This window comes from Amycolatopsis sp. CA-211722 (assembly GCF_056828465.1).
The window spans coordinates 1-454,831 of record NZ_CP184752.1 but is presented as its reverse complement, the minus strand read 5'-3'; the positions used below and the strand labels follow the sequence as shown (position 1 = coordinate 454,831).

421 protein-coding genes, 1 tRNA gene, 3 rRNA genes, 3 pseudogenes and 1 riboswitch (1 of these 429 cut by a window edge) are annotated in these 454,831 nt (G+C 69.4%); of the genes and pseudogenes, 243 read left to right on the top strand and 185 right to left on the bottom strand.

Annotated features, from left to right (window positions below; translation table 11 throughout):
* The 4 genes in view from ACOCEP_RS02140 to ACOCEP_RS02125 are tightly spaced (at most 54 nt apart) and all read left to right on the top strand, a layout consistent with a single transcriptional unit that may run on beyond the window.
* A protein-coding gene (locus ACOCEP_RS02140; RefSeq protein WP_482335493.1) for an NADP-dependent oxidoreductase crosses the window boundary here: on the top strand, positions 1-389 show its end. It extends 535 nt beyond the left edge of the window; the window shows 389 of its 924 coding nt (coding positions 536-924); its start codon lies beyond the left edge, outside the window; it ends in the stop codon at positions 387-389.
* 41 nt (positions 390-430) lie between these two features.
* On the top strand, positions 431-1,174 hold the full coding sequence (locus tag ACOCEP_RS02135; protein ID WP_482335492.1) for a helix-turn-helix domain-containing protein: 744 nt from the start codon (positions 431-433) through the stop codon (positions 1,172-1,174).
* A gap of 54 nt (positions 1,175-1,228) precedes the next feature.
* A complete protein-coding gene (locus tag ACOCEP_RS02130; RefSeq protein WP_482335491.1) occupies positions 1,229-1,624 on the top strand; it encodes a VOC family protein in 396 nt (131 codons plus the stop codon).
* 42 nt (positions 1,625-1,666) lie between these two features.
* Positions 1,667-2,068 carry a hypothetical protein gene (locus ACOCEP_RS02125; protein ID WP_482335490.1) on the top strand — a complete coding sequence of 134 codons (402 nt, stop codon included), beginning with the start codon at positions 1,667-1,669 and terminating at the stop codon, positions 2,066-2,068.
* On the opposite strand, the gene ACOCEP_RS02120 is transcribed toward ACOCEP_RS02125, so the two are convergent.
* Positions 2,056-3,219 carry a DUF418 domain-containing protein gene (locus ACOCEP_RS02120; RefSeq protein ID WP_482335489.1) on the bottom strand — a complete coding sequence of 388 codons (1,164 nt, stop codon included), beginning with the start codon at positions 3,217-3,219 and terminating at the stop codon, positions 2,056-2,058. The two genes, ACOCEP_RS02125 and ACOCEP_RS02120, sit on opposite strands and share 13 nt — an antisense overlap.
* Before the next feature lie 178 nt (positions 3,220-3,397).
* Here ACOCEP_RS02120 and ACOCEP_RS02115 point away from each other — a divergent pair, with 178 nt between their 5' ends.
* Positions 3,398-4,354: an alpha/beta hydrolase gene (locus tag ACOCEP_RS02115; RefSeq protein WP_482335488.1), complete on the top strand. Its 957-nt coding sequence runs from the start codon at positions 3,398-3,400 to the stop codon at positions 4,352-4,354.
* Here the strand turns inward: ACOCEP_RS02115 and ACOCEP_RS02110 are convergent.
* Positions 4,300-4,983: a TetR/AcrR family transcriptional regulator gene (locus tag ACOCEP_RS02110; RefSeq protein ID WP_482335487.1), complete on the bottom strand. Its 684-nt coding sequence runs from the start codon at positions 4,981-4,983 to the stop codon at positions 4,300-4,302. The genes ACOCEP_RS02115 and ACOCEP_RS02110 overlap by 55 nt on opposite strands.
* A gap of 103 nt (positions 4,984-5,086) precedes the next feature.
* On the opposite strand from ACOCEP_RS02110, the gene ACOCEP_RS02105 reads away from it, so the two are divergent.
* The gene (locus ACOCEP_RS02105) at positions 5,087-5,506 is read left to right on the top strand and encodes a GNAT family N-acetyltransferase (protein ID WP_482335486.1); all 420 of its coding nucleotides are present in this window, start codon (positions 5,087-5,089) and stop codon (positions 5,504-5,506) included.
* 50 nt (positions 5,507-5,556) lie between these two features.
* Here ACOCEP_RS02105 and ACOCEP_RS02100 read toward each other — a convergent pair whose 3' ends face one another.
* Positions 5,557-6,894: an amidase family protein gene (locus ACOCEP_RS02100; protein ID WP_482335485.1), complete on the bottom strand. Its 1,338-nt coding sequence runs from the start codon at positions 6,892-6,894 to the stop codon at positions 5,557-5,559.
* A 101-nt stretch (positions 6,895-6,995) separates the two neighbouring features.
* On the opposite strand from ACOCEP_RS02100, the gene ACOCEP_RS02095 reads away from it, so the two are divergent.
* From ACOCEP_RS02095 to ACOCEP_RS02080, 4 genes are read left to right on the top strand one after another with little or no spacing between them, the layout of a single operon-like run.
* On the top strand, positions 6,996-7,979 hold the full coding sequence (locus ACOCEP_RS02095; RefSeq protein WP_482335484.1) for an ornithine cyclodeaminase: 984 nt from the start codon (positions 6,996-6,998) through the stop codon (positions 7,977-7,979).
* Positions 7,970-9,316: a type III PLP-dependent enzyme domain-containing protein gene (locus ACOCEP_RS02090; protein WP_482335483.1), complete on the top strand. Its 1,347-nt coding sequence runs from the start codon at positions 7,970-7,972 to the stop codon at positions 9,314-9,316. Before ACOCEP_RS02095 ends, ACOCEP_RS02090 begins: the two co-directional genes overlap by 10 nt.
* Entirely contained in the window at positions 9,313-10,371 is a 1,059-nt protein-coding gene (locus ACOCEP_RS02085; RefSeq protein WP_482335482.1) for a PLP-dependent cysteine synthase family protein, read from the top strand. The genes ACOCEP_RS02090 and ACOCEP_RS02085 overlap by 4 nt, the downstream gene beginning before the upstream one ends.
* Positions 10,368-11,750: an MATE family efflux transporter gene (locus tag ACOCEP_RS02080; protein ID WP_482335481.1), complete on the top strand. Its 1,383-nt coding sequence runs from the start codon at positions 10,368-10,370 to the stop codon at positions 11,748-11,750. The genes ACOCEP_RS02085 and ACOCEP_RS02080 overlap by 4 nt, the downstream gene beginning before the upstream one ends.
* On the opposite strand, the gene ACOCEP_RS02075 is transcribed toward ACOCEP_RS02080, so the two are convergent.
* Complete coding sequence (locus ACOCEP_RS02075; RefSeq protein WP_482335480.1) at positions 11,726-12,670, bottom strand: NsdA family TPR-like regulatory protein; 945 nt, start codon at positions 12,668-12,670, stop codon at positions 11,726-11,728. The genes ACOCEP_RS02080 and ACOCEP_RS02075 overlap by 25 nt on opposite strands.
* Positions 12,671-12,796: 126 nt before the next feature.
* Here ACOCEP_RS02075 and ACOCEP_RS02070 point away from each other — a divergent pair, with 126 nt between their 5' ends.
* Entirely contained in the window at positions 12,797-13,222 is a 426-nt protein-coding gene (locus tag ACOCEP_RS02070; RefSeq protein WP_482335479.1) for a Fur family transcriptional regulator, read from the top strand.
* A 24-nt stretch (positions 13,223-13,246) separates the two neighbouring features.
* Complete coding sequence (katG, locus tag ACOCEP_RS02065; RefSeq protein ID WP_482335478.1) at positions 13,247-15,481, top strand: catalase/peroxidase HPI; 2,235 nt, start codon at positions 13,247-13,249, stop codon at positions 15,479-15,481.
* Between the two features lie 63 nt (positions 15,482-15,544).
* Here the strand turns inward: katG and ACOCEP_RS02060 are convergent, their stop codons facing one another.
* Complete coding sequence (locus ACOCEP_RS02060) at positions 15,545-16,327, bottom strand: ANTAR domain-containing protein (RefSeq protein ID WP_482335477.1); 783 nt, start codon at positions 16,325-16,327, stop codon at positions 15,545-15,547.
* An 84-nt stretch (positions 16,328-16,411) separates the two neighbouring features.
* The gene (locus tag ACOCEP_RS02055; protein ID WP_482335476.1) at positions 16,412-16,789 is read right to left on the bottom strand and encodes a VOC family protein; all 378 of its coding nucleotides are present in this window, start codon (positions 16,787-16,789) and stop codon (positions 16,412-16,414) included.
* Positions 16,790-16,865: 76 nt separating this feature from the next.
* Here ACOCEP_RS02055 and ACOCEP_RS02050 point away from each other — a divergent pair, with 76 nt between their 5' ends.
* Positions 16,866-17,210, top strand: a complete 345-nt coding sequence (locus tag ACOCEP_RS02050; RefSeq protein WP_482335475.1) for an STAS domain-containing protein — start codon at positions 16,866-16,868, stop codon at positions 17,208-17,210.
* A gap of 214 nt (positions 17,211-17,424) precedes the next feature.
* On the opposite strand, the gene ACOCEP_RS02045 is transcribed toward ACOCEP_RS02050, so the two are convergent.
* On the bottom strand, positions 17,425-17,757 hold the full coding sequence (locus ACOCEP_RS02045) for a plasmid stabilization protein (protein ID WP_482335474.1): 333 nt from the start codon (positions 17,755-17,757) through the stop codon (positions 17,425-17,427).
* Between the two features lie 161 nt (positions 17,758-17,918).
* Between ACOCEP_RS02045 and ACOCEP_RS02040 the strand changes: the two genes are divergently transcribed.
* Entirely contained in the window at positions 17,919-18,743 is an 825-nt protein-coding gene (locus tag ACOCEP_RS02040) for a SigB/SigF/SigG family RNA polymerase sigma factor (RefSeq protein ID WP_482339542.1), read from the top strand.
* 70 nt (positions 18,744-18,813) lie between these two features.
* Here the strand turns inward: ACOCEP_RS02040 and ACOCEP_RS02035 are convergent, their stop codons facing one another.
* The gene (locus ACOCEP_RS02035; RefSeq protein WP_482339540.1) at positions 18,814-19,179 is read right to left on the bottom strand and encodes a DUF6292 family protein; all 366 of its coding nucleotides are present in this window, start codon (positions 19,177-19,179) and stop codon (positions 18,814-18,816) included.
* A gap of 73 nt (positions 19,180-19,252) precedes the next feature.
* The gene (locus ACOCEP_RS02030) at positions 19,253-19,693 is read right to left on the bottom strand and encodes an Hsp20/alpha crystallin family protein (protein ID WP_482335473.1); all 441 of its coding nucleotides are present in this window, start codon (positions 19,691-19,693) and stop codon (positions 19,253-19,255) included.
* Positions 19,694-19,799: 106 nt separating this feature from the next.
* On the opposite strand from ACOCEP_RS02030, the gene ACOCEP_RS02025 reads away from it, so the two are divergent.
* Complete coding sequence (locus ACOCEP_RS02025; protein ID WP_482335472.1) at positions 19,800-20,411, top strand: HSP18 transcriptional regulator; 612 nt, start codon at positions 19,800-19,802, stop codon at positions 20,409-20,411.
* A gap of 601 nt (positions 20,412-21,012) precedes the next feature.
* Here ACOCEP_RS02025 and ACOCEP_RS02020 read toward each other — a convergent pair.
* The 4 genes from ACOCEP_RS02020 to ACOCEP_RS02005 all read right to left on the bottom strand — a co-directional run bounded on the left by ACOCEP_RS02020 (position 21,013) and on the right by ACOCEP_RS02005 (position 25,679).
* Positions 21,013-21,138, bottom strand: coding sequence for a hypothetical protein (locus ACOCEP_RS02020; protein ID WP_007031507.1), 126 nt, complete (start codon positions 21,136-21,138; stop codon positions 21,013-21,015).
* Positions 21,139-21,194: 56 nt separating this feature from the next.
* On the bottom strand, positions 21,195-21,953 hold the full coding sequence (locus ACOCEP_RS02015; protein WP_482335471.1) for a nucleotidyltransferase domain-containing protein: 759 nt from the start codon (positions 21,951-21,953) through the stop codon (positions 21,195-21,197).
* 60 nt (positions 21,954-22,013) lie between these two features.
* Positions 22,014-22,337 carry a hypothetical protein gene (locus tag ACOCEP_RS02010; protein WP_482335470.1) on the bottom strand — a complete coding sequence of 108 codons (324 nt, stop codon included), beginning with the start codon at positions 22,335-22,337 and terminating at the stop codon, positions 22,014-22,016.
* A 276-nt stretch (positions 22,338-22,613) separates the two neighbouring features.
* Positions 22,614-25,679 carry an AfsR/SARP family transcriptional regulator gene (locus ACOCEP_RS02005; RefSeq protein WP_482335469.1) on the bottom strand — a complete coding sequence of 1,022 codons (3,066 nt, stop codon included), beginning with the start codon at positions 25,677-25,679 and terminating at the stop codon, positions 22,614-22,616.
* 319 nt (positions 25,680-25,998) lie between these two features.
* Here ACOCEP_RS02005 and ACOCEP_RS02000 point away from each other — a divergent pair, with 319 nt between their 5' ends.
* Positions 25,999-27,207 (top strand): hypothetical protein, encoded by a 1,209-nt coding sequence (locus ACOCEP_RS02000; RefSeq protein ID WP_482335468.1) that lies wholly within the window; start codon positions 25,999-26,001, stop codon positions 27,205-27,207.
* Positions 27,204-27,584: a hypothetical protein gene (locus tag ACOCEP_RS01995; protein ID WP_482335467.1), complete on the top strand. Its 381-nt coding sequence runs from the start codon at positions 27,204-27,206 to the stop codon at positions 27,582-27,584. The genes ACOCEP_RS02000 and ACOCEP_RS01995 overlap by 4 nt, the downstream gene beginning before the upstream one ends.
* Here ACOCEP_RS01995 and ACOCEP_RS01990 read toward each other — a convergent pair.
* The gene (locus ACOCEP_RS01990; RefSeq protein ID WP_482335466.1) at positions 27,488-29,632 is read right to left on the bottom strand and encodes an ATP-binding protein; all 2,145 of its coding nucleotides are present in this window, start codon (positions 29,630-29,632) and stop codon (positions 27,488-27,490) included. The two genes, ACOCEP_RS01995 and ACOCEP_RS01990, sit on opposite strands and share 97 nt — an antisense overlap.
* Before the next feature lie 246 nt (positions 29,633-29,878).
* Here ACOCEP_RS01990 and ACOCEP_RS01985 point away from each other — a divergent pair, with 246 nt between their 5' ends.
* A complete protein-coding gene (locus tag ACOCEP_RS01985; RefSeq protein WP_482335465.1) occupies positions 29,879-30,355 on the top strand; it encodes a TspO/MBR family protein in 477 nt (158 codons plus the stop codon).
* On the opposite strand, the gene ACOCEP_RS01980 is transcribed toward ACOCEP_RS01985, so the two are convergent.
* Positions 30,348-31,658 (bottom strand): type VII secretion protein EccE, encoded by a 1,311-nt coding sequence (locus ACOCEP_RS01980; RefSeq protein WP_482335464.1) that lies wholly within the window; start codon positions 31,656-31,658, stop codon positions 30,348-30,350. The genes ACOCEP_RS01985 and ACOCEP_RS01980 overlap by 8 nt on opposite strands.
* Positions 31,659-31,786: 128 nt before the next feature.
* Between ACOCEP_RS01980 and ACOCEP_RS01975 the strand changes: the two genes are divergently transcribed.
* Genes ACOCEP_RS01975 through ACOCEP_RS01960 form a run of 4 tightly spaced genes read left to right on the top strand, consistent with a single transcriptional unit; the run spans position 31,787 to position 38,152 of the window.
* Positions 31,787-33,904 (top strand): fibronectin type III domain-containing protein, encoded by a 2,118-nt coding sequence (locus tag ACOCEP_RS01975; RefSeq protein WP_482335463.1) that lies wholly within the window; start codon positions 31,787-31,789, stop codon positions 33,902-33,904.
* Positions 33,901-34,854, top strand: a complete 954-nt coding sequence (locus ACOCEP_RS01970) for an AAA family ATPase (protein WP_410649830.1) — start codon at positions 33,901-33,903, stop codon at positions 34,852-34,854. The genes ACOCEP_RS01975 and ACOCEP_RS01970 overlap by 4 nt, the downstream gene beginning before the upstream one ends.
* Positions 34,855-34,856: 2 nt before the next feature.
* Positions 34,857-35,984 (top strand): DUF58 domain-containing protein, encoded by a 1,128-nt coding sequence (locus ACOCEP_RS01965; RefSeq protein WP_482335462.1) that lies wholly within the window; start codon positions 34,857-34,859, stop codon positions 35,982-35,984.
* Positions 35,981-38,152 (top strand): transglutaminase TgpA family protein, encoded by a 2,172-nt coding sequence (locus tag ACOCEP_RS01960; protein WP_482335461.1) that lies wholly within the window; start codon positions 35,981-35,983, stop codon positions 38,150-38,152. Before ACOCEP_RS01965 ends, ACOCEP_RS01960 begins: the two co-directional genes overlap by 4 nt.
* Positions 38,153-38,226: 74 nt before the next feature.
* Here ACOCEP_RS01960 and ACOCEP_RS01955 read toward each other — a convergent pair whose 3' ends face one another.
* Positions 38,227-39,612, bottom strand: a complete 1,386-nt coding sequence (locus ACOCEP_RS01955) for a serine/threonine protein kinase (protein ID WP_482335460.1) — start codon at positions 39,610-39,612, stop codon at positions 38,227-38,229.
* Positions 39,613-39,714: 102 nt separating this feature from the next.
* Between ACOCEP_RS01955 and eccD the strand changes: the two genes are divergently transcribed.
* Together eccD and eccB are read left to right on the top strand one after the other, a co-directional pair.
* Positions 39,715-41,097, top strand: coding sequence for a type VII secretion integral membrane protein EccD (gene eccD / locus ACOCEP_RS01950; protein WP_482335459.1), 1,383 nt, complete (start codon positions 39,715-39,717; stop codon positions 41,095-41,097).
* A gap of 4 nt (positions 41,098-41,101) precedes the next feature.
* Positions 41,102-42,535 (top strand): type VII secretion protein EccB, encoded by a 1,434-nt coding sequence (eccB, locus tag ACOCEP_RS01945; RefSeq protein ID WP_482335458.1) that lies wholly within the window; start codon positions 41,102-41,104, stop codon positions 42,533-42,535.
* A gap of 164 nt (positions 42,536-42,699) precedes the next feature.
* On the opposite strand, the gene ACOCEP_RS01940 is transcribed toward eccB, so the two are convergent.
* From ACOCEP_RS01940 to eccCa, 5 genes are all read right to left on the bottom strand, one after another.
* On the bottom strand, positions 42,700-43,908 hold the full coding sequence (locus tag ACOCEP_RS01940) for a hypothetical protein (protein ID WP_482335457.1): 1,209 nt from the start codon (positions 43,906-43,908) through the stop codon (positions 42,700-42,702).
* Positions 43,909-43,918: 10 nt separating this feature from the next.
* Positions 43,919-44,335, bottom strand: a complete 417-nt coding sequence (locus ACOCEP_RS01935) for a hypothetical protein (protein WP_482335456.1) — start codon at positions 44,333-44,335, stop codon at positions 43,919-43,921.
* 10 nt (positions 44,336-44,345) lie between these two features.
* On the bottom strand, positions 44,346-45,725 hold the full coding sequence (locus ACOCEP_RS01930) for a hypothetical protein (protein ID WP_482335455.1): 1,380 nt from the start codon (positions 45,723-45,725) through the stop codon (positions 44,346-44,348).
* A gap of 9 nt (positions 45,726-45,734) precedes the next feature.
* On the bottom strand, positions 45,735-46,115 hold the full coding sequence (locus ACOCEP_RS01925; protein WP_482335454.1) for a hypothetical protein: 381 nt from the start codon (positions 46,113-46,115) through the stop codon (positions 45,735-45,737).
* A gap of 74 nt (positions 46,116-46,189) precedes the next feature.
* On the bottom strand, positions 46,190-50,149 hold the full coding sequence (gene eccCa, locus ACOCEP_RS01920; RefSeq protein ID WP_482335453.1) for a type VII secretion protein EccCa: 3,960 nt from the start codon (positions 50,147-50,149) through the stop codon (positions 46,190-46,192).
* A gap of 134 nt (positions 50,150-50,283) precedes the next feature.
* On the opposite strand from eccCa, the gene ACOCEP_RS01915 reads away from it, so the two are divergent.
* Positions 50,284-50,583 (top strand): WXG100 family type VII secretion target, encoded by a 300-nt coding sequence (locus ACOCEP_RS01915; protein ID WP_482335452.1) that lies wholly within the window; start codon positions 50,284-50,286, stop codon positions 50,581-50,583.
* A 25-nt stretch (positions 50,584-50,608) separates the two neighbouring features.
* Positions 50,609-50,902 (top strand): hypothetical protein, encoded by a 294-nt coding sequence (locus tag ACOCEP_RS01910; RefSeq protein WP_482335451.1) that lies wholly within the window; start codon positions 50,609-50,611, stop codon positions 50,900-50,902.
* A 65-nt stretch (positions 50,903-50,967) separates the two neighbouring features.
* On the opposite strand, the gene mycP is transcribed toward ACOCEP_RS01910, so the two are convergent.
* From mycP to ACOCEP_RS01895, 3 genes are read right to left on the bottom strand one after another with little or no spacing between them, the layout of a single operon-like run.
* Positions 50,968-52,242, bottom strand: a complete 1,275-nt coding sequence (mycP, locus tag ACOCEP_RS01905; RefSeq protein ID WP_482335450.1) for a type VII secretion-associated serine protease mycosin — start codon at positions 52,240-52,242, stop codon at positions 50,968-50,970.
* 4 nt (positions 52,243-52,246) lie between these two features.
* Positions 52,247-53,212: a DUF6177 family protein gene (locus ACOCEP_RS01900; protein WP_482335449.1), complete on the bottom strand. Its 966-nt coding sequence runs from the start codon at positions 53,210-53,212 to the stop codon at positions 52,247-52,249.
* A complete protein-coding gene (locus ACOCEP_RS01895) occupies positions 53,209-53,553 on the bottom strand; it encodes a hypothetical protein (protein ID WP_482335448.1) in 345 nt (114 codons plus the stop codon). The genes ACOCEP_RS01900 and ACOCEP_RS01895 overlap by 4 nt, the downstream gene beginning before the upstream one ends.
* 137 nt (positions 53,554-53,690) lie before the next feature.
* Here ACOCEP_RS01895 and ACOCEP_RS01890 point away from each other — a divergent pair, with 137 nt between their 5' ends.
* Genes ACOCEP_RS01890 through ACOCEP_RS01875 form a run of 4 tightly spaced genes read left to right on the top strand, consistent with a single transcriptional unit; the run spans position 53,691 to position 59,712 of the window.
* A complete protein-coding gene (locus ACOCEP_RS01890; RefSeq protein ID WP_482335447.1) occupies positions 53,691-54,056 on the top strand; it encodes a YbaB/EbfC family nucleoid-associated protein in 366 nt (121 codons plus the stop codon).
* Complete coding sequence (locus ACOCEP_RS01885; RefSeq protein ID WP_482335446.1) at positions 54,053-54,379, top strand: WXG100 family type VII secretion target; 327 nt, start codon at positions 54,053-54,055, stop codon at positions 54,377-54,379. The genes ACOCEP_RS01890 and ACOCEP_RS01885 overlap by 4 nt, the downstream gene beginning before the upstream one ends.
* A gap of 1 nt (position 54,380) precedes the next feature.
* Complete coding sequence (locus ACOCEP_RS01880; RefSeq protein ID WP_482335445.1) at positions 54,381-58,814, top strand: WXG100-like domain-containing protein; 4,434 nt, start codon at positions 54,381-54,383, stop codon at positions 58,812-58,814.
* Positions 58,771-59,712 carry a hypothetical protein gene (locus ACOCEP_RS01875; protein WP_482335444.1) on the top strand — a complete coding sequence of 314 codons (942 nt, stop codon included), beginning with the start codon at positions 58,771-58,773 and terminating at the stop codon, positions 59,710-59,712. Before ACOCEP_RS01880 ends, ACOCEP_RS01875 begins: the two co-directional genes overlap by 44 nt.
* Positions 59,713-59,730: 18 nt before the next feature.
* On the opposite strand, the gene ACOCEP_RS01870 is transcribed toward ACOCEP_RS01875, so the two are convergent.
* Together ACOCEP_RS01870 and ACOCEP_RS01865 are read right to left on the bottom strand one after the other, a co-directional pair.
* Entirely contained in the window at positions 59,731-60,987 is a 1,257-nt protein-coding gene (locus ACOCEP_RS01870; RefSeq protein WP_482335443.1) for a sensor histidine kinase, read from the bottom strand.
* Complete coding sequence (locus tag ACOCEP_RS01865; protein WP_482335442.1) at positions 60,984-61,649, bottom strand: response regulator transcription factor; 666 nt, start codon at positions 61,647-61,649, stop codon at positions 60,984-60,986. Before ACOCEP_RS01865 ends, ACOCEP_RS01870 begins: the two co-directional genes overlap by 4 nt.
* A gap of 158 nt (positions 61,650-61,807) precedes the next feature.
* On the opposite strand from ACOCEP_RS01865, the gene ACOCEP_RS01860 reads away from it, so the two are divergent.
* From ACOCEP_RS01860 to ACOCEP_RS01845, 4 genes are all read left to right on the top strand, one after another.
* A complete protein-coding gene (locus ACOCEP_RS01860) occupies positions 61,808-62,461 on the top strand; it encodes a helix-turn-helix transcriptional regulator (protein ID WP_482335441.1) in 654 nt (217 codons plus the stop codon).
* Entirely contained in the window at positions 62,461-64,110 is a 1,650-nt protein-coding gene (locus ACOCEP_RS01855; RefSeq protein ID WP_482335440.1) for a right-handed parallel beta-helix repeat-containing protein, read from the top strand. Before ACOCEP_RS01860 ends, ACOCEP_RS01855 begins: the two co-directional genes overlap by 1 nt.
* Positions 64,111-64,119: 9 nt before the next feature.
* A complete protein-coding gene (locus tag ACOCEP_RS01850; RefSeq protein ID WP_482335439.1) occupies positions 64,120-64,785 on the top strand; it encodes a winged helix-turn-helix domain-containing protein in 666 nt (221 codons plus the stop codon).
* Between the two features lie 101 nt (positions 64,786-64,886).
* On the top strand, positions 64,887-65,279 hold the full coding sequence (locus ACOCEP_RS01845; RefSeq protein WP_482335438.1) for a hypothetical protein: 393 nt from the start codon (positions 64,887-64,889) through the stop codon (positions 65,277-65,279).
* 168 nt (positions 65,280-65,447) lie between these two features.
* On the opposite strand, the gene ACOCEP_RS01840 is transcribed toward ACOCEP_RS01845, so the two are convergent.
* Positions 65,448-66,149, bottom strand: a complete 702-nt coding sequence (locus ACOCEP_RS01840) for an IclR family transcriptional regulator (RefSeq protein WP_007031477.1) — start codon at positions 66,147-66,149, stop codon at positions 65,448-65,450.
* Between the two features lie 79 nt (positions 66,150-66,228).
* On the opposite strand from ACOCEP_RS01840, the gene leuC reads away from it, so the two are divergent.
* The 3 genes from leuC (at position 66,229) to ACOCEP_RS01825 (ending at position 69,200) form a co-directional block, all read left to right on the top strand.
* A complete protein-coding gene (leuC, locus tag ACOCEP_RS01835) occupies positions 66,229-67,647 on the top strand; it encodes a 3-isopropylmalate dehydratase large subunit (protein ID WP_482335437.1) in 1,419 nt (472 codons plus the stop codon).
* A 31-nt stretch (positions 67,648-67,678) separates the two neighbouring features.
* Positions 67,679-68,281 carry a 3-isopropylmalate dehydratase small subunit gene (gene leuD, locus ACOCEP_RS01830; protein ID WP_482335436.1) on the top strand — a complete coding sequence of 201 codons (603 nt, stop codon included), beginning with the start codon at positions 67,679-67,681 and terminating at the stop codon, positions 68,279-68,281.
* Between the two features lie 253 nt (positions 68,282-68,534).
* On the top strand, positions 68,535-69,200 hold the full coding sequence (locus tag ACOCEP_RS01825; protein WP_482335435.1) for an HU family DNA-binding protein: 666 nt from the start codon (positions 68,535-68,537) through the stop codon (positions 69,198-69,200).
* A gap of 593 nt (positions 69,201-69,793) precedes the next feature.
* Here ACOCEP_RS01825 and ACOCEP_RS01820 read toward each other — a convergent pair.
* From ACOCEP_RS01820 to cofC, 3 genes are read right to left on the bottom strand one after another with little or no spacing between them, the layout of a single operon-like run.
* On the bottom strand, positions 69,794-70,729 hold the full coding sequence (locus tag ACOCEP_RS01820; RefSeq protein ID WP_482335434.1) for an NUDIX hydrolase: 936 nt from the start codon (positions 70,727-70,729) through the stop codon (positions 69,794-69,796).
* Entirely contained in the window at positions 70,726-73,011 is a 2,286-nt protein-coding gene (locus tag ACOCEP_RS01815; protein ID WP_482335433.1) for an RNA degradosome polyphosphate kinase, read from the bottom strand. Before ACOCEP_RS01815 ends, ACOCEP_RS01820 begins: the two co-directional genes overlap by 4 nt.
* Positions 73,012-73,069: 58 nt before the next feature.
* Positions 73,070-73,699 carry a 2-phospho-L-lactate guanylyltransferase gene (gene cofC / locus ACOCEP_RS01810; protein ID WP_482339538.1) on the bottom strand — a complete coding sequence of 210 codons (630 nt, stop codon included), beginning with the start codon at positions 73,697-73,699 and terminating at the stop codon, positions 73,070-73,072.
* Between the two features lie 66 nt (positions 73,700-73,765).
* Here cofC and ACOCEP_RS01805 point away from each other — a divergent pair, with 66 nt between their 5' ends.
* The 3 genes from ACOCEP_RS01805 (at position 73,766) to ACOCEP_RS01795 (ending at position 76,193) form a co-directional block, all read left to right on the top strand.
* Positions 73,766-74,509, top strand: coding sequence for a lysophospholipid acyltransferase family protein (locus ACOCEP_RS01805; RefSeq protein ID WP_482335432.1), 744 nt, complete (start codon positions 73,766-73,768; stop codon positions 74,507-74,509).
* Positions 74,509-75,522, top strand: coding sequence for an NAD(P)H-dependent glycerol-3-phosphate dehydrogenase (locus ACOCEP_RS01800; protein ID WP_482335431.1), 1,014 nt, complete (start codon positions 74,509-74,511; stop codon positions 75,520-75,522). Before ACOCEP_RS01805 ends, ACOCEP_RS01800 begins: the two co-directional genes overlap by 1 nt.
* A 191-nt stretch (positions 75,523-75,713) precedes the next feature.
* Positions 75,714-76,193 carry a cysteine dioxygenase gene (locus tag ACOCEP_RS01795; RefSeq protein ID WP_465530462.1) on the top strand — a complete coding sequence of 160 codons (480 nt, stop codon included), beginning with the start codon at positions 75,714-75,716 and terminating at the stop codon, positions 76,191-76,193.
* A 75-nt stretch (positions 76,194-76,268) separates the two neighbouring features.
* On the opposite strand, the gene ACOCEP_RS01790 is transcribed toward ACOCEP_RS01795, so the two are convergent.
* The 6 genes from ACOCEP_RS01790 to ACOCEP_RS01765 form a co-directional block, all read right to left on the bottom strand.
* Positions 76,269-77,282 (bottom strand): asparaginase, encoded by a 1,014-nt coding sequence (locus tag ACOCEP_RS01790; RefSeq protein ID WP_482335430.1) that lies wholly within the window; start codon positions 77,280-77,282, stop codon positions 76,269-76,271.
* 294 nt (positions 77,283-77,576) lie between these two features.
* Entirely contained in the window at positions 77,577-78,401 is an 825-nt protein-coding gene (locus ACOCEP_RS01785; RefSeq protein WP_482335429.1) for a class I SAM-dependent methyltransferase, read from the bottom strand.
* The gene (locus ACOCEP_RS01780) at positions 78,398-78,778 is read right to left on the bottom strand and encodes a VOC family protein (RefSeq protein WP_482335428.1); all 381 of its coding nucleotides are present in this window, start codon (positions 78,776-78,778) and stop codon (positions 78,398-78,400) included. The genes ACOCEP_RS01785 and ACOCEP_RS01780 overlap by 4 nt, the downstream gene beginning before the upstream one ends.
* Positions 78,779-78,820: 42 nt before the next feature.
* A complete protein-coding gene (locus tag ACOCEP_RS01775; protein WP_482335427.1) occupies positions 78,821-79,558 on the bottom strand; it encodes an FAD:protein FMN transferase in 738 nt (245 codons plus the stop codon).
* Complete coding sequence (locus tag ACOCEP_RS01770; protein WP_482335426.1) at positions 79,555-79,974, bottom strand: FMN-binding protein; 420 nt, start codon at positions 79,972-79,974, stop codon at positions 79,555-79,557. Before ACOCEP_RS01770 ends, ACOCEP_RS01775 begins: the two co-directional genes overlap by 4 nt.
* Positions 79,975-79,991: 17 nt before the next feature.
* On the bottom strand, positions 79,992-81,329 hold the full coding sequence (locus ACOCEP_RS01765; protein ID WP_482339536.1) for a ferredoxin reductase family protein: 1,338 nt from the start codon (positions 81,327-81,329) through the stop codon (positions 79,992-79,994).
* Positions 81,330-81,474: 145 nt separating this feature from the next.
* Between ACOCEP_RS01765 and ACOCEP_RS01760 the strand changes: the two genes are divergently transcribed.
* Both ACOCEP_RS01760 and ACOCEP_RS01755 read left to right on the top strand, forming a co-directional pair.
* On the top strand, positions 81,475-82,170 hold the full coding sequence (locus tag ACOCEP_RS01760; RefSeq protein WP_482339534.1) for a response regulator transcription factor: 696 nt from the start codon (positions 81,475-81,477) through the stop codon (positions 82,168-82,170).
* Positions 82,167-83,603, top strand: a complete 1,437-nt coding sequence (locus ACOCEP_RS01755; RefSeq protein WP_482335425.1) for a sensor histidine kinase — start codon at positions 82,167-82,169, stop codon at positions 83,601-83,603. Before ACOCEP_RS01760 ends, ACOCEP_RS01755 begins: the two co-directional genes overlap by 4 nt.
* Before the next feature lie 195 nt (positions 83,604-83,798).
* Here ACOCEP_RS01755 and ACOCEP_RS01750 read toward each other — a convergent pair whose 3' ends face one another.
* The gene (locus tag ACOCEP_RS01750; protein WP_482335424.1) at positions 83,799-84,452 is read right to left on the bottom strand and encodes a pyridoxamine 5'-phosphate oxidase family protein; all 654 of its coding nucleotides are present in this window, start codon (positions 84,450-84,452) and stop codon (positions 83,799-83,801) included.
* A gap of 90 nt (positions 84,453-84,542) precedes the next feature.
* On the opposite strand from ACOCEP_RS01750, the gene pdxR (ACOCEP_RS01745) reads away from it, so the two are divergent.
* Entirely contained in the window at positions 84,543-85,901 is a 1,359-nt protein-coding gene (gene pdxR, locus ACOCEP_RS01745) for a MocR-like pyridoxine biosynthesis transcription factor PdxR (protein WP_482335423.1), read from the top strand.
* A 33-nt stretch (positions 85,902-85,934) separates the two neighbouring features.
* The gene (locus ACOCEP_RS01740; RefSeq protein ID WP_482335422.1) at positions 85,935-86,903 is read left to right on the top strand and encodes a zinc-binding dehydrogenase; all 969 of its coding nucleotides are present in this window, start codon (positions 85,935-85,937) and stop codon (positions 86,901-86,903) included.
* Here the strand turns inward: ACOCEP_RS01740 and ACOCEP_RS01735 are convergent, their stop codons facing one another.
* Positions 86,904-87,446, bottom strand: coding sequence for a DUF3515 domain-containing protein (locus ACOCEP_RS01735; RefSeq protein ID WP_482335421.1), 543 nt, complete (start codon positions 87,444-87,446; stop codon positions 86,904-86,906). It lies immediately after the preceding gene.
* A gap of 19 nt (positions 87,447-87,465) precedes the next feature.
* On the bottom strand, positions 87,466-87,699 hold the full coding sequence (locus tag ACOCEP_RS01730) for an Lrp/AsnC family transcriptional regulator (RefSeq protein WP_007031456.1): 234 nt from the start codon (positions 87,697-87,699) through the stop codon (positions 87,466-87,468).
* A gap of 133 nt (positions 87,700-87,832) precedes the next feature.
* On the opposite strand from ACOCEP_RS01730, the gene ACOCEP_RS01725 reads away from it, so the two are divergent.
* Entirely contained in the window at positions 87,833-88,789 is a 957-nt protein-coding gene (locus tag ACOCEP_RS01725) for a thiamine-phosphate kinase (RefSeq protein ID WP_482335420.1), read from the top strand.
* Here ACOCEP_RS01725 and ACOCEP_RS01720 read toward each other — a convergent pair.
* Positions 88,786-89,523 (bottom strand): GNAT family N-acetyltransferase, encoded by a 738-nt coding sequence (locus ACOCEP_RS01720; RefSeq protein WP_482335419.1) that lies wholly within the window; start codon positions 89,521-89,523, stop codon positions 88,786-88,788. The genes ACOCEP_RS01725 and ACOCEP_RS01720 overlap by 4 nt on opposite strands.
* A gap of 57 nt (positions 89,524-89,580) precedes the next feature.
* Here ACOCEP_RS01720 and ACOCEP_RS01715 point away from each other — a divergent pair, with 57 nt between their 5' ends.
* From ACOCEP_RS01715 to ACOCEP_RS01705, 3 genes are read left to right on the top strand one after another with little or no spacing between them, the layout of a single operon-like run.
* A complete protein-coding gene (locus ACOCEP_RS01715; protein ID WP_482335418.1) occupies positions 89,581-90,051 on the top strand; it encodes a GNAT family N-acetyltransferase in 471 nt (156 codons plus the stop codon).
* An 8-nt stretch (positions 90,052-90,059) separates the two neighbouring features.
* Entirely contained in the window at positions 90,060-90,605 is a 546-nt protein-coding gene (locus ACOCEP_RS01710; protein ID WP_482335417.1) for a gamma carbonic anhydrase family protein, read from the top strand.
* 11 nt (positions 90,606-90,616) lie between these two features.
* Positions 90,617-91,294: a uracil-DNA glycosylase gene (locus ACOCEP_RS01705; protein ID WP_125673366.1), complete on the top strand. Its 678-nt coding sequence runs from the start codon at positions 90,617-90,619 to the stop codon at positions 91,292-91,294.
* Between the two features lie 428 nt (positions 91,295-91,722).
* Here the strand turns inward: ACOCEP_RS01705 and rpmB are convergent, their stop codons facing one another.
* Entirely contained in the window at positions 91,723-91,914 is a 192-nt protein-coding gene (rpmB, locus tag ACOCEP_RS01700; protein WP_007031450.1) for a 50S ribosomal protein L28, read from the bottom strand.
* Positions 91,915-92,047: 133 nt separating this feature from the next.
* Between rpmB and ACOCEP_RS01695 the strand changes: the two genes are divergently transcribed.
* From ACOCEP_RS01695 to ACOCEP_RS01675, 5 genes are all read left to right on the top strand, one after another.
* Positions 92,048-93,631, top strand: coding sequence for a DAK2 domain-containing protein (locus ACOCEP_RS01695; protein WP_482335416.1), 1,584 nt, complete (start codon positions 92,048-92,050; stop codon positions 93,629-93,631).
* A gap of 4 nt (positions 93,632-93,635) precedes the next feature.
* Positions 93,636-95,789, top strand: a complete 2,154-nt coding sequence (gene recG, locus ACOCEP_RS01690) for an ATP-dependent DNA helicase RecG (RefSeq protein WP_482335415.1) — start codon at positions 93,636-93,638, stop codon at positions 95,787-95,789.
* Positions 95,790-95,872: 83 nt separating this feature from the next.
* Positions 95,873-96,253 (top strand): hypothetical protein, encoded by a 381-nt coding sequence (locus tag ACOCEP_RS01685; protein ID WP_482335414.1) that lies wholly within the window; start codon positions 95,873-95,875, stop codon positions 96,251-96,253.
* A complete protein-coding gene (locus tag ACOCEP_RS01680) occupies positions 96,250-98,268 on the top strand; it encodes a caspase family protein (protein ID WP_482335413.1) in 2,019 nt (672 codons plus the stop codon). The genes ACOCEP_RS01685 and ACOCEP_RS01680 overlap by 4 nt, the downstream gene beginning before the upstream one ends.
* The gene (locus tag ACOCEP_RS01675) at positions 98,265-98,762 is read left to right on the top strand and encodes a GNAT family N-acetyltransferase (RefSeq protein WP_482335412.1); all 498 of its coding nucleotides are present in this window, start codon (positions 98,265-98,267) and stop codon (positions 98,760-98,762) included. Before ACOCEP_RS01680 ends, ACOCEP_RS01675 begins: the two co-directional genes overlap by 4 nt.
* On the opposite strand, the gene ACOCEP_RS01670 is transcribed toward ACOCEP_RS01675, so the two are convergent.
* Positions 98,752-99,159 carry a hypothetical protein gene (locus ACOCEP_RS01670; RefSeq protein ID WP_482335411.1) on the bottom strand — a complete coding sequence of 136 codons (408 nt, stop codon included), beginning with the start codon at positions 99,157-99,159 and terminating at the stop codon, positions 98,752-98,754. The genes ACOCEP_RS01675 and ACOCEP_RS01670 overlap by 11 nt on opposite strands.
* A 207-nt stretch (positions 99,160-99,366) precedes the next feature.
* Between ACOCEP_RS01670 and ACOCEP_RS01665 the strand changes: the two genes are divergently transcribed.
* Entirely contained in the window at positions 99,367-100,620 is a 1,254-nt protein-coding gene (locus ACOCEP_RS01665) for an HNH endonuclease signature motif containing protein (protein WP_482335410.1), read from the top strand.
* Between the two features lie 222 nt (positions 100,621-100,842).
* On the opposite strand, the gene ACOCEP_RS01660 is transcribed toward ACOCEP_RS01665, so the two are convergent.
* Positions 100,843-101,451 carry a TetR/AcrR family transcriptional regulator gene (locus ACOCEP_RS01660; RefSeq protein WP_482335409.1) on the bottom strand — a complete coding sequence of 203 codons (609 nt, stop codon included), beginning with the start codon at positions 101,449-101,451 and terminating at the stop codon, positions 100,843-100,845.
* A gap of 31 nt (positions 101,452-101,482) precedes the next feature.
* On the opposite strand from ACOCEP_RS01660, the gene ACOCEP_RS01655 reads away from it, so the two are divergent.
* The 5 genes from ACOCEP_RS01655 to ACOCEP_RS01635 all read left to right on the top strand — a co-directional run bounded on the left by ACOCEP_RS01655 (position 101,483) and on the right by ACOCEP_RS01635 (position 109,448).
* Positions 101,483-102,643, top strand: a complete 1,161-nt coding sequence (locus ACOCEP_RS01655; RefSeq protein ID WP_482335408.1) for an erythromycin esterase family protein — start codon at positions 101,483-101,485, stop codon at positions 102,641-102,643.
* Between the two features lie 69 nt (positions 102,644-102,712).
* Entirely contained in the window at positions 102,713-103,612 is a 900-nt protein-coding gene (locus ACOCEP_RS01650) for a S8 family peptidase (RefSeq protein ID WP_482339532.1), read from the top strand.
* Positions 103,613-103,700: 88 nt separating this feature from the next.
* Positions 103,701-107,078 (top strand): pyruvate carboxylase, encoded by a 3,378-nt coding sequence (locus ACOCEP_RS01645; protein ID WP_482335407.1) that lies wholly within the window; start codon positions 103,701-103,703, stop codon positions 107,076-107,078.
* Positions 107,079-107,161: 83 nt separating this feature from the next.
* Positions 107,162-107,956: an arginase family protein gene (locus tag ACOCEP_RS01640; protein WP_482335406.1), complete on the top strand. Its 795-nt coding sequence runs from the start codon at positions 107,162-107,164 to the stop codon at positions 107,954-107,956.
* Positions 107,957-108,176: 220 nt separating this feature from the next.
* On the top strand, positions 108,177-109,448 hold the full coding sequence (locus ACOCEP_RS01635) for a PucR family transcriptional regulator (RefSeq protein WP_482335405.1): 1,272 nt from the start codon (positions 108,177-108,179) through the stop codon (positions 109,446-109,448).
* A 73-nt stretch (positions 109,449-109,521) separates the two neighbouring features.
* Here ACOCEP_RS01635 and ACOCEP_RS01630 read toward each other — a convergent pair whose 3' ends face one another.
* The 3 genes from ACOCEP_RS01630 to ACOCEP_RS01620 all read right to left on the bottom strand — a co-directional run bounded on the left by ACOCEP_RS01630 (position 109,522) and on the right by ACOCEP_RS01620 (position 112,226).
* A complete protein-coding gene (locus ACOCEP_RS01630; RefSeq protein WP_482335404.1) occupies positions 109,522-110,898 on the bottom strand; it encodes a DUF6801 domain-containing protein in 1,377 nt (458 codons plus the stop codon).
* 31 nt (positions 110,899-110,929) lie between these two features.
* Positions 110,930-111,550: a DUF6801 domain-containing protein gene (locus ACOCEP_RS01625; RefSeq protein ID WP_482335403.1), complete on the bottom strand. Its 621-nt coding sequence runs from the start codon at positions 111,548-111,550 to the stop codon at positions 110,930-110,932.
* A 70-nt stretch (positions 111,551-111,620) separates the two neighbouring features.
* Complete coding sequence (locus tag ACOCEP_RS01620; RefSeq protein ID WP_482335402.1) at positions 111,621-112,226, bottom strand: DUF6801 domain-containing protein; 606 nt, start codon at positions 112,224-112,226, stop codon at positions 111,621-111,623.
* A 366-nt stretch (positions 112,227-112,592) separates the two neighbouring features.
* On the opposite strand from ACOCEP_RS01620, the gene ACOCEP_RS01615 reads away from it, so the two are divergent.
* Positions 112,593-113,507, top strand: coding sequence for an RCC1 domain-containing protein (locus tag ACOCEP_RS01615; RefSeq protein WP_482335401.1), 915 nt, complete (start codon positions 112,593-112,595; stop codon positions 113,505-113,507).
* A 61-nt stretch (positions 113,508-113,568) separates the two neighbouring features.
* Here ACOCEP_RS01615 and ACOCEP_RS01610 read toward each other — a convergent pair whose 3' ends face one another.
* The 12 genes from ACOCEP_RS01610 to ACOCEP_RS01555 form a co-directional block, all read right to left on the bottom strand.
* Entirely contained in the window at positions 113,569-114,228 is a 660-nt protein-coding gene (locus ACOCEP_RS01610; protein WP_482335400.1) for a hypothetical protein, read from the bottom strand.
* A gap of 37 nt (positions 114,229-114,265) precedes the next feature.
* Entirely contained in the window at positions 114,266-114,877 is a 612-nt protein-coding gene (locus ACOCEP_RS01605) for a hypothetical protein (RefSeq protein ID WP_482335399.1), read from the bottom strand.
* Positions 114,874-115,377 (bottom strand): hypothetical protein, encoded by a 504-nt coding sequence (locus ACOCEP_RS01600; RefSeq protein WP_482335398.1) that lies wholly within the window; start codon positions 115,375-115,377, stop codon positions 114,874-114,876. Before ACOCEP_RS01600 ends, ACOCEP_RS01605 begins: the two co-directional genes overlap by 4 nt.
* Positions 115,362-116,555, bottom strand: coding sequence for an MCE family protein (locus ACOCEP_RS01595; protein ID WP_482335397.1), 1,194 nt, complete (start codon positions 116,553-116,555; stop codon positions 115,362-115,364). Before ACOCEP_RS01595 ends, ACOCEP_RS01600 begins: the two co-directional genes overlap by 16 nt.
* Complete coding sequence (locus ACOCEP_RS01590; RefSeq protein ID WP_482335396.1) at positions 116,555-117,610, bottom strand: MCE family protein; 1,056 nt, start codon at positions 117,608-117,610, stop codon at positions 116,555-116,557. Before ACOCEP_RS01590 ends, ACOCEP_RS01595 begins: the two co-directional genes overlap by 1 nt.
* A complete protein-coding gene (locus ACOCEP_RS01585) occupies positions 117,610-118,602 on the bottom strand; it encodes an MCE family protein (RefSeq protein ID WP_482335395.1) in 993 nt (330 codons plus the stop codon). The genes ACOCEP_RS01590 and ACOCEP_RS01585 overlap by 1 nt, the downstream gene beginning before the upstream one ends.
* The gene (locus tag ACOCEP_RS01580) at positions 118,599-119,588 is read right to left on the bottom strand and encodes an MCE family protein (RefSeq protein WP_482335394.1); all 990 of its coding nucleotides are present in this window, start codon (positions 119,586-119,588) and stop codon (positions 118,599-118,601) included. Before ACOCEP_RS01580 ends, ACOCEP_RS01585 begins: the two co-directional genes overlap by 4 nt.
* On the bottom strand, positions 119,585-120,592 hold the full coding sequence (locus tag ACOCEP_RS01575; protein WP_482335393.1) for an MCE family protein: 1,008 nt from the start codon (positions 120,590-120,592) through the stop codon (positions 119,585-119,587). The genes ACOCEP_RS01580 and ACOCEP_RS01575 overlap by 4 nt, the downstream gene beginning before the upstream one ends.
* Positions 120,589-121,854, bottom strand: a complete 1,266-nt coding sequence (locus tag ACOCEP_RS01570; protein WP_482335392.1) for an MCE family protein — start codon at positions 121,852-121,854, stop codon at positions 120,589-120,591. Before ACOCEP_RS01570 ends, ACOCEP_RS01575 begins: the two co-directional genes overlap by 4 nt.
* Positions 121,851-122,702 (bottom strand): MlaE family ABC transporter permease, encoded by an 852-nt coding sequence (locus ACOCEP_RS01565; protein ID WP_482335391.1) that lies wholly within the window; start codon positions 122,700-122,702, stop codon positions 121,851-121,853. The genes ACOCEP_RS01570 and ACOCEP_RS01565 overlap by 4 nt, the downstream gene beginning before the upstream one ends.
* Entirely contained in the window at positions 122,702-123,496 is a 795-nt protein-coding gene (locus ACOCEP_RS01560) for an MlaE family ABC transporter permease (protein WP_020630757.1), read from the bottom strand. Before ACOCEP_RS01560 ends, ACOCEP_RS01565 begins: the two co-directional genes overlap by 1 nt.
* 647 nt (positions 123,497-124,143) lie before the next feature.
* Entirely contained in the window at positions 124,144-125,139 is a 996-nt protein-coding gene (locus ACOCEP_RS01555; protein WP_482335390.1) for an LLM class flavin-dependent oxidoreductase, read from the bottom strand.
* 164 nt (positions 125,140-125,303) lie between these two features.
* On the opposite strand from ACOCEP_RS01555, the gene ACOCEP_RS01550 reads away from it, so the two are divergent.
* On the top strand, positions 125,304-129,119 hold the full coding sequence (locus tag ACOCEP_RS01550; RefSeq protein ID WP_482335389.1) for an nSTAND1 domain-containing NTPase: 3,816 nt from the start codon (positions 125,304-125,306) through the stop codon (positions 129,117-129,119).
* Positions 129,120-129,592: 473 nt separating this feature from the next.
* Here ACOCEP_RS01550 and ACOCEP_RS01545 read toward each other — a convergent pair whose 3' ends face one another.
* Positions 129,593-131,707 (bottom strand): HelD family protein, encoded by a 2,115-nt coding sequence (locus ACOCEP_RS01545; RefSeq protein WP_482335388.1) that lies wholly within the window; start codon positions 131,705-131,707, stop codon positions 129,593-129,595.
* Between the two features lie 122 nt (positions 131,708-131,829).
* Here ACOCEP_RS01545 and rsmD point away from each other — a divergent pair, with 122 nt between their 5' ends.
* The 11 genes from rsmD to ACOCEP_RS01490 all read left to right on the top strand — a co-directional run bounded on the left by rsmD (position 131,830) and on the right by ACOCEP_RS01490 (position 139,694).
* Complete coding sequence (gene rsmD, locus ACOCEP_RS01540; protein ID WP_482335387.1) at positions 131,830-132,384, top strand: 16S rRNA (guanine(966)-N(2))-methyltransferase RsmD; 555 nt, start codon at positions 131,830-131,832, stop codon at positions 132,382-132,384.
* Positions 132,385-132,436: 52 nt separating this feature from the next.
* Positions 132,437-132,919, top strand: a complete 483-nt coding sequence (gene coaD, locus ACOCEP_RS01535) for a pantetheine-phosphate adenylyltransferase (protein WP_126733550.1) — start codon at positions 132,437-132,439, stop codon at positions 132,917-132,919.
* Positions 132,920-133,018: 99 nt separating this feature from the next.
* A complete protein-coding gene (locus ACOCEP_RS01530) occupies positions 133,019-133,711 on the top strand; it encodes a ribonuclease domain-containing protein (protein ID WP_482335386.1) in 693 nt (230 codons plus the stop codon).
* A 204-nt stretch (positions 133,712-133,915) separates the two neighbouring features.
* The gene (locus tag ACOCEP_RS01525) at positions 133,916-134,641 is read left to right on the top strand and encodes a DivIVA domain-containing protein (protein WP_038522693.1); all 726 of its coding nucleotides are present in this window, start codon (positions 133,916-133,918) and stop codon (positions 134,639-134,641) included.
* A gap of 128 nt (positions 134,642-134,769) precedes the next feature.
* Complete coding sequence (locus tag ACOCEP_RS01520; RefSeq protein ID WP_482335385.1) at positions 134,770-135,387, top strand: YceD family protein; 618 nt, start codon at positions 134,770-134,772, stop codon at positions 135,385-135,387.
* A 72-nt stretch (positions 135,388-135,459) separates the two neighbouring features.
* Positions 135,460-135,642 carry a 50S ribosomal protein L32 gene (gene rpmF / locus ACOCEP_RS01515; protein WP_005160412.1) on the top strand — a complete coding sequence of 61 codons (183 nt, stop codon included), beginning with the start codon at positions 135,460-135,462 and terminating at the stop codon, positions 135,640-135,642.
* A 15-nt stretch (positions 135,643-135,657) separates the two neighbouring features.
* Entirely contained in the window at positions 135,658-136,404 is a 747-nt protein-coding gene (gene rnc / locus ACOCEP_RS01510; RefSeq protein WP_482335384.1) for a ribonuclease III, read from the top strand.
* Positions 136,405-136,580: 176 nt separating this feature from the next.
* Entirely contained in the window at positions 136,581-137,441 is an 861-nt protein-coding gene (gene mutM / locus ACOCEP_RS01505; RefSeq protein WP_482335383.1) for a bifunctional DNA-formamidopyrimidine glycosylase/DNA-(apurinic or apyrimidinic site) lyase, read from the top strand.
* A 67-nt stretch (positions 137,442-137,508) separates the two neighbouring features.
* Positions 137,509-137,949 carry a helix-turn-helix domain-containing protein gene (locus ACOCEP_RS01500; RefSeq protein ID WP_034323476.1) on the top strand — a complete coding sequence of 147 codons (441 nt, stop codon included), beginning with the start codon at positions 137,509-137,511 and terminating at the stop codon, positions 137,947-137,949.
* Positions 137,950-138,507: a hypothetical protein gene (locus tag ACOCEP_RS01495; RefSeq protein WP_482335382.1), complete on the top strand. Its 558-nt coding sequence runs from the start codon at positions 137,950-137,952 to the stop codon at positions 138,505-138,507.
* Positions 138,504-139,694: an MAB_1171c family putative transporter gene (locus tag ACOCEP_RS01490; RefSeq protein WP_482335381.1), complete on the top strand. Its 1,191-nt coding sequence runs from the start codon at positions 138,504-138,506 to the stop codon at positions 139,692-139,694. The genes ACOCEP_RS01495 and ACOCEP_RS01490 overlap by 4 nt, the downstream gene beginning before the upstream one ends.
* A 63-nt stretch (positions 139,695-139,757) precedes the next feature.
* Here the strand turns inward: ACOCEP_RS01490 and ACOCEP_RS01485 are convergent, their stop codons facing one another.
* Genes ACOCEP_RS01485 through ACOCEP_RS01470 form a run of 4 tightly spaced genes read right to left on the bottom strand, consistent with a single transcriptional unit; the run spans position 139,758 to position 142,080 of the window.
* Positions 139,758-140,105, bottom strand: a complete 348-nt coding sequence (locus ACOCEP_RS01485) for a DoxX family protein (protein WP_482335380.1) — start codon at positions 140,103-140,105, stop codon at positions 139,758-139,760.
* A 27-nt stretch (positions 140,106-140,132) separates the two neighbouring features.
* On the bottom strand, positions 140,133-140,822 hold the full coding sequence (locus ACOCEP_RS01480; RefSeq protein ID WP_482335379.1) for an ABC transporter permease: 690 nt from the start codon (positions 140,820-140,822) through the stop codon (positions 140,133-140,135).
* A complete protein-coding gene (locus ACOCEP_RS01475; protein WP_482335378.1) occupies positions 140,819-141,706 on the bottom strand; it encodes an ABC transporter ATP-binding protein in 888 nt (295 codons plus the stop codon). The genes ACOCEP_RS01480 and ACOCEP_RS01475 overlap by 4 nt, the downstream gene beginning before the upstream one ends.
* Positions 141,703-142,080 carry a GntR family transcriptional regulator gene (locus ACOCEP_RS01470; RefSeq protein WP_126733537.1) on the bottom strand — a complete coding sequence of 126 codons (378 nt, stop codon included), beginning with the start codon at positions 142,078-142,080 and terminating at the stop codon, positions 141,703-141,705. The genes ACOCEP_RS01475 and ACOCEP_RS01470 overlap by 4 nt, the downstream gene beginning before the upstream one ends.
* Before the next feature lie 162 nt (positions 142,081-142,242).
* Here ACOCEP_RS01470 and ACOCEP_RS01465 point away from each other — a divergent pair, with 162 nt between their 5' ends.
* Together ACOCEP_RS01465 and ACOCEP_RS01460 are read left to right on the top strand one after the other, a co-directional pair.
* Positions 142,243-142,566 carry a PadR family transcriptional regulator gene (locus ACOCEP_RS01465; RefSeq protein WP_034323457.1) on the top strand — a complete coding sequence of 108 codons (324 nt, stop codon included), beginning with the start codon at positions 142,243-142,245 and terminating at the stop codon, positions 142,564-142,566.
* Positions 142,563-143,831, top strand: coding sequence for a DUF1700 domain-containing protein (locus ACOCEP_RS01460; RefSeq protein WP_482335377.1), 1,269 nt, complete (start codon positions 142,563-142,565; stop codon positions 143,829-143,831). Before ACOCEP_RS01465 ends, ACOCEP_RS01460 begins: the two co-directional genes overlap by 4 nt.
* A gap of 128 nt (positions 143,832-143,959) precedes the next feature.
* Here the strand turns inward: ACOCEP_RS01460 and ACOCEP_RS01455 are convergent, their stop codons facing one another.
* Complete coding sequence (locus ACOCEP_RS01455) at positions 143,960-144,484, bottom strand: YflT domain-containing protein (protein ID WP_482335376.1); 525 nt, start codon at positions 144,482-144,484, stop codon at positions 143,960-143,962.
* 228 nt (positions 144,485-144,712) lie between these two features.
* Between ACOCEP_RS01455 and ACOCEP_RS01450 the strand changes: the two genes are divergently transcribed.
* The 12 genes from ACOCEP_RS01450 to ACOCEP_RS01395 all read left to right on the top strand — a co-directional run bounded on the left by ACOCEP_RS01450 (position 144,713) and on the right by ACOCEP_RS01395 (position 158,665).
* A complete protein-coding gene (locus ACOCEP_RS01450; protein ID WP_482335375.1) occupies positions 144,713-146,077 on the top strand; it encodes a glutamine synthetase family protein in 1,365 nt (454 codons plus the stop codon).
* The gene (locus tag ACOCEP_RS01445) at positions 146,058-146,771 is read left to right on the top strand and encodes a gamma-glutamyl-gamma-aminobutyrate hydrolase family protein (RefSeq protein WP_482335374.1); all 714 of its coding nucleotides are present in this window, start codon (positions 146,058-146,060) and stop codon (positions 146,769-146,771) included. The genes ACOCEP_RS01450 and ACOCEP_RS01445 overlap by 20 nt, the downstream gene beginning before the upstream one ends.
* Positions 146,768-148,129, top strand: a complete 1,362-nt coding sequence (locus ACOCEP_RS01440; RefSeq protein ID WP_482335373.1) for an aldehyde dehydrogenase family protein — start codon at positions 146,768-146,770, stop codon at positions 148,127-148,129. The genes ACOCEP_RS01445 and ACOCEP_RS01440 overlap by 4 nt, the downstream gene beginning before the upstream one ends.
* Before the next feature lie 45 nt (positions 148,130-148,174).
* Entirely contained in the window at positions 148,175-148,942 is a 768-nt protein-coding gene (locus ACOCEP_RS01435; protein WP_470250454.1) for a 3-oxoacyl-ACP reductase, read from the top strand.
* A gap of 149 nt (positions 148,943-149,091) precedes the next feature.
* The gene (locus ACOCEP_RS01430) at positions 149,092-149,466 is read left to right on the top strand and encodes a four-helix bundle copper-binding protein (protein WP_482335372.1); all 375 of its coding nucleotides are present in this window, start codon (positions 149,092-149,094) and stop codon (positions 149,464-149,466) included.
* A gap of 167 nt (positions 149,467-149,633) precedes the next feature.
* Positions 149,634-149,727: riboswitch (glycine riboswitch) on the top strand.
* Between the two features lie 145 nt (positions 149,728-149,872).
* On the top strand, positions 149,873-152,704 hold the full coding sequence (gene gcvP / locus ACOCEP_RS01425; protein WP_482335371.1) for an aminomethyl-transferring glycine dehydrogenase: 2,832 nt from the start codon (positions 149,873-149,875) through the stop codon (positions 152,702-152,704).
* An 8-nt stretch (positions 152,705-152,712) separates the two neighbouring features.
* A complete protein-coding gene (gcvT, locus tag ACOCEP_RS01420) occupies positions 152,713-153,804 on the top strand; it encodes a glycine cleavage system aminomethyltransferase GcvT (RefSeq protein ID WP_482335370.1) in 1,092 nt (363 codons plus the stop codon).
* 17 nt (positions 153,805-153,821) lie between these two features.
* Positions 153,822-154,199, top strand: coding sequence for a glycine cleavage system protein GcvH (gene gcvH, locus ACOCEP_RS01415; protein ID WP_038509617.1), 378 nt, complete (start codon positions 153,822-153,824; stop codon positions 154,197-154,199).
* 1 nt (position 154,200) lies between these two features.
* Positions 154,201-155,469, top strand: a complete 1,269-nt coding sequence (gene glyA / locus ACOCEP_RS01410) for a serine hydroxymethyltransferase (protein ID WP_482335369.1) — start codon at positions 154,201-154,203, stop codon at positions 155,467-155,469.
* Complete coding sequence (gene lipA / locus ACOCEP_RS01405) at positions 155,466-156,467, top strand: lipoyl synthase (RefSeq protein WP_360124342.1); 1,002 nt, start codon at positions 155,466-155,468, stop codon at positions 156,465-156,467. The genes glyA and lipA overlap by 4 nt, the downstream gene beginning before the upstream one ends.
* Before the next feature lie 16 nt (positions 156,468-156,483).
* Positions 156,484-157,866, top strand: a complete 1,383-nt coding sequence (locus tag ACOCEP_RS01400) for an L-serine ammonia-lyase (protein WP_482335368.1) — start codon at positions 156,484-156,486, stop codon at positions 157,864-157,866.
* Between the two features lie 88 nt (positions 157,867-157,954).
* A complete protein-coding gene (locus tag ACOCEP_RS01395) occupies positions 157,955-158,665 on the top strand; it encodes a FadR/GntR family transcriptional regulator (RefSeq protein ID WP_052120855.1) in 711 nt (236 codons plus the stop codon).
* Here the strand turns inward: ACOCEP_RS01395 and ACOCEP_RS01390 are convergent.
* Together ACOCEP_RS01390 and ACOCEP_RS01385 are read right to left on the bottom strand one after the other, a co-directional pair.
* Entirely contained in the window at positions 158,639-160,309 is a 1,671-nt protein-coding gene (locus tag ACOCEP_RS01390) for a SulP family inorganic anion transporter (RefSeq protein WP_350586285.1), read from the bottom strand. The two genes, ACOCEP_RS01395 and ACOCEP_RS01390, sit on opposite strands and share 27 nt — an antisense overlap.
* 4 nt (positions 160,310-160,313) lie before the next feature.
* Positions 160,314-160,643: an ArsR/SmtB family transcription factor gene (locus ACOCEP_RS01385; RefSeq protein WP_482335367.1), complete on the bottom strand. Its 330-nt coding sequence runs from the start codon at positions 160,641-160,643 to the stop codon at positions 160,314-160,316.
* A gap of 100 nt (positions 160,644-160,743) precedes the next feature.
* On the opposite strand from ACOCEP_RS01385, the gene ACOCEP_RS01380 reads away from it, so the two are divergent.
* On the top strand, positions 160,744-162,684 hold the full coding sequence (locus tag ACOCEP_RS01380) for a transglycosylase domain-containing protein (RefSeq protein ID WP_482335366.1): 1,941 nt from the start codon (positions 160,744-160,746) through the stop codon (positions 162,682-162,684).
* Positions 162,685-162,823: 139 nt separating this feature from the next.
* Here ACOCEP_RS01380 and ACOCEP_RS01375 read toward each other — a convergent pair whose 3' ends face one another.
* Positions 162,824-163,480, bottom strand: coding sequence for an O-methyltransferase (locus tag ACOCEP_RS01375; protein WP_482335365.1), 657 nt, complete (start codon positions 163,478-163,480; stop codon positions 162,824-162,826).
* A 208-nt stretch (positions 163,481-163,688) separates the two neighbouring features.
* The gene (locus ACOCEP_RS01370) at positions 163,689-164,516 is read right to left on the bottom strand and encodes an ABC transporter ATP-binding protein (RefSeq protein ID WP_482335364.1); all 828 of its coding nucleotides are present in this window, start codon (positions 164,514-164,516) and stop codon (positions 163,689-163,691) included.
* A 128-nt stretch (positions 164,517-164,644) separates the two neighbouring features.
* On the opposite strand from ACOCEP_RS01370, the gene ACOCEP_RS01365 reads away from it, so the two are divergent.
* The gene (locus ACOCEP_RS01365) at positions 164,645-165,961 is read left to right on the top strand and encodes an aminotransferase-like domain-containing protein (protein ID WP_482339530.1); all 1,317 of its coding nucleotides are present in this window, start codon (positions 164,645-164,647) and stop codon (positions 165,959-165,961) included.
* A 70-nt stretch (positions 165,962-166,031) separates the two neighbouring features.
* Here ACOCEP_RS01365 and ACOCEP_RS01360 read toward each other — a convergent pair whose 3' ends face one another.
* From ACOCEP_RS01360 to ACOCEP_RS01350, 3 genes are all read right to left on the bottom strand, one after another.
* Positions 166,032-167,840 (bottom strand): hypothetical protein, encoded by a 1,809-nt coding sequence (locus tag ACOCEP_RS01360; protein ID WP_482335363.1) that lies wholly within the window; start codon positions 167,838-167,840, stop codon positions 166,032-166,034.
* Positions 167,841-167,954: 114 nt separating this feature from the next.
* Entirely contained in the window at positions 167,955-169,928 is a 1,974-nt protein-coding gene (locus tag ACOCEP_RS01355) for an SDR family oxidoreductase (protein ID WP_482335362.1), read from the bottom strand.
* Positions 169,929-169,986: 58 nt separating this feature from the next.
* Positions 169,987-170,205, bottom strand: a complete 219-nt coding sequence (locus tag ACOCEP_RS01350) for a hypothetical protein (RefSeq protein ID WP_125673301.1) — start codon at positions 170,203-170,205, stop codon at positions 169,987-169,989.
* A 197-nt stretch (positions 170,206-170,402) separates the two neighbouring features.
* Between ACOCEP_RS01350 and ACOCEP_RS01345 the strand changes: the two genes are divergently transcribed.
* On the top strand, positions 170,403-171,626 hold the full coding sequence (locus tag ACOCEP_RS01345; RefSeq protein WP_482335361.1) for an NAD(P)/FAD-dependent oxidoreductase: 1,224 nt from the start codon (positions 170,403-170,405) through the stop codon (positions 171,624-171,626).
* A gap of 86 nt (positions 171,627-171,712) precedes the next feature.
* Here ACOCEP_RS01345 and ACOCEP_RS01340 read toward each other — a convergent pair whose 3' ends face one another.
* Entirely contained in the window at positions 171,713-172,963 is a 1,251-nt protein-coding gene (locus tag ACOCEP_RS01340) for a Bcr/CflA family multidrug efflux MFS transporter (RefSeq protein WP_482335360.1), read from the bottom strand.
* Positions 172,964-173,193: 230 nt separating this feature from the next.
* Between ACOCEP_RS01340 and ACOCEP_RS01335 the strand changes: the two genes are divergently transcribed.
* The 6 genes from ACOCEP_RS01335 to ACOCEP_RS01310 are packed head-to-tail and all read left to right on the top strand — an operon-like array spanning position 173,194 to position 179,706.
* Complete coding sequence (locus ACOCEP_RS01335) at positions 173,194-174,054, top strand: fumarylacetoacetate hydrolase family protein (protein ID WP_482335359.1); 861 nt, start codon at positions 173,194-173,196, stop codon at positions 174,052-174,054.
* Positions 174,054-175,355 (top strand): enolase C-terminal domain-like protein, encoded by a 1,302-nt coding sequence (locus ACOCEP_RS01330; protein WP_482335358.1) that lies wholly within the window; start codon positions 174,054-174,056, stop codon positions 175,353-175,355. Before ACOCEP_RS01335 ends, ACOCEP_RS01330 begins: the two co-directional genes overlap by 1 nt.
* Positions 175,352-176,113, top strand: coding sequence for an SDR family NAD(P)-dependent oxidoreductase (locus ACOCEP_RS01325; RefSeq protein WP_482335357.1), 762 nt, complete (start codon positions 175,352-175,354; stop codon positions 176,111-176,113). The genes ACOCEP_RS01330 and ACOCEP_RS01325 overlap by 4 nt, the downstream gene beginning before the upstream one ends.
* Positions 176,114-176,138: 25 nt before the next feature.
* Positions 176,139-177,176: a sugar ABC transporter substrate-binding protein gene (locus ACOCEP_RS01320; protein ID WP_073849137.1), complete on the top strand. Its 1,038-nt coding sequence runs from the start codon at positions 176,139-176,141 to the stop codon at positions 177,174-177,176.
* Positions 177,173-178,693 (top strand): sugar ABC transporter ATP-binding protein, encoded by a 1,521-nt coding sequence (locus tag ACOCEP_RS01315; RefSeq protein WP_482335356.1) that lies wholly within the window; start codon positions 177,173-177,175, stop codon positions 178,691-178,693. Before ACOCEP_RS01320 ends, ACOCEP_RS01315 begins: the two co-directional genes overlap by 4 nt.
* The gene (locus ACOCEP_RS01310; protein ID WP_016336350.1) at positions 178,690-179,706 is read left to right on the top strand and encodes an ABC transporter permease; all 1,017 of its coding nucleotides are present in this window, start codon (positions 178,690-178,692) and stop codon (positions 179,704-179,706) included. Before ACOCEP_RS01315 ends, ACOCEP_RS01310 begins: the two co-directional genes overlap by 4 nt.
* Before the next feature lie 113 nt (positions 179,707-179,819).
* Here ACOCEP_RS01310 and ACOCEP_RS01305 read toward each other — a convergent pair whose 3' ends face one another.
* Positions 179,820-180,530: a FadR/GntR family transcriptional regulator gene (locus tag ACOCEP_RS01305; RefSeq protein ID WP_465413631.1), complete on the bottom strand. Its 711-nt coding sequence runs from the start codon at positions 180,528-180,530 to the stop codon at positions 179,820-179,822.
* 106 nt (positions 180,531-180,636) lie between these two features.
* Between ACOCEP_RS01305 and ACOCEP_RS01300 the strand changes: the two genes are divergently transcribed.
* Genes ACOCEP_RS01300 through ACOCEP_RS01290 form a run of 3 tightly spaced genes read left to right on the top strand, consistent with a single transcriptional unit; the run spans position 180,637 to position 182,728 of the window.
* The gene (locus tag ACOCEP_RS01300) at positions 180,637-180,939 is read left to right on the top strand and encodes an L-rhamnose mutarotase (protein ID WP_482339528.1); all 303 of its coding nucleotides are present in this window, start codon (positions 180,637-180,639) and stop codon (positions 180,937-180,939) included.
* The gene (locus tag ACOCEP_RS01295; RefSeq protein ID WP_482335355.1) at positions 180,936-181,907 is read left to right on the top strand and encodes an aldo/keto reductase; all 972 of its coding nucleotides are present in this window, start codon (positions 180,936-180,938) and stop codon (positions 181,905-181,907) included. Before ACOCEP_RS01300 ends, ACOCEP_RS01295 begins: the two co-directional genes overlap by 4 nt.
* Positions 181,904-182,728: an amidohydrolase family protein gene (locus ACOCEP_RS01290; protein ID WP_482335354.1), complete on the top strand. Its 825-nt coding sequence runs from the start codon at positions 181,904-181,906 to the stop codon at positions 182,726-182,728. The genes ACOCEP_RS01295 and ACOCEP_RS01290 overlap by 4 nt, the downstream gene beginning before the upstream one ends.
* Positions 182,729-182,834: 106 nt before the next feature.
* Here the strand turns inward: ACOCEP_RS01290 and shbA are convergent, their stop codons facing one another.
* The 4 genes from shbA to ACOCEP_RS01270 all read right to left on the bottom strand — a co-directional run bounded on the left by shbA (position 182,835) and on the right by ACOCEP_RS01270 (position 185,102).
* A complete protein-coding gene (gene shbA / locus ACOCEP_RS01285; protein ID WP_034321212.1) occupies positions 182,835-183,491 on the bottom strand; it encodes an RNA polymerase sigma factor ShbA in 657 nt (218 codons plus the stop codon).
* Between the two features lie 250 nt (positions 183,492-183,741).
* A complete protein-coding gene (locus ACOCEP_RS01280) occupies positions 183,742-183,951 on the bottom strand; it encodes a hypothetical protein (protein ID WP_482335353.1) in 210 nt (69 codons plus the stop codon).
* A gap of 89 nt (positions 183,952-184,040) precedes the next feature.
* Positions 184,041-184,391 carry a YidH family protein gene (locus tag ACOCEP_RS01275; RefSeq protein ID WP_482335352.1) on the bottom strand — a complete coding sequence of 117 codons (351 nt, stop codon included), beginning with the start codon at positions 184,389-184,391 and terminating at the stop codon, positions 184,041-184,043.
* Positions 184,392-184,646: 255 nt separating this feature from the next.
* Positions 184,647-185,102: a GtrA family protein gene (locus tag ACOCEP_RS01270; protein WP_482335351.1), complete on the bottom strand. Its 456-nt coding sequence runs from the start codon at positions 185,100-185,102 to the stop codon at positions 184,647-184,649.
* Between the two features lie 172 nt (positions 185,103-185,274).
* Here ACOCEP_RS01270 and ACOCEP_RS01265 point away from each other — a divergent pair.
* Both ACOCEP_RS01265 and ACOCEP_RS01260 read left to right on the top strand, forming a co-directional pair.
* Positions 185,275-185,475 (top strand): annotated as a pseudogene (locus tag ACOCEP_RS01265) (hypothetical protein); the annotation flags it as partial.
* Between the two features lie 96 nt (positions 185,476-185,571).
* On the top strand, positions 185,572-185,883 hold the full coding sequence (locus tag ACOCEP_RS01260) for a hypothetical protein (protein WP_005153325.1): 312 nt from the start codon (positions 185,572-185,574) through the stop codon (positions 185,881-185,883).
* A 29-nt stretch (positions 185,884-185,912) separates the two neighbouring features.
* Here ACOCEP_RS01260 and ACOCEP_RS01255 read toward each other — a convergent pair whose 3' ends face one another.
* Complete coding sequence (locus ACOCEP_RS01255; protein WP_482335350.1) at positions 185,913-187,037, bottom strand: glycerate kinase; 1,125 nt, start codon at positions 187,035-187,037, stop codon at positions 185,913-185,915.
* On the bottom strand, positions 187,034-187,999 hold the full coding sequence (locus ACOCEP_RS01250; protein WP_482335349.1) for a 2-hydroxyacid dehydrogenase: 966 nt from the start codon (positions 187,997-187,999) through the stop codon (positions 187,034-187,036). Before ACOCEP_RS01250 ends, ACOCEP_RS01255 begins: the two co-directional genes overlap by 4 nt.
* Before the next feature lie 158 nt (positions 188,000-188,157).
* Between ACOCEP_RS01250 and ACOCEP_RS01245 the strand changes: the two genes are divergently transcribed.
* The 11 genes from ACOCEP_RS01245 (at position 188,158) to ACOCEP_RS01195 (ending at position 196,282) form a co-directional block, all read left to right on the top strand.
* Positions 188,158-188,679, top strand: coding sequence for a hypothetical protein (locus ACOCEP_RS01245; protein ID WP_482335348.1), 522 nt, complete (start codon positions 188,158-188,160; stop codon positions 188,677-188,679).
* A gap of 108 nt (positions 188,680-188,787) precedes the next feature.
* The gene (locus ACOCEP_RS01240) at positions 188,788-189,597 is read left to right on the top strand and encodes a CoA transferase subunit A (protein WP_482335347.1); all 810 of its coding nucleotides are present in this window, start codon (positions 188,788-188,790) and stop codon (positions 189,595-189,597) included.
* Entirely contained in the window at positions 189,594-190,349 is a 756-nt protein-coding gene (locus tag ACOCEP_RS01235) for a CoA-transferase subunit beta (RefSeq protein WP_482335346.1), read from the top strand. Before ACOCEP_RS01240 ends, ACOCEP_RS01235 begins: the two co-directional genes overlap by 4 nt.
* Positions 190,346-191,524 (top strand): thiolase family protein, encoded by a 1,179-nt coding sequence (locus ACOCEP_RS01230; RefSeq protein WP_482335345.1) that lies wholly within the window; start codon positions 190,346-190,348, stop codon positions 191,522-191,524. Before ACOCEP_RS01235 ends, ACOCEP_RS01230 begins: the two co-directional genes overlap by 4 nt.
* A gap of 20 nt (positions 191,525-191,544) precedes the next feature.
* A complete protein-coding gene (pcaH, locus tag ACOCEP_RS01225) occupies positions 191,545-192,279 on the top strand; it encodes a protocatechuate 3,4-dioxygenase subunit beta (protein WP_482335344.1) in 735 nt (244 codons plus the stop codon).
* Entirely contained in the window at positions 192,279-192,827 is a 549-nt protein-coding gene (gene pcaG, locus ACOCEP_RS01220) for a protocatechuate 3,4-dioxygenase subunit alpha (protein WP_482335343.1), read from the top strand. The genes pcaH and pcaG overlap by 1 nt, the downstream gene beginning before the upstream one ends.
* Positions 192,820-193,599 carry a 3-oxoadipate enol-lactonase gene (gene pcaD, locus ACOCEP_RS01215; protein ID WP_482335342.1) on the top strand — a complete coding sequence of 260 codons (780 nt, stop codon included), beginning with the start codon at positions 192,820-192,822 and terminating at the stop codon, positions 193,597-193,599. Before pcaG ends, pcaD begins: the two co-directional genes overlap by 8 nt.
* Positions 193,596-194,000, top strand: coding sequence for a 4-carboxymuconolactone decarboxylase (gene pcaC / locus ACOCEP_RS01210; protein WP_482335341.1), 405 nt, complete (start codon positions 193,596-193,598; stop codon positions 193,998-194,000). Before pcaD ends, pcaC begins: the two co-directional genes overlap by 4 nt.
* A 9-nt stretch (positions 194,001-194,009) precedes the next feature.
* The gene (locus ACOCEP_RS01205; protein ID WP_482335340.1) at positions 194,010-194,816 is read left to right on the top strand and encodes an IclR family transcriptional regulator domain-containing protein; all 807 of its coding nucleotides are present in this window, start codon (positions 194,010-194,012) and stop codon (positions 194,814-194,816) included.
* Positions 194,809-195,378 (top strand): nucleotidyltransferase family protein, encoded by a 570-nt coding sequence (locus ACOCEP_RS01200; protein ID WP_482335339.1) that lies wholly within the window; start codon positions 194,809-194,811, stop codon positions 195,376-195,378. The genes ACOCEP_RS01205 and ACOCEP_RS01200 overlap by 8 nt, the downstream gene beginning before the upstream one ends.
* A 31-nt stretch (positions 195,379-195,409) precedes the next feature.
* Entirely contained in the window at positions 195,410-196,282 is an 873-nt protein-coding gene (locus tag ACOCEP_RS01195) for an AAA family ATPase (protein WP_482335338.1), read from the top strand.
* A 3-nt stretch (positions 196,283-196,285) separates the two neighbouring features.
* Here the strand turns inward: ACOCEP_RS01195 and ACOCEP_RS01190 are convergent, their stop codons facing one another.
* Positions 196,286-197,305, bottom strand: a complete 1,020-nt coding sequence (locus ACOCEP_RS01190; RefSeq protein ID WP_482335337.1) for an aldo/keto reductase — start codon at positions 197,303-197,305, stop codon at positions 196,286-196,288.
* A gap of 99 nt (positions 197,306-197,404) precedes the next feature.
* Between ACOCEP_RS01190 and ACOCEP_RS01185 the strand changes: the two genes are divergently transcribed.
* The 4 genes from ACOCEP_RS01185 to ACOCEP_RS01170 all read left to right on the top strand — a co-directional run bounded on the left by ACOCEP_RS01185 (position 197,405) and on the right by ACOCEP_RS01170 (position 201,685).
* Entirely contained in the window at positions 197,405-197,974 is a 570-nt protein-coding gene (locus ACOCEP_RS01185; RefSeq protein WP_482335336.1) for a TetR/AcrR family transcriptional regulator, read from the top strand.
* Positions 197,975-198,186: 212 nt separating this feature from the next.
* Positions 198,187-199,398, top strand: a complete 1,212-nt coding sequence (locus ACOCEP_RS01180; protein ID WP_482335335.1) for an FAD-dependent oxidoreductase — start codon at positions 198,187-198,189, stop codon at positions 199,396-199,398.
* Positions 199,399-199,479: 81 nt separating this feature from the next.
* Positions 199,480-200,580 carry a vWA domain-containing protein gene (locus ACOCEP_RS01175; protein WP_482335334.1) on the top strand — a complete coding sequence of 367 codons (1,101 nt, stop codon included), beginning with the start codon at positions 199,480-199,482 and terminating at the stop codon, positions 200,578-200,580.
* Positions 200,573-201,685 (top strand): XdhC family protein, encoded by a 1,113-nt coding sequence (locus ACOCEP_RS01170; RefSeq protein ID WP_482335333.1) that lies wholly within the window; start codon positions 200,573-200,575, stop codon positions 201,683-201,685. The genes ACOCEP_RS01175 and ACOCEP_RS01170 overlap by 8 nt, the downstream gene beginning before the upstream one ends.
* On the opposite strand, the gene ACOCEP_RS01165 is transcribed toward ACOCEP_RS01170, so the two are convergent.
* Complete coding sequence (locus ACOCEP_RS01165) at positions 201,663-202,142, bottom strand: Lrp/AsnC family transcriptional regulator (protein ID WP_482335332.1); 480 nt, start codon at positions 202,140-202,142, stop codon at positions 201,663-201,665. The two genes, ACOCEP_RS01170 and ACOCEP_RS01165, sit on opposite strands and share 23 nt — an antisense overlap.
* Positions 202,143-202,212: 70 nt before the next feature.
* Between ACOCEP_RS01165 and ACOCEP_RS01160 the strand changes: the two genes are divergently transcribed.
* From ACOCEP_RS01160 to ACOCEP_RS01135, 6 genes are all read left to right on the top strand, one after another.
* On the top strand, positions 202,213-203,130 hold the full coding sequence (locus ACOCEP_RS01160; RefSeq protein WP_482335331.1) for a threonine ammonia-lyase: 918 nt from the start codon (positions 202,213-202,215) through the stop codon (positions 203,128-203,130).
* A 197-nt stretch (positions 203,131-203,327) separates the two neighbouring features.
* Positions 203,328-203,858 carry a (2Fe-2S)-binding protein gene (locus ACOCEP_RS01155; protein ID WP_465530320.1) on the top strand — a complete coding sequence of 177 codons (531 nt, stop codon included), beginning with the start codon at positions 203,328-203,330 and terminating at the stop codon, positions 203,856-203,858.
* Complete coding sequence (locus ACOCEP_RS01150; protein WP_482335330.1) at positions 203,858-206,296, top strand: xanthine dehydrogenase family protein molybdopterin-binding subunit; 2,439 nt, start codon at positions 203,858-203,860, stop codon at positions 206,294-206,296. Before ACOCEP_RS01155 ends, ACOCEP_RS01150 begins: the two co-directional genes overlap by 1 nt.
* Positions 206,293-207,147: an FAD binding domain-containing protein gene (locus ACOCEP_RS01145; protein WP_482335329.1), complete on the top strand. Its 855-nt coding sequence runs from the start codon at positions 206,293-206,295 to the stop codon at positions 207,145-207,147. The genes ACOCEP_RS01150 and ACOCEP_RS01145 overlap by 4 nt, the downstream gene beginning before the upstream one ends.
* A gap of 22 nt (positions 207,148-207,169) precedes the next feature.
* Positions 207,170-207,802: an SRPBCC family protein gene (locus ACOCEP_RS01140; RefSeq protein WP_482335328.1), complete on the top strand. Its 633-nt coding sequence runs from the start codon at positions 207,170-207,172 to the stop codon at positions 207,800-207,802.
* 42 nt (positions 207,803-207,844) lie between these two features.
* Positions 207,845-208,903, top strand: coding sequence for an NAD(P)-binding domain-containing protein (locus tag ACOCEP_RS01135; RefSeq protein WP_482335327.1), 1,059 nt, complete (start codon positions 207,845-207,847; stop codon positions 208,901-208,903).
* On the opposite strand, the gene ACOCEP_RS01130 is transcribed toward ACOCEP_RS01135, so the two are convergent.
* The 8 genes from ACOCEP_RS01130 to ACOCEP_RS01095 all read right to left on the bottom strand — a co-directional run bounded on the left by ACOCEP_RS01130 (position 208,872) and on the right by ACOCEP_RS01095 (position 217,260).
* Positions 208,872-209,738 carry an alpha/beta fold hydrolase gene (locus ACOCEP_RS01130; RefSeq protein WP_482335326.1) on the bottom strand — a complete coding sequence of 289 codons (867 nt, stop codon included), beginning with the start codon at positions 209,736-209,738 and terminating at the stop codon, positions 208,872-208,874. The two genes, ACOCEP_RS01135 and ACOCEP_RS01130, sit on opposite strands and share 32 nt — an antisense overlap.
* A 141-nt stretch (positions 209,739-209,879) precedes the next feature.
* Positions 209,880-211,724 (bottom strand): 3D-(3,5/4)-trihydroxycyclohexane-1,2-dione acylhydrolase (decyclizing), encoded by a 1,845-nt coding sequence (iolD, locus tag ACOCEP_RS01125; RefSeq protein WP_482335325.1) that lies wholly within the window; start codon positions 211,722-211,724, stop codon positions 209,880-209,882.
* Positions 211,721-212,611, bottom strand: coding sequence for a 5-deoxy-glucuronate isomerase (gene iolB, locus ACOCEP_RS01120; RefSeq protein ID WP_482335324.1), 891 nt, complete (start codon positions 212,609-212,611; stop codon positions 211,721-211,723). Before iolB ends, iolD begins: the two co-directional genes overlap by 4 nt.
* The gene (gene iolC, locus ACOCEP_RS01115; RefSeq protein WP_482335323.1) at positions 212,608-213,540 is read right to left on the bottom strand and encodes a 5-dehydro-2-deoxygluconokinase; all 933 of its coding nucleotides are present in this window, start codon (positions 213,538-213,540) and stop codon (positions 212,608-212,610) included. Before iolC ends, iolB begins: the two co-directional genes overlap by 4 nt.
* Positions 213,537-214,322, bottom strand: coding sequence for an ATP-binding cassette domain-containing protein (locus tag ACOCEP_RS01110; protein ID WP_482335322.1), 786 nt, complete (start codon positions 214,320-214,322; stop codon positions 213,537-213,539). The genes iolC and ACOCEP_RS01110 overlap by 4 nt, the downstream gene beginning before the upstream one ends.
* On the bottom strand, positions 214,319-215,353 hold the full coding sequence (locus ACOCEP_RS01105; protein ID WP_482335321.1) for an ABC transporter permease: 1,035 nt from the start codon (positions 215,351-215,353) through the stop codon (positions 214,319-214,321). Before ACOCEP_RS01105 ends, ACOCEP_RS01110 begins: the two co-directional genes overlap by 4 nt.
* On the bottom strand, positions 215,350-216,336 hold the full coding sequence (locus tag ACOCEP_RS01100) for a sugar ABC transporter substrate-binding protein (RefSeq protein ID WP_482335320.1): 987 nt from the start codon (positions 216,334-216,336) through the stop codon (positions 215,350-215,352). Before ACOCEP_RS01100 ends, ACOCEP_RS01105 begins: the two co-directional genes overlap by 4 nt.
* Before the next feature lie 24 nt (positions 216,337-216,360).
* Positions 216,361-217,260, bottom strand: a complete 900-nt coding sequence (locus ACOCEP_RS01095; RefSeq protein WP_482335319.1) for a sugar phosphate isomerase/epimerase family protein — start codon at positions 217,258-217,260, stop codon at positions 216,361-216,363.
* A 103-nt stretch (positions 217,261-217,363) separates the two neighbouring features.
* On the opposite strand from ACOCEP_RS01095, the gene ACOCEP_RS01090 reads away from it, so the two are divergent.
* The 3 genes from ACOCEP_RS01090 to ACOCEP_RS01080 all read left to right on the top strand — a co-directional run bounded on the left by ACOCEP_RS01090 (position 217,364) and on the right by ACOCEP_RS01080 (position 220,108).
* On the top strand, positions 217,364-218,368 hold the full coding sequence (locus tag ACOCEP_RS01090; protein ID WP_482335318.1) for a LacI family DNA-binding transcriptional regulator: 1,005 nt from the start codon (positions 217,364-217,366) through the stop codon (positions 218,366-218,368).
* A gap of 4 nt (positions 218,369-218,372) precedes the next feature.
* Entirely contained in the window at positions 218,373-219,374 is a 1,002-nt protein-coding gene (locus ACOCEP_RS01085; RefSeq protein ID WP_482335317.1) for a Gfo/Idh/MocA family protein, read from the top strand.
* A 212-nt stretch (positions 219,375-219,586) separates the two neighbouring features.
* On the top strand, positions 219,587-220,108 hold the full coding sequence (locus ACOCEP_RS01080) for a hypothetical protein (protein ID WP_482335316.1): 522 nt from the start codon (positions 219,587-219,589) through the stop codon (positions 220,106-220,108).
* 285 nt (positions 220,109-220,393) lie between these two features.
* Here ACOCEP_RS01080 and ACOCEP_RS01075 read toward each other — a convergent pair whose 3' ends face one another.
* Positions 220,394-223,369, bottom strand: coding sequence for an AfsR/SARP family transcriptional regulator (locus ACOCEP_RS01075; protein ID WP_482335315.1), 2,976 nt, complete (start codon positions 223,367-223,369; stop codon positions 220,394-220,396).
* Between the two features lie 416 nt (positions 223,370-223,785).
* Here ACOCEP_RS01075 and ACOCEP_RS01070 point away from each other — a divergent pair, with 416 nt between their 5' ends.
* The 4 genes from ACOCEP_RS01070 (at position 223,786) to ACOCEP_RS01055 (ending at position 226,988) form a co-directional block, all read left to right on the top strand.
* Complete coding sequence (locus ACOCEP_RS01070) at positions 223,786-224,181, top strand: GntR family transcriptional regulator (protein ID WP_016336295.1); 396 nt, start codon at positions 223,786-223,788, stop codon at positions 224,179-224,181.
* Positions 224,178-225,041, top strand: a complete 864-nt coding sequence (locus ACOCEP_RS01065; protein WP_482335314.1) for an ABC transporter ATP-binding protein — start codon at positions 224,178-224,180, stop codon at positions 225,039-225,041. Before ACOCEP_RS01070 ends, ACOCEP_RS01065 begins: the two co-directional genes overlap by 4 nt.
* Before the next feature lie 9 nt (positions 225,042-225,050).
* Positions 225,051-225,839 carry an ABC transporter permease gene (locus ACOCEP_RS01060; protein WP_482335313.1) on the top strand — a complete coding sequence of 263 codons (789 nt, stop codon included), beginning with the start codon at positions 225,051-225,053 and terminating at the stop codon, positions 225,837-225,839.
* Between the two features lie 228 nt (positions 225,840-226,067).
* Entirely contained in the window at positions 226,068-226,988 is a 921-nt protein-coding gene (locus ACOCEP_RS01055) for an ABC transporter permease (RefSeq protein ID WP_482335312.1), read from the top strand.
* Between the two features lie 20 nt (positions 226,989-227,008).
* On the opposite strand, the gene asnB is transcribed toward ACOCEP_RS01055, so the two are convergent.
* A complete protein-coding gene (asnB, locus tag ACOCEP_RS01050; protein WP_482335311.1) occupies positions 227,009-228,841 on the bottom strand; it encodes an asparagine synthase (glutamine-hydrolyzing) in 1,833 nt (610 codons plus the stop codon).
* A 344-nt stretch (positions 228,842-229,185) separates the two neighbouring features.
* On the opposite strand from asnB, the gene kdpF reads away from it, so the two are divergent.
* From kdpF to ACOCEP_RS01020, 6 genes are read left to right on the top strand one after another with little or no spacing between them, the layout of a single operon-like run.
* On the top strand, positions 229,186-229,287 hold the full coding sequence (gene kdpF / locus ACOCEP_RS01045; RefSeq protein ID WP_020630647.1) for a K(+)-transporting ATPase subunit F: 102 nt from the start codon (positions 229,186-229,188) through the stop codon (positions 229,285-229,287).
* Positions 229,287-230,948, top strand: coding sequence for a potassium-transporting ATPase subunit KdpA (gene kdpA / locus ACOCEP_RS01040; protein ID WP_482335310.1), 1,662 nt, complete (start codon positions 229,287-229,289; stop codon positions 230,946-230,948). The genes kdpF and kdpA overlap by 1 nt, the downstream gene beginning before the upstream one ends.
* Entirely contained in the window at positions 230,945-233,038 is a 2,094-nt protein-coding gene (kdpB, locus tag ACOCEP_RS01035) for a potassium-transporting ATPase subunit KdpB (protein ID WP_482335309.1), read from the top strand. Before kdpA ends, kdpB begins: the two co-directional genes overlap by 4 nt.
* Positions 233,039-233,042: 4 nt before the next feature.
* Positions 233,043-233,654: a potassium-transporting ATPase subunit C gene (locus ACOCEP_RS01030; protein ID WP_482335308.1), complete on the top strand. Its 612-nt coding sequence runs from the start codon at positions 233,043-233,045 to the stop codon at positions 233,652-233,654.
* Between the two features lie 5 nt (positions 233,655-233,659).
* Complete coding sequence (locus tag ACOCEP_RS01025) at positions 233,660-236,245, top strand: DUF4118 domain-containing protein (RefSeq protein ID WP_482335307.1); 2,586 nt, start codon at positions 233,660-233,662, stop codon at positions 236,243-236,245.
* On the top strand, positions 236,242-236,943 hold the full coding sequence (locus ACOCEP_RS01020; protein WP_482335306.1) for a response regulator: 702 nt from the start codon (positions 236,242-236,244) through the stop codon (positions 236,941-236,943). Before ACOCEP_RS01025 ends, ACOCEP_RS01020 begins: the two co-directional genes overlap by 4 nt.
* A gap of 158 nt (positions 236,944-237,101) precedes the next feature.
* Here ACOCEP_RS01020 and ACOCEP_RS01015 read toward each other — a convergent pair whose 3' ends face one another.
* Complete coding sequence (locus ACOCEP_RS01015; protein ID WP_482335305.1) at positions 237,102-237,695, bottom strand: hypothetical protein; 594 nt, start codon at positions 237,693-237,695, stop codon at positions 237,102-237,104.
* A gap of 203 nt (positions 237,696-237,898) precedes the next feature.
* Between ACOCEP_RS01015 and ACOCEP_RS01010 the strand changes: the two genes are divergently transcribed.
* Both ACOCEP_RS01010 and smc read left to right on the top strand, forming a co-directional pair.
* Entirely contained in the window at positions 237,899-238,186 is a 288-nt protein-coding gene (locus ACOCEP_RS01010) for an acylphosphatase (protein ID WP_482335304.1), read from the top strand.
* Between the two features lie 88 nt (positions 238,187-238,274).
* Positions 238,275-241,874: a chromosome segregation protein SMC gene (gene smc, locus ACOCEP_RS01005; protein WP_482335303.1), complete on the top strand. Its 3,600-nt coding sequence runs from the start codon at positions 238,275-238,277 to the stop codon at positions 241,872-241,874.
* A gap of 42 nt (positions 241,875-241,916) precedes the next feature.
* On the opposite strand, the gene ACOCEP_RS01000 is transcribed toward smc, so the two are convergent.
* A complete protein-coding gene (locus tag ACOCEP_RS01000; protein WP_482335302.1) occupies positions 241,917-243,500 on the bottom strand; it encodes a sodium:solute symporter in 1,584 nt (527 codons plus the stop codon).
* A 9-nt stretch (positions 243,501-243,509) separates the two neighbouring features.
* A complete protein-coding gene (locus tag ACOCEP_RS00995) occupies positions 243,510-244,718 on the bottom strand; it encodes an anhydro-N-acetylmuramic acid kinase (RefSeq protein ID WP_482335301.1) in 1,209 nt (402 codons plus the stop codon).
* Between the two features lie 152 nt (positions 244,719-244,870).
* On the opposite strand from ACOCEP_RS00995, the gene ftsY reads away from it, so the two are divergent.
* Positions 244,871-246,184: a signal recognition particle-docking protein FtsY gene (ftsY, locus tag ACOCEP_RS00990; RefSeq protein WP_482335300.1), complete on the top strand. Its 1,314-nt coding sequence runs from the start codon at positions 244,871-244,873 to the stop codon at positions 246,182-246,184.
* Between the two features lie 63 nt (positions 246,185-246,247).
* Here ftsY and ACOCEP_RS00985 read toward each other — a convergent pair whose 3' ends face one another.
* Entirely contained in the window at positions 246,248-247,744 is a 1,497-nt protein-coding gene (locus ACOCEP_RS00985) for an MFS transporter (RefSeq protein WP_482335299.1), read from the bottom strand.
* Between the two features lie 108 nt (positions 247,745-247,852).
* Between ACOCEP_RS00985 and ACOCEP_RS00980 the strand changes: the two genes are divergently transcribed.
* A complete protein-coding gene (locus ACOCEP_RS00980; RefSeq protein ID WP_482335298.1) occupies positions 247,853-248,584 on the top strand; it encodes a TetR/AcrR family transcriptional regulator in 732 nt (243 codons plus the stop codon).
* On the opposite strand, the gene ACOCEP_RS00975 is transcribed toward ACOCEP_RS00980, so the two are convergent.
* Positions 248,574-249,350 (bottom strand): IclR family transcriptional regulator, encoded by a 777-nt coding sequence (locus tag ACOCEP_RS00975; RefSeq protein ID WP_482335297.1) that lies wholly within the window; start codon positions 249,348-249,350, stop codon positions 248,574-248,576. The two genes, ACOCEP_RS00980 and ACOCEP_RS00975, sit on opposite strands and share 11 nt — an antisense overlap.
* 103 nt (positions 249,351-249,453) lie before the next feature.
* Here ACOCEP_RS00975 and aceB point away from each other — a divergent pair, with 103 nt between their 5' ends.
* The gene (aceB, locus tag ACOCEP_RS00970; protein ID WP_125736697.1) at positions 249,454-251,031 is read left to right on the top strand and encodes a malate synthase A; all 1,578 of its coding nucleotides are present in this window, start codon (positions 249,454-249,456) and stop codon (positions 251,029-251,031) included.
* Between the two features lie 4 nt (positions 251,032-251,035).
* Complete coding sequence (locus tag ACOCEP_RS00965) at positions 251,036-252,232, top strand: DUF6986 family protein (protein ID WP_482335296.1); 1,197 nt, start codon at positions 251,036-251,038, stop codon at positions 252,230-252,232.
* Between the two features lie 84 nt (positions 252,233-252,316).
* Here the strand turns inward: ACOCEP_RS00965 and ACOCEP_RS00960 are convergent.
* The 6 genes and pseudogenes from ACOCEP_RS00960 to ACOCEP_RS00935 all read right to left on the bottom strand — a co-directional run.
* Positions 252,317-252,394: pseudogene (locus tag ACOCEP_RS00960) on the bottom strand (ABC transporter ATP-binding protein); the annotation flags it as partial.
* Positions 252,395-252,871: 477 nt separating this feature from the next.
* Positions 252,872-254,125 carry an HNH endonuclease signature motif containing protein gene (locus ACOCEP_RS00955; RefSeq protein ID WP_482335295.1) on the bottom strand — a complete coding sequence of 418 codons (1,254 nt, stop codon included), beginning with the start codon at positions 254,123-254,125 and terminating at the stop codon, positions 252,872-252,874.
* Between the two features lie 299 nt (positions 254,126-254,424).
* Positions 254,425-254,898, bottom strand: coding sequence for a GNAT family N-acetyltransferase (locus ACOCEP_RS00950; protein ID WP_482335294.1), 474 nt, complete (start codon positions 254,896-254,898; stop codon positions 254,425-254,427).
* A 9-nt stretch (positions 254,899-254,907) separates the two neighbouring features.
* Positions 254,908-255,513, bottom strand: a complete 606-nt coding sequence (locus tag ACOCEP_RS00945; protein WP_482335293.1) for a DsbA family protein — start codon at positions 255,511-255,513, stop codon at positions 254,908-254,910.
* A gap of 36 nt (positions 255,514-255,549) precedes the next feature.
* Positions 255,550-256,032 (bottom strand): MarR family winged helix-turn-helix transcriptional regulator, encoded by a 483-nt coding sequence (locus tag ACOCEP_RS00940; protein ID WP_482335292.1) that lies wholly within the window; start codon positions 256,030-256,032, stop codon positions 255,550-255,552.
* A 1-nt stretch (position 256,033) separates the two neighbouring features.
* Complete coding sequence (locus ACOCEP_RS00935; RefSeq protein WP_482335291.1) at positions 256,034-257,455, bottom strand: PucR family transcriptional regulator; 1,422 nt, start codon at positions 257,453-257,455, stop codon at positions 256,034-256,036.
* A gap of 136 nt (positions 257,456-257,591) precedes the next feature.
* On the opposite strand from ACOCEP_RS00935, the gene ACOCEP_RS00930 reads away from it, so the two are divergent.
* The 7 genes from ACOCEP_RS00930 (at position 257,592) to ACOCEP_RS00900 (ending at position 265,088) form a co-directional block, all read left to right on the top strand.
* Positions 257,592-258,461 (top strand): FAD binding domain-containing protein, encoded by an 870-nt coding sequence (locus ACOCEP_RS00930; protein WP_482335290.1) that lies wholly within the window; start codon positions 257,592-257,594, stop codon positions 258,459-258,461.
* Positions 258,452-258,922 (top strand): (2Fe-2S)-binding protein, encoded by a 471-nt coding sequence (locus tag ACOCEP_RS00925; protein ID WP_037342278.1) that lies wholly within the window; start codon positions 258,452-258,454, stop codon positions 258,920-258,922. Before ACOCEP_RS00930 ends, ACOCEP_RS00925 begins: the two co-directional genes overlap by 10 nt.
* The gene (locus tag ACOCEP_RS00920; protein WP_482335289.1) at positions 258,919-260,268 is read left to right on the top strand and encodes an 8-oxoguanine deaminase; all 1,350 of its coding nucleotides are present in this window, start codon (positions 258,919-258,921) and stop codon (positions 260,266-260,268) included. Before ACOCEP_RS00925 ends, ACOCEP_RS00920 begins: the two co-directional genes overlap by 4 nt.
* The gene (gene pucD, locus ACOCEP_RS00915; RefSeq protein ID WP_482335288.1) at positions 260,265-262,544 is read left to right on the top strand and encodes a xanthine dehydrogenase subunit D; all 2,280 of its coding nucleotides are present in this window, start codon (positions 260,265-260,267) and stop codon (positions 262,542-262,544) included. The genes ACOCEP_RS00920 and pucD overlap by 4 nt, the downstream gene beginning before the upstream one ends.
* A 209-nt stretch (positions 262,545-262,753) precedes the next feature.
* The gene (locus ACOCEP_RS00910; protein WP_482335287.1) at positions 262,754-263,248 is read left to right on the top strand and encodes a nucleoside deaminase; all 495 of its coding nucleotides are present in this window, start codon (positions 262,754-262,756) and stop codon (positions 263,246-263,248) included.
* 35 nt (positions 263,249-263,283) lie between these two features.
* The gene (locus ACOCEP_RS00905; protein ID WP_482335286.1) at positions 263,284-264,726 is read left to right on the top strand and encodes an NCS2 family permease; all 1,443 of its coding nucleotides are present in this window, start codon (positions 263,284-263,286) and stop codon (positions 264,724-264,726) included.
* Positions 264,717-265,088, top strand: coding sequence for an allophanate hydrolase-related protein (locus ACOCEP_RS00900; RefSeq protein ID WP_482335285.1), 372 nt, complete (start codon positions 264,717-264,719; stop codon positions 265,086-265,088). Before ACOCEP_RS00905 ends, ACOCEP_RS00900 begins: the two co-directional genes overlap by 10 nt.
* Positions 265,089-265,147: 59 nt before the next feature.
* On the opposite strand, the gene ACOCEP_RS00895 is transcribed toward ACOCEP_RS00900, so the two are convergent.
* Together ACOCEP_RS00895 and ACOCEP_RS00890 are read right to left on the bottom strand one after the other, a co-directional pair.
* Positions 265,148-265,837: a hypothetical protein gene (locus ACOCEP_RS00895; RefSeq protein ID WP_482335284.1), complete on the bottom strand. Its 690-nt coding sequence runs from the start codon at positions 265,835-265,837 to the stop codon at positions 265,148-265,150.
* Between the two features lie 102 nt (positions 265,838-265,939).
* Positions 265,940-266,524, bottom strand: coding sequence for a TetR/AcrR family transcriptional regulator (locus ACOCEP_RS00890; protein WP_482335283.1), 585 nt, complete (start codon positions 266,522-266,524; stop codon positions 265,940-265,942).
* Between the two features lie 139 nt (positions 266,525-266,663).
* Between ACOCEP_RS00890 and ACOCEP_RS00885 the strand changes: the two genes are divergently transcribed.
* Positions 266,664-268,175, top strand: coding sequence for an alpha/beta hydrolase (locus ACOCEP_RS00885; protein WP_482335282.1), 1,512 nt, complete (start codon positions 266,664-266,666; stop codon positions 268,173-268,175).
* A 100-nt stretch (positions 268,176-268,275) separates the two neighbouring features.
* Here ACOCEP_RS00885 and pucL read toward each other — a convergent pair whose 3' ends face one another.
* From pucL to ACOCEP_RS00865, 4 genes are read right to left on the bottom strand one after another with little or no spacing between them, the layout of a single operon-like run.
* Entirely contained in the window at positions 268,276-269,154 is an 879-nt protein-coding gene (pucL, locus tag ACOCEP_RS00880; protein WP_037342290.1) for a factor-independent urate hydroxylase, read from the bottom strand.
* A 6-nt stretch (positions 269,155-269,160) separates the two neighbouring features.
* On the bottom strand, positions 269,161-269,478 hold the full coding sequence (gene uraH / locus ACOCEP_RS00875; RefSeq protein WP_073849075.1) for a hydroxyisourate hydrolase: 318 nt from the start codon (positions 269,476-269,478) through the stop codon (positions 269,161-269,163).
* Positions 269,475-269,966 (bottom strand): 2-oxo-4-hydroxy-4-carboxy-5-ureidoimidazoline decarboxylase, encoded by a 492-nt coding sequence (gene uraD / locus ACOCEP_RS00870; RefSeq protein WP_482335281.1) that lies wholly within the window; start codon positions 269,964-269,966, stop codon positions 269,475-269,477. Before uraD ends, uraH begins: the two co-directional genes overlap by 4 nt.
* Positions 269,967-270,024: 58 nt before the next feature.
* The gene (locus ACOCEP_RS00865) at positions 270,025-270,501 is read right to left on the bottom strand and encodes a helix-turn-helix domain-containing protein (RefSeq protein WP_482335280.1); all 477 of its coding nucleotides are present in this window, start codon (positions 270,499-270,501) and stop codon (positions 270,025-270,027) included.
* A 105-nt stretch (positions 270,502-270,606) separates the two neighbouring features.
* On the opposite strand from ACOCEP_RS00865, the gene allB reads away from it, so the two are divergent.
* Together allB and alc are read left to right on the top strand one after the other, a co-directional pair.
* Positions 270,607-271,935, top strand: coding sequence for an allantoinase AllB (gene allB / locus ACOCEP_RS00860; protein ID WP_482335279.1), 1,329 nt, complete (start codon positions 270,607-270,609; stop codon positions 271,933-271,935).
* A 1-nt stretch (position 271,936) separates the two neighbouring features.
* Positions 271,937-272,953, top strand: a complete 1,017-nt coding sequence (alc, locus tag ACOCEP_RS00855) for an allantoicase (RefSeq protein ID WP_482335278.1) — start codon at positions 271,937-271,939, stop codon at positions 272,951-272,953.
* Between the two features lie 68 nt (positions 272,954-273,021).
* On the opposite strand, the gene ACOCEP_RS00850 is transcribed toward alc, so the two are convergent.
* From ACOCEP_RS00850 to ACOCEP_RS00830, 5 genes are all read right to left on the bottom strand, one after another.
* Positions 273,022-273,198 carry a hypothetical protein gene (locus ACOCEP_RS00850; protein WP_192740935.1) on the bottom strand — a complete coding sequence of 59 codons (177 nt, stop codon included), beginning with the start codon at positions 273,196-273,198 and terminating at the stop codon, positions 273,022-273,024.
* Positions 273,199-273,233: 35 nt separating this feature from the next.
* Positions 273,234-273,710, bottom strand: a complete 477-nt coding sequence (locus ACOCEP_RS00845; RefSeq protein ID WP_482335277.1) for a CoA-binding protein — start codon at positions 273,708-273,710, stop codon at positions 273,234-273,236.
* The gene (locus ACOCEP_RS00840) at positions 273,707-274,996 is read right to left on the bottom strand and encodes an O-acetylhomoserine aminocarboxypropyltransferase/cysteine synthase family protein (protein WP_482335276.1); all 1,290 of its coding nucleotides are present in this window, start codon (positions 274,994-274,996) and stop codon (positions 273,707-273,709) included. Before ACOCEP_RS00840 ends, ACOCEP_RS00845 begins: the two co-directional genes overlap by 4 nt.
* A 135-nt stretch (positions 274,997-275,131) precedes the next feature.
* On the bottom strand, positions 275,132-275,746 hold the full coding sequence (locus tag ACOCEP_RS00835) for a (2Fe-2S)-binding protein (protein ID WP_482335275.1): 615 nt from the start codon (positions 275,744-275,746) through the stop codon (positions 275,132-275,134).
* Entirely contained in the window at positions 275,746-276,606 is an 861-nt protein-coding gene (locus ACOCEP_RS00830) for a putative RNA methyltransferase (RefSeq protein WP_482335274.1), read from the bottom strand. The genes ACOCEP_RS00835 and ACOCEP_RS00830 overlap by 1 nt, the downstream gene beginning before the upstream one ends.
* 175 nt (positions 276,607-276,781) lie before the next feature.
* Here ACOCEP_RS00830 and ACOCEP_RS00825 point away from each other — a divergent pair, with 175 nt between their 5' ends.
* The 5 genes from ACOCEP_RS00825 to ku all read left to right on the top strand — a co-directional run bounded on the left by ACOCEP_RS00825 (position 276,782) and on the right by ku (position 282,190).
* Complete coding sequence (locus tag ACOCEP_RS00825) at positions 276,782-278,176, top strand: ammonium transporter (protein ID WP_482335273.1); 1,395 nt, start codon at positions 276,782-276,784, stop codon at positions 278,174-278,176.
* Entirely contained in the window at positions 278,173-278,511 is a 339-nt protein-coding gene (locus ACOCEP_RS00820) for a P-II family nitrogen regulator (protein WP_020630602.1), read from the top strand. Before ACOCEP_RS00825 ends, ACOCEP_RS00820 begins: the two co-directional genes overlap by 4 nt.
* A 9-nt stretch (positions 278,512-278,520) precedes the next feature.
* A complete protein-coding gene (locus tag ACOCEP_RS00815; protein WP_482335272.1) occupies positions 278,521-280,836 on the top strand; it encodes a [protein-PII] uridylyltransferase in 2,316 nt (771 codons plus the stop codon).
* A gap of 86 nt (positions 280,837-280,922) precedes the next feature.
* On the top strand, positions 280,923-281,294 hold the full coding sequence (locus tag ACOCEP_RS00810) for a hypothetical protein (RefSeq protein WP_482335271.1): 372 nt from the start codon (positions 280,923-280,925) through the stop codon (positions 281,292-281,294).
* 50 nt (positions 281,295-281,344) lie between these two features.
* Positions 281,345-282,190 (top strand): non-homologous end joining protein Ku, encoded by an 846-nt coding sequence (gene ku, locus ACOCEP_RS00805; protein WP_482335270.1) that lies wholly within the window; start codon positions 281,345-281,347, stop codon positions 282,188-282,190.
* A gap of 249 nt (positions 282,191-282,439) precedes the next feature.
* Here the strand turns inward: ku and ACOCEP_RS00800 are convergent, their stop codons facing one another.
* The 4 genes from ACOCEP_RS00800 to ACOCEP_RS00785 form a co-directional block, all read right to left on the bottom strand.
* Complete coding sequence (locus ACOCEP_RS00800; RefSeq protein ID WP_482335269.1) at positions 282,440-283,444, bottom strand: NlpC/P60 family protein; 1,005 nt, start codon at positions 283,442-283,444, stop codon at positions 282,440-282,442.
* A gap of 91 nt (positions 283,445-283,535) precedes the next feature.
* The gene (locus ACOCEP_RS00795) at positions 283,536-284,018 is read right to left on the bottom strand and encodes a poly-gamma-glutamate biosynthesis protein PgsC/CapC (protein WP_192740943.1); all 483 of its coding nucleotides are present in this window, start codon (positions 284,016-284,018) and stop codon (positions 283,536-283,538) included.
* Positions 284,018-285,199: a poly-gamma-glutamate synthase PgsB gene (gene pgsB, locus ACOCEP_RS00790; RefSeq protein ID WP_482335268.1), complete on the bottom strand. Its 1,182-nt coding sequence runs from the start codon at positions 285,197-285,199 to the stop codon at positions 284,018-284,020. Before pgsB ends, ACOCEP_RS00795 begins: the two co-directional genes overlap by 1 nt.
* Positions 285,196-287,535, bottom strand: a complete 2,340-nt coding sequence (locus ACOCEP_RS00785) for a HAMP domain-containing protein (protein ID WP_482335267.1) — start codon at positions 287,533-287,535, stop codon at positions 285,196-285,198. The genes pgsB and ACOCEP_RS00785 overlap by 4 nt, the downstream gene beginning before the upstream one ends.
* A gap of 191 nt (positions 287,536-287,726) precedes the next feature.
* On the opposite strand from ACOCEP_RS00785, the gene ACOCEP_RS00780 reads away from it, so the two are divergent.
* The 18 genes from ACOCEP_RS00780 (at position 287,727) to ACOCEP_RS00695 (ending at position 303,234) form a co-directional block, all read left to right on the top strand.
* The gene (locus ACOCEP_RS00780) at positions 287,727-288,635 is read left to right on the top strand and encodes a hypothetical protein (protein WP_482335266.1); all 909 of its coding nucleotides are present in this window, start codon (positions 287,727-287,729) and stop codon (positions 288,633-288,635) included.
* Positions 288,636-288,740: 105 nt separating this feature from the next.
* A complete protein-coding gene (gene ffh / locus ACOCEP_RS00775; RefSeq protein WP_192740946.1) occupies positions 288,741-290,276 on the top strand; it encodes a signal recognition particle protein in 1,536 nt (511 codons plus the stop codon).
* Between the two features lie 3 nt (positions 290,277-290,279).
* Entirely contained in the window at positions 290,280-291,353 is a 1,074-nt protein-coding gene (locus ACOCEP_RS00770) for an amidohydrolase family protein (protein WP_482335265.1), read from the top strand.
* 129 nt (positions 291,354-291,482) lie between these two features.
* Complete coding sequence (locus ACOCEP_RS00765; RefSeq protein ID WP_482339526.1) at positions 291,483-292,232, top strand: CPBP family intramembrane glutamic endopeptidase; 750 nt, start codon at positions 291,483-291,485, stop codon at positions 292,230-292,232.
* 58 nt (positions 292,233-292,290) lie between these two features.
* Positions 292,291-293,109, top strand: a complete 819-nt coding sequence (locus tag ACOCEP_RS00760) for a CPBP family intramembrane glutamic endopeptidase (RefSeq protein WP_482335264.1) — start codon at positions 292,291-292,293, stop codon at positions 293,107-293,109.
* 157 nt (positions 293,110-293,266) lie between these two features.
* Complete coding sequence (gene rpsP, locus ACOCEP_RS00755; protein ID WP_037342314.1) at positions 293,267-293,713, top strand: 30S ribosomal protein S16; 447 nt, start codon at positions 293,267-293,269, stop codon at positions 293,711-293,713.
* Complete coding sequence (locus ACOCEP_RS00750) at positions 293,710-293,949, top strand: RNA-binding protein (protein WP_003103110.1); 240 nt, start codon at positions 293,710-293,712, stop codon at positions 293,947-293,949. The genes rpsP and ACOCEP_RS00750 overlap by 4 nt, the downstream gene beginning before the upstream one ends.
* 16 nt (positions 293,950-293,965) lie before the next feature.
* Positions 293,966-294,478 carry a ribosome maturation factor RimM gene (gene rimM, locus ACOCEP_RS00745; protein WP_482335263.1) on the top strand — a complete coding sequence of 171 codons (513 nt, stop codon included), beginning with the start codon at positions 293,966-293,968 and terminating at the stop codon, positions 294,476-294,478.
* The gene (trmD, locus tag ACOCEP_RS00740) at positions 294,478-295,242 is read left to right on the top strand and encodes a tRNA (guanosine(37)-N1)-methyltransferase TrmD (RefSeq protein WP_482335262.1); all 765 of its coding nucleotides are present in this window, start codon (positions 294,478-294,480) and stop codon (positions 295,240-295,242) included. Before rimM ends, trmD begins: the two co-directional genes overlap by 1 nt.
* 160 nt (positions 295,243-295,402) lie before the next feature.
* The gene (gene rplS / locus ACOCEP_RS00735; RefSeq protein WP_482335261.1) at positions 295,403-295,771 is read left to right on the top strand and encodes a 50S ribosomal protein L19; all 369 of its coding nucleotides are present in this window, start codon (positions 295,403-295,405) and stop codon (positions 295,769-295,771) included.
* A gap of 31 nt (positions 295,772-295,802) precedes the next feature.
* Positions 295,803-296,753, top strand: a complete 951-nt coding sequence (gene lepB, locus ACOCEP_RS00730; RefSeq protein WP_482335260.1) for a signal peptidase I — start codon at positions 295,803-295,805, stop codon at positions 296,751-296,753.
* 58 nt (positions 296,754-296,811) lie between these two features.
* The gene (locus tag ACOCEP_RS00725) at positions 296,812-297,591 is read left to right on the top strand and encodes a ribonuclease HII (protein ID WP_482339525.1); all 780 of its coding nucleotides are present in this window, start codon (positions 296,812-296,814) and stop codon (positions 297,589-297,591) included.
* On the top strand, positions 297,588-297,911 hold the full coding sequence (locus ACOCEP_RS00720; RefSeq protein WP_003096226.1) for a DUF2469 domain-containing protein: 324 nt from the start codon (positions 297,588-297,590) through the stop codon (positions 297,909-297,911). Before ACOCEP_RS00725 ends, ACOCEP_RS00720 begins: the two co-directional genes overlap by 4 nt.
* Before the next feature lie 231 nt (positions 297,912-298,142).
* A complete protein-coding gene (locus ACOCEP_RS00715; protein ID WP_482335259.1) occupies positions 298,143-298,529 on the top strand; it encodes a YraN family protein in 387 nt (128 codons plus the stop codon).
* Positions 298,530-300,041: a YifB family Mg chelatase-like AAA ATPase gene (locus ACOCEP_RS00710; RefSeq protein WP_482335258.1), complete on the top strand. Its 1,512-nt coding sequence runs from the start codon at positions 298,530-298,532 to the stop codon at positions 300,039-300,041. It abuts the gene before it with no gap.
* Positions 300,038-301,177: a DNA-processing protein DprA gene (gene dprA / locus ACOCEP_RS00705; protein WP_482335257.1), complete on the top strand. Its 1,140-nt coding sequence runs from the start codon at positions 300,038-300,040 to the stop codon at positions 301,175-301,177. The genes ACOCEP_RS00710 and dprA overlap by 4 nt, the downstream gene beginning before the upstream one ends.
* A gap of 105 nt (positions 301,178-301,282) precedes the next feature.
* Entirely contained in the window at positions 301,283-302,278 is a 996-nt protein-coding gene (locus ACOCEP_RS00700) for a tyrosine recombinase XerC (protein ID WP_482335256.1), read from the top strand.
* Positions 302,279-302,385: 107 nt separating this feature from the next.
* On the top strand, positions 302,386-303,234 hold the full coding sequence (locus ACOCEP_RS00695; RefSeq protein ID WP_126733408.1) for a FliA/WhiG family RNA polymerase sigma factor: 849 nt from the start codon (positions 302,386-302,388) through the stop codon (positions 303,232-303,234).
* A 541-nt stretch (positions 303,235-303,775) separates the two neighbouring features.
* Here the strand turns inward: ACOCEP_RS00695 and ACOCEP_RS00690 are convergent.
* The gene (locus ACOCEP_RS00690) at positions 303,776-304,381 is read right to left on the bottom strand and encodes a murein hydrolase activator EnvC family protein (protein ID WP_482335255.1); all 606 of its coding nucleotides are present in this window, start codon (positions 304,379-304,381) and stop codon (positions 303,776-303,778) included.
* A 380-nt stretch (positions 304,382-304,761) separates the two neighbouring features.
* Here ACOCEP_RS00690 and rpsB point away from each other — a divergent pair, with 380 nt between their 5' ends.
* The 6 genes from rpsB to ACOCEP_RS00660 all read left to right on the top strand — a co-directional run bounded on the left by rpsB (position 304,762) and on the right by ACOCEP_RS00660 (position 310,509).
* Positions 304,762-305,634, top strand: a complete 873-nt coding sequence (rpsB, locus tag ACOCEP_RS00685) for a 30S ribosomal protein S2 (RefSeq protein WP_034310929.1) — start codon at positions 304,762-304,764, stop codon at positions 305,632-305,634.
* A 92-nt stretch (positions 305,635-305,726) separates the two neighbouring features.
* A complete protein-coding gene (gene tsf, locus ACOCEP_RS00680; RefSeq protein WP_378368585.1) occupies positions 305,727-306,551 on the top strand; it encodes a translation elongation factor Ts in 825 nt (274 codons plus the stop codon).
* Between the two features lie 92 nt (positions 306,552-306,643).
* Complete coding sequence (pyrH, locus tag ACOCEP_RS00675) at positions 306,644-307,387, top strand: UMP kinase (protein ID WP_005154669.1); 744 nt, start codon at positions 306,644-306,646, stop codon at positions 307,385-307,387.
* A 51-nt stretch (positions 307,388-307,438) separates the two neighbouring features.
* Positions 307,439-307,996 carry a ribosome recycling factor gene (gene frr, locus ACOCEP_RS00670; RefSeq protein WP_034310934.1) on the top strand — a complete coding sequence of 186 codons (558 nt, stop codon included), beginning with the start codon at positions 307,439-307,441 and terminating at the stop codon, positions 307,994-307,996.
* Positions 307,996-308,892 carry a phosphatidate cytidylyltransferase gene (locus ACOCEP_RS00665; protein WP_482335254.1) on the top strand — a complete coding sequence of 299 codons (897 nt, stop codon included), beginning with the start codon at positions 307,996-307,998 and terminating at the stop codon, positions 308,890-308,892. The genes frr and ACOCEP_RS00665 overlap by 1 nt, the downstream gene beginning before the upstream one ends.
* A gap of 45 nt (positions 308,893-308,937) precedes the next feature.
* Positions 308,938-310,509 carry a carboxylesterase/lipase family protein gene (locus ACOCEP_RS00660; protein ID WP_482335253.1) on the top strand — a complete coding sequence of 524 codons (1,572 nt, stop codon included), beginning with the start codon at positions 308,938-308,940 and terminating at the stop codon, positions 310,507-310,509.
* On the opposite strand, the gene ACOCEP_RS00655 is transcribed toward ACOCEP_RS00660, so the two are convergent.
* A complete protein-coding gene (locus tag ACOCEP_RS00655) occupies positions 310,497-311,342 on the bottom strand; it encodes a VOC family protein (RefSeq protein WP_192740958.1) in 846 nt (281 codons plus the stop codon). The two genes, ACOCEP_RS00660 and ACOCEP_RS00655, sit on opposite strands and share 13 nt — an antisense overlap.
* Before the next feature lie 116 nt (positions 311,343-311,458).
* Here ACOCEP_RS00655 and ACOCEP_RS00650 point away from each other — a divergent pair, with 116 nt between their 5' ends.
* The gene (locus ACOCEP_RS00650; RefSeq protein WP_482335252.1) at positions 311,459-312,298 is read left to right on the top strand and encodes a class I SAM-dependent methyltransferase; all 840 of its coding nucleotides are present in this window, start codon (positions 311,459-311,461) and stop codon (positions 312,296-312,298) included.
* Here the strand turns inward: ACOCEP_RS00650 and ACOCEP_RS00645 are convergent.
* The 5 genes from ACOCEP_RS00645 to ACOCEP_RS00625 all read right to left on the bottom strand — a co-directional run bounded on the left by ACOCEP_RS00645 (position 312,244) and on the right by ACOCEP_RS00625 (position 316,998).
* On the bottom strand, positions 312,244-312,852 hold the full coding sequence (locus ACOCEP_RS00645; RefSeq protein WP_482335251.1) for a PadR family transcriptional regulator: 609 nt from the start codon (positions 312,850-312,852) through the stop codon (positions 312,244-312,246). The two genes, ACOCEP_RS00650 and ACOCEP_RS00645, sit on opposite strands and share 55 nt — an antisense overlap.
* Before the next feature lie 88 nt (positions 312,853-312,940).
* Positions 312,941-313,408 carry a GNAT family N-acetyltransferase gene (locus ACOCEP_RS00640; protein WP_482335250.1) on the bottom strand — a complete coding sequence of 156 codons (468 nt, stop codon included), beginning with the start codon at positions 313,406-313,408 and terminating at the stop codon, positions 312,941-312,943.
* Positions 313,398-314,606, bottom strand: a complete 1,209-nt coding sequence (locus ACOCEP_RS00635) for an MDR family MFS transporter (RefSeq protein ID WP_482335249.1) — start codon at positions 314,604-314,606, stop codon at positions 313,398-313,400. The genes ACOCEP_RS00640 and ACOCEP_RS00635 overlap by 11 nt, the downstream gene beginning before the upstream one ends.
* A complete protein-coding gene (locus ACOCEP_RS00630) occupies positions 314,606-316,774 on the bottom strand; it encodes a YcaO-like family protein (protein ID WP_482335248.1) in 2,169 nt (722 codons plus the stop codon). The genes ACOCEP_RS00635 and ACOCEP_RS00630 overlap by 1 nt, the downstream gene beginning before the upstream one ends.
* A gap of 89 nt (positions 316,775-316,863) precedes the next feature.
* Positions 316,864-316,998: a hypothetical protein gene (locus tag ACOCEP_RS00625; RefSeq protein ID WP_257485210.1), complete on the bottom strand. Its 135-nt coding sequence runs from the start codon at positions 316,996-316,998 to the stop codon at positions 316,864-316,866.
* A 196-nt stretch (positions 316,999-317,194) separates the two neighbouring features.
* Here ACOCEP_RS00625 and rlmN point away from each other — a divergent pair, with 196 nt between their 5' ends.
* A complete protein-coding gene (rlmN, locus tag ACOCEP_RS00620) occupies positions 317,195-318,301 on the top strand; it encodes a dual-specificity RNA methyltransferase RlmN (protein ID WP_482335247.1) in 1,107 nt (368 codons plus the stop codon).
* 33 nt (positions 318,302-318,334) lie between these two features.
* On the top strand, positions 318,335-318,622 hold the full coding sequence (locus ACOCEP_RS00615) for a hypothetical protein (protein ID WP_482335246.1): 288 nt from the start codon (positions 318,335-318,337) through the stop codon (positions 318,620-318,622).
* Between the two features lie 4 nt (positions 318,623-318,626).
* Here the strand turns inward: ACOCEP_RS00615 and ACOCEP_RS00610 are convergent, their stop codons facing one another.
* Entirely contained in the window at positions 318,627-319,211 is a 585-nt protein-coding gene (locus tag ACOCEP_RS00610) for a dihydrofolate reductase family protein (RefSeq protein ID WP_482335245.1), read from the bottom strand.
* 166 nt (positions 319,212-319,377) lie between these two features.
* On the opposite strand from ACOCEP_RS00610, the gene ACOCEP_RS00605 reads away from it, so the two are divergent.
* The gene (locus ACOCEP_RS00605; RefSeq protein WP_482335244.1) at positions 319,378-320,193 is read left to right on the top strand and encodes a DUF1206 domain-containing protein; all 816 of its coding nucleotides are present in this window, start codon (positions 319,378-319,380) and stop codon (positions 320,191-320,193) included.
* A 46-nt stretch (positions 320,194-320,239) separates the two neighbouring features.
* On the opposite strand, the gene ACOCEP_RS00600 is transcribed toward ACOCEP_RS00605, so the two are convergent.
* Both ACOCEP_RS00600 and ACOCEP_RS00595 read right to left on the bottom strand, forming a co-directional pair.
* Positions 320,240-321,016, bottom strand: a complete 777-nt coding sequence (locus tag ACOCEP_RS00600; protein WP_482335243.1) for an acetoin reductase — start codon at positions 321,014-321,016, stop codon at positions 320,240-320,242.
* A gap of 76 nt (positions 321,017-321,092) precedes the next feature.
* Positions 321,093-321,866 carry an AraC family transcriptional regulator gene (locus ACOCEP_RS00595; RefSeq protein WP_482335242.1) on the bottom strand — a complete coding sequence of 258 codons (774 nt, stop codon included), beginning with the start codon at positions 321,864-321,866 and terminating at the stop codon, positions 321,093-321,095.
* Between the two features lie 90 nt (positions 321,867-321,956).
* Between ACOCEP_RS00595 and ACOCEP_RS00590 the strand changes: the two genes are divergently transcribed.
* Positions 321,957-322,760, top strand: a complete 804-nt coding sequence (locus tag ACOCEP_RS00590; protein WP_482335241.1) for a sulfite exporter TauE/SafE family protein — start codon at positions 321,957-321,959, stop codon at positions 322,758-322,760.
* Between the two features lie 67 nt (positions 322,761-322,827).
* Here the strand turns inward: ACOCEP_RS00590 and ACOCEP_RS00585 are convergent, their stop codons facing one another.
* Positions 322,828-323,133, bottom strand: a complete 306-nt coding sequence (locus tag ACOCEP_RS00585) for a DUF6355 family natural product biosynthesis protein (RefSeq protein WP_482335240.1) — start codon at positions 323,131-323,133, stop codon at positions 322,828-322,830.
* 495 nt (positions 323,134-323,628) lie between these two features.
* Here ACOCEP_RS00585 and ACOCEP_RS00580 point away from each other — a divergent pair, with 495 nt between their 5' ends.
* The 5 genes from ACOCEP_RS00580 to ACOCEP_RS00560 all read left to right on the top strand — a co-directional run bounded on the left by ACOCEP_RS00580 (position 323,629) and on the right by ACOCEP_RS00560 (position 329,445).
* The gene (locus ACOCEP_RS00580; protein ID WP_482335239.1) at positions 323,629-325,611 is read left to right on the top strand and encodes a WD40/YVTN/BNR-like repeat-containing protein; all 1,983 of its coding nucleotides are present in this window, start codon (positions 323,629-323,631) and stop codon (positions 325,609-325,611) included.
* An 80-nt stretch (positions 325,612-325,691) separates the two neighbouring features.
* Positions 325,692-326,873 (top strand): cysteine desulfurase-like protein, encoded by a 1,182-nt coding sequence (locus ACOCEP_RS00575; protein ID WP_482335238.1) that lies wholly within the window; start codon positions 325,692-325,694, stop codon positions 326,871-326,873.
* Between the two features lie 435 nt (positions 326,874-327,308).
* Positions 327,309-327,860: a hypothetical protein gene (locus ACOCEP_RS00570; protein WP_482335237.1), complete on the top strand. Its 552-nt coding sequence runs from the start codon at positions 327,309-327,311 to the stop codon at positions 327,858-327,860.
* Positions 327,861-327,991: 131 nt separating this feature from the next.
* On the top strand, positions 327,992-328,822 hold the full coding sequence (locus ACOCEP_RS00565) for a poly(ethylene terephthalate) hydrolase family protein (RefSeq protein ID WP_482335236.1): 831 nt from the start codon (positions 327,992-327,994) through the stop codon (positions 328,820-328,822).
* 68 nt (positions 328,823-328,890) lie between these two features.
* On the top strand, positions 328,891-329,445 hold the full coding sequence (locus ACOCEP_RS00560; protein ID WP_482335235.1) for an isochorismatase family protein: 555 nt from the start codon (positions 328,891-328,893) through the stop codon (positions 329,443-329,445).
* Between the two features lie 6 nt (positions 329,446-329,451).
* Here ACOCEP_RS00560 and ACOCEP_RS00555 read toward each other — a convergent pair whose 3' ends face one another.
* Positions 329,452-330,888, bottom strand: a complete 1,437-nt coding sequence (locus ACOCEP_RS00555; protein ID WP_482335234.1) for a SpoIIE family protein phosphatase — start codon at positions 330,886-330,888, stop codon at positions 329,452-329,454.
* A 347-nt stretch (positions 330,889-331,235) separates the two neighbouring features.
* Here ACOCEP_RS00555 and ACOCEP_RS00550 point away from each other — a divergent pair, with 347 nt between their 5' ends.
* Together ACOCEP_RS00550 and ACOCEP_RS00545 are read left to right on the top strand one after the other, a co-directional pair.
* The gene (locus ACOCEP_RS00550) at positions 331,236-332,060 is read left to right on the top strand and encodes an ANTAR domain-containing protein (protein ID WP_482335233.1); all 825 of its coding nucleotides are present in this window, start codon (positions 331,236-331,238) and stop codon (positions 332,058-332,060) included.
* A gap of 28 nt (positions 332,061-332,088) precedes the next feature.
* The gene (locus ACOCEP_RS00545) at positions 332,089-332,952 is read left to right on the top strand and encodes an alpha/beta fold hydrolase (RefSeq protein WP_482335232.1); all 864 of its coding nucleotides are present in this window, start codon (positions 332,089-332,091) and stop codon (positions 332,950-332,952) included.
* Between the two features lie 37 nt (positions 332,953-332,989).
* On the opposite strand, the gene ACOCEP_RS00540 is transcribed toward ACOCEP_RS00545, so the two are convergent.
* The 5 genes from ACOCEP_RS00540 to ACOCEP_RS00520 form a co-directional block, all read right to left on the bottom strand.
* Positions 332,990-333,331, bottom strand: a complete 342-nt coding sequence (locus tag ACOCEP_RS00540; RefSeq protein WP_482335231.1) for a hypothetical protein — start codon at positions 333,329-333,331, stop codon at positions 332,990-332,992.
* 164 nt (positions 333,332-333,495) lie between these two features.
* Positions 333,496-335,031, bottom strand: a complete 1,536-nt coding sequence (locus tag ACOCEP_RS00535; RefSeq protein WP_482335230.1) for an alkaline phosphatase D family protein — start codon at positions 335,029-335,031, stop codon at positions 333,496-333,498.
* An 83-nt stretch (positions 335,032-335,114) separates the two neighbouring features.
* Positions 335,115-336,077: an NAD(P)-dependent alcohol dehydrogenase gene (locus ACOCEP_RS00530; protein WP_482335229.1), complete on the bottom strand. Its 963-nt coding sequence runs from the start codon at positions 336,075-336,077 to the stop codon at positions 335,115-335,117.
* 7 nt (positions 336,078-336,084) lie between these two features.
* Entirely contained in the window at positions 336,085-336,306 is a 222-nt protein-coding gene (locus ACOCEP_RS00525; RefSeq protein ID WP_126736070.1) for a helix-turn-helix transcriptional regulator, read from the bottom strand.
* Positions 336,300-336,728, bottom strand: coding sequence for a hypothetical protein (locus tag ACOCEP_RS00520; protein ID WP_482335228.1), 429 nt, complete (start codon positions 336,726-336,728; stop codon positions 336,300-336,302). Before ACOCEP_RS00520 ends, ACOCEP_RS00525 begins: the two co-directional genes overlap by 7 nt.
* A 108-nt stretch (positions 336,729-336,836) precedes the next feature.
* Between ACOCEP_RS00520 and ACOCEP_RS00515 the strand changes: the two genes are divergently transcribed.
* On the top strand, positions 336,837-337,733 hold the full coding sequence (locus ACOCEP_RS00515) for an LLM class flavin-dependent oxidoreductase (protein ID WP_482335227.1): 897 nt from the start codon (positions 336,837-336,839) through the stop codon (positions 337,731-337,733).
* A 176-nt stretch (positions 337,734-337,909) separates the two neighbouring features.
* Here the strand turns inward: ACOCEP_RS00515 and ACOCEP_RS00510 are convergent, their stop codons facing one another.
* Positions 337,910-338,296, bottom strand: a complete 387-nt coding sequence (locus ACOCEP_RS00510; RefSeq protein WP_126736066.1) for a MarR family winged helix-turn-helix transcriptional regulator — start codon at positions 338,294-338,296, stop codon at positions 337,910-337,912.
* 86 nt (positions 338,297-338,382) lie between these two features.
* Between ACOCEP_RS00510 and ACOCEP_RS00505 the strand changes: the two genes are divergently transcribed.
* Entirely contained in the window at positions 338,383-339,840 is a 1,458-nt protein-coding gene (locus ACOCEP_RS00505) for an MFS transporter (protein ID WP_482335226.1), read from the top strand.
* Positions 339,841-339,893: 53 nt separating this feature from the next.
* On the opposite strand, the gene ACOCEP_RS00500 is transcribed toward ACOCEP_RS00505, so the two are convergent.
* Entirely contained in the window at positions 339,894-341,144 is a 1,251-nt protein-coding gene (locus tag ACOCEP_RS00500) for a cytochrome P450 (protein ID WP_482335225.1), read from the bottom strand.
* A gap of 48 nt (positions 341,145-341,192) precedes the next feature.
* Here ACOCEP_RS00500 and ACOCEP_RS00495 point away from each other — a divergent pair, with 48 nt between their 5' ends.
* The gene (locus ACOCEP_RS00495) at positions 341,193-341,921 is read left to right on the top strand and encodes an alpha/beta fold hydrolase (protein WP_482335224.1); all 729 of its coding nucleotides are present in this window, start codon (positions 341,193-341,195) and stop codon (positions 341,919-341,921) included.
* Positions 341,922-341,975: 54 nt separating this feature from the next.
* On the opposite strand, the gene pdxR (ACOCEP_RS00490) is transcribed toward ACOCEP_RS00495, so the two are convergent.
* The 4 genes from pdxR (ACOCEP_RS00490) to ACOCEP_RS00475 form a co-directional block, all read right to left on the bottom strand.
* Positions 341,976-343,412, bottom strand: a complete 1,437-nt coding sequence (gene pdxR, locus ACOCEP_RS00490) for a MocR-like pyridoxine biosynthesis transcription factor PdxR (protein ID WP_482335223.1) — start codon at positions 343,410-343,412, stop codon at positions 341,976-341,978.
* Between the two features lie 12 nt (positions 343,413-343,424).
* The gene (metH, locus tag ACOCEP_RS00485; protein ID WP_482335222.1) at positions 343,425-347,033 is read right to left on the bottom strand and encodes a methionine synthase; all 3,609 of its coding nucleotides are present in this window, start codon (positions 347,031-347,033) and stop codon (positions 343,425-343,427) included.
* A 237-nt stretch (positions 347,034-347,270) separates the two neighbouring features.
* Positions 347,271-347,663, bottom strand: coding sequence for a hypothetical protein (locus tag ACOCEP_RS00480; protein WP_482335221.1), 393 nt, complete (start codon positions 347,661-347,663; stop codon positions 347,271-347,273).
* A gap of 43 nt (positions 347,664-347,706) precedes the next feature.
* The gene (locus ACOCEP_RS00475; RefSeq protein WP_126736058.1) at positions 347,707-348,381 is read right to left on the bottom strand and encodes a peptidylprolyl isomerase; all 675 of its coding nucleotides are present in this window, start codon (positions 348,379-348,381) and stop codon (positions 347,707-347,709) included.
* Between the two features lie 291 nt (positions 348,382-348,672).
* Between ACOCEP_RS00475 and ACOCEP_RS00470 the strand changes: the two genes are divergently transcribed.
* Positions 348,673-349,275 (top strand): hypothetical protein, encoded by a 603-nt coding sequence (locus ACOCEP_RS00470; protein ID WP_482335220.1) that lies wholly within the window; start codon positions 348,673-348,675, stop codon positions 349,273-349,275.
* Positions 349,276-349,287: 12 nt separating this feature from the next.
* Here ACOCEP_RS00470 and ACOCEP_RS00465 read toward each other — a convergent pair whose 3' ends face one another.
* Positions 349,288-349,557 (bottom strand): DUF2631 domain-containing protein, encoded by a 270-nt coding sequence (locus ACOCEP_RS00465; RefSeq protein WP_034311011.1) that lies wholly within the window; start codon positions 349,555-349,557, stop codon positions 349,288-349,290.
* Positions 349,558-349,652: 95 nt separating this feature from the next.
* On the opposite strand from ACOCEP_RS00465, the gene dxr reads away from it, so the two are divergent.
* From dxr to map, 6 genes are all read left to right on the top strand, one after another.
* Complete coding sequence (gene dxr, locus ACOCEP_RS00460; RefSeq protein WP_482335219.1) at positions 349,653-350,858, top strand: 1-deoxy-D-xylulose-5-phosphate reductoisomerase; 1,206 nt, start codon at positions 349,653-349,655, stop codon at positions 350,856-350,858.
* A gap of 3 nt (positions 350,859-350,861) precedes the next feature.
* Positions 350,862-352,103 (top strand): M50 family metallopeptidase, encoded by a 1,242-nt coding sequence (locus ACOCEP_RS00455; RefSeq protein ID WP_482335218.1) that lies wholly within the window; start codon positions 350,862-350,864, stop codon positions 352,101-352,103.
* Positions 352,104-352,221: 118 nt separating this feature from the next.
* On the top strand, positions 352,222-353,373 hold the full coding sequence (gene ispG, locus ACOCEP_RS00450) for a flavodoxin-dependent (E)-4-hydroxy-3-methylbut-2-enyl-diphosphate synthase (protein ID WP_167373562.1): 1,152 nt from the start codon (positions 352,222-352,224) through the stop codon (positions 353,371-353,373).
* Positions 353,374-353,527: 154 nt separating this feature from the next.
* Complete coding sequence (locus ACOCEP_RS00445; protein WP_126736053.1) at positions 353,528-354,382, top strand: GNAT family N-acetyltransferase; 855 nt, start codon at positions 353,528-353,530, stop codon at positions 354,380-354,382.
* A gap of 49 nt (positions 354,383-354,431) precedes the next feature.
* Positions 354,432-356,237: a penicillin-binding transpeptidase domain-containing protein gene (locus ACOCEP_RS00440; protein ID WP_482335217.1), complete on the top strand. Its 1,806-nt coding sequence runs from the start codon at positions 354,432-354,434 to the stop codon at positions 356,235-356,237.
* Positions 356,238-356,260: 23 nt separating this feature from the next.
* The gene (map, locus tag ACOCEP_RS00435; protein WP_482335216.1) at positions 356,261-357,118 is read left to right on the top strand and encodes a type I methionyl aminopeptidase; all 858 of its coding nucleotides are present in this window, start codon (positions 356,261-356,263) and stop codon (positions 357,116-357,118) included.
* Positions 357,119-357,189: 71 nt separating this feature from the next.
* On the opposite strand, the gene ACOCEP_RS00430 is transcribed toward map, so the two are convergent.
* Entirely contained in the window at positions 357,190-357,879 is a 690-nt protein-coding gene (locus tag ACOCEP_RS00430) for a FadR/GntR family transcriptional regulator (RefSeq protein ID WP_482335215.1), read from the bottom strand.
* A 48-nt stretch (positions 357,880-357,927) separates the two neighbouring features.
* On the opposite strand from ACOCEP_RS00430, the gene ACOCEP_RS00425 reads away from it, so the two are divergent.
* Positions 357,928-359,175: a CynX/NimT family MFS transporter gene (locus tag ACOCEP_RS00425; protein ID WP_482335214.1), complete on the top strand. Its 1,248-nt coding sequence runs from the start codon at positions 357,928-357,930 to the stop codon at positions 359,173-359,175.
* Between the two features lie 55 nt (positions 359,176-359,230).
* Positions 359,231-359,743 carry a hypothetical protein gene (locus ACOCEP_RS00420; protein WP_482335213.1) on the top strand — a complete coding sequence of 171 codons (513 nt, stop codon included), beginning with the start codon at positions 359,231-359,233 and terminating at the stop codon, positions 359,741-359,743.
* A gap of 149 nt (positions 359,744-359,892) precedes the next feature.
* Here the strand turns inward: ACOCEP_RS00420 and ACOCEP_RS00415 are convergent, their stop codons facing one another.
* Both ACOCEP_RS00415 and ACOCEP_RS00410 read right to left on the bottom strand, forming a co-directional pair.
* Positions 359,893-361,287: a mycothione reductase gene (locus tag ACOCEP_RS00415; RefSeq protein ID WP_482335212.1), complete on the bottom strand. Its 1,395-nt coding sequence runs from the start codon at positions 361,285-361,287 to the stop codon at positions 359,893-359,895.
* Positions 361,288-361,362: 75 nt separating this feature from the next.
* Complete coding sequence (locus ACOCEP_RS00410; RefSeq protein WP_482335211.1) at positions 361,363-362,127, bottom strand: M15 family metallopeptidase; 765 nt, start codon at positions 362,125-362,127, stop codon at positions 361,363-361,365.
* A gap of 256 nt (positions 362,128-362,383) precedes the next feature.
* Between ACOCEP_RS00410 and ACOCEP_RS00405 the strand changes: the two genes are divergently transcribed.
* On the top strand, positions 362,384-363,217 hold the full coding sequence (locus ACOCEP_RS00405) for a S1 family peptidase (RefSeq protein WP_482335210.1): 834 nt from the start codon (positions 362,384-362,386) through the stop codon (positions 363,215-363,217).
* Between the two features lie 33 nt (positions 363,218-363,250).
* Positions 363,251-363,733, top strand: a complete 483-nt coding sequence (locus tag ACOCEP_RS00400; protein WP_482335209.1) for a GNAT family N-acetyltransferase — start codon at positions 363,251-363,253, stop codon at positions 363,731-363,733.
* Here ACOCEP_RS00400 and ACOCEP_RS00395 read toward each other — a convergent pair.
* The 4 genes from ACOCEP_RS00395 to ACOCEP_RS00380 all read right to left on the bottom strand — a co-directional run bounded on the left by ACOCEP_RS00395 (position 363,699) and on the right by ACOCEP_RS00380 (position 370,926).
* Positions 363,699-364,886, bottom strand: coding sequence for an 8-amino-7-oxononanoate synthase (locus tag ACOCEP_RS00395; RefSeq protein WP_482335208.1), 1,188 nt, complete (start codon positions 364,884-364,886; stop codon positions 363,699-363,701). The genes ACOCEP_RS00400 and ACOCEP_RS00395 overlap by 35 nt on opposite strands.
* 142 nt (positions 364,887-365,028) lie before the next feature.
* Positions 365,029-366,531: a DEAD/DEAH box helicase gene (locus tag ACOCEP_RS00390; RefSeq protein WP_482335207.1), complete on the bottom strand. Its 1,503-nt coding sequence runs from the start codon at positions 366,529-366,531 to the stop codon at positions 365,029-365,031.
* Between the two features lie 345 nt (positions 366,532-366,876).
* Positions 366,877-367,818, bottom strand: a complete 942-nt coding sequence (locus ACOCEP_RS00385) for a serine protein kinase RIO (protein WP_482335206.1) — start codon at positions 367,816-367,818, stop codon at positions 366,877-366,879.
* A 282-nt stretch (positions 367,819-368,100) separates the two neighbouring features.
* Positions 368,101-370,926 carry an ATP-binding protein gene (locus tag ACOCEP_RS00380; protein WP_482335205.1) on the bottom strand — a complete coding sequence of 942 codons (2,826 nt, stop codon included), beginning with the start codon at positions 370,924-370,926 and terminating at the stop codon, positions 368,101-368,103.
* 310 nt (positions 370,927-371,236) lie between these two features.
* On the opposite strand from ACOCEP_RS00380, the gene ACOCEP_RS00375 reads away from it, so the two are divergent.
* The 3 genes from ACOCEP_RS00375 to ACOCEP_RS00365 all read left to right on the top strand — a co-directional run bounded on the left by ACOCEP_RS00375 (position 371,237) and on the right by ACOCEP_RS00365 (position 375,546).
* Positions 371,237-372,400 (top strand): S8 family peptidase, encoded by a 1,164-nt coding sequence (locus tag ACOCEP_RS00375; protein WP_482335204.1) that lies wholly within the window; start codon positions 371,237-371,239, stop codon positions 372,398-372,400.
* A complete protein-coding gene (locus ACOCEP_RS00370; protein ID WP_482335203.1) occupies positions 372,400-373,947 on the top strand; it encodes a S8 family serine peptidase in 1,548 nt (515 codons plus the stop codon). Before ACOCEP_RS00375 ends, ACOCEP_RS00370 begins: the two co-directional genes overlap by 1 nt.
* Before the next feature lie 72 nt (positions 373,948-374,019).
* Entirely contained in the window at positions 374,020-375,546 is a 1,527-nt protein-coding gene (locus ACOCEP_RS00365) for a phytoene desaturase family protein (RefSeq protein WP_482335202.1), read from the top strand.
* Positions 375,547-375,606: 60 nt separating this feature from the next.
* Here ACOCEP_RS00365 and ACOCEP_RS00360 read toward each other — a convergent pair whose 3' ends face one another.
* Positions 375,607-377,058 carry a trypsin-like serine protease gene (locus ACOCEP_RS00360; RefSeq protein WP_482335201.1) on the bottom strand — a complete coding sequence of 484 codons (1,452 nt, stop codon included), beginning with the start codon at positions 377,056-377,058 and terminating at the stop codon, positions 375,607-375,609.
* A gap of 87 nt (positions 377,059-377,145) precedes the next feature.
* Positions 377,146-377,901 carry a peroxide stress protein YaaA gene (gene yaaA / locus ACOCEP_RS00355; RefSeq protein WP_482335200.1) on the bottom strand — a complete coding sequence of 252 codons (756 nt, stop codon included), beginning with the start codon at positions 377,899-377,901 and terminating at the stop codon, positions 377,146-377,148.
* Positions 377,902-377,959: 58 nt separating this feature from the next.
* Here yaaA and ACOCEP_RS00350 point away from each other — a divergent pair, with 58 nt between their 5' ends.
* Together ACOCEP_RS00350 and ACOCEP_RS00345 are read left to right on the top strand one after the other, a co-directional pair.
* Complete coding sequence (locus ACOCEP_RS00350; protein WP_482335199.1) at positions 377,960-378,928, top strand: GNAT family N-acetyltransferase; 969 nt, start codon at positions 377,960-377,962, stop codon at positions 378,926-378,928.
* Positions 378,929-379,001: 73 nt separating this feature from the next.
* Complete coding sequence (locus tag ACOCEP_RS00345) at positions 379,002-379,937, top strand: phosphotransferase family protein (RefSeq protein ID WP_482335198.1); 936 nt, start codon at positions 379,002-379,004, stop codon at positions 379,935-379,937.
* A gap of 533 nt (positions 379,938-380,470) precedes the next feature.
* Here the strand turns inward: ACOCEP_RS00345 and ACOCEP_RS00340 are convergent.
* Positions 380,471-381,376, bottom strand: a complete 906-nt coding sequence (locus ACOCEP_RS00340; RefSeq protein ID WP_482335197.1) for a 2-hydroxyacid dehydrogenase — start codon at positions 381,374-381,376, stop codon at positions 380,471-380,473.
* Positions 381,377-381,404: 28 nt separating this feature from the next.
* Positions 381,405-381,761, bottom strand: coding sequence for a VOC family protein (locus tag ACOCEP_RS00335; protein WP_482335196.1), 357 nt, complete (start codon positions 381,759-381,761; stop codon positions 381,405-381,407).
* A 126-nt stretch (positions 381,762-381,887) separates the two neighbouring features.
* On the opposite strand from ACOCEP_RS00335, the gene ACOCEP_RS00330 reads away from it, so the two are divergent.
* Positions 381,888-383,636 (top strand): proline--tRNA ligase, encoded by a 1,749-nt coding sequence (locus ACOCEP_RS00330; RefSeq protein WP_482335195.1) that lies wholly within the window; start codon positions 381,888-381,890, stop codon positions 383,634-383,636.
* Complete coding sequence (locus ACOCEP_RS00325) at positions 383,636-384,574, top strand: DUF8017 domain-containing protein (protein ID WP_482335194.1); 939 nt, start codon at positions 383,636-383,638, stop codon at positions 384,572-384,574. The genes ACOCEP_RS00330 and ACOCEP_RS00325 overlap by 1 nt, the downstream gene beginning before the upstream one ends.
* On the opposite strand, the gene ACOCEP_RS00320 is transcribed toward ACOCEP_RS00325, so the two are convergent.
* From ACOCEP_RS00320 to ACOCEP_RS00305, 4 genes are all read right to left on the bottom strand, one after another.
* On the bottom strand, positions 384,511-386,685 hold the full coding sequence (locus tag ACOCEP_RS00320; protein ID WP_482335193.1) for a bifunctional lysylphosphatidylglycerol flippase/synthetase MprF: 2,175 nt from the start codon (positions 386,683-386,685) through the stop codon (positions 384,511-384,513). The genes ACOCEP_RS00325 and ACOCEP_RS00320 overlap by 64 nt on opposite strands.
* A gap of 71 nt (positions 386,686-386,756) precedes the next feature.
* Positions 386,757-387,608, bottom strand: coding sequence for a DUF8017 domain-containing protein (locus tag ACOCEP_RS00315; protein ID WP_482335192.1), 852 nt, complete (start codon positions 387,606-387,608; stop codon positions 386,757-386,759).
* The gene (locus ACOCEP_RS00310; RefSeq protein ID WP_482335191.1) at positions 387,605-388,516 is read right to left on the bottom strand and encodes a DUF8017 domain-containing protein; all 912 of its coding nucleotides are present in this window, start codon (positions 388,514-388,516) and stop codon (positions 387,605-387,607) included. The genes ACOCEP_RS00315 and ACOCEP_RS00310 overlap by 4 nt, the downstream gene beginning before the upstream one ends.
* Positions 388,517-388,525: 9 nt before the next feature.
* The gene (locus ACOCEP_RS00305; RefSeq protein WP_482339523.1) at positions 388,526-389,212 is read right to left on the bottom strand and encodes an HAD hydrolase-like protein; all 687 of its coding nucleotides are present in this window, start codon (positions 389,210-389,212) and stop codon (positions 388,526-388,528) included.
* Between the two features lie 127 nt (positions 389,213-389,339).
* Here ACOCEP_RS00305 and ACOCEP_RS00300 point away from each other — a divergent pair, with 127 nt between their 5' ends.
* On the top strand, positions 389,340-390,338 hold the full coding sequence (locus tag ACOCEP_RS00300) for a YhgE/Pip domain-containing protein (protein WP_482335190.1): 999 nt from the start codon (positions 389,340-389,342) through the stop codon (positions 390,336-390,338).
* Here ACOCEP_RS00300 and ACOCEP_RS00295 read toward each other — a convergent pair.
* The 3 genes from ACOCEP_RS00295 to ACOCEP_RS00285 are packed head-to-tail and all read right to left on the bottom strand — an operon-like array spanning position 390,276 to position 392,075.
* Entirely contained in the window at positions 390,276-390,686 is a 411-nt protein-coding gene (locus ACOCEP_RS00295; RefSeq protein WP_482335189.1) for a secondary thiamine-phosphate synthase enzyme YjbQ, read from the bottom strand. The two genes, ACOCEP_RS00300 and ACOCEP_RS00295, sit on opposite strands and share 63 nt — an antisense overlap.
* Before the next feature lie 5 nt (positions 390,687-390,691).
* Entirely contained in the window at positions 390,692-391,501 is an 810-nt protein-coding gene (locus ACOCEP_RS00290) for a DUF3626 domain-containing protein (protein WP_482335188.1), read from the bottom strand.
* Positions 391,502-391,511: 10 nt separating this feature from the next.
* Positions 391,512-392,075: a helix-turn-helix domain-containing protein gene (locus ACOCEP_RS00285; protein WP_482335187.1), complete on the bottom strand. Its 564-nt coding sequence runs from the start codon at positions 392,073-392,075 to the stop codon at positions 391,512-391,514.
* Between the two features lie 31 nt (positions 392,076-392,106).
* On the opposite strand from ACOCEP_RS00285, the gene ACOCEP_RS00280 reads away from it, so the two are divergent.
* On the top strand, positions 392,107-392,637 hold the full coding sequence (locus ACOCEP_RS00280) for a GNAT family N-acetyltransferase (RefSeq protein ID WP_482339521.1): 531 nt from the start codon (positions 392,107-392,109) through the stop codon (positions 392,635-392,637).
* Here ACOCEP_RS00280 and ACOCEP_RS00275 read toward each other — a convergent pair.
* The 5 genes from ACOCEP_RS00275 to ACOCEP_RS00255 all read right to left on the bottom strand — a co-directional run bounded on the left by ACOCEP_RS00275 (position 392,634) and on the right by ACOCEP_RS00255 (position 397,433).
* Complete coding sequence (locus ACOCEP_RS00275) at positions 392,634-393,278, bottom strand: response regulator transcription factor (protein ID WP_125673115.1); 645 nt, start codon at positions 393,276-393,278, stop codon at positions 392,634-392,636. The two genes, ACOCEP_RS00280 and ACOCEP_RS00275, sit on opposite strands and share 4 nt — an antisense overlap.
* A gap of 8 nt (positions 393,279-393,286) precedes the next feature.
* Positions 393,287-394,549 carry a sensor histidine kinase gene (locus ACOCEP_RS00270; protein ID WP_482335186.1) on the bottom strand — a complete coding sequence of 421 codons (1,263 nt, stop codon included), beginning with the start codon at positions 394,547-394,549 and terminating at the stop codon, positions 393,287-393,289.
* A gap of 449 nt (positions 394,550-394,998) precedes the next feature.
* Entirely contained in the window at positions 394,999-395,202 is a 204-nt protein-coding gene (locus ACOCEP_RS00265) for a hypothetical protein (RefSeq protein ID WP_378428772.1), read from the bottom strand.
* Positions 395,203-395,212: 10 nt separating this feature from the next.
* The gene (locus ACOCEP_RS00260; protein ID WP_482335185.1) at positions 395,213-396,328 is read right to left on the bottom strand and encodes a fatty acid desaturase family protein; all 1,116 of its coding nucleotides are present in this window, start codon (positions 396,326-396,328) and stop codon (positions 395,213-395,215) included.
* A gap of 13 nt (positions 396,329-396,341) precedes the next feature.
* Positions 396,342-397,433: a ferredoxin reductase gene (locus ACOCEP_RS00255; protein ID WP_482335184.1), complete on the bottom strand. Its 1,092-nt coding sequence runs from the start codon at positions 397,431-397,433 to the stop codon at positions 396,342-396,344.
* Positions 397,434-397,522: 89 nt separating this feature from the next.
* On the opposite strand from ACOCEP_RS00255, the gene ACOCEP_RS00250 reads away from it, so the two are divergent.
* From ACOCEP_RS00250 to ACOCEP_RS00230, 5 genes are all read left to right on the top strand, one after another.
* Complete coding sequence (locus ACOCEP_RS00250; RefSeq protein ID WP_482335183.1) at positions 397,523-398,179, top strand: TetR family transcriptional regulator; 657 nt, start codon at positions 397,523-397,525, stop codon at positions 398,177-398,179.
* Positions 398,180-398,441: 262 nt separating this feature from the next.
* Positions 398,442-399,548 carry a Re/Si-specific NAD(P)(+) transhydrogenase subunit alpha gene (locus ACOCEP_RS00245; RefSeq protein WP_465456109.1) on the top strand — a complete coding sequence of 369 codons (1,107 nt, stop codon included), beginning with the start codon at positions 398,442-398,444 and terminating at the stop codon, positions 399,546-399,548.
* Entirely contained in the window at positions 399,548-399,847 is a 300-nt protein-coding gene (locus ACOCEP_RS00240; protein WP_007032801.1) for an NAD(P) transhydrogenase subunit alpha part 2, read from the top strand. The genes ACOCEP_RS00245 and ACOCEP_RS00240 overlap by 1 nt, the downstream gene beginning before the upstream one ends.
* Entirely contained in the window at positions 399,844-401,229 is a 1,386-nt protein-coding gene (locus ACOCEP_RS00235) for an NAD(P)(+) transhydrogenase (Re/Si-specific) subunit beta (protein ID WP_038510021.1), read from the top strand. Before ACOCEP_RS00240 ends, ACOCEP_RS00235 begins: the two co-directional genes overlap by 4 nt.
* On the top strand, positions 401,226-401,960 hold the full coding sequence (locus ACOCEP_RS00230) for a lipoate--protein ligase family protein (RefSeq protein WP_482335182.1): 735 nt from the start codon (positions 401,226-401,228) through the stop codon (positions 401,958-401,960). The genes ACOCEP_RS00235 and ACOCEP_RS00230 overlap by 4 nt, the downstream gene beginning before the upstream one ends.
* A gap of 102 nt (positions 401,961-402,062) precedes the next feature.
* Here ACOCEP_RS00230 and ACOCEP_RS00225 read toward each other — a convergent pair whose 3' ends face one another.
* Positions 402,063-402,734, bottom strand: coding sequence for an Lsr2 dimerization domain-containing protein (locus ACOCEP_RS00225; protein WP_482335181.1), 672 nt, complete (start codon positions 402,732-402,734; stop codon positions 402,063-402,065).
* 155 nt (positions 402,735-402,889) lie between these two features.
* Between ACOCEP_RS00225 and ACOCEP_RS00220 the strand changes: the two genes are divergently transcribed.
* Positions 402,890-404,263, top strand: coding sequence for a dihydrolipoyl dehydrogenase family protein (locus tag ACOCEP_RS00220; protein WP_482335180.1), 1,374 nt, complete (start codon positions 402,890-402,892; stop codon positions 404,261-404,263).
* Here the strand turns inward: ACOCEP_RS00220 and ACOCEP_RS00215 are convergent.
* The gene (locus tag ACOCEP_RS00215) at positions 404,260-405,690 is read right to left on the bottom strand and encodes a hypothetical protein (protein ID WP_482335179.1); all 1,431 of its coding nucleotides are present in this window, start codon (positions 405,688-405,690) and stop codon (positions 404,260-404,262) included. The two genes, ACOCEP_RS00220 and ACOCEP_RS00215, sit on opposite strands and share 4 nt — an antisense overlap.
* A 193-nt stretch (positions 405,691-405,883) precedes the next feature.
* Here ACOCEP_RS00215 and ACOCEP_RS00210 point away from each other — a divergent pair, with 193 nt between their 5' ends.
* From ACOCEP_RS00210 to ACOCEP_RS00195, 4 genes are all read left to right on the top strand, one after another.
* Entirely contained in the window at positions 405,884-407,356 is a 1,473-nt protein-coding gene (locus ACOCEP_RS00210) for a S8 family serine peptidase (protein WP_482335178.1), read from the top strand.
* A gap of 373 nt (positions 407,357-407,729) precedes the next feature.
* Positions 407,730-408,233, top strand: coding sequence for a DUF3145 domain-containing protein (locus ACOCEP_RS00205; protein ID WP_091599164.1), 504 nt, complete (start codon positions 407,730-407,732; stop codon positions 408,231-408,233).
* 42 nt (positions 408,234-408,275) lie between these two features.
* Entirely contained in the window at positions 408,276-408,869 is a 594-nt protein-coding gene (locus tag ACOCEP_RS00200) for a hypothetical protein (RefSeq protein WP_482335177.1), read from the top strand.
* A 65-nt stretch (positions 408,870-408,934) separates the two neighbouring features.
* Positions 408,935-411,295: a cation-translocating P-type ATPase gene (locus tag ACOCEP_RS00195; RefSeq protein WP_482335176.1), complete on the top strand. Its 2,361-nt coding sequence runs from the start codon at positions 408,935-408,937 to the stop codon at positions 411,293-411,295.
* Between the two features lie 163 nt (positions 411,296-411,458).
* On the opposite strand, the gene ACOCEP_RS00190 is transcribed toward ACOCEP_RS00195, so the two are convergent.
* From ACOCEP_RS00190 to ACOCEP_RS00170, 5 genes are all read right to left on the bottom strand, one after another.
* On the bottom strand, positions 411,459-412,709 hold the full coding sequence (locus ACOCEP_RS00190) for a beta-ketoacyl-[acyl-carrier-protein] synthase family protein (RefSeq protein ID WP_482335175.1): 1,251 nt from the start codon (positions 412,707-412,709) through the stop codon (positions 411,459-411,461).
* 40 nt (positions 412,710-412,749) lie between these two features.
* Positions 412,750-412,995 carry an acyl carrier protein gene (locus tag ACOCEP_RS00185; protein WP_004559006.1) on the bottom strand — a complete coding sequence of 82 codons (246 nt, stop codon included), beginning with the start codon at positions 412,993-412,995 and terminating at the stop codon, positions 412,750-412,752.
* Between the two features lie 68 nt (positions 412,996-413,063).
* On the bottom strand, positions 413,064-414,047 hold the full coding sequence (locus ACOCEP_RS00180) for a beta-ketoacyl-ACP synthase III (RefSeq protein ID WP_482335174.1): 984 nt from the start codon (positions 414,045-414,047) through the stop codon (positions 413,064-413,066).
* A complete protein-coding gene (locus tag ACOCEP_RS00175; protein WP_482335173.1) occupies positions 414,044-414,970 on the bottom strand; it encodes an ACP S-malonyltransferase in 927 nt (308 codons plus the stop codon). Before ACOCEP_RS00175 ends, ACOCEP_RS00180 begins: the two co-directional genes overlap by 4 nt.
* A gap of 238 nt (positions 414,971-415,208) precedes the next feature.
* Positions 415,209-416,423, bottom strand: coding sequence for a PucR family transcriptional regulator (locus tag ACOCEP_RS00170; protein ID WP_005164946.1), 1,215 nt, complete (start codon positions 416,421-416,423; stop codon positions 415,209-415,211).
* 330 nt (positions 416,424-416,753) lie between these two features.
* Between ACOCEP_RS00170 and ACOCEP_RS00165 the strand changes: the two genes are divergently transcribed.
* A complete protein-coding gene (locus tag ACOCEP_RS00165; RefSeq protein WP_482335172.1) occupies positions 416,754-417,491 on the top strand; it encodes a mechanosensitive ion channel family protein in 738 nt (245 codons plus the stop codon).
* A gap of 192 nt (positions 417,492-417,683) precedes the next feature.
* On the top strand, positions 417,684-418,325 hold the full coding sequence (locus ACOCEP_RS00160; protein WP_482335171.1) for a nicotinamide mononucleotide transporter family protein: 642 nt from the start codon (positions 417,684-417,686) through the stop codon (positions 418,323-418,325).
* Between the two features lie 78 nt (positions 418,326-418,403).
* Here the strand turns inward: ACOCEP_RS00160 and ACOCEP_RS00155 are convergent, their stop codons facing one another.
* Both ACOCEP_RS00155 and aceE read right to left on the bottom strand, forming a co-directional pair.
* Positions 418,404-419,615: an alpha-hydroxy acid oxidase gene (locus ACOCEP_RS00155; protein WP_482335170.1), complete on the bottom strand. Its 1,212-nt coding sequence runs from the start codon at positions 419,613-419,615 to the stop codon at positions 418,404-418,406.
* Between the two features lie 116 nt (positions 419,616-419,731).
* Positions 419,732-422,527 (bottom strand): pyruvate dehydrogenase (acetyl-transferring), homodimeric type, encoded by a 2,796-nt coding sequence (gene aceE, locus ACOCEP_RS00150; RefSeq protein WP_482335169.1) that lies wholly within the window; start codon positions 422,525-422,527, stop codon positions 419,732-419,734.
* A 402-nt stretch (positions 422,528-422,929) separates the two neighbouring features.
* Here aceE and ACOCEP_RS00145 point away from each other — a divergent pair, with 402 nt between their 5' ends.
* The 3 genes from ACOCEP_RS00145 (at position 422,930) to ACOCEP_RS00135 (ending at position 424,010) form a co-directional block, all read left to right on the top strand.
* Positions 422,930-423,361 (top strand): DUF3052 domain-containing protein, encoded by a 432-nt coding sequence (locus ACOCEP_RS00145; protein ID WP_016336117.1) that lies wholly within the window; start codon positions 422,930-422,932, stop codon positions 423,359-423,361.
* 76 nt (positions 423,362-423,437) lie between these two features.
* Complete coding sequence (locus ACOCEP_RS00140; protein ID WP_037342406.1) at positions 423,438-423,899, top strand: peroxiredoxin; 462 nt, start codon at positions 423,438-423,440, stop codon at positions 423,897-423,899.
* Positions 423,900-423,938: 39 nt separating this feature from the next.
* A tRNA-Val gene (locus tag ACOCEP_RS00135) sits at positions 423,939-424,010 on the top strand.
* Positions 424,011-424,016: 6 nt separating this feature from the next.
* On the opposite strand, the gene ACOCEP_RS00130 is transcribed toward ACOCEP_RS00135, so the two are convergent.
* Positions 424,017-425,342, bottom strand: a complete 1,326-nt coding sequence (locus tag ACOCEP_RS00130; RefSeq protein WP_482335168.1) for an erythromycin esterase family protein — start codon at positions 425,340-425,342, stop codon at positions 424,017-424,019.
* 60 nt (positions 425,343-425,402) lie between these two features.
* Here ACOCEP_RS00130 and ACOCEP_RS00125 point away from each other — a divergent pair, with 60 nt between their 5' ends.
* Both ACOCEP_RS00125 and ACOCEP_RS00120 read left to right on the top strand, forming a co-directional pair.
* Positions 425,403-425,936, top strand: coding sequence for a helix-turn-helix domain-containing protein (locus ACOCEP_RS00125; protein ID WP_482335167.1), 534 nt, complete (start codon positions 425,403-425,405; stop codon positions 425,934-425,936).
* A gap of 41 nt (positions 425,937-425,977) precedes the next feature.
* Positions 425,978-426,931: a GNAT family N-acetyltransferase gene (locus ACOCEP_RS00120; RefSeq protein ID WP_482335166.1), complete on the top strand. Its 954-nt coding sequence runs from the start codon at positions 425,978-425,980 to the stop codon at positions 426,929-426,931.
* Between the two features lie 458 nt (positions 426,932-427,389).
* Here the strand turns inward: ACOCEP_RS00120 and ACOCEP_RS00115 are convergent, their stop codons facing one another.
* Positions 427,390-427,893 (bottom strand): carboxymuconolactone decarboxylase family protein, encoded by a 504-nt coding sequence (locus ACOCEP_RS00115; protein WP_482335165.1) that lies wholly within the window; start codon positions 427,891-427,893, stop codon positions 427,390-427,392.
* Positions 427,894-427,907: 14 nt separating this feature from the next.
* Here ACOCEP_RS00115 and ACOCEP_RS00110 point away from each other — a divergent pair, with 14 nt between their 5' ends.
* On the top strand, positions 427,908-428,426 hold the full coding sequence (locus ACOCEP_RS00110) for a MarR family winged helix-turn-helix transcriptional regulator (protein WP_482335164.1): 519 nt from the start codon (positions 427,908-427,910) through the stop codon (positions 428,424-428,426).
* Here ACOCEP_RS00110 and ACOCEP_RS00105 read toward each other — a convergent pair.
* Genes ACOCEP_RS00105 through ACOCEP_RS00095 form a run of 3 tightly spaced genes read right to left on the bottom strand, consistent with a single transcriptional unit; the run spans position 428,423 to position 430,985 of the window.
* On the bottom strand, positions 428,423-428,842 hold the full coding sequence (locus ACOCEP_RS00105) for a cupin domain-containing protein (protein WP_482335163.1): 420 nt from the start codon (positions 428,840-428,842) through the stop codon (positions 428,423-428,425). The genes ACOCEP_RS00110 and ACOCEP_RS00105 overlap by 4 nt on opposite strands.
* 41 nt (positions 428,843-428,883) lie before the next feature.
* On the bottom strand, positions 428,884-430,380 hold the full coding sequence (locus ACOCEP_RS00100) for an AMP-binding protein (RefSeq protein ID WP_482335162.1): 1,497 nt from the start codon (positions 430,378-430,380) through the stop codon (positions 428,884-428,886).
* On the bottom strand, positions 430,377-430,985 hold the full coding sequence (locus tag ACOCEP_RS00095; RefSeq protein ID WP_482335161.1) for a TetR/AcrR family transcriptional regulator: 609 nt from the start codon (positions 430,983-430,985) through the stop codon (positions 430,377-430,379). Before ACOCEP_RS00095 ends, ACOCEP_RS00100 begins: the two co-directional genes overlap by 4 nt.
* Before the next feature lie 65 nt (positions 430,986-431,050).
* On the opposite strand from ACOCEP_RS00095, the gene ACOCEP_RS00090 reads away from it, so the two are divergent.
* Positions 431,051-431,542, top strand: coding sequence for a DUF1453 domain-containing protein (locus tag ACOCEP_RS00090; RefSeq protein ID WP_482335160.1), 492 nt, complete (start codon positions 431,051-431,053; stop codon positions 431,540-431,542).
* Here ACOCEP_RS00090 and ACOCEP_RS00085 read toward each other — a convergent pair.
* On the bottom strand, positions 431,539-432,717 hold the full coding sequence (locus ACOCEP_RS00085; protein ID WP_482335159.1) for an aminotransferase class V-fold PLP-dependent enzyme: 1,179 nt from the start codon (positions 432,715-432,717) through the stop codon (positions 431,539-431,541). The genes ACOCEP_RS00090 and ACOCEP_RS00085 overlap by 4 nt on opposite strands.
* Positions 432,718-432,763: 46 nt before the next feature.
* On the opposite strand from ACOCEP_RS00085, the gene ACOCEP_RS00080 reads away from it, so the two are divergent.
* The 3 genes from ACOCEP_RS00080 to ACOCEP_RS00070 are packed head-to-tail and all read left to right on the top strand — an operon-like array spanning position 432,764 to position 434,612.
* Positions 432,764-433,393, top strand: a complete 630-nt coding sequence (locus tag ACOCEP_RS00080; RefSeq protein WP_482335158.1) for a GntR family transcriptional regulator — start codon at positions 432,764-432,766, stop codon at positions 433,391-433,393.
* A gap of 5 nt (positions 433,394-433,398) precedes the next feature.
* Positions 433,399-434,157: a metallophosphoesterase gene (locus ACOCEP_RS00075; protein ID WP_482335157.1), complete on the top strand. Its 759-nt coding sequence runs from the start codon at positions 433,399-433,401 to the stop codon at positions 434,155-434,157.
* Positions 434,154-434,612: a hypothetical protein gene (locus ACOCEP_RS00070; protein ID WP_482335156.1), complete on the top strand. Its 459-nt coding sequence runs from the start codon at positions 434,154-434,156 to the stop codon at positions 434,610-434,612. The genes ACOCEP_RS00075 and ACOCEP_RS00070 overlap by 4 nt, the downstream gene beginning before the upstream one ends.
* 9 nt (positions 434,613-434,621) lie before the next feature.
* Here ACOCEP_RS00070 and ACOCEP_RS00065 read toward each other — a convergent pair.
* The 6 genes and pseudogenes from ACOCEP_RS00065 to ACOCEP_RS00040 all read right to left on the bottom strand — a co-directional run.
* A pseudogene (locus ACOCEP_RS00065) lies at positions 434,622-435,527 on the bottom strand (CocE/NonD family hydrolase); the annotation flags it as partial.
* Between the two features lie 229 nt (positions 435,528-435,756).
* The gene (aspA, locus tag ACOCEP_RS00060; RefSeq protein WP_482335155.1) at positions 435,757-437,145 is read right to left on the bottom strand and encodes an aspartate ammonia-lyase; all 1,389 of its coding nucleotides are present in this window, start codon (positions 437,143-437,145) and stop codon (positions 435,757-435,759) included.
* A gap of 10 nt (positions 437,146-437,155) precedes the next feature.
* Entirely contained in the window at positions 437,156-438,109 is a 954-nt protein-coding gene (locus ACOCEP_RS00055) for an asparaginase (RefSeq protein WP_482335154.1), read from the bottom strand.
* Positions 438,106-439,548: an amino acid permease gene (locus ACOCEP_RS00050; protein ID WP_482335153.1), complete on the bottom strand. Its 1,443-nt coding sequence runs from the start codon at positions 439,546-439,548 to the stop codon at positions 438,106-438,108. The genes ACOCEP_RS00055 and ACOCEP_RS00050 overlap by 4 nt, the downstream gene beginning before the upstream one ends.
* A 4-nt stretch (positions 439,549-439,552) precedes the next feature.
* A complete protein-coding gene (locus tag ACOCEP_RS00045) occupies positions 439,553-440,224 on the bottom strand; it encodes a FadR/GntR family transcriptional regulator (RefSeq protein WP_482339520.1) in 672 nt (223 codons plus the stop codon).
* A gap of 423 nt (positions 440,225-440,647) precedes the next feature.
* Positions 440,648-441,049, bottom strand: coding sequence for a nitroreductase/quinone reductase family protein (locus ACOCEP_RS00040; protein WP_482335152.1), 402 nt, complete (start codon positions 441,047-441,049; stop codon positions 440,648-440,650).
* Between the two features lie 132 nt (positions 441,050-441,181).
* Here ACOCEP_RS00040 and ACOCEP_RS00035 point away from each other — a divergent pair, with 132 nt between their 5' ends.
* The 7 genes from ACOCEP_RS00035 (at position 441,182) to rrf (ending at position 454,744) form a co-directional block, all read left to right on the top strand.
* The gene (locus ACOCEP_RS00035) at positions 441,182-442,267 is read left to right on the top strand and encodes a plasmid pRiA4b ORF-3 family protein (RefSeq protein WP_482335151.1); all 1,086 of its coding nucleotides are present in this window, start codon (positions 441,182-441,184) and stop codon (positions 442,265-442,267) included.
* Between the two features lie 202 nt (positions 442,268-442,469).
* Complete coding sequence (dnaE, locus tag ACOCEP_RS00030) at positions 442,470-446,054, top strand: DNA polymerase III subunit alpha (protein WP_482335150.1); 3,585 nt, start codon at positions 442,470-442,472, stop codon at positions 446,052-446,054.
* Positions 446,054-447,526, top strand: coding sequence for an MFS transporter (locus ACOCEP_RS00025; RefSeq protein ID WP_482335149.1), 1,473 nt, complete (start codon positions 446,054-446,056; stop codon positions 447,524-447,526). The genes dnaE and ACOCEP_RS00025 overlap by 1 nt, the downstream gene beginning before the upstream one ends.
* 455 nt (positions 447,527-447,981) lie before the next feature.
* Positions 447,982-449,226 (top strand): low temperature requirement protein A, encoded by a 1,245-nt coding sequence (locus ACOCEP_RS00020; protein ID WP_482335148.1) that lies wholly within the window; start codon positions 447,982-447,984, stop codon positions 449,224-449,226.
* Positions 449,227-449,573: 347 nt separating this feature from the next.
* Positions 449,574-451,090: ribosomal RNA gene (locus ACOCEP_RS00015) — 16S ribosomal RNA — on the top strand.
* Between the two features lie 321 nt (positions 451,091-451,411).
* Positions 451,412-454,547: ribosomal RNA gene (locus ACOCEP_RS00010) — 23S ribosomal RNA — on the top strand.
* A gap of 80 nt (positions 454,548-454,627) precedes the next feature.
* Positions 454,628-454,744: ribosomal RNA gene (gene rrf / locus ACOCEP_RS00005) — 5S ribosomal RNA — on the top strand.
* Together the 16S, 23S and 5S rRNA genes form the textbook arrangement of a ribosomal RNA operon.
* Positions 454,745-454,831 lie beyond the last annotated feature (87 nt).

Here is a 454,831-nt window from a genome sequence, read left to right as displayed (position 1 = left end):
CGAAGCGTGAGCACGCCGAAGCCATCGGGGTGCGATTCATCGACTACACCGCCGAGGACGTCGTCGCCGCGGCACGCGTGCCGGCGCCGGACGGCTTCGACGGGATCGTCGACCTGGCCGGGGGTGCCTCGCTGCGGGCGGTCGCCCCACTGGCCCGAGCGCCCCGCCACGTCGTCTCCGTAGGGGACATGTCGGTGCCCGAGCTCGGTGGGCGTTTCGTCGAACGCCGCCTCGACCGCGCGAATCTGGAACGGGCGGCCCGGCTGGCCCTCGACGGAGCCCTCGCCCCCGTGATCACCGCGGTCCACCCGCTCTCCGGTGCCCCGGCCGCCCTCGCCACCGTCGAGAACGGCCACGCTTCGGGGAAAGTCGTCATCAAGGTCGCATGACACGACCGTCCTGGCGCGACATCGGTGTTAGTTTCACGGCCGTGAGCCTTGATCCGGCTGGTGTCGAGCAGCGCCCGTCCGACTCCCCGTACGTGGAGCGGGTCTACCGGGCCGGGGCGGGTGCCGTGGCGGTGCCGGCGCGGATGCGGTCCATCGCGAACTCGAACTGGGAGCTCGTGGTGTGGCGTGAGCGCGGCGAGACGCAGGTGGCGGTGCGTGGCCCCGAGACGGGTCCCACGGTGCTGGACCTCGGGCCCGGCGAGGGGGAAACGGTCGGGATCATCTTCCGGCACGGCGCGTTCCTGACGCCGCTGCCGGTGCCGGCACTGGTCGACACCGCCGCGACGAGTCCGCACACCACGGCCCGTTCGTTCGTCCTGCAGGGCGAGGAGTGGGAGACACCCACTTACGACAACGCCGAAGTCTTCGTGGATCGGCTGGTCCGTGCCGGACTGCTGGTGCGTGATCCCCTGGTCACCGGCGTTCTCCGCGGCGACGTGGCCACGCTGGTCACCCCGAGGTCGGTGCAGCGGCGGGTGGCCGCGGCCACGGGGCTGACGCAGGGCGCGATCCGGCAGATCGAGCGGGCCAGGCAGGCCGTGATGCTGCTGGGGCAGGGGGTGGCCGCGGTCGAGGTGGTGCAGCTGGCCGGGTACCACGACCAGCCGCATCTGGCGCGTTCGCTGACCCGGTTCACCGGCTCCACGGCCTCCCGGCTGCGGCGGGCCGACGACGACGAGATGCTGTCGCTTCTGTACAAGACCGACGTCGCGATCCGGCCCTAGATTCATGGTGACGCCGGGAGCACCCGGCACCCGGAACATCCTGGAGGGCATGTCATGGCCATCACGCAGATCTACGTCAACCTGCCGGTCACCGATCTGGAAGCGAGCACGAAGGTCTACCTGGCGCTGGGGGCGACGGTCAATCCCGATTTCAGCGGCGACACCTCGGTCCAGGTGGCGTTCGCCGAAACGATCATGGTGCAGCTGATGACCCGCGAGACGTTCGCGACGTTCACCAAGCGGTCCACATCGGACGGTCCGATCGAGGTGATCAACGCCCTGGCCGCCGGATCGCGCGAAGAAGTGGACCGGCTCGCCGAAGCGGCCCTGGCCGCCGGGGCCACCGAGCCCCGCGCGGCACAGGACATGGGCTGGCTGTACAACCGGGCGATCGACGACCCGGACGGCCACTCCTGGGAGCTGCTGGCCTACGACCCCAGCGCCATGTGACGGGGTTGACCTCCACCTGGATCGAGGTACGACCCTGGGGGCATGACTCTCGAAGCAGACGAAATGCTCCTGTTCCGGAACACCATGCGGATCACCGACGGACACCTGGAGGAGTTCACCGCCGCCGTCCGGGAAGCCATCGACTTCGTGGAACGCGAGGCGCCGCAGGTGATGGTGCAGACGTTCGTGGACGCGGACCGGATGCTGGCCTACAGCTACCAGATGTACGCCGATTCGGACGCGGTCCTCGAACACTGGCGGATCTCCGGGAACCACATCAACGCGGTGTCCGCGCACTGCACGGTTGTGGACTTCCAGGTGCACGGCTCGCCGGACGAACGAGTGCTGGCGGGCATGCGCGAGATGATCGACGACGGCACTGCTGTCGTCACGCCGCGGATCGCGGGATTCGTCCGCGCCGGAGGCCGGCGTCATCGGGTGTAGAGGCGATGCATGAGCAGTTCGAGCGGGCCGCGGTCGAACCGCCGGAGCCACAGGGCGGCGAAGCCGACGTTCACCAGCCCGACGAAGGCCCAGAGGCCGACTATCCACCATGGACGGACGTCGGCGAACCGCTCGGCGAGGCCGAGACCCCAGCCGTAGCACAGGGCGCCGGCCAGCAGGTTCTGGAGTACGTAACAGGAGAGCGCGGTGCGGCCGACCGCGATCAGTCCTTTTCGGACAGCTCCGGGCCGGTCGCGCATCCGCAGGGCGAGGTGGGTGACCAGGGCGAGCAGGCCGAGGGCGACGAGCGGGGGCAACAGGTACCGGTCGACGAGCAGCCAGTCCGGGCCGCTGAACCCGGTCAGCACGTTCAGCGGCAGGCCGACGGCGAAGCCGAGTACGAGCAGGCGCGAGCGGAGCCGCGCTCCGGTGTCCGTGTCGTCGAAAACGCCTGCCCTGCGGAGGCGGGAACCGAGCAGGAACAGGACGACGGCGGACGGCACGATCAGCACGATCTCCGCCCGTAGCAAGAAGAAATCGTCCAGCCGGGCGGTGACCTGGGCGGGCCAGCTCGCGGTCGCGGACGGGTCGACCGGGGTGGGCTCCCCGGTTGCCTCCGGAGTGGCCACGAGCAGCGCGGTGGCGGCGAGCACCAGCGCCACGTACGCGCCGCCCACCACGACGACGACGTTCCGCACGACCCGATCGCTCCGGCCGACGAGATACGCGACGAGCAACGACGTGAGCCCGTAGGCCATGAGCACGTCGCCCTCGAACACGAGCAGGAAGTGCACGACCCCTTCCAGGAAAAGGATTCCCGCCCGGAGCGGATACCTGCCGGGCCACGGGGCGCCGCGACGACGGGCGGACTGGTACTGCAATTCCAGCCCGACGCCGAACAGGATCGTCAGCAGGGCGAGGAACTTGCCGTTGGTCAGCACCCGTAAGCCGACTTCGGCCTGCTCCGCGAAGGTCGTCGCGGTGCCGACGAAGTCCTGGAAGAAACCGGCGGGCCCGCCGGGATGCGCGAACAGGAACACGTTCGTCCCGAACGTGCCGAGGATCGCCACGCCTCGGAGCAGGTCCAGTGAGGAGATCCGGCCGCCACGGGATTGCCGCGCGGCGGCGACTGCCGACGTTTGGTGACTCATGGTATCGAGCCTGTCACCGCTCGCGGCCGCCTTCGTCCGTCGTTGGGACGACCCCGCGCCGTCACTTCGTAGCACGCCCGATCGGTGATGCACTTGCCGTTGCACGCACTGCGTGCATAATGGCGACGGGGTCCTGACCAGACGAGCCCGGCGTGCGGCCGGGAGGGGAGCGGAAGAGATGACCGAAGAGATCGCGGCCGGGCTACGACCGCCGGAGCCGGACTTCTCGACGATCACGACGGAGGAGCTGATCGCCTACCGTGAAGCGGAAAACCGGGCACGGGCGTCGAAGGCGGCCCGGGCGTTCCTCGGGGAACCGGACGCCGGCGCCCTGATCGACTGGCGGGTGATCGCGTTGCCCGGCCGCGATCTGCCGGTCCGGGTGTACCGCCCGGCCGTCGGCGGTGACAGCGCGCTGCCTCTCGTGGTCCACGTCCATGGCGGTTGCTTCGTCGGCACCGCGGTGCAGTGCGACTGGCCCAACAGCCGCCTCGCCGTACAACTGCCCGCGGTGGTGGTTTCGGTCGAGCATCGCCTTGTCTCGCCGGGCATATCGCTCCAGGACGCGGCCGACGACGGCTGGGACACGCTCGCGCACGTGGTACGGAACGCCGGGGAATGGGGTGTCGACCCGGAACGCGTGGCCGTGGTCGGCGAGAGCTACGGAGGGCTGATCACCGCGCTGACCGCCATCCGGTCCAGGGAAGCCGGGCCGCGGCTCAAGGCGCAGGTGCTGGTCAATCCGGCGGTCGACGTGACCGAGTCGATGTACGACCATCCCTCGATCGCCGAGTACGCCTACAGCCCGACCCGGGCTCTGCCCCAACTTCGACTCGTCCAACGGCTTTCGGTCCCGCCGGGGGTCGACGCCCGCGCGTGGTCGCCCGTCCGTTTCGACGACTTGAGCGGGCTCCCGCCGGCGCTCGTGGTGGTGCCCACCCGCGACGCGCTCGCCGATCACGGCCGCCGCTACGCGGAACGGTTGCGCGAGGCCGGGACCGAGGTGCGGCTTTCCGAATATCCGGGAGCGAGGCACGGTTTCCTGACGCTGCCGGGGGTCGAACCGCAGGCGGAGGCGGCTCAGGCGGAGATGTCCGAATTCCTGCGCGAGGCGCTCGCTTCGACCTCGATCTGAGCGAGGTGCGCGGCGAGGATGTCCGCGTAGGCGTTCCGGCGGTCGGCACCGAGCGGCAGGATCTCGCGCGCGAACCGCGCCACCGCGGGGTAGCGTTCCGGGTCGGCCCCGAGCACGGCGACCCGGAACGATTCCAGGCCGTGCTCGCGCTCCTCCGCGGCGAGCGTGCCGATGCCGCCGTCGGAAGCGTTCAGCGCGGTCACGAGGACCGCGATCCGGTGATAGTGGACGGGCACGCGCTCATCGGGCAGGCCGGACGAACGCAACGCCTGGAGCAGCGCTTCCATCACGGCGCGCGATCCGCTGCCGCCCGAGGCGTAGCGCCCCCAGACGGTGGCGATCTGGGGCTGCCGGGCGAAGACGTCGCGGAGCCGGAACGCGATGTCGGTGACGCGCTGTTTCCAGTCGCCTTCGGGACCGTAGCCCTCCATGGCCGTGAGGAGGGCGCGGTCGGCGACGGCGCGCAGGAGTTCGGTCTTGTTCCGGAAATGCCGGTACAGGCTGGAGGAATCGGTGCCGAGCACGGCCGCGAGCTTGCGCACGCTGAACGCCTCCGCGTCGCCGCCCTCCAGGAGTTTTCCTGCCGCGTCGAGGATGTCGTCGCTGGTCCAGCGCCGTCGGCCTGTCATCACCGGTACTTCTTCCTGTCGCCGTCAGTGGCACAGTTTACGATCGCACGCGCCGGGTGCAACGCCGTGGGCGCGCTCGTTCCCGGGAAAGGGGCAAACGGTCATGGACGACTCCTACCGCCTGGAAGCGGGCTCGCCGCCGGTCGGCGACTATCTGCGGTTGCGCCGCGAGGCGGGGCTCAGCGAGCCGCCGAGGGAGCAGGCCGAGCGTGGGGTCGACGGCGCTTGGGCGTCGGTCAAGGTGATCCACGGCGCCACCGGCGAGACCGTCGGGATGGGCCGGGTGATCAGCGACGGCGGGTGGTACTTCCACATCGTCGACATGGCGGTCCTTCCCGGCCATCAGCGGCGCGGAATCGGCGACGCCGTCCTCGGCGCCCTGCTCGCCGAGATCGACGCCGCGGCTCCGGGTGCGTACGTCAATCTGCTCGGCGACCCGCCCGGGTGGCGGCTGTACGAACGGCACGGGTTCGTCGAGACGGCTCCCGGGACCATCGGTATGCGACGGGTGCTCGACTCCTGACGCCGGCCGCCGGTCTCGTGGCCGGCGTCGCGAAAGCCACTTTCGGGACGTCAGACGTCCCGAAAGTGGCTTTCGCGACACGAGCGGTCGATCACCTGGCCGGCGGTCAGCGCCCGCTCGGCGAAAGCCCCGGCCGCCAGCAGTTTCCGGTCTTCGCCAAGGGCACCGTCGAGGGCCAGCCCCGCGGGCAGGCCGTCGCGGTCGCGTCCCATCGGGACGGTCAAGCCCGGGAAACCCGCGATGCTGCCGGGCTGGCAGTTGCGGATGAAGGTCGCGAACGTCGGGACCTCGCGCCCGCGGTGGACGAATTTCTCGACGGCCGAGAAATCCCGGGCCGTCGCGGGTGTGGTGGGGAAGGCCAGCGCGTCGATCCCGTTGTCCGCGAAGATCTTCGCGTAGGTGTCGCGCAACGCGGAGCGGTTGGCGAGTGCCGCCTCGTAGACACCCGGTCCGACCCCCGGCACGACCGCCTCGGCGAAGATCGCCCGGACGTCAGCGGCGGCGACCTCGGCGACGAGACGCTCGAACGAGACCTCGGGCACGTATTCGGCGAGATAGGCCCGGAGTGCGACGCCCGCTTCGTGGATCACCAGCGGCATCCCCTGGTCGGCGACGAGTTCGGCGAGCGGTGTGTCGTCGATCGCCACCAGTTCGGCGCCCGCCGATCGCAACCGGGCGAGCGCGGCTTCCCACAGCTCTTCGACCTCCTCGGCCAGGTCGCCGGTCAAGAAACCGTGCGGTACGCCGAGCCGGATCGGTGAGCTCTCGATCAAGGGCCCCAGCTCTTCTCCCGCGAGCACCGCGTCGAGCAGGGCGACATCGGCGACCGTGCGGGCGATCGGCCCGGCCGTGTCCCTGGTGGTGCTCAACGGGGTCATGCCGCCGGACGGGTAGCGGCCCGAGGTCGGCCGGAAACCGCAAACGCCGTTGAGCGCGGCGGGAACCCGCACCGAACCTCCGGTGTCGGTGGCCAGGCCCGCCGGAACGATCCCCGCCGCCACGGCGACCGCGGTCCCGCCGCTGCTGCCGCCGGCGAACCGGGACGGGTCGCGGGCGTTGCGCACCGGGCCCAGCGGGGTCGTGTCGCAGGTGATGCCGAACGCGAGCTCGTGCATGGCCGCCTTGCCGACGACCACGGCGCCCGCGTCGACCAGGCGGCGGACCACCTCCGCGTGCTCGCGCGGAACGTGGTGCGCCAGCGCCGGGGTGCCCGCGGTGTTCGGCATGCCCGCGACGTGGATGTTGTCCTTGACCACCACCGGGATCCCGGTGAGCGGGCCACTCGCCCCCGGCGCGCCGTCTTCCGGCGCGAGATGGCTGATCGCATTGAGATGCCGGGCTTCTTCCGCGCGCGAGCGGCTTTCCGAAGCGCTCCAAGGTCCACTCACGGTCGCCAGCCTAGCGTGACAAGGGCCACACTCAACGAAAAAGACAATCGTTTTCATTAAGCTGCGGCGCGCCACCTTCCCACAAGAAAGGTCGATCGTTCATGAGCTCCGGTCCCTCGCTGCACGTTCTCACGCGCTCGGATCTGCACAACCTCGAACTCACCCCGGACGAGGCGATCACCATGGTCGAAGACGGCTACCTGGCCTACGCGTCCGGAGCCTCGCGGAACCCGGCGAAGCTGATGGTGCCGATGCCGGATCCCGCGCGGGACGCCGTCGCGTACTCGATGCTCGGCTACGACGGCTCCCTGGAGCAGGCCGCGTTCAAGACGAGCTATCGCCAGGGCGGCACGTCGGCCGAGAAGTACTACACGACGATCACCCTGTACGACGACACCACGGGCATGCCGTTCGCGCTCATGGACTGCCATCGCGTCGGCGCCACCCGCACGCCCGCCAGCACCGCGCTGATCGCGCGGTCCTGTGCCCGCCAGGGCGCGCGATCCGCGCTCATGGTCGGCACCGGCGCGCAGGGGATCCGGACGCTGCCGTACCTGCTCACGGCGTTGCCGGGGCTGGAGCGGCTGCGGTTGTTCGGCACGCATCCCGACGGCCTGCGCGACAGCGTCGCCGCGGTGAAGGAGCGGTTCCCGGACCGCGAGGTCGAACTCGTCGACGACGTGGAGGCCGCGGCGCGCGAGTCCGACATCGTGGTCGCGGCGTCGGGCCGCGCGGCCCACCCGAAGATCCGGCTCGGCTGGCTGCCGCCGGGCGGGCTGCTGATCTCGGTCGCCAGCAAGGGGGTCCAGGAGGGCACGCTCGCCGAGGCCGACTACACCGTGGCCACCAGCGGCGCGCAGGTCGAGGTGACCGGGCAGCGGATGGCGGGCCCGGACGGCGTGTTCCGGATCGACGCCGAACTGCCGGAGATCCTCGCCGGTCGGGCACCCGGCCGTCGCGGCGACGAGGACCGGGTGTTCGCCTTCAGCAGCGGCATGATCATCACCGACATCCCGGTGGCGCACGCGCTGGCCGCCCGCGCCATCGCGGCGGGCCGCGGCCGCGAGGTGGCCCTGTGGACCTGATCGACACCCTTTCCCCGCCCCTGCCCGCGCTCGAACGCCCTTGGGCGCCGCGCTTGCGTGCTTCGGGGACCCTGTGGGAGATCGCCCGCGCCGTCGGCGGCGGGCCGTTCCACGTGCTCCATCCGGCCACTTTCGCCGAGAACCTCGAAGGAATGGTCGCGGCGCTCGCCGCGGAGCGCGTCGAAGGCACCGTCTACTACGGGAAGAAGGCCAACAAGGCGGCGGCGTGGCTGCGCGAATGCGTCCGGCCCGGTACGGGTGTCGACGTCGCGAGCGTGCCCGAACTGGTGCACGCCCTCGGCAACGGCCTGCGCGGCGAGTCGATCGGGGTCACCGGCGCCGCCAAACCGGACGGCCTCCTCTGGCTCGCCCTGCGGCACCGCTGCCTCGTCGCGGTGGACGCGGCCGACGAGCTGGAACGCGTCGCGCGCATGGCCGCCGAACTCGGGGAGACGGCTCAGGTGCTGCTGCGGGTGCAGCCGCCGTCCGCTCCGGAGAGCCGGTTCGGCTTCGCACCCGACGCCTTGAAGGCGGCCGTCCGGCACTGCGGCGGCCCGGTCGTCCTGCGCGGTTTCTCGTTCCATCTCGACGGCTACGCGCCCGAGCCGCGGGCGGAACTCGCCGCGTACCTGATCGATCTGTGCCAGGACGCCCGCGCGCTCGGGCAGCCCGCGTCGAAGATCAGCATCGGCGGTGGGATCGCCGTGTCCTATGTGGACGCCGGGGACTGGGCGCGGTTCGAGTCCGGCAGGCACGACGGCTGGTTCCACGCCGGGCGCAACCCGTCGAAGACCTATCCGTACCACCAGTCGCCGTCCGGGGCGGCCATGGTGACGGCGATCCTGCGCCACGAGATCGCCGGGAAACCGCTCGCGGAACGCCTGCGCGCGGCCGGGATCGAGCTGGTGCTCGAACCGGGCCGGGCCCTCGTCGACGGTGCCGGGTTCTCGGTCTTCCCGGTGCTGGGCTGCAAATCGGCCGAAGACCACCTGATCACCACGGTCGCGGGCCTGTCCATGAGCCTGTCCGAACAGTGGAAGGGCAGCGAGTTCCTGCCCGACCCGCTTCTCGTGCGCCGGGAAGCGGGCGACCGCGCTCCGGTGCGCACCATCGTCGGCGGTTCCAGCTGCATGGAGTACGACGTGCTGACCTGGCGCGCGGTGGAACTGCCCGCACGGCCGAGGACCGGCGATCTGCTCGTGTACCCCAACACGGCCGGCTACCAGATGGACAAGAACGAAAGCGGCTTCCACCAGCTTCCCCTGCCCCCGAAGGTGGTGGTCGACGGCGATCGCTGGCACGTCGACACCGACTACCCGATCCAGGAGATCCGATGACGATCGTCCAGCGCGCGTCCGAGCTGATCGGGGACACGCCGCTGCTGGAGCTCGCGCGCACCGGCACCGGGACGCGCCTCCTGCTCAAACTCGACCACCTCAACCCGACCGGTTCGTGCAAGGTGCGCATGGCCAGGCAGATGATCGACGAGGCGGAACTCGACGGACGGCTGCGGCCGGGCGGGCATATCGTCGAGCCCACCTCGGGCAACACCGGCAACGGGCTCGCGCTGGTGGCGCTGGAACGCGGCTACCGGTTCACGGCCGTGGTCGACCACCACGCGGCCAGGGAGAAGCTCCGGATGCTGCGCGCGCTCGGCGCGGAACTGGTGTTCGTCGAGAGCCCGCCGGACGGCGGGGTCGGCTCGGTGCGGCGGCGGCGGGTCGCGGCCCGGATCGCCGCGGAAACCGGCGCCTACCATCCCGATCAGCACAACCATCCCGGCAACGGCAACGGATACGCCGGACTGGCGCGGGAACTGATCGGGCAGCTCGGCGACGTCGACGTGCTCGTCGCGGCGATCGGCACCGGCGGCTCCCTGTGCGGGACGGCGCGTTTCCTGCGCGCGGCGGGGGCGGCCACCCGCGCGGTCGCGGTCGAACCGGTCGGCTCGATCATCTTCGGTGGCGCGCCGGGGATCTACCACCAGACCGGGGCGGGCAGCCCGGCCGGTTTCCCGATCGGGGACAACGTCGACCGGTCGGTGATCGACGAAGCCCATCGAGTGTCCGACAGCGACGCCTTCGCCGGGGCTCGCGTCGTCGCCCGGCGCACGGGCGTCCTGGTCGGCGGGACCACCGGGGGCGCGATCCACGTCGCGCTCCGGCGGCTCTACTCGTATCCGGCCGGAAGCGTCGTCGTGGTGCTGTGCAACGACGCGGGGGAGAAGTACCTCGACTCGGTCTACGACGACGAATGGCTGCGGGCCAGGGGAGTGCTCGACGAACTGGCCCACCGCCGGATGGAGCGCTGGTTCGCCACCTACGCCGCGTCCGTGCGCGTGGCCACCCGCGACCGGACGGCTCGTCCCGCGCCGGTGGCGGTGGGCGGATGAGCACGGCGGTGGAGACCCGCGGATACCGCGCGCTCGTCGCGCTGGCCGCGCCGATCGCGGGAATCCAGCTGGCGCAGGTGGCGCTCACCAGCGTCGACCTGGCCATGCTCGGGCTGCTCGGGGTGACCGCGGTGGCGGCGGGCGGGCTGGCGATCCTGCTCTACAACCAGATCCGCACCATGTGCGTCGGCATGGTCACCGGCGTCGGGAACCTCGTGGCGACGGCGGCCGGGGCCGGGGAACTCCGCACCGGCACCGGGGAACTCGACGAGCGCGCGCGGGACGAGATCCGGTCGCTCCTGCGGTCCGCGCTGCTCGTCGCGACGCTGACCGCGGCCGCCGGGGCGGCTGTCCTTTGTGGACTGGCGGCCGCGCTGCCGTTGCTGGGGCAGAAACCGGAGATCGTGTCGCTCGCCAGGGCGATGATGTTCGCTCTGGCGGGCGGGCTGTTCCCCATGGTGTGGCTGAACGTGATGCGCCAGTTCGCCGTCGGGCTGCGGCGTCCGGGTTCGCTCCTCGCCGTCACGCTGGTGTCGATCGCGGTCAACGCCGCCCTCAACGCGGCCTTCGTCTACGGCTGGGCTGGGCTGCCCGAGCTGGGTGTCGCCGGGATCGGCCTGGCGACGACGCTGGTCCAGTTCTTCACGCTCGCCGTGTTCGCCTCGGCCGTCCGGCGGGATCCCTCGCTGCGCCCCATGGTTTCGCTCGCGCTCTGGCGGGCGGATCCGGTGGTGGTCCGGCGGATCGCCCGGCACGGGACCCCGATCTGTTTCACCTACGGGTCGGAGGCCGCGATCACCTCGATCGCGACCATGCTGATGGGCGCCTTCGGCCCGGCGATGCTCGCCGCGTCGAACGTCGCGAACCAGCTCGCGTACATCGTCTACCAGGCCAACATCGGGTTGTCGCAGGGATCGTCCATTTTGGTCAGTCGCGCGGTCGCCCAGGGAGAACACGGGCGGGCGCCGGTGATCGCCCGTCAGGCGTTCACCCTCTCCTGGTCGCTGATGGCGGTGGTGAGCCTGGCGTACCTGGTGGTGCCGGAAGCGCTGCTGTGGCCGTTCCTGCGCGACGAGGCCGACGCGGTGGTGCTCGGCACGGCGTCCGCCCTGCTGGTGTTCGCCATCGCGCAGCAGTACAGCAAGGGGACCCAGAACATCCTCGTCGGTCTGCTGCGCGGGCTCGGAGACACCGTTTCCGGGCTCCGCTGCACTCTCGTCGGGTACTGGGCGGTGGGGGTGCCCGCCATGGTCTTGTGCGCCTACGTGTTCGGCTGGGGTGGCTGGGGGGTGTGGACCGGGCTGTGCCTCGGTTTCGCGGCGACCGCGCTCCTGCTCGGACGGCGGTTCGCCGCTCACGGGCCCGGTTCGGCGCGGTAGCGGTCGATCCGGTGGAGCAGGTCGCGGGAGGCGGGGTCGGTCGCGTGTTCGCGCAGGAGCGCCGCCAGCGGGGCGAGCCGGTCCTTGGTCCGGCTGGAACCGAGACCGCGAGCCAGGTCCAGCGCTTCGGAACCGGTGCGGACGGCTTCGTCGAAATCGCCTTGGAGCGCGTGGTTCTGCGCGAGCATGATGAGGGTGAGCGCCAGGCTGCGGGACATTTCCGCGCCGTAACCGCCGACGGCGTCGCGTAGCCGCGCGATCGCCTCGCCACTGTGGCGCGAGGTGACCGTCCTGGCCAGCTCGGTCAGGACGGTCCCTCGCATCGCGGCCATGTCCGTGGTGCCGAAGAAGGCTTCCCATGGGCGCGCGGGGGCCCAGGCATCCGCGCTCTCGAACTGGCACTCCGCCCGCGCCAGGCTCGTGAGGGCGGCGCGCTCGTCGCCGGCCTTGGCCAGTGCCCACGCCTCGTTGATCGTCAGGATCGCCTGTGCCCGTGGCGAACCGGAGCGGTGGGCGGCGGCTCGACCCTGACGGAGATGCTCCAACCCGCCCTCGACGTCGTCGTGGTGCAGCGCCAGCCTGCCGAGGCGGTAACAGATGTTGGCCACGAGATCGTCGTTGCCCGCCGCGGCGGCGAGACCGAGCGCGCGGTCGAACCGGAGCCGCGCCGGAACCCGGCGGCCGATGTCGAATTCCGTCCAGCCCAGCAGATTGTGCACATCCGCGAGCACGGTCAGCAGCCGTGACCGGAGCCCGCCCGGGACGGAGCCCCAATTGAGCAGCAGGCTGACCGACTTCACGACGTGCACCGCGTCGTGGGAAAAGGCGCCACCCTGCCGATAGTCCAACGCGCGCAGGGTATCGACCGCGTTTTCGAGACATTCGACGTCGGCGATACCGATACGGCCGGTCGTTGTCATGAACTCACCTCACGCAAGTCATGGCTCGGTCCACGGCTACCCGGTGTCAGTGCGTTCGAAACCAGCCGTCACTCCCTGGGGTTCTTGATTTGACCCGTTCCAAAGACGCTCTTATCGTCGGAGGTGATGTCCGACTTCGAGGCACGGCTGCGAGCGGTTTCGTTGCGCGTGACGCGGCCTCGGCTGGCCGTGCTCGCGGCGCTGCGCGATCATCCGCACGTGGACACCGAAACGGTGATAGCGCTGGTGCGGGCCGACCTTCCCTCGGTCTCCCACCAGGCGGTCTACGACGTGTTGCGGGCGCTCACCGAAACCGGGCTGATCCGGCGTATCCAGCCGGCCGGCGCGCTCGCCCGCTACGAGACCCGGGTGGGGGACAACCATCACCATGTCGTGTGCCGGTCCTGCGGTGCGATCGCGGACGTCGACTGCGCCGTCGGCCATGCCCCCTGTCTCACCGCCTCGGGCGATCACGGATTCGTGATCGACGAGGCGGAGGTCGTCTACTGGGGCCGGTGCCCCGATTGCGCGGCCGAACCTGTCCAGCGATGAATTCGCCTGCCCGGAAGGAAAGAAATGAGTGACACCCCGGAGAAGGGCTGCCCCGTGGCCCACGACTCCGTGACCGCGCACGGTAGCGAGAGCGAGAACCCGGCGATCGATTCGCCGACGCCGAAGACGGGCGGCCGCCCGCGCACCAACAAGGACTGGTGGCCCAACCAGCTGGACCTGTCGGTGCTGCACGCCCACTCGCCGAAGGCCGATCCGCTCGGCGCGGACTTCAGCTACGCCAAGGAATTCGCCAAACTCGACGTCGAGGCCCTCAAACGCGACATCACCGAGGTGCTCACCACTTCGCAGGACTGGTGGCCCGCCGACTTCGGCCACTACGGCGGCCTGATGATCCGCATGAGCTGGCACGCCGCGGGCACCTACCGCATCCACGACGGCCGAGGCGGCGCCGGAGACGGCGCGCAGCGCTTCGCCCCGCTCAACAGCTGGCCCGACAACGCCAACCTCGACAAGGCCCGGCGTCTGCTGTGGCCGGTCAAGGAGAAGTACGGCCAGCGGATCTCGTGGGCCGACCTGCTCGTGCTCGCCGGGAACGTCGCGCTGGAATCGATGGGGTTCAAGACTTTCGGTTTCGGCTTCGGCCGGGTGGACACCTGGGAACCCGAGGAGATCTTCTGGGGCCCGGAAGACACCTGGCTGGGTGACGAGCGCTACGCCAGTGACAGTGAGATGGTGCCCGACGTCGGCGCCACCGAGATGGGTCTCATCTACGTCAATCCCGAAGGGCCTCGCGGCAACGCGGACCCGGCCGCGGCGGCGCATTTCATCCGGGAGACCTTCGCCAGGATGGCGATGAACGACGAGGAGACCGTCGCGCTCATCGCCGGCGGTCACACCTTCGGCAAGACCCACGGCGCGGGCATCGCCGATGACCACGTCGGCCCGGAGCCCGAAGCCGCCCCGCTCGAGACGCAGGGGCTCGGCTGGCTGAGCACCCACGGCAGCGGCAAGGGCGCCGACGCGATCACCAGCGGTCTCGAAGTGACGTGGACCGACAAGCCGACGCAGTGGAGCAACCGGTTCTTCGAGATCCTCTTCGGCTACGAATGGGAGCTCACCACCAGCCCCGGCGGCGCGAAGCAGTACGTCGCCAAGGACGCCGAGGCGATCATCCCGGACGCGCACGACCCGGCCAAGAAGCACAAGCCGACGATGCTCACCACGGATCTGGCGCTGCGCGTCGACCCGGCGTACGAGAAGATCTCGCGCCGCTTCCTGGAGAACCCGGACGACTTCGCCCTCGCGTTCGCCAAGGCCTGGTACAAGCTGCTGCACCGCGACATGGGCCCGGTCAGCCGCTTCCTGGGACCGTGGGTGCCCGAACCGCAGCTGTGGCAGGACCCGGTGCCGGACGTCGACCACGAGCTCGTGGGGGACGCCGACATCGCCGCCCTCAAGACGAAGGTGCTCGAATCCGGGCTCACGGTCGCGCAGCTGGCCGGCACCGCGTGGGCGGCCGCGGCGAGCTTCCGGTCCACCGACAAGCGCGGCGGCGCCAACGGCGCGCGGATCCGGCTGGCACCCCAGCGTGACTGGGAGGTCAACCGGCCGGAAGAGCTCAGGACCGTCCTGGAGACGCTGGAAGGCATTCAGCGCGAGTTCAACGACGCCGGTGGCGCCAAGATCTCGCTGGCCGACCTGATCGTGCTGGCGGGCACGGCCGCCGTCGAGAAGGCCGCGCGGGACGCGGGCACCGAGGTGAGCGTGGCGTTCCACCCCGGCCGCACCGACGCCACGCAGGAGGACACCGACGTCGAGTCGTTCAAGCTGCTCGAACCGCGTGCCGACGGGTTCCGCAATCACCTGCGTCCCGAGGAGAAGCTGCAGCCGGAGGTCCTGCTCGTCGAGCGCGCGTACATGCTCGACCTGACCGCCCCGGAGATGACCGTCCTCGTCGGCGGCCTGCGTTCGCTCGGGATCACCGCCGGTGACACCCGCCACGGTGTCTTCACCGACCGGCCCGGCGTGCTCACCAACGACTTCTTCACCAACCTCCTCTCGCCGGGGACCCAGTGGAAGGTGTCGGAGTCGGAGGAGAACGTCTACGAGATCCGCGACGTCACCACCGGCGACGTGAAGTGGACGGCCACCGCGGTCGACCTCGTCTTCGGCTCCAACTCCCAGCTGAGGGCGCTGTCCGAGGTCTACGCGGGGCAGGCCGCGCGTGAGCGGTTCGCCGCCGACTTCGCCAAGGCCTGGACCAAGGTCATGGAACTGGACCGGTTCGACCTGGCCTGAGGTCCTTGCGCGTGAAGGCCCCCTTCCCTCGGCTCAGCCGAGGGAAGGGGGCCTTCACGCGCTTCACGGGACGTCGAGTTCGGTGTGCCGGGTGGCCAGGGTGCGGGCGAGTTCGGCGAGTTTGACGTTGAGGTCCTGGGACGTGCGGCGCAGCAGGTCGAAGGCCTCGTCGGCGGTCAGGCCGCGTCGTTGCATGAGGATCCCCTTCGCCTGCCCGATGACGTCACGCGATTCGACGGCCCGCCGGAGGTGACCCGCTTCCAGCTCCGCCCGGCTCACGGCTTTCGTGGCCGCCAGCGCGAGGGAGGCGTGGGTCGCGAGCAGCAACGCGGTGTCCTGTGCTCGCGAATCGAGCGCGCCGGGGCGGCGGCTGTAGATGTTCAGCGCACCGGGCAGCCTCGGCGGGGCCGCGTCGGGCACCAGCACGGTCGACAGGATCGCGGTGTACCCGTGCCGCACGGCGGCCCGGGAGAAGTCCGGCCACCGCTTCTCCGCCTCCAGGTCCTCACTCCGGATGTATCCGGGGCTTCCGTTGGCGGCGGCGTCGACACACGGCCCCGTACCCGCGCGGTACTGCACCTCGTCGAGCGCCAGCGCCACCTCGCCGGTCCAGACGGGGGTGTGGAAGGTGCCGTCCGGGGCCCGCAGGGTGACCGACACCAGGTCCGCGCCCGGGACGACCCGGTACGCGGCGTCGACGACCTGTTCCAGCACCTGGGCGGGCGTCGAGGCGGCCAGCAGCAGACGCGTGAGTTCGGCGAACTGCTCGGCCAGCGGGCCCGCCGCCGCGCTTTCGCCGGCGCCGAATCCGGCCTTGTCGCGTTGCCACAGTCGTTCGTCCGCCATCACTGACCATCCAGTCGTGTTCGGTGCCCTCCGACGGGTACCCGTCGGAGGCATCCACCAATCGAGTCCACTGTGGACAATGGGTCAGGGGTCGACCCTGGCGCGGAGAAGACAGAACACGTTCCCCTCGGGGTCGGCGAGCACATGCCACGACTCGTCCCCCGTCTGGCCGACGTCGGCGGGCCGCGCCCCGGCGGCGAGCAACCGCTCCAGCTCCGCGTCCTGATCGCGGTCGGTGGGGTTCACGTCGATGTGCAGGGGGAGCTTGCCCGGCTTCGGATCGTCGGCGCGGCTCAGGATCAACGTCGGCTGCGGTCCGCCGAAGCCCACGCCGGGCGGGCCGATCTCGATGTCTTCCCCGTCCTTGCCGATCTCGACGTACCCGAGCACCTCGCACCAGAAGGCCGCCATCCGGACCGGGTCGGCGCAGTCGAGGACGAGTTCGGTGATACGGCAGGCCATGCGGCGAGGATAACCCCACGCGGTCCGTCCCGGTGCGACGGTTGCGGACCCGTCCACACCCTTCTACCGTCGATGGATGGCGATCGACACCGAAGCCGGGCAGGCCGCTCCTCTCGTCGTGGTCGAGGCGGCCCGCTCGACCGCAGCGATCACCGTCGAGGTGGCGGGTGACATCGACATCTCGACCAGTTCCCGGCTCCGCGCCGAGCTCTTCGAGCTGCTGGCCGATGCTCCAGGCGCCGCGGTGATCGACATGACCGGCGTCGGCTTCTGCGATTCCTCGGGGATTTCCGTGCTGGTGCAGCTGAACCGGCACTGCGAGGAGACCGGGATCGACTTGAGTCTCGCGCCGTCGAAGGTCCTGCGCCGGGCACTGGAACTCACCGGGCTGCTGCCCACCCTGAAGGTGGCCGACGCCTAGCGGCGGCGTAGGCGAACACCTCGCCGGGGAGGGCTGATCATCTCCGCGCTCACGCGGCACTCGGCCTTGTCGAGCGGCACTTGCTCGACGGCGGACGGTCGTAATCGTGGCGGGTCAGCCCGCGTACCAGCGGACACCGTCTCCTCGTCGCCGGCGTGGGTGATCCGCACCGCGATCCGCCGGTGGCCGGACAGTCCGCCGCCTGGTGTCCCGATCAGCGGCCGAGCGCGTTCTGCAGTTCCTTCTTGGTCATGCTGGACCGGCCCTTGATGCCGCGCTTCTTGGCTTCGTTGTAGAGCTGGTCCTTGGTCGGCCCGCCGGGACCCTTCCGGTTACCGGAGCGTTGTCCGCCCCGTTTCTGCGGCGAGGTGTCCTTGGTCGAACTCTTGCTCGCCGTCTTGGACTCACCCGATTGCGCGCGGTTCTTGTTCACCGTGCGTGCGGCGATCTCCTCGGCGCGGCCGGTGCTCGCGCCGCGTTTCTTCTGCGAGGACTTGATGTGCTCGTACTGACGTTCGCGTTTGCCGCTCCAGCTCTGCTCGGGCACGGTTCCTCCTTCGTCGTCGTGATCCGTGGATACCCGTCCGGCCCGCCGGCCAATCGAAAGATCACCTGTCCAGGGCAGGGGCGATGTTTGCCGTCCCCGCCCGCCGGGTATCGATACGGCGACACGGGGAGAAGGTGACTTTGGTGAACGCTGCGTCGCTCATGGAACACATCGATCACGTCGCCCTGCGGGAGGACGTGGTCCCGGCTCCTCGCGCCCGTCGTGCGCGGCGCAAGGACGACTACTCCCATTGCCGTCCCCTGTTCGACGAGATGGCCGCGTTGCCCGCCGGTCACCCGGAGCGGGGGCGCCTGCGGGAACGCCTGATCCTCGAACTGCTGCCGATCGCCGAGCACATCGCCGTCCGGTTCAGCGGACGGGGGCAGCCGCGGGAAGACCTGATCCAAGTGGCGCGGATCGGCCTGATGAAGGCCGTCGACCGGTTCGATCCGGGGCAGGGCGGGGAGTTCCTGGCGTACGCGGTGCCGACGGTGATGGGCGAGGTGCGGCGGTTCTTCCGGGACACCGGCTGGGCGGTCCACGTCCCGCGCGGGATGCAGGAACTGCGCACCCGGCTCGCGCGGGCGACCACGGAACTGACCCAGACCCTCGGCCGCGCACCGACCCCCACCGAACTCGCCGGGCATCTCGACGTGCACGTCGACACCGTCCGCGAAGGACTGCTCGCCGCGAACAGTTATCAGACGTCGTCCCTCGACCGGCCGGTCAACGAGGGCGAGGGCGCCATTCCGCTGTCCGATGTGGTGGGGGAACTGGATTCCCGCTTCGAGCACATCGAGGACCGGCACACCGTGGTGCCCCTGCTCGAAAAGCTGCCGGAGCGGGAGCGGGCGATCGTCACGATGCGGTTCTTCGACGGGATGACCCAATCGCAGATCGCCGAACGCGTCGGTATCTCCCAGATGCACGTTTCCCGCCTGCTCACGAAGATCCTGCAGGATCTGCGGGGCAGGCTCAGCGGCTGAACGACGCGCCGGGCCCCGGACGGCCTCGTGCTTCCCGCCACGACGAGGAGGTGCCCGGCGCGGGCCGCGGTCACAGGACGCCGAAATCCGGCGGGGTCAGCTGTCCGACGCGGTGATCGTCCTGCCGGACCGCCGCGACGAAACGCGCGACCTGGGCGGGGCGAGGGGTGGCGGTCTTCCCGCCCAGGTAACGGAGAACGAGGAGATCCTCGCCGGAGTGGGTCTCGATCGCCACGGCCCAGCCGTGGATCTCGTCCCACAGCAGGGCGACGTCGCGCTCCGGATGGGTGGGGAGCCGCTCGTCGAGCGCGACGTACGCCGAGACCGGGCTGTCGTGGTCGACGGTGCAGGATTCGAGGCCGACGCCGAGGACCCCGGTGACTTCGGCGAGATACCCCCACACGGCGTCGCGGGTGTGCGGGTGGCGGACAGGCATGGTGAGCAACGAGGACTTCCCTTCTTCCCCAGCCTCGTCCGGTGCGGGCCCGGCCCGCACCGGACGAGGCCACTCAGGCCTGGATCTCCTTGCGGTCGGACGCGGAACCGGTGATCTCGATGCGCCGCGGCTTGGCCTTCTCGGCGATCGGGATGCGCAGGGTCAGCACGCCCGCTTCGTAGCCGGCCGCGACGCGGTCGGTGTCGAGCGCGTCGCCGAGGAACAGCTGGCGGGAGAAGACGCCGAGCGGACGTTCGGAAACCTGCATCTGGGCGTCTTTTCCGGCGGCCGGCCGCCGCTCCGCCTTGACGGTCAGGACGTTGCGTTCGACGTCCAGCTCGATCGCGTCGGCGGAGACGCCGGGAAGGTCGAAGCAGACGACGAACTCGTCGCCTTCGCGGTACGCGTCCATCGGCATGGCGGCCGGCTTGGACCAGGTACCCGGATTCGCGGCGCCGAACATGTGCTGGGTCAGCCTGTCCAGCTCGCGGAACGGGTCGGTGCGCATCAACATCGGGTTCCACCTCCTGGGTCGTCTGTCTCTGGTGTCAACACGCCCTACTGTTCTAACATGTCATCGAAACGATGACAACCACCAAGTCGTCGATTGGATGACAGCTATGGACGAAGACCCCGCCCAGACCGTTCGTGCCGTGCGCGATGTCGTGGCCGAGGCCCGCTCCGGTGTCGCGGGACCGGAGCGGCTCCTGGCGGCGCTGGTCGCGCTGAAGGCGGTCCGTGAGCAACTGGCGGCTTGGGAGCCGGAACTGATCGCGGCCGCTCGCGCCGGCGGCACGAGCTGGACGGCGCTGGCCCCCGCGCTGGGGGTCGCGAGCCGTCAGGCGGCGGAGCGGCGGTTCCTGCGGTTGCGGCCGTCCGACGGCGGGGAGAGCACGGGGGAGGCGCGGGTCGACGCGGAACGCGACCGGCGGGCGGGTGATCGCGCGGTGGCCGAGTGGGCGCGGCGCAACTCGGCGATCCTGCGGCAGCTGGCCGGTCAGGCGGGCGCGCTGGACGGGTTGAACGCCAAGGCCAGGGAAAGCGCCGAGCGGGTGAGCGCGGTACTCGGCGAGGACGACGTCACCGGTCTCCTGGCGCCGCTGGCCGACCTGCGCGCGCAGCTGCCCCGGAAGCACACCGGCTTCGCCGAACGGCTCGGCGAGATCGGCGCGCACACCGAACAGGTCCGGCGGTCCGCCGTCGACGACCGGCGGGATCGCCAAGCACGGTGAGGGGCGAACACGGTGCCGTCCGACGAGCGAGCCGGAGGTCTTCGACGCCGGTCCGGCCCGATCCCCGGCGTCGTCGGGCCGGCACTGAACGTGCTTGCGGCGGAAGGGTTGCGCGGGCGGCCCTCGAAGCGATGGCGCGGGAGCGGGGCCTGCCGGTCGCGGTGGTTCGCGGGTGCGGCGTGTTGCGAAAGCCACTTTCGCAACCTTCAGCGTTGCGAAAGTGGCTTTCGCAACGACGGTGGGGTGCGTGGACCGGCCGGTCTGACCATGGGCGGTCCCGTGCTGGTGGGGATGTCGCGAAAGCCACTTTCGCGACGTCTGATGTCCCGAAAGTGGCTTTCGCGACAGGGCCCAGGGCTGTCCGTGAAGGCCTCCTTGAGGGACCCAGAGTCCCTCAAGGAGGCCTTCACGGATCGAAGCCTGGACGCGGCCAGGGTCAGCCGTGTTCAAGTACCACCGCAGGTGCACGGATGGCGCTTCATGTGCTTGGAGGGACGACACGCGACGGAACCCGGCCGCGGTCGGGGCGTCCGGCCGGTCACGTGCGATCGCCGGTGCCGCGCCTCGTGAGTGGTGAGCACCACTCACGAGGCCGCAGCCTCTACTGGCAGGCTTCGCAGTCCGGGTCGTCGATGCGGCACGCGGCGCCGTCGGTGAGCGGGAAGTCGAAGTCGTCGAGCGCGGGGACGGCCAGAGCGGTTTCTTCCGGCGTGGCGGTGGCGGACATGTCACTCCCTTGGTACGGAACGGGTCTTACCTCTCTGTAGCGCTGAAGATCGCCGGTCATTCCGTGACGCGCGCCACACGGAACAGCGCTTCCGCGTCGTCGACCGCCTTGGCGAGGGCATCCGGATCCGCGCGCAAACCCGCGACGACCCTGTCGAGCTCGCGCAATCCGGCGCGCGGCAGCAGCCGTTTCTCGTTGGTGACCCACTCGCCGCGGGCCGCGAGGACCGCGTGCGCGGTCTCCATCGCGGCGGTGGCCAGCGCTCCCGCGACCTCCGTGGCCTGCCCGCGCGGGACGAAGGCACCGCGGGTGTACCGCAGGGTCAGGCCGGCGCGGCCTCGCCACATCGCCGGCGCTGTTTCCCGCAACGCCTCCGGGTAGTCCGGCCGCGGCAGGTCGCCGCGCAGCACGCGGTTGACCGCGAGTTCGGCGACGGGCAGGTAACTCGGGACGCCCGCGAGGTGGAACATCAACGGCTCCCAGTGGAACCGGCCTTCCCGGGCTTCGGCGAGATGGTGTTCCACGGAGCCGAGGTCGCGGTAGTGGACGTCGACCTGCCTGCCGTCGATCGTGAGCCAGGCGCCGCCGTCGAACACGCCGCCGCCCCACGCGCCGAGTTCGGAGACCTCGCCGTCCCAGCCGACGGCCCGCAGGTCGGCCGGGTCGAATCCGCCGCGGTAGTACACGGCGAAATCCCAGTCGCTGCCGGGGCCGTGGGTGCCCTGTGCGCGTGACCCGCCGAGGGTGACGGCGTGCACCGCGGGCAGTGCGGCCAGCGTGTCGGCCACGTAGGCAAGGAAAGAGTCGTCGTTCATCGCGCGGACGAGCTTAGGGTCGTGCCCGCGCGGACTCGACGGAATTTTCGTGCCGGGGGATCAGAACGAGATGTCGCCGTGGACGTCGCGGGCCTGGACGACCTTTCCCGACACCGTGCCGGAGACCGTGTTCACCACGCCGCCGGCCTGGTCCCATTCGCGACGCAGATGTTCGGCGAAGTCCCGGTCCTCTTCTTCGGCGGCGGCGAGCCGCGTCGCCAGCGCCCGCACTTCCGGGGAATCCTCCGCCGCGCCTTCCGCGGCTTCGAGGACCGCCACGGCTTCGGGATCGCCCGAGAATTTGTCCTTCACCAGTTTGTACAAACCGACCACGGAACGCGCCGCGAGGGCGGCGGCAAGGGAAATGAGGACCGGTTCTGGCATCGGATCGCTCCCCGTCGGGTCCGGTCGGGCACGGTGTTCCTCACGATACCGGTACTTCCGGGAGCTGGATGGTGCCCGGGCCGGAGCCCGGGCGACCGGGTGTGCGTCAGCAGTTCCACCAATCCGCGAAAACCGCGATAATCGTAGGCGCGTCCGACAGCACAGCAAGAATCATCGGTGTGATCAACGTGCTCCTCAGGAATGTGGTGCGATGGGGCTATTTTTCAGCCCGCCGTCATCCTAGGAGCCCGATTTCAGCCAGTGCAAGCGCGCCCTCTACTCAGAGTTGCTCGACCATTCGGGTGATACATGCTCGACATGCGCATTCGGGTCGGAATAGGTAGCCGACCCCGTGCGGTCACGCACATGATCACCCGATAGAGGAGCTCGCCGTCCATTCGGGCGAGGCGGCGCCGGCAGCGCCACGGTGTCCTCGTCGCCCGGCCTCGCGAGCGGGACGACCGGCTCGGGGCCCTCGATCTCGGCGAGGAGACGGTCGATTTTCACGGCTTTCCGATCCCTGCCCGTATCCCGGTAGTGCCCCGCGGCCTGCTGCCACGCCCACCGGGCGTCTTCCCGGTTCCCGCGATCGGCCAGTATCCGTCCGAGCGCCACGAAAGCGCGCGCCCGTCCATTGACATGATTCGTGCGTTCGGCCAATTCGATGGCGTGCTGGGCATGTCGTAGCGCTTCCCGATCCTGGCGCCGGGCGTGCGCGAGTTCCGACATCACCGTGTACAGGCGTGTCGCGGCCGTCAAACCCCGAACCTGGTCGAGGAGTTCACAGGCAGGGCGCCGATGCGAATCCGCGGCGTCCAGCCGCCCGAGCGCGGTGTACAGATCGACGAGCGCGGTATGGGTGGCGACCGTGCCCGCCACGTCGTTCGACTTCCTGCGCAGCTCGAGGGCGAGCTGATAGTGGGGCAGCGCCTGGTGGTGAAGGTCGAGTTCGACGAGCGCGTCGCCCAGCCGGTGAGCGGCCACGGCGTGCCGTTCCCGGTCGCCGATGGATTCCGCGAGCCCCAGGCAGTCACGGTAGATGGCGACGGCCTCGGGAAGCCGTCCGGCGTACTGGTGGCGGCGTGCGAGGTTCAGGGTCACGGTCACTTCGCCGACGGCGATCCCGTGCCGCCGCGACAGTTCCAGTGCCCGGCCGAGGTACCGGTCCGCGAGATCGTACGATCCGGTGATCAGATGGATCTCGCCGAGATCGTTGAGCGAGGCCGCTTCCGCGTGGACGTTCCGGTCCGCGGCGGCGGAGGAGATGGCGGTGGTCATCGTGCTGATGCAGTCTTCGTAGAGTCCGTAGCGCTTCAACGTGTTGATCAGGCAATGGGGCAGCCGCCACGCGTAGCCGTGCAAGCCCTCCTGCGCGGCGTGACGGACCATGGACACGAGGTTGGAACGCTCGAGGAGGCTCCAGCGCAGCGCCTCGGAGACGTCGCCGAAACGGTGCGGGACGCAGTCCGGTTCGAGGGGAGGCATCGGCGGGGCTTGACGGTGCGGGAAGACGGTTCGATGCGCCGCGTCCGCGCTGTGCAAGTAGAACGAGTGCATCCGGATCCGGGCCGCGGTGACTTCGGGATCGTCCCTGACGAGGACAGCCGCGTAGCGGTGCAGGAGATCGTGGACCCGGTACCGATCGATGTCGCCAGGCTGGAACACGAGATGTGAAGCGGCGAGTGCGTCCAAGGCGCGCTGGGTTTCCCAGCGGGTGATGGCCGCCATCGCGCTCAGCGCTTCGACACTGATCTCCGCGCCGGGGTGGATACCCAGCATCCGGAAGACACGGGCGTGGGCGGGCCGCAACGCCTGGTAGGTCAAGGAGAACGCGTGGTCGAGGCTCGCCCCGTCGCCGTCGTCGCCGATGTGCAGCAGGAAGTCGGGATTGCGCAACTGGCCGACCAGGGTGGTCAGGGTGGTGCCCGCTCGATTCGCGGCGCGTTCGGCGATGAGGGTGAGCGCGAGCGGCAGTCCGTCCCCGAGCCGCGCCAGCTGTGCCACGGCCTCCGGCTCCCTGGCCGTTCGCGCCCCGATACGCCGGACCAGGAAATCGGCCGAATCGTGCGGTGGCAACAGGTCGAGGGTGAGGTTCCGTACGTCGTGGCGGACCGAAAGCGCGGTGTGGCGGCGGCGTGAGGTGATGATGACGACGCAGTCGGCCAGTGCGGTGAGCAGCGGGCGGACGTGCGCACTGCCGGCGGAGTTGTCGAGCACGATCAGCATCCGGCGTTCGGCGAGCAGGGCGCGGAGTTTGCTCTCGCGCCCCGCGGGGCCGGTGACGGAGGTGATCTCGTAGCCCAAGGCGTCGAGGAGATCGTCGATGACCTGGGCGGTCTTGACGCGCGGCGCGGTACCGTCGCCGTGGAGATCGACGAAGAAGGTGCCCAGGGCGTGCCGGGTGCTCGTGCGATGGGCCCAGCGCAGCGCGGCGGCCGTCTTGCCCACGCCGGCCGCGCCGACGAGCGCGACCACCGCGGGGTGAGGTGGTCCTTCGTGCGCACCGGTGAGCCGGTCGAGAGACGCCAGGATCGCTTCCCTGCCGGTGAAATCGGTGACGTCGCGGGGAATCCGGCGCAACAGCAGGGGAACGTCCGGTTCGCGCGGCGGAAGCCACGCGGTCGCCGGAGGTGTTTCGGCCCTGGGGAAGGAATCCGCGAAACGGCGGAGGTCTTCGGCGCCTCGGTCGTCGCCGTCGGCGAGGAGCTGCCGTCGCGCGGCGAAGTAGTATTCGGTGGCGTCGTTGTGCCGCCGGAGTTTGTGCAGGAGGGTCAGCCGCCGCCGGGCCAGACCGATGACGAAACCGTGCTCGCGGTGGAGATCATTGAGCCGCCGAAGCGCCGGATCGTACTTCTCCAGGCTGATGTACGCGTCGATCAGCAGGCCGTTGGCAGGTATCCATTCATCGGTGATCACGGATTCACGCCAGTTCTCCGCCCATTCCGTGCGCACCTCGGCGAGCGGAATGTCGCGCCAGAGCGGAAGGGCTTCTTCGAGCAGCGACCGTATTCGGTCGTGGTCGTGTTCGCGGGCCGCCTGATGGGCGAAGGTGATCAATTCGCTGAGCCGGTAGTAGTCGATCGTTTTACGGTCGACAGTGAGTTGGTAACCGCCACCGGTGTTGTCGAGTCTCGCGGTCGCGTCGCTGCGCTGCAGGGTCGCGCGTATCCGGTTGACGTAAGTATGCAGTGTGGCACCGGGATTTCGCGGGCTTCGGTGCTCAGGCCATGCCTGCCGCGCGAGCGTTTCGATGGAAACGCGCCGCCCTGCCTGCGCCAGCAGTACGGCGAGGACGGCGTGTTCTTGCGCTCTTCCCCATTGCACGGTCAAATGACCGTGCATCCGTACGATTGTCTCGCCGAGAAATCCGAGTGAAATGGGCTGCTCCACGGAGGCCTCCCCTCCCAAGGTGTCACCGAAGTGAGCATGCTCCCACCGTCGAGTTTCGCAGGTGAATCGAGATCTGGCCAGGTCAGCGAGTGTCTGACAGGTATCTGTCACGTCTCTGGCATCTCGTGAAAGGGGAGTGTTATTCCGGGAACAGGACGTTGACCGACAGCACCGCCACGCTTTTCCGCAGTGACGATGAATCACTGAAACGAGTGGAGGCGGGAATGGTGGATCGGCTACGGATTCCGTCGGAAACGGGAGGGGGGCGACGATGACCGGGAACTCCTGGATGCGCGTGCCGGGGAGCAGGACGGCCGAGCGATGGCTGACCAGGACGGGGTGCCGCCGGGTGCTCGCGGTGGTGCCGCATATGACGGCGGGGACCAGGCTGGCGGACGTCCTGCCCCTCCTGGAGGCCGACGCGCGGGTGCAGATCGCGTTCTCCACCCCAGACGGCCCCGACACGTGGCCCGGCGTCGACGAGTACCTGCGCCGTTCCGGCGGTCTCGTCCTGCCCTGGCATCAGGCGCTGCGGATGCGCTTCGACCTCGCCCTCGCGTCCAGCCACGTCGGCGTCGACGAACTGGAGGCGCCGGTGATGGTGCTGCCGCACGGCACCGGCGGCATCCGGTCACGGCTCAGCCCACACGGAAGGGGGATCCCGTCGCATCCCAGGGATCTGCTCGTCCGTGACGGCCGGGTGGTTCCGGAAGCGATGGTGTTCGCCCACGAGGACGACGCGCGCCGCGTGTGCCGGGTCTTTCCCGAGGCGGCTTCGCGGGTCGTCGTGGCGGGCGACGTCTGCTACGACCGGATCCGGGCGAGTGTGCCGCTGCGGCTCCGGTACCGCGACGCGGCCGGGATCGAGTCGTACCAGAAGCTGGTGATGGTCAGTTCGACCTGGTCGCCGCATTCGCTGTTCGGCGGGCATCCGGATCTGGTGGCCCGGCTGGCCGCCGCACTGCCCGGCGACGAGTACCGGGTGATGGTCGCGCTGCATCCGTTGACGTGGTCGGCTCACGGAACGCGTCAGATCCGGGCGTGGCTCGCGGAGGCGATCGAAGCCGGTATCCGGCTCTTGCCACCCGAAGAGGGCTGGCGAGCCGCGCTGGTCGCGTCGGACTGCGTGATCGGGGATCACGGCTCGGTGACGCAGTACGCGGCGGGTTTGGGGAAGCCGGTACTGCTCAGCCCCGGCTCCGTGCTCGATGTCCGCGAAGGGAGCCTCGCGGAGCGCCTGTGCAACGCCGCCCCGGTGCTGGATTTCGCGCTGCCCTTGCGACACCAGGTGGACGAGCTCGTCGCCGCGGGTTCGCCGCCTGGTCTCGAGGCGATCGGGAAACGGATCACCTCGATGCCGGGCGAGGCCGCGGCACGGCTGCGCGAGGAGATCTACCGTGTTCTCGGGATTCCCGAACCGGACCGGCCGGCCCGCGTCGCTCCGGTGCCGCTGCTCACCCGAGAAACGTCCGCACCGTGAAGGCCCGGATGTCCGGCGCGGTCGTCGAGGTGTGCTGGACCGACGAGGAGGGGCTGCCGGACCACGTCCTGGTGGCGTGGGTGGGCAAGACCCCGGGATCCTCGCTGCACCGTGCGGATCTCGTCATCTGTCCCGCCGTGCCGCACGCGTGGCGCCGTGCGGGCGACGCCCTGGCCACGGTGCCGGGAGCCGTGGCGGCCATCGCCGGGGACCTGATCCGGTTCCGGGGGCACGACCGGGTTCCCGGCCCGGCCGGCCCCGGAATCGAGGGTTGGCCGCGCTATCCCGGCGGCGGGCAGGACGAGCTTTCGGTGTCGGCCGCGATCGCCGTGATCCGGGCTTCCACCCGATGTGCTTTCGGATCCCGCGATCCGTGATAGATCTCCAGAGCTCGCGAGAGATGAATACGGGCCGCGTGAGGGTCGCCCTCGCGCAGCCTGCTCTCCGCGAGACTTTCGAGCGCTTCGGCGTAGTAGGGGTCCGCGCCTGAACTGTGCAACGTCCTCGCGGCTTTCTCCAGCAGCCGGGCGGCTTCTCCGGCGCGGCCCAGTGCGAGGTAGGTGTCGCCGAGCCTCGTCTGGGATCGCGCGTGGAGGACGACGTCGCCGATCGCCAGCGCTTCGGCGGCCGAGCGTTCCAGATGACCGATCGCCTCCTGGGGACGGCCCAAGGCGGCGCTGGCCTCTCCGATGCGGCGCAGATGCAGGACGACGCCGCGACGCTGTCCCGATCGCTCCGCCAGGCGCAAGGCACGGGTGAAGCACTCCAGCGCGTGTTGGTGGTCTCCGGTGCTCTGCGCGACGACGCCGAGGTGCTCCCATGCGGTGGCCTCGCCGTCGAGGTCCTTGCTCGCCTGCGCGGCGTCGAGGGAAGCGGTGAACTGGTCCTTCGCGTCTTCGAATCTCTCGGTGTTGAGGTAGGCGTAGCCGAGTTGGACGTGCATACGTGCTTCCGCGACGGGATCCTCGCAACGCCGGGCGGCGGTCACGGCCCATTTGTGCGTCTTTTCCCATTGGCGGTAGTGCTTGCGGTACAGGAAGAAGCCCCAAAGCCCTTCGCAGAATTCCCAGACTTCCGGCCACCAGCCCTCTTCGACGGCCGCGCGCATGGTCGCGACGACGTTCGCGAGTTCCTGTTCCACCCAGTCCAAGGCGTCCCGTGCGTCGGCGAACTGTGACGGCGACTCGTCCACGTGGTCGCGACGTGGCCTTATCCTGCGGCGGTTCGGGATGATGGCGAGATCGGCCTCGAAAACGTTGTCGAGGTACCAGTTCAGCATTCTCCGCAGCGCGCTCGCCCTGGCGGGCTTGTCTTCCTGTTCGGCCGCCCGCTGGCGGGCGTGCACCCGGGTCAGGTCGTGGAACCGGAACCGGTCGGGGCCGACGTCGGTCAGCAGGCTCGAAATGACCAAGGAGTCCAGGGCGTCTTCGGTCTCCATCGTGGGCCGGTCGATCGCGGCCGCCGCGAGGCCGATACCGAAGTCGCGGCCGGGATGGAGGCCGAGCAGCCGGTAGACCCGTGCGGTCTCCGCGTCCAGCTCCCCGAAGGAAAGGTCGAAACTCGCCTGCACGCTTGCTTCGTCGGCGATGCTGAGCGCCGACAAACGGCGTTTTTCGTCGGAGAGCACGCCGACCAGACGGGAAATCGGCCATTGGGGCCGGGTCGACAGCCGCGCGGCCGCCACGCACAGGGCGATCGGCATCCCGCCGCAGAGCGCGACCAGCTCCCGGGCGCGTTCGGGTTCGGTCGTGACGCGCCCCGTGCCGACGGTCCTTTCGAGCAGTTCCAGGCCGGCGGCTTCGTCCAGCGGGTCGACGACGAGTACCCGCGCCCCGTCCATGGCCAATGCGCCGAGCCGCCATCGGCTGGTGACGAGGACGATGCTGTCCGGCGACGCGGGCAGCAGTGGCCGTACCTGCGCGGCCGAGTCCGCGTCGTCGGCGAGGACGGCGAACCGCTTGCCCGCGGTGACCGACCGGTACAGGGCCGACTGCTCCGCGAGGTCCGCCGGCACCTGCTCGGCGGGTACACCGAGGGCCCGGAGGAAACCTCCGAGCACGTCGTCGGGTGTGGTCGGCTCGTCCGCGCCGAAAGCACCCAGATTCACGTAGAGCTGGCCGTCGGGGAAGCGGTCGGCGTTGTCGGTGATCCAGCGCGAGGCGAGCGCCGTCTTCCCCATGCCGCCGGATCCGGTGATCACGGCCAGTGCCGGTCCTCGCCGCTGTTCGTCCTCGATCAGCCGGTTCAGCGTGCTCAGTTCCCGTTCCCGGTCGGTGAACGACGAGGACACCGGAAGCAGCTGACGCGGAACGACCGGCTTCGCCCCCTGCTGGAGGAATACGTCGCCATGCACGGCGCCGACCTGTACCGAGGTTCCGGAGACGTCCCCGCTGACCCTGTTCTCGCGTCTTTCGCCTGATTCCATTCCGAACAGCACCCCCTGCACCGAGTCTGGTCACCCGAGGCCCGCCGCGGTACCGCCTCACAGCTAAGCTTCGTGTGACATTCGACTTAGTGATCGGCGACCGGTGCGCGGGTGCCGAGCTCCCTACCGGGTAAAATGTGGTGCGTATTGCACTTCGAGACGTACGCCACACGATTGGTGTGGATATTCGTGTCGTCGAAGCGGTTTGAGCGCGCGGGAGCGAGTTCCCGGCCGTACGCTCGGAAGATGACCGCGATCCCAGGACGAATCCGCGCGCCGCTGGCGTTCCTCCCGTTCCTGGCCGCGGTCGCGGTGGTCGCGCTCGTCGGCGGGCTCGCCGCGGCCGACGCCCGTTCTGTCTACAGTGGACTCGAAAGGCCGCCCTTCGCGCCACCCGCCTGGTTGTTCGGTCCAGTGTGGACGGTCCTGTACCTCGCGATCGCGGTGTCCGGCTGGCTGTACTGGAAATCCGGGGGCGGACGCGCGGGGCTGACCTGGTACGCGGCGCAACTGGCCCTGAACGCCGCGTGGACGCCGCTGTTCTTCGCGGCGGGCGCCTACGGCCTCGCCCTCGCCGACATCGTCCTGCTCGACGTCGCGATCGTCGTCACCGCCCTGTACTTCCGCCGGTCTTCCCGGCTTTCGGCCGCGTTGCTGCTGCCGTATCTCGCCTGGACGCTGTACGCGACCGCGCTCACCGCCGCGATCGTCGTGCTCAACTGACCCCGAGCGGCAGCGTGGCCGCCACTCCCTTGGCGTGCCTGCCGTCGAGCCGGTCGAGGGCGAGGCCGCCCCGGCGGGCCGCGAGTTCCAGGTCCCGCACCGCGTGTTCCACCGCCTGCGCGCCCGCGGCGGCGATCCGGATCGAGGCGCTGACGTGAGATTCGGTCTCGGCGGCGCTCCGGCGGGCCGTCACGGAGAGCGTCACCGCGCACCCGGGGGCGGCGGCGAGCAGGCGGCGCGAGAGATCCGCGGAGAGGACCGGGGAGAGCGCGTCCCAGCCGTCGAGGCGGAACGTCGCCTGGCAGATCGGGCCGCTGTGCCAGTACCGCCAGTCCTCGCGGATACGCGCCCGGCCCGCCGTGACGTGCGCCAGCGAGGCGAGTACGCCCAGGACCTCGTTTTCGGCGAGTGCCCGCACCGGCAGGCCGTCGCGGCGGAGCCGGCGCCGCACTCGCCGGACCGTGTTCCCGAGCGCCTGCCCCACGTCCGCGTCGCGGTGGACGTCGACGGTGCGCAGCGCCTGCAACGCCACCCAGCCCCGCGGCGGCCGTGAACGGTCCGCGCCGACGTGGTGGATGACCTGCGCGGCGGCGTCCGACGCCTGCTCGCGCGCCGGCGGCAGCAACGTCGCGGGCGAGGGCATCGGAAGCTCGCGCGCGGCCGATTTCGGTTGCAGCACAGCGGTGATCCCGTCGGCGCGGCTGACCATGAACACCGTCTCGTCGCCGATCTCACCGGCGGTCCCCGTCGCTTCCGGCGACAGCAGGCGCAGCAGCGCCCGGCCCGCCTCGCCCGTGTTCCGGAGGTCCCGGTCGCGGTCGCGCGTCAGATAGCCGGACGCCGAGCCGAGCCAGGCGTAGAGCCAGCGCCCGCGGATCCGCACGGCGGTCAGCGCGAGAACCACGACGGCGGCGGTGACCACGGCGGCCGCCAGCGGCCACGGCCGCCCCGCCACCAGGACGAGCGCGACGAGGACGAGCTGCCAGCAGACGATCTGCGCCACCCCGATCCCGCCGAACCGGCCGGAACGCCGCGCCGGAACGGGCTCCGGTGGGTTCGGCCGTGGCGCACCGGGTACCGGGACGGGTACGGCCACGAACCCTCGCGGTCGCCGCTCCGCCTGGCGCGCGGCGGTGAGCGCGGCCAGCGCGGACTCACGGGCGGCGGCGCGCGCGGCGGGCGCGGCGTAGGCGAGCGGATCGGAGGTGGCCGCGGTCCGCGGTACGGCGGGCCCCGCCCGGGGAAGCGGTGGAGGCGGTGCCTGGTACCGCCCGCCCGTCCTGGCCGCGCCGAGATCGGTCATCGTCGTGCCTCCTCAAGCCGTGTCGCCCCAGCGTCCCCGGCGAACATGAGGTTTCGATGACACGGCGCCCGCGGCCCTCTCACAGGCTGTTTCATCGAAATTTCATGGTCGCTCTCTAGCTTGATCGCGTGAACACCGAGAAGCGGTTCAGCGCGGTGGCCAGGACGAGAACGGCCGTGGCGCTGGTGGTCGCGGGCTGTCTGGCGCTGGTCGGCCTCGCCGTGACCGGACAGGCGGCGACCCCGGAACGGCTGGAGTTCGTCCAGGTCGGGCACTGGGTCTACAACGACGCCGCCCAGTCCGCGTTCCACGTCGACGGTTCGACGAACCGCGTCGACGCGCGCGCGGACGTGCCCGGTGCGAACGGCAGCCAGGTCGCGCAGGGGGACGGTTCCGGTTACGTGGTCGGGCGGAACCGCGTCACGGAGTTCGACAAGGCGACCTTGAGCGTGGAGGAGTCCGTGCCGCCGCCCGCGCCGGAGACCCCGTTCGTGATGGAGGTCGCCGGCGGCCCGTATCTGGTCTACCGCAACGCCGGCCAGATCGTGCGGCTCGGCGACCCGGCCGCGACAGTGCCCGCAGGGGGGCCGCTGTCCCGGCCGGTCGCGACGACCGAGGGAACCGTCTGGACGCACCGCGTCGACAACGGCTCGGTCTGCGAGCTGCCCAAGGGCGCCGCCGTCATGGCCTGCCCCGCGCAGCTCCCGCCGGGTCACGGCGGCGGGCTCACGCTCGTCGGCGACCGGCCGGTCGTGCTCGACACCACCGGCGACAGCCTCCACCGCGTCGGCCCGGACGGGCTCGGCGACGGCCTTCCGCTCGGCATCAAGCTTTCGCCGTCGGCGCAGGTCGCGAACAGCGCCGTCGGCGACCGGCTGGCCATCGCCGACCCGGAGCGCGAGCAGCTCCACCTCATCGACATCAGTGGCCTCGACGAAGATCGCCCGTCCGCGAAGCCGATTTCGGTCGAGCTGGCCAAGGGCAGCCGGTTCAACGGCCCGCTGTCCTCGTCGAACGTCGTCGCCATGGTGGACGAGACCCGCGGCGAGGTGCTGACCTACGACGCCGACGGCAAGCTCCGGTCCACCACGAAGGTGCCGGGACAGGGAACGGCGCCGAGGCTGGCCAAGGGCGAGGACAACCGGATCTACGTCGACAGCTCCGACGGCTCGCACGTCCTGGTCGTCAACGGCGACGACGGCACGGTGGTCGACGTCGACGTCGACAAGGCGGCCAACAGCCAGACCGCGGGGGCGCCGTCGGCCGATCCGGAACCGTCCGGAGACCAGCCCGCGCCGCCGCCACAGCAGCAGCAGGCTCCGCCGAACACCCAGCAGGCGCCCCCGCCGGTGGCGAAGGCGACACCGCCCGGCGCGCCGAGAAAGGTGAGCGCGTCGTCCGGGGACGGCTCGATCAAGGTCTCGTGGAGCCCGGCCGCGGACAACGGCGCGCGGATCACCGGCTACCGGGTGACCTGGACCGGGGGCTCCACCCGAGTCGGCGGATCGTCACGGGGGACGACGATTTCCGGGCTGCGCAACGGAACCCCGTATGTGCTGACCGTGGTCGCGGAGAACTCGGCGGGGATCGGCCCGGGCGCCAGCGCCAAGGCGGTCATCCCAGGACCCGCGAACCGGCCCGCCGGGGCGCCCGCCGTCACCGCGAACGCCACCGCCGCCGGGAACGTTTCGGTGAGCTGGACCCGGCCCGACCTCCGCGGCGGCACCCTGGTGCACTACCTGGTCAGCGTGACGGGCAAGGGCCAGCGCACGGTTTCGGGTACGTCGGCGGACTTCACCGGGGTCACCGGTACCGCGACCGTCACGGTCCGCGCGGTGACGAAGTTCGGTTCGGGAGCCGATCTCACCGGCGCCACCGGCAGCAGGAAGGTCACCGTGCCGGTGCCGTCGGTTCCGCCGGCCATCACCGTCTCCAAGGTCCGGGTGGGGACCACCGGCCTGATCGTCGACGTCACGGCCGACGGGAAGGGCGCGCCGGCGACCTGCCAGGCCGAATTCAACGGCGCCCGGTCGGCCTCGAAGGCCTGCTCCGGTGCCACCAGCCTGCCCATCAACAACGTGGCCTATTTCGGGGCCATCACGGTGACCGCCACCATCAAGACGTCCGGGGGGACCGGCTCCGACAGCTGGACCGGATCGCCGTCCGGGGCCGGCGGCGCGCTGGTCTGGCTCGGCCCGCTGGCACTGGTCGGCCTGCGCCGACGAAAGGAAAAGGAACTTCTGTGACGCTCACACCCAGGGTCGCCTACGAGCAGATCGCCGAGAACGTGCAATCGGTGGTGCGCGGCAAACCGGAGGTCGTCCGGCTCACCGTGGCGGCACTGTTCGCCGAGGGGCATCTGCTGATGGAGGACGTGCCCGGCGTCGGGAAGACGACGATCGCGCGCTGCGTCGCCGCCAGCATCGGCGGCCGGTGGAGCCGGATCCAGTTCACCCCCGACCTGCTGCCCGGCGACATCACCGGCGTGATGGTCTACCACCAGAACGCCGAACGTTTCCAGTTCCACCCCGGCGGCATCTTCGCCAACGTGGTGCTGGCGGACGAGATCAACCGGGGCACCCCGAAGACGCAGGCCGCGCTGCTGGAGGTGATGGCCGAACGCCGCGTCACCGTCGATTCGGTCGGCCAGGCGGTGCCGAGGCCGTTCCTCGTGGTGGCCACGCAGAACCCGATCGAACTGGAGGGCACCTACCGGCTGCCCGAGGCGCAGCTCGACCGGTTCCTCATGCGTATTTCCGTCGGCTACCCGGATGTGGAATCCGAGATGCGCGTGGTCATGGGGGACTGCGCCGGGGTGACCCCGGACGAACTCAAGCCGGTGCTGGGCATCGCCGACGTCCAATCGGTCATCGACGAGGTCCGGAAGTCCCATCTGGCCCCGGAAATCGTCAACTACGCGGTCCGGCTGGCCGCGTCGAGCCGGTCGCATCCGGACGTCCGCTACGGCGCGAGCCCGCGAGGCAGCATCGCGCTGATCCGTGCGGCGCAAGGGCTCGCCGCCACCTTCGGCCGCGACTTCGTCACCCCCGACGACGTCAAGGACGTCGCGCATCCGGTGCTCGACCACCGGCTCGTGCTGACCCCCGACGCGGAACTCAACCAGCGGCGGACCGCCGACATCGTCGACGAACTCCTGGGCGCGACGGCCGCTCCCATGGCCGCGATGGGGAGGTAGGCGTGCGGCTCACCCGCCGCGGCGTCATCGTGCTGGCCTTCGCCGCCGGGTCCTACGCCCTCGGCGAACTGGCCGGGTACACGTTCTTCCGTGCCCTCGCGGGGATCGCGGCGGGCGCGGTGCTGATCGCGCTGGTCACCACCAGGTTCCGGCCGCGGGTGGAGATCGGCCGGACCGTCCGGCCGGACCGGGTCGAACGGGGGAAACCCGCCCTGGCCTCGCTCGTCGTGCGCAACACCGGTACGCGGCGGCACGGCGGTTTCGCCGCGGGGGACGGGATCGGGACCGAAACGCACCGCCTGCGGGTCCGCCCGCTCGCGCCCGGCGCCGAAGCGACGTACCACTACGAGCTTCCGACGACGACACGCGGGAAACTGCGCGTCGGCCCGCTGCTGGTGCACCGGCCCGACCTGTTCGACCTCGCCCGCGGCGACTCGACCGTCGGGGATTCCGCGTGGTTGTGGGTGCATCCGCGACGGCACGCGGTGCGCGCGGCGCAGGCCGGGCATCCGAGGCACCACCACGAAGGCCCGATCACCGACCCGCCGCTGCGGGGTTCGGCGGATCTGCGCGCGGTGCGGGAGTACGTGATCGGCGACGAGGTCCGGCATCTGCACTGGAAGGCGACGGCCAGGACCGGGCGGCTCATGGTGCGCGAGTACGCCGACCCTGCGCAGCCGAGGTTCACCACCGTGCTCGACACGCGGCCCGCGTCGATGACTCCCGCCGTTTTCGAAGAGGCCGTCGAGGTCGCGGCCTCCCTGTTCTACGCGTCGGCGTCGTCGGGGCAGCACTGCCGCCTGATCACCTCCGCCGGCGCGGACACCCTGACCGACAGCGGGGTTCGCGCCGCGCGGACGCTGCTGGACGAACTCGCGCTGGTCACGCAGGACGCGGCGGACGACGCCCCGCTGCTGCCCTCGGCCCTGGCCGCGGCCGGACGCCCCGGCGGGGTGCTCGTGGTGATCACCGGCCCGGACGCCGACCTCGGCCACGCGGCCCGCTGGCGGCCCGACACGGTGGTCCGGCTCGGTGACCTCAGGCCGTCGGCCGGCTCCGGTGGCGTGATCGTCGCGGTCGACGCCGCCGGTGCCGCGGCCCAATGGAACTCCTTGGTGGGCAAGGCATGAGCGCTCGATTCGATCGGTTCGCGGTCGCCGGGCTGCTCGGCGCGACGGGGGTCGCCGGGTTGCTGTTCGCGCCCGTGTTCGGCTGGGCGGAACTGCTCGTGCCGGTGCTCGTGGTCGTCCTGCTCGCGTACGGCTGCGTCGAACTGACCGCCAAGTTCCCCAAACTGACGCCGTATCGGCCGCTGCTCGTCGCGGTACTCGGTCTGCTCGGGCTGATCGAGACGGTCTTGACGCCGACCACGCTCGCCGCGCTGCCGACCGGCGCTTCGTTGCGCGGGCTGGCGCGCGGCTTCACCGAGGGCTGGCGGCTCACGTTGCAGTCCACCTGGCCCGCGCTGCCGGTCCCCGAACAGCTGCTGTTCGTGCCGCTGTCGGTGCTGCTCGCCGTCGTGCTCGGGCTGGAAGTGTTGCTGCGGCTGAACAAGCCGCTCGTGGCGCTCGTGCCGAGCCTGGCCGTCGCCGGGCTGGCGCAGGCGTATCAGGCGTCGACGGGACTCGTCGCGGTGGCGGCGGCACTGGGATTCGCGCTGCCCGCCGGGATCCTGCTGTGGTCGGGGCGCCGCGTCCGGTCCGTGAGCCGCGCACCCGGCGTGCCGCGTTCGTGGCGGGTGACGGGGGCGGCGGTCTGGCCCGCACTGTCCACTGTGGTCGCTCTGCTCGCCGGGTCGGTCGCGCTCGCCGCGCTCGACCCGGCCGGCCGGGAACCGCTGACGCTCAAGGACACCCAGGCCGCGCCGCCGCCGAGGAGCCGGGTCGGCAACCCGCTGGACGAGATCGCCCAGCGGCTCATCTCGCCCCGCGAGGAGGTGTTCCGCTACCGTGGCGACGCCCCGGTCGACCAGTGGCGCCTGATCGTGCTCAACGGTTTCGACGGCGCGAACTGGCTGTCCGATTCCCGGCTCCACCGGCTCGGGGCGCGGCTGGAGGGTGCTCCTGGCGGTACCGGTGGCAGCGCCGAACTCAAGGTGCGCGGCCTTTCGGGCCCCTGGCTGCCGAGTCATCAGGATCTGACCCGGGTGGACGGGGTGACGCCGTTGGTGGACCAGGCCGCGGGCACGCTGATGCTGGAATCGCCGTCGGCGATCCCGGTGCGGGACTACCGGCTCACCTGGTCCTCACCCGAGGTCGATCTCGGTTCCGGCGAAATCGACGCGCGCGCGCCGGGCGGGCTCGGCGGGCTCGGCACGGTGCCGCCCGACGTCGAGCAACTGGCGAAGGACGCCGTGCGCGGGCTGCGCCCGACGTTCCAGTCCGCGTTGCAGCTGGAACGGTTCCTCAGCACGAACTATCAGGTCGCGACGGGCACGGAGGAGCTGCCCACCGGGCACGGCTGGCCGCAGCTCCGGCACTTCCTGCTGGAGAGCAAGCGGGGGACGAGCGAGCAGTTCGCCGCCGCGTACGTGGTCTTGGCGCGGATGAGCGGTATCCCGGCGCGGCTCGTCGTCGGATTCCGGGGCAACGCCGAGAAAGACGGCGACACGCACGTCGTCCGGAACCGCGATGTCCTGGCCTGGCCCGAGGTCGCGGTCGCCGGGGCGGGCTGGGTCGCGCTCGACCCCACCGCCGCGGCCGTGGGATCGAACCGGAACCAGGCGGGCCCCGGCAAGGCGGTCGCCAAGGCGCGGGCCCAGCTGCCCGCCGAACAACAGCTGCGGCCACCGCAGCTGCCGCCCGGCACGCAGCCGGAATCCGCCGAAGACCAGAGCGCGGAGGCGGGGGTGAGCTGGTGGTGGCCCGCCCTCGTCGGCACGATCGTCCTTTTCGGACTCCTGTGGCTCGTGGGGGTTCCGGTGGCGAAGGTGATCCGCGCACGACGGCGCCGCCGCCGGTCCGGTGAGGAAGGGGTGCTCGGCGCCTGGGACGAGATCCGCGACCGGCTGCGCGCGCACGGGGTGCCGTTCCGGATCGGGATGACCCCGCGCGATCTCGCCGAATCGGCCGGATCGCTTGCCGGGGACGGGATCCGTGAGCCGGTCGCCCGGCTGGCCAAGGTGCTGGACGTGACGCTGTGGTCCGGCGTGCCGGTGGGCGACGGCGCGGTCCGCAGGGCTTGGCAGGAGGTCGCCGAGGTACGCCGGGGCCTGGCCACCAGACCGTTCGCAGCTCGGGTGCTGGCGGCACTCGAGCCGCGGACCCTGGTGCCGGTCAAGGGTCGTAAAGAGGGCTGAAGGGCGCTTTCCCCGCATGCCATGTGGGGAAAGCGCCCTTCACCGCGTCCTATGCGGGGAAAGTCCCCTTCAGCTCACGGGTTGCAGCGGGCGCCGCGGATCGCGACCGGCTCGGTGGTGTAGATGTGGCGGCCGTCGGTCGCCCTGAGCTGGAAGCAGTACCGGCGCGCCGGGTCGACCGGGACGTCGAGGCTGCGCTGACGGTGGGCGACGAGCTGTTTCGTCTCGAGCCGCTCGCCCGCCATGATCACGACGAAGTCCAGCTCGCCCTCCGCGGTCCAGTTCAGCTGCACGTGATCGCTCTGGTCGCGCGGCGGGGCCAGCGCCAGTTTGACGTCCGGAGCGGGAGCGGAAGCCGGTGCGGGCGGCGGGATCGCGGCCGCGACCGGGACGGCCTGCCCGCCGATCTCCGCCGGGCCGAGGACCAGCGGTACCACGGCCAGCCCGGCGGCGAGCACGCCGGCGCCCGCCAGCGCGACGGGCTTCCAAGGAAGACGGCGTTCGGTCTTGAGCGGGCCGCTGAACTCGCGGATCAGGGTCCGGCCGCCCGAAGGCGGCGCCTGCACCACCTGCACCGGTGACGGGGCGGCGGGCTGCCGCTGGACCACGGCGAAATCGTCGAACTCGACGTCTTCCTCTTCGGCCGGCACGTCGACGGGTTCCGCGGTGACGACTTCGCCGCCGGGCTGCCGCAGCTTCGTGAACAACCGCGCCAGCGACGCGACGTCCTGCGGCCGGTCGGCCGGTTCCTTGGCCAGCAACCGCAGGATGGTGGCGGAAAGCTCCCTCGGGACGCCCGGATCCTGGATCGGCGCGACCGGCTCCCGCAGCACCTGGAGGATCCGTTCGCCGGGCTGTTGCCCGGTGTGCCGGGGAAAGGGCGGTGTGCCGGTCAACGCGGCGTAGAGCACCGCGCCGAGTCCATAAAGGTCGGACGCGGGGGAAAGCGTGTCGTCGCGCAGGGTTTCCGGCGCGGTGTACTCGACCGCGTACATCGGATCGCGCGGGAATCGCCGCCGCAGAGCGACCCCGAAATCGGCGAGCACGAACTCGCCGGAGGCGCGGTACAGCACGTTGTGCGGGCTCACCCCGCCGTGCAGCACGTCCGCGCCGTGCGCCGCGGCGAGCGCCGACGCGATCGCGGCGCCGAGCGCGAGCACGTCGGGAACACCAAGCCTGGCACCGGAATCCAGCAGACCGGCGAGTGAACCAGGGCACAGTTCGCGGCGGACGCCGGACCGGCCGCCCGCGTCGGTCAGCACGTCGTCGATCTGCAGCACCGAGCGCGTCGAACGCACGGCGGCCAGCGCCTTCCGCTCGCGTTCCAGCCAAGCGGAGGTCTCGCGGTCGAAGGCGCCGGGGAACATCTTGATCGCGAAGTCGTTGCCCGTGGCGGGATCCCGGCCCGCGTACACGGTCGCGATGGGGCCCTGGGCGAGCAGCCCTGTCTCGATGCTCATGACCCCATTGTCGCGCAAGAAGACCGGATCCGGAGTACTTTCCCGGCGGCAGGTTCCTGCCGCCGTGGCCCGGCGGGCGGGCCGCTGGCCGACCCTTTTCCCATGCAGACTGCCGGCCTGGTCAGGGTCACCATCACCACACCGCACCGGCGCATCGACATGGCGCTGCCGGAACACGCGTCCGTCGCCGAAATCCTCCCCGGCCTGCTCGCGCGGGCGGGCGAGGGGATGGCGGACGACGGGGTCGCCGGCGGCGGCTGGCAGATGCGCCGCGCCGACGGGACACCCTTCGATCTGGACCGGACGCTGGGCGCGCACCGGGTCCGGGACGGGGAGATCCTCCATCTGACGCCGCGCCGCGCCGAATGGCCCGAGCCCGAGTACGACGACCTGGTGGACGCGATCGCCACCGGGTCCGGTCGTACCGGCAAGGCATGGGGGCCGCGGCACACGCGGCAGGCCGGGCTGGCCGTCGGCGGGGTGGCGATGTCCTTCGGCCTGCTCGCCGTACTGCGCGCCGGCCCGCCGTGGACGTCACCGGCGTCCTGGGCGCTGGCGGTCTCCGCGCTGCTTCTGGCCGCCGGTGTCCTGCTCGCGCGGGCACTGCGCGACGCCGGTGCCGGGGCGGTGCTCGCCGCCGTCGCGCTCCCGTTCGCCTTCACCGGCGGCGGGCTCCTGCTGGCGGGCGACGACCCGATCGGCGCGCTGTCCGCCGGCCATCTGCTGCTGGCGAGCGCGGCGCTGCTGCTCGCGGCCGTCGTCGGCCATCTCGGGGTGGTCGCCGCGCCCGAACTGTTCGCGGGCGCGGCCACCGTCGGCCTGCTCGGGGTACTCGGCGGCTGGCTCGCCACCTTCGACGACCTCGCCGGGTACCGGTCGGCGGCCGTGCTCGGCGGCGGGGTCCTCGTGCTCTCGACCACGTTCGCGCCGCTGGCGCTGCGGCTGGGCCGGGTGCCTATGCCGGTGCTGCCGCGCTCGACCGCGGACCTGGTCCGCGACGATCCCCAGCCGCCGCTCGATCTCGTGCACGCCGCCGTCGCCAGGGCGGACGCGCTGCTCACCGGGATGCTGGGCGGCGCGGCGATCGTCGTCATGTACTGCCAGCTGCAGCTGATCCGCGGCGACAGCGAGGCCGCGGTCGTGCTCGTCGCCCTGCTCGCGGCCGGTTTTCTGGTGCGAGCGCGGTTGTACCCGATCCTGCGGCAGCGGCTGCTGGTGCTGGTGACCGGGATCTTCGGCGCCGGCTGCCTGCTGGCGGGCCCGCTCATGGCGGACCGTTCGCTGCTGCTCGTCCTGGCCGGGCCGCTGTCCTTGGCCGTGGCGGCGGGCGTGATCGCCTCCGGTGTCGTGCTGAGCACCCGCGCCGCCAACCCGTATCTCGGCCGGATCGCCGAATACTTCGAGATCCTGCTGACGATCGCCGTCGTCCCGGTGGCGTGTTCGGTGCTCGGGCTGTACGGCTACGTGCGCGGGCTGGGGGGCTGAAACCATGGCGTCCAAACGGGATCAACTGCAGGCGTACCAATTCCTGGTGCAGCGCGCCATCTCCGCGCTCGTGACGAGGGAGACCGATCCCGAGCAGCCACCGTTCCGGCGGCCGTCCGGAGCCGCGTTCGCCAGTGTCGCGGTGGCGATCGTGGCGCTGGCGTGCGTCGGGGTCTACGGGATGATCGTGCCCGGCGGGAACAACGCCTGGCGCAAGAACGCCGCCGTCATCGTCGAGAAGGAGAGCGGGACGCGGTACGTCTACCTGGACGAGCGGCTGCACCCCGTCGCGAACTACGCGTCCGCCCTGTTGCTGCTCGGCGAACACGGCACCACGGAACGGGTTTCGCGCGAATCACTCGCCGGAGTCCCGCGAGGGCCCCGGATCGGCATCGCCGACGCGCCGGACGGCCTGCCCGGCCCCGAAAAGCTGCTCACCGGCTCGTGGTCGCTGTGTTCGGCGCCCGCGAGCGACCTGGCGGGCAGCCGCATCGAGGAATCGGTACTGCTGGCGGGCGCGGCGCCGTCCGGTGGCGCGGAGCTGGGAGACCAGGCGCTGCTGGTGGAATCGACGTCGACCGGTGACCGGTTCGTCGTGTGGCGAGGGCACCGGCACCGGATCACCGACTACGGCGCCGTCGGCACCGGCCTCGCGTTGACCGCCGAGCCGTGGGCGCGGGTGGGCCGGGCGTGGCTCGACGTGCTCCCGGAAGGTACGCCGATCGGGCCGCTGCCGGTGGCGGCGGCGGGCGAGGTGTCCGCCGCGGTGCCCGGCCGGACCGACATCCGGAACGGGATGCTGTTGCTGGTGCAGACCTCCGGCGGCGGGCGGCAGCACTACCTCGCCGAGCGGGATGCCTTGCGCCCCATCACCGAACTGCAGTACGACGTCCAGCGCGCGAGCGCCCAGATGCTCGCGGCCTATCCCGGCGCCGAACCGAAGACCGTGGCGCTGCCGCCTTCGCTGGCGACCATGTCCCGGCAGCTGGACCCGGTCCGCGCCGAAGCGGGCGCCGCGCCCGCCACCCGTCCGGCCATCGCGCGCCTGCGCGACCAAGACGCCACCGCGTGCGCCACCTTCGGCGACGGCTCCGCGGCGCCCTCGCTGACCGTCGATCCCGCACTGCCCGCCGCGGACCCGATGTCCACCACCGCCCGCCGGACCGCCACCGGGACCCCGCTCGCGGACCGCGTCCACGTGCCGCCCGGCAGCGCGATCGTCGTCGAGGCGATGCCCTCGCCTTCCGCCGCCGCCGGAACGCTGACCGTCGTGACCGACATGGGGCGCCGCTACCCGCTGGCTTCACCCGACGTGCTGAAGATGCTCGGCTACCCGTCGGCGCGCCCTGTGCGGCTGCCCGCCGGCCTGGTCGCGCGGCTGCCCGAAGGCCCGAGCCTCGACCCGGCCGCCGCGCGGCGCCAGACCCTGGGCGGCTGACCGGCCGCCATTCGCGTGTCCCTAGGCGTAACTCGCGTGTTTGGAGGCGTAACTCACGAGTTACGCCTCCAAACACGCGAGTTACGTCTCCAAGCACGCGAGATACGTGAAGGCCCCCTTCACTGCGCTGGACGCAGTGAAGGGGGCCTTCACGTACAAACGGTTCAGCGAGTGGCCGGCCGCCAGAGGTCTTCGTCGAGCATCTGGACCGAACCCGACTCTGACTCACCCGGCCGCTGGCCGCGCGTCAGCGTGAACCCCGTGTCCGGATTGCCGTTGGCGGCCCGGCCACGCAGCTTCGCCGGAACGCCGTCGCTCCCGCCGGAGGACGTCCTGCGCGACGCACCGTTCCGCCCGACCGGCTGGTCGTTCGACGACGGCCGGAGCGTGCTCGCCGTGTTCTGTCCGCCGGCGTGCGGCGGCGCCATCGGCGACATCGGGCCCGTCGCCGCCTTCGCGGTGGACGAGCTCGCTGCCGCCGGCTGGATTTCGGACGCGAGGCTGGGCGCCTTCTTCGTCCCGATCGGTTTCGCCGCGACCGGGAGACCGGCCATCCCACCCGCCGCGCCGATACCGCCGAGCAGCCCCGTCGGGACCGGCGGTGCGCCCGAGCCGCCGGGGATTCCGCCGAGGCCCGGGACCGCCCCTGCCGCGGTCGGAAGGGGGGCGAGCCCGGCGAGCGAAACACCTGACGTCCCGTCGTAGCCGGGGATTTCCGGCATCGAGGCGTCCGTTCCCGTTCCGCCGCTTCCACCGCCGACACCGAGCGACTCGGCCAGACCCTGCACTTCCGACAGCGCGTTCATTCCCGCTTCGGCCGCCTTGATGAAGTCGGCGGGCGAGTTCCCTTCCGTGGACGCCTGCGGGGTCTCGGGCATCAGATGGTCGGGCTGCTGGATCCCGGAAGCCGAGACGACCTTGAGCATCGACATGTCGAACTGCGCGCCGAGCGCGGTCATGCGCGCTCCCGAGGCCTGCTGGATGAGCGGAGCCGCCCAGGCGGTCAGCGGGTTGGCGATCGCCGCCATGTACTGGCTGTGCAGCAGCGACACCTCCTGCATCGTCTCCTGGATACCGCTCGCGAGAGTCGTCAGTGTCTCGGCGGGCTGAGCGAGATCGATCCGCTCACCCCAGAACCGGAGTTCGGCGAGTGAGCGTTGCGCCCGTTCTTCGTGGGCGCGGCCCGCGTCGTCCTGCCACGTCGGCGAAAGCTCGCCCACCCGGGTGTGCAATTCGGTCGACGCGTTTTCGATCCAGGTACGGGATTCGGTCCACATACGGGCCGCGTCGGTGAGAACGGCGACGTTGGCCTGCTCGGCCGTGATCATCGCCAGATGCGCCTCGATCGGCAACAGGTTGTAGGGAACAGCCATGATCAGCTCCTCAGACCAGGTCCTGCGGGGCGCCGCCCGCGGCCGGGTCGGCCGGTTTTTCGGTGGTGGTGGACGGTTGTTGCACGGTGCCCGCCGTCTGCTTCACCAGATCGATGCCCTGTTTGAGCACCTTGGTGGCGGACGTGGCCAGCTCGAGCGCACTGGTGACGTCCGCCGCGCTGTAGGTGATCGCGGCGGTCTTGACCTTCGTCGAGTCGGTGACCATCTCTTCGGTCATCTTCGCCATGAACGCGGCCATGCTCGCGGTGGCGGCCTTGTCCAGCACCGACATCGCGATGCCTTCGAAGAGGCCGGTCAGATTCGGCGGTGTTCCCAGCCGTGCCAGCGACGGCGGCATCTCCGGGGCGGTGAGCTTGCTCGAGTAAGCGCTCATCGACTCGGTGTCCGCGTTGATTTGATCAGGCATCTACCCCTCCTCACTGTCCGGCGCGATAGCGCGGACCACTGTCTTCCTGTTTGACCTGCCACAGCTCCTCGTCGAGCAGCTGGACCGTGTCGTTCTCCCGGTCCCAGCGGCGCGGCGCGGGAGCCGGTTCGGTTGACCGGTCGACCGGGCGGCCACGTCCGGACCGGCCGAGCAGGGAAACCCCCGGCGTCACGCCGGGTTTGCGGTCCCGGGACCGTCCGGTGGCGCTGTGCTCGGCCGCGCCGGGTTTGATGCCGTTACCGGTCCGCGCTCCGCCGTGCTGCGGTTGCTGCTGTGCCGGTGGCATCGCGCCGGGAGTGCCCGCCGTGCCGGTGCCGCCGGAACCCGTGGCGGAAAAGGAAGCCGCCACCGGGAAAGCGGCGTTGCCTGCACCGCCGGGTGCCGAAGGGTTGATCGGCGTCGTCGGGGCGGGCGCTCCACCGGCTCCGCCCGCCGGACCACCGACCGGGCTCACCCCGCCCCCGGCGAGGCTCGGCAGGCCGGAACCACCGTCGAGTCGGGCGAGCCGGTCCGCGACCTCCGCGGGGGTGAGCGAGTCTCCCGGGGCGAGCGGATCGATCGGGCTGAGCGGCGTCGGGCTGGGGGAGCCCGAGCCGCCGCCCAGCAGCTGTTGAGCCGACTGCATCGCCTGGCTCAAGGCGTCCAGGGCACCGGGTGCCGCTTCGAGAGCGTCCTTGACCGGATCCGTCGTCTCCGGGACCTCTTCCTCCGTGGGGCTGGGTTCCTGTGGCTGCGGGGAAGAAGGCGCGGGCGTGGCTGTGGGAGAAGCGGCTCCGGAAGCGGGAACGCCGTTCGTGGCCGGTCCGGGCTGTCCCTTCCCGGACGTCGCACCGAGCGGGCCTTCCCACGGCAAGCCGACGGCTTTCTGCATGGCCAGCGCCGCTTCCTGGTACTTCGGGCCGAGCTTGGTGATCTCGTCGGCGATCTTCGTTTCGATGTCCGGCCGCTGTTTCCCCCTGTCCTCTTCGGACAGTCTGTTGTAGAGGTCGATCTGGTCTTTCGCGAAGTTCTGGGCCGCGCAGAGTGCCAGGTTCAGGGTGTTGACCTTGTCGAGCACCTCCGACGCGGTGGTCTGCTTCTGTGGTACCGGGAGCCCGACGGTCATCATCGACGTGACGATCCCGCTCGGGTCGATCCAACTCCGCATGACGGTGGTGTCCCGGCTCACCCGCGCCATGAACTGGCGTCCGGCGGCGTCGGGCCACCGATCCTGGGTGACGAGCTGATTCGCTTGCTGGTGGAGGAGAGTCGCCTGCCCGTCGATCCAGGCCCTCGCGTCCCGCCACAGGTAGCCGATGGCCACCAGCTTGGGGACGTGGGTATGCATCTCCGCCGTGAGCTGCCCGTACATTTCCTCGAGGGACGCCATGAGATCCCCTCAGCGCTGTCCGGCGCGCGGTGCGGCGAGCCGGGGGTCGATTTCCGTGTGGGCCTCCGGATTCCGCGAGACGAAGGTGTTCAAGATCTCCTGGCGGGCGGCTTCGTCGGCGCGGATATAGCTCGCGGCCGTTTGCTGGACGAATGCGCTGTACGCCGTGAATCCCTGCTCGACCTGCGTGATGAAGATCTGCAGTTGCTGGACACTGTGGTTTTCCGCGGCAGTGAGGTGCATGCAGAGGTTGTCCAGCCCACCGGGGCATGCTGTCGACCCGTCGAGCCTGGAGATGTTGCTGACCGGCGGCTGCTCGAGGCTGCCCATGACCCGGGACGCGAACTCCCGCATGGCGTCGGTGTCACCGTTGATCTCGTCACCGCTCATCGTGACTCCTCACGTCGTTTTGAGGAAAGGCAACCACTTCCGGGCTCCCGGCCGGGGGTGGCGACAGGAACCGGTCATTCCCGCTCCGGGAGCCACGCGAGTTGCACCAGGCCCTTCTGGCCGCGGCGGTCCACCAGCCAGCCACGTCCCGGAGGCAGGACCTGCGCTCGCATTCCGCCCAGCAGCGGGCCTTCGTCACGATCGCCGGACATCATCAGGCCGGGGGTGCCCACTTCCCGCAACCTGCCGAGGAAAGGCTCGAACAGGCCGCGGCCCGCGCCACCGGTCCGGCGGGCCAGCACCACGTGCAGTCCGATGTCCGAACCCTGTGCGGCCAGCGGCAGCAACGCCATGAGCGGATGCTCCTTGTGCGTCGCAACCATGTCGTAGTCGTCGACGAGCACGAAGATCTCGGGTCCCTCCCACCAGTTCCTCTTCCGTAACTGCTCGGGGGTGACGTCCTGTCCCGGCAGCCGCTTCGACAGTGCCTTCGCCGTCTCGAGGAGCATTCGCCCGCTCTGCTCGTCGTTGGTGCCGTAGCCGAGAAGGTGGTCCGCGCCCACTTCGCCGAGCAAGCTCCGGCGATGGTCGACCAGGATGATTCGGGCTTCGTCCGGGGTGTAGGCCTTCTGGATCCGTTTGGCGAGCACCCGGAGGAACGACGTCTTGCCGCTCTGGGTGTCGGCGAGCACGAAGAAGTGCGGGTCCTTGGCGAAGTCGAGCCGCATCGGCGACAGGTCGCTTTCGTGGATCCCGACCGCGAGCCCCTGCTCCTCGCCGTCCGTGTTGTCGGTGGGAGGAAGCTCCTCGTACGGCAGGATTCCCGGCAGCAGCCGGACCGACGGCGCGGGTTCACCCGGCCACGCCGTCTTCACCGCTTCGACGAGCGCGCCGATGCCGTCGGCGAGGTCGTCCGCCTCCGCGACACCGTCGACACGGGGCAACGCGATCAGCATCTGGTGCCCGCTCATGGCGATGCCGTGCCCCGGCGCGTCCGCCGGAACGCTCATCGCGGCACGCCGGTCGATGACGGAGTCGATCGGATCACCGATCTTCAGCTCCAGTCTGCTGGCGAACAGGTCACGGACGTTCATCCGCAGGTCGAACGAGCGGGAGCACGCGGCCACGACGTGCACGCCATAGGAAAGGCCGCGCGCGGCGATGTCGCCGACCGTCTCTTCGAGTTCCGGGAAATCGCTGCGCAGCGTCTGCCAGCCGTCGATGACCAGGAAGACGTCGCCATGCTTTTCCGCGGGGAACCGGTTTTCGGCACGCAGCCTGCGATAGGTGACGATGCCGTCGATCTGCTGCTCGGCGAACAGCCGTTCCCGCTGGGCCAGGATCGTCGACACCTCGGCCACAGTCCGCCGGACGGCGCCGGTGTCGAGCCGGCCCGAAACGCCGGCGACATGCGGCAGGCCCGCGATCGACGCGAGCGTTCCCCCGCCGAAATCGAGGCAATAGAACTGGACTTCGCGAGGCGTGTGCGTGAGCGCGAGGCTGGCGATCAACGTCCGCAACACCGTGCTCTTCCCGGTCTGCGGAGCCCCGATGACCAGCACGTGCCCGGCGGCGCCGGCCAGGTCCAGGACCAGCGGGTCGCGCCGCTGCTCGAACGGCCGGTCCACGATGCCCAGCACCGGCCGCAGCGAACCGCTTTCACCGGTGGAGAGCCCGCGCCGGGAATCGGCGACCAGCGGGGGCAGCAGCGCGTCCAGGGTCGGGGACTCCGCCAGCGGTGGCAACCAGACCTGATGAGCCGGGGTTCCCCGCCCTTCGAGCCGATCGACCAGGATGTCCAGCAACGTTTCGCCGACGGCGGTGTCGTCGTCCGGCTCGGTGGACTCTTCCGGCTCGATGTCGAATTCCTCGGCGACGTAGGCCGTGGTGTACTCCTGCAACACCAAGCGTTCCCCGGGGTTCGTGGGCACGCTTCCACCGGTCGCCCGCTGGTACACGCCGGAGACATAGGCGGAGCGGAACCGGTCCATCGGCTCCGTACCGACCTTGAGGAACCCGTGCCCGGGCGCGCGCGGCAGTTTGAAGGCGTCGGTGACCCCGAGCACCGCCCGGCTCTCCATCTCGGAGAACGTGCGGAGCCCGACCCGGTAGGACAGGTGGGTTTCCAGGCCACGCAACCGGCCTTCTTCGAGGCGTTGCGAGGCGAGCAGGAGATGGACGCCGAGCGAGCGCCCGACCCGTCCGATTTGGACGAACATGTCGATGAAGTCGGGCTTGGCGGACAGCAGTTCGGAGAACTCGTCACAGATCACCAGCAACGTCGGCACTTCGGGCAGCGGCGCACCCGCGGCCCGCGCCTTTTCGTAGTCACGCAGGGAGGAGAAGTTGCCGGCCGCCCGCAACAGTTCCTGACGGCGGATCAGCTCGCCGTTGATCGCGTCGGTCATCCGGTCGACCAGATGCAATTCGTCGGCGAGGTTGGTGATCACCGCACTGGTGTGCGGCAACGCGTCCAGCCTGGCGAAGGTGGCGCCGCCCTTGAAGTCGACCAGCGCGAAGTTCAGCGAGCTCGGTGGGTGGGTGACCGCCAGCGCGAGGACCAGCGTTCGTAGCAGCTCCGATTTCCCGGAGCCGGTGGCCCCGATGAGCAGGCCGTGCGGCCCCATGCCGTCCTGCGCCGACTCCTTGAGGTCGAGTTCGATCGGGGCGCCGTCGGCCTGGATGCCGAACTGGACCCGGAGCCGGTCCCGGTTCGGCCTCGGCTCCCAGGTGTCGGCGGGATCGAATTCGTATGGATCGCCCAGTTCCAGCAATTCCGCCAGCCCGAGTTCGGTGCTCATCGGGGCCTCGCCTCGCAGGCCCGCGGTCAGCCGTAGCGGTGCCAGCTGGCGGGCGAGCCCTTCGGCGGCAACGGGACCCAGCGAGTCGGCCTTCCCCAGCGGGGCCTCACCGTCGATCGTCTCGCTGAGCAGTCCGCCGTCCGCGTCGACGGCGAGTACGACGGTGGTCCGGTCCAAGGCCCTCGGCGGCATCGTGGTCAGGTCGACGACTGTCACGCCTTCGACACCGCCCCCGGTCATGAGATGGGACGAGCCGGTGACCGCGCCGCCGTCGAGTACCACCACCAGATGCGGTCCGGCCAGCCGGACGTCCGCTTCGGGGTCGAACCTCGGCCGTTTGGCCAGTTCCTCCTCCAGCATCGACTCCAGCGCGGGAATGCTCGGCGCCACCAGGCGAAGCGGGCCGAGCGCGTCCGAACGCTCGGGATGCAGGGCGTGTGGCAGCCACTTGGTCCACTCCCAGCCGGCCCGGTGCTCCTCGTTCACGCAGACTGCGACGCGCAAGTCGTCGGGGGAGTGCAGGGTGACCAGCTGCCCCAGTGCCGCGCGCAGCATGCCGAGCGCGGCGTCCCGGGCTCCGCGCAGGTAGATCCGGCTGAAGCCGTTGATCGCGATGGCGATCGGCAGCCTGTCCACAGTGGAATAAGTGGTGATGAACCGGCGCAGCGCCAGCGCGGACAACGGTTCCAGCTCTTCGAGCGGTTTGGTGTCGGGAGTGACCAGGGTGGTCGCCGGGTTCTGCGCGCTCAGCCCGATGCGGGCGACGCCGAAGTCGGGGTCCTCCTTGCGGCGTTCCCACAGGCGGTAGCTTCCCGCCAGAGACCACAACGAGGCCGGGTCCGGATGGAGGTATTCCATCGCCTCGCGCTGCTTGCGGATCGATCGCCGTAACCGCAACCGATGCTGGGCCAGATGCCGCAGGTACTTCCGGCGGGCGTGCCCCATTTCCCGTTTGCTCGGGCCACCACCCTGCAGGAACCCCATGACGACCATGCCGAGCATGCCGACGCCCATGATCCCGTAGATCGCGAAGCGCATCGACCCGTTCATGCTGCCGGAGTACATGAGCAGCATCCCGGCCGTCATCGCCACCATCGGCAGCACCATCAGCACCTGGGCCCACTGCCGCGCGGGCGGGGGCGGGATCTCCGGCGGTGGCTGAAGGATCAGCTCACCGGACGGCATCTCCGGGCCCGGCCTGCGGGTGGGGCGCTTCACCACGACTGTCGACACGAGAACGATCGTCGGCCACCGCGGCGGCTCCGGGACCGCGCTGGCAGGAAGCTGCCGACCACCGGAAAGCGCCTCGATCGCTCACTAACTTGGCGAAGGTAAGGAGCACCCAATGTCGTGGAATGGAGGATGAAGTGAGCTATTTCTCCGGCGATATCGCGTCGATGGCCGCATACGCGGCGAAGACGCGGGCGATCGGTGAGGACATCAACGCACAGGTGCATTCGAGTCTCGGCGCCATCAAGGGGCTCAGCTCGAGCTGGAAGGGGAAGGCCAGCCGAACGTATGAGGGCACCGAGATCGTCAGGCAGGACAACTGGGGGAGGAACACCGAAAACGTGGACCTCATGTCCGACAAGATCACCCAGGTCCACGTCAACTACGACGACGTGGACAACGAGTGGAGTAACGCCATTGGCTCGGTCATCAACTGATCGTACCGATTGAAAGGGAGAGTAAATGTTCGACTCGCTCATTTCGGCGAACTTCGGAGACCTGCATGCGATCGCGGGTAACCTGCAGAGCACGATGGCTCAGCACAGCCAGTCGCTGGACGACCAGCGTCACGAAGCGTTGCGTTCGCAGGAGTTCTGGGAGGGCCAGAACAACATCGACGGTTACGCGGCGCTGATGCGGGACCAGAAGATCGCCGGTGAGGACATCGAGTGTGGCCAGCAGAAGGGCGTGGTCACCAATGGCGCGGCCGACGGTTACGAGCACACTGTCTCGAAATGCAGTGCCTTGTTCGGCTGATCGTGATCCTCGCCCATGAAGAATCCCCGGAGCACATCGCTCCGGGGATTCTTCATGGGCGAGGGTCAAGGCTCGGAGATCAGGAAGACCTGCTCCGGCGGTTCGACGACGGCGGGCTGATCGGGCACCGGCTCCGCACGGGCGGGCCGCCAGCGACGGCGGCGTCCGCGCGGCACGACGACCGCGAACAGCGCGGCCAGCACGATCCCGGTCACCGCGGCGATGGCGAGCCACTTCGCGATCTCGGCCGCGCGTTCGTCGGCGGCTTCCCGGTCGAGCCGCGCCTGGTCGGGTGGTGACGGGATGAAAGCGGGCAGGGCCGCGGGTTTCTGCGGATCGAGCCCATCGGTCACCGCCCGATACGGATCGACCAAGCCGGCCCCGTAGGCGGGACTGCCCCGTCCACCACGGGCCGGGTTCGCCGTAGCCATCAGCCGTTGCGCGACTTCGGAGGCACTGAGGCCAGGCCAGGCGGAGCGCACCAGCGCGGCCGTGCCGGTCACGAACGGGGCGGCGAAACTCGTGCCGTCGACATAGGCGTGGCCCGCCACTCTCGTCCCGGTCAGGACCTTGGCTCCAGGGGCGACGAGGTCGACGTAGCGACCGACCTGGGAACCCTGGATCCGCGCGCCGTCGATGTCCACCGCGCCCACCGCGAGCACTCCGGGGTAGGAGGCGGGATACGACGGCAGTTCGGTGTTCGCGTCCCGTTGTCCGTTGCCCGCCGCGGCCACCACCAGGACGTCTTTGGCGACCGCGTACGCGACGGCGTCACGGATGACGGCGAAATCCTCGTGCCCCGACAACGAAAGGTTCATCACCCTGGCGCCCTGGTCCGCGCCGTACCGGATGCCGTTGGCCACGACCTGGGGGTCGATCCGCAACGACTCGCCCTGGTCGCCGACATCGCGATCGCTGATCCGCACCGGCAGGATCCGCGCGTCCGGTGCGACTCCGTGGAAACCGATACCGGACACAGGATCCGCGGCGGCGATGGCGGCCACCCCGGTGCCGTGGGAGACACAGTCGAAGGCGCCGGGAAAGGTACCGGCGAGATAGAAGTCCCGGCCGGGGAGAACCTTTCCCGCCCGCTGGAGCTGTGGGTGGTCGGCGTCGACGCCGGAATCGACCACCGCGATGAGGACCCCACCGCCCCGGCTGTGCGGCCATGCCCGCTGCGGATCGAGGACCTGCTGCGCCCAGGGCTGGGCCGGTATGGCGGACCTCGCCGGTTCCGGGTTGTGACAGGCCCCCGGCGGGGGCGCCGCCTGAGCGAGAGGCGCGGCTCCGAAGAACGGGGCGGTCACGGCCAGTGCGGCTGCGGCGAGAGTGCGTTTCATGGGTTCAGCTCCCGACTGGCGTCGCGTAGTGGTGGAGGATGTCGGTGAGTTGCTCGAACGGCGTCGAAGCGCCGCCGTCGAACCGGCACCAGACGGCTTTGCGGTCGCCGGCGCCGAGGAGCCGCACCCGTGCGGCCGGCGTCCGGTGCGCGTGTGCCACTCCGACGGCGGAGACGAGTTCATGTCCGAAGAGGACTCCGTAGGGCAGCGCGGGCGGCGCCGGGATCGTGGAACGCACGCCGTGGGTCCGGCCGGGGGCCGCTCCGACGGTCATCCGCCTCGCGGTGCCCGCGCATTCGGCGGCCAGATCTTCGATGCGGCGGGTATCCACCGATCCCGCGGCCGGTCCGCTGATATGGAGCTCCTCGACGACGTCGTCGTCCACTCGGGACACCCGCAGCCGCCCGGTCATCCCCTTCCCGACGACGACCAGCGAAACGGGTCTCGGCGCCCGCGCGAAGCAATGGGCGGAGACGTCGGCGGCGGACCAGGGTTCGGTGACCGGTTCCGCGACACCCCAGCCGAGCGGCCCGGCGCCGGTGAGCGCACGCATCACGATTTCGGTGCTCTTGCCGAGCCGGAGCGGTTCCCCCGCCGGGAAGGGGGTGCTGATCTGGACTTCGAGGTCCCCGCTGCCCGGCGAGTACTTCCGCGGCGGAGGGATCGTCGCGCCGGCCTCGGGGACGAACCTGGTGCCGTTCCAGTCCAGGGGCAGCCCCAGGAAGCCGTCGCGATGCCCACCGTTCGCGTCGCGGACGACCCAACCGGCGCGCGCGTCGCCAAGCAGCGACTCCAGCGGGAAGGTGAGGCCACTTCGCTCACCGGTGACGAGTTGCAGCACTCGCCCGCTGTCGACGGCCGACTTGGCGGCGTCGACGAGCCAGGTGGATGCCGGGACCACGTCACGGAACTGTTCGACGACGATCGCTTCGGACGTCGCGCGGGCCCAAGCGCCCAGCTGCCCGTTCATCGGCTCGACCACGACGATCCGCCGGTCGCGGCGACCAGGGCGGTGGTGAACTCCCGTGCGATCGCCTCCGCCTCGGTGTCGTCTTCCGGTGCCCGGCTTTCCACCCACCACACCGGTGGCGGCACGTCGATTCCGAGCAGTCGCCGCACTTCGCCCGGTACCCGGACCGTCCTGCCGTTCTCGATGGTCAGCACCACCCGTCCACCGGGATTCCGCAGCAGGAACAGCATGCGGTCTTCGTCAACTTCCACTTCGGACAGTGGGCTCGCGGCCCGGATCGCCGAGATCAGCGCGTCGGCATCGGGTTCCCGGCGGCACAGGCCGACGACGTCGAAGGTCATCCGGTCGGCTCCTTTCCTCGTCCCCCATGGTCGTGCGCCGGGCGACGCGACGAACCCGAGTGACAGCAACAGGTCACGCGGCCCCGCGAACCGCCGGATGCGGACAAGCTGATCCGGACGCGAACAGGGGAGGTGCCATGGATTCGCCGTTCCAGCTGGACATGCGGGCCGAGTACGGGCGACTGGCCCAGGACATCCGGTCCACCCAACGGAGGATGGCCGAGATCCGGGCCACCGCCGAATCGGACGACGGGCTGATCGGCGTGACCGTCGGCGGGGCCGGTGAGCTCATCGAACTGTGGCTGGACCCACGGATCTACCGGGCGCCCGATTCGGTCGCGCTGGCGCGGGACATCACCGAGACCTTCCACCGGGCCGTCGAACGATCCCAGGAGGAGGTCATGGAGATCGTCGCGGGCTTTCTGCCCGCCGACGCCACTCCCGAGACGACGGACCTGCGCTTCGACCCGCTGCTGCACGAACTGGACCGGAGGCTTCGATGACCGGCATCGACCGCGACGGTGACGGCAAGATCGACATGCTTCCCGGCGAGACGGTGGCACAGCTGAACAGGCTGCGCGCCGCGGGTGACGAACTCGGCCCGGCCTGGGTGCTCCAACGGGGCAAGATCGACGTTCCCGGGCAGATCGGCACCGGCCCCTTGGGGCGCGCCTTCACCGCTCTCTACACGACACCGAGGACCGCGGTGGCCTCCGCCATGGACCAGGTCCCCGGAATCTACCGGCAGCTGGCGGACAACGGCGGCCAGGCGGTGCAGGCCTATCAGGCCGTCGACAGCACCATCGCCGGCCGGTTCGACCGGTGACATGACCGATATCGTCGAGCCGGACGGGGACCTCTGGAACTGGGTGGTCCAGAACGGCGGCCAGACCAAGGAAGCCATCTGGCCCTCGGACAGCGAGACCGCCGCGTGGGATCTGGCCACGGCGTGGACCGCGTCCGCGAACGCGCTGCGTGCCGCCGTCCAACTCTCCGACAGCGCCGCGGCGGAGCTGCGCAAGGTCTGGACGGACGCCGCCGGTTTCGAGCTGTTCTACGCCATTCACTCCTTGAACAACGGTTCGTACGGCGAACCGGGGGTCAAGGAGATGGCGGTCGCGATGGACAGCCTGTCCGCGGCCTGCCGGGATTACGGAAACCTCATCGTTGCCGCGAAGCACGCGATCAGGAAGCACATCTCCGACAACAACGAACTCTTCGACCGGTGCACCAGCTGGGCGTCGCGGACGGTTTTCGCCATCCAGGTCGCCGCCCAGATAGCCAACCTGATGACCGAGTACGCGGGCAAGGTCGGAAAACCGGCGGGGGAGGAGACCAAACAGCCGAAGAAGCCGCGAGAGGGATTCCTCGGCGGACTCGTCGACGGCTTGGAAGAAGTCGGCTCGTTCTTCGTCGGAATGTGGGAAGGCGCGGTCGAGATGTTCGTGGGCTTCGCCGCGCTGGCGGGCTACGGCGACGGCCACTTCTCCTGGTCCACGTTCGGTGATGCGTGGAAGGGACTGGGCAAGTTCGGCCTCGCCGTGGCGACCTACTCCACCCCGGGACTGGCGCAACTCGACCAGACCGTCGGCCTCCCGGGATTCGACCGCGGTGAGATGGGCTCGACGTTGGTCGAGGCGGGCAAGACGATGGTCGCCTGGGACACCTGGAGCGAAGATCCGTCCCGGGCGGCGGGTAAGACCACCTTCAACATCGCCAGCGCGGTGCTCGGTACCAAGGGCGCGGGCGCGGCGATCCGCGGTGCGGGAACCGCGGCTGCCGGGAGCAAGGTCGGTGCCGTCGCGGCAGCGGGCCGCGTCGCCGAAAAGGCGGGGACGGCGATCACGAAGATCCCCACCGGAACCGAGCTGGCGGCCAAAGCCGTCCGCAAGATCCCCGGTGTCGACTCGCTGCTCGCGAAGGTCGGGCTCGGGCATTCGCCCGTCGAGGTTCCGGCGCACGCCGGGGACGCCCCGCCTCCGCCGCACAACCCGCGTACACCCGATGAGACACCGGCGGCGAACCCGCCGGGTGACCGGACGCCGGACGGGCCACCACCACCCGAGGGACCGCCGAACCGGCCGCCCGGTGACAGGACACCGGACCACGTACCCGATGAACGGCGGCCAAGCAGGGCACCCGACGAACGAGCCCCTGTACGGGAGCCAGACCCCTCCAGGCGACCCGAACCTTCGCCCCGTCCTGACCCTTCGCCGCGGCCCGAGCCGTCGCCGCGGCCCGATCCTCCGACGCCGCCAGAGCCTTCGACGCGACCCGGTTCGGTCGGTGAAGCGATGGAACAGGGCCCGCATCGCACATCCGGAACCGAACAGGCTTCCCCTGCCCCCAAGGCGAACGAGACCCCCGCACCGGGTCGGGATCCTGAGACCGCGCCGACGGCCCGCGGCGAGAACCCAGCCGCTTCCGAAGCGCCGTCCCATCACTCCCAGACGGGGAGTCCCGAAGCGACAGGACATCGCGCGCGGGACGCCGACGAGCCGACGGCCACCATCAATCGCGAGACCGGTGAAGTCAGGATGTCCGACCGGGTCGATCCGGCGGACACACGCGAACACCTGGGGCTCCCGGAGAGGGAAACCGTCCGGAAGGCGCAGGAGGATTGGGCGGCGAGCACGCCGGTCAACCCGCAGACACCGAGGCAGAAGGGCCTCTACACCGTCGCCAGGGTGCTCGGCCTCGTGCACACCGTCGAGGATGCCGCCGCAGGTCACCCCGCGCTGCCCACCACCAAGGTCACGGATACGCCTCCGGCCAAGGACTCCACCCCGAAGGACAAGGAAACGACGCCCGAGGAGCCTGCCCCGCCCAAATCCCTGCCGGACGGTGATCCCGGACTACCGCCGCGGCACGACACCACCCTCGTCGACATCGACCTGGACGCAGATCGACCTCGCCCGGCCGAGCATCCTGAGTCCGCTCCGAAGGGCGAGCCTCAGCTGGCCGGGCTAACGCCTTCCGCCGGGCCGGCGGCACGCGCTGAAGGCCCGGTGCCGGAGGCGCCGCGGCCGTCCACCCGCTCGCACAGCACGGCCACGGGCTCGGGGGGCCTGTGGCCGGAACCCGGGCCACGCCGCCCGGGATCGAGGATGCCGATGGGCGATCCTTTCCTGGACCTGAATTCCGGGCGGCCGGGGCCCCCGATACGAGGCGGAGACCACCCCCGGCATCCGCAGCCGGCGCGCGCGCCGGACGGGGACGTCCCTCCACCACGGGACATCGATTCCGTCATCAATCCGGATGATCCCGCGACACCGGGTGGAAACCACCATGACGGTGGTGACACCGGGGATTCACCGCCTCCACGTGAGGACACCGGTGTCCCGGACCAGGATCCACTCGCCCCGCATCGCGCTCCCGACCCCGACCTGGACCCACAGATCCAGACGAGGTGGCACGAGCCCGGATTCGACCGGGTGGAGCCGAGGCATCTGGGCGAGAACGATTCGTTCTTCGCTTCCGCGGAGAGCCTGAGCCCTCGCACCCGGTACGACGTCTACGGTCCCGAAGGCACCGTACGGAGCCATGCCTACACCGATTCCCGAGGTGTGGTGACGCACGTCGAGGCCGTCGTGCCGAACAACCGGAACCACATCAACCCGGAAGTCGCCTGGCCCGCCCGCAACGCCGACTACCGGGTCCAGGCAGGCCACCGGGTGGACTCGTTCGCGACGAGAGCCGACGGCACGACTCACACCACGACGACGGCGATCCCGGTCGACACCGTCCACGGCGAGCAGTTCGTGACCCGCAACGCGGACGTCGAAGAACCGGGCATCCCGTCGAAGACGGTGCGAGTACCGAACGAAGACGTTCCCGCGCCCAAGGTCGACGAACCGTTCAGTCATCGCACGGATCTGCATCCGGACACCCGGTACCACGTCGTCGACGCCGAAGGCAATCCGCGCGGGACCTTCCAGACCGACGGAACCGGCAAGGTCAAATGGATCGACACCGATCAGCATCCGGGCAGGACGAACCCGGAACTGGCGAACCGGGTCGGCGACGCCAACTACCGGGTCGATCGCGGGCCGATGCACCAGGAATACCGTGTCGACGCCGACGGGATCCCCGAGCCCGGGGTGAAGTACGAACGACCCCGCACGGAGGGGCCGCCAGTGCACCACGACCGAGTGGTCGGCCAGACCGACGCCTTCAACCGGATGCACACGGACGCAGCGGGCAACCCCAAGCTGGACGCGGACGGAAACCCGACCCTGGAGCCGAACAGGGCACATACGGTTACCGACGAGTATGGGCAACCACGCGCGACCCACTACACCGACGCGGACGGGAAGATCACCCACGTCGAGGCGGAAACCGGCCAGCGCGGGCGGACGAACCCGGAGATCGGGCACGGTGACCGGATCGGCGCGGACGTCACCCAAGACGGTTTCTACGGGACCAAGAGGGCGAAGAATCCCGAAAGCACCTGGCCGAAGCCCGACAACGAGGTCACCTACAACGCCAAGGACAAGACGTTCTCGGGTGGGAAGACCGGCGACTGGACGCCCCGGCAGCACGAGCAGGTGACGAAGAACGTCAACGGCAAACGCGGCAATCAGTTCACCAATCGGACCGATCTGCCACCGAACACGCGGTTCACTCTCCTCGACAGGGAGGGCGCGCCCTATGGAACCTTCCAGACAGGACCCACCGGAGCGGTCACCCATGTGCACACCGGGAAACCGTTCGACGCGGACCTGAATCAGCCGCCGAGGTCGGCGGTGGTCAGCGTGGACGACGGCACCGCCTTCCACCGCACCGACGCGCGGGGCAACACCGTGGCGACTTCCGGCGTACCGGACCCGGACGGCTACACCCAGTTGCGCCGGGACGGGTCGGCCCAGTCGGAGGTCGGCGCCCTTGGTGGCAAGCAGACACCGCCCAACGGCAAAGAAAACCACAACCTCGATGACGGTGGTCACCACCGCGGCACCGCTCGTGGTGGCGGCGGCGAGGCGATCAACCAGGGCACCCAAGTACGGTCGCAAAACCAAGGACAGAGCACTCCGCTGACCCACCGGGACGACACGTTCTACATGAACGAGCGGAACCAGGACGCCGCGGGCGATGTCGTTTGGGAAGATGTCTTCGAGCTTCGTGACCGCGGGGTGGACGACGCGCATTCACGCCACGTCCGGTGGCGAGAAGTCGACGAAAACGGCAGGACGACCATCCACGTGAGGAGCTTCCCCAATGACCACAACGTCGAACTCTGGCCCAGGGACTTCCGGGGCTGACGACGATCCGGTCGAGCTGGAGCAGCGGGTGGGGAACGCGCTCGTCGACCTCGTCGGGGAGAGCGGCTGGCGCCGTATCGACCTGATCAGCCGGATGACCGTCCCGGTGCAGGACCTGGCGCTCACCGTCCTTCGCGACGACGGTTCGACGCTTGAGATCGCCCCACCGGTGGAACTGAACCGGCCTCTGGCGCGCTTGCGTGTCGCGCAGTACCGGCGTGCTCCGGAGCGGGGCGCCTGGTTCTCCGCGCGGTTCACCCTCGAGTCGTCGGGTGCGTTCTTCCGCAGCTACAACCGCGATTACGAACCGGAGTGGAATCCGGCCATCGAGGATTCGAACTACGCGGAGGATCTCAAGCTGTTCGCGAGGGAGCTCGAACACACGCCGGAGTGGCTGCTCGACAAGCTGCCCGAATGGAAGGACCGCCCCGCTCCGCCGGAAAAGGACGTCACCGAGCTGATCCCGCTGAACCAGGCGCTGGTCGGTGAGGTGGTCACGGCGTTCCGCGATCACCTGACCCAGCGTCTTCCGGTCGACTGGCAGCAGCTCTTCGTCGATTTCCGTTCGGTCGGCGGCTATGTGGAGATCCATGCCCAGGTGATGACCGTCTTCGGGCAGATGATCGAGTGGGAACCCCCGGGCGCTGTCGAGTTCTTCACCGGTCTGCGGGCCGACATGTACAAGCCAGGGGAAGGAACTTGGACGTCTGTCAGGTTCCATCTCGTGGTCAGCGGGAAGTTCAGCGCCGAATACGACTGGTACGACGAGCCGGACTGGGATCACCGCCCGGACGCACGATTCTTCCAAGAGGAACTGCGGATGTACCCGCGCGAGGCCGAGCACGTTCCCGGCTGGCTGCGCGACGGCGCGGCCGCGGCGGGCACGAAGAACCAGTGAGGCCGGCGCCGTCTCCGGTCAGTTCGGGCTGACCGGTAACCGCAGTTCGAAAATCGCGCCGCCCTCGTCCGCGTTGTACACCGCGAGCGTGCCGCCGTGCGCCTGCGCGACCCAGCGCACGATCGACAGCCCGAGCCCGGAAGACCCGCCGGTGCTGGCGAACCGGTCGAACGCCTCGCCCGCCAGCGCGGTGTCGATACCCGGGCCGTGGTCCGCGACGGTCACGGTGCCGCCGGCGACGGTCAGGTGCACGAACGCCTTCGAGCCCGGGTGGCGGCCGTAGCGCATGGCGTTGTCGAGGAGGTTGCCGATCGCCCGTTGCAGCAGCGCGGGATCGGCGTTGACCTTGGTGGGCGCGGCGGTGACGGTGACTTCGGCGCCTTCGGTCGCGGTGTCCTCGACGATGCCCACCACCAGCTGATCGAGCCAGATCGGCTGGATGCTCAGCTGTTCCACGCCGGCGGCGAGCCGGGCGCGGACGAGGAGATCGTCGATGATCCCGCCCATTCTCGCGGCGAGCCGGACGGTGCGTGGCAGGAGTTCGGCCGACTGCGCGGGGTTGGCCATCGCGGTTTCGGCGAGCGCGCGCAGGGCGGCGACCGGGGTGCGGAGGTCGTGCGCGGTCTCGGCGAGCAGGACCTCTTGCTGCTGCAAGGCCGCGGCCGCGGGGCGGATCGAGCGTCCGGACAGCAGATGACCCGCGAAGCCCAGTATCGCCACCAGCAGCACGGTGCCGCCGATCACCAGCAGCGTGAACGTGGTGTGCGCGGAATCCTCGGCCTCGGTGGACTGCACCGCCACGACGGCCGCGAAGGTCTTGCCGTCACTGTCGCGCAGCGGTTCGGCGCGGACCTTGACCAGGTCGCCGTTCGACGCCTTTTGATGCCCCTGCACCAGCTTGCCGGACTTCACCGCCTCGGTGGCGAGCCCGTTCAGCAGTTGCGTGCTCATCGGGACGCAGTCCGCCCGCGAAAAGTGCGGCTGGAACGCGGGCGCCGCGCCGGGCAGGATCGCGAACTGGGGGCAGCGGTCGTTCAGCACGTCGGTGTTGACCAGACCGAAGCCGACGGTGCCGTCGTCGTAGGCGACCAGCCTGCTGACCGACGAGGTGACCTGGGTCAGCGCGGCGTCGATCCGTTCCTCGCCCTGGTCACCGTCCTCGCTGATGAGCAGCCACGCGAAGACGACCAGCCCGAGGGTGTTCATCACGGTGAACAACGCGGTCAGCGTCCAGCGCAGTTTGCGCAGCCGATCGGCCGAGGAGTGGGTGTTCACCGCGAGCCCAGCCGGTAGCCGAGGCCGCGGACGGCGTGGATCAGTTCTGGTTCCTTGAGCTTGCGCCGCAACCGCTTCACCACCACATCGACCACATTGGACATCGGATCGGCCTGCGCGTCCCAGCAGTGCTCGATCAGGTCGGCCCGCTGCACCGGCAGGCCCGCCCTGGTCAGCAGGTATTCGAGCACCGCGTACTCCTTGTTGGTCAAGGTGAGCAGCACGCCCGCCCGGCGCACCTCGCGCCGCGCGCAGTCCATCACCAGGTCTTCGTGGTGCAGCACCGAGGGCCGGTCGAAGGCCGACCGGTGGCAGAGGTTGGCCACCCGTTCCGTCAGCTCGGCCATCACGAACGGCTTCACGAGGTAGTCGTCGCCGCCGTGCTCGAACCCGGCCACCCGGTCGGCGAGCGCGTCACGGGCGGTGAGGAACAGCACCGGCGCGCGCCAGCCCAGCTGCCGTCGCATGTGGACGTAGGAGATGGCGTCGCCGTCGGGCAGCATCCGGTCGAACACCACGCAGTCGTGGTGGGTGCCGCGCAGCAGCCGGTCCGCGGTCGCGATGTCACCGGCCTCGTCGACGGCGTAGCCGGCCGCGCGGAGCTGCATGACCAGCGCTAGCCGCAGATTCTCGTCGTCTTCGACGACCATCACCCGTGTCATCAAAACCTCATGTTCGGACAGCGAAAGTAGACGCGTGCAGTTCCCGGTGCCCCTGAACGCTAACGCGTCGGGTGCCCGAGGCCGCCCGTGCGGCGGGAACTGGCATGAACAGGACGTCGTCGGCGGCACCGCGCCGGGGGAAGAGGGAGGTACCTGCGATGACCGTGCAGACCGGCCAGCTCAGTCTGGTCACGGGAACGGGCCCGGGCAGCGACCGGGCGGGGCTCGGCGAGCTGCTCGCGGAAGCGACCGGCGAGGTGCTCGTCATGAGCACGGGAACGGACACCGCGTTCCAGCGGATCGCGCTCGGCGGCGTGCGGCCCGGCGTGCGGCACAAGGTGCTCTTCCCCGATTCCGCGCGGATGTCCGGCGCGCTCAACCGGATGTCGCGGGCGGGGGCCGAGGTACGGACCGACGCCGAGATCCCGATGGACGCGCTGGTGATCGACCGGACCTCGGTCGTGCTCCCGGCGGAGGGCAGGCAGGCCGGTTCCGCGGTGTTCCGGCTTCCCGGCGTGGTCACCGCGACGGTCGGGCTGTTCGAGCGGATCTGGCAGGCCGCCGCCCCGCTCGTCCCGCTGGATCTCCCGGACGACGGGAACGCCTCGATCCTGACCTGCCGCGAGCAGGAGCTGCTGACGCTGCTCTTCTCCGGCACCACCGACGAATCCGCCGCCGCCCGCCTCGGTGTCTCGGTGCGCACGGTGCGCCGGATGGTCGCCGACATCATGAACCGGCTCGGTGCGCGCAGCCGGTTCCAGGCGGGCGCGAAGGCCGTCGACCGCGGCTGGCTGATGGCGAAGGCCGGCTGATGACGACCTCGACTCCCGGCCGCGTCCTGCTGGTGGCCCGGCGGCCAGGCGCGTACCCGACCATCGGCGACGCCCTGACGGAAGCGTCCGACGGCGCCGTCATCACCATCGCGGGCGGGGAATACGCGGAAACCGTCGAGCTGTCCGGTCTCCGGGTGACCTTGGCCGCGGCGGACGGCGCCACCGTCGTCGTCGACGGCCGGGGCGCGGACCGGCCCGTTTTCCGTGTCACCGGCGGAGCGCTCGCCCTCGACGGAATCGAAGTCCTGGCGGGCGGCGCGTCCGCGATCCAGTCCCACGACACGGAACTCGCGGTCCGCGACTGCACCGTCTCCGGCGGGCGCGGCCCGGCGATCGCGATCCGCGGCACGACGGCGTTCACCGTGAGCGGTTGCGTGATCTCGGGGGCGGAGCAGGGGATCGTCGTCGACGGCTCGCCAGGGCGGATCGAGGACACCACCGTCGAAGACGTGACGGGCGACGGGATCACCCTCGGGCAGGGCGCCGATCCGGTCGTGCTGCGCTGCACGATCACCGGCTGCGGGCTGCGGGGGATCTACGTCTACCAGTACGCCCGGCCGGTCGTGGAAGGCTGCACCGTCTCGCACACCGGGCACGAAGGAATCGCCGTCGCGCACCACGGCGTGCCGGTCCTCAAACGATGCACGGTCACCGACACCCGGGGCCCGGGGATCGCCTTCGCCTCCGGTTGCGGTGGCGAGATCTCCGGTTGCCGGGTCTCGAACACCGCGGAACCGGGTGTCGCGATCGCCGAAGGGGCGACGCCGACGATCGGTGACACCGCGGACCCCGGCGCCGTGGGGGACGACGAGCTGGACGAGATGCTCGCCGAACTCGACGGGATGATCGGCCTTCCCGGCGTCAAGGAAGAGGTCCGTTCCCTGGTCGACGAGCTGCAGGTCAACGAATGGCGCCGCCGGGCCGGGCTGCCGGTCGGCGCCGCCGGGCACCATCTGATCTTCGCGGGCGCGCCCGGCACCGGGAAGACGACGGTCGCCCGGATCTACGGCAAACTCCTGAAGGCGCTGGGAGTCCTGCCGGTCGGCCAGTTCCGCGAGGTTTCCCGCCGGGATCTCGTCGGGCAGTACATCGGGCACACCGCGGAGAAGACCGCGACGGTGTTCGAGGAAGCCAAGGGCGGCGTCCTGTTCATCGACGAGGCGTACACGCTGACGCGGCTCGCCGGCTCCGGCGGCGATTTCGGCCAGGAGGCGATCGACACCCTGGTGCCGTTGATGGAGGAACATCGCGACGAGGTGGCGGTGATCGTGGCCGGGTACACCGGCGAGATGGTCGACTTCCTCGCCGCCAACCCCGGTCTGGCGTCGCGCTTCGGCAAGACGATCGAGTTCGAGAACTACAGCCCCGACGAGTTGCTCGCCATCTTCGGGCGGATGGCGTCGGCCGGCGACTACGAAGTCGATCCCGCCGCCGGCCCGGTGCTGACCGGCCACTTCCGGCGCGTTTCCGGCGACGTCAACTTCGGCAACGCGCGGGACGCGCGGCTGCTGTTCGAGAAGGCGCGCACGGCTCAGTCACAACGTTTGCGGCTGCTGGGCCGGATGCCCGCGATCGAAGAACTGCGCGGGTTGCACGTGGCCGACGTCGAGGCGGCCATCGCACGATAACGTGCCGGTGTGCGGGTGCTGGTGACCGAGGACGACGAGAACTTGCGGGTGGCGCTGGAATTCGCGCTGCGCGGGGACGGGTTCGCGGTGGACACCGCCGCCGACCTGCCCGGCGCGGACGAGGCGCTGATGGTGAACGCCTACGACTGCGCGGTGTTCGACCGGATGCTGCCTTCGGGTGACGCGCTGGCCTACGTACGCAACCGGCGCAGCGCCGGGTGGCCGCTGCCGGTGCTGTTCCTGACCGCGCGGGACAGCGTCGCCGACCGGATCGACGGCTTGCGCGTCGGCGGCGGTGACTACCTGGTCAAGCCGTTCGCGATGCCCGAGCTGATCGCGCGGGTGCGCAGCCTGTGCCGGCGGGACATGGCCGGGCAGGCGGTGGTCCTGCGCTGCGCCGACGTCGAACTCGACACCGGCAGGCACCAGATCTCCCGGGCGGGCGTGCTGCTCACCGTGACGCGCAAGGAGTATCTCGTCATGGAGCGGCTGATGGCCGCGACCGGGCGGCCGGTCTCGCGGCGGGAACTGATCCGGTACGCGTGGGACGAGATGGCGGATCCGGCGTCCAACGTGCTCGACGTCGTGATCGCGCGGCTGCGGCGGAAGCTCAAGGATCCGCCGCTGATCCACACCGTGCGGGGGTCGGGTTACCGGATGGCGCCGCTTCAGTAGACCGCGGGAACCCCGCCCGAATGAGACCGTCGACACCCCGCGTGCCCCGGATGTGCCATGCTCGACAGCGCACGAGGCGGCGAAACCGAGAGGTGACGAGGGTGTCCATCTGGGCAGGCGTGATCAATTTCGTCCGGGGCCGGTACGAGGTGCTCGAAGAGCGGGACGGGTGGCTCCGGTTCCGCGTCGACACCGGCGACGGCCGCGGCCAGCAGGTGTCCTTGCACCACTTGCCCGACCACGACGGCGCGGAGTGGGTGGAGATCTCGTCTCCGGTCGGCTGGGCCGACAAGATCGATCTGCGGCGCCTGCTCGAACTGGCCGGCGGGGATTCGGTCGGCGGCGCCGCGGTGGTGGACGGCGTCGCCCTGCTCAAGCACACGATCCCGCTGATCGACCTGAACCTGGTCGACGAGTTCGAACATCCGCTGACGGCTCTCGTCGCGCGGGCCGACGCCTTCGAACACGAGCTCACCAAGGCCGACGAGTTCTGATCCTTCCCGGACGGGAACAGTGAAGGCCCCCTGCGCCGCAGGGGGCCTTCACTCGTCTTGGGGCTCAGGCAGGTCGCGAAAGCCACTTTCGCGACGCCTGGTGTCCCGAAAGTGGCTTTCGCGACACCGCCCCGGCGCCGCTCTCGACCCCGCGTCGTTCCTTGAGGTTCAGAGACGCTCCTGCAGCGCGTCCGCGGCGGCGAGGAGGTCCGCCGCCCACCGTGCCCCCGGCTTACGCCCTATCCGTTCGATGGGCCCGGAAACCGAGACCGCGGCGACGACGGTGCCCGTCGAATCCCGTACAGGCGCCGAGACACTCGCCACACCCGGTTCCCGTTCCGCCACGCTCTGGGCCCAGCCGCGGCGGCGGACTTCGAGCAAGGTGCGCTCCCCGTACACCGCCTCGGTGAGGATCGTGCGCTGCGTATGCGGATCCGACCACGCGGCGAGCACCTTCGCGCCGGAGCCCGCGGTCATCGGCAGCCGCGAACCGATCGGCACCGTGTCCCGCAGCCCGCTCGGCGGTTCCGCCGTCGAAACGCAGACGCGCTGGACGCCGTCGCGGCGGTACAGCTGAACGCTTTCGCCGGTGATGTCGCGCAATTTCGGCAGCACCGAACTCGCCGCGTCGAGCAGCGGGTCGGTCGAACCGCCCGCCAGTTCCGCGAGCGCGGTACCCGGGCGCCAGCGCCCGTCGGGGCCGCGGCGCAACAGGCGATGCACTTCGAGGCCGACCGCGAGCCGATGCGCCGTCGCGCGCGGCAAACCGGTCCGCGTGCACAGTTCCGCCAGGCCACAAGGATCTTCGGCCACGGCCTGAAGCACGGCCACGGCCTTGTCGAGTACTCCGATACCGCTATGCTGTCCCACAAGCCGATACTATCTTCCCGAAGTTTGAGATGTCCAGATGGTGGGAAGTACCGATTTCACCGCATGTGAGGAGCCGGAAATGCCCCGGACACTGGCCGAGAAAGTGTGGGAGTCGCACCTGGTGCGGCGCGGCGAGGGGGCCGAGCCCGACCTGCTCTACATCGATCTCCACCTGCTGCACGAAGTCACCAGCCCGCAGGCGTTCGACGGACTCCGCCTGGCGGGCCGGAAACTGCGCCGCCCCGACCTCACCATCGCGACCGAGGACCACAACGTCCCGACGATCGACATCGAGCTGCCGATCGCGGATCCCGTTTCCCGCACCCAGGTCGACACCCTGCGCGCCAACTGCGCGGAGTTCGGCGTCCGGCTGCACCCGATGGGCGACGCCGAGCAGGGCATCGTGCACGTCATCGGCCCGCAGCTCGGCCTGACCCAGCCGGGAATGACCGTGGTGTGCGGCGACAGTCACACCTCGACGCACGGTGCCTTCGGCGCGATGGCGTTCGGCATCGGCACCTCCGAGGTCGAACACGTGATGGCCACGCAGACGCTGCCGCTCCGTCCATTCAAGACGATGGCGATCACGGTCGACGGTTCGCTGCGCCCCGGCGTCACCGCGAAGGACATCATCCTCGCCGTGATCGCGAAGATCGGCACCGGCGGCGGGCAGGGCTACGTCCTCGAGTACCGCGGCGAGGCCATCGAAAAGCTCTCGATGGAAGCCCGGATGACGGTGTGCAACATGTCCATCGAAGCCGGCGCGCGCGCCGGGCTCATCGCGCCGGACGAGACGACGTTCGCGTATCTGAAGGGCCGTCCGCACGCGCCGCGGGGCGCCGATTGGGACGCCGCCGTCGAGAACTGGCGCGAACTCCGCACGGACGACGACGCCGTCTTCGACGCCGAGGTGCGCCTGAACGCCGACGAGCTCACGCCTTTCGTGACCTGGGGCACGAACCCGGGCCAGGGGCTCCCGCTGGGCGCCGAGGTGCCCGACCCGGAGCGCATCGGCGACGAGAACGAGCGCATCGCCGCTGAGAAGGCCCTGTCCTATATGGACCTGAAGCCGGGCACGCCGCTGCGCGAGATCGCGGTGGACACCGTCTTCCTCGGCTCGTGCACGAACGGCCGTATCGAGGATCTGAGGGCCGCCGCGGACGTCCTGCGCGGGCACAAGGTCGCGGACTCGGTCCGGATGCTCGTCGTCCCCGGCTCGATGCGCGTCCGCCAGGCGGCGGAAGCCGAAGGGCTGGACCGGATCTTCACCGAAGCGGGCGCGGAATGGCGTCAGGCGGGTTGCTCGATGTGCCTCGGCATGAACCCGGATCAGCTCAAGCCGGGCGAGCGGAGCGCGTCGACCTCGAACCGCAACTTCGAAGGCAGGCAGGGCAAGGGCGGCCGGACGCACCTGGTCTCACCGCTCGTGGCGGCCGCCACGGCCGTGCGGGGCACGCTGTCGAGCCCCGAAGACCTCCAGCCCGCCGTCGCCCGCTGACATCGCTGACATCCGCGAAGGAGTTCCCAACATGGACGCGTTCACCCACCACACCGGCGTCGGGGTCCCGCTGCGCAGGTCCAACGTGGACACTGACCAGATCATCCCGGCGGTCTACCTCAAGCGCGTGAGCCGCACCGGCTTCGAGGACGGGCTCTTCGCCGCCTGGCGGTCCGACGAGTCGTTCATCCTCAACCAAGAGCCCTTCAAGACCGGGTCGGTCCTGGTCGCGGGCCCGGACTTCGGCACCGGCTCGTCCCGCGAGCACGCGGTGTGGGCCTTGATGGACTACGGATTCCGGGTCGTGATCTCCTCCCGGTTCGCGGACATCTTCCGCGGCAACTCGGGCAAGCAGGGCCTCGTCGCCGCTCAGGTCGAGCAGGCGGACGTCGAACTGCTGTGGAAGCTGCTCGAAAACGAGCCCGGGACGGAGGTCACGGTGGACCTCGAGTCGAAGACGGTACGAGCCAAGGACTTCACCGCGCCCTTCCAGATCGACGACTACACCCGCTGGCGGCTCCTCGAAGGGCTCGACGACATCGCCCTGACGCTCCGCCACGCGGAGGAGATCGACACTTTCGAGTCCCAGCGCCCCTCCTGGAAGCCGGTGACCCTCCCGGCGGCCTCCTCCTAGGCCCGGCCGAAGGGGCCGGATTCCCTTGCTGAGCAGGGAATCCGCGCCCCGGCCAGGGGTCCTCACGACAGCCCCGAAACCACACCGAACGACACCTCCGGAGGCCCTGAAGGGGTCCCTCGGGAGGCGGAACAGCCCCCGAGACAAGGGAAATTTCCGCGCGTCGTTTGGAATTTGTGCTGCATTGGTAATACCGTGTGCGCTAAGTCGGCCGACGGGGCCGTGTACAAGTAGTTCTTCTTGGAGGACTGGAATGGCCAACAAGGCCCAGCTGATCGAGGCGCTGTCGGAGCGCCTGGGCGACAAGAAGGTCGCGTCGGAGGCCGTCGATGGCCTTGTCGACATCATCATCCGGACGGTCAACAAGGGCGAGAAGGTGAACATCACCGGCTTCGGTGTGTTCGAGAAGCGCGCCCGCGCCGCCCGCACCGCGCGGAACCCGCGCACCGGTGAGACCGTTCGCGTCAAGAAGACCAACGTGCCCGCGTTCCGCGCCGGCACGACCTTCAAGGACGTCATCAGTGGTTCGAAGAAGCTGCCGAAGGCCACCGCTGTGAAGCGCGCGACCGCCGGCACCTCCACCCGTGCCACCACCACCCGCGCGACGACGACCCGGACGGCCGCCAGCCGCCCGGCCGCGACGCGTTCCACGACCACGCGGACCCGCGCCGCCGCCACGACGACGCGTGCCGCCGCGAAGCCGGCCGCCAAGGCGACCGCGACCAAGGCCGCGGCCAAGACGACCGCCGCCAAGGCCGCGCCGAAGACCGCCGCCAAGGCCACGACTCGCGCCACCACGGCCAAGAAGGCGACCGCCACCAAGGCCGCCGCGAAGCCGGCCGCCAAGGCGACCGCCGCCAAGGCTCCCGCGAAGAAGGCTCCGGCCAAGCGGACTTCGGCCGCCGCGAAGAAGAAGTAAGCTCCCTCTCCACGAGAGAGCCAACGGCAGGGCCCCGCGCACCGCGCGGGGCCCTGCCGCATTTTCAGGCCCGTGATCGACGCTGGAGCGCTCGCGCGCGGCATCCGGGGATTCTTGTCCCGCTATGGATCCGCGGCCGCCCTGAGGCGTATGTGACGCGATTCTCGCGCTGCCAGGCGAAGTCGCGGAAAAGAATCCGCTTCGATCGTCACTCCGATGGACGCACGGTCCCGCTCACTGGCTCCACAGTGGAGCGACGTGCGGCGGTTCGCCTCGACACCGCCGGAGTAGGCACGTCACCCACGTGGGGGAGCGGCGCCGTCGGGTTTCCTTGAGGGGCAAGCCTGACGCGAGGGGGTTGCGAAAGCCACTTTCGCAACCTTCAACGTTGCGAAAGCCACTTTCGCAACGGGGAGGCGCGGCGGGCGCGGTCGTCGTGAGGCGCTCCCCGTCGCATGTCGCGAAAGCCACTTTCGCGACATCCCCGCGGCACCCGGATACGCCCAGCCAGACCTCGAATACCCCTGTAGCGCGTGAAGGCCCCCTTCCCTCGGCTCAGCCGAGGGAAGGGGGCCTTCACGCGCGATGAAGCCTCAGGGATGTGCGGGAGCGGGCGTGGGCAAAGGCGACGCGAAATAGTCCGCGGCCACCAGCACCGGCCCGTCCTGTTCGGTCGGCGCCCGGAACGACAGCACCCAGAACGAACCCTTCTTCGACGGCACCACGCCGCCGCGCGCGGCGGTCAGGTCGACGCCGTCGCGGTCGGCCAGCGCGCTGACGACGTCCGGGATCACCCCGCCCTGACTGGAGATCACCGGCGTCCCGCCGTCACCGGCGATGGCCAGCAGCCGCGCGACACCGAGTACCGGGTCCGGCCAGTAGCCCTCTTCCGACAGCAGCGGCTCGTGCCGGACCTCGACGCCGAGGTCTTCGGCGAGCCCGTTCACCGTCTGGACACAGCGAAGCCGCGGCGCCGAGAGCACCCTGCCGGGCGCGTACAGCCGCAGCAGCGAACGCAGCGCTTCGGCCTGGCGCTGGCCCGCGTCCGACAGCGGCCGCAGATCGTCGTCGCCGGTCCACTCGTCGCGTTTACCCGCTTTGGCGTGGCGCACCAGGATCACCGTGGTGAGTTCGGGCGGCAGCGCGGAGAACTCGCGCAGCACCCGGACGTCCTCGGGCCGCGTCAGCAGTTTCTCCGCCGTCCCGGCGTCGAGCCAGCGCAGCTCGTCGACTTCCTCGTTCGGCGCGAAAGCACCGGAGACGGCGTGCGCGGAGAAGTAGTCGACGGTCTTCGGCGCTCCGGCCACGGTGTATTCGGTCCGGACCAGATAGCGGCCGAGGACCGCCTCGAATCCGGTCTCCTCCGCGATCTCCCGGACCGCCGCGCCCGCGATGGTCTCGCCCGGATCCAGCTTTCCCTTCGGCAGCGACCAATCGTCGTAGCGCGGCCGGTGGACCAGCGCGACGTCGATCCGGTCCCCGTCACGGCGCCAGAGAACGGCTCCCGCCGCCCGGATGACCCCGCTCATCCCGCCGCCCCGTGCCGCTTCGCCAGCTCGACCTGGTGGTCGCGGACGTCGTCGCCCGAGGCGGGGAACGGCGTCCACTCGCCGGTCGAGTTCAGCACCCAGCACCGGGTCGAGGGATGCAGCGCGGATTCGAAGATGTAGTCCAGCTGCGCGGTCAGCTTCGGATCCTTGACCCGCACCAACGCCTCGATCCGGCGGTCGAGGTTGCGGTGCATCATGTCCGCGCTGCCGATCCACCTCGTGCCGCCCGCGAGGAAGGTGAAGATCCGCGAGTGCTCCAGGAAACGGCCGAGGATGGACCGCACGTGGATGTTCTCGCTCAGTCCCTCCACACCCGGCTTCAGCGCGCAGATGCCGCGCACCACGATGTCGACCGGCACCCCGGCCTGTGAGGCGTGGTACAGCGCGTCGATCACCTGCTCGTCGACGAGCGAGTTGCACTTGATCCGGATCCCGGCGGTCTGGCCGGCGCGGGCGAGTTCGATCTCCTCGCCGATCGCGCGCACGATGCCGCGGCGGATCCCGTGCGGCGACGTGAGGATGTTGCGGTAGGTGTCCTGGCGGGAGTACCCGGTCAGCACGTTGAACAGATCCGTCAGATCCGCGCCGATCGTCGGGTCGGCGGTCAGGATGCCGAGGTCCTCGTACAGGCGCGCGGTCTTCGGGTTGTAGTTGCCGGTGCCGATGTGGCAGTAGCGGCGGATGGTCGAACCCTCCTGCCGCACCACCATCGACACCTTGCAGTGCGTCTTCAGCCCGACGAGCCCGTAGACCACGTGCACGCCCGCGCGTTCCAGCGTGCGGGCCCAGGTGATGTTGGCCTGCTCGTCGAACCGCGCCTTGATCTCGACCAGCGCGACGACCTGTTTGCCCGCCTCGGCGGCGTCGATCAGCGCGTCGACGATCGGGGAGTCGCCGGAGGTGCGGTACAGCGTCTGCTTGATCGCCAGCACCTTGTCGTCCGCGGCGGCCTGTTCGATGAACCGCTGGACGCTGGTGGAGAACGAGTCGTACGGGTGATGCACGAGGACGTCGCCCTCGCGCAGCGTCGCGAACACCGACTTCGGCGTCTCGCGCTCACCGAACGCCGGATGCGTGGCGGGAACGAAAGGGCGGTCCTTGAGTTCCTTGCGGTCGACACCCGACAACTGGTGCAGGCAGGTGAGATCCAGCAGGCCGGGCACCTCGACGACGTCGCGCGGATCGACCTCCAGTTCGCGCAGCAGCAGTTCGAGCATGTGCTCGCTCATGTCCTGCGCCACTTCGAGCCGCACCGGCGGGCCGAACCGGCGCTGGGCGAGTTCGCGTTCCAGCGCCTGGAGAAGATCCTCGTCCCGGTCCTCTTCGACCTCGAAGTCCGCGTTGCGGGTGACCCGGAACGCGTGGTGCTCGGTGACCTCCATCCCGGTGAACAGCTCGCCGAGGTGGGCGGCGATCAGTTCCTCCAGCGGAAGGAACGTCGCGGTGCGGCTCTCCCGCGGCTGCTGCTCGATCCGCATCAGGCGCGGCACGTTGCTCGGCACCTTGACCCGCGCGAACCGCTCCGTGCCTGCTTCGGGGTCCCGGACGGTGATGGCCAGGTTGAGCGAAAGGCCGGAGATGTAGGGGAACGGGTGCGCGGGATCCACGGCCAGCGGTGTGAGCACCGGGAAGATCTGCTCGCTGAAGTAGTTGGACAGCCGGAGCTGGTCGGCGCCGGTCAGGTCGTTCCAGCCGACGATGAGGATGTCCTCCTCGGCCAGCTGCGGCCGCAGGTGCAGCTCGAAGGCGTTCGTGTGCCGCTCGACCAGGTCCTGGTTGCGTTTGGCGATGTAGGCCAGCTGCTCGCGCGGGGTGAGCCCGTCCGCGCTCCGGACCGGAAGCCCGGTCTCGTCGCGGCGCTTGAGCCCGGCGACCCGCACCATGTAGAACTCGTCCAAATTGGACGCGAAGATCGCCAGGAACTTGGCGCGTTCGAGCAGCGGCTGCGACTCGTCCTCGGCCAGCGCGAGCACGCGCGCGTTGAAGTCCTGCCAGGACAGCTCGCGGTTGAAGTACCGGTCGTCGGGCAGGGATTCGACGGCGGTGGGCGCCGACGTCACCGCGGGCGGCGCGGCGGGCAGCGCGCGGAACTCCTGGGCCGGCCGGCTCGCCGAACCGCCGCGCGTCGCGCGGGGGGCCGGGCTCTTTCTGGTCCTGGCGGGTTTCGCCGTGCCGCTGTCCGGTTCCGGTTTCGCGGCGGAGGTCTTCCGCTTCCTTGCCGAGTTCGGGGTGCCGCCGTCATTTGTGCTCACGGGCTTCATTGTTCACCACTCGGGGCGAATATGTGCGCCGCGCGCGGGTCGGCAGGGTGAACTCTCGTCACATCACCACGCAGGGTGTTCCCAACAGCGTTGAAGTGCGCTTTCCGGCACCCAGGGTGCGAACGTGAGCGAGATCATCCGCGGTGTCGACGTCGGCCCTGAGCGATTCCGCGGCGATCGTGAGCGGGGTCGCACCGGAAGCGGTGTGCGCCCGCGCGGAACCCGCGCCGAACCGGGGCGCCAGCGACCGGCCCGCCCCCGCGAGCAACAGGGTCGTGCCCGTGCCCTGCCGGTCCGCGACGAACGCCCGGTGCCCGGCGGCCTCGGCGAGGGCGGCGGTGAGGTCTTCGGTCCGCAGCGCGGGCAGGTCGGCCTGCAGGGCGCCGACCAGGCCGGAGGGCGTGTCCCGGCGCAGCAGCTCCTCACCGTGGCGCAGGGCGGCGTTCAAACCGCCGTGCGACGGTTCGGTGACGATCTCGACACCCAGGTCGGTGAGATCCGCCACCGACGCCGGGTCGGCGGCGACCACCAGCACCCGCCGGACCCCGTCCGCCGAGGTCGCCGCGGACAACGTGTCGTAGGCCAGCGCCAGCACCAGTTCGGCGTGCCGCTCGGGCACGACCGCGCCGCGCAGCCGTGACTTGCCCTCGGCGGGGCGTTTCATCGGCACGATCAGGTCGAAGCCCACAGAGTCCACATCTCACTTCTTACCCGACCCTCCCTGGACCGCGCTCGTACGCGCGCGGCAGGATCAGTGGCCTGGGACGACACGTGTGACTTCGAGGAGGACCAATTGGCCCGGCGTGAGAAGGGCGGCATCTGGGTGGGCATCGCCGCCGCACTGTTCTACCCGGCGACGGCCATCGGCAAGCGGGTCTACCGCAACGCCGAACGGATCCCCCGCGAAGGCGGCGCGCTGCTCCTGCTCAACCACGTGTCCCACATGGACCCGGCGGTGGACGCGGTGTTCGTGCACCGTCAGCGGCGGGTGCCGCGGTTCCTCGGCAAGGAGAGCCTGACCAGGACACCGCTCTTCGGCAAGATCTTCGTCGGCGCCGGCCAGATCCCGGTCTCGCGCGGTTCGGCCGCCGCCGGTGACAGCCTCAAGGCCGCCCACCAGGCGTTGCGTGACGGCAAGGTCGTCGTGATCTATCCGGAGGGGACGATCAGCAAGGACCCGGACGGCTGGCCGAAGAAGCCGTTCACCGGGGCCGCGCGGCTCGCGCTGGAGACCGACGTGCCGGTGATCCCGATCGCCCGCTGGGGCACGAACCACATCTTCAACGGCTACACGAAGAAGTTCACCCCGTTCCCGCGCAAGACGATCACGCATCTGGTCGGCGAGCCGATGGACCTTTCCGCCTACAAGGACGGTTCGACCCGCAGCGCGTCGAAACTGCGCGAGGTCACCGATCTGATGATGACCGAGATCACCGCGCTGCTCGCGGAGATCCGCCAGGAGGAACCGCCGGCGAAGAAGCCGGAGGACGACGCCTGATGGCCGAGGTCCAGCGGGTGACCGTACTCGGCGCGGGATCGTGGGGGACGGCGTTCGCCAAGGTGCTCGGCGACGCCGGACGCGACGTGACCATCTGGGCCCGGCGGCCCGAGGTCGCGGCCGACATCCGGGAACGGCACCGTAATTCGTCCTATTTACCCGATATCGACCTGCCGGAGCGGATCACCGCCACGGCGGATCCGGCCGAGGCCCTCGACGGCGCGCAGGCCGTGGTGCTCGCGGTGCCGAGCCAGACGTTGCGGACCAATCTGTCGGAGTGGTCCGGTCTGCTGCCCGCCGACGCGATCCTGGTGAGCCTCGCCAAGGGCGTCGAACTGGGCACGCTCAAGCGGATGAGCGAGGTCATCGCCGAGATCGCCCGCGTCGACGCCGGGCAGATCGTGGTCGTGTCCGGGCCGAACCTGGCGAAGGAGATCGCGCTGGGGCAGCCGGCGGCGGCGGTGCTGGCCTGCACCGACCACGACAACGCCAAGGCGATCCAGCAGGCGAGCTTCAACCAGTACTTCCGGCCGTACACCAACACCGACGTCGTCGGCTGTGAGCTGGGCGGGGCTTGCAAGAACGTCATCGCGCTCAGCTGCGGGATGGCGGCCGGGCTCGGGCTGGGCGCGAACACCGTGGCCACGCTGATCACCCGCGGGCTGGCCGAGATGGCCAGGCTGGGCGCGAAACTGGGCGCCGACCCGCTGACCTTCGCCGGGCTCGCCGGCGTCGGTGACCTGGTGGCGACCTGCTCGTCGCCGTTGTCGCGCAACCGGACCTTCGGCGAGCGGCTCGGCCGGGGCGAGACACTGGAGCAGGCGCTCGCGGCCACCGGCGGTCAGGTCGCCGAGGGCGTCAAATCGTGCACGTCCATCCGGGAACTCGCGATGGGCCTCGGTGTCGACATGCCGATCACCGACGCGATGCACCGCGTGTGCCACGAAGGGGTCGACCCGCGGCGAGCGGGAGCCGAGCTGCTCGGACGGTCGCAGAAGCACGAGTGGTCCTGAGCGGTCCACGGTGTGGGATCGGTTGACCGCCGGGTCCGGTGCTGGTTCGCTGAGCGCATGTTCGCACGTGGGATGACTGTGTCGCGGGGCCTCTCGGGTCTTGGCGCCGTCTCGTGTGCGTCGTGTCGCTGTTGTCGGTGAACTCAGCCCCGGCCCAGCTCGACACCCACTTCTTTCTGCGAGGACCCTTCATGTTCGCCGTTCCGGACAACACGCTCGTCATTCCCGAAAACCCCGCCCTGCGCCACCCGGTGCGCGTCGCGCTCGAATTCGCCGCGGACCGTGACCGCTGGCGCCACCTGCTGCGGTACGACCCCGACGAGCGGTTCTCCGCCCTCGTCGACTCGGACGAGCTGCAGGAGATCTGGCTCATGAGCTGGCTGCCCGGCCAGCGCACCGACCTGCACGACCACGAGTTCGCCGCGGGGGCGTTCACCGTCGTCAGCGGGAAGCTGAGCGAGACCGTGGCCCGGCGCGCCGTCGACGGGCGGGCCGTGACCGAGCTGCACTCGCTGTCGGAGGGCCAGTCTCGCGTTTTCGGCCCGGGCTACGTCCACGAAGTACGCAACGACGGCCCGGATCCCGCCGTCAGCGTGCACGTCTACCGGCACCGGCCCCGCGCCATGCGGCCGTACCACCTGGACCCCGTCTCGGGCCCGGTCCGGGACTGACCCACTTCCGCGTTTCGTCCTCTAGATGCGGTAGTTGCCCGCGCAACTACCGCATTTAGAGGACGAAACGCAGGGTCAGGCGAGGTCTCCCCGGAGCCGGAATTCGGCCTCGACGCGGTCTCGCGAGGCGCCGGTGGCGAGCAGGGTGTGCAGCAGGAGCCGGGATTTACGCGGGTCCAGCCAGCCGGCCATGGTCACGCCCATCGCGATCAGATCCGCTTCGGAACCGCGGAAGCCGTAGGTGCCGCGGAACGTCGGCCCGGCACCGGTGCGGCCGGCGACCACGATCGGCACCTCCGGCAGGACCCGTTCGATCACTTCGGCGGACCCCGCCGAAACGTGCCCGGCACCGTTCGCGGCGAGCACCACCCCCTTCACCCCGGCCTTGACCAGCGTTTGTAGGAGCTCACCGGTGTCCTCGACGCCACTCTCGACGATCGGCACCAGCCCGGAGAAGTCCGCGTCCACCAACGACAACGCCGCCGGCCGGGCGGCGACCGGGTGGAAGTAGTGCACCAGGCCCTCGCTGAGCAGCGCGAGCGGTCCGGCGGGATTCGAGGAGAACGCCTCGACATGGCTCGAATGCGCCTTGCGCACCCAGCGCGCGGCGTGGACGTCGTCGTTGAACGCGACCAGGGAGCCGCGGCCCCGGCTGCGGGGATCGGCGGCGACGGTCAACGCGGCCAGCAGGTTCCCCGCGCCGTCGGCACTGGGCAGGCTGGGATTGCGCATCGCGCCGGTGATCACGATCGGCGCTTCGGAAGCCCACGTCAGCTCGAAGAAGTACGCGGTCTCTTCGAGCGTGTCCGTGCCCTGGACCACGACGACTCCGTCCGCGCCTTCTTCGACGGCGCGGGCGGCCCAGTCCCGTGTCCTGATCAGGGTCGCGAAATCCATCGAGGCACTGGAAATCCCCGCGAGCGTCTCCGCGCGGACGTCCATCTCGAGGTGCTCGCCGAGGTCGCCGAGCAGGTCGGCGGCGGTGAGCCGGGGCACGGCGTGGTCTTCACCGTCGCCGGGGACCATCGAGATGGTGCCGCCCAGGGCGGCGACGGCGACGAGGGGCCGTTTCTCAGGGGAGACGCTCATGAGGGCATTCTTCCAAAGCTCGTGAGTGGTAAGGAGGGTTCTAACCGTCCTTACCACTCACGAGACCTGCCAGGCTGGGCTTGGCCGGGCGTTGTGAAAGCCACTTTCGCAACCTTCAACGTTGCGAAAGTGGCTTTCACAACGCCCGGCCGCAGCCCGGCCGCGACACCGCACCCCCGGCCAGAGCTGTCCGTGAAGGCCTTCTTGAGGGACCCAGAGTCCCTCAAGAAGGCCTTCACGGACCGGAACCGGGGGATAACAACCAGCCGCTGAGGCTCACACAGCACCCAGCGCTCACCGCGCCTTCACGGCTTCGAGCGTGAAACTCGCCGCCAGCCGCCGCGGCTCCTCCGTCAGCCGCCATTCCTCGGTCGCCTCGTTCAGGGTCATGAACCCGGGCAGCGCGTTCCACGGCACGCTGTCGTGCTCCACCAGCCGCGTCAGCGTGAGCCCGGCGTCGAGCAGCGCGGTGACGATCTCGCCGAGCCCGTGGTTCCACTCGTGCGTCCGGTTGTGCCGGAACGAAACGTCGGTGTCCACATAGGTCCCCGGTTCGTCGAACACCAGCGGTTCGGCGTGTTCGAAGTACGAGTACCGCGGCGTGATCAGCGGCTGCGTCTCGTCGAGGGTGCCGAGCATCGGGTGCATGTCCCGGATGAACAGCCGCCCGCCCGGCCGCAGCAACGCGCCGACGACCTGTCCCCACCGGGCGATGTCCGGCAGCCAGCAGAGCGCACCGATTCCGGTGTAGACGAGGTCGAATTCCCCGGTGCCCAGCACGTCGGCGGCACTGTACACATCGGACTCGTGATAGTCGATCCCGGCGCCGGTCTCGGCGGCCAGCCCTCGCGCGATCTCCAGCGCGGGCGCGGAAAAATCGAGGCCGGTCATCCGTGCGCCGAGCCGGGAGAGCGAAAGCGTGTCCGTGCCGATATGACACTGCAGATGCACGCCACGGGCGCCGGAGACGTCGCCGAGCAGCGGCCGGTCGAAGGTGACCACGCCGCTGAGGTGCGCCGGGTCCGCGACGAACTTCTGGTAGCCGTAGTCCGCCGAAGCGGCGTGGGCCGGGGCGCGTTCGTCCCAGTTCGCCCGGTTGACGGTCAGGTAGTCCGTCACGAGGTGGCCGCCTTCTCCGCGGCGCTGCGCAGCACGCAGAATTCGTTGCCCTCGGGGTCGGTGAGGACCGCCCAGCCGGTGCCGTCCGGGTTGCGCCGGTCGTGCAGGAGGGCCGCGCCGAGCTTCAGCAGGCGCTCCACCTCCTCGTCGCGCGGGATGTCCGGCTGGAGGCAGAGGTGGATCCGGTTCTTCACCGTTTTCGGCTCCGGGACCTGCCCGAAGAACAACGTGACTCCATTGTCCATCTCGATGATCGTTTCGGGATCGCCCGGTACGTCGTCGTCGGCCATCGGTTTGCCGACGACGCCGCTCCAGAACCGGCCCAGTTCGTAGGCGTCGGCGCAGTCGAAGAAGAAGTTCTGTACGACAGAGGTCATGACGCCGCAGTCTGCCTCAGCCCGCGAAACCCGGCCAACGGTTTACGCCAGGCGTAACCCAGGCGACCGGTGCACCTGCCGTTCCGCGTCGATGATCAGCACCTGGCAGCCGGGTTGCGCGGCGACCCACGCGATTCCCTCGGTCCCCATCGCGAAAGCGGCCGTGGCGAGGGAATCCGCGGTGACGAGGTCGTCGGCGGCGACCGTGACGCTCAGCAGCCCGATGGGCGGGCGCCCGGTCCGTCCGTCCAGGATGTGCGCGCCGCGTTCGTATTCCGCCGACGTCGCGACCGCGCCACCGGACGATTCGACCACGGCGCAGATCGCGTCGGGCCGCTCGGGATGCCGGACGCCGACCCGCCAGGCGCGGCCGGGTTCCGGTTCGCCGGAGGTGACGACGTCCCCGCCCGCGTTGACGCAGAACACGTCCAATCCCTCGGCCAGCAACAGCGACGCCGCCTGCTGCACCGCCCAGCCCTTGACCACCGCGTTCGGATCGAGCCGCCGGCCGGGGAGCCGGGCGGTGAACGCCCCACCGGACAGCCGTTCGTAGTGATCGCACAGCGAGAGGATCTCCAGGAGGTCGTCGCTCAGCTCCGAAGGCGAGAGTTCGCCGCGGTCGTAGCGGCAGACCTCGCTGTCGGCCTTGAACGGGCTGAACCGCGCGTCGACTTCCCGCAGCCAGCCGAAGACGCCGTCGATGGCGTGGCCGACGAGCCCGCCGTCCGCCCGCACGTCGACCGAGACCGGCAGCCCCATCACCTGTTCGACGCGGTTCATCTGGCGTCCAGCGCCGCCTGCAGGGATTTGACGTACGACTCGCTCGTCGACGTCGCCCCGGAGACGGTGTCGATGTCGGCGCTCTGCGCGGTCAGCGTCTCCTCCTGCAGGATCGGGATGGCGGCGACCCCGCGGCCGCTGGTCGGCCGTTGCAGCAGGCGGACCTCGGAGATCCTGTCCTCGGCCGAGATCACCAGCCGCACCTGGACCGTGCCGTACCGGTTGCTCTCCACCGAACCGTCGACGGTGTGCTCGGATCCCTCCGAGGCGCCACCGTCCGAAGAGGACACGGTGGACGGGGCGGGCGCGGCGACGGCCACGGTCTCCGAGCCGAGCGGGCCGGGTTCGTACAGCCAGACACCGAGGAAGCCGGCGGCCGAAAGGGCGACCGTGGCCGCGACGATGGTCTTCTTCATGATCGGGACTCCCTGGCTCAGGCCGCGAGGCTGAAGCGTTCGGCGTGGACCTGCTGGGACGGCACCCGCAGCTCCCGGAGGCTGCGCAGCGTCGCCGACGTCATCCCCGGCGGGCCGCAGACGAAGACGTCCCGGTCGGCGATGTCCGGCACCATCCGCCGCAGATGGGGCGCGCCGAGGACCGGACCGGCCTGATCGGACGGTCCACTGAGGACGCGGACGACCGCGCCGCGCGCTCGCGCCAGCCCGATCAGCTCGGGAAGGAGGACGGCGTCGCGTTCGTCGCGGACGCGGTAGAGCACCACGACGTGTCCGGAGATCTCCTCCAGCAGCGCGCGGATCGGCGTGATCCCGACGCCGCCCGCCACGAGCAACGCGTTCGGTTTCTGTTGGTGCATCGTGGTGAACGCGCCGTACGGGCCTTCGGCGAACACCCGGGTGCCGACCTTCAGCGACCGCAGGGACGCGCTGCCGTCACCGGCGGCTTTCGCGGTGAGCCGCAAGGTGCGGCCGTCCGGCGCGGCCGACAGCGAGAACGGATTCGCCTGCCACCAGCGATCCCGGGTCAGGAAGCGCCACAGGAAGAACTGACCGGCTCGTGCGGGCATCTTGTCGAGGTCCTTGCCGGAAATGTAGACCGAGACGACGTCGCGGGATTCGGGGACGACGGCGACGACCTTCAGCCGGTGACGCAGATTACGCGCCAGCGGCAGCACCACCCGGCCCGCGACGACGGAGCCGAGCGCGACACCCCACACGCCCCACCAGTAGGCCTGGGCCCCCGGCGACGACGCGAACGATCCGCCCAGCGCGATCTGATGGCTGAACGCCAGCACGACCGCCGCGTAGGTGTAGAGGTGGATGAAGTGCCAGGTCTCGTACGCCAGCCGGCGCCGGGCGAACCGGGCGGAAACGGCGCCGACGAGCAGGATCAGCGCGAACGCGACGACCGCGCGCAGGATCCCCTCCAGTTTGGTCACCATCGTGACGAACTCGTCGGCCACGCCGGTGTCCTCGACCTGCGCGTACCCGAAGACGATGAACACGAAGTGGGCGAGCAGCGTCCACAGCAGGCTGAACCCGGTCCAGCGGTGCCAGGCGGTGAGCCGGTCCATGCCGAGGCGGCGGTCCAGCCACGGCAGCCGGGCGACCAGCAGCAGCTGGAACGCCATCGCCAGCGCCCCGTACAGCCCGGCGAGCCTGCCGATGCCGATGAGCACGTTGTCCGACGGCCCGGCGGCGAAGAAGAGCATGGTCACGGTGGCCACGTTGGCCCCGAGGAAGAGGAAGAGACCGGCGCGCGCGGCGATCCTGGGACGGATCGCCGGGCGCGGTCTCGCGGCGGTCTGCGTCATGGTGGTCACACGTGGTTCCTTCCGGTCCGGTTCAAGGACCGAGCCTGCTGTGCCAACCTGTGACCTTTCTTGGCGGAACCTGTCGGCTTCCTGTCGTGTGCGCTCCCGCCTCGCCCTCGCGCGCGCGTTCACGGAGGATGGCGTGGTGAACACCGAGAACCCCGTCCGCCTGCTGGTGGTGGACGACGAGCCGCATATCGCCGACCTGGTGGCCACCGTCGCCCGTTACGAGGGCTGGCAGGCCGTCACCGCCGGATCGGGTGAGGCCGCGCTCGAACGCGCCGCCGAATTCGGGCCGGACATCGTCGTGCTCGACCTGATGCTGCCGGGGATCGACGGGTTCACCGTGCTGGACAAGCTCCGCGAGTCCGGGACGGCGGTGCCCGTGGTCTTCCTGACCGCGAAGGACGCGACCGCGGACCGGGTCGCCGGGCTCACCCGTGGTGGCGACGACTACCTCGTGAAACCGTTCTCCGTCGAGGAACTGATGGCCCGGCTGCGCGCCGTCCTGCGGCGGAGCACCAACCAGGCCAAGGCGGCGGTGCTGCGGGTCGGTGACCTGACCTTGAACGAGGACACCCGCGAGGTCGCGCGCGCCGGCGTGCCCGCCGAGCTGACACCGACCGAGTACGAACTGCTGCGCTACCTCATGCGGCGTTCGCCGTCGGTGCTGACCAAGGCGCAGATCCTCGACCACGTCTGGGAATACGACTTCGGCGGCCGGTCCAACGTCGTCGAACTCGTCATCTCGCATCTGCGCCGCAAACTCGACGGCGGCGACGAACCGCTGATCCACACCGTGCGCGGGGTCGGCTACGTCGTCCGGCAGGCGGCGAGATGAAGCTATTGCGCCGGTGGTTCGACGCCTGGCGCCGATCGAGGCTCGGCACCCGGCTGGCGCTCGGGCTCGGCGCGCTGGCGCTGGTCGTGTTCGCCGTCGTCGGGACCGTGATGGTCGGCATCATGAAGGGTTATCTGAACGACCGGCTCGACGAGCAGCTCGCCAAGACCCAGATCAGCCAGGTGCCGTCGCTGCGCACCACCCACGGCGGGAAACCGCAGCAGGCCTACGGCTGGTTCTCCGCCGTCTTCGCGGTACAGAACGGCGACGCGCTGCCGCAGGCGGGCGGTTCCCTGCCGCCGGACACGAAGGAACTGGCGAAGGTCGCCGAGGACGCGACGCGGACCGAAGTCCTGCGCACCGTCTACATCGAGGACAAGGGCACCTACCGGGTCCGGGCCTGCCCGATCGAACCGGCGCGGAACATCGTGCTGGTCAGCGCCGCGCCGCAGGCCGATCTGGACCGGACGGTCAGCCAGCTGATCATGGTCGAGGTCGTCGCCTTCCTGCTGGCGCTGGCGGTGCTGGTGATCGCGGGGCGGCTGGTGCTGCGACGCGGGTTGCGGCCGCTGAGCGACATGGCCGGGACGGCGCACGACATCGCTTCGCACGACCTCACCGCGAACGCCGATCTCCCGGTGCGCGCGCAGGCGAGCGGCGGCGGTGCCGAAGTCGAGGAACTGCGGACGGCGTTCAACGTGATGCTGGCGCATCTGGATTCCTCGCTGGTCGCGCGCCGGGAGGCGAACGAGCGGCTCCGCCGGTTCATCGCCGACGCCTCCCACGAACTGCGCACGCCGCTGACGTCGATCCGGGGCTACGCCGAGCTTTTCCGCTACGCGGCGGCGAACGAACCCGCCGAACGCGAGGCGCACCTGTCGAAGATCCGGGAAGAGACGCAGCGGATGAGCGTGCTCGTGGACGATCTCCTGCTTCTGGCGCGCCTCGACGCGCCGGAGACCGAGGCGCCGCTGCGGCTGGTCGACGTCGATGTCGCCGAACTGATCACCGACGCGGGGGAGGCCTTCGCGGCCGGCCGTCCGGACCATCCGCTGAGTGTCGGCGCGCTACCGGAAGGTGTTGTCCTGCAAGCGGATCCGGTGCGCCTGCGGCAGGTGCTGGACAACCTGCTCGCCAACGCCGCGGTGCACACGCCGCCCGGGACGCCGGTGACGTTGTCCGCCGGGGTCTCCGGTTCCGAGGTCGTCCTGCGGGTGAGCGACGCCGGGCCCGGGATCCCGCCGGAGGCGCGGGAGCGGATCTTCGACCGGTTCTACCGGGTCGACACCGCACGCACTCGCGGCAACGGTGGGACCGGGCTGGGGCTTTCGGTGGTGCTGTCGCTGGTTTCGGCGCACGGCGGGACGATCGAGGTCGAGAGCGTGCCGGGGGCGACGACGTTCACCGTGCGGCTGCCGCGCCACCGCTCGTGAGTGAAAAGGGATGGACTGGGGTGTTCGCCACATGCGTCCCACGTGCACCAGCAGGCACAGCGGCTGCGCGTGAAGGCCCCCTTCACTCGGCTCAGCCGAGGAAACTCGACCTTCACACCTTGCCAAGTACATGAAGGCCCCCTTCACTGCGTCTAGCGCAAGGAAGGGGGCCTTCATGTACTTCAGGGCGACCGGCTACCCGACCCGTCGCTTCACGTGGTCCGGCACCGTCCACTCACCGACGAGATCCGCCGACGGCTCCGGTTCGCCGAAGACGGTCCGCACCGGAAGCACCCCCGCCCACGAGAGATCGGCCGCGACCTCGTCCTCGGGGTCGTCGGGCCCCTCGCCGCGCATCTTCACCGAAGCCTCGGTGAGGTCCAGCTCCAGCACCGAAACGGACGCGAACTCCTTCGCGTTGACGTCCCGCGCGTGTTCCCACGAACCGGGCGCGAGGTGGTCGGTCAGCACGTGGAGCCCGTGCATCTTGCGCTCGCGATCGGTGACCGCGGCCGCCCTGCCCAGGATCACCGCGCTGCGGTAGTTCATCGAGTGGTTGTTGACCGAGCGCGCGTAGACGATGCCGTCGAGCAAGGTCACCGTGACGCACACCTCGACGCCGTCGGAGTCGCGCATACTCCTCGCGCCGGTCGATCCGTGCAGGTAGAGCGTGTCGCCGTCGCGTCCGTAGCCGGTCGGGATGACCAGCGGGACGCCGTCGCGCACGACACCGAGGTGGCAGACCAGGCCTTCGTCGAGCACCGAGTACAACGCCGAGCGGTCGGTGAGGGCGCGGTTCTTCTTGCGGCCGAGGGTGGTCCGGTCGGTGGGAGAGAGCGGGGTCGACATGCCAGCAGTCTCACCCACGAGAGTGGCCTGTAATAATGTCCAATTCTCCTATACTTGAGAAGGCCACTTCCCGTAAGCGCGGAGAACACCATGTCCGACACCGCTCTGCCGGTCAGTCTCGACCGCGATTCGCTCGTCCCGCTCGCGGTTCAGCTGGCCGACGCGTTGCGCGCGGCCGCGGGCGACGGGCATCTGCGCGGCGGCGACAGGCTGCCCTCGACCAGGGCGCTCGCGAGCCGTCTCGGCGTCAGCCGCACGGTGACGTCGGCGGCGTACGAGCAGCTTCACGCCGAGGGCTGGATCGCCGGCCGTCATGGCTCCGGCACGTACGTCACCACCACGCCACCCGCGGACCGGCCTTCCAAAGGGCCCGCGCCGGGCGTCCCCGCCAAGCCGCCCACGCTGGTCGACCTCACGCCGGGCGTCCCGTGGGCCGATGGCATCGAAAAGGCCGCCTGGCGCCGCGCGTGGCGGGCCGCCGCCGACCCGCGCCCGACCTATCGCGAGGACAGGGCCGGGCTGCCCGCGTACCGGGACGCCGTGTCCGAGCATCTGCTGCGGCACCGAGGCCTCGCCGCCGGGACGGTGCTCGCGACCGGCGGGACGACGGCCGCGGTGATCGAACTCGCGGGCGCGTTGCTCTCACGCGGTGACCGGGTCGCGATCGAGGAGCCGGGTTACCAGCGCGCGGTGCAGGCGTTCCGGCGGGCGGGGATGGAGGTCGTGCCCGTCCCGGTCGACGAGGAGGGCCTGCGCCCGGACGCCGTCCCCGCGGACGTCCGCGCGGTGTACTGCTCGCCCGCGCACCAGTACCCGCTCGGCAGCCGGATGAGCGCGTCCCGCCGCGTCGACCTGGTCGAACTCGCGCGCGCCAACGGCATCCTGGTGATCGAGGACGACTACGACGGTGAGCTGCGGTTCGACGTCGCGCCACTGCCGCTGCTGGCCGCGCTCGCGCCCGACGTGGTCGCGCATCTCGGGACCACGAGCAAGATCCTCACGCCCGCGCTGGGCGCGGGCTGGATGGTCGCGCCGTCCCAGGTCGCGGCCGCGGTGCTGGAGTACCGCGAAGCGACCGGGACACGCCCTTCGCCCGCCGGGCAGCGGGTGCTCGCCGAACTGGCGCGGCACGGCGATCTGGGCCGTCACCTGCGGAAACTCCGGCGTGAACTGTCGGAGCGCCGGTCCCTCGTGTCGGCCGCGCTGACGTCGGCGGGGATCGCGGTGCTCGGCGACGACGCGGGCGCGCATCTGGTCGTCCCGTGCGGCTCGGCGGCCGACGAGGCGGCGCGGATGGCGGCGGCGGAACGCGCCGGGATCCGGCTCGACGGGCTGGCCCGGCATTTCGCCGGGACGCCGACGGTGTTCGGGAACCTCATCGGCTACGCGGGCTGTTCGCGCGAAGCACTGCATTCCGCGCTCAAACCGCTGATCCCCGTGCTCGCTTGACCTCCAGCGAACTGGAGGTCATAGCTTGCGATCATGCGTGAGATCAGAGTTTCCCGGTTCGGCGATCCCGGCGTCCTGAAGCAGGTCGAAGTGCCCACCCCCGAACCGGCGGAAGGCGAGCTCCGCGTCTCGGTGACGGCGGCCGGGGTCGGCTGGCTCGACGCCCTCATCCGCCGAGGTGACGGACCCGACGTGTTCGCGGTCGAGCCGCCGTACGTGCCGGGCGGGGCGGTGGCGGGCACCGTCGACGCGGTGGGCGCCGGAGTCGGCGCGACCTGGCTGGGCGAGCAGGTCCTCACCCACGCGCCCGGTGGGTACGGCGGGGGATACGCGGACACGGTCGTCGCGCTGCCGGACGACACCTTCGTGATCCCCGACGGGCTGGATCCCCGGCACGCGGTGGCCCTGTTCGACGACGGCAGTACCGCGCTGGCGTTGCTGGAGAAGACCCCGGTCTCGGCCGGGGAGCGGATCCTGGTGGCGCCGGGCGTCGGAGGGCTCGGCAGTGTGCTGGTGCAGCTCGCCCGTGCGGCGGGCGCGACCGTCTTCGCGGCGGTCCGCGGCGACGAAAAGGCGGCGATCGCGCGGAAACTGGGGGCCGAGCCGGTCGACTACTCGGCGGCGGACTGGACCGGCGACGTCCTCGCCCGCACCGGCGGCCATCGGCTGGACGTGGTCTTCGACGGCGTCGGCGGGGAACTCGGCGCCGCCTCGCTCGCGTTGCTGCGGAACGGCGGCCGCTTCTCCGGCTACGGCATGTCCAGCGGCGCCGAGACCGTGATCGGCGACGCCGACCGTGCCCGGCTGTCCGTTGTGGACATGGCGCAGCTGGTCGGGTTCTGGCCCGACAACCCGCGCCGTGTGCGCGAAGTGCTGCGGCAGGCGGCCGACGGGACGCTGACGCCGGTCATCGGGCGGACGTACCCGCTGGCCGAGGCGGCCGCCGCGCACTCGGACATCGAGGCGCGGCGCTACACCGGGAAGAGTCTTCTGCTGCCTTGATCAGAAGCGCAGCGGCACCGCGGGGAGAGTGGCGGCGACGACCTCGGAAACGGTCTGCAGCGGCCCGGTCCCCGCGGTGTCCGGCACGGTGAGCGCCGTGTAGACGGGGCGGTCCACCACGAACCACGTCGCGGTGCCCTCACCTTCGACCTGCAGCCACTGGACGCCGTTGATCGTCCGCAGCTGCGAGGTCCGGGTGAGCTCCGGCGGCTTGCCGAGACCGCAGCGCAGGACCACCGGGTCGCCGGTGCCCCAGCCGATCGTCGCCTCGGGGGCGGGATCGGCCAGCTTCCGCCGGACCAGCGTGGTCCCGGACGACGTGAGCTCGTGCGGGAGCGCGCCGATGAGTTTCGCGCAGTCGGGTGACCCCGACTGCGGTGCCGGGACCGGGACGAGCGGGAGCGGACCGTCGGCGGCCGGGGCGCCGGATTCCGCGCCGCGGGTCAGCCCGAAGACGGCCACGCCCGCGACGAGCAGGACCGCCAGGCAGGCGGCCGCGATCAGCAGGGGTTTCGGCGGTGCGCCGGTGTCCGTGTCAGCCACCGGACAACTACACCACCCCTCAGAGATGCACCACCGGGCAGGTCAGCGTCCGCGTGATGCCCTCCACGTTCTGCACCTTGGCGACCACGAGCTGGCCGAGCTGGTCGACGGTGTCGGCCGCGGCCTTGACGATGACGTCGTAGGGGCCGGTGACATCCTCCGAACTGGTGACACCGGGGATGGTGGAGATCTCCGCGGCGACCGCGGCCGCTTTGCCGACCTCGGTCTGGATGAGGATGTATGCGTGGACCACGGCGCGCCCCTTCGTAAAAGTCGGCTCAAGGTAGGAACGTTGTAGCAACGTATCGCCAGCCCCGGGAAAAACCTAGGGCTTCCGACTATCGGTGATCGCTATTTGTCCGGACAAGGGAAAGTGGAGGTGACGGGTGTCACCGAACGACGGCACGGTCGCCGGGACCGGTGAATTCCGGTTGATCGAGGCGGTGACCGCCGGCCGGAAACAGCCGGAGACGACACTGCTCGGACCGGGGGACGACGCGGCCGTCGTGGCCACCCCGGACGGCCGGACGGTGGCCTCCACCGACGTCCTCGTCCAAGGCGTCCATTTCCGGCTCGACTGGTCCAGCGCCGAGCAGGTGGGGCGCAAGGCGGTCGCGGTGAACCTCACCGACATCGCCGCCATGGGCGCGCGCCCGACGTCCGTCCTCATGGGATTCGCGTGCCCCTCGGACACGCCGACGTCACTCGTCACCGAACTCACCCAGGGCATGTGGCTCGAAGCCGACCGCGCGGGGATCGGGATCGTCGGCGGCGACATGGTGCGCGCCGGCCAGATCGTGATCAGTGTCACCGCCCTCGGCGACCTCGGCGGCCGGGAACCGGTGACCCGGTCCGGCGCGCGCCCCGGCGACGTCGTCGCGGTCTGCGGGCGGCTCGGCTGGGCGGCCGCCGGGCTCGCCGTGCTCGGGCGGGGATTCCGCTCACCGGTCAGCGTGGTCAACGCGCAGCGCTGCCCCGAGCCGGACTACGAGGCGGGGATCCGCGCGGCCGACGGCGGCGCGACGTCGATGATCGACGTGTCCGACGGGCTCCTGTCCGACCTCGGCCACATCGCCGAGGCCTCCGGCGTCGGGATCGACGTGCGGACGGCGGACCTCGACGTGTCGAGCAGGCTGACCGAGGTCGGCACCGCGCTCGGCGCCGACCCGCTGAAATGGGTGCTCACCGGCGGCGAGGACCACGCGTTCGCGGCCACCTTCCCCGCCTTCGCCGACCTGCCGGAAGGCTGGACCGAGATCGGCGTCGTCACCATGCCGGATTCCGGGGTGACGGTGGACGGGAAGCGGTACGGGCACGACAGCGGCTGGCAGCACTGGCGTTAGGAGCGTGGGGCCCACCAGGTCGATTCCGCGGCGGCGGTGAAGCCGAGCGATTCGTACAGCGGCCTGCCCAGCCGGGACGCGGTGAGGGTGACCGGCAGCCCCGCCAGCGGGGCGAGGGAGCCGAGCATCACGGCTCGTCCCACGCCGCGCGAGCGGAAGGCGTCCGGCGTGCCGACCCAGTAGTGGCTGCCGAAGCCGTCGTCGACGACGGTGACGCACGCCCCGGCGACCTCGCCGTCGAGCCGCGCGATGAACACCTCGACGCCCGGCTGGTCGAGGACGGCCCTGGGGAACATCTCGCCGGGCCGGAAGCGCGCGAGTTCGAACGCTTCGATCACCACGCGTTCGGCCGCCCGGAGGCCGGCTTCCTCGCGTACCCGGACCACTTCCATCGCGGGTTCGGCGACCGGGGAGGGCGGGCGCAGCATGACGGGCATCCGCCAGCTGCGCATGTCCCCGAGATGGTTCAGATCGGTGACGCTGAAGGGATCCTCGGCCTCCACCGGCCCCGTCGCCCGTGCGGCGAGCTCGGTGATCTCCGCCAGCTCGTCCGTGGTCAGGCCGGGCTCCTGGATCAGCACGCGCAGCCCCGCGCGCTCGTCCCCGGCGACGGCGAGGAAGCCGCGACGGCGGATCACCTCGTGGCCGCGGGACCGGCCGGTCGCGGCCCAGAACGCGGCGGAGTTGCGTGCCTGACGCAGTGGCGTTTCGGCGAGGCCGGTTTCGCTCGTCATGAGCAGAACGTAGCGCTCGCTTCCGTCGCCGTACGGCGGATCGCTAATCTCGCGCCCATGGACCTTCGTGTGCTGGCCTACGACCACCCCGACGCGGTGAAGCTGCTGGCCGAAGCGCAGCTCGAGCTGGCCGCCCGGTACGGCAGCGAAGACGAGACACCGATGGACGCGGCGCAGTTCGCCCCGCCGAGGGGGCTGTTCGTGGCCGCCTACCTCGACGACGTCCCGGTCGCGTGTGGCGCCTGGCGGGCGCACGACGGGCCGGACCCCCTGTTGCCGGGCGACGCCGAGATGAAACGTGTGTTCGTGATGGCTTCGGCGCGAGGCCGCGGAGTGGCGAGGGCGATCCTCGCCGATCTGGAACGGACGGCCGCCGAGGCCGGACGGCTGCGCATGGTGCTGGAGACCGGGGACAAGCAGCCGGAGGCCATCGCGCTGTACGAATCGGCGGGTTACCGGGAGATGCCGGGCTTCGGGTACTACAAGGACGAGCCGGAAAGCATCTGTTACAGCAAGCCGCTGGTCTAGGAGAACGCATGCCGATCTACGCGCTGGGCGACCTCGAACCTTCGATCCACCCGGACGCCTACGTCCACCCCGACGCGACGGTGATCGGCGACGTCCGTATCGCCGCTTTCGCGTCGGTTTGGCCGCAGACCGTGCTGCGCGGCGACCATGGGTACATCGAGATCGGCGAGCGGTCCAACGTCCAGGACGGCTGCGTCCTGCACTGCACCCGCAGGGAGCCGACGATCATCGGGAAGTCCTCCGCCGTCGGGCATTCGGTGCACATCGAAGGCGCGCGGATCGGCGAGGGCTGCCTGATCGCGTCGGGATCGGTGGTGCTGAACGGAACCGTCGTCGAGGACGGCGGGATGGTCGGCGCGGGCGCGGTTCTCTCCTACGGGTCCTATGTGGACAGTGGACATATCGCGCTCGGCGTGCCCGCGAAGACACGGCCGAACACGTCGTTCGGGCCGGACAAGATCAAGCTGGTCGTCGACGGGTATGTCGAGCGTGCGGCCCTTTTTCGTAGAGAACTCCGTCGGGTCGAACTCCGGCGGCTCGACCCACGTGAGTAAGCTCGCACGCCGTGACCGCACGACCGCTGCAGGACATCGTCGAAGCAGGCTGGGCGCAGGCCCTCGAACCGGTGGCGCCGCAGGTCGCCGCGATGGGGGAGTTCCTCCGCGCGGAGATCGCCGCCGGCCGGACCTACCTCCCGGCGGGTGAACACGTGCTGCGGGCGTTCCAGCAGCCGTTCCACGACGTGCGGGTGCTGATCGTCGGGCAGGACCCGTACCCGACGCCCGGGCACGCGGTCGGGCTGAGCTTCTCGGTGGCGCCGGACGTCCGGCCGATCCCGAAGAGCCTGATCAACATCTACAAGGAGTACTGCGAAGACCTCGGGCACCCGCTGCCGTCGAACGGCGACCTGACGCCGTGGGCCGACCAAGGGGTCCTGCTGCTCAACAGGTCGTTGACGGTGCAGCCCGGGAAGTCGAACTCGCACCAGGGCAAGGGCTGGGAAGCGGTCACCGAGCAGGCCATCAAGGCCCTCGCGGCGCGGGACGAGCCGATGGTGGCGATCCTGTGGGGGCGCAACGCGCGGAACCTGAAGCCGATGCTGGGGCAGGTGCCGTGCATCGAGTCGGCGCACCCGAGCCCGCTTTCGGCGCACGCCGGCTTCTTCGGGTCGCGGCCCTTCAGCCGGGCGAACCAGCTGCTGGAGCAGCAGGGCGCCGGCCCCGTGGACTGGAAGCTTCCCTGACCTTTCGCGCGTGAAGGCCCCCTTCCCTCGGCTCAGCCGAGGGAAGGGGGCCTTCACGCGCTTCGGTGGCAGCAGTGACCGGTGTGACTCCTGAGGTTTCGCCGAAGTCTGTGAAGGCCTCCTTGAGGGACTCTGGGTCCCTCAAGGAGGCCTTCACTACTTCCTGGGCTGGGGTGGGCGCTTCGGAGTACATGAAGGACCCCTTCCTGTACCTGGGCGCAAGGATGGGGTCCTTCATGTACTCGGGAAGGTGTGAAGGCCGAGTTTCTTCGGCTCAGCCGAGGGAAGGGGGCCTTTACGCGCCTCCGCTGTGACTGGTGGTGCTACTGAGTCGCGTGGGAAATGCCCGAACAGAAGCCGCCACCGAACCCGCCCATAAAAAATGGCGGGCGCTCCGGAGAGCACCCGCCATTCCCCAAAAACCTGGCTCAGCCGCGAACGACCTTGCCCGCCTTGATGCACGAGGTGCAGGCGTTCAGGCGCTTGCGCTGGGACAGACCGATCTTGGCGTGAACGGTCTGGATGTTCGGGTTCCACCGGCGGTTGGTACGCCGGTGGGAGTGCGAGACCGACTTGCCAAAGCCCGGTCCCTTGCCACAGACGTCGCACACGGCAGCCACGTCGAACTCCTCTGGATCTGGGACAAAGAATGACGCGCCCAGCATGCTGGGCAACTCGACCATAGTAACCAGTGGCTCAGAGCCCTCCGGCACCGGGTCGATACCCTCGCTGGAACAGCTAGGAGGTTACGGGGTGCGGGTGCTGGACGTGGCGGCGGTGTCGGCCTGGTCGGTGGCCTGTGCGCACAGCTTGGCGGTGCTGCGGCCGGCGATCGACGGCATCAACGTCTACCCGGTCGCCGACTCCGACACCGGTTCCAACCTGCTGTTCACCATGACCGCGGCCCGCGACGCGCTGGCGGAGGCCGAGCCCGCGACGACCGCCGAGGCGCTGGCGGCGTTCGCCAAGGGCGCGGTCGCGGCGGCCAAGGGCAACTCGGGTGTGATCATGTCGCAGGTCGTGCGCGGGATCGCCGAGTCGGCGGCCGCGAGGGAGCTCGACGGGCCCGGGCTCGCGGAGGCGCTCGGCTGTGCGGACAGGGCCGCCACGGGCGCGGTGAGCCGTCCGGTGGCCGGGACCATCCTGACCGTCCTCCACACCGTCGCCGCGGCGGTCCGGGACGCGACGGGCTCACTCGAAGAGGTCGCCGCCGAAGCCGCGCGCGTCGCCGCCGAAGCACTCGAAGAGACCCCGAAGCAGCTGCCCGTCCTGGCGGTGGCCGGCGTGGTCGACGCGGGTGCCCGCGGCCTCGTCGCGGTCCTCGACGCCCTGTACGGCGTGATCTCCGGCGGTCTCACCGAACCGGAGCACCCGCTCGAAGCGCATCACCATCACACGATCGAGGCACCGACCGCGTGGGAGGTCATGTACCTGCTCGACGGCGTCGACGAAACCAGCCTCCCCGGGCTTCGCAAGACCCTCAGCGGCCTCGGCGACAGCGTCACGGTCGCCGGTGACGGCGCCGGCGCGTACGCCGTCCACGTCCACTGCGCGGACATCGGCGCGGCGCTGGAGGCCGGCATCGAGCTCGGCCGCCCCCGCCGGGTCCGGGTCGAACCGTTGATCACGCCCACCCCGGTCGAGGTCGGCGGCGGTATCGACCGTTCGGTGGTCGCCGTGGTCCACGGCGGGCCGCTGGCCGAACTCCTCCGCGCGGAGGGGGTCGCGGTGCTTTCGGTCCCGCACGGGGTCCAGCCGACGGTCGAGGAGATGCTGGGCCTGATCAACGAGGCCGCCGGGCATCACGTCACCGTCCTTCCCGGCGGTCAGGAGCTGACCGCGGCGGCCGACGCGGCCGCGGGGCACGCGATGGCCGCGGACCGCGACGTCGTCGTCATCCCGTGCGTGTCACCCGTCCAGGTGCTCGCCGCGCTGGCCGTCCACGACCAGGACCGCCGCACCAACGACGACGTCGTCGCGATGGCCGAGGCGGCCGCCGCCACCAGGCGTGGCGAACTGAGGATCGCGCAGGAGGAGTCGCTAACCTGGGTGGGCCGGGCGCAGGCCGGTGACGTCGTCGGCCTCGTCGACGGTGAGGTCGTGCTGATCGAGCCCGCGCCCGCCTCGGAGACGAGCCTGGTCGCGGCGGCGGTCGGCGTGCTGAACCGGATGCTGGCCCTCGGCGGCGAGCTGGTCACCGTGCTGACCGGGCAGGACGCGCCGGTCCGGCTCCCCGGTGAGCTGGCCGATCAGCTGCGCCTGGAGCATCCCGAGGTCGAAGTGACGAGTTACGCGGGCGGCCAGACCGGCGCCGTGCTGCTGATGGGGGTGGAGTGACCGCATGACCAACCTGCGCGCGGACCTCAAGCTGGTCGTGGGCGCGGCGACGGCGAAGGCACTCGCCAAGGGCCTCAAGATCGAGACGGTCAGCGACCTCCTGCGCCACTACCCCCGCCGCTACGCCGAGCGCGGGCAGCTCACCGACATCGCCGGGCTCGAACTCGGCGAGCACGCCACCGTGATGGCGCGCATCGAGCGCGTCACCAAGCGCCGGATGAAGGCGCGCAGCGGCACCTTGCTCGAAATGGTGATCACCGACGGCAAACGCCGCCTGCAGTGCACCTTCTTCAACCAGGCCTGGCGCGAAAAGGAGCTCGTCCCCGGCAAGAACGGGCTTTTCGCGGGCAAGGTCACCGCCTTCCGCGACGTCCTGCAGCTGGCGAACCCCGAGTACGAACTGTTCGACGCCGAACGCCAGGCCGAGGCGATGGACGACTTCCTCGCCGAGATCATCCCGGTGTACCCGGCGGCGCAGGGGATCCCGACCTGGGTGATCGCCAAGGCCGTGCGGCAGGTGCTGGACGTGCTGGAGGTCGACGAGGATCCGATGCCGATCGAGCTGCTCGCGCGCTACGGCCTGCCCAGCCTGGAAAGCGCGCTGCGCGGGATCCACCGGCCGTCGAGCTGGCAGGCGCTGAACTCCGCGCGGGACCGGCTCAAATGGGATGAAGCCATGGCCGTGCAGCTGATTTTCGCGCAGCGCAGGCATTCCCTGGTCTCGCGGCCCGCGAAGGCCTGCCCGCACAAGGACGACGGCATCCTCGACGCCTTCGACAAACGGCTCCCGTTCGCGCTCACGGCGGGCCAGCAGGAGATCGGCGAGGAGATCGCCGGGGATCTGTCCACCGAGCATCCGATGAACCGGCTGCTGCAGGGTGAGGTCGGTTCCGGCAAGACCGTGGTCGCGTTGCGCGCCATGCTGCAGGTCGTCGATTCCGGGCGGCAGGCGGCGATGCTCGCGCCGACGGAGGTCCTCGCCGCGCAGCACGCCCGCTCGCTGCGCGAGATGCTCGGCGATCTCGGGCAGGCGGGCGAGCTCGGCGGCGCCGAGAACGCGACGCGCGTGACCCTGCTGACCGGTTCGATGGGCGCCAAGGAACGCAAGAAGGCGTTGCTGGAGACGGTCAGCGGTGAGGCCGGGATCGTCGTCGGCACGCACGCGCTCATCCAGGACACCGTGTCGTTCGCGGATCTCGGCCTGGTCGTGGTCGACGAGCAGCACCGCTTCGGGGTGGAGCAGCGGGACGCCTTGCGCTCCCGTGGCGCCGACGAGACCAGCCCGCACGTGCTCGTCATGACGGCGACACCCATCCCGCGCACGGTCGCGATGACCGTCTACGGCGATCTGGAGATCTCCGCGCTGCGCGAGATGCCGGTCGGCCGGTCGCCGATCAAGACGTCGGTGGTTCCGGTCGCGGAGCGGCCCGCCTGGCTGGACCGGGCGTGGCAGCGGGTCCGCGAGGAATGCGGCAAGGGCCACCAGGCGTACATCGTCTGCCCGCGCATCGGCGACGAACCGGCGTCGGACAAGGGCGACAAGCGGCCCGCGCTCGCGGTCCTGGACGTGGCGCCCGAGCTGGCCGAAGGACCGTTGAAGGGCCTCAAGATCGGGGTCCTGCACGGCCGGATGCCTCCGGATGACAAGGACGCCGTGATGCAGGCGTTCTCCAGGGGAGACCTGGACGTGCTCGTCGCCACCACCGTGATCGAGGTCGGGGTGAACGTGCCGAACGCGACCGCGATGGTGATCATGGACGCCGACCGGTTCGGCATCAGCCAGCTGCACCAGCTGCGCGGGCGGGTCGGCCGGGGCAGCGTGCCGGGGCTCTGCCTGCTGGTCACCGAGACCCTGGACGGGACCACCACCCGCGAGCGGCTGGCCGCCGTCGAGTCCACGACGGACGGTTTCGAACTGTCCAGAATGGACCTGGAACTGCGCCGCGAGGGCGACATCCTCGGCGCCGCGCAGTCGGGGAAGAAATCCACCCTGAAGCTGCTGTCGCTGCTGCGCGACGAGGACGTCATCGCCGAGGCGCGGGCCCGTGCGTTGGAAATCGTCGAAAAGGACCCGGCCTTGGGTAATTATTTGGGGCTGGCGCACATGATCGCCGACGTCGTCGACGAAGATCGCGTGGAGTACCTGGAAAAAAGCTGACGTGAACAGCTCTGCCCGATCGGACCTTGCCGCCGGGCGGGCACAGGGGCTTTCCTCGTTCCGTACGGGCGAGGGAGGCCGGGATGTCAGCAGCGGTGCGGGTCCAGCTCGGTGAGGACGGGGCCGACGCGGAACGGGTCGAGCGGCTCGCCGGGTATCTCCGAGGGGAACTGATCGAGCGGGGCGTCGCCGACGTCAAGGCGTTGCCCGCCGGTGAGGCGCCGCCCGGCTCGCGGGGCTTCGACGTGGCGACCGCGGGCGGCCTGCTGGTCACGCTGGGGAAATCCGCCGACGGCCTGCGCTCGGTGGTGGCGGCCGTGCGGGAATGGCTTTCCCGCGGCGGACGGGTGAAGCGCACGGTGCGGCTGGAGATCGACGGTGACGTGCTGGAGCTGTCCGAAGCGACGCTCACCGATCAGGACAAGCTGGTCGATCTCTTCGTGAGCAGGCATTCGCCGTCATGACCGGAGCGCGGCGTGCCTTGATCATCGCCAACGGGGAGTACGACAACCCCGGGCTGAGCGCGCTGCGGTTCCCGGCCGCCGACGCGGAAGCGCTCGCCGAAGTCCTCGGCGACCGCGCCATCAGCGAATTCGACGTCCAGGTGGTGCGGGACGAGACCGCCCACGTGATCGCGGGCCGGGTCGAGGACCTGTTCGCCGACAGCGCGCCGGACGACGTCCTGCTGGTGCATTTCTCCTGTCACGGCTTGAAAAGCGAGTCGGGTGAGCTGTTCTTCGCCGCGCGCAACACCCGGCCGGAACGGCTCGCGTCGACCGCCGTCCCCGCCGATTTCGTCCAGCGCTGCCTGCGGATGAGCCGGTCGCGGAGCATCGTCCTCCTGCTGGATTGCTGCTACGGCGGAGCTTTCAGCCAGGGTGTCGCCGTGCGCGCCACCGGTGAAGCCAACGTGCTCGACGCGTTCCCGGCGGGCGGTTTCGGCGGCCGCGGCCGCGCGGTGATCACCGCGTCGAACTCCATCGAGTACGCCTTCGAGGGTGACCAGCTCGCCGACGACCACGCCCGCCCGTCGGTGTTCACCTCGGCGCTGGTCGACGGCCTTCGCACCGGCGACGCGGACCGCGACGAGGACGGCTGGATCGCGCTCGGCGAGCTGTACGACTACCTGTTCGACAGCGTCCGGGAGCGGAACCCGAACCAGACCCCCAGCCGCGACATCGAGATGCAGGGCGAGCTGTATCTGGCCAGGAGCAGGCGCCGCCGGATCAAACCGTCGCCGGTCCCGGCGGATCTGCGCGCGGCGAGCGAGGATCCCAACATGTTCACCCGGCTCGGCGCGGTGACGGAACTCCAGCGGCGGTTGACGAGCGAGAACCTTTCCGTCGCCATCGGCGCGCACGAGGTCCTCACGGCGATGGCGCAGACCGACATCCGGCACATCGCCGAGGCCGCCGACGTGGCGCGGCGGGAAGCACGGGTGCGGGCCGGATCCGGGGTGGTCCGGTTCGGTGAGGTCGTCCGGGGAGCACGCCCGGCGGCGCGCGTCCGGCTGGAAGGACCGCCGATCGCGCGGGCGTGCCGGTTCGCGTCTTCGCATTCCTGGCTGCGGGTGACCGAAGACGGCGACGAGGCCGAGATCGTGCTGGAGCGGGAAGAGCTCGGGGCGTTCGAGGCGCGGGTCACCGTGACCGGGCCGACCGGCGAGGCGGTGGTGCGGGTCGAGGGCCAGGTCGTCGCGGAAACCGCGCCGGTTCCGGTACCCGAAGCGGCCCCTGAACCCGTGCCGGTCGCGGCCGTGGCGCCGGTGCGGCAGGCCGACCCGTTCGCCGTCGCCGCGGGGCTGCTCGCGATCGCGGCCGCGATGTACCTCGTGGTCATCGCGTTCTCGCTCGGCAGCAGTGTGGAGGACTTCTTCGAGGACGGCGGCTGGACGGTCTTGCCGCTGGTCGCCTTCGCGACCGCGGCGGGGATCGCGATGCTCCTGCGGAACACGCGCCGGATGGTGGGTCCGGCGGCGCTGTGCGGGCTGGCGCTGCTCTCGGTGATCCCGTCCGGCCCGGCGGTTCTCGTCATCGCCGACGGCTGTCTGCTCGCGGGAGCCGTTTGCGCGCTGATCGCGGTGCGGCGTGAGCGGAGCTTCCGGCTCGGGCTGGGGAAACCGCGGAACGCGCTCGCCGTCGCCGCCCTCGTGGCCGGGGCCGGTTGCGCGGCCGGGCTGGTGACGGAAGCCGTCGAGCTGATCGATTACTCGTCGAGCCGGTCCGACGAAGGAGCGGTCTACCTCGTGGTCTCCGTCCTGCTCCTGGCCGGGACGACGCTCGGCGTGCTTCTGCGGCCGGCGGCGTTCGGAATCGCGTTCCTCGGCGGCGTGGCCGGGGGCGGCATCGTCATGGTGTGCATGCTCTTCTACGCGCTGCCGAGCAGTTCGAGCGTGACCGGCGCGGGCTGGGGGATCGCGCTGGCCATGGTGCTCGCGCTCGTCATCACGACCGGTTTCGCGGCAGGGAAAGCGCGATGATCCGCCCCGCGACCGTCGCGGACGCCTGGCCGATCGCCGAGGTGAACGTGCGTTCGTGGCAGTCGGCGTACCAGGGTCTGCTGCCGGAGCTCTACCTCCGCGATCTTTCCGTCGAGGCCCGGGCCGCGCGGTGGCAGCGGACGCTCGCCGATCCCGACGGCCAGGGCGACGTCCTGGTCCTGGTCGAAGACGGATCGCTCCTCGGCTTCACCGCCGTCGACCGGATCCGCGGCGAACTGCGCGCGATCTACCTCGACCCGGCGCGCTGGGGCACGGGACTGGGCAGGCTGCTGCTCGACGCCGCCGTCGCCGCGCTGCGGGAATCGGGGCACCGCGAGGCGACGCTCTGGGTACTCGACACCAACGAACGCGCCCAGCGTTTCTACGCGGCCGGAGGCTGGGTGCCGGACGGGGCGACGAAGACCGACACCATGCCCGGCGAGGACGTCCCGCTGTCCGAAGTGCGCTACCGGATCGATCTCGTCAGCGCTTGAACCAGGCGCTTTCCTCGGGTTTGTTGAGGACGACGATGACGCCGACGGCGATGCCCATCCCGATCAGCTGGGTGATCGCCCCGCCGTTCACCAGGCTGACCAGCCCCATGACCACGACCAGGCCCTCCACGGTGACGACCGTCGGCCGCACCCACGGCGAACCGCGGGAAATCCTTGTCGCACAAGCGATCAGTACGGCGGCGACCACGAAACCGAGGATCGCCAGCGCCAGCGCGAGACCGGCCTCCTCGTTGCCGTGTTCGAGCTCGTTGATCGCCAGCGCGGTCACCAGCGCGCTCGCGAGGACGTTGAGGACCGCTTGCACCCAAAGGAAACCGCGGACGAGCTTGAGCCTTCCTGGCATCTCGACCGGCCGGTTCCGGACTTCCTCGGTCATGACGTTCCCCTCTCGTGGTGCGGAGGGACCAGTCTGGCCGGGAAAGTGCTTGGCGCTGACGGTAAAACTGTCAGCAACTTCTCTGCGCCGGGGCTTCGGGGTGTAGCGGCGCCTTCGGAGTCGATCACCCTTCAGTGTTGTTCCACGCTTTTCGCGGTTGCTTAAAATTACGAACACTTGTTCGATTGTTTGCGGTATTATCGAGGAGTGTCCGAGACCTTTCTCCCCGAGTTGCCGCAGGAACTGTGGCGCGCCGGCAAGCTGGAGCTTGCTCATGGCGTGCAGCAGTTCTTGCAGGTGATTCGGATGGCTACTGCCGGTTTGGGGCAGTTTCTGGCGGAGATCGAGTCTCGGGGCGTCAAAGACCTGTACGGGCATGGCAGCACGGCGAGCTGGTTCGCGGAGCTGGCCGGGCTGTCGCGGGGCGAGGCGGGCGCGGTGGTGAAACGCGCGATCGCCCTGAATCCCACCCGGGCCTTGGACGGGACCGAGGTCCCTGCCGTTGCTCCCGCCACTGCCGCGGCCGCCGCCGAGGGCTTGGTCGGGGATGAACGGATCGATCAGATCCTGGAGATCTTGAAAAGGCTCCCGGCCGATACTTCTGTTGAGGATCGGGCGACCGCGGAACAGATCCTCGCCGAGCTTGCGCCGAACGCCGGTCCCCGGCAGCTCGCCGACGCTGAGGCGAAGCTGCTGGGCTGGCTCGACCCCGACGGCAAAGAACCGAAGGATCCCGAGCCGAAGGAACCGCGCCGGGAGATCACCTTGGAGCGGCGCAGGGACGGGTTCTGGAGGCTGACCGGTCTGCTCGATGACGAGACCGGTGCCCGCACGGCGGCCGCGTTGGAGGCGTATGCCCAGCCACGGCCGGTCGACGAGTTCGGCCAAGCGGACCTGCGGATGAAGTGCGAACGCATGGGCGACGCGTGGGTCGATCTCCTGGACATGGCGATCGCCTGCCCGGACCAACCGGGCACCAGCGGCTACCGGACCCTCGTCCACGTCACCATCGGGCTCGAGGAGCTCAAATCCGGCCTCGGCACCGCCTGCCTCGACTTCGTCGGAACGATGACCGCCCGCGAAGCCCGGCTAGCCGCCTGCGACTGCCTGATGCTCCCGGTCGTCATGAGCGCCGCCGGAGAACCCTTGGACGTGGGACGGCTGAGACGGTTTGTCACCCCCGGCCAACGCCGAGCACTCAACATCCGCGACGGTGGCTGTGCGTTCCCGGGCTGCCATCGGAAACCCAAGAATTGCCACGCTCATCATATTGAGCACTGGGTAGACGGCGGGCCGACGGACCTCCGGAATTTGGTGCTGTTGTGCGGTTTTCATCACCGGCTGATTCACCATGGTGACTGGGAAGTCCGGATGGCCGCTGATGGGTTACCGGAGTTCATCCCACCCCAATACCGAGACCCGCTCCGACAACCCCGCCGCAACACCCTGCACCACGTCTGAATCCCCGAGGAGCCCGTCGGCCACGCCGTCGACGGGCCCTTCGGCATGCCCGGCGGACGAACAGTGGGATCTCGTCCCCTCGGAGTACGTAAAGGCCCCTTCTGTGCCCAGGTGCCAGGAAGGGGCCGTCATGCCCGGGGAAGGGCGTTCAGGACTGCATCGCAGAAGGCTCTTGATGCCCGCGCCACCGGACCGATCACGCGCGGTCTCGCATCGAGAGGACTAAACGCGCGGCCGCACGAAAGCACCCTCCCGCGCCGCGACGGCCACCGCCCGCGCGGTCACCCGCGCCTCCGTCACCGTGACGCTTTCCCGCGACAGGAACAGCCGATAGAAGATCGGCCCGCACACCGCCCGCACGAGCTCGTCCCCGTCCGTGCCGGCCGGGATCTCGTCCCGCGCGACTGCCCGCTCCGCGATCGGCGCCATGCGCACGTGCCGGTCGGCGTAGAAGTCGTGCAGCGCCTCCGCGGCTTGCGGCGACTGAAACGCCGCCAGTACCGACGCCGTCGGCAGTTCCTTCAGCGCGGGCTCGGTGAAGTACCGCACGACCTCCGCCGCCACTTCGTACAGATCGTCTTCGAGCGACCCGGTGTCGGGTGCGGTCCAGTCGTCCTCCGCGCCCATCTGCAGCGCGGCGGCGACGAGGCCGTCCGGCGAGGACCAGCGCCGGTACACCGTGGTCTTGTGCACCCCGGACCGTTCGGCGACCGCGTCCACGGTCAGTTCGCCGAACCCGCGTTCGGCCAGCAGGTCGAGGGTGGCGTGCAGGACGGCCTGGCGCGTGCGCTCGGTCCGCCCGCCGGGTCGCTGGGTACCGGAGGTTGCCAATTGCTACTCCTGTTGCGTTAGTGTGGCCAGTATGTCAGACCCAGCGAAGATCGCCGAACTCATCGGGGACGCCAGGATCGTCGCCATCGGAGAGAACAACCACCACATCCACGAGTTCGGCGACCTGCGCAATCGTTTGCTCCAGCATCTCGTCGAGCAGCACGGCTTCCGGGTCGTGGGCTTCGAATCCGGCTTCGCCGAGGGGAAGCTCGTCGAAGACTGGCTGAACGGCGGCCCGGGCGACGTCGCCGACATCGGGCGCGACGGCTTCACGTTCTCGCTCGGGGAGTCGCCCGAGGCGCACGAAATGCTGACGTGGCTCCGCGAACGAGGCGACGTTCGCTACTACGGTCTCGACGTACCGGGTTCCGCGGGCTCGCCGGTGCCGTCGCTCGACGCGGTCCGCGCCTATCTGTCCACTGTGGACCCGAAAGCGCCGGCCCTCGTCGACGCGGCCATCGAGGCGACCGAGGGATACTCGTCGGTCAGCAGCGCGGAGGCGCCCGCCAAGTACGCCGCCCTCGACACGGCCGCGAAAGACAAGGCGACCGCCGCGCTCACCAGGCTCAAGACGCACCTGACCTCGCTGCGTCCCGTCTACGGGGACACCGCGGCCGCGGAGCACCACGTCGAAGGCGCGCTCCGCCTCGACGCGTACCTCGCCGAGGTCGCCGCGATGATGTCCGGCGACGCGCCCGCCCTGCAGAGCGGTTCGCGCGACGCGTACATGGCCGAGACCGTCCGGCTGATCCGGCGGCTGCACGGCGACGACACGAAGATCGTCGTGATGCTCCACAACGGACACCTCCAGCGCGTCCCGTTCTCGCCGTTCCCCGGCCTCACCTCACCGTCGGCGGGCACGCATCTGGCCGCCGAATTCGGCGACGACTATTTCGCGCTGGCGCTCACCGCCGCCGAGGGCGAGACCACCGGGCTCAAGCCTGATCCGGCCGCGCGGCTCGGATTCTCCGTGTACCGCCAAGAGCTCGAAGCACCCGCGGACGGCAGCGTCGAAGCCGAAGGCCCTGGGCTGATGGATCTCCGCGCGCGGCGGGGAACCGCGGGACCCCAGAGCATCCGGCACGCGCACCTGTTCAACCCCGTCGACGTCGTGCACGCCTTCGACGCGCTGGTCTGCTTCCCCCGGTCGACGGTCAGCGGTCACATCGGCCAAGACCAGTCGAACGGGTGACACTCCGGGGTTGCCGCCCCCGGGGTACAGGCGTAGAGCCAAGGCATGATCATTCGACTGGTACGGATCATGGCCGCGCTGGCGCTCCTGGTGCTGGTGGCGCCGCCCGCCTCCGCGACGGAAGTCCAGCAGAACCCGCCGAACTGGGGGCTGGACCGGATCGACCAGCGAACGGGCCTCGATCAGCTCTACCACTACGAGACCGACGCCAAGGACGTCACGGTCTACGTGATCGACAGCGGGGTCGACGCGGCGCATCCGGACTTCGGCGGCCGCGTCAAACCCGGCAAGGACTTCCTGAACGGCGGCACGGACACCGCCGACACCAACGGTCACGGCACGTACCTGGCCGGTGTCGCCGCGTCGAGGACCTTCGGTGTCGCGAAGGCCGCGCAGATCGTCCCGGTCCGGGTGATCGACGCGCAGGGCGGCGGCGCGACCGACAAGATCATCGCGGGTATCGACTGGGTGACGCAGAACGCACAGCAGCCCGCCGTCGCCGTCCTCGGTATCGGCGGCACGGCCAACGACCAGCTGGACGCCGCCGTCCGCGCGCTCGCCGCGGTCGTCCCGGTCGCCCTCCCGGCGGGCGGCGAGGCCACCGACGCGGGCAAGTTCTCACCCGGCCGGGTCACCGAAGCGCTCACCGTCGGCTCGACCGACGCCAGCGACCAGGTCGGGTCGACGTCGAACTACGGCGAGGTCGTCGACCTGTTCGCCCCCGGCGTCGACGTGCCGGGACCCAACGCCGGGGGCAACGGCGGCCGGGTGCTCAGCGGCACGTCTTCGGCCGCCGCGCACGTCGCCGGGGTCGCCGCGCTGTACCGGGCCCTGCACCCGGACGCCTCGGCACCGGACGTCGCGAAAGCCCTCGTCGACCTCGCTTCGGTCGACGTGCTGACCGGGGTCCACGAGGGCACCGCGAACAGGTTGCTGCAGAGTCCCGGAGCGCAACTCAGCCAGGGATGATGTCCATCACCTGGGCAACAACTCCCGCCCTGCGGGACCGAACGGGTAACGTGCCTCACCTACCGATCCGATGATGGGAAGGACCGGCATGTTCCGCAAGGTACTGGTCGCCAACCGGGGTGAGATCGCCATCCGCGCGTTCCGCGCCGGATTCGAGCTCGGCGCGGGCACGGTGGCTGTGTTCCCGCACGAAGACCGCAATTCGCTCCACCGGCTGAAGGCCGACGAGGCCTACGAGATCGGCGAACCCGGTCACCCGGTGCGGGCCTATCTGTCGGTCGAGGAAATCGTGGCGGCCGCCAAGAAGGCGGGGGCGGACGCCGTTTACCCCGGCTACGGCTTCCTCTCCGAGAACCCGGACCTCGCGCGCGCGTGCGAGGACGAAGGCATCACCTTCGTCGGACCGAGCGCGGACATCCTCGAACTGACCGGCAACAAGGCCCGCGCGGTCAAGGCCGCGCGCGAGGCCGGGGTGCCGGTGCTGGGTTCTTCCGAACCGTCCTCCGACGTCGACGCGCTGATCGCCGCCGCCGAGGAGATCGGCTTCCCGGTCTTCGTGAAGGCCGTCGCCGGCGGTGGCGGGCGCGGTATGCGCCGCGTCCAGGACCCGGCGCAGCTGCGCGAGTCCATCGAGGCCGCCGCGCGCGAGGCCGAATCGGCCTTCGGCGACCCGACGGTGTTCATCGAGAAGGCCGTCGTCGAGCCGCGCCACATCGAGGTCCAGATCCTCGCCGACGGCGAGGGCAACGTGATCCACCTCTACGAGCGCGACTGCTCGGTCCAGCGGCGGCACCAGAAGGTCGTCGAGCTGGCCCCGGCACCGAACCTGCCGTCCGAACTGCGGGACCGGATCTGCGCCGACGCGGTGAAGTTCGCCCGCCAGATCGGCTACCGCAACGCCGGCACCGTCGAGTTCCTGCTCGACCGGGACGGCAACCACGTCTTCATCGAGATGAACCCGCGCATCCAGGTCGAGCACACGGTGACCGAGGAGGTCACCGACGTCGACCTCGTCCAGTCGCAGCTGCGCATCGCCTCCGGCGAGACACTCGACGACCTGGGGCTGTCGCAGGACAAGGTGTACCTGCGCGGGGCCGCCCTGCAGTGCCGCATCACCACCGAGGATCCCGCCAACGGCTTCCGTCCGGACACCGGGATGATCAGCGCGTACCGCTCGCCCGGTGGCTCCGGTATCCGCCTCGACGGCGGGACGGCGTTCGCCGGCACCGAGATCAGCGCGCACTTCGACTCGCTGCTGGTGAAGCTCAGCTGCCGCGGCCGCGACTTCAAGACCGCCGTCGGCCGCGCGAGGCGCGCCGTCGCCGAGTTCCGGATCCGCGGGGTGGCCACGAACATCCCGTTCCTGCAGGCAGTCCTCGACGACCCGGACTTCCGCGAAGGCCGCGTCACGACGTCGTTCATCGAAGACCGCCCGCATCTGCTCACCGCGCGGCATTCGGCCGACCGCGGGACCAGGCTGCTGACCTACCTCGCCGACAAGACGGTCAACAAACCGCACGGCGAGCGTCCGCGCACCCTCGACCCGCAGGTCAAGCTGCCGAAGCTGCCCAAGGGGCTCGAGCCGGCGCCCGGTTCGAAGCAGAAGCTCACCGAACTCGGCCCGGACGGTTTCGCCCGCTGGCTGCGGGAGTCGCCGACCATCGGCGTCACCGACACCACCTTCCGTGACGCGCACCAGTCGCTGCTCGCCACCCGCGTGCGGACGAAGGATCTGCTCGCCGTCGCGCCGGTCGTCGCCCGGACCACGCCGCAGCTGCTTTCGCTGGAGTGCTGGGGCGGCGCGACCTACGACGTCGCGCTGCGTTTCCTCGCCGAGGACCCGTGGGAGCGGCTGGCGAAGCTGCGGGAAGCGGTGCCGAACATCTGCCTGCAGATGCTGCTGCGCGGCCGCAACACCGTCGGCTACACGCCGTATCCCACCGAGGTGACCCACGCCTTCGTCGAGGAGGCGACGGCGACCGGGATCGACATCTTCCGGATCTTCGACGCGCTCAACGACGTCGAGCAGATGCGCCCGGCGATCGAGGCCGTCCGCGAGACCGGGTCCGCCGTCGCCGAGGTCGCGCTCTGCTACACCTCGGATCTGTCGGACCCGTCGGAGAAGCTGTACACGCTGGACTACTACCTCAAGCTGGCGGAGCAGATCGTCGGCGCGGGGGCGCACGTCCTGGCCATCAAGGACATGGCGGGCCTGCTGCGGGCGCCGGCGGCGGTGCGGCTGGTTTCCGCGCTGCGCAAGGAGTTCGACCTTCCGGTGCACATCCACACGCACGACACCGCGGGTGGGCAGCTGGCGACGTACCTCGCCGCGATCCAGGCCGGGGCGGACGCCGTCGACGGTGCCGTCGCGTCCATGGCCGGCACGACGTCGCAGCCGTCGCTGTCCGCGCTCGTCGCGGCCACCGACCACTCGGACCGGCCGACCGGGCTGGACCTGCAGGCGATCGGTGACCTGGAGCCCTACTGGGAGAGCGTGCGCAAGATCTACGCGCCGTTCGAGGCGGGGCTCTCCTCGCCGACCGGGCGGGTGTACCACCACGAGATCCCGGGCGGGCAGCTGTCGAACCTGCGCACGCAGGCGATCTCACTCGGTCTCGGCGAGCGGTTCGAGGACATCGAGGCGATGTACGCGGCCGCGGACAAGATCCTCGGGCATCTGGTCAAGGTCACGCCTTCGTCCAAAGTGGTCGGTGACCTCGCGCTGCACCTCGTCGGCGCGGGTGTCTCGCCGTCGGATTTCGAGGCGGAGCCGAACAAGTTCGACATCCCCGACTCGGTGATCGGCTTCCTGCGCGGCGAACTGGGTGACCCGCCCGGCGGCTGGCCGGAGCCGTTCCGCACCAAGGCCCTCGAAGGCCGGGCGAAGCCGAAGCCGGTGCAGGAACTGTCCGAAGAGGACCACAAGGGGCTCGCCGAGAACCGGCGCGCGACGCTGAACCGGCTGCTGTTCCCCGGGCCCACGAAGGACTTCGAGGCGCACCGCGAGCAGTACGGCGACACTTCCGTCCTGCCGTCCAAGGACTTCTTCTACGGCCTGCGGCCGGGCGAGGAGTACTCGGTCGACCTGGAACAGGGTGTCCGGCTGCTGATCGAGCTGGAGGCCATCGGCGAGGCCGACGAACGCGGCCTGCGCACGGTGATGTCCACGCTCAACGGCCAGCTGCGCCCGATCCAGGTCCGCGACACCGCGATCGCGTCCGACATCCCGGCGACGGAAAAGGCCGACAAGGGCGACCCGAAGCAGATCGCCGCGCCGTTCGCGGGGGTGGTCACGCTGCAGGTGTCCGAGGGCGACGAGGTCGAGGCCGGGGCCACGGTCGCGACCATCGAGGCGATGAAGATGGAGGCGTCGATCACCGCGGCGACCGGCGGCAAGGTGTCGCGGCGCGCGATCAACGCCGTCCAGCAGGTGGAAGGCGGGGACCTGCTGCTCGTCCTGGAGTGATTTGCGCGTGAAGGCCCCCTTCCCTCGGCTCAGCCGAGGGAAGGGGGCCTTCACGCGCTTGCGGCCGTCGCTAACGTGGACCGGTGCTGATCAACGCCGTACCCCAGTTCCAAGGCGCCCTGACCGAACGCGCGCCGGAGTTGCCCGAAGGCTGCGTCGCGCTCGCCGAGCTCGCGGGTCACGTGCTGGGCGTGCCGGTGCACCACATCCGGCAGACCCGGGAGACGTCGCCCGTGGTCGACGGCATCGCCAACCGCGCGGTGCTCACCGGCGCGAACCGGGCCGCGCAGCTCGCCGCGCTGGAGGCGCCGGGCGGGCCGGTGCTCACCATCGGCGGTGACTGCGGTGTCGAGCTGATCCCGATCGGCGTCGCGCGCTACCGCTTCGGGCCGGGGCTCGGCGTCGCCTGGTTCGACGCGCATTCCGACCTCAACACCGCCGAGACGTCGCCGTCGGGCGCGTTCCACGGCATGGTGCTGCGGTCGCTGCTCGGCGAGGGCGATCCGGAGTTCGCCGCGAACCCGCCGGTCGAACCCGGACGGGTCGTCCTCGCGGGAACGAGGGCCTTCGACGACGCCGAGCGGGCCGCGGCCGATCGTGGTCTCGTCGTCGAGACGGCCGACGTCGCCGCCGGGCTGGCCGGTGCGGACAAGGTGTACGTCCATCTCGATCTCGACGTACTCGACCCGGCGGAGTTCGACGGGCTGAACTATCCGGAGCCCGGCGGCTTGACGATCGAGCGCCTGGTGGCGATGCTTCGCGGGCTGAGCGGGTTCGAGGTCGTCGGTGCGGGGATCACCGAATGCGCCGGCACCGAGGTCCGCGTGCTGGAGCCCGTGCTCGAGGTACTCGGGGAATTGCTCACCGGAAAGCAGTGACGCTCCGTGTTCATCGGCCGTTCGTACGTACCGCGCGAGGCGTTTGCCGGGCACTTGTCATCAAAATTCAGGGGTGACCCGTGATTTTGTCACGATGGTGACAAGAAATCGGTTTCTTCTGCGAGAGGTGACACATTTACGAGCGACTCCGCGATGTGTTCGTTGTCACCCCACGACGATCGTGGGATGTCGGGACGCTGGGCGGAGCAAAGGAGCTGCGATGTCGGTGGAGCGCGGAATCGAACACGCTGCGCAGCCTCCCGCGGTACTTCCCCGCAAACTCGCCGACATTTTGCGACCGGAGCTCGGCAGTCTCGCCAACGAGATCGTCGACGAGATCCGGGCGACCATCCCCGCGTACGCGCGCCCGCTCGACGGGCCCTACGGCAAATCGATCCGCGCGGGCGTCGAGTACGCGATCACGTTGTTCGTCGCCCAGATCGCGGATCCGAGCGTCTCCAAGGAACAGTCGCACGAGGTCCACCACCGGCTCGGGCAGAACGAGATGCGGGAAGGACGCAGTCTCGACACCCTCCAGTCGGCGTACCGGGTCGGCGCCCGGGTTTCGTGGCGGCGCATCATGCGGGTCGGCCGTCGCAGCGGTCTCTCGTCCGCGGTGATGTCACAACTGGCCGACGCGATGCTCGCGTTCATGGACGAACTCGCGTCCGTCGCGCTGGACGGGTACCTCGAAGCGAAGGCGCGCACCGCCGGCGCGCTGGACACGTGGCGCCGCAAACTGCTGCACCTGGTGCTGGAGACGCCGCCCGCGCCGTCGAAGGCGATCGCGGAACTCGCGCAGCTGACCGGCTGGACGGTGCCCGAGCGCGCGACGCCGGTGGTGCTGCACCCGATCGGCGAGACCGTCAGACCCCGGCGGCACAACGCCGTGGATTCGGACGTGCTCGCCGAACTCGACTGCGCTGAGCCGCGTGTGCTCGTCCCCGGCGAGATCTCCGTCGCCCGCCTGGCCACCCTGCAGGCCGCGCTGCCGGACTATCGGCTCTCGATCGGCCCGTGCCGCCCGCTGGACTCCGTCGCCGATTCCCTCCGCTGGGCGCGCGAGGCCCTGCACCTGTCCGAACGCGGCATCATCCAGGCCCGCCGGGTGATCCGCGCCGAAGAGCACCTCGCCACCCTGCTCGTGAACGCCGACGCCGCGCTGACCTGCCAGCTGCGCGACCGGCTGTTCGCCCCGCTCGCGGAGATGACCGGGAAACAGCGGGAGCGGCTGCTCGAAACCCTCCGCGCGTGGCTCGACAGCCAGGGCAACGTCGTCGACATCGCCGAGCGTCTCCAGGTGCATCCACAGACCGTGCGCTACCGCATGCGGCAGCTGCAGGCGACCTTCGGCGAGCACCTGCGCGATCCGGGGGCGCGGTTCGAGATGGAGCTCGCGCTGCGGGCCGGTGCCGCGCCCGCCGGTTACGCTTTGCCGGAGGTGCTTCCGGCGCCGCGCAAGAGTCCACAGTGGACGCCGAGCGGGTCTTAGCGAGCACCGCTGGATGTCATGAAAGGGCCGTTCAGGACGAAAAATGTCCTGAACGGCCCTTTCATGACACTCGTCAGCGGCGCGCCACCGGCGGATCGACGTTCGGGCATTTGCGCTCCAGGTCCCAGGGCAACCCGACCTGGTTGACCCCGACACAAGCCTGGTTTCCCGGCCCCGACGCCATCCCGCTCAACAGCGAGTCGAGATCCTCCTTCACGCCGCAGCCCGAGAACGGGGGCAGCGTGAAGTCCCGATAGGCCGGATCCGTCCACTTCGGATCGGTACGCACGACGCCACCGGTGAACATCCCGTACTTCTCCCCGCGGAGATTGATCTTGATCGGCTCGGCGGTGAGGCAGTTGTCGCCGACGTCGAGGCCGACCCCGTTGATGGTGACACCGCTCAGTTTCCCGTAGACCTTGAGCGGGGTGAGGACGGTCGAGCTGCCCTCCGGTTCCGGGATCGAAACGCCGTCGACGTCGATGATGTGATTGCCGGTCGCGTAGTCCTCCGGCAGCAGTTCCATGGTCGCGGTGATCGGGACGAAGCCGAAACCGAGGAAGGTGATCGTGCTCGGCGGCATCATGACGGAGCCGGTGATCTTGCCCGGGCCTTCGGTGTTCTCCAGGTCGACGTGCCACACCGCGTTGACCATGAACGCGGGCTTCAACCGGGCGAAGGCGCCGAGTTTCGTGATCGACGACGTGCCCTGCAGTTCGAACGGCTGCAACGCGATGGGGTAGAGACCACTGGCGTGGACATCGTCCGCGGTCCGCGCGCCGGCCCCGGGCTTCTTCGGCTCACCGGGTTTGCCGGTCGGCGGTTCGGGCTTCCCGAGGGGCAGCAGCGCGACACTGCCGAGCATCGTCTTCTGGTCCGGTACCTGGACGCAGGTGATCGGTTTGAGCGGCGTCTCGGCGGCGGTCAGCGCGAGCGACGGCGCACCCGTGCTCAGTCGCAGTTCGGATGGCACGTTCAGCACGATGGCGGGGACGGTGCCTGTCGCGACCAGCTTCAGTTCACCGGTCGCCGGCACTTTCGTCGCCGGGATCGTCAGTGTCACCGGAACCGGTGTCTTCTTGTCCCCGTTCGCGGCCGTGAGCTCGACGGTCGCACCGCCCGCGATCTCGGTGACGGCGCCGAGCGAGCCTTCGCCGATCGTGAAGGTCAGCGAGAAGTCCTTGACCTGTACGGGCTTCCCGGTCTGGACGACCTTCGGCAGCGTCGCCTGGACGTCCATGGTGACCGGTCGCTCCCCGGCCGGATCCGGGAAGACACAGGTGTTCGCGAGACTCTGGTGCGCGGACGTGGCGCCTTCCAGAGGTTCCGGCGTGGGTGCGGCCGGATCGGTCGCGGCCGAAGAGGACAGTGTGCCGCTCACCCCCACGAGCAGGATCACGCCCGCCAGAACGGGAAACCTCCCGAGTGCCCGGCGAACCCGCTGTGTCATGGGTGTTCCTCTCCTGCCTCGCGCTGGTGCGTCACGTGATGGGGATCGCCGGGCTGAACGCGCGGTTCTGCGCCGGGTTGGTGTTCTTCACCGTGCAGTTGAAGATCCAGGGACTCCACGTCCCGTCCTTCTGGTGCAGGGCGCCGTCGATACGGAACGTGGTCCCGAGCCCGATGGCCGCTTGGCCGGGTGTGCCCGCCGCGAAGGTGGGGACGACGGTGCTCGTGTCCTGTTCGAAAAGGACGGTGCGCGGCCCCGGGACGTACGGCGCGATCTGTTCGGGAATCCTCAGCCGCGTCACCTCCGCCGAGGCCGGCGTGGTGTTCGTCCCGGTCAGCGAGGTGGTGATCGTGCCGCGGATACCGTCCCGGTTGCTGGCGTTGAACGTCACGGCGTTGAGCATGGCGTTGAACACGAGGCTCCCGGCGATTCCGCCCGGGGAGATCGCGCCACCGGCCGGCACCGAATCGGGGCCGGTGAAGGTCATCCTGACGTCGAGCGGCTGCTGGCCGATCGACGGGAAGCCGCACATGTACGTGACCGCCCCCGTGGCGAAGGTTGTTCCGGCCGCGGCTGGTGCGGCCGTGAGCAGCGAGACCGCGCCGATCACGACGGCAGAGACCGCGCCCGCCCGGCGAACCTGCCGTCCCATGGGGTTTCCCTTCGCGTCGTGTGGTGGAGACCGTGCGGGGCGGGCGTCCCCGCCCCGCACGGGTGGTTCATCAGGTGACCGGGATCGCCGGGCTGAACGCGCGGTTCTGCGCCGGGTTGGTGTTCTTCACCGTGCAGTTGAAGTTCCACGTCGTCCAGGTGCCGTCCTTCTTGTGGAAGTCCAGCGGTGCGTTGATCGTGGTGCCGAGCGAGGCGGTCGCCGAACCCGGCGTGCCGGCCGTGAAGGTCGGGACGCCGGTGCCCGCGTCCTGGACGATGTTGAACGTCCGCGGCCCCGGCACGTACGGGTTGATCTGCGTCGGAACGTCCAGGTTCGTCACCGTCGCCGAGGCCGGGGAGGCATTGGTGACCGTGACCGGCATGTTCGCCTTGCCGCGCACGCCGTCGTAGTTGGCGGCGTTGAGCAGCGCGTTGATGGTGGCGTTGATGGTTGCGGAGCCCCCGACGGACGCCGGGGTGAAGGTGCCGCCGGCGGCGACCGAGTCCGGTCCGGTGAAGTTCGCCTTCACGTCCAGCTGCTGCTGGCCGATGCCGGGGAAGTTGCACATGTAGGCGACGGTGCCGGTGGCGTAGGTGGTCGCGGCGGCGGCCGTGCCGGCGGTGAGCACGGCGACGGCGCCGAGCACGATGCCGGTGGTGGCGACGCCGGCTGACAACTTGCCAAGTCTACGGGACATACCTGTCATCTCCTTTGATCCAGTTTACGTCTCGGGCGGCTTTCCCCATGCGCCTTTCGGCGGATTTTTCTGATCAAATATGCTCGACTCGAGCGGCTTTCTCGGTGGTGGGGTAAACCGAGGTTACCCGCGAGTTATGTACGTAACAAGGATTCATGTCGACATGTTTCGAAGTGGGTGAGACGCCCGTTCTTTCTTGTCAGCGGGCGCTGAATGCGATTATGAAGTTTGTCCGGCGGTGACAAAGAAGGGGTCGATCGGCGGATCCGGGTTAACATTCGGCGCATGTCTTCCGAGAATCGACGAATCCGATCACGACGGGTAGCGGGCGTCGCGATTACCGTAATGATCGCGACGGTTTCCCTTTGCGGTACGGCGAGCGCCGCGCAGACCGGCGAAGCGCGGCCTTGGGGGAGCAACGACTACGGGCAGGGGACCATACCGGCCGCGGCGCTCGGCGCCAGCGCGGTTTCCGCGGGCGCGATCACCCATCTCGCGCTCAAGGACGGCGGGGTGATCGCCTGGGGGAACGACAGTTACGGCCAGTTGTCGGTCCCGGCGGCGGCCACGTCCGGCGTCTCGGCGATCGCCGCCGGCTGGGCGCACGAACTCGCGCTGAAGAACGGCGGTGTTCTCGCGTGGGGCAACGGTTTCTACGGCCAGAACGTGGTACCGGCCGCCGCGACGTCGGGGGTCACGGCGATCTCCACCAGCGCCTACTTCAACCTGGCACTCAAGACGAACGGCAGCGTGCTGAGCTGGGGTTCGCGGACCGCCGTCCCCGCCTCGGTTTCGTCCGGGGTCACCGCGATCTCGGCGGGCGGCGACCACGGGCTCGCGCTCAAGAACGGCGGCGTGATCGGGTGGGGCAGCAACGGGAAGGGGCAGATCACCGTGCCCGCGGCGGCCACGTCCGGGGTGTCGGCGATCTCGGCCGGGTTCCGGCACAGCATCGCGCTGAAGAACGGTGGCGTCATCGCCTGGGGTGACGACTTCTACGGCCAGGCCACGGTTCCGCCGGAAGCGCAGTCCGGCGTGGTCTCCATCGACGCGGGCTTCAACCACAACGTCGCGCTGAAGGCCGACGGGAGCGTCTTCGCCTGGGGCAGCAACGTGAAGGCGGAGAGCCGGGACACCAGCTCGGAGCCGCCGATGGACATGTGGAAGTTCTCCGGTGTCTGTGCCCCGGTTTACGCTGTTTCCGCTGGTGACAGCACCGGCGTCGCCTTGGTCGACCCGACGGCGCCGTACTTCTGCTGACGGTCTCGTGAGTGGTAAGGACGGTTCTAACCGTCCTTACCACTCACGAGGCGCGACGGGGTCAGGACAGGTTCGACTTCATGCTCAGGTTGATCGTGTTGTCGGGACCGGAGATCAACGCCCCCAGCGCGAGGTCGTTGATGAAGCAGTCCTTGAACTCGGGGATGGTGAACGTCCCCGAAGACGGGATGGTCGGCGCGAACAGGTCGACGTTCTTCGACACCAGGGTCAGGTCCAGCGGTTTCACGGTCTTGCAGGCATTCGGCACCGTCGGGAGCGGGATGACCGGCCAGAACAGGCCGACCACGATGTTGTCGATCAGCATGTTCGCCTGCGAGCGGGTGGTCAGGTCGCCGTTGGCGAGCGTGCCGGTGACCGGGCCGGTCGGCTCGATCCGCACGCGGGCCTTGATCTTGAAGACCCCCGAGACCAGCGAGATGTTCGCCGTCGAGGGCGGCAGGGCGAGATCGCCGCGGATGCCGACGTTGTCACCGTCGATGACCAGGGCGCCGTTGAGCTGGCCGGGGCCGAGAGCGAGGCTGCCGCCGGTCTTCTTCACCGTGGTCGTTCCGGTGACGGTGTAGGACACCGGGATCTCCACCGGATCGTCCGCCAGCGCCGGGGTCGCCGCGAGGCTGCCGGCCATGGCGAGCGCGGAGGTGAGTGCGACGACCGTGCCGAGACGGCGACGGGCTGTTTCAGGGCGCGTTCGACCGAACATGTTTCTCCTCGTTTTCTCTCCTGGTTTACAAAGCGGGTCACCTGGGGACGAGATCGGTGATGACCCAGTTATCGCCTTCGCGCTCCGCGGTGATCGAAAGCTGGGCCGCGGCCGTTGTCGAAGAATTGTTGTCGGCCCGGGTGGCCGCTTGATCGAGGAATACCAGCAGCCTCGCTTTACCGTCGCCGAGTTCCTGAACGGCGGATGAGGAGACGCGCGTGGTGAGGACGAGTTTCTGCGCCGGTGCCTTTTCCCGGACTTGCGCGAACAACTGGTTGTACGACTCCAGCGCCTTGCCTCTGAGCACCGACGCGGCCGCCTTTTCGGTGGCGTCGGTCCGGTCGTAGGAATAGGAGAAGATCTTGTCGAGCGCCACGGTCACCGCGGAGTTCACCTCGGCCGTCGCGCCGACGTCGGTGAGCGCGGTGTTCGCCGCCGACGGCGCCGCCGAGAGCGACCTCGCCTCCAGCGTGAACCACACCCCGGCCGCGACCAGCACCGCCGCCGCGACCAGCAGGATCAGCGGCAGCTTCGGACGGCGCGACGGCTTCTCGGCGACCACCTCGGCTTCGGTTTCGGGAACGGCGGCTTCGGGTTCGGTGCCGGCTTCGGGTTCGGGTTCGACGGAGGCGTCGGCCGTGGCGGTCATCGCGCACCCACCGGCAGCTGGTCGAGCGCGCTGAGCTTCCAGCCCTCGCCGGTCCTGGTCAGCCCGGCGGCGAACCGGTTGCGCTTCGTCGTCGGCGCCGCGCCCTCCTTCGCCATCGTGATCTCCACCGACGCCAGCATCTTGGCCGTTCCCGCGTGATCGTCCAGTTCGCTGATCGCCGCGTCGAGCACCTTGCCCGTCGAGACGGTCGCGTCCTTGGTGAGCGTCCGTTTCGTCGCGTCGTCGGCCTTGCCCAGCTGCTCGCGCAGCGGGCCGGTGGACGCGGCGAGCCAGTCGGCGATGCCCTGGTCGACGCGGTGGTGGTCGAGGCTGGTGAGCCGGGCGACGAGTTCGCGGCCGGACTTCAGGGCTTCGTCGCGCGAGTTCCCGTAGGCCACGGCGTCGGAACCCGTCGCGGTGACCCAGGTGTACCCGGCCCATCCCGCGAACGCGCAGGCCGCGGCGAACACGGCGATCGCGATCTTCAGTTGCGCAGCCACAACATCTCCTCGAGGCTGGTGGACGTCGGCTGGCCGTCGGCGCCGAAACCGCCGGGGATCGCGGCGGGCGGGACGCCGCCCTTCGGCGCGTTCTGCGAGCCCCGGACCGAACTCGCGTTGCCCTTGTCGAGCGTGCACGCGACACCGGTCTTGAACGGCAGCGGCGCCAGTTCCGCGCTGCTGCGGATCTCCGTGGCCTCGTAGCCCTTCGTGCACGGCATCGGGTCGAAGAAGGTCAGCACCAGCTCGGTGCGCACGGAACCCCCGTCGACGGCGGCGTCGACCGCGGACACCGCCTTCGGGGTGTTGATCAGCAGTTGCCGGAGGCCGTCGGTGCGCGCGGAGAACACCTGTGCCGTGGTGAGCAGGTTGGCCAGCAGGATCGGCAGGCCCGGCTCGTTGTCCCGCAGGAGCCCGGAGAGCTGGGTCGCCGCGTCGGGCGCGGTCGCGATCAGCCGCCGGAGGTCACCGTCCGAGCGGGACAGCTGCTCGGCGAACTGCTTGGCGTTGCCGCTGAACTGCCGCCACGCCTGTGACGAGTCGACCTGGGTCTTCAGCACGGTCGAGCCGTCGGTGATCAGCTTCTCCGTCTGCGGCAGGTGATTCGCCGCCTGCTTCGTGAAGTCGGTGGTGGAGTCCAGCAGCACCTGCAGGTTCGCGCCGGAGCCGCGCAGGGCGTTGTCGAGTTCGTCGACCACCGTCCGCAGATCCTCGGTCGGCACGGACGCGGTCAGCGAGTCGAGGTCGGTCAGCAGATGCTGCACCGGCAGCGGAACGGCCGTCGCCTCGCGCGGGATGACCGAACCTTCGGCGAGGTACGGCCCGTCGCCGGTCCGCGGCTGGAGGTCGACGAACTGCTCGCCCACCGCGGACCGGTTCGCCACCACCGCCCGCGAGTTCACGGGGATCGGCGGCGCGTCGTCGTCGATCAGCAGATCCGCTTCCATGCCGCCGTCGGTGAGCCGTAGTTCGCCGACCCGGCCGACGGCGACGCCCCGGTAGGTCACCTCACCGTTGGTGAACAGGCCACCGCCGTCGGTCAGCGAGAGCTTCACGGTGTACCCGCCCGCCCCGAAGAGCCGGCCGAGTCCCGCGTAGTTCGCCCCGACGAACGCCGTCGTCGCCAGCGCGAGGACGACGAACGCGATCACCTGGATCCGGACACGGGTGGTGAGCATCAGCTACCTCCGGAGGACGGCAGCGGCAAGGTCGGGAGCCCTGGCGGAACCCCTTCACCAGGAGGCGGGAGTTCGACACCCGGCCCGGGGATGACCGAGGCGTACACGTTCAGGTAGTCGCCCTTGATGCCGTCGCGGACGGCGTCGGTGAACGGGAACGTCGGCAGGATCTCCAGCGACTGGGGCAGGGCCTCCCCGGCATCGGCCAGCCGCTTGAGGATCGGCGCGAGCGCGGTGAGATCCGCGACGAGATCGGCCCGGCTCTTCTTGATCACGTCGACGCCGACCCCGGAGAGCCGGTCCAGCGCCTGCAACATCGAGACGAGCTGCGTGCGCTGGTCGGAAAGGCTCTGGAGGCCGGGGGTGAGATCGGTGAGCGCGCCCTCGACCTGCTTCTTCCGGTTCGCCAGCGTGGCCGAGAGCCGGTTGAGCCCGTCGAGGGCGGAGGTGATGTCGGAGCGGTGCGTGTCCAGGTTGGACACCAGCTGCTCCACAGTGGACAGGAACGAGCGGATCTCCTCCTCGTTGCCGTCCATCACCTTCGACAGCTCGCGGTTGATGGTCTGCAGCTGGCCGATACCGCCGCCGTTGAGCAGCAGGGACAGCGCGCCGAAGATCTCCTCGAACTCCGGGTTGCGGTTCGTGCTCGCGACCGGGATCACCGCGCCCTCGCCCAGCCTGCCCTCGGCCTTCGCCGCGCTCGGGGCCAGTTCGATGAACTTCTCGCCGAGCAGGCTGGACTGCCGCAGCCGCGCGATGGCGTTGGCGGGCAGATGGACGTCGCCGTTGACCGCCAGGACGGTCTCGGCGGTCCAGCCGTCCTCGCCGAGCTTGATCGTCTCGACCCGGCCGACCGGGACGTCGCCCACCTTCACCGCCGCCTGCGGCACCAGGTCGAGGACGTCGGCGAACTGCACGGTCACCCGGTACGGATGGTCGCCGATGTCCGCGCCGCCGGGGAGCGGCAGGTCGTAGACGCCCTTGAAGTCCGAGGAACAGGCCGTGAGCGCGACGCAGCACGCGGCGAGCGCGGCGATCGCCCGTTTCGTGGCCATCAGCGCCCCCCGGTGTAGGTGTCGCCGGCGACGGGCAGCGGGAGCGGGGCGTATTCGAGCATGTTGCCGCGGCTTTGCAGCTTGCCGGTCTTCGGGTCGACGGCTTCGAGCACGTTCGTCACCGCCAGCGGGATCGTGTCGAGGGTCTCGGCCAGCGCGGCGCGTTTGTCGACCAGTGTCCCGGTCGTCACCGCCAGCTTGTCCACATTGGACTTGATCAGCGCGCGGTTGTCCTTGATGAACTGCTGGATCTCCGCCAGCGCGCCGCCGAGGCCGTTGAGCGCGCGGGCGAGCTCGTCCTTGTTCGCGGCCAGTGTCCCGGTCACCGAGGCGAGCTGCTTGTTGACCTCGCCGACGTTCCGGTCGTTGGTCGCCAGCATCGAAGTGAACCGCTGCAGCTCGTCGACGGTGGCGAACAGGTTCTGCGAGTTCCCGGACAGGGTCCTGGCGAGATCGGCGAAGTTGCGCACCGACTCGTTGAACGGCTTGCCGTTGCCCTGGAGGTTCTTCGCGCCGGTGCGCAGCAGCTCCGAAAGCGCGCCGTCGGCGTTCGCGCCGTTGGGGCCGAGCGCCTTGGCGAGGGTGTCGAGGCTGGAGTAGAGCTGGTCGAGCTCCACCGGCGTTCCGGTGCGCTCGACCGGGATCACCGCGCCGTCGTCGAGCCGGTTCCCGGCGCGGGTGAGCTTGGTGAACTGGACGTAGCGGTCGGCCACCACACTCGGCGCCACGACCAGGACGTTCGTGTCGGCGGCGATCGGCGTCGCGCCGTCGACGGTCAGCACGACCTCGACCTGCTCCCCGCGCGGATTCACCGATTCCACCTGACCGACCCGGACGCCGAGCACGCGCACGTCCGATCCACTGTAGACACCGACCGCGCGGGAGAAGTACACCGTCACCCGGTCGAGCCCGCTGCCGGAGAAGATCCACCAGAGCCCGCCGACGACGGCCAGCGCGAGCACGAGCGCGAGCGTGACGAATCTGCTGATCACCGGCCACCTCCCCGGACCGGCGCGGTGCAGGGATCCCGGTTCTCCGGGATGAGGCCGCACAGATAGCCGTCCACCCAGCGCCCGTTGCCGAGCGAGTTGTTCACCACGCGGAAGTACGGCGCGGCGAGGTCGAGGCTCTTGGCGAGATTGTCGTTCTGCCGCTGCAGGATGTCGGTCACCTCTCCGAGCTGGCTGAGCGCGCCGCCGAGCTGGTCCTTGTTGTCCTTCACCAGACCCGAAAGCTGGGTGGCGAGCTCCTGCGAGCCGGTCAGCAGGTCGTGGATCGCCTGCCGCCGCTTGTCCAGTTCGGTCAGCAGCAGGTTGCCGTCCGAAAGGAGTTTGGCGAAGTCGTCGTTCGAGTTCGCGAGCGTCGTGGTGAGGCCGTGCGCGTTGGACAGCAGGCTGGCGAGTTCGTTGTCCCTGGAGGACACGGTCTTCGACAGCGAGGTCAGCCCTTCGAGCGCTTTCTTGATGTGCGCGGGCGAGTTCTTGAACGTGTCGGACAGCGTGGTGAAGCTCTCCGCGAGCTGATCGGTGTCGATGGCGCCCGCGGTGTCGGCCAGCCCGTTGAACGCCTCGGTGACGTCGTACGGGGTCACGGTTCTGGTGCGCGGGATGACCTGTTTCGGGTTCTGCACCGTCTCGCCGGTCGGGCGCAGGGCGAGGAACTTCCGGCCCAGCAAGGTCTTGATCTTGATCTCGGCGGCGGTCTTGTCGCCGATCCACGCGTCCTTGACCCGGAAGCTCACCACCACGTGGTCTTCGGCGAGCCGGACGTCGCTCACCTCGCCGACCTTGATCCCGGCGATGCGGACTTCGTCGTCCTGCTGCAACCCGGCCGCTTCGGAGAATTCGGCCTGGTAGGTGGTCCCGGAGCCGATGATCGGCAGGTTCTCGTAGTTGAGCGTCGCGGTCAGCACGGCGGCCGCGACGGCACTGCCGACGAGCCCGACGACGATCGGGTTCCGCTCCTTGAAGGGTTTCACGACGTGCACCTCTCCGCCGTCGCCGGGACCCCGCGCGGAGGTTCGGTCCGCAGGACGGACGAGCACAGGTAGAAGTTCATCCACGAGCCGTAGGAGCCGATCCGGCCGAGGTCGTTCAGCTTCCCCGGGAGCACGGTCAGGACGCGGTCGACTTCGGCCTTGCCCTCGTCGGTCGTCAGCTGGCCGGCCAGCAGACCGAGCCCCTCGATGCTGTCCTTGAGCGGTTTCCTGCCCTGGTCGAGCAGCCCGGCCGTGGCGGTGGTGAGATCCGCGAGCCCGGAGACGGCCTCCCCGATCTCGGTGCGGTCACCGGCGAGCCCGGCCACCAGCTCCTTCAGTGTGGAGACCAAAGTGGACAGTGCGTCGCCCTTGCCGTTGATGCTCTTCAGCACCGTGTCGAGATTCGTGATCACGTCGCCGATCACCTTGTCGCGACCGGCGAGCGTGGTGGTCAGCGAACCGGTGTGGGCCAGCAGGCTTTCCACTGTGCCGCCCTCGCCCTGCAGCACCTGGACGATCTCGCCGGAAAGCTGGTTGACGTCCTGGGGCGACAACGCCTGGAACAGCGGTTTGAAGCCGTTGAACAGTTCCGTGAGATCCAGGGCGGGCGTCGTGCGCTCCAGCGGGATCTCCGCGCCGGGCTCCAGGAGCTCGCGGGTGCCCTTGCCGCGTTCGAGCGCGATGTAGCGCTGGCCGACCATGTTGCGGTACTTGACCACCGCGGTCACGTCGGCGGGCAGGCTGCGGTGGGAGTCGAGGGAGAACCGGACGCGGGCCAGGCTGTGGTCGGCGATCTCGAGCTCCTCGATCTGGCCGACCCGGACTCCGGAGATCCGGACGTCGTCGCCGACGTTGAGCGAGGTGGCGTCGAGGAACTTGGCGCTGTAGGTCTTCGTGTCACCGAGGCCGGTGTTCGTGATGGACACCGCCAGCAGCACCGTGGCCAGCGTCGTGACGACGACGAAGATCAGCCCCTTGATCAGCGGGCTCACGAAGTTCCTCATCGCAGGGTCACCTCCGTGCCCCGGTAGAGCGGGCCGACGAGCACGCTGCCCCAGGCGGGCACCTCGGCCGTCGGAACGCCCATGGCCGGCGCGACGAGCGTGGAGATCAGTTCCCGTTCCTGTGGGGAGTTCGCCAGGCCGAGGTCGCCCTGCGCGCCCGGGAGCGCCGCGGTCTGCTCACCGGTCGCCTCGATCCCTTGGCTCATCAGGCCGTTCGTCGGGTAGCAGCGCGGTTCACCGGTCGCGTCGTAGACCGGATCGTCCTTGCCGGGGACGTACTTCCCCCGGGGCCGGCTGACGGTGATCTCCGCGTGCAGGCCGGGTTCGCCGGTCCCGGCGCCCAGCGCCTTGTCCATCTGCGGCTTCAGCTTGGCCATCGCGTCCAGCGTGCAGGCGAAACTGGGCGAGTACTTCGCGCCGATCTCCAGCGGTGCGCGGCTGTCGGCGGCGAGCGCGATGATGTTGGCGCGGTTGTTGGCGAGGAACGTCGTGACCTGCTGGGAGGACGACGTCACCTGCTGGTACACCGAGGCCAGCTCCGCCCGTTTCTCCTCGACCGTGTCGAGTGTGACGGCCGAGGCGCTCAGCGCGTCGAGCAGATCGGGCGCGATGTCGCCGTACAGCTTCGAAACCGTGGCGAGGTCACGGATGTTGTCGTTCAGCTTCGGGAGGTTCGGGTTGAAGTCCTTCAGATAAGCGGCCGCGGTGGCGAGCGTGTCGCCGATCTGGTCGCCGCGGCCCTCCAGCGCGGTGGAGACGGTGGTCAGCGTGGTCGCGAGCTTCTGCGGCTGCACGGCCTTGAGCAGGGGCAACAGGTTGTCGAAGACCCGCTCCAGCTCGATCGCGTTGGCCGACCGGTCCTGCGTGATCACGTCGCCCGAGCTCAAGGGTCCGGCCTTCGATCCGTCCGGAATGGACAGTTGCACGTACCGCTCACCGAACAGCGTCTTCGGCACGAGCAACGCGGACACGTTCTTGGGAAGTTTCGAGACCTTCCCCGGCTCCATGGCCAGATCGATCTCCGCGCCGCCCGGCGTCGCGCGGACGTCACGGATCTCACCGACCACCACGCCGCGGGCCTTGACCTGCCCGCCCTGGCGCAACTGGTTGCCGACGCGGTCCGCCTGCAGCGTCACCGGCACGGAGTCGACGAAATCCTTCCGGTAGATCTTGATCGACAGCAGCACGAGGGCGGACATCACCACGAGGAACAGCACCCCGGCCGTCCTGACCCCGGCTTTGCGCAACCCGCGCCGGCTCATCCGGCCACCTGCACCGTCGTGGTCGCGCCCCAGATCGCGAGGCTGAGGAAGAAGTCCAGCACGCTGACCGCCACGATCGCCGTCCGCACCCCGCGGCCGACGGCGACACCGACACCCGCCGGTCCGCCGCTCGCGCGGAAGCCGTAGTAGCAGTGGGCGAGCACGATCACGACGCTGAACACCAGCACCTTGCCGAAGGACCAGAGCACGTCACCCGGTGGCAGGAACAGCAGGAAGTAGTGGTCGTAGGTGCCCGCGGACTGGCCGTAGAACCAGACGGTGATCTGGCGCGACGCGAGATACGAGGTCAGCAGGCCGATCGCGTACAACGGGATGACCGCGAGGAAACCCGCGATGATCCGGGTGGTCACCAGGTACGGGACGCTGGGGATGCCCATCACTTCCAGCGCGTCGATCTCCTCGGAGATGCGCATCGCGCCCAGCTGCGCGGTGAAACCGCAGCCGACGGTGGCCGACAACGCCAGCCCGGCCACGAGCGGCGCGATCTCGCGGGTGTTGAAGTACGCGGAGACGAATCCGGCGAACGCCGACGTACCGACCTGGTTGAGCGCCGAGTACCCCTGGAGCCCGACGACCGTGCCGGTGAACACGGTCATCCCGATCATCACGCCGATCGTGCCGCCGATGACCGCGAGCGCGCCGCTGCCGAAGCTGACTTCGGCCAGCAGGCGGGTGATCTCGCGGAGGTAGCGGCGCACCGCGCGCGGCACCCACGCGAGTGCCTTGAGGAAGAAGAGGATCTGGTCGCCGAGCGTGTCCAGGAAGCCGAACCGGCGGTCCACGGCTTCGCGGACCCGCGTCGTCCGGGTGGGTGTCGTCGTGGCCATCAGCTGCCCTTCGCCGGGACGAGCTGCAGGTAAAGCGTCGTCAGCACGAGGTTCAACAGGAACAGGAGCAGGAACGTGATGACCACGGATTGGTTCACCGCGTCACCAACGCCTTTCGGTCCGCCTTTCGGATTGAGCCCGCGATAAGAGGCGACGATCGCCGCGACGAAACCGAAGATGACCGCCTTGATCTCGCTGATCCAGAGGTCCGGAAGCTGCGCGAGCGCGGAGAAACTGGCCAGATACGCACCCGGTGTCCCGTTCTGCATGATGACGTTGAAGAAATAGCCACCCAGGACGCCGACCACGCTGACCATTCCGTTGAGGAATGCGGCGACCCCCATCGCGGCGAGTACCCGCGGCACGATCAGGCGCTGGATGGGAGAGACCCCGAGCACCTCCATCGCGTCGATCTCCTCGCGGATCGTGCGGGACCCGAGGTCCGCGCACATCGCCGAGCCGCCGGCGCCCGCGATCAGCAACGCGGTCACGATCGGGCTGGCCTGCTGGATGATCGCCAGCACACTGGCCGCGCCGGTGAAGGACTGCGCGCCAATCTGCGCGGTCAGCGAACCGATGTGCAGCGCGATCACCGCGCCGAACGGGATCGCGACCAGTGCCGTCGGCAGGATCGAAACACTCGCGATGAACCAGAACTGCTGGATCAGCTCGCGCGCCTGGAACGGCCGCCGGAAGGTCAGGCGGACGACGTCGAGGCCGAGTGAGTAGAGCCTGCCGGTCTCCCGGATCGCACCCGCGCCGGGGAATGAGGGTGCGTTAGTCCGGACGCCCACGCCGACCCTCCCGTTTTCCGGGCACGGCGAATACACCCCAGCTTGCGCAATTCCTTTGCTCCGAATGGCGGAACGGAATCGTTGAACAGTATCAACGGGGTGTTACCGTGCTGTTTGCTACTGGTCGGTACGCTAATCACGCGCCTGCCTGGTGACAAGAACTTCGGTGTGATCAAGACGTCACGTCCTGGTAACCGGGGAATTCTTGTCTTTTTCTGACAAAGGCGGGCTCGGGCCTTGTCCGTTCTTTCGCGTTCGGTGGGGCGTTGGTCCGTTCGGGGCGCGGGCTCGCTGGGTGCCGAGTCCGTGAAGGCCTCCTTGAGGGACTTGAATCCATGCTGTGGCGCGCAGCGTCTCCGTTGAGGGTGGCGGCGGGGGCATGGATGGACCCTCAAGGAGGCCTTCACGGAACGGGGACCGGCTCGCCGGTATCGGCGCTGACGCCGGTCGGTCATGTGTCATGAAAGGGTCGTTCAGGACATCTTTCGTCCTGAACGACCCTTTCATGACACGCGCCGCGGTGCTGCCACGCACACCGCCGCCTCCGGTCCTGCGCGACCTCGGATGCCATGAACGGTCCGTTCCTTGCAAAATTCGCAAGGAACGGACCGTTCATGGCACCTGCGGGCAGGCGAGACCGCCCGGCGTCAGCGCGCCAGTTCGGAGACCAGCTCGTAGGACCGCACCCGGTCCGCCTGGTCGTGCACCATCGTCGTGATCATCAGCTCGTTCGCGCCCGTGTCCGCCAGCAGGGTTTCGAGTCCCTTGTGGACCGTCTCGGGTGAACCGATGACACTGCTCGCTGCCCGGTCCTCGATGAACACGCGCTCGATGTCGGTGTACGGGTAGGCCGCGGCCTCCTCCGGCGTCGGCAGCGGAATGGGGCGGCCCTTGCGCAGGCTGAGGAACGTCAGGCCGCTGGGGGCGGCGAGGTACTGCGCCCGCTCGTCGGTCTCGGCGGCCACCACGGAGACGCCGAGCATCACGTACGGCTCGTCGAGGACGTCCGACGGTTTGAAGGAATCGCGGTAGAGCGCCACGGCGGGAAGCGTGTTCTCGGCGCTGAAGTGGTGCGCGAACGAGAACGGCAGGCCCAGTTCGCCCGCCATCCGCGCGCTGAAACCGCTCGACCCGAGCAGCCACACCGGCGGCTTGTTGCCTTCGGCGGTCACGGCGTTGACGGCGCGCTGGTCGGAGTGCTCGAAGTAGGCCAGCAGCTCCGCGAACTGCTGCGGGAAGTTCTCCGCGGTGAGCCCGCCGGGGCCGCGCAGCGCCAGCGCGGTCCGCTGGTCGGTGCCCGGGGCGCGCCCGATGCCGAGGTCGATCCGGCCGGGGTGGAACGCCTCCAGGGTGCCGAACTGCTCGGCCACCACCAGCGGCGCGTGGTTCGGCAGCATGACCCCGCCGGAGCCGACCCGGATGCGTTCGGTGGCGGCCGCGACCTGGCCGATCATCACGGCGGTCGCGGAGCTCGCGATACCGGGCATGTTGTGGTGCTCGGCGAGCCAGTACCGGTGGTAGCCGAGGGCTTCGGTCCGGCGCGCGAGGTCGAGGGTGTTGCGCAGCGAATCCGCGACACCGCCTCCGGCCACGACGGGCGAGAGGTCGAGCACGGACAGCGGGATGTCAGGCAAAGAGGTCACGCGTCCGTACAACGCCGTGGGCCCTCGATCCCTTCCCGTCCCTGTCGATCGATCGAAATTAACCGACTCGATGTACCCGATACCCGGCGGGGTTCCCCCCTTTCCAGGGTACGGTTGCCCTCTAATGCGAGCGTGGGAAAACCACTGAAAAGAAAGGATTAAGGGTGCCGCGTCCGGAACGACCGCTGGACCCCGGGGACGATCCGTTGCTGGGGTTCGCCGCCGATCTCCGGCGACTGCGGGAGAAGGCCGGAAATCCGACGTACCGGGAGCTGGGCAGGCGCGCCCATTACTCCGCCGGCACACTCTCCGAGGCCGCCGGCGGGAAGAAGATGCCCAGCTTGGCGGTCACGTTGGCCTACGTCCGGGCGTGCGACGGCCCCGAGGACGAGTGGGAGGCGCGATGGCACGACGTGACCGAGCGGACGCGCCCCGGAGTCGATGATTCACCGGTTGCCCCGCTGAATGGGGAATCGGTCCCTTATATCGGCCTTGCCGCATTCGGGCCGGATGACGCGAGCCGATTCTTCGGTCGCGAACGACTTGTCGGAAAACTCGTCTCGAGACTTTCGAACCAACGATTCTTGGCCGTTCTGGGGGCTTCGGGTTCCGGTAAGTCGTCCTTGCTCCGGGCGGGTCTCCTCCCCGTGGTCGGCGAGACCTCGGTCACCCTCTTGATGACCCCGGGATCGCGCCCCCTGCAGGAGTGCGCCGTCCAGTTCGGCGCCGCGCTCGGGCTCGCCCCCGGCGGGCTGCTCACCGAGTTCACCGACCATCCCCGCAACCTCGGGCTGGCCGCGCGTCAGCTGGTCGCCGACCGCGAGGGCGACGTCGTGCTGGTCGTCGACCAGTTCGAAGAGGTCTTCACGCTCTGCCAGGACGCCGGCGAACGGGCGGCCTTCCTGTCGGCGCTGGTCACCGCGACGACCGGGCCGGAGAGCCGGACCAGGGTCGTCCTCGGCATCCGCACCGACTTCTACACCCACTGCGCGCGGCATCCCGAGCTGGTCGAGGCGATGCAGGACGCGCAGATCCTCGTCGGCCCGATGAGCACCGAGGAGCTGCGGCAGGCCATCTCGCGGCCGGCGATCGACGCCGGGTACCGCGTCGAGAACGCGCTGGTCTCGCGGCTGGTCGCCGACGCGACCGGGCAGCCAGGCGTGCTCCCGCTGCTCTCGCACGCGCTGCTGGAGACCTGGCGCCGCCGCCACGGCAACACGCTCACCCTCACCGGCTACGAGTCCACCGGCGGGATCGAACGGTCGGTCGCCCAGACCTCCGAGCACACCTTCACCGCGTTGACCGACCACCAGCAGCGGCTGGCGAACCAGATCTTCCTGCGGATGACCGCCCTCGGCGAAGGTACCGAGGACACCAAACGCCGCATCACCCGCGACGAGGTGGACGCAGACGACCCGGACGTCGCCGTCGTGCTGGACAGGCTCGCGTCGTCGCGGCTGGTCACCCTCGACGACAACGGCATCGAGATCGCGCACGAGGCGCTGATCAGGGGCTGGCCGCGCCTGCGCGAGTGGCTCGCCGAGGATCGTGAAGGCCTGCGCGTGCACCGCCAGCTCACCGAGGCCACCGACGCGTGGGAATCCGTCGGCCGCGACGACGGCTGGCTCTACCGCGGCGCGCGGCTGGCCATCGCCAGGGAGTGGGCGGGGGAGCACGACGGCGCGCTTTCCCAGCGTGAACGCCGGTTCCTCGAAGCGAGCGTCGCGATCGAGAACCACGAGCAGGCCGTCGCCCGGCGCCGCACCCGGCGGCTGCGTCAGCTGGTCGCGCTCCTGGCCGTGCTGCTGGTGCTGGCGACGGCCGCGATGGCGTACGCCGTCCGTGCCGAGCAGACCGCGACGAGCCAGCGCAACAGCGCGCTCGCGCAGAAGGTCGCCGGGCAGGCCATCGAGATGCGGACGACGAATCCCGCGCTGGCCGCGCAGCTCGCGCTGGCGGCGTACCGCGTCGATCCCAGCGTGGACACCCGCGGCAGCGTGCTCGGGATGTTCGAGTCGCCGTACTCGACCCGCGTCCGCGGGCACGGCCACCGCGTCAACGCGACCGCGCTGCGCGGCGACGGCCAGGTGATGGTCACCGGCAGCTGGGACCGGACGGCCAAGCTGTGGGACATCAAGGACCCTCATCGCCCGAACGAGCTGGCCACGCTGACCGGGCACACCGGCAACGTCAACTCGGTGTCGTTCAGTGCCGACGGCGCCACGGTCGCGACGGCGGGCTGGGACAAGACGGCGCGGCTCTGGAACGTCGCCGATCCGGCGAAACCCGGGCCGGGCGTACTGGCCGGGGAGCATCCGAGCCGGGTCAACGCGGTGGCGTTCAGCCCGAAGGCGGCGGTGCTCGCCACCGCGGACGGCGACGGCACGGTGCGCCTGTTCGACGTCCGCGATCCCGCGAAACCCGTGCTCGCGGCCACCCTCCCCGGGCACACCGGCAACGTCAACGGCCTCGCCTACGCCCCCGACGGGCGGACGCTCGTCTCGACCGGCGCCGACAAGACCGCGCGGCTGTGGGACGTCGCCGACCCGCTTCAGGCCAGGCCTCTCGGCGTGGTGAACGGCCACACCGCCGGCATCCACTCCGCGACGTTCAGCCCGGACGGCCGGACGCTCGCCACCGCGAGCATCGACCAGACCGCGCGCCTGTGGAACGTCACCGATCCGATGGCGCCGTCACCGCTGGGGACGACGGCCGCGCACAAGTCCATCGTGCGGTCCGTGGCGTTCAGTCCGGACGGGACGACGCTGGCCACGACCGGTTTCGACCGCGCCGCACGGCTGTGGGACGTCACCGATCCGGCGAAGCCGCGCGAGAAACCGGCGCTCGTCGGGCATACCGCGGCCGTGGTCTGGGCGGTGTTCTCGCCGGACGGCCGCACGCTCGTGACCGCGAGCGACGACCAGACGGTGCGGATGTGGGATCTGCCCGGCCCCGCGATCAGCGGTCCGGCGAGGCCGGCCTGCCGGGCGGTGTTCAGCTCCGACGGGAAGCTGCTGGCCACCGGCAGCCAAGACGGCGTGGTGCGCCTGGTCGACGTCTCCGACACCCGGAACCCGCGTGAGGTGGGCAAGGTCGCGGGCTTCGGCCAGGGCGTCTGCGGTCTCGCCTTCAGCCCGGACGGGCGGACGCTCGCCGCCGGCTCCTGGGACCACACCATGCGGCTGATCGACGTCGGCGATCCGCGCCGACCGGTCGACCTGGGCGTCTTCTACCGGCCGGCGGAGGAGATCGACCCCGTCGCGTTCAGCCCGGACGGCCGGACACTCGCGACGGCGGGTTCCGGGCACACGGTGAAGCTGTGGGACGTCTCCGACGTCCGCCGGCCCGTCGAACTCGCGACGCTGACCGGACACGAGGACGACGTCCATTCGATCGCGTTCAGCCCGGACGGCCGAACCCTGCTCAGCGGCGGATGGGACCACACCGCCCGGCTGTGGGACGTCTCGATGGCGAAGACGCCGAAGCCCCTTTCGGTCCTGAAAGGACACTCCGACACGGTGTTCTCGGTCGCCTTCAGCCCGGACGGCCGACTCGCCGCCACCGGCAGCGCGGATCGCACCGGCAGGCTCTGGGACGTGACGGATCCGGCGGCCCCGCGCGAGGCGGCGCTGCTGGCCGGGCACACCGACAATGTCATCTCGGTCGCGTTCAGCGGGGACGGGAAGACCTTCTCGACCGGCAGCTACGACCGGTCCGTGCGACTATGGGACGTCTCCGATCCGGGATCCGTCCGCCAATCGGCGAACCTGACCGACGACGTGGACCGGGTCAACGCCGTGACGTTCGCCCCCGACGGGCACACCCTCGCGGGCTCGGTCGCGGACGGCAGCGTGCGGTTGTGGGAGACCAGCCCCGAACGGGCCGCCGAACGCATCTGCGCGACGGTCTACCCGCGGATCACGGCGGAGGAGTGGGAACAACACCTGCCGGGGCTCGACTACGCGCCTCCGTGCCCGTGACCACGGCCGATTCGTTGTTCGGCGTTGTTGTTCGGTGGCTTCGGCGTGACACCGAACAACGAAGAGGCGCTAGAAATACCCCTGGACGTGCGATGCGTCCCCACATCGTTCACTCACCGGGGGTCTGAAGGGCTCCTTCAGGGCATTCACCAGTGTCCTGAAGGAGCCCTTCAGCTTTTTCGCACGCGTTTAGTCCTCTGGATGCGGTACTTGCACGCGCAAGCACCGCGAGTGACGCCCCCGATCACGCGAGTCGCGCGCTCGATCACGCGAGTGACGCCCCCGATCACGCGAGTCGCGCGCTCAATCACGCGAGTTACGCCCCCGATCACGCGAGTCGTCCGCCCCGGACCGCCGAACTCGCGTGACCGAACTCCGAACTCACGTGATTGAAGGCGTAACTCGCGTGATTGGAGGCGTAACTTGCGTGATCAGATGGACGACACGCGTGACTGGACGGACGACACGCGTGATCAGGCGGCCGGGATCCAGTCCGGGTTCGAGGCCAGGACGGTCAGCTGCTGGGTCGCGCGGGTCAGCGCGACGTACAGCACCCGGCGGCCGGTGGTCGACTCCGTGATGAGGTCGTTCGGCTCGACCAGGACGACGGCGTCGTACTCGAGGCCCTTGGAGTCGAGGCTGCCGACGACCTTGAGCCGCTCGTCCGAAAGCCCGTCGAGCCAGCCTTCGACCTCGGGCACCCGGTCCATGGCGGTGATCACGCCGACGGTGCCTTCGACGACCCCCAGCATCTCCTTCACTTCGGCCTGCGTCGCCGCCTCCAGCCCGGCGGCTTCGACGGGCCGGACCTCCGGCGTGATGCCGGTCTGCCGCACCGCGCGCGGAAGCTCGTCGGCCTCCGCGTGCCCGGCGACGACCTTCGCGGCCAGATCGAAGATCTCCGCCGAGTTCCGGTAGTTGGTGCGCAGGGTGAACCGGCGCCGCGTCGTCTTGAGCCCGAAGGCCTGGTCCCGCGCCATCGCGGCCTCCGCCGGATCCGGCCACGAACTCTGCACCGGGTCGCCGACCACGGTCCAGCTCGCGTACTTGCCGCGCCGCCCGACCATCCGCCACTGCATCGGCGAGAGGTCCTGCGACTCGTCGACGACCACGTGCGAGTACTCGTCGTAGTGCTCGGGCCGGGTCGGGGCGCCGCCGCGCTCCGGGTTGACCTCGACGTTCTGGCGGGTCCGGCGGCTCTTCGGCGGTGGGCCGATCAGGACACGCAGCTCGTCGAGGAGCGCGACGTCCGCGATGGTCCAGCCGCGCGAGCGATCGGCGAAGTCGGCCGCGAGCATGCTGATCTCGCCGCGGTTGAGCAGGCCCTTCGCCGCGGAGGCGAGCCGCTTCTCGCTGCCGAGCCAGCGCAGGATCTGCGCCGGGTACAGGATCGGCCACCAGGTCACGAGGAACCGGTGGAACTCGATGCGCTCACCGAGTTCGGTGATCAGCTCGGCCTTGTCGATCTGACGGCCGTCGTCCTTCGCGTGCTGCTCGGCCTTCGCGGCGAGCGCGTCGAGCAGCAGTTCGGCGGCGCGGATCCGTGACCGGTTCGGCGGTCCGCCCGCGGTGTGCACCTTGCGGCGCACCTTGTCGAGCTCGCGCGCGTTGAGCCGCAGCACCTCGCCGCGGTAGACGATCTTCATGTCCTCGGGCGCGTCTTCCGGGGTGTCCCGCAGCGCGCGCAGCAGGATCTTCCGCATCCGCAGCGAACCCTTGATCGCCGCCAAGGGAGCCGGGTCCTGCCGGGTCGCTTCGAGGCCGTCGAGGACCTCGCCGAGCGCGCGCAGCTCGACGTTCGTCTCGCCCATCGACGGCAGCACCCGCGAGATGTAGCTGGTGAACACGCCGGACGGGCCGATCACCAGCACGCCCGCGCCGCCGAGCTGGCGCCGGTGGCGGTAGAGCAGGTACGCCGCGCGGTGCAGCGCGACCGCGGTCTTGCCGGTGCCGGGGCCGCCGGTGATCTCCGTGACCCCGCGCCACGGCGCCCGGATGACCTCGTCCTGCTCCTTCTGGATGGTGGCGACGATGTCCCGCATCTTCTCGCCACGCGACCGGCCGAGCGCGGCCATCAGCGCGCCTTCGCCGACGATCTGCATCCCGTCGGGGACCGCGTCGGCGATCAGGACGTCGTCGTCGACGTCGAGCACGTTCTGGCCGGAGCACCGGATCACCCGGCGCCGGACGACGTCCATCGGCTCTTCGGCCGTCGCCTGGTAGAACGCCGCGGCCGCGGGCGCGCGCCAGTCGGTGACGAGGTTGTCGAACTCGGCGTCGCGGATGCCGAGGCGGCCCACGTAGATGTGGTCGTTGTCGAGATGGTCGAGCCTGCCGAAGACCAGGCCCTCGTACTCCGCGTCGAGGGTCTGCAGCGTCTGATTGGCGTGGAAGACCATCATGTCCCGCTCGAACAGCATGGACGCCTGCTCGAAGATGGCTTCCCGCCCGGCGCCATGGCCGATCTCGTAGCCCTTGGTACGCATGGCCTCAGCCTGGGCTCGCAGCTCGGCGAGCCGGGTGTAGACGGTGTCCACATGGGCTTGCTCGATGGCGATCTCGGCCCGTCTGACCCGAGGTTCGGACACGCAACGCTCCTAAACGCTTCTATCGCCTCCGAGGGCGAAGGACGACTCTACGCGAGCTGAGCGGCGGCTTCACCAAGTCCCGGCCAACGTCACGATGGAAGTCGTTGAGGCACGATGCACCCATGACCAGGATCGTGGCGGGGACCGCGGGCGGCAGGCGGCTGAAGGTCCCGCCGAAGGGCACCCGGCCGACGTCGGAACGCGTACGCGAAGCGCTGTTCAACGCGCTCGAGGTCGCCGGCGAGCTGCAGGGGGCCCAGGTCCTCGACCTTTACGCCGGTTCGGGCGCGCTCGGGCTGGAGGCGTTGTCCCGCGGCGCGGCCGGCGCGTTGTTCGTCGAGTCGGACCGGCGCGCGGTCGAAGTGCTCAAGGGGAACGTCGCCGCGCTGGGGCTCGGCGGCGCGGTCCGGGCAGGGGCCGTCGAGTCCGTCGTGGCCGCTCCGGCGGCGGAAACGTTCGACATCGTCCTCGCCGACCCGCCCTACGCTGTGGATTCCACCCGCCTGGGGGAGGTCATGGCCGCTCTCGCGGCCAATCGGTGGATCACGGACGGGGCGCTGGTGGTGATCGAGCGGGCCGCGCGGGACGGCGAGCCGGACTGGCCGCCGGGCTTCGAGCCGATGCGGACGAAGCGCTACGGCGACACGGCGCTCTACTGGGCCGAATATCAGGTGTGACGCAACCCTGATGAACGCGCAAGGGGCCACTCTCCTTGGTAGCGTCCGCGCCATGCGGCGTGCGGTCTGTCCCGGGTCCTACGACCCGGCCACCAATGGACATCTCGACATCATCGAGCGGGCGGCGAAGCTGTTCGACGAGGTCGTCGTCGCGGTGGGGGTGAACAAGAGCAAGAAGGGCCTGTTCACCACGGAGGAGCGGATGGACATGCTCCGCGAGATCACCGCGAAGCTGCCGAACGTGCGCGTCGACTCGTGGCAAGGACTCCTGGTCGACTACTGCCGCGAGAACGACATCATCGCCGTCGCGAAGGGGCTGCGGTCGGTCAGCGACTTCGACTACGAGCTCCAGATGGCGCAGATGAACCGCGAGCTGACCGGGCTCGAAACCCTGCTGATGGCGAACAACCCGGCGTACGGGTTCGTGTCGAGCTCGCTGGTCAAGGAGGTCACCGCGCTCGGTGGCGACATCGAGCACCTGGTGCCGCCGATAGTGTTCAAGCGCCTCTCGGAGAAGTACTCCGACCGAGGTTGACCCGAACGGCCGAAGCCGTTGGTCGGGCGCTGGTGGGCGGCGATGAAGAGTTCATCTCGACGCCTTCTGGTGAATACACGATCGGGTTACGGTCCGAAAATGACCAACAAACGATCGCGGATCGCCGCCGCGCTGCTCGTTCTGCTTGTCAGCTTCTTCGGCGGGCTGAGTGCCGCGCAGGCCACGGCCGCCCCCGTCTCGATCCAGCAGAACCCGTGCGGGGATCTCACCGGGTTCAAGCACGTGTCGTTGTCGTCGCTGCCCGCCGAGGCCACCACGACCTACGACCTCATCCAGAAGGGTGGCCCGTTCCCGTACCCGGACAAGGACGGCACGGTCTTCTCCAACCGCGAGAACATCCTCCCGAAGTGCGCCTCGGGCTACTACCGCGAGTACACGGTCCCGACGCCGGGATCGCCCGATCGCGGTGCGCGCCGCATCGTCACCGGTAACGCCGGCGAGCACTTCTACACCGCCGACCACTACAAGACCTTCTCCGTGATCGACGCCGACGGCACCCCGGCGCCGTCCTGCGGTGACACCTCGAAGCTGACGAAGATCGGCTACTCGACGCTGTCCTCGGCCGCGAAGTCCGTGGTGGACAAGGCCCGCGGTGGCGCGACCGGCACGGTCTACCAGAACCGCGAAGGGGTGCTGCCGTCGTGCGCCGCCGGCTATTACCAGCTGTTCCCGGTGGGCACGAACGACCGCGTGATCTCCGGCAAGGGCGGCGAGATCGTCTACACGCCGGACCGCTACGCGACCTTCAAGCTGGTGAACCTCGCCGGCTGATCCGTCCGTGCACCGTTTCGTGCCTCCCCGTCGACCGACGACCAGCTGATCAGGCTGGTCACCGATCCCGGGCTCAACCTGCGCCAGGTGGCGCGCGGTACCGGCGGGGACACGCCCGGTACCGCGCGCTTTCACCCCTTACGGCGGCGATGAGGGCAAACTGAGCTCAGGGAATGTGGGGATCGCTGTAGGTAGGGAGTGGCCGTGTACCGGGTTTTCGAGGCGCTCGACGAGCTCGTCACCATCGTGGAGGAAGCCCGCGGCGTGCCGATGACCTCCAGTTGCGTCGTCCCGCGCGGCGACACCCTGGAACTGCTCGACGACATCCGTGACGCCCTGCCGGGCGAGGTCGACGACGCGCAGGACGTCCTGGACAAGCGTGATCAGCTGATCCAGACCGCCCGCACCGAAGCGGCGGAGACGATCACCACGGCGAACACCGAGGCCGACCGCACGGTCGCCGACGCGCAGGCCGAGGCCGAGCGCATCCTCGCCGACGCCCGGGCCCGCGCCGAGCAGATGATGAGCGACGCGCACGGCGAGGCCGAGCGCATGGTCGCCGCCGGACAGGCCGAGTTCCAGAACCTCACCGACCGCTCCCGCGCCGAATCGGAGCGGATGATCCAGGCCGGTCGCGACGCCTACGAGCGCGCCATCGAGGACGGCCGCGCCGAACAGGCCCGGCTCGTCGCCCAGACCGAGGTCGTCCAGGCCGCGCACGGCGAAGCGGCCCGCATCGTCGACGAGGCGCACGTCGAGGCCGACAAGCAGCGTGGCGACTGCGACGCCTACGTCGACGGGAAGCTGGCGGAGTTCTCCGAACTGCTGGCCACCACGCTGCGGACGGTCGACTCCGGGCGCAACCACCTGCGGTCCCCGGTCAACCTGCCGGGCAACAGCCGGACGTCGCTGTACGACTACCAGAGCTGATCGCTCGGGCACCTCAAGTACGTGAAGGCCCCCTTCATTGCGTCTAGCGCAGTGAAGGGGGCCTTCACGTACTTCCGAGTTCCGGCCGCCCAAAAGTGAGTGGCGGTACCTGCGTACCCTGGTGACCGATGTCTGAGAACAAGTCGCCGCAGGCCAAGCCCGCGCAGCTCGACGACCGGAACCCGTGGGTGCTCGACACCCGCGAGCTCGGCCGTCACGCCGGCCTGAGCAAGGCCGTCCAACGCTCGATCCCCGTCGAGACCGCGCTCGGGGTGCCCGACGTCATCACGATCGACGCCGGTTCCACCCTCGAACTCGACCTCCTGCTCGAGTCCGTCGTCGAGGGCGTGCTCGTCAGCGGCACGGCGTCCGCCGTCGCGACGGGGCACTGCTCGCGGTGCCTCGACCCGATCACCGAGGACGTCGAGGTCGATCTGACCGAGCTTTTCGCCTATCCCGGCTCCGCGACCGAGGAGACCACCGACGAGGACGAGATCCCCCGCCTGGTGGACGACAGGATCGACCTGGAGCCGACGGTCCGCGACGCCGTGGTGCTGGCGCTGCCGCTGGCTCCGCTGTGCGCCGATGACTGCCGCGGACTGTGCACCGAATGCGGTGTCAAGTGGGCCGATCTCGAGCCCGGTCACGGGCATGAGAAGATAGACCCTCGGTGGGCCGCGCTGGTCGATCGTTTCGAGGACGAAACGGGCGATGACCAGGCCGATGGCCCCGGAAAGCAAGCCTGACGAGCACCAGCTCGTTCCGGAGAAGCAAGTTCGCTCGCGACCGCGGGCAGACCGTCTGAAGGAGATCTACTCGTGGCCGTCCCGAAGCGGAAGATGTCGCGATCCAACACCCGCGCGCGCCGCAGCCAGTGGAAGGCGGCTCCGGTTCAGCTGGTGCCCTGCTCCAACCGCGCCTGCAAGCAGCCGAAGCTCCAGCACATCGCGTGCCCGGCCTGCGGCCAGCACAACGGTCGCCAGGTCGTCGAGCCCGCCTGATCGGCAGCCGACGACATGGGGGGCAAATCTGCCGGTGGACCACCCGCGGACCCCGCACCACTGCTCGAAGCACTCGGGATCACGATCGAGCCCGAGCTGCTGACGCTGTCGTTGACCCACCGTTCTTATGCCTATGAGAACGGTGGGTTGCCGCCGAACGAGCGGTTGGAGTTCCTCGGGGACGCGGTGCTGGGCCTGGTCGTCACCGACCACCTCTACAACACCCATCCCGAACTTGCCGAGGGACAGCTCGCGAAGCTCCGTGCCAGCGTGGTCAACATGCACGCGCTGGCCAGGGTCGCGCGCGGTCTCGGTGAGGGCGGGCTGGGCAAGCACCTGTTGCTGGGCAAGGGCGAAGAGCTCACCGGCGGCCGGGACAAGGCGAGCATCCTCGCCGACGGGCTCGAAGCCGTCATCGGCGCCGCGTACCAGCAGCACGGCATCGACGTCGCGCGCAAACTCGTGCACCACCTGTTCGACGACCTGCTCGCCGAGGCGCCCCTGCGGGGAGCCGGCCTGGACTGGAAGACCAGCCTCCAGGAGCTGACGGCGTCGGCCGGGCTCGGCGTGCCCGAGTACAAGGTCGAGGACACCGGGCCGGATCACCGCAAGGAGTTCACCGCCACCGTCCTCGTCGGCGGGCGTGAACTCGGCTACGGCTCGGGAACGACCAAGAAGGAAGCCGAGCAGAAGGCCGCCGAGACGGCCTGGCGTCAGCTTTCGGCCGAACTCGACATCGAACAGCCGCCGAAGACGACCTGAGACCTCCTCAGCTGGTCGGCTCGTCGACGCGCGAACCAGTGGGCTGAAAGCGTCCTTCACCGCGTCCGACGGGGTGAAGGACGTTTTTGTCGCATGGCATGCGGGGAAAGTCCCCTTCAGCCACCACGGCGTAACCGTCCTCACCGCTCGCGAGGGCCGGTGGGAGAATCGGCGGCATGCCCGAACTCCCCGAGGTCGAGGTGGTCCGTGCCGGGCTCGAGGCGCATGTCTCCGGCCGGACGATCACCGAGGTCGAAGTCCTCCACGCCCGCGCGATCCGCCGCCACGAACTCGGCGCCGAGGACTTCGGCGGACGGCTTTCCGGGGTGAAGATCACCGCCGCCCGCCGCCGTGGCAAGTATCTGTGGCTGGAGCTCTCCGACGGCCAGGCCATGCTCGCGCATCTCGGCATGAGCGGCCAGATGCTCGTCCAGTCCGGGGAGGCGCCCGACGAGAAGCACCTTCGCGTGCGATTCCGCTTCGCCGACAATGGGCCAGAGCTGCGCTTCGTCGATCAGCGGACCTTCGGCGGGCTCGCGCTCGCGGAACTCACCGAGGTCGACGGGACGGCGTTGCCGGGCACCATCGCGCATATCGCCCGCGACCCGATGGATCCGCGGTTCGACCTCGACCAGGCCGTCCGCGCGCTGCGATCGAGGCGGACCGAGCTGAAACGCGCCCTGCTCGACCAGACCCTCGTCTCCGGGATCGGCAACATCTACGCCGACGAGGCGCTCTGGCGGTCCAAGCTCCACTGGGCCCGCCCGACCGACAGGCTCACCGCCGCCCACGGGCGCACCGTGCTCACCGCCGCCAGCGACGTGATGGCCGAGGCGCTGGTCGCCGGAGGGACGTCGTTCGACGCGCTGTACGTCAACATCAACGGCGAGTCCGGCTACTTCGACAGGTCGCTCGACGCCTACGGCCAGGAAGGGCTGCCCTGCGGCCGGTGCGGGACGGCCATCCGGCGGGACCCCTTCATGAACCGGTCGTCGTTCTCCTGCCCGCGGTGCCAGCCGAAGCCGCGCGCGAGGTGAAAACTGTCGTGTACGACACGGGCGTCGCGTCAACTAGCATGAACGGGCACGACACGTAGGGAGTGGGATGGTGGCCGCGACCGAGCCCGGTAAGACGACGCTCGCCGAGAAGATCGACAAGCTGTTCCAGATCGTGCTGAGACCCGATCGCGAGCCGTACAGCCACGAGGAGGTCGCCAAGGCCTGCCGCGAAGCGACCGGCGAAAGCTTTTCGACGACGTACCTGTGGCAGTTGCGCACGGGGCGTCGCGACAATCCGACGAAACGCCACCTGGAGGCACTCGCGCAGTTCTTCGGCGTCTCGCCCGCGTATTTCTTCGACGACGAGCAGAGCGCCAAGATCGCCGAAGAGCTCGCGCTTCTCGGCGCCCTTCGCGACGCCGGTGTCCGCGACGTCGCGCTGCGGGCCGTAACGCTTTCCCCCGACGGGCTCGACACCATCAGCGACATGATCGACGCGATCGCCCGCAGGGAATCCGGACGGGGCGGCCCGAAGAAGGAGTCGTGAGTGGACCGTCGCCGTAAGGAGTTGTGGCGCCGCTGCCGGAGTCTCGCCGACGGCGTCACCCTTCCCGAACCGTTCGACGCCGGGTCCTTCGTCGCGGAGCTGGCGGCCGAACGCGGCCGTCCCATCGAATTGATGCAGGTCAGCGTTCCGTCCAGCGGCCCGTGCGGGTTGCTGATGAGCACGGAACGCGCGGACTACATCCTCTATCCGACCAACACCACCGCCCTGCACCGGCGGCACATCCTGCTGCACGAGGTCGGGCATCTGGTGTGCGGGCACGTCGGTTCGGACGCCGGGGCCGACGGGATCGTGCTCGACGCCGCCGCAGGCAAGACCCTCATGCCGAACCTCTCGCCCGAACTCGTCCGCCGCGTCCTCGGCCGCACGAGCTACAACGCCGTCGAGGAGCAGGAGGCGGAACTCGTCGCCAGCCTCCTCGCGCACCGGGTCGCGCGGACGGCGGTGCGCGGCGCCTCGCGTCCCGAAGAGAGCGGGAGCGATCTCGCCGGCGGGATGGCGAGGGTCGACGATCTCTTCGGCAGCCGGAAGCGGCCGTGACCGAGACCATCGCGTACTTCTGCTGCGTGGTGGCTTTCGCGGGCTTCGGCTACAAGCTGATCCAGGCCCGCCACACGCAGCCGCCGCGACGGATGTGGCTCCTCAGCGCCTTCGGGATCTGCATCGCGGGCGGCATCATGCTGCTCACCCCGGCCATGGAGAACGCGGTCGGGGTCGAAGAACCGATCGGCAGCCTGCTGAACCTCGCCGCCGATCTGCTCAAGATCGGCGCGATGGCGTTCGCGGTCGCGTTCGCGCGGTCACTGAAACTGGGGGAGGGCAACCGGATCGGCTGGCACGCGGTGCTTTCCTGGACCGTGGTGGTCGCCGAAACCGCGCTCTTCCTCCTGTCCGGCAGTTACCGGGTGGGCGACCACACCGCCGCCGGGCCCGGCAGGCTCGGCTGGTTCGTCGCGTACAACGTGCTTTTCCTCGTCTACGGTCTGATCAGCCTGCTGACCTTCTCGGTCGTCTTCGCCCGCTTCGCGCGGCACGCCGCTCCCGGCCCGCTTCGCATCGGGTTGTGGCTGCTCGTCGCAGGCGGGGTTTCCGCGCTGGGCTGGACTTTCTGGGACGTCGACGACATCCGGATCCTCGCCACCACCGGCGCGGTCGACGCCGGTGAGGACACGTTCTCGGCGATTCTGGCGGCGTTGAGCGTCGGGCTCGCCGGGGCGGGCGCGACCCTCAGCGTGTGGGGGCCCGCGCTGGCCGCGCCGTTCCGGCTGATCGGCGCGTACCGGATGTACCGCCGGATCGAACCGTTGTGGGCCGCGCTGCGCGAAGCCGTCCCGGGGATCGCGCTGGACCCGGGGCCCGGTATGCCGGGCGGCGTCGAATTCGCCTTGTACCGCAGGGTCATCGAGATCCGCGACGGTCATCTCGCGCTGCGGCCCTACTTCGATCCGGATCTCCCGCCGGTCGCGGAAGCCGAAGCACGCAAGGCGAAGATCCCCGAAGCCCGCGTAGCCGCGACGGTCGAGGCCGCGACCTTGGCCGCCGCGCTCGTCGCCTCCGAGGCCGGCCGCCGGTACGCCCCCGACGACGTACCGGCGACCTACCTCGACGAGCCGGACATCGCCACCGAAGCGGCGTGGCTGGTGGAGGTCACCCGCGCCTGGCGACGGTCCGCGGTGGTCGGACGCGTTCGCGACCGGGTGCGCGAATCCGGAACTCGCGTGTTTTGAGCCGTAACTCGCGTGATTGAAGGCGTCATACACGAGTTACGCCCTCAATCACGCGAGTTACGCCTAGACGATCGCGGTGACGGCGGCCGCCGCCGCGACCAGCGCGAGCCAGATCGGCGGGGCGACGTCCTTGATCCCGTCACCCGCCCGCCGGTGGAAGACCACCGCCCCGATCAGCAACGCCACCAGCCCGACCGCGGCGGCGACCCCGAGCGGCCGCCAGAAGAACCCGGCCACCAGCCCCGCCGCTCCCGCGAGTTCGAGTGCGCCGATCCCCTGGATCCCCCGCACCGAGAAGCCGAGCCTCTCGGTCCGGGAGACCAACGCCGGCTGACGCGCGATCTTCGCCACCCCCAGCACGGCGAAGATCGCGGCCAGCAGTACCGACAGCACCACATGAGTCACGGCCATGACGAACTCCTTGGTGTGGAAGGACTTTCAGACGGTGACGCGGCGCATCGTGGCGAATCCGCCCGCGCCCGCGACGCAGACCAGGATGGCGAGCACCCCGGTCACGCCGCCGACGGTCAGCGTGCTGAAGAAATCGCCGAGCTTCGGCCAGGAATCGGTCCAGCTGAGCAGCAGCACCCCGCCCAGGAGCACCAGGACCTGCGCGGCGCCGAACAGGACGACCCCCACCACCGCGGCACGCCGGTAGATCAGGCCGTACCACATGCCGTAGACGAACATCAGCGTCAGGAACACGAACGACGTGAGCAGGGTCAGGTACCAGGGACCGTCGAGCAGCCACGGCACCCGGAAGTAGTTGAGGCCGAGGCCCCAGCCATCGGTCGCGTCCTCGATCGCCTGGAACACGACGATCCCCACCGCGTACAGCGCGGACAGCCCGGCGACCAGCAGGATCGTGCCCAGGTAGTACGACCGCCTCGACACGCCCAGCGCGAGCCCGAACGGGAGCGACTTCGTCATGCTCAAAGCGCCGCAGACGAGCATGAACACGTACAGCGTGAGCAGGCCGCCGGAGTAGTTCTCGTCCGGTGTCTCGGGGAGCAGCGAGAAGATCGCGAGATTCACCCCGAAGGCGAAGAACGTGATGCCGACCGGGAGGACGACGTACTGCAGCCGGTCCACCAGGTGGTAGCGCGCGACGTTGATCAGGGTGTTCATGCGGACGCCTCCTCTGCGGTCTGTCCGTTGGAGGTGTGCACCATCAGCTGCTGCAAGGAAAGTGGCTCGAGCTTCAGGTGCAGGGCCTTCGCTTTCGCCGTCGCGGCCGGATCGAGCGCGTCGGCGACGGTGACCGAAGCGCGCGAGCCGATCTTGCGGCGGTGCAGCACCCGGCGTCCGCTGACGAAATCGTCCACCGCGAGGGCGGGGCCGGAGACCGTGACGGCCGAGCCGCGCAGTTCGTCGGCCGCCGCGTCGAGGACGACGCGGCCCTTGTCGATCATCACCACGTGCTCCAGCAGATCGGCCACCTCGTCGATCAGGTGCGTGGAAAGCAGGATCGTGCGCGGGTTGGCCGAATAGTCGTCGAGCAGCCGGTCGTAGAACAGCTGTCGCGCGACGGCGTCGAGGCCCGCGTACGGCTCGTCGAGCAGCGTGAGTTCCGCTCGCGCCGCCAGCCCGATCGTGATCGACAGCGCCGAGCGCATGCCTCGCGAGAGCTTCTTGATCTGCCGCTTCGTCGGCAGGTCGAAATCGCGAAGAAGCGTGTCGGCGAGCTCCTGGTCCCAGTTCGGATAGAACCACGATGCCGCCGAAAGCGCGTGCCGCACCTTGAAATCCGGGAACTGCTGGTCTTCGCGGACGAGCACCAGGCGCTTGAGCACGCGCTCGTTCTCGACCGGGTTCTCGCCGAACACGCGGACCGAGCCGGCGCTGGCGAACTCCTGCGCGGTGACGATGCGCAGGAAGGTGCTCTTGCCGGCGCCGTTGCGGCCCAGCAGGCCGGTGATCTTGCCTTCTTCGATGTCGACCGAGACATCGCCGAGCGCGAGATGGTCGCCGTAGCGCCGGGTCAGGCCGGTGGTCGAAATGGTCGGCGTCATGCGGCGGGTCCTCCGTTCCGGTGTCCGTTCCCGCGGATGAGCGAGATCAGGGTTTCGTCGTCGATGCCGAGGCGCCTTGCTTCGCTGAGCATCGGGTCGAGGTACTGCTCGGCGAACCGTTGCCGCCGGTCGGTGAGCAGCTTCTGCCGGGCGCCGGCGGCGACGAACATGCCGATACCGCGCCGCTTTTCGAGCAGGCCGTCATCGGCGAGCACGTTGATCCCCTTGGCCGCCGTCGCCGGATTGATCCGGTAGAAGGCGGCGAGTTCGTTGGTTGACGGCACGCGTTCCCCCTCGGCCAGGCTTCCCTCGGCGATGTCGTCGGCGATCTGTTCGGCGATCTGCGCGAACAGGGGTGTTCCTTCGTCGAGCACGACACCTCCGTCCCCAGTCTTCGAGCACCTCATTGGTGCTGTGGTTCATTACTGGACTAAGTAACCCATGAACCACCGGTTCGGCGCAAGTCGCCTCCGCCGTGCGCACTACTGTGCAATGCGTGGTACCTTCTGTTGCGTAAGACTGGGAGGGACGCGACTGTGGAGATCAGTCAGCTACTCAAGGGCGTGCTGGACCTGGCCGTACTCGCCGTGCTTCGCGGAGAGGACGGCTACGGCTACGACGTGCTCCGAAGACTTCGTATCGCGGGGTTGCAGGAGGTGGGCGACGCTTCGGTGTACGGGACGCTCCGGCGTTTGTACAAGGCGGGCCTGCTGACGTCCTATGTGGTGCCGAGCGAGGAAGGCCCGCACCGCAAGTACTACAGCCTCAACGAGCCGGGTCGCCAGCGGCTCGAAGAGTCGGGGCAGACCTGGCGGACTTTCGCCACGACGATGAACAGCCTGTTGGGAGAGGCAGCATGAGCACGCAGAATCCGACCGCCGTGCGGGTGTATCTGGCGAGGGTCAGGAGCGCGCTCGCCGACCTGCCCGAGAGCGAAGTCGAGGAGATCCTCGAAGACGTCCGGCCGCATCTCGCCGAGATGGAGGCCGAGCTGGGGGACAACCCGAAGGTCGACGCCCTGATCGAGCGGCTGGGCAGCCCCGAAAGCTACGCCGCCGAGCTGCGGGCGTCCGGCGGCTACCCGCCGCGCCCGGCGGAGGCGGGCGACAAGACCACCGTGCTGAAGGTGAAGACCGGGATCGGCGGAGCGCGGTTCGCGTTCTGGGGCTTGGTGTTCTCCGTGGGCGGCTTCGCGTTGTTCGGCTTCGCCGCCGCGGTGTGGGTCCGGGTGGAACCGTTGCTGGGCCTGCTTTTCGTCGCGCCCGTGCTCGCGATCAGCGTCGCCTACGTGGTCCGGAAGGGGGTCGCTCCGATCGCCGAACTGCCCGAGGTGGTCAAGCTCCGCGAGATCGCGGCCTCGTTCCAGAAGGACCGGAACGGCAAGGGGCTGAACTACTTCCGCACGCTCAAGCCGGCGTGGTGGGTGCTGTGCGCGGCGGTGCTGGTCGTCTTCGGCCTGCTGCTCGTGCTCCGCGACACCGAAGCCGTGCTGCTCCTGCCGCTGATGCTGCTGGCGGCCGTCGCGGTGCTCTGGGCCGGCCCGAAGCTGAAGGCCGACCGGCGGTTGCTGTGGCTGGCCGTGCCGGTCTCGGCGTTCGTCGTCGGCAGCATGCTCGGCGGCGCGGGCGCGGCGGTCGACCTGATCGCGAAGCGGTCCTATGGCGGTGGTTCCTACAACAGCGGCTACACGCCGAACTACAACGACAGCTACGGGAACCCGCAGCTGACGTACGGCAGCCAGGACGTGGAGAACATCTACGCGTTCGACGCCGAGGGCAAGCCGCTGACCGAGATCTACCTCTACGACGAGAACGGTCGTCCGCTCAGCACGACCCGGTACGCCTGCGAGCAGAGCACGAGCGAGAAGCGGAAGATCGGCGACGACAACCGCTATCCGCGGCCGCGGCTCGAGCGGGGAGTCCAGGACCACGACGGAAACCTCAACGGCTACAACGGTTACCGCAGCTACTGTCTGGAAAGGACGGACGTGCCGTTCAGCGCGGCGATCCCGAAGATCACCCCGGCGCCGCCTTCCACGACCGCCCAGGCTCCGCCCTCCGTGACCGCCCAGGCTCCGCCCTCGTCCGCGGCGCCGCCGTCGACCCCCGCCCAGCCGACGCGCTAGGTGACCCGCGTTTCGTCCTCTCAACGCGGTAGTTGGCGATGCGAACCACCGCATTTAGAGGACGAAATGCGGATGAAAGCCGCGAGCCGGCACCTCGTGGAGAGGTGCCGGCTCGCGTGGGGTGAGGTTCAGTGGTTGAACGCGCTCCTGGCGGCCAGGTCGGCCAGCAGGGCGCGGCCCTTCTCGGCGTTGCGCGGCTGGGCCAGGACGTCGTAACGCCGGGCGACCAGCTGGCTCTGCGAGATGAACCCGCGCTTGTTCTTGGAAGCCGCGTACCCCAGCGCGCCGAACAGCAGGTTGAACCCGATACCGCCGACGAGGCCGACGAGGATCGGCACCAGCCCGGCGCCGGGGTTCAGCAGGCTCAGCACGAGCCCGAGGAACACACCGAACATCGCGCCGGACAGCGCCGAGCTGGTCAGCACCTTGCTCCAGCCCATGCGTCCGGCGATGCGCTCCACCAGGATCGGCTCGACACCGACGATCGTGACGTCGGTGATCGGGAAGTCCGTTCCCGCGAGGTGGTCGACGGCACGCTGCGCTTCGGAGTACGACTCGTAGGAGCCGATCGGCCACCCGCTGGGCAGCGTCGGGAGCTGAGCCCGCCCCTGGGGCTCGGTGAACGTGGTCTGCTGCGTGAATGCCTGTGTCATTCCTTCTCACCTCTCTTGATCCGTACAACGTCCCGGATGCGCGGATCTCCTCCCGGTGCGGCGGGATTCACAGCATCTTCTCAGCCGGGCATCGCAGACAATCCGCCCAGGGATCAACTACGGTGTGCAATGGATAACGAATCAGACCATTGACCGAGTTGACCGAGCTCGGGCGACCCGGTAGGAAGAAGCCGCAAAGGTACCGCATCGAACCTTTAGGTGAGGCTGATGGCGAACAGGCGCGGCATGCTCACGCTCGATCGGCTCCGGGAACTGGTCGAGGAAGGCACTGTCGACACGGTGCTGGTGGCGATCACCGACATGCAGGGCAGGCTGCAGGGCAAACGCTGCGCCGCCGAGTACTTCCTGAACGAGGTCGTCGAGCACGCCACCGAAGCGTGCAACTACCTCCTCGCCGTCGACGTCGACATGAACACCGTCGACGGCTACGCGATGTCGTCCTGGGAGACCGGCTACGGCGACTTCGTCATGCGCCCGGACTTCGACACGCTGCGCCTGCTCCCGTGGCAGGACGGCACCGCGCTCGTCCTCGCCGACCTCGAACGGGTACAAGGCGGCGCCGTGGCCCCGTCGCCGCGCCAGATCCTGCGCGGCCAGCTCGACAGGCTCGCCGAGCGCGGTCTCGCCGCCTACGTCGGCACCGAACTCGAGTTCATCGTCTTCGACGACACCTTCGAAGCAGCCTGGGACAAGCGCTATCAGGGCCTTCGCCCGGCCAACCAGTACAACGTCGACTACTCGATGCTCGGCACCGCCCGGATCGAGCCGTTGCTGCGCCGCATCCGCAACGACATGGGCGGGGCGGGTCTGTACGTCGAGTCCGCCAAGGGCGAGTGCAACCCCGGCCAGCACGAGATCGCGTTCCGCTACGCCGACGCGCTGACCACCTGCGACAACCACAGCGTCTACAAGACCGGGTCCAAGGAGATCGCCGCGCAGGAGGGCAAGAGCCTCACGTTCATGGCGAAGTACAACGAACGCGAGGGCAACTCCTGCCATATCCACATCAGCCTGCGCTCGGCCGAGGGCGAGCCCGTCCTGGCCGGAGACGGACCAGGTGGATTCTCGCCGCTGATGGAGCACTTCCTCGCCGGCCAGCTGGCCGGACTGCGTGAGCTGACCTACTTCTTCGCGCCGAACATCAACTCCTACAAGCGGTTCGTGCCCGGGAGCTTCGCGCCGACGGCCGTCGCGTGGGGCACGGACAACCGCACGTGCGCGCTCCGCGTCGTCGGGCACGGGGACTCGCTGCGCACGGAGAACCGCGTCCCCGGCGGCGACGTCAACCCGTACCTCGCGGTGGCCGCGCTGATCGCGGCCGGGCTGCACGGTATCGAGAACGAACTGGAGCTGGAGCCGGAGTTCCACGGGAACGCCTACGGTTCCGCCAAGCCGACCGTGCCGACCACCCTGCGGGAGGCCGCGGCGCTGCTGGACGGGAGCGAACTCGCGAGGTCCGCGTTCGGGAACGAGGTCGTCGACCACTACCTGAACGCGGCGAAGGTCGAACTCACCGCGTACGACGCCGCCGTCACCGACTGGGAGAGGATCCGTGGCTTCGAACGCCTCTGAACCCCTGATCGGGCTCACGTCCTATCTGGAGCCCGCGAAGTTCCTGGTGTGGGAGACCGAAGCGGCGCTGCTCCATCGGGTCTACGTCGACGGGATCGTCGCGGCGGGCGGGATCCCGGTCCTGCTGCCGCCGGTGAGCGGGGCACACGATCGGCTGATCTCCGCCGTGGACGGTCTCGTGCTGGTCGGCGGCGCGGACGTCGACCCGGCACGTTACGGCCAGGAGCAGCATGCGACGACGTACACGAGGCCGAACCGGGACGCCTTCGAGTTCGGCCTGCTGCGGTCCGCTTTGGACAGTGGGAAACCGGTGCTCGGCGTGTGCCGCGGGATGCAGGTGCTCAGCGTCGCGCTGGGCGGCACGCTCGTCCAGCATCTGCCGGAGACGGTGGACAACAAGGATCACCAGCCCGCGCCCGCGACCTTCGGCACCACTACGGTGACGCTTGCCGAGGGCAGCCGCGCCGCGTCGATCCTCGGCGCCGAGACCAAGGTGCCGTGTTACCACCATCAGGCGATCGACAGGCTCGGCGACGGGCTGGTCCCGGTCGGCTGGGCCGCCGACGGGACCATCGAGGCTGCCGAGCTGCCCGGCGACGGGTTCGTACTCGGCGTCCAATGGCATCCCGAACAGAATCCCGACGACATCAGGCTTTTCGAAGCGCTGGTGAAAGCTGCGAAGGAGCGCGAATGACCACGTTCGAGGTGATCAACCCCGCCACCGAAGAGGTGGTGAGGTCGGTCGAGCTGACCTCGGCCGAGGAGACCGACGCGGCGATCGCCCGCGCGCACGCGGCGTTCCCCGCCTGGCGCGCGGTGGCCCCCGGCGACCGGGCGCGGCTGCTGCGCCGGTTCGCCGACGCCGTCGATGCCGACATCGAGAACCTCGCCGCGCTGGAGGTCGCCAACGCCGGCCACACGATCGGCAACGCGCGCTGGGAGGCGGGCAACGTCCGCGACGTGCTGACGTACTACTCGGCATCGCCCGAACGGCTGAGCGGCAAGCAGATCCCGGTGCCCGGTGGCGTGAACATGACGTTCCACGAGCCACTGGGCGTGGTCGGGGTGATCGTGCCGTGGAACTTCCCGATGCCCATCGCGGGCTGGGGGTTCGCACCGGCGCTCGCCGCCGGGAACACCGTCGTGCTGAAACCCGCCGAACTCACCCCGCTCACCGCGATCCGCCTCGGCGAACTCGCCCGCGAGGCCGGGATCCCCGAAGACGTCTTCCAGGTGCTTCCCGGCAAGGGATCCGTGGTGGGGCAGCGCTTCGTGGACCATCCGGCGGTGCGGAAGGTGGTGTTCACCGGCTCCACCGAGGTCGGCAAGCAGATCATGGCGGGCTGCGCCGCGCAGGTGAAGCGCGTGACGCTGGAGCTCGGCGGCAAGAACGCGAACATCGTGTTCGCCGACGCCGACCTGGAGAAGGCCGCGGCCACCGCGCCGTACGGCGTCTTCGACAACGCCGGGCAGGACTGCTGCGCGCGGTCGCTGATCCTGGTGCAGTCGAGCGTGTACGAGAAGTTCATGGAGCTGCTGGAACCCGCGGTGAACGGCGTCGTCGTCGGGGATCCGCGGCTGGAGATCACCGAGATGGGCCCGCTGATCTCGGCGGGGCATCACGCGAAGGTGTCGTCCTATGTGGACGATTCCGCGCCGGTCGCCTTCCGGGGCAGCGCGCCGGTCGGCCCCGGATACTGGTTCGCGCCGACCGTCGTCACCCCGCCGGATCTGCGGCATCCGCTGGCCTCGGACGAGATCTTCGGCCCGGTCGTCGCCGTGGTCCCGTTCGACGGTGAGGCGGACGCGGTGACCATGGCGAACCAGACCGAGTACGGGCTCTCCGGCTCGATCTGGACCCGCGACGTCGGCCGCGCCTTCCGCGTCGCGCGCGGTGTCGAGGCGGGGAACCTGTCGGTCAATTCGCATTCGTCCGTCCGGTATTGGACGCCGTTCGGCGGGTTCAAGCAGTCCGGGCTGGGCCGTGAGCTGGGGCCGGACGCCGTCGACGCCTTCACCGAGACCAAGAACCTCTTTATCAGCACAGAGTGAGCTGGTCTCTTTTCGTATCAAGACCATCAGCACGGAGGAATAGCTATGGTTCAGCGTTTCGAAGGCCGCGTCGCCGTCATCACCGGCGGCAGCAGCGGGATCGGCCTCGCCACCGCGCGGCGGCTGGCGAGCGAAGGCGCGAAGGTCGTCATCGGCGACATCTCCGCCGAGACCGGGAAGGCCGCGGCCGACGAGGTCGGCGGCCTGTTCGTGCAGGCCGACGTCACCGACGCCGAGCAGGTCGAGGCCCTGTTCCAGACCACTGTGGACACCTTCGGCTCGGTCGACGTCGCGTTCAACAACGCCGGTATCTCCCCGCCCGAGGACGACTCGATCCTCACCACGGGCATCGACGCGTGGGAGAAGGTGCAGAAGGTCAACTTGACCTCGGTGTACCTGTGCTGCAAGGCGGTGCTGCCGCATATGCAGAGGCAGGGGAAGGGCTCGATCATCAACACGGCGTCGTTCGTCGCCGTGATGGGCGCGGCGACGTCGCAGATCTCCTACACCGCGTCCAAGGGCGGGGTGCTGGCGATGAGCCGGGAGCTGGGCGTGCAGTTCGCGCGGGAGAACATCCGGGTGAACGCGCTGTGCCCGGGGCCGGTGAACACGCCGCTGCTGAAGGAACTGTTCGCGAAGGACCCCGAGCGGGCGGCCCGGCGGCTGGTGCACGTGCCGGTCGGTCGGTTCGCGGAGCCGGAGGAGATCGCGGGCGCGGTCGCGTTCCTGGCGAGCGACGACGCCTCGTTCATCACCGCTTCGCAGTTCCTGGTGGACGGCGGCATCTCGGGTGCCTACGTCACACCGCTCTGACCCTGCCCGCGTTTAGTCCTCTAAATGCGGTCGGACCGGAGCCACGCGGGACGTCACTCGTCCCGGTGGTTGGGATGGCGACCCGCTGACCTGCGCTGTAGTCCTGAGAGTGCGAATCCAGCATCCAGGACCACCCAGGAGGCCCGAGCATGACCCGGCAGATGAGCACCGCCATGCGTGACTGCATCGACCTGTGCAACGAGTGCCACGTCCGCTGCGAGGAGATGATGACGCGCTGCATGGAGCGGGGCGGCGCGAAACTCGGGATGATGATGGTGACCTGCGCCGACATGTCCCGCATGTGCGCCGACATGATGATGCGCTGCTCCGCGATGGTCGCCGACCTCGAGATGATGCGCATGTGCGCGAAGATGTGCGGGCTCGCCTCCCAGATGATGCGCCTGTGCGCCGACGAGTGCGCCAAGACCGGCGACGCCGAGCTCGCCGACGCGGCCGACATGATGAGGCGCTGTGCCGAGCTCTGCGGCACGATCACCGCCGAGATGATGATGGAGAGCGCGTAACTCGCGTGATCAGGGCCGTGACTCGCGTGATTGAAGGCGTAACTCACGAGTTACGGCTCTGATCACGCGAGTGACGGCTCCAAGCACGCAAGTGACGTGCTCGGCTGGAAGTAGACGTGCGTCGAACACGCCAGGTACGGTGTGCGCACAACTTCAGACAGGGCCGTCGAGCTGGAGCGGGAGAGCCCCCATGAACGTGGTGGGGCACCGAAGGAGCAAACTCCCCGGAATCTCTCAGGTACCCACTACCGCTTCACGCGAGGCCACTCTGGAAAGCAGGCGCGCAAGTGCGTCTCACCCAAGGTGAAAGCCATCCCGTTCACGGGTGGTGAAACTCTCAGGTGCCATGACAGAGGGGGAGTTCCCAGCGCACCGGTCTATCCGGCGCCTGACCCAAGGAGCTCCCTTGACCAGTACGTCCTTCGACGACCGGCACATCGGCCCCTCGGAGTCCGAGCAGGCCAAGATGCTCGCCGAGGTCGGCTACGGCAGCCTCGATGCCCTGGTGCAGGCCGCGGTGCCGTCCGCGATCCGGGTCACCCGCGATCTCGAGCTTCCCCCCGCCGCGTCCGAAGAGGACGCCATCGCCGAGCTTCGCGCGCTCGCCGCGCTCAACAAGCCGATGACGCAGATGATCGGCCTCGGCTTCCACGACACGGTCACCCCGGCGGTCATCCGCCGCAACGTGCTGGAGAACCCGGCCTGGTACACGGCGTACACGCCCTATCAGCCGGAGATCTCGCAGGGCCGTCTCGAAGCCCTCCTCAACTTCCAGACCATGGTCTCCGAGCTGGCCGGTCTCGCCACCGCGAACGCCTCCCTGCTCGACGAGTCCACCGCCGTCGCCGAGGCCGTCATGCTGATGCGCCGCGCGTCGAAGGCGAAGTCGAACAAGGTCGTCCTCGACGCCGAGTGCCTGCCGCAGACCATCGCCGTCGTCCGCACCCGCGCCGAGGCCATGGGCGTCGAGGTCGAGGTCCGCGACCTGCTCACCGGCCTGCCGGAGGAGTTCTTCGGCGTCGTCGTCCAGTACCCGGGCGCTTCCGGCGTGCTGCGCGGCGCGGGCTTCTACTCCGCCATCTCCGAGACCGCGAAGGCCGCCGGCGCGCTGTACACCGTCGCCGCCGACCTGCTCGCCCTCACGCTGATCACCGCGCCGGGTGAGTTCGGCGCCGACATCGCCGCCGGCTCCACCCAGCGCTTCGGCGTCCCGCTCGGCTACGGCGGCCCGCACGCCGGGTTCATGGCCGTCCGCGCCGGGCTCGAGCGCTCGCTGCCGGGTCGCCTGGTCGGCGTTTCGGTCGACGCCGACGGCAACCCCGCGTACCGCCTCGCCCTGCAGACCCGCGAGCAGCACATCCGCCGCGAGAAGGCCACCTCCAACATCTGTACCGCGCAGGTCCTGCCCGCCGTGCTCGCCGCGATGTACGCGGTCTACCACGGTCCGGACGGCCTCAAGCGCATCGCGACCCGCGTCCACGAACTCGCCGCCGGGCTTGCCGGAGCGCTGCGCGAGGGTGGCGTCGAGGTCGTCCACGAGGGCTTCTTCGACACCGTCCTCGCCCGCATGCCCGGCCAGGCCGAAGCGGTCGTCGCGGTCGCGCGGGAGAACGGGATCAACCTCGGCCCGGTCGACGCCGACCACGTCCGCATCGCGGTCGACGAGGTCACCACGCCCGCGATCATCGCCAAGGTGCTCAACGCGTTCGGCATCGAGAACAAGACCGAAAGCGTCCAGGCCCTGCCCAGCGGCCTGAAGCGCGAGAGCGACTACCTCACCCACGAGGTCTTCCACTCGCACCGCTCCGAGACCGCGATGCTGCGCTACCTGCGGAGCCTTTCGGACCTCGACTACGCGCTCGACCGCGGCATGATCCCGCTCGGCTCCTGCACGATGAAGCTCAACGCCACCACGGAGATGGAGCCGATCAGCTGGCGCGAGTTCGCGGGCATCCACCCGTTCGCGCCCGCCGACCAGGCCGAGGGCTACCACACCCTGGTCGAGCAGCTGTCGGGCTGGCTGGCCGAGGTCACCGGCTACGACAAGGTGTCGCTGCAGCCGAACGCCGGCAGCCAGGGCGAGCTCGCCGGTCTGCTCGCGATCCGCGCGTACCACCACGCCAACGGCCAGACCGAACGCGAGGTCTGCCTGATCCCGTCGTCCGCGCACGGCACGAACGCCGCCTCCGCGGTGATGGCCGGGATGCGCGTCGTCGTGGTCAAGTGCACCGACGAGGGCAACGTCGACCTCGAAGACCTCCGCGCCAAGGTCGAGGCCAACCGCGACACGCTGTCCGCGATCATGGTCACGTACCCGTCCACGCACGGCGTGTACGAGAACGGCATCGACGAGCTGGCCAAGATCGTCCACGACGCGGGCGGCCAGGTCTACGTCGACGGCGCGAACCTCAACGCGCTGCTCGGGCTCGCGAAGCCGGGTGAGTTCGGCGGCGACGTCTCGCACCTGAACCTGCACAAGACCTTCTGCATCCCGCACGGTGGCGGCGGCCCCGGCGTCGGCCCGGTCGCGGTCCGCGCGCACCTCGCGCCGTACCTGCCGAACCACCCGCTGCTGGAGAAGGCCGGACCCGAGACCGGTGTCGGCCCGATCAGCGCCGCCCCGTACGGCTCGGCGTCGATCCTGCCGATCTCGTGGGCGTACGTCCGCATGATGGGCGCGGGCGGGCTCACCGCCGCGACGCAGGTCGCCGTGCTCGCCGCGAACTACGTGGCCAAGCGCCTCAACCAGCACTACCCGGTGCTCTACACCGGTCAGGACGGCTTGGTCGCGCACGAGTGCATCCTCGACCTGCGCGGGCTCACCAAGGAGACCGGCGTCAGCGTCGACGACGTCGCGAAGCGCCTCATCGACTACGGCTTCCACGCCCCGACCATGTCGTTCCCGGTCGCGGGCACGCTGATGGTCGAGCCGACCGAATCCGAGGACCTCGGCGAGATCGACCGCTTCATCGAGGCCATGATCGCCATCCGCGCGGAGATCGACGCCGTCGCGCAGGGCAAGTGGGCCGCGGACAACAGCCCGCTGCGCAACGCCCCGCACACCGCCGAGACCCTCGTCGGCGAGTGGGACCTGCCGTATGACCGTGAACTGGCGGTGTACCCCGCCGGAGTGAACCGCAAGTCCAAGTACTGGCCTCCGGTGCGCCGCATCGACGGTGCGCGCGGGGACCGTAACCTCGTCTGCTCCTGCCCGCCGCTCAACGCCTACGAGAACTGAGGCACTTGATGTCGAAAGAGACGTCCCTGCACGGAGTCCACAAAGGACTGGGTGCGCTGTTCACCGATTTCGCGGGCTGGTCGATGCCGATCCGCTATTCCAGCGAACTGGCGGAGCACAAGGCGGTCCGCGAGGCCGCCGGTCTGTTCGACCTCTCGCACATGGCCGAGATCGAGGTGACCGGCCCGCAGGCCGCCGACACCCTCGACTACGCGCTGGTCGGCAACCTGTCCGGCGTGAAGCCGGGCCGGGCGCGCTACACGATGATCTGCGACGAGAACGGCGGCGTGCTGGACGACCTGGTCGTCTATCGCCTCGCCGACGAGAAGTTCCTGGTCGTGGCCAACGCGGGCAACGCCGCCGTGGTGGCCGAAGCGCTGGCCGAGCGGGTCTCGGGTTTCGACGCGGTCGTCGAGAACAAGTCCGAGGACGTCGCGCTGATCGCCGTCCAGGGTCCGAAGGCCGTCGAGATCCTCGGCGCCGTCACCGACGCCGACCTGGGCGCGCTCAAGTACTACGCGAGCGTCCCGGCCGTCGTGAAGGGCCACGACGTCCTGCTGGCCCGCACCGGCTACACCGGCGAGGACGGCTTCGAGCTGTACGTCCCGGCCGGTGAGGCACCCGCCGTCTGGCGCATCCTCACCGAGGCCGGCGAGCCGCACGGACTGCTCCCGGCCGGCCTCGCCTGCCGCGACACCCTGCGTCTCGAAGCCGGAATGCCGTTGTACGGCAACGAACTCAGCCTCCAGCTGAGCCCGTTCGAGGCCGGACTCGGCCGTGTGGTCAAGTTCGAGAAGCCGAACGACTTCGTCGGCAAGGCCGCGCTCGAAGAGCTGTCCAAGAAGGACGTTCCCCGGGTCCGCGTCGGGCTCAAGGGCTCCGGCCGCCGTGCGCCGCGTCACGGCTACACCGTCCTGGCGGGCGAGACCGAGATCGGCGAGGTCACCAGCGGTGCCCTCTCGCCGACGCTGGGTTACCCGATCGCCATGGCCTACGTGGACCGGGAGCACTCCGAGCCCGGCACCGAGCTTTCCGTCGACATCCGGGGCCGTGTCGAGCCCGTCGAGGTCGTCGCCCTGCCCTTCTACTCCCGCGCCTGAAAGGCCCTTCCGACATCATGAGCATTCCCCAGGACCTGAAGTACACGAAGGAACACGAGTGGCTGAACGTCGCCGACGGCGTCGCCACCGTGGGCATCACCGCCTTCGCCGCCGAGTCGCTCGGTGACATCGTGTTCGTCCAGCTCCCCTCGGTCGGCGACACCGTCACCGCGGGCGAGGTGTTCGGCGAGGTCGAGTCGACCAAATCGGTCAGCGAGCTGTACGCACCCGTGGACGGCGAGGTCGTCGAGGTGAACGAGGCCACAACGGACACCCCCGAGCTCATCAACTCGGACCCGTACGCCGAAGGATGGCTCCTGAAGGTGCGTCTGACCGGCGACGTGCCCGCCCTGCTCGACGCCCAGGCATACGCCGTCCTGACCCAGGAGAACTGAGATGTTCAACGCTGCCCTGTCCGAAGTGGACCCCGAGGTCGCCACCGCCGTCGCGGCCGAACTCGACCGGCAGCAGTCGACCCTGGAGATGATCGCCTCGGAGAACTTCGCCCCGGTGGGCGTGCTCGAGGCGCAGGGTTCGGTGCTGACCAACAAGTACGCCGAGGGCTACCCCGGCCGCCGCTACTACGGCGGTTGTGAGCACGTCGACGTGATCGAGCAGCTGGCGATCGACCGCGCGAAGGCGCTCTTCGGCGCCGAGCACGCCAACGTCCAGCCGCACTCGGGCGCGCAGGCCAACGCCGCCGCCATGGTCGCGGTGCTCAACCCCGGCGACACCATCCTCGGGCTCGACCTCGCCCACGGCGGGCACCTGACCCACGGGATGAAGATCAACTTCTCGGGCAAGCTCTACAACGTGGTCGCGTACCACGTCGACAAAGAGACCGGGATCGTCGACATCGAGGAGATCGAGCGCCTCGCCAAGGAGCACAAGCCGAAGCTGATCATCGCCGGTTGGTCGGCGTACCCGCGTCAGCTCGACTTCGCCGAGTTCCGCCGTATCGCCGACGAGGTCGGCGCGAAGGTCATGGTCGACATGGCGCACTTCGCCGGTCTGGTCGCGGCCGGGCTGCACCCGAGCCCGGTGCCCTACGCCGACATCGTCACCACGACCACGCACAAGACCCTCGGCGGCCCGCGCGGCGGCATCATCCTGTCCCGCCAGGAACTCGCCAAGAAGATCAACTCGGCGGTGTTCCCCGGCCAGCAGGGCGGTCCGCTGGAGCACGTCATCGCCGCCAAGGCCGTCGCGCTCAAGATCGCCGCGAGCGAGGAGTTCCGCGAGCGTCAGCAGCGTGTGCTCGAAGGCGCGAAGATCCTGGCCGACCGCCTCTCGCGTACGGACTGCAGCGAGGCCGGCGTCCGCGTGCTGACCGGCGGCACCGACGTACACCTGGTGCTCGTCGATCTGGTCAACTCCACTTTGGACGGTCAGCAGGCCGAAGACCGGCTGCACTCGGTCGGTATCACGGTCAACCGCAACGCCGTCCCGTTCGACCCGCGTCCGCCGATGGTCACCTCCGGCCTGCGTATCGGCACCCCGGCGCTGGCGACCCGCGGCTTCGGCGCCGAGGACTTCGCCGAGGTGGCCGACATCATCGCCGAGGCGCTGCGCCCGGACTTCGACGAGGACCTGCGCCAGTCGCTGGCCGCCCGGGTCGAACTGCTGGCCAAGAAGCACCCGTTGTACGCGGATCTCAACCGATGAGCGCGCTCCCCGAGGGGCGCAAACTTCTCCGGCTGGAAGTCCGCAACGCGCAGACCCCGATCGAGAAGAAGCCGCCGTGGATCAAGACCCGTGCGCGCATGGGGCCGGAGTTCACGGAGCTCAAGGGCTTGGTCAAGCGTGAAGGCCTCCACACCGTGTGTGAGGAGGCCGGTTGTCCGAACATCTACGAGTGCTGGGAAGACCGCGAGGCGACGTTCCTGATCGGTGGCGACCAGTGCACCCGACGGTGTGACTTCTGCCAGATCGACACGGGCAAGCCGGAAGCGCTGGACCGGACCGAGCCGCGCAAGGTGGCGGAGTCGGTGCAGGCCATGGGCTTGCGCTACTCGACGGTGACCGGTGTGGCGCGCGACGATCTGGAGGATGGCGGCGCGTGGCTGTACGCGGAGACCGTCCGTCAGATCCACGCGTTGAACCCGGGTACCGGTGTCGAGCTGTTGATCCCGGATTTCAACGCGGATCCGGAGCAGCTGGCCGAAGTTTTCGGTTCCCGTCCCGAGGTGCTCGCGCACAACGTGGAGACGGTGCCGCGGATCTTCAAGCGGATCCGGCCGGGTTTCCGGTACGCGCGGTCGCTGGAGGTCATCACGAAGGCTCGTGAGGCCGGTCTGGTGACGAAGTCGAACCTGATCCTCGGCATGGGTGAGACGCCGGAGGAGGTGGCTCCGGCGATGAAGGACCTGGTCGACGCGGGCTGCGAGATCCTCACGATCACCCAGTACCTGCGCCCGTCGCCGCGGCATCATCCGGTGGATCGCTGGGTCAAGCCCGAAGAGTTCGTCGAGCATTCGAAGGCAGCGGAAGCGATGGGCTTCGCTGGTGTGATGGCCGGGCCGCTCGTACGCTCGTCGTATCGGGCCGGTCGCCTTTTCGCCCAGACGAAGGCCCACCGCGGCGAAGCGCTGTCGGAGAATTTGGCCCATCTCGCCGCCGAAGGGCCCGCGGCCCAAGAGGCCAGCTCACTGCTGGCCAGATAGGAAGGAGGGCAGATCAATGGCGATCAGCGTCTTCGACCTGTTTTCGATCGGCATCGGCCCCTCCAGCTCCCACACGGTGGGCCCGATGCGCGCCGCACTGACCTTTGTGGACGGTCTGGCGGCCGACGGTGACCTCGCCGCCACGGCACGCGTGCAGAGCGAGCTTTTCGGCTCGCTCGGCGCGACCGGGTTCGGGCACGGCAGCGACAAGGCCGTGCTGCTCGGGCTGTCCGGGGAGCGTCCGGAGGAGATCGACACCGACACCGTGCCCGGCAAGATCGCGGCGATCCGCGAAACCTGCCGGCTGAAGGTGCGCGGCGAGCACGAGATCGTGTTCACCGAGGACACCGACCTGACCATGCACCGGCGGAAATCCCTGCCGGCGCACCCGAACGGGATGATCTTCCGCGCGTTCGACGCCGACGGGAAGGTGCTGCGCGAGCGCACCTACTACTCCGTCGGTGGCGGGTTCGTGCGGGACGAGTCCTACGAGACCGACGCTGACCATGCTCCAGTCGTCGAGGACTCGACGAAGCTGGAGTTCCCGTTCCGCACCGGCGCGGACCTGCTGAAGCACTGCGAGGACACCGGGCTGCCGATCAGCGAGATCATGCTGCGCAACGAACTCGCGTGGCGCACCCGCGAGGAGATCCGCGAAGGGCTGCTGGAGATCTGGCAGGTCATGGCGGAATGCGTACGCAACGGCTGCGAGCACGAAGGCGTCCTGCCGGGTGGGCTGAAGGTGCCTCGGCGCGCGAAGGCGTTGCACGAGAAGCTGCTCGCCGAGGACGGCGTCGGCGACCCGCTGTACGCGATGGACTGGGTGAGCCTGTACGCGCTGGCGGTCAACGAGGAGAACGCCGCGGGTGGCCGCGTCGTCACCGCGCCGACCAACGGCGCGGCGGGGATCATCCCGGCCGTTCTGCACTACTACCAGCGGTTCATCCGGGGTTCGTCGGACGACGGCATCGTGACGTTCATGCTCACCGCGGGCGCGATCGGCTCGATCCTCAAGCAGACGGGGTCGATCTCGGGCGCCGAGGTCGGTTGCCAGGGTGAGGTCGGTTCGGCCAGCGCGATGGCCGCCGCCGGGCTCACCGAGGTCCTCGGCGGTTCACCCGCGCAGGTGGAGAACGCCGCCGAGATCGGCGTCGAGCACCACCTGGGGCTCACGTGCGACCCGGTCGGCGGGCTGGTGCAGATCCCGTGCATCGAGCGCAACGCCGTCGGCGCGTCGAAGGCGATCCACGCGGCGCGGATGGCTATGCGCGGCGACGGTTCGCACGTCGTGACCCTGGACAAGGCGATCAAGACGATGCGCGAGACCGGTGCCGACATGAGCGTGAAGTACAAGGAGACCGCTCGCGGCGGCCTCGCCGTGAACGTCATCGAGTGCTGACCCCTCGCGTTTAGTCCTCTGGATGCGGTAGTTGCACACGCAAGTACCGCATCCAGAGGACGAATTGCGGGCCGCCTAAACTCGAGTGGTGGAGTCGAAAGCGGGTGACGCGCTGTTCCGCCCGGTGCGCGCGGGCAACGCCTTCGAGGAGACCGTCGAAAGGCTGCTCCAGGCGATCCGGCTGGGCGTGGTGGGCGCGGGGGAGCGGCTGCCCTCGGAACGTGAGCTCGCCGAGCGGCTCGGGGTCAGCCGGGTGACGCTGCGCGAGGCCATCCGCGCGCTGTCCGACGCGGGTTACGTCGAGTCGCGGCGCGGACGGTACGGCGGCACGTTCGTCAACGACGTCCTGCCCGACCCGCCCGCCGCCGACGGCCGGAAGGTCGACAACGCCACGCTGGAGGACGCGCTCGGCCTCCGGCACGTCCTGGAGACCGGTGCCGCCGAGATGGCGGCCTCGCGTTCGCTCAGCCCGGCCGACCGCCAGCACCTGACCAGCACGCTCGCCGAGGCCGCGGCGGCCGACGTCGGCGACTACCGGCGCAAGGATTCGCGGCTGCATCTGGCGATCGCCGAGGTCACCGCGTCCGGCTCGCTGACCACGGCGATGGCCGACGCGCGGATGCGGGTCAACCAGCTGCTCGACATGATCCCGCTGCTCGAACCGAACCTGGAGCACTCCAACGCCCAGCACGAGGCCATCGTCGACGCGATCCTCGCCGGGGACTCCGAGGCGGCCCGCCGGGCGATGACGGAACACGTCGAAGGGACCGCGTCACTGCTTCGCGCGTTCCTCGCTTGAGGTCAGCAGCGCGTGCGCGAAATCGATGGCGTGCGGCGTATCCGGGAAGACCCGGCCCTCCGCGCGGAGCCGGTCCGCGACGCCGAGTTCGTCGAGCACCTTCTCGTGGCCGGGTCTGATCCCCGACACCAGGACCGTGATCCCGCGGTGTTCGAGGCGTTCGATGGCGTCGCGCAGGACGAGGGCGCCGGTGGCGTCGATGGCCGACACCCGTGACATCCGGAGGATGACCACCCGGACGTCGGCGACCTCGGACAGCTCCAGCAGGAACTGGTGCGCCGCGGCGAAGACGAGCGGTCCATCGAGGCGGAACGCGACGATGTGCTCGTCCAGGAGCGCCCGCTCCTCGGCGACGTGATCGGCGTGATCGAGCGCCACTTCTTCGATGCGAGCCGCCTTCGCGATCGCCCGTAGCGCCAGTGCACCCGCCACCACGAGACCGAGGATGACCGCGGTGACCAGGTCCAGGATCAGGGTCGCCGCCGCGGTGAGCACGAGGACCAGCGCGTCACGCCGGGTGGAGCGCAGGAGCGCGCGGACCGAACCCGCCTCGACCATGCGGACGGCGGTGGCCAGCAGCACCCCGGCGAGCGCCGCGATCGGGATCGTGGCCACGAGCGGCGCCGCCGCGAAGACGATCACCGCCAGCACCATCGCGTGGGTGAACGAGGCCAGCCGCGACTTCGCCCCGGCACGGACGTTGACCGCGGTGCGCGCGATCGCCGCGGTGGCGGGCACGCCGCCGAACAGCGGGGTGACGAGATTCGCGAGACCCTGTCCGAAGAGTTCCCGGTCGGGGTCGTGGCGTTCGTTGACGCTCATCGCGTCGGCGACCGTGGCCGACAGGAGGCTTTCCAGCGCGGCCAGCGCCGCGACCGCGACGGCGGAGGGCGCCAGCGCGCCCAAGGTCGACAGATCCAGGAAGTCCAGCGAGGGCGCGGGAAGACCGTTGGGCAGCGCGCCGATCCGCGCGACCGGCAGCTGCGCGAAATGACTCACGAGGGTCGCGACGGCCACCGCGACCAGCGAGAACGGGATCGACGGCCGCCACCTCGCGCCGAGCAGCATCAGGGCGGCGACCCCGGCGGCGATCGCGATCGAGGGCCAGGCGGGATGCCCGGCGAAATCGGCCACCGCCTTCGCCGCGACGACGGCCACCTTCTCGCCTTCCGGGGTGGCGACGCCGAGCGCGGCGGGGACCTGCTGCAACGCGATGACCCCGGCGATGCCCAGCGTGAAGCCTTCGACCACCGGCGTCGGCACGTAGCGCATGTACCGGCCGGCGCGGGCGACCGCGAGCAGGAGCAGCAAGACCCCGGCGAGCAGGCCCACCGTCAGCACGCCGCCCGCCCCGTGCGTGGCCATGATCGGCACCAGCACCACGGTCATCGCGCCGGTCGGCCCGGACACCTGGAGATTGGAGCCGCCGAAGATCGCGGCCAGCGCGCCGGCGACGATCGCGGTGACCAGCCCGGCTTCGGCCCCGAGACCGGACGAGATGCCGAAGCCCAGCGCCAGCGGCAGGGCGACGATCGCGACGGTCAGGCCCGCTGTGAGGTCGCGCCGGGGAGCGCGCTTGAGCGTCCGCAGGTCTTCACGTCCGGGCAGGAGCGAGCGCAGTTCCGAAAGTCTCAGACCCGCCACGCCGTCACTCCGCGTCGCGCAGCTGGACGAGCAGGGCGTTCTGGTCGGCCAGCAGCTCGGTGAGGATGCGCCGGGCCGCGCGCAGGAGCTCGACGACGTCGCCGCCGGCGAGCGCGTACACCACCGTCGAGCCCTCGCGGGTCGAAGTGACGATTCCCGACCTGCGCAGGACGGCCAGCTGCTGGGAGAGGTTGGAGGCCTCGACCTCGATCTCGGCGAGCAGTTCGCGGACGGCCTTCGGGCCTTCGGCGAGCAGCTCCAGCACACGGATCCGGACCGGGTGGCCCAGCATGCGGAAGAACTCCGCCTTGGCCTGGTACAGGGGGACGGGCATCTGACCACATTATCAAATGAAGAATTCTTCAAGTTGTGAACAGGAGGCAGTTTGGTGACTTTCCCACAACCTTTTCACTCGTTCGGGCGTCTAACCTGGCGTGGAAAACCCGGATGAGGCAGACGCACCCGAGTCGGAGACCACGGCCACCCCGAAGCCGAAACCGAAGAAGCGCAGGTGGCGCAAGATCGTCGCCTGGACGCTCGGCCTGGTGATCGGCATCCCGGTCGTCGCGTTCGGGCTCGCGTACGTCCTGCTCGACGTCCGCAGCCCGCAAGAGGTGCTCGCCGATCTCGACAAGACCGTCGTCCTGCAGAACGCCGACGGTTCCGAACTGCTCAAGGTGGTCCCGCCCGGCGGCGACCGGCTGTTCGTGCCCTACGACGCCGTCCCCGCGAAACTGCGCGACGCGATCGTCGCGACCGAGGACCCGACCTTCTGGGACAACGAGGGTTTCGACCTCACCGGGCTCGGCCGCGCGCTGGTGACCGGGGTCGGCGGCGGCTCGGGGATCACCCAGCAGTACATCAAGAAGTCCACCGGCAACGAGGACGCCACCCTCACGCGGAAGTTCTCCGAACTCGTGCTCGCCACGAAGATCACCCAGCAGCAGACCAAGAAGGAGATCTTCGAAAGCTACGTCAACATCATCTCGTTCGGCCGCGGCACCTACGGCCCGGCGTCGGCGATGAACGCCTACTTCGGCCGCAAACTCGACGACTCGATGACCTGGAGCGAAGCGGCCTTCCTCGCGGGCATGATCCAATCGCCTTCGGTGCACGACCCGTACGCCTCCAGTCACGAGCACGCGATGAAGCGCTGGTCCTATGTGATGAACAAACTGGTCGCGCGCGGCTACGTCGGCCAGGCCGAAGCGGTCACCATGACCTACCCGGAGGACGCGATCCAGGCGCCGTCGGAGACCCGGGCCGGTCGCGTGACCTACGAGCAGTACCACATCAAGCAGCAGGTCCTCGCCGAACTGGAACAGGTCGGCTACCCGCTCGACCGGCTGCGCGGCGGTGCGATGAAGGTCGAGACGACCATCGATCCGCGGGCCCAGGCCGAAGCCGAGAAGGCGGTCAAGGAGCGGTTGAAGGGCGAACCTGAGCACTTCCGCGCGTCGCTGGTCGCCGTCGAACCCGGGACCGGGGCCATCCGCGCCTACAACGGCGGCGGCTGGAGCGTGCACGACTACGCGGGCACCCCGTACGGCACCGGCTCGGCGTTCCAGCCGTTGCTCCTCGCCGCGGGGCTCGAACGGGGCGTGAACGTGGACGAACCGCTGAAGGCGCCCGCGTCGGTCGATTTCCTCGGCGAGACCTTCGAGTTCCCGGACCAGTGCGGCGAAGGCGGGAAGTGCACGCTGCGCGAGGCGATGGGGCGGGGCGCTCAGGGCCCGTTCGTCGACCTGGCGAAGAAGCTCGGCGCCGAAGCGGTCCGGGACGGCGCCCGGGCGGCCGGGATCCCCGAGTCCGTCGACGGCGCGGTGACCCTGCGCGAGAAGGACGGATTCCTGATCGGCCCGGGGATCGCCGTCGGCCGGTATCCCTTGCGCCCCAGCGACATGGCCGGTGCTTACGCGACCTTCGCCGCCGACGGCATGCGCGCCACCCCGCATCTGGTGTCGAAGATCCGGGACGAGAACGGCGAAATCGTCTGGGAACGGCCGTCGGACAAGACGCCCGCGTTCCAGGGTGACGAGGCGCTGAGCCGCCGGATCGCGGGGACGATGAGCCAGGTGCTGGCCACCGGTATGAAGGACCGTCCGACGGCGCTGAAGACCGGCGACTTCCGGTTCGACGAGACGGACGACAACGCCGGCGGCTGGGCGATCGGATACACGCCGCAGCTGTCGACGGCGGTCTGGGTCGGCTCCGACGAGCCGCGCCGGATGCGGGACGCCGCCGGGGAGAAACTGACCGGCCAGACGATCCCGGCCGACGTCTGGCAACGCTTCATGAAGGGTGTCCACCGGGGACTTCCCGTGCGATGGCCGGAGGGTTCCGGTCCGCTGCCCGCCCCGACGGCGCCGCGATGATCCTTGCGTGATCGAAGGCGTAACTCGCGTGATCAGGGACGTAACTCGCGTGATTGGAGACCGCACACTCGAGTTCCGCCTCCAATCACGTGAGTTACGCCTTCAATCACGTGAGATCTGCGTCTGATCACGCGGGCCGTCAGGGCTTCACGAGCACGACGGTCAGGCCGTCGTAGCCCTTGCTCCCGACCGTCTGGATCGCCGTCGCGTCGACGCGGGGTTCGGCGGCGATCATCTCGTGCAGCCGCCTGATGCCTTGGACGTTCGGGTCTTCGCTGGCGGCGTCGGTCACCGCGCCACCGCGGACGACGTTGTCGACCACGATCACGCCGCCGGGCCGGACGAGCTTCAGGGACGCCTCGAAGTAGGCCGGGTTGTTGACCTTGTCGGCGTCGATGAACGCCAGATCGATCGGGCCGTCGACCGAGGGCAGCAGGTCCAGCGCCTTGCCGACACGGACGTCGACCAGCCCGTCGAGCCCGGCCGCTTCGATGTTGCCGCGAGCGACCTCGGCGTGCTTCGGGTCGAATTCGAGGGTGACGAGCCTGCCCTGCGGCGGCAGGGCGCGGGCGAGCCAGATCGTGCTGTACCCGCCGAGGGTGCCGATCTCCAGGATGGACCGGGCGCCGATCATCCGCGCCATCAGGTTGAGCAGTTTGCCCTGATTCGGCGCGACGGCGATCGACGGCAGCCCGGCCTCGTCCGACGCCTCACGCGCGCCTTCGAGGGCGGGATCGGGCGGGATGAGCACCCCGGACAGGTAGTCGTCCACTTCGGACCACAGCTGCTGTGACATGGCACCTCCGCCGCCAACCTACTCCGAGTGCCTGTTGGTGAACCCGCGTCCGCGATCGACGTCGGCAGGGCGCCACCTGGTCCTCCGTGCCCTGATGGTGAACAGGGCGCCCTGCCACCGCGAAAGCGGGGCCTTCGGCCGGGGCGGGTTCACACGTACGGTCGCCTTTCGGATCCAACTTCAGCTCCGCCAACAGGATCCGAGGTGATCAGGCGGCGCGGCGTCCGGCCTTCGGGATCACCAGCGGGGTACCGGTTTCCGGGCACGGCATCACCCGGCACGGCAGCTCGAAGATCTTCTCGACGTTGGCCGCGGTCACGACCTCTTCGGGCGCTCCGGTGGCTAGGACCTCTCCGCCCCGCATCGCGATCATGTGCGTCGCGTAGCGGGCGGCGTGGTTGAGGTCGTGCAGCACCGCGACCAGCGTCCGGCCCTGTTCCTGGTGCAGTTGCGCGCACAGGTCGAGGATGTCCATCTGGTGTGCGATGTCCAGATAGGTCGTCGGCTCGTCGAGCAGCAGGAGATCGGTCTCCTGCGCGAGCGCCATCGCCATCCACACACGCTGCCGCTGACCACCCGACAGTTCGTCGACCAGCCGCTCGGCGAGATCGTCGACGCCGGTGGCGCGCATGGACTCCGCGACCACGGTGGCGTCCTCACGGGACCACTGGCGCAGCAGGCGCTGGTGCGGGTACCGGCCGCGCGCGACGAGGTCCGCGACGGTGATGCCGTCGGGCGCGATCGAGCTCTGCGGCAGCAGGCCGAGCCGCCGGGCGACCTCCTTGGCGGGGAAAGAGCTGATCACCTGCCCGTCGAGGAACACCGACCCCTGGCGGGGTTTGAGCATTCGCGCGAGCGCGCGCAGCAGGGTCGTCTTGCCGCAGGCGTTCGGCCCGACGATGACGGTGAACGACCGGTCGGGGATGACCACCCCGAGGTCTTCGGCCACGGTCCGGCCGTCGTAGGCGAGCGTCAGCGCGTCCGCGTGCAGGCGGGACGTCGTGCTCTGCTCGGTGAGGGTTTCCACGGTCTCCACGCAGGTTAGGCTAACCTAGGAGCCCGCCGTTGTGGTGTTCCGTAGGTCGCAGTCGGCTCACGACGTGCTTCGATGGCATCATCCCGAGTGCAATCGTGTGAATGCACTCGGTGCGATCGAGGGGCGGCATGGAGGACTACCGGATAGTCGCGGACGAGATCTCCGCCGACGTCGAGGCGGGACGGCTTCGTCCTGGCGACCGCTTGCCCCCGCAGCGGCGGTTCGCCCGCGAACGCGGGATCGCCAACTCGACCGCCGCGAGGGTCTACGGCGAACTCGTCCGGAGAGGTGTCGTGGTCGGCGAGGTCGGCCGGGGCACGTTCGTCCGCGCCGGCCGGCCGCCGTTGGAGACCGCACTCGCCGAGCCCGGTGGTGCGACGGTCGATCTCGAACTCAACTTCGCCGTACTCCCGGATCAGACGGCGCTGGTCGGGAAGGCGCTGGAGCCGCTGCTGCGCGAAGACGTCCTGACGGCGGCGTTGCGGCCGGGCAGCGTCTCAGGCTCGAAGCAAGCGCGTGACGCCGTCGCCGGGCTGATCGCGAAGGACGGCTGGACGCCCGAAGTCCTCTTCGCCGGGAGCGGGCGCCAGGCCATCGCGGCCGCCATCGCCGCCTTCGTGCCGATGGGGGAACGGCTCGCCGTCGAAGCCATCACCTACCCCGTGGTCAAGGCGCTCGCCGGGCGGCTCGGCGTGCAGCTGGTCCCCATCGAGACCGACGACCGGGGTCTCATTCCCGAGGCGCTCGAAGCCGCCTCCGTTCGCGCGTTGTACGTCCAGCCGACGCTGCACAATCCGCTCGGGTCCACAATGGACGAAGCGCGGCGGGTCGAGCTGGCGGAAACCGTGCGGCGGATGGACATCCCGGTGATCGAGGACGGCATCTACACCTTCCTGCGGCCCGACGTCCGTCCTTTCGCGGCGTACGCGCCGGAGCGCACGGTGTTCGCCGACAGCATGTCGAAACGGCTCGCGCCGGGGCTGACCACCGGATTCCTCGCCGTCCCGGCGGAATGGCGGGAGCGGCTGGCCGCGTCCGTGCGCTCGGGCGGCTGGGTCGCGCCCCGGCTCGCCGTCGAAGCCGCCACCCGGTGGATCACCGGCGGCACACTGGAAACCGTCGAACGGGCGAAACGGCTCGACGCCGCGGAACGCCAGCGGCTGACGGCGGAACGCCTGGCCGGGTTCATCGTGCGCGCCGATCCGCGGGCGTACCACTGCTGGTGGGAACTCCCCGAACACTGGCGGGCCGAGACCTTCGTCGCCGCGGCCGCGCGACGCGGGATCGCGGTCACCCCGGCGGCCGCGTTCGCCGTCGTCCCCGGGCATGCCCCGAACGCGGTCCGGCTCGCCGTCTCGTCGCCGCCCCTGGAGACGCTCGGGGCCGCTTTGGACGTCCTCGCCGGTCTCGCTTCCGGTCGCCCCGAGGACGCCGGCGTCGACTGACCCCCCGCGTTTCGTCCTCTGGTTGCGGTAGTTGGCAGCGCGAACTACCGCAACCAGAGGACGAAACGCGTCAGGGGCGGGGGGCCCACTTGCCGATGAAGCTGCCGCAGGTGACGGTCTGCCCGGTGAGCCGCGAACGCAGTGCGTTCTCCAGCCCGAGGTAGTCGAAGATCGGGGCGTCCCCGGCGACCTGGGCGGGGACCGGCCCGCCGTTGGCCAGCACCGGCATGCTCACGGTCTGGAACAGCACGAGGTAGTCGCCGTCGCGGTTGAGGACGTCGGCCGTCGCGAGCATGCGCTCCGGAGCGTCGGCGACGATCTCCAGCGGAAGCGGCCATTCCAGCGGGAACGGGTTGCGCAGGCCGAAAGCGGGATACGCGAACGGGTTGTCCGGCAGGACGGCCGTGCGCCCGGCGGGAAATCGCGTGACGCAATCCTGGATCTGGGAGATGTAGGTGAAGGTGCCCGGATTCGTCCGGATCCCGCGCATCGACGGCGTCACCTTGCCGAGGTCGCCGGTCAGCTTCTCGTGCGCCATGTCGAGGTACGCGGCTTCGTCGTGATGCGCGACCACGGCCCAGCCCGACGCCAGCACCGCGGCCAGGCCCATCGCCGTGGCGCCGGCCAGCCCGATCCGGCGGGGCGGCGCCGGCAGCGGCGGCAGCGCGTCCGCCAGGAGCAGGATCGCCGTCAGTGCCAGCGTTCCGGTGAACAACGTCGGGGTGTCGTTGCCCCACGACAGGCTGGTCATGAAGCCGGTCGCGAAGACCAGCGCGCCCATCCGCGAGAAGCGCCGCGTGGCCGCCCAGTTCACCAGCAGCGCGACACCGAGGATCCACCAGAGGACGTCCGCCCAGCGCGACGCGCCGGTGAAATGCCCGTCGACGACGGTGCCGACCACCACCGCCACACCGGCCAGGAGCACCAGCCGGGCGAGGATCGCCCCGGCGCGGCCCGCGCGCTCGCGGAAGATCGCCAGCAGGGCCAGGAACACCCCGGCGATCACGAAGAAGGTCAAGCCCCGCACCGGCGGCCGCAGCAGTGACGCGGGATTTTCCAGCCACAGTCCGAGAAGCCGCTCACCGTAGGCGGGCAGGCCGCCGGTGAGCTGCTCGGCCATCGCGCCGAGCCCGCCGTCGAGGGTGACGATTCCGCTGTAGAACACCAGAAAAGCGCCCAGCGCCAGCAGATCCCAGGCCAGCCGGGCCCACCAGCGGCCGGTGCGGAAGGCGCCTTCCCGCAGCGACGGGTGGAGCAGGAGCCAGCACAGCGCGATCAGCGGCACCGGCGCGAAACTCTGCTTGACGAACACCGAGGTGCCCAGCAGTACCAGGCCGAGCCGTCGCGGCCACGCCTTGCCGTCGCGCAGCCCCGAATCCAGTGCCCAGGCACCGCACGCGGTCAGGAAGATCCCGTCGATCGTGTGCCAGGCCATCAGCGGGAAGGCGTTGAGGTTCAGCAGTGACGCGGCCGCCACCAGCCCGGTGAGCCCCGGCCCCCAGTCACGGACGCGGCGGCGCGTGACCAGGACCGCGAACGCGATGGTCGCCAGGATGATCTCCAGCATGCTGAGCACGCTGGAGACGAAGAACAGCGGCCCCGGCAGCGCGAAGTCGACGATGTGCAGGTACGCCGAACCCAGCGGCCGCGCGGAGATGATGTCGGAATGCGGGACCTCGCCGTGCCGCACCCGCCACGCCTGGGCGAGGATGAAACCCTGGTCCGACGGGTGGAAACCGAAGCGTCCCACCCGGAGTTCGGTGGCGAAGGCGAGCGCGAGCACCCAAGCCGCGTGCAGGGAAAGCCGCAGCACCGTCCTGGACGGACGTACCACCTCGGCGTCCGGTCCGGTCGAGAGCGGGGGACTGGCGACGTCCACACTGCCCCTTCCCGGTCGTCCCTACCTCGGCCCGTGCCCGCCGACCCCCCGGCGTATCTGAAACCGATGGTAGCGGCCGGGGGCGTCCCCCGATCGAGCCCCGGCGGCGGGACATCAGGGACGACGGCGCCAGACCAGCCGGGTGACCGCGCCCGCCACCGAGGCGAGCGGGGCCTTTCGGGGCAGGCCACGGGATTCCGGCGCGGACTCGGGCATCGCGCGGTAGACGAGGTGGGCGAAGAACCGCGCCGTCTTCGGTGCGACGAGCGTCACGAGTTCGACGGCGGTGCCTTCGGGCAGGTTCAGGATCTCGGGCCGGTTCTCCAGTGCCTTCACCACGAGGGCGGCGGCACGCTCGGGCGAGCTCGACGGCATTCCTCGATAGGACCCGGTCGGCGCGATCATGTCGGTGCGCACCAGCGGCATCCGGACCGAGGTGAACGTGACGCCGTCGGAAAGCGTTTCCCGGCCGGCCGTCAGCCCGAACTCCTCCAGCGCGGCCTTCGAGGCCAGGTAAGCGGAAAACCTCGGGGTGTCCGTCTGCAGTCCTTGGGTGGTCACGTTGACGACATGCCCGAATCCGCGCGCGGTCATCGACGGCAGCAGGCCCAGTGTCAGCCGCACGGGGCCGAAGTAGTTGATCGCCATCGTCCGCTCGTAATCGTGGAACCGTTCGGTGGACAGCGAAAGCGACCGCCGGATCGAGCGGCCCGCGTTGTTGACCAGCATGTCGACGGCGCCGTGCGCGGCGAGCACGTCCTTGACCAGAGCGTCGACCGCGCCGCCGTCGGTGAGGTCGCACGGATACGCCGACGCCTTGCCGCCCGCCGCGACTATCTGCTCGCGGACCTGTTCGAGCTCGTCGGCGCGCCTGGCCACCAGGATCACTTCGGCGCCCTTCGCGGCGACGGCGAGCGCGGACGCGCGACCGATACCCGAGGACGCGCCGGTGATCAGCACCTTGCGGCCGTCGAGGGGTTCCCGGCCGGGGCGGCGGCGGCCGCGGTCGGGATCCAGGTGCTCCAGCCAGTACCGGTAGAGCGGCCCGGCGTACTCCTTCAACGGCGGCAAGGTGATCCCGCTGCCTTCGAGCGCGGCGGTGGTCGCGCTCGTGTCGAAGTCGACCTCCATGCTCAGATGTGGCAGGACTTCGAGCGGGATGCCGAGTTCGGCCAGCACGGCCGAGCGGGCGGACCGCCCGCCGGGGACCCGGTCGAATCCGGCGGCAGCGGATTTCGCCAGCCGGGTTCCTGCGCGCTTCAGCGCTCCGGACGGCCGGGGAGGAAGGACCGCGGAGATCTTCGGCCCGCCCGCGGCCCGCGCGAAGGCGTTGTAGACCTCGTGAAGTGGCTGCGGCCGGGGTGACGCGAGGTGGTACGTGCTCCCGGCGGGCGCGTCGACGTGCATGAGGTGCTCCATCGCCTCGACGACGTAGTCGACCGGGACGAGGTTCGTGGCGCCGAGATCCGGGGCGGCCAGCGGCAGGCGGCGGGGCAGCGTGGCGAGCCGTGAGATCGCGGGGAGGAAGTAGTACGGGCCGTCGATCTTGTCCATCTCACCGGTGCGCGAATCGCCGGCCACGGCGGACGGCCGGTACACCCGGAACGGTGTTTTCCCGTGCTGCCGCACGAGTTTCTCCGCCTCGAACTTCGTCGCGTGGTACGGCGAAGCGAAACTCTGGCCGAGGTCGAAGTCGGCCTCGGTGAACCGCCCGGCGTACTGCCCGGCGACCGCGATCGACGAGACGTGGTGAAAGAGCCCTGCCTTCGCGGCGGCGGCGAACTCCAGGACGTTGCGGGTGCCGTCGACATTGGCCGCGCGGTTCGCCGCTTCGTTCGCGGTGAGGTCGTAGATCGCGCCGAGGTGCACGACGTGGTCGAGGGGTCCCAGGCGGGCGGGATCGATGCCCAGCAGGGGTTCGGTCAGGTCGCCGGTGACGGGAACGAGCTTCTCGTGGCTCGGGAGCTTCCCGCGTGAGGTCTCCCTCACGAGAACGTGGACGGCTACGGTCTCAGGTCGCCGTAGTAGGCGCGCGACCAGGCGTTTTCCCAGAAAACCCGTCGCGCCCGTCACGAAGTAGGTGGTCATGGCCGGCTCCTTCCGAACGGGGCCGACTCTACCTACTCAGAAGTAGGAACGGTAGTTGTCATTCATTGTGGTCCGGATGTTCGGCCACCGCGACCACGGCGTCGCGGAGCGCGGCGCGCAGGCGCCCCACGTCCAGCGGCCCGAGTACGGCGGCTTCACCGGGCGGCGCCACGAGCACGATCTTGTCGCTGCTCACGAACACCGTCACGTCCCTGCGCCTGCCCGCGAGATCCCGGCAGCCGACCGACCATTCGTCCCGGGGTGCCAACGTCCTCATCCTCCCGTATCCCATGATCTCCCTTTCTTCATCCGAGGCTGGGACGAGGCGCTTTCGGGGGCGTGACGCCGATTACCCCATGTTCCTACTGATGGGTTAACCGATACCGCGTTTCGTGATCGACTTCCGCTTTCGCTAGGCCGGACGGGGAGGAACGGGAGTAGCGTCCGGGGGAGGGACTGCTTGGGAGGTCATGGATGTCCGAACCCAGGAAGATCGTCATCGTCGGCGCCGGTCTCGCCGGAGCGACGGCGGCCGGGACGCTGCGAGAACGCGGTTACGCGGGAGAAATCCTGTTACTCGGCACCGACACGCATCGCCCGTACGAATTACCGCCCTTGTCCAAGGGGCTCCTGATGGGCAACACGGACGAACCCGACTGGGTGCACGGCGAGGGTTTCTACGCGGAGAAGGACATCGCGTTCTCCAGCGGCGCGACCGCGACCAAGATCGAGCTCGGCGCGCGGCTCGTGCACGACGACGCGGGCGGGGAACACCGTTTCGACCGGCTCGTGCTCGCGACCGGCTCCCGGCCGCGCTCGTTGCCGGTGCCCGGCGGGGATCTGCCGGGACTGCGGACCCTGCGCACCCTCGACGACGCGCTGGCGCTGCGCTCGGCGTTCAAGGACGCGCGGCGGGTCGTGATCGTCGGCGCGGGCTGGATCGGGACCGAGGCCGCGGCGGCCGCCAGGGAACACGGCGCCGAGGTGACCGTGGTCGACCAGGTCGGCTCGCCGTTGCTCGCGGTGCTGGGCGAGCAGGTGTCCGGGGTCTTCAAGGACCTCCACACCCAGCACGGGGTGAACTGGCGGCTGGGTGAAGGCGTCGACGGCTTCACCGGTGACGCCGACGGGGTGACCGGCGTACGCCTGCGGAGTGGTGACGAACTACCCGCGGACGTCGTGCTGGTGGCCGTCGGCGCGGCGCCGCGCGTCGACCTCGCGCACGCCGCCGGGCTGGAGCTGTCCGATGACGGAGGTGTCTGTGCCGACGCCGGCCTGCGGACCGCCGCGCCCGACGTCTACGCGATCGGCGACATCGCCGCGCATTTCCATCCCCGCTACGGAAAACGCGTCCGCGTCGAGCACTGGTCGAACGCGAAGTGGCAGGGCGAGCACGTCGCCGGGAACCTGCTGGGTGAGAACGAGCCGTACCTGCGGAGTCCTTATTTCTTTTCGGACCAGTACGACTTTGGCTGCGAATACCGCGGCCTCGCCGATCCCGAAACCGACGAACTCGTGGTGCGGGGCGATCTCGCGGCACGGGACTTCACGGCGTTCTGGCTGCGGGACGGGCAGGTGGCCGCCGCGATGAACGTCAACCAGTGGGATGACGGGGACGCTTTGAAGGCTCTGGTGGAGGGACGCGCGGCGGTGACCGCGGAGCAGCTGAGGACCGCTGATCTCGCTTCGCTCGTTTGAGTGCGTGCTGGGGCTGGATGTCATGAAAGGGTCGTTCAGGACATTTTTGTCCTGAACGACCCTTTCATGACATTGGGGTGAGGGGGTCAGGCCTGCTGGGCGACAGCCGCGAGAGGCGCCGAAGGCCGCGTCATGGTCCCGAAGGCCAGCAGCGCGAGCACGCCGAAGGCCGCCATCACGATCCCCATCGGGACCGCGGTGCTCGCGCCGCCCAGTCCGACCAGCGGCGTCGCCAGCCCGCCGACGACGAACTGCAGCACGCCGAGCAGCGCCGACGCCGAACCGGCGGACCGCGCCTGTTCGGCGAGCGCCAGAGAACTCGCGTTCGGCGCCACCATGCCGATACTCGACACCAGGATGAACAGCGGGATCAGCAGCCCGATCAGGCCGAGGTCCAGCACGCCCGCGGCCAGGACGCCGAATCCGGCGATCGCCGCGATGACGAGACCGACGGTCAGCAGCGTCCGCTCCGGGAAACGTCCGACGATGCGTCCGTTCAGCTGCCCGACGGCCACGATGCCGATGCCGTTGAGCCCGAACACCAGGCTGTACGCCTGCGGGCTGAGCCCGTAGACGCCCTGGAGCGCGAAGGACGAGCCGGAGATGTAGGCGAACAGGCTGCCGAACATCAGCCCGGAGGCCAGCGCGTAGCCGAGGAAGCCGCGATCGCCGAACAGGCTCGCGTACTTCCGCAGCACCGAGCCGAACCGCGCCGGGGTGCGGCGTTCCTCGGGCAGCGGTTCCGGCAGCAGGAAGAAGACGACGGCGAGCAGGATCGCGCCGAAGACGGTCAGGCAGACGAACACGCCGCGCCACGACGTCCAGTTCAGGATCTGGCCGCCGATGATCGGCGCCAGGATCGGCGCGAGCCCGTTGACCAGCATGAGCAGCGAGAAGAACTTCGTCATCGCGGTGCCGGAGTAGAGGTCGCGCACGGTCGCCCTGGCGATCACGATGCCGGCCGCGGCGCCGAAGGCCTGGACACCGCGAGCGGCGATGAGCAGTTCGGCTGTCGGGGCGACGGCGCACAGGATCGAGCCGACCATGTAGAGCGCGAGCCCGGCCACGAGCGGTTTGCGGCGGCCGATCGCGTCGGACAGCGGTCCGAGGATCAGCTGGCCGAGGGCGAGCCCGATGATGAACGCGCTCAGCGTGAGCTGAACGGTCGCGTCCGCCGCGCGCAGTTCGCCCGCCATCTGCGGCAGCGCGGGCAGGTACATGTCGATGGACAGGGGCCCGAAGGCGGACAGGCCGCCGAGGATCAGGACGAATCGCGCGCGGCCGCTCGTGCGGGGCCGCGCGACGGTTTCTTCCACTCGCTCGGGCGCGATGGTCATGCTCGTTCCTTCCCCAGTCATGGTTCCGCGAGGAACAACTTGCTTAGAGTAGGTAACTATTCCCACTGTGAGTCTCGCCACCCAGGCTTCGCAAGACTGATCCGATCAATTTTCGATCCAAATCCGAACGGCCCCTAGATCTCGGCGAAGGTCGTCGGGTATACATCGGATGTCTGTTCGTTGCTGTGGGAGCCGTTGATTGTTGACGGTTCGGCTGGAAGGGAAAATCCGTGCAGCTGTTGCGACTCGGGGAGCCGGGAAGTGAGCGTCCGTTCGTACGTGCCGGGGACGGCACGCTGCGCGACCTCTCGGCGCTGACCGCCGACATCGATGGCAGCTTCTTCGCGGGCGACGGCGTCGCCAGGGTCGCGGCCGCGCTGGCCGCCGGTGAGCTGCCCGAAGCCGGCCCCGAATTCGCGCGGGCCAGGGTCGGCGCGCCGATCGCGCGGCCGGGCAAGGTCGTCTGCATCGGCCTCAACTACCGGCAGCACGCCGAGGAATCCGGCGCCGAGGTCCCGGCCGAACCCGTCGTCTTCATGAAGGCGCCCGACGTCGTCGTCGGCCCGGAGGACGACGTGCTCGTGCCGCGCCGCTCGACCAAGACCGACTGGGAGGTCGAGCTCGGCGTCGTCATCGGCAAGACCGCGCGCTACCTCGAAAGTGTCGAAGAGGCCCTGGAGTACGTCGCCGGCTACACCGTCTCGAACGACGTGTCCGAGCGCGAGTTCCAGCTCGAACGCGGCGGCACCTGGGACAAGGGCAAGTCGTGCGAGAACTTCAACCCGCTCGGCCCGTGGCTGGTCACCGCCGACGAGGTGGCCGACCCGCAGGACCTCGGCCTGCGGTTGTGGGTCAACGGCGAGAAGAAGCAGGACTCGTCGACCAAGGACATGATCTTCTCGGTCGCGGAGATCGTGCACTACGTGAGCCAGTACATGGTGCTGCGCCCCGGGGACCTCATCAACACCGGCACCCCGCAGGGAGTCGCGCTCGGTCAGCCCGAGCCCAAGCCGTACCTGACCGAGGGTGACGTCATCGAGCTCGAAATCGACGGCCTCGGACGTCAGCGTCAGAACGTCAGGCAGGCGTGATGGCGAAGATCGTGGGCATGGAGGTGCTCGACGTCCGCTTCCCCACTTCGCGGGAGCTGGACGGTTCGGACGCCATGAACCCGGACCCGGACTACTCGGCCGCGTACGTCGTGCTGCACACCGACGGCGGCCCGGACGGCTACGGCCTCGCCTTCACCATCGGACGCGGCAACGACGTCCAGGCCGCGGCGATCCGCGCGCTGGAACCGCACGTCGTCGGCAGGGACGTGCCCACCGACGCGGCCGCGCTCGGCGACCTTTCGCGGGCGCTGGTCGGCGACTCGCAACTGCGCTGGCTCGGCCCGGAAAAGGGCGTCGCGCACATGGCGATCGGCGCGGTGGTCAACGCCGCCTGGGATCTCGCCGCGCGGATCGCCGGGCTCCCCGTCTGGCGGTTCGCCGCCGGGATGTCGCCGGAGGACCTGGTCTCCCTCGTCGACTTCCGGTATCTCTCCGACGCGCTGACCGAGCAGGAGGCGCTCGACATCCTCCGCGCCGCCGAACCCGGCCGCGCCGAGCGGATCGCCAAGATCGAACGCGACGGCTACCGCGCGTACAGCACTTCCCCCGGCTGGCTCGGTTACTCGGACGCGAAACTGGTCCGGCTCGCCGAACAGGCCGTCGCGGACGGCTTCGAGATGATCAAACTGAAGGTCGGCGGGAATCTCGAGGACGACGTCCGCCGGATGAAACTTGCCCGCGAGACCGTCGGCCCGGACATCCGGGTCGCCGTCGACGCGAACCAGCGCTGGGACGTCTCGACCGCGATCACCTGGATGACCGCGCTGGCACCGTACGACCCGTACTGGATCGAGGAACCCACCTCGCCGGACGACGTGCTCGGGCACGCCGCGATCGCCAAGGCGCTCACCCCGATCCGGGTGGCCACCGGCGAGCACGTGCAGAACCGCGTGGTGTTCAAACAGCTGCTGCAGGCGGGCGCGATCTCGGTGCTGCAGCTCGACGCCGCCAGGGTCGGCGGGTTCAACGAGAATCTGGCGATCCTGTTGCTGGCGGCCAAATTCGGCGTCCCGGTGTGCCCGCACGCCGGTGGCGTCGGGCTGTGCGAACTCGTCCGGCACCTGTCGATGTTCGACTTCGTGGCCGTGTCCGGGAGCGACACCGACCGGTCCATCGAATGGGTCGACCACCTGCACGAGCACTTCACCGATCCGGCCGCCGTCGTCGACGGCCGATACGTCGCCCCGTCGGCGCCGGGCTTCTCGGCCCGGATGCACGACGCGACGCTGCGCCGGTTCACCTTCCCCGACGGTCCAGAGTGGACGGAGACAAACCAGTGAGTGAGTTCGAAGGCCTCGTCGCGGCGGTCACCGGAGGCGCGTCGGGAATCGGCCGGGCCACCGCGGACCTGCTCGCCGCACGCGGGGCGAAGGTCGCGGTGCTCGACCTGAATCCCGGCGACCTTCCCGAAGGCCTCACCGGATTCCGCTGCGACGTCGGCTCCGACAAGGAGGTTCGGTCGGCGATCGACGCGGTCGCCGAGCAATTCGGCAGGCTCGACGTCCTGGTCAACAACGCGGGTATCGGCGCGCAGGGCGACGTCACCGCCAACAGCGACGACGAATGGCACCGGGTGCTCGACATCAACGTCGTCGGCATGGTGCGGCTCGCGCGGGCGGCGTTGCCGCATCTGAAGAACTCGCCGTCGGCCGCGATCGTCAACACCTGTTCGATCGCCGCGTGGGCGGGCCTGCCCAACCGCGCGCTGTACTCGGCCAGCAAGGGCGCGGTGCTCTCGCTGACCCTGGCGATGGCGACCGATCACCTCGCCGACCGGATCCGCGTCAACTGCGTCTGCCCGGGCACCGCGGACACCCCGTGGGTCGGCAGGCTGCTCGACGCCGCGGGCGATCCGGAGGCCGAGCGCGCCGCGCTGGCGGCCCGGCAGCCGATGGGCAGGCTGGTCACCGCGGACGAGGTCGCGAACGCGGTCGTGTATCTCGCCAGCCCCCTGTCGGCTTCGACCACCGGCACGGCGCTCGCGGTCGACGGAGGGATGTACGGGTTGCGTCCGCGCGGCCCGGTCCACCACCAGTAGTTTCGCTGCCATCAAGGAGGATGCGGTGCGTACGAGGGTGATCAAGGTGGCCGCCGCGGCCACCGCGCTCGGGCTGGCGCTGTCGGCCTGTGGGTCCACTAAGAACAACGCAGCCACTGCTCCCCAGGGCGGGGGCGGCAAGGTCGGCGCGACGATCCCGTTGCTGACCTCGCCGTTCTGGCAGGCCTACAACAACTACGTACCGCAGAAGGCGAAGGAACAGGGCGTCGAGGCGCTGCCCACGGTCAACGCGGACAGCGACCCGGCGAAGCAGATCACCGACATCAACACCTTGCTCAACCAGGGCGTCAAGGGCCTGGTCGTGACGCCCCTGGACTCCGCCGCCGTCGTGGCCGGTCTCAAGGCGGCGGAGAACAAGGGGGTCCCGGTGGTGGCGGTCGACGTCGCGCCGGAGGGCGGCAAGGTCGCGATGGTGGTGCGCGCGGACAACAAGGCGTACGGCACCAAGGCCTGCGAGGCGATCGGCGCGAAGGTCACCTCGGGCAAGGTCGTGCAGGTCATGGGCGATCTGGCCTCGGTCAACGGCCGCGACCGCTCCGAAGCGTTCCGGCAGTGCATGAAGACGAAGTTCCCGGGTGTCCAGGTGCTGGAGGTCGCCGCCGAATGGAAGGCGGACAAGGCTTCGTCCGGCCTGGACAGCCTGCTGACCGCGAACCCGGACATCAAGGCCGTGTACATGCAGGCGGGCGGCGTGTACCTGGCGCCGACGCAGCAGGCGCTCAAACGCAAGAACCTCTCCTTCCCGGTCGGCGACCCGAAGCACGTCGTGCTGGTCAGCAACGACGGCATCCCGCAGGAACTCGCCGCGATCCGCGCCGGTGAACTCGACGCGACCGTCTCGCAGCCCGCCGACGACTACGCCAAGTACGGCATGTACTGGATCAAGAAGGCGATGGCGGGGGAGACCTTCAAGGCGGGGCCGACCGATCACGGCAGCACCGTCGTCGAGGTCCGGCCGGGGATCCTCGAGGACCAGCTCCCCGCGCCCGTCGTCACGAAGGACAACGTGGACGACAAGGCACTCTGGGGGAACAACCTGTGAGCGCGCTGCCCGCCGGGTCCGCCGCCGTGCCGGTGGTCAGCGCACAGGGTGTCGGCAAACGCTACGGACCGACCGTGGCGCTGTCCGACGTCAGCCTCACCGTGCACCCCGGCGAGTCGCACGCGCTCGTCGGCCGCAACGGGGCCGGGAAATCGACGCTCGTCTCCATCCTCACCGGACTGTCCAAAACGGACACCGGTCACGTCGAGTTCGGTGGCGTCCCCGCGCCGCCGTTGTCCAAACAGGACGACTGGAAACGTGCGGTCGCCTGCGTCTACCAGCACGCGATGGTCGTCCCGCAGCTGACCGTCGCGGAGAACCTGTTCCTCAATCGCCAGTCGGGCAAGGGTTTCGCGATCGGCTGGCAGTGGTTGCGCCGTCAGGCACGGGACCTGCTCGACTCCTGGGACGTGGGGGTCGACGTCGACACCCCGGCGGGCGAGCTTTCGGTCGAGGACCGGCAGTTCGTCGAGATCGCCAGGGCGCTCTCCTACGGTGCCCGGTTCATCGTGCTCGACGAGCCGACGGCGCAGCTGGACAGCCAGGCGATCGACCGGCTTTTCGCGCGGATGCGGCAGATGCAGGCGAACGGGGTGACGTTCCTGTTCATCTCGCATCACCTCCACGAGGTGTACGAGGTGTGCCAGGCGGTTACCGTGCTGCGCGACGCCAAGCACATCCTGACCGCGCCCGTTTCGGAGGTCGGCCGGGCCGAGCTGATCGACGCGATGACCGGCGAACAGGGCGGGCTTTCCGTCCGTGACGCCTCCACGCGCGAGGCGCTGGACGCGGACGCCGCCGAGGTCCTGGCCGTCGACGGGCTTTCCGGTGACGGCTTCGCGGATGTGACGTTCCGGATCCACCGTGGCGAGGTGATCGGGCTCGCGGGCAGCAACGCCAGCGGCAAGCATCAGGTCGCCGAAACCGTGTACGGCCTGCGTCCGCCGTCCTCCGGGACGGTCCGGATGGACGGGAAACCGGTGAAACCGGGCGACATCCCGGCCGCGATCCGTGCCGGGATCGGCTGTGTGCCGAGGGATCGTCATCACGAGGGACTGGTGCTGGAGCATTCCATCGCCGACAACGCCACACTGTCCATTTTGGATCGCATGGGCAAGGGCGGTCTCGCGGCACCGGGCGCGCGGTACGGCCGGGCCGTGCGAGCGTTGCGGGATTACGACATCGTCGCGGCCGACGCGGATCAGCCGGTGTCCGACCTTTCCGGCGGCAACCAGCAGAAGGTCGTCCTGGCCCGTGCGCTGGCCGGTGACCCGCGCCTGGTGGTGCTGATCAACCCGACCGCGGGTGTGGACGTCAAATCGAAGGAGGCGCTGCTCGCGGTCGTCGACCGGGTGCGGGCCGAGGGCAAGGCGGTGCTGATCGTCAGCGACGAGCTGGACGATCTCCGCCTGAGCGACCGGGTGCTGGTGCTGCGTGCCGGCGCCGTGGTCGCCGAACACCGGGCGGGCTGGTCCGACGGCGACCTGGTGGCCGACATCGAAGGAGTCGAGCGGTGACCGAACTGATGACCGATCCGAAGACTTCGACGCTCGCGGCGCCGCCGAAGCGCCGGAAGTTCCGCTGGCTGCGTGAACTCGCGCTCGTGCCGGCGCTCGTCGTGGTGCTGATCATCGGAGGACTGATCAGCGACACGTTCCTGACCTTCGGCAGCATCGTCGGGATCCTGTCCGCCTCGGCCGCGCTGTCGATGGTGGTGCTGGGCGAATCGCTCGTCCTGCTGACCGGGAAGTTCGACCTGTCACTGGAATCCACCATGGGCATGGCGCCCGCGCTGGGCGCGATGCTGGTCATCCCGGTGGCTTCTTCGGGGTTCGGCACCGAGATCCCCGGTTTCGCCGGCATCCTCGCCGTGCTGGTGGCCGGTGCCGCGGTCGGCTTCGTGAACGGTTTCCTGATCGTCAAACTGAAGCTGAACGCCTTCATCGTCACGCTCGCGATGCTGACCGTGCTGCGTGGCACACAGATCGGCTCCACCCAAGGGAAGACGCTCTTCGACCAGCTGGACGTGTTCACCGCGCTGGCGACGACGACGTTCATCGGGCTGCCGATGTCGGTGTGGCTGGCCGCGGCGCTGTTCACCGTGTTCGGGCTCGGGCTGCGGTATCACCGGATCGGACGGTCGCTTTACGCCATCGGCGGCAACCGGGAAGCCGCGCGGGCCGCCGGTATCCGCGTCGACCGGATCTCGTGGGGCGTCTTCGTCGTGGCCGGTGTGCTGGCCGCGCTGGGCGGGCTCGCGTACACCGGTTACGTCGGCGCTCTCGGCGCGGACCAGGGCGACGGATTGATCCTTCAGGTGTTCGCGGCCGCGGTGATCGGCGGTGTCTCACTGGACGGTGGGAAGGGCACCCTGGTCGGGGCGCTCACCGGTGTGCTGCTGCTGCAGACCGTCACCAACCTGCTGCAGGTGGCGCAGGTGCCGCCGGAATGGCTGAAGGCGATCTACGGCGTGATCATCCTGGTCGCGTTGATCATTTCGCGCTACGCCGGTGGGAAGGCCCAGACCTAGCCCCCCTCGCCGCTGCAATGAACGGTCCGTTCCTTGCAAATTTTGCGAGGAACGGACCGTTCCTAGCGCGCGCGAAGGGCCGGTTAGAGGACGTGAGAGAGGAGAGAGCGGTGTCAGGAAGCTTCGGCGGCCGTGGTGGGGTCGTCGGCGGTGCCGAGCGCGTTGCGGAGCCATTGCTCCACGCCCGCCACGTGCACGGTGGCCCACGAACGCGCGAGCTCGGGTTCGCGGGCCGCGATGGCCTCGTAGATCGCCGTGTGCTGCTCGCGGGTCTTCGCGACCGCGCCCTCCTGGGTGAGCCCGCGCCAGATGCGGGCGCGCGCGGTGGGGCCGGAGAGGCTGTCCAGGAGCGAGCACAACACGGGATTGCCGGAGCCGTCGGCGATCTTGCGGTGGAACTGCAGGTCGTTCGCGACCAGCGCCTCCACCGTCGGCGAGTCGGCCAGCTCGTCGAGCAGGCGGCCTAGTTCCTCGATGTCCTCGTCGCTCATGTGCACCGCGGCCATCGCCGTCGCCGCCGGTTCCAGGATCCGGCGCACGGCGAGGAAGTCCAGCACGGTGTCGTCGCGGTGGAAGTCCACCACGAACGTCATCGCGTCGAGGAGGAGATTCGGTTCGAGGCTGGTGACGTACGTTCCGTCGCCCTGGCGGACGTCGAGCACGCGGATCAGGCACAGCGCCTTCACCGCTTCGCGCAGCGAACTGCGGGACAGACCGAGCCGCTGGGCCAGTTCGGCCTCCTTCGGCAGCCTGTCGCCAGGAGCAAGCTCGCCGGAGATGATCATGTCCTTGATCTTGTCGATCGCGACATCGGTGACCGGCATGGTCCACCGCCCTCCCCGAAGACCTCGGATGTTTGAGTGTCAGTTGACAGAGTGCCATGTTTCGAATGAAGGAGGCGCGGTGACCCACGGTGTCGCACCACAAAGAGTGGCACTCCACACCCGGCTGAAGCCGGGCAAGGAGGCCGAATACGAGTCGGTCCACGCCGTCATCCCGCCCGACCTGGACGATGCCCTGCGCGGTGCGGGCGTGCGTTCGTGGCGGATCTGGCGGGACGGGCTCGATCTGTTCCACGTCGTGGAGGTCGACGACTACGCGAAGATGCGCGCGATCCTGCGTGACCATCCGGCCAACATTCCCTGGCAGGCACGGATGTCCGAACTGCTCGACGTGGAAGACGACTACTCGGGCGACGATTCGGGGATCGGCCTCGTCTGGGAGCTTCCGTGAAGATCCCCCTGTCCCCGCTGGGGCTCGGCTGCGCGCAGCTGGGCAACCTGTACCACGCCATCACCGACGAGACGGCCGAGGCGACCGTCCGGCGGGCGTGGGACGAAGGCATCCGCTATTTCGACACCGCCCCGCACTACGGCCTCGGGCTGTCGGAACGACGGCTGGGCGCGGCGCTTTCGGCGTATCCCCGCGCGGATTTCGTGGTCTCCACGAAGGTCGGCCGTGTGCTGGAGCCCGACCCCGATGGTGCTTCGCGCACCGATTCGCAGGGCTTCGTCGTTCCCGCCGCGTACAAACGCCGGTGGGACTTCAGCCGCGACGGGATCCTCCGGTCGCTTGAGGACAGTTTGGAACGACTGGGGCTCGACCGCGTCGACGTCGTCTACGTGCACGACCCGGACGAACACTTCGAGGACACCGTCCACGGCGCGTTCCCCGCGCTGCTCGAACTGCGGGAGCAGGGTGTCGTCGACGCCATCGGGGCCGGGATGAACCAGGCGCCGATGCTCACGGAGTTCGTCCGGCGGTTCGATCTCGACGTGATCCTGCTGGCGGGCCGGTACACCCTGCTCAACCAGCCCGCGCTCGACGATCTTCTCCCGCTGTGCGCCGAACGCGGCGTCGACGTGGTGGCGGGCGGGGCGTTCAACGCCGGGATCCTGGCCACCGCGTCGCCGGGCACGATGTACGACTACGCCGAGGCCCCCGCCGAACTGGTCGAGCGCGCCCAGCGGATCGCGGACGTCTGCGCGCGGCACGGCGTCGAACTCCCGCAGGCCGCGCTGGCGTTGCCCGCGGCGCATCCGTCGGTGGTGTCGGTCGTGGTCGGCGCGCACGATCCCGGTCAGGTCCGGCTCAACGCCGAACGGTTCCGGCGTCCGGTGCCGCGCGAGTTGTGGACGGACCTGATCCGTGCGGGACTGTTGCGGGAGGACACCGTGCTGCGACAGGAGGAACGGCCGTGATCGACGCGCACCACCACCTTTGGGATCCGTCCCGGCGGGACTACCCGTGGATGACCGGCACGGGGCTGGAACCGATCCGTCGTCCGTACACAGTGGACGATCTGCGCGTGGTGACGAAGGCGGCGGGGGTGAAGGGGACCGTGCTGGTGCAGACGGTCTCGTCGGAAGAGGAGACGCGCGAGTTCCTCGCGGCGGCTCAGGCCGAACCGCTCATCGCCGGCGTCGTCGGCTGGACCGACCTCACCGCGCCCGGCGTCGCCGAGCGCGTGGCTTCGTTTTCCGGGCCGCTGGTGGGAATCCGGCATCAGGTGGAGGACGAGGCGGATCCGTCGTGGCTGACGAGGCCCGAGGTCCTGCGCGGTCTCGCCGCTCTCGGCGAGGCCGGGCTGACCTACGACCTGCTGGTGAAGCCGCCGCAGCTCCCCGCCGCGGTCGCCGCCGCGAAAGCGTTGCCGAACCAGGTTTTCGTCCTCGACCACGCCGCGAAGCCGCCGATCGCCACGGGTGAATGGCAGCCCTGGGCGGACGGTGTCGCGGCTCTGGGGGAGCTGGACAACGTCTACTGCAAGCTTTCGGGGCTGGTGACCGAGGCCGACTGGGCACGGTGGAAGGTCGGTCAGCTGGCGCGCTGGTCCGAGCACGTGCTGGAGTCGTTCGGGGCTTCGCGGCTGATGTTCGGCTCGGACTGGCCGGTCTGCGAGCTCGCGGCGGCGTACGAAGTCGTTGTGGACACGGCGTTTTCACTGACGGGCTCACTGAGCGACGGCGAGCGGCTGGAGTTCTTCGACGGGACGGCGCGGCGGACCTATCGCCTTACGTGAGACACGACGAAACCCGGCGGGAAACCGGGGGAAAAAGAAGTGGGCGGCGCGGGGTCCGGGCGCCTGAGAACCGCCGATCGACGACCTGCGGCAGGGGGAACGAAGATCAGAACTCGTCCTGCTTGACCATCGTCCGCAGGCGGGCCAGTGCGCGGTGCTGCGTCACGCGCACGTTGCCGGCGGAGATCCCGAGCGCTTCGGCCGTTTCGGCGGCGGAAAGGCCGACGGCGATGCGGAGGGCGAGGATCTCCTGCTGCACCCGCGGCAGGGTGGAGAGCAGGCGGTTGAGCCGGGCACCGAGATCCAGGTGCAGGGCGTGCGTTTCGGGTTCGTTGTCGCCGATGGGTCGTTCCGGCAGTTCCGGGACCGGCTCCGACCGGTCGCGGGAGACCGCGCGGTAGGCGTCGGCGACCTTGTTGGCGGCGATGGCGTGCACGAGGTAGAGGAACGAACCGCCGCGATCCTGATAGCCGGGCAGCGCCTTCAGTACCGCCATGCACACTTCCTGCGCGACGTCGTCCGCCGACAGGTAGGACAGGTCGCGGCCACCCATTCTGGCGCGGCAGTAGCGGACCACGACGGGTCCGATCATCCGCAGGAGGGACTGGATCGCGGCGGGATTCCCGTCGCCCGCGTCCTTGACGAGCGGATCGAGGTCTTCCTTGGTCAGCCGTCCGCCCGGCCGCGGCAGGTTCTCCGGAGTCGTGTACCCGGGGACCGCGTCGGGGGTGACGGTTCTGGACGCGCTGGAAGTTGCTTGCATGGTCGTCCTCCCCGGCCGACCCTGCGACCGTCGCTGTCGAGGGGTCAACACTCCGTAACTATTGAGGGCGGCAGATGCTCCGTAAGATCAGATTCATCTGCCGCCGTTGCGACGCAGCGTAATCGTAGGCGTCGATCGGACGGCAGTAAAGATTTCAACTAGAGATAGCCCATTCGCCGGAGTCGGCTTAATACAACCGAGACTCTGCGCCGGGAAAACGGCCTCCGGGGTCGCAGGACGTGCGCGCCCCTTAGCGCACCGCGATCAGCGCGACCGCCGTCGCTACGACGAGTGCCGACGCTGTGACAGCAAGGGCTGGGTTAAGAGGTTTCGGGATTTCCGGACGGCGCAGTGCTCGTTCACGGATCGCGCCGACGGCGGCGAAGGTGATCACCATGGCGCCCGCGAACGCGACCGGGACGACCGCCGTACCCCAGCCTCGCTGGGCCGCGGTGTGCAAAAGAAGGAGTGTGCAGGCAGTAGCCGAGAGCGCGGTCCGGCGCCACGCCAGCCCGGTCCGTTCCGCTTGCGCTCCGTGATCGCGCGGGCTCACGAAAAGACCACCAGCGCCGCCGCCGTCAAGGTGATCGCGAGGATCCCCGCGGTCAGCAGGATCAGCATGCCGCTCTTCGGCAGCGGCCGTCCCGCGCGCATCGCGCTCTGCACCTGCCGCCAGCGTGGATACGCGCTCGCCGCGAGGACTGCGGCGAGCAGGACGCACAGTCCCGCCAGGACGGTGCTCAGCGCGCTCGGGTCGGGGACGAGCTGATGGACGGCGACGCCGCCGGCCAGCAGGCCGAGCGCCGTCCGGAGCCAGGCGAGGAAGGTCCGTTCGTTGGCGAGCGTGAATCGGTAGTCGGGTTCGGAGCCGCCGTCGTGCGGGCCGTTGATCTCTGCCACTTGAAGGAGACTAGGCGCTGCCCGGCCGGCTCGCGCCTTCCCCGGATGTCAGCGAAGGACGCTCTTTGACGGCCTGGCGCTTCCGGCACTCACGACCCTTCGTGAAACCACTGGGCAGTGGGGCCGGCGGCGGCGTCCCGCGAGTGGTCGTGCGGCCAGAGCATGTCGCGAAAGCCACTTTCGCGACGTCTGATGTCCCGAAAGTGGCTTTCGCGACGACTGGGCGCGGAGACCGCGAACGGGACGCGAAGGAGACTAGGCGTTCCGGCGCGCGAAGACCCACCAGCGAAGGACCGCGAAGCGCGCGATGCCGCCTACGACGCTGGCCGCGAGCAGGGCGCCCGTCTGCTCCAGCGCGGTCGGCTCGGTGATCACCGCGCCGAGCGACGCGAGCACGATCGAGCCGTACGCGGCGTAGAAGGCGAAGGTGATCAGATCCTGGAAATGCCGTTTGCCCGCGTTGCTCTTCCGGGCGGCGAAGGTGACCCTGCGGTGGAACTCGGTGTTCCCGACGGTCGTGACCGCGAGCGCCACCAGATTGGCCACCTGGGGGCCGAGGACCGGCTGCAGGACAAGGAACAACACCGCCTGAAGGCCGGTGGCGGCGACGCCGGCGACGACGTACCAGGCGGCATGGTTGCCGAGTTCGTGATGCCGCTCCGGCGCGCGCCGGATGATCCGGTGCCCTGGCGCCCACCTGGTGGTGGTCATACCGACGACGCTACTCCTTGTTTCACAAACTTGTGAAGGTAATGAACCACCTGAGAAATTGTGATCCCCGCGACAGCGGCACCGTTTGGCCTGCGGAGACGCCGGGTAAGCCACAGGGACCGGGTCGAGTACAACACGCCCCGGCCAACGTCCGACCAGGAGGGAGCGGCCGATGAGCGACCGTGAGACCGCGGAACCGGAAACGTTGGATCCCAGCGAGGCGCTCGACGAGGACGAACTCCGCGTCGACCCGCTCGAAGAAGGTGTCGAACCGCCCGAGCACTGGAGCGGCGCAGACCGCTTCGGGACCACGCCCGCGGAGATCCGCGAAGGCGAGTCGCACGCGATGCGGCTGGCCGAGGAGGAGCCGGACGTCGGCGAGAAATGATCTTCACTCAGACGGCGGGCCATGCCGACAGCCCCTAGCGTGGTCGGTCAAGTGCAAGACCGCGACGAAGGAAGGGCAGAGATGCTGACAGTCACCGAAGCCGCCGCCGAGGCGATCACCGCACTGACCGGGCAGGAGAACGGCCAGGACGGAGGCGGGCTGCGGTTCGCCATGCACTCCCAGCAGGGGGACAGTCCTCAGCTCGCGGTTTCCGTCGCCCCGGAGCCGGAAAGCGGCGACAAGGTCCTCGGCGCCGACGGCGGCCCGAAGGTGTTCTTGGAGCCGGAAGCGGCCGCGTTGCTCGACGACAAGGTGCTCGACGTCCAGCAGGACGAAACCGGCGAAGTCGCTTTCGCCGTACTCCCGCAGGCTCAGCCCCAGCCTGGCAGCTGAGGCCCCGCGGGTTCACAGACTCGACGGGCTCAAGCCTGGGCCCAGGTGCGGACCAGTTCGCCGGCCCGCTCCCGAAGGAGTTCCGCCGCGTGCGCACGCGCGTGGTCGAGTGAAGGCGCGTGGTCGATCAGGGCGGCGCTGCCCACGACCCCGAGGCCGTCGAGCTGGTTCCGGTCCAGCTGGATCCGTCCGGCCAGCACCATCAGCGGCACCGCGTGCTCCCGCGCGCGGGCCGCGATACCCGCCGGGGCCTTGCCGTCGAGGCTCTGCTCGTCCAGCGAGCCCTCGCCGGTGATGACGAGGTCCGCGCGTTCGATGGCGTCGGCGACCCCGGTGAGCCCGGCGATGAGCTGAAAGCCGGATTCGACGCCCGCGCCGAGCCCCGCGATCGCGCCCGCGGCGACCCCGCCGCCCGCGCCCGCTCCGGGAAGATCGGAGACATCGGGGGTCCCGGCGTTCCGCAACGCCTGCGCCCAGCGGGACAGGGACGCGTCCAGTTGCTCGACCTCGCGCGGGCCCGCGCCCTTCTGCGGGCCGAAGATCGCGGCCGCGCCACGAGGGCCGAGCAAGGGGTTCGTCACGTCGGTGGCGACGGCGACCTCGACGGTACCGAGCCGTTCGCGCACCGGGCCGAGTTCGGCCAGCGCGACACGGCCCAGCGTGCCGCCGCCGAGCCCGACCGGCGCGCCGAACGCGTCGAAGACCCCGGCGCCCAGTGCCGCGAGCATCCCGGCGCCGCCGTCGGTGCTCGCGGTTCCGCCGACGGTCAGGACCAGCCGTCGCGCCCCGTGGTCGAGGGCGTGCGCGAGGAGTTCGCCCACGCCCCAGGTGTGCGCGGCCAGCGCCACTTCCGGGCTCGGGTCCACGAACTCGATCCCGCAGGCGCGGGCCGATTCGACGTAGGCCGTTCCGTCGAGCATCACGTAGCGCGCGTCGACGGTGTCGTCGAGCGGCCCGCGGACCGGGAGTTCCACGAGACGGCCGCCCGCCGCGACGAGGACGTCGAGCGTTCCCTCGCCGCCGTCGGCGACGGGGCAGGAGGAGACCTCGGCTCCGGGGAGCGCGTCGCGGACGCCGTCGGCGATCGCCTCGGCCGCCTCGACCGCGGTCAGGCTTCCCTTGAACTTGTCGGGCGCGATGACCACGCGAGTCATGGACGAACCTCCGTCAGCGGGTTTCCGCCGGTGAGCACCGACGCGACGTTCTCGGCCGCGAGCACGGCCATGGCGGTACGGGTCTCGACGGTCGCCGAACCCAGATGTGGCGTCAACACGACGTTTTCGCGGTTCAGCAGGCGCGGTTCGACCTCGGGTTCGGCCTCGAACACGTCGAGGCCCGCCCCGGCGATCTCGCCCGCTTCGAGCGCGTCCGCCAGCGCGGTCTCGTGGACGACGGGGCCGCGGGTGGTGTTGATCAGGTACGCGCCCGGTTTCATCGACTTCAGCGCGTCCGCGTCGACGAGGTGCCGGGTCTCCGGTGTCAGGGGGCAGTGCAGCGACACGACGTCGGAGCTTCGCAGCAACTCATCGAAGGGCACGTACGTCGCGCCCAAGGCCCTTTCGACGTCTTCGGTGGCCCGCGACCGTCCTGAGTAGACGATCCGCATCCCGAAACCGAGCGCCCGCCGCGCGACCGCCTGCCCGATCTGGCCGAGCCCGACGATCCCGAGCGTCTTGTCCTGCAGTGAGGAACCGAGCAGGAAACCCAGGTGGAACGACCACGGGGTACCCGCGCGGATCAGCCGTTCGCCCTCGCCGAGCCGCCGGGTGACCGCGAGGATCAGCCCGAACGCCAGATCCGCGGTGGCGTCGGTGAGCACGCCCGGGGTGTTGGTGACGGCGATCCCGCGCCCGGACAGCGCCGCGACGTCGACGTTGTCGTAGCCGACGGCCACGTTCGCCACGACCTTCAGCCCGGGGCCCGCCGCGTCGGCGACCTCACCGTCGAGCCGGTCGTGCAGCATGCCGACGATCGCGGACGCGCCGCGGACGAACTCGAGTAATTCGTCCCGCGTCAGCGGCCGGTCGGCGCGCGACATTTTCACCTCCCCGGCTTCCGCGAGCACCTTCAGCGCTTCGTCGGGAATCCACCGGGTCACCGCGATCTTCGAGGTCACGTCGTCAGCCTAGTGCGCGACGGTTGGTATCCCAAATGTGGAAATCCCCGCTGTGAGGGAGGCGCTTCCCCTGCGCGGGGGAGTCGTCACGGCCAGGCGCCCCGGGATGGTGATGGACGCGGAAAGGCTCCGCGAACAGGGGATTCCAGGGGTGGAAGATGAAACGATCACGAGAACTCGCCGCCGTCGGCGCCGCGCTGGTCCTCGCCACGACGCTCGTCGCGGCCGGTCCGGTGTCCGCCGCGGAGGAGGGCAAGCCGGCGGAACCGAGCCTGGTGGGAAGCGCGAAGCTGCTGCGCAAGGACGGCCAAGACGTCCGGTTCGCCTTCGACGCGCGCGGTCTCTTCCCCGAGAGCAGGGGGACCTTCCGGGTGAGCCACGTGGGGGAAGGGTTCTCCGCCTACTTCCGGGGCAGGATCGACTGCCTGGTCGTCGGCGGCCCGGTCGCCGTGGTCACCGGCATCGTCGAGGACACCGACGTCCCGGGCCTCAAGGACCGGAGGGTCGGGATGACGGTGTACGACGACGGCAGGCGTGACCGGCTCGGCTACAGCTGGGGGCCGGACCCCGAGAACAAGCGGATCGTGCCGCCGTGTCTGAGCACCGCGACCTTCGAACGCGTCGAGAGCGGGGACTTCAAGGCCGTCGAATGGTTCCCGCCCGGCAGCGGGATCGGCTGATCGCACGAGTCCGGCGCCATGATCGGCTCCCTTGTGCTATGTTCATATGCAGAACAGGTGTGCGCGATACGAACGTCGCGTATCGCTACAAGCGAGCCGGGAGTGGGGATGGCGGAGCTGCTGTCGTTGAAGGACGCCGTGGCGCGGCTGGTGCACGACGGGGACGTCGTCGCGCTCGAGGGCTTCACGCACCTCATTCCCGTGGCCGCCGGGCACGAGATCATCCGCCGGCGCCGCACCGGCCTGACGCTGGTCCGCATGACCCCGGACATCGTCTACGACCAGCTCATCGGCGCGGGCTGCGCGAGCAAGCTGATCTTTTCGTGGGGCGGAAACCCCGGGGTCGGCTCGCTGCACCGGTTCCGTGACGCGGTCCAGCACTCCTGGCCGGTACCGCTGGAGATAGAGGAACACAGCCACGCGGGGATGGCGAACCGGTACGTCGCCGGTGCCTCGGGTCTGCCGTTCGCCGTCCTGCGCGGATACACCGGCACCGATCTCGCCGCGCACACCGAAACGATCAAACCCATCACCTGCCCGTTCACCGGCGAGCGGCTGGCCGCCGTCCCCGCGCTCAATCCGGACGTCACGATCGTCCACGCCCAGCGCGCCGACCGATCCGGCAACGTCCAGATCTGGGGTATCACCGGCGTGCAGAAGGAGGCGGTGCTCGCGGCGAAGCGGTCGCTCGTCACCGTCGAGGAGGTCGTGGACGAACTGGAGCCCCGGCCGGGCGCGATCGTGCTGCCGTCGTGGGCGGTCACCGCCGTGGCCGAGGTGCCCGGCGGCGCGCGGCCGTCGTACGCGGCGGGTTACTACGAACGGGACAACGACGCCTACCAGGCATGGGACGCGATCGGCCGGGACAGGGAGAGCTTCACCCGCTGGCTCGACGAGCTGACGGGAGTGAAGGCATGACCGGGTACACCTCCGACGAGATGATGAGCGTCGCCGCCGCTCGCGCGCTCGGCGACGGGATGTCCTGTTTCGTGGGCATCGGCCTGCCGAGCACGGCCGCCAACCTGGCCCGCCGCGGGCACGCGCCGAACCTGACGCTCATCTACGAATCGGGCTGCCTCGGCGCCAAGCCGAGCAGGCTGCCGCTGTCCATCGGCGACGGCGAGCTCGCCGACACCGCGGACGCCGTGGTCAGCGTTCCCGAGGTCTTCAACTACTGGCTCCAGCCCGGCCGGATCGACGTCGGTTTCCTCGGCGCCGCCCAGCTGGACAAGTTCGGCAACATCAACACCACCGTCATCGGCCCGGACTACGCCAACCCCAAGGTGCGGCTCCCCGGGGCGGGCGGCGCCCCGGAGATCGCCGCCTCCTGCCGCGAGGTGTTCGTGGTGCTCCGGCAAAGCCCTCGCACGTTCGTCGAGAAGGTCGACTTCGTGACGTCGTTCGGCCACGGCGCCGGCAAGGGTGACCGCGAGCGTCTCGGCCTCCCGGGCGCCGGGCCGACGCTGGTGGTCACCGACCTCGGCCTGATGCGGCCGGACCCGGAGACCGCCGAGCTCACGCTCACCGAACTGCACCCCGGGGTCGAGGTCGATCAGGTCGTCGAGGCGACCGGGTGGAAACTGAAGGTGGCAGGCGACCTGGGGACCACCCCGGCGCCGACCGAGGCAGAACTCCGCATCCTCCGAGACCTCACAAGGGCGAGCGCATGACCGACGTCTTCCTGTTCGACGCCATCCGTACCCCGTTCGGCAAGTACGGCGGCGCCCTGTCCGGGGTCCGCCCGGACGACCTCGCCGCCACCGTCCTGCGGGCGCTGGCCGAACGCAACGACCTCGACCCGGCCACCGTCGACGAGGTGGTGCTCGGCGACGCCAACGGCGCCGGCGAGGACAACCGCAACGTCGCGCGGATGGCGGCGCTGCTCGCGGGCTGGCCGACGACCGTGCCCGGTGCCACGGTCAACCGCCTGTGCGGCTCCGGTCTCGACGCCGTCATGCAGGCCAGCCGGTCGGTCCAGGTCGGCGACGCCTCGCTCGTCGTCGCGGGCGGGGTCGAGTCGATGAGCCGTTCGCCGCTGGTCATGCAGAAGCCGGAGAAGGCCTTCCCGGCGGGCAACCAGACGCTGTACTCCACCGCGCTGGGCTGGCGCATGGTCAACCCGAAGATGCCCGAGCGGTGGACGGTCTCGCTCGGCGAATCCACCGAGCAGCTCGCGGAGCGTTACGGCATCGGCCGCGACGAGCAGGACGCGTTCGCCGTCCGCAGTCACGTCAACGCCGCCCGCGCCTGGGACGAGGGGTTCTACGACGACCACGTCGTCCCCGTCGAGGGAGTCGAACTCACCCGCGACGAGGGCATCCGGCCCGGTTCCACTCCGGAGAAGCTCGCGAAGCTGAAGCCGGTTTTCCGTCCACAAGGGACGGTCACGGCCGCGAACGCGTCGCCGTTGAACGACGGCGCCTCCGCGTTGCTGCTCGGTGACGAGGCGGCGGGCAAGCGGCTCGGCAAGGCGCCGCTGGCCCGGATCGCCGGCCGGGGCGCGGCGGGCGTCGACCCGGACGTCTTCGGCATCGGCCCGGTGCGCGCGGCCGAGATCGCCTTGGAGCGGGCCGGGATCGGCTGGGAGGACCTGGCCGCAGTCGAACTGAACGAGGCCTTCGCCGCGCAGTCGCTGGCCTGCCTGCGGGACTGGTCGAAGCTCGACCCTGAGATCGTGAACGTGAACGGCGGCGCGATCGCGATCGGGCATCCGCTGGGCGCCTCCGGCGGCCGGATCCTCGGCACGCTGGCCCACCACCTGCGCCGCACCGGCGGCCGGTGGGGCTTGGCCGCCATCTGCATCGGCGTCGGCCAGGGGCTGGCCGTCGTCCTCGAAGCACACTGAGCCGCGCTGGAGGGAACAGCATGTCCGCACCCGCAGAACTGAGGCTCCCGCGCTACCGGCGCGATCCCGACGGTACCCATCCGCCGCTCGATTCCGCCGGCTACCGGTCGACGGCGCTGCGGCATCCGAAGGAGCCGTTGATCGTGCTCCCGCATCTGCTGACCGAGGTCACCGGTCCCGCGCTGGGCCCGGGCCGGATCGGCGAGTTCGACAACGACCTCACCAAGGGCCACGCGGGGGAGCCGCAGGGCCAGCGGATCATCGTCACCGGGCGGCTGCTCGACGGTGACGGGCGGCCGATCCGCGATTCGCTGGTGGAGATCTGGCAGGCGAACGCGGGCGGCCGGTACCGGCACACCGGGGACCGCTGGCCGTCGCCGCTGGACCCCAACTTCGACGGCGCGGGCCGGACGCTCACCGACTCCGAAGGGCGCTACACCTTCACCACCATCAAACCGGGCGCGTACCCGTGGAAGAACCACGACAACGCCTGGCGGCCGGCGCATATCCACTTCTCCGTGTTCGGCAGCGCGTTCACCCAGCGGCTGGTCACCCAGATGTACTTCCCGGAAGACCCGCTGTTCTCGCAGGATCCGATCTTCAACTCCATCCCGGACGAGAAGGCGCGGCAGCGGATGATCGCGCGCTTCGACCTCGACCGCACGGAAGCCGAGTGGGCGCTGGCCTTCCAGTTCGACATCGTCGTGCGCGGCCGCGAGGCTTCGGTCTTCGAAGACGAGGAGGACGAGCACTGATGCCGGAGACGACGCCTTCCCAGACCGTCGGCCCGTACCTGTCCATCGGCCTGCCCTGGCCTGACGGACCGGACGTCGTCCCCGCGGACGAGCCCGCCGCGGTCCGGATCCACGGCCGCGTCCTCGACGGCGCGGGCGAACCCGTCCCGGACGCGATGATCGAGACGTGGCAGGCCGACGCCGACGGCCGGTTCGACCACCCCGACGACCCGCGCGGAGCGGTCGCGAGCGGGTTCCGGGGCTTCGGACGCTGCCCCACCGATCCGGGCGGCCACTACGAGATCCGGACGATCATGCCGGGGTCGCTGCCCGGTCCGGCGGGCAGCACGCAGGCGCCGCATATCGACGTCTCGGTGTTCGCCCGCGGCCTCCTGCACCGGGTGGTCACCCGGATCTACTTCGAGGACAACGACAACTCCGGGGATCCGGTGCTGGCGTCGGTCCCGGAGGCCCGCCGGGGCACCTTGGTCGCCACCAAGGACGGCGACGGCCACCGGTTCGACATCCGGTTGCAGGGCGAGGGGGAGACGGTGTTCTTCGATGTCTGAGCCGGTGAAGGTGCACAGCGTCGCGGAAGGGCCCGCGGACAGCCCCGTCGTGGTGTTCAGCGGATCGCTCGGCAGCGATCACCGCATGTGGGAACCCCAGGTGAAACCCTTGGTGGAGCAGGGTTTCCGGGTGATCCGGTACGACACCCGCGGGCATGGCGCGTCACCCGTCCCGCCCGGGCCGTACACCCTCGCGGACCTCGGCGGTGATCTGCTCGCGCTGCTCGACGAGCACGGGGCCGAGCGCGCCCACGTCGTCGGGCTCTCGCTCGGCGGGATGACCGGGATGTGGCTCGGCGTGCACGCGCCGGACCGGATCGCGAGCCTCGTGCTGTGCTGCACGTCGGCGAAGCTCGGGCCGCCGAGCATGTGGGCGGACAGGGCGAAGACGGTCCGCGAGCAGGGCACCGCCGCGGTCGCCGACGCCGGGGTCGGCCGCTGGCTGACCCCGGGGTACGCCGCCGCCCACCCCGGGCGGACCGCGTACCTGCGCGAGATGATCGCCGGCGTTCCCGCCGAGGGTTACGCGTCGTCGTGCCAGGCCATCGAAACGATGGACCTCGTCGGTGACCTGCCCAAGATCGCGGCGCGGACCCTGGTGATCGCCGGGGCCGAGGATCCGGCCACCCCGGTGGAGCACGCCGAGGTGATCGCGGGCGGCATCCCCGACGCGCGGCTCGAAGTCGTCGACGGCGCCGCGCATCTGGGGAGCTTCGAACAGCCCGAGCGGTTCACCGCGTTGATCCTCGAACACCTGGAGGCCGCCCGATGACCGACGACACCTACGAGACCGGCATGAAGGTGCGCCGCGAGGTCCTCGGAGACGAGCACGTCGATCGGGCGGTCGCCCGCACCACCGAGTTCAGCCGCCCGTTCCAGGACTACATCACCCGGGGCGCCTGGGGATCGGTCTGGTCGCGGGACGGGCTCGACCGCAAGACCCGCAGCTGCGTCACCCTCGCCGCGCTCACCGCGCTGCACGCCCACGACGAGCTCGCCATGCACGTCCGCGCCGCCGTCCACAATGGACTCACCGCGCGGGAGATCTCCGAGGTCCTGCTGCACACCGCCGTCTACGCGGGTGCCCCGGCCGCCAACGCCGCGTTCGCCGTCGCGCAGCGGGTCCTGGCCGAACTCGGTGAGCCTGCCGCCCAGGAAACGGGAGGCGGTTAGGGTTCTCGTATGGACGAGGGCGAGGTGACCGAGCGCGGGGCGCATCATGTCCAGTCGCTGGAGCGCGGGCTGGCCGTGATCAAGGCGTTCAACGCGGACGCGGCGGAACTCACCCTCAGCGACGTAGCCCGCGCGACCGGGCTCACCAGGGCGGCCGCCCGCCGGTTCCTGCTCACCCTCGTCGATCTCGGGTACGTGCGCACGGACGGCAAGTACTTCTCGCTGACCGCCCGGGTCCTCGAGCTCGGCTACTCGTATCTGTCGAGCCTGTCCCTGCCGGAGGTCGCCCAGCCACATCTGGAGCGGCTCTCCGCCGAGGTGCACGAGTCGAGCTCGGTCTCCGTGCTCGAAGTCCCGGACATCGTCTACGTCGCCAGGGTGGCCGTTTCGCGGATCATGACCGTCAGCATCAATGTCGGCACCCGTTTCCCCGCCCACGCGACGTCGATGGGGCAGGTCCTGCTGGCCGGCCTGGATGACACCGAACTGCGGGAATACCTCGGCAGGGCGAAGCTCGACAAGCTCACCGCGCGCACCAAGAGCAGGCCGGAGGAGCTGATCGCCGAACTGGTCAGGATCCATCGGCAGGGCTACGCGATGGTCGACCAGGAACTCGAAGAAGGCCTCCGCTCGATCGCCGCGCCGATCCACGACCGGCGGGGCAGGATCGTGGCCGCGGTCAACCTCTCCACCCACGCCAGCCGCACGACACCGGAGTCGGTCGAACGGGAACTGCTGCCGTCGCTGCTCTCGGCGGCACGGGCAATCGAGGCCGATCTGGCCTCGGCGCCGCCCACCAGAGCGCGGCATGGCTGAGGTCGCCGGGCTGCTGCTCGCGGCCGGAGCCGGACGCCGGTTCGGCGGGCCGAAGGCGCTCGCGGTCGTCGACGGCGAGCCGTTCGTCGTCCGGTCGCTGCGGGTCCTCGTCGACGCGGGCTGCGCGCCCGTCCGGGTGGTGCTTGGTGCCTCGGCCGCCGAAGCCCGCGCGCTCCTGCCCGACCCCGGGGCGGCCGTCGTCGCCGAGGACTGGGAGTCCGGCATGGGCGCGTCCTTGCGCGCCGGCTTGCGCGTGCTCACCGGGACCGACGCCGAAGCCGCCGTCGTGCACCTCGTGGATCTGCCCGGCGTCGGTGCGGACGTGATCCGCCGGGTCGCCGCCGGAGCCGGCGAAGTCACCGTCGCGCGTGCCGCGTACGAAGGCGTTCCCGGCCACCCCGTCGTACTCGGCCGCCGCTGGTGGCCGGAGATCATCGCGGGCGCGTCCGGGGACAGGGGCGCCCGCGACTGGCTCAAGGGACGCCAGGACCTGCGGCTCGTCGAATGCGGCGACCTCGGCACCGGGCACGACGTGGACCGTCGCGAGGATCTTCCGGGCTGATCTCCGGCCCGCTGAGGCATACCATCGGCGAGTGACCGTCGAATCGCCCGAGAAACTGGCCGAAGCCCTCGAAACGGTCGGCTACCTCGCCGACGACGGCATCGCCACGGCCGGCTTCCTCGCCGTGGCGCTCGGCCGCCCGCTGTTCTGCGAGGGCGAACCGGGCACCGGCAAGACATCGCTCGCGCTGGGCCTGGCCGAGGCGCTCGGCATGCCGCTCATCCGGCTCCAGTGTCACGAAGGGATCGACGCGGCGCAGGCACTGTACGAATGGGACTTTCCTCGCCAGCTGCTGCATTTGCGGGCGCTCGAGGCCGCGGGTGACGGCGCCCTCGACGTCGAAGCCGCCGAACAGTCCCTCTACACCGAACGCTTCCTGCTCTCCCGGCCGTTGCTGAAGGCGTTGCAGACCGCTCCTTGTGTCCTGCTGGTCGACGAGATCGACCGGGCGGACGACGAGTTCGAAGCCTTCCTTCTGCAACTCCTGGACGAGAACGCGGTGACGATCCCCGAGTTCGGCGAAGTGCGCGCCGGACATCCGCCACTCGTGGTGCTCACGTCCAACCGCACGCGGGAAGTGCACGACGCGCTGAAGCGACGCTGTCTCTATCACTGGCTCGAGCATCCGGACCTCGGCCGCGAGCTCGAGATCCTGCGCCGCAAGATCCCGGCGCTGGGCGAGGCGCTCGCGGTCCAGGTCGCGACGGCGGTGCGGCGGCTCCGCGCGATGGAGCTGCTGAAACCGCCCGGGGTGGCGGAATCGCTCGATTGGGCTCAGGCGCTCCTCGCACTGGGAATGTCCGAATTGGACGCCGCGACCGCCGCCCGGACCCTCGGTTCCGTGCTCAAGTACAGCGAAGACCTGGACAGGGTCCGGGCCAAGCTGGACAAGCTGCTCGCCTGAGCTTCAGCGGCGCCGCAGTGACGCGTCGAGCAGAGCGGGCGGGGTGTCGTGCTTCTCCTCCGGGGCCAGGTCGGTGCCCGGGGCGACGATCTCGTCGATCGCGTCGAGGACGTCGGACGGCAGCACGGTGTCCGCGGCGGCGAGCTGCGATTCGAGGTGCTCCAGCGTGCGAGGGCCGATGATCGCGCTCGTCACCCCCGGATGGGCGACGACGAAGCCGAGCGCGAGCTGGATCAGGCTCAGCCCGGCCTGGTCGGCGACCTTGACCAGCCGTTCGACGGCTTCCAGCCTGGCCCGGTTCGCGGGCCTGGTCAGGTCGAAACGCTGGGGCAGGACCGCCGAACGGTTCGTGCTGATCGCACGGCCTTCCCGGACCGCGCCGGACAGCCAGCCGGACGCCAGCGGGCTCCACGCGAGCACGCCCATCCCGTATTCCTCGGTCACGGGCAGGACCTGCGTTTCGATGCCGCGCTGGAGGATCGAGTAGCTGGGCTGCTCGGTGACGTAGCGGCCCAGACGAAGCTCGCGGGCGGCCCATTGGGCCTGCACGATGCGATACGCGGGGAACGTCGACGAACCGAAGTAGCGGATCTTCCCCGCCTGACGCAGATCCGTCAGTGCGGAAAGGGTTTCTTCGTCGCTGGTCCTCGGGTCCCAGCGGTGGACCTGGTAGAGATCGACGTGGTCGACGCCGAGGCGGCGCAGGCTGTTGTCCAGTTCGGTGACCAGCCAGCGGCGTGAAGCGCCCTGGTGATTGCGCTCGTCACCCATCGGCATGCTCGCCTTCGTGGCCAGCACGACGTCCTCACGGCGGCCCGCGATGGCCTTCCCGACCATGACCTCCGACTCGCCCGCGCTGTACATGTCCGCGGTGTCGACGAGGTTGATCCCGCCCTCCAGCGCGGCGTCGACGATGGCGGTGGCCTCGTCCTGGGTGGTGCGCCCGATCGCGCCGAAGTTCATCGCGCCGAGCGCGAGGGTGCTGACCTGGACGCCGGTCCTGCCCAAGGTGCGGTACTGCATGACGCTGTCCTCCATGGCAAAATGTGCAAGCGGAACGTTGCTCCGCTAACGATACGGAGCAGTGTTCCGTTTGGCAACCGTGGTGACGGAGGAGTGGCGATGAGTGAAGAGGGCACCAAGGCCAAACGCGCGGACGCCCGCCGCAACGAGAAGACCTTGCTCGACGCCGCGGCCGCCGTCTTCGTCACTTCGGGCGTCGAGGCACCGGTCCGCGACATCGCGGCGAAGGCCGGGGTCGGGATGGGCACGATCTACCGGCATTTCCCGACCAGGGCCGACCTCATCATCGCCGTCTACCGGCACCAGGTCGACGCGTGCGCCGAAGCCGGGCCGGAGCTGCTGGCGTCGAGCGATTCCCCCTACGAGGCGTTGCGGCGCTGGATCGACCTCTTCGTCGATTTCCTGGTCACCAAACACGGCCTGGCGGCGGTGCTGCAGTCCGACAACGCCGGGTTCGAGACGCTCCACACCTACTTCCTCGACACCCTCCTGCCGGTGTGCGCGCGACTGCTCGACGCGGCGGCGAAAGCGAGTGAGATCCGCTCCGATCTCGAGGCGCTCGAAGTGATGCGCGGCGTCGGGAACCTCTGCATCGGCGCCGAAAGCGACCCGCGCTACAACGCGCGCAAGATGGTCGGCGTGCTCATCGCGGGACTTCGCGAGAGGTAAGGCAAAGGGTGCTTCGCTCTGTGCCTGGCGCCGTCGTCTCCCATTTTGTCCCCGCACGAGATCTGGTGACGGTGTCGCGAAAGCCACTTTCGGGACATCGGACGTCGCGAAAGTGGCTTTCGCGACACCTCGGCCATGAAGCGGGAAATGCCACCTCTCGACAGGACCTAGGTCCATGGCGGTGGCGCCATTCCGCGCGCTACAACTCGGTCATGGAACGTACACAGTGCTGTGTGGTGGGGGGCGGTCCGGCGGGGATGGTGCTCGGGCTCCTCCTGGCGCGGGCCGGGGTCGAGGTCACCGTTCTCGAGAAACACCAGGACTTCTTCCGTGATTTCCGCGGTGACACCGTGCATCCGCCGACGCTGACGCTGCTCGACGAACTCGGCCTCGGTGAGCGCTTCGCGAAATTGCCGTCGCGACGGCTGGAGAAGATGCGGATGCTGATCGGCGACGCGACCGTCGTCGCCGCCGATTTCAGCCGCATTCCGGGGCCGCACAAATACATCGCGATGGTTCCGCAATGGGATTTCCTCAACCTGCTCGCCGAAGCCGCGGCCGAGGAACCGACGTTCACCCTGCGAATGGGAGCCGAAGTGCTCGGCCTGCGCGAGGGCGGCGGCGTGCGCTACCGCGATGCCGACGGTCAGGAGCGGGAGCTGGCCGCGCCGCTCGTGGTCGGCTGTGACGGCCGGGACTCGCTGATCCGCGCCGAAGCGGGGCTCGTGCCGAAGGAGTACGAGGTGCCGATGGACGTCTGGTGGGTCCGGGTGCCGAAACTCGAAGACACCGGCAAAGAGGCCCAGGTGTTCGGCCGGTTCGAGGGCGGGCTCGCCGGCGTGACGATGGACCGCGGCGACTACTTCCAGACCTCGTACCTGATCCGGAAGGGACAGGACACCGCCCAGCGGGCCGAAGGGATCGAGCGGTTCCGCGAGCGGATCGGCGGACTGTTCGGCTGGAACGACGCGCAGCTGAGCGAGATCCGCGGCTGGGACGACGTCAAACTGCTGAAGGTCCGGATGTCCAAGCTGCCGCGCTGGTACTCGGGCCGGGTGCTCTGCATCGGCGACGCCGCGCACGCGATGTCACCGGTCGGGGGCATGGGCGTCAACATCGCGGTGCAGGACGCGGTCGCGACCGCGCGGATCCTCGCCGCCCCACTGCTGCGCGGGACGCTGACCGCGCGGGATCTCGCCCGCGTGCAGCGCCGTCGATCCGTGGCCGTCACGATCGCCCAGAAGCAGCAACTGGAGGAGCACAAGATGCTCATCGAGCCCGCACTCGACGGGACCTTGAACGAGCGGACGGTGCCGCTACCGCTCCGCATTTCGGACCGGTTCCCGCAGCTCACCGCCCTCGCGGCCTTCATGGGCGGCATGGGCCCCTTGCGCGAGAAGACCCCGGCCTTCGCGCGCCGCTGACCCCGCGTTTCGTCCTCTGGTTGCGGTACTTGCACGTGCAAGTACCGCAACTAGAGGACGAAACGCGCGCACAATGGAGGGGTGAGCGATCCACTGGCGGGCTTCGTCGGCTTCGCGGAGGCATTGCGCGAAGCGGGTTTGCCGTGCGACGCGCACCGGGTGCGGGCGTACCTCGAAGCCGTCGGCGAGATCGATCTGGCCGATCCGGAACAGCTGTACTGGGCCGGGCGGCTGACGCTGTGCGCGGATCCCGACGACCTCCCGCGCTACGACGCCGCTTTCGACGGCTGGTTCACCGAGAAGGAAACCGCGCCACGGCGGCGAAGCCGGGAAGCGACCCCGAAGCGCGCCAGGATCGCGACGCTCGCGCATGCGGGCCAGGGCGAGTCCGGCGCGGAACCCGACGAGCTCCGCGTGGCGGCCAGTGACGAAGAGATCCTGCGGCACCGCGATCTCGCCGAGCTGAGCGTCGCCGAACGCGCTCACCTGCGAGAACTGCTCGCGAAACTGCGCCCGGCGCTCCCGGTGCGGCCGTCCCCGCGCCGCCGCGCGGCCCGGCGGGGCACGCTCGATCCGTCGCGCACGCTCCGCGCGATGCTGGCCGGGGGCGGCGAGCCCGTGCGCCTGGCGTACCGGCGGAAAGGAAGCAGACCCCGCCGCGTCGTCCTCCTGATCGACGTCTCCGGCTCGATGGGGCCCTACGCCGACTCCCTGCTGCGGTTCGCGCACGTCGTGGCGCGGTGCGCTCCCGGCCGGGTCGAGGTGTTCACCCTGGGCACCCGGCTCACCAGGGTCTCCCGCCAGCTGCGGCTGCGCGATCCCGAGCACGCCATGCTCGCCGCGGCCGCCGCGGTCCCCGATTTCGCGGGCGGGACCCGGCTCGGCGAGACCCTGCGGGCGTTCCTCGACCGGTGGGGACAACGCGGGGTGGCCAGGCGATCCGTCGTCACCGTGTTCTCCGACGGATGGGAACGGGGCGACACCGCCCTGCTCGGCGAGCAGCTCGCCAGGCTGCGCCGGCTCGCGCACGTCGTATTCTGGGTGAATCCGCACGCGGGGCGGGCGGGTTACGCTCCCGTGCAGTCCGGCATCGTGGCCGCGCTCCCGCACCTCGATCGGCTGCTCGCCGGGCACAGCTTGGCCACCTTGGAACGACTTCTCGTGGAGATCGCCGATGCGTGACGTACTGGACGAACTGCACCGCCGGTGGGCGGCGGGCGAGACGGTGGGGGTCGGCACGGTGGTGGCGACGTTCTCGTCGGCGCCGCGGAGCCCCGGCGCGGCGATGTTCGTCGCCCCGGACGGCACGGTCACCGGCAGCGTCTCCGGGGGCTGCGTCGAGGGCGCCGTCTACGAGCTCGCGCAGCAGGTGGTCGCCGAACGCGCGCCCGTGCTGCAGCGCTACGGCGTGTCCGACGACGACGCCTTCGCCGTCGGGCTGACCTGCGGCGGGATCATCGACATCTACGTCCAGCACATCGACCGCGACTCGATGCCGGAGCTCGGCGACGTCGTCGAATCGGTCCACAGTGGACAGCCGGTCTCCGTGGTCACGGTGATCGAGCACGAACGGGAGGGCATGGTCGGCGAGCATCTGATCGTCTGGCCGGATCGTGTCGCGGGTTCGCTCGGTTCGTCGCGCATGGACGACGCCGTCGTCGACGACGCGCGCGGCATGCTCGCCGGCGGCCGCACGGGCACCCTGCACTACGGGCCGGACGGGCAGCGCCGCGGCGAGGGGATGACGGTCTTCGTCAACTCCTTCGAGCCGCCCGCGCGCCTGCTGGTCTTCGGCGCGATCGACTTCGCGGCCGCGATGGCGAAGATGGGCGCGTACCTGGGCTACCAGGTCACGGTCTGCGACGCGCGGCCCGTGTTCGCGACGAAGAGCCGGTTCCCCGACGCGGACGAGGTCGTCGTCGACTGGCCGCATCGCTACCTCAAGGCCGAGGCCGAAGCGGGCCGGGTCGACGGCCGGACCGCGATCGCCGTCCTCACCCACGATCCGAAGTTCGACGTGCCGCTGCTGGAGGTCGCGTTGCGCCTCGACGTCGGCTACGTCGGCGCGATGGGCTCGCGAAAGACCCACGACGACCGCTTCGCGCGGCTGCGCGAAGCCGGGGTCACCGAGACGGAACTCGAACGGCTGTCTTCGCCGATCGGTCTCGATCTCGGCGCGCGGACCCCGGAGGAGACCGCGGTGTCGATCGCGGCGGAGATCATCGCGCTGCGCTGGAGCGGCTCGGGATCGAGGCTCGCCGAGCTCAGCGGCCGGATCCACGGCTGACGCCGGGTACCGGGACCGCCTGGCTCGACTTGACCACCTCGAAGGCGGGCAGGGTTTCGAACCGTTTGACGCGCTCGTCGAACAGTTTCCTGGACAGGTACCGGCTCGCCTTGAGATCCGGGGTGAGCAGGACGACGACGTAGTCCCACTGCCCGACGATGCTGTAGCAGTGCTGGACGCGGGGCTCGGCCAGCATCCGCTCGCGGAAGGCCGTGTGGCTTTTCTCGTCGTCGTCGGTCAGCGCGACCAGGATGACCGACGTCATCCCCGCGCCGAGCGTCTCCGGATCGAGCACGGCGACCTCGGCGCGGATCACCCCGTCGGCGCGCAGCCGGGTCAGCCGTCGCTGGACCGCGCTGGGGGAGAGACCGACGGCGTCGCCCAGATCGTGCAGCGGGCGGGCGGCGTCGGCCTGGACGAGGTCGAGCAGCAGATGGTCGATCTCGTCGAGAGGCACGCAAGATTTTTGCACGCGGGCGGGAAAATTTACAATCGGCGTGCTCGGCTCCCGGCCTAGCTTGAGGGTCATGGACCTGAAGCTGGACAACGTCGCCGAGGCGGCGAAGGTGATCGATCCCGTCTTCCTCGACTCCCCGCAGTACAGCGACGAACAGCTGAACGAACGGCTCGGCCGTTCCGTGCTGGTGAAGATCGAGACGCTGAATCCGTTGCGCAGCTTCAAGGGCCGGGGCGCGGACTATTTCGCCGCCGGGCTGGAGCCGGGGACCACCCTGGTGTGCGGGACGAGCGGCAACTTCGGGCAGGCCGTCGCGTTCGCCGCCGGGAAACGCGGATTGCGAGCCGAGGTGTTCGTCCCGGCCGACGTCTCCCCGGTCAAACTGCGGCGGATCAAGACCCTGGGGGCGCGGGTGCGGAGGGTCGAGGGTGAGGTGAAGGTCGCCGCGGCCGCCTTCGCCGCCGAAGCGCCGGATCGCGTGTTCGTGGTCGACGGCCGTGAACCCGCGATCTCCGAAGGGGCGGGCACGATCGGGCTGGAGCTGGCGGCGGCGGGCGCGATCGACACGGTCGTGCTCCCGGTCGGCGACGGCGCGCTGATCGCCGGAGTCGCGCTGTGGCTCAAGGCGCATACGCCGGACGTCCGGATCGTCGGCGCCGGGACCACGTCGGCACCCGCCATGGCGAAGAGCTGGCGGGCCGGTGAGCCGGTCACCGTCGACCGGGTGAACTCGTTCGCCGGTGGCATCTCGATCCGCACCCCGGAACCCGAATCCATCCGGCGGCTGCGGTCGCTGGTGGACGACTTCGTCCTCGTCGAGGACGACGATCTGCGCGCGGCCATGCGGCTGGGCGCGGAAACCCTCGGCGTCCTGCCGGAACCGGCGGGGGCGGCGGGCCTGGCCGCGCTGACCGTGCACGACATCCCGGGCGACCGGGTCGCCACCGTGATCACCGGGGCGAACGCCACCTGGCCTCGTGAGTGGTAAGGACGGTTAGAACCGTCCTTACCACTCACGAGGCGTGAAGACCCCCTCGCAGGGGTTGCTCTGGCGGGACCAACGTAGCACGCTCGACTGTGAGTCCGATCACGGTCGTTCCGGGGTCGGTCCGTGACAACCGAATGACCGGCCGCTCCCGAACGACCCCGGACCAGCGCGGGGTTTCTCTTGCTTTTGGAGGCCTGATGCGCATCACCGTCACCGTCGACGGCACCAGCTACACCGACGAAGTCGAGCCCCGCACCCTCCTCGTGCACCATCTGCGCGAACGGCTCGGGAAGGTAGGCACCGTGGTCGGTTGCGACACCAGCAACTGCGGCGCCTGCACCGTCCACCTCGACGGGCACAGCGTGAAATCCTGTTCGGTACTCGCGGTCCAGGCCGACGGCTGCGAGGTCACCACGATCGAGGGGCTCGCCCGCGACGGCGAACTGCATCCGGTGCAGAAGGCCTTCCACGAGAACCACGCGCTCCAGTGCGGGTTCTGCACTCCCGGCATGATCATGCAGTCGATCGACCTGCTCGCCGACAATCCCGACCCCGACGAGAAAGCCGTCCGCGAAGGCCTCGAAGGCAACCTGTGCCGCTGCACGGGCTATCAGAACATCGTCCGCGCGGTCCGCGACGCCGCCCACGAGATGCGTCCCGGTGCCGGCCCCGAGGCCGAGCGGCTCGCCTCGGACACCGCTTCCCGAGTCGGCGCGGGTGGTGAGTGATGACCTCCACGATCGAACCGGAGGTCGGCAAGTCCCGTCGCCGCAAGGAGGACGAGCGCCTCATCACCGGCCGGACCCGCTGGACCGACAACCTGACCCTGCCCGGCATGCTGCACCTCGCGGTGCTCCGCAGCCCGTTCGCGCACGCCAAGATCGTCTCGATCGACGTGACCGAGGCGAAATCCGCGCCCGGTGTGGTCGCAGTCCTCACCGGGAAGGACCTCGATCCCGAGGGCGCCATCGGCATGCCGTGCGCGTGGCCGATCACGCCGGACATGAAGTCGCCGAGGCGGCCCATCCTCGCCTCGGACACGGTGAACTTCGCCGGTGAGGGCGTCGCGGTGGTCGTCGCCCGCACCTCGGCCGAGGCGCACGACGCCCTCGAAACGATCGACGTCGACTACGACGAACTGCCGGTCGTCCTCGGTCTGGAGAACGCGCTCGCCGAGGGCGCGCCGCTGGTGCACGAGGATCTCGGCACGAACCAGAACGCGGTCTGGGTCTTCGATTCCGCCGACGCGGGAACGGGTTCCAGCGTCGAGGACGCGATCGCGAATTCCGAAGTCGTGCTCAAACGGCGGTTCCGCCAGCAACGGCTGGTGCCCGCGTTCATGGAACCGCGGGCGTGCGTCGTGGACCCGACGGGCAACCAGCTGGTCATGTGGTCGGCCACCCAGGTCCCGCACATCCTCAAGACGATGACCGCGGCCACGCTCGGCCTGCCCGAGCACAAGGTGCGGGTGATCGCTCCCGACGTCGGCGGCGGGTTCGGCGGCAAGATCGCCGTGCTGCCCGAAGAGATGATGGCGACGCTCATCGCGCAGCGGCTCGGCAAACCGGTGAAGTGGACCGAATCCCGTTCGGAGACCATGGTCGCCGCGCACCACGGCCGTGATCAGATCCAGGACCTCACCATCACCGCGAACCGCGACGGCACGGTGACCGGCCTCAAGGTCGAACTGCTCGCCGACATGGGCGCGTACCTGGGTCTCGTCGGCCCCGGCGTGCCGATCCTCGGCGCGTTCATGTTCAACGCGATCTACAAGTTCCCGGCGTACCACTTCGCCTGCACCAACGTGTTCACCAACACCACGCTCACCGACGCCTATCGCGGCGCCGGGCGGCCGGAGGCCACGTTCGGGATCGAGCGGATGATGGACGAGCTCGCCGTCGAGCTGGGCATGGACCCGATGGAGATCCGCGAGAAGAACTGGATCAAGCACGAGGAGTTCCCGTTCACCACGATCGCTGGGCTGACCTACGACTCGGGCAACTACGAGGCCGCCACCGACAAGGCGAAGCAGCTCTTCGACTACGACGGTCTCCGCCGCGAGCAGAAGGAGCGGCGGGAATCGGGTGACCCGGTCCAGCTCGGCATCGGTATCTCGACGTTCACCGAGATGTGCGGTCTCGCGCCGTCGCGGGTGCTCGGCTCGCTGGACTACGCGGCGGGCGGCTGGGAGCACGCCGAGATCCGCGTGCTGCCGACCGGCAAGATCGAGGTCGTCACCGGTGCCTCCGCGCACGGCCAGGGTCACGAGACGGCGTGGAGCCAGATCGTCGCCGACAAACTCGGTGTCCCGTTCGAGGACATCGAGGTCATCCACGGGGATACCCAGTCTTCGCACAAGGGCATGGACACCTATGGTTCCCGGTCGCTGGTGGTCGGCGGGATCGCGGTGGTCAAGGCGGCGGACAAGGTGCTCGCCAAGGCCAAGCCGATCGCCGCGCATCTGATGGAATGCGCCGAGGACGACCTCGAATTCTCCGCGGGCAAGTTCTCGGTCAAGGGCACGGATTCCTCGACGTCCATCCAGGACATCGCGTGGGCCGTGTTCTCGGCGCACAACCTGCCGGACGGGGTCGAACCGTCGCTGGATTCGGCGGACACGTTCGATCCGGAGAACTTCTCGTTCCCGCACGGCACGCATCTGTGCGCGGCCGAGGTCGACACCGAGACCGGGCGCGTGCGGTTGCGCTCCTACGTCTGCGTCGACGACGTCGGTGTCGCCGTGAACCCGCTGATCGTCGAAGGCCAGGTGCACGGCGGGCTCGCGCAGGGCATCGCGCAGGCGCTGTTCGAGGAGGCCGTCCACGACGAAGGCGGCACGCTGACCACGGGGACGTTCGCCGACTACCTGCTCCCGTCGGCGGCGGATCTGCCCAGTTTCACCACCGACCGCACCGAGACCCCGTCGACGACGAACCCGTTGGGCGCCAAGGGAGTCGGAGAAGCGGGCACGATCGCCTCGACCCCGGCGGTGGTCAACGCCGTGGTCGACGCCGTCCGGCACTTCGGGGTGAACGACATCGAAATGCCGTTGACCCCGATGCGGGTCTGGCACGCCATCCAGCACGGGTCGGCCGCCGCGGGCGGGCTGGGCTCGGAAGCCGGTGGCGGTCTCGGTTCGATCGACGCCACCGGAGGTGCCCAGTGATCCCGGCCCCGTTCGACTACGTCGCCCCGTCCACAGTGGACGAAGCGATCAGCGCGCTCGCCGAAGCCGGTGAGGACGCCAAGGTGCTGGCCGGCGGGCAGAGCCTGCTGCCCGTGCTGCGGATGCGGCTCGCCACCCCGACCACCTTGGTCGACCTCGGGAAGGTCGCCGAACTCCGCGGCGTCCGTGAGGACGGCGACACGCTGGTGATCGGCTCGATGACCACGCATTACGACGTCCAGCGGGACGCGTTGGTCGCCGAGCACGCCGCGCTGCTCAAGGCCGCCACCGACACGGTGGCCGATCCGCAGATCCGCCATCGCGGCACGTTCGGCGGCGCCATCGCGCACGCCGATCCCGCCGGTGACCTGCTGGCGCCGGTGCTCGCGCTCGGCTGCGAACTCGTCGTCGCCGGGCCGGGCGGGCGGCGGACGGTGGCCGCGGCGGACTTCTTCCAGGACATGTTCACCACCGCGCTCGCCGCGGACGAACTGCTGGTCGAGGTCCGGGTGCCGAAGCACACCGGCTGGCACGCCCACTACGAGAAGTTCAACCGGGTCGCGCAGGCGTGGTCGATGGTCGCGGTCGCGGCCTGCGTCCGCACCGAGGCGGGCACCATCGAGGAGGCGCGGGTCGCGCTCACCAACATGGGCTCGACCCCGGTTCGGGCGGCCGGGGTCGAGGAGGCGCTGGTCGGCTGCGCGGCCACCGCCGAGGCGATCCGCGGCGCCGCCGAACGCGCGGCCGAGGGCACGAACCCCACGGCCGACGGCAACTCCGACGTCGAATACCGGCAGCACCTCGCGCGGGTGCTGACCGGCAGGGCGGTTCTCGCCGCGGCAGGTAGCTGAGACACAGAAGGGAGGTCGGCCCGTGCGGCTCGACCACGAATTCACCGTTCCCGCCCCGGTCGGCGAGGTCTGGAAGGCGGTCGTCGACCCGGAACGGGTGGCGCCGTGCATGCCGGGCGCCACCGTCACCGAGGTCGACGGGGACGCCTTCAAGGGCACGGTGAAGGTCAAGCTCGGGCCGATCTCCCTGCTCTACAAGGGAACCGGCCATTTCGTCGAGAAGGACGCCGACGCGAAGAAAGTGGTGATCAAGGCCGCGGGCAAAGACGCCCGAGGAGCGGGCACGGCGTCGGCGACGGTGACGCTCACCCTGACCGAGAAGGACGGCGTCACTCACGGTGCCGTCGCCACGGAGCTGGCGGTCACCGGTAAGCCCGCGCAGTTCGGACGCGGGATGATCTCCGAGGTCGGCGGCAAGATCCTCGACTCGTTCGCGGACTGCCTGTCCGGCAAGCTCGGTACCCCTGAGCCTGAGGAGCCCGAAGAGCGCCCGCCGTTGAAAGCGGTAAAGCCGGTGTCGGAGGGCGAGGCCATCGACCTGATGGAGTACGCGGGCGAATCCGTGGCCAAACGGGTGGCGCCGGTGCTGGTGGTGCTCGCCGGCGTGCTCCTCGTCGTGGCGATCGTGCGGGCTGTGACGCAGCGGACACAGTGACGTAGAAGGAAATAGCTGCTTCCGGGAGCCGTTGAACCCGGTATGAAGGCGGATCACGAAGTCGACGTCGCGGTGATCGGGGCGGGCCAGGCAGGTCTGTCCGCGGCGTATCACCTGCGCCGCGCGGGATTCGCCAACGAGACGGGTTTCGTAGTGCTGGACCACGGCAAACGGCCCGGCGGAGCGTGGCAGTACCGCTGGCCTTCGCTGGTGATGGAGAAGGTCCACGGCGTCTACGACCTCCCCGGGATGGCCTTCGGCACCCCGGATCCGAAACAGCCCGCGGCCGAGGTCGTTTCCGACTACTTCGGCCGCTTCGAACGCACCTACGACCTCCCCGTCCACCGTCCCGTGGACGTCCTGTCGGTGAGCGCCCAGGACGATCGGCTGGTGGTCGCGAGCGCGGCCGAAAGCTGGGCCGCGCGTGCGGTGATCAGCGCGACCGGTACCTGGGACCGCCCGTTCTGGCCGTACTACCCGGGGCAGGAAACCTTCCGCGGCCGCCAGGTGCACACCGCCGACTACACCGGTGTCGGCGACTTCCGCGGCCAACGCGTCGTCGTGGTCGGCGGTGGCGCGTCGGCCGTCCAGCTGTTGCTGGAGATCGCTCCCTTCGCGCGGTCGACGCGCTGGGTGACCCGGCGCCCGCCGGTGTGGCGCGACGAGCCGTTCAACGAGAACTGGGGCCGTGAAGCCGTCGCGAAGGTCGATCGGCGTGTCCGAGAGGGCCTGCCGCCGAAGAGTGTCGTCAGCGTGACCGACCTGGCGGTGACGCCGGAGGTGCGGGCCGGCCTCGACGCCGGGATCCTCGACCGGCACCCGATGTTCCAGCGGATCACGCCGGACGGCGTGGAGTGGGCGGACGGCACCTTCGAGCCCGCGGACGTCATCCTGTGGGCCACCGGGTTCCGTGCGGCGATCGACCATCTCGCGCCGCTGCGCCTGCGCGCGGCCGGCGGGGGCATCCGGATGGACGGCACCCGCGTCGTCGCCGAACCGCGGCTGCACCTGGTCGGCTACGGGCCCTCCGCCAGCACCGTCGGCGCGAACCGGGCGGGGCGCGCGGCCGTCACAGAGATCCGGCGCCTGCTCGGACGCTGAGGTCGTCGAGGATCCCGGCCAGTTCGGCGGGCCGCCGGAAGAACCCGGCGTGACTGCTCGCGAGGTCGCGGACGTCGAAGGGGTTGTCCGGCGTCAGCGTGTCGCCCTCGGCGATGTAGAGGTCCTGCGCGGCGACCGGCATCGACCGGTCTTCGGTCAGCCTGACGAACGTGCGCGGGATGCGGCCCCAGGAGTCCTTGTCGGCGCGACGATCCCAGTCCCGCCCGGTCAGCCAGAACACTTCGTCCGGCTGGCTCGTCACGACGACCTGAAGGAACTCGTCTTCGGTGAGTTCGCCGGAGATGGCCTTCCGAAGTGAGCCGCGCTGGGCGCGGTCCGCGCCGCGCCAGTTGACGCGGACGAAACCCTGGCGCGCCGGGTCGCCGACGAGGAGCGGTGCCGTCGCGGGGAAGAGTTCGGACGACGACCAGGCGGGTAGCGCCGGGTATTCGCCGGGCGCGCGGTTCACCGGACACTGGGCGGCGATGTAGACGACCCGGTCGATCAGCTCGGGGATCGCGTTGGCGGCGGCGGTGACCGGGAGCCCGCCGAAACTGTGCGCGACCAGGACGACCGGCCCGTGGTGACGTACGCGCTGCACCGCGTCGACCACCTGCCGGACGAAGTCGTCCGCCGTCAGGCCGCTCATCGCCGAGGGTTCGGCGGCGAAGGTATCGAGGTCTTGTTCGTGGTAGGCCGTGGTGAAACCCGCGCCGCGGCCGGGCAGGTCGATCGCCAGCGTCCGATGCCCGCGCGACGCCATCTCCCGCTGAGTGGCCGACCAGGAGTGCCCCGAACTTCCCGAACCGTGCACGAAGACAAAAGTGGGGATCATGGTTTCGAGTGTGGCGTGTGCGGGCGCGCCAAAAGCGCCGTCGCCCCAAAGGGCGGCAAAGAAGGGCCGACCGGTCGGCCATTCGACCGATCGTCACAAAACGGGGCACGCACGGCGCCGTGCTCGGCCGCGTTCAGTCCTCTAATGGCGACCAGTCACGTAGCGCACCTGGCCGGACTTGCCCTGCTCGAACCCCTCTCGTCCCGCGAGATGCTCCGGAACGCCGACCTCCCACCAGGCGCCGGCTTCGGTCCACGAGTCCGGCTGGGTGCGCACCACGACCACCGCCGGCCGGCGCTCGGCCACCGCGGCTTCCCGTGCCTTCGCGTACGCGGCCCGCACGTCGTCCACAGTGGACGCCGTGAACACCGCGCACCCCAATGCTTCCGCATGGCGCGCGAAGTCGACCCGAGGCGGAGCGGTGTGGGCGCTCCGGCAGTCACCGAGGAGGTTGTTGAACGGTTTGCCGCCCTGCCCCTCCTGCAGCCGGGCGATGACCGCGTAACCGTCGTTGTCGCAGACCACCGCCACGAAGGGATGTCCGGCGAAGGCGGCCGAAAACAGCTCGGAGTTCAGCATCAGGTACGAACCGTCGCCGAGCATCGTGGTGACCAGGCCCTCGGTGTGCGCCATCGCAGCACCCCAGGCGCCCGCCAGTTCGTAACCCATGCACGAGAACCCGTACTCGACGTCCATGCTGATCGAGCCCGATCCGCGCCAGCCGCCGATGAGTTCGCCCGGCATCCCGCCGGACGCGGTCATCACGTAGTCGTGCGGCTCGGAGAGGTCGTTGACCGCGCCGACGACCTGGGCATACGTCGGCACTTCGCCGGAAACGGTGCGCAGGGTGTCGATATGCGTGTCCCAGCGGCCTCGCTCCGCCGCGGCACGCTCTGTCCACAGTGGATCGACTCGCCAGTTCTCGAGCTGGGCGGACAGATCCACGAGTCCCGCGTCGGCGTCGCCCACGACGGCCAGCGCACCGTGCTTGACCGCGTCGAACCGGGCGGCGTTCAGGGTGATCAGCCGGACGGCGGGGGAGAACACCGTCCAGGACGCCGTGGTGAAGTCCTGCAGGCGGGTGCCGACCGCCAGCACCACGTCCGCCTCGGCGGCCAGGACGTTCGCCGAGGTCGAACCGGTGACCCCGAGCGGGCCCGCGTACAGCGGATGGCCGTGCGGGACCAGGGTGCGCCCCGCCGTGGTTTCGGTGACCGGGATGCCGTGCCGTTCGGCGAAGGCGAGCGCACGCTCACCCGCGCCGGAATACCGGACGCCGCCGCCGAGCACCAGCACCGGTTTCCGCGCGGCCCGGAGCACGCCCGCCGCTTCGGTGAGTGCCCGGCGATCGGGCCGCGGCCGCTGCGGGCGATGGGTCACCGGCGCGAACAGCGCGTCCGGGAAGTCGTAGGTCTCCGCCTGGACGTCCTGGGGGAGCGCCAGCGTCACCGGTCCCGCGTCCGCCGGATCGGTCAGCACCCTGGCGACCTGCGGCAGCGTCGAAAGCAACTGCTCCGGCCGGACGATCCGGTCGAAGTACCGGCTCACCGCGCGGAAGGCGTCGTTGACCGTGGCCGTCGGATCGCCGAAATGCTCCACCTGCTGCAGCACCGGATCCGGGGCGCGGCTGGTGAAGGTGTCCCCGGGGAGCAGCAGTACCGGCAACCGGTTCGCGTGCGCGACCCCGGCGGCGGTGACCATGTTCAGCGCGCCGGGCCCGATCGACGACGTGACCACGCCGACCTGCCGCCGGTGCGTGGCCTTGGCGTAACCGACCGCCGCGAGCGCCATGCCCTGTTCGGTCTGCCCTCGCCACACGGGGAGCTCGTCCCGGCGCTCTTCCAGCGCGGTACCGAGACCCAGGACGTTGCCGTGCCCGAAGATCGCGAACACCCCGGGGAACAACGGGACTTCCCGTCCGTCCAGGGTTTCCGATCGCTGCGCCAGCAGCCAGCGCACGAGAGCCTGTGCCGTGGTCAGCTTCATGAGACCCGCCCTTCGTGGCTCGTGACCGGGCAGCGCGGATCGAGCTCCTGGTCGTTCCACGTCTCGCGGACCCAGCCGTGCGCCGGGTCGTCGCAGAAGGCCATCGACCGCTCGGCGGCGGGACCGGCCAGGACGTTCAGGTAGTACATCGGATAGCCGGGCGCGGCGACGCAAGGACCGTGATAGCCGCGCGGGATCAGGAAGACGTCGCCGTCCCGGACCGCCACGTCCTCGTCCAGCTCGCCGTCGGCGGTGTACGTCCGGTGCAGGCCGAACCCCTCGCGCGAAGGTGTCACGCCGTCGCGGCCCGCGACGCGGAAGTAGTAGATCTCCTCGTTGACGACCTCGCATGCGGACGCCTCGTCGTGTTTGTGCGGCGGGTACGACGACCAGTTGCCGCCCGGGGTGATCAGCTCGCAGGCGTTCAGCCTGTCCGCGTGGTCCCAGACACCGGGCACGCCGAAGTTGGTGACCTGCCTCGTCGCCTGCCCCGCCCCGCGCACCTCCACGGGCACGTTTTCGGCCGGTCCGTAGCGCGGTTCGAGACGGCGGGTGCAGCGGGCCATCGGCAGCGCGACCTCGACCCCCGCGGCAGTCGACAACTCGACTTCGGCGTCCCGTGGCACGTAGGCGAAATCCGTGACGCGGGTGAACACGGAATCCCGCCCGGCGAGCGCGAAGACCTGTCCGTCGACCCGGACGGTGCAGGCACCCGCCAGCGGCAGGACGAACGCTTCGTACTCGCCCGTGCGCACCAGCCTGGACTCTCCGGCGGCCAGCGAGAGAACCCGCAGGCCGCTGTAGGTCCAGCCCGCCGAGTCCGGGGTGAGCCGGACCGGATCCCGCTCGTCCGAAAGCGTCCCGAGTGGACGGTGCAGCTTGCTCACAGCAACTCCTCGATCTCGTCGGCGGTGGGCATGGCGTCGGCGCAGGCGAGCCGGGAAGCGACGAGCGCGCCCGCCGCGTTGGCGTAGGTGGCGATGCGCACCGGATCCCAGCCGGAGAGCAGACCGTGGATCAGCGCGCCACCGAAACCGTCCCCGGCGCCGAGCCCGCAGACGACCTCGACCCGCTGGGGCGGCACGGTCCAACGGCCTTCGGCGGTGGCCACCAGCACCCCTTCGGCGCCCTTCTTGATCACCGCCAGTTCGACCCCCCTGGCCAGCATCCGGGACGCGGCCTCGTCGGGGTCCGCCGTGCCGACGGCGACCTCCGCCTCGGTGCGGTTGCCGACGGCGACCGTGACGTGGTCGAGCATCCAGCCGATCTCTTCGCGCGCCGTTTCGATGCCGGGCCAGAACATCGGCCGGAAATCGAGGTCCAGCACGGTATGCGACCGTCGGCCGCGCCGTTCGAGCATCTTGCGCTGCGTGCCGCGCGCCGGTTCGACGGAGACGCCGGTGCCGGTGACCCACAGCAGCGGAACGCATTCCACGACGTCCCAGGGCACGTCGTTCTCGGTGATGGTCAGGTCCGGGGCGATGGGCGAGCGGTAGAACAGCAGCGGCGGATCCGCGGGCGGGTCCAGCGCGCAGAACACCACCGGTGTCTGCAATCCGGCCGACGTGCCGACGTGGTCGGGGGAGACGCCGAACTCCCGCAGCGCCTGCCGCACGTACTCGCCGAAGCCGTCCGGGCCGACCTTCGTCAGCACCGACGTCGAGCGGCCGAGCCGCGCGGCGGCGACCGCGACGTTGGTCGCGGTGCCGCCGAGCGACTTGGCGAAGGTGCTGACCCCGGCCAGCGGCACGCCGCTCTGTTCGGGGTAGAGGTCCACCCCGACACGGCCGACGGTCAGCGCTTCGAGAGCGGTCATGAAGGGGACTCCGCGGCTCGCAATTCGTGTTCGAGGGCTTCCAGTTCCGCTCCGCCCGCCATCTGCCTGGTCAGCTCGGACAGGTCGATCTCGGACTTCTCGTACGCGCCGAGCGACGCGCCCCGTTTGAGCAGGAGGAAGCGATCGGCCACCGGGTACGCGTGATGCGGGTTGTGGGTGATCAGCACGACGCCGAGCCCGCGGTCCCGGGCCTGGGCGACGTACTTGAGCACGACCCCCGCCTGCTTGACGCCCAGCGCGGCCGTCGGCTCGTCGAGGATCAGGACCTTCGCCCCGAAGTACACGGCGCGTGCGATGGCCACGCATTGCCGCTCGCCACCGGACAGCGTGCCGACCGGCTGCTCGACGTCACGCAGGTCGATGCCCATGTCGGACAACGCCTTCTTGGTGGTCTCGCGGCCCTTCTTCCGGTCCAGGGCGCGGAACGGGCCGAAGCCGACCGTCGGTTCGGAGCCGAGGAAGAAGTTCCGCCACACGCTCATCAACGGGACGACCGCGAGATCCTGGTACACCGTCGCGATTCCGCGATCGAGCGCTTCACGCGGCGAGGCGAACTTCACCGGCTCGCCCTCGACCAGGAACTCGCCCCGGTCGTGCTGGTGGACCCCGGCGAGGATCTTGATCAGGGTGGACTTGCCGGCGCCGTTGTCGCCGAGCACGCAGGTGACCTCGCCCGCGTCGACCACGGTGGAGACGTCGCGCAGCGCGATCACGCTGCCGTAGGTCTTGCCGACGTCCTTGACCTCGAGAAGACGACTCATCGCCGCACCCTTTCCGCGCGCCGCCGGAAGGCGTTGTTGACCAGGACCGCGGACAGGAGCATGACCCCGAGGAACAGCATGAACCAGTCGCTGTCCCAGCGGGCGAACACGATGCCCTGCCGCGCCATACCGAAGATCAGCGCGCCGATCGCGGCGCCGATCGCCGAACCGAACCCGCCGGTCAGCAGGCAGCCGCCGATCACGGCCGCGATGATGTACTGGAACTCCAGCCCGATGCCCTGATTCGCCTGGACACTCGCGAACCGCAGGATGTTGATCGAGCCGACCAGCCACGCGGCGAGCGCGGTGGTCATGAACAGCAGGATCTTGGTGCGCACCACCGGAACCCCGACCGCGCGCGAACTCTGCGCCGAGCCGCCGACGGCGAAGATCCAGTTGCCGAAGCGGGTCCGCACCAGCAGCCAGGCCGCCAGCACGGCGAACCCGATCCACCAGAGGATCGAGATCTGGAACGCCGTCCCGCCGATGTCCACAGTGGACGCGAAGACGAACCCGGCGGATTCGTAGCCGTCGGTCGAGCGCATCCCGGACACCTGGACGGTGCCGGTGACGAGACGGGTCACACCGAGGTTGAGCCCCTGCAGGGCCAGGAAGGTGCCCAGGGTGACGATGAAACTGGGCAACCCGGTGCGCATCACCAGCCAGCCGTTGAACGCGCCCACCGCGAGGGCGAAGACCAGCGACGCGAACAGCGCGAGCCAGACGTTCCAGCCCGCCTGCGTCGCCAGCGTCGCGGTGACGAGCGCGGTGGACGCCGTCATCACGCCCGCCGAGAGGTCGAACTCGCCGCCGATCATCAGCAGGGACACCGCGACCGCCATGATGCCGAGTGTCGAGGCGTCGTCCAGCCAGGTCGCCACGCCGCTGCCGCTGAAGAACTGGTCGGTGACGAGGGTGAAGAACAGGAAGACGACGACGGCGCCGAGCAGCGCGCCGATCTCGGGGCGGACGACCAGCCGGTCGAGCAGCCGGGGTTTCGCGATTCGTTCGTCGAGCGTGGTGGTGGTCATCGCGTGCCCCTTTGCACGTACTTGCCGACGGTGTCCACAGTGGATTTGTCGACCAGGTCGGGCCCGGTGAGCACCGGCTTCCCGCCGCCGACGACGTTCGCGTTGTCCCGGTAGAGCTTGAGGAACTGCACCGGGAGATAGCCCTGTTCGTACTGCTGCTGGTCGACCGCGAAGACCACGTCGCCCGCCTTGATCGCGCCGACGACGTCGGTGTTGAGGTCGAACGTGCCGACCTGGGCCTGCGAGCCGACCGCCTTGATCGCGCTCACCGCACGGGCGGCGACCTGCGAGTTCAGCGTCAGGACGGCGTCGAGGGAGGAGTCGGTCTGCACCGCGCCCCTGATCCGGGATTCGGCGTCGGTGGGGTTGCTGATGTCGACCTGCAGGGTCTGGACGTCGCCCGCGAAGCCGGTCTTGGCGCCGTCGCAGCGTTGCGCCTGCCCGACGTTGCCCGCTTCGTGGACCACGCAGAGCAGCTTCTTCTTGCCGAGCTCCCGGAACTTCTTCCCGGCCTCCTCGCCCGCGATGGTCTCGTTCTGCCCGACGTGGGTGAGCGCGCCGTACGCCGCGCTCTTGTCCTCACCGGAGTTGATGGTGATGACCGGGATCCCGGCGCGGACCGCGTTCTCGATCGAGGTCTTGAGCGCCTCCGGGTTCGCCATCGACACCACCAGCCCGCCGACCCGCTGGGCGACCGCGTTGTCGATCAGCTTGGCCTGGTTGCCGGGGTCTCCGTCCGAGTTGTACTCGACCTGGACGTCGAGCTGCCTGCCCGCCTCTTCGGCGCCGTTCTTGACCACGTTCCAGAACGCGTCACCGGCCGTGCCGTGCGAGATGACCGCGACCCGCAGCGGCCCGCTGGGCTGGGTCGCCTCCGGGCCCGCGCCCGCGGCGGGTTTCTCCTCGGCCTTCGGTCCGGTGCACGCGGACAGGAGCAGTAGCCCCGCCACGACCACCACGACCTTTTTCAAGCGATGGGACATCGTCGTCTCTCCTCGCTTCTTCCGTTACCTGGCAGCCGGGAGCCGGCTGACGATTCCGTCGAGATGCGCCAGGCTCCTGGCGACGTCCCGCTTCGGCAGATCCTCCGGGCTCCCCTCGCTCAGCGCGGTGTCCTGTTCGAGCACGTACCACCCGTCGTAGCCCGCCTCGTGGACGGACCTGACCATCGTTTCGATGTCGACGTCCCCGTCGCCCAAGGGGACATACAGACCTTTGCCCACCGCCTCGGCGTAGGGAAGCCTTCCGGCGCGGACGTCTTCGGCGAGTTCACCGCGCACGTCCTTGAGGTGCAGATGCCCGACCCGTCCGGGATGGCGTTTCGCCAGCGCGACCGGATCGGTTCCGCCGATCAGGAGATGCCCGGTGTCCAGGCACAGGGGAAGAGCGGAATCGGCGAGGAAACGCTCGACCTCCCGCTCGGTCTCCACCTGCGTTCCCACATGCGGGTGCAGCACGGTGCGGAGGCCGTGCCGCGCGGCGATTTCCCCGATCTCGCCGGAGGTTTCCACGAGCGTCGTCCATTCGGCGTCGCTCAGCTCCGGCCGATCGTCGTAACCGTCGAGGCCGGTCGCGGCGGCGAGCACGAGCACGTCCCCACCGCAGGCGGCGAACAGCGCGGCGGATTCTTCGGCTTCCGCCAGCGCGGCTTCGCGCTTTTCGTGCAGGACGACGGCGAGGAAGCCGCCGACCAGTTCGAGCCGGTGCCCGTTCAGCCGTTCGCGCAATTCGGCCGGGTCTCGCGGCAGGTACCCGGGCGGGCCGAGCTCGGTGGCGCGCACTCCCAGCTCCGCCATCTCGCCCAGCACGGTGCCCGCGTCGAGCACGCGGCCCCAGCCGGGGACTTCGCAGACGCCCCAGGAGATCGGGGCGGCGGCGACGCGGATCCGGGGTGTCGTGACGGTCATCGGCGGCCTCCGGGGGAATCGGGGTTGGAGCGCTCTATTGATTAGAGCGCTCTAATCATGTAGCGTCCGTCACAGTAAAGTCAAGGGCAGGGGGACGGTGGAAATGGCGCGACCGACGATGGAGGACGTCGCCGCGAAGGCGGGGGTGTCCCGCGCGCTCGTGTCGCTGGTGATGCGGAACGCGCCGAACGTCTCGGACGAGCGGCGCACGCGCGTGCTGTGCGCGGCGCACGAACTGGGTTACGAGCCGCACGCGATGGCCAGGTCGCTGGCGAGCCGCACGTCGACCGTCCTCGGCGTGATGGTCTCCGACCTCCGCAACGCGTTCTTCGCCGACGTCGTCGAGGGGCTGGACGCGGCGGCCGAAGCGGCCGGGTTCCACTTGATCCTCAACACCGGTGGCCGCAGTCCGGCACGGGAGCGTGCCGCGCTGAAGAGCCTGCTGTCCTTCCGGCCGGCCGGGGTGATCCTGTTGTCGCCGGTGGTCTCCGCGCAGGCGATCGAGGAAGCGGCCGCGCAAGGTCCCGTCGTCCTGGTGTCGCGCACTTCGCGCGCCGCGGGCGTGGACACGGTGAACGACGACGGCGAGGCCGGATCCACGCTCGCCGTCGATCATCTGGTCTCGTTGGGGCACCGAAGGATCGCCCATCTGGACGGCGGGCTCGCCGCCGGTGCGGCGGCCCGGCGCCGGGGTTACCAGCGGGCCATGCGGCGGCATCGGCTGCATCCGATCATCGTGCACAGCGAACATACGGACACCGCCGGGGAGAAGGCCGTGCACGAACTGCTCGGCGACCCGCCGATGGGCGGAATGCCGACGGCCCTGGTGGCGGGCAACGACTTCAACGCCGTCGGCGCGATCTCCGCCCTCGAAGAGGTGGGGCTGCGCGTGCCGGAGGACGTGTCCGTCGTCGGTTACGACAACACCTCGCTCGCCGCGCTGCGCCATCTCTCACTGACCACTGTGGACCAGCCGCGCACGGAAATGGGCAGGCTGGCCGTCGAAGCGCTGCTCGAACGGATCCGGGGCGAACGCGCCGAACCGGTCCGGCATCTGCTGCACCCGTCGCTGGTGGTCCGTTCGACCACCGCCGCTCCAGAAAGGTAACCACATGAGGTTGGGACTCGCCGGCACCGGCCGGATCGGCACTTCGCACGCCGAGACCTTGAAGAGCTTCGACGAGGTCTCCTCCGTGGTCGTCGCCGACGTCGACGCCGCCCGTGCCCTGGCCGCCGCGGCGAAGCTCGGCGTCGAAGCGGCGGCGGACATCCCATCGCTTTTCGCGTCCTCTTTGGACGGTCTGGTCATCGCCGCGGCGACGGACGCGCATCCGGAGCTGATCCTCAGGGCCGTGGACGCGGGCATCCCGGTGTTCTGTGAGAAGCCGGTCGCCGCCGACATCCCGGGGACGCTCGCGGTGATCGACAAGATCTCCGGCGCGGACGTGCCGGTGCAGATCGGTTTCCAGCGCAGGTTCGACGCGGGCTACGCGGCGGCCAGGGCGGCCGTGGCGTCCGGTGAGCTCGGCTGGTTGCACACCCTGCGCGCGACGACGCTCGACCCGGCACCGCCGCCCGCCGAGTACGTCGCGCACTCCGGCGGCCTGTTCCGCGACTGCGGCGTGCACGACTTCGACGTCGTCCGGTTCGTGAGCGGCCGCGAGGTCGTCGAGGTCTACGCGGTCGGTGCCAACAAGGGCGAGCGGTTCTTCGCCGACGCGGGTGACGTCGACACCGCGGCCGCGACGCTGACGCTCGACGACGGAACGCTGGCGGTGGTCTCGCTGACGCGCTACAACGGCGCGGGCTACGACGTCCGGCTGGAAGTACTCGGCTCGGCGGGCAACGTCGTGGTGGGCCTGGACGACCGTGCGCCGCTGACATCCGTCGAACCGGGCGTCCAGCCGTTGCCCGGACCGGCCTATCCCGGCTTCATGGAACGTTTCCGCCCCGCGTACATCAGTGAGCTGAAGGCATTCCTCGACGTCGCCGCCGGTCGCTCGGCGAGCCCGTGCGGCGCGGCGGACGCGCTGGAGGCGTTCTACATCGCCGAGGCGTGCGAGGTCTCGCGCCGCGAACGCCGTCCGGTCCGCGTGGAGGAGGTCCGCGTCTGAGGCACGGTCGCGTGTGTCGGTGTGCCGCCATGTACGTGAAGGCCCCCTTCATTGCGCCTAGCGCAGTGAAGGGGGCCTTCACGTACATGGGAATGTCTGAAGATCCGTTCCGAACCCGCGACAGCTTCCTGCCACCGGCCACCACCGAAGCGCCCCGCTCGCTAGGGTGATCGCGAACGACAGCGGCCGGACGGGCGAGGGAGCGAGAACGGATGCAGCCGAATCCACCGGGGCCCGGCTTTCCTCAGTACGGTCAGCCGCCGATGGCCGCCGGACCGATTCCGGCGGCGCGGCCCAAGCCGCGGGCCAACGCCCCGGCGGCGGTGATCGCCGGTGTCCTGGCGTTGCTCGCCGCCGCCATGCTCGTCTGGTTCGCGCTCTACAACGTCTTCGTCGCCACGGAGGCGAACGGCGGCTTGTCGGGTATCACGGTGCAGAACATGGTCAGCGGCGCCATCTCCGCCGTCTTCCTGGTGATCGCGGCGGTCTTCACGTTCGCCCGGCGGATTCCCGGCGCGTGGACCCTGTTCGGGCTCTGCGTGTTCTACGTGGTGGCCGTGTTCGTGGGGATGCCGCTCGTCTGGGGCACGCCCTTGAGCAGCCAGGTCAAGTGGCTCTTCAGCTTCGACGACGGCGACAGCACCGCGATGGCGCTGATGATCGTCTTCGGTGTCCTCGCGGCGGTCGCGGCGGCGATCGCCGGCAGCGTGAAGTCGTCCGGGACGAAGAGCTAGAACCGAAGGTCGAATGTGTCTTGCCAGGCGGAGTGCCCGCAGCCGACCGGGGCGAAGGCTCCTTTCGTCGCGTCAGACTCGGTGAAGGGAGCCTTCAGCCCACACCACTCCGCTAGTGCTTACTGACGCAGTTGGATCAGCCGCAGCCGCGTACTTAAGACACCCTTGGCTCCAACGACCCAAAACACTCACGACCACCCGGCGGCAGAGTCGCGAAAGCCACCTTCGGGACATCAGGCGTCGCGGAAGTGGCTTTCGCGTCGAGCCACGTTTGCCCTGCCTGAGCTAGAGCTCGTCCAGGATCAGCTTCGCGCGTTCCTCGACGAGCCGGTAGCCGGAGCGCGCGGCGAGCTCCAGCGCCAGCTCGCCGTGTGTCCGGGCTTCCGCGAGCTTTCCCAGTTTCAGCAGGGTTTCCGCGAGCCCGGTCCGCGCGGCGGCCTCACACCAGAAGAAGCTGGTCGTCCGCGCGATGGACAACGCGAGCCGATAGTGCTCGGCCGCTTCCTCGGGCAGGCCGAGCCGCAGGCAGACCTCGCCGAGCCCGACGAGCGTCCAGGCCTCGGTGCCCCGGTCGCCGATCTTGCGGGTGAGTTCGACGGCTTCGAGCGCGTCCGCGCGGTTCTGCTCGCCCGGCTCGCGCCTGCTTTCGAGCACGGCCCGGCCGGACAGTGCCGTCGCCTCGCCGTAGGTGTAGCCCAGCTCCCGGTTGGCCGCGAGCGCGCGGGTGTAGAAGTCGTAGGCTTCGTCGAGGAGGCCGAGATCACGGTGCACGTTGCCGAGGTCGCCCAGCAGGACCGCGACACTGAACCGGGCACCGTCCCGTTCGGAGACCGCGAGCGCGCGCGTGAAGTTGGCGAGCGCCTCGTCGAGCTGACCCGTCTGCCAGTACGGGAAACCGAGGTTCGCCAGTGCCATCGAGACGGCGGGCATGTTCAGTTCTTCGCACAGCCGCAGGGATTCCAGCCCGCAGCGGATCGCTTCCTGCGGGTCGCCGAGCCGCTGGTGCACCGCGCTCAGGTTGTTGAGCACGGCCGCGCGGCCGGCGTCCCAGCCGTCGAGGAGGTCGCCACGCAGAGCGCTGGTGAGGTGTTCGCGCGCTTCGTCGTAGCGGCCGCTGTTGACACAGGCGAGCGCGATGCTCAGGTGCATCGCGGCCTGTGCCTGCCCGGCTTCGCTGCGGCGGGCGGCCTTGAGCGCCGTCGACGCGGTGTCGATCCATTCCGCGTGATGCCCGCGCTGGTGGAAGAAGGCGCGGAGCGCGTCGGCGAGATGCCACGAGAACTCCGGCGGGCCGTGTTCGGCGCTGTGCTCGACGGCGGCGGCGAGGTTCGGCCACTCGGCGTCGAGCCACGCCAGCGCCTCTTCGGTGTCGGCGAAGGGTGCGTCCGCCGGTTCTTCACGCGGCAGACGCAGGAAATGCGGGATGAGCGCTCGGCCCGCGGCGTCGGCCGTGGTCAGGTAACTCTCGAAGAGCCGCCTCTCCGCGGCGTCACGGTCGGCCTTCGAGTCCTCGGACAACGTGCGACCCGCCGCGAAACTGCGGAGAAGGTCGTGGAACCGGTAGCGCCCCGGGGTGTAGCGCTCGACGAGATGCGCCGCCGCGAGCGCCTTGAGCTGTTGGTTCGCCTTCGAATGCGGGACGCCGGTCAAAGCCTGCGCGGCGGGAGCGGTGAACGTCTGGCCCGGAACCAGCGCGAGCCGTCGGAACAGCTCGCGATGCTCCTCGGGAAGCGCCCGGTAGGAGACACCGAACGCCGTGGTCACGGCACTTTCCTCGGCGCCATCGACCGTCAGCTCCGCCAGCGGGTCGCCACCGGCCAGCTCGCGGGCGAGTTCGGCGATCTCGGGTTCACCGCTCGCGCCGAGGTTGGCCGCCGCGATCCGGAGGGCGAGCGGGAGGTGCCCGCACAGCCGGGCCAGTTCCGCGGCCGCACCCTCCTCGGCGGCGACGGTTTCGCTGCCGAGCACGGCTTCCAGCAGATGCCGCGCGTCCTCGGCGGGCAGCACGGACAGCGGGAGCGCGCGGGCGCCGGTACGGGCGATGAGGTCGCCGAGCCGTTGGCGGCTGGTGACCAGGACGGTGCCCGACGGCGGCAACAGCGGCAGGACCTGGCCGCTGTCGCGCACGTTGTCGAGCACGAGCAGCACCCGGCGGTCGGCGAGGAGGGAACGGAGCAACGCGGCCCGCGTGTCGATGTCCGGCGGGATCGCCTTGGGCGCGGTGCCGAGCGCTTGCAGGAGCTGGGTGAGCGCGACGGCCGGGGTGAGCGGTTCGTGGTCGGGGTCGAAACCGCGCAGGTCGAGATAGAGCTGGCCGTCGGGGAAAGCGTCGCGGACACGGTGCGCCCAGCGGACCGCGAGCGCGGTCTTGCCCACTCCGGCCGTTCCGCTGATGACCCAGATATCGGTGCCTCCGCCCGCATGGGCCGCCTCGTCGAGCCGCTCCAATTCGGCCGCCCGTCCGGCGAAGCCCCGGACGTCATGGGGCAGCTGAGCCGGGCGGACCGCTTCGGACCTGGTCGCGGGTTCGAGCGCGGGATCGGCGGCGAGGATGGCGGCTTCCAGCCGTCGCAGCTCGGGGGAGGGATCGAGGCCCAGTTCGGTACCGAGCCGATCCCGCAGGGAGCGGAAGGCATCGAGGGCGTCGTCGGTCCGGCCTTCGCGGTGCAGCGCGAGCATGAGCTGCCCGACGAACCGCTGCCGCAGCGGATGCGCGGCGACCAGTTCGGTCAGCTCCGCGAGGACCTGCCTGCCTCTGCCGAGCCGCAGCTGCGCCTCGGCCCGGTCCTCCAGCGCCGTCCAGCGTGCCTCGTGCACGCCGCCCCGGAGCCGTTGCGCGACCTCGCCGCTCACCACGTCGGACAACGCGTCGCCGCGCCACAGGCCGAGGGCCTCGTCCAGGAGCTCCACGGCCGTCTCGTCGTCGGCGTCGCGGGCTCGCGCCGTCAGCTCGGTGAAGCGGTGCAGGTCGACCTGGCGCGCGTCGACCTTGAGCAGGTACCGGGTCCCCTCGGAGACGATCTCCGGCCCGCTCGCGCCGCGGAACACCGCACGCAGCCTGGACACCAGCGCTTGCACGGTGTTCCGCGCGCTGGCAGGCGGCTCTTCGGGCCAGAGCAGGTCGATGATCCGGTCACGCGGCACCGGTTTGCCCGCCTCCAGCAGCAGAACCGCCAGCACGAGCCGTTGTTTGGGCGAGCCGAGATCGACCGGAACGCCACCGGCCCACGCCTCGACGGCGCCGAGGACGCGGAACTCCACCCGGCCACCTCCGCTCAGCCTCGTCAGAGCCTGCAAGCGTAGTGCAAGCGCCCTGCATCCGGACGGCGCGATCCTTGCCAGGTGTCCACCGAGGACCCGTCGCCGGAACCGTGCCCAACCAACCAGACGGGCAGGACCCCCCATTCGGTTCCGGTACGACGGTGGGCACCTTCACCTTGCACAGGCACCGCCATCTGACGGCGGTGGGGGTTGGGGGTAGTGCCAGCTCGACGTCTTCCCCCGTGTCGTCGAACTGGCACTTCTTCTTGACTGGGGCTGGGGTTTTCCGTGAAGGCCCCCTTGAGGGATCCAGAGTCTCTCAAGGGGGCCTTCACGGCTTTTCCAGGTGATCACTTGACAAGTGTGGACGTCTGCCTGCACTCTTTCACTACTTAATTAGTGAAAGGGTGTTGCCAGTGGTCACCTTCCACCTGGACAAGGGCTCGGGCGTCGCGACGTACGTCCAGCTCGTCCAGCAGGTCAAGAACGCCCTCCGCCTGGGATTGCTGGAGCCGGGGGACCGGCTGCCGACGGCGAAGGAGGTGGTCGCCGAGCTGGCGATCAACCCGAACACCGTCCTCAAGGCCTATCGCGAGCTGGAGCGCGAAGGGCTCGTCGAAGGGAAGCCGGGCCTCGGCACCTTCGTTCAGAAGACGCTCGGAGGCGCTTCGTTCGCGGAGCGCACGCGGCTGCGGAAAAGCCTGGGGGCTTGGGTCCGCGACGCGCGGGAATCGGGGCTGGATCAGGAAGACGTCGAGGCGCTGTTCACCTCAGTGGTGGTCGACGGCTTTCGAGGGGAGCGGACCGCGTGACTGAGAAACCCGTCCTCGAGGCGACCGGACTCGCCAAGCGCTATCGCCGCAAGTGGGCGCTGCGCGACTGCTCCCTCTCCGTCCCGAAAGGACGGGTCGTCGCGCTGGTCGGGCCCAACGGCGCAGGCAAGACGACCTTCCTTCACCTGGCCGTCGGCCTGCTCGACGCGACGCTCGGCTCGGTCTCGGTCCAGGGCACGGCCGCCTTTCTCGCGCAGGACAAGCCGCTGTACTCCGGCTTCAGCATCGCGGAGATGCTCAAGTTCGGCAGGCGCCTCAACCCGGGCTGGGACGACGAGTTCGCGCTCGAGCGCATCGATTCGCTGGGGCTCGCCTTGAACCACAAGGTCGGCAAGCTCTCCGGCGGGCAGCGCGCGCAGGTCGCGCTCACCCTCGCGCTCGCGAAACGCCCGGACCTGCTGGTGCTCGACGAGCCGCTCGCGAACCTCGACCCGCTAGCGCGGCACGAAGTCATGCGCGGGCTGATGGAGGCGGTCGCCGAAACCGGCATGACCGTGCTGCTCTCGTCCCACGTCGTCTCCGACCTGGAGAACACGTGCGACTGGCTGATCGTCCTCAACGGCGGCCGCGTCCAGGTCAGCGGCGACATCGACGAACTCGTCGCCGGGCACCGCACGCTCACCGGACCGGTGGAGGAGGCCGACGCGCTGGCCAAACGGGTCACGGTCGTCGACGAAGCCCGCGCGGGGAGGCAGGCGACCGTGTTCGCCCGCACCGAGCCGGTTCCACTCGGTCCACAGTGGAGCGAGCGGCCGGCGAACCTGGAAGAACTGGTGCTCGCGTACCTGAGGCGGCCCGAATCCGCGAGCCTGCCTCGCCCGACACTGGCTTCGGCGTAAGGGGGAACGATGTTCTGGCTCACCTGCCGCCAGCACCGGATGCAACTGCTGATCACGGCGGGCCTGCTCGTCGCCGTCGGGATCCTGTTGCTGATCAACGGGAACGCCGCCGCGGACAGCCCGGACCCGGCGAAGCTCTTCAAGGATCTGTACACCTATCTCTCCTGGCTCCAGGTCGTCCCGGTGGCGATCGGTGTCTTCTGGGGTGCCCCGCTGGTCGCGGCCGAATACGAACGCGGTACGACGAAACTCGCCTGGACCCAGTCGATCTCGCGGTTCCGCTGGCTCGGCGTGAAGCTGGGATCGCTCGCCGTTCTCGCCACCCTCGGCGGGCTCGCGTTCGGCGCGATGATGCAGCGCTGGGTGGAGGCCTTCCCTGCCGACCGCGGCGACGTCGTCTTCACCAGCCGCTTCGACAACCCGGTCCTGTTCACGATGACCGGCGTCGCACCCGGCGCGTGGTGGCTCTTCGGGTTCGTGCTCGGCACCGCCGCGGGCGCGCTCGTCCGCAAGACCCTGCCCGCCATCGCCGTCACCATCGCGGTGGCGGTGGGCCTGATGATCGGCCTGAGCGACGTCCGTGACGGCTACGCGGAACCCGAACTCGTCCCGCTCGGCAAAGAGCCCGTCGGCCGGGTCGTGGAGATGATCAGGGACGCCGCCGGGGAGATCACCGCGCTCAAGGTCCTGCCGCAAGACTGGTACTGGCGTTTCCAGTGGACCGAAGCCGCGATCCTGACGGGGTTCTCGCTGCTGCTCGCCGTCGCCGCGGCCTTCGCTGTCCGGCGCCGCTCTTAGAAAGTGGTAAGGCAAAGGGTTGAGTGCGCCCAATGTGGCATTGGGGCGGTGAGGGTCCCCAATGCCACATTGGGCGCATCGGGGCGCCGGAACGCCGCCGATCACAACGCCACCTTCGCCCTCTGCGTCGATAGAACCAACTGTGTCTCGGTTACCTGCGGTCGGGCGGTTTCGCGTGACTGCACGGACGACACGCGTCCGTCGCCGCTCCTAGAAAGGCACTTCTCGTTGCTTTGGCTCACCTGGCGGCAGCACCGCACCCAGCTGCTCGTCACCCTCGGGTTTCTCGCCGTGCTCGGCGGGATCCTGTTCCTCTCCGGACAGTTCGCCGCCGGCGCCGCGAACGGCAAGACCTCCTGGTACTGCCACGGGGGCGGCATCCCGTGCCGTGAGTACGACGCGGGGCTGGAGGATCTCTATCAGACGATCTACCCGCTGGTCGTGCTGATGCCGTTCGTTCCTCTCCTGGCCGGTGTCTTCTGGGGCGCGCCACTGCTGGCCAGGGAATACGAACGCAACACCCACCAGCTCGCGTGGACGCAGTCGGTCGGTCGCGGGCACTGGCTGACGGTCAAGTTCGGTGTTCTCGCCGGATGCGCGATGCTGGCCGGGCTGGTCTCGGGGCAGATGTTCGGCAGGTGGCTGGAAATGTTCCCCGGCAAGGCGGATACCTTCGCCGAGACGTCCTACTTCGGCGCGCTGGGGATCGCGCCCGCCGCTTGGTGGCTGTTCGCGTTCGCGCTCGGTGCCGCTGCCGGGGCACTGGTCCGCAAGACCTTGCCCGCCATCGCGATCACGGTCGCGGTGTTCCTCGCGGCTTCGATCGCCTTGCTGGTGCTGAGGCCGCATTACGCCGAGCCGGTGCGCACGATCGGCGCGGATCCGGCCACGAAAGGGGCGCTGATCGTCAAGCTGGGCAGGCTGACGCCGGACGGCCGCGAGACGAGTTCGCTGGACGAAGTGCCCGGTTGCCCGCTGGGGCTGGGGAAGAGCGCGTGTGCGCTGGCGGCGGGCTATCAGGACTTCACCGTCTATCAGCCCGTCGACCGGTTCTGGCGGTTCCAATGGACCGAGGCGGGCATCCTGCTCGCCGCGACCGCGGTGCTCGGGGGTATCGCGGCAGGGGGCACGGTCCGCCGCCGTCGCTGAGACGGCGGCGGACCGAGACCTCAGTCCAGCCGCAGTTCGGGCCGGTACAGGTCGAACCAGTGGTAGAGGTCCAGCGCCCGGTCGATCCCGGAGCGCTGGGCCGACGACATCGTCGCCGGGTCCACTTCGGACACCCGGTGCAGCCAGTCGCGGTCCACCAGCTCGAACACCCGGTTGTCCCGTTCGGTCAGGGCCTCCTTGGCCTGCTGCTGCAACGCCGCCGCGTAGCCGGGGTCCTGAGTGGACGGATACGGGCTCTTGACCCGGTCCCGCACCGAGGCCGGGAGCACGTGTTCGGTCGCGTGCCGCAGCAGGCTCTTCTCCCTGCCGTCGAACGTCTTCAGCGACCAAGGCGTGTTGTAGACGTACTCGACGAGACGGTGGTCGCAGAACGGCACCCGCACTTCGAGCCCGACCGCCATCGACGCCCGGTCCTTGCGGTCCAGCAGCATCCGCACGAACCGGCTCAGGTGCAGGTTGCAGACCGTGCGCATCTTGCGGTCCTGCTCGCTTTCGCCGTCGAGGTGCTCGACCTGCGCGACGGCGGTGGCGTATTGGTCGGCGATGTAGCCGGGCAGGTCCAGCTTCTTCTGGACCTCCCCGCGCAGGAGGGCGCCCCGCTCGCTGGTGAGCCCCATCCGGAAGGCGAGCCAAGGGAAAGTCCCCGAGTTCACCGCGGCCTCGTCGTGGAACCAGCGGTAGCCGCCGAAGACCTCGTCGGCGGACTCGCCGGACAGCGCCACCGTCGACTCCGCGCGGATCGCCTTGAACAGCAGGTACAGCGACGTGTCCATGTCGCCGAGCCCGGCCGGGATGTCCCGCGCGGTCAGCACCTTGCGGCGGACCTCCGGGTCGCTGAGCTCGGCCGGGTTCAGCACGACGTCCTTGTGGTCGGAGCCGACCAGCTGCGCGACGTCGCGGATGAAGGGCGAGTCCGGGGTGTCGCGCACCTCGTCCGGTTTGAAGTTCTCCTCCTGGCCCTGGAAATCGACGGAGAACGTGCGCAGCCGCTCGCCCTGTTCGGCCAGCCGCGCCGCGGCGAGACCGGTGACGGCGCTGGAGTCGAGCCCGCCCGAGAGCAGGACACAGCGGGGGACGTCGGCGATCAGCTGACGGTGCACGATATCCGTCATCAGCTCGCGCACGCGCTCGACCGTGGTCTCCTGGTCGTCCGTGTGCTGCTTCGCGTCGAGCTTCCAGTATGTCCGCGTGCGGATCCCGGAGCGGTCGACCGTGACGATCGTGCCCGGGCCGACCTCGTGCATGCCCTTCCACAGCGACCAGCCCGGGGCTTTGGTCATGGCCATCAGCTCGCGCAGGCCGTCGGTGTCGACCACCTTGCGCGCCAAGGGATTCGCGAGGATCGCCTTCGGCTCGGAACCGAAGAGGACGCCGTCCGGGGTCGGGTAGTAGTAGAACGGCTTGATGCCCATGCGGTCGCGGATCATCACGAGCTTCTCGTCGCGCTCGTCCCAGATCGCGAAGGCGTACATCCCGTTCAGGTGGTCGACGACCTCGTCGCCCCACTCCAGATAACCGTGGAGCACGACCTCGGTGTCGCTGTCGGTCTCGAACTTGTGGCCCCGCTTGAGAAGTTCCTCGCGCAGCTCGGTGAAGTTGTACGCCTCACCGCTGTAGACCATCGCGGCCAGCCCGGCCTCGGCCATCGGCTGCCTGCCGCCCGGCAGATCGATGATCGCCAGCCGCCGGTGGCCCAGCGCGACGTTCGGCCGGACCCAGGTGCCCGAGTCGTCCGGCCCGCGGCACGCCATCGTCTCGGTCATCGCGTCGACGACCTCGCGACGCTGTGTCAGGTCCGTGCCATAGGAGACCCACCCGGCGATTCCGCACATCGCTACCTCCTGGTGATTAGTTAGCACATACAACTATCCGTAACACTGGTGTAACACGGTTCGCGCGGCTTGTCTGCCCGAATTGCACGCTCCGTCCGCAGTGCGTCACGGTCTGTGGGGCACGTCACCGGGCATCAAGAAGGCGTAAAGGCACCCGATCGGGGCATCAAGAGGCCGTCAGTCCGAGGCCGGAAGCGCCCTGACCTGGCGCAGTGTTGCGGAGTCCTGGTCACCGATGGGGTGACCTGTTCTGAGAGGTGCCTAGTGGCCGACTTGCTCTACGCCGTGCTCCTGATCGGCGTATTCGTGGTTCTCGCCCTGACCCTTCGCGGTCTGGAAAAGCTGTGACCGGCACGGGAACCGTGGCCAACGTCGTCGGCGGACTGCTGGCGCTGGGGCTGATCGTCTATTTGTTCATCGCACTGGTCAGGCCGGAGAAATTCTGATGTCAGACACCGCGGCCGGCCTCCTGCAGGCCGGCCTCCTCCTCGTCGCGCTCGCCGTGGTCTACCGGCCACTGGGCGATTACATGGCGCGCGTCTTCTCCACCGAGAAGCACTTGAAGGCCGAGCGCGGCCTGTACCGCCTGTTCCGGGTGAACCCCGGATCGGAACAGCACTGGAAGACCTACGCGTCCGCCGTGATCGGCTTCTCGTTCGTCTCCGTCGTCTTCCTGTACCTGCTTCAACGGCTCCAAGCGATCCTGCCGTGGAGCCTCGGCAAGGAACCGGTCTCCCCGGCGGTCGCCTTCAACACCGCCGTCAGCTTCGTGACCAACACGAACTGGCAGTCCTACAGCCCCGAAGCGACCATGGGTCACTTCGTGCAGATGGCCGGGCTGACCGTGCAGAACTTCCTGTCCGCCGCCGTCGGCCTTTCGGTCGCCATCGCGGTCGTCCGCGGCTTCGTCCGCTCGAAGACCGACCGCCTCGGCAACTTCTGGGTGGACCTGACGCGCGGCACGATCCGGATCCTCCTGCCGATCGCGTTCGTCGCGGCGATCGCGCTCATCGCGCTCGGCGTCGTCCAGAGCCTCAAGAGCGGCGTCGACGTCCTCAACCCGGACGGCAGCACGAGCAAGATCGCCCTCGCGCCCGCCGCGAGCCAGGAAGCCATCAAGGAACTCGGCACCAACGGCGGCGGCATCTTCAACGCCAACTCCGCCCACCCGTTCGAGAACCCCAACGCCTGGACCAACCTGATCGAGATCTTCCTGATCCTGGTCATCCCGGTCTCGCTGACCCGCACCTTCGGCAAACTCGTCGGCAACACCCGGCAGGGTTACGTCCTGCTTTCGGTGATGGCCGGGCTGTTCACCGCGATGCTCGCGGTCACCTGGCTGTCCGAAGCCAACGCGAGCGGCCCCGCGTCGCTGGCCGCCGGGGCGAATCTGGAGGGCAAGGAGCAGCGGTTCGGCATCGGCCTGAGTTCGCTGTTCGCCAACGCCACCACCGGCACGTCGACCGGCGCGGTCAACGGCGCGCACGACAGCTACAGCGGGCTCGGCGGCGGAGGCGCGCTGCTCAACATGCTGCTGGGCGAGATCTCGCCGGGCGGGGTGGGCACCGGCCTCTACGGCATCCTCGTGATGGCCGTGATCGCGATGTTCCTCGCCGGCCTGATGGTCGGCCGGACGCCGGAATACCTGGGGAAGAAGCTCGGCAAACGCGAGGTCACCTGCGCCGCCGTCTCCATGCTGGCGATGCCGACCGTGGTCCTGCTCGGTTCCGGTGTCGCGCTGATGCTGGCCGACACCCCGGCCGCCATGACGAACTCGGGCGCGCACGGCCTCTCCGAAGTCCTGTACGCCTACGCCTCGGCGGGCAACAACAACGGCAGCGCGTTCGGCGGGCTCACCGTGACGAACGACTGGTTCCAGTCCTCGCTGTCGGTGGCCATGCTGCTCGGCCGGTTCGTCCCGATCCTCGCCGTGCTGTGCCTGGCCGGATCCCTCGCCTCCCAACGGAAGGTTCCGGAGACCGCCGGCACGCTGCCCACCACCGGGCCGCTCTTCGGCACGATGCTCGCGGGCACGATCGTGCTCGTCGCGGCCCTCACCTTCATCCCGGCGCTCGCGCTCGGGCCCATCGCAGAGGCACTCGCATGACCGTCACCCAGGAACGCACTCCCGAAGAAACAACCCAGCACCACGTCGAAAACACCGGCCGGGTCGGCGCGGGCATCTTCAGCCCACGCCAGCTGCTGACCTCCTTGCCGGAGGCGTTGCGCAAGCTCAACCCCAAGCACCAGCTCGCCAACCCGGTCATGTTCGTGGTGTGGATCGGCTCGGCGCTGACCACGGTCTTCGCGATCACCGACCCGAGCGTGTTCACCATCCTCATCACGATCTGGCTGTGGTTCACCGTCCTGTTCGCGAACCTCGCCGAGGCCGTCGCGGAAGGCCGGGGCAAGGCGCAGGCGGAAACCCTGCGGCGCAGCAAGAAGGAGACCGTCGCGCGCCGTCTCACCGAGGACGGCGACGAGGAGACCGTGCCGGGCGCCGATCTGCGCGTCGGCGACCTCGTGGTCGTCGAGGCCGGGCAGGTCATCCCGGGCGACGGCGACGTCGTCGAGGGCATCGCGACCGTCGACGAATCGGCCATCACCGGCGAGTCCGCCCCGGTCATCCGTGAGTCGGGCGGCGACCGGTGCGCGGTCACCGGCGGCACCACGGTGCTCAGTGACCGCGTGGTCGTGAAGATCACCACCAAACCCGGCGAGTCCTTTGTGGACCGCATGATCTCCTTGGTGGAGGGCGCTTCCCGGCAGAAGACGCCGAACGAGATCGCGCTGACGATCCTGCTCTCCACGCTCACGATCATCTTCCTGCTCGCCGTCGTGGCGCTGCAGCCGATGGCGGGCTACTCGGGCAGCCAGCAGTCGGTGATCGTGCTGACCGCGCTGCTGGTCTGCCTGATCCCGACGACGATCGGCGCGCTGCTGTCCGCGATCGGGATCGCGGGGATGGACCGGCTGGTTCAGCGCAACGTCCTCGCCACCAGCGGTCGCGCGGTGGAGGCCGCGGGCGACGTCTCGACGCTGCTGCTGGACAAGACCGGCACGATCACCTTCGGCAACCGCAAGGCCACCGAGCTGATCCCGGTCGGCGAGTCCACTGTGGACGACATCGCCAAGGCGGCCCGGCTCTCCAGCCTCGCCGACGGCACGCCGGAAGGCCGCAGCATCGTCGAACTCGTGGCGCGGGAACACGGTCTCGCGGAGACGGCGTCCGACGACGAGAAGCTCGCGGACTTCGTCGAGTTCACCGCGCAGACCCGGATGAGCGGCATCGACATCGGCGAACGGCAGGTCCGCAAGGGCGCCACCGCCGCCGTGCGCGAATGGGTCCGCGAACGCGGCGGCGACATGCCGGACGAGACCGAACGCGTCGTCGACGAGATCAGCGGGCAGGGCGGCACACCGCTGGTGGTCGCGGAGTACGACGGCGCGAAAGCGTTCGTACGCGGCGTGATCCGGCTGTCCGATGTGGTCAAACCCGGCATGAAGGAGCGGTTCGTGCAGCTCCGCTCGATGGGGATCAAGACCGTCATGATCACCGGGGACAACCCGCTGACCGCCAAGGCCATCGCGCGGGACGCGGGCGTCGACGACTACCTCGCCGAGGCCAAACCCGAGGACAAGATGGCGCTGATCAAGAAGGAACAGGAGGGCGGGCGGCTGGTCGCGATGACCGGCGACGGCACCAACGACGCCCCCGCGCTCGCGCAGTCCGACGTCGGCGTCGCGATGAACACCGGGACCTCCGCCGCCAAGGAGGCGGGGAACATGGTGGACCTCGACTCCGACCCGACGAAACTGATCGAGATCGTGGAGATCGGCAAGCAGTTGCTGATCACCCGCGGCGCGCTGACCACCTTCAGCGTCGCCAACGACCTCGCGAAGTACTTCGCGATCCTGCCCGCGATGTTCACCGGCATCTTCGCCCAGCTCGGCGCGCTCAACATCATGCAGCTCGCGACGCCGAAGTCGGCGATCCTGTCGGCGGTCATCTTCAACGCCCTGATCATCGTCGGGCTGATCCCGCTCGCCCTGCGCGGCGTCCGGTACAAGCCGTCGTCCGCCTCGGCGCTGCTGCGTCGGAACCTGCTGGTCTACGGCCTCGGCGGCATCGTCAGCCCGTTCCTCGGGATCTGGCTGATCGACCTGCTCGTCCGTCTCATCCCTGGAATCGGGTAACGCCATGAACGCATTGCTGAAGCAGACCCTCGCCGGGCTGCGTGTCCTGCTCGTCTTCACCGTCCTGCTGGGTGTCGCCTACCCGCTCGGCGTGTGGGCGGTCTCCCGCATCCCGGGTCTCGAAGGCAACGCCGAGGGCTCGGTCATCAGCCAGGACGGGCAGGCCGTCGGCTCGTCGCTGATCGGCGTCGATCCGGTCGCGGCCGACCCGGCGAAGGACCCGTGGTTCCACAACCGGCCGTCCGCGGGCTCGAAGGACGCTCTCGGCCCCGGAGACCCGTCGTCGTCCGGCCCGTCGAACAAGGGCCCGTACAACGAGGACCTGGTCGCCGCGATCGGCGAACGCAAGAAGCTCATCGCCGCCCGCGAGGGTGTCCAGGAGGCGCAGGTGCCCGCCGACGCGGTGACGGCGTCGGGATCGGGGATGGACCCGGCGATCAGCGTCGCCTACGCGGACCTGCAGATCCCGCGAGTGGCGAGGAACACGGGCCTGACCGAGGAGAAGGTCCGGCAACTCGTCGCGGAGAACACGAGCGGCGCCGGGATCGGTGTGCCGGGCGTCAATGTGCTGAAGGTCAACTTGGCCGTGCGCGACGCGGCCGGAGGAGCACACTGACAGACGTGGACGAGAACACGACCAAGCCGCGCCGGGGTGAGCTGAGGATCTACCTCGGCGCGGCCCCGGGCGTCGGCAAGACCTACGCGATGCTCGGGGAGGCGCGCCGCCGCCTCGATCGGGGCACCGACGTGGTCATCGGCCTGGTCGAGACGCACGGCCGGAAGAAGACCGCGGAGCTCGTCGAAGGCCTGGAGATCGTGCCACGCCGCCGGTCGGCGCACCGGGACCGCGAGTTCGAGGAGATGGACCTCGACGCCCTGCTCGCCCGCGCCCCCGAGGTCGCCGTGGTCGACGAACTCGCGCACACCAACGTGCCGGGTTCGCGCAACGAGAAGCGCTGGCAGGACATCGACGAACTGCTCGCCGCTGGGATCGACGTCCTCTCCACGGTCAACGTGCAGCATCTGCAGAGCCTCAACGACGTCGTCGAGCGCATCACCGGCGTCACCCAGCAGGAGACGGTGCCCGACGAGGTCGTGCGGCGGGCCGAGCAGCTGGAGCTGGTCGACATCACCCCTGAAGCGCTCCGGCGGCGTCTGGCGCACGGCAACGTGTACCCGGCCGAGCGGATCGACGCGGCGCTGGGCAACTACTTCCGGCCCGGCAACCTCACCGCGCTGCGGGAGCTCGCGTTGCTGTGGGTCGCCGACCAGGTCGACGTCGCGCTGCAGCGGTACCGGGCCGAGCAGAAGATCACCGACACGTGGGAAGCCCGCGAACGGGTGGTCGTGTCCATCACCGGCGGTCCGGAGAGTGAGACGCTGATCCGCCGCGCGAGCCGCATCGCGAACCGCGCGGGGGCCGAACTGCAGGTGCTGCACATCCTGCGCGGCGACGGGCTCGCCGGAATGGGGCCGACTGCGGTCGGCAAATACCGGAAACTGGCCGAGGAGGTCGGCGCGACCTTTCACACCGTCGTCGGCGACGACGTGCCGACGGCGCTGCTCGACTTCGCGCGCGGGGTGAACGCGACCCAGCTGGTGGTCGGGACCTCGCGGCGGTCCCGTGTGGCGCGGCTGTTCGACGAGGGTATCGGTGCGGCCGTGGTCCAGCGGTCCGGCCCGATCGACGTCCACATGGTCACGCACGACGAAGCGGGCGGGCGGCTGCGCGCCCGCTTCGCCCGGAGCCCGTTGACGCCCTCGCGCCGCCTGACCGGATGGGTGCTTTCGCTGGTGCTGCCGGCGCTGGCGACGCTGTTCGGTGTCCTGTTGCGGGACCAGCTCGACTTCTCCACCGACGTGGTCGACTACGTCCTCGCGACGGTGCTGGTCGCGCTCGCGGGCGGGCTCGGCCCCGCGCTGCTCGCGGCGGTGGTCTCGGCCGGGCTGCTGAACTTCTTCTTCACCCCGCCGCTGTACAACCTGACTGTCCACGAGCCGCGCAACGTGATCACGCTGGTCGCGATGGTGCTGGTGGCGGTCCTCGTCGCGGCGGTCGTCGACACCGCCGCCCGGCGCGCGACGCAGGCCGCGCGGGCGCGGACCGAGGCGGCGCTGCTGGCGTCGTACGCGCGGACGGTGCTCACGCACGCCAACCCGATCGAGCGGCTGCTGGAGAAGGTCCGCGAGAACTTCGGCCTGACTTCGGTGACCCTGCTGGAAAAGCGGGACGGGAAGTGGAAACGGGTGGCGAGCGCCGGCACGGATCCGTGCGCCGACCCGGACCAGGCCGACGTCGATATCGCCGTCACCGCCGACGTCCACCTGACGCTGCGGGGCCGCGCGCTGCCCGCTTCGGACCGGGGAGTACTGGAAGCCGTCGCGGGACAGGCGTTGCTGGCCCTGCGGCAGCAGCGGACGGCGAAGGCGGCCATCCGGGCCGAGCGCAAGGCCGAGGCGACCGAACTCCGCACGGCGTTGCTGTCGGCCGTCGGCCACGACCTCCGGACGCCGCTGACGTCGATCAAGGCGTCCATCGGCAGCCTGCGCGCGACCGACATCTCACTGTCCGAATCCGACACCGACGAACTGCTCGAAGCGATCGAGGAATCGGCGGACCGGCTGGCCGGGCTGATCGACAACCTGCTCGACTCGTCCCGGCTGGCGACCGGCGCGGTACGCCCGCACCTGCGTCCGGTCGGCTACGACGAGGTGGTCTCGCACGCACTGTCCACTGTGGACAACTCGGCTTCGGTCGTGGTCGCGATCGACTCGCGGCTGCCGTCGGTGTGCGCCGATCCCGGCCTGCTGGAACGGGTCGTGGCGAACGTGATCGACAACGCGCTGCGGCACGGCTCGTCCGGCGAGCCGGTCTCGGCCCGCGCGAGCACACATTCCGAACACGTCGAACTGCGCATCGTCGACCACGGGCGCGGGCTCAAGAAGGGCACCGCGGACTCGGCGTTCGCGCCGTTCCAGCGGCTCGGGGGAGACCGGGACAGCGTGCCCGGCGTGGGACTGGGGCTGTCGGTCGCCAAGGGGTTCACCGAGGCGATGGGCGGGCGGATCCGGGCGGAGGACACGCCCGGCGGCGGGCTCACCGTCGTCATCTCACTGCCCGCATATGTTGGTCAGGATCCGGAAAAGAGCCTCCTCGCGTTCGATGACGAGGGCCTCGAGAACGAAGAGGAGGAGCGAGTGCGATGAGCGCAGACACCGCGTCGGCGACCGTGCTGGTCGTCGACGACGAACCGCAGATCGTGCGAGCCCTGCGGATCAACCTGTCCGCCCGCGGCTACAAGGTGATCACCGCGCACGACGGGACGGCCGCGCTGAAGGCCGTCGCCGAAACCAAACCCGACGTCGTCGTGCTCGACCTCGGCCTGCCCGACCTCGACGGCACCGAGGTGATCGCCGGGCTGCGCGGCTGGACGACCGTGCCGATCATCGTGCTGTCCGCGCGCGGCGATTCGGCCGACAAGGTGCAGGCCCTCGACGCCGGCGCCGACGACTACGTCACCAAACCCTTCGGCATGGACGAACTGCTGGCGCGCCTGCGGGCCGCCGTACGCCGCTCGGCTTCGTCCGGTGTGGACGGTGCGGACGCGGTGGTGGACACGGGATCCTTCCGGATCGACCTCGCGGCGAAGAAGGTGCGCCGGGACGGCAAGGAAGTACATCTCACCAAGACCGAATGGGGAGTGCTGGAACTGCTGGTGCGCAACCGCGGGCGTCTGGTGGCGCAGAAGCAGCTGCTGCACGAGGTGTGGGGGCCGACGTACGAGACCGAGTCGCACTACCTGCGGGTGTATCTGGCGCAGCTGCGGCGAAAGCTGGAACCGGAACCCTCGCGGCCGCGGCACCTGCTGACGGAACCGGGGATGGGGTACCGCTTCGAGTTGTGATCCCCTCGTGGTCCCGGGTGTCATGAAAGGGTCGTTCCTGACGTTTTTCGTCCTGAACGACCCTTTCATGACATCCGGACGTCACCCCCGAACGCTATGAACGGGCCGTTCCTGGCAAATTTGGCAAGGAACGTCCCGTTCATAGCGCGCGGTGAGGCTTACTGGGCGCTGCTCGTCGAAGTGTCCGTGCCGGAGGTGCTGGACTTGCCCGGCGAGGACTCCGGCGCGCCGCTGGAGCTGGAGCCGCCACCCGGCGTGCTCGACGGTGGATCCGTCGGGGTCGTCGAAGTCGGAGTGGTTGTCGTCGTCTTCGTCGGTGTTGGGGTCGAAGTCGGCGGCTTCGACGGGCCGGGATCAGGGTCCGGCCCCGGCCCGGGACCGGGATTCGGGTTCGGTGGCACGACCGGAGGCGGGGTGACGACGCTCGTCGTCTCCTTGCCGTCCGCGCCGACCGAGGTCACCGTGGTCGGCGGCGCCGTCGAGCTGGAGGGCGCGCCCGGCGTGGGCGAGCCGCTGACGGTCATCGGGCCGCCGGGCACGGCGTTGCCCGGGACCAGCTGGACGCCGGCGGGGGCGATGCCCTGTCCGCCGCCGGGGACGCCGGTGCCGCCCGCGGTGGCGGAGACGCCGGGACCCGCGAGTTCGGCGATCGCGGCGAAGGCCGTCGCCACCACGAGGCCGCTGACGCCGAGTACGGCGTAGCCGGCGCGGTTGAGCTTGCCGGTGGCGCCGCGCGGCGGTGCCACGGACACGCGTGCGCTCGAATCAGACCCGTCGGGACGGGGCATGTGCTGGCTCCTCGGATGGGGGACTTCGGGGAGTTCGGCTACCCGGGCGAGGTAGCCCAAAGCGGGGACCCGGCGCGGAGATTATCACCGCCGCATCACCGTCTGCGAACTACAGCGGACGTCGTGTTCACCCTCCGCGTTCATCCGCATGGTGCACGATAGGGGTCGTGAGTGAAGAAGTAACGCACATCAGGCTGACCGCGTGGGTGCACGGCCGGGTCCAGGGTGTCGGTTTCCGCTGGTGGACCCGCAGCAGGGCGCTTGAGCTGGGGCTCGTCGGCAGCGCGGCCAATCTGGCCGACGGACGTGTCGAGGTGATAGCGGAGGGTGTTCGTGAACACTGTGAGCGGTTTTTGGCGACCCTGCGCTCCGGGGAATCACCCGGAAGTGTGGATCACGTCGTCGAGCGGTGGTCGCCTGCGAAGGGCGGGCTTCGAGGGTTCGTGGAGCGCTGAAGCCCGGCGTCCCACGATCACCGTGAGCACACAGGTAGCCTGGGCCGATTGAGAGACCGGTTCCCGCAGCCAGAGGGGTCAGCACGACGTGCACCTGAAGAGCCTGACGCTCAAGGGCTTCAAGTCCTTCGCCTCGGCGACGACGTTGCGTTTCGAGCCGGGCATCACCTGCGTGGTCGGGCCGAACGGCTCCGGCAAGTCGAACGTCCTCGACGCGCTCCGCTGGGTCATGGGCACCCAGGGCGCGAAGGACCTGCGCGGCGGCAAGATGGAGGATGTCATCTTCGCCGGGACCGCCGGCCGCGCCCCTCTCGGGCGCGCCGAGGTCACCCTGACCATCGACAACGCCGACGGCGCGCTGCCCATCGAGTACTCCGAGGTCTCGATCACCCGCCGGATGTTCCGTGACGGCGCGAGCGAGTACGAGATCAACGGCGACCGCTGCCGCCTGATGGACGTGCAGGAACTGCTGTCGGACTCCGGTATCGGCCGCGAGATGCACGTCATCGTCGGGCAGGGGCAGCTTTCGGCGATCCTCGAATCGAAGCCCGAGGAGCGCCGCGCCTTCATCGAAGAGGCCGCGGGCGTCCTCAAGCACCGCAAGCGCAAGGAACAGACCCTGCGCAAGCTCGCGAACATGCAGGGCAACCTCGACCGCCTCGGCGACCTCACCACCGAGCTGCGCCGCCAGCTCAAACCGCTGGGCAAGCAGGCCGAGATCGCCCGCAAGGCGCAGTGGGTGCAGTCGGAACTGCGCGACGCGCGGCTGCGGCTGTTCGCCCACGACCTGGTCACCCAGCGCGAAGGCATCGCCAAGGAAGAGGCCGACGAGCGGGTCGCCCGCCAGCGCCGGGCCGAGGTCGAGCAGGCGCTGGAGATCGTCGCCGCCGAGGAGGCCGAGCTCGAAGCGTCGCTCGCCGAGGACGCGCCGAAGCTGGCCGCCGCGCAGGAGACCTGGTACAAGCTTTCCGCGCTGACCGAGCGGTTGCGCGGCACCGTGCGGCTCGCGCTGGAGCGTCAGCGGCATCTGTCGTCCGACGTGCAGCAGGCGAGCACCGGTCGCGACCCCGACGAGCTGCTCGCCGAGGCCGAGCAGGTCGCCGAACGGGAGCAGGAGCTCAACGAGGCCGTCGCCGAGGCCAGGATGGTGCTTTCGGAGACCGTCCAGCGGCGCGAGCAGCTCGAACACCTCGTCCAGGCCGCCGAGCGCGCGCATATGGCCGCCGTCCGCGCGATCGCCGACCGCCGGGAAGGGCTCGCGAAGCTCTCCGGCCAGGTCGAGGCGCTGCGCAGCAAGAACGGCGCCACCTCCGACGAGATCGACCGGCTCACCGTGTCGCTCGAAGAGGCCGCCGAGCGTGCGGAGATCGCCGTCGAGGAGCTCGAAGAGGCCAAGGCCGCGGGGGGTGTCGAGGAATCCGACGACTCCGATCTTCAGGCCCACCACGATCGCGCGGTGGAGGCCAACAACGCCGCCAAGGCCCGTGTCGAGGAGCTGGTCAAGGCCGAGCGGGCCGCCGAGCGCGAGATCGCGTCGGAGAAGGCGCGCGTCGAGGCGCTGTCGATGGGCCTGCGCCGCAAGGACGGGGCCGGCGCGCTGCTCGGCGCGCAGCACGAACTTCCGGGCCTGCTCGGTTCGGTCGCCGCGCTGCTCACCGTCGAAGCCGGACACGAGGTCGCGCTGGCCGCGGCGCTCGGCCCGGTCGCCGACGCGGTCGCGGTCAACGGCGGCGAAGACGCGCTCGCCGCGCTGAAGTTCTTGAAGGACAACGACTCCGGTCGCGCGGGCATTCTGCTCGGCGGCCTGGGGTCCACTGTGGACACGAGTGGCTGGCCGTCGCTGCCCAAGGGCGCGCGCTGGGCGCGTGAAGTGGTCACCGCGCCGTCCGCGTTGCGGTCCGCCGTCGAGCACGCGCTCGACCGGGTGGCCATTGTGGACGGTCTGGAGTCCGCACGCCGTCTCGTGGAGGTGTATCCCGAAGTCAGCACGGTCACGCCCGAGGGCGACGTCTTCGGCGCACGCTGGGCGGTCGGTGGTTCGGCGCGCAGCGAGAGCGTCATCGAGGTGCAGGCGGCGGTCGACGAGGCCGGCGACCGGCTGAGCGCCGCCGAGCGCGCGCTGGAACGCACCGCAGCGGAGCTCGAAGGCGCTCGCGCCGGGCAGGCCGCCCGGCGCGAAGAGGTCGGCAGGGCCAAGGAAGCGCTCGGGGACGCGAAGGTCCGCAAGGCGCGCTCGTCCGAGCGGCTGAACCGGATGCAGCAGGCCGCGCGCGCCGCCCAGGCCGAAATGGACCGGCTGAGCAACCAGCGCGCCAAGGTCGAGCAGAGCCGCGAAGAGGCACTGCGGCAGCTCGCCGAACTCGAAGAGCGGCTGGCCGCCGTCGCCGACCAGGAAGTCGACGAGGATCCGGACACCGCCGAACGCGACCAGGCAGCCGAAGACCTCGGCACGGTCCGCCAGGAGGAGATGGAGTCGCGGCTCGCCCTGCGCACCGCCGAGGAGCGCGCGCGGAGCATCCAGGGCAAGGCCGAATCGCTCCGCCGGGCCGCGCACGCCGAGCGGCAGGCCCGCGAACGAGCCGAAAAGTCCAGGGCCGCGCGGAAACGCGGCGCCGAGATCGCCAACGCGGTGGTCAACGGCGGCGAGATCGCGTTGGAGCGCATCGAGGTCTCCGTGCAGCGCGCCGCCCACGAACGGGACGAGGCGCAGGCGCAGCGGCAGTCGCGGGAGACCGCGCTGACGCAGGTGCGCAGCAAGGTCCGCGAGCTGACCGGCGAACTGGAGAAGCTCACCGACGCCGTCCACCGCGACGAGGTGCTGCGCGCCGAGCAGCGGCTACGGCTCGAACAGCTCGAAACCAAGATCGCCGAAGACTTCGGCATCGGCCTCGAGGACCTCGTCTCCGAGTACGGCCCGGAAGTCCCCGTGCCGCCGAGCGCGGGGGAGATGGCCGAGTACGAGGCCGCCAAGGAACGCGGCGAGGACGTCACCCCGCCGCCGCCCATGCCGTTCGACCGCGACACCCAGGCCCGCCGGGCGAAGCGCGCGGAGAAGGACCTGAGCCTGCTGGGCAAGGTCAACCCGCTGGCGCTGGAGGAGTTCGCGGCGCTGGAGGAGCGCTACAAGTTCCTCTCGACGCAGCTCGAAGACCTCAAGGACACCCGCAAGGACCTCGAAGCCGTCATCAAGCAGGTCGACGAGAAGATCCTCGAAGTCTTCGCGTCGGCCTACGAAGACGTCGCGCGCGAGTTCGAGACCGTGTTCAGCGTGCTGTTCCCGGGCGGCGAAGGGCGCATGGTGCTCACGCAGCCCAACGACCTGCTGTCCACCGGCGTCGACGTCGAAGCGCGCCCGCCGGGCAAGAAGGTCAAGCGGCTCTCGCTGCTCTCCGGTGGCGAGAAGTCGCTCGTCGCGGTCGGCATGCTGGTGGCGATCTTCCGCGCCAGGCCTTCGCCCTTCTACGTCATGGACGAGGTCGAGGCCGCGCTCGACGACACCAACATGCGCCGGCTGATCGGGCTGCTGGAGCAGCTGCGGGACTCTTCGCAGCTGATCATCATCACCCACCAGAAGCCGACCATGGAGATCGCGGACGCCCTGTACGGCGTTTCGATGCAGGGCGACGGCATCACGAAGGTGATCTCGCAGCGGCTCCGGACCTCCGAAGAGGAGCTCGTCACCTCGTGAGTGGTAAGGACGGTTCTAACCGTCCTTACCACTCACGAGGCCCTAGACGGGAGTGGACTCCTTCACGTCCGGTTCGGCCAGCGGGTCCACGCTTCCGTGCCGCAGCGAGAGCAACCCGCCCACGACGAGCGTGATCACCACACCGCACAGCGTGTACCAAGGCCACGCCAGCGCCACCGTGTTCCCCGACGCCTTGCTGAAGTCGACGCCGATCAGGCTGCCGTCCGGTTTGTCGAACTTGACGCCCAGGATGATGAACGCCATCACGATCACCGTCGACACGAACGCCACGATCGCGTCCGCCTGCCTCGCCCGCTTGAACAGCAGGCCCAGCAGGAACGCGCCGAGCAGCGCGCCGTAGGTGTACCCGGTGATGCCGAGCGCCTGCACCACGATCGGATCGGCCGAGGTCTTGTTGGAGGAGGCGAAGAAACCCGCGCACAGGATCAGCGCGCCCGCCCAGACGATCGTCCAGATCCGGCCGTGCTTGAGCCGGTCGGCTTCCGGGAGTTCCCGGCCGATCACCCGTTCGTAGACGTCGGTCACCGTCGACGAGGCCAGCGCGCCGAGCGACGAACTCAGTGCGGCGGCGAGGATCCCGGCGATCACGAACCCGGACAGCCCGCTCGGCAGATCGTTCACGATGAAGTTGGCGAACAGTTCGTCCTTGTTGGCCAGCCCGAGGCCTTCCGGCTTCGGCTTGGTCGGGGCGAGTCCGTTGTAGAGCGCCCACAGCAGCACGCCGATGAACAGGAACAGCGCGAACTGCAGGAACACCACGAAACCGCTGGCGACCAACGCCTTCCGGGCGGCACGCAGATCGTTGGTGGACTGCAGGCGCTGCACGATCAGCTGATCGGAGCCGTGCGAGGCCATCGAAAGCACCGCGCCGCCGATCAGGGCGGTGAAGAACGCGTACTGCCCGGTGAGCATGTTCGAGGAGAAGTCGAAGATCTGGAACTTGTTCGCGTCCACGGCCTTGCCGAACCAGCCGTCCGGCAGCCTGCTGGAGATCGCCCAGATCACCACGACCGCGCCGAGGATGTACCAGAGCATCTGGATCGCGTCGACCCAGACGACCGCGCGGACCCCGCCGAAGAAGCTGTAGAGCACCATCGCGATGCCGAGCCCGATGACGATCGTCCAGTACGAGACGTTCAGGCCGTAGGCCGCCATCACCACCTTGATCGGGATCGCGGTGGCGAACAGCCGGATCCCGTCGGCCAGCGTCCGGGTGAGCAGGAAGGTCACCGACGCGGTGCCCTGCAACCCGCTGCCGAAGCGTTTGCCAAGGAAGGCGTACGCGGTGACCAGATTGCCCGCCACGTAGCGCGGCAACAACACCATCGACACCACGATCCGGCCCGCGATGTAGCCGATCGCCAGCGCCAGATACGTCATGCCGCCGTCGCCGGGGGTGGCGATGTAGGCCACCGTCGGCACGGAGAGCACGGTGAGCGTGGACGTTTCCGCGGAGACGACCGAAAGGCAGGCCACCCACCAGGAGATCTTGCCTTCACCGACGAAGTAGTCGGAGCCGGATTTCTGTTTGCCGCCGATCCAGACGCCCAGCAGGGGCATGCCGACCAGAAAAAGCCCGATGATCGCGAGGTCAAGTGCGCGCATCCGTATCTCCTATCGCTCGCCGGTCTTCGCCGCTACCCGTAACCGGGTCACGGTTGAGCTGTGCGGGGCGGGGAGCCGCAGGGGGCCCGCGCCCGGGGTGATGCTGCCGAGCAACCGGTGGCCGCGGGCTCCGGTCGCCGACGGGAGATTCCCCGGGACGCCGGACCAGGTCAGCCAGCCGAGCAGAATGGTCAGGTATGCCTCTTTGCCCGCGCGCGGCAGCCCGTGGTCGTCGCTGGTCTTCAGCGCCGTACCCGGCAGGTTCCTGGTGAGCGCGGCCATCAGCGCCGGGTTGTCGGCGCCGCCGCCGGAGACGATCAGCGTGGCGATGTCGTGGCGGCGGCATTCCGCGGCGATCGTCACCGCGGTCAGTTCGGTCAGCGTCGCCAGGAGGTCTTCCGCGCCGACCGGCGGGAGCCCGTCGAGCGTCGCGTCGAGGTACGCACTGTGGAACAGCTCCTTGCCGGTGGATTTCGGTGGTGCCGCGGCGTAGTACGGGTCGAGCAGGAGCTTCGCAAGCAGGTCGGGCCGGACGGTGCCGCGCAGGGCGAGCGCTCCGTCGATGTCCGCGCGACGGCCCGTGGCGCGGTGCGCGGCGATGTCCATCAGCGCGTTGCCGGGGCCCGTGTCGTAGGCCAGGGCGTCACCCTCGGCGGGGACGACGGTGATGTTCGCGATCCCGCCGATGTTCAGCGCCGCGACCGGGCCGGAGGCGGCCATTTCCCGGAGCCACAACGCGTCCATGGTGCTGGCGAGCGGTGCGCCGTGCCCGCCGGCGGCGACGTCGCGGACGCGGAGGTCGGCCACCACCGGCAGTCCGGTGCGTTCGGCGATCCACGCCGGGTTGCCCAGTTGCAACGTGCCGCGCGCGGTGCCGTCTTCGACCCAGTGGAACACCGTCTGACCCAGCGAGGCGACGACGTCCGCCTCGCCACCGGCCAGTTCCTCGACGCCACGCACGGCCGCCTCGGCGAAGGCCTGGCCCACCAGGGTGTCGAGTTTCGTGAGCTGTTCGGCGTCGCAGGGATTCGGCGGGAGGGCGGCGAGCAAGGCATCGCGGAGCGTTTCGGGATAAGGGACTTCGAGCTGGCCGAGCGGCGAGAGCACCACCGTGTCCCCGTCGGCGCGCAGTTCGGCGGCCGCCACGTCGATCCCGTCGATCGACGTGCCGGAGATGAGCCCGATCACCCGGACCCCAGTGCCGGAGAAAACCGTCATTCGGAGTGGTTTATCCGTCGTTCCGGAGAGCGCGCAAGCCGGACCGTTTCTTCTTGTCCGAAATGAGTCCGATCCAGTGGGTGTTTGACAAGATCGGCTTCCTTCCCGTGGGGCGTCTGAGCGCGACGGGGTGCGGATGCGAGGATGGCGCCGTGTCGAGTACCCCCTGGTTCTGGATCGTTGTCGTTGCCGTCGTGGTCCTGGTCGCCGTTCTGGTGGCCGGGCTGCTCATCGCGCGCCGCCGCCGGATCAGCCTGGACGAGTCCAAGGCTGCCGACGTCGTCGAGAAGCCGAAGGGCGGCGGCTATACCGCCACCGGCGGGATCGCGCTCGCCCCTGGTGGAGAGACGACCGACGAACCCGAACACCCGGTCGAGGACCGTCCCGAGACCGAGGGCCAGCCCGCCGTCGGGGACGACGCGTCGGTGCCGAGGGATTCCGCGCAGCGCACGGTGCGCGACGTCGAACTCCCCGAACCCGCCGAGGCCCCTGAGGAAGTGGCCCCCGAGCCCGCTCCCGTAGAAGAGATCGCCCCGGCCACCGGCCGCCTGGAGCGGCTGCGCGGCAGGCTGGGCAAGTCCCGTTCGGTGTTCGGGCAGAGCCTGCTCGGCCTGCTGGGCGCCGGCGACCTGGACGAGGACTCGTGGCAGGACGTCGAGGACACGCTGCTCATGGCGGACCTGGGCGCCGCGACGACCACCGAGATCGTCGAACGTCTTCGTGACGAGCTGAAGCGCCGCGCCGTGCGGACCTCGGAGGAGGCGCGCGCGGTCTTGCAGGAGGTGCTGACCGCCGCCCTGTCGACCGACGCGGTGCGGGCCGTCCGCGCGCTGCCGCACACCGTCGACGGGAAGAAGCAGCCCGCCGTCGTGCTGGTCGCCGGGGTCAACGGCACCGGCAAGACCACCACCACCGGCAAACTCGCCCGCGTGCTCGTCGCGCAGGGGAGCACCGTGGTGCTCGGCGCGGCCGACACCTTCCGTGCCGCCGCGGCGGACCAGCTCCAGACGTGGGCCGAGCGCGTGGGCGCCGAGGTCGTGCGCGGCAAGGAAGGCGCGGACCCGGCGGCGGTCGCCTTCGACGCCGTCAAACGCGGCACCGAGGCGGGTGTGGACGCGGTCCTGGTCGACACCGCCGGCCGTCTGCACACCAAGACCGGCCTGATGGACGAGCTGGGCAAGGTCAAGCGAGTCGTCGAGAAGCAGGCGAAGGTCGACGAGGTGCTGCTGGTGCTCGACGCCACCACCGGGCAGAACGGGCTGATGCAGGCCCGCGTGTTCTCGGAGGTCATCGACGTCACCGGCATCGTGCTGACCAAACTGGACGGCACCGCGAAGGGCGGCATCGTCTTCCAGGTGCAGCGTGAACTGGGGGTGCCGGTGAAGCTGGTCGGCCTCGGTGAGGGGCCGGACGATCTGGCGCCGTTCGAGCCTGGCGCGTTCGTGGAGGCCCTGCTCAGCAGCTGACCACTGCTATGAACGGGCCGTTCCTTGCAAAATTTGCAAGGAACGGCCCGTTCATAGCACGCGTCAGGCCGTGGCAGGGACGTTCTCGTCCGGCGAAACCGGCGCGGTCTTCTTGTCCCGCATCACCAGGAACGCGACCACCGCCGCCGCCAGCACGCCGACCGCGCTCACCAGGAACGTCGTCGACATCGCCGAGGTGAACGACTCACGGGCCGCGGCGATGAGGCCGTCGTTACCGGTCGCGAAGGCGTCGCCGATCGAAAGCCGTGCCTGCGCCGGGGCGTCGCCGGGCATGTGCGAGGTGAACAGGCTCGAAACGATGCTGCCCAGGATCGCGATGCCGAGCGCGGCGCCCAGTTGCTGGATCGTGTCGTTGAGCGCGGAGCCGACCCCGGCCTGTTCCTCCGGGACCTCGCCCATCAGCGCCGCGATCGCCGACGGCATCGCCACCCCGCCGCCCGCGCCGAGCAGGAACAGCGCGGCCGCGGGCAACAGGAAGCCCTCGTTCGCCGACATCGTCGCGAGCAGGCCGAAGCCGCCCGCCATCACGATCATCCCGGCCGTGGTCAACGCCCGGTTGCCGATCTTCTGGCCCAGCGTGGCGCCGAGGGTGTTGAACAGCAGCGACGCGACGGCCATCGGGATGAACGCGAGACCCGCCTCGGTCGGGGTGTAGCCGAGCACGAACTGCAGGTACTGGGTCAGGAGCAGCAGCAGACCGCCGTTGCCGATCTGCACCAGCGTGAGCGACAGGCTGCCGCCGCTGAAGTTGCGCTTGCGGAACAGCTTCAGCGGGACCATCGGCGACGGCGTGTGCCGCTCCCAGAACACGAAGCCGGTCAGGCACACGATCGCGACCGCCAGCGGGATCAGGGTTCCGGCTTCGGCGAGGCCGTGCTTGGGCAGTTCGATGATCGTCCAGACCAGCGAGACCATGCCCGCCGCGGAAAGGACGGCGCCGAGCGGGTCCGGCTTCTGCCACGGGCCCTTGGACTCCGGCATCAGGGTGAGCGCGGCGATCACCGCGATGACGACGATCGGCACGTTGATCAGGAACACCGCGCCCCACCAGAACCACGCGATCAGCACACCACCCAGCACCGGGCCGCCGATCAGGCCGATCATCGCGACCGCGCTCCACGCCGCCATCGCCTTGCGGCGCTCTTCGTCGTCGAAGACGGTGATCAGGATCGACAGCGTGCTCGGCATGATCAGCGCGCCGCCGACCCCCATCACCGCGCGGGAAGCGATCAGTTCGAGCGGGTTCGTGGCGAACGCCGCGACGAGTGAGGCCACCCCGAACAGGAGGAGGCCGATGAGCATCACCTTCCGGCGCCCGAACCGGTCGCCGAGGCTGCCGGAGGTGAGCAGCAGCCCGGCGAACACCAGGATGTAGGAGTCCAGGATCCATTGCGTGTCCTGGGCGCTGGCGCCGAGATCTTCGGCCAGCGGCGGCACGGCGACGGTCAGCACCATGTTGTCGACGACCAGCACGAGCGTGCTCAGGCAAAGGACGATCAGGATCCACCAGCGGCGTGGATCGCGGATGGGCACGTTCATCGGGAAACCCCCAGAAGTGTTTGCGTACGGCGTTCGGTTGATGCGCACACTGTACGCATAGCCGAACGATGTACGCAACGGGGTACTTCGTGCGCTAGGGTGGGCGGCATGTCAGTCGATGAACAGCCGATCCAGTCGGTGTGGACCCGCCCTCGCCGGAAGCGGGATCAACCCGCGTTGAGCCAGGCGCAGATCGTGGCCGAGGCCGTCCGGCTCCTGGACGTCGAAGGTGTCGACGCGTTGAGCATGCGCAGGCTGGGCACCGCGCTGAACGCGGGCGCGACCTCGCTCTATCGGCACGTGGCCAACCGCGACGAGCTGATCGAGCTGGTCGTCGACGAGGTCTACGGCGAGATCACCGTGCCGGACGGCGATGATCCGGCGCGGTGGCGTGAAGCGGCCGTCGTGGGGGCGGAAAGTGTCCGCGCGATGATCCTGCGGCACCCGTGGGTGGCGTCACTGCTCGGTTCGGTCGGCCTGTCGTACCTCGGGCCGAACGTCATGCGGCTCAACGAGCGGCTGCTGGGTGTCTTCGTGAGCGCGGGCTTCCCCGGCGACGAGGCGAACCAGGCGATCAGCGCGGTCATCTCCTACGTCATCGGCATGGGGACGACGGAGGCGGCGTGGCTCACCACCGTCGCCAAGAGTGGCCAGAGTGAGCGCGAGTGGGCGGAGCGTCTGCGTCCCGCCGTCGAAGAGGCCGCGCGGGAACACCCGCACCAGCGGGAAATGCTGGCCAGCGGCGAGGATGAAGCCGATCCTGTCCGGCTTCGCGACGAGAAGTTCCGCTACGGGCTGGACAGGATGCTCGACGGTTTGGAGACCAGGCTCAAACGGTGACGCCGTCCTGCGAAAGGGTCGAGCCGAGCGAGGTCGCGATCCGCTGGACGACGGGCGCGATCCGCTCGACGGCCTCCATCGTGAGCCGCCCCGAAGGTCCGGACACCGAGACCGCCGCCGGCACCGGCGCGCCCGGGACCGCGACGGCCACGCAACGGACGCCCAGTTCCTGCTCCGCTTCGTCGAGCGCGTAACCCTGCTGGGCGATCTTCGCCAGTTCGCGCAGCAGCGCGTCCTCGTCGGTGAAGGTGTGCTCGGTGTAGGAGGGCATCCCCGTCCGGGCGAGCAGCGCCGTGACGTCTTCGGGCGGCAGATGCGCCAGCATCGCCTTGCCCACGCCGGTGCCGTGCGGCAGCAGCCGCCGCCCGACCTCGGTGAACATCCGCATCGAGTGCTTCGACGGAACCTGGGCGACGTACACGACCTCGTCCCGCTCCAGGACCGCGAGATTCGCGGTCTCGCCCACCTCGTCGACCAGTTCCGCGAGCAGCGGGCGCGCCCACGAGCCGAACTGCATGCTGGCGTTCTCACCCAGCCGGATGAGCCGGGCGCCCAGCGCGTACCGGCGGTTGGTGTTCTGCCGGACGTAGCCCAGATCCACCAGGGTCCTGATCAGCCGGTGGATGGTCGGCATCGGCAGCCCGGACAGAGTCGCCAGCTCCGAAAGACTGGCCTCCCCGCCCGTGTCCGCGAGATGCTCGAGGAGCTCGAAGGCCCGCTGAAGTGACTGGACGCCGCCATCGCGCCCGTTCTTCTCCGCTGCCACCGTGGTACTCCTTACGTCGGCGTTGATGTTCCGCTATGCAGAAACTATAGTCCGTCATGTAAAACCGTAGGGACGTTATTTATCCGAACTCGGGGTGTTACTCATGTCTGAAGCTCAGGTGCTCGGCGATCCGGTCGAGCGCGGGGACGAAATCCTCACGCCGGAGGCGCTCGCCTTCCTCGCCGGTCTGCACGAGGCCTTCGCCGCCCGCCGCGACGAGCTGCTGCAGGCCAGGAGCAAGCGCCGCGAGGAGGCCAGGACCACCGGCAAGCTGGACTTCCTGCCCGAGACCAAGGAGATCCGCGAGGGCGACTGGAAGGTGGCCGAAGCCCCGCCCGCCCTGCGCGATCGCCGCGTCGAGATCACCGGTCCGACCGACCGCAAGATGACCATCAACGCGCTGAACTCCGGCGCCAAGGTCTGGCTCGCCGACCTCGAAGACGCCAACACGCCGCACTGGGCGAACGTCGTCTCCGGCCAGGTCAACCTGTACGACGCGGTCCGCGAGACCATCACGCTGGAGAGCGGTGGCAAGAGCTACGCGCTGAAGGACGATGTCGAGCACGCGACCATCGTCGTCCGCCCGCGCGGCTGGCACCTCGACGAGCGCGGCCTTTCCTTTGGTGGACGTCAGGCCGTCGGCGCGCTGGTCGACTTCGGCCTGCACTTCTTCCACAACGCGCAGGAGCTGCTCAACCGCGGCAAGGGCCCGTACTTCTATCTGCCGAAGATGGAGAGCCACCTCGAAGCCCGGCTCTGGAACGACGTCTTCACCCACGCGGAGAAGACGCTCGGCATCGAGCACGGCACCGTCCGCGCGACCGTGCTGATCGAGACCATCCCGGCCGCGTTCGAGATGGAGGAGATCCTCTACGAACTGCGCGAGCACGCCTCCGGCCTGAATGCCGGCCGCTGGGACTACCTGTTCAGCGTGATCAAGTACTTCCGTGACGCGGGCGAGAAGTTCGTCCTGCCGGACCGCAACTCGGTCACCATGACCGCGCCGTTCATGCGCGCGTACACCGAACTGCTGGTGCGCACCTGCCACAAGCGCGGCGCGTTCGCGATCGGCGGGATGGCCGCGTTCATCCCGAACCGCAAGGACCCGGAGGTCACCGCCGCGGCGCTCGACAAGGTCCGCGCCGACAAGAGCCGCGAGGCGGGCGACGGCTTCGACGGTTCCTGGGTCGCGCACCCCGGCATGGTGGACATCTGCCGCGAGGAGTTCGACAAGGTCCTCGGCGACAAGCCGAACCAGCTCGACCGCACCCGCGACGAGGTGTCCGTCACCGCCGACCAGCTGCTCGACGCGGCTTCCACGCCGGGCGGTGCCACCGCGGCCGGTCTGCGCGCCGCCGTCGACGTCGGCATTCGCTACATCGCCTCCTGGCTGAGCGGGAACGGCGCGGCGGCCATCCACAACCTGATGGAGGACGCGGCCACCGCGGAGATCTCGCGTTCGCAGGTGTGGCAGTGGGTGCGCAACGGCACGCAGCTCGACACCGGCGACAAGGTCACCGCCGAACTGGTGCGCGGCGTGCTGGCCGAGGTCCGCGGCGAACTCGCCGCCGAGATCAAGCCGGAACTGCTGGAGCCCGCCGTCGAGCTGTTCGAGCAGGTCGCGCTCGCCGACGAGTTCCCGGACTTCCTGACCCTGCCCGCCTACGAACGGATCAAGTAGACAAATGGGGAACGGGCGGCTCACCGAGGACGTCTACACCGCCGCTGACGCGCGCCTCGCCGAGGCCGACGCGCGCGTCACGGCCAAGTACCCCGGCGAGCCGCCCGGCCGCCAGCCCGTGCACACCGTGTACGTGCCCGCGTCGCAGTACAAGACGCGGCTCGTGGCGGACTGGGGCAAGCAGGCGCTGAGGGTCTTCGGCGAGCACGCGGACCAGCTGGGCCTGGACGCGGACATCGCCGACCGGGTCCGGACCAAACTGCTGACCGAGCCGATCGAAGACCTGCGGATCGACTTCGAGGACGGCCTCGGCAGGCCCTCCGATGAGGAAGAGGACGCCGTCGCGCTCGCCGCGGGGCGGACCCTCGCCGTCACGGGCGGCACGCCGTTCGTCGGCATCCGGTTCAAGAGCTTCGAAGCCGCGACCCGCCGCCGTGGCATCCGCACGCTCGATCTCTTCCTGACCGGATTGCTGGAAAGCGGCCCGCTGCCGGACGGTTTCGTCGTCACACTGCCGAAGGTGACCGCCGTCGAACAGGTCGAGGTGGCGGCGGACGTCATGGAGCGTCTCGAATCCGCGTACGGCCTGGCAGAGGGCGCCTTGCGGTTCGAAGTACAGATCGAGACCGCGCAGTCCATTGTGGACATCGATGGAACGGTGGCGGTTCCGCGGATCATCGAAGCCGCGCGCGGCCGCTGTTCCGGCCTGCACTACGGCACCTACGACTACAGCGCCGGGCTCGGGATCAGCGCCGAGTACCAGAGCATGGAACACCCGGCCGCCGATTTCGCCAAGCAGCTCATGCAGGTTTCGGCCGCGGGCACCGGCGTCCGGCTTTCGGACGGCTCGACGAACAAACTGCCCGTCGGCGACGCGATCCTCCCGGCCTGGCGCGAACATCTGCGCTTGGTGCGGCGCTCGCTGGAGCGCGGTTTCTACCAGGGCTGGGATCTGCATCCGCATCAGCTGCCGACCCGGTTCGCCGCCACGTACGCGTTCTTCCGCGAAGGTTTCCCGGCTGCGCTGGGCCGGCTGCGGGATTACGCGGACCAGACCGGGCGTGGCGTGCTGGACGAACCGGCGACGGCGCAGGCTCTGGCGAGCTTCTTGTTGCGGGGGTTGGATTGCGGGGCCGTGGATGCGGGGGAGCTTTCGTTCTCCCGGGCGGAGCTGGACGGTTACGCGCGAAGGACCGCGTGACTCTCGGCGAGAATCTCGTCCAGTGAGCCGCGGGCGCGGATCCGGCCTTCGTTCATCCAGAGGGCCGGTGGTGCACAGAGCGCGCAAGCGCAAGTAGTCGCCCAGTTCGGTGAACTCGGCGATGTCGTCGACCCGTTTCTCCCTCTTCTTGCGGCTCATGCCGCAAGATTGGGATGTTCTCATGGCCCGTCGCTGAGCAGGCGGGAACGTCGGTGGGCGCGATCTATCGCCGGTTTTCGGCTAGAACCAACTGCTGTACGCCGTGAAGGAGCAGCTGCGAGCCAGCGCGATTTCGTGGAGGCGGTTCAGCCTTGTCTCGAGGAGATCCGTCGAGCGGATCGGGAAGAGGCGATCCGGATGATGAGCCGGACCATCATCGGATCCTGTGTGCACCGGGCCGCCAGTGGCCGGTTCTGGTCCGGTGGGCTGAGCTGGGATGTTTGGGCGCGTGGGCTCTGGCTTATCTGGAGTCGGCTTAGACCCTTTGGCGGGGAGTTGCTGGTGTTTCGGTGGTGACTGGTCCGGTGGTGATGGACTGTGTGGATTTTGGTGCGTTGGATGACCAGAAATCCACACAGTCACCGGCGGCGGGCATGCCGAGGGGCCGTCGCCTGGGGTGGCCGACGGGCTCTTCGGGTTTCAGACGTGGTGCAGGGTGTTGCGGCGGGGTTGTCGGAGCGGATCCCGGTATTGAGGCGGGATGAACTCCGGTAGGCCATCGGCCGCCATCCGGACTTCCCAGTCACCGTGGTGAATCAACCGATGATGGAAGCCGCAGAGCAACACGAGATTCCGAAGATCGGTCGGCCCGCCATCTACCCAGTGATGAATGTGATGGGCGTGGCAATTCTTGGGCTTCCGATGACAGCCCGGGAAGGCGCAGCCCCCGTCGCGGAGGTTCAACGCACGTCGCTGGCCTGGGGTGACGAAGCGTCTCAGCCGTCCCATATCCAAGGGTTCACCCGACGCGCCCATCACGACCGGCACCATCAGGCAGTCGCAGGCCGCGAGCCGGGCTTCCCGTGCGGTCATCGTCCCCACGAAATCCAGGCACGCGGTCCCGAGACCGGATTTGAGTTCGTCGAGTCCGATAGTGACGTGGACGAGGGTGCGGTAACCACTGGTGCCCGGCTGGTCGGGGCAGGCGATCGCCAAGTCGAGGAGGTCGGCCCAGGCGTCTCCCATGCGTTCGCATTTCATCCGCAGGTCCGCTTGGCCGAACTCGTCGACTGGGCGTGGCTGGGCGTGTGCTTCCAACGCGGCGGCGGTCCGGGCCCCGGTCTCGTCATCGAGCAGGCCGGTGAGTTTCCAGAACCCGTCGTTGCGGCGTTCCAGGGTGATCTCGCGGCGGGGTTCCTTCGGCTCAGGCTCTTTGGGTTCCTTGCCGTCTGGATCCAGCAAGCCCAGCAGGTTCGCCTCGGCTTCCGAGAGCTGGCGGGGTCCGGCGTTCGGGGCAAGATCGCCGAGGATCTGCTCCGCAGCCGCCCGATCCTCGGCCGAAATGTCGGCGGGGAGTTTCTTCAAGATCTCCAGGATCTGATCGATCCGCTCGTCTCCGACCAATCCCTGAGCCGCCACCGCGGCAGTCGCCGGTGCGAGAGGTGGAACCTCCGTGCCGTCCAAAGCGCGCGTCGGGTTCAAGGCGATCGCCCGCTTCACCACCGCGCCCGCTTCGCCGCGTGATAGTCCCGCCAGATCCGCGAGCCAGCTGGCCGTGCTGCCATACCCGTACAAGTCCTTGGCGCCACGAGACTCGATCTCCGCCAGGAACCGCCCCAGGCAGGCGGTCGCCATCCGGATCACCTGCAACGACTGCTGCACGCCATGGGCAAGCTCCAGCTTGCCGGCGCGCCACAGTTCTTGCGGCAGTTCGGGGAGGAAGGTCTCGGACACGACTCCAGAATACACCAATGAATCGAACACGTGTTCGTAATTTTAGCAACAAGCCAACTCGCGCCGACAACACTGAAGGGTGAAACGGTCGCCAGCGCCGAATCACCCTAAGCAACCCTCGCATTTAGTCGACTAAATGGAGAAGTCGCGCCAGGTGCCAGGAGTGCTGGCGCCGCATCGCGCTGCCTGCGCGGGGCGACGGAAGGAAGGCAACCCTCGCATTTAGTCGACTAATTGCGCCCAGTCTTGAGCGCCACGCAAGGAAGCCCGCAGCGTTTAGTCGACTAAATGCGGAAAGATCAAACGAGAGGCTTCACATAGCGCAGGCAAGGAACCGAAACCGGCCCGTCGGGGCCGGCGACCCGATTGTCGAACTCGCCCTCATCGGCCCATCCGCACCGTTCGTAAAACCGCCGAGCCCGCGCGTTCCCCGGCGCCACCGCGAGCCAGGCACGCCCATGCCCACCCGCGCGCACCAGCCGTTCGGCTTCAGCGAGCAGCGCCCCGGCCACCCCGCTCCCGCGATGGTCCGACGAAACATAGACCTGCTCGACCTCGTCCCCGACGACCATGACGAAGCCCGCCACCTCGCCGTCCAGTACGGCGACGGTCGTGTCGCCGACGCGGTCCGCGGCCCGCTCCCAGAACGATTCGCGGGTGCGGAGCCGGACGAGCGCGTCGGGCACGTTGCCGAGGTGACCGTCCTGCCAGCCGTGGTACCAGATCGTCGCGACTGCGTCGGCGTCCGCGGAGGTAGCCGGTCGAAGGGTCATGCGCGAAGTCTAGGGAACCAGCGCGCCGATCCGCCGCTCCACTTCGTCCGCGCTCGCGTTCCCGGCGACCAGGGTCACGATCCGTTCCCCGGGAAGGTCGGCCAGCAGGGTCGGATAGCCGGTGACGCCCAGTTCCCGTGCGCGCCGGAAGTCGTCCGCCGCGGAAACCCGGTCCAGCGCGGCCTCGACGGCGTCCGCGTCCAGGCCGGCTCGCTGCGCGACCACGCGATAGGTCGAGACCTCCGAAAGGCTCAGCCCGTCGAGGTAGAACGCCTCCTGCAACAGCGCCGCGAGCCGTACCGCGCGGTCCGGCCCGACCTCGCGCAACGCCGCCATCCCGCAGGCGGCGGCCTCGGAGTCCATGACGAACTCGCCGTCCGCGATGAGCCGTTCGTAACTTTCCCCGAACGGTGCGCCGGTGCGGCGGGTGATCTCGGCGTTGGCTCCCTGGACGTAGCCGAACTGCCGGATCGGCACCCGGCGCCCGCCGAGGAACAGGCCGCCGGAAACCACTTCGACGGGCAGGTCCGGATGCCGGTGCGCGACGTCGGCCATGGTGCGGGCGAACCCGTACGACCAGCCGCAGTACGCGTCGAAGACATAGATGAGCTTCATGTCGAGCATCAACGATGTCTGACTCGTCAGGTATTCCTAGCGGAGCTTGGGGAGTGCGTCACGTGCCGAATGGCTCAGCGTCCGTAGGTCCTGGGCGAACCGTTCGCGGTGGTCGGCGGGCAGCGGGTCGAGGAAGAGCCGCTGGATGTTCTCGACGTGCACCCGCGCGGCTCGCACGGTGGTCTCCTCGCCCTGTGCGGTCAGCCGAACGAGCTGGACGCGGCGGTCCTCGGGATCGGAAGAACGCCCGACCAGACCGAGGGTGGTCATCCGGTCGACCAGCCGCGTCGCGCCACCGGTGGTCAGCACCTGCTCCTGCGCGATCGCGCGCATGCTCATCCCGGCCGCGCCCGACCTGCCGACGATCAGGAGGACTTCGAACATCAGGTGCGAGATCCCGCACTCGGCCTCGAGCGCGCGGCCGAGCAGGTATTCGAGCCGGTTCGCCGCGCCCATCATCCGGCCGAAGGCGAGCACGCGCGGGTCGTAGGCGGCTTCTTTCGCCGTGGTGATGCCCATTTCAGCTCCCTGCCGACAAGGCCAAATAGACGTCGAGCTGTTCGGTGAACTCGGTCAGATCGGTGCCGAGCAGTTCGCTCGCGCGCCCGATCCGGTACCGCAAGGTGTTGACGTGGACGTGCAGTGCCCGCGCGGCCCGCGTCGGCGAGCCGGAGCATTCGAGATAGACGCGCAGGGTGTGCACCAGATCGGTGCCCTGTTCGGCGTCGTAGCTCAGCAGCGGACCCAGCACCCGCCGCCGCAACGCCGCCCGCAGGTCGTCGGGCGCGCCCGCCAGCAGCAGCCGGTGCATGCCGATCTCGCCGCCGGGGACGACCTCGATCGTGCCGGGTCGTTCCGCCGCCACGGCCAGCGCGTGGCGCGCGACCTCCTTCGCGCCTCGCAGCACGGAGACCGGGGAGCGATCGCTGACGCCGATCAGCACCCGGCGGCACGGCAGCAACGGCTCCACTTCGGTCAGGGTGCCGGTCACCGTGGCGGGCCAGTCCTCCGGCCACTCGCCGTCGTCCTCGGCCAGTGCCCAGGTCGTCTCCCCGGCGGGGCCGACGAGCGCGCCCGGCGGCAGGAGTTCGGTCAGGATGCCGCGTGCCGCTTCGGATCCTTCGGTGCGCGCGACGACGACCCGCAGATCGCCGCGCAGCCCCGTCGCGGCCAGGGCCGCGTGCGGATCGCTTCCTTCGTCGAGCGCGGCGAGCAACGGTTCGAGCACTCTGTCGGTGACGGCGCGGACCTCGTCCGCCCGCGTTCGCGCGAGCCCGATCAGCCCGGCGAGCTCCTCGGCGATCTCCGCCTGCGCGGCGGTCAGCGGGCCGCCGATCGCGAGCAGCCAGGGCAGCGCGTGCCTGCCGCCGACGGGCCGGACGGAGACGTCGTCGGCTTCCAGGGAACTCCCGCCCGCGGCGACGAACCGGCGCACCAGATCCGACGGGGTGCCCACGGGTACCACCCAGCAGGGGAGGCCGATCTCGCCGCGCGCCCGCTCCAGGAGCGCTTCGACCGACGAGTCCTCCGTCGCCGCCGAAAGCAAACGTTTGCGAGCGCCTTCCGCGGCCGCGGCCAGTGCCAGGACGACGCGCTCGGTGACGACCGAGAACGACAGGTCCGCCGGCACCTCCAGCAGCGGGATCCCGTGCCGCGTACAGGCTTCGACGAGGTCTTCGGGAATCCCGTCGGAGTCGGCTCCGGACGCCGCCAGCGCCGCCGCCCCGGCCTTCGCGAGCGCCGCGACGAACGCCTCCGAATCACCCGGCCCGCGCCACCACAGCAACCCGCTCAGAACGAGCTCGCCCGCCGACACGTACCGCCCTGGATCGGATAGTTCCGTGACGTAGATCCGGGACACCGGACGGTCGAGCAAAGCCGTCCCGGCGCGGACACGCAAGCGCAGCCCGGGGAGGGCCAGCAGAGTTTTCACGGTCGTCATCAGGTTTGTAGGAAAGCACAAAACGACCGGCGTGTGCAGGGGAGATTTCATGCTTCGGCACCGTTGCCGTCGTACGGGCGCAGGGCGTCTACTGAGTCAGCCGTCACACATCGCCGCCGAACCGAGGAGCCCGAGAGTGGATTTCCTGCGCCCCAGCTCGCTGACCGAGGCGCTCGCCGTCAAGGCCGAGCGGCCCGACGCGGTGCCCATCGCGGGCGGCACGGACGTCATGGTGGAGCTCAACTTCGACCACCGCCGCCCCGGCGCGCTGCTCGACCTCAACCGCGTCGCCGAGCTCGCCGAGTGGACCGAGACCGACGGCAAGATCCGCCTCGGCGCCTCGGTGCCCTACGTCCGGGTGATCGCTGAGCTGGGTGAAGTTCTGCCCGCGCTGGCGATGGCTTCCCGCACCGTCGGCTCGCCCCAGATCCGCAACCGCGGCACCGTCGGCGGCAACCTCGGCGCCGCCTCGCCCGCCGGAGACACGCATCCCGTGCTGCTCGTGCTCGGTGCCGAGGTCGAGGCCGCGTCGGTGCGAGGGACCCGGCTGATCCCGGCCGAGGAGTTCTACCTCGGCGTCAAGCGCAACGCCCTCGAACCCGACGAGCTGATCACCGCGGTGCACCTGCCCGCGGAGGTCGGGCCGCAGCAGTTCGCGAAGGTCGGCACGCGTAACGCGATGGTCATCGCGGTCTGCTCGTTCGCGCTGGCGCTGCATCTCGACACCCGCGAGATCCGCGCGGCCGTCGGTTCGGCGGCGCCGACCCCGCGCCGAGCGACCGCCGCCGAAGAGTTCCTCGGCGCCGAACTTCCCTGGTCCACCAAGGCTTCGATCACGGATTCGGTCAAACGCCGGTTCGGCGAGCTGGTGTCGGAGGCGGCGTCGCCGATCGACGACGTCCGCGGCAGCGCCGACTACCGCAAGCACGCGTTGTCCGTCCTGGCGCGGCGGACGCTGACCTGGGCGTGGAACGACTTCCAGAAGGGTGAACGCGAGTGCGCGTGAACGTGACGATCAACGGCGAGTCCCGCCAGGCCGACGACGTCTGGGAGGGTGAAAGCCTGCTGTACGTGCTCCGCGAGCGGCTCGGTCTCCCGGGCTCCAAGAACGCCTGTGAACAGGGCGAATGCGGTTCCTGCACGGTGTACCTCGACGACGTCCCGGTGTGTTCGTGCCTGGTCGCGGCCGGTCAGGTCGAGGGCCGCGAGGTCCGCACGGTCGAAGGGCTCGCCGAGGGCGACAAGCTGGACCGGGTGCAGCAGTCCTTTGTGGACGCGGGCGCCGTCCAATGCGGCTTCTGCACGCCCGGCCTCGTGGTGGCCGCGCACGATCTGCTCAACCGGGTCGAAAACCCCGCCGACGAGGAGATTCGCGAGGCGCTGGCGGGGAACCTCTGCCGGTGCACCGGATACGAGAAGATCCTCGACGCCGTCCGGCTGGCCGCGACCAGGGGAGAGACCGCGTGAAGACCGTCATCGAGAACGCCTCGATCGCCACGGTCGACGGCGCGGGCGCCGAGCACGCCTCGGGCCACGTCGTCATCGAGAACGACCGCATCGCGGCGGTCGGCGCGGGCAAGGCGCCCGATGGCGAGTACGACGAACGCGTCGACGGCTCCGGCTGCCTGGTCACGCCCGGCCTGATCAACACCCACCATCACCTCTATCAGTGGGCCACGCGCGGTCTCGCCGCCGATCACACGCTCTTCGAATGGCTGGTCGCGCTGTACCCGATCTGGGGCAGGCTCGACGCCGAGATCACGCACGCGGCGGCCACGGCCGGGCTCACCCGGCTCGCGACCACCGGCTGCACCACGGTCGCCGACCACCACTACGTCTTCCCGCGTGACGGCGGCGACCAGGTGGAAGCCCTCGCCGCCGCCAGGATTCGCGTCGGTGTGCGGTTGCACGTCGTGCGCGGCTCGATGGACCGGGGCGAGTCGCAGGGCGGGCTTCCGCCGGACAACCTCGTCGAGGAGACCGAGGCCGCGCTGCTCGGCACCGAAGCCGCGATCGACCGGTTCCACGACGACTCCGCCGGCGCGCATCTGCAGATCGCGGCCGGTCCGTGCTCACCGTTCTCGGTGAGCGAGCGGCTGATGACCGGCGCGGCGGAATTGGCACGCCGCAAGGGGGTCCGGCTCCACACGCACCTCGCCGAGACGGTCGACGAGGAGAAGCAGTGCCTCGCCGAAGTCGGCTGCACCCCGGCGGAATACGCCGACAAACTCGGCTGGCTCGCGGACGACGTCTGGCTCGCGCACTCGATCCACCTCGCCCCGGAGGCGATCCGGCGGATGGGCGCCACCGGCACCGGCGCGGCGCATTGCCCGACGTCCAACGGCAGGATCGGCGCCGGGATCGCCCCGGTGCGGCAGCTGCTCGACGCCGGGGTGCCGGTCGGGCTCGGCGCCGACGGCGCGGCGTCCAACGAATCCGGCGGCCTCGGCGAGGAACTGCACCAGGCGCTTCTGCAGGCCCGGCAGCGCGGCGGACCGCGCGGGCTGACCACGCGCGAGGCGCTGTGGATGGGCACGATGGGCGGCGCGCGCTGCCTCGGCAGGCAGAAGGACCTGGGCTCGATCGAGGTCGGCAAGCTCGCCGACCTCGCGGTCTGGAACCTGAACGGCCTGAACTACGCCGGGATCACCGACCCGGTCGCCGCGCTGGTGCTCGGCACCACCCCGCCGGTCGAGCGGCTGTTCGTCGGCGGCGCGACCGTCGTCGACGGCGGCGCGCTACGCGAGGAATCCGAAGACGAGATCGCCCGTGAGCTGGCCGTGGCCAGTGCCCGGCTGAGGGAGACGGTATGACCACCACTGAAGTCTCCAAGCAGACTGAGAACGGCGTCGGGTCGAGCCCGCGGCGGCCCGACGGCACGGTCAAGGTGCGCGGCGAGTTCGCCTACTCCTCGGACCTGTGGCATGAGGACATGTTGTGGGGCGCGACGCTGCGCAGCCCGCATCCGTACGCGCGGATCACCGGTATCGACATCACCGAAGCCCTTGCGGTGCAAGGGGTGTACGCGGTGCTGACCCATGAAGACGTGCCGGGTGTGAACAAGTACGGCCTGGAGCACGCGGACCAGCCGGTGCTCGCCGTCGACGTCGTGCGCTACCAGGGCGAGCCCGTCGCACTCGTCGCCGCGGACCACCCCGAGACCGCGCGCCGCGCGATGAAACGGATCAAGGTCTCCTACGAGGTCCTGGAACCGGTGACGGATTCCGAGAAGGCCGCCGCCGGTGAGGGCGCCGAGCTGCACCCCGGTGGGAACGTCGTGCGCTACGCCAAGATCCGCCACGGTGACCAGTCGGTGAAGGCCGACGTCGTGGTGTCCGGGGTCTACGAGGTCGGCATGCAGGACCAGGCCTTCCTTGGCCCGGAGTCGGGTATGGCGATCCCGGACACCGAAGGCGGTGTCGATCTGTATGTCGCCACGCAATGGCTCCACGTCGACCAGCAGCAGATCGTCGCCGCGCTGGGCCTGCCGAAGGACAAGGTCCGGCTGACACTCGGCGGGGTCGGTGGCGCGTTCGGCGGCCGTGAGGACCTGTCGATCCAGGTCCACGCGTGTTTGCTGGCGCTGCACACCGGCAAGCCGGTCAAGATGGTCTACAACCGCGAGGAATCGTTCTACGGCCACGTGCACCGCCACCCGGCGAAGATGTACTACGAGCACGGCGCGGACAAGGACGGCCGGCTCGTTTACGTGAAGGCGAAGCTGTACCTGGACGGTGGCGCGTACGCGTCGTCCACCGGCGCGGTGGTGGCGAACGCGGCCACGCTCGGCGTCGGTCCGTACAATGTGGACAGTGCTTCGGTCGATTGCTGGGGCGTGTACACCAACAATCCGCCTTGCGGTGCGATGCGTGGCTTCGGTGCGGTGCAGGCGGGTTTCGCGTACGAGTCCCAAATGGACAAGCTCGCCGAGGCGTGCGGCGTCGACCCGGTCGACATCCGGATCCGCAACGCCATGGCCGAAGGCAGTGTCATGCCCACCGGCCAGATCGTCGACTCGGCCGCCCCGGTCGCCGAACTGCTGGAACGCCTGCGCGCCAAGCCGTTGCCCGTCGCACACGAAGAACTGGACCTGCGCAGGATGCCCGGCGGCGTCTCCAACACCACGCACGGCGAAGGCGTCGTCCGGGGTGTCGGATACGCGGTCGGCATCAAGAACATCTGCTTCTCCGAGGGTTTCGACGACTACTCGACCGCCCGTGTGCGGCTGCAGCTCGTCGGCGGCGAACCCGCGGCGACCGTGCACACCGCGGCCTGCGAGGTCGGCCAGGGCCTGGTGACGATCATGCAGCAGATCGTGCGGACCGAACTCGGCATCGAGCAGGTGACGATCCTGCCGATGGACACGAACATCGGCAACGGCGGTTCGACGTCGGCCTCCCGGCAGAGCTACGTCACCGGCGGCGCCGTGCAGGCCGCGTGCGTCGCGGTGCGCTCCGGGCTGCACAAGCACTTGGCCGGCAAGCTCGCCGCGGACGGGAAGCTGAACGTCGTCGCGAACAAGGTCGTCTCGGCCGACGGCAGTGTGCTCGCGGACCTCGCCGACGTGCTCGGCGACGAGGTGTTCGACGAGACCGTCGAATGGCGGCACCGTCCGACGGCGCCCATCGATCCCGAGACAGGGCAAGGGAACGCGCACGTCCAGTACGGTTTCGCGGCACACCGCGCGGTCGTGGACGTCGACACCGAACTCGGCCTGATCAAGGTCGTCGCGCTCGACTGCGCGCAGGACGTCGGCAAGGCGCTGAACCCGCAGGCGGTGCTCGGCCAGATCCAGGGCGGTTCCGCGCAGGGGCTCGGGCTCGCGGTGATGGAGGAGATCCAGACCGACGGCGGGAAGATCCGCAATCCGTCGTTCACCGACTACCTGATCCCGACCGTGCTGGACATGCCGCCGATGGACATCGACGTCCTGGAACGGCCCGACCCCAACGCCCCGTATGGTCTGCGCGGGGTCGGCGAACCGCCGACGATCTCGTCCACCCCGGCGATCGTCGCGGCCATCCGCGCGGCCACCGGGCTCGCGCTGCCCCGTGTCCCGGTGCGTCCCGAACACCTCACCGGCACCTGATTGGCTGTTGGTGAACCCGCGTCCGCGATCGACGTCGGCAGGGCGCCGCCTGGTCATTAGCCTCACGATGGCGGACAAGGCGCCCTGCCACCGCGATAGCGGGGCCTTCGGCCGGGGCGGGTTCACGCGTTGGTCGGTTTTCGGATCTACCTTCAGCTCCGCCCACCGGCACCTGACAATCCGTACTTTTTCGAGCTAGGAGCACATCCGTGGGTACCCGTCTGTCCATTTCGGAGTCCGACGAGCAGAAATGGCTCGCCGAGGCCGTCCAGCTGGCCACCGTGAACGTCGGAAACGGCGGCGGCCCGTTCGGCGCGATGATCGTCCGCGACGGTTCGGTGCTGGCCACCGGGACCAACCAGGTGACCCCGACGCTGGACCCGACGGCGCACGCCGAGGTGGTCGCGATCCGCGCGGCCTGCCAGGCGATCGGCGACTACAAACTCGACGGCTGCGTCCTCGTGACCTCCTGCGAGCCTTGCCCGCTCTGCCTTTCCGCCGCGCTCTGGGCGCGGGTGGGCAAGGTCGTCTACGCCGCGGACCGCCACGACGCGGCCGAGGCGGGCTTCGACGACCGCGAGTTCTACGACCTCTTTTCCCGCCCGCGCGAGACCTGGTCACTACCCGTCGGCCAACTGTCCCTTCCGGACTCTTTCGCGCCTTTCCAGGCCTGGCTGTCGAAACCCGACAAGAAGGCTTACTGAAGTTCTTCCCGCCCCCACAACGTTGTGGAGTAGGCATGACCCAATTAGGTACAGAGCGTCCCCACCTGCCCTCGTCCGAGCCGGGGCGGCTGTCCGGGCTCGACCGCTGGTTCAAGATCTCCCATCGCGGCAGCACGATCGGCCGCGAAGTGCGCGGCGGGATCACCACGTTCGTCGCGATGTGCTACATCGTGTTGCTCAACCCGCTCATCCTCGGCGCGTCGGCCGACATCACCGGCGCGAAGCTGACCACCGAGGCGATCACCACCGCGACCGCACTGGCGGCCGGCGTCACCACGATCCTGATGGGACTGGTCGGCAACGCGCCGCTGGCGCTCGCGGCGGGCCTCGGCGTGAACGGTGTCGTCGCCTTCCAGATGGCGCCCGCGATGACGTGGGCGCAGGCCTTCGGGCTCGTCGTCCTCGAAGGCTTCTGCATCGTGCTGATGGCCGTTTCCGGGGTACGGGAACGGATCATCAACGCGATCCCGATGGCGCTCAAGGTCGCGATCACCGTCGGGATCGGGCTCTACATCGCGCTGGTCGGCCTGGTCAGCGCCGGATTCGTGACCAGGACACCGGATTCCGCGCAGTCGACGGTGCCGGTGCGGATGGGGATCGCCGGCCATCTCGAAGGCTGGCCGATCGCGATCTTCTGCCTCGGGCTGCTGCTGATGATCGTACTCGTGAGCCGCGGGGTGCCGGGCGCGGTGCTGATCAGCATCGCGGTCGCGACCGGGCTCGCCGTGCTGGTCAACAGCGTGTTCCACGTCGAAGGCTGGGGCCTGGTCGAACCCAAGGTGCCCGACCAGGTCGTCGCGCATCCCGATTTCAGCCTGCTGGGCGACATCGATCTCTTCGGCGGCTTCGGCTCGGCGGGCGCGGTGACCGCGGCGGTCTTCCTGTTCACGCTGGTGCTTTCCGGGTTCTTCGACGCGATGGGCACGATCACCTCGGTCTCGGAGGAGGCGGGCCTGGTCAAGAACGGCAAGGTCGAGGGGATGGGCCGGATCCTGCTGGTCGACGGCGCGGGCGCGCTGGCGGGCGGTGTCACCGGATCGGCGCCGAACACCGTGTTCCTCGAATCGGCGGCAGGCGTCGGGGAAGGCGCGCGGACCGGGCTGGCGAGCATCGTCACCGGCGGGTTGTTCACCGCGACCCTGTTCCTGACGCCGATCGCGGCCATCGTCCCGGCGCAGGCCGCGGCGCCCGCGCTGGTGGTCATCGGCGGGATGATGATGGCGCAATGCGCGCGGATCCCTTGGCGGGACCTGGATTTCGCGATCCCGGTGTTCCTGACCATCGCGCTGATCCCGTTCACCTACTCGATCACCAACGGGATCGGCGCCGGGCTGGTCGCCTACGTGCTGATCAAGATCTGCAAGGGCAAGATCCGCGAGATCGGCTGGATCCTCGGGATCCTGGCCGCGGTGTTCGGGGTGTACTTCGGGATCGAAGGGATCATGTCGTGGTTCTGATGTTCCTCAACGGCGGCGGGATGCGTGGCGGACCGCTGCACGAACAGCTGCAGGGCGCGCCGTTGTGCTGCGTGGCCCGCTCGGCGCCCAGGTATCACTATTTCTCCGTGGGCGACCGGTTCCCGGCGATGCACGAGGGCGGTTCCGCGTCGGTCGTGGGCGAGGTCTACGACCTGCCGCTCACGGTGCTGCGGGACCATCTCGTCCCCGCGGAACCGCCGGAACTGGAGCTGGGCGTCATCGAACTGGAGGACGGCGCGGCCTGTCTCGCCACCGTCCTGCGTTCGTCCTATGTGGACTCGCCGGAGCTGACCGACATCTCCTCCGTCGGCGATTGGCGGGCCTACCTCGCTTCCCGCTAGTGGTCCGTGAAGGCCTCCTTGAGGGACCCAGGGTCCCTCAAGGAGGCCTTCACGGAACGTCAGAGCACGAAGACGAGATCGCTCGCCGCCGCGTGGAACATCTCGGGCGCGCCCGCGTAGAAGGCCCGCCAGGCGCCGGGCTTACGGTGTTCGGCCGAAGCGGCGAAGGCCCAGGTGGTCCCGTTCCAGGTGGCGGTGACCGTCGCCGCCGTGGTCCACCGGTAGGTGCTGAACGAGAAGTACTGGAGCTCGACCGGGATCGGGTTCGCGGTGTACCGGCCGGGGAACTCGATCGTGCCGGAACCGGTCACGGCCTTGGCCGCGTCCCGCCCCGCCGCGAACGACGTGATCTTCGCCGGGTGGAGCACGACGATCTTCGCGGTGTCGGCGCCCGAGTTCGCGATCGCCGGGTCGGTGGAGAAGAAGTCGGCGCGGTAGTTGCCGGTGCGGATCGGGGTCAGCGTCGCGCTGTAGGCACCGGCGGCGTCGGTGACCGGCTTGGCCTGGGCTTCACCGCAGAAGCCGTTGAAACAGAACGAGATACCCACCTCGGCCCCCGCGATCGGGGTGGTGTCGGCCTTGGTGAGCTTCCCGGAGATCGTGACCGTCTTCCCGGCGTCGATCTGCGTGGTGCTGGTGGTCGCGGTCAGGGTCGACGGCTGCGCCTCGGCGGCGGTCGCGGGCATCGCGCCCGCGGTGAGCAGTGCTGCCACGGCGATGGTGCCGAGCACGAGCTTCCTGATGATCATGGGCTCCCCAAACGGATTCCGGTGTTGGCGACGGCTAGGTCGGCCGGAAGCCGTCGTCCGTTGCGGAGAAAGCCCTGTGTTCAGAAGCCCGCCGTCGGTGCTTCACGCATCGGGGAGCAGCGTTCGCGCGAAGGCCACGGACGACGCCCCCGCGACCTCCAGCGCTTCGGTGTCACGCAGCGAACGGCTCAACACGAACGCCCCTTCGAGGCTGTTCACCAAAGCGATCGTGAGCCGCCGAGCGGACTCCGGCCCGAGGCCGTACTTGCCGAGCTTCTCGGCCCCGGTCTCGATCCACGCGGTGAACACGTCGGCCGTCGCGATCCGGAGTTTCTCGTTGGTGCTGGCGACCTCCAGCGCCACCGTCGCGATGGGGCACGCGTCGGCGTAGTCGGTCGCCTTCAGCGTCTCGGCGGCGCTGGCGAAGCAGGCCTCGATACCGTGGATCAGGTCCGGCTCGTCGGCGAAGAAGATCTCGAAAAGCGCGAGGTACATCATCCCCGAGGTGCGGATGACCTCCTCGCCGAGCTGCTCCTTGCCGCCGGGGAAGAAGTGGTACAGCGAGCCGAAGGGCGCGTTCGCCGCCTCGACGATCTGCTTCACCCCGGTGCCGGTGTACCCGTTGCGCCGGAGCAGCTCGGCGCCGGCGTTCACGATGCGTTCCCGCGTTCCAGTCACGCCCTCCATGATAGAGCGTTCTATCAAGTTCCGGTGGTCCCTTCGACCTTGGTTCACCTTCCGGCGCTACCTGCGGTCGATGTTCGCCTGCTGTGCCCGGCCCTAGCGTCGTGATCCGTTGGGAAACCAAGGAAGAAGGGGGAAGAACATGAAGCGGCTATTGGCCGTCGGGTTGCTCCCGGTGATCGTGGGCGGGTTGCTCGCCGGGGCCGGCCCGGCTTCGGCGGGCGTCCCGGCGCACTACGCCGACCAGAAGCTGGATTGGCATCCCTGCGCGGCGGAGGAACTGATCACGTTGCCGCCGGGCACCGATATCAGCGGGCTCGAATGCGCGACGTTCCGCACGCCCCGCGACTGGGACAGGGCGAGCGAGCGGCAGGACCTGACCATCGCCGTCAGCAGGCTGAAGTCCACCGGGCCGTCGACGGCCTCACTGCTCACCAACCCAGGCGGGCCGGGCGGTCCGGGGCGCTGGTTCCCGGTGACGTTCCGCGGGCAGGAGAAACTGCGCGAGCACCAGGACATCATCGGGATCGATGTGCGCGGGACCGGCAAGAGCACCAACGTCACCTGCCGGGGCACGGCCGACCTCATCCAGCAGCTGGATCCGCGCGATCGTGACCCGCGCAATCTGAACCAGATCCTGGCCAACGCCGAGCACGTGGCCAGGTCCTGCCAGAGCGCCGGCGGCGAACTCGGGCCGCTGATCACCACCCACCAGACGATCCGGGACTTCGATCTGCTCCGGACGCTGCTCGGCAGGGAGAAGATCAACTGGGTCGGCTACTCGGGCGGCACCTGGCTGGGAGCGCACTACGCGCAGCAGTTCCCGCAGCGGACCGGGCGATTCGTACTGGACTCCTCGACGGAGTTCACCACGGACTGGCAGAAGACGTTCGACCGGCAGCCGGTCGGTTTCGAGCGGCGCTGGCGGCAGGACTTCCTGCCGTGGATGGCGCGGTACGACGCGAAGTACCACTTCGGCACCAACGGCGAGGAGGTCCGGCAGAACTACGAGCGAGTCCGCTACGCCTTGTCCCGCAACCCGCTGAACGGAAGCGGGCCGATGCAGCTCGACATGGCCGTCATCTACATGCTGTACAAGAAGGCGACCTTCCCGGCGCTGGCCGACCTGCTGGTCAAGATCCGGGACGCGATGGAGAACCCGGCGGCCATGGCCGAGGCGAAGGCCGCCGTCGAGGCGGCGGGTGACCACCCCGACGCGCAGGACGCCACGTTCTGGAACACCCTCTGCGGGGAAGGGCGGTTCATCGGCACCCGCGAGTCGCTGATCCGCGCTTCGCAGCGGAATCTGGACCGCGGTCTGCTCCTGGCGGGCGGCGGCACGTTGAACGCCTCGGTCTGCCTGTTCTGGGACAAGGAACCGCGTCCGCTGCCGAAGCTGGACGGCAAGGGCGTCCCGCCGGTGCTGATCGTGCACTCCGAGCACGACCCGGCCACGGCGATCGAAGGTGCCCGGAAGGCGCACGCGGGGTTCGCGAACTCGCGCATGCTGACCGTGACCGGTGAGGGCGACCACGGGCTCTACGCGGATGGGAACCCCAAGGTGGACGAGATCGTGGACGCCTACCTGGTCGACGGGGTCGTCCCCGCCGACCAGAGCGTCCCCGGAATGCCGCTGCCGGTGCCGGCTCCCTAGCGACGCCGGGCCGCCTGCTCCCAGTGTCGCGAAAGCCACTTTCGGGACACCAGACGTCCCGAAAGTGGCTTTCGCGACGTGCTCGGCCGCTGCCGGTGCCCTAGAAGGCGGCGAGGGTGTGCCAGGCCAGGCCCGCGTCCTCGGCGTCATCACGGAGGACGACACCCTCGATCAGGCCGTACGGGCGGTCGGCGGCGTAGAAGACCTCGTTGTCGTTCTTCAGCCCGAAGGGTGACAGGTCCACCAGGAAGTGGTGCTTGTTCGGCAGTGAGAGCCGGACTTCGGCGACCTCTTCGCGTTCCTTGAGCACAGCCTCTCCCATGGCGTACAGCGTCTGCTGCAGGGAGAGGCTGTGCTTGTCCGCGAAGGTCTCCAGCAGGATCCGCCGGACCTCCGCGTGGCTCGTGGCCCAGTCGATCCCGTCGCCCTGGTAGCGCCAGCGCGCGGTCACGGCGGTGGCGAGGATCCGGTCGTTCGTCTCGGCCAGCGTCGTGTACTCGTCGCGCGGGAAGCCGTGGAACTCCGAACCGGTCGACTTGAGCACCACGAGATCGTCCAAACCGGACACCACCCAGGCCTGATCACCCTGCACGGTCACGGCGGTCGTCCGCTTTTCGCTGCCCGCCTGGGAGAACGCGTGATCGTGGCCGGAGATGCGGTTCCAGCCGTGTTCGTCGATCAGGATCCGGGCGCCGGTGATGTGCTCGAACGAGCCGACGAAATGGCGTCCGAGCCGCAGCGCGAAGTCCTCGATCTCGCCGACCGGGGCTTCCTTGGCGAAGGCGTAGACGGTGTTCTTCTGGGTGTCGGTCGCTACGACGTCGGCGTTGTCGCCGGTGAGGTGCGTCGCCGCGAGGTCGCCGCGAAGCGACGTCGAAACGGTGAGGTCCTTGAGGTGGTGGACGGTGCCTTCGCGCTGAACGGTGACGAGCCGGACTTCGGCCTTGCCGTACTGGTTGGGGCCCAGGGTGATGGCCACGGGCGATCAGCTCCCTCGATAGGTGGAATAGGCGAACGGGCTCAGCAGCAACGGCACGTGGTGGTGCTCGGTCCCGTCAGCGATGCGGAAGGTCAAGGTGACTTCGGGGAAGAAGGAGTCCGGGCCGAGGTAGGCGCCGGTGTCGAAGACCAGCCGGTACACCCCGGGTTCGAGGCTGTCCGGGCCGAGGTCGCGGATCCGGCCGTCGGCGTCGGTCCGGCCTTCGGCGACGGGATCGCCCGCGCCGGTTTCGAGCCGGACGCCGACGTCCGCGGCGGGCCGTCCCGCGGCGGTGTCGAGGATGTGCGTGGTCACGAGGCTCATGCCGTCACCGCCTTCTCCAGCCGCAACGCGGCGATCTTGGCCAGCTCTTGACCGGCCACTTCGAGTTCCTTCTCCGGGTCGTTCGAAAGCCTCGAACGGAGGTTTTCCAGCAGTTCGGCGCCGCTCCGGCCGCTCGCGCAGACCAGGAAGACGTGCCCGAACGTCGCTTCGTACTCGGCGTTGGCCGCGGCGAACTCGCGCGCCGCGTCACCGTCCACACCGGACTGTTCCGAGCGGGACCAGCCCGCTTCAGTGCTCTTGCCGCCCACTTTCGCCCCGATCCGGGGATGGGCCGCCATGGCGCGCCGGACCTCTTCGGTGCGCAACGGGGTGAGCGCCTCGGACACGGCGAGTAGCGCGGCGAGGTCGGCGTACGGGCGCCTGGCCAGCAGGGTTTCCACCCAGCGCGGGACGTCGAGGCAGGCGGTCAGCGCCGGCCGGACGTCCTGTGCGGGAGCCTCGTTGAACTCTCGAATGGTGAGCGGCACGGGAACTGACGGTACGGCGACGATTCCGCCGCCGTCAACATTTTGTTGAAACAGCCCTTCAGTCTTGGTCTCGGTTGAGGTAGTTGTAGACCGTGAACCTCGTGACCCCCAGTGCCTCCGCGACGGTCGACACCGATTTGCGGAGGCCGAACGCGCCGCGTTCCTTGAGCAGCCGGACCGCGCGCTGCTTGGCGGCGCGGTCGAGGGTGTCGAGTTTCCCGCCGAGCTCGCGTTCGACGTCGCCGATGAGGCGGGCGAGAGCGCTGTGCAGTTCGACCGCGGGCTCGGTCGTGTCGTCGCCGACCTGTCGGAGCTGGAGGGTCACGCGTGTGGCGCCGCCGTCCAGTGCCGCCCTGGCGATGGCGGGAAGCGCGTCGAGGAGGGTGTCGGCGTCGCCGCGGACGAGGGTGCCGAGCGGGCCGAAGTCGGCGGACAGGCCCGCGCCTTCCGCGGTGTCGCGGGCTTTGACGGCGTGTTCGGGTGGCGGACCCTCGCCGTGGAACGGTTCGCTGGTGAACTCGGCTTCTAACTGCACGAAGCGAAGGTAGCGCCGCTTGGGCTCGTTGACGAGCAGGGTGGCCGGAGTTAATGTCGGAGTGCGAAACCTCGATTCCACTCAGTGGAAGTTGGAGGCTTGTAGATGGACTTGGTGATCAAAGCCGCCCGAGCCGTGACGGCCGCCGGAGAGGTACCCGCGACCGTCGGTGTCGACGGGGGCCGCATCGTCGCGGTGGAGCCCGCCGGAGCCGATCTGGACGGCGATCGGGTACTCGACCTCGGCGATGACGTCGTGCTGCTGCCCGGGCTCGTCGATACCCACGTGCACGTCAACGACCCGGGCCGCACCGAATGGGAGGGTTTCGCCTCGGCGACCCGCGCGGCCGCGGCGGGCGGGGTCACCACGATCGTGGACATGCCGCTGAACAGCCTGCCGCCGACGGTCGACGTCGCGTCGCTGGAGGTGAAGCGCAAGACCGCCGAGGGGCGCGTGCACGTCGACGTCGGGTTCTGGGGCGGCGCGATCCCCGGCAATCTCGCGGACCTGCGCGGCCTGCACGAGGCGGGCGTCTTCGGCTTCAAGTCCTTCCTGCTGCATTCCGGCGTCGACGAGTTCCCGCCGCTGGACGCGCGCGGGCTCGAAGAGGCGATGACCGAACTGCGGACCTTCGACGGCATGATCATCGTCCACGCGGAGGACTCCGACGCGATCGACCACGCGCCCGATCCGCACGGCGAGAAATACGAGGACTTCCTGCACTCGCGGCCGCGTGGTGCGGAGAACGTGGCGATCGCGCAGGTCATCGAGCTGGCCAGGAAGACCGGCGTCCGCGCGCACATCCTGCATCTGTCCTCTTCGGACGCGCTGCCGATGGTCGAGAGCGCGCGGCGCGACGGCGTCCGGCTGACCGCCGAGACCTGCCCGCACTACCTGAGCTTCACCGCGGAGGAGATCGGCGACGGCGCGACGCAGTTCAAATGCTGTCCGCCGATCCGCGAAGCAGGGAACCGAGAACTGCTGTGGAAGGGCCTCGCGGACGGTGTCATCGACTGCGTGGTGACCGACCATTCGCCGTGCACGCCGGAACTGAAACGCTTCGACAGTGGCGATTTCGGACTCGCCTGGGGCGGGATCGCCGGTCTGCAGCTCGGCTTGCCCGCCGTCTGGACCCAGGCGCGGCAGCGAGGGTTCGCGCTCACCGACGTCGTCCGGTGGATGGCGGAACATCCGGCCGCGCAGGCGGGGATGCGCCGCAAGGGGCATCTCGCGCCGGGTTACGACGCCGACTTCAGCGTGTTCGCACCCGACGAGGCTTTCGTCGTCGACGTCGCGAAATTGAAGCACCGCAACCCGGTCAGCGCCTACCACGGACGGCCGCTGGCCGGTGTCGTCCGGAGCACGTGGTTGCGGGGCGAGGAGATCACCGGTGAAGACCCGGCAGGCGTTCTGCTGACCCGGGGTGATTGCTGAGATGGAGGATGCCGTGAACGACCGTCCTGAGTGGACAGCCCTGCCCGACCTGGCTTCGCGCAAGTTCGGCGGGACCGTGATGTGGGCGACGGACGAGTTGTTCGCCGAGAAGGAGAACCTGGTCAATCCCTGGGTGCCCGCGCATCAGACGGAGACCTTCGGCCCCAAGGGGCAGGTCTACGACGGCTGGGAGACCCGGCGGCACCGCGAGCCCGGCGACGACCAGGCGGTGATCCGGCTGGGCCTGGCGGGCGCGATCACCGGTGTCATCGTGGACACCGCGTTCTTCAAGGGCAACTACCCGCCGTTCGTCTCGGTCGAAGCGTGCGCCGTCGACGGCTATCCCAGCGCGGCCGAAGTGGCCGAAGCGGACTGGGACGTGCTGGTGAAACGCGGCGCGGCGGCGGGACACACGGAGAACTTCTTCGAGATCGGCGGGAGCAAGCGCTACACGCACGTCCGGCTGACCATGCATCCGGACGGCGGCGTGGCCCGGCTGCGGGTGCACGGCACACCCATCCCGGATCCGCGCCTGCTCGACCTCGGCGCGCTCGACCTCGCCGCGCTGGAGAACGGCGCGGTGGTCACCGGGTGCAGCAACATGTTCTATTCCTCGCCCAACAACCTCTTCTCGCCGGGGCTCGCGGCGCATCAGGCCGAGGGCTGGGAGACCGCGCGGCGCCGGGACGACGGGAACGACTGGGTCACGGTGCGCCTCGCCGGCGCGGGCGTCGTCCGGTTCGCCGAGTTCGACAACAGCAACCTGAAGGGCAACGCGCCGGGCTGGGCCGCGCTGAGCGGCCGGGACGGCGACGGCGAATGGGTCGAGCTGCTGCCCAAGACGCGGTTGCAGCCGGACACGCGGCACCGGTTCGCCCTCGCCGAGGGCCCCGAGGTGACCGAAGTCCGTCTCGACATCTATCCCGACGGCGGGATGGCGCGCCTACGTCTCTTCGGCGCGCTTTCCGAGCGAGGCCGCGCGGATCTCACTTCGCGTTTCGAGGCGGCGCGCTCCTGACGCGTTTCGTCCTCTGGATGCGGTAGTTGGCATCGAGTACTACCGCGTTTAGAGGACGAAACGCGGGGTCAGGGGCGAGCGCCGGGCCGGTTCAGGTACGCGGAGAACAACGAGAGAACGGTGCCGATCGAGAAGATCGCGGTGAGCCACCAAGCGCCGCCGATGGACAGGTTCCACACCAGGGCACCCACCATGAGCACCGCCATGACGATGTTCCTGATCTGCAGCGGCGTCGGTTTGGCCATGCCGCCACCCTCTCACGGGCCGGGGCGGTCCCTGGTCAGGGGGCGGACTGGCGACGCGAGCTGATCACGCCGGTGTCGAACCCGGCGAGGTGGAGCCCACCGGCGAACCGGGCGTGCTCGATCTTGACGCAGCGGTTCATCACCACGTCCAGCCCCGCCTCCTTGGCGAGGTCGGCGACGGGCTCGTGCCACAGGCCCAGCTGAAGCCAGAGCGTGCGCGCTCCGGCCTCGATGACCTCCTCGGCCACGCCGGGGAGGTCATCGTGCTTGCGGAAGACGCTGACCAGGTCGGTCTCGCCGGGCACGTCGGCCAGCGACGGGTACACCGGCCGCCCGAGGAGTTCGTTCAGCCGCGGGTTCACGAAGTTGACCTCGTACTTGCTGGAGGAAAGCAGGTACGTCGCGACGAAGTAGCTCGGCCGCGCGGGGTTGTTCGAAGCGCCGACGATGGTCACCGACTTCGTGCGCGAAAGGATGCGGCGGCGTTCGACCGCGCCGACGTCGTAGCTCATCCCGCCACCGCCTTGCCGAGCGCCTGATCGAGATCCCACAGGATGTCGTCGACGTCCTCCAGCCCGACGGACAGGCGGATCAGATCCGCTCCGACGCCCGCCGCGCGCAACTGGTCTTCGGAGAGCTGCTGGTGGGTGGTGGACGCCGGGTGGATGACCAGCGTCCGCGCGTCCCCGACGTTCGCCAGATGCGACAGCAGCTCGACGGAGTTCACGAACGTCTCCCCGGCCGCGCGGCCGCCGTCGACGCCGAAGGAGAACACGGCACCCGGGCCGGCCGGCAGGTACTTCTTCGCGCGGTCGTGATGGGGATGGTCCGGCAGGCCCGCGTAGTTCACCCAGGCCACCCGGCTGTCGTTCGCGAGGTACTCCGCGACGGCTCGCGCGTTGGCGATGTGGGCGTCCATCCGCTGCGGCAGCGTCTCGACCCCTTGCAGCAGGAGGAAGGCCGAGTGCGGCGAGAGAACGGCGCCGATGTCGCGCAACTGCTCGGCGCGAAGCCGGGTGCAGAAGGCGTACTCGCCGAAGTTCTCCCAGTACTTCAGGCCGCCGTAGCTCTCGACGACCTCGGTCATCCGCGGGAACTTCCCGTTGCCCCAGTCGAATTTCCCGGATTCGACGACCACCCCGCCCAGCGTGGTCCCGTGCCCGCCGAGGAACTTCGTCGCCGAATGCAGCACGATGTCCGCGCCGTGCTCGATCGGACGGCACAGGTACGGCGTCGCCAAGGTGGCGTCGACGACCAGCGGGATGTCGTGCGCGTGCGCGAGCTCCGCCAGCCCGGCGAGGTCGGCGATCCCACCGCCGGGATTGCCGATGACCTCGGTGAAGATCAGTTTCGTCCGGTCGGTGATCGCGGCCGCGTAGTCCTCGATGCGGTCTCCGTGGACGAAGGTGGTCTCGATCCCGAAGCGGCGCAGCGTCCCGGTGAGTTGCGTGACCGTGCCGCCGTAGAGCCCGCCCGCCGAGACGATGTGGTCGCCCGCCTCGGCGAGGGCGGAGAACGTCAAAAACTCCGCCGCCTGACCGCTGCTGGTCGCGACCCCGCCGATCGCGCCTTCGAGACTGGCCAAGCGCTCCTCGAAGGCCGCGACCGTCGGGTTGCCGATGCGGCTGTAGATGTTGCCGTACTTCTGCAGCGCGAACAGGTTCGCCGCGTCGGCCGCGTCCTCGAAGACGAAGCTCGTGGTCTGGTAGATGGGCACGGCGCGGGCGCCGGTCGCCGGGTCGGGCGTCCCGCCCGCGTGCAGGGCGCGGGTGCGGAAGCCCCAGGTGCGTTCACTCATCGCGCCCGACGCTACCTCGCGTCCCACTCCGTGACCATCGTTCCCAGCCCGTGGCTACCCCGTCGTCGCGTTTCGTCCTCTGGTTGCGGTACTTGCACGCGCAACTACCGCAACTAGAGGACGAAACGCGGCGCATTACCCGAGAGCGGCGCGCAGGCGCCGGTCCCGTTCCTCCGGGGTCTGCCGCGGGCAGCTGGTGCACTTCGGATTGCCCGCCTCGTAGATCAGGCAACAGGAAGCACGGCGTACCACGGTGTTCCGCCCGATCCGGGAGAACCGCGGCTCCGGCATCCCGAGCCCGATCGCGGCCACGAGCGGTGCCGCCAGCTCGGTCGCCCGTGCGGTGTCGCCGGTCCACAGCAGGCGGTTGCCGATCGAGTCGGTCGCGATCGCGCCCAGTGCGCGCGGATTCGCCCCCGTGACGGCCGAGATCGTGCCGATCGCCGTGCTCAGCGTCCCGGCGAACGCCGCACCCAGTTCGACGAGGCCGCCGTCGAGGACCCGTGAAGACCGAGCGCCGGTGAAGCGGCCGTCCGGGACGAGGTCGATCGTGAGGGCGTCGAGCGACGGATCCAGCGGCTCACCACGGACGAGCGACTCGACGGAGGGTGCGACGAGGACCGAAGACAGTGAGTACCACCAGATCGTGCCGAGCACTTCGGGCCGCGAGCAGCCGTAGAGTTTCGCGGCGCCGCCGATACGGGCGCTGACCCAGGCGGCGTCGGCGAGCAGGGTCGCGGGGGCCTCCATCAGGGCACCGGCCGGTACAGCGTGACACTGAACGACGTGGTGACGTCCACCGGCGCGCCGATCGCGTCGAGGCGTTCACGACGGCCGTCGCGGTGCAGGTGGTGCGCGCTCGGGCCCATCTCGACCACCTGGCGGATCCGGGCGGGCGCCAACGTCACCCGCTGGGTCACCTCGTGCCGCTCCACCCGGGTGAAGAGGGCGCCGAGGGTGTCCTCCAGCCGCGCGTCCTTGCCGCCGTCGACGGAGATCACCAGGTCGCCCAGTTCCCGGAGGTGTCCCGGATTCGGCGTCGCGACGACCAGCAGACCGTCCGCGGTCAGGACCCGGTGGAACTGCGAGGCGTTGCGCGGCGCGAAGACGTTGAGGATCAGCGACGCGCTCGAATCCGCCACCGGCCACGGTTCCCACAGATTCCACACGGCCGCGCCCGCGCGCGTGTGCGCGCGAGCGGCCCGGCGCAGGGCCACGGCGGACACGTCGAGCGCCAGTCCATGGGCGGCGGGGACGGCGTCGAGCACGTGCGCGAGGTAGTACCCCGTACCCGCCCCGGCATCGATGACCAACCCGTTCTCGACGTGCTCTGAAGCCACCTTCGCGAGGGCGTCCGCGAGAGGCAGGTAAACACCCGAAGAAAGGAGATCGACGCGGGCCGCGACCATCGGCGCGGTATCGGCCGTTCCGGCCGGGATGCGCGCATGCAGCAGATTGACGTAACCCTGCTTCGCTACGTCGAACGAGTGGCCCTGATCGCAACGCACCGTGCGCTCGGTTACCCCGACCGGGTCACCGCAGACCGAACACCGCAAGGACCGGACGATCGCCGGTGGCAGGGGGTCATGGCCGGATACTCGCGCGTTCATGGCCCTATTCGACCACGAGGTTTCGCAACCGGACAGAACGCACCTGGTCAGCGGAAACCTGGCCGTAACAACGCCGTACCGACAGTTCACGCGGGTGAAACCTGAATCGCCGCCCGAGGAAACACCGCGGTCCAAAGATTCCTGCGCAGTACACCCCAGGCACGGGAGGAAGATTGTGCTGAACGCAGGAGACACCGCATGGGTGTTGATCAGCGCCGCGCTGGTCATGCTCATGACACCGGGACTGGCGTTCTTCTACGGCGGCATGGTCCGCGCGAAGAGCGTCCTGAACATGTTGATGATGAACTTCATCGCGCTCGCCGTCGTCGGTGTCCTCTGGACGCTGTACGGCTTCACGATGGCGTTCGGCAACGACATCGGCGGAGGATTGCTCGGTAACTTCGACTTCGCCGGGCTCACGGACATCTCCGGCAAACTCGCCGGGTTCGCGACCGCCGCGACGAGCACCACGCCCGAGGTCCCCTGGCCCGGCGCGGACGCGTTGCCGCTCTTCGCCTTCGTGATGTTCCAGCTGATGTTCGCGATCATCACGCCCGCGCTGATCTCCGGTGCCATCGCCGACCGCGCCAAGTTCTGGGGCTGGACGCTGTTCGTCGCGGTGTGGGTGACCATCGTGTACTTCCCGGTCGCGCACTGGGTCTTCTCGTTCAACGGCTTCATCGGCGCGGATTCGGTCGGCGGCTGGATCGCCAACCAGCTCAAGGCGCTCGACTTCGCCGGCGGTACCGCGGTCCACATCAACGCCGGTGCCGCGGGCCTGGCGCTGGCGATCGTGCTCGGCAAGCGCAAGGGCTGGCCGAAGGGCACCGGACGCCCGCACAACGTCCCGTTCGTGCTGCTGGGCGCCGCGTTGCTGTGGTTCGGCTGGTACGGCTTCAACGCCGGTTCGTCGCTGGCCGCCAACGATCTCGCCGCCGTCGCGTTCACCAACACCACCGTCGCGACCGCCGCCGCCATCCTCGGCTGGCTGATCGTCGAACAGATCAAGGTGGGCAAGCCGACCACCCTCGGCGCCGCCTCCGGTGCCGTCGCCGGTCTCGTCGCGATCACCCCGGCGGCCGGTTTCGTCAGCCCGCTGGGCGCCATCGCCATCGGTCTCATCGCCGGTGCCCTGTGCGCCCTGGCGATCAGCCTCAAGTTCCGCTTCGGTTTCGACGACTCCCTCGACGTCGTCGGTGTCCACCTCGTGGGTGGTCTCGTCGGCACGCTGCTCATCGGTTTCTTCGGCACCACCAGCGTCAACTCGCTCGGCGTCGACGGCCTGTTCTACGGCGGCGGCCTCGGCCAGCTGGGCAAGCAGGCGCTCGCGGCGGCCGTCGTCCTCGGCTACTCGTTCGTGCTCACCTTCGTCATCGGCTGGGTGATCAAGAAGCTCGGCGGGTTCCGCGTCAGCGCGGAGGACGAGGTCGGTGGTATCGATGAGGCCCAGCACGCGGAAAGCGCGTACGACTTCACCGGATCGGGCGGTGGCCTCGGCCAGCCGAGCTCCATCCCGGTCAAGCCGTCCACCGGAAACGCGGCCACGAAACTCGAGGAGAGCAAGGCATGAAGCTGATCACCGCGATCGTGAAGCCGTTCACGCTCGACGACGTCCGCTCCGCGCTGGAGCAGCTGGGCGTGCTCGGCATGACGGTCAGCGAGGTGCAGGGCTACGGCAGGCAGAAGGGCCACACCGAGGTCTACCGGGGTGCCGAGTACTCCGTGGACTTCGTGGCGAAGCTGCGGGTCGAGGTCGTCACCGACGATTCCAACGTCGAGAAGGTGCTCGACGCGATCACCACCGCCGCGCACACCGGCAAGATCGGTGACGGCAAGATCTGGGTGACGCCGGTGGAGACGGTCATCCGGGTACGCACCGGCGAGCGCGGCTCGGACGCCCTATAGGCGTCACGGATGGCCGACGGGGGTGAACTGGTCAAGGCCACCGAGCGGTTGCTCGAGGGCAGGCACGGAAGGCTGGGGGCGTCCGCGTTGCGGGCGGCCCTGGTCGACCTCTACGAATTCTGGTTGGGCAAGGGCGCTTCGGCGGCCGGCGTCGACACCGCTGAACCCGGTGTCGCGCTGGCCGCCGTCGGCGGCCTGGGGCGCAGCGAGCTGGTGCCCTTCTCCGATCTCGACCTTTTGTTGCTGCACAACGGGAACTCGGGGGTCGGTGAGATCGCCGACGCCATCTGGTATCCGTTGTGGGACGCCAAGATCGGCCTGGATCACTCGGTGCGCACGCCGGGTGAGGCGCTGAAGGTCGCGTCCGAGGATCTGCGGACCGCGGTGGGGCTGCTCGACATCCGCCACATCGCCGGGGACGCCGAGATCACCGCCAGGCTGGCGGCCGCGGCGCGGGACCAGTGGCGGCGGACCGCCAGGAAGCGGATGGACGAACTGTCGGACGCGGTGCGTCAGCGCTGGGCCCGCAGTGGTGAGATCGCGCAGTCCGCCGAGCCGGATCTCAAGCACGGCCGGGGTGGGCTTCGCGACTTCGCCGTCTTGGAAGCACTGGCGGCGGCACAGCTGACGGCGAGACCCGGCGAGGAATTGCTGGCGGCGAAGAGCTTGCTGCTCGACGTCCGGACGGAACTGCGCCGGGAACTCCGCCGGGAGCGGGACATCCTCAGCGCGCCGGAGGCCGGGACGGTCGCGGGCGAGCTCGGGTTCGGTGACCGGTTCACCTTGGCGCGCAAGCTTTCCGGTGTCGGCCGGACGATCGCGTACGCGGTGGACGTGGCACTCCGGTCCACTGTGGAACCGCCGAAGGCGCGGTTCGGGCGGCGACCGGCGCGGACGCCGCTCGACGAGGGTGTCGTCCTGCACGGGAACGAGGTCGCGCTGGCGCGGGACGCCTTGCCCGCCAAGGATCCGGCCCTGCTGCTGCGGGTGGCCGCGGCGTCGGCGCGGATCCGCAAACCCATCGCGCACGGGACCCTGCGGACGCTCGCCGACACCGCGCCCGAACTGCGCGCGCCGTGGCCTGCCGACGCCCTCAAGGCGCTGGTGGAACTGCTCGGCGCGGGCGAGGGGCTCGTCGACGCGGTGGAGGCGTTGGATCGCACCGGCTTGTGGGCGCGCCTGTTCCCCGAATGGGGCGCGGTGCGGGATCTCCCGCCGAGGTCGCCGGTGCATTCCTGGACCGTCGACCGGCATCTCGTGCGGGCCGCGGTCGAGGCGTCGAAACTGACGACCACCGTTTCGCGGCCGGATCTGCTGCTGATCGGCGCGCTGCTGCACGACATCGGCAAGGGCCGCGACGCGGACCATTCCGAACTCGGCGCGAAGATCAGCGCACAGGTGGCGGCCCGGCTCGGGCTGACGGAAGCCGATTCGGCGCTGGTCGCGGCCATGGTCCGGCATCACCTGCTGCTGCCGCACACCGCGACACGGCGGGACATCAGCGATCCCGCCACGATCCAGCGCGTGACGAAGACGCTCGACGAGAACCTCGTCCTGCTGGAATTGCTGCACGCCCTGACGACGGCCGATTCACTGGCCACCGGACCGGGCGTGTGGACCGACTGGAAGGCGCGCCTGCTCGCCGAACTCGTGTCCGGCTGCGAAGAAGCGTTGCACGGCAAGGGTTTCGTGCCGCCGGAACCGATGGGCGCCGAACAACGTGAGCTCGTCGCCGAAGCGGTCGCGTCCGGCCGCGGCGAAGTGCGCATCACCGCCGCGGGCAAGGTCGTGACCGTGGTGCTGGCGGTCCCGGCCCGCGCGGAACTGCTGGCTCCCGCGGCCGGCGTGCTCGCGCTGAACTCGCTCGAGGTCCACGCGGCGGTGCTGCGCGGGCACGACGGGGGACGGGCGGGAGTCTTCACGGCGTCGCCGAAGTTCGGCTCGCTGCCCGACGTCACCCTGCTGCGTGAACAGTTCGCGCGGGCGGTGGCCGGAACGCTGCCGCTCACCCAGCGGCTCGCGGCGAAGGAACGGGACTACGGCGGAGGCGAGACGCCGTCGGCGGGAGCGAAGGTGATCTGGTTCGACGACGAGACCAGCGGGCACGACACGGTCGTGGTCGAACTACGGGCCGCGAACCGGATCGGGCTGCTGTACCGGGTCGCGGGCGCGCTGCGTCGCTGCGAGGCCGAGGTGCGCTGGGCGAAGGTGGCCACGCTCGGTGGCGCCGTCGTCGACTCGTTCGCCGTCGCGCCGCGGGCCGGCCGCGTCGACCAGGAGTGGCGGTCGAAGATCGAAGCCGCGCTGCTGGCTGCCGCTTCCTGACGTTCGGGGTGTCGCGCGTGTCACGGAAGGTGGCGGTGGCAGGATGTGCGCGGTCGAGACCTGACGGAGCCGGAGGGGGTGAGCGCGTGCCCGGTCCACAACGTGTCACGCTGCCGCCGACGGTCGTCGCCTCTCATCTGCGCGCGTGCGCGGACGACCTCGCCGTCTCCCTCGCCGCGTCCGGTCCCGCCGCGACCGTGCCCGAACTGCTCACGGTGGTACGGCACCTCGTCGCGGGTCAGCAGGCACTGGCCATCGCGCTCGAAGGTATGGCGGGCAGGGTCGAAGGGGGCGGGGAAGGCGCGTTGGCCACCGCCCCGATGGTCGACGTCGAGGTCGTCGCCGAAGTACTCCGGGCGGCGGCCACCGCTGTCGGCTGTTCGGCGGAGGCACTCGCGGAATCACGCCCGTCATTCGAATGTGTGAGCGAATCCGTTGCCCCTGACACCCGTTTGTAGCTGTCCCGCCCCTTCGGCGCGTCGATACGCTGACCAGGCGGAGGTGGGCGATGCGCGCGGTGTGGAAGGGCACGATCGGATTCGGGACCTACGCCATTCCGGTGAAGGCGTACAGCGCGACCGAAGAGCACAACGTCCCCCTCCATCAGGTGCACGAGCCCGATGGCGGCAGGGTGCGGGTGAAGTGGGTCTGCGAGGTCGACGGCGCCGAGGTACCCGCGCCCGAGATCGCCAAGGGATATCCCGTCCCCAACGGCGACGTCGTCCTGCTGACCGCCGGGGATTTCGCGTCGCTGCTCCCGCCGACCACCCGGTCGATGGACGTCGTCGGCTTCACCCCGGCCGATCAGGTCGACCCGATGTACTTCGCGCGCAGCTACTTCCTCGAGCCGGAGCCGGCCGGCACCAAGCCGTACGTGTTGTTGAGCGAAGCCCTGCAGCAGTCCGGACGGATCGCGATCGTGAAGGTGACCTTGCGGCAGCGCGAAACGCTGGGCGCGCTGCGTGTGTGGGACCAGGTGATCCTGCTCGAGACGATGTTGTGGCCCGACGAGATCCGGCGGCCCGACTTCCCGTTCCTGCACGAGGACGTCGATCTGCGGCGTGGGGAACTACGCAACGCGGTCTCGCTGATCGAGGACCTCACCCAGGATTTCGACCCCGGCCGATACACCGATCACTACCGCGAGGCGCTCGAAGCACTCGTCCAGGCGAAGGTGGACGGCGACGACGTCCTCCGGCCGACCGCCGCCGAACAGGCCGAAGGCGTGACGCGGCTGCTGGCGGCATTGCAGGGCCCGGTCGGGAAAGCCCAGGAAGCGGCGGACAAGGCACGCCAGGCGCGGACACGGGCGAAGCGCGCTGCGTCGTCGGCGTCGTCGGCCAAGACCAGTTGAGTAGATCTACTCAGGGGGAGTTGGGGGTCTTCACGCTGCCGTGACCCCGGGGTGACCAGGCAAGGTTAGGTCATCGCGCGGAGAGAGCGCGGGCAGCGAATCGCCTGGTACTGGGGGTCCGGCGATACCGAGTCCCGCGAAGCTCGCCAAGTGTGCTTACGGTCGGCTCGCGGGGAGGCGAGCCTTCCGTAGGGGCTCCGGTACCGGTCAGCGAGGGGCGACCGGTCCCGGAGCCCTGTTCGTGACCGATCAAAGCCGTTTGGCCGCGCGGAACGCCTTGGCGTAAGTACCGTCGCCGTCGATCAGCGACACGCCGCCGGCGTCGCCGAACGTCGGCCCGTTGGCGACCTTGCGGCTGGACAGCACCCGCCGCTTCCCCTCGTTGTCGATGCCGAGGTAGATCCCGGTGTGCGATACCCGCGGCCCGAGATGTGGTTCCAGATTGAAGAACAGGATGTCGCCGGGCTGCAGTGCCGAGTAGTCCGTCGCCTGTTTCCCGGTATCCGCGACCACTCGGGTCCCCGGACCGAGTTCGGACATCGCCCAGGCACGCCGTGGCAGCCCCGGCCCCTTCGTGTTGGTGCCGAGCAGCGGGTAGCCCGCGCGATAGCCGTAGACCATCCGCACGAAACCGGAACAGTCGAGTGAGCCGAAGCGGGCGGGCTCGGCCTTCTCGTGCTTGTCGGGGAAAGCCCAGTCGACGCCGAGGAAATCGTAGAAGTCCGACTTCTCGAGCCGTCCTTCGGCACTGTCGGGGCCGAAGGACGCGTCGCCAGCGATCCGGAGCTTCTTGGACTTCTGGGCCGCCGAGCCGTCGGTGTACTGCAACGCGATGTCGAGAAGGTCCGGCGAGGTGTCACCGACGGCCTTGGACAACCAGTCGCGTGACCACGGTTCCTTCTCCGCGCCCTCCTTCCAGGGCTGCGGCGCGAACCGGATCCAGGTCGACGAGGTGATCGTGGCCTCGGTGAACTTCGGCTCGGTGAAGGTCCGGCTCCGGCCGGTCAGCATGACCGTGCGCGAGCCGTCGGTGAACGACGCCAGCTGGGTGCCGGCCGAATCCCGGACGATGGTCCTGGCGGGGGCGGCGAGCCGTTCGTACGAGTACCCGCCCGCCGCTGCCGCGCCCGGCGTCCCCGCGGACGCGGACATGGCGGTGATGTCCTGTTTTTCCTGCTTCGCGACGTAGAACGCGGCTGTCCCGGACACACCGATCACCGCGACCAGGACACCGATCCGGATTGCCTTGCGCATCGCCGAGACCTCAGCTTCTGTTGGTGTGGAAAGGGCGCCCTGCCACAGCGATAGCGGGGCCTTCGGCAGGGCGGGTTCACTCACCGAGACCTCACAACGTGGGGACCAGCCCGACCAGCACCCCGCTGATCAGGATCGCGTAACTGGCGAGACTGACCCCCGCGGTGGCGAAGACGGTCGCCGCCGGAGGCTGCCGGACCAGTTGGTAGGCGACCAGACCGGGCACCACGAAACCGAGGGTCTGGTGGACGAACAGCAACGGGAAGTCGGCTTGGAGGACGAGCAGCAAGGTCGTCTGCAACACGACCCCGAGCAGCACCACCGCGGCGAACAACCGCTTGCCGTAGAGGATCACCACGCGTTGCAGCACCTTCGTACCCGCGTATGTCAGCGCGGTCATCAGCACGATGATCGCCGCTCGCCGGAAGTCCTCGACGATGGTCAAGGCGATCCAGCCGGGCGTGATCATCCCGCCGGGGGACAGGTTCGTCGTCAGGTAGCAGACCAGTGACAGCAGCAGTCCAATGGCGAGCCCGATGGTGGCGACCTCGGCGGAGAGGGAGGTGGTGAGCATCAGGAGGCGACCGTTTCCAGTTTGGCGAGTTCGTCGATGAGCAGTTCGCCCTGTCCGTGGATGTTGCCGATGGCGACCAGCGACGCCTGCCGGTCGATGCCGCCGATGATCTCGCGCAGCAGCTCTTCGGGACGCCGTGAGCCGCCGAGGTCGAGGACCCGGTCGTGCCACTCGCTCGGGATCGCGGTCCGCGCGCTGCGGGTCGGGTCGCCGATCAGCACCACGCGCTCCGGGGCGATGCGGGGGATCAGCGCGCCCATCTGGCCGTTGCGCTCGACCCGGTCGGGGCGGCAGTTGATGATCACGTGCAGGGGATCGGCGATCGCGCCTTGGGCACGGAGCTGGTCGATGTTCATCAACGTCGATTCGGGGTCGTTCGCGGCGAAGACGTTCGCGAACCGCAGTCTGCGCCGCCCCGCGCGGTAGTGGTGGACCTGAAGGACTCCTGGGTCGGGCGGCGCGGTCCACATGCCTTCGAGCGCCAGCCCCCGGTTGACCTTGAGCAGATCGGCCACGGCCAGCGCGATCGCCACGTTCTCCTTGAACGTGATCCAGCTGAACCCGCGCATCTCCTCGTCGGTGACCGACTCGGGATCGACGGCGATCAGACGGCAGTTCCGCTTGTCCGCCTCCTCCTGGAGGATCGCGAGCCGGTCCTTCTCCGCGGTGAGGCAGATCCCGCCGACCGGCATCGAGCGGCTCAGCGAGCGGGCCACGTCGTCCAGGGTCGGGCCCATTTCGGCGAGGTGATCCTCCCGGACGTTGCAGAGGACACCGATGGTGGAGCGGATCAGCTTGCTCTGGTTGATCTCCTGGAGATCCGGCATCACCGCCATGCATTCGATCACCAGCGCGTCCGGCCGGTACGCGGCGGCGCGGCGGACGATACCGATCTGCTCGACGACGTTGGCGATGCCGAACTTGCGGTAAACCGGTTCTTCGCTGCCGTCGGGGTGGATGAAGCGGGCCGCGGTGCCGGTGGTCTTCGCGGCCGTCACCAGCCCGCCGCCGCGCAGCGCTCCCGCGCAGAGACGGGTGATCGACGATTTGCCGCGGATGCCGTTGACCAGCACCCGCGTCGGGATGCTGTGGAGGTTGCGGTAGTGGTTGCGTTGCTCGAAGATCCCGGCGGCCAGCATCGCCACCGACGCGGTGAGCAGCACGAAGTAGAGAAACGTCACTTCGGGTTCCGGCCTTGTCCGACCAGCCGCCTCGGCGGCTCTTGAGGTTCGTGCCGCCGCGCCGGGCGACGGGATGGGAGCCGTCCTTCCGGACGGCGAACGGCTTCCGAGGGCTTCTCCGGCAGATCCTTCACACGCCGGAGCAGTTTGGTCTCGTCGGTCGCCGCGCCGGCCGGGCGGCGGACCTCACCGAGGCGGGCCTTGCCGTCGGTCAGCGCCTGGCGGCAGATCTCGACGCAGGACGCGATGGTGCCGATCTCGTCCTGGCGCTGCGGGTACACCACGGCCCCCAGCCCGACGCCCTTGGCGATCGGCACGGCGGATTCGGCGATCCGGCGCAGCGGCAGCACGACGACCAGCAGGTGCCAGGCGTACGACATCAGCGCGACGACGGCGGTGAGGAGCGCGGCGACGCGGGCACCCGCCCGCACGGTGTTGTCCGCGACGCCGAGCGACCCGATCGGCTGTTCGGCGACGACGACCCAGTTCAGCGCGGCGGCGTTGCCGTCGTCGGCGAGGCGCTCGGCCGCCACGAGGGTCGTGGCGGTGGTTTCACGGGCGTCCTCGCCGGACCGCGCGGTGGTGATGTTCTTGACCAGCAAGGGATCGGTGAGTTCGGAGAAGGCGAAGTAGCCCTCGGTGTCGGCGATGGTGCGCCTGCCTTCGTCGACCACCCGGACGCGTCCGCCCGCCGACTCGAGCACCGAAGCCATCCGCGGCACGTCGAATTCGCCGACCAGCACGGTGGTCGACTTCGGCACGTGCGCGAAGGCGTAGACCACGGGCACCCGGCCGCTGGTGTTGTGCTGGCGCAGACCGGCACCGTCGGGGAGCTTGCCCGGATCGCGCAGGGATTCGCGCCCGGCCCGTTGGAGTTCCCCGCCTTCGGCGTCGGCGAGGTAGACGCTGCGGAACCGGCTTTCGCTCGTGGCGAGCCGGTCGAGCATGCCGTGCAGCTGGTCCGGTTTCTTGTCCGCGCTGAGCCGGGCGACGGCCCGCAGGTCGCCGAGCCCCTGGGAGAGGCTGCGGCGCAAGGTGTCGGTCGTATGCGCGACGCGGTCGCCGTACTCGCTGAGCATGCTGGGCGACACGGCGGCGTGCTGGCGGCCGAGCGTCGCGGCGACGGCGACCGACCAGCCCAGCAGCATCAGCGAGACGAGCGCGATGACGAGATGGGCGGAGAGGAACGGCTTGAGTTCGGTGCGGGGCCTGCGCCGGCCGAGCTTCGCCCGATAGCGCTCGACAGCCCGGGTCAGCCGGTTCACTTCGCGGATGCGGGACTGACGGACCGGCCGGTCGAGTACGCCCGCCGCGACGGCGAGCGCGTCGGCGCGCAGGCGCAGGATCGGGGCGACGAGCGCGCGGCGCAGCAGCACGAAGCCGGCGATGGCGATGACCAGCAGGACGGCCGCCGGGATCAACCCCGGCCAGCGCGCGGGTACCGGCTCGACAGGGAAGCGGCTGAACGTGACCGCGGCCAGCCCGAGGCTGCCCTCGACGCCGTCCGAGGCGACCGGTGCGAAGGCCACGACCGGCGCCGTCCGCCGGTCCGGCTTGGCCGGGTCGGCCCCGGAGTCGCCGGTGAACACACCCGACTCCCCGGCGGCCGCGGCGGCGCCGGCGCGGGCGAGGAGATCCTGGGCGGTCCGATCGTCCTTGGGCGCCTCGGTGCCGTGAGAGTGGAGCAGCGTGCCGTCCGGGGTGACCAGCCTGAGCTGTTCCTTGATGTCCTTGTCCAGTTCCGGCGCGGCCCCGCGCAGCACGGTGGAGACGACGAGGAGCCGTCCGGCACGGGCACCGGAGAGCGGGAGCGCGGTGAGGACGAGCGGGGTGCCGCCGGGACGGGCGATCGGGCGGACCGTGAGCTTCTGGACGGCGATGCCCCGGAGGTTCTCGACGGCCACCGGCTCGCCGTGCGTCGCCAGTACCTTCCGCGCGGCGGGATCGAAGACGACGATGCCGCGCCAGTCCGGGTAGGTCTCGCCGAGGCGGTCGAGGACAGCGTCGTCGTCGGCGTTGTCGAACACGCCGGAGCCGGTCGCGACCTGCAGGTCGCCGGCGGCGGTGGTGGCCGACGTGGCCAGCGCCTGCGCGAGGGCGGCGGTCGCGCGTCGCCGGCTTTCGGTGACCTCGTCCGGGACGACGTCGGCCGCTTTCGCGCCGAGCGCCGAAAACGGCCCGGCCGTCGACAGGTACAGAGCGGTGAAGGCCGTGATCATCAGGAGCAGGACGAGGCCCGTCGCGGACGCGACCTTCACGCCGCGCGGGAATCCCGCCTCCGGGATCTGGTCGCGAAGCCGCGCCACCGGATCGAGCCGGTCCTTCTGCCGAGTCACTGACCCCCAGGCCTTTCGGTTTTACGATCGGGGAGATCGGGGAGAGCACTGCCCGGTCGGGCGCTAGCGGAACCTGCACCCGATCGGGTCACGGGCAGATATCGAAACTGCCGTCGGTGACGGTACAACTCCCCTCAAAGGGGTGAAAGCGCGGCATGGGTTACCTATTCGAGTGAGTCGGTAGGCTCCGCATGGTGATCAGCCGAAACCGGATGTGGCTCAGCGTGATCAGCGTGGGCGTCGCGCTCGCCTTGGTGCTGACAGTCGTGCTGGTCCTCGGCGGCGACGAGTCACCGAAGCCCCGCCCTGTCCCGGAGAACGATCTGGGTGCCGCTGTCGCCGACCTCACGTCCGGGCTTTCCGCCGAGCAGGACTACCGCTCGCCGAAAGCCGACGAACGTCGTATGGCCGCCGCCGGCTTCGGCGCGCTGATCGACCGCGCGGAGCCGGCCGATCTCGCAAAGCTCGGGTTCTCGGTGCGAGACGGGGTGGACCCGGAGACCGGGCGGCCGTACACGATCGCCATGAACGAGCCCGGGACCGAGCGGGCGTGGGGGATGTATCTGATCGACCGCTCCGCTCCGCCCTCACTGGTCATCGAGGTTCCGCATCCCGCGTCCGACCTTCGGACGGAACTGTTCGGTCTCGACTACTTCCGTCAGGTGCCGGGCGCGGTGCTGCTGATCGCGGGCGCGCACCGGAAGGCCGACGACGGTCGAGCCGACGTGGCGCACGAGGTGGATTCGGTGTTCCACGCGGTGGCCGTCACGCTCGCCGGGCGGGGGATGACGCAGGTCCAGTTGCACGGCTTCGACGACCAGAACATGCCGGACGACGACATCGTGGTGTCGTCCGGCGCGACGGTGGCGGGGGACCCGGCCCGGCGCGCGGCCGACCGGCTCGAAGCGGGCGGATTCGCCGTCTGCCGGGCGTGGACGTCGTCGTGCGGCGCGCTGGAGGGGACGAAGAACGTCCAGGGCAAGGCCGCGGCCGAGGGCGGGTCGGCCTTCCTGCATGTGGAGATGAGCCGCACCGTCCGCGAGGCCGGCCCCACCGGCGTGATCCGTGCCCTCACCGAAGCCGACCTCCGCAAGCCCTGAGCCGTCCGCAACCGCGTCAAACGCCGACTTCGAACACCGACTACCCTGGAAAGCCGCCGGTCCGTACCGGCGAGCCACAACGACCCAGCTGGAGCGTGCACACCCGTGTTCGACACCCTCTCCGATCGGCTCACGTCCGCCCTGCAGACCCTGTCTCGCAAGGGCAGGCTCTCCGACGCCGACATCGACGCCACCGCGCGCGAGATCCGGATCGCGCTGCTCGAGGCGGATGTCGCGCTGTCGGTGGTCAAGGACTTCATCGCCCGGATCAAGGAGCGCGCCAAGGGTGCCGAGGTGCACGGCGCGCTGAACCCGGCGCAGCAGGTCATCAAGATCGTCAACGAGGAACTCGTCACCATCCTCGGCGGCGAGACCAGGCGGCTCACGTTCGCGAAGAACCCGCCGACGGTCATCATGCTCGCGGGTCTGCAGGGTGCCGGTAAGACGACGCTCGCCGGCAAGCTCGCGATGTGGCTGAAGAAGCAGGGCCACGCGCCGATGCTGGTCGCCTGTGACCTCCAGCGCCCCAACGCCGTCACGCAGCTGCAGGTCGTCGGAGAGCGGGCCGGGGTCGCGGTCTTCGCGCCCGAGCCCGGCAACGGCGTCGGCGACCCGGTCGACGTCGCCCGCCGCGCCATCGACGAGGCCAAGCGTGCCCAGCACGACATCGTCCTGGTCGACACCGCCGGCCGTCTCGGCGTCGACGAAGAGCTGATGAAGCAGGCCGCGGACATCCGCGACGCCGTCTCGCCGGACGAGACGCTGTTCGTCGTCGACGCGATGATCGGTCAGGACGCGGTCACCACGGCCGAGGCGTTCCGCGACGGCGTCGGCTTCACCGGTGTCGTGCTCACCAAGCTCGACGGTGACGCCCGCGGTGGTGCCGCGCTGTCGGTCCGCCAGGTCACCGGCCAGCCGATCCTGTTCGCCTCCAACGGCGAGAAGCTCGAGGACTTCGACCTCTTCCACCCGGACCGGATGGCCAGCCGGATCCTCGGCATGGGTGACGTGCTCAGCCTCATCGAGCAGGCCGAGCAGCACTTCGACCAGGAGAAGGCCGAGCAGACCGCCGCCAAGCTCGGCAGCGGCCAGCTCACCCTCGAAGACTTCCTCGAGCAGATGCTCGCGGTCCGCAAGATGGGCCCGATCGGCAACCTGCTCGGCATGCTGCCCGGCGCCGGGCAGATGAAGGACCAGCTCTCGCAGGTCGACGACAAGCAGCTCGACAAGCTGCAGGCGATCATCCGCGGCATGACCCCGGCCGAGCGCGCCGACCCGAAGATCATCAACGCCTCGCGCCGGGTCCGGATCTCGAAGGGTTCCGGTGTCGCCGTCCGCGACGTCAACGACCTGGTCAACCGGTTCTTCGAAGCGCGCAAGATGATGGCGCAGATGGCGGGCCGGTTCGGCTTCGGCGGCGGAGGCGGCGGCAGCAAGAACCGCAAGGGCAAAAAGGGGAAGAAGGGCAAGGGGCGCGGCCCGACGCAGCCCAAGGTCCGTGGCGGCTTCCCCGGCGGCATGCCGATGCTGCCCCCGGGTGGCGGCATGCCCGGCGGGATGCCCGACCTTTCGCAGCTCGGCGGCATGAACGACGTACCCGGGTTCGACCCGAAGAAGTTCAAGCTGCCGAAGGACAAGTAGCCCGTGGAGGCGCTGCACCTGGCCGGCGTCGTCCTGCCGGACGGCGAACACCGCGAGCTGTGGGTCACCGGCGGCCGGATCACGACCGAACCGGTGGCCGGGGCGGAAACCGTTGTCCGGGAAGGCTTTCTGGTCCCCGGGCTGGTCGACGCGCACTGCCATCCCGGGATCGGGGTCGGCGGCGCGACCACGCTCGAAGAGGCGGCCGAGCAGGCGATCACCGATCGCGACGCCGGGACGCTGCTGATCCGCGACTGCGGGCTGCCGATCGACGTCCGGCCGTTGCAGGAGCGGGCCGATCTGCCGCGGATCATCCGCGCCGGACGGCACCTCGCCCTGCGCAAGCGCTACATCCCCGGCCTCGGGATCGAACTCGAAGACCCTTCGGAGCTGCCGAAGGCGGTCGCCGAGCAGGCCCGTGACGGTGACGGCTGGGTCAAACTCGTCGGCGACTGGATCGACCGGGGAGCCGGCGACCTCGCGCCGCTCTGGCCCGACGACGTCCTCGCCGAGGCCATCGCCGCCGCGCACGCCGAGGGCGCCAAGGTGACGGCGCACGTGTTCGGCCAAGCCGCGTTGCCCGGTCTCATCGACGCGGGGATCGACTGCCTCGAACACGGCACGGAGCTTTCGGCGGACCAGCTGGGCGTCCTCGCCGAACGTGGGATCGCGCTCGTGCCGACCCTGATCAACATCGAGAACTTCCCCGGTATCGCGGACAAGGCGGGCAAGTACCCGGTGTACGCGGACCACATGCGGGCGCTGCACGCCGGCGTGGGGGAGATGGTCTCGACGGCGATCGAGGCGGGTGTCCAGGTCTACGCGGGAAGCGACGCGGGCGGCCTGGTCGAGCACGGCAGGCTCGTCGACGAGATCGAGGCACTGCACAAGGCGGGCATGTCGGCGGAACAGGCGCTGGCTTCGGCTTCGTGGGCGGCTCGCGACTGGCTCGGCGTGCCGGGAATCGCCGACGGCGCTTCGGCCGATCTGCTCGTCTACCCGTCCGACCCGCGTGAGGATCTCGCGGTGCTGCGGCATCCGAGCCATATCGTGCTGCGTGGCAAGATCTACGCCTAGCCGAAGGGGACTTTCCCCTCATCCCATGAGGTGAAGGGCGCTTTCGTCGCATCGCATGCGGGTAAGGCGTCCTTCGGCTCCTGACCCGACTCCACCAGTGACCGGAGCGGCACTTAGCGTGGAGGCGTGGTGGACGACGGGCAGGCTCGCGAGCGTTTGGTGCTCGGAGCGCACTGGGGCTTCGTGGCGTTCTTCGCGGGCATCGCCGGATACCACCTCGTCACGCTCGTCATGAGCTTCCTGATGTCAGGCCGCTTCGGCGGCTACGACCCGCTCGAACTCCGTGACGTCGGCCCGCTGCTGATCCTCGCGTTCCTGCCCACCCTCGTGCTCGGACTCGGTCCGGCGGTCGGCTCCCGCGTGTGGGGGCAAGGACTTCGCGCGGACTTCGGCCTCAAGCCCACCTGGCGCGACGTCCGGATCGGGCTCGCCTGCGGAGCCGCCGCGCTCGCCGCCGGTTACCTCCTCAACCTGCTCCTGCTCGCCGTCTACGGGACCGACAGCGACGACCGGACCTTCTCCGACGTCTCGCCCGGCCCGATCACCGAACTGTCGGGCACCGCCGACGGCGACACGATCTGGCTGGTGCTGGCCGCGGTCATCGTCGTCCTCGCCGCCCCGGTCACCGAAGAGCTGCTCTTCCGCGGCACGCTGTGGAACGCCATGGGCTTCCACCGCCTGCCCTCGTGGGTGATCCTGCTGGTCACCGCGCTGATGTTCGCCCAGTTGCACGGCGAGGCAGCGCGCACGATCGCGTTGTTCGGCCAGGGCATCGCCATCGGTCTCGCCCGCTATCTCTCCGGCCGGGTGAGCGCGTCCGTGATCGCGCACGCCGCCAACAACCTCCCACCGGCTGTATTGCTCTTCGCGGCGAGGTGATCGCCGGTCCAGGCGGCTAGAGTCTTTGAGTAACCGAACGATCACCGGAGGGATCGGCGTGACCGTATCTCAGCCCAGGGAGCCGATCCCCGAGGCCGCGCCGCCGGATGAGCTCACCGAAGAAGTCACGACCGGAGGTGAGGTGGCCGCGCCCGGCACACCGCCGCCGCATCGCTGGGGATTCGGGGCCTTCCTCCTGGTGGAAGCCGTCCTGCTGGCGTCGGCGGCGTTCATCAGCGTCCTGCTCGGCGACGTCCAGCCCGGTCAGCCCCTGCCGATGCGCATGGTGCTGCTGGGCACCATGGTGCCGACGATGATCGCCGCCGGCGTCGCGCTCCTGATCACCCGCCTGCGCGGCAACGGTCCCTTCACCGACCTGCGGATCGGCTGGAGCTGGGCCGACGTCAAGGTCGGCCTCAAACTCGGCGTGCTCGGCCTCGGGTTCACCTCGCTCGCCGCGTGGGCCTGGACGCAGATCGTCGGCAACGAGAACGCGACCTCGGCCATCAGCGCGCTCGTCGAGGACCGGCGGATGTCGGTCTCGGCGGCCGTCGTCATGTTCATCTACCTGTGGCTGGTCGGGCCGATCTGCGAGGAGATCATCTACCGCGGCCTCCTGTGGGGCGCGGTCGAGCGCTTGACCTGGCGCACCGAACGCTGGGGGAGGATCGCGGCTTTCCTGGTCTCCACGGCGGTGTTCGCGGCGAGCCACCTCGAACCGCTGCGCACCACCCTGCTGCTGGTGATCGCGATCCCGATCGGGCTGGCCAGGGTGTTCACCGGACGGCTGCTCGGCAGCGTGGTCGCCCATCAGGTGAACAACTTCCTCCCGGCCGTGACGATCCTGCTCGCCTCGCTCGGGATAGCCGCGTTCTGACAGCCAATTAGCGTCTGGCAGAATGTACGCTTGCCTGCTTTGGCCGGACCCTCTCACCGCGCCCGAGCTCACCCTTCGGGTGTGCGCAGCCGTGTCCCCACTCGGCTGGCGTGCGCCTTCCACACGCATCAGAGAGAACTGAGGAGTACCCACACCCGTGGCCGTCAAGATCAAGCTGCAGCGTCTCGGCAAGATCCGTGCGCCGTACTACCGCATCATCGTCGCCGACGCGCGCACCCGCCGTGATGGCAAGGCCATCGAGACGATCGGCAAGTACCACCCCAAGGAAGAGCCGAGCTTCATCGAGGTCGACACCGAGCGGGCCCAGCACTGGCTGTCCGTCGGCGCCCAGCCGACCGAGCCGGTCCAGCGCATCCTCGAGATCACCGGTGACTGGCAGAAGTTCAAGGGCCTGCCCGGCGCCGAGGGCACCCTGAAGGTCGCCGAGCCGAAGCCGTCGAAGCAGGACCTGTTCAACGCCGCGCTCGCGGCCGCCGGTGACTCGGCCTCCGCCGAAGCCACCACGCCGAAGAAGAAGTCCGCCCCGAAGAAGGCCGAGGCCGAGAAGGCCGAAGCCGCCGAGGGTGACAAGGCCGAGGCGTGAGCTTCCTCGCTGACTCCCTCGAGCACCTGGTGCGCGGGATCGTCGACAACCCGGACGAGGTCCGGGTCGAGCTGCTGACCACGCGTCGTGGCCGCACGCTCGAGGTGCACGTGCACCCCGACGATCTCGGCAAGGTGATCGGCCGGGGTGGTCGCACGGCGACCGCCCTGCGCACCGTCATGGGCGGCATCGGTGGCCGCGGCGTCCGCGTGGACGTCGTCGACACCGATCGCTGACCAAGGACTGAACGGGATGGACGTCGTAGTCGGCCGGATCGCCAAGGCGCACGGAATCCGCGGGGAACTCGCGGTCGACGTGCGCACGGACTCGCCGGAACAGCGGTTCGCGGTCGGTTCGGCCGTCACGACGAAGCTGCGTGACGGCAGCAGCAGAGACCTCACCATCGCAGCCGCCCGCGAACACAGCGGGCGGCTGCTGGTGCGTTTCGAAGAGGTGCTGACCAGGGACGTCGCGGAGACCCTCCGCGGCGCGCTGCTGATCGCCGACACCTCGGCGCTGCCGCCGACCGAAGACCCCGACGAGTTCTACGACCACGAACTCGAAGGCCTGCGGGCCGAACTGGCCGACGGCACGGTCGTCGGCAAGGTGCTCGAAATCGTGCACTCGCCCGCCGGCGAGCTGCTGTCGATCGAGCACGACGGCCGCGAGGTGCTGGTGCCGTTCGTGAAGGCGATCGTCCCGGCGGTCGACGTCCCGGGCGGCCGCGTGGTCCTCGACCCGCCGGAAGGCCTGCTGGACGCCTGATGCGCCTCGACGTCGTCACGATCTTCCCCGAATACCTCGACCCGCTCCGCGCCGCGCTGCTCGGGCGCGCGATCGACCGCGGCCTCATCGAGGTCGGCGTGCACGACCTGCGGAACTGGACGCACGACGTCCACCGCGCCGTCGACGACGCGCCGTACGGCGGCGGGCCCGGCATGGTGATGAAACCGCAGATCTGGGGCCCCGCCCTGGACGAGGTCTGCGGCGAGAACACCCGTCTCGTGGTCCCGACCCCGGCCGGACGGCCGTTCACCCAGGCCATGGCCCACCAGTACGCCGCCGAGGAGCACCTGGTGTTCGCGTGCGGCCGCTACGAGGGCATCGACCAGCGGGTGATCGACGACGCCGCGAGGCGGATGCCCGTCGACGAGGTCTCCATCGGCGACTACGTGCTGGTCGGCGGCGAGGCCGCGGTGCTGGTGATGGTCGAGGCCGTCGTCCGGCTGCTGCCCGGCGTCCTCGGCAACGCACGCTCCGCCGAGGAGGACTCCTTCTCCGACGGCCTGCTCGAAGGCCCCAGCTACACCCGGCCTGAGGTCTGGCGCGACCTGGCCGTACCGGACGTCCTGCGCTCGGGAAACCACGCGCTGATCGACCGCTGGCGCCGCGACCAGGCGCTGGAACGCACCGTCCGGCGCAGGCCCGAACTGATCGGGAGGCTGCCGGAAGGTAGTCTCGACAAGCACGATCTCAAGGTCCTCGACCGGTTGGACGAGGGCAGCGACCAGGCCGGGTCAACCACCTGAGACCTGGTCTGCAATACTTGACAGGTTGGCGTGAGTGGACGCGCGGCTTCGCAGCCGGCGCCGTACACCGGAACGCCATCAGCCCCCGGGTAGGTCGCAGTGCCCGACACTGCGCGCCCAAGCTGCACGTAAGCCATACGAAGACGAGGACGGACCACCGATGAACACCCTGGACGCGCTGGACGCGCAGTCACTGCGTTCCGACATCCCGGACTTCCGACCGGGCGACACGCTCAAGGTTCACGTCCGCGTCATCGAGGGCAACCGCGAGCGCAACCAGATCTTCCAGGGCGTCGTGCTGCGTCGCCAGGGCGGCGGCGTCCGCGAGACCTTCACGGTCCGCAAGGTGTCGTTCGGCATCGGCGTGGAGCGCACCTTCCCGGTGCACTCGCCGAACATCGCCGAGGTCGAGGTCTTCAAGCGCGGCGACGTCCGCCGGGCGAAGCTGTACTACCTCCGCGAGCTGCGCGGCAAGGCCGCCAAGATCAAGGAACGCCGCGAAAACCGCGAGACGGCCTCCGCCAAGTAGGTAGCCACTCGGTTACAGGTAACCTGGCGTCGTGGTCGAACCCGTGTCCCAGAACACCTCCGAAGACGAGCCCGATCGCCCCGAAGAGGAGCGCCCCACCCGGGCCTCCCGCCGGGGCCGATCCGGCTCCAAGAAGTTCGGCAAGGTCAACAAGAAGCGGTCGTTCTGGAAGGAACTGCCGATCCTGATCGTCGTCGCGCTCGTGCTGACGATCTTGATCCAGCAGTTCCTCGCCAAGGTCTACATGATCCCCTCGGGGTCGATGGAGACCACGTTGCACGGCTGCGCGGGATGCACGGGCGACCGGATCCTGGTCGACCGGATCACGTACGACTTCACCGATCCCGGCCCGGGCGACGTGGTGGTCTTCAAGGGACCGCCCGCCTGGGTCGGTGAGATCGACACCCCGGAGTCCAGCAACATCTTCGTCACCGGATTCCGCACGCTGGGTTCCCTGATCGGGTTCGCGCCGCCGGACGAGCGTGACTTCGTCAAGCGGATCATCGCGACCCCCGGGCAGACGGTGCAGTGCTGCGATCCCCAGAACCGGGTGATCGTCGACGGCAAGGCACTCGACGAGCCGTACATCCACTGGGAACCAGGTTCGCAGGTGGACGAGAGCGGCAAGCCCTTCCAGGACACGTTCGCGCCGGTCAAGGTGCCTGCCGGGTACGTCTGGGTGATGGGCGACAACCGCAACAACTCGAGCGACTCGCGGCGCCAGGGCGGCGGCGGGGTCAACGGCGCGATCCCGGTCGAGAACATCATCGGCAAGGCACGCGTCATCGTGCTCCCGCCCGGCCGCTGGGGTGGCGTTTCGGACCACAACCCGCAGGCGAACGCCCAGCCGGTGGCGCTCGGTGCGCCCGCTTGGCAGCAGGGTCTTCCCCTCGGCGTGGGGGTCGCCGCCGCGTGGCCCGTGCTCTTCCTCGGCAGGCGGATGTCGGCTGGAGTGCGCAAGGCGGTCGACCGGAGGCGGTAAGGCCTTGAGAGTTCCTGTACCGCTCACACCGGCCGAGCCGCTTCGGCCGCCGCGGGCAGTGGTGCGTGGCGACCTCTTCTGGGGGTTGCAGGGTGCGCTGGACCGGCGGGGCCTCGGGCCCGTCGCCGGAGTCGACGAGGCAGGGCGCGGTGCTTGCGCCGGCCCGCTCGTCGTGGCCGCCTGCGTCCTGCGTCCGGGTGACGCCGCACGTCTTCCCGAGCTCACCGACTCGAAGGTGCTCACGGCCAAGGCTCGCGACCGGGTGTACGACCGGGTCGTCCAGCGTGCCGTCGACTACTCGGTCATCGTCATCCCCGCGGCCGAGATCGACCTGTTCGGCATCCACGTCATGAACCTCGAAGGCATGCGGCGCGCCGTCTCGGCGCTGCGGACCACGCCCGGCTACGTCCTGACCGACGGATTCCGCGTGTCGGGGCTGCCCGCCCCGAGCATCCCGGTGCTCAAGGGCGACAAGGCCGTCGCGTGCGTGGCGGCGGCGTCGGTGCTGGCGAAGGTCACCCGGGACCGGATCATGGGCGACCTGCACGACGTCCACCCGCACTACGGTTTCGACGTGCACAAGGGATACAGCACCACCGACCACAGCGCGGCACTGAACACTCACGGTCCGAGCCCGGTCCATCGCTGGTCGTACACGAACGTGGCCACCGTGGCCGCCGCGCACCGCGTACCACCACCTCATCCGGTGGTGCTGACCGTCGCGGCACTGGAAAACCCGAGCGTGCCGATACGTGCCCTCGGCCCGTACGTGGGTAACAATGAACGCTCCGCCGCTGGAGCAGCAGCAAAATCGCGAGGAGGGGCGCGGATTTCATGAGCGCAGAGGATCTCGAGAAGTACGAGACCGAGATGGAGCTCTCGCTTTACCGCGAGTATCGCGACATAGTCGGCCAATTCTCGTACGTGGTGGAGACCGAGCGGCGGTTCTATCTGGCCAACGCCGTCGACGTGCAGGTGCGCGACGGCGGCGGTGAGGTGTACTTCGAGGTCCGCATGTCCGACGCGTGGGTCTGGGACATGTACCGGCCCGCGCGGTTCGTCAAGCACGTCCGGGTCATCACGTTCAAGGACGTCAACGTCGAAGAACTCGACAAACCGGATCTCCGGCTGCCGGAGGACGGGCCGTTCTCCGGCTGATCTTCGGAAAGCACGTAAAGGCCCCCTTCGTCGCACGAAGGGGGCCTTCACGTATCTCCGGTCCGCCTAGCACAGCCCACCGACGATTCAGGCCGACGACCTCCCGCGACGCCCGAACCATCCACAACACCCCAGTTGTCCACAGGCCGCGAAATCACCTCTGTCCGTCGCCCCCTCACCCTGGCAGCGTTGATCGCACACGCACCGTGACGATCGCTGAGGGGGATCGAGATGACGAGCACGGCCGAACAGCCGTCCGCCGGGGCACCACACATCGAACTGGGCCGATGGGGCGAGGAGCTCGCGGTCCGGCATCTGGAAAAGACGGGTTACGTCGTCCTGAGCCGTAATTGGCGTTGCCGTGACGGCGAGCTGGATCTCATCGCGACCGACACCAAACGCCTCGTCTTCTGCGAGGTGAAGACGAGGACCGGGGTCGGTTTCGGCACGCCCGCCGAGGCGGTGACCCCGGACAAGGCGGACCGCATCCGCCGCCTCGCGTACCAGTGGCAGCGGCGGTTCATGCTCCGCTGGTGCCCCGTCCGCTACGACATCATCGCGATCGTCGCCCGGCCCGACGCCCCGCCCAAGGTGCGGCATATCAAGGCGGCGTTCTGAATGGCGTTGGCGAGGGCCTGGTCCGTCGCGTTGCTCGGCGTCGAGGGCAGGATGATCGAGATCGAGGCCGACATCGGCGGAGGCTCGCCGAAGGTGACGATGGTCGGGCTCCCCGACACCGGGCTGAAAGAGGCCAAGGACAGGGTCCGCTCCGCCGTCCGCAACTCGGGGCGGACCTGGCCGGACGAGCGGGTGATCCTCGGCCTGTCGCCGGCGAACCTGCCGAAGGTGGGATCCGGTTACGACCTGGGGATCGCGGCGGCGATCATGGCCGCGACCGGATCGGTTCCCGCCACGAAGCTGCTGAACACCGTGCTGCTCGGCGAACTGGCCTTGGACGGCCGGGTGCGGGCGGTCCGCGGGGTCCTGCCAGGGCTCCTGGCGGCGCGCAACGCCGGGTACCGGAGAGCCGTCGTCCCCGCCGAGTCCCTGTTCGAAGCCGCTCTCGTGGACGGCCTGGAGGTCGGCGGGGTGGCCCGGCTGAGCGAATTCGTGGACTGGCTCAAAGGCGAGGGGGAGCTCACCCGGCCCGGGCCTTCCGCCGTCCAAGAGCCGCCACAGGTGCCCGACCTCGCGGACGTCGTGGGACAGCCGGAAGCGCGGTGGGCATTGGAGGTGGCCGCGGCGGGCGGGCATCACCTGCTCATGACCGGACCGCCCGGGGTGGGCAAGACGATGCTCGCCAAACGCCTTCCCGGCCTCCTCCCGCGGCTGACCGCCGAAGAGTCGTTGCAGGTCACGGCGATCCATTCGATCGACGGTTCGCTGTCGAGGTCCGCGCCGCTCGTCACCGTCCCGCCGTTCGTCGCGCCGCATCACTCGATCAGCGTGCCCGCCCTGATCGGCGGAGGAAGCGGCCTCGCCGTGCCCGGCGCGATCAGCCGGGCGCACCGGGGGATCCTGTTCCTCGACGAGGTGTGCGAATTCGGCCCGGAACGGCTGGAGTCGCTGCGCACGGTGCTCGAAGAGGGCGAAGTGCGGATCGCGAGGGTCAAGGGCGCCGTGCGGTACCCAGCGCGGTTCCAACTGGTGCTGGCGACCAATCCCTGTCCCTGCGCTCCGGCGAAGGACGCCGACTGCACGTGCTCCGCGACCGTGCGGAGGCGCTACTTGAGCCGGCTCTCCGGGCCATTACTCGATCGGGTGGATCTACGGGTGCGGCTGCGCCCGCTTTCCGCGCTCAGCGCGCACCTGAGCGAGCCACCCGAAGCGTCGGCGGCCGTCCGGGAGCGAGTGCTGGAGGCACGCGAGCGAGCCGGAAAACGCTGGGCGGAACAAGGCTGGCTCACGAACGCCGAGGTGCCCGGCCCGGCACTGCGGCGTGAGTTCGCGCTGCCGTCGCAGGTCACGGCGTTGCTGGACCGTGCGTTGGAGCGAGGCGCGATCACCGCGCGCGGCGCCGATCGCTGCCTTCGCATCGCCTGGACGCTCGCCGATTTGAACGGCGCCGACAAGCCGGAGGCGGATGAGGTCGCTGCTGCCCTGAACTTCCGGGAGAGGTCAGCCGGATGAGTGAACTCGACGCCGAACGCGTCGCCCGCTCGTATCTCCTGCGCGTGGCCGAGCCACCGGCGCCCGCATTGGCGAATTTCGTCGGTGAAATCGGCCCCATCGCCGCCGCGGAACGAGTGAGAAGAGCCGAGTGCCCGCCGAAGGTACGTGACGAGACCGCCGCACGGCGAGCACACGACTACGCCGAGCGGGACCTGGAGCGGGCCGAGGCAGGCGAGGCCCGCCTCGTCATCCCGGAAGACGACGAATGGCCGGCCTGGCCGTTGCTTTCGCTGGCCGTGGCCCAGAGCAGGGGTGTCTCCGGCGTGGCACCTCCGCTGGCGCTGTGGGTACGCGGCCCCGCGAGGCTCGACGAGGCCGTGGACCAGGCGATCGCGATCGTCGGCGCCCGCGCGGCGACCGGGTACGGCGAGCACAACGCGGCCGAGGTGGGCTACCACCTGGCGAGCCGGGGAATCCCGGTGTTCTCGGGGGCGGCGTACGGCATCGACGGCGCGGCCCACCGGGGAGCGCTGAGCGCGGACGGCACGACGGTCGCCCTGCTCGGCTGCGGTGTCGACGTCGGCTATCCGGCCCAGCACGCGACCTTGCTGCGCTCCATCGGGAAGGCCGGCGCCGTGGTCAGCGAGTACCCGCCGGGCACGACACCCGCGAGGCATCGCTTCCTGGTCCGGAACAGGCTCATAGCGGCGCTCACGGAGGGCACCGTCGTGGTCGAGGCGGGCAGGCGCAGTGGCGCGCGGAACACCGCGGGGACGGCCGGAGCGCTGGGCAAGGTCGTGATGGCCATGCCGGGACCGGTGTCCTCGGGGATGTCCGCCGGCTGCCACGCGCTGATCCGTGAAGGCGAAGCCACGCTGGTGACCTCGGTCGACGAGATCCTCGAGACGGCGGGACGGTTCGGGGCGCCGGGAGCGGATCCGTCGAAGCCGCGCCGCCGCACCGATCAGCTCGGGCCGGAAGCACTGCGAGTGCACGACGCGCTGTCCGATCGGTCCGCGAGGCCCGTGGAACGGATCGCCGCCGAGTCGGGCATCCCGGTCGAACGTGTCCGTTCCTTGCTTCCGGCCCTCGAACTCGATGGCTTCGCGGAAAGGGGTGACACAGGGTGGCGAAGACGCGCCGCCAAGACCTGACTGGCCTACACCTGAGACGCCATCCCGGCACGATCCGACCACGGACACCGCATCAGGGTGCGGCGATACTTGACCATCCGCCGTACATCGCGCAGCGTGATCGGCATGCCGTCGACCGAAGGTCCCCACGGCACGGGGAAACGCGCCCGCAGACCCGATCTGCGTGCCGCCCGTGCCGCGCTGCCGGAGCCTGTCCGGAAGCTGATCGACGACTACGAGCGACACCTTTTCCTCGAACGCGGGTTGTCCGCGCACACGGTGCGTGCCTACCTCGGCGACGTGGTGTCGTTGACGGTTTTCGTGGACGGGAACGGTGGCCGGTTCTCCGACCTCGACATCGGGACACTGCGTGGCTGGCTCGCCCGGCAACGCGAGGAAGGTGCGAGCCGGACGACGTTGGCGAGGCGGGCCGCGGCGGCCCGCACCTTCACGGCGTGGGCCCACCGAAAGGGGGCGCTCGCGTCGGATCCGGGTGGGCGGCTGGTGGCGCCCCGCGCGCACCGCAAGCTTCCCGGGGTCCTCCGCGCGGAGCAGGCCAGTGACGTCATGCGCTTCTCAGCCGCCGGTGCCGAACAGCGCGACCCGGTGGCATTGCGGGACAGTGCCATCGTGGAACTGCTCTACGCGACCGGTGTGCGGGTCTCGGAACTGTGCGGGCTGGATGTGGGAGACGTCGACTTCTCCCGCCGGGTGGTGCTCGTGCTGGGCAAGGGCGGCAAGGAACGTGTCGTGCCGTTCGGAGTCCCCGCCGAAGCGGCCTTGCGGGCGTGGCTGGACGAGGGAAGGGGAAAGCTCGCCGTCGAAACGAAAGGACCGGGGGAAGCGGCGCTCTTCCTCGGGGCGCGGGGAGGAAGGCTCGATCCACGGGCGGCCCGTCGCGTCGTCCACGACGCCGTCGGTTCGGTGCCGGGCGCGAACGACATGGGGCCGCACGGCCTGAGGCATTCCGCGGCCACTCATCTCCTCGAAGGCGGCGCTGATCTTCGGAGCGTTCAGGAACTGCTTGGTCACGCTACGCTGGCCACAACGCAGCTCTACACTCATGTGACCGTCGATCGGCTGAAGGCGATCCACGACCGCGCGCACCCCCGGGCCCGATGATGCCGGGGAGAACTCGGCAGGTGACCCGGCGGCCCGGACCGGCGGCGCACGCGCATCCGCACGAGCACGGAGAACACGCTGAGTCGCATGCTGAGAACGGCGGCCCGATGACCGCCGACCCACATGTCACCGAAGCCGCCGGGAAACACCGCCCCGGCGGGGACGGTCCTGCCGTCGCGCCCGAAGCGCGGACCGGCTACGAAGTGGACGCCGGGATCCAGGCGCTGTGGCGGGAGTTCACCGAGTCCCCGGACCAGATCGTGCGGGACAGGCTCGTGTTGCACTACGCCCCGCTCGTCAAGTACGTCGCCGGCCGGGTCGGCACCGGGCTGCCGACCCACGTCGACGTCGGGGACCTGATCCAGTCCGGGATCTTCGGCCTGGTCGACGCGATCGAGAAGTTCGAACCGGCCAGAGGCTTGCGGTTCGAGACCTACGCCATGCAGCGCATCCGGGGCGCGATCCTCGACGACCTGCGCTCCCAGGACTGGGTCCCCAGAGCGGTGCGCAGCAAGGCCCGCGAAGCCGAGCGCGCCCTGGAACGCCTCGGCGCCCGGCTGAACCGCACCCCGACCGACGCCGAACTCGCGGCCGAGCTGGAGATCAGCGTCGACGACCTGCGCGAGTTCTACGGCCAGATGCAGCTCACCAGTGTCATCGCCCTGGAAGACCTGGTCGCCGCGGGCAAGGACAGCGGCTCACTGGTCGACACCCTGCCCGACGACGGCGCCGTCGACCCGGTGGCCGTGCTGGTCGACCAGGACAATCGCCGCCAGCTCGCGCAGGCGATCGCCCAGCTCACCGAGCGCGACCGGATCGTGGTCGGTCTCTACTACTTCGAAAGCCTGACGCTCGCCGAGATCGGCAAGGTCCTCGGCGTCACCGAGTCGCGGGTCAGCCAGCTGCACACCCGCGCCGTCATGCGGTTGCGCGCCAAACTGGTCGAGCAGGCCTAGCCAACGTCCTGCACCGAGAAGCAAGCGTCGCGCCCCGGCTCGCGGGCCCTTCTCTCGTGAATCTCAAGCTCCAGCTGGCACTGGCAACTCGTATGTGCTCAAGCCCGTGTGCCGATGGGAGAAGCCTGTCTCCAGCCGGATCACACGGCGCGGAGTCCGCCCGATGTGTTCGCTCCCCAATCACGCGAGTGCGCTCCTCAATCACGCGAGTTCGGTCTCCGATCACGCGAGTTCCGTGTCTGGACACGTGAATCGCGCCAAACTGCCGCAGGTGCGAAGTCCGCGGAACCACTCCGGGGCACGGCAGCAGCGGGGCACGGCAGCAAAAGGGCACAGCAGCGACCGGGGCACGAAAGCAACCGGGGGCACGAAAGCGACCGGGGGCACGAAAGCAACCGGGGGTACGAAAGCGACCGGGGGCACGAAAGCAACCGGGGGTACGAAAGCGACCGGGGGCACGAAAGCAACACTGCGCCAGGGCGCGAGCAAGCCGCAGACTGCCACGGACCGGCGGGTACCGCGGGCTCCGGCGAATTCCTGCTCAGTCTCCTTCCCAGGGTTTGAGGCGGATCTCGGACGGTTCACCGATCAACGTGAGCGGGTCGACGTACTCCTCGCCCTTCCGGACGCCGAAATGCAGGCACGCCGGCTCCGGGCAGCCCGGGTGGCCCGGAGCGAGTGTTCCCAGCACCTGGCCTCGGTGGACCTGATCACCCGCGGTGACCGTCGGGGCGAGCGGCTGGTAGGTGGTGCGCAGCCCTCCGTCGTGATCGATCGACACCACTCCGCGGCCCGCCACCTGTCCGGCGAACATCACCACGCCCTCGGCGGCCGCGAGCACGTTCGCGCCCGGCGGTGCGGCGAGGTCGACGCCCCGGTGGCCGGGGCCGTACGGCGTCGAGGGCGGCTCGAAGTACCTGGTGACGCTCGGTGCCGGCGAGAGCGGCCAGGAGAGGCGCCCTTGCGGGGAGGGCGCCCCTCTCGCCGTTCCGGGCATCGCCGCGGACGTGAGGATCGCCAGCGCGGTCGCGAGGATCGCGAGGCGAGGTAGGCGCCGGGCGTGCCCTGGGCGGCGGTGCCTGCCGCCGGTGCGGTCGATCGCGAAGGAATGCCTGGTGACGGGGCGGGATGAGGTGGTCGTTGTCATGTGTTCCAGGTTGGGGTCACGGCGTGGCGGGCGGGGCGCGCCGGTGGAATCTGTGGATAACCGAGGTGGTTGTGGACAACCCCTCTCATCAGGGGCTGCCGGTGCGGTACCCGGTGGCGACAGGGAGTAGACTCTTTTGCGCGGTCCGCGGCAGCGGACTGACTTCGCGTGCACGTGCGCGCTCCCGATGGCCGATCTCCTCACGGAGGGTCAGGACAGCGGGGGCACACGGCCCGGCGGTCCCTGGGGTACTTCGCTCCCGGGTCCGGGCCCGAGCATCGGCACCAGGGCGATCGGCCACCCGGCCGAGAGCGACGAACCGAGCAAGCGCGTTCCGGCGGAGCCGGGCGCGCACGACACAGAAGAGGTTGATTCCGGCAATGGCCGTCGTCACCATGAAGCAGCTGCTCGACAGCGGCGTGCACTTCGGGCACCAGACCCGTCGGTGGAACCCGAAGATGAAGCGCTACATCTTCACCGAGCGCAACGGCATCTACATCATCGACCTGCAGCAGACGCTGACCTACATCGACCGTGCGTACGAGTTCATCAAGGAAACCGTCGCGCACGGCGGCACCATCATGTTCGTCGGCACGAAGAAGCAGGCCCAGGAAGCCATCGCGGCCGAGGCCTCGCGCGTGGGCATGCCCTACGTGAACCAGCGCTGGCTCGGCGGCATGCTGACCAACTTCCAGACGGTGCACAAGCGTCTTCTCCGCCTGAAGGAGCTCGAGTCGCAGGAGCAGACCGGCGGCTTCGCCGGCCTGACCAAGCGCGAAATCCTCACGCTCACCCGTGAGAAGGACAAGCTCGAGAAGACCCTCGGCGGTATCCGCGACATGGCCAAGGTGCCGAGCATCGTGTGGATCGTCGACACGAAGAAGGAGCACATCGCCGTCGGCGAGGCTCGCAAGCTGAACATCCCGGTCGTCGCGATCCTGGACACCAACTGCGACCCGGACGAGGTCGACTACCCGATCCCGGGTAACGACGACGCCATCCGTTCGGCCGCGCTGCTGACCAAGGTCGTGGCCGAGGCCGCCGCCGCCGGTCTGATGGCCCGCTCCAGCCGCAACGGTTCCTCCGCCGACGCCAAGCCCGAGGCGGGCGTCGCCACGGACGAGCCGCTGGCCGAGTGGGAGAAGGAGCTGCTCGCCGGCTCCGAGACCGCCGCCGCGGACGCCAAGGAAGCCGCCGCCGCGACCGAGGCCGCCACCGAGGCTCCGGCCGAGCAGGCCACCGCCTCCTCCTGATCCACCAGCCCGTGGGGCCGCCTGGAGGCGGCCCCACGGGTGACTTCCCCAAAAGACTTTCTCGTACCTGAAAAAGGACGGACACACCCACGATGGCGAACTACACCGCCGCAGACGTGAAGCGTCTCCGGGAGCTCACCGGCTCCGGAATGATGAACTGCAAGAAGGCGCTGGAGGAGAACGACGGCGACTTCGACAAGGCCGTCGAGTTCCTGCGCATCAAGGGCGCCAAGGACGTCGGCAAGCGCGCCGAGCGCGCCACCGCCGAGGGCCTCGTCGCCGGTGACGGCGGCGTGCTGATCGAGCTCGACTCCGAGACCGACTTCGTCGCGAAGAACGAGGACTTCCAGGCCCTCGCCGCGAAGATCGTCGAGGTCGCGAAGGCCGAGAAGACCAGCGACGTCGAGAAGCTGAAGGCCGCCTCGCTCGACGGCAAGACCGTCGAAGAGCAGGTCCAGGAGCTGGCCGCCCGCATCGGTGAGAAGCTCGAGCTTCGCCGCGTCGCCGCTTACGAGGGCACCACCACCACGTACCTGCACCGTCGCGGTGCGGACCTCCCGCCCGCCGTCGGCGTGCTCATCGAGTACACCGGTGAGGGCGAGGCCGCCGCCGAGGCCGCCCGTGGCGCCGCCATGCAGGTCGCCGCGCTCAAGGCCAAGTACCTGACCCGTGACGAGGTCCCGGCCGAGGTCGTCGAGAACGAGCGTCGCGTCGCCGAGGCCACCGCCCGCGAAGAGGGCAAGCCGGAGCAGGCCATGCCCAAGATCATCGAGGGCAAGGTCAACGCGTACTACAAGGACAACGTCCTGCTCGAGCAGCCGTCGGTCAAGGACAACAAGAAGACCGTCAAGGCCCTGCTCGACGAGGCCGGCGTGTCCGTGAGCCGGTTCGCCCGGTTCGAGGTCGGCCAGGCCTGATCCAGGCGCGGAACACAAGAATCACCACTGTGCCCCGTCTCCGTCCATCGGGGACGGGGCACAGTCGGGTTCAGAGCATTAGGGAGGGCGACATGGGTGTCCGGGTCGAAGGCGGATACCGGCGGGTGCTGCTGAAGCTGGGCGGCGAGATGTTCGGCGGTGGTTCCATCGGGGTTGATCCGGATGTGGTGCACTCGGTCGCTCAGCAGATCGCCGACGTCGCGCGGACGGGCGTGCAGATCGCCGTCGTGATCGGCGGTGGCAACTACTTCCGCGGCGCGGAGCTGTCGCAGCGCGGCATGGACCGCGACCGCGCGGACTACATGGCGATGCTCGGCACCGTCATGAACTGCCTGGCGTTGCAGGACTTCCTGGAGAAGGAGGGCCTGCCGACCCGCGTGCAAACCGCCATCACCATGGGGCAGGTCGCCGAGCCGTACATCCCGCGCCGCGCCGAGCGTCACCTGGAGAAGGGCCGCGTCGTCATCTTCGGCGCCGGGGTCGGCATGCCGTACTTCTCGACCGACACCGCCGCCGCGCAGCGCGCGCTCGAGCTCGGCTGCGAAGCCGTCTTGATGGCGAAGGCCGTCGATGGCGTCTACACCGCGGACCCGAAGAGCGACCCGACCGCCGAGATGTTCCACGAGATCAGTCACCGCGAGGTGCTGGAACGGGACCTCAAGGTCGCCGACGCCACCGCGTTCAGCCTGTGCATGGACAACAACATGCCGATCATCGTGTTCAATCTGCTCACCGAGGGGAACATCGCCCGTGCGGTCAGTGGTGAGAGGATCGGCACCCTGGTCGACACCCCCGCCGACGGGGTGCCCGCGTAGGCCTGCTCTGATCTTCGCAATCGGTACGCATACACAACAACGGGAGTTGCCGTGATCGACGAGACCCTCCTCGACGCCGAGGAGAAGATGGAAAAAGCGGTGTCCGTCGCCAAGGAGGACCTGTCGTCGGTACGCACCGGCCGGGCCCACCCCGGGATGTTTTCGCGCATTGTCGTCGAGTACTACGGCGCGCCGACCCCGCTGAACCAGATGGCGAGCGTCAACATCCCCGAAGCCCGGATGGCGTTGATCAAGCCGTACGACCAGACCTCGCTCAACGCCATCGAGAAGGCGATCCGCGAGTCGGACCTCGGCGTCAACCCGAGCAACGACGGCAACGTGATCCGCATCGTCATCCCGCAGCTCACCGAGGAGCGCCGCAAGGAGATGGTGAAGGTCGCCAAGGCCAAGGGTGAGGACGCCCGCGTTTCGATCCGCAGCGTCCGCCGCAAGGCCAAGGAAGAGCTCGACCGGATCAAGAAGGACGGCGAGGCGGGCGAGGACGAGGTCGTCCACGCCGAGAAGGAGCTCCAGAACCTCACCGACACCTACAGCCACAAGGTCGACGAGCTGGTGAAACACAAGGAAGCCGAGCTACTCGAGGTCTGATGAGCCAGGTGAGCGAGGAACGCGAGGACCGGGTGGACGACCCGGAACCGGTTCCGGCGGAAAAGCCGGAACCGGCGAAGAAGGTTTCCCGCGCCGGCCGCAACCTGCCCGCCGCGATCGGGGTCGGGCTGCTGCTGGGGGCGGCGATCGTCACGTCCCTGCTCACCGTGCGCTATCTGTTCATCGGCATCATCGCGATCGCCATCGCGGTCGGCACGATCGAGCTGGCCGGGGCACTGAAGCGCGCGGCGGGTATCCGGATCGCGCTGGTCCCGGTGCTCGTCGGCGGTCAGGCGATGATCTGGCTGGCGTGGCCGTACGGCCGCGAAGGCGCGCTGACGGCGTTCGTGCTGACGGTGCTCGTCTGCCTGCTGTGGCGGTTGCCCGGCGGCGCGGACGGCTACCTGCGCGACATCAGCGCGTCGGTCTTCGCCGCCGCGTACATCCCGCTGTTCGGCGCGTTCGCCGCCATGCTCGTCCCGCCGGCGGACGGCGTCGGCCGGGTGCTGGCGTTCATGATCGGTGTGGTCGCTTCGGACACCGGCGGCTACATCGCCGGGGTACTGGGCGGCAAGCATCCGATGGCGCCGAGCATCAGCCCGAAGAAGACCTGGGAAGGGTTCGCCGGTTCGCTCGTGGCCGGTGTGGTCGCCGGCGCGCTGACCCTGAGCCTTCTCCTCGACGGCCATGCTTGGCAGGGTGTGCTGTTCGGCGCGGCGATCGTCTGCACCGCGACGCTGGGCGATCTCGTCGAGTCGCTGATCAAGCGTGACCTCGGCGTCAAGGACATGGGGAACATGCTGCCGGGGCACGGCGGGCTGATGGACCGGCTCGACTCGTTGCTCCCTTCGGCCGTCGTCTCCTGGCTGCTGCTGTCCGCATTCGTGCCTCTTTAGGCCAAGTCCCTGTGACGAGCCGGGCGCTCTGTCATGGTCGGGGGTATGCGCACTCGACGGATGGGCAAGCGATTTCTGGCCACGGCTCTGAGCTTGGTGATGCTCGGGGCACTGACGACGACCGCGGCGGAGGCGGGCTCAGGCCCGGTCGTCGGCACGGATTCCGGTCCCGTTCGCGGCGTGAGTACCGGCGAATACCGGAGTTTCCACGGTATTCCGTTCGCGGCGCCCCCGATCGGCGACCTGCGCTGGGCGCCGCCGCGAAGACCCGAACCCTGGACCGCCGTGCGGGACGCGAGCAGACCGGGGCCTCGGTGCGCGCAGGAGGCTGGGCTCGGTCCGGCGCCCAGCGACAACGAGGATTGCCTGTATCTCAACGTGATCAGCCCGGCCGGGCCGGCGCGGAAACCGCGTCCGGTCATGGTCTGGGTCCACGGTGGCAGCTTCATGTACGGGGCGGGCAGCGACTACGACTTCAAGCGTATGGCGCTGGCCGGGGACGTCGTCGTGGTGACCGTGAATTACCGGCTGGGGGTGTTCGGCTTCTTCGGGCATCCGGAACTCGGCCGCGACTCCGGCGTTTTCGGTCTCCAGGATCAGCAGGCCGCGCTCAGCTGGGTGCAGCGCAACGCGCACGCCTTCGGGGGAGACCCGGGGAACGTCACGCTGTTCGGCGAATCGGCGGGCTCGATGAGTGCCTGCGCCCACTTGGCCTCCCCGGCGGCGGCGGGGTTGTTCCACCGCGTGATCATCCAGAGCAGTCCGTGCACCTTGGACTGGCCGGACGGCGGTTTCGTCCCCGGCTTGCCCGCGGGCACGCCGTACCGATCCCGGGCGGACGTCGAAGCGATGGGTGCCGGCGCCGCCGGGAAACTCGGCTGCGTTGATGTCGCCTGTCTCCGGCGGCTTCCGGTCAAGGCACTGGTGAACCAGCCGTTCGCGCAGCCCGCGTACGGCACCGGCGTCCTGCCCGAGCATCCGGCGAAGGCCCTGAAGGCGGGCCGCTTCGCCCGGGTCCCGGTGATGACGGGGATCACGAGGGACGAGGCGAGGATGTTCGTCGCCATGTTCCCCGGGCATCCGTTCACCGAGGAGCGGTACCAGGAACTGCTGCGAACCGCTTTCAGGGAGAAGGCGCGGCTGGTCGCCGCCCGGTATCCGTCGGCGAAACACGGCGGCCCGTCGATGGCGTTCGCGGACGCGATGACCGACCGGATCTGGGGATGCACGCAGCTGGAGACCGAACTCTTGCTGCGCGAGCACACCCGGACCTTCGGCTACGAGTTCGCGGATCGGAACGGGCCCTCGCTTCTTCCCGCGCCGCCCGGAATGTCCATGGGCGCCTCACATGGAGCCGAATTGGCCTATTTGTCCGATGTGGCCGCGCTTCCGGCGAATTTGACGCCCGCGCAGCGGGAACTCGGGGCACAAATGATTCGGTACTGGACCGCGTTCGCGCGCACCGGTGACCCGAACGGCGAAGAACCGCCGAACTGGCGTCCCGCTCCGCGGACGCAGTCGCTGGCGCCGGGCGCGATCGGCCCGGTCGACCTCGCGGCCGTCCACGATTGCCGATTCTGGTCGGCGATCGGGCGGGATCGGGCTCAGTCGTCGTAGGGATCGTCGACTTCGGCGGTGCCCCAGCCCTCGACGGCCCGCGAATGGTCGATCACGGCGAACACCGAACCATCGGGGTCGGCGAGGATCGCCATCCGGCCGTACGGGGTGTCGTAGGGCTGGACCACGACGGCACCGCCGAGCATCAAGGCCTGTCCCGCGGCGGCGTCCGCGCCCCGGGCCGGGTCGAGCTCGAAGTAGACCATCCAGTGCGGAGGCGTGTCCGGCCGATACTCCGAACCCATCACGTACCGGTACAGCACGGGTTCGTGCTCGATGAGCCATTCGGCGTAGTCGAGCGAGGCGCCGTCACCGATCTGGTGGCTGGTGTAGTTGAAGAGGCGGCAGTAGAAGTGATCCGCCGCCGCGCCGTCGTGGGTGTTGAGATCCGCGCCGCTGAACGTGTTCGGCACGCCTGTCGCGAACTCCCAGGTGGCGGGCGGCTCCCAGAAGACGACGTGCGCGCCGCACGCGTCGACGGCGTGGACGATGTTGCCGCGATGGGGGATCGCCACCGGCCCGAGGGTGACCCGGCCACCGAGACTGTCCACCCATTCGGCGGCTGCGGCCGCCTGGGGTACCGAGATGTGGACGCTCCATCCGGCGGGGCCGCCCGTGCCCGCGCGGTACAGACCACCGGCCGGAACGCCGTTCAGCGTCGCGATCGAGTAGCGGCCGGTCGGTGTCGCCGGATCGCGCTGGACGACGTACTCCCAGTCGAAAAGCCCGCTGTAGAAGGTTTGTGCGGCCGTTTCGTCTCTGCACGCGAGCTCGATCCAGCACGGGATTCCCGAAGGGATGACGGAAGTGTGGGCGGCCGAGCCGAGCGACATGCGGTTCTCCCTTACCGGTGGGAGTAAAGTCTAGTCGCTGACCGCATTGTTTTCCGTCAAAGATTTCGACCGGACGACCCCGGAACCCGGCCCGGTGTCCCTTCGTTGGAGCTTCCGTGCGCTGGTTTCCCCGAGCCCTCTCCTCCTCCCGCCGCGGCGGTGAGGAGGTGCTGCCGAGCCCGAACATCTGGTACTACCAGAAGGCTTACGAGCTCGAGAACCGCGCGCAGGACGTCGACGGCGAGATCTGGCGCGTGCTCGCCGGGTATCGCGATTGGTCCGGCGCGGACGTCCTCGACATCGGCTGCGGTGACGGATTCCACCTGCCACGCTTCGCCGCGACGGCGCGGACGGTGGTCGGGATCGAACCCCATGAGCCGCTCGTCCGTGACGCGCGGAAGCGGGTGGGGCGGCTGGGCAACGTCGAGGTGCGGCAAGGGCGTGCGCAGCGGCTTCCCTTGCCGGACGCGGCTTTCGACGTAGTCCACGCGCGCACGGCGTACTTCTTCGGTCCCGGTTGTGAACCCGGTCTTCGCGAAGCGGAGCGGGTGCTGCGTCCGGGCGGGCTGCTGACGATCGTGGATCTCGATGTGACGAGTGAGCCGTACGGACGCTGGATGCGGTTGGATCTGCCGCACTACGACCCGCCCGGGGTGGAGAAGTTCTTCGCCCGTCAGGGATTCGGCTGCCGCAAGGTGATGACGCGGTGGCTGTTCGAGGACGCCGCCGAGATGGAGGCGGTGCTGAAGATCGAGTTCAGCGCTCCGGTCGCGGCGAAGGCGATCGCGGAGGTCCGGCGCCTCAACGAGGTTTCGTCAGGCTCCGGGGAGAAGCGGATGACGCTGCCGGTGGGCTACCGCGTGCATACACGCGTGAAGCCCACCGGCCTCGTCGTACCAGGTCACTCCGTGTCCTCGTCCGGGGTGGCGTCCTCGGCCTCACCGAGGATGCCGTAGATCGTCCGGCGTGCCTCGTTGAGCACGTCGACGGTGCGGGCCTGCTGGTTTTCGGTGCCGGCGTGCATCACCTGCGCGACGGCCGCGGCCAGGGTCGCACCCGCCTTGCGCAGGTTGACCTCGACCGGGTCGACGTCGTGGGCGATCTGCTCCCACGGCGGGACGGCGTCCTGCTGCTCGGCCGCGGCGCGGCCGGATTCGGTGAGCTCGAACAGCTTCTTGCCGTTCTCGTCCTTGCCGATCACCAGGCCTTCGTCGGCCATCAGCTGGAGGGTCGGGTAGACCGAGCCGGGGCTCGGCTTCCAGAAGCCGCCGCTGCGTTCGCCGATCTCGCGGATGATCTCGTAGCCGTGCCTCGGCTGCTCGGAGAGCAGCGCCAGGATCGCGGCGCGGACGTCGCCGCGTTTGCCGCGCCGCCCGGGACCGCCGCGGCGGCCGTGCCGGTGCCGGTGGCCCGGCCCGCCCGGACCCGGCGGGAAGTCGCCGAAGCCGCCGCGGGACCAAGGGCCGAAGGCCGGACGGCCGTGTTCTGGGGGGAAAGGTCGTCGTCGCATGATGTGAATCCTCTCTACGTACTGTTCCGACATGTTCACGATATATCGGAAACAGTCGCACGGCAACCCGTTCTGGGTGAGCCGGCCCTCAGGAGAGGTCGAGCGCGAGCAGATCGATGCCACCGAAGTCGTACTCGCCGACCTTCCGCCAGCCCCAGCGGCGGTACAGGCGCCGGGCGGGCGCCTCGACGCGGGACGCGAGTACGGCGAACCGTTCGGGCCGCTCTTTCAGCAGGTCATCGAGCAGAGCGCGGCCGAGTCCGCGGCCTCGGAGTTCGGAGAGGAGTGCCAGCTCGTACACGTAGAACAGCTCTTCGCCGTCGAGCCACGAGGGCGCCGGAGCCGTCGCGCGTTCGGGCCACCACCCTGCTTCCTGCCGGACTCCGTAAGCGAAGCCACCGAGTACGCCGGCTTCGCGCACTGTGGTCATGGCGAACCCGGGAAGCGCGGCGTGTTCGGCGAACAGCACCCCGAAGCGGGCGACGTCGTCCTCGCCTTCGAAGTACGGCGGTTCGCGGTAGACGCGGCGGTAGACGTCGTCCAGTTCAGAGTGCACGGTTCAGTCTGCCCAGCACCACGATCGCCACGCCACAACAGCCGATCAGCACCAGCCACGGCAGAGCGGCACCGTGCGACAGCAACCAGGTGAACATCGCCGGGGCGATCACCCGCGCCACACTCCACACCAGTTCTTCGAGGCCGAGATAGCGGCCGCGCAGCCGCGCCGGGGCGATCGCGACGGTCAGCGCGCTGCTGGTCGGCGCCTGGAGCAGTTCGGCGCCGGTGAAGACGATCATCGCGAGGGTGAGCACGAGGAACGCCATCGTGGGCCGCTCGGTGGGCGCCAGCGCGAACAGGACGAACGACACCGCCCACACCGCGGCCGAGACCTGAAGCGTGCGTGGCATGCGACGCCGCTCGACGCGGCGTGACACCACGGTCTGCGCGAGGACGACCAGCACCGTGTTGATCGCGAACAGGACACCGGGCTGCCAAGCCGGCAGCTTCAGGCCGTCGAGGACGTACGCGCTGAGCAGGACGGTCAACGCCAGATCGCACAACGCGAAGACGAAGACGGTCACGAGGACGCCGCGAAAGATCCGGTCGGCGAAGACCTTCCGGTAGCCGCCCGCGGGAACGGCCTCGGATTCGGTCCCGCGAGGGGTGCTCGCCGGGGCTCGCCACGAGGCGACCAGTAGCGCCGCGACGAGGAAACTCGCCGCGTTGACCAGCACGATCGTCGTGTAGCCGCCGGTGCCGCCCCCAGCGACCATCGCGGCGCCGAGGAGCCCGCCGAGCCCGATGCCGACGTTGCGCAGCGCGCGTTCCATCGCGTACCAGCGGGCGCGCTGGCCGTCGTCGGCCACCTGCGCCACCAGCGCGCCGGTCGACGGCCAGAACATGCCCTCGCCCCAGAAGGTGATCGCGGCAAGGACGACCAGATGCCAGGCCTCGCCGGCGAAGACGTAGCCGGTGAAGGTCACGGCGCGGATCAGGTTGGCGGTGATCACCATCCGGCCCGGCCCGAACCGGTCGATCAGCCGTCCCGCGAGCGGACCCGACGGCAACGCGATCAGCGCCGCGATCGACAGCGCCGCTCCGACCGCCGTCAGGGACAGCCCCTTCGCCGCGTGGAAGTACACGACGGCGAACGGCAGGAACAGACCGGTTCCGAGCGCGTCGACGCTTTGCGCCGCGATGAGTGGGAACCGGCCGCGAGTGCTCGGCAGCCCGAGCAGGTCGGCGGTGGCCATCACGCGTGGGGGAGCGGGAAGACGTTGAGTTCGTGCTCGGCGAGCGGTTCGGCCCGCCAGCCGAGCTCCACCGCCGCGTCGGAGATCCTTCCGTTGCCCCACAACGGGGATCCGGCGGGGAAGTTCGACACGAGCCCCGGGACCAGCGTATGCGCGGCGTGGAATCCGGCGGCCGCGACGTCGCAGGTCGTCAGGTCGACGCTGAGCACCTCGAAGCCGCGGGCTTCGACGCGGGCTTGGTAGGCCTTGAGCCGCCGCTCCCCGAGGGCGGGAAGGTCGTCCCAGCTTCGGCTCGGCAGGTCCATCAGCCAGGGCGCCACTCGCTTCACGGCCCGCGGGTCGAGATAGATCTGTTGCTGGCAAAGGAGATCCGCGACGTCGGCGAAGTCTTCGCGGTAGGAGTCCAGGTAGCGCCGGTCGGCCCGGTGCGGCTTGAGGTTGCCCAGATGCGGCAGGTCCCGGCGCATACCGGACAGTTCGTGTTCGTCGTCGAGGGCGCGGCAGGTGTGCTGCAGCGTGAATCCTTCGGCGAGTGCCTTCTTCGCGGCCTCCAACGCGTCCGGCCGGGTCGCGAAGCCGATCGACAGCCAGCGTTTCACGCGGTCGAGGACCACCGCGGCGACCACCGGGACGTCGAACTCGTTGTCCAGGTGGATGAGCGTGACCTCGTAGTCGTCGGTGGCGTCGGCGATGAGCGACCGGATCTCGGCCGGGATGGTGAGCCTGCCGAGCCGTGGCGTGTTCGCCCACCAGAGCATGGTCGTGTCGCGCTCGAGGACCTCTTCGAGGCCGGAGGTCACGGCGTGCTCTTCAGTGGTCCCGCTCGCGAGGCCGGCGATCAGCGGATCGGCGAAATACGCCTCCTCCGGCCGTCGTTCGTTCGAGAAGAGGAACGCCGGAACCCAGACGGGTTCGCCGGCGGTGTGGGAGAAGCCTTCCACCCACGAGCATTCCGTGTCCTGGGTCAGTGGCGCGAACGGGAAACCCGGGGACCGGTACTGCGTGGCCGAATAGAGGTTCAGCCGTTGCGGGTCCAGTGCTGGGACACCGTAGCGGAAGAACTGCTTGTAGCTGCCGAAGCACACTTCGCGCTCCGGAGCGAGCCAGCTTCCGCAGTAGCGCTCCACCGCTTCGCCGATGGCCGACTGGCGCGCGAGGTCGAAGTCGTGCCACGACGTGCCGAAGGCCTGACGGTCGTTGGGCCAGTTCGTCACGCGGCGCATGTCCGCGACATCGACCGCGCAGACCCGCAGCCGCGCGGGCATCCCCGGTGCGGGCGGGATCTCACCGACGCCGGTCACGATCCCGGTCTGGTCGTCCACCAGCAGCTCGGGATCGGTCACGGTGGGAACGGTCCGGGCCCGGTCGGGGATGGGGAGGATCGGGCGGCGGAGCTCGGTGAGGTCCGCCGGGTTCAGTTCGATCTCGCCGGTGGTCAGGCCGGATCGTCCGCCGGAGAGCCAATGTTCGAGATGGACGGCGAGGGTGGTCAGCGCCCAGCGCGCGTCGCCCGGCCGAAGCGGGGTGGAGTCCGACGGTGCGGAGAGGAACGCCTCGACGACGCGCGGGTCCGGCGCGGCGGAGCGGCGCCGGGCGACGACGTCGGCGAAGTCGATGCCGCCGGGCGCGATCGCGGGTCCGGCGATCACCCGGCCGCGTTCCCGGCGCAACGGCAGCCAGCGCACCCCGCTTCCGGCGCACAACGCGTCCAGCGCGATCAATTCGGTGTAGGCGGGGTGATCGAAGGCCGCGACCACGACGGTGTTCTCGGTGTCCACTTCGGACAGATCGTGGAAATAGGGGACCGTCTCGACGCTCGCGTATCCGCCGGCGTCGAGGATTTCCGCCAAGGGCCCGATGAGCGCGGCCGAGCCGGTGAGCAGGATCGAGGTGGTGGCGGCGTCGCCGGTCGCGGTGTCCCGGGTCGAGCGGAGGCAGCCGTCGGCTTCGAGGATGTCCATCACTTCCTCGTAGTCCGGATCCATGCCTGCCAGCAGTTCGGCACGGGTGCGGGTGCCGTCGCAACGGCTCGCCCAGGCACGGAACTCCCGGGTCGGCGCGGCGATGGAGTACTGGCCCCCGTTGGGCGTGACGAGAAAGCAGAGCTCCGGTTCGAGATCGGTGATCTCGATCCCGTCGAGCCGTGGTCTGACCTCTTCGGACCCCATGGCAACCCCATCGTTTCCAGGACTCCCGCCTCGCCGCCGCGGCCCCAGGGCGCGGGACCGCGGCGGCGCGGGCGGCGTTGTCGGCCGGTTTACTTGGCGGCGGAACGGTTGTGGACGACCGCGCGGTTGTGCACGACGGCCCGGTTGTGGACGACCGCGCGGTTGTGGACCACGGCCCGGTTGTGGACGACGACGGCGGCGGGGCGCTCGAAGGTCGAGATCATGGGTCCTCCTGATTTTCACTCGGGTCGTCACGCTCCGTGGCGCGACATGACCAAGTCTCGGGCCGGACGTGACCTCCCGACGTCTCCTGATGTGCGATCCGCACGGCCGGCACGGGCACGATTCACGTGACCTGGGGAACAGCGATCCGGGGCGGCCCAGGCGCGTCGAAGGTGGACATGGGACACTGAGTGAGCTATGACTGCCCTCCCTCTCGTCTTCGACGCGCCCAAGCGCGGCCTTCCGCCGCGCCACCTCGCCGACCTTTCCGCCGCCGAGCGGGCCGCTGCCGTCGCCGAGCTGGGGGAGAAGCCGTTCCGCGCGAAGCAGCTTTCGAACCATTACTTCTCGCGGCTCACGGTGGACCCGGAGGAGATGACCGACATCCCGGCGGCGTCGCGGGAGAAGCTCGTCGGCGATCTGATGCCGACGCTGCTCACCGAGATCAAGGCGCTCGCGTGCGACGACGGCACCACGCGCAAGACGCTGTGGCGCGCGCACGACGGGACACTGCTGGAGAGCGTGCTGATGCGCTACCCGGATCGGGCGACCCTGTGCATCTCGAGCCAGGCGGGCTGCGGCATGGCGTGCCCGTTCTGCGCGACCGGCCAGGGCGGTCTCGACCGGAACCTGTCGACCGCGGAGATCGTCGACCAGGTCCGCTCCGCCGCCGCGGTGATGCGCGACGGCGCGATGCCCGGCGGCCCCGGCCGTCTGTCGAACATCGTCTTCATGGGCATGGGCGAGCCGCTGGCGAACTACAAGCGGGTGGTGGCGGCGGTCCGGCGGATCACGGATCCCTCGCCGGACGGCCTCGGTATCGGGCAGCGTTCGGTGACGGTGTCGACGGTGGGGCTCGCGCCGGCGATCCGCAAGCTCGCGGACGAGAAGATGCAGGTGCGGCTGGCGGTTTCGCTGCACACGCCCGACGACGAGCTGCGGGACACGCTGGTGCCGGTGAACGAGCGCTGGTCGGTGGACGAGGTCCTGTCCGCGGCCCGGTACTACGCGGACACTTCCGGCCGCCGGGTGTCGATCGAGTACGCGCTGATCCGGGACGTCAACGATCAGCCGTGGCGTGCCGAGCTGCTGGCGAAGCGGCTTCGTCAGCACCTCGGCCAGCTGGTGCACGTGAACGTGATCCCGCTGAACCCGACGCCGGGCAGCAAGTGGGACGCATCGCCGAAGCCGGTGGAGCGGGAGTTCGTCCGGCTGGTGAACGCGGGTGGAGTGGCGTGCACGGTCCGTGACACGCGTGGTCAGGAGATCGCGGCGGCGTGCGGTCAGCTCGCCGCCGAGAACTGAGTCCTTCCTTTCAGTGATGGAGATTTTGTCGTGATGTATGCCCCCAGCCTGCTGGACCCGGCTGCGGAGGAGCTGAAGCTCACGGACGTGATCGGTCACGGCGCGACCGGGGTCGCGCGCGAGGCCAGGACGTTGCTCGGTGAGCGGTTCAGCTCGGTGACCTTCATGTACGTCCTGATGCGGGCGTTCGAGGTGGAGTACATGGCGGCGCGCGACGCTTCGCGGTGGCACGAATTCCACGGCGGGCCGTACGCGTTGTCGGACGCCGACCTCGAAGCCCTGCTGGCGCCCTGGCTCGGTTCCCGCCACCGTCCTTTGTAGACGGTCAGCTCGATTCGTGCCGGGTCGGGCGATAGACGAGTTCCTGGACGCGCCCGTCGAAGGTACGGCTCTCGAGCAGTTCGAGGTCGAAGTCGGCCGCGCCCCGGAAGATCGAGTCGGCTCCGGTTTTCCCGGTGATCACAGGGAAAATCGTCACCTGGACACGATCCACGAGGCCGGCGGCCAGCAACGCCCGGTTCATCGCCAGGCTGCCGTGCGAACGCAGCGGCACATCCGACTCCGCCTTGAGCCGGGTCACGACGTCGACCGCGTCCCCGGGCACGACGGTCGCGTCCGGCCAGTCGAGTGGCTCCCTCAGCGTGGTCGACACCACCGTCGCCGGCAGGTGCTTCAGCCGGGAGACCCACGGGTCCAGCGCCTCGCGCTCCACGATCTCCGCGTTCAGCATCGCCATGTTCGCGCGGAACGTGGTGGCGCCGAAGACCATCCGCTGCTCCCCGGAGTACTGGGCGAGGCGGTGCCGGAGGAGTTCGGGGCCCTGCTTGCCCCAGTAGCCGCCCCAATCGCCGGTGTGGGAGCCGTAGCCGTCGAGGCTGGAAAAGACGTCAAAGGTGTAGTTCGCGGTCATGATGCTCCTTCGGTGAGTTCGTCTCTCACCCTGGCTACGAACGCGTCCCGTCCCGATCGACATCGGCCCGGAAAAAGATTTCGCACTGGGCCGGACGGACCAGTCACGCGGCGGTCATGGCCGTCGGCGGCGACACTCGATGAAGACTCACGAGGAGGTGGACCGGATGTCCGCGACCAAGGCCGGACAGGTGCGGCACAACACCGCCGTCCAGGTGCTCGGGCGGATCGGGATGGGGTGCTACGGCCTGGTGTACCTGCTCATCGGGTACCTGGCGGTCCGCGTCGCCGTCGGCGGTGGCGGCCAGGAGGCCGACGGCCGCGGCGCGATCGCGGAGGTCGGCTCGACGCCCGTGGGCGGTGTGCTGCTGTGGGTGCTGGCGGCCGGGCTGGTGGCCTACGGCCTGTGGCAGGGGTTGCTGGCAGCGGTCGGCTACACCTGGATCGGCAAGCGGCGGAAGCGCGCCGTCAAGCGAGTGACGTCCGGAGTGCGCTGCGTGGTGGGGATTTCCTTGGGGGTCTACGCGGCCAGGGTCGCCATGGGCTCGGGGGAGCAGGGCAGCGGCGACCAGAAACAGCAGGAGTTCACCGCGCGGTTGCTCGGGTTGCCCGCCGGGCCGTTCCTGGTGACCGTGGTGGCCGTCGTCGTGTTCGGGGTCGCGGTGGGGTCGGTGGTGAAGGGCGTACGCAGGACCTTCTTGGAGGATCTCGACCTCTCGCGGCTCCCGTCGGGGACCCGGCGGTGGGTGGAGCGGCTCGGCAGGATCGGTTACGTGGCAAGGGGTGTCGTGTTCGGCGTGGTCTCGGTGCTCGTCGGCTTCGCGGCGCTGACCCATGACGCGGCCCGCTCCGGCGGGCTCGACGCCGCCCTGCGGACCCTGGCCGCTCAGCCGTTCGGCACGGTACTGCTCGTCGTGGTGGCCGCCGGGGTCGCGGCCTTCGGCGTGTACTGCGCCGGGGCCGCACGCGCGCAGCGTGCCTGACGAAGCGGTCTTGTCCCGCCCCGGAATCGAGGCGGGACAAGGAAGTTCAGGAGAACTGGATTCCGCCGTCGATCATCACCGATTGGCCGGTCATGTAGTCGGAATCCGGCGAGGCGAGATACGACACGTAGGCCGCCACGTCCTCGGGAACGGAGACCCGCCCGAGATGGATCAGATTCGAGTACTTCTCGATCGCCTGTCCCTTCCGGATTCCTTCCGATTCCGCCAGTTTCTCGTCGATGAGGTCCCACATGGCCGTCCCGACGATGCCGGGGCAGTAGGCGTTGACGGTGATGCCGTGGCGGGCCCATTCCATCGCGGCGGCCTGGGTCAGCCCGCGCACCGCCCATTTGGACGCGGAATAGTGGCCGAGCAACGCGAACGGGCGATGGGCGACGATGGAGGCCGCGCCGATGATCTTGCCGCCGTTCCCCTGCTGGATCATCTGCTTGGCCGCGGCCTGGTAGCAGAGGAAGATGCCGCGCGCGTTGACGGCCATCATCCGGTCCCAGTCCTCCGGGGTCACTTCGAGCAGCGGCAGGACCTGCGCGATCCCCGCGTTCGCCACCATGACGTCCAAAGAGCCCAGCGCGGCGGCGGTTTCGGTGACCATGGCGGTGACCGCCTCCGGGTCGGAAACGTCCGCCGTGATCGTCGCCGACCGCCGCCCCGCTGCGCGGATCTCCTTGGCGACCGCTTCGAGTTCCGCTTCGTTGGCGGCGACGTCGTTGACCGCGACGTCGTGCCCGTCGGCGGCCAGCCGGAGCGCGATCCCCTTTCCGATTCCTCGTGCCGCACCGGTGACGAGTACGTTCTTGCTCATGCGATGACTCCCTTGTTCGCCTGGGCTTGAACGGAAGGTAGGGGCGCGGGCGGAACCGTGGGAGAGGTGCCGTGTCTCACTTTGAGACAGCGGCGCGGTAGTCCTTCGGTGAAGTGCCGAGAAGCCGGATGAACATCGTGGAGAACGCGGCCGGGCTCTCGTAGCCGAGCGAGGCGGCGATCCCGGCGATGGGAAGACCGTCCGACAGCAGCGAGAGGGAATGCAGGACGCAGGCCCGCTGCCGCCAGCGGGCGAAGCTCAGCCCGGTTTCGGCGGTGAAGAGCCGATTCAGCGTCCGCTCGCTCACGTGCAGCCTGGCCGCCCACCCACCGGCCGGATCGTGGATGTCCGGATCGTCCAAAAAGGACTCGCACAGGGCGCGCAACCGGTCGTGCTTCGGCAGCGGCAGATCGAGGCGGACCGGGGCGGCCCGGCGGATCTCGTGCAGGGTCAGGCCGACGACCGCGGCGTCCCGCCCACGTGGGGCGTACAGATCGGGCACGCCGACGGCCTCGTTCAGGAGTTCCCGGAGCAGCGCGGAGACTTCGACGACCTGGCAGCGGTGCGGGAACCACGGCGCCGCCTTCGGCTCGATGTACAGGCTCCGGGTGCTCACGGTCGTGGTGAAGACCTGATGGACCGTTTCCGGCGGCACGAGCACCGCCCGCCGCGTCGGGATGGTCCACGTGCCGTCGGCCGTTTCGACCCGCATCGATCCGGTCGCGCTGTAGAGGAACTGCGCCCGCCGGTGCCGATGCGGGAGGATCCGGTGCCCCGGCGGGTAATCGGTGCGGATCGCCACCACCGCGCGGTCGAGGTGGTCGACCTCGTCGATGGGGATGTCACGCACTCACCCAGCCTACGCCGGGTGTCCGATACGCGAAAGAAAGTGGCGTTCTTTCGAATGCCCGCCGCGCCGTGTACGCCTACCGTCGCAGACGTGCTGATCGAGATCTCGGTGCTCCTCGGGTTCGGTTGCCTGAGCGGGGTCACCACCGTCCTGTTCGGATTCGGCGGTGGCTTCGTCACCGTGCCCGTCGTCTACGCCTTCGCGCCGGCCGATCCCGGGCACGCGCCGGGCGCGATGCACGTGGCGGTGGCCACGTCGACCGCGGTGATGGTGGTCAACGCCGGGAGTGCGACTCTCGCGCAGCTGCGGACAGGACGGCTTCGCCGTGACTACCTGTGGCCGCTCATCGCGTTCGTCGGCCTGGGTGCCGTGCTCGGTTCCTTCGCGGCCACCGTGGCCGACGAAAGTGTGCTGCGCTGGCTCTTCGTCGCCTATCTCGCGCTGACCATCGCCGACAGCGTGGTCCGGAAGGGATTCGTGAGCAGGCGGGACGACAGCGGGCCGCGCGCGCTCGGCGGGCTCACCGCCACCGCGGGCGGCACCGGGATCGGTGCCGTGGCGAGCTTCCTCGGGGTCGGGGGCAGCGTCCTCACCGTCCCGCTCATGCGGCGCAAGGGGCTGCCGATGGCCGACGCGGCCGCACTGGCGAACCCGCTGAGCCTGCCGGTGGCGGTGATCGGCACGGCCGTCTACGCCTTCGCGGCGACGGGCCCGGCCCCGGGCGCCACCCACCTCGGCTACATCGACCTGGTGGCCGCGGGCGCGCTGCTGTGCGGATCGCTACCGGCCATAGCCGTGACCCGCAGGGTGGTCGGCCGCATCCCGGATCGCGCCCACGCCGTCGCGTACCTCGCCCTGCTCGTCATCGCGCTGATCGCGATCGTCGTCCGCTAGCGGACCCGGGAGAAAGCCGCATGGAGGCCGGAGTGGCCCGGCGCACGGCCGGGCCACTCCGGTTCACTCAGCAGACGTGGGAGTACCACGCGTTGTTGACGTCCCGCGCCCCGCCGATGTCGACGGTGCCCCGCTGCAGGATCTGCTTGTACTGGTTGGGGCCCGACTCGTAGTCGACGACGATCCAGATGCAACTGTCCGCGCAGTGTGCGTAGAAGGCGGTGACGTGGTTCTCGTAGAACCCGCACACCTCCATGGCGGCGGGCTCGGCCGAAGGCGCCGATTCCGCCGGTGCCGCGATCGCCGACGTCCCGGCGAAAATCAGTCCCGCCGCCGCCGAAGCGACTATCGCGGATGCTTTCAAAAAGCGCATGTCTACCCCTTTTTCGACAATGACTGATTGATGAACGGCGCATTCTTGCTCGCCGTGAAAAAAGGCGGAGTCTGCCACCGGAGCAAGCTGCCCTGTTCCGGTATATGCGTTGGCATGCATGGAAAGTGAGCGAACCTCAGCTGAACACGAAACGAGAATTCGGATTCATTGAAACCCCTCGTGACCCCGCCCCAGTGTGTCGCCCGCTTGTTTTCGGCGACAGTTAACAGCTTTCCGGCAGTTGTGGTTGTTGAATATCCCCCAAGGGGGTGATCCCCTTGGGTTCTGCTTTTACTGAGCATTTCTCATGCTTGATTTGGCGCGGGACGAGCTGCCCGGACCAGTGATCGGATGAATTGGCCTCAGGGGTCAAGGGTGACCAGGTCTTGACAAGCAGGTATGCGACGTGGCAGGGCGATGTGCTGCAGCGGCTCGCAAGTAAAGATCCGACCAATCCTCTACCCTTCTGCTGGATCTTGCGCCAAGATCTCCCGCATGAAACTGAGATCGATCGCCAACCGCATGTTCGTTCTCGGGCTGCTGACGGTTCTCGGGACCACCGGGGCGACGTCGGTGGCCACCGCCGAGCCCCAGCCGCCTGCCGAGGTCGACGCGACCGGGCTGCCGCACGGCGCCTGGGACCCGGTCGGCCCGAACAGCGTCGGCGGGTTGCTGGCGGTTTCCCCCGCCGGGCTCGCGATGATGGTGCCCAGCCCGCCCGCCCTGTGGCTCTCCGGTGACCGCGGCGCCTCGTGGAGCGTTCGCAGGGGGATGCCGGCGGATACCTCCATCCAGGGGTTCTTCGTCGATCCGGCGAACCCGGACCGGATGCTCGCGGTGGGCAACTCGCCCGGCGGGATGCCCGGTGAGTGGCACGGGATGCTGCTGAGGACCACCGACCGTGGTCAGAGCTGGGAGACCCTGCGCGAGTGGTACCCCGACGGCGCGTTCGGCATGGCGACGGACCCGACGGGCCGGGTCGTCGTGGTGCAGAATCTCGACTCGCTGAGCGTCAGCATCGACGGCGGCGAGCACTGGAACGACGTGCCGAGGACCTGGCCGCGCGAAGGGATCGCCTCGCCGGTCGGCGCGCTCAAGCTCACGATGGTCGGCGACGACGCCTACTTCGCGACGGTCTACCCCGAGTACGCGCTCTGGGTGGTCCGCGGGGTCAGCGGCAAGGAGCCACGGGCCGAGCTCGTCTACCGGACCAACGGCGAGGTCAACCAGGTCGCCGCGGACGGCGAGCGGCTCGTGGTCACGGTCGGCTCCGAACTCCACGGTTCCCCCGACGGCGGCAAGACCTGGACCGTGCTGCGCCGCGAGCCCGGTGGGCAGACCCTGCGCGAACCGCGCTTCCTCGGCGGACGCCTGTACGTTTCGACGTATAACGACATAGACGTCAGCTCGGACTTCGGCCGCACCTGGGCCCGCAAACCGGTGCCCGCCCCGGGCGAAGGCGTCAGCGACATGATCGATCTTCCCGCCGCGCCGGGCAACCCCGCCACGACGCTGATCTCCTCGCTGTACCGCGGCGTGTACGCGGACGGCGGCAAGAGCGGATACCGGCAGATCGGCGTGCCCGGTGAGACCATTCGCGACCTCGTGACCACCGGGAACCTCCTGCGGGAGAGCGTCGTCGCGGCCGGTGTGCAGGAGATCTACAACACCCCGCTCCCGCGCGGCAAGGTCTCCGCGACGGACCGGGTCTGGCAGTCCCACCCCACCGACCGGCTGCACGAGGACGCGAGCCTGTCCGTCTCGCCGAGCCGTCCGGACGTCGTCTGGCAGGTCACCCGGAACGGGTTCTCGCTCGACGTGCTCCGCAGCGGTGACGGCGGGCGCACCTGGCAGTTCGCGGCGAAGGCGAAGGAAGGACTTCCCAGGACGATCTTCGCCCACCCGGCCGATCCGGACCGGATCTTCGTCTCGGCCTTCGCGCCCACCGGTTACGTGCTCCACCGCAGCGACGACGCCGGGAAGACCTGGGAGAAGCTCGCGATCGACAGTGGTTTCACCACGTTCGCCGGTGATCCGTGGAACCCTAACCGCGTCTGGGGTGGGGACTCCGATGGCCTGTCGCGGTCGGACGACGGTGGCAAGACCTGGACCCACGTCACGAGCCAACCGGTCAGTTCGATCTCGGTCAGCCGATGGGGTGGCGGCCGCGTGCTCATCGGCGGCGCGGGCATCCACCTGAGCGAGGACGGCGGCCGGACGTTCCGCCGGGTCCGCGATGGCGAGGATCCCCGTGAGATCAGCCGGATCCTGCCGCATCCGTTCGACTTCCGGGTGTGGTTCGCCGGTGATTCGACCGGGGGCGGCGTGCTGCGCAGCACGGACTTCGGCCGCACCTGGTCGCCCGTGCCCGGCGCGCTGCCCGATCCCAGGGTGCTCTCCCTCGCGATCAGCGCGGACGGCCGGTATCTGTTCGCCGGCACCGCGCAGTCCGGCGCGTACCGGTTGAAGCTGTACTGAGTCCGAGCGCTTCGTGGCCGGAGAAAGTTCCGGCCACGAAGCGTTTACCCGGTCCCTCGTCGAATGTCAGAGTCGAGGGCATGGCCATCGACGTCGCCGCCCTCCGGCTCCAGTTCCCTTCCCTCGCCGACGGAACCGCCTTCTTCGACGGACCCGCGGGTACCCAGACACCCCGGCCCGTCGCCGACGCCATCGCCCGGACCCTCACCGGGCCCCTGTCGAACCGGGGCAGGGTCAGCCCGTCCGAACTCAACGCGGAGAGCGCCGTCGCGGCGTTTCGAAGCGCCTACGCGGACTTCCTCGGCGTGCCTGCCCCGGGTGTCGTCCACGGCCGCAGCGCCACCCAGCTGACGTACGACTTTTCCCGGCATCTGGCCAAAAGCTGGCGTGCGGGCGACGAGATCGTCGTCAGCAGGCTCGATCACGACGCCAACGTCCGGCCGTGGGTCCAGGCCGCGGCACGGGCCGGGGCGACCGTTCGCTGGCTCGACATCGATCCGGAGACCACCGAACTCGATCTCGGGACCCTGGTCGTCACCGAAAGGACGAGGCTGGTCGCGGTCACGGCGGCTTCGAACGTCCTCGGCACGAAGCCGCCGATCCGCCGGATCGCCGATCTCGCCCACGCCGCCGGGGCGCTGGTGTTCGTGGACGGAGTCCATTACGCCGCCCACGCCTTGGTGGACGTCGCCGCACTGGGAGCGGACTTCTTCGTCTGCTCACCGTACAAGTTCCTCGGCCCGCACTGCGGGGTGCTCGGCGCTTCGCCGGACCTTCTCGAAACCGTCGAGCCGGACAAGCTCCTGCCGTCGCCGGACACCGTGCCCGAACGGTTCGAATTCGGCACGCTGCCCTACGAAGTCCTCGCGGGGGCGACGGCCGCCGTGGACTTCCTCTCCGCACTCGACCCGGGACCGGCCGGATCGCGGCGGGAAAGGCTGGCGAACTCGATGAACTCGTTGCACGAGCACGAAAACACGCTGCGCGCCAGACTGGAGAACGGACTGGGTGACGCTGTCACCGTCCACGGCAAGGCGGCCGACCGGACGCCGACCGTCCTGATGAGCCTCGGCGGCCGCGAGCGGGAGGCACAGAGGTACCTCGCCGAGCGGAACATCGTCGCGCCGGCGGGCTCCTTCTATGCCTATGAGGTCTTCGCGGCCCTGAAGCTGGAGGACCCCGCGCTCCGCGTCGGGCTGGCACCGTACACCAGCGCGGAGGACGTCGACAGGCTGCTGGACGGGCTTTCGACGTTCGGGTGACAGGCCACAGTGGACAGTGCGGTGTGCCGAAGGGGCGGTTATCGGCTCGTAAGGCAAATGTGGCTTGTTCGGGCGCTTGCTGGATGCGGGCTTCGGTGTCGCGAAAGCCACTTTCGGGACATGTGGCGTCGCGAAAGTGGCTTTCGCGACGGGTCCGAGCCTTCCGTCGCCCACAAGGACCGCACCGCCTGTGGCGAAGGGGACTTTCCTCGCGTGCGATGAGGGGAAAGCTCCCTTCACCTCGCCGAGCACCCCCGAGCGCCGGACTCGCCACCCGACAGGACCCCTTTGCCCTACGGCTCACTACGTGTGCCTGGTAGGACGACACGCGAAACCCAGCCGTTGCGAAGTCCCCGCACGGACCGGGCCCGCGGCGCGTAACTCGAACAGGTTGGATTTCCGCGCCGTCTCCGGGGGCCGTATTACCGTTCGATCATGATCGACAACGGGAGGTACGCGATGCGTTTCCGGTCGGTGGCGGCTTCTGTCCTTCTCGGTTGCGCGCTGTGCGTGGCGCCGGCGGCACTCGGGGCCGGGGCCCAGTCGCTCGCGATCCAGCCCTGCCCCGAGGTCAACGATCCGCCCGACTACACGATCTCGAACGGCGCCAAGGCCTGGATGAAGACGAATCTGCGCAGCGACTACCTGCGCGGGCCCGGGACGATCACCTACAACAAGACCACGACCTCGTCGGTCACCGCGTCCATCACCGGCACGACCAGCGCCGAGGCGGGCGTCATCTTCGCGAAGGCGAGTGTTTCGCTGGCGGTGAGTGTCGGCGCGAGCTACTCGAAGGCCGATTCCTGGTCCTATTCCGCGACGGTGCCCGCCGGGAAGACGTTGCGGCTGCAGCAGTACAAGGAAGCGCGCTCGTTCACCGTGCAGAAGTACCGGATCGTCCCGCCGTGCAAGGTCAAGTACCTCTGGAAGAAGAACGCCGTCGCGCCGGTCAAGAGCCCCAGCTACCTGTGGCAGCTCATCGGCTGACCGGTTTGGGTCCGATCACAAGACCCGTTCGCCCGATCTTGTGATCGGCCCCATGGACGTACGGTGACCGTGCCGACACGCTGGGAAGAGTGTCGCGGGCGACGAGGCCCGCACGGAACGGGACGGTGGCCATGACGGGGAGACTTCGCGCACGGATACTGATCGCCGGGATGGTCGCGCTCGCGACCGTGGGCGGCACGCCCGCCATGGCGGCCGAAGCCGGCATCGCGAGCCGGTGGAGTGAACCCGGGCCCCACGCGGTGACCGTCGAAGCCCTCGACAGCACCCACACCGTGTACCGGCCTTCGCGGCTGGAGAAGCACCCGGTGATCCTGTGGGGCAACGGGACCGGCGCCAGTCCGAAGATCTATGACGGCCTGTTGCGGCATCTGGCTTCCCACGGTTTCGTGGTCGCGGCGGCCGACACGCCGAACGCGGGTTCCGGCCAGGAGATGCTGGCCGGGGCCACGACGTTGATCGCCGAGAACTCCCGTCCCGGCAGTCCGTACCAGGGGAAGATCGACACGGCGCGGATCGGCGCCACCGGTCATTCCCAGGGCGGCGGAGGGGCGATCGTCGCCGGCGCGGACTCCCGCGTCACCACGACGATCCCCATCGAACCCGGACCGCAGGGCTCGGCCGCGGCGCTGAAGGGGCCCGCGTTCTTCCTCGGCGGGCAGTTCGACACCGTCGTCGTTCCCGGGCTGCTGGTCATCCCGCGGTACCGCCTCGCGGACCAGGTTCCCGCGATCTACGGCGAACTCGGCGGAGCGACCCATTTCACGCCTGTCGGTGACGGAGGCGGGTTCCGTGGCGCCATCACGGCGTGGTTCCGGTTCTGGCTGTCCGGTGACGAGCGGGCAAGCGCGGAATTCTTCGGCCCTTCCTGCGGATTGTGCGGCGACGGCGCGTGGTCCGACGTCCGGCGCAACGCGAAGGCGCTGGCCGTCCCAGGCGCGTGATCGCCGGATCTTGTCGGTGCCCGGGGTTAAGGTCTGCCACAGCAGCCTGACCTGGAGGGACACCCGCAATGACCACACTCGCCAACCGGCCGAACACCGCGCTCCTCGTCGTCGACGTCCAGAACGGCGTCGTCGACGAGGCCCACGAGCGCGACGCCGTCGTCGCGAACATCGGCGGCCTCGTCGGCAGGGCACGCAGGGAAGGCGTGCCGGTCGTTTGGGTGCAGCATTCCGACGACGAACTCGTGCGAGGCAGCGAAGAGTGGCGCATCGTCGGCGAGCTGGACCGCGAAGACGCCGAGCCTCTCGTCGAAAAGTCCTACGGGGACTCGTTCGAGGACACCGATCTGGAGAAGGTGCTGGCCGAGCGCGGTGTCGGGCGGCTCGTGGTCGTCGGGGCGGAGACCGACGCCTGCATCCGTTCGACCCTGCACGGCGCGATGGTCCGCGGGTACGACGCGACGCTGGTCGGTGACGCGCACACGACCGTGGACAAATCGGAGTGGGGAGCGCCCGCGCCGGAGCAGGTGGTCGCGCACACGAATCTGTATTGGCGGTATCAGGCCGCGCCGGGCCGGAAGGGAGGGACGGTCAAGACCGAAGACGTCGATTTCCACGGCTGAGCCGGTTCATCGCCCGCCTTGCCAGCGGGCGAGCAGCAGGCCGGCGTCACCGGTGAAACCGCCGCGGTAGTGGGATTTCGCCGCATCGAGTACGCGGCGGACGATTTCCGGTGGTATCTGGCCGGCTCCGCCGCCCAGGCTGCCGGCGAGCGCGAATCTTTCGCGATCGGCGGGGCGTGCGCTCGTGAGGGCTTCGGTGTGCAGGGCGAGGAGATCTCCGGCTCGGAGACGGGTGGTCGTGACAGGCCCGGGGCCGCCGTCACCGAACGGTGGCCGCCGCGCACTGTCCACTGTGGTCCGCTCGTGCCCGGTGCCGAGCACGAGCGGTGGCTCACCGCCCGCTTCGAGATGGCGCAGTGCGCCTCGGGTGAGGTCCACTTCGGCCAGCGTGCCGCGGACCGTGGTGCCGTCGCCGAACCGCGTCGAAAGCGCTTTGTCGACAGCGTCCTCCTGGCCGCGCAGATCCTGGCCTTCGCGACGGGCTGATCGATAGGCCGCGAGCGCCGCCGAGACCGCCAGGCCCGCGGCCCCGGTCTCCCGGCCCGCGTCGAAGATCGCCAGCCACGCCGTCGTTTCGGAGAGCGCGTAGTCGAAGGACACGCCGCGAACGTCGTAGGCAGGCTCGACGCCGCCGGCCACCATGAACTCGCCCGTCGTCGCCGTCAGCGGGGGCAGGTTCTGCCAGAGCAGCTCGGCGGTGGGGCCGCGCCATCTCCGGCGCCGGGGCGTGTCCAGGCCGTCGCCGTAGCGCATCGCGGCGGCGATGAGGTGGCCGGACAGCGACGCGAGCCACTGGCATTGGGCGCGCACGGCCGGGTCGTACAGGTCCGCACCGGTGGCGGTGCCGATCTCGAGCACGCCCATCCGCTCGTCGCCGTCCAGCAGCGGGGTCCACAACCGCGGCCCGCTCGGCTCCTCCGTCAGCACGGTGCCTGCTTGGCGGTAGGCCCGTCCGGCGGTACTGGCCTCGATGGGCAGCGGTCCCCAGCCGGGCGCGGTTCCGGCGGGGAGGGGGTGCAGCTGCCTCTGCTCGTAGTCGGCGAGATAGACCGTCAGCTCCAGGTCGAGTGCCCGGCCCGCGGTGGCGACGATCGCGGGCAGCCGCTCGGGAGAGACCCGCTTGGCGCCGTCGAGAAGTCCCACCAGCGCGGCCAGGAGCCCGCGAGGGCGGCTGCCGTCCCCGGCGTCGCGGCTGTACGGTGCCCGTCGCGCGCCGGAAAGCTCGTCGAGCCGCTCGTTGACCGCGTGGGCCACCATGTCCCGCTGGATTCTGGGCAAGGGGAGCGCTCCCCGCAGGTAGGCCGCCAAGTCGGCTTCGCTGACGTCACCGCCCAGCGCGAAATACCTCAGCCACAGCTGCTCCACGGTGAGGCCTGTGCGCGCGAAGCACTCGGCGATGATCCGTCGCTGCTCCGCGGCCTGGAGCGAGGACACAGTGCTCACCCCCGGGGTTCTCGGTGACACGGGCTCCGGGTACCACCGCGACGCGAGCTGAAACATGAGCCGGACCAGGTGGGTCGGCTCGGAATTACGCCAGGTGGCCGAACGGGGTGTCGCCGGTGTGGCCGGAAGACGCGATCCGGCGGAGGCCGAACGTGGGTCGCGGTAGGCCGGGTGATCGCATTCGGCTAAGGTCGGCTTCCGAAAGCGGTTCTGAGCGTTGAGAAGTTAGCGCCGATCCGCCGGTAACCGGGTTGGTTGCGGCGGTTGATGGTGCGCGCTCGGCGCCGGTTCCCGCCGGTGACTCCCGTGGTGCATCACGCCGATGTGCAGAAGTGGAGAGGCGGGCTTTGGCCGATGAATTCGACTGGCAGCAGGACAAGAACCGATTTGTCGAGGATGCCGGCGACGGCGACCTGCCGGTGACCTCCGAGAACGGCGCCCGGCTTCTCGCTGGGCCATTGGTCACCCAGTTCGTAGCCCTGACCAGGGCGTTGCTGGATTCCGGTTCGATCGCGGCCGTACTCGAACGGGTGGTCTTCGCGACGCGCGACCTGGTGCCGGGCGCGGATCTGGTCAGCGTCACCCTCCTCGATCCCGACGGACGGTTCCACACGCCGGTGAGGACCGACGGGATCGCCGGCGAACTGGATCAGCTGCAGTATCAGTACGGCGAAGGTGCTTGCGTCGAGGCGGCGCGGGTTTCGGGGCCGGCGGCGGCGTTCAGCGACAATCTGGCGGAAGACGCCCGGTGGCCGCGCTTCGGTCCCGCCGCCGCGGCACTCGGGTTCCACTCGCTGGTCTCGACGGCTCTCCTGCCGGAGGCGTCGAGTTCGCAGCCTTCCGGGGCGCTGAACGTCTATTCGCGAAGCCCGCACGGCATCGCCAAGGCCGACCGTGACGTGCTGCTGCTTCTGGCGACGCACGCGTCACTGGCCTTGGCGACGACCCACGCGGTCACGCGCGGCCAGCTCCAGGAGGAGCAGCTCCAGCAAGCACTGGACAGTCGCGACGCGATCGGGCAGGCCAAGGGCATCCTGATGGCACGGCGCGGGATCGACGCCGCGGAGGCGTTCGAGGTGCTGCGGCACACGTCACAGAACATGAACGTCAAACTCCGCGAACTGGCGGAGATGCTGTCCAAACGGCATACGGAACTGCAACTGCCCGACTGATCGGGTGGACGCCACTACGATCACGCTCATGGGTTTCGGCGAGCTGGAGTTGTCGCGGACGTTCGAGTGGCGTGGCCGTTCGGTGGCGTGGGAACGACTCGGCGAAGGCGCCCCGGTGGTGCTGTGTCACGGGACACCGTGGTCGGCGCAATTGTGGGCGCCTTTCGCGCGAGCGCTCAGCGCGGAGTTCGCCGTCCACGTCTGGGACATGCCGGGGTACGGCCGGTCGTCGAAGGACCCCGGCCATGCCGTCGATCTCGGGACACAGGGCGAGCTTTTCGCCGATCTGCTCGAGTATTGGGGGTTGGCCGCTCCGCACGTGGTCGCCCACGACTACGGCGGGGCCGTTTCCCTGCGCGCGAAGCTGCTGCACGGCGCGGAGTACGCCTCGCTCGCCCTCGTGGACGTCGTCGCGCTGCGGCCGTGGGGTTCGGAATTCTTCCGGCTCGTCGCGGAGAACGCCGCGGTCTTCCAGGCACAGCCCCCGGTGGTGCACAGGGGAGCGCTGGAGTCCTACATCGGGACGGCCTCCCATCGTGGTCTCACCGGCGCGCAACTGGCCACGCTGACCGCGCCGTGGCTGGACGCGGACGGGCAACGCGCCTTCTACCGGCAGATCGCCGAGGCGGACGTCCGGTACACCGACGAGATCCAGGACCGTTATCCGGAGCTGGCGCTGCCGGTGAAGGTGATCTGGGGCGCGGACGACACGTGGATCCCGCTGGACCGGGCCGAACGGCTCGCCGAAGCGATTCCCGGCGCCCTCCTGGACGTCATTCCCGAGGCCGGACATCTGATCCAGTACGACGCACCGGTCGAACTGGCCTTTTCCCTGCATCGGTGGCTCACCGCGGAAGTGGACCGGTGGGGACCAGCCGGGAGCGGACGCTGAACGGCGCCGCCAAGATCAACATCGTTTCATTCGGATATTAGAAGTCGTCTACGTGATATCCGGCCACGTACGCGCTCGAAAGCAGGGCGCCGTGACATTCCGCGGTCGACGGCCCGAAACCGACCGGGACCCAATGTCCGACGGTGTACCAATAGGAGGATCCGGACGCGCAGTGGGCGACCACCCGGTAGGTCTCCGAGTGTCTCGGCAGCGCGAAGCAGGTCAGGGAAATGCCCTCGCCGAAGAGGATTCCGTAGCGATCACCGTTGCAACCGTAGGGTGGGAACTCGCCTTCGGTCGCCGCGGAGGCCGGCGTGGCGGCCAGGAATACGGCCGCCGAAAAGGCGGCCATGACTAAAGCGGCGATTTTCTTCTTCATTGAATTCTCCCGCGGCTCGTTCCCAATGGAATGCCAAGGTTAGCCGCACGGAAGAATTGTCGTGAATTCATCGGGCAGGTGAAACGAGAACGCGTGCGGTGAACCGCGCTGCTCCGAAAGAGCGTCGCTCGCCCCTCTTCTGAGTTCGCGGCTCCCCTTTTGGCCTAGCGTCGCCGGTACTGCGCCGGAGACGTGATGGTGGAGCGGTCCTCGTACGATCCGGGCCTGCCGCGGTCGACGTGGAACGTGGTCAGGGTGCTCACCGGGGAACGCGGGTCGCGCCGGTCGCCGATCACCCGCATATGGGTACTCCAGCGGCGCGGGGTGACCTCGTAGACGTCGTAGCCGTACCGGTTGCCCTCGAAGTACTTGAGATGCGGGTTCGCCGCGCCCATCTTCGGCCCGTTCGTGGCGTTCCACTCGGGGGAGTAGGCGCCGGAGCTGACCGAATGCGCGGTGAACTCCGTGCCGATCACCGGGGTGGACGGATCCGCGAAGTCCGGGCGGATGTCGTCGACGAACGCGGAATGCCAGTCGCCGGTGATCACCACGAGGTCCTCGAGGCCACTCTGGGCCACGTGGGTCAGCACTTCCTTGCGCTCGGCGAGGAAACCGTCCCATTGGTCCGTGAACATGTAGCCGCCGCCGGGCTTCGCGAGCTGGCTCAGCATGATCGAGTTCACCCAGCAGTGCCACGCCTCGCCCGCGCCGGTCACCTGGTCCTTGAGCCACGCCTTCTGGTCGGCGCCGAGGATCGTGCCGTCGGGCAGGTTCTGCGCCGACCGGTACTGCCTGAGGTCCAGAATGGACAGATCGAGGAGGTCGCCCCAGCGCCGCTGCCGGTGGATCCTTGGTGTGGAGGGGTGGTCGGGGCGGACGGGCATGTGCTCGTACCAGGCCTGGTACGCCGCCGAGCGCCGCGCCCGCAAGGACGGGGTGGTGCCGCTGTAGTCGTTGACGACTTCGTGATCGTCCCAGGTGATGAACCACGGATGGGCGGCGTGGGCGTCCCGCAGCGAGGGATCGGATTTGTAGAGCGCGTGCCGCCGCCGGTACGCCGGCAGGGTGAGCACCTCGGGGCCCTCGTGATCGCGCAGCGGGTTCCCGCCGACCTGACCGTGCTCGTAGACGTAGTCACCGAGGTGGACGACGAAATCCAGCTCTTCCCGCGCGATTCCGGCGTGCGCCGCGTAGAACCCGTCGTGGAACGCCTGGCAGTTCGCCGAGGCGAACCGCACCCGCCGCACCGGCCCGACCGGCGCGGTGCGGGTGCGGCCGATCCGGCTGACCTTGCCGAGCGCGTGGAAGCGGTAGTAGTACTGAGAGCCCGGTTCCAGCCCGGACACGGGGACGTGCACGCTGTGCCCGAGCCCCGCGGTGGCGGCCGTCGTCCCGTGCGCCACGCGGCGCCGGAACCCGCGGTCGGTGGCGACCTCCCAAGCGACCTCGACGGTGTCGTCCAGCGGCTGCTCGAACTCCATCGGCTTCGGCGCGAGCCTGGTCCAGAGCGCGACGCCGTACGGGACCGGGTCGCCGGACGCGACTCCGAGGGTGAACGGCGCTTCGTCCCAGGTGGCGCCCAGCGCCGCTGCGGCCTCTTCGGCCTGCGCGACCGTCATCCGCGAGCTCAACGGCCAGGCCAGCCCCAGCGCACCGGCGGTGGCGGCGCCTCGCAACAGGTCCCGGCGGTTGACGGACATCGGTGGTCTCCTCGGCACTCGGCGGATCGCTCTCCGACACCGAACACTGCCAAGATGGCCGGAGTCCGACGTGGGGGAGAACATCAGACGGTGATGACGACCTTGCCGCGCGCGTGTCCCTCGCGGACGTAGCGGATGGCCTCGGGTACCTCGGCCAGCGCGTAGACACGGTCGATGACCGGCGTCAGCTTCTCCGCTTCGATGAGCGCCCGCAGCGTCTGGAGATCGTCTTGTTTCTCCGTCGAGAACAGCCCGCGCAGCTTCTGCTTCACGAACGGCCTGAGGAGCAGCGCCCGTACGTTGCGCCCCACCGCGCCGATCCACTTCCCCTCGCTCTCGCCGCCGACGAGGACGAGAGTGCCTTGCGGGGTAAGGGCCTTCCGTAACGCGGCCAATGGCCGGCTGCCCGCGGTGTCGAGGATGAGGTCGTAACCGCCGCCGAAATCCTCGCGGGTGTAGTCGAAAACGCGGTTCGCGCCGAGTGAGCGGACAAGATCGACCTTGGCCGTGCCGCATACGCCGTCCACCTCGGCGCCGAACGCCTTGGCGATCTGCACCGCGAAGGTGCCGACGCCGCCACCGGCGCCGATGACCAGGACCTTCTGCCGGGGCGCGAGCCGGCCTCTGTCCCGAAGGGCTTGGAGCGCGGTGAAAGCGGAGATGGGCACAGCCGCCGCTTCGCCGAAGCCGAGCCGCTCGGGCTTCCGGGCGATCTTGTCCACTGTGGTCAGTGCGTACTCCGCGAACGAACCTTGGCAGGTACCGAAAACCTCGTCGCCCGACCGGTACCGGGTCACGCCGTCGCCGACAGTGTGGACCACGCCGGCGAAGTCCAGCCCGCGGACGCGGGCCTTCGGTCTCCGCACGCCGAAACCCATCAGCCGCACCAAGTACGGCGTGCCCTCCATGAGGTGCCAGACCCCGGGATCGACCGCGGCCGCCCGGATCCGCACGACCACACCGTCCGGTCCGGCTTCGGGTTCGGGCAGATCGGTCAGGGTCAGGACGTCGGTGGTGCCGTACTCGTTCTGGGCGATCGCCTTCACGGTGGCCTCATTCCTGGTCTGGGTACTGGAAAACGTCGTCGAGCGCGACGCCGAACACCCTGGCGATCCGGAAGGCCATCTCCAGGGACGGCGAGTAGCGGCCCTGTTCGATGGCGATCACCGTCTGGCGGGTGGCGCCGATCCGGTCCGCGAGTTCCGCCTGGGTCATCTCGCCTTTCGCGAACCGCAGGGCGCGGATGGAGTTCGTGACCTTGGTCGGTTTCACCATGCCTGGAATCCCCAGCGGTAGGCGGCGATCTTCGCGATCGAGCCGAGCAGGGAGGACAGGACGAAGGCGAGGTACACGGTGTTGGCGATCCAGAAGTGGTCCAGTTCCGCCATCGCCATGACGAGCGCGGCGACACCGCCGATGACGACGAACGACTGCCCGACGTACTCGCCGAACCGGCCGATCTCGCGGTCACGTTGGTCCTTGCGGCCGGCGTCACGCGGTGAGGTGATCGCGGCGGCGATGTTCAGCACGATCGACGCCACGATGGCCGCGCCGATCGTCCACAGCAACGGTGCCACGTAAGGGATATCGACGAGCGAGCCGGAGCCCGCCCGCCGGAGGACGACGATCAGGTACGCGGCATAGCCGAAAACCGTGACCACCACCATGATCCACGCGCGTTTCTCTTCCATCGCCACGAGGCCCAAGGTAAAGAGTTCTAGACATCATGTCAAATATTCTTTACTTCGACTCCGGCAAGTAGTTCGTGATACAAATAGTATGTACTGCGAACTGGAGGAGTTGTGATGACACTGTTCGGCTTCGGGCTCGAAACCGGGGTCGGCGAGGTGGAGGACCTTCTGCGGCACGCCGAACAGGCCGACCGCGCGGGTCTCGACCTGGTCAGCCTGTCCGACCACCCGTACTTCGCCGACCGGCTCGACGCCTACGCGGCGCTGGGCGTGATCCTCGGCCGGACGTCGCGGGTCACCGCCGCGGTCAACGTGACCAACCTCCCGAGTCGCCCGGCACCGATGCTGGCGAGGACGATCACGTCGCTTTCGGCGCTCTCCGGTGGCCGGGTCGCGCTCGGCATCGGCGCGGGCGGGCTCTGGCGGGAGATCACCAAACTCGGTGTCGGGCACCGGACGCCCGCCGAGGCCGTCCGGGCGATGGGTGAGGCGATCGCCCTGATCAAGGCGCTTTCCGGTGGCGGCGCACCGGTGACCTTCGAGGGCGAGTTCTATTCCGTCGACGGTCTGGTGCCGGCGGCCGCGGCCGCATCCCCGGTCTGGACCGGCGCCGTCGGGCCCAAATCCCTCGCGGTGACCGGAAGACTCGCCGACGGCTGGATCCCAGGACATGCCGCGGACTGGCTGAGCCCGCGGTTCGCCGAGTCCCGTCCGGTGATCGACCAGGCCGCCGTCGACGCGGGCCGCGACCCTGGCGAGATCGCCACCATCTACAACTTCCCTGGCCGCATAACGGAAAAGCCCACGCCGTCGCCGCGGGACGACAAGGGGCGGTGGATCGGCGGGTCGCCGGGGCAGTGGGTCGAGGAACTGGTCACGGCGGTGCGCGACCACGACGCCGCGGGGTTCATCTATTTCCCGGTCGAAGACGGGACCACCACTGACAGCGCGCTCGGCCGCTGGGGGAACGAGGTCGTCCCGGCTGTCCGCGAGGAGCTGTCCCGGGGTTGACCATGGTCGCCGTCACCAGCCCCGGTAGTCACAGCGACCGCGCGTGAAGGACCCCTTGCCTCGGCTCAGTCGAGGAAACTCGACCTTCACCCCTTCTCAAGTACGTGAAGGCCCCCTTCACTGCGCTAGACGCAATGAAGGGGGCCTTCACGTACTTGAGAAGCGGAGGCTTGAGGTCAGGCTTCGACGGTGAGGGTCTCTTCGAGGGTCGCCCGGTGCGTCGGCTTCGCCTCTTCGTAGCGACGGCGCCCCTCGTCGGTCACGACGACGAAGATCCCGCGCCGGTCCGACTCGCAGAGCGCGCGCTGGACGAGCCCTTCGCGCTCGAGGCGGGCGACGAGCCGTGAGGTGGCGCTCTGGCTCAGGTGGACGACCTCGGTCAGGTCGGCCGCGCGGCATTTGCCGACCACGCAGGTCACCAGTCGTTCCAGGGCTTCGAACTCGGTGACACCGAGGCCGTGGCGCTCCTGGAGGCGGCACTCGAGGCGGCCGAAGACCGCCGCATGCCGGGCGGACAGTTCGCGCCACTCCTGCAGCAGGTCTTGTTCGGCGACGTCGCTCACGCGGCCCAAGATAGCATGCACGTGAATTTTATGCAAAGTCATTTAATGCACTTGCATTAGATGCGCGTGCATGTACTGTACGGATCATGAGTTCTTCCGTGCAGCTGTCCACCAGCTCGACAAGGTGGGACGCGCGCCTCTGGGGTGTCCTGCTCACTGTGTCCGTTGTCGTCGGCCTCGACGCGCTCGACGTGTCGATGGTCGCCGTCGCCCTTCCGTCCATCCAGGCCGACATCGGCCTCTCCACCGGTGCCCTGCAGTGGATCATCAGCGCCTACGTGCTCGGCTACGGCGGCCTGCTGCTCCTTGGCGGCCGCACCGCCGACCTGCTGGGCAGGCGCCGGGTCTTCCTCGTCGCCGTCGCGGTCTTCGCGCTCGCTTCCCTGCTCGGCGGCCTCGTCGACGACGGCGCGCTGCTGATCGCCACCCGCTTCATCAAGGGTCTCGCCGCCGCGTTCACCGCGCCGGCCGCGTTGTCCATCATCACCACGACGTTCCACGAAGGCCCCGCCCGCAACAGGGCGATCAGCATCTTCGCCGTCTTCGGTGCCAGCGGTTACTCCGCGGGCCTCGTCTTCTCCGGTCTGCTCACCGAGGTGGGCTGGCGCTGGACGTTCCTGCTGCCGGTGCCGATCGCGCTCGCCGCGCTGGTCGCCGCGATCAAGCTGATCCCGTCCTACTCGCCGCAGACCGGTGGCGGCTACGACTTCCCCGGCGCGATCACCGGTGCCGCCGGTTCGCTCCTGCTGGTCTTCGCCGTGGTCGAGGCGCCGGAGATCGGCTGGGCCGCGCCGCGGACGCTGATCTCGTTCGCCCTCGCGCTCGCCCTGCTCGCCACCTTCGTGTTCATCGAGAAGCGCAGCAAGCACCCGCTGCTCCGGCTCGGCATCCTGCGCTCCGGCCCGCTGGCCCGCGCCAACCTCGGTGGCGCGACGTTCTTCGGCGCCTACATCGGTTTCCAGTTCGTCGTCATGCTGTACCTGCAAAACGTGCTGCACTGGTCCGCGCTGCAGACCGCGCTCGGATTCCTGCCCGCCGCGCTGATCGTGGCCTTCGGGTCCCCTCGGATCGAGCCGCTGATCGACCGGCTCGGTACCCCGCGCACGATCCTCGCCGGTGTCGTCGCCCACGTCATCGGGTACGCGCTGTTCCTGCGGATCGACGAGAGCTCCAGCTACGCCGGTTCGGTGCTGCCGAGCATGATCCTGCTGGGCATCGGCTTCATGCTGGCGTTCTCCTCGCTGAACATCCAGGCGACCAACGGCATCTCCGACGACGAGCAGGGGCTCGCCGGCGGGCTGCTGAACACGTCGATCCAGGTCGGCGGCGCGATCGGGCTCGCCGTGGTGACCGCGGTCCTGACCGGCAACTCGGGCGGGGCCACCGGCCCGGCGGCACTGCTGAACGGCCTGGCCCCCGCGCTGACCGTCGTCACCGGCATCGCCGTGGTCAGTGTCCTGGTGGCGCTGTCCGGAGTCGTCGGCCTGCGCAAGGCCGAAGCCCGCTCGACCATCGCCGAACCGGAGTACGCCGCCGCCGAATGACCAAGGGGGTGCGGTGCCCCTTCCCGCGCTCGGGGGCGGGAAGGGGCACCGTGCTACCAGCGGATCGGCAGGGATTTCAGCCCGTTCTGGAAGTTCGACCGCAACCGCACCGGTTCACCGGCGAGTTCGGCCTCGCCGAGGTGGTCCAGCACCGCTTCGAACATCGCGCGCAGCTGTACCCGCGCCAGCTGGGCGCCGAGGCAGAAATGCGGTCCGTGCCCGAAGGTCAGGTGGTCGTTGGGAGTGCGGGTGACATCGAAGCGGTCCGGCTCCTCGAAAACGGTCTCGTCGCGGTTCGCGGCGGAGAACCAGACGACCACCTTCTCGCCCGCGCGGATGTCCACATCGGACAGAACGACGTCCTCGGTCGCGGTCCGGCGGAAGTGCATGACCGGCGTCCACCAGCGCAGCATCTCTTCCACCGCACCGGGAAGCAGGGAACGGTCGGCCAGCAGCCGCCGGTACTGATCCGGATGCGACAGCAACGCCAGCATCCCGCCGGGGATGCCGTTGCGCAGCGTTTCGTTGCCCGCCACGGAAAACAGCCAGAACAGGTTCTCGAACTCCGCGATCGAGACCCTGCCACCGTCTTCCACGTGACCCATCAGGTTGCTCATCACGTCTTCGCCGGGATGGTGCCGCTTGTACTCGCCGAGCGCGGTGGCGTACGCGTAGAGATCCGGCATTCCCTCGCGCGTGCGAGGATCGGGCATCGACCCGTCCGGTCCCGGCACCGGCCGGACCGCCAGCGCCGCCCGCGCGAGATCGGTGACCTCGGCCGCCTCGACGGTCGCGCTCACCGCGTAATCGGCGTCCTGGTAGCCGATCACGCGATTGCTCCAGTCGTACATCAGCCGCCGGTCCTGTTCGGGGATCCCGAAGACCTCGGCGAGCGTCAGCAACGGGAGATCGGCCGAGATCGCGGCGAAGTCGCACTCGCCGTCGGCCTTGACCCCGGCGATCAACTCCCTGGCCCAGCCCTGGATCCGCTCGGTCAGCCTGCCGACCGCACGCGGCGTGAACGCCTTCGTGAGCAGGCCACGCAGCCGGGCATGCTCGGGCGGATCCATGTTGAGCATCATCCGGCGGACGTAACCGAGGTCCCGCTCGGTCGCCGGGTCCCGGATCTGTGTCCCGCCGAGGTGTGACGAGAACTGCTTCGGGTTCTTCAGCACGTGCTTGACGTCCGAATGCCGCAGCACGGCCCAGAAATCGTCCACGCGCACGACCGGCGACTCCCGGCGCAGTGCCGCGAGGTGCTCGTACGGCACGCCTCGGGTGTACACGTCCGGATCGGTGATCACGGCGTCGACACTAGCCCGCGCACCGGGGACTGCGGAAAGATCCGTCCGGTGGACAAGCTGAAGATGCGCACCGCCGGAACCGAAGGCCCCGCCGTGCTCCTGTTGCACGGCCTCGGCGCGACGGGCGCGGTCTGGGACGGCCTGATGTTGCAACCCGGCTACCGCTGGCTGGCGCCCGACCTGCCCGGTCACGGGGCTTCACCGCACTCGACGCATTACTCCTTCGGTGGCCTGGCCGCGGCGGTCGCCGACGTGCTCCCGGAACGCGGCCCTCTGCTGGTGATCGGCCACTCCCTGGGCGGCGTGGTCGGGCTCGCGCTGGCCAGCGGGTGGTTCGGGCTCCGGGTCGACGGGTTGCTCGCGGTGGGGGTCAAGGTCGAATGGAGCGAGTCCGACCTCGCGAAGGCCGCCGACATGGCGGCGAAACCGCCCAGGGTGTTCACGGCCCGCGAGGACGCCGAACGAGCCTTCCTCAAGATCGCCGGGTTGACCGGTCTGGCCGAAGCGGATCCCGACGGCGTCGTCGAAACCGAGGGTGGCTGGAGGCTGGCCCTGGACCCTCGCGCGTTCGCCGTCGGTGCTCCCGACATGCCCGGCCTGCTCGGCGCGGCGCGCTGCCCGGTCGCCCTCGCCGCCGGCGAGCACGACCCGATGAGCCGCCCCGAACAGCTTCGCGCGCTCAGCGAGGCTTCCGCCGAACTTCCCGGGCTGGGCCACAACGCCCACGTCGAAGACCCGGCCGTACTCCTGGCCTTCCTCGCGCAATTCGTCCTCTAGTTGCGGTAGTTCGCCGTCGAACCACCGCAACTAGAGGACGAAACGCGGTGGTGGCTAGCGCCCGATCTTGCCCAGGGTGGCGATGCCCTCGGCGATGTCACTCGCCGGGCTCGCCCCGTAACCGAGGACGAGACCCGGATTCATCGGCCGCTGACAGTGCCACGACAGCGGCTGCACCTTCACGCCTTGCTCCAGCGCGGCGGCGGCGAAGTCGAGATCGGAGAACTCCGCGTCGAAGGTGATCGTCAGGTGCAGCCCGGCGGCGGCGCCGTGCACCACGGCGTCCGGGAGATGCGTCCGGAGCGCGTCGATCATCGCGTCACGCCGGCGGCGATGCCGCTTGCGCACGAACCGCAGCTGCCGCTCCATCTCGCCGGACTCCATCAGATGCGCGAGCACCAGCTGCGGGAGAACGGCGTTGCCCAGGTCGGCGAACCGTTTGGCCGCCACCACCTCGTCCCGGTACCGCGGCGGGACCAGCATCCAGCCCACCCGGAGCGCGGGCGCGAGCCACTTCGACACGCTGCCCGCGTAACAGACCTGTTCGGCGAGCATCGAGCGCAGCGCGGGGACGGGCGGACGGTCGTAGCGGTGCTCGGCGTCGTAGTCGTCCTCGATGATCAGCCCGCCGTCCGCGGCCCAGCGCATGAGTTCGCGACGGCGTTCCCCGCCGAGCACGACCCCGGTCGGGAACTGGTGCGCGGGCGTGAGCAGCACGGCGGGCGCGCCGCTGCGCACGAGCTCGGCGACGTCCACCCCGTCTTCGTCGACCCGGATCGGCGGCGTCGCCAGCCGCCGGTCGTGCAGATGCTGCCGCGCGCCCAGGGAACTCGGATCCTCGACGGCGATCTCGGAGATCCCGTTGTCGGCCAGCACCTGGGCCAGCAGCCCGAGACCCTGCGCGACACCGGCCACGATCAGCACGTCGTCGGCGTCGGCGGTGATGCCGCGGGTGCGGGCGATCCAGTGCGCGATCGCGAGCCGCAGCGCGGGCGCGCCCCGCGGATCGCCGTAGCCGAAGTCCGCCGCCGAGAGATCGTTGAGCACCGTGCGTTCGGCACGGAGCCAGGCCGTTCGCGGAAACGCCGTCAGATCCGGCACGCCGGGGGACAGGTCGATCCGCGCGGGGGTCGACCGCAGCGAGTCGAAGACGCCGATCCCGGGCGCGGGCCGGAAGATCGTGCCCGCGGCCGGGGGACCGGACGTCGTCTGCTCCTTGGTCCTCGCCGGTGCCGCGACGACCACCGTGCCCGCGCGGCCGCGTCCGGCGACGTGCCCGTCCTCGACCAGCCGCTGGTAGGCCTCGGTGACCACGCCACGCGAGACACGCAGGTCCGCGGCCAGCGCCCTGGTCGCGGGCAGCCTGCTGCCGACCGGCAGACGGCCGTCGGAGATGGCGTGCCGCAACCGCGACGCCAGCCAGTCCGACCGGCGCCCCGGCGGAGCGTCCCCGATGTCCAGCTGCAGGAAGTCCGAGCCCTCGGCAGTCACGCGGTCATTGTGTCATTCAGGCTCGTAGGCGAGGTTCGGGCGCAGCCACTGCTCCACAGTGGACAGTTCGACGCCGCGGCGGGCCGCGTAGTCCTCGACCTGGTCCTTGCCGAGCCGTCCGACGGTGAAGTACCGCGAATCGGGGTGGGCGAAGATCAGGCCGCTGACGCTCGCCGCCGGCGTCATCGCGAACGACTCCGTCAGCGCCATGCCGAAACTGCCCGCGTCCAGCAGATCGAACAGCTCCTGCTTTTCGCTGTGGTCCGGGCTCGCCGGGTACCCCAGCGCAGGGCGGATGCCGCGGAACTTCTCGGCGTGCAGGTCCTCCAGCTTCGGCTCGGCGTCCGGTTCGAACCACTCCCGTCGCGCCTGGAGGTGCAGATGCTCGGCGAACGCCTCGGCGAGCCGGTCCGCGAGGGCCTTCACCATGATGGCGCGGTAGTCGTCCTGCTTCGCCTCGAACTCCGCCGCGAAGTCCTCGGCGCCGAGGATGGTGACCGCGAAGCCGCCGAGGTGATCGCCCGCGCCCGCCGGGGCGATGTAGTCGGACAGGCAGCGGTTGGGCCGCGACAGCGGTTTCTTGGTCTGCTGGCGCAGCATCGGGAACTTGACGCCCGACTCCAGGACGATGTCGTCGCCCTCGGAATGCGCCGGCCAGAACGCGTACGCGCCCTTGGCCTGGAACCGCTCTTCGGCGATGATCTGGTCCATCAGGGTGTTCGCGTCGTCGAACAGCTCCCGCGCCACCGGGTTGTCCAGGATCGCCGGGTACTTGCCCTTCAGCTCCCAAGCCAGGAACAGGAAGGTCCAGTCGATCATCTCGCGCAGCTCGGTAAGCGACGGCGAGACGTACCTGACGCCGGTGAACGCGGGCGTCGGGATGTCGTCGAAGGAGACCTTCTCCGGGTTCGCCCTCGCCTCCTCGACCGTCAGCAACGGCGTCCGCTGCTTGTTCGCGTGCTGGACGCGCAGCTCTTCCTGGTCCTCGCGGTTCTTCTTGTCGAGGATTTCGGCGCGATCCGCGTCGAGCAGGTCGCCGACGACGCCGACGACGCGGGAGGCGTCGAGGACGTGCACGGTCGTGTGTTCGTACGCGGGCGCGATGCGGACCGCGGTGTGCTGGCGCGACGTGGTCGCGCCGCCGATCAGCAGCGGCAGCTTCAGCCCGCGCCGCTCCATTTCGGCGGCGACGTTGACCATCTCGTCCAGCGACGGTGTGATCAGGCCCGAAAGCCCGATGGCGTCGGCGCCTTCGGAGACGGCGGTGTCCAGGATGACCGAGGCCGGAACCATCACGCCGAGGTCGATCACCTCGTAGTTGTTGCAGCCGAGGACGACGCCGACGATGTTCTTGCCGATGTCGTGCACGTCGCCCTTGACCGTCGCCAGGACGACCTTCCCGTTGCCCTGGCGGGTTTCGATCCGGCCTTCGAGGCGCGCCTTCTCCTTCTCGGCCTCCATGAACGGTTCGAGGTAGGCCACCGACCGCTTCATCACGCGCGCGCTCTTGACCACCTGCGGCAGGAACATCTTGCCGGACCCGAACAGGTCGCCGACGATCTTCATGCCGTCCATCAGCGGGCCTTCGATGACCTCCAGCGGTCGCGGCAGCTTCTGGCGCGCTTCCTCGGTGTCCTCTTCGATGTAGTCGACGATGCCGTGCACCAGCGCGTGGCTCAGCCGTGCCTCGACCGTGTTCTCGCGCCAGGAGAGGTCGACCGTGCGCTTGGTTCCCTTGCCGTTGACCGTTTCCGCGAACGTGACCAGCCTGTCGGTGGCGTCCTCGCGGCGGTCGAAGAGCACGTCCTCGACCAGCTCCAGCAAGTCCTTGGGGATGTCCTCGTAGACCGCGAGCTGCCCGGCGTTGACGATGCCCATGTCCAGCCCGGCGCGCACCGCGTGCAGCAGGAAGGCCGAGTGCATCGCCTCGCGCACGACGTTGTTGCCGCGGAAGGAGAAGGAGAGGTTCGAAATACCGCCGCTGATGTGCACGCCGGGGCAGCGTTCCTTGATCCGCGGCAGCGCGTCGATGAACGCCTTGGCGTACCCGTTGTGCTCGGAGATACCGGTCGCGACCGCGAGCACGTTCGGGTCGAAGATGATGTCCTCGGCGACGAAACCGGCCTGCTGCGTCAGCAGGTCGTAAGCGCGGGCGCAGATTTCGACCTTCCGGTCGGCGGTGTCGGCCTGGCCCTGCTCGTCGAAGGCCATCACGACCACGCCCGCGCCGTAGTCGCGGATGCGCCGGGCCTGCTGGAGGAACTGCTCTTCACCCTCCTTGAGGCTGATGGAGTTGACGACTCCCTTGCCCTGCACGCATTTCAGCCCGGCCTCGAGCACCGTCCAGCGTGAGCTGTCGATCATGATCGGCAGCCGGGCGACCTCGGGTTCGGTGGCGATGAGGTTCAGGAACGTGGTCATCGCCTTTTCGCTGTCGAGCAGGTCGGCGTCCATGTTGACGTCCAGCAGGTTCGCCCCGCCGCGGACCTGCTCCAGCGCGACGTCGACGGCGGCCTGGTGGTCGTCGGCCTCGATCAGCTTGCGGAACTTGGCGGATCCGGTGACGTTGGTCCGCTCGCCGATCATGACGAACCCGGTGTCCTTGCCGATCTCGAACGGCTCGAGCCCGCTGAACCGGGTGTGCGGCTGCGGGGCCGGGACGTGCCGCGGCGCCATCCCGCGGACGGCGTCGGCGATCCCCTTGATGTGCGCGGGGGTCGTGCCGCAGCAGCCGCCGACGACGTTGACCATCCCGGCCGTGGCGAAGTCGCCGAGCAGCCCGCCGGTCTCCTCGGGCGTCTGGTCGTAGCCGCCGAACGCGTTCGGCAGGCCCGCGTTCGGGTGACAGGCGGTGTACGTGCCCGCGAGGCGGGACAGTTCGGCGATATGCGGGCGCATCTCCTCGGCACCCAGCGAACAGTTGACGCCGACGAGCAGCGGATCCGCGTGCTCGATGGAGCTCCAGAACGCCTCGACCGTCTGCCCGGACAGCGTCCGGCCGCTCAGGTCGACGATCGTCACCGAGATCCACAGCGGCAGATGCGGCGCGACGTCGCGGGCGGCGGCGATGGCGGCCTTGCAGTTGAGCGTGTCGAAGATCGTCTCGATGAGCAGCAGGTCTACGCCGCCCTCGGCGAGCGCCTTGATCTGGTCGGCGTACGCGGCGTACACCTCGTCGAAGGTGACCGCGCGGAACGCCGGGTCCTCGACCTTGGGCGACAGCGACAACGTGACGTTCAGCGGGCCGACCGATCCGGCGACGAACTTCCCGCCCGCCGCGTCCGCCGCCTCGCGGGCGATCTGGGCGCCGCGGAGGTTCATCTCGTACGCGAGGTGCTCGAGCCCGTAGTCCGCCTGGCCGATCGTGGTGGCGGTGAACGTGTTCGTGGTCGTGATGTCCGCGCCGGCGTCCAGATACTGGCGGTGGATGTCGAGCACGACGTCCGGGCGGGTGATGTTCAGCAGGTCGGGGTCGCCGGTGATGTCACGAGGGTGGTCCTGGAACCGCTCGGTGCGGTAGTCCTCTGGCTTGAGACCGGCGTTCTGGAGCATCGACCCCCAGGCCCCGTCGAGCACGACGATGCGCTCATCCAGCAGCTTTCGCAGGGCGGTCGTTTCCATCCAGCGCTCCTCCCATGTCGTGGGAGGCGCCCTTGCGGTGAAGTCCGGGGCCGAGCGTGGCGGACCCGGCGGTCCGTTGCAGCGCCTCTCGACCTTGGTGCCCAAGACTACCGGATCAGGACAAGGGCACTTCGCCTGAATTGCGCACCTGCTGGCCGGGACGGTTTCGGCTTCCCGCATCGTGAGAGCAGTCAAGGGGCGGGAAGCGCTTCGTCGCGAGGAACTACTCGTCCTCGTCTACGCGCTGATGCTGAAGGTGACCCCGACTCGCCCTTTCGGGACTTCGCCGTGGTTGGCGATCCACTGGCCCGCGGAGGTGAAGCTGATCGACAGCTCGGGAAGGCCGGTACGGCCGCGAAACAGGTAGCCGCGGCTCGGCGTGAGCGAAATTTGGTGCGGCGAAACGTACCCGGCGGAACGGGCGGCGTCGAGCACGGTTCCAGCCGCGGAGCCGTCCGGGTCCGGACGGAGCGAGACGATCACCAGGCTGATGGGCGAGCCCATGATCCCCGAACCGCCGCTGAACTCCTCGGCGAGTACTTCGCCTGTTCTCGCACAGATTTCGTCCGCCAGTGACGAAAGGCGTGATCGGACCGCATTCTCGTGGCGGCGCTCGCCGAACCAGATCATGAAAGATCCGTCTCCAGAACGGTGACCCGCTCGGTATGTGAACTCAGAAACCCACAGTCGCCTTCTGGATCTTCACCGGCTTCGCGGGCAGGCCGTCGGCAGGCCCGTTCGGATCGGTCGGGATGATGCCGTTCGCCACGATCCGGTCCAGCACCTCCATACCGCGCACGACCTTGCCCATCACCGAGTAGTTCTTCGGGATGTTCGCGAACGAGTGCACGATGAAGAATTCGCTGCCGTTGGTGCCGGGGCCTTGGTTGCCCATGGCGATGGTGCCGCGTTCGTAGGTCTCGGTGCCGTCGACCTCGTCCGGGAACTTGTAGCCCGGCCCGCCCTTCTCGGCTTCGTAGATGTCGCCGCACTGAAGGACGCCGAGGCGCGACGAGTTCGTGAGGCGCCAGCACTGGCTGTGGTCGTAGAAGCGCTGGAGCGCCAGGCTCGCCAGGTTGTGGACGGCGCACGGAGCGGCGCCGGCGCGGTTCAGGCGCACGGTCACCGGGCCGTAGTTGAAGCGGAAGGTGACGTCGACGGTGCCGCGCGTGAACGCGAAGGGGAGCGGGCGCAGGACCGGGCGGGCGGCGGGGTTTTCCGGTGTCGGGGTGAACTCGCAGCGCACGATCGGCAGGGACGCCGGGGCGGGCGCGGCGGTGGCCACGCCGGGCAGCAGGACGGCGGCGAGAGCGGAAACGACAGCGGTGACACCCCAGCGCAGCTTCATGAGGGGGAACCTAACCCAAAAGGATGGTCGTCGGGTAGCCGTTCACGTGGGCGCGCTGCCTTGCGTCGGTCCGTGAAGGCCTCCTTGCCTACCCTGAAGGTAGTGAAGGAGGCCTTCACGTCGCGGCAGCCACAAAGGTTGCGCGTGAAGGACCCCTTCCCACGGCTCAGCCGAGGAAACTCGACCTTCACACCTTCATGTACCGCCGGAGGGAACCGCCGCGGTCCAGGTGGTCGTGACCGCCGATTCGGGCTAGAACACGAATCGCCCCTCAAGATCACCTGGAGCCGCATGTTCACCGCCGCGTACCTCGCCCTCTCCCTCGTTCTCCTCCCGCCCACCGAGATCCGCCCGGACCAGGTCGAACACACCGCCCTGCCCTGCGTCCAGACGGGCGCGTCGACCGACGACGGAGACGCCGCCAAGAGCCTCAACCAGCAGCTCACCACCAAGATGCGCGGCTACATGAACCCGTACAACACCTCGTGCGCCAGAGTGATCGTCGAGACCGTCCAGAGATCGGGGCTCAACGATCGCGCCGCGGCCATCGCGATCGCCACGGTGATCGTCGAGTCGAGTATCGCCAACCTCGACGGCGGCCTCGGCGACTCGGTCGGGCTCTTCCAGCAGCGCGCGAGCTGGGGGAGTTTCGAGCAGCGGACGGACCCGGTCTGGGCGACCGGCCGGTTCCTCGCCGTGATGAGGCAGTTCTACCCGAACGACTCCTGGAACAACGTCGCCATCGGCGAGGTCGCAGCGGTCGTCCAGCGGCCGGCGGCGAAGTACCGGCATCGCTACGGGGTCGAGGCGGGCGACGCGGTCAGGATCGTCGGCGAGCTGTGGTCTCAGAACGGCCAATGGCCCCTGCCCACGAAGGTGGACAGGGGCCATTGAGCTGTGAAGAAGTTACTTGCGCCAGGCCGTGCGCTGCTTGCGGATGTCCAGCACGAGGCCGAACACGAGCAGCAGGGACAGGCCGATCAGCCACAGGTTCTCGGTCCAGCCGTGGTGGTTGCCGTACAGCATCACCAGCAGGATGATCGCGCTCAGCCAGCCCGCGATCCGCGTCGCCTTCGGGAAGGAACCGTGCCAGCCCCACTCGGCCGACGGCTCGTCGCGGGGGTCGACGGTGTCGACGCCCACCCGGCCGCGCTTTTCGACCGCTTTGCTCGCCACGATCAACTCCTCAAAACCCGATGGTCCGCTTGCCCGCGAATGATCCCACACCTGGCTGCACGCGCCCGACGGGCCCCAAGCGACAATGAGCCCCGATGACTACCTCGCGAAGTGTGCTCGTGCTCGGTTCGACCGGATCGGTCGGCGCCCAGGCCCTCGACGTCGCGGCCCGTAACCCGGAGCTGTTCCGGGTCGCCGGGATCGCCGCGGGCGGCTCCGACCCCGCCGCGCTGGCCGCCCAGGCCCTGGCGCACCAGGTCGACGCCGTCGCCATCAGCAGGCCGACGGCCGTGGAAGACCTGCAGCTCGCGCTGTACGCCGAGGCGCAGAAGCGCGGCTACAACCGCGGCGACTTCAAGCTGCCGCGCATCTTCGCCGGGGCCGACGCGGTCGTCGAGATGATCGACGCCACCCCGGTCGACGTCGTGCTCAACGCGCTGCCGGGCTCCCAGGGGCTCCCGCCGACCCTGCGCGCGCTCGCCACCGGGGCGACGCTCGCGCTGGCCAACAAGGAGTCGCTGATCGCGGGAGGGCCGCTGGTCCTGGCCGCGGCCAAGCCCGGCCAGCTGGTCCCGGTCGACTCCGAGCACTCCGCGATCGCGCAGGCCTTGCGCGCCGGCCGCGAGTCCGAGGTCGCCCGGCTGGTGCTCACCGCCTCGGGCGGTCCGTTCCGCGGGCGCAAGCGCGAGGAGCTGGCGGACGTCACGGTCGAGCAGGCGATGGCGCATCCGACCTGGTCGATGGGCCCGCTCATCACGATCAACTCGTCCACCCTGGTCAACAAGGGGCTGGAGCTGATCGAGGCGAAGCTCCTGTTCGACATCGAGACCGACCGCATCGACGTGGTCGTCCACCCGCAGTCGATCATCCACTCGATGGTGACCTTCGTGGACGGCTCGACGATCGCCCAGGCCAGCCCGCCCGACATGCGGCTGCCGATCGCGCTGGCGCTGCACTGGCCGGACCGCGTGCCCGGCGCCGCGGCCGCGTGCGTCTGGGACCAGCCCGCGAGCTGGACCTTCGAGCCGCTGGACAACGACGCGTTTCCCGCCGTCGAGCTGGCGAGGCACGCCGGAACCGTGGGCGGCTGCGTCCCGGCGGTCTACAACGCGGCGAACGAGGAGCTGGTGGCCGCCTTCCTGGCACAGAACACCGGCTTCACCTCGATTGTGGACACTATTGCCCAGGTGGTGGAAGCCGCCGACGAATGGCGTCGCGAACCTCGCGACGTGGATGACGTACTTGCTGCCGAGCGCTGGGCTCGCGCGCGTGCCGGTGCGCTGATCGGTAAGGGGAAGTAGCGCGTGGTCTTCATTCTCGGGATCGTGCTGTTCGCGCTGGGCATCTGCCTGTCCGTCGCACTGCACGAGGCCGGCCACATGTGGGCGGCCAAAGCCTTCGGCATGAAGGTCCGGCGCTACTTCGTCGGCTTCGGGCCGACGATCTTCTCCTTCCGCCGCGGTGAGACCGAGTACGGCATGAAGTGGATCCCGCTCGGCGGGTTCTGCGACATCGCGGGCATGACCGCGCTCGACGAGGTCACCCCGGAAGAGTCGAAGCGCGCGATGTGGCGCTTCAAGACCTGGAAGCGCACCGTCGTCATGTCGGCGGGTTCGGCGATGCACTTCATCCTCGGGTTCGTCATCCTCTACCTGATGGCCGTCACCATGGGCCTGCCGAACCCGGCCGCGCAGGCCGCTCCCACCGAAGCCGTGATCAGCGCCACGTCCTGCGCCCGCGCGGCCACCACGGTGGAGCAGCTGAACGACACCACCTGCCCGCCGAACGCCCCGACCCCCGCGAAGACCGCCGGTCTCCAGGCGGGCGACAAGGTCGTCTCCGTCGCGGGCAAGCCGATCAAGACCTGGCGCGAGATGCTCGCCGCCGTCCAGGTCGCCAGTGGCCCGACGCCGTTCGTGGTCGAACGGAACGGCCAGACGCTGAATCTGACCGTCGACGTGCCGCGCGTGCAGCGGCTGGTCGCCGACGGCTCCAACAACACCACCGTCAAGGACGTCGGCATGATCGGCGCCTCGCCGGTCCAGAACACCGCGCCGCCGCTGCTGGCCTACGGCCCGGTCGACGCGGTCGGCGCGACGTTCTCCTTCACCGGCACGATGTTCTCCGAGACCGCCAAGCGGCTGATCGAGTTCCCGTCGCGGATCCCGGCGGTGGTGGACTCCATCTTCGGCGGCGAGCGCGACCCGAACACCCCGGTCAGCGTGGTCGGCGCCAGCCGGATCGGTGGCGAGGCCGCCGAGCGCGGCCTGTGGGAGATCTTCGTGCTCCTGCTGGCGAGCCTGAACTTCTTCATCGGCGTGTTCAACCTGCTGCCGCTGCTCCCGCTAGACGGCGGGCATATCGCGGTCGTCTGGTACGAGCGCGTGCGGGACTGGTTCCGCAAACTGCGCGGCAAGGCGGCGGGTGGTCCGGTCGACTACACGAAGCTGTCCGCGGTCACGATGGTGCTCGTCTTCATCGGCGGCGCGGTGACCCTGCTCACCGTCACCGCCGACATCGTGAACCCGGTCAAGCTGTTCCAGTGACGCGGGAGGACGGCGAGAGAGCGCGCTGTCAGCATCGTTGGGCTGCCCAGGTAATGCTGCTCACCGTGACGGCTGACGTCGTGGATGTCCGCCGATCGGGGTAGGTACGCTTGAGGACGTGACTGTCGCTCTTGGTATGCCAGCGCTTCCTCCTCCCGTCCTCTCCGAGCGTCGCAAGACCCGACAGCTGCAGGTCGGGCCGGTGGGCGTCGGCAGCGAGCACCCGATTTCGGTGCAGTCGATGACCACCACGCTCACCTCCGACGTCAACGCGACCCTGCAGCAGATCGCCGAGCTGACCGCTGCGGGCTGTGACATCGTCCGCGTCGCGTGCCCGTCCGCCGACGACGCCGAGGCGCTGCCCGCGATCGCGAAGAAGTCGCAGATCCCGGTGATCGCCGACATCCACTTCCAGCCGAAGTATGTCTTCGCCGCGATCGAGGCCGGGTGCGCGGCGGTCCGGGTGAACCCGGGCAACATCCGCAAGTTCGACGATCAGGTCAAGGAGATCGCCCGCGCGGCGAAGGACCACGGCACCCCGATCCGGATCGGCGTCAACGCGGGTTCGCTCGACAAGCGGATCATGGACAAGTACGGCAAGGCGACCCCGGAGGCGCTGGCCGAGTCCGCGCTGTGGGAGGCGTCGCTGTTCGCCGAGCACGACTTCTACGACGTGAAGATCTCCGTGAAGCACAACGACCCGGTGGTCATGGTGCGCGCGTACGAGATCCTCGCCGAGCAGTGCGACTACCCGCTGCACCTCGGGGTCACCGAGGCGGGCCCGGCGTTCCAGGGCACCATCAAGTCGGCCGTGGCGTTCGGCGCGCTGCTGCGCCAGGGCATCGGCGACACCATCCGCGTGTCGCTGTCGGCGCCGCCGGTGGAAGAGGTCAAGGTCGGGATCCAGATCCTGCAATCTTTGAACCTCAAGGAGCGTAAGCTCGAGATCGTCTCCTGCCCCTCCTGCGGCCGCGCGCAGGTGGACGTCTACACGCTCGCCGAGCAGGTCACCGCCGGCCTGGAGGGCATGGAGGTCCCGCTGCGCGTCGCGGTCATGGGCTGCGTCGTCAACGGCCCGGGTGAAGCCCGCGAGGCCGACCTCGGTGTCGCGTCGGGCAACGGCAAGGGCCAGATCTTCGTCAAGGGCGAGGTCATCAAGACCGTGCCCGAGCACGCGATCGTCGAGACGCTGATCGAAGAGGCCATGCGCATCGCCGAGGAGTCGGGCCAGACGATCGGCGAGGGAGAGCCCACCGTCACCGTCGGCTGACTGGTCGAGACCACGCTAGGAACGGTCCGTTCCTCGCAAAATTTGCGAGGAACGGACCGTTCCTAGCACTCGGTGGCCCCGACCTGCCGAAGTTCTCTCAGCGTGTCGTGAAGCTTGCGTTCCGTTTACGCCGCCGATCTGGCACCCTGGAGTGGTGTTGCGGCTTGCAGGTGCACGGCTGCTCGATGATCGGGACTATCCCGCGGTCCGTGCCGCGCTCGCCACAGACCCGGTCGGCAGCTGCATGGTCAGTGCCAGGGTGGAGACCGCGGGTCTCGACCCCTGGCGGCTCGGTGGCGAGCTCTGGGCCGCCGATTCCCGTCCCGTTCGCGCGGGCAGGCTCCAAGGACTCTGCTTCTCCGGGCCGAACCTGATCCCCTTGCGCGGCAACGCCTCCGCTCTGCGTTCCTTCGCCGATCGCGCCCTGCGCCGTCAGCGCACCTGTTCGTCACTGGTCGGCCCGGCCGAGCAGGTTCTCGGGCTCTGGGACGAACTCGAGCCGGAATGGGGCCCCGCCCGTGAGGTCCGGCACGACCAGCCGCTGCTGGCGCTCGACGGGATTCCGTCCGTCGCCGCGGATCCGCTGGTCCGCGCGGTACGCCCGGAGGAACTCGACCGCTATCTCCCGGCCGCGATCGCCATGTTCATCGAGGAGGTCGGCGTCGACCCGCGCAACGGCGACGGTGGCGCCGGGTACCGCGCCCGTGTCGCGGAGCTGATCGCCGGCGGCCGGGCGTTCGCGCGGTTCGAGGACGGCGAGGTCGTCTTCAAGGCCGAGATCGGCGCGATGTCCTCGACGGTCGGCCAGATCCAGGGGGTCTGGGTGCATCCGGAACGCCGTGGCGGCGGGGTCGGCACGGCCGGGACGGCGTCCGTGGTGACCAGGCTCGTCCGCGGGATGGGCCGCACGGCGAGCCTGTACGTCAACGCCTACAACAGCCCGGCGCTCGCCGCCTACCGCAAGATCGGTTTCCAGCAGGTCGGCCGGTACGCGACGGTTCTGTTCTAGACCGTGTCGCGTCCGGCCGGAGCGGGCCGGGGCTGGCAGGATTCGCGGCATGCCTGCAGGTCGTCGTGTCGCCGTCGCCGTGCTCGCGGGGGTGGTGGGCCTCTCGGTCGCCGGATGCGGCCTCTTCGCCGATTCCGGTCCCGAAGACGCCATCTCGGGCTTCCTCGGCGGACTCTCCTCCGGCGACGTCGCCGCCGCGGCCTCGTTCACCGATTCGCCGGAAGCCGCGCGCGCGTCGCTGGAGATGGCTCGGAAGGCGCTTTCGCCCGAGTCGATCACCGTCGTGGACAAGCAGGTCCGGCATGCGTCCGGGGCGGACGACGGGACGGCGACCTACCAGCTCACCTGGAAACTGCCGCGCGGCCGGACCTGGACGTACAAGGCCGACGCGCAGGTCCATTCCACGCAGGACGGCTGGAAGGTGCGCTGGTTGCCGACGGCGCTCCATCCGCAGCTGGCCGCCCAGCAGAGCATCGCGCTCAAAGCCGATCCGCCGGCTCTCGCGCCGGTGCTGGACCGAGACGGGATGCCGTTGCTGCGCCCGCAGACGGTCGTCAGCGTGGTGCTCGATCCAGCGAAGGCCGGCGATCTGGTGGCCGTCACCGACAAACTCGGCGCGGCGCTCAACCGGTTCGAGCCGTCGGTGACCGGCCAGTCGATCCGCGACGGGGTGAAGACGCTCAAACCCGGCTCCGGCTATCCGGTGGTGAGCCTGCGGGCGAACAGCTATCAAGAGGTGAAGCCCGAGATCTACGACCTGCCCGGCGTCCGGTTCAGCCAGCAGGAAAGGCTGCTGCCCGACGACAAGAACTTCGGGAAGCAGGTGCTGCCCGCGGTGCGGTCGCTCGTCGAAGACCAGGTGGAGGGCTCGGCGGGCTGGCGCGTCGTCACGCTCGACACGGGCGGCGGCGAGATCATCGATCTGCACTCCGAGAACCCCAAACCGGCGCCCGCCGTCGTCAGCACGCTCAGCGTGAAGGCGCAGGGTTCGGCGGAGCGGGCGCTCGCCCCGGTCCCGACGGCCTCCGCGCTGGTCGCGATCCAGCCGTCGACCGGCGAACTGCTGGCGGTGGCGCAGAACGCCCCGGCCGACACGCAGGGCGCGATCTCGCTCACCGGCCGGTTCCCACCGGGTTCCACGTTCAAGATGGCCACCGCCCTCGCCGGCCTGACCGCGGGTTCGGTCCGGGCGGACAGTCCCGTCGACTGCCCCGGCACGGCCACGTTCGAAAACCGGACGGTGCCGAACGAGGGCAAGTTCGCGCTCGGCGTCGTCCCGCTGTCCACGGCGTTCGCCAAGTCCTGCAACACGACGTTCGCGAAACTCGCGACCGACCTGCCGCCCGCCGCGCTGACCGACGCCGCGCGCGACCTGGGTGTCGGCGCCGACTTCGTGATCCCCGGCCTGACCACGATCACCGGTTCGGCTCCGCCGGCGAACACCGTCGCGCAGCGGGCGGAGAACGGGTTCGGCCAGGGGACCGTCGTGACGAGCCCGTTCGGGCTGGCGGTCGCCACCGCGACGGTCCAGTCCGGGAAGGTCCCGGTGCCGACGCTGGTGCGAGGGATGGCCACGACGTCGTCCGGGCTCGGCAAACCGATCAAGCCGGAGGTGCTCGACGCGCTGCGCGGGATGATGCGTGAGGTCGTCACCGACGGCACGGCGACGCTGCTCAAGCCGTTGCCGGACGTCCGGGGCAAGACCGGGACGGCCCAGTTCGGCGACGGCACGCGTTCGCACGGCTGGTTCGTCGGCTACACCGGGGACCTGGCCTTCGCGGTGCTGACGACCGACGCGGGAACGTCCAGGCCCGCGGTCGAGGCCGCCCAGCGCTTCCTGACGGGGCTCGGTTAGCCGTCAGGTCGTAGGCTGGGCCCATGTCCGTTCGCTCCCCCTTGAAGCCCGGCGTCCAGACGCCGCGGCGAGTCGTCCCCGCCAGCATCGCCCGTCCCGAGTACGTCGACCGGCCGGCGCCGAAACGCGACACGGGCAACGGGGTCCGCACACCCGAGGTGATCGAGGCGATGCGGGTCGCGAGCCGGATCGCGGCGCAGGCGCTGGAGGAGGGCGGCAAGGCCGTCAAGCCCGGCGCGACCACCGACGACATCGACAAGGTGATCCACGAGTTCCTGCTGGACAACCACGCGTACCCGTCGACGCTGGGCTACCGCGCGTTCCCGAAGTCGTGCTGCACCTCGCTGAACGAGGTGATCTGCCACGGTATCCCGGATTCGACGGTGATCGAGGACGGCGACATCTGCAACATCGACGTCACCGCGTTCATCGGCGGCGTCCACGGCGACACCAACGCGACGTTCCTGGCGGGTGACGTCTCCGAGGAGGCGCGGCTGCTGGTCGAGCGCACGCGCGAGGCGACGATGCGCGCCATCAAGGCCGTCCGCCCCGGCAGGCAGCTCAACGTGATCGGCCGCGTCATCGAGTCCTACGCGAAGCGGTTCGGCTACGGCGTCGTGCGTGACTTCACCGGTCACGGCGTCGGTCCGGCGTTCCACACCGCACCGACCGTTCTGCACTACGAGGAGCCGTCGGTGGACACGGTGATCGAGCAGGGGATGACGTTCACGATCGAGCCGATGATCACCCTCGGCACCATCGACTACGACATCTGGGCCGACGACTGGACCGTCACCACCAAGGACAAGAAGTGGACGGCCCAGTTCGAGCACACCCTCGTGGTGACCGAGGACGGCGCGGAGATCCTCACGCTGCCCTGACCGCCCGCAGCGCGTGAAGGCCCCCTTCCCTCGGCTCAGCCGAGGGAAGGGGGCCTTCACGCGCTGAAGGGTCAGCTCTCGTCCTGCTCCATGCGGGCCAGGAGTTCGTCCAGGAAACCGCACGCCTCGCTGGCGGCCCGGTCGGCGTCGCGGTCGGCGATGGCCTCGGCGAGGCCTTCATGCCCTATCTCCGGCAGGTACTCGCGGCCCGGTGTCACGTTCGACGTGGCGGCCACGCTGGCCGTGATCACCTCGGTGAGCCCGCGGTACATCTCGGTCAGCAGGGTGTTATGTCCACTTTGGACGACGGCGAAGTGGAATTCCGCGTCGAGACGGGCGAAATCCTCCCAATGCCCCTCGCGCAGCTCGGCGTTGCGGCGTTCGAGCAGGGACTTGAGCTCGGTGACCTCCTCGTCGGTCCGCGACGCGGCCGCGAGCCGGGCGCCTTCGACCTCGAGGATGCGCCGCACCTGCAGCACCTCGCGCAGTTCCGAACCGCACAACCGCCGGATCGCGCCCGAGACCTCGCTCGTCGCCCGCACGTAGGTCCCGTCGCCCTGGCGGACCTCGAGCAGCCCCGTGTGCGCGAGCGCGCGAACGGCCTCGCGGACGGTGTTGCGACCGACGCCGAGCTGCCCTGCCAGCTCCGGTTCGGTCGGAATCCGCTGACCGATGGGCCATTCTCCCTGCGTGACGGCGTCACGCAGCTGCTCGATGACCTGATCGACCAGGCCGGCACGGCGCGTGGTGGCCAATGGCACAGCGTTGTCCCTTCATCCAATCATCCTATGTATGTGATACTAGCCGACGTGCGTGTCGACTCTCGAGAATCCGTGGCCCCGTTCGACGAAAGCCTTGAACTCGAAGGCTCGATCGAAACGGAGTGGCGGCCGGGAGTGATCACCGGCGGCGTTCTGCTCGGTGTCGCGGTGATCCTGGTGGCGCTCAACCTGCGCCCCGCGATCACCAGTGTCGGCCCCATGCTCGGCGAAATGCGCGACGACCTCGGCGCCACGGCGACCTGGGCCGGCGTGCTCACCACGCTCCCCGGCCTCTGTTTCGCCGCGGCCGGTCTCGCCGCGCCCCTGCTGGCCCGCCGGTTCGGCATCGGCGCGGCCATCGCGTCCGCGCTTTCCGTGCTGGCCGTCGGCCTGGTGCTGCGCGTGCTCGACGGACCGTATGTCGTGCTCGGGGGCACCCTGGTGGCCACGGCGGGAATCGCCCTGGCGAACGTACTGATCCCGGTCGTCATCAAGGACTCCTTCCCGGCACGTGTCGGCATGATGACCGGCGTGTACACCGCCGCTCTGCAGGGCGGGGGCGCCCTGGGGTCCGCGCTCACCCCTCCCTTGGAGAACGCGTTCGGCGGCTGGCGCCAAGGTCTCGGCGCCTGGTCGGTACTGGCGGTGCTCGCACTCCTCGTCTGGATTCTCGCAGCCCGCGGTGCGGGACGAGCGCCCGTCGCCGAGGCAGGCAAGCAGGGTAGCGGGCGATCGCTCCTGCGTAGCCCCCTTGCGTGGATGGTCACGCTTTTCTTCGGAACTCAGGCCTTTTTGGCCTACGTCGTGATGGGCTGGCTGCCGGAGGTGATGATCGACGCGGGGGTGAGCAAGGGTGATTCCGGGCTGCTGCTCGGCTTGATCTCGCTCATCGCCGTCCCGATCAGTCTCGTGGTGGCGCCGATGGCCGCGCGGCACAAGAGTCAGAGCCCGTGGATCGTCGGGCTGGGCGTTCCCGGTTTCGTCGGCATGGTCGGCATGATGGTCGCGCCCGCGGCCTCGCCGCTGCTCTGGTGCCTCCTCATCGGGCTCGGGATGAGCGTCTTCTCGCTCGCGCTGACGGTGATCGCGCTGCGGGCGCGCACCGGCGAGGACACCGCTCGGCTGTCGGGGATGGCGCAGGGCATCGGTTACCTGATGGCCGCCGTCGGGCCCTTCCTCTTCGGGCTGCTTCACGATCTCACCCACGGCTGGACCGTTCCCTGGATCATGATGCTCGCCGTCTTCGCCGCGCAGATGACCTTCGGCGCCTTCGCCGGTCGTCGCCGCTTCGTCTGAACGCGTTCAAAAAACTTCTTGACCCATCCCGGGGCGGAGCCATAGCCTGAGCGAGTTGAACCCGTTCAAAAACTCGGTCCTGGGGGTCGGCGTGGTGGAGGGACTGGCGTACGGCTCGGCTCTGGCGTGTTTCGCCGCGGTGTGCGTCGCCGTGGTGCCCGAGCGGGCCCCCGAGGTGCTCTCGGCGCACGAGTTCTACCGCGCCGTCGACCGGGTGTGCGTGCGGGTGTGGAAGGACAGCGGCGCCGAGATCCAGCGCTACTGGCCGGATCCGGAGGGGGACGCCGCGACGGAGCTGCGCAAGTGGCAGCACTACGTCGCGACGAGGGTGGACGACGCCAAGGACGTCCTCAAGGGGGCGACGGGGGTCCGCGCGGTGCCAGGAGGGGCGGCGTCCGCGCGGGAGGAGTTCTTGGCGGCGATCCGCCGGTACGTCGAGGCGGGCGAGCGGTTCTCGGGGGAGGGGGCCCGCTCGGCCGTCTTGATGGGCGCCTCGAACGCCGAGATGAACGCGGTGAGCGCGCTCGCGGCGCGGAACGGTGCCCGCGCCTGCGACCGCGTCGTCTGAGAACGCATCTAGAGGACTAAACGCGCCGGGCGAAGGTGGCACGTGTCGCGAAAGCCACTTTCGCGACGTGTGATGTCCTGAAAGTGGCTTTCGCGACATGGTCCCGGTCGGGCGGGATGAGCCGCATCTAGAGGACTGAACGCGCCGGGTCAGTCCAGGGGCAGGTTCAGCAGGGCGTTCTCGACCAGTTCCGGCATCGCCGGGTGGATCCAGTACTGCCCGCGCGCCATGCTCTTCGCGTCGAGACCGAAGCTCATCGCCTGGATCAGCGGCTGGATCACCGAAGACGCCTGCGGGCCGATGATGTGCGCGCCCAGCAGCTGCCCGGTGGCCGGGTCGGCGAGCAGCTTCGCGAAACCGGTGGTGTCCTCCATCGCCCAGCCGTAGGCGATGCCCGCGTAGTCCTGGTGGGACGTCACGTACGAGACGCCTCGCTCCCGCGCTTCGCGTTCGGTCAGCCCGACCGAAGCGACCTGAGGCGAGGTGAACACCGCGTGCGGGACGAACCGGTGGTCCGCCTCGATCCGGTCGTCCGGGTGCAGCAGGTTGTGCTGCACCACGCGCTGCTCGTGGTTCGCGACGTGCTTCAGCTCGAAGACCGACGAGAGGTCGCCGAGCGCGTAGATCCCGTCGACCACGGTCTGCTGGAACTCGTCGACCACGACGTGCCCGCGCTCACCCGTGGTCACCCCGGTGGCTGCGACGTCGAGGAGGTCGGAGTTCGGCTTGCGGCCGGTCGCGACCAGCAGCACGTCGGCCTCGACGGTCTCGGCGCCTTCCGGCCCTTCGAGGTCCAGGGCGACACCCGACGCGGTCTTGCGCGCGCGGACGGTCTTCCGGTCGAGCCGGACGTCGAACCGCTGCGCGGCCAGCTCGGTGAACCGGGCGCTGACGTCGTCGTCCTCGGAACGCAGCAGCGCGCCGGACCGGTTGACCACGGTCACGTTCACCCCGAACGAGGCGAAGACGTGCGCGAACTCGGCCGCGATGTACCCGCCGCCCAGGATCACGATGCTCGACGGCAGCTCGTCGAGCCGCATCACCGTGTCGGAGGTGTGGTAGCCGGTTTCGGCGAGGCCGGGGATGTCCGGGACCACCGGACGTCCGCCCGCGGCGAGCACGAACTTGTCGGCGGTGATCGTCTCAGCCGGGCGGCCGTCGGAGTAGCTCACCCGAAGTTCCTTGTGCCCGGTGAAGCGGCCTTCGCCCTCGTACACGGTGACGTTCTCGTTGTCCTCGTGCTGGACGCGGTACTCGCGGCCGCCGGCGGCGATCGGGTCGATCCGGCCGAAGATCCGGTCGCGGACGTCGCGCCAGCGGACCCCGGTCAGCTCCTCGTCGACGCCGAATTTCGACGACGTGGCGGGGGTGGCCGCGACGTTGGCGGCGTGCACGAACATCTTCGTCGGGATGCAGCCCACGTTCAGGCAGGTCCCACCGAACGTGCCCTTCTCCACGATCGCCGTGTTCCAGTCCGCGAAACGCGGGTCGAGGATCGAGTTACCCGATCCGGTTCCGACGATCACCAGGTCGTAGTGGGGCACGCTGTCTTCCTTTGCGGCGGGAGCGGGGTGGTTCCGACTCTAGCCAACTTGTCGCGGCGGGTGGTTGTTCCCGGTTCAGCGCCCGTTGGCGCTGAAGTGCATCCGGTCCTTCGGCGTGGTCCAGGTGCCGCCCCAGGTCCAGCCGATCGCGGCGAAGGCGGCCACGGTCCGGTCGCCGGGAAGGATCATCCCGGGCCGCGGGTTCCCTCGGTCGAGGTATGCCGACGCCAGCTCGGGCAGCACGAGGTCGCCCTTGGTGTACGGGTTGCAGAACGGGTCGACGTCGATCGCGAGCCCGTAGGCGTGCGCGGACCAGTTCGTCTGGCCGCGCGCCGGACGGCAGACGAAGGCGGTGGTGTTGTTCCCGTCACCCGTCGGGGGAGCGGTGAGTTCGGCGGGAGCGGTCACCCGCATTTCCTCGATCGGGAATTTCGCGGCGAACAACCGCCCGAATACGGTGACCACTGCGTTCGCGACCGACGCGTTCACGAGCATTTCCCCGGTATGCGCGCGGCCGTCGAAACCCCAGAACGAGAGCGTGAGATAACGCAGTTCGCCGGCGGCGACCGGGCAGCCCGCCTGCCAGGTGCTGCGCGCGAGAACCTCGCCGGGAACGGGATTCACCGTGCCGGCGAACCGGTTCCCGGCGGGCGGGGGAAGCAGGTCGGTGGTCGGCAGCGAACGGTTCGCCAGCACGGGAGGAGTCGGGAGGATCTGCCCGAAACCGTCACGGCGCAAGGGAAGCGGCTTCGCGCCGACCTGCCAGACGGGGGCGGGCGGCGGGGCCGAGGTGGGGGGAGTCGTTGCGGCCGAGGAGGTTCCGGCAGGCGCGCTGGTCACCGCGGGAGTGGGCGGCGCGGGCGGGGCCGGGTTCGAACACGAGAAGAGCAGAAGGGCCGTAGCCGCCAGAACCGTCGCCGTAGCCCGCACAGGGTCCAGAGTGGCAGATGCGTTCGGTGAGCACAGGTCCACCCGTTTCAGTGACACCGCATCGGGCTTTCTCCGATTAGGGTATTCGCGATCGCTCGTGTACGCGCTGGAGTCGAATGGCTTCCCAGGGTTTGACCGTACGTACGCCCCGGTGAAGGGACAGAACATGCCCAAGAAGTCACGTCGCACCCTGCTGCTCGCGATCGGGGCGGTCCTCGCGACGGCCGTGATGGTGCCGGTCGCGTTCACCAGCGCGGCGGCGGACGACAGCTCGGCGAACGGCCCGGAGCAGGCGGCCCAGCCGAGGATCGTGGGCGGCGGCAAGGCTTCGGTCTCGCAGCACCCGTACGCGGTCTACCTGGCCGATCGCGGCGGCAACCAGTTCTGCGGCGCGGTGATCGTCAGTTCCACGACGGTCGCGACGGCGGCGCACTGCGCGGTCGCGGTCAAACGCGCCGATGTCCGCGTGGTGGCGGGGCGGGACGACAAGCGCTCCCGGGACGGCGTGGAACTGCGGGTTTCCCGGATCTGGGTCAGCCCCGACTACAGCGGCGACCCCGGCAAGGGCGACGACATCGCGGTGCTGACGGTCGGCGGGCAGCTGCCGTACCGGCCCGCGAAGGTCGCGGACAACGGCGACGCAGGCCTGTACGAGGAAGGCACGAAGGCGACGGTCCTCGGCTGGGGCCGGGTCGCCGAGGGCGGCGCGCGCTCGAACTACCTGCGCAGCGCGGTCGTCCCGGTGGTCAGCGACAAGACCTGCCGCACCGCGTACTCGGGCTACGACCCGAGCGACATGGTGTGCGCCGGCTACCCCGAAGGCGGTATCGACGCCTGCCAGGGCGATTCGGGCGGACCGCTCATGGTGGGGGACACGCTGATCGGGATCGTGTCGTTCGGCGAAGGCTGCGCGAAGGCGGGCAAACCCGGCGTCTACACCCGTGTCTCCCACTTCGCGAACGACATCTCGCAGCAGAAGAACCGGGGCCTGCTCGGCTGATCGATGCCTTCTTCACGTCCGATGTGCTAACAAGTGGGCGTGACCACCGACACCCCGATCATCGAGACCTCGTCGTTCCCGCTGTCCGTCGCCGGTGACGAGATCACCGCCGCGCAGCTGCACGGCATCCTCCGCCTGCGCGTGGACGTGTTCGTCGTCGAGCAGGACTGCGCCTATCACGAGATCGACGGGCGTGACCTCCTGCCCGGCACCCGGCATCTCTGGATCGGGGGTTCCGTCGCCGTCGACTCGTACCTGCGGGTGCTGCAGGACGCCGGCGGCACCTTCCGCATCGGCCGGGTGTGCACGGCCGTCCGCTCACGCGGCAAGGGACTGGCGGGACGCCTGATGGAGACCGCGCTCGCGGGGATCGGCGACGCGCCGTGTGTCCTCGACGCGCAGACGTACGCGACGGATTTCTACGCCAAGTACGGCTTCGTGGTCGAAGGCGAAGAGTTCATGGAGGACGGGATCCCGCACCTCACGATGTGGCGCCGGGAGGCGCCGCAGCAGTGATCACCCCGACCGCGCGGTCCACGTCGGCCTCGGTGAGGTCGGCCCGCGCGGTCAGGCGCAGGCGGGAGATGCCGTCGGGCACGGACGGCGGCCGGAAGCAGCCGACGCGCACGCCCTGATCCGCGCAGGCGCCCGCCCACGCGACGGCGGCCTCCGGCGACGGCGCCTGCACTGAGATCACCGCGGCGTCGGGGAGACCGACGCGGAAACCCGCCGATTTCAGTTGCATGGCAAGGTTTCCCGCGGCTTCGGTCACCTTGGTGGCCAGCTCCGGCTCGGCCTTCAACGCGGTGAGGGCGGCCAGCGCGGCGGCGGCACTGGCAGGCGCGAGGCCGGTGTCGAAGATGAAACTGCGCGCGGTGTCCACGAGATGTTTGATCACGCGACGCGGCCCGAGCACCGCACCGCCTTGTGCCCCAAGGGATTTCGACAGCGTGATCGTGGTGACGACGTCCGGCGCGCCGGAGAGCCCCGCGGCGTGGACGGCACCGCGGCCGCCTTCGCCGAGGACGCCGAAGCCGTGCGCGTCGTCGACGAGCAGGGACGCGCCGTGCTCCCGGCAGACGCCGGCGAGCCGCTCCAGCGGGGCGATGTCGCCGTCGACGGAGAACACGGAATCGGTGACGACCAGGGCACGCGGTTTGCGGCGGGTCGCGAGCGCGTGTTTGAAGGCGTTCGGGTCGCTGTGCGCGACGGCGGCGATGTCCGAACGGGACAGGCGGCAGCCCTCGATGAGCGAGGCGTGGATGTACTTGTCCGTGACGATCGCGGAATCCGCGCCGGACAGGGCGGTGACGGCGCCGAGGTTCGCGGTGAAGCCGGACGAGAAGACCAGCGCGGCCTGCGTGCCGCAGAAGCGGGCGAGCTCGTGCTCGAGCTCGGCGTGGACCTCGGTGGTGCCGGAGACGAGGCGGGAACCGGTCGCCCCGGCGCCCCAGCGCAACGCGGCCGCCGCGGCGGCACCGGCGACGCGCTTGTCCCTGGCGAGCCCGAGGTAGTCGTTACCCGCGAGATCGAGCTCCGGTTCCTGCGCCTGCCGGATGCGCAGCTTGCGCACCAGCCCGGCCTCGGCCCGCTTCTCCGCCTCCACGTCGAGCCAGTCGAAGACCTGGTCGGGCGGGAGGTTCTGGGAAGCGGGGCCGGAAGAAGTCACGCCCCGCAGTCTCCCATCCGCCGTTTCCCGAGGGACGTGGTGGTCCCCACTCCGAACGCCATGAACGGTCCGTTCCTTGCGAAATTTGCAAGGAACGGACCGTTCATGGCACTACCCGCCGGAAGAACCGGCTTCAGTCACTTCAGCTGTCGTAGCTGCGACGCGGGCGCCCGCCCGGACGCTGCGGGCGGCCGTTGCCGCCACCGGACTCGCCGCGACGCGGGCGGCCGCGGAAGCCGCCGGGACGGCCGCCTTCGCGGTGACCGTGACCCTCGCGCGAACCCTGGTAGCCGCGGTCGCCGCCACCGTAGCCACGGCCACCGCCGCGACGCGGGGACTCACGACGACGCTCGACGACCGGCTCGCCGCTGGGCTGCTGCGCACCGGTGATGCGGGCGAGCTCGGCGTCACCCGGGCGGATGGTGGTCTGCTCGGCGCGGACACCGGCGCGGTCGGTCATCCGGCGCACCATGCGGCGCTGGTCGTGGGTGACCAGCGTGACCACGACACCGGACGCCCCGGCGCGCGCGGTACGCCCGGCGCGGTGCAGGTAGTCCTTGTGGTCGGCGGCCGGGTCCACGTGCAGCACCAGCGAGATGTCGTCGACGTGGATACCGCGCGCGGCGACGTCCGTGGCGACGAGGACGGGCGCGTAGCCCTCCTTGAAGTCCGCGAGGACGCGGTTGCGCTGGCCCTGGGTCTTGCCGCCGTGCAGCGCGGCCGCGTGGACGCCCTTCTCGCGCAGGCGCTCGGTGAGCCGGTCCACGTGGTGCTTGGTGCGGACGAACATGATCGTGCGTCCCTCGCGGGCGCCGATCTCGGTGATGATGTCCTGCTTGTCCTGGTGCGACACCTGGAACACGTGGTGGTCCATGGTGGTGACGCTCGCGGTCGACGGGGCGACCGAATGCGTGACCGGGTCGGTCAGGTACGCGCGGACCAGCCTGTCGACGTCACCGTCGAGGGTGGCCGAGAACAGCAGGCGCTGGCCGCGGGCCGGGGTCAGGTCGAGGATCTCGCGGACCTGCGGCATGAAGCCCATGTCGGCCATCTGGTCGGCCTCGTCGAGCGCGACGAAGTTGACGTCGGACAGCGACGCGGTGCCCTGGCGGACGTGGTCCGACAGGCGGCCGGGGGTGGCGATCAGCAGGTCGACGCCGCGGGACAGCGCGTCGGCCTGGCGGGTGAAGGCCATGCCGCCGACGGCGGTGCGGCACCACAGGCCGAGCGACTTGGCCAGCGGGGTCAGCGAGTCGGCGACCTGCATGGCCAACTCACGGGTCGGGACCAGGATCAGCGCGCGCGGGTGCTTCGGCCGGGCACGGCCGCCGTTGAGCCTGGTCAGCATCGCGAGACCGAAGGCAAGGGTCTTGCCGGAACCGGTCTGGGCGCGGCCCAGCACGTCGCGGCCGGCGAGCGCGTCGGGGATCGTCGCCGCCTGGATGGGGAACGGGGAGGTGATACCGGCGTCGGCCAGAGCCCGCAGCAGCGGCTCGGGAAGGCCGAGCTCCGCCCAGGTCTTCGCCTTGACCGTCTCGACGGCGTCGTCGCGCAGCATCGCGTCACCCGTGGGGCGGGTGCGCGGCTTGCCGCGGTGCTGACGCGCCGACGGTGAGACGTGGCCGGAGTTGAACGTGACTGTCACAAATGCCTCTCGGACGTGGCACGTCGCAAGGAGGCCCGGGCTGCCCGCGCGCAGGCAGGGCAAGATGGTGTGCACAGATGGGCGTTCACAGGGACGAACCCGGCACACCGCGTCTGCGTGACACCGCGCGCCAATGGATTGATACGGATACCGCGAGCCATTCGGTTGGCTTTGGAGGCGACGGACACCAACTCATCCACGCCGCCGGTTGCGGTCTGTCACTACTGTACCGGACCGTTATCCGGCCTCCCAACCGGAGGGAGCGATTGTGGGCAGGGTCTCCACCGCGGGGTCTTTCCCGGCGTGATCGTGCCGGGAAAGACCCCTTCGAGACACTGTGGACGGTCAGCGGAGACCCGCGATCTCCTGCAGCTCCTCGATCAGCTCCGGGACCGCCGTCAGCCGCTCCGGCAGCCCCCGCGAGTGGAACCACGTCGCGATGTTCCGCACGTCCCGCGCGAGGAACTCCAGCCCACCGGGATTCGCGACGATGTCGACCACCTGGGGGAGATCGATCACCATGATCCGATCGTGGTGGACGAGCAGGTTGTACGCCGAGAGGTCACCGTGCGCGAGCCCCTGCGACGCCAGCAGTTCCAGCATCGCCGAGGTCTGGAACCACAGTTCCCGCAACTGGTCCGGCTCCGGCCGGACCTGGGCCAGCCGAGGCGCGGCGGTCTCGCCGTCGCCGAGGAATTCCAGCAGCAGTTCGGTGCCGTCGCGCTGCACCGGATACGGCACGGGCGCACCGACCGACCAGAGCCTGCTCAGGGCGCCGAACTCGGCCACGGCCCACTGTTCGGCGATGAGGTTGCGGCCGAAGCTGCTGCGAGACTCCATCGCCCGCATCTCCCGCGACCGGCGCATCCGCCTGCCTTCGAGATAGCCGGCGTCACGGTGGAACAGCCGGTGCTCACCGCTGCGGTACCGCTTGGCGGCGAGCACGGTGCCCTCGGTACCGGGCAGGTTGCGCCGGACGAGATGGACGTCCGCCTCCTTGCCGGTCTTGAGGACGCCGAGCTCGGTGTCCACCGCCGCCAGTTCGGTGATCACCCAGTCCGGGCGCGGTAGCGGTCCTTGCTCCGCTTCTCCCCAGGTGCTCCAGCGGTCGGCGCCGTCGGGGATGGCGGTTTCGGTGTAGGCGTCCTCACGCAGCCGGGCGAGCCGGACGCGTTCGGCTTCGGTGAGCCGTCCGCCGCGGGTGGGTTCGGGCTCGTCGTCGAAACGGGCGCGACGGGAACGGCGAGGACGTTGTTCGTAAGACTCTTCGAGATCGTGCTTGCGCACTGGTGGGTTCTCCTGGTTCAGGGATGCCCCACCGGGCGAGCGTCGTGGCTCCGCGCTCAGCCGCGAGGGGCGAGTGGATGGGGGCGGACAAGGCCCCGGACAGTCATCAGCACGAGGCACCTCCCAGTCGCATCCACCGGCTCCCTGCCGGATCGCGCACGATCATCCCCGACCCCCGCGGCCGTGCGCAACCGATTTAATTCCCAGTGCGGTGATGCGCGTGAAGGCCTCCTTCCCTCGGCTCAGCCGAGGGAAGGAGGCCTTCACGCGCATCCGACGTGCCTAGGCCGACCGCAGCCCTGCCAGCTCGCTCCGCGACCGCACCTTCAGCTTCCGCAGCACACTCGCGACGTGCTGTTCCACCGTGCGCCGGGACAGGAACAGCACCTCGGCGATCTCCCGGTTGGTGTGCCCGGCGGCCAGCAGGCGGGCGACGTCGCGCTCGCGCGGGGACAGCTCGTCGCCGTAACCGCGGCGGCCGCGGCGTGACGGGGCGACCGCGCCGGTCGACCGGAAGGCGTGGCGGCAGCGCGCGGCGTCGCGGGTGGCACCGAGGTGGTCGAAGGTCTCCGCGAGCGCCGCGAAGGTCTCGGCGACATCCTCGTTGCGGGCCAGACGGCAGCGCGCGGCGCGTTCGGCGACGAGCGCCGCGTGATACGGCGCGGGAAGGGCCTCGAACCGGGTCCGAGCCTGCTCGAAGGCCTCGATCCCCTCCGCGTGCTCGCCCCGGGACGCCGCGATCAGCCCGCGGTTCGCGGCCAGCGCCGCCCACGTCGACGGCGCGTCGAGGTCGCCGATCTCCCGTTCGAACTCGTCGGTCAGCGCCTGCGCTTCGGCGTCCCGTCCGGTGGCGCAGTACGCGTCGACGGCGGCCATCAGCAGATCGGCGCCCCAGGCCCAGACACCCTTGGCGCGCAGGAGTTCCAGTCCCTTTTCGGCCTGCGTGACGGCGGCCTCGCCGAGATCCTGCGCGAGCAGCATGCCCGACATCCCGGCGTGCGCGGCGATCGCGACCGGGGTGAACGCGTTCTCCGGCTGGTCCGCGGCGGTGCCGGCGAACCGGGCGGCGGCCTCGTCCCACTCGCCGCGCGCGGCGGCGAGCAGGCCGAGGACCAGGCACAGTTCGCTGGTCACCGGCAGGAGATCGCGGTACTCGTCGATCAGCGCGCAGGCCCGTTCGGCGAGGCCGTCCCAGTTCCCGGTGAGCCAGTCGGTGTGGACGGCCGTCGCGCGGGCGGTGCTGACCACGTACGGCGCCCCGCAGTCGGCGGCCAGCTGCATCCCGCTGTGCAGCAGGCTTCTGGCCCGCCGATGATGGCCCGTCCAGGCGCAGGCGTCGGCGGTGTTGCAGTGCAGCCGCGCCAGGTGCCGCTGCTCGTCGGGGGAACCGACGCTGGTGGGCGCCCGGTCCAGCATGTCCCAGCCCCGCGCGTCCCCGATGTGCAGCCGCGACGCCGCGTTGTTGGCCAGCAGCATGATCTTCAGCCGCCGGTCGGTGGCCCGCTCGATGAGCCCGTCCACCCGGTCCATCCAGCGCCGGTGCTCCCGCAGCGGGGTCGCGCCGACCCACGGCTGCGCGAGGACACCCATCCCGCGTCCGGCCAGGTCGGGCCGGTCGGCGAGATCGTTGACGGCGATCTCGATCTCGGTCCGCGCCGCCTCCAGCCCGCCCGCCTGGCGCACCAGCAGGAGCCCGAGCCCCAGCCTGACCTCGCCGCTCAGGCGTCCGGACAGCCTGCCGTCGGTGAGCAACCGCTCCAGTGCCGGGACGACCTCGGTCTGGGCGAGGCCGTTGCACGCCACCGAACTGAACTTGACCGCCAGTCTGTCCACATCGGACGGTTGGAGGCCCGGTTCGTCGAGCAGGGTGCGGAGGAGATCCGTCGCGGTCGCGAGATCACCGACCGCCGACGCCTGATCCGCGGCCGCTTCGCCGTACTTCAGCGCACCGGCCCGGTCACCCGCCTTGCGGCAGTGCTCGGCCAGCCGTACCAGGGATTGCGGGAGGCGGTCGCGCAGCAGCCGCGCGGCCCGCCGGTGCAGTTCCTGGCGATCGGGGCCGGGGATGGTGCGGTACGCGGCCTGCTGGGCGAACGCGTGCCTGAAGCCGTACGTGCCTTCACCGGTCTCCACCAGGACGTTGCGTTCGAGCGCGAGGACGAGCGCGCGGCGGGCGCGCTCGGGGGAGAGCGCGGCCGCGGCGGCCAGCAGGTCCGAAGTGGACGGTGTGCCCAGGACCGCGGCGGCCTCGGCGATCCGCCGGGCGGCGGGCGGCAGCGCGACGAGGTGTTCGACGGTCGCCTCCCGCAGCAGCGCCGGGACTTCGACCGTGTCGAGCAGGTGCCGCGCGGTCATGCCGTCGGCGTGCACCGCGCCCTCGACGCCGCCGATCGCGTGCACGATCTCCTCGACCACGAACGGGATCCCCGCGGTCCGCTCGTGCAGCCGCGCGGCGAACTCGGCGGATACGTTCGCTTCGCCGAGCAGCGCCGAAACCAGCGCCTGGACGCCGTCGCGGTCCAGCGGCCGGAGCGTGACGAGCGCGTGCGCGGTGCCGGGCGCCGGCCGGTAGGCGCTGCCGAGCGGGATGCCGCCGGGCGTCTCTTCGCGCCGGTAGGTGAGCAGGAGCGTCAGGCCCGCGGGCGGGTCGGTCATCAGGAACCGCAGCAGTCGACGGGATCCGTCGTCCGCCCAATGGAGGTCTTCGACGAGGAGGACGTGCGGGCCCAGCGAGCCGAGCAGTTCCCGGACGGCGCGGAAGAGGCGGTGCCGTTCGGCCCTCGGATCACCGAGCCGGGGCGGCTGCTCCGGCAGGAAGGCCGCGAGTTCCGGCAGATAGGGCGCGAGGACGCCGGTCACGGGGTTGAGGTCGCGCGCCGGGCGGATGTCCTTCAGCGCGTCGAAGACCACGCCGTAGGGGAACGGCTCGCGCAGTGGCTGGCAGGTCCCGGTGAGGACCGGCCGCCCGGCCAGTTCGGGGCAGGCCAGCAGTTCGGCGGCGAGCCGGGTCTTGCCCACCCCCGCTTCGCCTTCGAGCATGATCACCGACGGCGAGCGCATCGCGCCGTCGAGGAGTTCGCGTAATTCCGCCTCACGGCCGACGAGCACGGGCGAACTCGTCCTGCGTCGGCAGCCACCGATCACCATTGCCGGGTCACCCCCGCTTCACGAACCACACCGTTCGAGTGATCGCAGCTTAAGCGCCTGCTCAGTGCTCACGGAACCCACCCGGACGGTCACAGAACTTTCGTAGGGACGGGGAGTTTCCTCATTAGATACGTAGTCCTACGGACCGTTGCCTCGCTTGTTCGCGCAGGCCCCGCCACCCGAAAGTGATTCATGCGTGACTGCACGTCACGGCGCCGGCCCGGAATCCCGCCGGCGTGAACCACCTGTTCGAGTGAACGGAGCTCAGGAAATGCGTGGAGAACTTCGACGTCACCGGATCGCGGGTGCGGTGCTCGCCGGGGCCTGTGCGGCGGCCACCGTGGCCTTCGCCGGACCGGCCGCGGCAGCCGAAGGGCAGATCCGCGGCGCCGGTGTGCCGGGAGCCGTCACGGACGGGTACATCGTCTCGCTCAAGAGCGGCGACGCCGGGCTCGCGGCCAAGTACGGCGGCCAGGTGAAGGCGACCTACACCGCCGCACTGAACGGGTTCTCGGCGAAGATGACCGAGGCGCAGGCGAAACGGCTCGCGGCCGACCCGAACGTCGACTTCGTCCAGCAGGACGCGGTCGCGCACATGACCGGCACCCAGACCAACCCGACCTGGGGCCTGGACCGGATCGACCAGAAGAACCTGCCGCTGGACAGGAAGTACACCTACCCGAACACCGGTTCCGGGGCGACGGTCTACGTCCTCGACACCGGTGTCGACTACCGCCAGGCCGACTTCGGCGGCCGCGCGACCAGCGGGTACGACTTCATCGACAACGACAGCGACGCCCGCGACTGCCAGGGGCACGGCACGCACGTCGCCGGCACGGTCGGCAGCGCCACCTACGGTGTGGCCAAGGGCGCCAAGATCGTCTCGGTCCGCGTGCTGAACTGCCAGGGCAGCGGCCAGTACTCGCAGATCATCAGCGGGATCGACTGGGTCGTGAAGAACGCCAAGGGCCCGTCGGTGCTCACCATGAGCCTCGGTGGCCCGGCCGACTCCGGGGTGGACGCCGCCGTGCGCCGCGCCGTTTCCGCGGGTATCACCAACACGGTGGCCTCCGGTAATTCCAACACGGACGCCTGCTCCACCAGCCCGGCCCGGGTGCGTGAGGCCATCACCGTCAACGCCACCCAGAGCGACGACCGCCGGTCGACCTTCTCGAACTACGGCAGCTGCACCGACATCTTCGCGCCGGGCACCAGCATCACCTCGCTGCGCAACGGTGGCGGCACCCAGCAGATGAGCGGTACCTCGATGGCGACGCCGCACGTCGCCGGCGCGGCCGCGATCTACCTGACCTCGAACCCGTCGGCGACCCCCGCCGCCGTGGCCTCCGGTCTCGCCAACGCCGCCACCAACGGCGTCGTGACGAGCCCGGGTTCCGGTTCGACGAACAAGCTGCTGAACGTGGCGGGTCTCTGATGCGCCGCGGCGTGCGCGCCGGTGTGGTGGCCGTCGCGGCCACCGCGCTGGCCGCGCTCGCCGCGGGCAACGCCCTCGCCGCTCCGGCGGAAGGCGTTGTCGTGCAGGCGAAGCAGCACTACGGCGATCAGTACATCGTCGTGCTCCACGATGTCGGCACCATGGCGGTCGAGCAGTCCTCGGCCGCGCTGACCGGCCGCTACGGCGGCGAGGTCCGGTCGGCGTACAAGAACGTGCTCCGCGGGTTCTCCGTCAAGGGCATGTCCGAGCAGCAGGCCCGGCGGCTCGCGGCCGACCCGGCGGTCAAGGCGGTATATCAGGACGGGACCGCGCGTGCCGTCGGCACGCAGACCAACCCGACCTGGGGCCTGGACCGGGTCGACCAGAAGAACCTGCCGCTGGACAAGAGCTTCACGTATCCGAACACGGGCGAGGGCGTCACCGCGTACGACCTCGACACCGGGATCAACCCGGAGAACCCGGAGTACGAGGGGCGAGCGTCCATCGGCAAGGACTTCGTCGGCGGCAACGGGAAGGACTGCAACGGGCACGGCAGTCACACCGCGGGCACCATCGGCAGCAAGACCTACGGCGTGGCCAAGAAGGTCAAACTGGTCGGGCTGAAGGTGCTGGGCAACGACTGTTCGGGCAACGGGCCGGACTCCGCCATCGTCGACGCGGCCGAATGGATCACCGCGAACGGCACCAAACCGGCGGTGGCGAACCTGAGCCTGCGCATGGACCAGGTCGGGCTCGGCGACGACGTCATCAAGAAGTCCATCGCGGCGGGCTTCGTCTACGTGGTGGCGGCGGGCAACGAGAACCAGAACGCCTGCAACGTCAGCCCCGCCCGCATCCCCGAGGCGATCACGGTCGGCGCCTCGGATCAGAGTGACAACAAGTCCTCGTTCTCCAACCACAGTTCGTGCGTGGACATCTTCGCCCCTGGCAGCAACATCACGTCGCTGTCCACGTCCAACGGTGGTTCGGCGAACATGAGCGGGACGTCGATGGCCACGCCGCACGTGGCCGGGGCGGCGGCGCTGTACCTCGCCGCGAATTCCGGCGCCACCGCGCAGCAGACGCGGGACGCGCTGGTGAACAACGCCTCCGACGGCGTGCTCAAGGGACTGCCGTCCGGCACGGTCAACAAGCTGCTGAACGTGTCGTTCATCGGCGGTGGTGGCCCCACCCCGACGTGCGGGGTCAAATCCAGCACGACACCGGTGTCCATTCCGGACGCGGGTGACGCGGTGACCAGTTCGGTGACGCAGGAAGGCTGCGACGGCAAGGCGTCGGCGACGCTGCCCGTCAAGGTCGACATCGCGCACACCTACACCGGTGACCTGGCGATAGACCTGATCGGGCCGAGCGGTGCGGTGTTCGGCCTCAAGCAGGCGGGAGGGATCGGCGAGGCGAGCGGCGTGCACACGTCGTACACGGTGAACGCCTCGTCCGAACCGGCGAACGGGACCTGGAAACTGCGGGTCCGTGACGTCTACCGGTTCGACAGCGGGACGATCGAAGGGTTCTCCATCACCTTCTGAGTCCTTGCGAACGGCGGTGCGCCGCGGTCACGATGACCGCGGCGCATTGTCGTTTCGCTGGGAGGTCCCTGGATGGAGTCCTACGACGCCGTGATCGTCGGTGGCGGGCACAACGGCCTGGTGGTGGCGGCGGCCTACCTGGCCAGGGCCGGCCGCTCGGTGCTGGTCCTGGAACGGCGCGACGAGGTCGGCGGGGCGGCGGTCTCCTTCCGCGCCTTTCCCGGCGTCGACGTCCGGCTGTCGCGGTACTCGTACCTGGTGAGCCTGCTGCCGCGCAAGATCATCGCGGAGCTGGGGCTCGGCCTCGATCTCCGGCGGCGGCGGATGTCGTCGTACACGCCCGTCGGCGACGGCGGTCTCCTTGTCGACACGGGCGACGACGGCCGCACCGCGGCGTCGTTCTCCGCGCTCACCGGGTCCACAAAGGACTTCGAGGCGTGGCGGCGGTTCTACGCGATGACGGGCCAGGTCGCGGAGAGGACCTTCCCCACCCTGACCGAACCGCTGGTGTCCAGGGAGGAACTGCGCTCGCGCGTCGAGCCGGAAGCGTGGGACACGCTGTTCGAACGGCCGATTTCGGAGACGCTCACCGCGATGTTCGGCGACGACACGGTCCGCGGCGTCGTCCTGACCGACGCGCTGATCGGCACCTTCGCCGGCGCCGGTGACTTCCGGCAGAACCTTTGCCTGCTCTACCACGTGATCGGCAACGAGACCGGCGACTGGGACGTGCCGGTGGGCGGGATGGGCGCGGTGACCGGGGCGCTCGCGTCGGCCGCGTCCTCCGCCGGGGCCCGGCTGACGACCGGTGCCGAAGTGCTGTCGATCGACCCCGGAGGCTCGGTGCGTTACCGGCTCGGCGACGACGAGTTCGTGGTGCGTTGCGGTCACGTGCTGTCGAACGTCGCGCCGCGGACGCTCGCGCGGTTGCTGGGGGAGGAGCCGCCGGAGACGCCGGAAGGCGCGCAGCTCAAGGTGAACATGGTGCTCTCACGCCTCCCGCGGCTCCGTGATTCGAGTGTCGATCCGCGGGAGGCGTTCGGCGGGACATTCCATGTCAACGAAGGCTACGAGCAGCTGGCGACGGCCTATGCCGAGGCGGCCGCGGGCCGGATCCCGTCGCTGCCCCCGTGCGAGATCTACTGCCACTCGTTGACCGACCCATCGATCCTCGGCCCGGCCGAACAGGCCGCCGGGGTGCAGACGCTGACATTGTTCGGGCTGCACATGCCCGCCCGGCTCTTCGAGGGCCGCAACGACGCCGCGCGCGACGAGGCGTTGCGTGCGACTTTGTCCTCTTTGGACAGTGTGCTGGCCGAGCCGATCGAGGACTGTGTGCTGCGTTCGCCGGACGGCGGCTGGTGCATCGAGGCGAAGACGCCGCTGGACCTGGAAGCCGAGCTGGGACTTCCCGCGGGGCACATCTTCCATCGCGATCTGTCGTGGCCTTATGCCGCGGATGCCGCTCAGGTGGGCCGCTGGGGTGTCGAGACCGCGCACGAGCGGGTGCTGCTGTGCGGCGCCGGGGCCGTGCGGGGCGGCGGGGTCTCGGGTATCCCCGGGCACAACGCCGCTATGGCGGTGCTGGCCCGATCCTGAACGTCATGAAAGGGTCGTTCAGGACGAAATATGTCCTGAACGACCCTTTCCTGACACTCGCTACTGGACGGTGAGGGTGTAAGTGGCCGTGGCGGTCTTGCCCGCCGAGTCCGTCGCGGTGACGGTCACCGGGTAGGTGCCGCGCTGGAACGGCGCGACCACCTGCATGGTCGAGCTGCCGCCGCTCGAGATCGTCTGCGGGTTGAAGAACGGCGCGAACGGCAGTCCCTGCCCGGACGCCGACAGTGTGATCGTGCCCGTGCCGCCGGTGGCGGAAACCGTGACGTTGCTGAAGAAACCGGGTTGCGAGGTTCCGCTGGCAGGGCTCAGGCCCACCTTGAGGTCACCGGGCTGCGGTCCACCTTCACCGACGGTCAGCGTCAGGTTCGTGGTCGCGGTGTCCGTGGTGCCCTTGCCCGAGATCGTGACCGCGTAGTCCTTTTCGGCGGTTCCGGCGGGGACCTCGATGCTCACCTTCGCGGACTCACCCGAGGTGATGGACGAGGGCTGGAACGTCGCCGTCGCGCCCTCGGGAAGTCCCGACGCGCTGAGATCGACCTTCTCCGCGCCGTTCTTGCCCGGCTTGCTGGTGACCGTGGCCGAAACGTACTTGCCCGGCTCGACCTTGAGCGAGGACGGTGTCACGCCGAGCGAGAACTTCTCCGGGTTCTGCGGCTCGCCGATCTGCTGCTTGACCCAGTCGCCCATCTCGTTGTTGAGCCTGCCGTACACGCTGTACCACTTGAAATCGCTGCGGCTCCACGAAGCGACGCCGACGATCTTGCCGTCCACGATGAGCGGCCCGCCGCTGTCACCCGGCAGGATCGTGACGCGGCCGTCGCTGTAGCCGCTGCAGATCATCGTCGCGTCCTTGAAACCCGCGCCGACACCGTTGCAGTTGCTGCCCTGGACGATCGGCAGGGTGAACTTGTGCAGTTCGACGTTGCGGGTGTCGTCGTTGTGGTCCTTCTTGCCGTAACCGAGCCCCAGCCCGGACTTGCCCGGCTGGTTCAGGCCCGTGTCGGCCGACGTCGCGACCTTCGCGTACTGGCCGCCGGGCACCGGGATGTCGGTGTCCGTGGTGACCACCGCGACGTCGTAGCCCTGGTCGAAGTTGACGTACTTCGGGTGCTTCTCGTAGCTGACGACGCCGATCCGTGTTCCGCCGCCGGCGTTGAGATCGTCCAGGCCGTAGAGGAAGGACTTCTCGCCCGCCGCGTCCTTGCAGTGCGCGGCGATCAGGATCTTGCGCGGCGCGACGACCGAGCCGGTGCAGGTCTGCCCTTGCGGCCGCGTTCCACCTTCGCGCAGGCCCGCGATGATGAAGGGGTGGTCCTTGACCGAGGCGGGCGTGCCGCCGATGGAGTTCGTGTGCAGTCCACCGGGGACGACCGCTTGATCCGTCGGGGTGACGGCGGGGAGGTTCGCGGCGGCCGCCGGAGCGGGCAGGAGGACCGAGAGGCAGCCGAGGGTGGCGGTGGCGATCCCCAGTAGCCGTTGTCTTCTGTTCACGGTGGTTCCTTTCCAGGTGGCTGGAAATCACTTTCCGCATCCGCGCCTGGTGGAACAACCGAGGAAGGAGCCCGTAGGGGTACGGAACTAATGCGCCCCGTCGCCGGTCAGCAGCTCGATACTGTGGTCGCCCGTGCGCTCGACGTCGAGACCCGCCTTCGTCAGGACCCGCATCAGCTGCTCCACAGTGGACGGTTCGCTGCGTGACTTCACCAGCTCGGCGGCCAGCCGTCCCTTGTACGCCTTGTTGAAGTGGCTCACCGTGGTCCGGTTGCCCTTCGCGTCCTCGGTGACGACACGCACCGTCACCGCGTCGGGGCGGAGCTTCGCCAGCGCCGAGTAGGTTCCGGACCGCAGGTCGACGACGAGCCCCTCGACAGCTTGGAGCGCCGGTTCGAGGACCGGCTTCCATACGCTGCGGACGGTGCCGAGCGACGGCAGCGCGTTCCCGCCCGAAAGCCGGTACGCGGGGATCGGGTCGGTCGCCGCGACCACTCCGAACAGCGCCGAAGCGACAGCGAGGCGTCTCTCGGCCTTCGCCAGCGTCGCCTTGGTGAAGGACTTCACGTCGAGCGCGTCGTAGAGGACCCCGGTGTAACGGCGCAGCGCGGGCATCGTGGGCGAAGTCCACAGCTCGGCGTTGCGGGCGACCTCGTCGGCCTGCCGCGGCGTGATGCCGAGCGCGGCGATACTGGCCGGGACGTCGACGGCCAGCTCGGCCAGCGCGTCGGCCAGCTTCGCCCGGGTCGGGTTCAGCTCCGGGAACGACAGCGCGTCGAGGTCCAGCGGCGCGCCGGTGCCGCCGGCGGCCTTGGTCTCGGAAGGGGGGAGGAGCACGAGCACCACGGAAGCGTAACTAAATGGAGTGCGTCACCCGAGGCGCGGGCTTAGCCTCGTCCGCATGAGCCTGACCTGGCGCCCGCTGACCCTGGACGACATGCCGCGACTGGCCGAGACCTTCGCCGAGGCGGAGCGTACCGAGCCGATCGAAGAGCACTACAGCGCGGAGGATCTCGCCGAAGAGATCGGTACGCCGACCGTCCACCTGCCGACGGCGTCCACCAGCGCGTGGGACGGCGAAACGCTGGTCGCCTACGGTCTGCTCCGGAAGCGTGACGCGGCGGATCCGGTGCACATGATGCGGGTCGAGACGCTCGTCCACCCCGCGTACCGCGACGACGCGATCGCCGGGAGCCTCACCCGCTGGTTCGAGGAGGCGGGCAAGGCGCTCCACGCGAAGTCCCACCCGGACGTACCGCTGGAGCTGCACGCCGCGGCCAACACCAAGCAGCGCTGGCTTTCCGAGGTACTCGTGGACGCCGGGTACGAGCACGCCCGGTGGTTCGTCGACATGCGGGCCGACCTCGGCTCGATCCCGCCGGTCGAACCGCTGCCCGAAGAGTTCCCGCTCGTCACGTACGAGCAGAAGTACGAGGCCCTCACGCTGCGGTCCCGTAACGAGACCTTCGCCGACCACTGGGGGAGCACGGAGCAGTCCCCGGAGGCTTGGCGGCATCTGGTGGTCGGCGGGAAGGACTTCCAGCCGGAACTGTCGTTCCTGCTGCTGAGCCCGGAGCGGGACCGGGTGGTCGCGATGGTGCTGAGCGCTCACTTCGCCTCCGACGAGGCAGCCACGGGAGTGAAGGAGCTGTACGTCAGCCACGTCGCGACCGACGCGGGCCTTCGCGGGCGCGGGATCGCGGGCGCGCTGCTCGGGCACACGGTCGTCCAGGCCAAGGCCAAGGGGTTCCACCGGGCCTCGCTCAACGTGGACCAGGACAACACCCACCGTGCGCTCGGGGTTTACGAGCGGGTCGGGTTCAGCGAGTTCCAGCGCTGGGCCGGGTACGTGAAGCCCGTTCCGACCTGACCGGTTGTCACCCGAAAGGGCGGATTTCGGTACAGTCGATCTTCTCGGAGAGATCGCTGGGGGTGGTGGGGCGTTGCCGGTTTCCGCACGCCTCGGCTGGCATGACCTGCCGTCGGCGACGCGTGACGCCGTGGAGCGGGAGCTCGGGTCGGCGGTCCGCCGGTCGTTGTGGCAGACCCCGGAATTCGACGGCGGCGTCGCCGCGCGGCTCGAACTCGAACGCGAGCATCGCTGGGTCTTCCTGAAGGCGATCCCGGCGGGCAGTCCGCGCGCGGGCGGCTACCGGACGGAGGCCGCCATCGCGCGACGGCTTCCCCCGGAGGCCCCCACACCGCAGCTCTTGTCCTTTGTGGATAGTGATTGGCTGGTGCTCGCGTTCGCCGATTTCGACGGCACCAGGCCGAACCTGCGCCCCGGATCGCCGGACCTTTCCGCGGTGCTGGCCACCTTCGGCGCGCTCGGGCGAACGCTCACGCCGTGCCCGCTGCCCGACGTCCCGGACGCCCTCGACGATCTCGGCCCGCTCCTGCGCGGCTGGCACGAACTGGCGAAGGAGCCGCCGGACGACCTCGACGGCTGGGCCGTCCGCAACCTCGACCGGCTCGTCCAGCTGGAGACGTCGTGGCATCCCTGGTCGGCCGGGGACACGTTGCTGCACAACGACATCCAGCCCGAATACCTGGTGCGGACCGGGCCGGGCCGGGTGCTGGTCACCAACTGGCGCTACCCGGCACGGGGCGCGGGCTGGCTCGATCTGGTCGCGCTCGTCCCGTACCTGCTCGACGCCGGGCACGAGCCCGCCGACGTCGACCGGCTGCTCCGGCGCCGCCCTGTGCTGGCCGGTGTCCCGGTCTGGGCGGTCACCGCCTTCGGTGTCGCCCTGGCCGGGCATGCCGAACGCGCGTCCCGGCTACCGGAGCCGCCCGCGACGACGGGCGTCCGCGCGGCGCAGCGCCGTCTCGCCGCGGCCATGCGGGAGTGGCTCGCTTACCGGACGCACTGGCAGTAGCGGCCCGGCTCGCCCGGCGAGTGCCGTCGTGTGTCGCGAAAGCCACTTTCGCGACGTCAGGTGTCCCGAAAGTGGCTTTCGCGACATCGGGCTCGACGGGAGCCTTCGTTAACCCACTGCGACCAGGACCCCGTTGCGAAAGCCACTTTCGCGCGCCTGGGACAGGCAGGGCGGGGCACGCCAGACGGCTCGACCGAGCCGGCCGGGGAGCGCGTCTCCGATCACCCGGAGACAAGGCTCGTGAGTGGCTACGACGGTTCTCTTGGCTCGTAAGGCAACTGTGGCGTGTTCGGGCACTTGCTGGATGCGGGCTTCGGTGTCGCGAAAGCCACTTTCGGGACATGTGGCGTCGCGAAAGCCACTTTCGCGACGTCACCGAGCCTTCCGTCGCGCACAAGGACCGCACCACCTTGCGAAGGGGACTTTCCTCGCGTGCGATGAGGGGAAAGCTCCCTTCACCTCGCCGAGCACCCCGGAGCGCCGGACTCCCCACCCGACAGGACACCTTTGCCCCTACGGCTCAATAACCCGTCCTAGCCACTCACGAGGTTCAGCGGCTCCTCGCCGGCGGCGTACCGGCGCAACTGCTCGGCGACCAGCCGCTTCGCGCGCGGGTAGAACGACGCCGACCCGCCCGCGACATGGGGCGTGACGATCACGCCCGGCGCGGTCCACAGTGGATGCCCGGCGGGCAGCGGTTCCGGATCGACGACGTCCAGCGCGGCACGCAGCCGCCCGGAGACGGTCTCGGCGGTGAGCGCCGCGGTGTCGATCGCCGAACCTCGCCCCACGTTCACCACCAGGGCGCCGTCCGGCAGCGCGGCGAGTTCCGCGGCACCGAACAGGCCCATGGTCGCGGGCGTCTCGGGCAGGATCAGGACCACGATGTCGGCGGACGGCAGCAGCTCCGGCAGTTCGGCCACGCCGTGCACGCGCTCCGCGGGCCGGGCCGTGCTCGCCACTCTGGTCACGATCGCTTCGGCCGCCTCCAGCTGACGCTCGATCGCTCGGCCGATCGAGCCGTGGCCGACCAGCAGCACCCGGCTGTCCGCCAGCGAACGCGTGTGCTCGCGCTCCCACGACGCCCTCGCCTGCTGCGCGAACCAGCGCGGCAGATCCCGCTGCGACGCGTGGATCAGCGCCAGCGCGTGCTCGGCCACGCTGAGGTCGTGCAGGCCGCGGCCGTTGGCCAGCCGTACCCCCGCCGGCACCAGCGGGATCAGCTTCTCCACCCCGGCCGACAACGACTGCACGAGCTTCAGCGACGGAAGCCGCGAGAGCAGCTTCATCGGCTCTGCGCCGGTGTCGTACGGCAGCACATAGACCTCGACGCCATCGAGGCCCTCGTCCGGCAGGGGCCCCAGACCGTCGTAAACCCGCGCGCTCAGGCTCTCGGGCAGCTCGACGTCGGACCAGGGCAGGATGACTCGCTCCGTCATGCCGCCATTCTGGCCGTCGAGGCCGGTATCACCCGCCGTGGCCCGCGACGCAGAACTCGTTGCCGACGGGATCGGCCAGCACCGTCCACGCGAAACCGGGCATCTCGTGCCTGTCCAGCTTCTTCGCGCCCAGCCCGACCAGACGCTCCACCTCCTTCTCCATGTCTTCGGTCCCGAAGTCCACGTGGACCCGGTTCTTGCCCACCCGCTCCTCCGGCACGCGCTGGAAGGCGAACACCGGCCCGTTCTCCCTCTTGGCGCGCAGGATCAGGAACTCGCCGCCGTGGTCCTGATCCACCTCGACCCCGAGCGCCTGCGTCCAGAACGCCGCGAGCCCGCGCGGATCCGCGCAGTCGATCGTGATCATGCCCAGTTCGATACCCATGGCGGCACGCTAGCCGCACCCACCGACAAAACCGGGCGCCCGCGATAACCGGTTGAACCGGCCCGGGGCGGGGTGACTACGCTGCGCAGAACGTCTAAGCAGGTAATTCCAGCGAGGAGCCCAGAAGTGATCACCAGGATGTCGTCGTTGTTCCTTCGCACCCTGCGTGAGGATCCGGCGGACGCCGAGGTACCGAGCCACCGGCTCCTGGTACGCGCCGGCTACGTCCGCCGGGTCGCGCCGGGCGGTTACTCCTGGCTGCCGCTGGGCCTGCGGGTGCTGCGCCGTATCGAGAACGTCGTCCGCGAAGAGATGAACGCCATCGGCGCGCAGGAGATCCAGTTCCCCGCGCTGCTGCCGAAGGAGCCCTACGAGGCCACCGGCCGCTGGACGGAGTACGGCGACGCGCTGTTCCGCCTCAAGGACCGCAAGGGCGCCGACTACCTTCTCGGCCCGACGCACGAAGAGCTCTTCGCGCTCACCGTGAAGGGTGAATACAGCTCGTACAAGGACTACCCGGTCGTTCTGTACCAAATCCAGACGAAGTACCGCGACGAGGCGCGCCCCCGCGCCGGGATCCTGCGCGGCCGCGAGTTCGTCATGAAGGATTCGTACTCCTTCGACCTCGACGACGAGGGGCTGACCAAGTCGTACGAGCTGCACCGCCAGGCCTACACGAAGCTGTTCGACCGCCTCGGCATCGAGTACGTCGTCGTGAAGGCGACTTCCGGCGCGATGGGCGGCTCGGCCTCCGAGGAGTTCCTCGCCGTCGCCGAGACGGGTGAGGACACCTACGTCCGCAGCACCGAATCGGGTTACGCGGCCAACGTCGAAGCGGTCACCACGCCCGCTCCCGAGGCGAAGCCGGTCGAGGGCCTGCCCGAGGCGAAGGTCCACCACACGCCGGACACGCCGACCATCGAGTCGCTCGTGAACTTCCTGAACAACGCCGGCCTCGGCCGCACCTTCACCGCCGCGGACACGCTCAAGAACGTCCTGGTGAAGACCCGTCAGCCGGGTGCGAAGGAGTGGGAGCTGCTGGCCATCGGCCTCCCCGGCGACCGCGAGGTCGACCCGAAGCGTCTCGAAGCGTCGCTGGAGCCCGCCGAGTTCGAGCTGCTCGAAGAGGCGGACTTCGCGAAGAACCCCTTCCTCGTCAAGGGCTACATCGGCCCGAAGGCGCTGAAGGACAACGGCGTCCGCTACCTGCTCGACCCGCGCGTCGTCGACGGCACCGCCTGGGTCACCGGCGCCGACGAGCGCGACCACCACGTGGTCGACCTGGTCGCGGGCCGCGACTTCACCGGTGACGGCACGATCGAGGCCGCCGAGGTCCGCGAGGGCGACGCGTCGCCCGACGGCAAGGGCACCCTGGTCGCCGCGCGCGGTATCGAGATCGGGCACATCTTCCAGCTGGGCCGCAAGTACGCGGACGCGTTCGAGCTCGACGCGCTGGGCCCGGACTCCAAGCCCATCCGCATCACCATGGGTTCGTACGGCGTCGGCGTCTCGCGGCTGGTCGGTGTGCTCGCCGAGCAGAACCACGACGACCTCGGCATCGTCTGGCCGCGCGAGGTCTCGCCGTTCGACGTGCACGTCGTCATCGCGGGCAAGGACGAGACGGTCGCCGCGGGCGCGGAGAAGCTCGCCGCCGAACTGGACGCCGCCGGTGTCGAGGTCGTCCTCGACGACCGCAAGGCCACCCCGGGCGTGAAGTTCGCGGACGCGGAACTCGTCGGCGTGCCGACGATCCTCGTCGTCGGGCGCGGCCTGGCGAATGGTGTCGTCGAGGTCAAGGACCGTCGCACCGGCGAGCGCGAAGAGATCGCCGTCGACGCGGTCGTGGAGCACCTGGTCAAGCTCGTCCGCTCGTAATGGGCCTTTTCGGCAAGAAGCGCGGGGATTCCCCGGGCTACGAGGACAACGCGGCGCTGGACGGGTTCGGGGGCTATCAGCCCTCGGACTCGTCCGGCTACACGCCCGCTCCCGAGACCCCGGCTCCCGAACCCGAGCCGGAGCCGGAGAAGCCCGCGAAGCAGCCGATGTCGCGGAGCGGGCGAAGGGCCATGTTCGGCTTCTTCGCGACGATCGGCGTCATCACGGTCGCCGCGCTCGCGAACAACGGCGACAGGTCGTCGGAGAGCAGCGCGCCGACCACCCGGGCTCCGGTCGTCTACACGCCTTCGCCGCGGGTCGTCGCGCCGCCGGTGACCGAAGGCTGGCAGTCGGTGGCCGGGAAGGACGGCGTCTACGCCTACGACGTCCCGCCGAACTGGACGCCGAAACCCGGCACGATCCACGGCTGGGAGAAGGGCGCCCAGGTCCCGGGGATCACCATGGTCGCGAGCGCCTTCGTCGGCGAGGGTTACTGCCCGCAGGAGAAGCGGAGCAGGATCGGCGGCAGCGGCGTGGCCAACGTCAAGCTCGCCGACCCGGCCGCCGCGGCGAAGAAGGCGATCGACGACCTCACCGTCAGCGCCTACAACCCGGAGAACGGTCCGCTGACCGCCAAGATCACCCCGGAAGCGCCCCAGCCGGCCGAGTTCACCCTCGGCACCGGCAAGAAGGTCCCCGCCAGCATCGTCCTCGCCGAGGTCCTCACCCCGCCGGGAGCGTGCGGCGCCCACCGCGCCTTGGTCGGCGTGATCGCGCCCCAGCTGGGCGAAGCCTCGGCGGCCCTGGCCGTCTATTCGGGCCAGGACGCGCCGGGCGGTGCGGATCGCGAGCTGATCCTGAAGATCCTCAAGACCTACCGGGGTGTCCCGGAGGCGGACCGCAAGACCATCACGCCGCCGCCTTCGACACTGCGCTGAGGTTTCTTGCCCGACCGCGCGAGCTTCGCCAGCCGCAGCAGCCCGGTGTTCGGCAGGTAGGCCCGGCCGAGCGCGATCCCGATCCGCGGCAGATCCGCCTCGTCGCGGAACGCGAGATACAGCGGGACGTGGCGTGGCTGGAACTTCGCCTTGAACGCGTGCAGCGAACGGAAGCCGTAGAACGGCTCCATCATCGTGCCGAGCGTGTCCAGCACCCGCTCGACGGCGTGCGCGGGTTCCCCGGAGCTCGCCAGCGGAGCGCCGGACAGCGAGACGAACTTCGCGCCTTCCTCGCGGAAGGCCAGGCACGACGACGCGATCAGGAACTCCATCGACGGGCGGAACCCGTCGGCGCGTTTGCGCATGACGTCGAGGGTCCAGCCACCGATCGCGCCCGCTCCGGTGTGCACCGGCAGCCACGACGTCACGCCGTGGACCACGCCGTCGGCGTCCACCGCGAGCCCCACGCGGGTCTCGGGATCCATCGCCTCGTCGACACCGCCGAGGGTGAAGCCCATCTCCGGCATGCCCTTGTCGCTGATCCACTCCTCGGAGATCGCGCGGACCTGCGAGATCACCGCGCGCGGCTGATCGGCGAGCCGGACGAGCCGGAACTCGATACCGTCCTTCTTGGCCCGGTTGAGCGCGGTCCGCACGTCCTGCCAGCGCTTGCCGCGGAACTCCAGCGTCTCCAGTTCGATCAGGGTGTCCTCGGCGACCTGGACCTGCTTCCAGCCGAGCTCTTCGGTTTTGGCGGTGGTGTCACCGGTGGCGGAGAACAGGCACGGCACGAGACCGGTGTTCTCGCACATCGTGATGAACTCGGCGATCGTCCGGTCGGCGGCGCCGTCCGGGGCGATCGGGTCGCCGAGGGCGATGGCGACCCCGGCGTGGCGCCGGTAGGCGAGGTAGGACTTGCCGTCCGCAGCCACGAAGTACGAGTTCTGCGGCCAGGTCGTCATCCACGAAAGCGTGCTGCCGCCGTGGCGGCTGAGCAGCGTGCGGGCCAGCGCGGGGTTGCCCATCCGGCCGAGCCGGCGGCATTTCCGCTGCGACGGCACGCGGAAGGCGCCGCGGGAGGAGACCAGCAGGGCGAATTCGACCGTCCAGAGCAGGCTGTCCACGAAGAACAGCGGCGGATCCACCTCGGCGGCGTCCTCGCCGAAGATCTCCGCCAGCGTGAGCACCCCGCTGTAGACCATCACCTGCAGGATGACGAACGAGGTCAGGATCATCGCGCACCACCAGGCGACCTGGCTGCCCTTGCGCAGGCCGTTCATGATCGGCGCCACGATCAGGCACAGGACCACGACTTCCCAGGTGGACAGCGAAAGCTCTTCGGACGACCCGAACGGACCGTTGCCCGGCACGAAGGACATCACCAGTTCGGTGACCGTCAGCACCAGCAGACCGGCCATGACGTAGAACCGCCACTCGCGCAGGCTCGGCCGCCGTTCACGCGAGGAATCCTTGGCACCGAGGAACTTCCGTCCGAAGGGCAGGGCGAGGACGAGGGCGAAGAAATGCACGAGGTCGGCGAGCGTGCCGACGAAGACGATCGCGACTCCGGCGTAGACGCACAGCCCGGCGCGCAACCGCAGGCGCCACGGCGGGCGCAGGGTGGCGCTGGCGACGGCGACCGCGGCGAGCGCGCCGCCGGAGAACCCGACGTCGAGGCTGCCCGCGACCCGTTCCGCCCATTCCCAGCCCGAGTTGCGGCTCAGCGCCAGGAACTGGACCGCCACCAGGACACTGACGAACTGGCCGCCGATGGCGACGGCCATCGCCCGCCGGGTGCCGAGCCGCCATTCCGCGAATCCGGCGAACAACGCGAAGCTGAGCACCATCGGCAGGTAGTACAGCGGGACGACCGCGAACAGCGGCCCGGTGAACAAGGTCCACCACCGGCCTGATTCGAGCGACGGCAGCCCATACGCGATGTACGGGTACACCGCGCGATCCTCGGCGGCCAACCAGAGCGCGCCCGTGGCCAAGGCGAGCGCGAGCATGGTCAGCGTGACGAGGCTGGTGAACGGCAGCCGGTGCCTCAGCACCGTGATGATCTTGCGTGTCCGGCCCGGCGCGGCCGTCCCGCTTCCCCCTTTTGGCATGGAACTCAAATTAGGTCCGGGAGGTGCTCGGACACATCCGGCACGGGACCCATTTTTCCCTTAGGGGAGTGCTACTCGCGACGGATGCTCTCACCCATCTTGAGGACGACATCCCTGGCTATCGCACCCGGGATCTCCTGGTCCGCCAGTACGAGGAGGACGTGGTAGCGGCCTGATCCGGGCAGCGTGCGCGGCGGCAGGGCGATCGCGGTGATCGCGACCGACGGAGCGGGGCACGGCCCGCCGGGCGCGGGGACGACGGAGGTGGTCACGGCGGTGGCGGTCGTCCCGCCGTCCAGGACCGGCACCGGCCCGGTTTCGCCGATCTCCGCCGTCGCGGAGCGTCCGTACGCCGCTTCGGCCCAGCGCAGCGTCGTTTCCTCGGCGGCCTGGGCGAGGCCGCCGACCTCGCCCTCGTCGATGGTGGTGAATCCCGCCGTCGCCCGTGCCGAGAGATCGGAAGCGGAACAGAAGGCGCGGCGGAACCGAGCGACGCCCTGCAGGGTGACGAGGTCTCCGGCCGGGGTCTCGTAGCCGATGGCGACGTCGGGCTCTTCGAGCTTCCAATCGGGCGGGACGTCGTAGACGAACGGGTGATCGCCGGACACCACCGGTTGCCAGCCGGCGATCACCGGCTGGATCCGCGTGGCGGGCACCGGGTCGGGCAGGACGAGGTCGTGGGCGGACAGCGGTGGTGGCGCGGTCTTCGCCTGGTAGGTGGCCGTCGTGCCGACGGCGAGGACGGCGGCCAGGCCGAGGACGCCCAGCGCCGGCCTGAGCCGGAGGCGACGGCGCGGCGGGACGGCGTCCCGGACGACCGGAAGCGGCCTCGTCTGTTCGGCTTCGGTTTCGAGCGGCTGCCCGGTGAGCGGATCGACGAACCACGGCCGAGGTTCGTCGATCCGCCCACCGGGGCCGGTCATTGCTGCGGCCTCAGACTCGCGAGGATCTTCTGGGCCTCCGCCTCGGGCAGCGCGTCGGGCGTGCCCTGGTCCATGGCCATGACGAAACAGATCGTCTGGTCACCGGACTTGAACGCGGCCGAAGTGACCTTCACGCTCGGCGCCCGGCAGTCCTCGGTCTCGGCGGGGGTGAACGTCCCGGTCGAGCTGACCGCCTGGAGCGACCCGCCCGCGATCGGGACCTGGGTGATGGCGGGCATCGGGACGTCGGGTTTGCCGGTGGCGGACTGGATCCAGAGCCGGACGGCGCCCCTGGCGGCGTTCTCGACCGGGATCTGGTCCGCGGTGGCGAAGCCGACGACCCCGCGGTTCGAGCCGCGGGCATCCGGGCAGGCGCCGAGTTTGTACGTCGACGCCTCGTGGATGACCATCTTGAACTCGCCCTCGTTGTAGCCGACGACCTGGCCCGGCTTGGTCTCCCAGCCCGACGGGGGCAGGTCGTAGGCGGTTTTGTCCTTCACTGACAGGATCCCCTGCCAGCCAGGCGTCGTCGAGGGCACTTTGTTGTCCTTCGGGGCGCCACTGCTCTTGGACGGCGGCTTCGTCGCCGAAGACGACGGCGGCACCGGCGCGGAGGAAGGCGGCGGCCCGGCCTGGGGCTGCGGCTCTTCGCCGTCACGCAGGACGAAGAACAGCGTGGCGCCGACGGCGATCACCAGGACGAGCGCGCCGAGGCCGATCCACAGCCCCTTGTTGCCCTTCTTCGGCGGCTCGGGCGCGAAACCCTGGTACGTCTGCTGCGGGAACTGCTGGAACCCCTGCTGCTGGTGACCCGGGTACTGCTGCTGGGGCGGATACCCCGGCTGCGGTGGTTGCTGCTGATAGGGCTGCTGCTCCGGCCAGCCGTTGCCTCCGCCTGGGTATGCCATGAAGCGAGCTTAGTTAACGTCTCCGAGCACGGCCGCACGTACCGCTGCCAGGTCGGACAGGTCGCCGAGCACGGTGTGCGCCCCCGCGTCGGCCAGTTCCTCCGCACTGAACTGTCCGGTCGCCACGGCCACCGCGACGGCGCCGTTGTCGAGCGCCGCGCGCACGTCGTCCGGGGTGTCGCCGATGACGACGACCGACGCCGGCGCGAACTCGGTGCCGTGTTTCGCCGAGGCGTGGCCGACCGCGGCGGGCACCAGATCCGGGCGGTGCGCCGAGAGCGAGCCGTAGCCGCCGATCTCGAAGTCCACATGTTCGTGGAGTTCGAACGCGGTCAGCTTGTGCACGGAGATCTCCGGCAGATTCCCGGTGACCAGGGTCTGGACGATGCCGCCGTGGGTGGCGAAGGCGTTCAGCGCGTCTTTGGCGCCAGGGAGCGCCCGGCCGCTCGAAGCCAGCGTCGGGGCGTGGCTTTCCGAGACCGCGATCAGCGCGAGCCAGAGCTTGCGCACGTTCTCCTCGGTGGGCTCGACGCCGTGCGAGGTCAGGATGTCGGCGCTGATGGCGCGTTCGGTGCGGCCGCCGAAATTCGGCAACGCCCGCAGTTCGACGCCGGCGACCTCGGCGAGCGCGGTCGTGTACCAGGCGGCGCCGACGCCGCGCAGGTCCACGAGGGTCTGGTCGATGTCCCACAGCACGAGCCGATGCGGAGTAGTCACGCGGCCGACGGTACCGGGGAGCTAATTCAACGTCTGTTGACTTCTGTGGCCGGGAGGCTTACCTTGGCAACTAATTCAACAGATGACGAATAAATGGAGGACGGTCATGCCGAACCGTCGCCCCGCCGGGGCTTTCGCCTTACTCGCCGCGGTGGCCGGTGCGCTGGTCGCCGTCGTGCTCGGATTCCTCACCTTCGGCGCTCAGGCCACCGTCGCGCCCGACGGGCTGCCCCTCGCCGTGGCCGCGCCCCCAGGGCCGCTCCAGGCGGCCGCGAACGGCATCGCGTCCCACGGTGGAAGCCAGGTCTCGTGGCGGGTGACCTCGCCGGAGGAAGGCCGGAAACTGCTGGAGGACAAGGAGGTCTACGGCGTGCTCGAACTGCCGTCGACGGTCGTGGTGTCCGGCGCGGTGAACCCGTCCGGAACGCAGATCGCGCACCAGATCCTGACCGGCGCCGCGCAAGCCGCCGGAGGGACGCCGAAGGTCGAAACGCTGCACCCCGCGAGCGCGGCGGGCCGGGTCGCGCCGCTCGCGCTGAGCGCGCTGGCGTGGGTCGGTTGTTTGGCCGCGGGTGCCGTGCTGATCCTGGCCGGACGGCGGATCGGCCGGGACGCGGGAGCCGCCGCGCGCCTCACGCAGATCGTTTCGGCCGGCGTGCTGGTCACCGGTGCGCTGGCCGGGTTCCTGAAGCTGTGGGACTCGTCGCTTCCGCTCGGCTGGGACGTCCTCGGCTTCCTCTTCCTGACCTCGACCGGGTTCGCCGCCCTGCAGACCGGGCTGCTGCGGCTGCTCGGCGTACGGGCGATGGCGATCCTCGGGCCGCTGTACCTGGTCGCGCCCGCCGTCGCGGGCCAGGTGCCGGAGCTGCTGAACCCCGCGTACCGGGCGGTGCTGTGGTCCTGGACGCCGTTCCGGTTCGCCGCGGAAGGGCTCCGGAGCCTGGTGCAGGGCGTGCCCGGCGCGCCGGACGTCACGACCGGGGTGTGGGTGCTCGGCGGATTGCTCGCGGCGGGGCTGGTACTCGCGCTGTGGCCGGGCCGGTCAGCCCTCCAGAAGGCTGAAGCGGACGCGCCGGACGGGGTTGTCCAGGTTGGTGTCCACTAGGCAGACCGACTGCCAGGTGCCCAGCGCCATCACCCCGCCGAGCACCGGGATCGTCGCGAACGGCGGCAGCAGCGCGGGCAGGACGTGGTCACGGCCGTGACCTGGACTGCCGTGCTGGTGCCGCCAGCGGCCGTCGCGGGGGAGCAGTTCGTCGAGCGCCGTGAGCAGGTCGTCGTCGCTGCCGGCGCCGGTTTCGAGGATCGCCAGCCCGGACGTCGCGTGCGGGACGAAGACGTGCAGGATCCCGTCCTCGGCGTCCGCGTCGCGCAGGAAGGCCTCGGCGTCCTTGGTCAGGTCGTGCACCACGGCCACGCTGCCGGTGCGCACCTCGATCTCCGTGGAGTACATGCTCTTCACGGTAGTGCCCCGAAGCGGGCGACGTAGTGCCAGACGCGTTTGAGGGCCTGCTGGTCGACATGCCGGGCTTCCCCGAGGACGCGCGGGTCGAGGTGGCCGTCTTCGGCCAGCGCCAGGCCGAGTTCGACGAATTCGGGACCGCGGTACGCCGGATGGCGGGCGAGTTCTTCGGTGGACAGGCGGAAACCCGGATGCCACTCGACCGGGCAGCCGAGTCTCGACGCGGCCTCCTCGACGTCGGTGCCGCGGTGGCTCGGGTCGAGAACGAGGGCTTCGACGTCCTTGGTGAGATCGATCGGCCCGTGGACGTGCGCCTCGATGTAGTCGTCGAGGAGGTCGGCGTCGTCTCGGGCCGCCAGCTCGATCAGCGCGGAAACCCTGGTGCCCCAGCCGAAATCCGCCGGGTTCAGCACACTGTCCGGATAGCAGAACGTCGTCCTGCCGAGGGTGTGCGCGGCCATCCGGAAATGGGCGGAGCCGAATCTCGGCGCGCCGCCGACCGCGCGGCGGCGGAAGTTCAACGCGCCGTACTTCGGCCGTTCGGCCGCGGGCGCGTTGTCGTACGCGCCGCCGAACATCCGGCTCTCCCAGTGCCAGCGGTCTCCACCGGGACGCGCGGTGAGCCCTCCGTTGCTCGTCCCGGTTTCGAACTGGTTGCAGTAGAACCCGTCCTCGGCCATCGCGTCGAGCAGCGGACGTCCGTCCACTGTGGATCTGTCGGGATGGAAGTGCAGTGTCACCGGCGACCCGGCCTCATGCCCGCCGCGTGCTTTCGCCGCGACGTACGCCAAGGCCCGGGATTCCATCCCCCGAGTATCAGGCGTGCCGCCGGGCCAGGGCGACCAGATATCGGACCGGCTCCCCGGTCGGGTTGACGTAGGCGCAGGGCCGCGGAGTGCCGAGCTGCAGGCAATCGCCCGCGTCCAGTTCGTGCTCGACGTCGCCCTCGCGGAACCGCAGATGCCCGTCCAGCACCCAGATCTGGTGATGGGTCAGGGCGTAGGTGTGCGCGGGGAAGGCGACCTCCGCGCCCGCGGGGAGCACGACCTCGACCAGCTCCAGCGGCCCGCCGAGCGAAGGCGAGACCGCGCGGCGCACGTACCCGGTGTCGGGGTCGGTCCAGGTCGGCTGGTCGGCGGCGCGCACGAGGCGCCGGTCGCCGTGTTCGGCGCGCGCGATCAGCTCGGACAACGTCATCCCGAGCGCGGCGGAAAGCCTGCTGAGCAGGACCGCCGTCGGTTGTGCCTCGCCCCGTTCGATCTTGCCGATCATCGCCCTGGACACGCCCGAAGACTCGGCGAGGGCGCTGGCCGAAAGGTTCTGGTCCAGTCTCGCGGACTGAAGCGTCGCGGCGAGCGACGCGGACAAGGGATCCGACATGCTGCTCACTATAGTGGCAGTCTCGGTTACTATGGTCGCCATGGTGATCAGGGAAGCGACTGAAGCCGACGCGACGGCGTGCGCGGAGATCTACGCGCCGTATGTCACCGACACGGTGATCTCGTTCGAAACCGAGCCGCCCAAGCCGGACGAGATGGCCGAGCGCATCGCCAAGGCACAGCGATCACACGCGTGGCTCGTGCTCGAAGACGACGAAGGTCGCGTTGCCGGTTATGCCTACGGAGGCCCCTTCAGCGGTCGGCCTTCTTATCGGTGGTCGTGCGAGGTCAGTATCTATCTGGAGCTCGGCCGCCGGAGGACCGGCGGCGGGCGCGCGCTCTACCAGGCGCTGCTGGACAAGCTGGCGTCGCGCGGGTTCCGGAACTTCTGCGCGGGGATGGTGCTGCCGAACGACGCGAGCGCCGGGCTGCACCGCGCGCTGGGCTTCGAGCCGGTGGGGACCTACCGGCGGATCGGATACAAGCACGGGGCCTGGCGGGATGTCGCGTGGGTGCAGCTGTGCCTGCCGGAGCCGAACGGAGTGCCGGTGGAGCCTTCCTAGGACTCCAGGTACCGCAGCACGGCCAGAACCCGCCGGTTGTCCCCTTCGGACTGGGGCAGCGCCAGCTTCCCGAAGATGCTCGACACGTACTTCTCGACCGAGCCCGCCGACAAGAACAACGCCGCCGCGATGGCCGAATTCGACCGGCCCTCGGCCATCAAACCGAGCACCTCGCGCTCACGCGGTGTCAGCCCGGCGAGCGCGTCCGTCTTCCGGGTGGCCGTGAACAGCTGGCTGACCACCTCCGGGTCCAGCACGGTCTCGCCGTCCGCAACCCGCCGGAGCGCGTCGAGGAAGTCCGACACCTCCGCGACCCGGTCCTTCAGCAGATAGCCGACACCGCCCGCGCGGTCGGCGAGGAGCTCCGTCGCGTACTGCGTCTCGACGTACTGCGAGAACAGCAGAATCGCGCACCCCGGCAGCTCCGCGCGCAGCGCGATGGACGCGCGCAGCCCTTCGTCGGTGTGCGTCGGTGGCATCCGGATATCCACAATGGACACGTCGGGGCGGTGTTCCCGCACCGCCGCGCACAGGCTGTCCCCGTCGGCGACGGCCGCGACGACCTCGTGCCCCCGAAGGTTCAGCAGTTCGACGAGCCCCGCCCGGAGGATGGCCGAATCCTCCGCGATCACGACGCGCACGCCGCCCCCTATTCCCGTAATGGTATTTCCGCGCTGATCACCGTAGGCCCACCCGGGGGACTGTCGATGTCGAGCCCGCCGTCCACCGTCGCGAGCCGCTCGGCGATCCCGGCGAGCCCTCCGCCGCGCACCGGCCGGGCCCCGCCTTCACCGCCGTCGCGCACCACGAGCCGCAGGTCGCCGCCGACGATACCCACGTCGACCTCGATCGCGGAGGAAGTGTGCTTGGCGGCATTCGTCAGCAGTTCCGCGACGGTGAAGTAAGCGATGGTCTCGATCGACGGAGACGGCCTGCTCGGCAGGTCCACGGTGATCCGCGCGTCGATGCCCGAGCCCGCGGCCAAAGTGGACAGCGCGACGTCGAGTCCGGCGTCGAGCGCGGCGGGATGGATGCCGCGGGCGAGGTCGCGAAGTTCGACGAGTGCCTGTTTCGCGTTGGCGTGCGCGGCGGTGACCAGGGCGGTGACCTGCTCGATGTCGCCGTCCCCGGCGAGCTCGTCCTTCGCGATGCCGAGCTTCATCGCCAGCGCGACCAGCTGGGCTTGCGCGCCGTCGTGCAGGTCGCGTTCGATCCGGCGCAGCCGCCGGGTCGCGTCGTCGACCGCGGTCGCGCGGCTGCGTTCGAGGTCACGCACGCGTTGGGAGAGGTCCTCGGTGCCGAGAACCCCGCGCACCAGCAGCCGGTCGAGTTCGGTGAGCCCGTGGACCACCCACGGCATCGCCAGCAGGACGGCCAGCCCGGTGACGGCGAGCGGCAGGGTCAACGGCCAGGTGTCGACGCGCAGGTCGAACGTCGGCATCGCGTCGCCGTGCAGGGTGAACCAGAAGAGCGGATAGCTCAGCGTGCTCACCGCGTACACGAACAGGCTCGCGACCAGGAAGAACCCGATCGACGACAACGGCAGCCGGATCACCAGATACGCGATCGACCGCCAGCCGAGCGGATCCCCGAGCCTGCCTTTGACGCCGTTCCAGAGGCCGGGCCGCAGTTCGGGCCGGGCGGGTGGGGTGACCGTCGTCCCGAGCAGGGCGCGCGCCAGACCGATGTGGGCGATGCCGATCAGCCTCGCGCCCGCCAGGACGCCGATGAGCACCGGGACCCCGATGGTCAGCAGGCTCAGGCCCGCCCCGAGGATCAGCCCGACGACGACGAGCAGCACGAACGCCAACGTCAGTGGCGCGCCGACGATCACCCAGGCCAGCTCGCCCCAGTACGCGCGGCTCAGCTGTGCGCTGAGGACGCGGCGAGGAAGAGCGAGGTGGGTGGTCACGGCTTCAGCCTGCCGTGACCACCCGCCTCCTGACCATGCGGTTTTCCGTAATCTTCACGGCTCTCGGGTACCAGGATTGGGTAAGCGGGTCGTGAGTGGCGTTTCGTGTTCCAACCCGAATCGTCACTCACGGCCAACCCGCCCCACTCGGTACCGGCATCCTGGTCACTCGAAGTACGTGAAGGACCCCTTCACTGCGCTAGACGCAGTGAAGGGGTCCTTCACGTACAGGGCGAGGAGGCCCTCACGGACCAGGGCGGATGTCTTCGCGGCTCTCGGTCCCGGGGGTCGTGTCGGTCCCGGGCTTCGGTTCGCGAAGGTGCTGGAGGTGTGTCGCGAAAGCCACTTTCGGGACATCAGATGTCCCGAAAGTGGCTTTCGCGACCCCGATCAAGGCCGGCACCGGCAGACCGCGGCTCACGTGCGGTGGTTCCTGAGAACCCTCGGTCCTAGCCCGAATCGCGGCTCTCGTCCGCCTGCGCCCGCTGGGACGCCTCGCGCATCTCGATGACGTCCGTCAGCCAGTCGCCGGTCTCGCGGGCGATGTCCCGGATCGCGCCGGTGATGATCGTCGCGATGTTGCCGATATGGGTGGCCGCGGACTCGGTGACCTCTTGGACCACGTCCTTGGTGCTTTCGAACTGACCGACCATGTCAGACACCTTAAGCCGCTCGGAGGGTCTTGTCGCTCTCCACGGTAGCCGGTGTGCGGGGCTCCCCGTTCCACGGAAGGGCCAGTTTCACGATCTTCTTGGCCACCGAGAACAGCTGCTTGTGCAGCGGGCCGGTGTTGTAGGGCAGGCCGTACTTCTCGCAGATCGCCCGCACCTCGCCGGCGATCTCCGGGTAGCGGCGCGCCGGGATGTCCGGGAACAGGTGGTGCTCGATCTGGTGCGAGAGGTTCCCGGTCATGATGTGGAAGAGCTTGCCGCCGGTGATGTTCGCCGAGCCGAGGATCTGCCTCAGGTACCACTGGCCGCGCGACTCGTTCTCGGTCTCCTCCTCGGTGAAGCTCTCGACGTCGGCGGGGAAGTGCCCGCAGAAGATGATCGAGAACGCCCACAGGTTGCGGGTCAGGTTCGCGGTGGCGTTGCCGAGGAAGGTCAGCGGCGCGAGCGGACCGGTCAGCAGCGGGAAGAGCACGTAGTCCTTGCCGACCTGACGTCCGGCCTTGCGCACGATCTTCCGCAGCACCGGCTTGTTCTCGGCCCAGGTGCGTTCGCCCTTGGCGACCCGGTCGACCTCGAGGTCGTGCAGCATGACACCCCACTGGAAGAACAGCGCGAGCAGCGTCGCGTACACCGGGTTGCCCAGGTAGTACGGGTTCCACTTCTGCGCCGGGTCCATCCGCAGGATGCCGTAGCCGATGTCGCGGTCCTTGTCGAGGATGTTGGTGTAGGTGTGGTGGATGTAGTTGTGGGAATGGCGCCAGTTCTCCGAAGGCGCGACGGTGTCCCACTCGAACTGCTGGGAGCTCAGCGCCGGGTCGCGCGTCCAGTCGTACTGGCCGTGCATGACGTTGTGGCCGATCTCCATGTTGTCGAGGATCTTCGCCACCGAAAGCGCGGCGACACCGGCGACCCAGGCCGGCGGGAAGAATCCGGCGAACAACAGCCCGCGGCCGGCGACCTCGAGCGCGCGCTGGGTCTTGATGACGTTGTGGATGTAGTCGACGTCCGTCTGGCCGAGGTCGGCGACGATCCGCTGCCGGATCTCGTCCAGTTCGCGGCCGAAGTCCTCGACCTGCCGAGGGGTCAGCTTGTCCTGCAAGCCGGTCATGGCCTGCTCCTTTCTAAGCGTTGATCTCGACGTCCCCGACCGGGACGGAGATGCAGAGCTGGATCTCTTCGTTCTCTTCGCTGGAGGTCTCGCCGGTCTTGGCGTTGCGCACACAACCGGAGGTCTTGATCTGCGTGCAGGAGAAGCAGATGCCCATGCGGCAGCCGTGTTCCGGGCTCAGTCCGGCTTCTTCCGCCTGCTCCAGCAACGGTTTCCCGGAGTTGGCGAACTCGCGGCCGCTGCGCGCGAAGCGCACCTGCCCTTCGGCGCTCTCGGTGTCGAAGGTGAGTGCGGGCGGGGTGAACTCCTCGGTGTGCAGATGTGCGCCCAGCCCGTCGGCCTCGAAGACCTCGCGGACCGAATCCATCAGTGGCTTCGGACCGCACAGGAACGTTTCGGCGTCGGGGTACCACGGCGCGGCCTCGGCGAGGTGTTCCTTCGAGAAGAACCCGTGCAGGTCACCGCCGGTTTTGGCGTGAGTGAACGCGTGTACCACCCGCAGGCCGGGAAGGCGGCGCGCGAGGTCGGCGAGCTCGGCGCGGTAGAGCGCGTCTTCGGCGCCGTTGGAGTAGTGCAGGAAGGCGAGATCGCCCTCGTATTTCTCGTCCGCCAGCGTGCGCAGCATCGACAGGACGGGGGTGATCCCGCTCCCGCCGCTCAGCAGCAGGATCCGCCGGGGCCTCGGCGAGGGGAGGGTGAACTCACCGTCCGGAGTGGACAGTCCGAGCACCGAGCCGATGGTGACCGTGCGGTTCAGGTGGCGCGAGACGAGCCCTTGCGGGTCGGCCTTGATGGTCAGTTCCAGTGATCCGTCGTGCTCCGAACCGGCGGGTGAGTAGCAGCGGGTCCGGCGGACGCCGTCGATCTCGACGGTCACCCGCACGTACTGGCCCGCCACGTGTCCTCGCCAGGCGCGGCTCGGCCGGATGGTCAGCGTGACCGTGTCGGGTGTCTGCCGCCGGACGTCGGTGACCAGGCCGCGGATCTCGTGGCGGACCAGCATCGGATCGACGAGCTCGAGGTAGCGGTCCATGCCGTGGGGCGTGAGCAAGGCCTCGGCCAGCGAGGCCAGCCGCCTGGCCCTGCGCGGTACCAGTGCCGTCATCACTTCTCCCAAATTCAGTGAACGCTTGTACACTCAATAGTGAAGTGGCGACGGTCGCGCTTGTCAACGCGAGAGGAGGTCGATGTGACGTGGGTGATACCGCGGAGGCGATTACGCTGTCGGTCGTGACAACGGAGCCCGTTTCCCGGCAGGAGCGCAAGCAGCGCACACGGCAGGCGCTGCTGGACGCCGCCCTGGACCTGGTGGCGGAACGAGGGTTCTCCGGGCTCAGCCTGCGCGAGGTCGCGAAGCAGGCCGGGATCGTGCCGACGGCGTTCTACCGCCATTTCGCGTCGATGGACGAGCTGGGCGTGGCGCTGGTCGAGGAGTCGATGCGCACGCTGCGCACGATGATCCGCTCCGCGCGCACGAGGCCGTCGGCGTACAACGACATGATCCGCTCGTCGGTGCGCATCCTGCGGGAGCACGTGCGGGCGCACGAGGACCATTTCCACTTCCTGACCAGGGAGCGCTACGGCGGCACCGGCCCGGTCCGGCAGGCGATCGGGTTCGAGCTCAAGCTCTTCGTCAGCGAACTCGCCGTCGATCTCGCACGGTTCGACTTCCTCCGCGAATGGAGCACCGAAGATCTCCACCTGCTCGCCGACCTGATCGTGACGACCATGCTCACGACGGTGCTGGAGCTGCTCGAAACCCCTTCGCGTGACGAAGAGATCGTGCGCACGGCCGAACGGCGGCTGCGGCTGATCTTCCTGGGCGTGCCGAACTGGCGCAGCGTTCCGTGATGCGGAAAGCGCTGCCGTAAAGACGGGCTGAAAGCGTCCTTCAGCGCGTGACACGCGGCGAAGGACGCTTTCGTCACATCTGACGCGGTGAAAGTCCCCTTCAGCGCGTATGACCTCGCGCACCTGGATCGATGGCTGGATCGATCGTGATGAGTGATGTCACGGAAAGATGCGGACCGGATACGTTCAGCCAGGAAAGTTGTCGGCCGGGCGTGGTAAGAAGTGCGGGTTCGTGTGGTCCTCTCCAGCGAGGAGGTCGCCTGTGGCGGCAGAGAACGAGCAGCTCACGGTCGGTGTGGTCCGGGAAACCGGACAAGGCGAACGCCGTATCGCGCTGGTACCGAAACTCATCGAGCGCGTTTCCGGACGCGGACTGCGGGTGGTGGTCGAGCCCGGCGCGGGCGCCGGCGCGCTGCTCGCCGACGAGACCTTCGAGCAGGCGGGAGCGGTGATCGGCGATCCGTGGGATGCCGACATCGTGGTGAAGGTGGCGCCTCCGAGCGCGGCCGAAGTCGCGAAGCTCAAGCAGGGCACCATTCTCATCGGCTTCCTGAATCCGAGGGGTGATCCCGACGGGATAGCGGCACTCGAATCGGCGGGCGTCCGCGCCTTCGCCGTCGAGGCGATCCCGCGGATCTCCCGCGCGCAGGCGATGGACGCGTTGTCGTCGCAAAGCAGTGTCGCGGGCTATCGCGCGGTCCTGCTGGCCGCCGAGAAGCTCACCCGCTTCTTCCCGATGCTCACCACCGCCGCCGGGACGGTGCCCCCGGCGAAGGTGCTCGTGCTCGGTGCCGGTGTCGCCGGGTTGCAGGCGTTGGCGACGGCGAAACGGCTCGGCGCGCAGACCACCGGGTACGACGTCCGGCCCGAGGTCGGCGAGCAGGTGAAGTCGCTCGGCGCGAAATTCCTCGACCTCGGCATCGAGGCGGTCGGTGAAGGCGGGTATGCCCGCGAGCTGACCGACGAGGAAAAAGCCGAGCAGCAACGCAGGCTCACCGAGGCGATCACGAGGTTCGACGTCGTGATCACCACCGCGCTCGTCCCCGGCCGCCGGGCGCCGGTCCTCGTCACCGCCGACGCGGTGAAGGGGATGCCCGCCGGCGGTGTCGTGGTCGACCTCGCCGGGGAGACCGGCGGCAACTGCGAACTGACGAAACCGGGTGAGGAGGTCGTCGAGCACGACGTCACCATCTGCTCGCCGCTCAACCTCGCCGCGGAGATGCCCGCGCATTCCAGCGAGCTCTACGCGCGCAACGTCACCGAGTTGCTGGAACTGCTCGTCGACAAAGAAGGCAAGCTCGCGCTCGACTTCTCCGACGAGATCGTCGCCGGGGCCTGCGTGGCCGGCAAAGAAGAAGGAGGCGAGTGATGCTCGTCGGCAGTTTGGCGATCCTCGTACTCGCCGGATTCGTGGGTTTCACCGTCATCTCCAAGGTGCCCAATACGTTGCACACCCCGCTCATGTCGGGCACCAACGCGATCCACGGCATCGTCCTGCTGGGCGGGCTGATCGTGCTCGGCCTCGGGGTCGACGGCGTACTGAACAAGATCCTGCTGGTGATCGCGATCGCCTTCGGCACGATCAACGTGGTCGGCGGCTTCCTCGTCACCGACCGGATGCTCTCGATGTTCAAGGCGAAGAAGCCGGAAGACGGTGGTGACAAGTGACGACCTTCATCGCCGTCCTCTACATCATTTCCTTCGCGCTGTTCATCTACGGCCTCATGGGCCTGACCGGTCCCCGCACCGCGGTCCGTGGCAACTGGATCGCCGCGGTCGGCATGGCCATCGCGGTGATCGCGACGCTCCTGACGCCGGGCATGAGCAACTGGCTGCTCATCGCGCTCGGCGTCGCGATCGGTGTCGTCGTCGGCGTCCCGTCCGCGCGCAAGGTGAAGATGACCGCTATGCCGCAGATGGTGGCGCTGTTCAACGGCGTCGGCGGCGGGGCGGTCGCGCTCATCGCGTGGGTCGAGTTCCGCACCACCGAGGGCTACGCGCACGAGCCCGCGTACGTCGCGATCGCGTCGTTGTTCGCCGCGATCGTCGGTTCGGTGTCCTTCTGGGGATCGAACATCGCGTTCGGGAAACTGCAGGAACTCATCTCCGGCCGCCCGATCACCTTGGGCAAACTGCAGCAGCCGGTGAACGCGCTGGTGCTGATCGCCGCGATCGTCCTCGCGGTGGTCATCGCGAGCGGTGGCGACGCCGAACTGCTGATGATCGGCCTGCTGGTCGCGGCGGGCGTGCTCGGCGTGGTGGTCGTGCTGCCGATCGGCGGCGCGGACATGCCGGTCGTCATCTCGTTGCTCAACGCGCTCACCGGTTTGTCGGCGGCGGCCATGGGGCTCGCGCTCGACAACACCGCGCTGATCGTGGCGGGCATGATCGTCGGCGCCTCGGGTTCGATCCTGACGAACCTGATGGCGAAGGCGATGAACCGGTCGATCCCGGCCATCGTCGCCGGTGGGTTCGGCGGCGGCACGGCGGTCGCGAGCGGCGGCTCCGGCGAGGTCCGGCCGGTCCGCAGCACCAGCGCGTCCGACACCGCGATCCAGATGGCGTACGCCAACAAGGTCGTGGTCGTGCCCGGGTACGGCATGGCCGTCGCGCAGGCGCAGCACGTGGTCCGCGAGATGGCGAAACTGCTGGAGGCCAAGGGGATCACGGTCGCGTACGCCATCCACCCGGTGGCGGGCCGGATGCCGGGGCACATGAACGTGCTCCTCGCCGAGGCCGACGTCCCGTACGAGCAGCTCAAGGAGATGGACGAGATCAACTCCGAGTTCGCCCAGACCGACGTCGCGCTGGTGATCGGCGCGAACGACGTCACGAACCCGGCCGCGGAGACCGATCCGGGCTCGCCCATCTACGGGATGCCGATCCTCAAGGTGAACCACAGCCGGTCGGTGATCGTGCTCAAACGCGGGATGAGCTCGGGCTTCGCCGGCATCGACAACGAGCTCTTCTACGATGCGAAGACCAGCATGCTCTTCGGCGACGCGAAATCGTCGGTGGGCGAGATCGTGGAGGAACTCAAAGCACTGTGACCGGTCCTTCGGAAGTCGTCGCCTCGTTCGACGACCCGGCCGACAACCTCGCGTTCGACGAAGCCCTTCTCCGTGCCGCACCGGTGGCGCCGGTCCTGTGGATCTGGCGCAACACCGACTGTGTGGTCGTGGGGCGGGGGCAGAAGATCGAACGCGAGGTCAAGGCCGATGTCTGCGCGAGCGACGGCGTCCCGGTGCTGCGCCGGGCCAGCGGTGGCGGCACCGTGTTCCACGATCCCGGCAACCTGAACATCACGTTGGTCCTGCCGGGACCGTCGCACAGACCGCTCGAAGCACTCGGGGAACTGATGACCGCGACGGTGGCCGAACTCGGGCTGCCGTCGCGGCTCGGTGATCGAGGCCTGTTCGTCGGTGACGCGAAGCTGTGCGGTTTCGCCGTGTTCCGGACGAGAACGGGCTTGCTCGCGCATTCCACGCTGCTCGTCTCGACGGCGGCGGAACGGGTCGGCCGGTACCTCACTTCGGCACCCGCGGATCCCCGTCCGCTCGACTCCCACCGGAGCCCGGTCGCGTCGCTCGCCGAGCATGGCCTGCGCAAAGGTGTTGCCGAAGTCACGGCCGCCGTCCGCGTGGCGGCGGCCGCGCGACTGGGTGAACTCACCACCCGGAAGCCTTCGGCCGAGGAGCGGGAGTGGCATCGCTCGCTTCAGCACACGCGGTACCACTACCCGGAATGGCATGCCGAAGGCGCTCAGCGAAAAGCCTCGTGAGTGGTAATGACGGTTAGAACCGTCATTACCACTCACGAGACTCGACACAAAGCGGCCCCCTCGCTCAATTACGCGAAGGGGGCCGTTTTGCCTTTCCCAGAACTATTTCTCCGTGGCCGAGAAAGTGACGGCGGGCACCTTGCGAGCGGCGCGCGTGGTCTTCTTCGGCTCGGCGGCCTTCTTCGCCGGAGCCTTGGCCGCGGCCTTCGGCGCTGCCTTGGCGGCTGTCGTCTTCGCGGCGGCGACCTTCGTCTTGGCGGTGGCCTTGGCTGCCGTCTTCGCCGGGGTCTTCGCCGCGGCCGCGGCCTTCGCGCGACCGGCTGGCGCCTTGGCCGCGGTGGGCTTCGCCGCCGTGCCGCGGGTCGACTTCGCCTTGGCCGCAGTGGCTTTCGCCGTGGTCTTGGCAGGAGCCTTGGGGGCGGCTGCCTTCTTGGCGGCGGCGGGCTTGCGGCCGGCGACACCCTTCGCGGCGGGCTTGCGGCCCGGCTTCGCGGCCGTCTTCGACTCGGCCTTCGCGGCGGTGGCCGCGGTCTTCGGCGTCGACTTGGTCACGCGCGTGCCCTTGGGCCGCTGCACGACCCGCGGCCGCAATTTGCGTCCACCGATCCGGCGGCCGTTCTCCACATAGGCACGCAGGATTTCCCGGAGTGCGGTGGCGTTGTCGGCCGAAAGGTCGATGTCGTAGGCGATTCCGTCCAAACCGAAGGCGACCGTTTCCTCGGCCGCCTCGCCGGTCAGATCGTCCAGCAAATGCACAGCAGTGTTCCTGGCCATGAAAAACCTCCCGCGCTCGATCGTTCTACTGCGTAACCGGCACGGTGAAACCTGACCCGCGGCTGATGACTCACGCAGCGACACGAGGATAGCGGCAGGTTGCGCGAAGCTGCGCGGTGGTGTGCGCTGAATGCATGTCAGCACAGGATTTTGACGTGATCGTGATCGGAGGCGGCCCGGTCGGCGAGGTCGCCTCCGAACGGGCAGCGCGGGGCGGCCTCCGGGTGGCGCTCGTCGAACACGAGCGCTTCGGCGGCGAATGTTCTTACTGGGCCTGCATTCCGAGCAAGGCCCTGCTGCGGCCGGGGAACCTCCTCGCCGCCGCCAAACGGGTTCCCGGCGTTCCGGTGGGCGACGCGGTCGACCCGGCCGCGGTGTTCGCGCGCCGGGACTGGTTCACCGGCAAGGGAGACGACACCGGACAGGTCAAGTGGGCCGAGGGGGCCGGGATCGTCCCGATCCGCGGCCACGGGCGGATCACCGGTGAGCGGGAGATCACGGTCGACGGCGGTGACGTGCTGACCGCGCGGCACGCGGTGATCGTCGCCACGGGCAGTGTCCCGCGGACGCCGTCGATCCCCGGGCTGGACACCGTTTCCCCGTGGGGTTCGCGAGAGGCGACTTCGGCGGAGAAGGTCCCGGGCCGCCTCGGCGTACTGGGCGGCGGCGTCGTCGGAGTCGAAATGGCGCAGGCCTTCGCCACCCTCGGCGCCGAAGTCCACCTGATCATCTCGGGCGAACGCCCGTTGCCGAGGCTGCCGGAGTTCGCGGGAGACGCCGTCGTCGCGGGTCTCCGCGAAGCCGGGGTCACCGTGCACACCGGCTCCGGTCTCGACTCCGTGTCCGCTGTGGACGGTGGTAAGGAACTGGCGTTGAAGGGCGGTGAGCGGTTGGTCGTCGACGAACTGCTCGTCGCCACCGGCCGCCGCCCGGCGACCGACGGGCTCGGCGTCGAGACGCTGGGACTCGAAGCGGGCGCGCCGCTCACGACGGACGACAACGGCCGGGTGTCCGCTGTGGACGGTGACTGGCTGTTCGCCGTCGGCGACGTCACCGGCCGGGCGCCCCTGACCCATCAGGGCAAATACGCGGCCAGGGCCGCGGGTGACGCGGTGGCCGCGCAGGCGGCGGGCGAACCCGTCGACTCCGCCGCGTGGAGCGCGCACAGCGCCACGGCCGATCATCACGCCATCCCGCAGGTCGTGTTCACCGACCCGGAGGTGGCTTCGGTCGGGCTCGCCGGGCCGGAGGAGGGTAAGCCGCACCGCGTCGTCGACATCGACATCGCGGTGGCCGGTTCGTCGCTGCACGCGGACGGCTACGCGGGCAAGGCGCGGATCGTCGTCGACACCGAACGCGGTGTCCTCGTCGGCGCGACCTTCGTCGGGCAGGACGTGGCGGAGCTGGTGCACGCGGCGACGATCGCGATCGTCGGGGAGGTCCCGCTGTCGAGGCTCTGGCACGCGGTCCCGTCGTTCCCGACGATCAGCGAGGTGTGGTTGCGCCTTCTGGAGGCGTACGGCCTCTAGCCCTGAACGGGCAGATCGAGCGCGGCCTTCGCGCCGCGGACGAGGCCGGGATCGTCCGGAGTGGACGGTCCCGGCGCCCACACCACCTGAACCAGCCGGACCGACTTCCCGTCCAGGCTGCTCTGGTAGGCGGCGCCCTCGAACACCGGCACTTCGCCCTGCCACTGGCCGGTCTCGGTGGCGAGATCGAGGATGCCGCCCCCGCCGGGGGTGTCGGCGGTGGCCTTGAACGCGGTCGCCTGCCCGGCGTCCGGGAATTCCACGACGGCGATCGTCACCGCGGCGCCCCGGCCGTCGATGGAGCCGGCGAAGCTCGCGCGTTTCACCCCCGCGCAACTCGTCCGCTGGAGGCTCGACTGGACGTCGCCGTACGCGTGCGACGCGCACTTCTGATCCGCGGCGGACGCCCGCGGGGTGAACTGGACGCTCTCCACCGCGCTGCTGCTCGGCGGCGGCGGCGGACTGGCCGCCGGGGTCCGCGGCGGGGGAGTCTGCGTGGACGCCGTGTCGTCACCGCTGGAAGCGACGCTGATGGCCGCGATCAGCAGCACGATGAGCAGGCCGATCGCGGCGACCGGCAACCACTTCACCGTCATGGACTGGTGCGGCGTCTTCGGGCCGGGTGCGGCCTCCGGTGGCGTGGCCTGCTGGGCGGGCTGCGCGGCGACAGCCTGCTGAGCGGGTGGAGCGGCTTGCGCCGGTTTGGCGGGAGGGGCGGGCGGAACCGCTGATTTCGCGGGCTTCTTCCCCGGGTGCCGCACCGGTACCGTCGGCGCGATCGCGACCAGCGGGTTCTCGCGGATCACCGTCGGCTCGTCGTCGGAGTAGGCGCTGAACCCTTCCCCGAGCAACATCTCTTCGGGTATCGGGGGCGCGTCCGGGGCGAGCGCGGCGATCAGTTCCCGCGCCTGCTGGACCGACCGGGGGTGGGGCGCCCCGGCCAGGGAGACCGTCGCGGCGAGCATCGTCGTCGCCGTCGGGTAGAGGACGCGGACCGAGCCGGCGAGATCCGCGGGGGGCTGTTCGACCGTCTCCACATACGGCCCGACGGCGATGATCGTGCCGATCGGCCCGGCACCGGGGGCGACGTCCGCGATCTTGTGAGTGCACGCGGCGGACAGCGAGAGCGCGTCCGTGGCCGGGTTGATCGACGTGTCGCCGTGGACCAGCGGCCAGCCGTCGGCCTTCCAGGGCCCGCCGAGCGGTGCTTCGAGCTTCAACGCCGGATCCGGCAGGTCGACGCCGATGACGATGAGGACACCCTTCGGCATGACGACGACGGCTTCGATGGGCCTGCCGTCGACCGGGCTGGCGCCGATCAGGGCGACCCCGCCGACGATGGTGCTGCCCCGGCCGAGCGAAGCCAGCGCGGCGCGGACGTCCTCGGCCACCCGGGACGGCTGTTGAGCGAGGCGAACGAGTCGCACCGAACCCCTCCCCATCTCGTCGGTCTCGATGCACAAACTAGCGCCTCCATCCGGACTAATGCGGAGACACGTCCCAGGTAGGCGCCGTGATGTTGCTCCGAAAAGTTGTAATGCACGTGAGCACCGTCACCCGTCCGGGTGGTACTCGTTGGTAGGTGACAGTTCCTTGCCCCCTGTCACCAGGAGAAACGCAATGGCCGTATCCCGCCCCTGGCGTCGACGCGCCGCGCTCGTCGTCGCCCTGCTCGCCGTCCCGGTCGCGGGGATGGTCCCCGCGCAGGCCGCGGGACCGCTCGCACCCGTCGCCCCTGGACTGTCCCGGCTGCTCTCGGCCGCCACCGGTGCCACCGGAGTGACCGCGCTCGTGCACGCCGGTGACATCGCCACCGCCGAACGCGCCGCGCGCGCGGCCGGGCTCGAGAAGATCACCTCGTTCCGGAAGATCGGCGTCGTCGCCGTCCGGGGCACGGCGGACCAGGTTCGCGCGGTCCGAGGGGCCGCCGGGGTCACCTATGTCGAAGGCAACGAGAAACTCAAGGCGCACGGCAGCGCCGGCACCACGGCGACGCGAAGCCTCCAGGCCCAGACACAGCTCAAGGACGCCGGCGGCGCTCCGGTGGACGGCAGGGGCGTCTCGGTCGCGGTCATCGACACCGGCGTCGACCCGACGCATCCGGCGTTCAAGGGCGCCGACGGCAAGACGCGGGTCGTGCGCAACCTCAAGAGCCTCTGCCTGAACGGCACCGCCACGAACTGCATCGTCGACGTCCCGACCTCCGTCGACACCGACACGCTCGCCCTGGGCGGCCACGGTACGCACGTCACCGGCATCGCCGCCGGGAACCGGCTGAAGCTGTCCGACGGCACCGAGGTCGGCGGTTCGGCTCCGGGCTCGAAGATCGTTTCGGTCTCGACCGGGGCCGCGCTGCTCGTGCTCGGCACGGACGCGGCGCTGAACTGGGTGCTGGAGAACCACAAGGCGCCCTGTGGCGCGGGTGTCGCGGCGTCGGTGTGCCCGCCGATCAAGGTGACGAACAATTCCTACGGTCCGAGCGGCGGCGGCGCCTTCGACCCGAACTCGGCGACGGTGAAGCTGCAGCGCGCCCTCGCCGCGGAAGGCGTCGTCACGGTGTGGGCGAACGGGAACGACGGCGGCGACGGTTCGGCGAACCTCTCCAATCCGCCGGGGCAGGACCAGACGCCGGGGGTGCTGTCCGCGGCGTCGTTCAACGACCAGGGAACCGGTACCCGCGACGGCACGGTATCCGACTTCTCCTCGCGCGGCCTCAAGACCGACCAGGCGAGCTGGCCCGACGTTGCGGCCCCGGGGGAGAACATCCTCTCGTCGTGCCGTCCGACGCAGCCGATCTGCACGCAGGGCCTCCAGCCCAAGAACGGCCCGGGACTCCTGGACCTCGGTACCTACAACGTGATCAGCGGGACCTCGATGGCGGCGCCGCAGATCGCCGGGATCGTCGCGCAGCTGTTCCAGGTCGCGCCGGACGCGAGCCCGGGTGACATCGAGGCCGCGATCAAGGGCACGGCGTACAAATTCGCCAACGGCTCGCCGTACGTGGCGGCCGGGCCGTACACGTCGAGCTTCGACAAGGGCACCGGCCTGGTCGACACCTTCGCCGCGGCGAAGTCCCTGGGCGCCCAGGGCTGAGCCCTCGCAAGTCCGTGAAGGACTCCTTGAGGGACTCTGGGTCCCTCAAGGAGTCCTTCACGGAGCGCGGGTCTGGACAGAAAGAGGCCCTTCATGTCCTTCGGGCGAACCCCCGTTCCCCGATGCTGACTCGATCACCCGCCTGAGGGATCCCTCCGGCCGTCGCCGGCACGTGAGCGCGGTGAGGTGGCGGCGACTTCACGCGAGTCGTGCGTCCCAATCAGGTGCGACTTGTGGTGTTCATGTGGCCAAACAGCACAGTTGGGGTGCACAATGTGCTCACGCGTACCGGGAGGCGGCACGAGCCACCTGACCAGCACAGCTCGCGAGGTCGTAGGGGAAGACGCCCCTCGTCGAGTAGCGGAGGTCAGCAGTGAGCACCCGTGGCAACACCCGTGGCGTGGTGTACGTCCACTCGTCGCCGTCTGCGGTGTGTCCGCACGTCGAGTGGGCCATTTCGGGCACCCTGGGTGCCCGAGTCGAGCTGAAGTGGACGGCGCAGCCCGCCAGTCCAGGACAGCTCCGCGCCGAATGTGGTTGGCGTGCGCCTTCGGGCACCGGCGGAAAGCTGGCGTCCGCGCTCAAGGCGTGGCCGATGATCCGGTTCGAAGTCACCGAAGAGCCCAGTGCGGGGGTCGACGGAGAGAGGTTCTGTTTCGCTCCGGGCCTCGGCCTGTGGCACGGCAGGACCAGTGCCAACGGCGACATCGTCGTGGGCGAGGACCAGTTGCGCGCCCTGGTGAGCAAGGTCCGCACCGGCGAATCGCTGGCGCACAAGCTCGACGAGCTCCTCGCCGCCAACTGGGACGAAGCGCTCGAGCCGTACCGGCACGCCGGTGACGGTGCCCCGGTCACCTGGTTGCACCAGGTCGGGTAGACGCAGGTGATGACGGAAGAGGCGGGCGGCTAACCTTTCAGGGTGACCGCCCAGCCTCGCCCCCTCTCTCGCCAGCGGTGGCTGATCCCCGTTCTCGTGGTCGTGATCTCCTTGACCGTCGGCGTGGGGCTGCTGGCACGTGATCTCTACACGCGTCCCGAGGCCGCGCCCACCGAGCCGGTCGTGAGCGAGTCGCCGACGTCCGTCGCCCCGGAGCAGCAGCCCGGCTCGCCCGTCGTCGAGGTGACCCCGGACGTTTTCGCGCATCCCCAGTACCAGAGCGTCCGGCAGGTGCTGCAGGGGTATTTCGACGCCATCAACGACCGCGACTATCCGAAGTGGACATCGGTGGTCAGCCGCGAGCGGGCCAAGACCAAGACCGCGGCGGAGTGGAAGAAGGACTATCAGTCCACTCGGGACGGCAGCATCCTCGTCTACCGCGTCGAGCCGGGCACGCCGACGACGCTGCGGGTGCTCGTCGCGTTCACCAGTACGCAGGACGTCGAAGACGCGCCGCTGTACCTGCCGGAGGGGTGCATCCGCTGGCGCCTGGTGCTGCCGCTGCGGCTGGAGAGCGGGTCGTGGCGCGTCGACACGACCGACGGCGGGACCAACCCCGAGCACGAAAGATGCTGAAGTAAGGGGTGACATGGTCCCCAAGGCTGACGCGGGCGGGGGCCGGGCGGAATAGAGTCGCGGGCATGGCAATAGATCAGCCGGCCCTGCTGACCGACGCCTCGAGGGGGCTCACCAGCGAAGAGGTCGCCCAGCGGGTGGCCGCGGGCCAGACCAACGCGGTCTCGACGAAGACCAGCCGGACGACCGGCGAAATCATCCGGGCGAACGTCTTCACCCGGATCAACGCGATCTACGGCGTGCTGTTCGTGCTCATCCTGTCGACGGGCTACTTCATCGACGGGTTGTTCGGCGGGCTGATCATCGTCAACAGCGCGGTCGGCATCATCCAGGAACTCCGGGCGAAACGGACACTGGAGCGGCTCGCGATCGTCGGGCAGGCGAAGCCCACCGTCCGCCGTGACGGGCAGAGCGCCGAGATCGCCCCGGAGGACGTCGTCCTCGGTGACCTCGTCGAGCTGGGGCCCGGCGACAAGATCGTCGTCGACGGCCCGGCGCTGACGGCCGACGCGCTGGAGGTCGACGAATCGCTGCTGACCGGTGAATCCGATCCGGTGGTCAAGCAACCCGGCGACAAGGTGCTGTCCGGCAGCTTCGTCGTCGCCGGCAGCGGCACCTACCGCGCGGACATCATCGGCGACGAGTCCTACGCGGCGAAGCTGGCCGCGGAGGCCAGCAAGTTCACCCTGGTGAAGTCGGAACTGCGCCAGGGCATCGACAAGATCCTCAAGTTCATCACGTACCTGCTCATCCCGGCCGGCGCGCTGACGATCTACAACCAGCTCGCGGGCGACCAGGCGTGGCCGGACGCGCTGCGCGGCATGGTCGCGGCGCTCGTGCCGATGGTGCCCGAGGGCCTGGTGCTGATGACCAGTGTCGCGCTGGCGGTCGGGGTCATCCGGCTGGGCAAGCGCCAGTGCCTGGTGCAGGAACTCCCGGCGATCGAGGGGCTCGCCAGGGTCGACGTGGTGTGCGCGGACAAGACCGGCACGCTCACCGAGAACGCGATGCGGCTTTCCGAGGTCCGGGAGATCACGCCGGGCCATCCCGTGGACGACGTGCTCGCCGCGCTCGCCGCCGCCGATCCGCGCCCGAACGCGAGCCTTCAGGCGATCGCCGAGGCGCACCGGACCGATCCGGGCTGGCGGGTCTCCACGACCATGCCGTTCTCCTCGGCGCGCAAGTGGAGCGGCGCGGCGTTCGACGGCAACGGTGACTGGGTGCTCGGCGCGGCCGACGTCCTGCTTCCCGAGGGCGAACACCGGGCCGAGGCCGAGAAGATCGGTTCGCGCGGGCTGCGAGTCCTGCTGCTGGGCCGTGCCGAGCGGGCCGTCGACGCGGCCGAAGGACCCGGCGAGATCGAACCGGTCGCGCTGGTGGTGCTGGAGCAGAAGGTCCGCCCGGACGCGAAGGACACGCTGGACTTCTTCGCCCATCAGGACGTCGCGGTCAAGGTCATCTCCGGTGACAACGCCATTTCGGTGGGCGCGGTCGCGGGCACCCTGGACCTGCCGGGCGCGGACAAGCCGATCGACGCGCGGAAGCTGCCCGACGACGCGGAGAAGCTGGCCGACACCGTCGAGGATCGCGCGGTCTTCGGCCGCGTGACGCCGTTGCAGAAACGCGCGATGGTCGGTGCCCTGCAGTCGAAGGGGCACACCGTCGCGATGACCGGCGACGGCGTGAACGACGTCCTCGCGCTGAAGGACGCGGACATCGGTGTCGCCATGGGCGCCGGCAGCCCGGCCACGCGCGCGGTCGCGCAGATCGTGCTGCTGGACGACAAGTTCGCCACCCTGCCGCACGTCGTCGCCGAGGGCCGGCGGGTGATCGGCAACATCGAGCGCGTCTCGAACCTGTTCCTCACCAAGACGGTCTACTCGGTACTGCTGGCGCTGATGGTCGGTATCGCGCAGGTGCCGTTCCCGTTCCTGCCGCGGCACATCACGATCACCGCGTGGTTCACGATCGGCCTGCCCGCCTTCGTGCTCTCGCTGGCGCCGAACAACGAACGCGCCCGCACCGGCTTCGTCGGGCGGGTGATGCGGATGGCCGTCCCGGCCGGGCTGGTCATCGCCACCGCGACGTTCGTGAGCTACCTGCTGGTGTACAAGGGATCCGGACAGTCCGAACTGGACAAGATCCAGGCGGGGACGACCGCGCTGATCACGCTCATCACGATCGCGCTGTGGGTGCTCGGGATCGTCGCGCGGCCGTACCGGTGGTGGAAGATCCTGCTGATCGGCGGGATGGTCGTGCTGACGCTCGCGTTGTTCCTGATCCCGTTCACGCAGAAGTTCTTCGCGCTGGACCCGAGCGTGAGCGCGTACACGCTGTCGGCGTTCGCCTGCGCCGCGGTGGGGATCGTGCTGGTGGAGATCGCCTGGTGGGCCGGGCGGCATCTGGTCAAACGCCAGGACGCCTGAGCCGCTTCGCCCCCTCCGCGCGCCATGAACGGTCCGTTCCTTGCAAATTTTGCAAGGAACGGACCGTTCATAGCACGTGGGCACCTGCCGCAGCGCGCCCGAAGTACGTGAAGGCCCCCTTCACTGCGCTAGACGCAGTGAAGGGGGCCTTCACGTACTGAAATCAGGCCGCCGGGGTGAACAGCAGCGCGGTGTTGTGCCCGCCGAAGCCGAACGAGTTGCTGATCGCCGCGCCCAGCTCCACCTTGCGAGCCTCACCGGAGACGACGTCGAGCTGCACCTTCGGGTCCAGGTCTTCGAGGTTCAGCGTCGCCGGGATGAGCCCGTGGTAGATCGCCAGGATCGTGGCGATGCCCTCGACCGCGCCCGCACCGCCGACCAGGTGGCCGAGCGCGCCCTTGGGCGCGGTCACCACGACGTGCTCGCCGACGGCCTTGCGGATCGCCGCGGCCTCGCCGACGTCACCGACGACCGTCGAGGTCGCGTGCGCGTTGACGTGGCCGACGTCGGCGGGGGAGACCCCGGCCATCGTCATCGCCTGCCGCATGGCGGTGATCTGGCCGATGCCCTCCGGGTGGTTGCCCGTGATGTGGTACGCGTCCGAAGTGATCCCGTACCCGCTCAGCTGCGCGTAGATCCGCGCGTTGCGGGCCTTGGCGCGGTCCGCCCGCTCGAGAATCACGACACCGGAGCCCTCGCCGAGGACGAAACCGTCACGGTTCACGTCGAACGGCCTGGACGCCTTCGTCGGGTCGTCGTTGCGGGTGGACACCGTCCGCGCCTGGGCGAAACCGGCGAGGGTGATCGGGTGGATGCACGATTCGGCACCACCGGCGACCACGACGTCGGCCCGGCCCGAGCGGATCATCTCGTAGCCCGCGGCGATCCCTTCCGCGCCCGACGCGCAGGCCGACGCGGGCGAGTGCACACCGGCACGCGCCTTCAGGTCGATCCCGACGTGCGCGGCGGGGCCGTTCGGCATCAGCATCGGCACGGTCAGCGGGGAGACCTTGCGGAGTCCCTGCTTGTGCAGAAGATCGTTCTGGGAGATCAGGGTGACCGGACCGCCGACACCGGTACCGATGGTCACCCCGAGGCGCTCGGGTTCCACATCCTGATGCTCGTCGGTCGGCTGCTCGAAGCCCGCGTCCGCCCAAGCCTGCCGGGCGGCGATGAGCGCCACCTGTTCACAGCGGTCCAGCCGCCGGGCCTGGACCCGCGGCAGGACTTCGGACGGGTCGACGGCGAGCATGGCGCCGATCTTCACCGGCAGTTCGAGTTCGTCGACCCAGTCGGCTTCGATACGGCGGATCCCGCTCGCCCCGGCGAGCAGGCCGTCCCACGTGGACGCGACGTCCCCGCCGAGCGGCGTGGTCGCGCCCATCCCGGTGATCACGACGTCGATGTTGCTCATTGGAGTCTCCCCAAGGTCGGCGCCAATCAAGAAGTCGGACTTACTTGGAGTTGGCCGACACGTAGTTCACCGCGTCGCCAACGGTCTTCAGGTTCGCCAGCTCGTCGTCCGGGATCTTGACACCGAACTTGTCCTCGGCCTGGACAGCGATCTCCACCATGGACAGCGAGTCGATGTCGAGGTCGTCCACGAAGGACTTCTCGGCGGTCACGTCGTCCTGCGCCACACCGGCGACCTCTTCGACGATCTCGGCGAGGCCGGCGAGGATCTCTGCGTTGTCTGCCACTGGTTGTTCCCTTCTCGGTGATGCTTTCGGCTGCCCCGCGGACACGGTGCCCGCGGGGGAAGTATTCATCACGGGCAGACGAAGGCCTGGCCCGCGTAGGAGAGTCCGGCCCCGAAGCCCACGGCGAGCACGACGTCGCCCGTCTTGACGGTCCCGGCCTTGCGCATGTGGTCCAGCGCCAACGGAATCGACGCGGACGAGGTGTTGCCCGAGTACTTGATGTCGTCGGCCACGACCATGTCCTCGCGGGCGCCCTTGGCGCGCAGCTTCTTGGCGATGGCCTCGACGATGCGCAGGTTGGCCTGGTGCGGGATCAGCACGTCCACATCGGACGGTTCGAGCCCGGCGAGCTCCAGCGCCCGCAAGGCGATCGGCGCGATCTGCGTGGTCGCCCAGCGGAAGACCGACTGGCCCTCCTGATAGATCCACTTGTCGTCGCGCATGTAGATCAGGTCGACGTGCTCGCCCGCACTGCCCCACGCGACCGGGCCGATCTGCGGGGTGTCGGCCGCGCCGACCACCGCGGCGCCCGCGCCGTCGGCGAAGATGATCGCGTTCGCGCGGTCGACCGGGTCGACGTGGTCGGTGAGCTTCTCGGCGCCGATGACAAGCGCCTTCTTCGCGCTGCCCGCGCGGATCAGGTCCGAGGCGACGCCGATGCCGTAGCAGAACCCGGCGCAGGCGGCGTTGAGGTCGAACGCGGCCGGATGCGTGATGCCGATCCGGTCGGCCACCTGCGCGGCGGCGTTCGGGATCTGGGTGGGCATCGTGCAGTTCGGGAGGATGACAGTGTCCACTTCGGACGGGTCCACGCCGGCGTCGGCCAGCGCGGCGGTACCCGCCTTGACCGCCATGTCGACCAGCGACTCGTCCTTCTCGGCGAACCGGCGCTCGATGATGCCGACCCGCTCGCGGATCCACTGGTCGTTGGTGTCCATGATCTTCGAGAGATCGTCGTTGGTCACGATCTTCTCAGGCTGGAAGCTCCCGACACCGAGGATGCGGGTCCCGGCGGCGCCCGGCGCCTGCCGCAAAGTGGATCGGTCGGTCACGAAGCGTCCTCCTGCCCCTGAAGCTTCGCCAGCTCGGCCGGCGTCTTCAGAGCGATCGTGGTGGTCACGGTTCCCTTGAGCTGCCGCTTGACCAGCCCGGTCAGCGTGCCCGCCGGCGGAAGTTCGAGCGTCGAGGTGACACCCGCGGAGACCAGACCGTCCATGGTCAGGTCCCAGCGAACCGGGTTCGTGACCTGCTTGACCAGCCGGTCGAGGTACTCGGCCCCGCTGGTGACGACCTGGCCGTCGGCGTTCGACAGCAGCGGACGCGTCGGATCCGCCAGGGTGATCTTCTCAGCGTGGGTGGCCAGCGCGTCACGCGCGGGTGCCATGTAGGGGGTGTGGAACGCGCCCGCGACCTTGAGCGCGCGGACCTTCGTGCCCTCCAGCGGCTCGGCCACGATCTTCTCGATCGCGTCGGCGGCGCCGGAGGCGACGATCTGGCCCGCGCCGTTGCGGTTCGCCGCGGCGAGACCGTGGCCTTCGAGCCACGCGACGACCTGCTCCGGGTCGCCGAGCATGACCGCGGCCATGCTGGTGGGCTCCAGTGCGCACGCCTTCGCCATTTCCGCGCCGCGGACCGCGGCCAGTGCGACGGCGTCTTCGGGGCTCAGCACCCCGGCGACGGCGGCGGCCGCCAGCTCGCCGACGGAGTGACCGGCGACCGGCGCGTCCGCGGCGACCGGGGCCTCACGCTGAAGGTGTTCGAACGCCAGCAGTGACAGCGCCACGATCAGCGGCTGCGTGATCGCGGTGTCCTGGATCTCTTCGGCGTCCGCCTCGGTGCCGAGGCGGACGAGGTCGAGACCGGCCCGCTCGGACCAGGCTTCGACGCGCGCGCGGGCGCCGTCGAGCTCGAGCCAAGGGGTGAGCATGCCGGGGGCTTGGGAACCCTGGCCGGGGGCGAGGACTGCAACTGTCACCCCCTTAGAGAACACTCTCGGCCACCATGGTCGGGATGCCGACGCTCACCAAGTCCGGCCGACGTAATTGTCGGAACCCTCCAAAAGCGCCTTCCTGATCTCCGCGCTTAACCCAAAAGCCTTGTCGGGTTCAACCAGCTTTCCCTATGAACTCCGTCACTGCGCAGAGTTACCAACCGGAGCACGCGCGACACACCTCGGCCGAAGTGGTCCGAATCGCCGGCACGTCCCGCGTTGGTCACCAGAGACCGCGGGCCCGTGCGAGCCGCCCGACGGTCAGCGCCACCTTCAGCACCCAGGCGTCACGCGATTCGGCGGCGTGACGGCCGGTGAGTTCGGCCGCCTTCCGCAGCCGGTACCGGACGGTGTTCGGATGCACGAACAGCGTCCGCGCGCAGGTCTCCAGGACGCCGCCGCTGTCGAGATAGGTCTCCACCGTCCGCAGCAGGGCCGGGCCGGCTTCCTCCAGCGGACGCGCGATCTGCTCGACGAGCAGGCGTTCGGCCTCGGGGTCGCCGGACAAGGCTCGTTCCGGCAGCAGGTCGATCGACCTCGCGGGCCGCGGCGCGCCGGGCCAGCCGACGACGGCGCGCAGCCCGGAAAGCGCCTCCGTCGCGCTGTGGTGGGCTTCGGCGAGCGTGGGCACCGTCGGCCCGGCGACCACCGGGCCCTCGGCGAAGGCGACCGAAAGCTTGGTGAGGATCTCGCGGTCCTTGACGCTGCCGTCGGTGGGCCCGGCCACGACCACGACCAGCCGCGAGCCCTGTACCGAAAGCAGCACCGGGCGCCCGACCCGCGCGGCGCGGCTGCGCACTTCGAACACGACGGCGGGCGGGTCGTCCGACGTCGGGGTGCCGACCAGTGCGGTGGCGGGCGCGGCCGGATCCCAGCCGAGCGCGGCGGCTCGGGAGAGCACTGCTTCCTCGGCGTCGCCACGGACGATGCCGTCGACGACCAGCGCCTCCAGCCGCGCGTCCCACGCGCCTCGCGCCTCGGCGGCGGCCGCGTAGGAGTTCGCGGCGGCGAAGGCGATCTCCCTGCCGTAGCGCAGGATCCCCTCGATCAGCGCGGCGCGTTCCGCCTCGTTCGCGGCGAATTCGGGCAGTTGCTCCTCGAACACCTCGATCGCCAGCCGCACCATGCCGACCGCCTGCCGGAGGCTCACCCAACGGGAAAGCTCGGCGGGTGCTTCGCGGAAGGCTTCGGTGGTGAGGGAGAGGGCCTCCTTCGCGTCGCGGAGCCAGTCGACGAAACCGGCGGCACCCGCCTGGGTGATCAGCAGGACGCTCGCGCGCTGGTCGGCGGGGAGCCGGGCGAACCAGCTCAGCCGCTCCTCCATCACCGCCACACTCGCGCTCGCGAGCCGGCCGGAGGCGTGTTCGAGTCGCCGGAGAGTCTTGGCGGACAGCCCGTGGTGCTTGGGCACACGCCGTCCGGAGGTCGCATCAGCCATGGTCAGCCGATCCTAGTCCGCCGGGCAAAGGTCGCCGTCATCCTGCGGCCTTTCGGTGCCCGAGTCCGAAGTGGACAGTCATCGGCGACGAATAACGAAAGGTATTCGCATAAAACTCGAGGCCGCCCGGCGCTAGCGTTTTTCGCTGCGCCGGACGGCCTCGTCTCCCCGGTCCCCACCGGTGGAACAAGTATGGGACTTGTCGATCTTTTCCCGCTAGCTCACTCACTCGATCGTGGGGCGCCGAGTTGCCGGTACGGGGCTGGTGATCAACGATCCCTCGCAAGCCGCACCGGGTAGGTCGCGGATGCGCAGAGGAGGGAGTTCGCCGTGGGCGAGCAGCTGAAAGACGGTCTGGGACAAGCATGGAACCTTGTCGCCACCTTCGTGCCGAAATTGCTCGGTTTCCTGATCATCCTGCTGATCGGCTGGCTGATCGCGAAAGCCGTGTCGAAGGCATTGGGTCTGGTTCTGTCGAAGATCGGTTTCGGCAAGCTCATCGAGAAGACCGGGCTCACCGGAACGCTCAAACAGGCGAATGTCGACGCGGGCGGGATCCTCGTCAAACTCGTGTACTACTTCATTCTCCTGATCGCGTTGCAGCTCGCGTTCGGCGTATTCGGTGAGAGCAACCCGGTCAGCGCGCTGCTCAACGACATCATCGCGTTCCTGCCGCGGATCCTGGTGGCGCTGGTGCTGGTGATCGTCGCGGCCGCCGTCGCGAAGGTCGTCCGCGACCTGGTGACTGGGGCGCTGTCCACCCGCCCGGCCGGCCGGCTGCTCGGCACGATCGCCTACTGGATGATCATGGCGTTCGGCATCATCGCCGCGCTCGGCCAGGTGAACATCGCGACCGCGATCACCGGACCGGTCCTGATCACCGTGCTCGCCACCATCGGCGGCGTGATCGTCGTCGGCTTCGGCGGCGGCCTGATCAAGCCGGCGCAGGACCGCTGGCAGGGCTGGCTGGCCAACCTGCAGGGCCAGCTGGAGGCCGGCGATGGCAAGCAGGAGGTCCGTTCGGAGCCGCCGACTTCGCCCGTGGGCATCGGTCGCGTAGATTCCTGAGCATCCGCGCGGGCCCGGTGATCGAGGAAGGCACCGGGCCCGCGTGGAGTCGAAGGGCCCGTCGCCGCGGAACACGCGGCGGAGGGCCCTTTAGCGTCTCTCGAGCCACCTGGCTGTTCCGCACCTCACACTCCCTAGGGAATGGCGTCGGTACGGAGCATGTTGGAGCGGTAGACGGAGAGGGGTGCGGACGTGGACTTCCTGCTGCACAACGGTGTCACGGTGCTCGGACAGTGGATTTCCTTCGCCGAGCTGGCGGGGCAGATCTTCGCGCTGGCCGTGGTCTTCCTGGCGCAACGCCGCACGTTGTGGACGTGGCCGGTGCAGGTCGGCGCCACCGTGCTGCTGTTCTCGGTCTACCTCTCCGCGCATCTCGGCGGGCTCGCGACCAGGCAGATCGCGATCCTCGTCATCTCGATCTACGGCTGGTGGGCCTGGTCCCGCCGCAGCGACCCGGTCTACGGCGTCGTCGTCCGCAAGGGCACGCTCCGCGAGCGTCTGGCGATGATCGGCGCGTTCGCGATCGGCGCCACCGCGATGGCGCTGGTCCTCGACGCGCTGAACGCCTCGTGGGCGCCGTGGCCGGACGCCGCGATCTTCGTCGGGACGCTGGTCGCCTTCGCCGCGCAGGGCGCGGGGCTCGTCGAGTTCTGGCTGGTGTGGCTGGTCGTCGACGCGATCGGCGTACCGCTGCAGCTCTCGTCGGGCCTGTACTTCTCGGCGGCGGTGTACATCGTGTTCGCCGGGCTGGTCGTGCACGGCTGGTGGAGCTGGAACCGCACCGCGAAGCAGGTCCGCACCGCCCCGGCCGGACTTTCCGCCGCGACCCGCTGACCCCCCGCGTTTCGTCCTCTAGTTGCGGTAGTTCGCGACGCCAACTACCGCAACTTGAGGACGAAACGCGGGCCGGGGTCAGCGCATGGTGGCGTGGGAGGGCTTGAGGTCGGCGAGGGTGCGGACACCCAGCAGCTGCATCGTCCGGGTCATTTCGGCGCGCAGGATGTCCACGCACCGCTGAACTCCGCGCTCGCCGCCCGCCATCAGGCCGTAGAGGAACGCGCGCCCGATGAGCACCGCGTCCGCGCCGCGTGCGATCGCGGCCACGATGTCGCCGCCGGAGAGGATGCCGGTGTCGACCCACACCTCCGCGTCGCCCTGGATCTCGTCGAGCACCGCGGGCAGCAGCTCGATCGGCGTCGGCGCGCGGTCGAGCTGGCGGCCGCCGTGGTTGGACAGCAGCACCGCGTCGGCGCCGTGCTTGACCACGTCACGCGCGTCGTCGACGTTCTGGATCCCCTTCACCACGAGCTTGCCCGGCCAAGTCTGGCGGACCCAGTCGAGGTCGTCGAAGTTCAGGGTCGGGTCGAAGAGCTGGTTGAGCAGCTCGGCGACGGTGCCGTCGAACTGGCTCAGCGACGCGAAGGTCAGCGGCTCGGTGGTCAGCAGGTTGAACCACCACGCCGGATGCATCGCGCCGTCGACGAAGGTCTTGAGGGTGAGCGCGGGCGGGATGGTCAGCCCGTTGCGGACGTCGCGCAGCCGCGCGCCCGCGACCGGGGTGTCGACCGTCAGCATGAGCGTGTCGAATCCGGCGGCCCAGGCCCGATTCATCAGATCTTCGCCCGCTGAGTGGTCACGCCAGACGTAGAGCTGGAACCACTTGCGAGCCTCCGGGGCGGCCGCGGCGAGGTCTTCGATCGACGTCGTCGCCATCGTCGACAGCCCCATCGGGATGCCGTTGCGCTGGGCGACGCGGGCCACCGCGGACTCGCCCTCGTGGTTCATCATGCGGGTGAACCCGGTCGGCGCGAAGGCGAACGGCAGCTCCGAACGTTTGCCGAGGATCTCCTTGCCCGTGTCCACATCGGACACGCCGCGCAGGACGTTCGGGTGGAATTCCACGCTGCGGAAAGCCTGCCGGGCGCGGCGGAGGCTGTCCTCCAGCTCCGCGGCGCCGTCGGTGTAGTCGAACGCCGCTCGCGGCGTGCGCTTGCGGGCGAGCATCCGCAGGTCGGCGATCGTGTGCGCGCCCGCCAGCCGCCGGTCGGTCGGGTTGAGCACGATCGGCTTCGGCCGCAGGATCTGCTTCAGCTCACTCGGCTTCGGCAGTCGACGCTTGGTCACACTCGCTCACCCTTTCCGCAAACATCCGATGTCTCACCCTAGCCCGTCTGGTCCCGGACGCAATGAACGGTCCGTTCCTTGCAAATTTCGCAAGGAACGGACCGTTCATGGCAGTGCTAGGCGCTACCGGAGTCCGACAGCTGCGGACCCGCGGCGGCGACGTCGTCGAGACGGTACTTCCGCGCCGCCTCGGCCACCTTCGCCTGGTCGAACTCGCCGCGCTTGGCGAGCGCGCTCAGCGTGCCGACCACGATCGACTGGGCGTCGACCAGGAACTTCCGCCGGGCGGCCGGACGGGTGTCGGAGAACCCGAACCCGTCGGTGCCCAGCGTCAGCATGTCGTTCGGCACCCAGGGGCGGATGAGGTCCGGCACGGCGCGCATCCAGTCCGAAACCGCGACCACCGGCCCGTTCGCGCCGGACAGCTTCTGCGTGACGTACGGCACACGCGGCGAGTCGCCCGGGTGGAGCAGGTTGTCGTGGTCGGCCTCGACGGCCTCGCGCCGCAGCTCGGTCCACGACGTGGCCGACCACACGGCCGCGCGTACGCCCCACTCCTCGGCCAGCATCTGCTGGGCCCGGAGCGCGTCCGGCATGGTGACACCGGAGACCAGGATCTGCGCCTCCGGGCCGTCGCCCGACGGCGCGTCGGCGTACTTGTAGAGACCCTTGAGCAGGCCGTCGACGTCGAGGTTCTCGGGCTCGGCGGGCTGCTGGTAGGGCTCGTTGTAGATCGTCATGTAGTAGAAAATGTTCTCGCCGTTGCCGTCCGGCCCGGTCTCGCCGTACATCCGGCGCAGCCCGTCCCGCACGATGTGGGCGATCTCGAACGACCACGCCGCGTCGTAGGCCACGACGGCCGGGTTGGTCGCGGCCAGCAGCAGCGAGTGCCCGTCGGCGTGCTGCAGGCCCTCACCGGTCAGCGTGGTGCGTCCGGCGGTGGCGCCGAGGACGAACCCGCGGGCCATCTGGTCCGCCGCCGCGTAGAGGCCGTCACCGGTCCGCTGGAACCCGAACATCGAGTAGAAGATGTAGATCGGGATCATCGGCTCGCCGTGCGTGGCGTACGAGGTGCCGACGGCGGTGAACGACGCGGTCGAGCCCGCCTCGTTGATGCCCTCGTGCAGGATGACGCCCTTTTCGGACTCCTTGTAGGCCAGCATCAGGCTCGCGTCGACCGAGGTGTACGTCTGGCCGTGCGGGTTGTAGATCTTGGCCGTCGGGAACATCGAGTCGAGACCGAAGGTGCGCGCCTCGTCCGGGATGATCGGGACGATCCTCTTGCCGATCTCGGAGTCCTTCGCCAGCTCGCGGACGAGCCGGACGAACGCCATCGTGGTGGCGACCTCCTGCTTGCCCGAGCCCTTGCGGATGCCTTCGTAGACCTTGTCGCCGGGCAGCACGAGCGCCTTCGAGGCCTTCGGGCGGCGCTCCGGCAGGAACCCGCCGAGCGCCTTCCGGCGGCCGATCATGTACTCGATCTCCGCCGATTCCTTGCCCGGGTGGTAGTACGGCGGCAGCTTCGGGTCGCGCTCGAGCTCCTCGTCGCTGATCGGGATGCGCTGGGCGTCCCGGAACAGCTTGAGGTCGTCCAGGGTGAGCTTCTTCATCTGGTGCGTGGCGTTGCGGCCCTCGAAGGACGGACCGAGGCCGTAACCCTTGATGGTGTGGGCCAGGATCACCGTCGGCTGGCCGTGGTGCTCCAGCGACGACTTGTAGGCCGCGTAGACCTTGCGGTAGTCGTGCCCGCCGCGCTTGAGGTTCCAGACGTCGGCGTCGGTGAGGTCCTTGACCAGTTCCTTGGTCCGCGGGTCGCGGCCGAAGAAGTGCTCGCGGACGAAGGCGCCGTCGTTGGCCTTGTAGGTCTGGAAATCGCCGTCCGGCGTGGTGTTCATCAGGTTGACCAGCGCGCCGTCACGGTCGGCGTGCAGCAGCGAGTCCCACTCGCGGCCCCAGATGACCTTGATGACGTTCCAGCCCGCGCCGCGGAAGTACGACTCCAGCTCCTGGATGATCTTGCCGTTACCGCGCACCGGGCCGTCGAGCCGCTGCAGGTTGCAGTTGATCACGAAGGTCAGGTTGTCGAGGCCCTCGCCGGCGGCGACGTGGATGAGGCCGCGCGATTCCGGCTCGTCCATCTCGCCGTCGCCGAGGAACGCCCAGACGTGCTGGTCGCTGGTGTCCTTGATGCCGCGGTCGCGCAGGTAGCGGTTGAAGCGCGCCTGGTAGATCGCGTTCATCGGGCCGAGGCCCATGGACACGGTCGGGTTCTCCCAGAACTCCGGCATCAGCCGGGGGTGCGGGTACGACGGCAGGCCGCCGCCCTCGCCGGCGTGCGAGAACTCCTGGCGGAAGCCGTCCAGCTGGTTCTCGGTCAGCCTGCCCTCGAGGAACGCGCGGGCGTAGATGCCGGGGGAGGCGTGCCCCTGGATGAAGATCTGGTCGCCGCCGCCCGAGTGGTCCTTGCCGCGGAAGAAGTGGTTGAAGCCCACTTCGTACAGCGCCGCGGACGAGCCGTAGGTCGAGATGTGCCCGCCGACGCCGACGCCGGGACGCTGCGCGCGGTGCACCATGATCGCGGCGTTCCACCGGATGTAGGCGCGGTACCGGCGCTCGATCTCCTCGTCACCGGGGAACCAGGGTTCGTTCTCGGTGGGGATGGTGTTGACGTAGTCCGTCGACGTCAGCGCCGGGACGCCGACGTGGCGCTCCCTGGCCCGCTCGAGGATGCGCAGCATCAGGTACCGGGCGCGCTGCTGACCACCCCTGGCCAGCGCCTCGTCGAAGGAGTCCAGCCATTCGGCGGTCTCCTCCGGGTCGATGTCGGGCAGGTGCGCCGCCAATCCGTCACGGATGACGCGGACGCGTGCCGGGGTCTCCTTGCCGGAGGCGCCGTCGTTCTGCGGGGCCAAGGGGTCTCCTTGCGAAAGGTGGTAGCTGGTTGTGCTCGTACGCGGGCGTGTTCGCCTTCCATCGTCGTCCTCCGGTTCCGTTCGCGTCACCGCTACTGATCGGTAACGTTCGCGGACCCGATTGCGACACGCCTCGCACGCGCCTGTACTCGCGCGCGCGTTTTCTCTCCCACCCTAAAGCAGGCCGTTCGGAGGTGCCCAGGCGCGCCCGAAATGGCCCCCTGGGAGTGGGCCGAATGTCCGTACGCCGCGACACGAGTTGTTCAAGATCCGGTGTGGACGGTTGCGCGGAACGCTTCACCAGTGTTCGCTAACGGGCATCGTGTACCCGAGTGTGGTGCCCGCCCGGCCGGCGAGGCCGACGCGACACCACGCTCCGTCGTAGTTGGAGGAGTGACAGCAGTGGTCGCCGCGGGAGACGCTGATCAGAGCAGCGTCGCCGAAAGGCTCGGGATCAAGCCGGACATGGTGGTCCAGGAGATCGGCTGGGACGAGGACGTCGACGACGACCTTCGTGCGGCGATCGAGGAACAGATCGGCGGCGACATCCTCGACGAGGACGCCGACGAGGTCATCGACGTGGTGCTGCTGTGGTGGCGCGAGGACGACGGTGATCTCGGTGACACGCTGATCGAGGTCCGGACTCCCCTGAACGAGAACGGCGTGATCTGGGTGCTGACCCCGAAGACGGGGCAGCCCGGGCATGTCGAGCCGAGTGACATCGCCGAGGCGGTGCCGCAGGTCGGGTTGGCGCAGACGGCCAACATCAGCGCCGGCCCGAAGTGGGCGGGCACGCGGCTGGTTTCGCCGAAGTCGTCCAAGACCAAGCGGTGACCTCTCCGGGCGCGCGATCGACACGATAGGGTTGTCGTCGCAGGCCCCTGTTCGCTCTTGAGAGGAAACCGCCGGTATGGCCGTCGAGGTCGGATCGCAAGCCCCGGACTTCACGCTCAACGACTACAACAAGCAGTCCGTGACGCTGTCGTCCTTCAAGGGCGAGAAGCCGGTCCTGCTCGTGTTCTACCCGTTCGCGTTCAGCGGTATCTGCACCGGCGAGCTGTGCCAGCTCCGCGACGAGTTCGCGGACTACGACGGCCAGGGCGTCCAGGTCATCGGCGTGTCCGTGGACACCCCGTTCTCGCTCAAGGCGTGGGCCGAGCAGGAGGGTTACCAGTTCCCGCTGCTTTCGGACTTCTGGCCGCACGGTGAGGTCGCGAAGGCCTACGGCGTCTTCAACGAGGCGGCCGGCCTGGCCACCCGCGGCACCTTCCTGATCGACAAGGACGGCGTCGTGCGGTTCGCCGAGGTCAACCAGCCCGGCGAGGCGCGCGACCAGCAGGCGTGGAAGAAGGCCGTGGCCTCGCTGGCCTGAGTCTTCACCGGTGGCACCCGTGCGCGGGTGTCACCTCCCGGGCGCATAGCTCAGCGGGAGAGCACTCGGTTTACACCCGAGCGGTCGTAGGTTCGATCCCTACTGCGCCCACCGAAATCAGCGGATGCTTCGCCACCTCCGGAACGCTTCCCGCACCTCGGCGGGAGAGTGGTCGATGGCGCTGTCGTCCGGTTCGGCGGCGGTGACCCGCGGGATGTGCACCACGAGGTCGAAGGCGTCCAAGGGGGCCAGATCTCCGTAGAAGGCGCCGCTGCGATGCCGGGAGACGGTCCGGACGGCCTCCGAGTCGGCAGGGGACAACTGTCGCAGGTCCACCGCGAAAGGTGTGTCGTGGCTCGCGGCCATGAGCGCGTCGAGGCTGCCGGGCTCTGGTGGTTCGAGATCCGAGAAGAACTCCCCGGTGGAGAGATCACCGCCCAGGGACAGGGTTTCACCGGAGGCCGAGGTCGTGCCGATCGCCAGGTAGGCCGGGCCCAGCCGCTCGGTCAGGTGCATGCCCATCGTCGTGGAGGCGGGCAGTATCCCCGGGATCGCCGCCTGGCAGCGCTGCACGTGGTTGTTGTGCGCGCCGAGGACGATCCGTTCCTCGCCGCGAAGAATCTCCTCGACGGTGTCCGTGATCGCGGCGTCGCGGATGCTGGCGGCGAGACCTCGCGGGTCACGGGACATCTCCCGCACCATCGCGTCCAGTGCGATCGCGAGTTCCAGTGAGCGCAGCGCGCGTCCGTAGGCCGCCTCGCCCGTCTTCCGGATGTAGCCGATGCGCTGCGCGATCATTCGCGTGCGGAGGCCGGCGAGCCCTGAAGTCAGCGCGTCCCTGCCGGCTTGCGGGAGCCGCGCGTACGCGGAGAAGGCCGTATGGGCCGAGAGCACCGACACGGCGGCGATGTTCGCGGCTGTCTCGCGGAGTCGCGGGTCGACGTCGTGCCCAGGGTCCGCCTCGGCGAGGTAGGCGATCGCCGCGTCCACCCCCGGCAGCAGGGACACACTTGAGCCGGGTAGGTCGATACCGGAGAACCCGACCTGTTCCGGGGCCGCGAGGTTGTGCCCGCGCATCCACTCCAGCTGTGCGCGCATCTCGGTGCACAGTCCCATCAGCGTGGTGAACCCGGTGGCCATGACCCGGCCGAGCCGGTCTTCGCCTCCGCGCACCCATCCGTCGGTGAGCCGGCCCTCGGTGAAGCCCGACTCCATCGCAAAGGCGCTGAATCCGTGCCGCTCGACCAGATGGCGCAGGAGTCGGTGCCGGAGCCGGTGGAACTCGTGGTTGAAGTGCGCGCTCTCGCCGATCGCTACCACTCGCGCGTCACCGACCGCCTGATCGAGCCACTCGAGATCGTCCGGCGGACCGGCCGGATCCAAAGTGGTCAGTGGTCGTATCGCTCCGCCGCTCAGTCGCGCCGTCGTCCTTGACAGTTCCATGTGGCTCCCTTCGCGCATTCCCAACTTTGGGAATGGTATCAGATGTGGGAAAGTGGGCCGGTGAAAACGGCTGATCTCCTTCTGCATCCGGTCCGGATGCGCATCGTGCACGCGATGGCCGGCGAGGGCACTCATACGACGTCCGATCTGTGCGTCCGTTTGCCCGACGTGCCCAAGACCTCGCTTTACCGGCACGTCGGTCTGCTCGCCGACGCGGGCTTGCTGGAGGTGGTGGACGAGAAACGAGTGCACGGCGCCGTCGAACGGAGCTACCGGCTCCGCCGCGACCAAGCGGCGATCGACGCCGGCACGGCGGCGGCGATGTCACTGGACGACCACCGTCGCGGGTTCGCCGCGGCCATGGCCACGCTTCTCGCCGAGTTCAACGCCTATCTCGACCGGGACGGAGCCGATCCGGCAGCCGATTCGGTCGGCTACCGGCAGGGCGCTCTCTGGCTCGACGAGGACGAACTCGCCGAGATGATCGGCGCGCTGGGCGACCTGCTCGCGGCACGAGCGCGCAACCAACCCGCCGAAGGTCGTCGCGCGTACCTGCTGAGCACGATCTTCTTTCCGGCCTCGCGCCTGCTGTAAACCGAGCGACAACCCGCCCGCGTGGGGCTACGTTCAGCCGCGTGCACAACCTCACGTGGCGGCCACTGCGGCCCGAGGACGCCCAGGCGGCGGCCGACCTCCTCAACGCGATGGAGACCGCCGACGGGATCGGCGAGAACTACACGGCGGAGGACACCCTCCAGGAGCTGATCGACCCGTACGCGGATCTCGAGCGCGCGAGTCTCGCGGTTTTCGACGGGGACGTGATGGCCGGCTACATGAAGATCCGGTTCAAGCCGTCGGCGGAAGAGGTCCATCGGGTCTTCTTCGACGGCGGAGTGCATCCCGGATATCGCCGCCGGGGCATCGGTGGCGCGCTCGTCGACGCGGGCGTGGCGGCGGCCAAAGTGGTGCACGGGCTGCATCACCCGTCGGCGAAGCTCGTGGTCGACGTCAACCGGCCGGAGCGTATCGCGGGCCTGGCCGAGCTCGTCCGCTCCCGGGGTTTCGAGGCCGCGCGTTACTTCCAGCGCATGGAGCACTCGCTCGGCGTCGTCGATGGCCCGGTGATCCCGCGCGGGTTCACGATCGAGCCGTGGTCGGAGCGGAACGACGAAGAATTCCGGGCCGTCCGGAACGAGGCGTACCGGGACCACTGGGGCGCCGTGCCGATGCCCGCCGATCTCTGGCGGAACAAGATCACCAACCAGACTTTCCGGCCCGAGGTCAGCTTCCTGCTTCGGGCGGGGGGATCGGCGGTGGGGATGTTGGTGACCCTGTGCTGGGAGGCCGACACCGAGGCCACCGGCGTCCGCGACGCGCATTTCATGGTGATCGGAACGCTGCGCGAGTATCGGCGCCGGGGTGTCGCCGGAGCGCTGATGGCGCACGCGCTGAGGGCCGCCGCCGACGAGGGGTACGACCGCGCGAGCTTGAACGTGGACTCGGCGGATCCGTCGGGCGCGTTCGGGGTCTTCGAGAAGGCGGGCTTCGTGCCGACGATGCGCTACGTGCGCTGGGCGCTCGAGGTCTGACGGCCGACGCATTTAGCCGACTAGATGCGATCGAGGTGAGAGCCGTCCGCCTGGACACGCGTGTCGTCCATCCCGTCACGTGTGTCGTCCGTCCAGTCACGCGAGACCGCCGCCCTGGGCTCCTTAGCGGCGAGGGCTGGGCGCTCGAGGTCCGACGTCGTGGCGCCAGCGCTGCCGCATTTAGAGGACTAATTGCGGACGGCGGACACGTGAAGGCCCCCTTCCCTCGGCTCAGCCGAGGGAAGGGGGCCTTCACGCACCCCCAACACCCTGTGGAACGTTTTCGGTTTCGGCGGTCTGGTCTGCCCCCTCGGCAGGCCAGACCGCCGGTGTGCGCCGCGCCGCGGGTGGCGAACTTTCGGCTACACAAGAGAAGAGGCGGTCGGGACTGCCCAGATACATCAAGATCGGCGGCCATTGGAGTGATCCGGGCCGCGAGGGGCGATCACGCAGGGCGACTAGGCGCGGATGAGCCGGTTCGCCAAGGTCGACATCGTGTAGGCGCCGATGCCCATGACGACTTCGAGGGCGTTCCGTTCGGTGTAGCCGTACCCGAAGAAGGTCCGCAGAGTGTCGTCGTCGACGCCGCCGCCGGTTTCGAGGACGGCGAGAGTGAACTGCCGGACGGCCTCCAGCCGCTCGTCGGGCACGGGCCGTTGCGAGCGAAGCGCCGCGATGACGTCGTCGTCCGCCTGAAGACCCTTCAGCTTGCCGGTGTGGATCTCGACGCACACCTCGCAGCCGTTGCGGGTCGCCACGGTCATCACGACCGTCTCCCGGGCCAGAGGTTCGAGTGTCGTCCGCTCGAAGCTCGCGCTGAGCTTCAGGAACCCGTCGAGCAGTTCCGGTGACGACGCCTGCCGGGCGACGGCGGTGGGAAGGTGGCCGAACTTGCGGATGGTCGCCTCCATCGCACGACGTGAGGCTTCGGGCGCGGTTTCGACGGTGTGGTCGGTGAACAAGGTTTCCCCCTAAGGTGGTCAACGTGGTTGACGAAAAGGTAAACCAAGTTGTCGAACAACGCAAGCAGGTTCCCGATCCGCCCGGGTACGAGCTGCCGCTCCTGCTGTTCGCGGGTTTCCGCTCGATCATCGACCGGATGCACGCCGAACTGGCCGAGCAGGGGCATCCCGACGTCCGCCCGGCGTACGGCTTCGCCATGCAGGCGATCGGCCGCGAGGGCGCGACGGCGAGCGAGATCGGGCGGCGGCTCGGCGTCAGCAAGCAGGCGGCGGGCAAGACCGTCGACAAGCTGGAGCAGCTCGGCTACGTCGCGCGCGTCGACGATCCGGCCGACGCGCGGCGCAAGGTCGTGCGGCTCACCGGCCGCGGGTTCGACTCACTCGGCCGGACGGCGGCGATCTTCGAGGAGCTGCGCGAGGAGTGGGTCGCCACGCTGGGCGCCGACAGGGTCCGCGCCCTCGAAACGGACCTCCGCACGATGGCCCCCGCGGACGGCTTCCGGCTGGACGTCGCAGGCTGGTTCGGCGCCTAGAACGGGCATCCGGGGTTGGGCGCGTCCTGCGAAAGCGGGCTTCCGTGCGGCAGCACGTAGAGCACTTCCAGCACCACCGGCGTCGTCCCGAGGTTCCGTCCGATGTGGACGGTGTCGCTCGGCTCGGTGAAGACGGCGCCCTTCCGGTACAGGCCGTCGAGCCCGCAATCGGCCGAGTTGTGCGTCAGCGTGCCGGCCTTGACGTACGCGTGCAGCGTGCCGTCGTGGTAGTGCCAGCCGGTGTAGCCGCCGGGCTGGATGACGACCTCGCGCAGCACGTAATCGGTGTCCCCGACCGTCTTCTGGTGGAAGATCGTCCCGGTCACGCCGGATCCGGGCGTCGCCTCGGCCGTCACGGGGGCGGCCAGGGTGAGGACGAGGGTGGCGAGCAGCGTGGTCGCGGACCGCAGGCGCATGAGCGAACCGTACCGCGATCGGCACTGCCCGAAAGGGCCGTTCATTCCGCCCGAAGCGTCCGCCGCAGCATCTTGCCGCTCTCGGTCCGCGGCAGCCGCTCGCGGAAATCGAACCGGCGCGGCGTCTTGAACCCGGCCAGTTCGGCCCGGCAGTGCTCTTCGAGCCGCTTCGCCAGCGCGGCGTCCCCGGCGATCCCCTCGACCGGTTGGACGACCGCGACGACCCGTTGTCCCCACTCGGGATCCGGTTCCCCGATCACCGCGACGTCGGCGACATCGGGATGGCTCAGCAGCCGCCCCTCGATCTCGGCCGGGTAGATGTTCACCCCACCGGAAAGGATGAGATCCGTTCGCCGGTCGCTCAGGAACACCCGGCCGGCGGTGTCCAGATGACCGACGTCCCCGACGGTGACGAACTCGCCGGAACGCGCGGCGACCGTCTTGTCCGGATCGTCGTGATAGTCGAATTTCGTGTGCGCGGAACTGAAGTAGAGCGTCCCGGTCCCGCCGGCGGGGAGTTCCGAGCCCTCGTCGTCGAGCACCTTGACCCGGACGCCGTCCAGCGGCGTGCCGACGGTCCCCGGCTCGGCGAGCCAATCGCGCGCGTGCACGGCGGTGATCAGGCCCTCGGACGCGCCGTAGTACTCGTGGACCACCGGTCCGAGCCAGGCGAGCATCCGTTCCTTGACCTCCTTCGGGCACGGCGCGGCGCCGTGGATGACCGAAGTCAGGCTCGACAGGTCGTACCGCGCGCGGACGTCCTCGGGCAGCCGCAGCATGCGGTGGAACATCGTCGGCACCAGATGCGTGCTCGTCACCCGGTGCTTTTCGGTGAGCCGCAACGTTTCCTCGGCGTCGAACCGGTCCATCAGCACGAGTGTGTGCCCGAGGTGCAGGATCGCGGTCGAGAACATGCCCGGCGCGGCGTGGTAGAGCGGGCAGGCGACGAGGTGCACGCCGTGCCCCGGCCGGACGTCCAGGCGTTCGAGGACGTTCGCGTGGATCGGGTGCAGCGCGGGCGGCCGCCCGGACAGGGCGCGCCGGACACCTTTGGGCCGTCCTGTGGTCCCGGAGGTGTAGAGCATCGTCTGGCCCGCGGTCCGTCGCTCGGGCGCGGTGGTGGGCAGGTCCGCGCCCCAAGCCGCGTAGTCCGCCCAGCCGGGCGTCTCGCCGCGGGAAAACCGGTGCAGGCCCGCCAGTTCCGCGGTGCACGTGGCGGCGATGTCCGCGTCCGCGACGGCGACCTCGGCGCCGCTGTTGGCCGCGATGTAGGCGATCTCGGCCGGTGAGGACCGGTGGTTGACCGGGGTGAAGTACATCCCCGCCTGCAGGGTCGCCAGCAGGAGCTCGTAGTAGGTGAGTCCATTGTGGATGATCGCGACGACGCCGTCGCCTTCGCCGAGGCCGAGGGCGCGCAAGGCATGAGTCAGCTGATTCGCGCGCGCCGACAGCTCGCCGAAGGTGGTCTCCCTGCCGTCGACGTCGATCACCGCTACGCGGCCGGGGTCGTGGGCGGCGATCTCGTAGAACGTGCTCATTCCGGGCACCTCAAGGTCTCCAGATGCCGCCGGAGCACCGTGCGCATCAGCTCCGGTGAGGTCCGGCCCGTCGACAACGCGAGCCCGTCCAGCAGCGCGGCCAGCCGCTCGGTCTCGACGGCCAGATCGAGGCCTTCGAGGAGGCCGCCCGCTTCGTTCGCGCCGTCGAGCACCCGCCGGACGAGGGCGCGGACTCCTTCGTACATGCGGACGGCCTCCTCCGCGAGGTCCGGCCGGTTCTTCGCGGCGGCCGAGAACGCCAGCCAGACGTCGGTCTCGGCCCTGGTCTGCTCGGTGAGCGGGAGCAGTTCGCCGAGCAGCGCTTCGGTGATCTCCTGCCGCCGTGAGCGCGGTGTCGCCGGATCGAGCAGGTCGGGGAGATGCCCGAGCAGTCTCGCCTCCAGCCGGTCGCCGAGCGAGCGCATGGCGAACACGATCAGCTCGTCGTGGCCGCGGAAGTAGTGCCGCACCGAACCGATCGCGAGACCGGCCTCCTCGGCCACGCTCCGGAGCGACGCCTGCGCGAGGCCGTCGCGCTGGATCACCCGGAAGACGGCTTCGGCTATCTCCAGGCGCCGGGCGCCGGGGTCGACGATCTTGGGCATGTTGCCTTTATAGCACGACCTTGCTATTTTATTTGGCACAGGCATGCTACAAAGGGGAGAGTTCATTGAGGACCTGGTTGCTGATCGCGCTGGTGGTCGCCGCGGTGGCCGTGATCGTCGTGCGCAGGTTGCGTGGGGAGCCGCTGGTCGCCCGTGAGGTGTTCGGGGGGCCGGTGATCCTGCTCGCGATCGGTGTCTACGGCCTGAGCAAGCTGGCGGTCTTCACCTTCACGGACGGCCTGTGGCTCGTGCTGGGCTCCGTGGTCGGCTGCGTCCTCGGCGCCGTCCGTGCCACCACCACGAAGCTCTTCGAGCGCGACGGCGTCCTGTGGCTGCGCTACACCGGCTGGACGTTCGGCGTCTGGGTGCTGTCGATGCTGGTGAACTTCGGGGTCGGCTTCCTGGCCACGATGGCCGGGGCACATCCCGACGCGCGGCCGGTGACGCTGTCGATCGGCGTCAGCCTGCTGGGGGAGGCGTTGGTGCTCGGTATGCGCGCGAAGACGACGGGGCTGCCGTACGCCCCGCCGTCCGAGTCGGTGCTTTCGCGCCGCTAGGCCAGCTTCGCGACTTCGCCGGCAAGCAGCGCGATGTCGTCTTCGGTGTTGAAGTAGTGCACCGAAGACCGGACCAGCGGTGGCAATCCACGCTCGACGAAATCGAACTGGGCGGACGTCGCTTCCGTGACACTGACGTTGATCTTCGCCGCCGCCAGGCGCCGCTTCACTTCCTGAGACGGTGTTTTCGCCACGCTGAACGTGACGATCCCGCACTGTCGCGTCCCTTGGTCGTGGACGCGGACGCCGGGGATCTCGCGCAGCGCGTCGCGCAGTGTCGCCGCGAGGGCGGCGACCCGGGCTTCGATGGCGGGCATGCCCCATTCGAGGGCGTAGTCGATCGCCGCGCCGAGGCCGTGCAGAGCGGCGTGATCGCGTTCCCAGACCTCGAACATCTTCGCCGTCGGATCGACTTCGTAGGTTTCGGGCGCGGTCCACACTGCCGAGTGAAGGTCGAGCATCGCGGGCTCGACGCGCTCGCGCAGCCGCGGGTGCGCGTAGAGGAACCCGGTGCCCCGCGGTCCGCGCAGGTACTTGCGGCCGGTGACGCTGAGGGCGTCGCAGTTCAGGCGCGCGACGTCGAGGTCGATCTGGCCGGCGCTCTGGCACGCGTCCAGCAGGAACGGGATCCCGGCCTCACGCGCGACCGCGCCGATCTCCTCCGCGGGGTTCACCAGCCCGCCCTGGGTGGGCACGTGCGAGACGGCGATCAGCTTGACGTCGCCGTCGACGCGGCGCTTGAGGTCCTCGACGTCCAGCTGCCCGGACTCGTCGTTCTCGACCACTTCGACGACGGCGCCGGTGCGCTTCGCGATCTGCAGGAACGAGATGACGTTGCTCGCGTACTCGGATTTCGCCGTCAGGATCCGGTCTCCCGCGGCGAACGGCAGCGCGTAGAAGATCGCCTGCCAGGAGCGGGTCGCGTTGTCGGTCAGGGCGATGTCTTCGGGCTCCGCCCCGACGAGGCGCGCGGCCGAGGCGTAGACGCCGTTCATCCGCTCCGCGGTCGCCGCGGCCTGCTCGTATCCGCCGATCAGGGCTTCTTCCCGCAGGTAGCCGACGACGGTGTCGGTCACCCGCGCGGGCGGCAGCGACGATCCGGCGTTGTTGAGGTGGACCACCTCCGCGCAGCCCGGTGTTTCGGCGCGGGCGCGGTGCACATCGAAGTCCGTCATGCCTAACTGAATACAGTACGACCGAAGTGCATGCAATACTGCACCGATGACGAGGAACCTGCTCCGGCGCGACCTCGCGGAGGAGATCACCGCCCGCGTGCTCGACGGCCGGATCGCCGCGGACAGCCGCATCAACGAGGTGCACCTCGCCCGCGAGCTGGGTGTCAGCCGGACCCCGTTGCGCGAGGCGCTGATCGGGCTGGCCGACCGTGGCCTGCTCGTCTCGGCGCCGAACCGGGGTTTCCTCGTGCCGCCGTTCGATCCGGACGAGGCCCGGCAGCTGTACCCGCTCGTCGCGGAGCTCGAATCGCTCGCGTTGCGCTGGAGTTCGCCGCAGGACCTCGCCGGGCTCACCGGCGGGCTGGACCGGATCACCGGCGAGATGACCGCGGAACTCGCACGGCAGGGTGATTTGTCTACTTTGGACGACCGCTGGCACGCGCTGCTCGTCTCGCGTTGCACGAATCCGCATCTGCTGCGTCTGCTGGAGCAGACGAAGCCGCTGCTGAAACGCTATGACGCGCGCTATTTCGGTGGCGTCGAACGCTCTCAGGAGAGTATCGACGAACACCACCGGATCGCCGAGGCGATCCGTGTCTCCGACCTCGCGACGGCGGTGGAGCTGCTCGTGCGGAACTGGGTGAAAACGTTGGCATATCTGGAAGACATGGGGTGACACGAATGTTCGTGACGGCACATCTGAGCGACAACCATCTCGACGGCGGGGAACGCGCCGACGAACGCACCGCACGGGTCATGCGGTACCTGGAGAACTTGGCGACCCCGGTCGACGCGATCCTGGTGACCGGCGACATCACCGACCACGGCACCCTGGAGGAATACCGGCGCGCGGCCGAGCTGTTCAAGACCGACGTCCCGCTCTTCGTCTGCCCCGGCAACCACGACAAGCGCGGCCCGTTCCGCGACGGGCTGCTCGGCCAGGCGCCGGACGACGCCCCGGTCAACGCGGCGCACACCGTCGGCGACGTCACGTTCGTCATGGCCGATTCGACCATCCCCGGCAAGCCGGACGGGCAGTTCGACGACGAGACCATGACCTGGCTGGACGGCGTGCTCGGCGAGGGCGACGGCCCGGCCTTCATCGCCTTCCACCACCCGCCGGTCCCGCTCGGGCTGCCGCTGGTGGACGCGATGCGCCAGTACGGTGAGGAAAGGCTGGCCGAGGTGCTCGCGCGTCATCCGCGCGTGGTCGCCCTGCTCTGCGGGCACGTCCACGCCGCGGCGTCGACGACGTTCGCGGGAGTGCCGCTGCGGTCGGCGCCGTCGGTCGGGTCGAGCATCCTGTTCCCCTGGGAGCGGGACGGGCTGCGCTCGTGGGGTGAAGGCGGGCCGGTCGACTACGACCTGCCGCCGTCGCTGCTTTTCCACGTGCTGCACGAAGACGGCAGGCTGACCACGCACCAGCGGGTCGTGCCGTGATCCGACGGCTCACGATGGTGACCGCCCTGGCGATGCTGCTGAGCGGATGCGCGCTTTTCGTTCCCGAGAAGCGAGCCGCTCCCGCCCCTACCCCCTCCATGACCACCGCCGGCCCCGTCGCCGACGCGGTGAGGGCCGCGCGGCCCGAGTTCCGTCAGGTCGAAGTGGGCGGGAAACAGGACGGTCTGACGACGGGAGTCACGGTCAGTGCCGAAGTCCCGTTCGGATACGTGGTCTCGGGTGAGGTGCTTCGCACCGTGCTCGTCTCGGTGTGGAACGCGTCCGAACCGAAGCCGGCCTTCGTGACGTTCGACCCGTGGTCGACCTATGAAGGCAAGACGGGCGCGATCAAGGCGCAGCGTGCCGCCGAAGAGCTCGGTATCGATTGGAGCCCGAGCTTCGCCGTGGGCGTGAACGTGCCCGGCTACGAGATCAAGAGACTCGCCGAGGGGTGAGTCCGCCCCTCAGCACACCGGCAGCGTGATCCGGGACGGCCGCGCGGGATCGTGGAAGATCTCGAACCGCGCGGCTTTCCCGTCCACCGCGCTGAAAACCGGCTCGCCGGTGCCGTGGTTGCGAGCGAAGCGCGGGAACGCGCCGCCCGCGACCTGCACCCGCAGGCGGTGCCCACGCCGGAACCGGTACGCCGTCGGATCGAGTGAGATCTCGGCGGCGACCACACCGTCCACATCGGACTCCGGGTGGCCGGGGCGCAGGCGGAGGATCCCGTCGGTGACGTTGCGGGAGACCCCGCGACGGTCCACATCGCACAGCCGGACGAAGACGTCGCCGTGGCCGAGGTCGGTCCGGACGTGCACGAGCGCGGAGATCTCGCCGATGACGTCGAGGTCGCGCTTCAGTACGTCACCGGTGAAGAGCAGCACGTCCGGCCGCTGTTCGACGACCTTGTTGTCCTGCTGCTTCTGCACGCCGGACAGCAGTGGGCCGCCGACGGTCGGCGTCGGATCGGCCGGGTCGAAGGTGAACGTGCCCGGCTTCGACTCGACGGGTTCGGCGACGGAAAGCCCGCCAGGGCGCAGGAAGTACGGGGTGGCGGCGGATTCCGGCGGCCAGCTTGCGAAGTCCAGCCAGCGTCCGGAGCCCTGGAGGTACAGGCGCACGGGCGACTGCCTGAGCGGCGCGCGATCACCGAGGAGATGGGCGGAGAGGAAGCCGATCTGGTCGGTGATCAGGGTTTTCAGGCTCGCGGGCTCGCCGTGCGCCCACGGTCCGATGGTGATCCGCGGAGCGCGTCCGGCCGCGGCGAGCTCCTTGAAGTCGCGCAGCTGGGCGGAGATGAACAGGTCGTACCAGCCGGTCACCATGGACACCGGTGTCGTCAGCGCGGCGACCTCGGCGCTGTGATCGGCACGGCGATCGCCTTGGTCACCGAGGGGGCAGGCCCTTCGGCGGGCGGGAGGCCGAGGTACCGGTCGAGAAGTCGGTCGAGCACGCGGGCCGCCTTTCGTGCGGAGGATCACCTTCCGCTTACGACCGTACCCGCATGTCAGGAAAGTGGCTTTCAGGACGAAAAATGTCCTGAAAGCCACTTTCCTGACACTGGCGCGGGGCGGACCGCCCGGTACCGCCCCGCTGGTCTCAGGAAAGCCGCGCGAGCGTCTCCGGCTTCAGCAGCTTCGCCAGCTCCTCGGCGGGCAGAAGCCCCTTCTCGACGACGAGTTCCGCCACCCCTCGGCCGGTCTCGAGCGCCTCCTTGGCGATCTCGGTCGCCGCCGCGTACCCGATCCTGGGGTTCAGCGCGGTCACCAGCCCGATCGAATTCTCGACGTAGCCCCGCATCACGTCCGCGTTCGCGGTGATCCCGGAGACGCACCGTTCCGCCAGCACGAGGCACGCCGACCGCAAATGCGTGATGCTCTCCGAAAGCGAGTGCAGGATCAGCGGCTCGAACGCGTTCAGCTGCAACTGTCCGGCCTCGGCCGCCATCGTGACGGCGACGTCGTTGCCGATGACCTCGAACGCGACCTGGTTGACCACCTCGGGGATGACCGGGTTGATCTTGCCGGGCATGATCGACGACCCCGCCTGCACCGGCGGCAGGTTGATCTCGTTGAGCCCCGCCCGCGGCCCGGACGAAAGCAGCCGCAGATCGTTGCAGCTCTTCGAGAGTTTCACCGCGATCCGCTTGAGCACGCCCGAAAGGTGCACGAACGCGCCGCAGTCCTGTGTCGCCTCGACGAGGTCCGCGGCGGACACGACGGGCAGGCCGGTGATCTCGCGCAGGTGCGCGACGGCGGCTTCGGCGTACCCGGGCGCGGCGTTGAGCCCGGTGCCGATCGCGGTCGCGCCGAGGTTGATCTCGTGCAGCAGCGTCACCGCCTCGGTGAGCCGAAGCCGGTCTTCGCCGAGCATGACCGCGTAGGTGCCGAATTCCTGCCCCAGTGTCATCGGGACGGCGTCCTGCAACTGGGTGCGGCCCATCTTCAGCAGATCGTGGAATTCGACGGCCTTGGCCGCGAAGGCCCGCTCCAGCACGACCATCGCTTCGGCCAGTTCGCGGACGGCGATGATGGTCGCGACGTTGACCGCGGTCGGGTACGCGTCGTTGGTCGACTGCCCGAGGTTCACGTGCTCGTTCGGGTGCACGCGAGCGTAATCGCCCTTCTCGTGCCCCAGCAGTTCGAGCGCGCGGTTCGCGATCACCTCGTTGGCGTTCATGTTCGTCGAGGTGCCCGCGCCGCCCTGGATGACGTCGACGACGAACTGGTCGTGCAGCGCGCCTTCGCGGATCTCACGGCACGCCCGGCGGATCGCGTCGGCGACGTCCGGCTCCAGCAGCCCCAGATCGGCGTTGGCGCGGGCCGCGGCCTCCTTGACCGAGGCGAGTGCCTCGATCAGATGCGGGTACGCGGAGATCGCCGTGCCCGTGATGGGGAAGTTCTCCCTGGCCCGTGCGGTGTGCACGCCCCAGTAGGCGTCGGCCGGGACTTCCTTGTCCCCCAGCAGATCGTGTTCCACGCGGTGCATCGAAGGCTCCTCAGGCGGCGAGGTCGGGTTCGGCCAGCGCGCCCGTCACGCGCAGGCCGGGAGTGGGTTCGAGCACGTCCGGATCGACTCCGCACAACGCGAGCATGGCGGCGAGCACCGGCCGCCGCGCGCGGTCGCCGCCGTCGGCGATCTTGATCGCGATCGCCGTCCCGTCCGGGAGAGCGGCGACCTGGACGGCCTCGAAACCGTCCTTGGCGATCAGGCCGGGCACGGCGCGCATGAGCGCGGTGACGTCGCGCCGGGTACCGGCGACCAGCTCCGGATGCTTCCGGATCCCTTCGGCGACAAGGCATTCCGGTGTCCTCGGCGCCGACGCGGCGATCTTGCCGACCGCGCCGGCGAGCCCGCGCAACGAGACCGCGAACAGGGGAGCACCGCAACCGTCGACGGCCACCTTCGGGATCCGCTGCCCGGTCAGGTCTTCGACGCACTCCGCGATCGCGCGCTGCAGTGGATGGCCGGCGTCCAGATAGTCCTTTGTGGACCAGCCGTGCAGGCGGCAGGTCGCGAGCATGGCGGCGTGCTTGCCGGAACAGTTGTGCGCCAGCCGCGAGGCGTGCCGCCCCGAAGCGATCCAAGCGTCGCGCTCGACCGGGTCGAACGGCAGGTCTTCCGGCGTCCGGAGGTCTTCCGTGGTGAGCCCGGCGCCGTCGAGCGTCCTGCGCACCTCGGCGAGGTGGATCTCCTCGCCGGAGTGGCTGGCCGCGCCGACGGCGAACCCGGCGGGGCTCAGCTCGACGCCGAGCCGCGCCATCGCCGTGGCCTGCAAGGGCTTCGCCGCCGAACGCGGATAGAACGCCGCTTCGATGTCGCCCGCGGCGAACAGCACGCGGCCGTCGGGAGCGAGCACCACGGCCGAACCGTGGTGCACCCCCTCGACCATGCCGTCGCGAAGCAGGTGCACCAGCGGTTCGTGCGCGGGGACGCGGATCTCCGGCATCACAGCTTCGTCTTCTCGAAGACGTCCATGTTGATCCGCTTGCGGACCCCGAACCAGCCCGCCACCAGCGCGAGCCCGATGACCGGCAGGCAGTACAGGGTGATCCGGCCGACCTCGTCGAAGCCCATCAGCACCACCACGGCGACGAGGAAGATCAGCGTCGCGATCTCGGTGTAGGGCGAGAACGGCAGGCGGTACGACGGACGCTCGACCTCGCCGAGCTTGGCCTTGCGCACGAACAGCAGATGCGAGAGCACGATGATCGCCCAGGTGCCGAGGATGCCGATGGCGGCGAAGTTCAGCACGATCTCGAAGGCCTGGCTCGGCACGACGGCGTTCAGGCCGACACCGACCACGCAGACCGCGGAGGTGAGCAGGATCCCGCCGTAGGGAACGTGGTTCTTGTTCATCACACCGGTGAACTTCGGCGCGGAGCCTGCCATCGACATCGATCGCAGGATGCGGCCGGTGGAGTAGAGGCCCGAGTTCAGGCTGGACAGGGCCGCCGTCAGCACCACGAGGTTCATGACGTTGCCCGCCTGCGGCACTCCGATATGTGAGAGCACGGTGACGAACGGGCTCTCGTTCTTCGAGTAGGCGTCCCAGGGCATCAGCATCGCCAGCAGGATCACCGAGCCGACGTAGAAGATCCCGATCCGCCACATGATCGAGTTGATCGCCTTGGGCATGATCTTGCGCGGGTTCTCCGTCTCGCCCGCGGCGACGCCGACCAGTTCGACCGAGGCGTAGGCGAACACGACGCCCTGGACGATCAGCACCATCGGCAGTACCCCGGCCGGGAAGATCCCGCCGTTGTCGGAGATCAGCGAGAAGCCCGGCGTGTTGCCGTCGATCGGCTGCTGCGTGACCAGCAGGAAGATCCCGATCGCCATGAAGGTCACCAGCGCGGCGACCTTGATGATGGCGAACCAGAACTCCATCTCGCCGAACAGCTTCACCGAGACCATGTTCAGCGCCAGCACCACCGCGAGCGCGATGAGCGCCAGTACCCATTGCGGGATCGGGGTGAAGAACGACCAGAAATGCGCGTACAGCGCGATCGCGGTGATGTCCGCGATCCCGGTCGTCGACCAGTTCAGGAAGTGCATCCAGCCCGCGACGAAAGCGCCCTTCTCACCCATGAATTCCCGGGCGTAGGAGACGAAGGCGCCGGAGGAGGGGCGGTACAGGATGAGCTCGCCCAGGGAGCGCACCACGAAGAACGCGAAGAGGCCGCAGACCGCGTACACGATCGCGAGGGCCGGGCCCGCCTGCGCGAGCCTGCCGCCCGCGCCGAGGAACAGGCCGGTCCCGATGGCGCCGCCGATCGCGATCATGTTGACGTGGCGGGGTTTCAGCGCCTTGTCGTAGCCGGCGTCACCGGCGTCGGCGGGCACCGGCGCGGATTTGCTGTCGTCCGCGCTGAGGGTCTGTTCGGTCACGATTTCAGTCGTCCTTGTCCTGCTGCGTCGTGTGGCCCGGCCGCACGATGGTGGTGAGCGCGTCCTCGACGTGTTCGAGATGGGAGGTCATCGCCGCGACGGCGTCGGTCTCGGAGCCGGCGGCGATGGCGGTGACGATCTCACGGTGCTCGGTGTTCGAGCGGGTCCGACGATCCCCCAATTGGTTGAGAAAGGACGACTGGCGGGCCAGCGCGTCCCGGATCTCTTCGATGACCTTGCCGAACACCGGGTTGCCCGAGGCCTGGGCGATGGTGATGTGGAACAGCGAGTCCAGCGCCACCCACGCGGTGTTGTCGGTTTCGACGTCCATCCGCTCGACGAGATGACCGAGGAGGTCCAGGTCGTCGGTGCTGCGGCGCAGGGCCGCGTAACCGGCGACGGGGATCTCGACGTGCCGCCGGACCTCGAACAGGTCGCGGGCCGAGTAGGTCCCGAAGGTGGGGTTCTCGACCGGCCCGGTGGCGGTCACGAAGGTCCCTTTGCCCGTTTTGGACACGGTGAGCCCGAGTGCCTGCAGCCCCCGCAACGCTTCGCGGACGACCGAACGGCTGACCTCGAACTCCTTGCCGAGCGCCGATTCCGACGGCAGTTTCTGGCCGACGGGGTACTCGCCGCGCTCGATGGCACCGCGGAGGTGGGCCAGCACGGCCTCCATCGCGCTGACGCGTCGTGGACCACCGTGTCCGGCTGTCTGGCTGTCAGACAGGTTCATGGGACGAGATCGTGCGGTCGGCCGCGACGCTTTGTCAAGAGAACGGCCGAGCGCCCGGATTCAGCCTGCGAGGTTCGCTTGGACGCGGTAAGCGGACCCGTACAGGGCACCTTCGCGGGCACGGAGTGCCGTGAGGACACCGGATCCCCGTGCGTAAGTGGCCAGCGTCACAAGCTCTGCGTCCAGTTCGGTCCGGACTCGACGATCGCCACCTGCGCCCCACACGCACCAGCAGTCACAGCGACCACTCCGGAGGCCCTCCACACCTTCCTCAAGTACGTGAAGGCCCCCTTCATTGCGCCTGGCGCAATGAAGGGGGCCTTCACGTACTTGCACGCGACCAAGGCCGCCGCGACCCCGCGAGCTTCACACGCGCCTGAGCGCGATCACCGGGAACGGCCGCGCGGTCTTCGACTGATGCTCAGCCAACCGTGGAAACGCCTTCGCCTGCTTCGCGAACAGGCGATCCCTCGCTGCTCCGGTGACTTCGACCGCGTGAGCGGTGAAGGCCTCACCCTCCGCTTCGACGTCGACCGACGGCTCCGCGACCAGGTTGCGGTACCAGTCCGGATGCCCGGGAGCCCCGCCATTCGCGGCGAAGACGATGTAGCGGTCGTCGTCGGCGAGGAACAGCATCGGCGTCACATGGCGTCGTCCGGTGCGGGCGCCGGTGGTGGTGAGCAGCAACGTCGGGAGACCGTCGCCGTGGCGGCCGTTCGCGCGGAACTCCGCGATCACGTTCTCGTTCAGGGCCTGCAGGTCGATCATCAACTCTCCGGGGCGGTCAAGTGATCTTGGCGGCTGGCCAGTCTGCACAGCCACGCCCAGGTCGGCAAGCATTTTCCGAACGGCGCAGCTCACGACCCCGAAACTGTCGGTGCCACTGGCGATACTGCTCCCGTGTCCCCCGTCAGCCGCGGCCGCAAGCCCGCCAAAAGACCGAAGCACCAGCGCTCCCGCCGGACGCGTCCGCCCCTGGACGTGTCCAAGGTGGATCGCTGGCCGAAGCTGCTCCACGGGCCGGTCGAGCTTTCGGGCTGCGTCGTCCAAGGCGAGGTGGATCAGGACCTGGTGGTCCTCGCCGCCACGCTGACCGCCGGCAAACGCTCAGTGGGCGTCGAGGTGGTCGTGAACGGTCGCGAGGTCGACGTGATCGAGCTCCACGCCGTCCCCGAGGACGCCCTCGCGGTGCTTCGCAACGGCTTCGAGGTGACCGAGGCGCCGCTGACCCCCGAGGAGTTCCGGAGCCAGGTCGAAGCGGCGCTGATCGCCGAAGCGGACAGCGCCGCCTGGATTCGGGAGAAGATCCCCGGACTCTTGGAACTGGGCAGGGATCCGAGACCCGATCTGGCCCGGCGTGCGGTCCAGCTGCGCCGGTGGCTCGGTCTTCCCGGCTACGAACCGCTGCCACGCGTACCGTCGGCCGATCCACTGCCGCTCGTGCTGCCCCCGCCCGAGCAGGTCACCGGACTCCGGCTGGCGGTCGCCCTCGCCGAGCTGGACGACGCGATCTGGCGACGGCTCGAAGTCCGTTCCGACGTCACCCTCGCCGGCCTGCACCGGATCCTCGCGGCCGCGTTCGACCGTGAAGAACGGGAGTATCACCGGTTCCAGACCGCGTACGGAGGCTTCAGCGTCGACGCGCAGAGCTGTGAAGGAGACCGTTTCGACGACGAAGTGACACTCGGCCAGGTCATCACGTCTCCAGGGCAACGGCTCGTCTACGAGACGGAGGGCTGGCGGCACTGGATCCGGGTCGAGCGGCTGGTCGCCCTCCCCGAAGCATCGAGCTGCCTCGACGGTGAACGTGCCGCCCCTCCGGCGGAATGCGATGACGGGCAGAGTTACGAGATGTTGCTGGAAGCGCTGCGTGATCCCGGCGGCGAAGACAACGAGGAACTGCTCGAAGAACTCGGCGGCTCCGGGTTCGATCCGGCGTGGTTCGACAGGGAGGAGGCCAACCGGCGGCTGGCTCGGCTGAGCTGATCCGGCGCCCCGTTCGGGGGGTAACCGAGGTCATCGCGAACCGCGCCGCGTCGGTGCTTGGCGGCGGCCGGACGGAGGGGGAGACTGACCCTCGCCGGGGTACCATCCCGCCCGGGCGCCGTCGAGCCCCGGCGCATAAGGTGGGAGGACCGGCCCGCGTCAAGCAGCCAGGGATCCGTCTGCCTAGGGGAGGTTTTCGCTGGTGTCGAACGATTCCTTCGTCCACCTGCATGTGCACACCGAGTACTCGATGCTCGACGGTGCGGCGAAGATCGCCCCCTTGTTCAAGGAGGCGGCGCGCCTGGGTATGCCCGCGGTCGGCATGACCGACCACGGCAACATGTACGGCGCGGACGAGTTCTACCAGCAGGCGGTCAAACACGACCTCAAGCCGATCATCGGCATCGAGGCCTACATCGCGCCGGAGAGCCGGTTCCACAAGAAGCCGGTCTTCTGGGGTCAGTCGAACCAGCGCGGCGCCGACGAGTTCGGTGAGGGCGGTGACGTCTCCGGTGGTGGTGCCTACACCCACATGACGATGCTCGCCGAGAACTCCACCGGCCTGCGGAACCTGTTCAAGCTCTCTTCGCTCGCGAGCATGCAGGGCTACTACCGCAAGCCCCGGATGGACCGTGAACTGATCGCGGAGAACCACCACGGCATCATCGCGACCACCGGCTGCCCCTCGGGCGAGGTGCAGACGCGGCTCCGGCTGGGGCAGCGCACCGAGGCGATCCAGGCGGCGTCGGACTACAAGGACATCTTCGGCGCCGACAACTTCTTCCTCGAACTGATGGACCACGGGCTGCCGATCGAGCGGTCGGTCCGTGAGGGCCTGCTCGAGATCGGCAAGCTGCTCGACCTCCGGCCACTGGCCACCAACGACTCGCACTACGTCACCAAGGACCAGGCCGACACCCACTCCGCGCTGCTGTGCGTGCAGGCGGGCAAGACGCTGAACGACCCGAACCGCTTCAAGTTCGACGGTGACGGCTACTACCTGAAGTCGGCCGCCGACATGCGCGAGTACTGGGACAAGGAGGTCCCCGGCGCCGCCGATTCGACGCTGCTGATCGCCGAGCGCGTCGAGTCCTACAAGGACGTGTACACGCACAAGGACCGGCTGCCGTTCTTCGAGGTCCCCGAGGGCTACGACCAGGGCACCTGGCTGCGCGAAGAGGTCGCGCGCGGGCTCAAGTGGCGGTACCCGGACGGCGTCCCGGACCCGTACTACAACGAGCGCATCGAGATCGAACTCGACGTCATCATCGGGAAGGGCTTCCCCGCCTACTTCCTCATCGTGGCCGACCTCATCAACTACGCCCGTAAGGTCGGTATCCGTGTCGGCCCCGGCCGTGGTTCCGCCGCCGGCTCGCTGGTCGCGTACGTCCTCGGTATCACCAACCTGGACCCGATCCCGCAGAAGCTGCTGTTCGAGCGGTTCCTGAACCCCGAGCGCGTCTCGATGCCCGATATCGACATCGACTTCGACGACCGCCGTCGCGGCGAGATGATCCGCTACGCCACCGACAAGTACGGCGTCGACAAGGTCGCCCAGGTCATCACCTTCGGCACCATCAAGACCAAGGCGGCCATCAAGGACTCCGCCCGTGTCCACTTCGGCCAGCCGGGGTACGCGATCGCGGACCGGATTTCGAAGGCGCTCCCGCCGCCGATCATGGCGAAGGACATCCCGCTCTCGGGCATCGTCGACTCGAAGCACGAGCGCTACGGCGAAGCGGCCGAGGTCCGCGCGCTCGTCGAGACCGACGAGGAGTGCAAGACGATCTTCGAGACCGCGCGCGGTCTCGAAGGCCTGATCCGCAACGCCGGCGTCCACGCCTGCGCGGTCATCATGTCCTGCGACCCGCTGACCGACGCCATTCCGCTGTGGCAGCGCGACGACGGTTCGATCATCACCGGCTGGGACTACCCGTCGTGCGAGGCCATCGGCCTGCTGAAGATGGACTTCCTCGGCCTGCGGAACCTCACCGTCATCGGTGACGCGATCGACAACATCAAGACCAACCGCGGGATCGACATCGACCTCGACACCCTCGGCGTCGACGACAAGGCGACCTACGAACTGCTGTCCCGCGGTGACACGCTCGGCGTGTTCCAGCTGGACGGCGGGCCGATGCGCGACCTGCTGCGCCGCATGCAGCCGACGCAGTTCGACGACATCGTGGCGGTGGGCGCGCTGTACCGCCCCGGCCCGATGGGCATGAACGCGCACAACGACTACGCCGACCGCAAGAACGGGCGGCAGAAGGTCAAGCCGATCCATCCCGAGCTCGACGAGCCCCTGAAGGAGATCCTGGCCGACACCTACGGCCTGATCGTCTATCAGGAGCAGATCATGCACATCGGCCAGAAGGTGGCCGGTTACTCGATGGGCCGCGCGGACGTGCTCCGCCGCGCCATGGGCAAGAAGAAGCAGGAAGTCCTCGAGAAGGAGTTCGAGGGCTTCGAAGCCGGGATGAAGTCGAGCGAGCTGCTCCCCGGCGGCTTCTCGTCCGAGTCGATCAAGGCGCTCTGGGACACGATCCTCCCGTTCGCCGGCTACGCGTTCAACAAGAGCCACGCGGCCGCGTACGGCCTGATCTCCTACTGGACCGCGTACCTCAAGGCGAACTTCACGCCGGAGTACATGGCCGCGCTGCTCACCTCGGTGGGTGACAACAAGGACAAGTCCGCGGTCTACCTCTCGGAGTGCCGCCGCCTCGGGATCAAGGTGCTCCCGCCGGACGTCAACGAGTCGGCGCTGAGGTTCGCGGCCGTCGGGGAGGACATCCGCTTCGGCATGGGTGCCGTCCGCAACGTCGGCGCGAACGTCGTCGAGTCGATCATCAAGACCCGCGAGGAGAAGGGGAAGTACTCCTCCTTCACCGACTTCCTCGACAAATCCGAGCTGGTCGCCTGCAACAAGCGCGTCATCGAATCGCTGATCAAGGCGGGCGGGTTCGATTCGCTCGGCAACACGCGGCTCTCGATGATCCAGGTGCACGAGGACGCGGTCGAGGCCGTGGTCCCGCTCAAGCGCCAGGAGGCGATGGGTCAGTTCGACCTCTTCGGGTTCGGCGGGGAAGACGACGCCGAAGCCGCGGCGTCCTCTTCGCCACTCGCGCATCTGAAGTTCGGCGAAGAGGAGTATCCGCGCAAACAGCTCCTGGCCTACGAACGGGAGATGCTCGGCCTGTACGTCTCGGCGCATCCGCTGGACGGCGCCGAACGCATCCTGCGCAAACACGCGCCTCGGCCGATCGCCGCGATCCTCGCCGACCCGCCGAAGGAAGGCGAACTGGTCGTCTCCGGGCTGATCACCTCGCTGGAACGCCGGGTCAACAAGAAGGGCGAGCCCTGGGCGATCTGCACCATCGAGGACATGGACGCCTCGCTCGAAGTGCTGTACTTCCCGAAGTCCTACGCCATGTTCTCCGCCGACCTCATCGAGGACAACGCGGTGCTGGTCAAGGGCCGGGTGAACTGGCGCGAGGACAAGATGTCCATCTTCGGCGGCGGGCTCGTGCCGCTCGACCTGTCCGAGGTCGGCAACGGCGACGACGATCTGCCGCTGGTCCTGCTGGCCGCGGCGGAGAAGATCGACCAGTCGGTGGTCAGCGAACTGAAACAGACCCTGCTGGCGCACAAGGGAGAGACCCCGGTGCACCTCAAGCTGGTCGGCAAGAACCAGACGGTCTTCGCGCTCTACGACTATCCGGTCAAGGTGACGTCGATGCTGATCGGTGAGCTCAAGGGCATCCCCGGGATCGCCGCCAGCACCTGATGAACACCTACGTTCCCGACCCTCGGCGCTGGAAGGCGCTCGCCGTCTCCCTCGCCGCCGGGTTCATGGGGCTGCTCGACGTCAGCATCGTCAACACGGCGCTGCCCTCGATCCAGAAGGACCTCGGCGCGTCGAGCGGCGGGATCCAATGGGTGGTTTCGGGTTACGCGCTGGCTTTCGGGCTCGTGCTGGTGACCGGCGGCCGGCTGGGTGACGCGCTCGGCCGCCGCCGCATGTTCCTGTTCGCGCTCGCCGCGTTCGTGCTGACCAGCGCGTTCGCCGGTGCCGCCCCGAACGAGACGACGCTGATCATCGCGCGGCTCCTGCAGGGTTTCGCCTCGGGCATGATGACGCCGCAGAACAGCGGGATGATCCAGGACCTGTTCCGCGGCGCGGAACGAGGCCGGGCGTTCGGCATGTTCGGCGCCACCGTCGGGATCTCGACCGCCGTCGGGCCGGTGCTCGGTGGCGTGATCCTCGCTGTCTTCGGTGACCCGGAAGGCTGGCGCTGGGTCTTCTACGTGAACGTTCCCATCGGGATCCTGGCGTTCGCGCTGGCCATGAGATGGCTCCCGAAGGCCGAAGCCCCGGCAAGAAGCCTGCGGGGCGAGATCGACTTCGTCGGCATCATGCTGCTGGGTGTCGCCGTACTCGGTGTCCTGCTCCCGTTGATCGAATCCGAACAGGGCGGGCTCAGCAGCCTGTGGTGGCTGTTCCTCGTCGCGGTCGTCTTCGGTTTCGCCTTCGTGCGCTGGGAGCGCTCGATGGTGCGGCGCGGCCGGCCGCCGCTGCTGGACACCCGGCTCTTCACCGGAACCCCGGGCTACGCGACGGGAGCGGCCGTCGGCGCGCTGTACTTCAGCGGGTTCACCGGGATGTGGCTGGTCTTCGCCATCTTCTTCCAGCAGGGACTCGGCTACACGCCACTGCAATCCGGACTGGCCGTCACCTCTTTCGCCCTCGGCTCGGCGGTGTCGGCGGCGATCGCGGGCCGGCTGGTGTCGAAGTGGGGCCGCAAGCTGACCGTCGCCGGGCTGGTCATGGTGATCGCCGGGATGGTCACGGTCGCCGTCCTCGCCGGTCAGGATCCCGGCGCGGCGGCGGGGTGGTGGTTCGCGTTGCCGTTGCTCGTGGCCGGTGTCGGTGGCGGCATGGTCATCTCGCCCAACACCACCTTGACGCTGGAATGCGTCCCGACGTCGATGGCCGGTGTGGCCGGGGGAGCGTTGCAGACCGGGCAACGGATCGGCACCGCGATCGGCACCGTCGTGCTGGCCTCGGTCTTCCACGCGGTACTCGGTGCGAACGGCGGCTATCCGTCGGCGCTGACCGCCGCGATGCTGTGCGCCGCCGCGCTGACGAGCTCGGCTCTCTTACTGGCCGTGATCGAACTCCGCGCACGCCGGAAGCGTCGCGTCCTCACTGAGCGGGAGGAAGCCGAGCGGGCTGCCGCCGACAGTCAACGCGGCTGAGTCTTCCGCACGGCCGATGACTACGTTCGGCAAGACCGGATGCTCCATCCGAGTGACTGAGGTCGTCATCCCCTGGTGCTACTCAGAGCAACCGGGTACACCTAACGGAGCCTTCACCGCTGTGCGTTGGCTACCGACAGTGGTATTTCTGTCGATCGATCGGGGATGGATCGATCGGCGGGAGCGATCGTGGTGAGTCCGGAGTTCTCAGGAATGGACACCCGCGGTCACGAGCCGGTGGACAGTCGTCGGCGTCCGCGGGGGACCGTTCGGCGGCGGCCGGCTCATCACCACTGGCGAGCCGAGTACCGGTGAGGCATTCGCGCGGGTGGGTTCGCGTGGGGTCGCCTGGGGAGGTGCACCCGGCCCGGACCCACCCGCCGCGCGTTCCTCCGAGTGTGTGAACCGCCTTCGGCTGCGAAGATCTCCGCAGATCGACATGGCGAGGAGCGCTGATGGTGGAGAGTTCTGAGCGGCGGAATCGGCTGAGGGTCTGGTACCGGCCGATGACGATGCGCGATTCCGGCGAAGGACACCGGGTCGCGACCCCGTTGGAGCTGCTGTTCGACCTGTGTTTCGTGGTCGCCGTCGCGCAGGCCGCCGCCGGCCTGCACCACGCGATCGCCGAGAACCACATCGGGCACGGGGTGCTCAGCTTCGGGATGGTGTTCTTCGCGATCTGGTGGGGCTGGCTGAACTTCAGCTGGTTCGCGTCGTCGTTCGACACCGACGACGTCGCGTACCGGCTGGTGACACTGGTGCAGATCGCGGGAGGACTGACCGTCGCCGCCGGTGTCTCGTCGGGGTTCGACGGCGACTTCACGATCGTGGTGATCGGCTACGTGCTGATGCGGCTCGCGATGGTCGTGCAGTGGCTGCGCGCCGCTCGGACCGATCCGGAATGCCGCCCGGCCGCACTGCGGTACGCCCTCGGCATCACGATCGTCCAGATCCTGTGGGTCGTCCGCCTCGGTCTCCCGGAGTCGCTGGAACTGCCGTCGTTCTTCCTGCTCCTGCTGGCGGAACTCGCGGTCCCGGTGATCGCCGAACGCAAGCGCTGGACGGGCTGGCACCCGCACCACATCGCCGAGCGCTACGGCCTGTTCACGATCATCGTGCTGGGTGAATCCATCCTCGGCGCGACCACCGCGATCAAAGAAGGGCTGGACGAGGGTAAGCACACCGGCAGCCTGATCTCGCTCGCCGCCGCCGGGCTCGTGCTGGTCTTTTCGTTGTGGTGGCTGTACTTCGACCAGCCGGGCCACGTCCGGCTCGAGAAGGCGAAGAGCCTCTTCACCGTCGCGAGCTGGGGCTACGGGCACTACCTGATCTTCGCCTCGGCGGCCGCGCTCGGCGCCGGCCTCGAAGTGGCGGTCGACTACGACACCCACACCGGGCATGTGGCCTCCCTGCCCGCAGCCATGGCGACGACCGTGCCCGTCGCGATCTACCTGGTGAGTGTCTGGCTCATGCACATCGGACCCACCAACGAATGCCGTCCGATCGCGATCGGCTTTCCGGTGACCGCGGCGCTCGTACTCGCCGCGTCCTTCACGCCGGCGCCCATCCACATCACCGCGGGGCTCGCCGCCGCCCTCGTCGTGCTGACCGTCGTCGCGACCCACGGTGAGCCGGTCCCGGGGGAGGGCTCGATCGACGCAGGTCAGAGCCCCGGCGCGAAAAAAGGGACCCCCCTGTAAACGCCGGTTTCGGGCCGTGTAATGTTCTCTTCGTCGCCAGGGAAACCGAGCGGCCGCCGGGAACACGAACCAAGCTCCCACCGGATGGTGGTAGAGTGGGTGGTCCCGAACCGGAGAGGTAACTCTACCCCCGCTGAAACGGCAGTTTCGAGCAGGTGCTAGGGTGTGCTCCGGACAAAAGCCAAGAAATAACTGCTTCGGATAAGGCCGCTGTGATGGCGGTGCGATCTGGGGTGTGTTGCTTGAGAACTCAACAGTGTGCTAGTGAACTAAGCCAGTAGAGCTTATATTTGAACCTCGTTTGAGGTTCCTTTGAGAGCATTTATTTGCCTCGATCAAATTTGACATTGTTGGAGAGTTTGATCCTGGCTCAGGACGAACGCTGGCGGCGTGCTTAACACATGCAAGTCGAACGATGAAGCCTTTCGGGGTGGATTAGTGGCGAACGGGTGAGTAACACGTGGGCAATCTGCCCTGTACTTTGGGATAAGCCTGGGAAACTGGGTCTAATACCGGATATGACAGGTTCTCGCATGGGAACTTGTGGAAAGCTCCGGCGGTACGGGATGAGCCCGCGGCCTATCAGCTTGTTGGTGGGGTAATGGCCTACCAAGGCGACGACGGGTAGCCGGCCTGAGAGGGTGACCGGCCACACTGGGACTGAGACACGGCCCAGACTCCTACGGGAGGCAGCAGTGGGGAATATTGCACAATGGGCGCAAGCCTGATGCAGCGACGCCGCGTGAGGGATGACGGCCTTCGGGTTGTAAACCTCTTTCGCCAGGGACGAAGCGTAAGTGACGGTACCTGGATAAGAAGCACCGGCTAACTACGTGCCAGCAGCCGCGGTAATACGTAGGGTGCGAGCGTTGTCCGGAATTATTGGGCGTAAAGAGCTCGTAGGCGGTTTGTCGCGTCGTTCGTGAAAACTCCACGCTTAACGTGGAGCGTGCGGGCGATACGGGCAGACTTGAGTTCGGTAGGGGAGACTGGAATTCCTGGTGTAGCGGTGAAATGCGCAGATATCAGGAGGAACACCGGTGGCGAAGGCGGGTCTCTGGGCCGATACTGACGCTGAGGAGCGAAAGCGTGGGGAGCGAACAGGATTAGATACCCTGGTAGTCCACGCTGTAAACGTTGGGCGCTAGGTGTGGGCGACATCCACGTTGTCCGTGCCGTAGCTAACGCATTAAGCGCCCCGCCTGGGGAGTACGGCCGCAAGGCTAAAACTCAAAGGAATTGACGGGGGCCCGCACAAGCGGCGGAGCATGTGGATTAATTCGATGCAACGCGAAGAACCTTACCTGGGCTTGACATGCGCCAGACATCCCTAGAGATAGGGCTTCCCTTGTGGTTGGTGTACAGGTGGTGCATGGCTGTCGTCAGCTCGTGTCGTGAGATGTTGGGTTAAGTCCCGCAACGAGCGCAACCCTTATCCTACGTTGCCAGCGCGTCATGGCGGGGACTCGTGGGAGACTGCCGGGGTCAACTCGGAGGAAGGTGGGGATGACGTCAAGTCATCATGCCCCTTATGTCCAGGGCTTCACACATGCTACAATGGCTGGTACAGAGGGCTGCGATACCGCGAGGTGGAGCGAATCCCTTAAAGCCGGTCTCAGTTCGGATCGCAGTCTGCAACTCGACTGCGTGAAGTCGGAGTCGCTAGTAATCGCAGATCAGCAACGCTGCGGTGAATACGTTCCCGGGCCTTGTACACACCGCCCGTCACGTCATGAAAGTCGGTAACACCCGAAGCCCATGGCCCAACCCGCAAGGGGGGGAGTGGTCGAAGGTGGGACTGGCGATTGGGACGAAGTCGTAACAAGGTAGCCGTACCGGAAGGTGCGGCTGGATCACCTCCTTTCTAAGGAGCAACACATCCACAGTCCTCGGGATACCCGAGACCAGCGCTGTGGAGTGGCCAGGGTTTCACCACCGAATGTGTGGTGGCGCTGGTTGCTCAAGGAATTGTGGAACTACTGGTTAGGGTTCGCGACCGGGTTGCCGGCGAGGGCGAGTACTGCTCCGCAAGGAGCGTGGAAAGTGTTGCGCTGGGTCTGGTCGAGAATTGTTCACAAGCACGCTGTTGGGTCCTGAGGCAACACGCCGAGGGGCTTATGCCTCTAGGGACGTTTGTTTCTGGTGTGGTGTTTGAGAACTGTAGAGTGGATGCGAGCATCTTTGTGGTCAAGTTGTTAAGGGCACATGGTGGATGTCTTGGCTTCAGGAGCCGATGAAGGACGTGGGAGGCTGCGATATGCCTCGGGGAGCTGTCAACCGAGCTGTGATCCGAGGATTTCCGAATGGGGAAACCCAGCACCAGTTATGTGGTGTTACCCGCATCTGAATATATAGGGTGTGTGGAGGGAACGCGGGGAAGTGAAACATCTCAGTACCCGTAGGAAGAGAAAACAACCGTGATTCCGTGAGTAGTGGCGAGCGAAAGCGGAAGAGGCTAAACCTTGCACATGTCAAGCTGTCAGGCGTTGTGTGTGTGGTGTTGTGGGACCCAGCGTCGAGGATCTGACAGTCCTCGGAACGATTACGCGTGTTAGTGGAACGCCTTGGGATGGGCGACCGGAGTGGGTGAGAGTCCCGTACGCGAAAACACGTTGTGGATTGTTTGTTTGGTGTTCCCGAGTAGCAGCGAGCTCGTGGAATTTGCTGTGAATCTGCCGGGACCACCCGGTAAGCCTAAATACTTCCTGAAGACCGATAGCGGACTAGTACCGTGAGGGAAAGATGAAAAGTACCCCGGGAGGGGAGTGAAAGAGTACCTGAAACCGTGTGCCTACAAGCCGTCAGAGCCCGAGCACATCTTTGTGATGTTGAGGTGATGGCGTGCCTTTTGAAGAATGAGCCTGCGAGTTAGTGCTGCGTGGCGAGGTTAACCCGTGTGGGGTAGCCGTAGCGAAAGCGAGTCTGAATAGGGCGATTGAGTCGCGTGGTCTAGACCCGAAGCGGAGTGATCTACCCATGGCCAGGCTGAAGCGTCGGTAAGACGACGTGGAGGGCCGAACCCACTTAGGTTGAAAACTGAGGGGATGAGCTGTGGGTAGGGGTGAAAGGCCAATCAAACTCCGTGATAGCTGGTTCTCCCCGAAATGCATTTAGGTGCAGCGTCACATGTTTCTCCACGGGGGTAGAGCTACTGGATGGTCTAGGGGCCTTACCGGGTTACCGAAATCAACCAAACTCCGAATACCGTGGTGTGAGAGTGTGGCAGTGAGACGGCGGGGGATAAGCTTCGTCGTCGAGAGGGAAACAGCCCAGAACACCAGCTAAGGCCCCTAAGTGTGTGCTCAGTGGGAAAGGATGTGGGATTGCCCAGACAACCAGGAGGTTGGCTTAGAAGCAGCCACCCTTGAAAGAGTGCGTAATAGCTCACTGGTCAAGTGGTCCTGCGCCGACAATGTAGCGGGGCTTAAGCACACCGCCGAAGCTGTGTCATTCACACATATAGATCGGCGTCTCTCTTGCAGGGACGTCTAGTCGTGTGGATGGGTAGGGGAGCGTCCTGCATCCAGGGAAGCGGCGGCGGAAGCCAGTCGTGGAGGGTGTGGGAGTGAGAATGCAGGCATGAGTAGCGAATGCAGAGTGAGAAACTCTGCCGCCGGATGACCAAGGGTTCCTGGGCCAGGCTAATCCGCCCAGGGTAAGTCGGGACCTAAGGCGAGGCCGACAGGCGTAGTCGATGGATAACGGGTTGATATTCCCGTACCCGAGCACGTGCGCCCAGGATGAGGCGGTTGATACTAACCACCCAAAGCCAGTTACCGAAGTCTTCGGATGGAGGTTTCTGTGTGGAGCGTGGGATCTGATTCCGTAGTAGTCGAGTGATGGGGTGACGCAGGAAGGTAGCTCCGCCAGTGAGTGGTAGTACTGGTGTAAGCGTGTAGACCGGAGTGTAGGCAAATCCGCACTCCATATAGGTTGAGACGTGATGCGTAGCCGATTGAGGTGAAGTAGAGTGATCCTATGCTGCCGAGAAAAGCCTCTAGCGAGTGCGTGCACGGCCCGTACCCCAAACCAACACAGGTGGTCAGGTAGAGAATACTAAGGCGATCGGGTGAACTGTGGTTAAGGAACTCGGCAAAATGCCCCCGTAACTTCGGGAGAAGGGGGGCCAAACACTCTGAAGTCCCTTGCGGACTAGGGGTGGGTGGCCGCAGAGACCAGCGGAAAGCGACTGTTTACTAAAAACACAGGTCCATGCGAAGTCGCAAGACGATGTATATGGACTGACGCCTGCCCGGTGCTGGAACGTTAAGAGGACCGGTTAACCCTTCGGGGTGAAGCTGAGAATTTAAGCGCCAGTAAACGGCGGTGGTAACTATAACCATCCTAAGGTAGCGAAATTCCTTGTCGGGTAAGTTCCGACCTGCACGAATGGCGTAACGACTTTCCGGCTGTCTCAACCACAGGCCCGGCGAAATTGCACTACGAGTAAAGATGCTCGTTACGCGCGGCAGGACGGAAAGACCCCGGGACCTTTACTATAGTTTGGTATTGGTTTTCGGTTCGGCTTGTGTAGGATAGGTGGGAGACTGTGAAGCTGGCACGCTAGTGTTGGTGGAGTCGTTGTTGAAATACCACTCTGGTCGGATTGGGAATCTGAACCTCGGACCATGATCTGGTTCAGGGACAGTGCCTGATGGGTAGTTTAACTGGGGCGGTTGCCTCCTAAAGAGTAACGGAGGCGCCCAAAGGTTCCCTCAGCCTGGTTGGCAATCAGGTGTTGAGTGCAAGTGCACAAGGGAGCTTGACTGTGAGACAGACATGTCGAGCAGGGACGAAAGTCGGGACTAGTGATCCGGCACCACCTGGTGGAAGGGGTGTCGCTCAACGGATAAAAGGTACCCCGGGGATAACAGGCTGATCTTGCCCAAGAGTCCATATCGACGGCATGGTTTGGCACCTCGATGTCGGCTCGTCGCATCCTGGGGCCGGAGTAGGTCCCAAGGGTTGGGCTGTTCGCCCATTAAAGCGGCACGCGAGCTGGGTTTAGAACGTCGTGAGACAGTTCGGTCCCTATCCGCCGCGCGCGTAGGATACTTGAGGAAGGCTGTCCCTAGTACGAGAGGACCGGGACGGACGAACCTCTGGTATGCCAGTTGTCACGCCAGTGGCATGGCTGGTTGGCCACGTTCGGAAGGGATAACCGCTGAAGGCATCTAAGCGGGAAGCCTGTTCCAAGATGAGGTATCCCACCCCTTGTGGGTTAAGGCCCCCAACAGACCATTGGGTTGATAGGCCAGAAATGGAAGCACAGTAATGTGTTGTCGAGTTGACTGGTACTAATAGGCCGAGGACTTGCCCACAAAGATGTTACGCATCCACTCTACAGCTCTGAAACACCACACAACCATCACCGATGGTGGTGGGGAGTGTTTCATAGTGTTTCGGTGGTTATAGCGTCAGGGAAACGCCCGGTCCCATTCCGAACCCGGAAGCTAAGCCTGACAGCGCCGATGGTACTGCAACCGAAGGGTTGTGGGAGAGTAGGACACCGCCGGACTAACATTAGAAAAAAGATCAGGGCCCAGATCGGTCGAGAACCACGAGTTCTCCCGACCTGGGCCCTTTTCTCATACCCACACCCCGC

Bases quoted from the DNA above. Each gene is read 5' to 3' on its own strand.
- ACOCEP_RS00300 (WP_482335190.1), top strand. From the start codon at position 389,340: ATGCCGAACCGTCGCCCCGCCGGGGCTTTCGCCTTACTCGCCGCGGTG.
- ACOCEP_RS00890 (WP_482335283.1), bottom strand. From the start codon at position 266,524: ATGGAGGGCGTGACTGGAACGCGGGAACGCATCGTGAACGCCGGCGCC.
- ACOCEP_RS02080 (WP_482335481.1), top strand. From the start codon at position 10,368: ATGAGCACGGCGGTGGAGACCCGCGGATACCGCGCGCTCGTCGCGCTG.
- ACOCEP_RS01305 (WP_465413631.1), bottom strand. From the start codon at position 180,530: ATGCCGGTCACCGATGTCGCGATCGACAAGATCAAGGACATGATCATC.
- ACOCEP_RS01855 (WP_482335440.1), top strand. From the start codon at position 62,461: ATGACGACCTCGACTCCCGGCCGCGTCCTGCTGGTGGCCCGGCGGCCA.
- ACOCEP_RS01135 (WP_482335327.1), top strand. From the start codon at position 207,845: ATGAAGGCGGATCACGAAGTCGACGTCGCGGTGATCGGGGCGGGCCAG.
- iolD (WP_482335325.1), bottom strand. From the start codon at position 211,724: ATGAAGCTGACCACGGCACAGGCTCTCGTGCGCTGGCTGCTGGCGCAG.
- ACOCEP_RS01685 (WP_482335414.1), top strand. From the start codon at position 95,873: ATGTCAGCAGCGGTGCGGGTCCAGCTCGGTGAGGACGGGGCCGACGCG.
- ACOCEP_RS00830 (WP_482335274.1), bottom strand. From the start codon at position 276,606: ATGAACGCGCGAGTATCCGGCCATGACCCCCTGCCACCGGCGATCGTC.
- ACOCEP_RS00105 (WP_482335163.1), bottom strand. From the start codon at position 428,842: ATGCGCCTGCGGTCCGCGACCACGCTGCTCGCCACCCTCGTCCTCACC.
- rsmD (WP_482335387.1), top strand. From the start codon at position 131,830: ATGACCAGGATCGTGGCGGGGACCGCGGGCGGCAGGCGGCTGAAGGTC.
- ACOCEP_RS00720 (WP_003096226.1), top strand. From the start codon at position 297,588: ATGAGCGCAGAGGATCTCGAGAAGTACGAGACCGAGATGGAGCTCTCG.
- ACOCEP_RS01355 (WP_482335362.1), bottom strand. From the start codon at position 169,928: ATGACCACCTACTTCGTGACGGGCGCGACGGGTTTTCTGGGAAAACGC.
- ACOCEP_RS01825 (WP_482335435.1), top strand. From the start codon at position 68,535: ATGGCCAACAAGGCCCAGCTGATCGAGGCGCTGTCGGAGCGCCTGGGC.
- ACOCEP_RS01000 (WP_482335302.1), bottom strand. From the start codon at position 243,500: ATGCGCGCACTTGACCTCGCGATCATCGGGCTTTTTCTGGTCGGCATG.
- ACOCEP_RS00610 (WP_482335245.1), bottom strand. From the start codon at position 319,211: ATGACCGCGAACTACACCTTTGACGTCTTTTCCAGCCTCGACGGCTAC.
- ACOCEP_RS01340 (WP_482335360.1), bottom strand. From the start codon at position 172,963: ATGACCATCGCGCCCGAGCGAGTGGAAGAAACCGTCGCGCGGCCCCGC.
- ACOCEP_RS00665 (WP_482335254.1), top strand. From the start codon at position 307,996: ATGAGCCAGGTGAGCGAGGAACGCGAGGACCGGGTGGACGACCCGGAA.
- kdpB (WP_482335309.1), top strand. From the start codon at position 230,945: ATGACCGTCACCCAGGAACGCACTCCCGAAGAAACAACCCAGCACCAC.
- ACOCEP_RS00170 (WP_005164946.1), bottom strand. From the start codon at position 416,423: ATGGCTGATGCGACCTCCGGACGGCGTGTGCCCAAGCACCACGGGCTG.
- pucD (WP_482335288.1), top strand. From the start codon at position 260,265: ATGACCACCACTGAAGTCTCCAAGCAGACTGAGAACGGCGTCGGGTCG.
- ACOCEP_RS00375 (WP_482335204.1), top strand. From the start codon at position 371,237: ATGCGTGGAGAACTTCGACGTCACCGGATCGCGGGTGCGGTGCTCGCC.
- ACOCEP_RS00335 (WP_482335196.1), bottom strand. From the start codon at position 381,761: ATGGGTATCGAACTGGGCATGATCACGATCGACTGCGCGGATCCGCGC.
- ACOCEP_RS01085 (WP_482335317.1), top strand. From the start codon at position 218,373: ATGAGGTTGGGACTCGCCGGCACCGGCCGGATCGGCACTTCGCACGCC.
- ACOCEP_RS00475 (WP_126736058.1), bottom strand. From the start codon at position 348,381: ATGAAGCTGCGCTGGGGTGTCACCGCTGTCGTTTCCGCTCTCGCCGCC.
- ACOCEP_RS01635 (WP_482335405.1), top strand. From the start codon at position 108,177: ATGTCGGTGGAGCGCGGAATCGAACACGCTGCGCAGCCTCCCGCGGTA.
- ACOCEP_RS01130 (WP_482335326.1), bottom strand. From the start codon at position 209,738: ATGATCCCCACTTTTGTCTTCGTGCACGGTTCGGGAAGTTCGGGGCAC.
- ACOCEP_RS01020 (WP_482335306.1), top strand. From the start codon at position 236,242: ATGAGCGCAGACACCGCGTCGGCGACCGTGCTGGTCGTCGACGACGAA.
- ACOCEP_RS02125 (WP_482335490.1), top strand. From the start codon at position 1,667: ATGACTCTCGAAGCAGACGAAATGCTCCTGTTCCGGAACACCATGCGG.
- ACOCEP_RS01625 (WP_482335403.1), bottom strand. From the start codon at position 111,550: ATGGGACGGCAGGTTCGCCGGGCGGGCGCGGTCTCTGCCGTCGTGATC.
- ACOCEP_RS00645 (WP_482335251.1), bottom strand. From the start codon at position 312,852: ATGCGACGACGACCTTTCCCCCCAGAACACGGCCGTCCGGCCTTCGGC.
- recG (WP_482335415.1), top strand. From the start codon at position 93,636: ATGACCAACCTGCGCGCGGACCTCAAGCTGGTCGTGGGCGCGGCGACG.
- ACOCEP_RS01990 (WP_482335466.1), bottom strand. From the start codon at position 29,632: ATGGAATCAGGCGAAAGACGCGAGAACAGGGTCAGCGGGGACGTCTCC.
- ACOCEP_RS00945 (WP_482335293.1), bottom strand. From the start codon at position 255,513: ATGAAGCTCATCTATGTCTTCGACGCGTACTGCGGCTGGTCGTACGGG.
- ACOCEP_RS01345 (WP_482335361.1), top strand. From the start codon at position 170,403: ATGTCCGAACCCAGGAAGATCGTCATCGTCGGCGCCGGTCTCGCCGGA.
- ACOCEP_RS00800 (WP_482335269.1), bottom strand. From the start codon at position 283,444: ATGCGCAAGGCAATCCGGATCGGTGTCCTGGTCGCGGTGATCGGTGTG.
- kdpA (WP_482335310.1), top strand. From the start codon at position 229,287: ATGTCAGACACCGCGGCCGGCCTCCTGCAGGCCGGCCTCCTCCTCGTC.
- pdxR (WP_482335423.1), top strand. From the start codon at position 84,543: ATGTCCGACACCGCTCTGCCGGTCAGTCTCGACCGCGATTCGCTCGTC.
- ACOCEP_RS00615 (WP_482335246.1), top strand. From the start codon at position 318,335: ATGTATGCCCCCAGCCTGCTGGACCCGGCTGCGGAGGAGCTGAAGCTC.
- ACOCEP_RS02070 (WP_482335479.1), top strand. From the start codon at position 12,797: ATGTCCGACTTCGAGGCACGGCTGCGAGCGGTTTCGTTGCGCGTGACG.
- leuD (WP_482335436.1), top strand. From the start codon at position 67,679: ATGGACGCGTTCACCCACCACACCGGCGTCGGGGTCCCGCTGCGCAGG.
- ACOCEP_RS00045 (WP_482339520.1), bottom strand. From the start codon at position 440,224: ATGGAGGCCGTGCTGGCCCACCTCCGCGGTGCCATCGAGCGCGGCGAG.
- ACOCEP_RS01260 (WP_005153325.1), top strand. From the start codon at position 185,572: ATGCTGACAGTCACCGAAGCCGCCGCCGAGGCGATCACCGCACTGACC.
- ACOCEP_RS00525 (WP_126736070.1), bottom strand. From the start codon at position 336,306: ATGGTGAAACCGACCAAGGTCACGAACTCCATCCGCGCCCTGCGGTTC.
- ACOCEP_RS00350 (WP_482335199.1), top strand. From the start codon at position 377,960: ATGAGCCTGACCTGGCGCCCGCTGACCCTGGACGACATGCCGCGACTG.
- pcaH (WP_482335344.1), top strand. From the start codon at position 191,545: ATGTCCGCACCCGCAGAACTGAGGCTCCCGCGCTACCGGCGCGATCCC.
- ACOCEP_RS01270 (WP_482335351.1), bottom strand. From the start codon at position 185,102: ATGACCACCACCAGGTGGGCGCCAGGGCACCGGATCATCCGGCGCGCG.
- ACOCEP_RS01330 (WP_482335358.1), top strand. From the start codon at position 174,054: ATGGCGAAGATCGTGGGCATGGAGGTGCTCGACGTCCGCTTCCCCACT.
- ACOCEP_RS01815 (WP_482335433.1), bottom strand. From the start codon at position 73,011: ATGAAGCCCGTGAGCACAAATGACGGCGGCACCCCGAACTCGGCAAGG.
- ACOCEP_RS00820 (WP_020630602.1), top strand. From the start codon at position 278,173: ATGAAGCTGATCACCGCGATCGTGAAGCCGTTCACGCTCGACGACGTC.
- ACOCEP_RS00440 (WP_482335217.1), top strand. From the start codon at position 354,432: ATGCCTGCAGGTCGTCGTGTCGCCGTCGCCGTGCTCGCGGGGGTGGTG.
- lipA (WP_360124342.1), top strand. From the start codon at position 155,466: ATGAGCGCGCTCCCCGAGGGGCGCAAACTTCTCCGGCTGGAAGTCCGC.
- ku (WP_482335270.1), top strand. From the start codon at position 281,345: ATGCGCGCGGTGTGGAAGGGCACGATCGGATTCGGGACCTACGCCATT.
- ACOCEP_RS01520 (WP_482335385.1), top strand. From the start codon at position 134,770: ATGTCTGAGAACAAGTCGCCGCAGGCCAAGCCCGCGCAGCTCGACGAC.
- ACOCEP_RS01925 (WP_482335454.1), bottom strand. From the start codon at position 46,115: ATGAGCGGTGACGAGATCAACGGTGACACCGACGCCATGCGGGAGTTC.
- ACOCEP_RS00895 (WP_482335284.1), bottom strand. From the start codon at position 265,837: ATGATCATCAGGAAGCTCGTGCTCGGCACCATCGCCGTGGCAGCACTG.
- ACOCEP_RS00265 (WP_378428772.1), bottom strand. From the start codon at position 395,202: ATGGTCGGTCAGTTCGAAAGCACCAAGGACGTGGTCCAAGAGGTCACC.
- ACOCEP_RS01770 (WP_482335426.1), bottom strand. From the start codon at position 79,974: ATGAAGAAGACCATCGTCGCGGCCACGGTCGCCCTTTCGGCCGCCGGC.
- ACOCEP_RS01885 (WP_482335446.1), top strand. From the start codon at position 54,053: ATGACCGGCATCGACCGCGACGGTGACGGCAAGATCGACATGCTTCCC.
- shbA (WP_034321212.1), bottom strand. From the start codon at position 183,491: ATGCAAGCAACTTCCAGCGCGTCCAGAACCGTCACCCCCGACGCGGTC.
- ACOCEP_RS01485 (WP_482335380.1), bottom strand. From the start codon at position 140,105: ATGGCCGTGACTCATGTGGTGCTGTCGGTACTGCTGGCCGCGATCTTC.
- ACOCEP_RS01440 (WP_482335373.1), top strand. From the start codon at position 146,768: ATGACCACGTTCGAGGTGATCAACCCCGCCACCGAAGAGGTGGTGAGG.
- ACOCEP_RS01940 (WP_482335457.1), bottom strand. From the start codon at position 43,908: ATGGCTGTTCCCTACAACCTGTTGCCGATCGAGGCGCATCTGGCGATG.
- ACOCEP_RS01720 (WP_482335419.1), bottom strand. From the start codon at position 89,523: ATGACGAGCGAAACCGGCCTCGCCGAAACGCCACTGCGTCAGGCACGC.
- ACOCEP_RS00700 (WP_482335256.1), top strand. From the start codon at position 301,283: ATGCCGTCGACCGAAGGTCCCCACGGCACGGGGAAACGCGCCCGCAGA.
- ACOCEP_RS02040 (WP_482339542.1), top strand. From the start codon at position 17,919: ATGGAACACATCGATCACGTCGCCCTGCGGGAGGACGTGGTCCCGGCT.
- ACOCEP_RS00130 (WP_482335168.1), bottom strand. From the start codon at position 425,342: ATGGAACTGTCAAGGACGACGGCGCGACTGAGCGGCGGAGCGATACGA.
- ACOCEP_RS00365 (WP_482335202.1), top strand. From the start codon at position 374,020: ATGGAGTCCTACGACGCCGTGATCGTCGGTGGCGGGCACAACGGCCTG.
- ACOCEP_RS00020 (WP_482335148.1), top strand. From the start codon at position 447,982: ATGGTGGAGAGTTCTGAGCGGCGGAATCGGCTGAGGGTCTGGTACCGG.
- ACOCEP_RS01450 (WP_482335375.1), top strand. From the start codon at position 144,713: ATGGCGAACAGGCGCGGCATGCTCACGCTCGATCGGCTCCGGGAACTG.
- ACOCEP_RS02110 (WP_482335487.1), bottom strand. From the start codon at position 4,983: ATGACAGGCCGACGGCGCTGGACCAGCGACGACATCCTCGACGCGGCA.
- ACOCEP_RS02105 (WP_482335486.1), top strand. From the start codon at position 5,087: ATGGACGACTCCTACCGCCTGGAAGCGGGCTCGCCGCCGGTCGGCGAC.
- ACOCEP_RS00950 (WP_482335294.1), bottom strand. From the start codon at position 254,898: ATGACCCTTCGACCGGCTACCTCCGCGGACGCCGACGCAGTCGCGACG.
- ACOCEP_RS01610 (WP_482335400.1), bottom strand. From the start codon at position 114,228: ATGTTCGGTCGAACGCGCCCTGAAACAGCCCGTCGCCGTCTCGGCACG.
- ACOCEP_RS01960 (WP_482335461.1), top strand. From the start codon at position 35,981: ATGAGCGCTCGATTCGATCGGTTCGCGGTCGCCGGGCTGCTCGGCGCG.
- ACOCEP_RS00075 (WP_482335157.1), top strand. From the start codon at position 433,399: ATGTTCGTGACGGCACATCTGAGCGACAACCATCTCGACGGCGGGGAA.
- ACOCEP_RS00660 (WP_482335253.1), top strand. From the start codon at position 308,938: ATGCGCACTCGACGGATGGGCAAGCGATTTCTGGCCACGGCTCTGAGC.
- rimM (WP_482335263.1), top strand. From the start codon at position 293,966: ATGGACGTCGTAGTCGGCCGGATCGCCAAGGCGCACGGAATCCGCGGG.
- metH (WP_482335222.1), bottom strand. From the start codon at position 347,033: ATGGAAACGACCGCCCTGCGAAAGCTGCTGGATGAGCGCATCGTCGTG.
- ACOCEP_RS02130 (WP_482335491.1), top strand. From the start codon at position 1,229: ATGGCCATCACGCAGATCTACGTCAACCTGCCGGTCACCGATCTGGAA.
- ACOCEP_RS01095 (WP_482335319.1), bottom strand. From the start codon at position 217,260: ATGACCGTCACGACACCCCGGATCCGCGTCGCCGCCGCCCCGATCTCC.
- ACOCEP_RS00575 (WP_482335238.1), top strand. From the start codon at position 325,692: ATGGCCATCGACGTCGCCGCCCTCCGGCTCCAGTTCCCTTCCCTCGCC.
- ACOCEP_RS00935 (WP_482335291.1), bottom strand. From the start codon at position 257,455: ATGACGACCGTGAAAACTCTGCTGGCCCTCCCCGGGCTGCGCTTGCGT.
- ACOCEP_RS00095 (WP_482335161.1), bottom strand. From the start codon at position 430,985: ATGCCCAAGATCGTCGACCCCGGCGCCCGGCGCCTGGAGATAGCCGAA.
- ACOCEP_RS01875 (WP_482335444.1), top strand. From the start codon at position 58,771: ATGACCACAACGTCGAACTCTGGCCCAGGGACTTCCGGGGCTGACGAC.
- ACOCEP_RS01765 (WP_482339536.1), bottom strand. From the start codon at position 81,329: ATGACGCAGACCGCCGCGAGACCGCGCCCGGCGATCCGTCCCAGGATC.
- ACOCEP_RS02015 (WP_482335471.1), bottom strand. From the start codon at position 21,953: ATGAACGACGACTCTTTCCTTGCCTACGTGGCCGACACGCTGGCCGCA.
- ACOCEP_RS00845 (WP_482335277.1), bottom strand. From the start codon at position 273,710: ATGAGCTACGACGTCGGCGCGGTCGAACGCCGCCGCATCCTTTCGCGC.
- ACOCEP_RS00290 (WP_482335188.1), bottom strand. From the start codon at position 391,501: ATGGAATCCCGGGCCTTGGCGTACGTCGCGGCGAAAGCACGCGGCGGG.
- ACOCEP_RS01900 (WP_482335449.1), bottom strand. From the start codon at position 53,212: ATGAACGGGCAGCTGGGCGCTTGGGCCCGCGCGACGTCCGAAGCGATC.
- ACOCEP_RS02025 (WP_482335472.1), top strand. From the start codon at position 19,800: ATGGACGAAGACCCCGCCCAGACCGTTCGTGCCGTGCGCGATGTCGTG.
- ACOCEP_RS00585 (WP_482335240.1), bottom strand. From the start codon at position 323,133: ATGCGCTTTTTGAAAGCATCCGCGATAGTCGCTTCGGCGGCGGCGGGA.
- ACOCEP_RS01435 (WP_470250454.1), top strand. From the start codon at position 148,175: ATGGTTCAGCGTTTCGAAGGCCGCGTCGCCGTCATCACCGGCGGCAGC.
- ACOCEP_RS00320 (WP_482335193.1), bottom strand. From the start codon at position 386,685: ATGCCAAAAGGGGGAAGCGGGACGGCCGCGCCGGGCCGGACACGCAAG.
- gcvH (WP_038509617.1), top strand. From the start codon at position 153,822: ATGAGCATTCCCCAGGACCTGAAGTACACGAAGGAACACGAGTGGCTG.
- ACOCEP_RS01670 (WP_482335411.1), bottom strand. From the start codon at position 99,159: ATGACCGAGGAAGTCCGGAACCGGCCGGTCGAGATGCCAGGAAGGCTC.
- ACOCEP_RS01105 (WP_482335321.1), bottom strand. From the start codon at position 215,353: ATGACCACCACCACGCTCGACGAACGAATCGCGAAACCCCGGCTGCTC.
- ACOCEP_RS01645 (WP_482335407.1), top strand. From the start codon at position 103,701: ATGTTCCGCAAGGTACTGGTCGCCAACCGGGGTGAGATCGCCATCCGC.
- ACOCEP_RS01185 (WP_482335336.1), top strand. From the start codon at position 197,405: ATGAGTGAAGAGGGCACCAAGGCCAAACGCGCGGACGCCCGCCGCAAC.
- ACOCEP_RS01575 (WP_482335393.1), bottom strand. From the start codon at position 120,592: ATGAGGAACTTCGTGAGCCCGCTGATCAAGGGGCTGATCTTCGTCGTC.
- ACOCEP_RS02095 (WP_482335484.1), top strand. From the start codon at position 6,996: ATGAGCTCCGGTCCCTCGCTGCACGTTCTCACGCGCTCGGATCTGCAC.
- ACOCEP_RS01230 (WP_482335345.1), top strand. From the start codon at position 190,346: ATGACCGACGTCTTCCTGTTCGACGCCATCCGTACCCCGTTCGGCAAG.
- rplS (WP_482335261.1), top strand. From the start codon at position 295,403: ATGAACACCCTGGACGCGCTGGACGCGCAGTCACTGCGTTCCGACATC.
- ACOCEP_RS00240 (WP_007032801.1), top strand. From the start codon at position 399,548: ATGCTCGTCGGCAGTTTGGCGATCCTCGTACTCGCCGGATTCGTGGGT.
- ACOCEP_RS01235 (WP_482335346.1), top strand. From the start codon at position 189,594: ATGACCGGGTACACCTCCGACGAGATGATGAGCGTCGCCGCCGCTCGC.
- ACOCEP_RS00710 (WP_482335258.1), top strand. From the start codon at position 298,530: ATGGCGTTGGCGAGGGCCTGGTCCGTCGCGTTGCTCGGCGTCGAGGGC.
- ACOCEP_RS00885 (WP_482335282.1), top strand. From the start codon at position 266,664: ATGAAGCGGCTATTGGCCGTCGGGTTGCTCCCGGTGATCGTGGGCGGG.
- leuC (WP_482335437.1), top strand. From the start codon at position 66,229: ATGCCCCGGACACTGGCCGAGAAAGTGTGGGAGTCGCACCTGGTGCGG.
- ACOCEP_RS00570 (WP_482335237.1), top strand. From the start codon at position 327,309: ATGATCGACAACGGGAGGTACGCGATGCGTTTCCGGTCGGTGGCGGCT.
- mutM (WP_482335383.1), top strand. From the start codon at position 136,581: ATGCCCGAACTCCCCGAGGTCGAGGTGGTCCGTGCCGGGCTCGAGGCG.
- ACOCEP_RS00480 (WP_482335221.1), bottom strand. From the start codon at position 347,663: ATGATCTGGTTCGGCGAGCGCCGCCACGAGAATGCGGTCCGATCACGC.
- ACOCEP_RS00780 (WP_482335266.1), top strand. From the start codon at position 287,727: ATGGTGATCAGCCGAAACCGGATGTGGCTCAGCGTGATCAGCGTGGGC.
- ACOCEP_RS01475 (WP_482335378.1), bottom strand. From the start codon at position 141,706: ATGACGCCGACCATTTCGACCACCGGCCTGACCCGGCGCTACGGCGAC.
- pcaD (WP_482335342.1), top strand. From the start codon at position 192,820: ATGTCTGAGCCGGTGAAGGTGCACAGCGTCGCGGAAGGGCCCGCGGAC.
- ACOCEP_RS01530 (WP_482335386.1), top strand. From the start codon at position 133,019: ATGACCAACAAACGATCGCGGATCGCCGCCGCGCTGCTCGTTCTGCTT.
- tsf (WP_378368585.1), top strand. From the start codon at position 305,727: ATGGCGAACTACACCGCCGCAGACGTGAAGCGTCTCCGGGAGCTCACC.
- ACOCEP_RS00195 (WP_482335176.1), top strand. From the start codon at position 408,935: ATGGCAATAGATCAGCCGGCCCTGCTGACCGACGCCTCGAGGGGGCTC.
- ACOCEP_RS00600 (WP_482335243.1), bottom strand. From the start codon at position 321,016: ATGAGCAAGAACGTACTCGTCACCGGTGCGGCACGAGGAATCGGAAAG.
- ACOCEP_RS01255 (WP_482335350.1), bottom strand. From the start codon at position 187,037: ATGACTCGCGTGGTCATCGCGCCCGACAAGTTCAAGGGAAGCCTGACC.
- ACOCEP_RS01630 (WP_482335404.1), bottom strand. From the start codon at position 110,898: ATGACACAGCGGGTTCGCCGGGCACTCGGGAGGTTTCCCGTTCTGGCG.
- ACOCEP_RS00295 (WP_482335189.1), bottom strand. From the start codon at position 390,686: ATGTACTCCACGGAGATCGAGGTGCGCACCGGCAGCGTGGCCGTGGTG.
- ACOCEP_RS01090 (WP_482335318.1), top strand. From the start codon at position 217,364: ATGGCGCGACCGACGATGGAGGACGTCGCCGCGAAGGCGGGGGTGTCC.
- ACOCEP_RS01985 (WP_482335465.1), top strand. From the start codon at position 29,879: ATGACCGCGATCCCAGGACGAATCCGCGCGCCGCTGGCGTTCCTCCCG.
- ACOCEP_RS00565 (WP_482335236.1), top strand. From the start codon at position 327,992: ATGACGGGGAGACTTCGCGCACGGATACTGATCGCCGGGATGGTCGCG.
- ACOCEP_RS00255 (WP_482335184.1), bottom strand. From the start codon at position 397,433: ATGACGGCACTGGTACCGCGCAGGGCCAGGCGGCTGGCCTCGCTGGCC.
- rlmN (WP_482335247.1), top strand. From the start codon at position 317,195: ATGACTGCCCTCCCTCTCGTCTTCGACGCGCCCAAGCGCGGCCTTCCG.
- ACOCEP_RS01430 (WP_482335372.1), top strand. From the start codon at position 149,092: ATGACCCGGCAGATGAGCACCGCCATGCGTGACTGCATCGACCTGTGC.
- ACOCEP_RS02020 (WP_007031507.1), bottom strand. From the start codon at position 21,138: ATGTCCGCCACCGCCACGCCGGAAGAAACCGCTCTGGCCGTCCCCGCG.
- ACOCEP_RS01400 (WP_482335368.1), top strand. From the start codon at position 156,484: ATGGCGATCAGCGTCTTCGACCTGTTTTCGATCGGCATCGGCCCCTCC.
- ACOCEP_RS02005 (WP_482335469.1), bottom strand. From the start codon at position 25,679: ATGCACGGTCATTTGACCGTGCAATGGGGAAGAGCGCAAGAACACGCC.
- ACOCEP_RS00140 (WP_037342406.1), top strand. From the start codon at position 423,438: ATGGCCGTCGAGGTCGGATCGCAAGCCCCGGACTTCACGCTCAACGAC.
- ACOCEP_RS00040 (WP_482335152.1), bottom strand. From the start codon at position 441,049: ATGATCGACCTGCAGGCCCTGAACGAGAACGTGATCGCGGAGTTCCGC.
- ACOCEP_RS00695 (WP_126733408.1), top strand. From the start codon at position 302,386: ATGACCGCCGACCCACATGTCACCGAAGCCGCCGGGAAACACCGCCCC.
- ACOCEP_RS00080 (WP_482335158.1), top strand. From the start codon at position 432,764: ATGACGAGGAACCTGCTCCGGCGCGACCTCGCGGAGGAGATCACCGCC.
- ACOCEP_RS01955 (WP_482335460.1), bottom strand. From the start codon at position 39,612: ATGAGCATCGAGACAGGGCTGCTCGCCCAGGGCCCCATCGCGACCGTG.
- ACOCEP_RS00815 (WP_482335272.1), top strand. From the start codon at position 278,521: ATGGCCGACGGGGGTGAACTGGTCAAGGCCACCGAGCGGTTGCTCGAG.
- ACOCEP_RS00580 (WP_482335239.1), top strand. From the start codon at position 323,629: ATGAAACTGAGATCGATCGCCAACCGCATGTTCGTTCTCGGGCTGCTG.
- ACOCEP_RS00840 (WP_482335276.1), bottom strand. From the start codon at position 274,996: ATGAGTGAACGCACCTGGGGCTTCCGCACCCGCGCCCTGCACGCGGGC.
- ACOCEP_RS01935 (WP_482335456.1), bottom strand. From the start codon at position 44,335: ATGCCTGATCAAATCAACGCGGACACCGAGTCGATGAGCGCTTACTCG.
- ACOCEP_RS00630 (WP_482335248.1), bottom strand. From the start codon at position 316,774: ATGGGGTCCGAAGAGGTCAGACCACGGCTCGACGGGATCGAGATCACC.
- ACOCEP_RS00605 (WP_482335244.1), top strand. From the start codon at position 319,378: ATGTCCGCGACCAAGGCCGGACAGGTGCGGCACAACACCGCCGTCCAG.
- ACOCEP_RS01100 (WP_482335320.1), bottom strand. From the start codon at position 216,336: ATGTCCCATCGCTTGAAAAAGGTCGTGGTGGTCGTGGCGGGGCTACTG.
- trmD (WP_482335262.1), top strand. From the start codon at position 294,478: ATGCGCCTCGACGTCGTCACGATCTTCCCCGAATACCTCGACCCGCTC.
- ACOCEP_RS01365 (WP_482339530.1), top strand. From the start codon at position 164,645: ATGGAGGACTACCGGATAGTCGCGGACGAGATCTCCGCCGACGTCGAG.
- ACOCEP_RS00505 (WP_482335226.1), top strand. From the start codon at position 338,383: ATGAGTTCTTCCGTGCAGCTGTCCACCAGCTCGACAAGGTGGGACGCG.
- ACOCEP_RS01715 (WP_482335418.1), top strand. From the start codon at position 89,581: ATGGACCTTCGTGTGCTGGCCTACGACCACCCCGACGCGGTGAAGCTG.
- ACOCEP_RS01500 (WP_034323476.1), top strand. From the start codon at position 137,509: ATGGTGGCCGCGACCGAGCCCGGTAAGACGACGCTCGCCGAGAAGATC.
- ACOCEP_RS02115 (WP_482335488.1), top strand. From the start codon at position 3,398: ATGACCGAAGAGATCGCGGCCGGGCTACGACCGCCGGAGCCGGACTTC.
- ACOCEP_RS01780 (WP_482335428.1), bottom strand. From the start codon at position 78,778: ATGACCTCTGTCGTACAGAACTTCTTCTTCGACTGCGCCGACGCCTAC.
- ACOCEP_RS00100 (WP_482335162.1), bottom strand. From the start codon at position 430,380: ATGAGCACGTTCTACGAGATCGCCGCCCACGACCCCGGCCGCGTAGCG.
- ACOCEP_RS01790 (WP_482335430.1), bottom strand. From the start codon at position 77,282: ATGAGCGTCTCCCCTGAGAAACGGCCCCTCGTCGCCGTCGCCGCCCTG.
- ACOCEP_RS00795 (WP_192740943.1), bottom strand. From the start codon at position 284,018: ATGCTCACCACCTCCCTCTCCGCCGAGGTCGCCACCATCGGGCTCGCC.
- allB (WP_482335279.1), top strand. From the start codon at position 270,607: ATGGACTTGGTGATCAAAGCCGCCCGAGCCGTGACGGCCGCCGGAGAG.
- rnc (WP_482335384.1), top strand. From the start codon at position 135,658: ATGGGGGGCAAATCTGCCGGTGGACCACCCGCGGACCCCGCACCACTG.
- ACOCEP_RS00835 (WP_482335275.1), bottom strand. From the start codon at position 275,746: ATGGAGGCCCCCGCGACCCTGCTCGCCGACGCCGCCTGGGTCAGCGCC.
- ACOCEP_RS00405 (WP_482335210.1), top strand. From the start codon at position 362,384: ATGCCCAAGAAGTCACGTCGCACCCTGCTGCTCGCGATCGGGGCGGTC.
- ACOCEP_RS01200 (WP_482335339.1), top strand. From the start codon at position 194,809: ATGGCTGAGGTCGCCGGGCTGCTGCTCGCGGCCGGAGCCGGACGCCGG.
- ACOCEP_RS02060 (WP_482335477.1), bottom strand. From the start codon at position 16,327: ATGGCGGACGAACGACTGTGGCAACGCGACAAGGCCGGATTCGGCGCC.
- ACOCEP_RS01890 (WP_482335447.1), top strand. From the start codon at position 53,691: ATGGATTCGCCGTTCCAGCTGGACATGCGGGCCGAGTACGGGCGACTG.
- ACOCEP_RS00340 (WP_482335197.1), bottom strand. From the start codon at position 381,376: ATGACGGAGCGAGTCATCCTGCCCTGGTCCGACGTCGAGCTGCCCGAG.
- ACOCEP_RS01110 (WP_482335322.1), bottom strand. From the start codon at position 214,322: ATGAGTCGTCTTCTCGAGGTCAAGGACGTCGGCAAGACCTACGGCAGC.
- mycP (WP_482335450.1), bottom strand. From the start codon at position 52,242: ATGAAACGCACTCTCGCCGCAGCCGCACTGGCCGTGACCGCCCCGTTC.
- ACOCEP_RS00540 (WP_482335231.1), bottom strand. From the start codon at position 333,331: ATGAAGAAGAAAATCGCCGCTTTAGTCATGGCCGCCTTTTCGGCGGCC.
- ACOCEP_RS01590 (WP_482335396.1), bottom strand. From the start codon at position 117,610: ATGGCCACGAAACGGGCGATCGCCGCGCTCGCCGCGTGCTGCGTCGCG.
- ACOCEP_RS01865 (WP_482335442.1), bottom strand. From the start codon at position 61,649: ATGACACGGGTGATGGTCGTCGAAGACGACGAGAATCTGCGGCTAGCG.
- ACOCEP_RS00625 (WP_257485210.1), bottom strand. From the start codon at position 316,998: ATGATCTCGACCTTCGAGCGCCCCGCCGCCGTCGTCGTCCACAACCGG.
- ACOCEP_RS01880 (WP_482335445.1), top strand. From the start codon at position 54,381: ATGACCGATATCGTCGAGCCGGACGGGGACCTCTGGAACTGGGTGGTC.
- alc (WP_482335278.1), top strand. From the start codon at position 271,937: ATGGAGGATGCCGTGAACGACCGTCCTGAGTGGACAGCCCTGCCCGAC.
- ACOCEP_RS02075 (WP_482335480.1), bottom strand. From the start codon at position 12,670: ATGACAACGACCGGCCGTATCGGTATCGCCGACGTCGAATGTCTCGAA.
- ACOCEP_RS00085 (WP_482335159.1), bottom strand. From the start codon at position 432,717: ATGACGGACTTCGATGTGCACCGCGCCCGCGCCGAAACACCGGGCTGC.
- ACOCEP_RS01775 (WP_482335427.1), bottom strand. From the start codon at position 79,558: ATGAACCGCGTCGAACAGGTGATGGGGCTGCCGGTCTCGGTCGACGTG.
- ACOCEP_RS01240 (WP_482335347.1), top strand. From the start codon at position 188,788: ATGGCGGAGCTGCTGTCGTTGAAGGACGCCGTGGCGCGGCTGGTGCAC.
- ACOCEP_RS02055 (WP_482335476.1), bottom strand. From the start codon at position 16,789: ATGGCCTGCCGTATCACCGAACTCGTCCTCGACTGCGCCGACCCGGTC.
- ACOCEP_RS01160 (WP_482335331.1), top strand. From the start codon at position 202,213: ATGGACCTGAAGCTGGACAACGTCGCCGAGGCGGCGAAGGTGATCGAT.
- ACOCEP_RS00025 (WP_482335149.1), top strand. From the start codon at position 446,054: ATGAACACCTACGTTCCCGACCCTCGGCGCTGGAAGGCGCTCGCCGTC.
- ACOCEP_RS01800 (WP_482335431.1), top strand. From the start codon at position 74,509: ATGGCCGAGGTCCAGCGGGTGACCGTACTCGGCGCGGGATCGTGGGGG.
- eccD (WP_482335459.1), top strand. From the start codon at position 39,715: ATGCAGACTGCCGGCCTGGTCAGGGTCACCATCACCACACCGCACCGG.
- ACOCEP_RS02030 (WP_482335473.1), bottom strand. From the start codon at position 19,693: ATGTTGATGCGCACCGACCCGTTCCGCGAGCTGGACAGGCTGACCCAG.
- ACOCEP_RS01385 (WP_482335367.1), bottom strand. From the start codon at position 160,643: ATGCCCGTCCCCCTGTACCAGGCCAAGGCGGAGTTCTTCCGCATGCTG.
- ACOCEP_RS01180 (WP_482335335.1), top strand. From the start codon at position 198,187: ATGGAACGTACACAGTGCTGTGTGGTGGGGGGCGGTCCGGCGGGGATG.
- katG (WP_482335478.1), top strand. From the start codon at position 13,247: ATGAGTGACACCCCGGAGAAGGGCTGCCCCGTGGCCCACGACTCCGTG.
- ACOCEP_RS01205 (WP_482335340.1), top strand. From the start codon at position 194,010: ATGGACGAGGGCGAGGTGACCGAGCGCGGGGCGCATCATGTCCAGTCG.
- uraH (WP_073849075.1), bottom strand. From the start codon at position 269,478: ATGAGCCTCGTGACCACGCACATCCTCGACACCGCCGCGGGACGGCCC.
- ACOCEP_RS01030 (WP_482335308.1), top strand. From the start codon at position 233,043: ATGAACGCATTGCTGAAGCAGACCCTCGCCGGGCTGCGTGTCCTGCTC.
- ACOCEP_RS01595 (WP_482335397.1), bottom strand. From the start codon at position 116,555: ATGCTCACCACCCGTGTCCGGATCCAGGTGATCGCGTTCGTCGTCCTC.
- ACOCEP_RS00515 (WP_482335227.1), top strand. From the start codon at position 336,837: ATGACACTGTTCGGCTTCGGGCTCGAAACCGGGGTCGGCGAGGTGGAG.
- ACOCEP_RS00905 (WP_482335286.1), top strand. From the start codon at position 263,284: ATGACCCAATTAGGTACAGAGCGTCCCCACCTGCCCTCGTCCGAGCCG.
- ACOCEP_RS01350 (WP_125673301.1), bottom strand. From the start codon at position 170,205: ATGAGGACGTTGGCACCCCGGGACGAATGGTCGGTCGGCTGCCGGGAT.
- ACOCEP_RS00690 (WP_482335255.1), bottom strand. From the start codon at position 304,381: ATGACAACGACCACCTCATCCCGCCCCGTCACCAGGCATTCCTTCGCG.
- ACOCEP_RS01570 (WP_482335392.1), bottom strand. From the start codon at position 121,854: ATGAGCCGGCGCGGGTTGCGCAAAGCCGGGGTCAGGACGGCCGGGGTG.
- ACOCEP_RS02050 (WP_482335475.1), top strand. From the start codon at position 16,866: ATGGCGATCGACACCGAAGCCGGGCAGGCCGCTCCTCTCGTCGTGGTC.
- gcvT (WP_482335370.1), top strand. From the start codon at position 152,713: ATGTCGAAAGAGACGTCCCTGCACGGAGTCCACAAAGGACTGGGTGCG.
- ACOCEP_RS00965 (WP_482335296.1), top strand. From the start codon at position 251,036: ATGGGGAACGGGCGGCTCACCGAGGACGTCTACACCGCCGCTGACGCG.
- ACOCEP_RS01930 (WP_482335455.1), bottom strand. From the start codon at position 45,725: ATGGCGTCCCTCGAGGAAATGTACGGGCAGCTCACGGCGGAGATGCAT.
- ACOCEP_RS00635 (WP_482335249.1), bottom strand. From the start codon at position 314,606: ATGGCCACCGCCGACCTGCTCGGGCTGCCGAGCACTCGCGGCCGGTTC.
- ACOCEP_RS01060 (WP_482335313.1), top strand. From the start codon at position 225,051: ATGTTCTGGCTCACCTGCCGCCAGCACCGGATGCAACTGCTGATCACG.
- ACOCEP_RS01895 (WP_482335448.1), bottom strand. From the start codon at position 53,553: ATGACCTTCGACGTCGTCGGCCTGTGCCGCCGGGAACCCGATGCCGAC.
- ACOCEP_RS02035 (WP_482339540.1), bottom strand. From the start codon at position 19,179: ATGCCTGTCCGCCACCCGCACACCCGCGACGCCGTGTGGGGGTATCTC.
- ACOCEP_RS01375 (WP_482335365.1), bottom strand. From the start codon at position 163,480: ATGTCACAGCAGCTGTGGTCCGAAGTGGACGACTACCTGTCCGGGGTG.
- ACOCEP_RS01980 (WP_482335464.1), bottom strand. From the start codon at position 31,658: ATGACCGATCTCGGCGCGGCCAGGACGGGCGGGCGGTACCAGGCACCG.
- ACOCEP_RS01710 (WP_482335417.1), top strand. From the start codon at position 90,060: ATGCCGATCTACGCGCTGGGCGACCTCGAACCTTCGATCCACCCGGAC.
- ACOCEP_RS01650 (WP_482339532.1), top strand. From the start codon at position 102,713: ATGGCCGCGCTGGCGCTCCTGGTGCTGGTGGCGCCGCCCGCCTCCGCG.
- ACOCEP_RS00980 (WP_482335298.1), top strand. From the start codon at position 247,853: ATGTCAGTCGATGAACAGCCGATCCAGTCGGTGTGGACCCGCCCTCGC.
- ACOCEP_RS00985 (WP_482335299.1), bottom strand. From the start codon at position 247,744: ATGAACGTGCCCATCCGCGATCCACGCCGCTGGTGGATCCTGATCGTC.
- ACOCEP_RS01460 (WP_482335377.1), top strand. From the start codon at position 142,563: ATGAGCACGCAGAATCCGACCGCCGTGCGGGTGTATCTGGCGAGGGTC.
- ACOCEP_RS00190 (WP_482335175.1), bottom strand. From the start codon at position 412,709: ATGAGCAACATCGACGTCGTGATCACCGGGATGGGCGCGACCACGCCG.
- ACOCEP_RS00655 (WP_192740958.1), bottom strand. From the start codon at position 311,342: ATGTCGCTCGGCTCGGCCGCCCACACTTCCGTCATCCCTTCGGGAATC.
- map (WP_482335216.1), top strand. From the start codon at position 356,261: ATGTCCGTTCGCTCCCCCTTGAAGCCCGGCGTCCAGACGCCGCGGCGA.
- asnB (WP_482335311.1), bottom strand. From the start codon at position 228,841: ATGTGCGGAATCGCCGGGTGGGTCTCCTATGGCACGGACCTGACACAG.
- iolC (WP_482335323.1), bottom strand. From the start codon at position 213,540: ATGACCGCTCTCGAAGCGCTGACCGTCGGCCGTGTCGGGGTGGACCTC.
- ACOCEP_RS01655 (WP_482335408.1), top strand. From the start codon at position 101,483: ATGTCAGACCCAGCGAAGATCGCCGAACTCATCGGGGACGCCAGGATC.
- ACOCEP_RS00210 (WP_482335178.1), top strand. From the start codon at position 405,884: ATGGCCGTATCCCGCCCCTGGCGTCGACGCGCCGCGCTCGTCGTCGCC.
- ACOCEP_RS00850 (WP_192740935.1), bottom strand. From the start codon at position 273,198: ATGGCCAAACCGACGCCGCTGCAGATCAGGAACATCGTCATGGCGGTG.
- pcaG (WP_482335343.1), top strand. From the start codon at position 192,279: ATGCCGGAGACGACGCCTTCCCAGACCGTCGGCCCGTACCTGTCCATC.
- eccB (WP_482335458.1), top strand. From the start codon at position 41,102: ATGGCGTCCAAACGGGATCAACTGCAGGCGTACCAATTCCTGGTGCAG.
- ACOCEP_RS01170 (WP_482335333.1), top strand. From the start codon at position 200,573: ATGCGTGACGTACTGGACGAACTGCACCGCCGGTGGGCGGCGGGCGAG.
- ACOCEP_RS00545 (WP_482335232.1), top strand. From the start codon at position 332,089: ATGGGTTTCGGCGAGCTGGAGTTGTCGCGGACGTTCGAGTGGCGTGGC.
- ACOCEP_RS01080 (WP_482335316.1), top strand. From the start codon at position 219,587: ATGCAGCCGAATCCACCGGGGCCCGGCTTTCCTCAGTACGGTCAGCCG.
- ACOCEP_RS00285 (WP_482335187.1), bottom strand. From the start codon at position 392,075: ATGTCGGATCCCTTGTCCGCGTCGCTCGCCGCGACGCTTCAGTCCGCG.
- ACOCEP_RS01190 (WP_482335337.1), bottom strand. From the start codon at position 197,305: ATGCAGTACCGCACCTTGGGCAGGACCGGCGTCCAGGTCAGCACCCTC.
- ACOCEP_RS01615 (WP_482335401.1), top strand. From the start codon at position 112,593: ATGATCGCGACGGTTTCCCTTTGCGGTACGGCGAGCGCCGCGCAGACC.
- ACOCEP_RS02000 (WP_482335468.1), top strand. From the start codon at position 25,999: ATGACCGGGAACTCCTGGATGCGCGTGCCGGGGAGCAGGACGGCCGAG.
- ACOCEP_RS00225 (WP_482335181.1), bottom strand. From the start codon at position 402,734: ATGGCCAGGAACACTGCTGTGCATTTGCTGGACGATCTGACCGGCGAG.
- pyrH (WP_005154669.1), top strand. From the start codon at position 306,644: ATGGGTGTCCGGGTCGAAGGCGGATACCGGCGGGTGCTGCTGAAGCTG.
- ACOCEP_RS00325 (WP_482335194.1), top strand. From the start codon at position 383,636: ATGGGCCTTTTCGGCAAGAAGCGCGGGGATTCCCCGGGCTACGAGGAC.
- ACOCEP_RS00470 (WP_482335220.1), top strand. From the start codon at position 348,673: ATGTTCACCGCCGCGTACCTCGCCCTCTCCCTCGTTCTCCTCCCGCCC.
- ACOCEP_RS00995 (WP_482335301.1), bottom strand. From the start codon at position 244,718: ATGACGGTTTTCTCCGGCACTGGGGTCCGGGTGATCGGGCTCATCTCC.
- ACOCEP_RS01675 (WP_482335412.1), top strand. From the start codon at position 98,265: ATGATCCGCCCCGCGACCGTCGCGGACGCCTGGCCGATCGCCGAGGTG.
- ACOCEP_RS01480 (WP_482335379.1), bottom strand. From the start codon at position 140,822: ATGAACACCCTGATCAACGTCGCGCGCTACCACCTGGTGGACCGGCTG.
- ACOCEP_RS00260 (WP_482335185.1), bottom strand. From the start codon at position 396,328: ATGACCGGCTTGCAGGACAAGCTGACCCCTCGGCAGGTCGAGGACTTC.
- ACOCEP_RS00560 (WP_482335235.1), top strand. From the start codon at position 328,891: ATGACCACACTCGCCAACCGGCCGAACACCGCGCTCCTCGTCGTCGAC.
- ACOCEP_RS01740 (WP_482335422.1), top strand. From the start codon at position 85,935: ATGCGTGAGATCAGAGTTTCCCGGTTCGGCGATCCCGGCGTCCTGAAG.
- ACOCEP_RS01565 (WP_482335391.1), bottom strand. From the start codon at position 122,702: ATGGCCACGACGACACCCACCCGGACGACGCGGGTCCGCGAAGCCGTG.
- ACOCEP_RS01150 (WP_482335330.1), top strand. From the start codon at position 203,858: ATGACCTCCACGATCGAACCGGAGGTCGGCAAGTCCCGTCGCCGCAAG.
- ACOCEP_RS00535 (WP_482335230.1), bottom strand. From the start codon at position 335,031: ATGTCCGTCAACCGCCGGGACCTGTTGCGAGGCGCCGCCACCGCCGGT.
- ACOCEP_RS01245 (WP_482335348.1), top strand. From the start codon at position 188,158: ATGAAACGATCACGAGAACTCGCCGCCGTCGGCGCCGCGCTGGTCCTC.
- ACOCEP_RS00370 (WP_482335203.1), top strand. From the start codon at position 372,400: ATGCGCCGCGGCGTGCGCGCCGGTGTGGTGGCCGTCGCGGCCACCGCG.
- aceB (WP_125736697.1), top strand. From the start codon at position 249,454: ATGTCTGAAGCTCAGGTGCTCGGCGATCCGGTCGAGCGCGGGGACGAA.
- ACOCEP_RS01795 (WP_465530462.1), top strand. From the start codon at position 75,714: ATGTTCGCCGTTCCGGACAACACGCTCGTCATTCCCGAAAACCCCGCC.
- ACOCEP_RS00315 (WP_482335192.1), bottom strand. From the start codon at position 387,608: ATGACCGGCCCCGGTGGGCGGATCGACGAACCTCGGCCGTGGTTCGTC.
- ACOCEP_RS00280 (WP_482339521.1), top strand. From the start codon at position 392,107: ATGGTCGCCATGGTGATCAGGGAAGCGACTGAAGCCGACGCGACGGCG.
- ACOCEP_RS01605 (WP_482335399.1), bottom strand. From the start codon at position 114,877: ATGACCGCCACGGCCGACGCCTCCGTCGAACCCGAACCCGAAGCCGGC.
- ACOCEP_RS01860 (WP_482335441.1), top strand. From the start codon at position 61,808: ATGACCGTGCAGACCGGCCAGCTCAGTCTGGTCACGGGAACGGGCCCG.
- ACOCEP_RS01680 (WP_482335413.1), top strand. From the start codon at position 96,250: ATGACCGGAGCGCGGCGTGCCTTGATCATCGCCAACGGGGAGTACGAC.
- coaD (WP_126733550.1), top strand. From the start codon at position 132,437: ATGCGGCGTGCGGTCTGTCCCGGGTCCTACGACCCGGCCACCAATGGA.
- ACOCEP_RS00715 (WP_482335259.1), top strand. From the start codon at position 298,143: ATGACGAGCACGGCCGAACAGCCGTCCGCCGGGGCACCACACATCGAA.
- rpsB (WP_034310929.1), top strand. From the start codon at position 304,762: ATGGCCGTCGTCACCATGAAGCAGCTGCTCGACAGCGGCGTGCACTTC.
- ACOCEP_RS02120 (WP_482335489.1), bottom strand. From the start codon at position 3,219: ATGAGTCACCAAACGTCGGCAGTCGCCGCCGCGCGGCAATCCCGTGGC.
- ACOCEP_RS00310 (WP_482335191.1), bottom strand. From the start codon at position 388,516: ATGGCATACCCAGGCGGAGGCAACGGCTGGCCGGAGCAGCAGCCCTAT.
- ACOCEP_RS01155 (WP_465530320.1), top strand. From the start codon at position 203,328: ATGCGCATCACCGTCACCGTCGACGGCACCAGCTACACCGACGAAGTC.
- dxr (WP_482335219.1), top strand. From the start codon at position 349,653: ATGACTACCTCGCGAAGTGTGCTCGTGCTCGGTTCGACCGGATCGGTC.
- ACOCEP_RS00940 (WP_482335292.1), bottom strand. From the start codon at position 256,032: ATGGGCATCACCACGGCGAAAGAAGCCGCCTACGACCCGCGCGTGCTC.
- ACOCEP_RS01750 (WP_482335424.1), bottom strand. From the start codon at position 84,452: ATGTCGACCCCGCTCTCTCCCACCGACCGGACCACCCTCGGCCGCAAG.
- ACOCEP_RS01820 (WP_482335434.1), bottom strand. From the start codon at position 70,729: ATGAGCGGGGTCATCCGGGCGGCGGGAGCCGTTCTCTGGCGCCGTGAC.
- ACOCEP_RS01755 (WP_482335425.1), top strand. From the start codon at position 82,167: ATGAAGCTATTGCGCCGGTGGTTCGACGCCTGGCGCCGATCGAGGCTC.
- ACOCEP_RS02010 (WP_482335470.1), bottom strand. From the start codon at position 22,337: ATGCCAGAACCGGTCCTCATTTCCCTTGCCGCCGCCCTCGCGGCGCGT.
- glyA (WP_482335369.1), top strand. From the start codon at position 154,201: ATGTTCAACGCTGCCCTGTCCGAAGTGGACCCCGAGGTCGCCACCGCC.
- pcaC (WP_482335341.1), top strand. From the start codon at position 193,596: ATGACCGACGACACCTACGAGACCGGCATGAAGGTGCGCCGCGAGGTC.
- aspA (WP_482335155.1), bottom strand. From the start codon at position 437,145: ATGCACCGCGTGGAACACGATCTGCTGGGGGACAAGGAAGTCCCGGCC.
- ACOCEP_RS02085 (WP_482335482.1), top strand. From the start codon at position 9,313: ATGACGATCGTCCAGCGCGCGTCCGAGCTGATCGGGGACACGCCGCTG.
- dprA (WP_482335257.1), top strand. From the start codon at position 300,038: ATGAGTGAACTCGACGCCGAACGCGTCGCCCGCTCGTATCTCCTGCGC.
- ACOCEP_RS01455 (WP_482335376.1), bottom strand. From the start codon at position 144,484: ATGACACAGGCATTCACGCAGCAGACCACGTTCACCGAGCCCCAGGGG.
- ACOCEP_RS01910 (WP_482335451.1), top strand. From the start codon at position 50,609: ATGTTCGACTCGCTCATTTCGGCGAACTTCGGAGACCTGCATGCGATC.